The sequence below is a fragment of the Myroides profundi genome (assembly GCF_000833025.1).
Classification (GTDB): Bacteria; Bacteroidota; Bacteroidia; order Flavobacteriales; family Flavobacteriaceae; genus Flavobacterium; species Flavobacterium profundi_A.
The window spans coordinates 57,672-519,044 of the sequence record NZ_CP010817.1 but is presented as its reverse complement, the minus strand read 5'-3'; the positions used below and the strand labels follow the sequence as shown (position 1 = coordinate 519,044).

Here is a 461,373-nt window from a genome sequence, read left to right as displayed (position 1 = left end):
TTCGAATGCCTCATTATTTCCTAAGATTTGAGAAGTAGATGCTGTAGGCATTGGAGCTAATAATAAAGAGTTTCTCACTCCGCTAGCCATTACTTCTTTTCTCAAAGAAGCCCAATCCCATCTTCCACTTAATTCCTCATCTTTCACACCCCACATATTGTATTGGAACTCTCCTTTAGAAATAGGCGATCCCTCAAACGTAGAATATGCTCCTTCTTCTTTAGCCATCTCCATAGAGGCAGTTAAAGCAGCAAAATATATCGTTTCGAATATCTCTTGATTTAATTGCTTTGCTTCTGGACTAGTGAATGGCATTCTCATCATGATAAATGCATCTGCTAATCCTTGTACTCCTAATCCTACAGGTCTATGACGCATATTAGAATTATACGCCTCTTCTACAGGATAATAGTTTCTATCAATAACTCTATTTAAGTTACGTGTAATACGCTTCGTTACATCAAATAAGAACTGATGATTAAATTGACCATCCTCTACGAACATTGGCAATGAGATTGATGCCAAATTACATACCGCTACTTCATCTGGAGAAGTGTACTCCATAATCTCAGTACATAAATTAGATGATCTAATCACACCTAGATTCTTCTGATTTGACTTCGCATTAGCCGCATCTTTATAAAGCATATAAGGTGTTCCTGTCTCTATCTGAGCCTCTAGAACTGCTTCCCATAATTCACGTGCCTTGATTGTACGTCTACCTTTACCTTCATTCTCATACTTCAGATAAAGTTGTTCGAACTCTTCTCTATACACATCACAAAGGCCAGGGCACTCATTAGGACACATTAAAGTCCATTTCTCATCAGCCTCCACACGTTGCATGAATAGATCATTGATCCATAGAGCAAGGAACAAATCACGTGCACGCATTTCTTCTTTACCGTGGTTCTTTCTCAATTCGATAAAGTCAAATACATCTGCATGCCATGGCTCTAAGTAAATAGCAAAGCTACCTTTACGTTTACCCCCACCTTGGTCTACATATCTAGCCGTATCATTATACACACGTAGCATAGGCACGATACCGTTAGAAGTACCATTCGTCCCTCTGATATAAGATCCTGTTGCACGTACATTGTGAATAGAAAGACCTATACCTCCAGCTGATTGAGAAATCTTAGCTGTTTGTTTTAAGGTATCATATATCCCTTCAATACTATCATCCTTCATTGTCAATAAGAAACAAGATGACATCTGAGGCTTAGGTGTTCCTGAATTAAATAATGTTGGCGTAGCATGTGTAAAATACTTCTTAGACATCAATTCATATGTTTCTATAACAGAATCAATATCATCTAAGTGTATCCCTACCGCTACACGCATAAGCATATGTTGAGGACGCTCTACTATCTTACCATTAAGCTTTAATAAATAAGAACGCTCTAATGTCTTAAAACCAAAGTAGTCATAGTTAAAATCGCGTTGATAGATAATAGTAGAATCTAATCTGTCACTATGCTTTTTAATCACCTCATACACATCGTCAGCGATAAGTGGGGCTTCCTGTCCTGTACGAGGGTTAACATATCTATATAAATCTTCTACTGTTTCTGAGAATACTTTTTTAGTATTCTTATGTAAATTAGACACTGCTATTCTAGCGGCTAACAGCGCATAGTCTGGATGCGTCACAGTCATAGAAGCCGCTGTCTCCGCTGCCAGATTATCTAATTCAGAAGTAGCTACTCCATCGTATAATCCTTCGATAACTCTCATCGCTACCTTTACAGGATCTACGAACTCATTTAGCTCATAACACAGTATTCTAATTCGGTCTGTAATCTTGTCAAAACTTACAGGCTCTCTTCTTCCGTCTCTTTTTATTACGTACATCTACTCTTTTTCCTTTTTAAGTTAACAATTAAAAATCTGCGTCGAAGCTAATCTTATTACCTCCTTCTTCTTTAGAAATCACTCCAGCTTTCTGGTATTCAGACACACGCTTTTCGAAGAAGTTTGTCTTACCTTGTAGAGAAATCATATCCATAAAGTCAAAAGGATTACCTACATTATACTCTTTCGCACAACCTAACTCCACTAATAATCTATCTGTCACAAACTCTAAATACTGAGTCATTAATGTAGAGTTCATACCAATTAAACTAACAGGTAAAGACTCTGTAATAAACTCTCTTTCTATATTTAAAGCATCTACTAAGATTTCTCTAATACGCTCTTTAGGAACTTTATTAATCAAGTGGTGATTATGTAAGTGTACTGCGAAGTCACAGTGTACTCCTTCATCTCTAGATATTAATTCATTTGAGAATGTAAGACCTGGCATAAGCCCTCTTTTCTTTAACCAGAAAATAGAACAAAATGCTCCTGAGAAGAAGATACCTTCTACAGCTGCAAAAGCGATTAAACGTTCTGCAAACGAATCTGACTCTATCCACTTCAGTGCCCATTCAGCTTTTTTCATAATAGCCGGGAACACCTCTATAGCTCTGAATAATCTATCTTTATCTTCCTCGTTCTTCACATACGTATCGATAAGTAAAGAATAAGTCTCACTGTGAATATTCTCCATCATAATCTGGAATCCATAGAAGAACTTTGCCTCAGCGTACTGTACCTCATTCACGAAGTTCTCTGCTAAGTTTTCATTCACGATACCATCAGATGCAGCGAAGAAAGCAAGGATATGTTTGATAAAATAACGTTCATCTTCATTTAGCTTATTGTTCCAATCAGATAAATCTTGATGCAAATCAATCTCTTCTGCTGTCCAAAAGCTAGCTTCCATCTTCTTATACCAGTCCCAAATATCATGATGTTTGATAGGAAATATTACGAATCTATTTTTGTTTTCAGTTAAAATTGGTTCTTGAACAGCCATACTATATTGAATATAAAAGATTAAAATATCATGAGAGTACCTCTCCTCTCTTTTACAAATATGATGTTTTTTTTGCTCTATAAAAAATTAGTGTACAATCTACTTATTCACAAATGGTACAAGTTATTAACAATGACTAACAATCAACAACTTACACAATTTGCTAATTTACAACAACTTACAAAAAACAATCTTACTACTTTAAACAGCTTCACCCTACTACCACTAAGGGATAAGAGCTCCTATCAAGACAGCAAACTAATCGATTAAATCTTTCGAGATACAGCTCAGTTATTTAACACAAAAAGCTCTTATCTGTACAATATAGAACATAAAAAAACGGCAACTATAAATAGTTGCCGTTTTCTATATTTCAAAAAGTTTCTAACTACTAAAGTTCGAAAGCTTTCTTAGGATTATTACCTAATAATAATTCAGTTGGGTTCTCTAAAGCTTCTTTAATAGCTACTAAGAAACCTACTGACTCACGTCCGTCGATGATTCTGTGGTCATAAGATAACGCCACATACATCATTGGGTGAATCTCAACTTTTCCATCTACAGCGATAGGACGCTCAATGATATTGTGCATACCTAAGATAGCAGACTGTGGAGGGTTGATAATTGGAGTAGATAACATAGATCCGAATACACCACCATTAGTAATAGTGAATGTACCACCTGTCATCTCATCTACAGTGATTTGTCCATCACGAGCTCTGATAGCTAAACGCTTGATTTCAGCCTCAACACCACGGAAAGATAATAACTCAGCATTTCTCACTACTGGCACCATTAGACCTTTAGGTCCTGATACAGCGATAGAGATATCAGCGAAGTCAAACTTGATTTGGTCTTGACCATCGATCATAGAGTTCACGTCTGGATATAATTCTAAAGCACGAGTAACAGCTTTAGTGAAGAAAGACATAAATCCTAATCCTACACCATGCTTAGCTTTGAAAGCATCTTTGTACTCAGCTCTTAATTTGTTTACGTTAGTTAAGTTAACTTCGTTGAATGTAGTTAACATAGCAGTCGTGTTTTTAGCTTCTACTAGACGCTCAGCTACTTTACGACGTAACATAGACATTTTTTTGCGCTCTTCTCCTCTAGGTCCTCCAGTTGGTGTACCCATAGAAGCTTTTGCGTTTACTGCATCTTCTTTAGTGATTCTACCATCTTTACCTGTACCAGTTACAGTAGCTGGGTTGATGCTTTTCTCATCTAAAATTTTCTTAGCAGCTGGAGATGCACTTCCAGTAGCATAAGTAGTAGCTGCAGCTTGCACAGGTTCAGCTTTAGGAGCTTCTGCTTTAGGAGCCTCTTGAGCTGGTTTAGCTTCTGTAGAAGCACCTCCTGCAGGTTTTGCAGCACTCATATCGATTAAACAAACTACTTGCCCTACAGCAACAGCGTCACCTTCTTCTGCTTTTAAAGTGATAATACCACTTTCTTCAGCTGGTAATTCTAAAGTTGCTTTATCTGAATCTACTTCAGCAATAGCTTGGTCTTTTTCAACGTAATCTCCATCTTTTACTAACCATGTAGCGATTTCAACTTCAGTAATTGATTCACCTGGCGAAGGAACTTTCATTTCTAAGATGCTCATCTGTATATGCTTTAATTAAATATTGTTATGTAAAAATACGTTTTTTTCTATTATAAATTCTTGTCGAACACTTTTGCGATAGCTTCTGCATAACGTTTTTTAGAACGCACAGAACTTCCTGAAGCTGGCGCACTAAATGCTTGGTTACCTGCATAACGCAATGGTTTCAAGTCAAAGTTCATTAACATATGCCCATAAGCACCCATGTTACGTGGCTCTTCTTGACCCCATACGAAGTCGTCTGCATTAGTATACTTCGCTAATACCTCAGCAATTTGCTCGATTGGTAATGGGAATAATTGTTCGATACGAACAAATGCGATATCCTTTCTACCTAATTCTTCACGCTTAGCTACTAAGTCGTAGTAGAACTTACCACTACACAATACCACTGATTTTACATCTGCAGCATTTACATTAGCATCGTCTATCACATATTGGAATTTACCATCTGTAAAGTCACTGATAGAAGATACCGCAGCTGGGTGTCTTAATAAACTCTTAGGAGACATATTGATTAATGGCTTTCTAAAGTCAGTGATCATTTGTCTTCTCATTAAGTGGAAGAAGTTAGCTGGAGTAGTTACATTCGTTACGAACATATTACTTTCAGCACATAACTGTAAGTAACGCTCTAATCTAGCAGAAGAGTGTTCAGCACCTTGATTCTCATATCCGTGAGGTAATAACATCACGATACCGTTCTGGTTGCTCCATTTATCTTCAGCAGCAGAGATATATTGATCCATCATAATCTGAGCTCCGTTAGAGAAATCCCCGAACTGTGCTTCCCAGATAGTTAATGTATTAGGATTAGTCAATGCATAACCATACTCAAAACCTAAAACAGCGTACTCAGCCAATAGAGAGTTGAATATTCTCATTTGACCATTTTGCTCTTTTAATTGGTTTAATAAGATGATTGACTCTTCTGTATCTTCTGTTTTCACTACAGCATGTCTGTGAGAGAATGTACCACGCTCTACATCTTGACCTGACATACGCACATCGTATCCATCTGTCAATAGTGTACCATACGCTAATAACTCACCCATAGCCCAGTCTAAAGCATCTTTCTCGAAGAACATAGCTTTTCTATCTCCGATAAGCCTTGTCACCTTATTGATGAATTTTTTATCACCAGGCAATGCAGTAATTACTTCAGCAATTGCAGTTAATTTCTCTTTAGAAACTTTAGTGTCGTAGTCAGCTACCATTTTGTCACGACCTGCGATATGGAATCCATCCCAGTTCTCTTCCATAAATGTTCTAACCTTAGCAAATTCTTTTTCACGAGAAGTGCTTAACTCTTGTTCTAAAGCATCTTTATATTGTTTCTCTAAAGATTTAACGAAAGCATCATCTACCACTTTATCCTCTAATAATCTAGCATTATAGATATTACGAGAGTTAGGGTGTTTAGAGATTAACTTGTACAAGATTGGTTGAGTGAACTTTGGTTCATCTCCCTCGTTGTGTCCGTATTTACGGTATCCAACTAAGTCAATAAATACATCTGTACCAAAATGCATACGGTAATCTAAAGCGAATAAGAATGCTCTTACTGCAGCTTCAGTATCGTCAGCGTTAACGTGTAATACAGGAGATTGAGTTACTTTAGCAACATCTGTAGAATAAGTAGAAGAACGACCATCAGAATAGTTAGTTGTAAAACCAACTTGGTTGTTTAATACAATGTGAATTGTACCTTCTGTCTTATACCCTCTAAGTTTAGCCATCTGTACAATTTCATAAACAATTCCTTGTCCAGCAATTGCAGCATCTCCGTGAAGAGCGATAGGTAAAACTTTAGATGGTTCGTTTACAAAGATAGTATCTTGTTTCGCTCTAGCGATACCTTCGATAACTGCCCCTACAGTCTCTAAGTGAGAAGGGTTAGGAGTTAAGTTAACATGGATCTCTTTTCCAGAACGAGTCTTACGTGTAGATGTAAGACCTAAGTGATACTTAACGTCTCCGTCAAAACCTTCAACAGCATCATAATCTTTACCGTCAAATTCAGCAAAGATATCTTGTGCAGGTTTGTGGAATACGTTAGCTAATACATTAAGACGTCCACGGTGTGCCATCCCTACTACGATCTCTTCTACTCCTTTTTCAGCAGCAGCGTCCATCATAAAGTCCATTGCTGGTATTGCAGCTTCTAGACCCTCTAGTGAGAAACGTTTTTGTCCAACGTATTTTGTATTTAGGAAGTTTTCAAAAGACACTGCCTCAATTAACTTGTGCAGAATTTCTTTCTTCTCTTCACTATCAAATTTTGCCTCTGTAGCCTCATAGTGATTTTGAATCCATTGTACAGCAGCTTCATCAGTGATGTACTTGTACTCAATACCTAATGTAGTACAGTAAATTTTCTCTAATTGGGCAATGATTTGTCCCAATGTAGTAGTTGGTAGTTGTATTGTTTTTGCAGCCTCAAAATTAACATTCAAATCTGCTTGAGAAAGACCAAACTTCTCTAAACTCAAATCTGGATGCTCTACTTTTCTGTCTCTTAATGGGTTTGTTTTAGTCAATAAATGCCCATAAGTTCTGTAAGCGTCAATTAATTTTAATACAGCAAACTCCTTTTGAAGTTGCCCTAACTGCGCTGAACTATCTACACCAACACTATTACTTGACGTATAAGCTTGTGATAATTGCTCAACAGGCCCACCATTGTATTCATTTGCAAAGTCAAATCCCTGAAAGAAAGCTCTCCAGCTTGGCTCTACGCTATCTGGGCTTTCTAAATATTGATCATATAAATCTGCAAAAAATGCAGTGTGTGCCGCATTTAAAAAGGAATATCTATCCATAATTTCGTCTAAAGACCTTTTGTTTAAATATTATATCTACAAAAATACAACTCTTTATGACAAAACTATAAACTTTTGCTTATTTTTATCTGATAATTATTTTATAAAATTGAAATGAAAAGATTTAACATCAACTATTTACTGTTTTTTTTATCAATATCATTTTTTTTAGGTGGCTCTTTTTCCATTCTTGCACAAGATCAAGGAAATAGCTCCAAAAATTATGATTTTGGTAAAAGGTGGAAATTTGGTGGAGGCCTTGGAGTTGGCTTCGGAAGTGGTTACACTGATGTAATGGTTGCTCCGAGTGCACTATACCAGGTTAACCCTTATTTTGCAGCTGGTGTAGGACTACAAGGAAGCTATATCAGTAGTAAAAACAGAAGCTACTACAACAGTAGTGTTAAAGAATACAACTCTTGGTTATACGGAGGTAGTATAATCGCGCTGTCGAATCCTATACCTGAAATACAACTTTCGGCAGAATTAGAACAACTAAGAGTAAACAACACCTATAAGTATCACACAGGAGAAAAACTAGATGACAACTTCTGGAACACTGCTTTATTCTTAGGTATAGGATATAGTAACGGACCTGTTACAATAGGTGTGAGATACAATGTTCTTTATAAAGAAAAAGACATGGTATATGGGAGCGCCTATATGCCTTTCGTTAGATTTTACTTCTAATTCATTTATAGTATAAAACAAAAGAAGCACCTTATAAGGTGCTTCTTCTGTTTTATACTTACAGTGTACTTCGTATATACACTTTTTGATATTCTCGTTTTAGGATTAGAAAAGTCACTTGCTTTAAGTAATCCTCTATATCTACACTCTTAATAGCCTTGATATCTGCCTCAGCAATATCTATTCTATACAGTAGACTAGAGAACTTAGACACAGAAGTCTGTGTGACTATTTTATGCAATTGATTATAAACCTCATAGACCAACTTAGAAGGGGTGTCTGCCACTATCTCTATAGAAGGATCCACAGTCATACGGAAGTCTTTCTCGACTTGCTTTACTAATTCTCCCAGTAGATTATACTCACCTACCTTCTGTTCTATATACAGTACAGCCTCTTCTATCATGACCTAGTCTGTTTATACTCTTCTATCCATTAGTTCATGACTAAATGTTCTCAATTGCTGTTTTTTATCTTCCGCAATATCCATTTGGTCTAAGATAGCTAATGCTTTAATCGTGTACTCCTCGATCAAGTTTTTAGAATCATTAGCAGAACCTGTCTCCATAAACAACTCTTTCACACGAGTTACTTTCTCCTCTGCATTCTGTTCTGTACTAGAGAAATAGTTTACTAATTCCTCACGTTGTGATTCATTTGCATTCATTACTGCTTTTAGATATAAGAATGTCTTTTTGTTTTCTAAAATATCACCTCCCACTTGTTTACCAAATGTAGCTGCATCACCGAATGCGTCTAAATAATCATCTTGTAACTGGAACGCAATCCCTAAGTTAATACCAAAGTCATAGATATCCTCAGCATTCTTCTGGCTACTACCTGCTACGATAGCCCCCATCTTTAAGGCTGCCCCTACGAGTACTGCAGTCTTAAACTTAATCATCTGAATATACTCCGGAATACTCACATCATTTCTATTCTCGAAACAGATATCCCATTGCTGTCCTTCACATACTTCAATAGCCGTTTTGCTAAACAGTTTAGCTAAGTCGCGGAACGTATCGCTCTCATAGTTTTCAAAATACTGATAAGCCAAAATTAACATCGCATCTCCAGACAAGATAGCCGTATTGGTATTCCACTTCTCATGTACAGTCTGATGCCCTCTTCTCAGTGGTGCATCATCCATAATATCATCATGCATTAAAGAGAAGTTGTGAAATAATTCGATAGCCGTAGCTGCGTGAATGGCTTTCTTAGGATCAATACCAAAAACATCAGCTGCCATTAAAGTCAATACTGGTCGAATTTGTTTTCCCCCTAATGATAATATATATGAGATCGGTTCGTAAAGTTCCTTTGGAGTACCTGATAAAGAAATCGAATCTATAAATTCAGAAATCTGCTCTTTATACTTAACTATTGATTGCATTACTTAAATTATTTTGTGTAAAAATACGCGTTTTTTTCGAAGATAATCATCTATATCCCTTTTTTAAACGGTTATCACTAATGCTTATCTAAAAATACCATTCTGTTTACCCCCTTCATACTTCACTGTACAGTATGATAATTCTATTCTTAATATCTGTTGATTATGTTATTCTACCTATCACATCACTTTTAGTATGAAGAGAATATTCTTAGCACCTAAAGCTATTCCCTAGATATCCGTCATCAGCCTTTCTTCAGCATCAGGCGCTATACGATGTTCAAAGCTAAAAGGGAGTGAAGTAACCTCATCTCGTTTATACACTCTGATCATAAGCTTCTCTATCGGATGAGCAAATGTGATATACACCTGATCCCTCCCTTTGTGGTGTGAACCTTTTTTCACTTTTTTAGTTTCACCTGTCCTAGAGACATCTCTTATAATCTTATTCTCCTCCGATATTCCATAGACTACCACATAATAATCGCTGTTATAAGGCAAGTCTAGCGTCACTTCATTCTCATCTGCTTTCAGTAACTTTACTTCACCTATCTCTGTCTTTATTAATGGCTCCTTATTACTAATCTCATACGTATTGTGCTTTAGCATATCTATCGTACCATTATAAACAATAGAATGTACAGGCCTTTCTACGAGATACCCGAATACATTCACAGACCCATCATACACTTCCCATACTTTCAGTTCTAGTTGGGTTATTCTTTCTTTATCTACATCTGTCAGTACATTATCTCTTTGGCGTTCTTCACCACTAACACGTTTCGTAGTTACATAGATTCCTGCCGCCTCACCTGAAGTACCATCGACATAATTAATTTTATATGGAATCAATACTGGTAATAATTCAGGATTATCAAAGAAATAGCGTCTATCAGGTACGCCTAGTACTTGATTTAAATCTATCATTTGTTTCTTAAATCTAGTAATCACACCTAATATACTATCTGTAATTACCTCCACCTCTTGACCTGCATAGAGCGCACTTAATCTCACTATTTTCTCTTCTGTCGTTAATTCTACTAATTCCCAACCAAAGTTAGTCTCATCCACATTCTCGATAGTCTCTACCATCACCTCCTCTATAGAGGTATCAATAACCACCTGCTCTTCATCATCCTTACAGCTACTGAACAGCAGCACTAATGAGATCATGTTTATTAATAAAACTCTATACATATCTATATCCTATTGAATAATTTAGTAGTGTCTCTACATTTATTTATATAACCCTAAAATACAACACTTTATTATATTTAATTAATATTTATACAAATTAATCACTCCCTAATTAACAAAAAACAATATCATTTCTATTCTCCCCCTCTTTTTTAAGTGCAATCCTAAGCTATGTGGTTATATCATTTACAACCTGACATGACACTAAAAAGACTTAGTTATTTATAACTAAGTCTTTTGATTTTAATCTTATTTTTCAAGTTTCAACCCTAACTCTAATCGAATCCTAATTTCTAGAAAATCATCAGTAAATAATAACTAAACAAGTTGTAAACACCTAACTCGCAAACTATAAATCTCCATAATAGCCTATTCTAGAGATAATAGCTACTTATGGATGTATTGCCTTACTATGACTAGCACATAAAATTACAACTCACTAACAATCAAAACACAACATATATTAACTTTCATCTCCTTCGGATAGTGTTCGGTAATATGTAGTATTTACTAGGCTTAAAAGGTTATTTACCGAACTATATTCATCTAACACCCGAATCATCTCATACCCACAAACCAAACACTCCCTACTACATTAGTTACCTCCCTATAACTATGATCATTTTAGTCTTCCTGTCCTCACAAATATTCCTTTCTTCCTACTCTAACCTCAAATGCATTGTTACTATCACAATCGTAGTTTGATAGCATAGTGATCGCATAAAAAACAGCCTTAATTATGTAACCACTATGCGATAACTATGCGAACAGTTCCCAAAAATCAAACGCAACGCAGTACTAACAAAGGTTTGAGTAGTAGATAGCATTGCAGTACTTCTAAAGATGATTATATCTTCTAAGCTAGACGATATTGTTCGTAAATATGATCGTTATAACATAATCTTCACTTCGTTTAGAAACTTTTTTACATCAAAAAGTTTTTGACAACAAAACACATTAAGAACTCACATACAATAGATTACAAAAATAAAGAAACTAATACATACGTTAAAGTTTCCTTAATTGACAAGGAAACGAATTTATTATCAAAGTTTCCAAACTATATTTGCCCAACAAATAATAAACAACATGGAAACCCTAATATTAGAAAAAGCAACCCAAATGTTTCTTAGCCAAGGCTTTAAAACAGTGACTATGGATGATATCGCAGCTGAGCTGAGTATCTCTAAAAAAACAATCTACCAACACTATGCTTCTAAACCAGAATTAATAGAAAAAGCACTAGCGAGTATCAATGCTAAATTTCTGTTCACAATAGAACAGACGCTTAAAGAAGGGAAAGAGGCAATACCCGAAATCCTAGCCGCGCATGATGATATCAATGAGACTTTCTTAATAGACTCCTCTGCTTGCTTCTATCAGCTAACGAAGTATTATCCTAAACTAGCGCAAAAGCAAAAGGTATTCCATGAGAAGAAATACGTTCGCCTTATAGAACAGAACCTTGAAAAAGGAATCAAAGAAGGAGTATATCGCTCTGAGATAGACATAGACTATGTAGCTAGATTTCACATCGCATCCTTAGTCGCTATCGAAGACCTAGACTACTTCCCTGATTCAGATTATAGTCATCTAGAGATACATGCACTACACCTAGAGTATCATATCCGCAGTATTGCTACGGATAAAGGATTAAAAATATTCAAAGAATTAACTCAGAAGAATAGATAATGAAGACATTTAAAATAACGCTTATTACACTATTAGCGACTTTTATTGTAAATGCACAGGAACCTTTAAGTCTTAAAGATGCACTGCACTATGCCTTACAGCACAAAGCTGAGGCTAAGCAAGCTAGTCTAGATATCGAGAACAGTCAGTATCAGATAGAAGAAGTCAGAGCGAATGCACTACCTCGTATAGATATAGAAGCGAACTTACTGAACAATGTGAAGATACAGGAGATGCCTCTGACCATGGGTGGACAGACACAGATGATTCCTTTCAATCTAAAGTGGAACTCTAGTATCACTGCTACAGCGTCACAAGTACTGTTTAACCAAGCTGTCTTCATGGGACTTAAAGCGGCACGTACTGCTAAAGAATTTTACATCATCAATAAAGAGCTTACAGATGAGCAAATTATAGAGAAAGTAGCGAGTACTTACTATCAGGTATACCAGACAAAAGCTATGCTGAAGACGATAGAGACTACGATAGAGAGTACTACGAAGATTAAGGATATTATAGAGAACCTACACAGCAATGGACTGGCTACGCAGATAGACCTAGACCGTACTAAGGTGAGTCTTAGTAATATCAAAGCTACTAGACAGAAGATCGTCAATGCGATAGACTTACAAGAGAATGCACTAAAGTTCTTTATGGGAATGGATGTGAACACACCTATCGCAATGCCAGACACGACTTTCACAGTAGATGACAGTGGTATACTAGCAGAGAATAGAATAGATGACAGAACAGAAATACACCTATTAGAGAAACAAAAAGACCTACTAGAGTACAAGAGAAAATCTATCGTTGCAGACTATTATCCATCATTAGCAGCCTTCGGAAACTTCGCTTATCAAGGGCTTGGGGACAAACTACCATGGGGAGGTTCTACAGCAGATAAAGTGTATTGGATGAATACCTCAGCAGTAGGATTACAACTAAAGATACCTGTGTTTAGTGGGTTTGCTACACGCTCTAAGGTGAGACAAGTAGAAATCGAACAAAAGAAAGTGGATGTACAGATACACGATGTGAAAGAGGCACTATCACTAGACTTTAGCAATGCACAGAAGTCATTAGAGAATGCTCTGATCACCATAGATATCCAAAAAGACAATGTAGGCCTAGCTAAAAACATCTTGTCTAATATCCAGAATAACTATAAGCACGGTCTAGCTTCACTAACAGACTTACTCAATGCTGAGAATGCGTATACGGAGGCAGAGAATAACTATACTACATCTATGCTAGACTATAAACTAGCACAGATCCAATTAATAAAAGCTCAAGGAGAGTTAAAGACATTATTAGATTAATCGTACAAAAAATCTAACATCACTATCATCATGAAAAAAATTATTATCGCCTTAGTACTAGTCGTTTTAGGAGGAGGTCTTGTCTATATATTATCAAGTAATAAAGCTAAGAATGACCGCGAAACTGCTATCGTGGCTGAGCGCAGTGCAGAGGTAACGGTGAGAGCAGAACAAGCTAAACTACAAGTATTCGATGCTTCGTATAAAGCAAATGGAAACTTCATGCCAGAACAAGAAGTTACAATCTCAGCAGAAACACCTGGACGTATCAATAAGCTATTAGTAGACGAAGGATCTCGTGTACAGAAAGGTCAAGTATTAGCACTAGTAAATAGCGATCAGATCAATGTACAGATACAGAATGCCGAAGCAGCCTTAGCTACTGCTAAAGCTGATGCAACTAGATTTGAGAGTGCTTTTAAGACTGGAGGAGTGACTCAACAACAATTGGATCAAGTGCGTCTTATGCTAAAAAATGCAGAGGCTAACCTGAAGTCTGCCCGTATCACTGCTGGCGATGCTAATATTAAGGCTCCTATCAGTGGTATCATTAATAAGAAACACGTAGAACTAGGATCTTTCGTAGCGCCAGGTGCTCCGTTATTTGATCTAGTGAATGTAGCACAGCTTAAGTTAAGAGTGAATGTAGATGAGAGCCATGTGGCTAATCTAAAAGAAGGAGATATCATTACGGTAAAAGCAAGTGTATTGCCTAACGATACCTTCCAAGGCAAAGTGACATTCATCGCTCCTAAAGCAGACGCTGCACTAAACTATCCTGTAGATCTACTAATCGCTAACAACCAAGAAAACAAATTAAGAGCAGGTATGTATGGTTCAGCGATATTCGATGGAGAGAAAGATGCTGGTACACCTATCCTATTAGTACCGCGTAATGCATTCGTGGGGAGTGTGAGTTCTAATCAAGTGTACACTATCGCACAAGGTAAAGCAGTATCTAAGAAAGTAATAGCAGGTCGTAACTTCGGGGACTTCGTAGAAGTACTAGAAGGTCTTAAAGAAGGTGAGACTGTTATCACATCAGGACAAATCAACCTAACAGAAGGTGCTCCTGTATCAATCATTAAATAACATCCTCTAAAATCAAAGGATCGACTTATGAAAATAGCCGAAATATCAATAAAACGTCCTAGTATCATTATCGTAATGTTCATCGCATTACTGCTAGGTGGTTTATTTAGTTATAAAAATCTGAGTTACGAATTAGTTCCTAAGTTTGAAGTAAACGTAATTACAGTTGCAACAGTCTACCCAGGAGCTTCACCTGCTGAGATAGAAAACACAGTAACCAAAAAAATAGAAGATGCTGTAGCCTCGCTAGAGAACGTAAAGAAAGTAGAAGCCATGTCATTCGAGAGTTTATCTACCGTGATGATATACTTAAACTCTACTGCTGACGTAGATCTATCTCTTAACGATGCTCAGCGTAAGATCAACGCTATCCTAAAGGACTTACCTAAGGACGTAGATCCTCCTTCGCTACAGAAGTACTCACTGAGTGACTTACCTATCCTTACACTAAGTATCACGAGTGACTTAACAGAGAAAGAGCTATATGACTTATTAGATAAAAAAATACAACCTATCTTCTCTCGTGTGAATGGAGTAGCTAAGGTAGAGCTTATCGGAGGGGAAGAAAGACAGATACAGGTATTATTAGATCCTAAAAAGCTAGAAGCTTATGGACTTAGCGTACCTATGGTACAGCAGATCATCTTAGGGTCTAACTTAGACTTCCCTACTGGTAACGTAAAGTCGAATGACAAACAAACCATCATCCGCCTAGAAGGGAAATACAAGGATGTAGAAGAAATGAGAAACTTAGTTATCGCTTCTCAGGGTGGTATAGATATTCGCTTAGGTGATGTAGCTGATGTACAGGACGGTATTAAAGAGATCGAAAAGATCGCCCGTCTAAATCAGAAGTCTACTATCTTAATGCAAGTTATCAAACAGTCTGATGCCAATGCGGTGACTGTATCAGAGCTAACACATGAGACTATCACAGAAGTAGAACGCAACTACAGTGACCATAACGTTCAAATCAAAGTAGCGAATGACTCTTCAGAGTTTACACTAGAGGCAGCGAATGCTGTAATGTTTGACTTATTCTTAGCGATAGTCTTAGTGGCATTCGTGATGTTGTTCTTCTTACACAGTTTGAGAAACGCTATCATCGTGATGGTGGCTATCCCACTATCTTTGATTGCTACTTTTATTGGGATATACTTATTGGGATATACGCTAAACTTACTGAGTTTACTAGCTCTATCCTTAGTAGTAGGTATCCTAGTGGATGACGCCATCGTAGTGATAGAGAATATCCACCGACACATGGAGATGGGTAAAAACAAAGTACGTGCATCATATGATGGAGCTAAAGAGATTGGGTTCACTGTTACTGCTATTACTTTAGTAATCGTAGTTGTATTCTTACCGATCGCGATGTCATCAGGTCTAGTACCGAATATCATTAAACAGTTCTGTGTGACTGTAATTATAGCGACTATGCTATCGTTATTAGTATCATTCACTATTGTACCATGGTTATTCTCTAGATATGGACGTATCGAAGTGATTAAGCCATCTACCTTCTTTGGTAAGATTATACATGGATTCGAAAAGGGGTTAAACTCATTCACACACGGGATTTCTAACTTACTAGTGTGGTCGTTAAACTCTACTCGTAACACAATCATTGTTATTGTTATCGTAGCGATATCCTTCTTTGCATCGATCGCCTTATTACCGATGGGATATATCGGAGCAGAGTTCTTCCCTAAGACGGATAAAGGAGAATTCTTAGTACAGTTAGAACTAGATAAAGATGCGTCGTTACAACAGACAAACAAAGTAACTCAAAAGGTAGAAGACTTCTTAAGCACTAAACCAGAAATAGTAGATATGATCACTACAGTAGGTCAATCTTCTGAAGGATATGGTGGAGCACAAGCTACTAAATACAAGTCTGAGATACACGTAATCCTAACAGATAAGAAAGAACGTAAAGAGAACTCATTCGTATATGCTGCACAGCTAAAGAATGAGCTAGCACCACTCATCGCTGAGGCAAAAGTAAAGACTGTACCCGTAGGACTAATCGGAGCTGAAGAAGCACCTCTAGCCTTAACAGTAACAGGATCTACCTTAGACGATGCTATGGACTTCGCCATACAAGCGAAAGAGCTATTAGATAAAATACCAGGTACAATGGAGACAAAGCTGACTACGGAAACGGGTAGCCCTGAGATCAATGTACAGGTAAACCGTGATAAGATGGCTGCACTAGGTCTAGATATGTACACAGTAGGTATGACCATGCAAACGGCGTTCAACGGAAATACTGATGGTAAGTTTAGAGCTGGAGAATATGAGTACGACATCAATATCAGATTTCAGGAATATGCTAGAACGACGATAGATGATGTAAAAGAGATTAGCTTTAAGAATAATGTAGGTCAAGATATAAAACTAGCTCAGTTCGCAGATATTAAGTATAGTTCTGGTCCTTCTATCCTAGAGCGTAGAGATAAGAGTCCGTCTGTGACTATTAAATCTCAAACGATAGGACGTGCTCCTGGTGCGATAGCAGAAGAGTGGGTACCACAGTTCGAACAGTTAACCATAAAACCTGGGGTTAAATACTTATGGACTGGAACGATGGAGGATCAAGAAGAAGGATTTGGTACACTGGGAGTAGCCTTATTAGCTGCTATTATATTAGTGTACTTAGTAATGGTAGCGCTATATGATAGTTTCTCTAAACCATTCATCGTGATCTTCTCTGTACCGTTGTCATTCATTGGAGCATTATTAGCATTAGCGATAGCGAATATATCACTGAATATCTTCACGATATTAGGTATCATCATGTTGATCGGGCTAGTATGTAAGAATGCCATTCTACTAGTAGACTTTGCGAATCACAGAATAGATGCTGGAGATAGTGTACACGATGCATTAATCGCTGCTAACCATGCACGTCTACGCCCAATCTTAATGACGACTATCGCGATGGTGATCGGGATGGTGCCTATCGCCTTAGCAAATGGTGCAGGTGCTGAGATGAATAACGGACTAGCAGTAGTGATCATCGGAGGACTACTATCCTCTCTACTACTGACCTTAGTCATCGTGCCTATCATCTACTCTATCTTCGACAAGATAGGAAGCCGATTCTCTAAAAAAGAAAAAGTAGATTATAATGAGCTAATGACTGCTGACTATGACTACAATGAAGGCTTTATCGATGAGTTCACAGCTAAACATATAAATAAAAAATAATAGAACATTCATAACAACAAGCAGAAACCTCTGGGAGATATCATATTCTCTCAGGGGTTTTGATTTTATAGCACTTATGTATAGCTGTTTTATAGATAGAAAATAATGAAGCTATCTACTTCGTTTATTAATCTATATTAACTTCTATCTACAATCTAATTACTAATTTTAGAAAATAATTAAAACTGTAGATTCATCGTGGATACTTCATATATACAAGTCTATTCTCTAAGCGATATAACGCATCGCTATAAGAATGTTCTAACGGACAAAAGATTAGCTATACTAGATATAGGGCCTAAGCATAAGCAGTATTTTGTTATTGATAAACCGTATCAGTTTACCACCTTTGGGCTAATCTTAGTGACGGGAGGTAGATGTGAGATTACGATTAATCTAGAACCTACTATCATTAAAAAGGATGACTTACTAGTAGTGTTACCTAATCAATTCTTTGAGATCAAAAGACTAACAGAAGACTTCTCTGTAAAGACGGTATTCATTGACCCAGACTTATTCTTAGAAGCAGGGTTCCACGTCAAATCTCATAGTTTGGTTTCTTTCTTATCTTCTGAGTACCCTAAGATTATCACCTTGACTAGAGAGGTGTTTAGAGAGTTTAAGAACAATATCAAAAGACTAACTCAACTGTCTTATAACACAGATAATATCTATGCTAAACAACTCATCATACACCACTTCTCTATATTGATGTATGAACTAGGCAACTTCTACAGCAAAACTGTATTACAAAAAAGTAATACTAAACTGATGAGAAAAGAAGAGTTGGCAAAAAAATTCATTTACCTGGTATCAACTCATTTTAAGAAAGAGAGAAGTGTACAGTTCTATGCAGAATCTATGTATATCAGTAGAAAGCACCTTACAAAAATCATAGTAGAGGTGTTCCAAAAAACGCCAAAACAGATTATATCTGAAACCATAATCTTAGAGGCTAAGGTGCTCCTTAGAAACCCTAAATCATCTATCACAGATATTATTAATGAGTTGAACTTCATTGACTTGTCAGTATTCAGTAAGTTTTTTAAAACACATACTGGAATTTCTCCTACAGACTTTAAGAATAATCTATAAAGTTTATTTAGAAGCCTTTAGTATAAAAACGTCTTTTAGACAATTATTGCCGTTTAATTATCTATTATAAAATAAGTAATAATAACGATATTTGATGCATAAAATCTAAAGATAGCAAGAGTTAAGAAGATTTAACTCACTTGAAATAAAGACGCATAACAATATGACAAAAACAACTACTCACAAAACTATATACGCAAATATCACAGCTATCGGTGGGTATGTACCTGAGCAAAAAAGAACTAATGAGGACTTAGCTAAGGTAACAGACACGTCTGATGAATGGATTACAAAAAGAACAGGGATTAAAGAGAGAAGAATACTTGAGAAAGGACTAGCGACTTCTGATATGGCTGTAAGAGCCATAGAGAATTTAATCACTACATATAACAAAAACCTAACAGATATAGACGCTATCATAGTAGCTACGTCTACACCTGATATGCCTATGCCTGCTACAGCCAATATTGTATGCGAAAAGCTAGGAATAGAGAATGTATGGGGATTCGATGTCAATGCTGCCTGTTCGGGTTTTTTATATGCATTAGACCTAGGAGCCTCTCTAGTAGAAAGCCAACGTTACAAAAACGTTGTAGTCATCGGAGCAGATAAGATCAGTGCCTATGTCAATATTCAAGATCGTTCTACGAATATACTATTCGGCGACGGCGCAGGTGTAGTATGGTTAGAACCTTCTACAGAGATAGGTGTTATGGATGCGCTAATGCAGAGTAATGGCCAAGGAAAAGCATTCTTAAATATAGAGGGTGGTGGTTCATTATATCCTAATACTGATCTAGAAGAGGATGATGACAAAAAATATATCAAACAAGATGGTAAAGTAGTCTTCAAACAGGCGATACAGTCTATGAGTGATGCTTGTCTAAATGTTCTACAAAGAAATAACCTTACAGTAGAGGATGTAAACTGGCTGGTACCTCATCAGGCAAACAAAAGAATCATCGATGCTGTAGGAAAGCAAATAGAAATACAAGAAGATAAAACATTAGTCAATATCGCTAACTACGGTAATACTATTGCGGCAACTATCCCATTGTGTATCTGGGAAAATACAGATAAGATAAAAAAAGGAGATTTAGTACTTCTAACAGCATTCGGAGCAGGGTTCTCATGGGGAGCTAGCTTATTGCGTTGGTCAATATAATCGACCTTCTAAAACATAAAAAGTCCTTAAAAATAGATGACACTATTCTAAGGACTTTTTTTATAATATCTTCTTGTAATAAACTCTCGTCTCTGCGAAAGTTCATTCATCTAGTTCTAAATATACTTAGCAGGATACTCTATCCCTTTCGCATCTAAATAAGCTAAAAGCTCATTGTGCTTATTTTCTATATTAGAAATACATTCACATGAAATAGGACAAATAGCTGCAGGAGATATTTCTAAAATCTTAGCGATTTCATACAATACCTCATTCTTAAGCTTTGTTTTTCCACTTTCAATATCAGAATATGCTTTTTGCGAAATTCCTAATCTTTCAGCGACATACTCTTGTGAATAGCCTGAATTCTTTCTTATACTCTTGATTCTTTCAATATCCATAGCATTACTTTTAAAGACTGACTCCCCGTAAAACACTAATTTTACACTAATCTAGCTAACAAAAGTACCACTTTTCTGCATATAAAGTAAAACATATCAAAAATATACTTAATTTTGTAGAACAAATTTTCATAAACAACAAGCCAGTCTAGCTCAAAATGGTTAAAACTTCAATTTGAAATTCATTAATCATATAATCTAGCCTAAGAAAACTGCTTCCCCAAGCAGTTTTCTTTGTTTATAGACCTATCAATTCGTACAACTGTACAACTTTTTTTACTTCTCCTGAACATTACTGACCTTTGGTGTTCAAAAAATGTTCATTTTCAGAAAAAAGCTGTTCGATAATGAACAGTACTCTTTTCTTAAACAAACACAATTAACTAAAAAACAACATCTTACATTATTTTTAATTTATTGGCACACAAATAGAATTATACTTTACAAACAAGTAAACTATAAAACTCAATGAAAGCATTATTTATCTCAACTGCTTTATTCTTAACTGCATTAAGTGTAAATGCACAAAACACATTAAAAGGGTCTGTACAAAATACAGAAAAGGCTCCTGTGGACTTTGCAGAAATATACTTGCTAGATACAAAAGGTAACTTAATACAATCTGCCTTCACAAACGAGCAAGGGACTTTCGAGATACACGATATAGAGAACAATACATACGCATTCCAAATCCACAATTTCGGAGTAAAAGCCTATGACAAAAATATAGAGGTAAACCAGTCTGTAGACTTAGGAACTATCACGATACAACAAGATACTAAACTAGACGAGATCGTAGTAGAGTCAACTAAGAAGGTATTCGAGCGCAAAGTAGACCGTACTGTATTTAATATCGAGAACTCTGTACACGCTACGAATAACGATGCTGTAGATTTATTAAAACTAACTCCTAGTCTAAAAGTAGATAACGAGAACATCTCTATCGTAGGTAAAAGTAATGTACGTGTAATGATCAATGATAAACTAGTACAGCTAACTGGTGAACAATTATTACAATACCTAAAAAGTATTCCATCTGACAATATCAAAAAAATAGAGGTAATCACTACACCTCCTGCTAAATATGATGCTGAAGGAAATAGTGGATTAATCAACATCGTCTTAAAAGAAGCTCTTCCTGATGCGTGGAATAACCAAATCAGTGCTGGTTATAAACAATCGACTAAGAACTTATTCAGAATTAGTGATGTGTTTAGCTATAATAAAGATAAAGTATCACTAAAAGCAGGAATTACTGGTAGTAAAGGAGGTTACAATGTAGTAGAGAACTCAACAGTATACTATCCAACTGAAACTTGGAATGGAAAAAGTACGCGTTACAACAATAATGACTACTTATCGGGTAACTTCCAGATAGATTATCAAATCACTGATAAAACATCTATAGGCGCTCAATACAATGGAGGAACAGGAGATCCAAAGTTTGATGATGGTGGTCTTATAACTGTTAATAACCTTGTTAATAACCCTGTGAAATACGTCAAAACAAACGCTAAAAATGACGGAGTTAATAACACTCACTCTGCTAACATAAACTTAGTACATAAGATTGATACTCTAGGAACTAAGTATTCAATAGACGTTGATTACTTCAACTATGTGAACAACAAAGAGAGACTTTTCAACACAAATACAACAACTGTTGATAACTCTGTTAACAACATGTTCATAGCAAACTCTACGGGTAATCAAAAAATAGAAAACTTCAGTGCTAAGATAGACTTTGAACAACCCTTAAAATGGGCTAAGTTATCTTATGGAGCTAAGGCAAGTTTCGTGGTAACAAATAACAAGACAAACTTCTTTAATCTATCATCTGGTACACCTATAGAAGACTTGAAACAAAAAGACAACTTTGAATACAAAGAAAATACACAAGCATTATACATTAATGCTAGTAAAGAGTTTAATGATAAATGGACTGCTCAAGTAGGATTGAGATTGGAAACAACGCAGACTACTGGGACATCTGTGGTATATGACATCAAGAATAAAAAGAATTATGCGAAACTATTTCCTACTGTATATATAGCTTATAAAGTAAATGACGATAATACACTATCGATCAATTACAACAGACGTATCTCTAGACCAGCGTTCTGGGAGTTGAATCCTTTTAAATGGTATATCACTGAATATAGTGTAGCTGAAGGAAATCCAAAACTACAACCAGCCTTTACAGATAAAGTAGAGTTTACTTATAACTATAAAGGTAAACTAGACTTTAGTATGTCTTATTCGAATACGAAAGACGAATACTCTCAATATCCGATAGTAGATATAGCAACTAATAAAACACTTTATCTAAGAGATAATATATTAGATTATACTAGATATAATGCTGGAGTGAGTTATACATTTAATACGTTCCCTTGGTTACAATCTCAAAATGGTTTCTATGCATTCTATGCTGAATCTAAACTTAGTAAAGATGTAAAATTAGACATAAACAATGGAGGTGGTTATTACTTCACATCGAATAATACAGCTTATCTAAACTCTTCTAAGACATGGACTGCTCAAGTAGACTTCTGGTACCAACCAAGTTTAAAAGTTGGTATCTGGGAAGTAACTAAGGTCTATGCATTAAACTTAGGAATGAAATACGCTATGCTTGACAAAAAGTTAAACCTATCAATCTATGCCAATGACATCTTTAAAACTGGTTCGCAAACAGCATCTACCAATACAAACAATGTAAATCAAAAATACTATAACTACTATGACCAACGTTATTTCAATTTAGGTGTAAGTTACTCATTTGGAAACAGTAAGATTAAAGTAAGAGATCACCAAGGTGGTAACGCTGAAGAAAGAAATAGAAAATAATATAATACAACCTACTACAACTAACTAACGATGAAAAACTTATTCACATTACTTTTAACTATTCTATGTAGTCAATTCATACTAGCACAGTCTTCTATCAAGGGGACTGTGGTAGACCAATCTGACAAACCTGTGGATTATGCAGAGATACAACTATTTCGACCTAATGATACTTTTGTAAAACAGAGTTTCTCTGACGAAACAGGTCTATTCAGTATGGAGGATATTGCCAAGGGAGATTATGTACTTAAGATATTCCACTTAGGTCAATTAGTAAGTGAACAACAACTAGCAGTTCAGAGTGATGTCGATCTAAAAAATATCTCCGTAAAAAATGAGCAACAACTAGATGAAATTGTTCTGCATGCTGAAAAAAGATTAGTAGAACGAAAAGTAGATAGACTGGTGTACAATACAGCAAATAGTATCGCTTCTCAAGGAATGGATGCACTAGAAGCACTTGCTACTACTCCAATGGTCAAAGTACAAAACGACAAAATCAGCATCAGTGGTAAAAACAATGTACGTATCATGGTAGATGATAGAATGCTAGAACTACAAGGGGATGCACTAACAAACTATCTGCGTACACTGCGCTCAGATGATATTGAAAAAATAGAAGTCATAACAACTCCTTCTGCTAAATATGAAGCAAGTGGTAATGCGGGTATTATCAATATCATCTTAAAAAAGAATAAACGCATGGGAGTATATGGAACAGTAAGCTCTAACTATTCATATAACAACTATAACTCTGGAGGTAGTAATGGTAGCTTAAATTATCAAAATAAGAAGTGGAGCGTAATGCTTAAAGGGAATATCAATAATAGCAAAAATTCTAATACCAATGATAATACTTATCAAGATGATAAAAGGTATTTAGGCAACAACTCTTTAAACGAATCTTCTTATAAAAATAGAGGAGCGAGTATCACTACGAACTATCAACTAACAGACAATGCTGTCATAGGAGGTTCTTACAATTATACTAAATTCTCTGGGGATCCTAGAGCATTTACAACTTCTACTTATAAAAGCTATCCTTTTACAGCAACTGACTCTATTATTAATTCAGTAAACCGATCTTATACTAAAAATAACTATCATACAGCTAATCTATTCTTTGATCAGAAACTAGATACATTAGGGAGTAAAATAGCGATAGGTGCTAATTATTTCTCTAATTCACCAGACCAATCATTTGATATCAAAGAATTCGATAATAGCTCTGTACTTAGAAGATATAATACCTATACTAATACGCTTAAGTATAGTGTATATAGTCTTAATGCGGATTTAACTTATCACTTGCCTTGGGCAGAAATAGAGTTTGGAGCAAAGTATACTACTTATGACAATAAAGCTCAAGTAACTTATTTTAATATCAAGAATGGCAATGCTACATTAGATCCTCTAAAGAGTAATCGATTTAACTACACTGAAGATAACTATGCTGCATACCTAAGTTTCACTAAAAAGCTAACGGAGAAGTGGAGTGTAAAAGGTGGAATGCGCTATGAGCAAACAGAGGCAAAAGGTCATCAACTAGATAATGACGAGAAGTTCACGAAGTCTTATGGTAAGTGGTTCCCTACAGCATATGTATCATTCACGCCTAATGAGACACACTCATTTAGTTTTAACTACTCTAAGCGTATTAATAGACCATACTCTAATGTCTTAAATCCGTTTAAGTATTATTCTAACAGCTATACATATCATCAAGGTAATCCAGAACTTAATCCTTCTTATACAAACAACTATGAATTAAGTTACGTATATAATGGTGCATTATCTGTTAATCTTAATTACTATCATATGACTGATCAGTTTGATTATATGAATAAGTACGTAGACGGTGTATTTATGAGCTCAACATACAATATGCTTAACAGTGATAACTATGGTGTGGATATCTCTTATAACAATGCGATAACAGCTTGGTGGGAGACAAATTCAGGATTAGAATACATAATTTCATCTCCGTATTACAGAAATGAAGCAGCAACACAAGTAGGGCTAAAAGGGAACTTATTTGATTACTATTCACAGAACACATTCTCTGTGAATAATGCAAAGACCTTAAAACTATTACTTAACTGGTATCACCAAATACCACATAAAGAAGACAATACAAGATACAGCTCATATAGCTCACTCTCATTTGGAGCTAAACTAGCTTTACTAGACAAAAAACTGAATATTAATATGACAATGCAGGACATCTTCAATACTGGTAAGAGCAATGGTACTTCTTATTACAAAGACAATGTACAGTCTTTCAAGAACTCTTGGAACTCTCGTAGATTCAGTATAAGTGCGTCCTATACATTCGGCAACTCTAAGAACAAAAAAGCAATAAAAGAAGCAAATTTCGAAGATAAAAACAGAAGTAATTAAGTGAATTGAGTTAGTTAGAACAATTATTACTTAGAGGGGCTGTCTCATTCTATAATGAGACAGCCCCTTGTCTTACATAAAATCTCAAAAATAAATCAGTTATAGTTCAGCATTTCTACCTACTATCTCATTATTCGTTTTAAGTTGTTTTAGGTTATCTAATGTAATAAAAGCTATCTGAGTCAGCGCTTCATCTGTAAAGAAAGCCTGGTGAGCAGTTACTAATACATTTGGGAATGAAGTTAATAATTGTAAACGTTCATCCTCTAATATTGTTCCTGATAAGTCTCTAAAGAATACCTTCTCTTCTTGCTCGTATACATCTATTCCCAAAGCACCTATTTTCTTTGCTCTAAGCCCTTGTATAATAGCGTGTGTATCGATCAGTTTACCTCTACTCGTATTAATCAACATTACTCCATCTTTCATTTTACTAATCGTATCTTCATTAATCAGATGCATCGTATCTGGTGTAAGCGGACAGTGTAGTGAAATAATATCAGACTTCGTAAATAGCTCTTCTAACTCTACATAACGAATCCCTTCAGCCTCTAATTGTTCATTTTTATAAATATCATAAGCTAAAACTTCAGTACCTAAAGCTTTCATCATACGACAAAAAACCGCACCTATATTACCTGTTCCTATAATTCCGACTGTCTTTTTATAGATATTAGTTCCTAACAATCCATTTAAAGAGAAGTTCTGTTCTCTAACGCGATTATATGCCTTGTGAATCTTTCTATTAATAGTAAATAGCATAGCTAATGTATGCTCTGCTACTGCTTCTGGAGAATATGCAGGTACACGACAAACTCGTATATTATGTTTATGAGCAGCATCCAAGTCTACGTTATTAAACCCTGCACAACGAAGAGCAATATACTTAACATCTTTCTTAGCTAGATTACTAATCACCTCAGAGTCTACTTTATCATTTACGAATACACATACTACATCAGTGCCTTCTGTAATCACATTCACCGTTTGTTCATCCAAACCTGTTTCAAAGTATTCTAATTCAAAGCCAAATTGTTTATTCTCCTTATCAAAGAATATTACATCATAAGGTTGCGTAGAAAAAAAAGCAATCTTCATATCTTACTATTTTTAATATTATTATTTCTGTCTATATGAGGCAAGGTGTTTGCCTTGTTTCACTTATTAAAGTTACTGATAAAAAACCATTATACCACATAACGCGACTTCTTTTACCCAATAAACGTAGGGTTAGAAGCAATCCTTTGAATAACAATTTTATATATCTTCATTTATCTTCAAAATCTTATGAGGTAAACTAAGAAAAAAAGGACACTACAAAAACATAAAACTAAACAAATCAACTCATTACAAAAAAGACTATTTATTATAGTCTATAAATCGTCTTAACCCGCTCTAATTAATAATATTTTCCCCTAAATACGTAGCACTTACAATAATTTTTCATTATTTTGTGAACTTTCTTGAACGTAAATAAACAAGCCTTTTTCACGAATAAAATGATTGCAAAAATTCAACTTAAATTAAATAATGACGTATTGCTTACAGTCATCAAAATGGTTAAGCATACAGATGACTATATTGTAGAGAATGTCACAGACGCATTACTAATAAGCATCAAAGAAGATTTAATCAATAAGTTAGAAGATAAAGCAAAGACAATACAGAAGCAAGTTTCTATTCTTGATCATAATAAAAAGCATTCATTAGTATTGAAATACCATGAAGCGTACTCTATGTATAAGCTTCTAGAAGCTGTTCACGAAAAAGAATTATTCAGTGATAACCTACATATCAAAAAGATAAAAAGACTTATCTCTGAACTGCATAATAAACTAGACATCTTCGCTAAAGAAGAAGATATCACTATCATAGACGAAGACTTAGTAGAAGATAATTCTATAGAGATTACAGAGCCTAAGCCAGAGAGAATCTTAGTACTAGAAGGTACAGAAGACACACATACAGTAGATCCTAATCAAGTAGAGATACCTATCCTATTTGATATGACAGATGCTTTTAGTGATCATGAAGAAGAAATAGATACTCCGAATGAAGAAGTATCTCATGAGGTAGTATCTACTATGCCTAATACGTTAGAAGAGTTATTCACTCCTTCTGTAGAGGAAGAAGTAATCCTAGATAACGAACTTCCTTTAGACCATAGCTCTTATCAAGAGAAAGAAATAGATGTGACAGAAGAAACAATAGTTCCTACTGAGGAACCTAATATAACTACTGAAACATTCCCTACTCAAGAAACGATCTACAGCATAGAGGAAGACTTATTCATGACGAGTATACCAGAAAGTCAACCGAAGTTAGATTGGGAGAGAATTACTACAGAAGACCCTGTACCACCTTCAGAGAAAAAGAATACAGCAGAACAAGTAACCTTCAGTGACCCTAAGTACAATGAGTTATTTAATATTGCTAAAACTGGTATAAATGTAGATGAACAAGATCTTATCAATCACGAACCTATCATCTCATCACAGCCAGAACAAGGAATGAATACACTACTTACTGAAAAAGAAGACATCCCATATAGCCAAGATGTTATGCAAATAGAGATATTTGATGTAGAAATGATCGAGGTTGAACCTAGTGAACAAAAAGAAAAGAAAGAGAAGAAAAAAGAAAAGAAAATAGTCAAAGCTGAACAAGACGGACAGATTAGCCTATTCTAACGATACAGCCACTCAAAAAAAGAGTGGCTTTTTTAATATAAAAAAAGCAAGACCTCATATTCTGAAGTCTTGCTGTAAATATCTAAAGTCAATAAGCACGTTTAGTTTAATGCCTTATCTACTTCTTGTTTAAAATTAGTATTGTGATTACGTTGATCGAATCTATTAGCATAATCATAAGCCGTATCCTTAAAGTAAGTATATAAATCAGATAACTTATACACTCCTGACTCTTGATAATAAGGCAATAGTGGAGATAAGCTTAATGTTACTTCACCTTCTCCTTGCATCAACGGAGCCATTGCTTTAGCAAAGTTATAGATATGTATATCTTCAGCACCTAACTGCCACTCACAGATACGAGAGAAGAAGCTCCACATCTCAGGATGCTTTGTTTTTGCCATATAAGACACTAACTCTCCCATAGAGTATCCTACAGAACTATCGTATTGATCATGCGCGTGATATTCTTCTAATGCTTTATCGAAGTAGATAGAAGCTCTATCATCACCTGCATCATATAACTTATTAGCAAAACTACAAAAGGTTTGGAAAGGCATTGAATAACACGTCAACTTCTTATTGATCAGATCTTGTGCCTTTACTAATGACTCATCTATATGACCTAGATCTAATAAAGTCTCTACTTTAGTATCTAACTCACAAGCAGGACAGTTAGCCATATCGTCTAAGATCTCTTCATCAGCCAAGCGAATATACTCTTTTGCTAACTTATAATCTCTTAGATGCAATGCATATCCAGTCATTACATTATAATATGCTCTATCACTATATCCATTCTTTTTAAGACGTCTTCTTAGGTCATCTCCTATTTCTTTAATCTGTTCTAAAGAAATAGAAGCATTGCGGTAAGCAGAACAGAACATCCACTTATACTCCCATAAGAACTCTGACTCGTCGAAGTAATCCTCATTAGAATCACTCGCATTAAGTATCCATGCAAAAGCAGGAAAACTCTCCTCACACTTAGAGGTATTTCTCTCTTTTTGAATCAAGGTTAATCTTAAATCAAATCCCCAATCTAAATCATTGTGTTTATCTGCAAGAGCAATAGCCTCTTTTAATGCCTTTACTTTATCACTAAAACTAGGTAACTCTTCTACCTTTAATAAGATCTTCTGTATTTCTAGATTATAATTCATAATTATCCTTTTATTCCATTCGTCAATTTTAATTCTCTATATTCCTTAGAACAAAAATCTGAGCCATTACGCGAGTCAAACTGTAGCCCTAATCTAGTCGCTATACCATCATAATACCCGTATAACTGTATCAAATCATACTTCCCACTAGGCTCATAATATGACAACCTCGGAGAAAGGTCTAACTCTTTCACTCCTCCTTGAGCACAAATCAAAGCAGCATGTCTACTCAACATAAACTGCAAGTCGTCTTCTGCATCTATCTCCCAATCAGCAATACGCTCAAAGGTAGACCACATCATCTGATCATTCAATAAAAACATAGCGTACATCAGACGTGTCATACTATATAACATAGAGCTATTTACTTCCCTTAATGTTTCAAAAGAAGCCTTTGCTTTCTCTAAATAAATAGATGCTCTGACATCTTCTTCTTTTGCCATACAATAAGCCATAGCACAATAAGTCTCAAAAGGCAAAGCAAAATCACTTAACTTCTTTAACTCCACCTGCTCCATTAGCACAATAGCCTCATCGAATCTGCTCATTAAAACCAAATTCTCTATGCGATAATCATACTCCATTATCTCTATATTCTCATCATCATAAGGCTCTTGCATCGCTAGTTTAATATACTCTTCACCTTTTGCATAGTCACCTATATTCTGAACATACTCCGCCATAGTGAAGTAATATCCTCTTTTGCTAATATGGTTGCGCTCTAATCTTGCATACAGATCATCCGCTACTGCTAGAATCTGTTCTGTAGACAGTGATGCATTACTATATGCAGAGCACAGCATCCATTCATATTCTAACAAGAACTCTGACTCGTGAAAACGCTCAGGGTATCGATCACAGACATCTAGAATCCAAGCAAAAGCCAACACACTTTCTGTACATCCAGAAGTAGCACGTTCTTCGTGTATTAAGCTATAACGCAAATCTACTCCCCAGTCCAAATCATTGTGCTTATCTGCAATCTGAATACCTTGACGAATGAAACTTAAACACAGTTCCTGATCGTCTATATTCTCATCAATAGCTAATAACAATTTCTGTATTTCTAACCGATACATACTTAAAATTTAGGTAAGAAATTAGACATTCCTAAGATCATAAACTGATATAGAGCATCGTTGAAGGTATCCATTTCTCTTTTATTAATAGTGTACCCTCCTAGCATAAGAGCTTGTACATAAAGCACATTAATTAAAGCCTCGAACAACTCATCATCATCGATAAGCATTACTTTCTCTACCAACTCACTTTGTTGATTAAAACACAGTGTCGGCATTACTTCCTCTTTCTTTTTAAAATGCTGTAAAGTACTCGCAAAAGGATTAGACGTCTGAGACAAACTCTGAATATTTTTAGAAGTCAGGGCATCCTCATTAGCAATGTAAATCGCTGTCGTATCTTTTGGCTCAAATCTCTTTACCTCTGCTCTACAGAAATGTCTCTTTAATATTTTATTTGCTTTATCTATAAAGTTCTCTATACGTTGACTATCTTCTATTGCATCTTCGAATTCCTCTAGAATATCATTAGGTGCGATACGTTCTAGCTTTAACTCTGCATGAGAGCGTTTAAGCTTTTCTATTAGATCCGTTTCATAGCTATACGCTGCATTAATCACTAACTTATTCTGAGAGCCTGCAATACGACGTATTTGTCTATAATCATCTAGAGATGGAGTATAGTATATATTCTTATAGGTTTCTTTAATCTCTCCGAAAGCCATCATTCCCTGATTTGTCTCAAAAGGGAGGTAGTCTTCGAACATGGTCATAATCTCGTTATCAGATGCCGCCAATGCCTTAATAAACATATGGTGAATACTAATAATCTTCTCTAAAATCTCAGGATTAGTAATAGAAAGTGTCTTTAAGTAATCTTTAAAACACTCACTCAACTCCTTTTTAGACTCTTGTAAGACCGCATTATTCATTAATGACTCTCTAGAAGCCGTAGGTTGTAACGCATTCGAATTAAAAATACAACGCACAAAAGAAGTCCACTCAGGCAACAGATTAGTAGCCTGATCACATAGATACATCTTTTTCAGAAATATTTTATGTTCTTTAGTAGCTGTAGTATTCACCTTATTCGGGATAATATAAGCTACTCCTTGTATCTCACCAGCTTCAGAATATAGTCTAAACACGTCTAAGAACTTCGTCTTAAACACTTCCTTACCATAATCTAATAACTGTTCTTTTGAACTTTCATTATCTAACCAAACAGGATTACCATCTAAGCATTGTTCTACCTCACCTTTTTCGATTAGGTTCACTTCTATAGGTAATGCACTACCATAAAACAGCACATTCTGTTTCACCTCATCACGCTTAAACAGACTACGCCAAGCTTTCTTAGCATCTAAGATTACCTTAGTACCTACTTCATCTAATAGAGGGATCATTTCTACTTCATACGTACCGTCAGCTTTACCTGTCCATCTTACAGACTCGTCTTTATATAGCGAACGAGATTCTACGACAATAGCCTCACTCACAACTAAACATGACAACAACCCAATACCAAACTTACCGATTAAGTCTTTATCAGCTAGTTCTCCACGCTTAGAGCTTTGTCCGATAACAGATAAGAACTGATGCACATCATCTTGTGTAAGTCCTACTCCATTATCTTGAAAGATTAAACGATCTCCTTCAAAGGTGATATTGATCTTTCCTTTAAAGCTTTCATCGATGCCTTTTCGGACTGTCACCGCATCCATACCATTCTGTAGAAGTTCTCTGACGAATACTGTTGGAGAGCTATATATATGCTCTGACAACAGTTCTATCATTCCCTTCATATTCACTTGAAACTGAAATTGTTTCTGATTTTCCATTATCTTCTTCTTTTACGAGGACCTCCTACTATCTTCTGTGCATCTTCATTGCCATTCTCTGCAGCCTGTTGATACCATTCCATAGCAGAATCATCACTCTGAGGAACACCCTCTCCTTTTAAATAACAGTTAGCCAACTCGTACTGTGCCATATCAAAACCTGCTTCAGCAGCCTGAATCAAATAACTCACACCATATTCAGGATCTTTCTCTGCACCATCACCTTTCACTAACATTAACCCTACATAACTAGCAGCATCCATATTACCTCTATCAGCCACTTGCTTTAAGTAATGGAATGCTTCTACTAGATCTCTCTCAGTACCATTGCCATAGAAATAACATAATCCTAGACGGAATATAGCAGAATCATACTGTCTATCAGCAGCCAATTTATAATAGTGGAATGCCTTAACTTCATCTACCTCTACTCCTAATCCGAATTGGTAACAAATACCAAGTCCTTCAGAGATATAGTTTCTCTCTTCTGCTGCGATATAGTATTCAAAAGCTTTATCATACTCCTTCTCTTCACCATATCCATATAGATAATAATCTCCTAATGACAACATCCCTAGAGGAGAACCACTCTCTACTGATTTTTCAAACCACTCTTTACCTAGTTCTACATTTGTTTCTGCTAGATATCCATAAGAGTAATAAACTCCTACTTTATACTGTGCATAGTTAAACCCTGCCTCTGCACCAACTATCATATATTCAAAAGCCTTTTCATAATCAGGCTCTCCACCGTTAATACCTTCTTCATAGAACAAAGCGATATCAACATTAGCGTCTACAAAACCTAACTCTAATGCTTTAGAAAATAACTCAAATGATTTCTCTTGGTTCTCTTCACCTCCAGTACCATATCTATAACAGCGAGCTAAATGATATACACCCTCAGCCATATCTTGTTCTGCAGCTAACTCGAAGTGAGCTCTTGCTTTAGCATAATCAGGTTCTCCTACGCTACCTTCTTCATAGATAAACCCTAGACGAATAGCCGCATAAGTATACCCTTCATTCAGCGCATCCTCATATAAGCGAGCTGCATCAGCGACATCCTGTTCTATACCTTCTCCTCTCTCTAATAGCATTGCTAACTCTACCTTACAGTAATTAGAATTAAAGTATTCTATCCCTCTTTGGTAGTAGCTAACTGCTTTCTCTAGATTAGGTTCTCCAGCATACCCAAAACGGTGATAACGACCCGCTAATTCTAATCCTGATAAGTTATTTCGCTCAGCTGCTAACTCGAATAGATATAACGCCTTTTCATAATCTGCCTCTTCTTCAAAATCAGCATTCTGATACGCTAGTCCTAATCGATAAGGAGCATAATCATTACCTGCTGCCATAGCTTGCTCTAACATTGCTTTTCCTCCTTCTACATCGCGCTCTACCTCTTCGAAGTCTAATAAAACAAAACCTTTTTCAGACATTGCTCTATCGTATTTATACTCAACTCCTCTATCTAAGAACTCCATTCCTTTAGCGATATCTTTAAAGTCTTCATTATACAAGTAGATAATAGCTAGCTCTAGTGTAGCCTCACTAGAATAGTAAGCAATAGATTTCTTGAACATTTCAATACCTGCCTCTTGCTTAGCTTCTAGTCCTTCAGTTCTAGGGTAGAAGTAAGAATACCCTAGTACATATCCTGCATGTGTGATACCATAGTCATAAGCATCTGCTAGTAACTCTCTACCTTGCTCTTCTGTATAGCCTAATTCTTCAAAACGACCATTACAAGCCATCATTCCTAACAAGTACTTACAGTAAGCACTATTATTCGCAATACCATCTTTTAAAGCAGCTTCAGCACTAACGTTATCATCTTCTCTTAGATAGTAATCAGCTAAGATATAAAGCCCTCTTTTCTTCACATTGATTAGTTCAGAGAACTTCTCTACCACAGCTTTACCTTCTTCTCCTGAAGCACAACCTCTAAACTCAATGTTTAACAAAAACAGATTAGCGATATTTGCTCTCTCTCCATCTACAGCAGTTTTTAGAATTGTTACTGCTCCCTCTTCATCTTTCTCATACCCTTGTGTACCATAATACATAGCATATCCTACATAACATTTACACAAGTCATCTCCTAATTCCACACCTTTCTTTAGATAGCCTACAGCTCTTTCTTCATCTCTAAATCCGTATCTAGAGTTAATGAATAATTCATATTGATACGCATAAGCATGTTTATATCCTCTATCTATAAATATGTCATTCAATGCCTTCACATCTGTAAACCAGTCTGCATAATCCTCATCACTAAGGCTCATACTACTATGAATACAGTTAGAGTCCTCATTCAGCTGATCATACAGCTTCTCCAGCACCTCATTATTCTTCCCTATTTGTTCAGCCAGCATACAGATCGCATGCGCTTTATACCACTCATGTGGATTGCTGTAATCATTCTTATTTAAAAACTCTTCAGCATGTGCTGTAATAGACACACTGTCATTTGCAAATTCTCTAACGTAATTTAAATATTCCATAATAAACTGTTTCATAACTACCTTGTAAACAAGCTGATTTTTTTAGTTCTTTTTCATTTTATAGCAAATGTAGGAAAATGGCAATTAATACATGGAATAGTAAATTCCTAAATCACACACATACCACCCTCAAACAGTTAATTAAAATACTACCAATATTTCAAAAAAACATGCTTTTTACTTAAAAATAACAGAAAAAAAAGAAATAAAGACTCTTTCATAAAAATACTCACAATAAGTAGAAGAAGTTAGTTGTAAAGTACACATACCGCAACTTTAAAACAGCTTACCTACGGGCTATCAAAAAGTTACAACACTAATTAAATCAACAAATAAGTAAATAAATCAAATAAAAGAATATTCAAAAAACGTTCGATAAGCTTTCGAACTAACAATTTCCTTCTAAAGAGGAAGGCAAATAAATTATAATTTTAAATAACTATTATTTACTCTTGACGAAGAGACAAGAGAGGCTAACAAGCCTAACACAATAATAGATACTAATACAACGAAGATATTTACCCAGTTAAAAGCAACTGGATAAGCAAGTCCTTCTCGGATAGAAATAAACCCAAAAGCAACTTGCAATGACACCACAATAGCTCCTAATACCAAACCTATCACACTCCCTAACACACAGATAATTAATCCTTGGAATAAAAATATCTTGCGCAAGTCGCTCACAGGCACACCTATTTGGTTCAGCGTTTTAATATTAGGCTGTTTTTCAAGAATGATCATAATCATAGACCCTACTAGTGTAAACAGAGCCATAATCACCACCAATACGAATATCAGATAAACAACTAGATTCTCCATATTCAACATACGGTACAACCCATCGTTTAGCTGTGTTTTATTTTTTACGATATACTCTTCACCGAGTACCTCCTTAATCTTCTGAATAGCTTTACCTTCAGATACTCCCTCAGCGATAGCTAGCTCTAGATTAGTCACCTCAGTAGTAGGTATATTCAGTAGTGCACGTGCATTATCTATATCGACGAACACATACTTATTATCTAGATCATCGTTACCTAGTACATACACACCTGTAGGGTTTAAATGTCTCTTTATAAAAGCATCTTCAGGATTTTCGATAGTTCCTTTGCCAGGTTTTAACGCCAGCGCTTCAAAGGCATTCTCTGTATCGAACAGCCCCATAGATAATAGGTGAGACATCCCCACTCCCACTACTGCATCATCCGTATCAGGTTCTAGCCAACTTCCGTACTCTACCTTTTCGTCAAAGTCAGTCACATTAACGAAGTCCGAGTCAATCCCTTTAATCATAGAGACTGCCTGCTTATCCTTAAACGAAAACAACAAGCGATCCTCTACTACCTTAGCTACACCCTTAAAATAACCTGACTCTTCTAAATCCAGAATCTGTCTGTCCTCGACTACAAAGCTTTTACCCTTTGGGGTAAAAACTTTTAAATCTGGATCTAAATCATCAACGAAAGAAAGACTATACGCTTTTAACCCACTGAATACCGATAACACGATAAACATAGCCATAGCACTCACCACAATACCTACAGAAGATATTGTCGTAATAACATTAATTGCCTTGCTCTTACTTTTACTAAAGGCATAACGTTTCGCTATGTATAGGGAAAACTTCAATCTATTTTTTCTTTCTCTTTTCTAATAAGTCAGGATTAGCGATAGGGTTTTCATCACCCGTAAGCGCTTTGTCGATTTGATCGATATACTCTAAGCTATCATCCACGTAGAACAGTAAGTCTGGCACCTTTCTCATTTGGTGTTTTACTCGCTGTGCTAATTCGTGTTTAATTAGCGGAGCATTAGATTTTATCCCTTTTAGTAGCTCTTCACCTTTATCGATAGGGAAGATACTTAAGTACACTCTCGCTACTGATAAATCACTTGTTATATTCACTTTAGAAACCGAAATAACTAAGTTAGTTATCCCGTTCTTACGCACCTCACCTTGCAAGATATCCACGATATCTTTTTGCAATAAGGCTCCCATCTTCTTTTGTCTATTAGTTTCCATGATGCAAAAATACAATTTTTTGAATAGCAAACTTTTTTATCTTTGTTTATATAACCCAAAACACTAAGAAATGCGAAAAATAGAACACATCGGAATAGCTGTAAAAGACTTAGAAGCCTCTAATGCCTTATTCGAAAAACTATTCGGTGCTCCAGCTTATAAGGAAGAAGCTGTAGAAAGCGAAGGAGTAAAAACATCTTTCTTTATGAATGGCCCTAATAAAATAGAACTATTAGAAGCAACTAACCCTGATAGCCCTATCGCCAAATTCTTAGAAAAAAAAGGAGAAGGCATCCATCATATCGCTTTTGATGTAGAAGATATAGAAGCTGAGATGAAAAGATTAGCAGCAGAAGGATTCACATTATTAAACGAAATTCCTAAAAAAGGAGCTGATAATAAATTAGTTGCCTTTTTACACCCAAAAACAACCAATGGGGTGCTTATAGAATTATGTCAAGAAATTAAATAATTTCTTTTAAAACTCTTGCATGAACCAATAAAAAACCATAATATTGCACCCGTTAAACACGTTTTAACTGGTCCTATAACTCAGCTGGTTAGAGTAGCTGACTCATAATCAGCAAGTCCCTGGTTCGAGCCCAGGTGGGACCACCAAGATTACACATACAATACATAGGTCTTTAAGACCTACTGGTCCTATAACTCAGCTGGTTAGAGTAGCTGACTCATAATCAGCAAGTCCCTGGTTCGAGCCCAGGTGGGACCACAAAAGAACCCCCTCATTACCTTGGTAGTGAGGGGTTTGTTTTTTAAGAATATTTCACTCCTAATTTATCCTGATAAGTTTATCCCACATTCTTCTTAGAACTTCATAAACACTACCAATTTGTCTATGCTTTATTTTATTTAAGCATATTATTTTAAGTTCTTTATCAGTTGAGATAATCAAGTGCTCTTTATTTACATACAAATCTCTAATTTCAGCTAACAAATTTAAATTCACCTCACTAACTATGGTTTCTTTAGAGATATTAATTATCACTATGGTTTTACCTTTTCCTAGAACAATCGTATTGTCATCTAAAGTTACTAAGCAACTTAAGTTATATTCAGACTTGTACTTTATTATATCTATTTCCCACAGTTTACTAAGTTCATCTTTCTCTAAAGAATAGTATTCTAGTACAGATGGAAATGAAACAGCGAATTCATTCTCTCGAAAACTAAAACCGCTTGATGTATTATTCCAATCTTTGAAGAAAGTATGAATAAATGAGACTTCTAAACCATCACTAATTTTATATAGATTATAATATGTTTCTTGGTCATGATAAGAACTCAAATTTTACAGAATCAATTTAATAACTACTTGTGTTTTGTTGTGAAATAAATTAAAGGTTTAGTCCAATTACTACCATTGAAACAAGGAAAACACATCACTATTACCAATGTTAACGCGGTTAACAGTAGTCTTTAAACTGTAAAATATGGATAACTAAAATTGTAATTTTTCCCATCATATTCAATATTAATTGGCGGATTTATATCTATACCTTGTAGATAGTCCTCAATTTTGGAAGTAGTAACAACACAATATTTTGAATTGTACATGTAAAAAGTAGGCGTATTAATAAAAAAAGCTCCTACAACATTGTAATCTGCAATTTCAAGGGTTGGATTGTTGTATATTTTTTTAAAATGAGATTCTACAATTTTAATATTTTTTGCTATCCATAGAATTTTTTTTTCAAGCTGATTTTCATATTTTATAAAATTTGTATAATCACTACGATAACCAACACCCTCGTAACGAGCTTTATTATATTTAGAATCCGCAATGACTATTTCTTGTTTTTTTTCATTAATTATGATAAAATCAATTTCACCACAAGAGCTATTATCGATATTGATATTATTTGGAGTCGAAGTTTTGAGACTTTTTACATTTCTTGCAAATTTCAAATTGTTGTGTAAAAGTGATTGTTGAAATTTGTCTTCCAAAACCTTATCATGCTCATTCCCTTTGTAATTTATAAATTTTTGCATGCCTGGATTTTGCATCCAATTGTCGGGTAAAGTATTCCATTGGATTGCATTTGAAGCTAAAACATATATGCTTTCTGCAAGTTTATTTTTGCTAACAAATGCTCTTTGTCGTCCTTCAATATTATAAACCAAAATAGGCCTAAACAGATAACGTTGAGCAGAATACGGTTTTAATACACAATCAATAATTGACATTTTATTATTTTTAGTTATACTCAATCCATCGTAAAATTGATTAGCAATTACCATATCTATACCGGAATATCTATTTAAATTAATTGGTAATACATATGGCTCTATTGTTTGAAAAATTGAAGAACTATGATGTTTTTGAACCTCGAAAATTACTCCACAAGCAAAATCATAATCAGTATTATAATTCTTGTTTATAGCTTCAATTAATTCAGTTATTAAAGCATCTTCTGATATAGCATTTTCATAATCTTTATATGAATTAGTAAATAAATGTGTATATAATTTACCAAAATTATTTTTCCATTCAATAATCAGATCACTTCCATCAAAGCTTATTAATTTTGCGTCTCCAAGCATTTTTTGATAGGCAATGTGATCAGCGATAGAATATAACCAAGTACCTAAATAAAAAAGTCTTTGGATAATATCTTGAAATATAATAAGATTAATAAAGGTTCCTTTCGGTTTACTAAACAGAACTTTATCACAACCTTGTTCAAGAATTAATTTAAGTATACGACGATATCGAGAAAAATCGGCTTCGTTTAAGTGTTCATTTAAATCAAAGCCGTTTCTTGAATCTATCAAAAGTTCTAAAGATTCTTCATGTAGAAAAAAACAATATTTATAAAATGATAGTTTATTTATAGGAACTATTATTTTAGTAAACTCACTTAAAAAATAATTAAAACAGTCGTTTAGAATTTCTTCGACTATTGCCTTATCAGAAAATGTTTTTCGACCATATTTAGTTGCAATTAAATTTGACATAGCTTGCCAATAGTTCTCTTGTAATCCTTCGTGCTCATACGTTAAAATACTACGGTTATTTATGTTTTTTACTGCCATTTTATCAAGATTATTACTAACATTTTATGACTTAACATCAGTGAATAAAATTAAACCGTTAAGTTTCAATTTAGCGACACAGTAAGAAAAAGCCAATTAATTGAATGAATTTAAGAAAAAAATCAATACAATTGGCATTTGTAAGTTATATAATTAAGTTTTAATCTTAGCTGAAACCAGCCATTTTGTCAAAACACACTTTATTTGTTGTACCTTGTATTTTTTGATTCTTGCATAAAATTATTAATAAGTTCACCAAATTGATTAAAACGAATTTTTGTTCTAAAGAGATTTGTCTTAGCTGAGTTGTTATCTTCAAATGTTATAACTAGATTATCATCAATTTCAAAATTTCCATGAGCTAATGAATTTCTTATTCTTCTAACAATATATTCTTCTTTAGATTCATCAGGTGATTTAACTCCCATAGTTATGATATCAAAAATTCCTGTATTTATAAAACTTAGATTAGTTGAAACTATTTCTGATTCTTTTGGATATAAAAATAATAAATATGCTGCCATGAAAAGACAACCAGGATTAAGAATTGTTACATTTTCATTTTTTAATCTATATTCATTTAATAAATCCTTTATGGTTTTATTTTCATTTTCAGGCTTTAAACATTCCTGTATCCAAAGGAGACTAATATTTCCCTGAATAATTAGATTCCAATCAGTCATGAATTTTTTATTTATATGGTTTAACTTATGGTATGGTATATAACATCATAATCCACGAAATAAACGGTATTTTATTTCGTGTAAAACATTTATATCTGTATTGTGTAAAACTATAAACCAAAGTAATTATTTTTTTGAAAAATCAAATACTTTAGTAAGTTACTTTTATGGATAATGAAACAATTCTAAAAAAACTTACATAATCGATTGCAAGCACAATGATATACAAATAATACTCAAAAAACATATCGTTCTTATACCATTTTTTAATATCATATAGCAAATACTTTACACTCAATTAAAGTCCACTCAACTTCCTACATAGTAAGGATATTTTAAACTTAGATCAAATATCATTGCTATTATAGAAAGAAACAACCTTATAATCTAATACAACTTCTCAAACACTTCATCCAACTCTTCTCTATTAAAATCCTCCACATAAGTTTCAGTTGTTTTAATAGATTGGTGACCGAAGGCCTGTTTAAGCTTGTATAAATTTACACCTTTTTTTAGTGATAAAGTAGCAAAAGTATGACGAGCTGTATAGAAGGTGATTTTAGTTTTAATACCACACTCTTTAGCTATCAAGTCTTATTTTTTATTATAGTAATCTCTACTCCTACTTTTCGAGCTTTAAACTCTTCTCTAATATATAAGTTTAATTCTTTATCTAGGATTGAAAAAAAGTTTCTTTATCAGTATAATATCTATTTTATACTGATAAAAAACAATATTCTCTACCTATTTAATTACTATTCTCTACAGAAAGACTTATCGTCATTCCTAACGCATTAAATACTTTTTAGCAATCCTCTATTACAACAATCTTTTAATTAATACATACCAACAAATTAAAATTTATAAACCAACACACCACTTTTGAATTCCATTCTTACCAATACAATAAGAATGTTCCTCTTGCACTTTCTAGGGGTTTGCTAGGAGATTCCTTGGACTTTCCTTGCCCAAAAGGCGTTTTTGTCGAAGAAAGGTGCAAGAAACCCTCAAGCAATCCCCTAGCAAGTCTGAACAAAACTATCTTTAATACATCCATAAATATGGATAAGAAATAAAGTTACTACGTGATTCTTTTTAAATACGGCATCCCTTATCTACACTAGAAAACTTATTTCCTATTTAAGTTTTGTTCGGGGATGGTTCGGGTCATGTTCGGTAATCCTTCGGTAAAAGGGATGTCTTCCCGAACAAAATCAAAACAAACCAATGATATAGAATTATAAAAAAAGCATCTGTATGACTACAGATGCTTTTCAACAAAACACATTTACACTAACCTAATATATCATTAGACAGCTCTATAGTTATAGGTCGTACTTACTCTTCCCATTGATCATGCGAGAGACTATCCCATTATCTGAACTCAGCTCAGCGAATAGCACCCCGATAAAGTGAATAACTAAATACGTTATAAAATAATATATAGAACCAAAATGAATACTCTTTATTTCATTATTATAAGCTGTCTCAATATCTAACTTTAAGACAACCCCAGTAACTAGTGAGATAACCACACAAGTATAGAACAGTAAGTATATGACAGCTCTAATACGCGTGTTAAGCACACTCCCTCTCTTAAACGGATTTAAGAACGGTACTCTACCCATCATCCCTAGTATAATTCTCACGAATATTAATCCCATCAAGGTATACCCCAAGTAGACATGCCACTCCCACATAGGAGCACGTATGCGCTTCGCCAGTACGATAGCCTTCTCCTTAGTCATATTTACATCCTGAGAAGTGCTGTACTCCATGATGATCTCACTCATCCCCTCTTTATTTAACCAACTATAGCGCAACAGTATAGTGATAAGCATCCCTAACATCACGAATGCTATACTCCAATGCAAAAACCGAAATGCCAAGCTATAGCAATCACCTCTCATTCTCATTTTAATATTTTTAATAAAATTAAATTACCAAATATGTTAATTTAAAATAATTATAATAATCAAATATAGAAATAACAATCAATAACTTCTAAACAAAAGTGAACATAATTTGAAAAAAGTAAAAAAATAAGTTTTCTATACAATATCAAATAATCCAAAACGTTATATAATTAGCTAATAGAATGCAGAAAAAATAGATTAACTCTATTATGTCTATTTTTTAAAGTATGTTTGTTAGTCTGCAATAATTTTTTGAAATAAAATATTAATATTTATCTTAAATTTGCAGAGTGAAAAACAAATTGTTATTGAATCAAAAATAAATTGGAATGAAAAAGATATTACTCTTGTTTGTAATACTAATGTCAATTAGTACTTCTTATGGTCAGCGAAAATCTAAAAAACAGGAAGCACCTGTTAAGAAGATCGAGTACCTAGACATTGTTCAAATTCTATCAAATAAAGATGAGCTTAAATTAACTCAACAACAGGTAGGAGCCTTGACAATCAAAAATGAATACATTAAGCGTGACTTACAAAACCTGAACTCTAAAGCAAAAATGGAGGAAGTAGAGAAGAACATGCACCAACGTGAATTATTCGCTGGGTATAACAACTTCGTGAATAGAACACTGAATGAAGATCAGTTAGAAAGTTGGAATGTAATTAAAAAAGAAATAGCTGCTGGTGAAGAAGAAAGTTCTGATCTAAAAACAGAGATGGCTGCACTAGACTCAGCTTATAAAGCAGAACTAAAAGAAGTATACAGAAAATACAGCAAAGATCGTAAACTATACTACGCAAGTAGAAATGTAGTGAGAAAACAATACGATGCTGATAAACTACGTATCTACAAAAAATACAACCAACCAGTAGAAGAAGAAGGTGCTGAAGGTGATAAAGTATTAACATTAGAAGAAATCGCGAACTTATATAAAGAATACGACGATTACTACAATGAACCGAAACAAGCTAATCCATTAGAATACTTAGATGTAAAAGAAGAATATTCTAATGAGACAGAAGAAATAACATCAGAAGAAGAAGGAGAGTATTAATCTCCTTCTTTTTTTTTGTACTATTTAAATACATTAAGGTACTTTAACAGCTAAAATGTCCGAATACTACCAAAATACAAGTATATTAAGCGCAAAGCTTTCAGTTTTTTTAAGTTACTTTGCATAAAAAATAAATTATGTCTTATATCAGCAAAGTTATTAGTGGAAAATGCCCTAACTGTGGTAAAGAGCACATATTCCATGAGAAAGGAAATCCGATTACATTTAAGATGCCGAAAATGACGAAAGAGTGTGGATCTTGTGGATATAACTTCCATAGAGAAACAGGATTTTATTTTGGGGCTATGTATATGAGTTATGCACTTACAGTTGCTGAAATGGTAACGGTGATGGTGCTTCGTCTTATCATCAATCACTTATTTGATTTGAATATCACGATGTTACACGCGTTTATTGCAATTGTCTTTGTAATTTTTATTATGTGGACATTTAACTATCGCTTATCTCGAATCATGTGGTTAAATTTATTTTATAAAAAAGATGAGCAATAGTCTAGGTTTATTAAAATAAAAGTTATTATATTTGCGCCACCTAACAGAGAAACGGGTGTAGTTCAAGGGTAGAATAGCGGTCTCCAAAACCGTTGATGGGGGTTCGAATCCCTCCACCCGTGCAGCGTAAAAAAAGCTCCTTAATATTTACATTAAGGAGCTTTTTATTTTTATATCATTCTCTTATTTTAGACATACTTTTTAAGGAACTCTTTCGGAGAGATACCGGTTCTCTTTTTAAACACCTTAGAGAAGTAAGAATAATCATCGTACCCTAACATCATAGCGATCTCACTAAAGCTTTTGCCTGTATAGATAAGCATACGCTTAGCCTCTAAGACGATTCTGTCTATAATGATATCAGTAGTAGTCTTATCTAATAACGTCTTGCATACGCGATTTAAATGCTTTTGTGTCATATTCATCCATTCTGCATAGACTGCAGCAGACTTCTCTGTGCGAAAGTTCTTTTCTAATAGGTTCTCGAAGTGATGTAGATGTTGATTATACTGCAAGTTGGGCACTGCAGTAAAAGAGTTTCCTTCTAGTAGCTGTCTATTGCATTCTATATAGAATAGGGAAGCTAAATTCACTAGAGAGAAGTTCTTCTTCCAGTTGGGTTGGCTTACCTCATCCGTCATTCTCTTCATTAGATTCTCCACTAATACGCTACTCTCTTCATTTAGTAGAAAACCGTTCGGGTAATACGCTGATCTAAATACAGGATACTCGCGTATCGTCTCTCGGACAAAGAATAAATCAAAATACTCTTGAGTGTGAAAAAAGATATAACCATCTATATCCTCTGATAAGATCCAACTATGCGTCTGCCCAGGTGCTAACATAAACACCATACCAGGCTGTATCTCATAGCTCTGAAAGTCTATCTCGTGGGTTCCACTCCCCTTGGTAAAAATCATACAAACATAGAAATCATGTCGATGTGGTTTTTCCACATGATCGTGATTTGTGATAAGGTGTTGTGGTATCGTATTGGCATAAAAATCAGCTCCTTTAACCTCCTCAGTCAAATCTCGCATTTGTAAAATAGTAATATCTTTCATCAATCTAATATATGGTCAAACAAAAATAGTATTTTTAGTTTACACTAAATAATTCTTATTCTAATGGCTTAAGTCCTAGCTACTACTCTACGCTATATAATTAAAAGACAAATAGTCTCTATAATACGCTAGTACACACTTGATCAAGAACTAAGCGTGAATATTATCCAAAAAGTCTACTGTACAACAAACAAAGTTTTGAGTAAACTTTACTATCTTTAGCACTCGTTAAAATAAATAATTGTTATGAAATATATTCTACCTATTCTTATGGTATTAGGGCTAGCCTCATGTGGAGGTGGCGAAACTAAAAAAACAGATCTTGAGACTATCGATAAACAATCTGCAAGAGAAGTAACGATCAAGTCTGTAGTAGCAGGAGATAGTATCCTACATATCACAAGTCAAAAAATATGGGCGAATGGTCAACTAGTAACACAAAAAACGGACACGATCAAAACAGCAAAAGAAGTAAGCGCATGGGGAGATACTAAGCCTACTTCTCTAGTAAAAGTGCCGATTTATGTAACTGTAGAATAATAATATCATGAATAGAAAAAGTAGTAAAGCAGTGAGTCTAGTACTTATCACAGCAGCATTAGCTTCATGCTCTAAGACTCCTGATAAACAAGAAGAACAAGAACAAGCACAGAAAGTATATATGAGAGCGGATAGCTCTGCACCTTATACGGATGTGACTCAACAATATAATCAACAACGCCATCACAGTGGAGGTGGTATGGGAAGTGCTCTACTATGGTATATGGCCTTCAGACCACTAATGGGTGGAGGTATGGGATATGCTAGTAATGGACTCTCTCACCAAGCTAATGTAGGTACGAATACGTCTAAATCTAATGCAGTAAAGACACATAAGTCAGCTAGAGGAGGTTTTGGTAATACTTCTAAGTCATCTACTGTTAGTTCATAATCTATGAGAATAAAATACCTAACAGCTGATACAAATTGGCAAAAGAGATTAGAAGACAACGGTTTTGGATTTCACACGGATGAGAATAATGTCCCTTATTGGATAGAGCACTACTATTACAGTATAGAGCCAGCATTCGCTGACGAGATATACAATGCCACTACTGAGCTATGGCAGATGTGCCTAGAGGCAGTAGACCACGTGATCACGCATAATCTATTTGATCAATTTCAGATTCCGATCTTCTTTCACGATCATATAAAACAGTCATGGGAGAATGATGCACCAAGTATCTACGGTCGTTTTGACTTTGTCTTCGATGAGAAAAAACAACAACTGAAAGTATTAGAGTTTAATGCGGATACTCCTACTTCTCTGTATGAAACAGGAGTGACGCAATGGCAATGGATGCAACATTACTTCGGTGAACGCAAAGACCAGTTTAACTCTGTACACGATCAATTAATCGCTTCATGGCGTGATCTAAAGCCTTATCTAAAAGGGGACACACTACACTTCAGTTGTATGCGTGAGACTTTAGAGGACCTAACGAATATAGAATACCTAAGAGACACCGCTATACAAGCAGGTATCAACACGAAGCTAATCTTCATAGATGATATCGGATGGAATGGGGTGAACTTTACAGACCTAGAAGAAGAGACGATAACAGATATATTTAAGCTATATCCATGGGAATGGTTGGTATATGAGCCATTTGCGTTACATATACCGAATGACGAAGCACAGGCGAACTGGATAGAACCGTCATGGAAGATGATCTTATCTAATAAGGCTATCATGGCTGTACTGTGGAAGCTGTATCCTAACCATCCATTGCTACTAGAGACCTACTTCGATACACCTAACGGGATGCGTGACTATGTAAAGAAACCTTTACTCTCAAGAGAAGGTGCTAATGTAACGCTATACCAGCATGGAGCTATCGTAGAAGCTACTCCTGGAGATTATGGAGAGGAAGGCTATATCTGTCAAGAGTTAGCTCACTTACACCAAGAGTCAACAGGATATTCTATTATCGGAAGCTGGATCATAGGTCAAGAATCATGTGGTATTACATTCCGAGAAAGTAATAATCGAATCACAACAGACAAAAGCAGATTTATACCTCATATCATAGAAGAATCATAAGGATAAATCTTTATAATATTATATCTTGCTACCGTATATGGATAAGTTCTATATACGGTAGCTAACTTTTAACACCAGACAGATGACTCCTGAATTTATATACGACAAACAATACAGTAACACTGCATTTAACTATAACGATATCTCATTTAAAGAATTTGAGAATTGTAAGTTTGAAAACTGTGATCTGAGCGCTTGTTCATTCTTAGCTACTCTTTTTATAGACTGTGATTTTATCAACTGCAATTTTAAAGATGCAGAGGTGAACTATGTAGGACTTCGCAATGTCAACTTTACAGCTTGTAACTTTACACGTGTAAACTTCGCCATGATAGACCAGACTATATTCGAATTTACCTTTACAGACTGTAATTTAGAATTAACTCAGTTCTATGGTTTAAAACTTAAAAAGCAACTGTTTTCTAATTGTAGTCTAATCAGTGCTGACTTTTCAGACACAGATTTGAGTATGGCACTGTTTGACAACTGTAATTTACACCGTGCAGTATTTCATAAAGCCAATGCAGAGAAAGCGGACTTCTATACGAGTTATAACTATGATATAGACCCGCAGTTCACTAAGATTAAAAAAGCGATATTCTCTATGGATGGATTAGCTGGTTTACTAACAAAGCATCAATTAGTCTTAAAGTAATTCATAATAATTACAAAAACATAAAGATAAATTAGTACTTTTAAGTATTAATTTATCTTTAATAAAAATGAAATTATCAAAACGTGTCAAAATCCTTTTAATAGTTGGTGTCAGTCTACTAGGGCTATATCAGATAGGGAGATATGCATTAAACCGTTTTATATATAAGCACTTACCAGAGATTATCACAGAGAAGAATGATACTCCTTATGATCTAGCGTATGAGGACATCAGCTACTACCCTGCATTAAGAAGACTAACTGTCTCTGGAATCACAGTGACTCCTAAAGATACTACTACTCATCCTAATCTTACTTATATCAGTACAAGACTAGATAAAATAGTGATTCAAGGGGTAGCTATCAAAGAATTACTACAAAACAAGAATCTACGTGCAAACAAAATCAAACTAAGTCATCCTAGTATAGTGATGATTAAAGGAGATAGTGTCGTGCAGAAGCAAGCTAAAATAAACGTAAAAAATGATATAGATATTGAGTCTATTATCGTAGAACATGCTCATGTCTTAATAAAAGACAGAAAGAGTAATACAAGACTAAATGAGGTCTATAACTTCAATGCAACAATCAGAGGAGTACATTTCGGTGAAGAGGTGATAGAGAAGGCTATTCCCTTTAGCTATGCCTCTTATGTGATGACAACAGACTCTATCTATAGTAAGCTGAATGAGTGGCATAAATTCACCATCGGTAAGATTATCATAGAACCAACAGCGCTAGAGATGCACCAGCTATCTGTAAAGCCCTTCTCAGAGACTATCGAGTCAAAAGAATTAGCTAAGAACTTATTGTCTGTAGATATCCCACAGCTAAAGTTAACTGGGACAGACTGGGGGTATAAAAATGAGCAAGACTTCTACCTTGATATTGCTTCTATAGAGACGGACTCTACGGCAATAAAAATCAAGAATAACAAACTCAAACAAGATATCAAGGTAGCAGAAAAACAACCTGCTAAAAAAACTAAAAAGCAGAAAAAGCAAGAGGTGGCAGTGGTATACGATACACTACCTTCTCTAGTTCCATTTGCTTTGAAGATAGGCGACATTAAGATTAACAAATTATCACTAGATGCATTAGACACTTGGAATACATCTAAGACTAATATAGTCTTAACGGATATCAACAATAAGGTAGGAGAACAACTAAAAGTGACTAAAATAGCAATAGACTCTCCTGTCATCACCTATACTCCTAATGATGTAAAGAGTAAACCTAAGACTACTGCTAAGCTATTATCTGATTATATCACATTAGATTCATTAGTGCTTCGCAAGGCTGCCTTCCAAATACACGATAGAAAAACAAATAGCAACAGCTTAAAGGTGAATAATATCAATGCTGTGATAGCAGATATCCGTATTGATAAAAATACTGGTGGAAATAAGATTCCTTTTACTTATGGCAAGACTACGCTATCATCTGGAGCGATTACATACGATACGAAGAAATATTATGATATAAGTGTAGACTCTCTATCTATCGATAATAAAGAGCTAAAACTGGCTAACTTCAATATGAAGCCAAAGTACTCTAGAAAGAAGACTGTAAGCATGTTTAGATATGCAGATGATATCTTCACATTGCAAGCAAAAGAGATAGCTTTAAAGAATTATAACTACGACTTCGATGCCAAAGGAACACTACTGTTTAAAACAGAACAGATTAACATCAATCAACTTGATGCTAATATCTTTAGAGATAAGGCACCTACATTCAATATGAGTATCAAACCCATGTTCAGTAAAAAATTAAGAGATCTAAAATTCGGACTAGAAGTAAATAATGTAGCAATACGCAACTCTAAGCTAGTCTATGAAGAGACTGACCCTAAAGCAGTAGCTCCAGGTAAGATTATGTTCCACAACTTCAATGCGACTATTAAGAATATATATAGTGGATATGGTGTGACTAAAGTACCTACTACTACGATAGCTGTCAATGCGAGGTTTATGAATGCAGCTCCACTACGTGTAGACTGGTCTTTCAATGTACTTAACAGAAGAGATAACTTCAATATACAAGGTAAGATTACGAACTTCCCAGCTAATTCTATGCGCCCGTTCTTACAGCCGTATGTCAAGGCTAATACAGAAGGTAGTATCAGTCTAGTCACTTTTAACTTCTCTGGTAATAATACTTCTGCTACAGGAACCTATGGTATGCAATATGAGGACCTAAAGGTAACTATCTATAAGAAAGATGGGCAGCAAAAGAAAAAGTTCTTATCTGCTGTGGGGAATATGTTTATCCGAAAGAACACTAAGGATGAAGTCAAAACAGTTAATATTAAAAAAGTAGATAGAGTTCAAGAAAAGTCTTTTTTCAATTATCTTTGGTTATGCATAATGCAAGGTTTAAAACAAACCGTCTTATAGTACAACACCACAAAACAAAAAGATATGAAAACAGCATTCATTACAGGAGCAACATCAGGTATAGGAAAAGCAACAGCACAAGCATTAGCTGCTAATCACAGACTAATCTTGTGTGGGAGAAATAAAGAGAACTTAGCAGCCATAGAGCGTGAACTAACAGAGCAGACAGAAGTGATGACACTAACATTCGATGTGAGTGACAAAGAAGCTACCTTTAAGGCAATAGCGTCTCTTCCGACTGCATGGCAAGATATAGATGTGCTTATCAATAACGCAGGAAATGCTCACGGATTAGCTACTTTCCAAGAAGCTTCTCTAGAGGACTTAGAGGCTATGATAGATATCAATGTAAAGGGAATAATCTATGTGACTAAAGCTATTGTTCCTCTTATGATCAATAGACAATATGGACATATCGTCAATCTATCTTCTATCGCAGGGAAAGAGTCATACCAAAACGGTACAATCTACTGCGCTTCTAAGGCTGCTGTAGAGGCATTCTCTAAAGGACTGAGATATGATCTACTATCAGATGGAATTAAGGTAACTAATGTAGCTCCTGGGGCAGTAGAAACAGACTTCTCCCTAATCCGATTTAAAGGAGATAGCGATAGAGCAGCAAAGGTATATGAAGGGTATACTCCATTAGTAGCTGAAGATATAGCGAATGCTATAGCCTATATCGTCAACCAACCTGAACATGTGCAAATAGCTGATATTACAGTATTTCCGAAGGCTCAAGCTGGTGCAACAACCATTCATAAAAAATTGTAAAAATTATCATATTAATCATCCCAAAACTAATACATTTGCAGAGGAATTACAGTACGTTAATCTTCTATTAGAATGAAACAAATCTTAGCAATAAGTCTCTTATTAGGACTGAGTTGCACATCTAGTTGGGCTTATAAAAGTACCTACTCACACATCAATGTACAGTTAGAGGAAAGTGTAAAACTAGACACCGTCTATCTCGACTTAAAAAATGATCCAGACTTTAAGTTTCAAAACAACTTAAGATGGTATCAAGATAAGAAGTTAGAGTTGTTTGGAATCAAAACCAATAAGAATGAAATCTTCATTGAGCCTCTTTTCTATCAGATAGAATCTTTTATAGAAGGAATATCTATCGTGTCTATGGACAACTTCCAAGGCGCAATAAATGATAAAGGAGAAGTGATTATTCCTTTTGCCTATGAAGAACTACAGACAAGTAGTGAGTACAAAATAGCCTTCTTAGAAGGTGGCAAATGGGGATTCTTCAACACAGAAGGTAAAAAGATTATCTCTGCTCAATATGATTATGTAGGAAGCTACTCTGATGGATTAGCATTAGCTTCTAAAGATCAATTGTTTGGTTATATCGATCACAAAGGAAGAGTAGTTATCCCTTTTCAATATGACTACGCTAGTAACTTCGAAGATGGACAAGCACAAGTAGAACTAAAATTTGAATCTTTTACGATTGATAAAAAAGGAACTAAGGTATCTTATTAAAATAAAAAACGGTAAGCTGTACAAGGCTTACCGTTTCTGTATACTAGAATTTCATAGCAAAAAAGCGTATTCTAAGTATTTGTAATAATTGATTCATACTATTGAAAATACCCCCACGATAATCAAAATAGTATGTAGTCATCTGAAAACTCCAACTAACCAATTTATATATTAAAGTCCATTAAACTTCACTCCTAACATAAACCATCTACCAGGCATAGGTACTGCACCGGCCTCTATGTAAGTAGTATCAAATATATTCTGAGCATCTAAGTAAATACTATATTTCTTTAGATTATAGTTGACTCTTATGTCTGTAATCCAATAATTCTTATAACTGATACGCTCATTAAAGCGATTAGCCAGTGTAGCACTAAGGTTATTATAAGTATAATTAACTGTCCCTACTAACTGGTGTTTTAAACTCTCTATCGCATACTTAGAGATCTTATCTTCTCCTTTGTTCTCCACTTTAGGAGATAAATAAGTATATGATAATCCTAAGTCCCAATAAGACTTCTCTGATCCTAATTTATACTTTAATGCTGTATTAAATCCTTTAGTCTTATTCTTAGAAGCATTATATGGCTGATATGGCACTGTCGTATCTACTCTTATCCAATCGATAAAGTCATCAATATCTCTATAAAAAGCAAAAGCCTCTGCTCTAAATCCTTTATTGACATACTTCCCTCCTAATTCTATCTGATAAGCTTTTTCTGGTAATAGATCTGGATTACCTATATTACCAGGGCGTTGATCTAAATATAAATCTGTAAAAGAAGGTATTCTACTTGCTGTACCAGCATTGAACATCGCTTTCCAATGTTCGTTAAAAGTATAACTAGCGTCTATTCCAGGAAAAACTTCCCATCCATACTTCGTATTATAATTAACATAAGCTCCAAGATTTACATCTAGTCGATCAAAGAACTCACGTTGTATCTCAGCGTACAATCCATAGTTACTCTTGCTGTGATCCCCAATATTAGTTGAGTTAATCTCTTCATACCTCATCTCTCCTCCAAAAGATATCTTACCAAAATCTGCTAAGTACTCTCCTCTAATATTACTAGTAATCGCATGTGAATAATGACGGCTACGTGCCTTACTTAACTCATGTCTGAAGTAACGATAATCATCAAAGTTATATCTGTAAGCTACACTAGGCATTAATGTAAAGCGGTCAGTTAAATAATGACGTGAACTCAGATTTACCATTGATGTAGATACTACTTCTTTTGATTCTTTATCACCAGGAGCAGCATAGAATCCATTTGCTCCGAAAGAACTTCTAGCATGACCTGCAAGTACCATAATAGCATTATTCTCATTAGGGGTGTAGTTCCCTTGATAGAAGATTTTATTGTTGTGAAAAGCAGTATTATAACGAGTACCATTACCTGAGTCATGGCTACCGAATAACATATGATTGTCTTTTTTGCGTACAAGCGTACCCCCTAATTGAATACCACGATTATTAAATAATTCACCATGATCTCCTTCTTTATCTTTCTTAAAGCTACTTCCGATATATGTATTAGCAAAAAGACCGTCTTTCTTAGGGTTCTTTGTTACGATATTCACTACCCCTGTCAGACTGTTCACACCATATAGACGAGCTGAAGGTCCGCGTACTATCTCTATACGTTCAATCGCTTCTAAAGGAATTGGTACATTAAGGCTATTATGCCCTGTCTGTGGATCCGAAATCTTCTGTCCATTAAGCAACAATACATTCTGCTCAAAACTACCTCCGTCAATACTAAAGTCTGATTGTGTTCCAAATGGTCCTCTCTGACGAATATCAACACCCGTAGCATAAGTCAACAACTCATTAATAGACGATACAGGTAATTGTTTTATCTGTTCTTGATTAATAAATGTAATATTTCTATTCTTCAGCGAACTTGGTAATTGTAATCGCTGATTATAGATTACTATTTCTTCTATTTTATCTTCAAGGGTATTTTCTGTCTTAGTTTGTCCTTGTGCTTGTACTACAAAAAAAGTACTTAACAAGGCTAAAATGACATAATTATTCTTCATTTCAGGTAGTTTATTTATGCAAAACTATTCTTATTCCCCTCTTCTATGCTAGTCCACTTTTAAAATAACAGCTAGTCCGGCCTACAGCACTCTAAAACGAGGTTTATAGAACATTTTAAGAATAAACAATAAATTATTCACTATATTATATTAAATTCGCAGTATAATATATAAAAACATGAAACATTTAATCTTCAGTTTTTTGAGTATACTTGTCCTTACCTCTTGTAAAAAGGCAGATACTATGGCAGAAACTTTGATTCTTAATGACTCTATCAAGGTAGACCCAATAGAAGATCAAATAAAGATACACGTAGACAGTGCATCGATAGCCAATCTTCCAAAGGACATTCAAAAGTTCTATGTAGAAAACCTATACCAAATCGGTTGGGGAAGAACAAGTAATAGAGAGCAACTTTTAAAAGTACTTGACGAAGCATACTTAGATGGTATAAACAACTCAAAGTACAATACTGAAAAAGTTCATCAATTTCACAAAGATTACCAAAGACTATCTGACTTAGATAAAATACAAGCAGACTTTCTATTCACTAAAGCATTTTATAGTGCCAGTAAAGACTTGTATAATGGAGTACAAAATCCTAGAAGATTATACAATGACTGGGATATGTTTCCAAAAGATCTAAATACAGCTGCTACCATGCAACTTGCTTTAAGTAGAGGAACGATACAGACAACCTTTGATAGTTTAAGATCACCTAATGAAATATATGGTAATCTAAAAAATAAACTATCAAACCTATATCAACTGAATCGAGATACAATCAAAGCTGTCACAGCTAAGTATAAACTAAATGATACAGTACCTGAGCTAGTAAATATTAAAAAGCATTTAAACTTCTTAAGTTATTATCCTGATAGTCTATCAAAGGATTTTATCAATAATGAAGGAGTCGTAACTGCTTTAAAACAGGTTCAAAAGAATAGTAAACTAATCGAAAACGGTGTTGCTGATAAAAAAACGATAGAGGCTATCTTAAAAGAAGAAGCTTCTGTAAAAGAAAAGCTAGTAGTCAATCTAGAACGTTGGAGATGGTTCCCTAGAGATCTAGGTGATAACTATATCTTAATCAATATAGCTGATTATAGTTTAGTTGCTGTAAAGTCAGGTGATACAATAAAACAACACAAAGTAATCGTAGGTACAACAGGTCGTAAAACTCCTATCCTAAGTTCTGTTCTAAAGACAATTGTGATCAATCCAACATGGACGGTTCCTCCTACCATTCTAAAGAATGACTTAACACCTAAAGCTAGTGCTAACTTAAGTTACTTCTCTAATGCTAGATTTACAATCTACGATAAGAGCACAGGGAAAGTAGTAGCTCCAGAAAACTGGGATTCTAGTAAAGCTTCTTCTTATAGATATGTACAGAAAGCTGGTGTAGGAAACACATTAGGACGTATTAAGTTTATGTTTGATAACAATCACGCAGTGTACTTACATGACACTCCTAATAAAGCTAACTTTAATAGAGCTCAGAGAAGTTTAAGTTCTGGATGTATACGTGTAGAAGATCCTTTTGACCTAGCACAATTTGTATTTGATATACAGCAAAATGAGATCTCTCAAGAAGAAATAAAAAAGATTCTTGATTCTCAAAACACTAAGAATATAACGACTAGTAAAGAGGCTGTACACATCCACCAACTATACTGGACTATCCAAGTAGCTAATGATGGTAAGATAACTCAGTTTAAAGATGTTTATAAGTTTGATAACGATTTATACACTAAACTACAATAACAAAAAAACACCCATTAAGAATGAAATCTTAATGGGTGTTTTTCTTTATATAAGAGGTAGTACTAAACAAATTTTGACTTTAACTCATACTGATTACTTGGATAATAAATAAACAATAGAGATTTGTCTTTAATCATTTCTATTAAATCATCATTTACTTCTACAGGTACAGCTGGGCAACCATAACTACGTCCCAACTTTCCTTGAGCGCGTACTAGATCTGGTGAAGCATAATCCGCACCATGGATCACAATCGCTCTTTCTCTAGCTTTATCATTAATCCCTGCTTCTAATCCATCTAATCTTAGAGAGAATCCATTTCTTCCATTATACGTCTCTCCTGTTGTATAAAATCCTAAGCTACTCATATGAGAGTTAACACGATTAGAAAACGTAGTTGCATATTCTTCTCCTGTCTTCTTGCCATGTGCTACAAGTGATTGTAACAGAACAGCATTCTCTTTCATATCAATAACCCATAGACGAGGCTTAGCTGACGATAGGCTAAAGTCAACGATAGTTAACTTCTCATTCTTAATCTTACCCGTCTCTAACATCTTATAATACCCTTTCAAAGCTGCAGTATATACTGCTCTAGCCGGAGCATTATAATGATTTAACTCTAAACTAGAGTATAAGCTTTTAGCCGTACTTTCAAAACTATATTCTTCAGAACTCACTGTGTTATCAACAGTTTTCTCAATCACATTTGTATAATCATTCGACGTTGGTAAAGTATTACTTCCTACTACATTCCCAAAAAATGCCATTGAGGCAAATAACCAATAAAAATTCTTTTGTTTCATATAACCTTCTCATTTATAGTCTTTAATTCTAATTTTAGAAACGTAAATTTAAAAAAAATATTATACGACCAAAGGAATTTTTAACAATAAAAGTATTTAATGCCATTATTTCAAGAATCAAACGTGACCTTTTTTGAATAAGTATGCGTAAATTTGTCTAACACAACGAATAATATTTAAAGTTTCACTATTATGAATAAGAAAGTAATATTAATGATTCTAGATGGCTGGGGACAGACTCAAGATCCTAAAGTATCAGCTATCGAGCACGCAAATACACCATTTATAGACAGTCTATATACTAAATATCCTAATACATTTGTACTTACTGATGGACTAAATGTAGGTCTTCCAAAAGGGCAAATGGGTAACTCTGAAGTGGGTCACATGAATCTTGGAGCTGGTAGAATCGTCTATCAAGACCTTGTAAAAATAAATATGGCAGTAGAAGATAACACTATTGCTAAAGAGCCTGCATTACAAGCAGCATTCGAATACGCTAAGACAAACAATAAAAAAGTACACTTCTTAGGACTGCTATCTGATGGTGGAGTACACTCTCATGAGCAACATTTATATGGTCTAGTAGATGCAGCGTCTTCAGCAGGAGTATCAGATATACGTGTTCACGCTTTTACAGATGGACGAGATGTAGATCCTAAATCGGGTGCAAATCACGTACAACAACTACAAGACAGACTGAGCTTATCTACTGCTAAACTAGCTTCTGTAATAGGAAGATACTACGCAATGGATAGAGACCAACGCTGGGAAAGAGTAGCAAAGGCTTACCACCTGTTAGTGAATGGTACAGGTATTCACTCTACTGATGCAGTAAAAAGCATTGAAGCAAGTTATTTAAATAATGTGACTGATGAGTTTATTGAACCTATCGTAATGGTTGATGAAAACAATCAGCCGGTAGGAAAGATTGAAAATGACGATGTAGTGATCTTCTTTAACTTTAGAACGGATAGAGGAAGAGAACTAACACGTGTATTATCTCAAGAAGATCATTCAGATCATGACATGAAGAAACTTGACTTGTACTTTGTAACGCTTACGAACTACGATGATACTTATAAGAATGTACATGTAGTATATGATAAAGAAAACTTACACAATACATTGGGTGAAGTTTTAGAAAAACATGGCAAAAAACAAATACGTATTGCTGAGACAGAAAAATATCCACACGTGACTTTCTTCTTCTCTGGAGGTAGAGAACTTCCATTCGATGGAGAACAGCGTATCTTATGTCCTTCTCCTAAAGTAGCTACTTATGACCTTAAGCCTGAGATGAGTGCTTATGACCTTAAAGACGCACTTATTCCTGAGCTTAAAAAAGGTGAAGCAGACTTCGTATGTCTAAACTTTGCTAACGGAGATATGGTAGGACATACTGGTGTAATGGAAGCAGCAATCAAAGCTTGTGAAGCAGTAGACCAATGTGTAAAAGAAGTAATCACAACTGCTCTTGACAATGGATACACTACGATAGTATTAGCAGATCATGGTAACTGTGAGGTAATGATTAACCCTGATGGTACTCCTAACACAGCACATACTACTAATCCTGTGCCGATCATTATCGTAGACAATGATATCAAAGAGGTAAAGGATGGAGTATTAGGAGACTTAGCTCCTACTATTCTTAAACTAATAGGTATACCTCAACCAGAAGAAATGACTAGACACTCTCTAGTATAATATACAAAAAAGCCACTCAATGAGTGGCTTTTCTATTTTATATCAATAGACATTTACTTTCCTGTAAGCATCTTTTTCTTCATTTTACTAAAAAACTCAGGAGTAACCCCTAAATAAGAGGCTATTTGCTTTTGTGGTAGACAATACTTAATCTCAGGGAAACGCTCTAAAAAGCGTGTATAACGCTCTTCTGCAGGTAGAGATAAGTTGTCCATCAGTCGTTGTTGTGTAGCCACTAGCGATCTCTCTATAAGAACTCTAAAATAACGTTCTATCTTAGGCACTCTATCAAATAAAGCTAATTGATGATCTCTACTCAAAGTCATTACTATCGCATCTTCTACTACTTCTAGATAAGAGTTACCAGGTTTTTGAGATAAATAACTATACATATCAGCTATCCACCATCCTGATGCTGCAAAACTAACAGTATGCTCTACTGCTTGATCATCTAGACAATAGTTACGTACTATACCTGAAACTACAAAAGTAGAATTAATACATACTTCTCCTGCACTTAACAGCTTCGTTTTAGCTGGGTAACGAGTAACTGTGAATGACTCTAATATAATCTGTTGTTCCTCTTTTGTCAGAGAAACATGTTTAGCAAAACTCTGTAATAATATATCCACGATAATGAACTTTTATAAAGTATAAAAATAAGAAATAATGCTCATGATAACTAAAAAAGCCTTATTTCTAAGGCTTTTTTAACTATTATAACTTACGCTAATGCTTCTTTAATTCTTTTGAATGCTTCGATCAACTGATCTTCACTAGTCGCATACGACATACGTATACAATCTGGATTCCCAAATGCTACCCCTGTTACAGTAGCTACGTGTGCTTTCTCTAACAGATACATAGATAGATCATCCGCATTATTAATCTTTACACCTTGAAGTGTCTTTCCAAAGAAAGAAGATATGTCTGGGAATACATAGAACGCTCCTTCAGGTACATTAATCTTAACTCCAGGAATCTCTTTTAATAACCCTACTACTAGATCTCTTCTATTCTTAAATGCCGCAACCATATCTTTTAATACACTAGGATCAGCCTCTACAGCAGTAATAGTAGCACGTTGTGCAATACTATTAGCACCAGAAGTTACTTGTCCTTGCATCTTAGTACATGCCTTAGCGATAAACTCAGGAGCACCGATATATCCGATACGATATCCTGTCATCGCAAATGCCTTAGCAATACCATTTACAGTAATCGTACGATCAATTAAATTACCAATAGTTCCGATACTGCAGTAATTACCTGTAAAGTTAATATGTTCATATATCTCATCTGATAAGATAAAGATATTTGGATATTTCTCTAATACTTTAGCTATAGCTTCGAATTCCTCTTTGCTATATACAGAACCACTAGGATTACATGGTGAACAGAACCATATCATCTTCGTCTTAGGAGTGATAGCGGCCTCTAATTGTTCAGGAGTAATTTTAAAATCACTTTCTATACTAGTAGGCACTTCTACAGGAGTACCCTCAGCCATCTTAACAATCTCTGCATAACTCACCCAGTATGGAGCAGGAATTACTACCTCATCACCAGGGTTGATCATGACATGAGCTACATTATATAACGATTGTTTAGCACCAGTAGATACAACGATCTGACTCGGTGAATAATTTAAATTATTATCTCTCTTAAACTTTTTGCTTATTGCCTCTCTTAGTTCTTTATATCCTTCTACAGGTGGATATTTACTATAGTTATCTTTTACAGCCTGAATAGCAGCTTCTTTGATAAACTCAGGAGCATTAAAATCTGGCTCACCTAGACTCAAACTAATTACGTCTACGCCTTGTTCTTTTAACTCTCTTGCTTTCGCAGCCATTGCTAATGTCTGTGAAGTAGTCAAATTGTTTATTCTATTAGATAGAAATTGGTTGCTCATCTTGTTGTGATTTTAATGAAACTTAATCCCAAAGGTAATTATTATATCTCTATTAATCTGTGTTATCTTTTATTTATTCACGATAAAAAGCCTACTTTTGTCAAAATTTACGACATGGAAGAAATCTTAAAATATTTCCCTAATTTAACTCCTGAACAGATTGCTCAATTTGAGAAATTGGAAGAAGTATATACGGATTGGAATGCTAAAATTAACGTTATTTCACGTAAGGATATACATGAGCTATATACGAAGCATGTATTACATTCATTAGGTATCGCTAAGGTTATGGAGTTCCTTCCTGGAGCTAATATACTAGATGTAGGTACTGGTGGAGGTTTCCCTGGTATTCCTTTAGCTATATTATATCCAGAAACTAACTTTTACCTAATCGACATTATCGCGAAGAAGATACGCGTAGTTAATGAAGTAGTAAAAGCGCTAGACTTAAAGAACGTTAAAGCAGAACAAAAACGTGCCGAAACTATAGACGAGAAGTTTGACTTCATCGTAAGTAGAGCTGTTACGAATATGCCTGACTTCGTAGAGTGGATTAGACACAAAACGAAAAAAGAAAACAAGCATGAGTTTGACAATGGTATATTATACCTAAAAGGAGGTGACTTAACAGAAGAGCTTAAGGATTTCCCTAAAGCTGTTCAGTTTGACCTGACTCATATCTTCTCAGATGAATTCTTTGAAACGAAAAAAGTGGTTTACTTACCCTTAAAATATAAAGGATAAAAAGAAAGGGCTGTCTTATAGACGGCCCTTCTTCTTTTATTTACTATGCTTAACGAATAATAAGCAAGTATTCGTATTTCTGTGTAGCAAGTGGTTCGCCACACTACCTAAGAATATCTCTTTAAATCCTGTAGTACCCTTCACTCCCAGTATCAGCATATCCGCCTTTTTACTACGCGCATAAGCGATCAAGGAAGCTGATATGTTGCGTTCTCCAGCAGGAACAATATCTATATCAGAATAAGTAGCGTACTTCTTATTCCATTTCTCTTGTTTTTCTTTGATATCATCCTTCGTTACTTTCTCTAATTCTCTATTCGTCATCGTAGGGTAGAATCCCATATAAGACTTAGAGATATGTACCGCAGAATGCTCTATCTTCTGTCCCTTCGAATTATTCTTAAAACGATCTGCCCACATCATAATATCACTAGTATATCTAGAGAAGTCTATCGCATCAATCACAGTGGTTATAGGCACTTTAAACGTATCTGGTACTAATAATAATGCTGAAGGGAATATACGTACCAGCTTATCAGCCAGCGCACCAGTACCTTCTAGTTCCTGTTTATTACCTAGTACCATCAGATCATAAGAAGATTTCTTAGCTATATTCATAAAAGCAATCTCTGTATAACTCTCTACTGATACCAAGATTTCGAAATCATAACTCACTCCTGCTTCTGTGAAATACTGAGTAAGCTTATTCTTTATTTTCTCCTTAATAACAACAATGCTCTCTGGTTTAAGTAATTCCTTAGGTAACTCACCTACTTTAAGGTTGTGCACATAGGTTACTTTATTTATATCTAAAATCTGGTCTAGCACTTGCATATATTGCAACAGATATTGATCCATTGTAGACAAATCTAAACCAACTATTATATTTAATTTTTTATTTTTATCCATCCTTATTTGCTTTGTGGTTCATCTAATAGTTCTGCTATAATCTCTTTATAGCTCTTTTCTTCTTTTGACTTAGCCTTCTTAGACGATTTAGCTAACTCTTCTTTTAATCCTTTTTGTAAACTATAACACATCACCAGTAATATCACTGCAAAAGGCAGTCCTGTAATAATAACTGCTGTCTGTAAGGCATCAAGTCCTCCTCCCCATAATAATACGATAGCAATAATCCCTTGTGCAAAAGACCAAAAGACTCTCTGCCACACAGGAGACTCTCCATTACTACCTGAGGTAATATTATCTACAACTAATGAACCTGAATCAGAAGAGGTAATAAAGAAAGAGAAAATCAGAATAATCGCTACAATAGAAAGAAACTTAGTAAAAGGGAAGTTCTCTAAGAATACAAATAATGCTGTAGATACGTCAGCTTTAACCGCCGCTATCATCGTTACATCACCTGATAGAATAGTGTGCAATGCACTACCTCCGAATACATTCATCCATAATAAGGTAATCAACCCTGGTACAATCAACACCCCTAATACAAACTCTTTCACAGTACGCCCTTTAGAAATACGAGCAATAAAACTTCCTACAAAAGGTGACCATGCAATCCACCAAGCCCAATAGAATATAGTCCAGACATTCTGCCACCCAGAACCTAAGTAAGTATCATTCCATGTACTTATATCAATAAAATTAGCTAAATACGCTCCTGTATTCTCTACATACCCTTTCATGATAAATAGAGTCGGCCCAAGAATAAAGATTAGCAACATAAAACTGGCTGCGATATACATATTAGCATTACTAAGTATCTTAACTCCTTTATCTAATCCTGAAAAAACAGAAATAGTAGCGATACCAATCACAAACAGAATAATCCCAGCTTGCATCATAGGGCTTATCTCCCAACCATATAAATATTCTAAACCAGCTGTAATCTGTATTACCCCTAATCCTAAAGATGTAGATAATCCAAACACTGTAGCTAAAGCAGATAATATATCGATTATGTGTCCCCACCAACCATGGATTCTCTCTCCCCAGAAAGGGTAAAAAAGAGATCTAAAGGTCATAGGTAACTTTCTATTAAACCCAAAAAAGGCTAAAGCTAATCCAACCATCGCATAAATACCCCAAGCGTGTAATCCCCAGTGCAAACTCGTAAATTGCATAGCTTGTACAGCGGCTTCTATGTCTGTATCTACTGGTCTAGGAGTATTAAAGAAATGAGATACTGGCTCGGCAATACTAAAGAACATAATACCGATCCCCATACCTGTACTAAACAGCATGGCAAACCAAGATGCCTTAGTAAACTCTGGTTCTGCATCATCCCCTCCTAACCGTATTCTACCGAACTTACTAAAAGCAAGGTAGATAGCAAATATTAAAATAACATTCACTGTCACGACAAAGAACCAACCAAAGTTAGAAGTTACCGCTAATTGGGCAGCAGGAAACCACACCCCTACCTTTTCAGGAAAAAGGACACAGGTTAAGATTAAAGCTACTATTAATAATATTGAAGTGATAAAAACGGGTGGATTAATCACCAAGTTTTTGTTATCAAGTAATTTTTTAAACATGAGTTATACTATTTAAATTAATAATTATAACCCAGTACTTTAAAGATAAAAAAGGATCATTTTTCAGTAATCGAAAAATAATAAAAGCAAAAAGATAATAGTTTTTACTCAGTCGTTTTATAAGTGTTATTGGTAAATAGTGTTCTCTTAAAAACGATCCTAATAAAAAGGGACTTTTTTCTGCATTCGAAAAAAGATAAAAGCAAAATAGATAGTGTATTCTTACTTAGTAGTATATCCTGAACAACTCTTATCATGTCATTCATCATCGGTTATACATTCCCAATAAAAAGCACTGAATTGTATTCTAGTGTAAATTAAAAAAGGCGGTTAGCTCTTTTGCAACCGCCTTTTTATTATAATTTGATTATCCTAAGAAAGGATATTTATAATCAGTTGCAGGAACGAAAGTTTCTTTAATCGTTCTTGGTGATACCCAACGAAGTAAGTTAAGGATAGAACCCGCTTTATCGTTAGTACCAGAAGCTCTAGCACCACCGAATGGTTGTTGTCCTACTACAGCACCTGTTGGTTTGTCATTGATATAGAAGTTACCAGCACAGTTTACTAATGCTTCTGTAGCCTCTACGATAGCGTAACGACATCCAGAGAAGATAGCCCCTGTTAATGCATAGATAGAAGTCTCATCTACTAATTTTAATGTTTCAGACCATTTAGCATCTTCGTATACATAGATAGTTAATACAGGACCGAATAACTCAGTTTCCATCGTTGCATACTTAGGATTAGTAGTCAAGATAACTGTTGGCTCAATAAAGTAACCAATAGATTTATCATACTTACCTCCTAAGATTACTTCTGCATCTGCATCAGCTTTTGCTTGATCAATCGCTTTCGCTAATTTGTCAAATGAAGCTTCTGTAATCACAGACGAAACATAGTTACTTGGATCTTCTGGAGACCCCATTTTGATAGTAGCTAAATCAGCAGTCATATATTCTTTCACTTGATTCCATAATGAAGCTGGAACATAAGCTCTAGATGCTGCAGAACATTTTTGTCCTTGGTATTCAAAAGCACCTCTTGTAAGAGCTACTGCTACCTCTTTAGGACAAGCTGATGGATGAGCTACAACGAAATCCTTACCACCTGTTTCACCTACGATACGTGGGTAAGTTTTGTATTTATCGATGTTTTGACCGATTTGAGCCCACATACTGTTAAATACTCCTGTAGATCCTGTGAAGTGGATACCAGCGAAGTCAGGACTTGCTAATAACGTATCAGTGATCATTCCAGAGTTACCATATACTACGTTGATAACACCATCAGGTAAACCTGCAGCTTTAAACACCTCAACGATTACTCTTGCAGAGTAGATTTGAGTTGCAGCTGGTTTCCATACCACTACATTCCCCATCATAGCAGGAGCAGAAGGTAAGTTACCAGAGATAGCTGTAAAGTTAAAAGGAGTGATCGCATAGATAAATCCTTCTAATGGACGGTGCTCTAATCTGTTCCATACTCCATCTACAGAAGCTGGTTGCTCAGAATAGATTTGAGTCATATACTCTACGTTGAAACGTAAGAAGTCAATAAACTCACATGCAGAGTCGATCTCAGCTTGGTGTAATGTTTTTGCTTGAGCGATCATTGTAGCAGCATTGATCTTAGCACGGTAAGGACCAGCTAATAATTCAGCAGCTTTTAAGAAGATAGATGCTCTGTGTTCCCATGGCATTGCAGCCCATTTTTTTCTAGCTTCTAAAGCAGTAGCAATAGCTTTCTCTACTAATGCCTTATCAGCTTCGTGGTAAACACCTAATTTATGTTTGTGATCAAATGGAGGGAATAAATCTTTTGTATTTCCTGTTCTGATTTCTTCTCCACCAATGTATAATGGAATATCAACTGTTGTGTTGTATTGCTCTTTGAACGAGTTCAAAGTCAATTCTCTTTCTTTTGTTCCTGGTGCATAAGACTTAACTGGCTCATTGAACGCAGTTGGAACTTGATAGAATCCTTTTGACATATTACGCGTATTATTTATGTAGTTTCTAAATGAATAAGTACAAATATAACGAAAAAAAATGAAACCACTTTTCTCTAAAACGGTAAAAACATCTCCTTAACGATTTCAAAACATTGACTATCAATAGCCTTTTTACCATACTGTATTCTTCTAACTATCTGTTATACTTTACACTGAATACAAACCTAAGTGCGATTACTAATTAGTTTTTACAATCACACCAGAAGTAAATCAAAATATTTTTATGTAAATGAATCACACCCCATTAATATTCTTTAGAAAAAATAAAAAGCAAGTACCAAATCTATTTCAATTCAACCTGTATTAATCCACCACAGATAGTTTTGTAGTGATTTGCTAGGGGATTGCTTGAGGGTTTCTTGCACCTTTCTTCGAGAAAAAGGCCTTCTGGGCAAGGAAAGCCCAAGAAAACTCCTAGCAATCCCCTAAGAAGTGCAAGGAGAAGGTTATTATCTCATTCATAAATAGTAATCAAAATCAACACTTCCTTATTAGTTTAAAAATTTCACCAGCTATTTTTGCTTTAACCCATATATACATATTGATATCGCGTTAAAACGATACCGTTAGACACGAATAGAGTAATATATTAAAACAACTAAATACCCCCTCTAGCCTATCCACTATTTTTCGCTATTAACGCACCACTATTGACTTATAAAAAAACCACCTTTATGCAATTGCATAAAGGTGGTCAAAGCATTTTATTTTTAGTATACTAGTCACTCTATAAGAGTGCGTTCTTTATTATTTCTAATTCAATACGAAAGGAGCTACTAGCTTAAAGTTTGGGATTTCTACATTAAAATAAGTTTGGTTCGCTAGATTAAGTACCTCATAGAATCCCTGCATAGCTCCCATAGATGAGTTTAAGACGCATCCACTACTATATGTATATTTGGTACCAGGTTCTATAATAGGTTGTTCACCTACTACACCTTCCCCTTTTACTATCTGTACACTATTCAGAGCATCATAGATCTCCCATAGTCGCCCTTTCACCTGAATATAATCAGTAGAATTATTTTCAATTGTTATTTTATATGAAAAAGCATAGCATATCTTTTTTGATTTAAAAAAATTGCCTTCATACTCAGTATTTACAGATATTTTTATTCCCTTCGTCGTTTGTGAAATCATCTTTTCCATCTTAATAATTTACTATAAAAAACACATTGAATTCTTCGTTTTATCACAGTGTCTAATACACTATGTTCTCTGCACTCGCCTCACCTATCCCAATTACTCTATCGTGTAAATCATTATTGCCACGATAATAAACTAGAACTTGGTAACGATTAGTTGTCATTGCATAGTTCCCATCTGGTGCTATACTTGGATCAACAACACCATTTCGAACTGCTGTATAACTAAAATTAGTAAAACCTTGTTTCACTAAAATGATTTGTTCATAATATCCCTTCTCTTCGTTATACGTCATTTTGTTAGCAGGTACTAAGGCATAATCATTAAATAATCCTGTCACATAATAATCTATCCCTTTCTGTACATCCTCCTCTGGACGATAACTAAAATATACCCAGCTATACTCCGCTTCTATATTAGGGTTTCTTCCATTGATATTCCTAGGATAGAAACTTCCATTAATATCAGGAAAATAGGTATATCCTTTACTTTTTCGACTCTCGTTTGTATACAGATACGTGTTATAAATACCATTATCAGTTGTCACAGAACCGATCATATTATTCACCTGTCTGATATCGCTATTGTCAAAGTTTAGGAACTGATTCCCTGCCCAGAATTGAGTCTCATTCTCGTACTTATAGATAAGATCATTCCCCATCGTGTACTGAGGCTTAATATTCGTCAGATAAGAGTCCCATCTCCCATTCTGAAAGATCGCTATCTTTACATTCTGAATTGGATTTTGATATACAGCATCACCCAGTAATACACTAAACTCTACATTCTGCTTCGTCTCTATGACATCTAGATTCCTAGTTCTTTTAATCTGAATAGGTACATTAACTAGACTCTCATATAAGACAAACTTCCTTCTAATTACTACTTCGTCGTCTTCATTATAAATTTCCAATACATAATTACCACTCTTCAATATTCTATAACGTTGAGCAGGAAGCGTCAATTGATAGTTCGTATAATTCTGCAAAGTATTAAACGAGTTTTCATACGTCATAATACGTTGTCTATCTAATCCATCAATATACTCGATCTGTTTTAATTTCGATGGAGTCCAGTCATAGTTATAAGCCTTAACACGATAGAAATAATTACTATCATCTCCGTATAAGTCATCAAAAGCAAGCGTAAACTGATCCCCTATTTTAAAGAACGGTGTTACAGCTCTATTATTACTCATAAACCCTACTGACTTAATATAATCAGCAGTATAGTTCTGTGGAGATTGTGCCAATACGCACCCTACCCAAAGAAAAAAAAGAATAATAGACCAAACCTTATTTCGCATAATGACCATTTTAAACTAAACCGTTACTTCGTGCAAAAAAGATACAATTTTTTCGTTTAAAAAAACCATACTTTTCAATTTAAAGTCAGCAATATCAAATCTTTCTTGTTCATACTGTAAATGATCAGGTATGGCTACTACAGTCATCCCTGCATTTTTACCAGCTGTAGCCCCCGTGAAGGAATCTTCTACTACTAGACACTCTCTAGGCTCACTCCCTAGATTATGAGCTGCTCTTAAATACACATCTGGTGCAGGCTTACCATGTTCTACGTGATCTACAGAAACTATGGTTTGGAAGTAATCACGAATCCCTAATCTCTTCAAAACAGTATTAATCAAAGATTCTGGAGAATTAGTAGCCAGACCAATCTTCACTTTTCTCTCTTTTAGAAAATTCAATGTCTGAATTACACCTTCTTTTATTTCTCCTTCTGTACTAATTAACTCATCGACTCTATCAATCACCATTTGCTCCACCTCCTCAATGCTCTTTCCTTCCCATGGAAACAGGCTATACCACAGTTCAGTAACTGCTCTAGTCGTTTTGCCTTGTGTTTGGATCGCAATCTCTTCATCCCAAGTAGCCCCCATAGAAGTAAACACCTCTTGTTCTGCTTGTTGCCAAAAGCCTTCAGAGTCTATTAAAACTCCATCCATATCAAAAAGTACAGTAGTAATCAATGTATTCTTCATAATCTTTCTAAATAAGTACGAAGATACACAATAGGTTATAGATAGGGAAAGACATTAGACCTAAAAACACTATCTTTTTATATTACATAAAATCAATAGTGATAAACAATAAAAAAGTAGGTACTTATAAAATATAATTGTTCTATTATGGAAAAAAACAATACTTTTCAATAACTTTAATCTACATATCTAAACTAACTAGTATGGAAACTATCTATTCTATTAAATAATAGTTACAAATAAAGTCTATGTTACTACAACATCTCGGAAAAATACAGAAAGGATTATTAGTCACTTTACTCTTCGTAATTGCCTTAAATATATATTACGAATCAGGTTTAGTATATCATCCTAATACGCTTAACCCCTACCCTGATAATAGACTTAATGAAGAAGAGAAAAACTGGGTAAGCTTTGCTGGTAATCAATTTAAAGAAAACGGTACAGAAGTAAAGTTCTTCGAAGAAGGTAACTTCTGGGGGATGACGTATTATGTTACTTTAAAGAACAATAATTATCCTAATCCTATAAAAGAAATAGAATTTTATGATACCACATCTGACATAAAAGGTGAATTAACCAACACACAGTATAAAGATGCCCTTCTACGTGTTGACACCTCTATTCTATGCGGAAAATACGTTACCTTCTCAGACGATGCAGGTAATACAATGGTGGTAAGGACTAATCCTTTTGATTATGTTTATGAAAACAATTTTCAGATACCTACCATGTTATTCGTTTCTATATTAACACTAGTTATGGGAACATCCTTATTACCTGGAGCAGTCATACTAGGGTTAGCTACATGTGGATTAGTTGCTCTGACAGGTCTTTATTATTACTTGGTTATACTCATCCCCTTAGTTGCAATAACGACAGGTAGAGTACTAATGGTAACCTTAGCGAATAACAATAAATTCTTTGATTTCAAAAATAGGATAGCAGCATTAGTAATTTTCACAATAGTTATGGCCTACTATTCTTTCTTTCAAGATACTACATTCAAATGGATAACTGTTGTCGCTAATGTAATAATCAGCAGTATATACGCAGGATTAGGAATGTATCTGTTTCACCTAAGTATAAACCTTGCCAAGACATTATACATCTTTATCAAGTACCCAACACAATATGTAGTTAACTTATCTGCGACTAACTTAATCACAAATATAAATAGAGAAAAACCTACTCGTCAGCTTCCAAAATATTATGCTGATTTAGTTATTGATGACGCTTATAGTTTTACTAAAGTTGACATAGATGGTGCGCTTTATGGTTCAATAAAATTTGACAAACCATTCAACGACTTGAAGTATAAAACAGATGGTAAAAGTTTTATTCTGTATTACTAAATAACACTTACTTAAAACAAACAGGGATAATCTCACCCTCTGCTAGACAGTATTTAGTTACTTCCTCTGGAGTAAGTTTATGAATAAAGTCTTCTTCTACTACAGTGAAGCCGATCGCTCTTAACTTATCAAAATAATCACGTCCGTATACACGTACATGATCATATTGACCAAAGATAAGTGTACGCTCCTTAGGGTCTGTTATAGTATCATCCTGAAAGGTAGTTTCTCTAGACATATCTTGTGGGATTTGGAAGATTCCCATACCTCCAGGTCTAAGAATGCGATACAGTTCCTGCATAGCTTTCGTATCATCTGGAATATGCTCTAAGACATGATTACACAAAATCATATCAAAACTATTATCCTCAAAAGGTAAGTTACAAATATCCGCCTTCACATCTGCCAAAGGAGATTCTAGATCGGTAGTTGTATAATCTAAATTAGGTTGTTTTTTAAAGCGTTTATAGAACGCCTGCTCAGGTGCGAAGTGCAATACTTTTTTAGGAGTACTAAAGAAGTCGGTCTCACGCTGAAGATAAAGCCATAATAGGCGGTGTCTCTCTAGTGAAAGTGTACTAGGAGAAAGGACATTATTGCGTTGCTTCGCATATCCATAAGGCAAGAAAGTCTTGAAACTTTTACCATCAATAGGATCTGTATACACATCTCCTTTTAGGTACCATGCCATCATAGGTCGAACAACGTAACTCAACCGAATTAATATCGGTCGAGGCACAATGTTCAATATTGTTTTGAATAACTTCTTCATTAATAGAAATGAGTAATTACAGAACTAATGGTTTAGCTCTAAACTCATCTTCTTCATTACTAGTGATACCTAATGCTTGATAGATATATTGGTAAGTAGATAACAATTCTGGTTTACCATTTACTAATGCTACATCATGTTCGAAGTGAGCAGAAGGTTTTCCATCGCGAGTCACGATAGTCCATCCGTCATTCAGTTGTTTGATATTACGAGTACCTAAGTTAATCATAGGCTCGATAGCTACCACCATACCTTCTACGAACTTCTTACCTTTACCAGGCTTACCGTAGTTAGGCATTTCTGGAGATTCGTGCATCTTACGTCCAAGTCCATGACCTACTAGCTCACGTACTACCGTATACCCTTCTTTCTCACAGTAGCGTTGGATAGCACTACCTACATCTTCTACTCTATTTCCTAATTTGAATTCTCTAATACCTACGTATAAAGATTCTTTTGTAATCTGTAATAACTTTTTAGTAGCTGGATCTACATCACCTATCTCGAATGTATAAGCGTGATCTCCATAAAAACCATTCATCACTGTTCCACAGTCCACAGATACGATATCTCCTTCTTCTAAAGGACGATCTGTAGGTAATCCGTGTACAATCTGATCATTCACACTTGTCAACAAGGTAGAAGGACAACCATAAAGGCCTTTAAATCCTGGTACTGCTCCGTGATCTCTAATAAATTCTTCAGCTTTTGCATCAAGCTCTAAAGTCGTTACTCCTGGTTTTAGCTCTGTAGCTATCATACCTAATGTTTTAGAAACAAGCAATGCGCTTTGTCTCATCAACTCGATTTCTTCAAGAGTTTTTGGAATTATCATACCTTAAAATTTTATATCCTACAAAATTACACTATTACAGTTAATGAAAAAAATGATTAGCCACACTTTTTACTTGCCTTATAAAGACTAATGCTTTACTTTTAAGGAAACATTTGTCTAAATACACAAAATTACACACAAAATGAATTACACAACAGCACAAGAAGCAGCTAAGCTGATCAAGTCGGGTGACAGAGTTTACGTACATGCAGTAGCCTGTACGCCTAATCATATCATTGATGCTATTGTAGAAAGATCGTCCGAATTAAGAAATGTAGAGTTCTGTCATATCCATACTTTAGGCAAAGCCCCTTATGCTGATCCAAAATATAGAGAAAGTTTCTTTGTGAATTCTTTCTTTACTGGTGGTAACGTTAGACACACTATACGAGAAGGTAATGGTACTTATACTCCCGTATTCCTAAGTGAGCTACCGATGCTGTTTGACAGTGGTCTTGTTCCTTTAGACGTAGCCTTAATACAAGTTTCTCCACCTGATGAGAACGGCTTTTGTACATTAGGAACTTCTGTCGTTGCGGCACAAGCGGCTATTCGAACAGCCAAGATAGTTATAGCACAGGTCAATAAATTCATGCCTCGCACTTTTGGAGATGCGCTTGTACACATCTCTAAGATTAATACATTAGTACAGCATGATACACCACTTCTGACAGAATACAGTTCTGACTTTAGTGAGGTAGAAGATAAAATAGGACAATACATCGCTTCTATGATAGAAGATGGTAGTACCTTACAGATGGGGATTGGTTCTATACCTGATGCCGTTCTTCAAAAACTGAAAGGGCATAAGAACCTAGGATTACACACAGAAATGTTTGCAGATGGTGTTGTTGATTTAATTGAAGCAGGAGCCTTAAACTGTTCTCAACAAACTACTTCTAATGGCAAAGCTATCTCTACATTCTTTATCGGAACAGAGAGGCTATATAACTATGTAGATAACAATCCATTCTTTGAACTTAGAGAATGTTCATATACGAACGATCCATTTGTGATTCGTCAGAATCCTAAGATGATAGCGATTAACTCTGCTGTAGAAATAGATGTTACAGGACAAATATGTGCAGATTCTATCGGAGCGAATATCTACTCAGGTGTAGGTGGACAAGTTGACTTTATGAGAGGTGCTACGCTAAGTAAAGGAGGAAAAGCTATCATAGCACTTTCTGCTACTACTAAAAAAGGAGGAAACAAGATAGTTCCATTCCTTAAACAAGGAGCAGGAGTGGTAACATCTCGTGCACATGCTCAATACATCGTGACAGAATATGGAGTAGCTGACCTAAGAGGTAAGTCTATTATAGATAGAGTACACGCTCTAGCGAATATTGCTCACCCAGATTTCAGAGAAGATATTTTAAGAGAATACTTTGACAATACTAGAAACAAATAACTGACATTTATAGATGTACGCTATTCTTAACCTACATTAAGCAATGGAAATCAGCCTATAACGTATCTTTGTAGTATTAAAATCATAAAGCTATGAACACAAAAATTATATACACAGCAGATAGTAGAGGATATGCTAACCACGGATGGCTAAAATCTCATCACACCTTTAGCTTTGCTAACTATCGAAACAACGAAAGAATACACTTCGGTGTGTTACGTGTACTTAACGATGATCAGGTAGCTGCAGGTATGGGATTCGGTACACATCCTCATGATAATATGGAGATTATATCTATTCCTTTATCTGGAAGTCTTTCACATAAAGATAGTATGGGTAATGGTACGATTATAAATGAAGGTGAAATACAAGTCATGAGTGCAGGAACAGGAGTTCAACACAGTGAGTTTAACCCTGATGAGAATAAAGAGAGTAAGTTCTTACAAATATGGATATTCCCTGATAAACTAAATGTAAAACCACGTTATGATCAACTAAAATTAAACAAAGAAGATCGCGTGAATCAATGGGATCAAATCCTTTCTCCTAATCCTGACGATAAGGGAGTATGGATTCATCAGAATGCTTGGTTCCACATGGCTGATCTAGATCAAGGTAAAGAACTATCTTATGAATTAAAAGATAAGTCTAATGGTATCTTCTTATTTGTTCTAGAAGGAGATATTACTTTAGGTGAAGATAAGTTACACAGAAGAGATGCTATTGGTTTTGATGGAGAAGATACTTTCACAATCAAAGCAAATGAGAAAAGTCAAATATTAGTTATGGAGATACCTATGGAACTACCTAGTTATTTACAATAAATACCAATAAAAAAGCTCGCTAGATGATAGCGAGCTTTTTAAATATCTATATTAACCGTTTTTAAGGTTTCTTACTTCCTCATCCGTTAAATGTCTCCATTTACCTCTTGGTAGATTCCATTTTGTTAACTGACCATACATCACACGGTCAAGTTTAATAACATTATATCCTAAAGATTCGAATATAGCACGTACCAACTTCACATTAGATGCTTTTAGCTTAATACCGATCTCTGTCTTAGGTTGATCATCTACATAAGATACTTCTTCTACGAATACACGACGCTCATCGATATAAACTCCTTTTTTAATCTTTTCTAGATCTTCATATTTAAGGTTTTTATCTAATGATACATGATATAATTTAGAAGAACGAGAATCAGTAGAGTTTAACTTCTGTAATAAATTAGTATCATTCGTGAATAGCATTAGACCAATAGTAGTCTTATCCATACGACCGACAGGAGCTAAAGGATATTTAGAAGCTCCTTTTAATAAACTTAATACATTCTCAGCTGATACGATTGGCTCATTAATAGTAGCGAATCCTTTCGGTTTATTTAATAATACATAAGTCAATTTCTCTGGTGTCAATACTGTACCATCAAAATTCACGATATCTGTTTTCTTTACTTTATAACCTAATTCAGTAACTACCACTCCATTCACAGTCACGTTTCCAGACACGATATAGATATCTGCCTCACGACGTGAACACACTCCAGAGTTACCGATATATTTATTTAGACGTACTTCGTCTGTTTCTTTAGGTGTATTTTTTACTCTTGGTTTACTATCAAATTTCTTTGCAGTATTAGCACCATACGTTTTATTTCCTTCTTTATTATTGTCAAATGATCTTTTCTTGCTATCATTTCCCCCATAAGTCTTTTTAGCTCCATCCTTAGAACCAAAAGACTTCTTTCCCGCTGCATTTCTATTTCCTGAGCGATTCGATTTATTATTTCCTGAATTCGACCTACCGTTATTCATATCTAAAGATTTTTGCAAAGATAGTTTTATTCTATGCATTTATTAATATAACTCTAAAAGTTTACACAACTTTTAATACTATAAAGTTTCTTCTAGCAGTACTTTGCCACTAATTACCACATCTGGGTCTATTAGCATAATCGAGAATACTCCTAATAAAATCAACAGTTTTAAACTAATATGTAAACTGTGATACTGTTCTATTTCCTTGGATGTCCATAATCTGTATAAGAACAAGATTAATACGATAATACTTAGATAGAAGTAATATACCATATACCCAAGGTTCTCTTTATTGACTAAAAAATAGATCGGTATCAGTGTCAATACTGTCACCACTGTGATTACTTCTTTCGCTACTCTATCTCCAAATCGAACAGGAATAGTCTGATAATCATTGGCGAAGTCTCCTTTAATATTCTCCATATCTTTTATCAACTCCCTGATTAGAATTACTAAATACAGAAAAGCTGCATGTAGAAAGATAGAAGGATAATAGAACCTGAAATGCATCAAGATACTAAAGAAAGGCAATATCGCTAATAATGAAGCAGTAAGATTACCTATAATAGGATACTTCTTAAGCTTATGAGAATAAAACCACAACAGAAATATATAAGCAGAAAAGAATGCTGACACATGCCAAGACACAGGAAATACAATTCCTACAGCCAAGAAGTTCAACGCAAAGTAGACACGCAATTTTGTTGCCTGACTCACTAGTCGATCTAACATAGACTTTATCGGCCTATTAATTAAATCTTTTTCTGCATCATAAAAATTATTAATGATATACCCTCCTGCGATAGCTAAGGAAGATCCAAAGATAATTAGAAAGAGTTTCCAATCTAAAATCACGTCTAACGCCCTAAGTTCAGGTGCGAATATAAAGATAGACGCTAAGTACTGTGCTAGTACTATAATAAAAATATTATAACCTCTCACAACAGAGAACAAGCTGAATATTTTAGCTAAGAGTAGTTTATTTTTCCTAGATAACATTATCTCTTGTTTCAATTTTATATCGCTACTGCGAAAGGTTATAACATCTATTTTTTCATATCTGAATTAGAATTGATATACAACTTCTAATTTATAATCTTTTAAAGACTCTTTTGCCTTTTCGATATCAGCAGTAAATCCTAAGATATAACCACCTCCACCAGAGCCACATAATTTTAAATAGTAATCGTTAGTCTCGATTCCTTTTTGCCATACACTGTGGAACTGTTCTGGAATCATTGGCTTAAAGTGATTAAACACCACATTAGACAATAACTTCGTATTACTAAATAGTGATTTCACGTCTCCTTTTAAGAAGTTCTCTACACAAGCATCTGTATATTTCACGAACTGATCTTTCAACATCTGACGGAAACCTTGATCTTTTAGGTTCTCCATAAAGATCGTAATCATCGGTGCAGTCTCTCCTACGATACCCGAATCTATTAAGAACACAGCTCCTTTTCCATCTACGCTTTGAGAAGGAATACCTGCTGGCTCGATATTATCTTTAGAATTGATTAGGATAGGCAGGCTTAAATAACTGTTTAGTGGATCTAACCCTGAACTCGTTCCATGGAAGAATGCTTCCATTTTTCCGAAGATTCCTTTTAATACTAAAAGTTTATCCTTAGTCAAGTTCTCTAGAACAGTAACTTTATCATAAGCATACTGATCATAAATAGCAGCTACTAATGCCCCACTACTCCCTACACCGTATCCTTGTGGAATACTAGAATCAAAGTACAATCCTTGTTCTATCTCAGCGTTTAAACGCTCTAGATCAAACTGTACTAAAGTAGGTTCTTGCTCTTGCAAATCATGTAGATATGCTGCAAAGTTTTTTAAACTCTGATTAGACTTTAAAGATACTCCTTCTAGATTCTCTTCCATCTTTAATGCTCCCTTATAGAAATTATAAGGAATAGATAATCCTTTAGAGTCTTTAATAATCCCATATTCCCCAAAAAGAAGAATTTTTGAATAAAATAATGGTCCTTTCATAGCTGTTATTGTAAATTCACGTTGCAAAAATACACATAATATTCGCACACCGTCTTTTTTACTACTTTATTTTTATAAATATCTGTTTTTAAAGCCATAAACACAATGTCTACACCCATTTTGACAGCATTGTCCTTTCATTAAATGATACAATTCTGTGAATACAAAATACTCATTTTCCATATAATAATGTACTCCTTCTTCCATCTCACTTCTGCGTTTTGGAAAAGGCTTTCCTTTTGAAGAAACGACCATTTCATCAAACTTAGTCAAACAATTATTACATAAACATTTATGAAAAGAACCTGCTAAAAAAACACGTGTATCATTAGATATACTCACTTTAGTACAGTCACATTGTTTAATATCCTCCGTATTACAGACGATTGTACTCTTACAGTGCGTACACACTCTATTCTCACTCATAATCTATTACTTCATTGTGGTGATATTAAAGAACTGCATCTCACCATTACCTTCTAATTCTACCACACCATCGACTACTTGCCCATTAGCACGCTTCTTAGAAACCTTCACGTTGTTCTTACCCATTTCTAAAGGGATACGAACATAGTTTATTTGCGCAGGCAGGGTCTGCCAGTTACGCGTATCTGCTTTCTCTGAAAACAGGTTAAACAACTGTACTCCTAGCCCTATTCCTTCTAATATTGCATTAGCATCACTGTCTTTACTAGTCGATCTTGCCGCAGCTTTTACCGCATATTCAGCTGATTTCTTAACAGCCATTCTCGTCAGTATCTTTCCTAATTCTTTACCTGCACGTTCTTTTAAAGTCAATACAGCTAAAGCATCTATATCCTCCGCCTTTTCGAATGGTAATACATACGTATCTTTTACTGTAACAGAAGCCTCTGTATATGGCAACGGTTGAACAATATACTTAGGATAAGCAATATTAACACTGTGTATATCGCTCAAATTAGTCTTACCAGCAATACCAAAATCCAATGGAATCACAAATCCTAATGCATTCGTAAAAACTAACGATCCTGAGTCTCCTTTTGCTAGCGTGAAGAAAAGGTTTTCTTGTTCTTTAATTGGAGCCCTACCGTTCTCCCAAAACACAACCACATCTCCCCCATTACTTACAGGAACATCTTTTAACTTCAACTTAAACTCCTTCTCATACTTTGCGACATCACCTGCGAATCCCATTTTATCTGCCATACGCATAACATCGTATTTTAGGGTAGTAGGCATTTTTACACCATAATACACTCCATCACCAGATTGATAGGTTTCAACAGCGTTTCTATACGCTATAAAAGCATCGTTATAGTTCTTGCTTTGTTCATAGATTAACCCTTGTAAATTAAGCGAGAAAGCATCTTTCGAATAACGTGTAGCCTTATCATTATATTTATCACCTTGAGCATAGTTCTGTAGTGAGATACGTCTAGCTTCTACTATAGCCTCATTCGGTTTACCGAGATACATATAGTTTAACGCTTTATAGTAATGGATCATAAATATCTCAAACTCTTCTCCTTTATAATTTTGAGACATAGAGTTAAGGAATAATCCTACTGCTAAATCACCTGTAGTAGAAAGTCCGTCTTCTACCAATAAATCTGCCTGGTTAAAATATTTATTACTTGCTTCGTAATCTCCTCTTAAGTGTGCTACTTTTCCTTTTTCCATATAAAAAAGCAATAGATTACGAGGCTTTTGTAATAAAGCATTTTTATCTAAAGCTTTGTCTGCTAGATCTAGTTCAGAAGCACCTACTTTCTGATAATAGTCTGTTATACGGTCATGATACGAAGCACATCCAAACACGAAAAACATCATTGCAAAGAGCAATGATGTTTTTATAACAGAATATATGGTTCTACTTGAAACCATCTATTTTACTTTAAATTAGTTTTTTACGTACTTAGCGATTTTCTTTTCACCAATCCAAACTACTTCATTTGTTTGAATATTTGTCAACTCTAAGTTAACTTGATAGTAAACCACTTTTTTCTTTTTGTGAGAATCTACGATAGAATTGATAGAACCTTGCAACATAAAGTCAGCTCCTTGTTCTAAACCGAATTGTTTCATAGATGATGATGATGCATTCGTTTGTTGATCTGCACGTTCACCACGTAATTCCTCACGTTTTTTACCTCCTTGAACTAAACGTACTCTTTGTGAACGAATAAATGCTTGTTCCACATCTTTTACGAACGTCTCAGCTTCAATATGCTCATGGCTCTTATTATAAACCATACCTACAATAACCACAGGCTTCTCTCCTTTATTCTCTTCACGGAAGTTAAAGATCCATGGCTCTTCTAATATTTGCTGAGTCATTTGGTCAGCTACCTCTCTAGAGTCAGAGTTATTCCATCTTCCACTAATGTCGATAGTTTCTTCTGTACTTACTCTAGTTACTTGACGTCCACATGATGTAATAGCCAGTCCTGAAACAGCTAATATTGCAGCTAATGCTATACGTTTAATTTGCATAATCCTATTATTTGTTTTTCTTTATGTTTTTTTCCTAATTCTTAAATAGAGAACCACCAGTTACCAGTTCTAAAACCAATATTTGGTCTCCATGTATTCCAGTTATTCCATCCAGAATAATAGCTATTATAGTTACCATAATACCCATTGTCATAGCTATAGTAACTTCTACCATATTTAGCACGAGCCATGCGTTCTTCATGTCTCCATTGCTTTTTCTGAGCTTTGCGCTCCATCTTAGCCTCGTACCAATCGTACGCTTTATAAGTATCCTGTACAGTAGTACTTAAAGTCGCAGTCAGAGAATCTTTCTGTGCCATATACTTTACCATACTTACTCTATAATTAGGGTTTTGATCTGGTGCTAACTCTTGTGCATAAGTTGCTTGACTAAATAGTAAGCTACCTAGTGCTAAACCAAAAATTGTCATTAACTTTCTCATATCTTCAATATTTATATTAGTATATGCAATTAGCATACCGTAGTATAAAGTTACAAAAAATTATTTAATTATTTCTGAACCGAATCCAACTTTATCATCTATATACTGTTCATTCTGACAGAACTGCGCCAATTCTTGTCTTATAAATGTCTGTACAAAGTCTTTGTCCCCTTCTGGGTATAGAACGTGTACATTTGCCCCAGCATCAAGTGTAAAGCACACATTGATTGATGTTTTTTCTCTAAATGCCCAAATTTTCTCGATGATCTGAAGCGTATTTGACTTCATTAAGATAAAATAAGGCATAGAAGTCATCATCATTGCGTGTAGAGTCAATGCTTCGCTCTCTACTAACGCTACAAACTCCGTTAAATTACCTTCTATTAATATTTTTTTCAATCGAGCTAGATTCTCATGAGCTTGTTCAAAGCGTTGTGCTGCATAAGGGTGATTGTGCATCAGATCATGCCCCACTGTACTAGACACTTTCTTCTCTCCTTTATCCACTAACAAGATAGTATCACAATACCCCTTAAAGATAGGGTGTACCTCAAAAGGGAAATTCACTCCATATAAATCTGTACTTCCTGGTATATCTCGTTGCTCTCCCCATACTACTACACTCCCCGTTATACTTCTACATGCACTACCTGATCCAAGACGAGCTAAAAAAGAAGCTTTCTGGTCAAAATAGTCTTCTGTCATATCCACATTCAACTTTCTTTCTAATGACATAATATTCACTGCCATCGCTGCCATGCCAGACGCAGAAGAAGCTATCCCTGAACTATGAGGGAACGTATTTTTAGTATCTATCGTGAAGTGATAATACTCGATATAAGGACAGTATTTTAGAATTCTCTCAAAAAACTTCTGAATCTTCGGCTTAAACTCTTCTTTAGACTGTCCTTCGAACAAAAGATCAAAACTGATCCCTTTATCCGCTTTCGCGCTATAGCTTAATGTCGTTTCTGTCTTACAATTGTTTAAAGTAAAACTCAAAGACGGGTTAGCAGGAATCTGATTCTCCTTTTTACCCCAATACTTAACTAAAGCGATATTACTAGGAGAGCTCCATGAGAATGTCCCCTCCTTTACTTGATTAACATCTATATCTTGGCTAAAAATAAAGTCTTCTATATTCATTGTTCATCGATTTCTAAACAACAAAAATAACATCTTTTATTAATAGCCCCTCTATTCTTTAAGAAACTTATCTTTTTTAGAACAGCACTAAGATAAAAGAGCTAATGATTTACACCTATATAATTAGCTCTTTACTTATACTTAACTTCCTTTATCTATAAATCAAATTCATAATCAAAATGACCAAAACAGCCATCCAATGAAACAAGATTGTATACCAGAACTTCTTCTTGCTAGGGTTTGCCATTTCACGAATAGCCAGAATCACTCGATCTTTTATAATCTCACTGATATTTAGCTTCGGATCGTTAAAAGGGATATCATCTACCTTCAGCTTTTTAAACCCATAAATCAACAATTTCTTCACCCATTTATTCTCGCTCTGATTTTTAATATTATTGATAATCTGCATTTGTATCAAAGAGAAATCAAACCCTTTTTGCATCCAGTTTTGTTTATTAGACGTTGAGACATCACTAATGACTTTATCTAATGCTCTATCTATTAATGGATACAGCAGACTCTCACCTTTGTCAGTCAATAATCTATTTGCTACTCTTTTAACAGCATGAAAACTCGCCATAGAAAAGACAAAGTAATTACTAATCGCTATAAGAGTCAATAAGATACTCTGGATAGGTGCAATCATAAGGACCACGAATATAGCCATTATACCTGCCGAACCACCCAAATTACCAGGTTGGTTATAAGGCCCATAAATAACAAAAGACCGATAGTAAAAGAAAACACTGCGCTTAATGATCCTACCGCATATACCTTAAAGAAACTACTCCCACCTATAAAAGATAGTTTAGCTGCATACTTTACTTTATCTAACATCGTAAAAATATCGTTATCTTAAAAATGAAATAATCAAGATAACTATCCAATGGTAAGCGACTATCATCCAAAAGAATTGCTTATCAGGTGTCGCAAAATCTTTAATCACTTCGATCACTCTACTCTTTATCTCTGAACGAACATTAAACTTCGGATCGCCAAATGGAATATCATCTAACCTCAACTTAGAAAATCCTAACACAAGTAAATACCTCAACCATTTATTCGTAGTCTCTTCCTTAACAGTATTAATTGTCTGCAACTTTAGCATTGAGTAATCAACTCCTCTCTGTAGCATATTCTGTCTCTCTGTCTCTCCTATTTTTCCCATCGTCTTCTCCATCACTTTATCCATAATAGGGTCTAATAACACCTCCGCTTTATCATCTAAAATACGTCTAGCTACCTTTCTGAAAGCGTACTGCGTCGAAAAAGAAAACACAAAATAAATACTAATCAAGGTGATTAATAGTAAGACTGATAAATAAGGATAGTCAATAATAAATGTTCTAAATGAACTATGACGAACTTCTCCTAGTTTATTTGTATAACTACCATTAGATAGCAAGACTATACCTATAATCAAACTCAACACTGCACTAAATACTCCAAACACAGCGATCTTTAAAAAACTAACCACTCCATAACCAGAGATTTTTAGCCCATACTTTACATTATCTACCATATAATAGTTAATTAATTCACAAACAATAAAAATAAATAATTTTGTTAAATTAACTATTTTAAACTTTCATTTTTAAACAATATAACCTTGCAATAAACACTCAAGTAATAATAAATCAAAAATAAAGATTATATCCTCCGAAAAACTTATTATCAAACAGTAATCACCTCATATTCTGAATTTGGAATACTCGTCTCTAGACTATTACCTCAAGTCTTTTATTTAAGAAGTTACTCTATATAAACAGTATATCAACTCCTCAATCACAAAGCGTCATCACACTATAGTGCTTTAATTTATTATCATACTCTCTATCACTATTCAAAGAGCATAAAAAACCTCCTAAGCAATTATACTTAGGAGGTTTTCTAATTTTTATCTTCATATAAAATACATAACATTCTATAACGTAAATTAATTTTAAATACTCCAATAAATAAAGTCAATTACTAAATCAACGATATATACATTGAAGGTTTTAAAAATATCAAATCATAGTGACGATTATCAATTGTACTTACAGTCATATATATTTCATCATGCTCCACATTAACAGCAACAATCATACTAATTATACCAAAATTACTTTCTAAGTTATCAAATTTAGAATTAGGATATAATCTAGATAATGCCTTACTCCAACCTTCAATAATTAGAATACATTTTCTATTTATCCCTTCTTCTTTTTCTAAATCATAAAAACCATCGAAGCTTAATTCTATCTTTTTTTCATCTATAGCATAAACAAACTTACTTACAACTTCATCATCAAAAGTATATAGTAATTTATTATTTCTAATTAAATTCATATTCTTCTTATTTACTTAATCCTAATGTGCACTTCAGCGCTTCTAAAGTTTACTGATTAGATTATTCACCAAACCTACTGACACAACATATTTACCAGCCTGTACTAAGAACTGACTTCATTTATCTAATAAAATTAATCATTATTCACTCAACAGAATAACATTATTCATAGACCATAAAAAAAACTCCTAAGCAATTATACTTAGGAGTTTATATTTAAACAAATAACAATAATCAATTAATATCACTTCACTCTAACAAACTTTAACTATACCTCTTTATTAAAAAAGAATCCCATACCCTACCTTCAAATATAACAGGTAGTAAGAATCCTTCTTTCACTAATTCTTTTAGTTTTTCATTCAGTTTATCAACATCAATATCAACATGATAACAACTATCAATAAAATCCTTTAATTTTATTGAAGTAAATTGATAAGTTAAATCATCAATATAGCGTATAAAATTAAAGTCACATTTTATATTCCCTTTCTGGATGAAACAACCTCCACCATGATAATGGTATTCGTACCCATCAATATTACCATGTTTATAATTTTTAGTACCATTTGAATTAATATTAATCTTATAAATCTCCTGATATATATCTTCTTCAACCAAATTCAAACTACTTCTTATCACTTTTTCAAATTCATGAATAAATCTAACATATTCATTCAAATATTTCTTTATATCATTCATAACTATTTTGTTATATATAACCTCTTATCTTTCTTACCTAATACCAAGCATTACTTCTCGTAAAATAATTACTTCCTGACCATCTAAACAAGTGATCTTAATTTTATTGTCTACTACATCCCAAGATTCAAATATTTCGGGTAAATCTATTTGATCAATGATTTTAAAATTTTGCATCTCTATTTTTAAAATTTGAAGTTCTGTTATAACGAAAAGGAAATTATTGAATATTTGAGTATCATAAAAGAAATAATTAAGCTTAACAGAATCAATAACAACGTTTTCAATCATATTAATAACAATAAATTCAAGATCTATTCCTATCGTACAATATTGATTATTTATAATCTTTATTACAGGTACAACAATATCACTTCCCCATGCAAATTTGTATGCCACATTATTAATTAGAATTGTAGCAAAAACTCTATCAGTCATTTTTTCTTCAAAGAGATTTTTTACTTTAAGCTCTTGATATTTTTCTTTAGTAATCCGATCTACATTTGATACCATAATTATTGTTTAAACATTTTTGGAATAATTCTGACAACCGATGGCTGACTCATCATATTTCCATCTTTATAAAAAAAACCTACATCAATGATAAAAGAGCAATAAACTTTTCACTTTCTATTAGCAACAAAAAATTACTTGTATACACCCTAACTAAACTCCAACCGTTTCTTATTTCAAAATAGTCAGTAATATCATCTACAGACAACATATATTGTATATAATATTATTCTGTTATAATCAGCTTACAATTAACTCCAATTCTCTCAGCTTCATTACAAAACTCTTGTGCTAAGTCCATATCATCTACTTCTATAATTACCTTCTCTCCATCTAAAAAAGAATCAACATTGCCTTTAGCCTCTGACAATGACTTTCCAAGCATACTCATTTGAATTTTGCTTAAAGAAACTTTAGCTATACCTCTTTATTAAAAAGGAATTCCATACTCTACCTCCAAATATAACAGGTAGTAAAAATCCTTCTTTCACTAATTCTTTTAGTTTTTCATTCAGTTTATCATCATCAATATCAATATTATAATAACTATCAATAAAATCCTTTAATTTTATTGAAGTAAATTGATAAGTTAAATCATCAATATAGCGTATAAAATTAAAGTCACATTTTATATTCCCTTTCTGGATGAAACAACCTCCACCATGATAATGGTATTCATATCCATCAATGTTACCATGTTTATAATTTTTAGTACCATTTGAATTAATATTAATCTTATAAATCTCCTGATATATATCTTCCTCTTTAAGGTTTAATTCATCCCTAAGTATTTCTTCAAAATCATGAATAAACCTAACATATTCTCTCAGATATTTCTTTATATCATTCATAATTAATTTGTTGTATGTAGTCTCTTATCACTTTATCTATTCTTTATCCCCACTAACACTTCAACGATTACCTCATTCTTAAGAACTTTATTCACTAATAACAATCTTTAGCTATGCCTCTTTATTAAAAAGGAATTCCATACTCTACCTCCAAATATAACAGCTAGTAAAAATCCTTCTTTCACTAATTCTTTTAGTTTTTCATTCAGTTTATCAGCATCAATATCAACATGATAATAACTATCAATAAAATCCTTTAATTTTTTTGAAGTAAATTGATAGGTTAAATCATCAATATAGTGTACGAAGTCAAAATCGCATTTTATATCTCCCTTTTGAATAAAACATCCAGCTCCATGGTAATGATATTCATATCCATCAATCTTACCATGTTTATAATTTTTAGTGCCATTTGAGTTAATATTAATCTTATAAATCTCCTGATATATATCCTCTTCTTTAAGGTTTAATTTATCTCTAAGCGTTTCTTCAAAATCATGAATAAACCTAACATATTCACTCAGATATTTCTTTATATCATGCATAACTATTTTGTTATATATAACCTTTTATCTTTCTTACCTAATTCTTAGCATTACTTCTCGTTGAATAATTATTTCATTATCACTAATCAGTAGTTTCTTTTGCTACAGTATCGTCATGCTCACTAAATATTTTATCTACATTCTCTTTACGGTTCAAATCCCAATACCACCATTTATTAGGATTATTTCTCTCTAATAAAAAACGTCTTTGGTAAGCGACTTTAAACAACTCTAGAAAAAGAATAAAAACATTTACTAATTCATAATCTGGCAAATTAATTATATTCCTGAGGTTATACTCTTTTACATCTTTGCGAAGCATAACACAGGGGGTACAAGTCTCTTTAAGCCCGCTATTTTTAATCACAGCATCCACATCTGTAATTAAAGGTTTAGATTGTTGTATTAAAAAAACGAGGTCCTCTAAAAAAAGCCTTTTACTATCTTTTTTATTAAAGAGCTCTGTAACGACTTCTACCCCAATTATAGATTGTCCATAACTATTTACTATTACTTCCTTCTCTTTATTCATTATTTCTTCTAGCTTTTATTACTATACAAGGTCGATTAATATCTAATCCTTCCTACGAAAACATCTATCTTTCTAAGAATTCTACCAGTTGCAATTTTTGCTCCTACAAAAAGGATTCTTAACCTTACTAATCAACGGAAGTATTATATACCTAGTTGAAAGTAAACTGTTTTTGTATTGAAAATTACTTTGTACAGCGTAATAAAGTTAACTATTATTCTCTCAACTCTCTATCACTATTCAAACACCATAAAAAAATCCTAAGCAATTATACTTAGAAGTTAAATTTCATATCACTAAATAAAAACAAACACCACCTCCCTTCCCTTAATCACATCTTGACAGGATACTGCTCCCATAGTGATCGCATTAAAAATAGCCTTTATTATGTGAGCACTATCCCATAACTATGCGACCACTATGCGATAGTTCAAAAATAAACCAACAAAAAAGGCAGTAAAACCTCGGTTTTACTGCCTTCTCTGATATTTTATATTTTTGTTTAAAACGATCATTTCTATTTTCGATATTGTGCTATTGCTTTCTGTATAGCAGGTCTAAACTGTACGCTGATATAATCTTCACTAGTAGGTGCACTAAACATAAACATAGGATTCTCAGGAAACCCCTCTGTCGTTCTAAATAAGACGAAATAACTCTTACCTGCTTTACCCGCATTCATCCATTCGTCAAATTTATAATAATCCGCTACAGAGCGTCTCTCTCTCACCACGATCAGCACATCGTTTATCTCATTCCACTTGAGTTGCTTCTCTTTGAGCAGACTTTTATACGTCACTCCTTCTGCGTCTATACTTACTTTGATAAAAAAACATTTATAGACAAAAACGACAAATAGAAATAACATAACAGCACTGAGAGACTTGGCTAATCCATTGCCTACTTGTATAAAGAAAATAGACATCCCTAAAAAAGGAAGTAAACAAAATACGAATAGCAATATCTTACTCGTCAAATTATAATAACTAAACCTCATCTTATTTATGCTCTATTTTAGTTGTTATCGCTAATGCAGCAAGGTATCCGTTCGTCCATGCATTCTGAAAATTAAACCCTCCTGTGATGGCATCTATATTTAAAATCTCTCCTGCAAAATACAAATTATTGTGCAATTTACTTTCCATGGTTTTAAAGTTAACCTCTTTTAGGTCTACTCCTCCAGCAGTAACAAACTCGTCTTTAAACGTGCTTTTACCATTGACTTGATATTCTCCTTGAGTCAACTCCCCACATAGTATATCTAACTGCTTATTAGTCACATCTGCCCATTTGGTATCTTCTGCTATTCCTGATATCACGACCATGCGCTCCCATAGTCTATTAGGCAAGTCTAATTCTATACGCTTAATCACATTCTTTTTTGCATGATCTTTACGGATGCGTTGCAATTCTTCTTTTAGAGACTCGAAGCTGTGCTGTGGCATCCAATTTACTGTGATATGAAACTGATATTTCTTGTCTGCTAATATTCTGGCACCCCAAGCAGAAAGACGCAATATACCAGGTCCACTCATCCCCCAGTGGGTAATTAATAAAGGCCCTGATGCTTCTAGCTTAGTCCCTCTAACACTTACCTCAGCAGGTGTAGCTACTCCCATCAAATCTTTGATGCGCTTATCATTGATATTAAATGTAAATAATGAAGGTACAGGCTCTACGATCTTATGTCCTAATTCGGCTACTGTATTCCACATCTTAGGATTACTCCCCGTAGTCATGATTAGATAAGTAGATTCGTAGTTACCTGTTGTGGTATCTAGCTTCCAACTGTTCTCTTTCTTAAAGATGCCCTGTACACTACTACTCGTGATGACTTCTATCTTAAGCTTCTGTACTGCCTTCATAAAACAGTCTATAATAGTCTGAGAAGAGTCTGTATCAGGGAACATTCTACCATCCTCTTCTATCTTTAATGTCACGCCATGTCTATCAAACCACTCAATAGTATCACCTGAACAAAACTGATGAAAAGGCCCTAATAACTCTTTTGCACCGCGAGGGTAGAACTGCGTTAATTCTTTCGGATCAAAACAAGCATGAGTCACATTACATCTTCCTCCTCCTGATATTCTTACTTTAGAAAGCACTTCTTTTCCTCTCTCGATAATCGCTATTTTTAGTCCTTTATTTTGTTCTGCAAGATTAATTGCAGTAAAAAAACCTGCTGCTCCACCTCCGACTAATATGACATCATAATTCATTGAAAAACCTATTTTAACGTTTAAGACTCTCTTCTAGAGTTTTTTTATTGAGTGTAAAAAATTATCTTTACGCCAACAAAGATACTTACTTACGATCGCACCACTATCATTGTTAAATTAAGAATATGAAAAAATTACCTTTCTTAGCTTTAATTGTCTTGTTCTCTATGTGTAAATCTGCTTCTCACGTAGCGACGAAACCACCTAAAGAACTGACAGTAGATGAGCGTATCGAAAAAATCAAAGAGGAAGACAGACTTCCTGAAGAAGATGATGTAATGGATCTACCTGATTATGCTCAGGTGAGAGATGACTTTAGATCTGTAACAGACAAAACTAGAGATAGCTACCTTAGAGGAATGAATGCTTCCGCTGACAACTACTCTGTAGTCATCTTAACTAAAGGCTTTAAAGGAGAGAATATCTCTATCAAAGGAAATAGCAAGACCTACTACTACGCCATGACTATGAGTGATCTACGCTCTGGTATAGCGAAGTCTATCCGTGTAGACAACACGCAGAATATAGTATTAAAAGACAGTTATACAGGTGGCTCACTAACGATAGAAAGTGACCATGCTAAAATGTTTAAATTCATCTATGTGATGAAAAACAACGCAAATAAGGAGACTCCTTTTAAAGTAACATTTAGCAATACGCTACGTCCTGTTCGATAATCTTCAATAATGGAAAAAAGAGACCTTGTCCTTAGAATGATACAACAAACGGCTCAATTACTTAGAGCCGTTTTTAATTCGCTTCCTATCGATGACTTCGAGACCGAACAGCAATTACAAGACTTCACCTCGTCTCTTAAGGAGAACTTACACCTGGATCTAGACAAATTTATCCTGCTTAAAGATGAAGAAGCTCTAGCATCTTTATTAACCATAGAAGGAATGGATATCGAAAATATAGAATCACTGGCTGACATCCTAAGACTACTAGCTCTCAAAACTCAAGATGCTTTAAACGAAAAAAGTGCTCTACTAAATAGCAAAGCACTTCTGTTATTTCAATATGTATCAGATACATCTAAGACCTACGACTGGGGAAGAGAGAATAAAATTATCACCCTAAAAAGTCATCTAACTTAGTTCTTAGAAGCCCTCTTTTCTTTAGCTCCAATCACTAAGGCAAATAACAATACTACTACTGCCGAAATAAGCAGAAATAGCCCTATCCCAAAGTTTTGTATTGCTACTAGACTTGTACCTATAGATATCATTAATAATCCTACTATTAATAACCCTTTACTTCTCTTCATATTTCTTCTTGTTTCTACTTTTTTTATACGCTTTTACTACTGCCTCACCCATAAAAATGTCAGTACTTGCTTCTAAATGAAAATCAATATTATTTATTGATCTACTAACTTTGATTTTATTATCTTCAAATCCAATAAATGAAGCTACTAAAGTAAGCCTTTTAGTATTATATTTTTTAGGAATAACTAACTCATACTCTCCTTCCATATTAGTTTGAGTACCAATATTGGTTCCTTTAATCATAATAACTGTACCAGGTAATTCAAGGTTTGACTCATAAGCCTTTCCTTTAATCACTCTAGTGTCTTCAGACTTAATACTATTCTGAACAACTGTTGGTACAGAAGTACTTGTCTTAGTATCTTGACATACAGATTCCACCTTAGGTTTCTCTTGAGCTACAGCTGTACTTATAGTTGTTAGTGCTAACAAATTTACCATGGTAGCCACCATACCATTCAGTCCAAAAGACTTTCTGATCTTCTCCTCTTCTAAGTCTGCACCTATATACTGACGTGGAATACGCCCGCATATCCTTCCTTCTTTTTTTATGATAGCAATGATGTCCTTCTTACTTGCTTTAGAGAAGTCTACAACCACCTTATCACATACAGCACAGTGTCTCCCTTTATCTTGAGGAGTCATTTTATCCCAATCTTCATGACAGGGTTCTGGTATTTCGATTCTGTATTTCATAGTTACTATTATAGCGAATGATAACACAAACATAAATAATAAAAAACGCATAGATACCACTATGCGTTTTTTATTATTTAAAACTATTTGCTATTTTCTTCCAGCCTTCTTCTACCGACTTAGAGAATACTTTCTTCGTCTTATCTGCCTTTTCTACCACAGGTTTATCTACTTTGCCCTCGCTAGGTATAAATGCTCCTTTAGCTAGAATATTCTCTTCACCATTAAACAACATGACTTTTAAATCATATTCTCCCTTCTCTCCATCATTACAGCTCGTCACATAAGACACGATTACTTCTGTCACTCCATCATTATCTAAATCAGTCACCACCGTCCCCATAGGTACATATCCTATATATGGTGCAGGGCTTCCTTCACCACAGGGTACGACATCATACATCTTCATCGTCATCACATAGCCATTATCATCATCTTTATTCGTGAACATATACATATAGATTTCACCTTTCGTTCCAGAAGAATATTGACCAAACCCTTTCTGTGATAAGTCCCTATAAGGGAAATACCCTGTAGTCGTTAGGATCAATATTTTCTCTCCTTCTTTATCTTTCCAACTAATAGATTCCATTACAGTTCCTCTAAAGTCAAAGGTCTTCGGAATATCGTTATACAATAGCGTCTTTGCCTTAACAGGAGACTCCTTATCGTATATCTGCATCTTCCATTTAGGTTGTAAGGTACGCTCTAAGTTTCTTGTATTTTGTCCCATCACAACAGAAGAGATAAACAAAAAACTACAGCACAAAAAAAGTAATCTTGACATTATATACGTTATTAGAGTTTGATTTTTTCTTTATCCCATGATACCACCACAACACCTTTAGAATAATGTTGTGCGATCACATCAGCTTCTGTCAAATGCAGATTGCCTATACTATAATCAAACTCCATTGTATCAAATTTTATTGTTCTAATAGGCCATTCTTTATGGTGTATTTGATATCGAAACAGCTCCTCATGTACATATACATATAGACAATAACGCTCTGTCAACCACAAATCTAATTTAGACTTATTGGTTACTTTCTCCCCTTTCTGATACTCAAGCTTTAGAAAGAAATTCTTCTTCGAGTTTAAAGATAGATAAGCATTTTTCTCACGTAGTATATCTGACTTCGCATAAGGCAACCCAGATATCGTACGAGATACAAATGCAGATAGGCTCTTTCCTACTTCTATATTGATAAAATAAACTCCAGGCTTTCCATCTATCACAACATAAGTACGCACGTTGATCTCATCAAAATCAGATACCATACTCACCGCAGGTAAACGACGTGGACGAATATTCTCCATCGTGAATGGCACGATAGATACATAGTACTTCCCGTCTAGACTATCCAGTTCTAAATCTTCTGGCACTAAGGGTCTCAGTACCTCTAAAGGCACTTCAAAATGTAAAAAGATAGCTCTATTCCACTCTTGATAGAACTTCCAAGGGCCTTCAGGCAATGCCCAAGGGCGATGGGATACTGAACTTAACACATCATCTATTTGGCTCATATTGTATTTTTTTACTAAGCAATTTACATAAATAAATACAACCTTCTTACTATTTAAAGACAATTAATCGCAATCAAATATCCTCAAACCATCAAAAGCTGAATAGAAGCTACCTTATCACTATATTCATTAATTCACTTCAGCTGTCCACTCTATCCCACTGATATCTATCAGTCGAAGAACAACACTCTGTTTAGGATGCTCAACACTTGGCTCAAAAGTAAGATCAGCCTTCGCTCCTAAAGGAATAATCAAACTGTGTTTACCAGGAGCTATCTTAGCTACATAGCGATTGCTGATTTGCTCTTTACTCAGTTTAGACAGTGCTTCTCCATCCCACTTTTGGATAACTTCTCCATCCATAGTTTCTAATTGCACGCCTATAAGGAATGATCCATATACATCTGCACCTTCTACACGATATACTTCAAACTTCAACTGTCCTTCTCTCCAAGTCACATCTGCCAACTCTAGCTTAGGCTTAACAGACTTATTGTGTAGAGTACCAAACACTCCTCCGTGGAAAACTTGATTCGTATATAACGTCAATAATAACACTGCAAAAGATCCTATGAATACCACAGGCTTAAGATTCTTAATAGGTAATTCTCCTGAACCTAAGAACCCAAACCACTTCTTAGTCGTAAATGCCTTGCCTTTCTTTGCAAAATAATAGTCTAGAGAACCGTATCCTCCTCCTGTCAAGAATAACATAAACCCTGTAGCTACACCTAGTACTCCTATCTGCCATTCGTCTAGACATGTTGTCCCTATCCAGCCAGAACCTAGTAAGATTCCCATCGCCAAAAAGAATACCCCTACAGACATTAGTCTAGTGAATAGACCTAACATGATAAACAATCCAACAATAGCCTCTACTATTGTAAAAATAACCATCGCCCACCATAGCATATCAGGATTACTCACTAGATATTCTATAAGCGGTTTTATACCTAAAGCGTTTGGCAAAAAGTGATTAAACTTCGCGCCGATATATCCCGCTTCTTCTTCTATTAATTTGTTCTCTAATATTAACCTACGCCAAAAAGCAGAAAAATAAGTCCATCCAACTACTAAGCGAATTCCAAGTGTAAAAAATCCAGCCGTTGTATACGACTGCTTATTAAAAATTTGCATGATTTTAAATTAAAATAGTGTAATCAATTTGTTTTAACTCATTAAAATACACACCCATATATCGTTATTCCATCGTTCATTCTAGAGAATAACAATGCTTAGGTAAGTATATAATTCCTTACGCTATAGCTAATTTAAACTGCTGATATAATATATATTTAGGAGGGTCGGTTCCTGCTATATTAAGAATATAGTCTAGTTGTACTCCCTTACTGTGGTGAAATAAAGCCAAGTCTACTCCCGTTGTATAAGCCAACGAACTCAACGATATTCCTTTTACTTTTTGTTTTAACTGCTTTGAAGAAACAGTTACAGATGAAGTCTCTACATCACAAGAGATCTGATTAATACCTAATGCTTTATTTGCATTCAAAGGACGTTCTACCTGAAGTCCTGATACCTCAAAAAAAGCCTTCTTAGCAGAACAACCTACTGTAGTAAACATCAAGAGTGCTATCCATAGATAACACTGTAATTGTACCGCTACTTTCTTTTTTAAGGTTAACATTTAGATATATAATCTCATCATTAAAGGCTCAAAAATAGCCCTTTAAGTTTAATTTTAACAATTACAATTGACAAAGTATTGTTAAACTAAACTTGTTAGATGTACAAGAAAGTTCTCTTCCTCTAGTCCTTCAACCTTAAAACGAGCTACTGTACTAGGACACATCCTCTCTCTAGACAATACAGCCACACACTGTTCATAATCTGCTAAGCCATAAAAAGAACTTCCTAGATCTACCATTACACCTTGTGGGTAAAAACAGACTATCTCTCCTTCTACCTGATCACCTAGCTCCTTTTTAAATACAACCCAATGCTCTTCATAAGGTACTTTACTCTGTGACCATTGATCGAGAAACTCCTTAGAGCTTATTTCTTTTAAAAACTCTTTATCCTCTTCTTCTAACAACGCTTCAGGCAAAAAGAACACCTGATCTCTTATCTCGATATAGCTATTCGTCCAACAGCCATTATGATTAGTCACACTACGCAGATAATAACCTTCTTCAGACACCTCATAATAACTGATACAGCCTTCCACTCCTTCGAGTTCTAAATGATCATAACTATAATATGCGTTCATATTTATTACTATTAATGAGGTATAAACTCATAAGGCATACACATTACCCTTTCTAATTTTCGCATTAACTCTTCTTCTGTATCTACATAAATAGTATGATGCTCTACTATATTATTTAAGTGAACAAGGGTTGCTCCTTTAGCAATAGGGTGTTTAAGCTTCACCAACGATACCTTAAACTGATTATCTGTCCAGATTACCTCTATAAACAGTTTATCATTACTAGCGAAGTACAGTAGCTCATTGGATTGATAACTCTTCTTTCCTCTTATCAGCTTATGAACGACAACATACCAATACCCATACTGAACAAACTGTAGCAAATCCTGATCTGTCTGATTCAATAACTTTTGTACAACCTCTTTCACACTTCCCAGATCATGACTCTGACAAAGGACTTCATACTTCCTAAAATCTCCCTCATAATCCCAACTACCGAGCACACGATTATACTCCATATATTCTACTTCATACCCTACCTTATCATTACTATACATCACATATATACCTATACCATCCTTTATATTCTCAGCCGTAAATAATAAAGTATCTTCTAGATATCCCTCTCCTATTGGGTTATTAATACCTACAGACCAATGTTCTGATACTGCCAGTGCCCATGACCACTGCGTGGACTTTTCTATTTTCTCTATAATTTCTCTCTGACGCTTATAAAGTTGAGCTAAGTACTTACCATCACTTTCTTTCTTCTCATCTCCTTCTATATACGATAACCAACCTTTTAAGAGATCAATGAATACCAACTTCCCTTCTGCTGTTAGATCATCTTCATATAGAACTATTTCAGATTTTAGCATTCCATATTCATCAAAATTACTTGAAGAAACAAGACGCTTATTCTCAGCAAAACTCAACAAGGTCACAATCCCTTCTTTGGGAACTTCCTTGTGATTTGCTAAGTACTCGTTTATATCGAATATGACTCTTCTCATGGTATTCTTTTTATTGTGCTAAACGATCTAGTCTTTTATCATTCTTATACAGTGTCAAAAATACGAAAGACTATAATAATACTTTCTACCTGTGGCGATATTGCTTACTTATGCCTACTAATAAACATTTATGGTCACATAAAATGGAACACTATACAATAAAAAAAGAGGCTATCCTACAACAGATAACCTCTCCAGATTGTCATTCTCTCCAACTTGCTCATAAAGATTCAGACTTTCTTTACTTAAAACCTACATTAAGCATTAGTAAAGCCTTATGGTCAACATCTCTATTTAATTAAATCAGTACTCAAAACATAGCACTTATGCTTCTTCTTTAATTAATGATAGTCTCTTTGCGATATCAACCTAAGCACCACTAATGAATCCAATAGATTTTGTTTTAAAAATACTATATTATGAAAGGATAAATATAAAGCATTAAAATCAAAAATAGTAGTTAAACTTCTAAAAAAGAATCATATTCTCAAAGTTTGCTATTACTTCATATCCTTTAGAACTAAAATACTCCAAAGGGTCATTTTTAGAAGCTACCATCACAAAATCTCCTCCCCAGCCTCCTAGACTTTTGACTGATCCATCGAAGTCCGCAAATAAACTTTGCTTCACAGTAGCGACTCCTAAGACCTCACTCATAATCTGCTCATGCTCATCCATTAGAGCACAGAACGCCTCTAATGTAGTGCTAACAGACATCGCCTTACTAATCTCTGATATACGCTCTACCTGATGGCGAATACCATGACGTTTCGCTTTAAAATTAGCAATAGCCTCTTTACTGCTCTTCTTCTGATTTAGATATACGAAATATAAATGCTCTTTAAAAGACGGGTTAAAAGACACCTGCTCTACCTCAGGATGGTTTACATCAGTTAAGGTATAAAAGATTCCTTGATCATGACGCGCACAGGCAATATCATATCCACTACCCCCAAATGACTCCTGCAATAGTTGATATGGGTTAATATTAAACCACTGCGCTACATTATTAATCCAAGTAGAAGAAGTCCCTAATCCCCATAAACGAGGAAAAGTTAACTCAGATACCACTTCATACCCTAGAGTATGCTCTAGGATAGAAGGATTCTGTCTATGAGCAGCACGCAGTACATCTACTAGCGTTTTATAATACTCTGATTGATGTTCGATTTCATGTGTACCTAGTACATCTTGAAGAGGCACTACCTCACTCATCCAGATACTTCCATCCACATCATAGCTCGTCCAATGAATACAGTCACCTTCCTTCTCCTTTACCTTCAGTGATTGTCCATACTTAGTAGGCAAAGCAAAAGCCTTAGCCCCTTCTAGCACGACATACTCTCCTGAGATAAGCAGTTTTCCGTTACTATAATATTCTTTCACCATTATTTGCGAAGGCTTTCTAGCAGTTCTACCACTGCACTATGAGATACTACATTCTTTTCGAAATGAGCTACTACTTTTACTCTTTCTGCATCTGTTGCTTTGAACTGGTTTAGGATATTCATTAAGTGCATCTTCATGTGTCCTTGTTGAATGCCTGTCGTTGTCAATGATTTTACAGCAGCGAAGTTCTGTGCTAATCCAGCTACTGCTATGATTTGCATTAACTCAGTAGCAGATGGACTCTGAAGCATCTTTAAAGCTACCTTTACCATAGGGTGTAATGAAGTTAATCCTCCCACAGTTCCTAGTGCTAGTGGCAAATCAATCCAGAACTTAAAGATACCATTCTCTATACTAGCATGAGATAAACTGCTATACTGACCACTGCGAGCAGCATAAGCATGTACTCCTGCCTCGATAGCTCTGAAGTCATTCCCTGTAGCTAACACCACAGCATCTACCCCATTCATCACTCCCTTATTATGTGTTACTGCTCTAAAAGGCTCTACCTCTGCGATACGCACAGCTTGTACAAATTTCTCTGCAAATAACTGCGGTTCTTTAATATCCTTCCCTTTCAGGTCTTCGATCGGACAGCTAACTTCAGCTCTTACCACACAGTTAGGTACATAGTTAGACAGAATACTCATCACTACATCTACTGCTTTCTCCTCTTCTGTAAACGCTGTACAGTTCATCGCCTCCGCTTTTAGTGTTTTAGCGATTTGCTCTAGACAAGAGTTAATGAAGTTTGCCCCCATACTATCTTTTGTCTCGAATGTCACATGCAGCTGATAATAATTATCCACATCAGCAGTCTTATCTCTTAGCTCGATCGCTGAGATACCTCCACCGCGTTTCTGCATATTCTGTGTGATAGAGTTCGTATCTTCATAGAACTTACTATCTATATCTTTAATAAACTGAACTAGTTTATTCTTGTCTCCTTTATATATAAAGTGTACTTGTCCTATCTTCTCTGTTCCTAATATAGTAGTCTTAAATCCGCCTCGTTCTGACCAGAACTTAGCAGCCTTAGAAGCTGCAGCTACTACAGAACTCTCTTCTATCACCATCGGAATAGTATACCATCTATCGTTAATTCTAAAGTTAGGAGCTACACCAAAAGGCAAATAGAAATTCGTAATCGTATTCTCTATAAACTCATCGTGAAGCTTCTGTAATTCCTCATCTGAATTCCAATATTGTTCTATCAATTCTACTGTATCAGCAGAATTAGAAAAATAGGTTTGTGCTATCCAATTGATTTTGTCTTGTTTACTCAACTTAGAGAATCCATTAATATTACCTTCCATCTTTATTTTTGTTTATGCCACAAAGATAACTCATTCTTACAAGGTTAAAAAAACTAAAAAAACAGCTATTAGTACTTTTTGTTTATGATATTATGATTTTTATTACCAAAATAGCTTCAACAGAATTAGACTTTTTTTGGTTTATTCGAAAAATAAATTGGTGTAAATCATATTTTTTCATTAAAATTGGAAGTTTTTTCGATTAAATAGATAATGAAACACCTTAACCTAACCCTACTATTTTGTATCATAGCTACCCAAATTGGGTTGGCTCAGAAACAAATTGCACAAGAAGAAATTTGGAACGGCACATTTAGAACGAAAGTAATGCAATCCGTTAATTCGATGGAAAAATCGAATCAATACTCACGCATTGAGCGCATTGCTAAAGACCACCAAGAAATAAACCTTTATAACTTCGAAACACTAGAAAAAGCAAAAACAATCTTTTCTACTAGTGCATTTAAAGATATTAAATCGATAGATACTTATATCTTCGATCATAAAGAAGAACAATTATTAATAGGAACGAACACCACTCCTATTTACCGTCGTTCTGCTTTAACTGATTTTTATTTGTTCAACCCAACTAAAAATTCATTAGTTAAAATAGCAGATCACAAAATATCTGAACCGACATTCTCTAATGATGGTTCTAAAATAGCTTATGCATATCAGAACAACTTATATATCTATGATATCGCTTCTCAAAAGACACAACAGATAACGAATGATGGTAAGAAAAATCACATCATCAATGGTATCTCTGATTGGGTATACGAAGAAGAGTTTGGTATTGTACGCATGTTTGATTGGAATAAGAATGGAGACAAGATAGCTTATATCAAATTTGATGAGACTGACGTTCCAGAATATTCAATGGATGTATACGGAACAGGACTTTATCCTACTCAAGACAAGTTTAAATATCCTAAAGCAGGAGAAAAGAACTCTCTAGTATCTATCCATATCTACGATGTGAAGTCTAACCAGACAAGTAAAGTAGACTTAAGCGAGTTCAACGATTTCTATATCCCTAGAATCAAATGGACAAATGACAATCAATACTTAAGTGCTCAAATCATCAATAGACATCAAAATGACTTAAAAGTATTCTTCATCGATGGAAATACATTAAGCAAAAAACTGATTCTAAATGAGAAAGATAAAGCTTATGTAGATGTAGCTACACTTAGCTTCTTAGACAACAACGATTTCGTATGGTTAAGTGAGAGAGATGGTCATAACCACCTATACTACTATAACAAAGAAGGTAAATTAGTAAACCAAATCACTAAAGGGAATTGGGAAGTAACGGATTACTACGGTATCGATACTAAATCTAAGAAACTTTATTTCCAGTCTGTAGAAGAAGGTTCTATCTATAGAGGAGTGTATTCTATAGACCTTAATGGAAAAAATAAAAAGAAACTATCTGAGAAACTAGGAACGAATAGAGCTATATTCAGCCCTAACTTCGAACAGTTTATCAATGTGTACTCTTCTAGTACAGTAGCTCCTACTTACACTTTACAACAATCTAAAACAGGTAAAGTGGTAAAAGAAATTCTAAACAATAAAGAATTAGAGAGCAAATTAGTAGACTATAACTTGCCTACTAAAGAATTCATACAGATTCCTACAGTTAACGGATTACAGCTTAACGCTTGGGTGATGAAACCTAAAGACTTTGATCCTGCTAAGAAATATCCTGTGTTTATGTATCAGTACAGTGGCCCTGGATCACAACAAGTAGCTGATAAATGGCTAGACTCTAACGACTACTGGCATGCTATGCTTACTCAGAAAGGGTATATCGTAGTAACTGTAGATGGTAGAGGAACAGGATTCAGAGGAGCTGAGTTTAAAAAAATGACACAAAACCAATTGGGTAGATATGAAGTAGATGACCAAATCATCGCTGCTAAATACCTAGGTCAACAATCTTATGTATATGCTAGCAGAATAGGTATCTGGGGATGGAGCTACGGAGGGTTTATGTCTTCGAATGCTATCCTACAAGGAAACGATGTATTCAAACTAGCTATCGCTGTAGCACCAGTGATTAACTGGAGATACTATGACAGTATCTATACTGAACGCTATATGACTACTCCACAGGAGAATCAAGCTGGATATGATGATAACTCACCTATCACACATGCTTCTAAACTAAAAGGTCGCTACCTTCTAGTACACGGTACTGCTGACGACAACGTACACGTACAGAATGCTATGACCATGATAGAAGCGTTAGTACAAGAGAACAAAGACTTCGACTGGCTAATCTATCCAGATAAGAATCACGGTATCTCAGGAGGAAATACAAGATTACAATTATATACAAAGATGACTAATTTCATCTTAAACAATTTATAAGCCAAAATAACCTTACACCTAAAACCAACCAAAGTACTATATCACCAATAAGTACGAACTAAAACAAACTAATATTTACTTAAATGTCAGCAGAAACAGCTACAAACTCAAACCTGTTTAAATCTAATGTGCTTGGGCACCCAGCAGGGTTATTCGTTCTTTTCTTTACAGAGATGTGGGAGCGATTCTCTTTCTACGGAATGAGAGTATTGTTAATTCAATTCTTAACAGCTAAAGTTATCTTTGGCGATGCATTCTCAGGATGGGGATGGTCAGCAGAACAAGCAGGTGCACTATACGGTACTTATGCCATGCTATTATACTTAACACCTATCTTAGGTGGAGTTATTGCAGATAAATATATCGGTTCTAGATGGGCTGTAATTATCGGAGCTATCATCATGACTTTAGGTCACGCATCGATGGCTGCAGAAGGAATTTCTAAACTATGGTTCTTCGTAGGACTTGCATGTCTTGTGATTGGTACAGGTTTCTTTAAACCAAATATGCCTTCTATCTTAGGAGAAATGTACAAATCATTACCAGACAAAAAAGATGCTGCGTATACCATCTTCTATATGGGTGTAAACTCAGGTGCTTTCTTCGGAATGATGTTATGTGGATACTTAGCAGAGACTAAAGGATGGCACTACGGATTCGGATTAGCAGGTATCTTCATGCTATTAGGTACAATCCAATTCTGGTTAGCTAAACCATTAATGGGAGACTTAGGTGAGCTTAAAAAAGTAGACACTACAGTAGAGAAAACACCAGAGCAGATCAAAGAAGATCAAGACACTAAAAACCCTTACACACTAGTAGATTATATCTTAATCGCTATCGTATCTGTAATCGGTTTATTATATGCTTTCAATGATCCATTATCTAAAAACGGAGTACTAGATCTATTTGCATTCTTAGACACAGAAGCATTAAGAGGACAGAACATCATGGCTATTCTAGCCCTTATCACGTTCTTATACTTAGTGATCTCACGTATCTTGCGTTATGGAAAAGTGATTAGAGACAGAATGTTTGCTGTAATCTTATTAGCATTCTTCTTAATGTTCTTCTTCATGAGTTTCGAACAAGGGGCTACATCGTTAGTACTTGTAGCGAGAGACTATGTAGACAGATCGTTAGAAGGAACTGCATTACTAGCTTTCAACATTATCAATACATGTCTTACAGTGATTCCATTGTTAATCATCTCATGGGTACTTGTATTATTAGCAAAAGCTACTTGGTCAAAAATCGCGATGTCTAATATTATATTATTCGTGTGTTTTGCAGGTATCTGGGCTATGGCTATCTATATGTTGAACGCAGAGTTTAATAAAGAAGTATCTGAGATCACTGTATCTTGGTTCTCTATCTTGAACTCATTCTTCATTATTTCTTTAGCATCTACAGTGTCTAAACTGTGGGATTCTAAGTATAATCCATCAGCTGCATTTAAGTACGGTATCGGATTAATCTTCGTAGCTATCGGATTCTTAATCTTAGGTTTAGGATCTATGGGAGCTACTGACGGAGTAAAAATGTCGATTATATTCTTAATATTAACGTACTTATTCCATACCTTAGGGGAATTATTTATCTCACCTGTAGGACTGTCTTATGTTTCTAAACTAGTACCTGGCAAGATGCTTGCATTCATGTTCGGTATGTGGTATTTAGCCTTAGCTATCGCTCAGAAATTTGCAGCCATCTTAGGGGGACAAATCGAAAATATTAAAGAAGAGTACTCACTTAGTCACTTCTTCTTCCTATTCACATTAATACCTTTTGCAGCAGCAATCATGGTAATGCTAGTGAACCCATTATTGAAAAAACTAATGCACGGTGTTCGATAAGAACACAGTGCATTGCACAATAATAAATAACTAAAAAAAATGAGTCAACAACAGACATTAGAAGAGATTCAGAATTTCTCAGGTAAATACCCTAAGCAAATCTGGAGCTTATTCTTCTCAGAGATGTGGGAGCGTTTTAGCTTCTATGGAATGAGAGGAATGTTGGTTTTCTTTATGATCGACCAACTACACTTTGAAGAAGCACAAGCTAACTTACAGTATGGAGCTACACAAGCATTCGTGTACGCATTCACATTCTTAGGAGGTATTTTCGCTGACAAAATCTTAGGTTTCCGTAAATCTCTTTTCTGGGGAGGCTCGATGATGATCTTAGGTAGTATTATTCTAGCTATAGATCCACACGCTTACTTTTTCGTAGGTATTGCATTTACTGTAATTGGTACAGGTTTCTTTAAACCGAATATCTCTACTATGGTAGGATATTTATACAAAAAAGGGGACGAACGTACTGATGCTGGTTTCTCATTATTCTATGCAGGGATTAACTTAGGAGCACTTATCGGAGGATACTTATGTATCGCTATCGGTAAAGGACACTTATTCCAAGACTCTATCGCTGTAGAGAACCGTTGGAGTGTAGCTTTTGGTTTAGCTGCTTTCGTGATGTTAGTGAGTTTAATCAACTTCATCTTTACAAAACGTCATTTAGGACCTATCGGACTACAGCCTATGCAAGTAGCTAAAGATGGTAGTGAAACTAAAATGCCTTTATGGAAAGAAATAGGGACATACATCCTTACGTTTGCGATGGTACCTGTTATCGTATTCATGATTGATAACACAGACTATACTGCATACTTTATGTACACAGTAGGACCATTAGCATTGATCTACTTATTCTATGAAATGACGAAGCTGACTAGTGCGGAGCGTAAGAAGATTATCGCTGCCCTAGTATTTATCTTCTTCTCTATTCTATTCTTCGGTATCTATGAGCAAGCGGGAGGATCATTAAGCATCTTCGCAGCGAAGAACTTAAACTCTGATTTACTAGGTATGCACTTAGATCCTAATGGAGTGAATAACTCAGGAGGAGCTTTCTTCATCATCTTCATCGCACCTATCTTGGGTCTATTATGGATCTGGATGGCTAAGAAGAAAATAGAGCCTAATACAGTAATGAAGTTTGGTTTAGGATTTATCCTATTAGGAGCTGGATACTATGCATTATTTGCTACACGTCTATTCGCTGATGCAGCAGGTATGACATCATTAGACTTCTTTACTTTTGCCTTATTAATCATTACTTTAGGGGAGCTGTGTTTATCACCGATCGGTCTGTCGATCATGACTAAACTTTCTACAGCTAATCTACAAGGGATGATGATGGGTATGTGGTTCTTAGCTAGTGCTTACGGACAGTATGTAGCAGGTATCTTAGGAGCTGCTATGTCTAAGAGTCGTTCTGAAGTAGCTACTGGTAACCATCCTAACTATGATGCTCTATTAGCGTATACTGATGGGTATAAAGATTTAGGGTTATATGCAGTAATCGCAGGGGTAGTGTTAATTGCACTTTCTCCACTTATGAAAAAACTTATGCAAGAAGTTAGATAATTATCTATCTATTCTAATATACAAAAGCGTCTTAGGCAACTAAGGCGCTTTTTTTTTTGTGCAATACTTTCAATAAACAAATAAAAGCAATGAAACGAACCAGCTTTCCTTTCTTAGTTTTTAAGATTTAATTAACAATACTTACAATATCTGATCTATACACGACGTTCTAACAAGAACTAAAACTTAGATATGTATAAATCAACCTATTACTTAGTTATCACTTTATTCTTATGTGTTATTGGATATGCCCAAGATACCAATTACACCATCACCTACTTAAAGACTACAACTTCTGATACTCATATTAGCTCAGCAGAAGACAAACTATACATTAGCCCTAAAGAAGATAAAAGTCTATACATTAATGGCAAATACAAAATCACTAAAGAGCCTCCCAGAAAGCCAAATGAAATAGTAATTTACGATAAACAAGAGTTTGAAGAATTCTTCTACTTTGACTTTAAGAAGAACCTGCTCTATTCTAGAATAAAGCCTTGGGAAGCGCGATACTTTGTCAAGGAAGATATTCCTCAAATGGATTGGCAACTACACGATGAGACCAAAACCAATGCAGAACAGATAACCCTTCACAAGGCTACACTAAGCTTTAGAGGGAGAAACTATACGGCATGGTACTCTACTGACTATCCCATACAAGTAGGCCCTTGGAAGTTCAATAACTTACCAGGTTTAGTATTTGAACTCTATGATGATGAAAACAGATACCATTGGAGCATACAGAATATAGAAGTTAATAAATTCAAGATATTACCTTTTAGATATGACGTTAGTCGTGCCAACGAGTCTATCCGATCATTTCAAGAGAAATACTACAAAGAACTTGATAGAGTAGTCAATGGCCCTCATCGCAATCCTTTTGGCAATATACCAGGCGTAGAGATACTCGAGGTCATCACAGATCCGAATGAATTTGAACGTTTAAAAAACAGTGATCTCGAACGAAAATATGAATGGGAAGAGTAAGATAATTATCCTATTAATACTCCTGTGCACTTACCTATGTCAAGCACAGCATATCACTACACGACTACTAGATAGTCAAGGTGTAGAGATAATCCGTGCCACAGTATTTCTACAAGATCAAAACAATAAAACCCTTGCTTATACCTCATCTAACAATGAAGGACTAATAGAGTTTAAGAATGTAGTGAACCACCCTACTGCCTCTCAACTTACGATACAAAAAATAGGAATAGAGAAAACAACTATCACCCTAGATGCTACTAAGAACAACTATGGTCTAGACACCCCCCTATACCTGCTCTCTTCTGCGGAAGTACTCAACGAGATCACCATTAAGACTACTTCACCTATCACAGTGAAGAAGGATACCGTAGTCTATAATGTCAAACAGTTCTCTAAAGGAGATGAACGCGTCATAGAAGACCTACTCAAGAACCTACCCGGGCTAGAGATTAGTACTGATGGGAAGATCAGTGTCAATAATCAAGAAGTAGAAAAGGTCATGGTAGATGGCACAGACCTCTTCGATAGAGGATACAGAGTCTTGACTAAGAATATGCCTGTCAATCCGGTAGAAGAAGTAGAACTACTACAAAATTATTCGGAGAACAAACACCTGACAAATCTAAACCCTGCTAAGAAACTAGCACTTAACCTTAAACTCAGTGAAGAGGCTAAGCGTGTATGGTTTGGCAATGTCGAGGTGGGAGCTGGTGTACGTGATAAGGAGGTACATAGTGCAAGATTAAACATCATGAACTTTGGCAAAAAGACGAAGTTCTACTCTATCTTACAGTCTAACAATATTAGCTATGATGCTACGGGTGACCTTAGTTCGTTTCTAAATAGCAATAAAGGGGAAATAACAACTCCTACTGCTCTATCTAATCCTATCAATATTGACAATATCTCATTAAGTCTCAGAAACCATCGATATAAGGATAACAATAACCAGTTTGCTTCTATCAACACGGCTGTAACTCTATCTCCTAAAATAGAAGTGAAGATATCAGGTCTGTTTAATAAAGAGACTCTGCTAGGCAAAAGGGCAATGGATCAGACTCTATATACTCCAGATAATTCCTATCACAATATAGAAATGATGAACAATAAGAACAGAAGTAACTTCTCGTTTCTAAAAGGAGATATGGTGTATGATATCAATAAAACCTCTACACTGAAATATGATCTAAAAGGCAATATATCAAACACAAAGATTAATAGTGATGTACGCTACAACGATATTCCAAATAATCAAGCTCTAGACAATGAGAACAAAAGAGTAGAACAAAACTTAGAGTACACCACTAAGGTATCTGATAAACAAGCTTTAGTGCTTAGTTATAAGAATATCTATGAGCAGAACACTCAGGATTATATCAATACGCCTAATATCTATATACAGGATGCGACAACTCCATTCAGTCAACTCGTTCAGAATAAAATGAACTATCACACTGTACAGGCCAGCTATAAAGGAATGATGAAAGGTAACCATCTCCTTCATTTCACGCTAGGGAATACGAATACGAACACACACCTCTACAGTCTAAATAACTTAGCAGATGATGACACCTATACTAACAAGAATAACTCCACTCTAAAAGTAAACGAACTCTATGCAAAAGCATTGACGAAGCTGACATGGGGTACATGGAGTATGGGGACAAGTATCTCGGCTTCGTTATTTGACAATAGACTGAAATCAATAACTACAGATAACAGTCTTCAGAAGTTAGTCATAAGCCCACACTTCTCTATCGAGAAAAGAATTAATGACAAGAACAAAATAGACATCTATTATAAATACGGTTATACCAATATCAATGCTGCCAAAACCTATGATGGATATATACAGACATCGTACAGAAGCTTCTTAAGAGGAACTACTAACCTGGATCCTTTCACAAATAATGCAGTAGGTCTAACCTATACATTAGGGAACTACCACGATAGGTCATTCTCTACGGTGACGATATCGTATAATAAGTACAACGACTTTTATACACAGAATAACTATATCTATCCTAACCATACGAAGAGCAATATATCTACCATAAAGAACAATGAGAGCTACTTCATACTAGCCTCTACAGAATATTACTTCCAAAAATTAAAACACAACCTAAAACTGAGTCTAAATGCTAATCAAGCTGACTTCTATAATACGTTAAATGATTCTGAGACGAGACGGGTCAGAAGCACATCACTTACCTATGGAATAGAACTGAAATCTAACCTTAGATCAAGGTTTAACTATGCCGTAAGTACGAATTGGTTTACTACGTATATGAACATCATTAGCACTGAGCGTTTTATAGACACAGAGACTAAACTGACTGCTAAATATAAATTGAAAGATACCCTCTTCTTAAACCTTATCAGTGAGTTATATTCTTTCGATAAGGTAGCACCTAGTCGTAAGTATTACACCTTTTTAGACTTTAATATTGCGTATATCCCTAATAAGTCGAAGTGGAACGCTCGTCTAGAGCTAACGAACCTCTTTAATACCAAGACGTACGCAAACTACGCCTTAACAGACTACAGCAGTACCTCTACGACTTATAAACTATTAGGAAGACAACTACTACTCAGTGTTAACTATTCTTTTTAAACCAAAATTTGCACTAGACATATCAACGAAAAGTAATTATACAAAATAGGTCTGAATTAGCGAGACAAGCATGCTATAGTATGGTTTTAGAGCTAATGAAAGAGCTATGAAGTAGAATGGCTTTGTAGTATTTGGCTAATGTAAATTTTGGTTTAATATAATAAAAGCGCCTTAGTTACCTAAGGCGCTTTTTCATTTCACAATGTCAAAGAACGTATGAGAATAATCTCAGGACAAACTTATCACATCCTCCTACACTGATTTTTAATACTGATTATTTTGACTCTTGATGACTACTATTGCCCTTATATGGTAGCAGAAAGTGGGACACTATGCTGACTATATACAGCCTCTTCCCTCTCCATATTTAACAGAGATATACCATATTCCATACCTAATCTATAACCCAAGACATGGGCATAAATACAGATCAAAATCACAGCCAAACAAAACACAAAAAAACATTGGCTAACTAAAATTTACCCTTTAACTTACACTCCTCAATTAAACTACCCTAACAATTATGTCTGAGAATAATAAATCATTCGTTCAAACACTACTGTCATTCAAAAAGAATTTCTGGATAGCCAGCTTTATGGAGTTGATGGAACGCTGGGCATGGTATGGGATATACACCCTATTAGGGTTATATCTAGTAGGTTCTACTGATACAGGAGGACTGGGCTTTGACCATGTACAGAAAGGAAATATCATGGGGAATGTAGTAGGTATATTATACTTCCTACCGCTCCTATTCGGTGTAATAGCAGATCGTATAGGATATAAACTATCTCTAATGATCTCCTTCATCATCATGATCACTGGATACTATCTACTAGGAGAAGTAAGTAGCTACTGGAGCGTATACCTAGTATTCCTACTAGTAGCAGTAGGTGCAGCCTTCTTTAAGCCTGTAGCCTCAGCTATCATCGCTAGAGATACGGATAAGTCTACGGGTACATTAGGTTTCGGTATATTCTACATGATGGTTAATATCGGAGGATTTATCGGACCTGCGATGTCATCAGGCTTACGTACTACGTATGGATGGAGAATCATCTTTATCCAAGCTGCTATCGTGATCGCGATCAACCTAGTAATCCTATTACTATTCTATAAGGATCCTAAAGTAGAGAAACCAAAAGATTCTATCGGTAAAGCGATTAAAGATTCTGTATTAGGAATCTTCGAAGCGCTAAAAGATGTACGTCTAGGAATATTATTATTGCTAATGATTGGGTTCTGGACGATGTTTAACCAGCTGTTCAACACACTGCCTAACTTCATCGAAGACTGGGTGAACTCATCATCTATCAGTGATTGGCTAAACGAAAATATTCCGTTCTTAGGTACTCTTATGACTCAAGATGGACAGGTAAAACCTGAGTGGTTCACTAATGTTGACTCATTCATGATTATCATTTGTCAGGTGACGATCTCATTCTTCGTAACGAAGATGCGCCATATCAACGCAGTAATCAGAGGTGCGATAATCGCGAGTATAGGAGTAGGACTTACGTTCTATACACACAATCCACTGTTTACTATATTAGGTACGATGATCTTCTCTATCGGGGAGATGATGTCTAGCCCTACTGTATCATCATTCATCGCGCTAATTACTCCTAAAGGTAAGGATGGACTTTACCAAGGGACTTACTTCTTACCTGTAGCAGCTAGTTACTTCGTGACAAGTTTTATCTCAGGAAGTTTATACCAATCATGGTCAGATAAACTATCTCTATTAAAACGTGAGATGGCTACTAGAAGCATCGAAATGCCAGAAGTGGTAACACATGAACAGTTCATGGAACAAGGTTCAAAGACTCTAAATATGTCTCTATCTGCCTTCGAAAAACAGTTTAACCTTAAAGCGGACAGCGTAGATTGGTCACAAGTGGCTACCTCTTTTAAAGAATACGCTATCAATAAAGGTATCGACATTAGCCAAGTACACTTCCCATTCTCTAAGAATGAGTACTTTGCATTAGCTGAACAGAAGTTGAGCATGTCTCACTGGGAGATGGTAGATATGCTATGGAGCACTTATAACCCTAATAAGATATGGTATGTGATATTCGGTATCGGGATGTTCTCTGTGATCACACTTGTCATCTATGATAGATTAGTCATCAGACCTCTAGAACAGAAAAAAGCAAATCAATAAACATATACACAAACGCCTTAGTTATCTAAGGCGTTTTTTTGTGCCTTTATTTTTCCTACTCACCTCCCGCTGCACTATACTGTAGTATAATACAGATATCTTTCTATAAACATCCCAACAATCATTGCCTCATCATGCCCTTATTTGGCGTTAATGACTCCATAATCCCTTAATGACCTATTCTGAACGTTCAATAGCACATTAACAACCTCATATTCAACCACTATCATTAAACAAGATGAATTGGTTTCGGAACTCATTCGATAACAACCAATATCTATAAGGGATAGAAGGTTCTTTACCGAATGATATTCTATCTCTACCCGAATAGTCTATATAGAAGAGTGTCATCATGATCTCAATATAGTTATAAGCTAACAAAGTTAGGATCAACTCCTCATTATAGATTAGTATGCTAAAATTAGCATAAAACGCAAATTACTTTATTTTACAACAATTACTATTTTATATAAAAACACCTAATCTGATTATAGTTAATTCTATCATATCGCAATATGAACCTATATAATTAAGAATAGTGAATAAAAACGGACTATAAATACTAATCTCTCACTAAAAACTATTTATATTTTTTAGTAAAACAATTAATCTTAAGTTTATTTTACTATTTTTAGCCTTTATGACATGAGATTATGTCTTAAAAACAATCTTATAACTAACCACAAACTAGACTTTTAAAATTAAATTATGGAAAACTCTACTACTGACCGGCCGAACTTCTTCGACAGTAAAGTTCTGGGACATCCTTCAGGATTATTCGTTCTCTTCTTTACAGAGATGTGGGAGCGATTCTCATTCTACGGAATGCGCGTATTATTGATTCAATTCTTAACCATGTCTGTCATAGGCCTCAACCCTGGATGGGAAATGAGTGTAGTAGATGCAGGAGCGATATTCGCTACTTATGCCATGTTATTATACATCACCCCTATCTTTGGAGGTATACTAGCAGATAAATATCTAGGTTATCGCTGGGCTGTAGTAATTGGTTCACTAATTATGACGCTAGGGCATGCCTCTATGACTTTTGAGACAGAGTTCTTTATGTATCTAGGATTAGTACTATTAGTAGTAGGTACGGGATTCTTTAAACCAAATATGACTTCTATCCTATCAGAGATGTATAAATCATTCCCTGAGAAGAAAGATGGAGCTTATACGATCTTCTATATGGGAGTTAATGCAGGAGCATTCTTTGGTATGATGCTATGTGGATATATCGGAGAGCGTATCGGATGGCACTATGGGTTTGGGTTAGCAGGTATCTTCATGTTACTAGGTACACTACAATTCTGGTTTGCTAAGCCTATCTTCGGAGCTATAGGTGATGTTCCTAATACATCTACAGAAATAAAAGAAGACACACCTGTAGATACGAAAGACTTAACTCCTGCTCAACAGGATGAACTTAAACGCAATCCATTTACTACATTAGACTACATACTTATAGCTATTACTACTATCATTGGATTCTTATATGCATTTAGTGATGTATTCTATATCGTAGGTAAGATTAGATTATTCCCTGCCGAAATATTCGGTATGGATGGTCAGGCAGTAGTTGTTGTCACAGGACTATTAATATTGATGTGGTTAATTATATCACGTATAATGAGATATGCTAAAGTAGTTAGAGATCGTATGATAGCGGTTATCATCTTTGCTTTCTTTACGATATTCTTCTGGATGTCGTTTGAGCAAGGTGCTACATCACTAATCATCTTCGCACGTGATAATACACAGAGAATTCTATCTGGAGACAAGGCATTATTATTTAATATCTTTAACTCATTACTGACGATAGTACCCTTACTAATTATCTCTTGGGTACTTATTTTATTAGCTAAACAGACAATAAAGAAAGCATTACTATCTAACATTATATTAGCGATTACTTTTGTGGGAGTATGGGCATCAGCTATCTGGATGCTTAACAGAGACTGGTCATTACATGCATACGAAGTTACTTATGATGCAATCCAAGTTCAAAAAGTAGACAGAGAAGGTAAGCCTATTCTAGACAAGCACAATGAGCCTATCTATGACTATAAAGCGATACATGCTGCTAACCAACCTAAAGAAGGAGATAATGTGGTCAAACATACTGCTGTAGTATCACAATTAGCAACATTAACTAAAGGGGATAAAGTAGAAATCTTTCAAGAGTTAGGTAACTTTAATATTCTAGATAGTAAACAAAAAGAACATTTAACTAAACAGTTTACTGAAGCAAATAAAGAAACTGAAATAGTACAAGCAGAGATAACAGAAATAAAAGATAATCAAGTAGAGATAACGGCTTCGTGGTTCTCTATTCTTAATTCATTCTTTATTATTGCATTAGCGTCTCTAGTATCTAAGTTATGGGATTCTAGATTTAACCCTCCTGCATCTATTAAGTATGGACTAGGATTAATTATTATGGCTATCGGATTCGGAGTATTAGCATACGGTTCACATGGTATTACAGAAGGTACGAGAGTATCTATGATGTGGTTAGTTTTTGCTTACTTCTTCCATACATTAGGAGAATTATTCTCATCACCTGTAGGATTATCGTATGTTTCTAAATTAGTTCCTGCAAGAATGATTGCACTAATGTTCGGAATGTGGTATCTTGCAATCGCAATTGGAAACAATTTAGCTGCCACATTAGGTGGACAAATAGAAACTATTACAGAGCAATACTCATTATCAGTATTCTTCTTAATCTTCACTATAGTGCCTATTGTAGCAGGATTGTTAGTTATTGCTCTTAACCCAGTGCTGAAGAAATTAATGCACGGGGTCAAATAATAACAATATTAAAAGAAATATGAAAAAACTGTTTTTATTACTTACCATTACTTTCTTAGGATTAACAGCTAATGCTCAAGAAATAAAATGGATGTCGTTTAACGAAGCTATCGCAGCACAAAAGAAAGAAGCTAAGCCTATCTTTATGGATGCTTTTACTGACTGGTGTGGACCTTGCAAAATGCTTGACAAAAACACTTTTAGCGATGCTAAAGTAATCGAGCATATCAACAAGAATTACTACGCTGTGAAATTTGATGCAGAAGGTAATGAAGAAATAAACTACAAAGGAACGAAGTATACAAACCCTGGATACAACAGTGAAAGAAAAGGTAGAAATGCTACGCATGACTTCACTATGTTCTTAAGAATACCTGGATATCCTTCTATGGTTATCTTCGGAACTAAAGGTGATGTGACTAAAGTTATCGTTGGGTACCAAACTCCTCAACAGTTGTTACAACAGATTTAATATCATTATAATAAAGAAGACCAATATCCCTTTTCATACATATCATGAAAAGGGATATTCTTTTTTATACATATATCAATACACTTTCTCTTAAACCAAAAAGGTACCGAATTATGAAAGATCACTAGTTTAGGCAATCTCACTTCTAACATTCGTTCAAAGTTAATCTTAGGTTGTCCTGAGAATAATATGACTGATGCGTCTAATACTCCACTATACGCTACCCTATCATTATCTATAATTAGCAATTTGTCTTGAATACTTGGTGCAATCCCTTCTAATGGATGATACACAACTTTATCTAAGCTATACTCTTGTACATATTTATCTAAATCACGTAGATGTCTCTGATCAGTACTATCAATAAGGTTCATTAACACATGTACAGTATCATGGTCTCTAATCCATACTGATCTATTATTCTTATTAGACACAAATGGAACTACAATTTCAGCATCCAAAGTATCTTCTTTACTCGATCCTAAAGTAGTACATAACTGTAAAGCACTACATAACAACACCCCTCCAACTATATATCTCAACTTCTTTTGATAATAAGTAAGTAATGCACCTCCAATAAGAACCAACAGTAAAGCCATCTGTACAAAGCTTATCTGTGCATTCTGAAAAGAGAAATAATCTAAACGATGCACTAGTTCTATCAATCGGTATAATAGGTCTGTTAGCACATTAAGGCAGAAACTTACCACTATGGATAGACTATCCACCCACATCGCAATTAAATAGACCATCCCTAAAATAATAAGTACTGTTATTAACGGTATGACAATTAGATTAGCTAATAAAAATAGAAAAGAGAACTGCTGAAAATAGTACAATTGGATAGGTATCAGACCGACTTGTACACTTATAGACACATAAGTAATGCCCTGTATATACTGTAGTATTTTATTTTTAGAATAGAACTTCTTAAATAAAGGTAGAATATAAACAATACTGATAACGGCTAAGTAGCTTAACTGAAAGCCGATATCATATACCCAATAAGGATATATACATAGACTACAGAACAACGCTAGACCAATACTGTGCTCTAAGTCTTGCTCTCGCCTCAGAAGCTGACTAGCAAGGTAAATAGTAAACATAAGGACAGCTCTAAATACTGAAGCTGAGAAACCTGATAGAAAGACAAAGAACCACAGCAATACAAGTATCACAATACTCCTAACCCTCTTAGGTAAAAAGAATAAACCACGAGCAAGAACTAAGTAGATAAGTCCTACATGCAATCCTGAAATAGCTAATACGTGCATGACTCCTACTTCTTTAAACTGATTAAGAACCGTAGTGTCTATATATGATTTCTCTCCTAATAATAGCGCCATGATTAGACCTTTAGTATTCTCATGAAGAGCACTGTTGTCAAGATATATTTTATTGATTAAAGACCTCCTTAACTTCAATATTTCATAACGCCAATGTACTTCATGTCCTACTACAAAGTAATCTCCTACATAACTTTGAATAAAGATTCCCTTACCTTGCATATACTTTCTATAATCAAACTGACCAAGGTTCTTCGGTTGTTGTATACTCCCTACCCTGCCATAATAACTAATGACATCTCCTACTCTAAGTGAATCTTGACGCTCATTAAAATAAAGAGCTATCTTATTACTGCACACTGTATCGCCTACTCTAATCAGTTCTCCTATAAATCGTTTGTTCGTTTTATTACTAAGAGTCTCTGTTATTTTTATATTTATTCTACTATTAATAGGGTTATTTAGATATGTCTCTATTTTTAGTAACTCAGACTCATATTGATTTTTAACCAAGCCTTTTAACCCGACACCTAAAAAGAAAAAGAGACTGATAAATAATACAACATCCTTACTCCCGGTAAACCGAGACGGAAAGTGTAGATATCTATTCATTAATGACATCATCAAGACAAATAGAAGAATACATAAGATAGCTATCACCCAAAAAGCACTTATAAGTAAGTCTAAGTATATTCCCAAAAAAAGGAATATAGAATAAAATAGGAAGGAGAATTTGATAGGCTTCATACTTACAATAAGTATCAAAACCCTTTCCAAAATAACCGATTATTTGATTACTATCAGCAATTCTAAAAAATATAGAGAATACCATAAAAAAAGCCCTATCCAAATGGATAGAGCTTAATATTATTTTTTTGAACTCTTATAATCTTAATTCATACTTTCTAGAACAACACGGTTAATCTGTGCGAAAGTTCTACTATAGTAATTTTCTTTTGTTGAAGACACAATCACTCCTTTGCTAGTTGAAGAATGAATGAACTTAATTTCGTCATCTAATACTTCAGTGATTATTCCTACATGACTGATTCTATTGCCTCGAGTTTTAAAGAAGATTAGGTCACCTATTTGTGCTTCTGCCTTTCTAACACGTTCACCTACTTGAGCCATTTCACTTGAGCTACGAGGTAGGTTCACACTAGTATCTCCGAAAGCTGTCATCACTAGACCAGAGCAGTCCATACCTTTTCTACTCATTCCACCATATCTATAACGTACTCCTTCATAATCAAAAGCGGTGTTCAACACTTGACTAGTCAAGTTATCAAAGTACTCCCCCTTTGCTTCTTTTGCCTCCTCAATAAAGTAACCTAATAAAGCATCTAATTCTGCTTGTATTTTATCGTCTACATTTTTACTCTCAGCAATCACGGCTGTAGGTTTCTTTTTAACAGGGCTACTATAAACAGCTTTACTTGTTGTCTTCGCTTCTATTGTATGGAAACCAGAAAGGCCCAAAACACTGATTAATAATAATGTAAACTTTTTCATAATGTTTTTTTTGTGGTGGTTGATTAACTTCTTTTTGTCATATGATTTTTTAGTATTTCGCCTGCAACATAATCACTCGCTCCTTGACCGCCTAAATTACGAATTAATTCTTTATATTTTAACAATATTTCATTTCTTTTTTCACCTTGTATGATTTTTGCGAACTCTTGTTCTATTCTTACAGCATTACAATCCCCTTGAATAAGCTCTACCACCACATCATCATCCATAATTAAATTAACTAAAGAAATATATTTTAGTTTAATGATGCGTTTCGCTATTTCATAAGACACTTGATTCCCTTTATACAATACTACTTGTGGAACATTAAATAGAGCTGTTTCCAACGTAGCTGTACCAGAAGTAACTAAGGCTGCATGAGCTATATTTAACAAAGCATACGTTTCATTAAATACGAAAGAAATGTTTTGATCCTTTATAAAAGTCTCATAGAATGAAGCTTCTTGTCCTGGAGCACCAGCTATTACAAATTGATACTGTGGGTAATGATGTATTACAGAAAGCATTTCATTTAATAATCTACTAATCTCCTGCTTTCTACTTCCAGGTAATAAGGCTATAATAGGTCGCTCATCTAAATTGTGCTTTACCTTAAAGTCTTGATGTTCTTCTGCTCTATAGCGCTCTATAGCATCTATCAATGGGTGTCCTACAAAGGTTACAGGGTAATTATGTTTCTTCTCATAAAAATCCTTTTCGAAAGGCAGAATTACATACATAAAATCAAAATCTCTTTTGATATCATTGATACGATTCTCCTTCCAAGCCCATATTTGAGGTGAGATATAATAATGTGTTTCTATACCTATTCTCTTTGCCCATTTAGCTATTCGCATATTAAAGCCTGGGTAATCAATAAACACTAATACATCTGGATTAAAAGATGCGATATCTTTTTTACAGAACTTAATATTGCGCAATATTGTTCCTAGATTTTGTACCACTTCAACAAATCCCATAAAAGCAAGATCTTTATAATGCTTCACGAGCTTACCGCCCACTTGTTGCATTAAATCTCCTCCCCAAAAGCGTATATCTGCATTAGGGTCTTTCTTGTATATAGATCGCATAAGATTAGATCCATGTAGATCTCCTGATGCCTCTCCTGCTATTATATAATACTTCATCTACACTAACTGTGTTATTATGGTTAAAATAATTACGGCTAAAATACAACCTCTAGCCATAAAATCTAATCTGCGATTAATAAAAAACGTAAACAATAGCAAATTAAGCAAGCTCCCTATCGCTGTTATTCTTCCTACTAATCCTATATTATTAATGAAACTAAAATCACTAAACAATTCATAATTAGTAAACAACAACAGATAAAGCTCTATACCAACTACAGTAGCCACTAGACCTCCAACAAAACCGATTAGAATATGAACAATCTTATCTTTCATCTACAGATCCCATCTATTAATACGTTCTAATACTTGATGTGCTGTTAAATCAAACTGCACAGGTACGATAGAGATATAGTCATTTCGCAATGCCCACTCATCTGTATCTTCCCCCTTATCTTGGTTCACGAATTCTCCTACTAACCAATAGTACTCTTTTCCATGAGGGCTAACTCGCTTATCGAAGTTCTCTACCCATGTCGCTTTAGCTTGTCTACACACTTTTATCCCTTTAATATCTTCAGTCGCTAACTTTGGGAAGTTTACATTCAACACCACATCTTTTGGAATCCCATGTTTTAAAGCCTCTGTTGTAATCTTTTTTATAAAAGGTTTTATTTGTTCAAAATCTGCACTCCAGCTAAAATCTAATAAAGAGAAACCTATTGCAGGTATACCGCTCATTCCTGCTTCTAGTGCAGCACTCATCGTACCGGAATAGATAACATTGATAGAAGAGTTAGAACCGTGATTTACTCCAGATACACACAGATCAGGTGTTCTGTCTAGTATTTGTCCTAGTGCTATTTTCACACAGTCCACAGGTGTTCCTGAACAAGCGTATTCTACTTCTATCTCAGGGTCGATATTTACTTTTTCTAACGTAAGCGTATTATTGATTGTTACAGCATGCCCCATTCCAGATTGAGCACTATCTGGGGCAACTACCACTACTTCTCCTATCTCTTTCATCACACTGATCAGGGCTCTCATTCCTGGTGCTGTGATACCATCGTCATTTGTAACAAGTATTAAAGGTCTTTGCATCATATATTTATTTTAATTACATTCGCTAATGTAAGGATTATATGTTATTTTGTTTGTGAAATTACTTAGTTTTAAACCGAAAATACGTGATAGACATATAAACGAAAAGTAATTATACAAAATAGGTCTGAATTAGTGATACAAGCATACACTAGTATGGTTTTAGAGCTAATGAAGGAGCTATAAAGTAGAATTACTTTGCAGTATTTGGCTAATGCGGATTTTGGGTTTTAGCATATAACAACTACGGATTTTTATACGATTATGTGTTTTAACAAATAATTATCGACCTTATCGTATAAATATTTACTTTTTTAACTACTTTAGTTCAAAACTAATTAATGAATACTTTTAAGCTATTTATGAAAAGAAATTATAAGGTTATACTTCTACTTATCGGAGTGTCTGCTCTTCTGTGGAGTTTTATGCCTAAACAGCAAAAAGATACGCCTGAAAAAGATCAGCTTCTTTTAGAATTAGTAACGTATATATTAGAAAATACACATTATAATCCGGCAAAGATTGATGACAAATTCTCTGCTACTGTATATAAAGAATATCTAAAAGCATTGGATCCAATGAAGAGATACTTCTTACAGTCAGATATTGATGAGTTTTCTAAATATGAATACTTGATCGACGACATGATTCAGTTAAAGGAACTTTCTTTCTTTGACCTGACTTATGAGCGTATTACTCAACGTATGAATGAAGCTAAAGGTATCTACACTGAGGTTCTTGAACAACCTTTTGAATTCGAATCAGACGATGTATTGAATGCTGACTATGACAATATCGGCTATGCTAAAGATGCTGAAGAATTAAAAGAGCGTTGGAAAAAACAACTAAAACTTAATGTCTTATCTACCATTACTGACAATCTTAAAATACAAGAAGGTAAAGTAGAGGAAGAAGAAGAGTTTGACGAGTTCGGTGAGCCTATCGTTAAAGAAGAAAAGAAAACAGATAAAAAAGCAAAAGACAAAAAGCCTGTTGAAAAGAAATCTTTTGAACAACTTGAAAAAGAGGCTCGTGAAAGTGCTTTAAAATCGTATGATGAAGTTTTCGAATTCATTAAAGATCTTGAGAGAAAAGACTGGTTCGCTATCTATTTAAACTCTATTGTAGAGCGTTTTGACCCGCATACTTTCTATTTTGCTCCTGAAGATAAGGAGAAGTTCGATGCTAGCATGAGTGGTAGCTTCGAAGGAATTGGTGCTGTTTTACGCAAAAAATCTGAAGGTGTAGAGATTAATGAACTTGTACCAGGTGGACCTGCTTGGAGAGGTAAAGAAATCGAAACAGGAGATATTATCCTTAAAGTTGGTCAGACTAAAGAGGAAGAGCCTATCGACATCGTTGGTATGCGTCTTGACAATGTTGTAAAACTGATCAAAGGGAAAAAGAACACTACAGTATTCTTAACGATTAAGAAAATAGACGGAACGATTAAGGTTATCCCTGTAATGCGTGAAGTTATCGAAATGGAAGAAACTTACGCTAAATCAAGTGTTATCCAAGATGGTGATAAAAAATACGGTATTATTCATTTACCTAAATTCTACATTGACTTTGAGAACAAAGACAGTCGTAACGCATTTACAGATGTAGAAAAAGAAATTAAAGAACTAAAACAACAGAATATAGACGGTATCATTATGGACCTTAGAAACAATGGTGGAGGTTCATTAGAGACAGTTATCAAAATGGTTGGGTTATTCTCTAAAGAAGGTCCTGTAGTACAGGTGAAATCTTCTAGAGGAAAACAAAAAGTACTAGATGATAAAGATACCCCTATCGTATGGGAAGGCCCATTAGTTGTATTAGTGAATAACTTCTCCGCTTCTGCTTCTGAAATCTTTGCAGCAGCTATCCAAGATTATAAGCGTGGAGTTATCATTGGTAGTAAACACACGTATGGTAAAGGAACTGTACAGAACTTAATAACACTTAATGACCTATTAAGAAAACAACCTTATGGCGATCTAGGTGCTTTAAAAGTAACACTACAGAAGTTCTACCGTATCAATGGTGGTTCTACTCAACGCGAAGGAGTACTGAGTGATATCGTATTACCAGACAGATATTCTTATATCGACATGGGAGAAAGAGATATGGATAACGCAATGCCTTGGGACAAGATAGAAAGAGCTACTTATACTCCGTATAACAATGATTTCTCTGCTGTCATCAAGTCAAGTAAAGAGCGTATTGCACTAAATGAGCAATTCAAATTGATTGACGAGAACGCACAATGGATCAATGAAAGAAAAGATGAAAAACAAGTTCCTTTAAGCCTTGAGAAGTACCGTGCAAAACAAAAAGAAGTAGAAGAAAAAGCTAAAAAATTCAAAGCTATTTCTAAATATAAAAACGAATTAAAATTTACTTCTTTACCTAGTGAATTAACTAGAATCAAGAATGATACAATACTTGAAAGCAAAAGAGATAGATGGCATGAAATGCTAAATGGCGATGTCTATATCGAAGAAGGTGTAAAAATCTTAAAAGACTTAGACACAAAGAAAATATATAAAGTAAGTGGTGATAAAAACAACGTAAGTTCTAAATTATAGAATGTCTCACACTAGCAAATCATATACACAGATTGCGCTCCAAAAATTCAAACAAGATTTTTGGGGCGTTTTGTGTTTTTGGATTATTATAAGCATTGCTATAGTAGCAGCCTTTGCTTACTTCATTATCCCTGACAACTCTAAGAATGCTAACGCAGGAGACCTTGCCCTTCGTTCTCAGAGTCCAGGTTTTACAGTATCTACTATCACTATTCCTACAGACACAGATCGCACCTGGAGTGAGCTTTGGTTTGGAAGAGAAGAAGCTGCTAGATTTATCCCTATTAGTGAATATCACATTACTAACGATACCCTATTCTATAAGGGGTATAGTAACCAACCACAACTAGAAGAAACTAAAAGCATAGCGCTGAGTTCTTTAAACAACGCTAAAGAATCCGAGATTATCAAACAAAAGAAGTATTGGCTAGGTACAGATAACCAAGGAAGAGACTACCTAAGCAGACTAGTTATTGGTGCTCGCGTATCTTTATCTATAGGCTTTGTAGCTGTACTAATCTCTCTAGTGATAGGTATCACATTAGGCGCTATAGCAGGTTACTTTGGCGGAAAGATAGATGCCTTTATTCTTTGGTTAATTAATGTGTTTTGGTCTATACCTACCCTACTGCTAGTGATTGCCATTACTTTAGCCTTAGGCAAAGGTTTTTGGCAAGTATTCATCGCTGTTGGACTAACGATGTGGGTAGAAGTAGCACGTGTAGTCAGAGGACAAGTAATCAGTGTAAAAGAACAACAATACATAACTGCTGCCCATGCTTTAGGCTATTCTAACTACAGAATCATTACTAAGCACATCTTGCCAAACTGTATGGCTCCAGTCATCGTAATTTCAGCTGCTAACTTTGCTTCTGCCATCTTAGTAGAGAGTGGACTAAGTTTCTTAGGATTAGGAACACAAGTACCTACACCTAGTTGGGGTGCCATGATTAAAGAAAACTACAACTACATCTTATTAGGCAAACCTTATTTAGCCTTATTACCTGGCTTTGCTATGTTTGTACTAGTGATAAGTTTTATGCTGATAGGCAATGCCCTAAGGGATGCCCTTGATGTTAGAAAATAACATCACATCCTTATTTTTTCCTTATTATCCTGGAATAAGTGATAGACATATAAACGAAAAAGAATTATACAAAGTAGGGCTGAATTAGTAATAAAAGTACACCATAATATGGTTTTAGAGCTAATGAAAGAGCTACGAAGTAGAATGGCTTTATCGTATTTGGCTAACGCTGATTCTAGAATTATACACAATGTCAAAGAACATACCATAAGTCATTACTTACAGTGTATCCAATCTAAATCAGATACAGCACAAAAGTAAATAACCTTATTTATGTTCTTTTCAATATTGCTCATAACGCCCTATTATGACGATAATGAGTGTATATGGTAGCAGAAAGTGGGACACTGTACACCCTAAAAGAACTTTAAGGCACAAGTAACTCTCGTATATCTGCCTTATTCCCATTATAGATATTTAAGTCTACCTTACCATCTATTCCATTGATAACCCCTTTTTCTGTAAATTGCCAGAAATGCCAGTCAGGCTTTATTTCTTCAACAAAGAAGTTATAATTAGCAATCCATAGTACATGATCAGGGAACCATGCTTTAAGATGATGTGTATAGTAATTCTCTCCCGAGTACAAGATCGGTTTTACTTTATAATGCGCTTCTACTAGCTTGATCCAGTTCTGCAGTCCTTTTCTAAGGTTCTCCATAGACTGTTCTTTAGGCATATCCTCTATATCTAATACAGGAGGAAAGTCTCCCTCTGATATTTTCACTAGCTTGATAAAGTTTTCTGCTTGTTCTGTCGAATTTTCATCAGGACGATAATAGTGATATGCCCCTCTAATAAAGTGATTTGCTCTAGCGCCTTTCCAGTTTAGATGAAAAGCTTTGTCCTTGCCATCTTTACCCATAGTCGCTCTAATAAACACAAAGTCAAGAGAAGCTTTACCAGCCACAGAATCCACTACCTTCCAATCAATCACCCCTTGATAATGGGACACATCGAAACCGACTAGCATACTGTCATGTCTATTCAACACCTCTACAGTACGCACATCATAGATAGACTTACCTTCTGACTTGTCATTTGAGCTAAAGAAATAGCGTATTCCCTCTCTAAAATGTAGCCCAAACCAAATACCTATCCCCACTAATACCACGATGATGACCACCCACTTCACAGTAGTCCATGTAGATGATTTAGCACTCTTCTTTTTAGAAGGTTTTCGTTTTATTGGAGGTTTTCTCTTTGGTCTAGCCCCCACAGCAGACATAGGATTTGAATTAGTTTTATTAGAAGCCATCTCTCTTTAGAAAAAAGCAAAATTAATCCTTTTATTGATATTGAATACTTCTAGAAGCTATAACTTTTACATAGACTCAGCACCTTGTTTTAACTTGAGTACAGGTACAGGTAGTTCTATATTATTCGCTTTGAATTTCTTGTCTATTTCAAAACGAATCTCACTACCGATACGATCGTTATCAAAAGCGTTATCTATAAAATAATACAAGATAAAACGGATTGAAGATTCTCCGAACTCATCTATAAACACTATAGGTTTAGGCATTTTTAACACCTCATCATTATCCTCAACACATGATAACAGCACAGATTTGACTAACTCTACATCCGTCCCTATAAACGCACCTACATTAATTCTAGCACGTATCACAGGATCCTCATGCGTCCAGTTATTCATAATATCGTCTATCAGTTTTCTATTCGGTATCACGATATCCTTTCTATTACGCGTCTCAGCGATAGTACATCTAAGGTTAATGACCTTCACACGAGCTACCTCTCCTCTGATCTCTACTACATCACCAACGTTCAATGTCTTGTCAAACAAAATGTAGATACCTGCTATCAAATCTCTAAAAATATCTTGTAGTGCAAATCCCAAACCAACAAATAGAGCGGCTGAAGTAGTCAAAAACATACTGATATTTATCCCTACTACATTCAGGATAAAGAAAATCATAATCAGGTAAATAAAGTAATTAATAAAATTAAAAACACTTCCTAGCCTAGCTGCTACATCAGGAGTAGCCATACGTATAAATGCTTTTTTCAACAGCCTCACCCCTACATTAGTAATCATAAGCGTGAATGCGATAAATAATAAGGTACCTATTGTAATACTGATAGACTTACTCGTATATAATTCAAACTCTAATACAGTTGCCAGCAAATTTTTTAATTCCATTCCTTTTTCCTTGATTAATCCTTAGACATTATAATTTAGACTCCACTTCACACAAAAGTCACACCATTCGTCCAAATTCAATATTTAAAGAATGAAATTTACAAAAAAAGAAGATACATAATTTCTAATCAATGATAATATCAAGAAACATTTTTTCTCAAAGTAGACACTAATAAAAGTATATCTATATCAAAATGATGGAGAGAATCTTGTATTTGATGATTGTATCGCCCCAGAACAATCAATTGATTTGATAATTGCTAATCTTACTCCTAAAGGTAACTTAATAGATAGCTGTTGGGAAAGTTAATTAAGCCATAACTTTACATCAATAAAAAAGCCCCTTCAACTGAAGAGGCTTTTCTGTGCGGGTAAAAGGACTCGAACCTTCACACCTTGCGGCACCAGATCCTAAGTCTGGCGTGTCTACCAATTTCACCATACCCGCGAATCAGTGGAACATCCTGTTCCTTTAAGACGTGGCAAATATAATAGATTTTTTTGCTTAAAAACAAATCTTAAATAATAAAAAAAATCATTTATTTTTAAAACTCTTATACAGAGACTTTTAAAAGTAAATGATTCCTAAAATAATTCCATAAAAAAAGCCTCTTCGTTTGAAGAGGCTTCTTTGTGCGGGTAAAAGGACTCGAACCTTCACACCTTGCGGCACCAGATCCTAAGTCTGGCGTGTCTACCAATTTCACCATACCCGCGAAATCTAGTGGAACATCCTGTTCCTTTAAGACGTTGCAAATATACAACAGGTTTTTTTATCTGCAAGAAAAAAATTGTATTTTTTTATTCTTAGCTTTGTGAGTAACAAAATCAATGTATCCTTTTATATTATGAAAGATTCAAAACAATTTGTTCAAGAAAACAAGCAACGTCTTTTAGATGAGCTAATTGAACTATTAAAAAAGCCGTCTATCAGTGCTGATAGCGCTTATTCTCAAGATGTAATCAACACTGCTGAAGCAGTAAAAGAAAGTTTAGAAAAAGCAGGATGTGATATAGTAGAATTATGCGAAACACCTGGTTATCCTATCGTTTATGGTGAGAAAATCATCGATCCAGCTCTTCCTACAGTATTAGTTTATGGACACTATGATGTGCAACCTGCTGATCCTATTGAGTTATGGACTTCTCCTCCATTCGAACCTGTAATCAAAACAACAGATTTACACCCAGAAGGAGCAATCTTCGCTCGTGGAGCTTGTGACGATAAAGGGCAAATGTATATGCACGTAAAAGCGTTCGAATACATGATTGCTAACGATGCATTACCATGTAACGTGAAGTTCATGATCGAAGGAGAAGAAGAAGTTGGTTCTGTAAGTTTAGGATGGTTCGTAAAAAGAAACCAAGAGAAACTTAAGAATGACGTTATCTTAATCTCTGATACAGGAATGATCTCTAATGAGCAACCTTCTATCACGACAGGATTAAGAGGATTGAGCTATGTAGAAGTAGAAGTAACTGGACCTAACAGAGACTTACACTCAGGATTATACGGAGGAGCTGTAGCGAACCCTATTAACGTATTGACGAAGATGATTGCTTCTCTTCACGATGAGAACAACCATATCACAGTACCAGGATTCTATGATAAAGTAGAAGAATTATCACGCGAAGAAAGAGACGAAATGGCTAAACGTCCATTCTCTTTAGAAGACTACAAACAAAAACTTGATATTGACGATGTATACGGAGAAGCAGGTTATACGACTAATGAGCGTAACTCTATCCGTCCTACATTAGACGTGAATGGTATTTGGGGAGGTTATACTGGTGAAGGTGCTAAAACAGTTATTGCTAGTAAAGCTTTTGCTAAAATCTCTATGCGTCTTGTACCAAACCAAGAGTGGGAAGAAATCACGGAACTATTCAAAAAACACTTCGAAAGCATCGCTCCTGCAGGAGTACGTGTAGAAGTAAAACCTCATCACGGAGGACAAGGATATGTGACTCCTATCGACTCTATCGGATACCAAGCTGCTTCTAAAGCATACACAGATACATTCGGAGTAACACCTATTCCAGTACGTTCAGGAGGAAGTATTCCTATCGTAGCTTTATTCGAAGAAGAATTAGGTTCTAAATCGGTAATGATGGGATTCGGATTAGACACTGATGCAATCCACTCTCCTAACGAACACTTCGGAGTATTCAACTACCTAAAAGGTATTGAGACTATTCCATTGTTCTACAAATACTATACTGAAATGATGAAATAATCCATCATTAACTATAATACTAGAGCGAGTAAGAGATTACTCGCTTTTTTTATGCCTTTTTTCTTCCCCTTCATTCTAGTGATAACGATAAAATAGAATCACAATCGCATACTGATCGCATTAAAAACATCCTAAACTATGCGACCGCTATGTAATCACTATCCGATAACTATGCGATAAGGACATAAAAAATGCAATAACGAGTACCCTGACAGCGTCTTCTGTACTCCATTAGTTTATGTTATATTTTTAGGGAATTATATAAAAGTACTAGGTGATACACCGAACTTCTTTTTAAACATCGTAGAGAAGTGTGCATAGTTCTTATAGCCAACTGATCTAGCTACCTCCTCTATACTATAGGTTCCCTTAGAGAAGGACGTTAATAAACGATATGCTTCATTCATTCTCATCTCTAATACATACTCGTGAATAGTCATCCCAAAGCACTGCTTAAACCCTGCTTGTAGTTTCGTACGATTCATTCCTATAAGTATCGCTAATTCTTCTATAGTATGTTTTAAATGACTCTCTTGTTCTAAGAGCGTCTTTAGGTCATATAATCTACTTACATCTTGAGTATGTATGCGCTGAGCGTGATTTTGGTCTACATCAGATTGTACCTGATTTAACTGTAATGCCAATAGCAACATTACTTTGCCCTCGATAAACAAATCTTTTACCATACCAGTATAAGGACACGTATTGATCTCATAAATGAGTTGTTTCATCTCAGGAGTGATCATGAAGCTATCCTCACCTAATACAGCAATTTCACCGAGAGACATCTTTTTTAAGAATTGATAGCTCTCCTTAGACTCCTCTTTCAAGTTGCGGGTTAACCAACTTTCTCCTATTTCGATCTCACAGCTTATAGCACTATCACATATAGGATCATATAGATAACCATCTAATACTGGCAGATAAAATAAGGTACACTTTCCTACTTCTGTATAGATAGATGACTTCTGTTGATATCGTGCCTTGTACTCCGTATACCCTTTATCTAGCTCATAATGGAGTTGTATATAAGGCTGTTTCTTATACACATACGTCTTACTCGCAGTCTGTTGAGTACTCTGATAAAAGTGCAGATCCAAGTCTTCTGTACACAATTGTCTATGCAGCTGTACATACCCTTCTCCACTTCTATAGTCATCAAATCCTAATCCTACTCTCATACACGATCTTATTATTGCAAAAAACAAACATCATACTGCAAAAACCAGACGTATACCTCTTTAGCTTTGCTTAGTTGTTTTTACTAATTCTAAATAACAAAGATAATACATCTAAAATAGACTCAAATGAATAAAATAAACTTAGCTCAAGAATCAGATTCTTTAAAAGACTTTTGGCAATTAAAGAACTTAGGAAATATCAATGATCACACCATCAATTTAATTAAACTACAAGGAGAATTTGAATGGCATTCACATGACCATGAAGACAAACTATTTATGGTAGTAGATGGAATCCTAGAACTTCACTTTAGAGATAAAGTCATTACTCTTCACCCTAACGAATGCATTATTGTCCCAAAGGGAGTAGAAAATAAACCTGTGGGAAAAGAAGAAGTTACTCTGATGCTTTTTGAACCTAATAGAATGTAGTAGATAGTGAGTTGTTGTCGCGGATTATTATAATCCGTGGCACGCTATCTACTCGTTTTCTCTTGTATCCACATCCCAAAGAATTTACTACTCTGTACACTGTGATGTCTTAGTACTTCACTTATAAAGTTGGCTCTACGCGTCTCTTTTAGATTGCTAAACATAGTATTGACAGCACTATAAAATAAGTCTCCATAATACTTACTATCATAATTCGCCTTGATAAGCTTCACCCCATATTCTTGCTTCTCTTTCCATAAAGATTCCGTTGTATAAAGCTCTACTGCTCTATCTACGAATTCTTCTACATCATCTGTGATAAAACCATTCCATTCATATTCCCCACGCATTGCCTCTCCACCTACAGACGAAGACACAGAAGGTGTACCCACTCTCATAGCATCAATAAACTTCCCTTTAATACCTGCTCCAAATGGTATAGGAGCTAACATTACTCTAGCATCACTAATGACCTCTAGGGCATCATCTGCTCTACCGTGTACTAAGAACTTATCACGCTCATTGTGTAGTTGCATCACTTTAGGAGACGGATAAGCTCCATAAATATGCATTCTTGTCTGTGGTAACTTCTTGCGCAACAGCGGCCATATTACAGTCTTTAATCTAAGAACAGTCTGCCAATTCGGCTCGTGAATAAAGTTCCCTATAAACACAAAGTCCTCTCTCTCCTCATATCCTTTCCAATTACTAATATCCTCTGACGTAACCTCTTCTTCCATAAAAGGGATAAACAACAGCGCATTTGGTAATATATGGAACTTCTCTACCAATAACTTATACTCATACTCTGATATAATCAAAGTCAAATCACATCTCAGTATACTAGCTAGCTCACGTTTAGTACGTTCACTGTATAAATATTCTTCTATATCCTGACCTCCTTTTTTCTGCATCTCCTGACGAGCAAATCGAAGGAAGTGTAAGTCTTCCGTATCTAATATCGTCATCGCATCAGGACATTGTTCTGTCACACGCCATCCGAACTGCTCCTCTATCATAAAGCGATCATACATCACTACATCAGGCATCAGATCAGCTAATACCTCATCTGTACGTACATCATTTAACCACAACTCTACTTCAGTCACCCCATAACAAGACAAATCATCACTCACCTCAGACTTTTTCGCTGTACTCCCGAAGTAGATCTGCATCCCCCAGTCTTTAAAACATTGCAGTAGCTGAAGCATGCGCTTCCCCGCTGCAGAGGATTTAGACTCTGGCCATACAGGTCCAATAACTAATATTTTCTTTCCGGATAAATTGTGTTTCATTCTACAAAAATACTTGTTCTTAAATCAATACGACACAAAACTATATGCAATAACATATAATCTACCATTAAAACACACTTTTATATGCAATAACATATAATACAGATAAAAGTAGCTCTCTTATAGCGATAGGATAATCCAATAATACAGTATGTTACTATCTAATAATTGCTATTTTTGCATAAAACGAAAAGGAATTATGCTTGGATTAAAACTATTAACAGACCCTCGATGGGCAGATATCGCTGAGTCTAACTTAGAAGAGATATTAACAGATCACTGCTGGTGTGAACAAAAGGCAGCTACGAACGCCATCACACTGATTACGTATAACTCAGAGCACGAAGACTTAGTGACTGCGATGACGGAGATTGCTATCGAAGAGATGCAACACTTCCAGATGGTACATAACATCATTAAAGAGCGTGGATACACACTAGGTAGAGAACGCAAAGATGACTATGTAGGTCAGCTATATAAATTCTCTAAGAAAGACGGTAGCCGTAATGAGTGCTTTATTGATAAACTATTATTCGCTGCGATGATAGAAGCGAGAAGTTGTGAACGTTTTAGAACACTATCTCAAAACATCAAAGATGAAGAGCTAGCGAAGTTCTATCATGAACTGATGGTATCAGAAGCAAATCACTATACTACATTCTTAAAGTTCGCTAAGAAATACACAGAGAAAGTAGATGTAGACAAGCGTTGGAAAGAATGGCTTGAGTTCGAAGGAGAACTAATCCAGTCATACGGAAACAAAGAACATATACACGGATAATAGTAAAGAGCTTCAGCTGATAAACTGAGGCTCTTTATCATTTATATCATCTCCTAGAAACCTATTTTCAACTTTGGATATACACTATCATTACCACTAAGACGTATTTTGATATTCAGATTAAAACCTTTTATAACAGGTATCTTATCCTCATTAAAAGGAATACCATATCCCAATCCTATATCCATCAAATTCAATAATGATATACCTACTTGTGGCTGTACATGCTTAGTAGAGGCTTTTGCCCCGTAGAACAATAGTCCATTACTCTTTGTAACATCCACATAGGGCAACCAATGCCATTCCTTGTGATAAGGAGTAGCCAATACACCACCTCCTACAAAGAGCCATCTCTCATCAGAACTCAATATATCATACTCCACTCCTAGCTGAATCATGCTATGCGTCCCTTGATTATACCCTACATTAAATATAGGCTTATAATCAGAATTACTGCGCTGCCCCCAGCCTGATACAGTCATAAGGCAAACTCCTAAAACAACACTTAACTTCTTCATAATAGTTCCTTATTATTAATATACTTAAAAATAACGAACCTTATTACAAGCCTAGCTTTAATGTCTGTCCATCTAAATTTAATCCCTCAGATAAGACAATTTTAATCTTTTGCTCTGCAGTATAACCAAATGTTTCTCCATCATTAAACACAACATTATTTTCAAGAACATAACAACATACATTACATAAAAAACTAAATGCGTCCTCAGTATCCATTTTTGTCTTAATAATCTCGAGTTCTCTAAAACCAAATTCTTCCATACCGTAAGTGTACAGATTAGTACCGTCATCCTTTATTTGTATACCTATATATACCCAGAGTGTTAGTGGAGTATCTCCCTCTTTTAGCATATCATAATAACTCAAGTATTCCTCTCTATTTATTAATAATGTCTGCCCCCCTTGATAGACTCCTACTGCATTAGATGTCGCTAGTATACTATACAGGATTTTAGACAGTAAAGTATATCGTTCGTATGTACTCTTATCACTTACCATTACACTCACGATTACATGGCCTGTCATCCCCTCTAGATCATCCATCACAGTAGGCCAACTATAAGTATACTTGGCAGTAGCTTGTATATCTTCATTAGGTATAGCTGCGGGCATATATGCTATGGCGATCATACTTCCATCCACAGTCAATATAGCTGTATCATCACTATAACCGTCTCCTTCTACAGTCATCTTCCACTCTTCTTTCAGATGCTTAATGATAAGTTCAATATTATATCTATCGCCATTCTTAAACATTGGCATTGATAAGAGTAACTTACTTTCAGTTTCTCTTTCTTGTATTACATCTTTTTTCTTAAAGAAGTCAAATAGTCCCATAGTTATTCTAATTAATTTTATAGCAATAAATATAACGACTAAAAACTAAAATACTATATCTCTCTTTACACTGAATATTTCAAAATATACTGACTGAGTCAATATATGCTAATGTGATAAAGAATAACCTAAATATAAACAAAACACAAGTACATACAAGAATAAAGCCTACCGTACTAAAGATAAAGAGAGCCTGAGTTATCCCCAGGCTCTTCTTCATTCATCTTCACACAGTCTACCCTACCTTTAAGAAAGCACTTGTGCTACTATACTTTTTAGCCTCATCTACTATGATTAGCCACACTGAGTTATTCTTAGTCCACTCAGCAGGGATATTAGCAGAGAGCGTACCCGCCTTACGATTAGCTTGATTCTCTATCACGTAGAACTGGTTAGCATCTTGATTATACACCACGAAGATCATCTCATCTTTCTCCTTCGCTAATCCTACTCCTACATCAGACTTCCAATTCACAGTAAGCTTAGCATTCTCTATCTTCACATCACTTACGATAGGTACAGGCAATACCCCTTTAGTGATCACTACCTTAGCATAGTCTATAGCTAACTTACCATCTTTCTCTACTACTGTTTCTAGTAATTGATAAGACATCGCTAAGTTGGTTCTAGACTTAGCCCCTTGATACTCTCCGAAGTATTTCCCAGTCAATTTATTCAATGGAGATAAAAACTCTGCAACTAATTTAAACTTCGCACGTTGTTTAAGCTGTCCTTCTGTAGCAGCTTTACCACTCTTTTTTGGCAAGCTTCGAATGATGTTTTTACCTCTCCAGTTTACCCCTACTACAGTACCTACTTTTCCTTGTACTCCTCCTAAAATTCCTTTTTTAATTTCTGCCATGATTTCTAATTTTTTAAAATGGTTATTAATTATGATATCAGATTATTACTCAGTAGCTACTCTATCGCTTAATCTTCTGATACAAAACTATTTCATTTCAAAAAATTTATTTTAAATCATGACTTTTTTGACCACAGATGACCTCTTCTAGTCACTTATGGCCGCATATAGTGGGACACTATTGCCCTTGATTCTATATATAAAAAGAGACCATCATGTCTCTATTCTTAGCATCACAACTATATAGATACAAAAAGGCCTTACTAGTATAGAACAGTAAGGCCTTTTCTTCCCTTTAAAAATATATAAACAATTCTTCTTTCTATAAAGCTATTACTTAGAATTTTTTAACAGCTTCAGTAGTCATAAAATATCCATTATATAATAACTTCATCTCTTTATCACCAAAGGCTTTAAAGTCAAACTCTCCTTGACTCACAACACCTTTTTTCCCAGCCCCAATCCCATCATTTGGAATCACTAAGCCATTAGTTTTTAATGCAATATTAGTCAATTGGCTCTCTTTTACTGAATATGATTTTGGTTCTTCTCCAGCTAACATCAAAAAAACATCTCTTACGATCCATTCATTTGAATTCTTCAAAGAAACACGTTGACCAAAATCAACAACTTCATTCTTATTATTTAACTTTATCGTAGGATTTGGAATCCATATAGTAATATTAATGTGATTTAAATTTTCTCCATCTATATTCCAACCGCTGATTTCTACAGCATTCATCGCTTTTCCGTCCAAAAGAAACACTCTATCCTTAACACCTGACTTATAAGTATACTGAATGATATCAAAATTTAACTCATGAATCTCATAATTTTTATTTCCTATCCAGAAATAACCTGTCTCTCCAAGTACTTCTACAGTGATCTTATTACTCTCTTTATAACCTTCTGCACCTTTAGCTATGAAAGTATGTACTCCTACCTCTGTCGGAATATATTCAGTTCCTTCGATTACTTTTCCACTCTCCACATGATATATGTCTGCAGATACAGTCTCTTTAGTATCATTTAATACTTCGAAGATGATTTTATTCCCCACTACTACAGCACTTTCCTTTGCAGATAGATTTAAGCTTCTTAAACCTTTTACCTGAACGTTTACAACCTTGCTAGAAGTATACCCCGCCTTCTTCGCTACGATTTTAAAATCACCTTCCTTAGTAAACTCATATAGAGCATTCACTTGGATATCATTGATGAATACTCTAGCATCTTTCACCTCGTTTCCTTTCTCTCCTTCTACCTTGATAGACACCTTATCACCTACGTAATAATTCTTCTGTTCAATCTTTACGACTAATTCCCCTAATTTCCCATCATCTATCACCGCATTATCATCACTGCTACATGATGCCAATAGAGATAAACCTAGAAATAAAATTCTTTTCATAACTTTTTTTAAATAAATAATTTTAATTACAAATTAACAAAATTCACTTTTTATTAACTAAAACAAATCAAACATCACACATAGTAATTACTTATTTTTTAAACAAACCCTATTAATTCATAGAATTTTAACGTAAAAACAAGGAGACAGGAGACAACAAATAATATCATTCCTCACATACATCATACTAAAAAGTATAATATTCAAACATTTATTAATAAACATTAGAACGAATAATTCCTGTTATTTCGAATATCACACATAATTAACTAACTGTATACCAATACAATTAATACCAAAAAATCGCTCTAAACAGATCAACATCATTAATTGTATTTATTATCATTATATTCATTATAAAATGATGAAGATAATTCCTATCTTCATCTCTCTATAGAGCCAATAATTACTTACTTTTGTTATAATAAAACATTACTAATTCACCGATTATGAAGTTTATCCCTCTAGCAGAGATAAAGCACTTATTACCAGAGGACTGTTGGTATAAGCATGAGAATCTAGACTTGCCTATCTTATATTACGAAGGGCATCAGCAGTGGGAAGATCCACTAAACCTAGATACAATCTCAGCCCAACATTACACTGATGATCTTATCCCGTTTATTCTTATAAATGGTAACCTTACTGTACCCCAAATTTTCAATGCTAATACAGAAGCCTCTACAGGTCTAGTCGTACTTGGCAGCCTAACTACTAACAATATAGCAGTAGGAGGACAAGGCATCTATGTCAAAAGAAACCTAAATGTAGCTGAGGTGTTTTGGGGTGATTATAATCATGGAGAACTTATCGTAGGGGGTACCATACGCGCCAGACTGTTTATCAATACAGACTATGGTGTAGACGACTATCGCTTCAGTATGAAAGAGCGCATAGAGATAGACTTCTTGCTAAACCATGACTTAGAACGAGACGTAGCAGAGCCTACAGTCTTATTTCATTTGATTAGACCTGAGTTTCTTTATAAAAAAGAAGAACTAGACGATACCATATATTCTTGGGCGAATTGGCTTCGTACAGATGCTATCTTACACGCATTAGCACAGAACCAATCGATTCTATTAGAAACGCCTAACCCTGCTTATGCAGATGAGAAATACCCATTTGCGTTTGCGAACAAAGACGTGAACCTAGACAATCTAATGAAGCTAGCAGGTGGTAGTATCTTTAATCAAGATCATATCCCTACAGGCGAAGAGATCATCATAGACTATGCAGAAGAGGATATGTATAAGCGTATCACATTTACGAATGGTAACTCGTACACTACATCTGTGTACTTTCAGTACCAAGACTTATACGCTATGCTAGTCACGATAGAGAAGAAGAAGTCTCTACTTCCATTCTCTAAAGACTACGCCTTACAGACCTTCTATAGATATCCTACAGAACAGGATCAGACTTGGCAACCGATGGTGAATACCAGTATAGCCGAATCGCTGACTATAGAATGGGAGAAGCTATTAGTAGAGTACAGTGATATGATCGGTATCTATAATAAAAAACAGAAGATCATCACGGTAGCTAACTTTAACGATATCATGAAGCGCCCTGTCGTACAGCGACTAGGTCAGCGATACTATGAGCAGGAAGACTCTACGATATTCTACTGTGGACAGCAGTGGAGATTCAGACTAGAGGACAAAGCTGCTGGGCATGCTCCACGTATCACGATACAGAACTACCTCGGCAAAGGCAAAAATGGAGAGAACCAATACGAGTACTTCCACTATGAGCTAGAGCAAGATCCTGACCCAAAAGGCAAGCCTTACATACAGCTGTATTACCAACGTGAGATCAGCCCAGAGGCAGATGTATTCTTCTTAGAAGTATCTACCCGCAGACGTATGCTAAAAGCGATTAACTACTTCGTCTATCTGCAGAAGTACATCGAACGTGTATGGATAAAAGAAGAGGTCATCCTCACCGATGAAGAAATAAAACTACGCGAAGCCATAGAGAAAGGTAACACCTATCTTAAAAGCATCCTAGGACACCGATAATAAAAAACGAGACCAGTGGTCTCGTTTTTTATTGTTATATCTTACTCTATATGCAAAGTAAGCCTTATTATCTCTATCTACTCATTTTCTTATTACGTGTAAAACTATAAATAAGTATTACATCAAATATAACTGAGATAGAAAACATTCCATAAAAAAGTGGATCTTTTAAATATACTTTATAGTCATAAATCGTAACCTCATTCCCTGAGAAATACAATTTATAAAAACTATAAAGAACCAAAATCACTATAATACAATAAAATATTTTTTATTCATCTTTTGTTTAATTTTAAGTTAATAACTAAAACAATATATTAACAACAAAAACACATAATAGGTCTCTTAAGTAAGAAAAAACAGTATATACACAAATTGATTTATTAAAAAGAATACTATACTTTTTTAGTAATAATAGCAGTACATAATACAAGAAAAAGTTTCCCCGCTAGAGAAGACCTCCTAAATGAGGATAAACTCATTGACAAAAGCCAGTTGCTACCTTCTATTTGAACTGTTCGGGTTTTCCGAACAGTTGCTTCTACCAATAAATTCTTTATCAGCACATATATCATAATAGACTCTCTTACAGTTAACTTATCAGCCTAATAGGGTTGTCTTTTTTTACGCAGTAAGGTAACACTTTACACCCGATAACATATGTCTTAATTGTTTACATTAAAATATTGCAAGACGTACCAATGAGGAATAAACAATATCTATCTATCGCATGTGGACATACATTATGTGACACGGATGATAATCCGTCTCTACTTTGATATACAAGACATACATTATTCATTGTTAATTGCTCGTCACATATAGTTTCACGGTCTATCGCATGTGGACATACATTATGTGACACGGATGATAATCCGTCTCTACTTTGATATACAAGACGTACATTATTCCTCATTATTCATTGTCATTTGTCAATTATTCATCACGTATAGCTTTACGGTCTATGGCAGGTGGACATACATTATGTGACACGGATGATAATCCGTCTCTACTTTGATATACAAGACATACATTTCCTCATTATTCATTGTCAATTGTTCATCACGTATAGCTTCACGGTGTATTGCATGGGGATTTTTTTACCTTTTAGAGAAGCAGGTTCCCAGGCATTCATGGTTACCTTATCGATTAGTTGGATAAGGTGGACTTCCATTTCCTTGTCGAAGTCACTGCGCACCACTTCTATATAAGATGCAGTACCGTCAGGCTCTATCATAAAGTCAAAGATAACCGAGCGATCATAATCCACAGTGTTAGTTGGGAATTTCTCCTTAAAGGCTTTAGTCAGATTACGAGATAGCTGCTCGATACTAATACGAGAGCGCACAGGAGTAGCCTCCTTACTATAGCTCTTGGTAGTTTGATCGCGATTAGGAGGAGTGTTATCCTTCTTCACTTGAGCTGTGATATCAGCAGTAGTCAGTAGTGCAAGCACAGTAGATACTAGTAGTATTTTATTTTTCATAAACAATTTGTTACGTGCGATTTAGCACTGTATTTTTATTTCTTTTTAGCAATACCTAATTAACTGTGATATCCCCTATTTATTATATCGAAGTTGAACATTCTCAGTATGTCCTTTTAAATTAATAAGACTAACATACACTTCTATCCACGATATAGCCTATCTTTAGCTTTATATACATAATCAAACACAACTATGAACAAGCTTATCCTACTTATCGCTACACTATTCTGTACAATATCTTATAGCCAGAAGATCAGTGACACGCCTCTATCGGAGATCACGGCTACTTATCTAGAAGTAACCGTATCTGGAACTCCTCTATCAAATAAGCACTATGCCAACATAGATTATGGACAAAAGGCGAATAATAAGCAACTCAAGAATGACGATGGTACACCTATGATTTTTAATTCAGTTATAGATGTGATGAACTATCTAGACAGTAAAGAATATGAGTTGATTCATATCAATAGTAACGTTGTTGATGGATTTACGAGAACCAACTACTTTTTTAGAAAGAAGAAGTCCACTGCGTGTACATGTACCTCATCTACTCCTATGATGCCTGCATTGGGATAGCCTAATCCTTCCCTTTACTCACCTCCCCTATCTCTAGGTGGAGCGATGCGTTATGCCTATAAATGAACCGATATGGAGATATTGACTCTAAAATCCCTTTTTGCCTCAGTATGCCTGACTGAAACTAAAACAACACACTGATAGTCAAACCACAACAAGATCTCATTTTTATCTCGTTCGGAAACTATTCGGAGAGTAGCAGTGATTGCTTGGTTTAAAGGGTATTTTACCGAACTATGGTCATTCTCTATCCGAACCATCTCCTTACTTCATCCATAGTTGATTTGAACCATCTACACCTCATCACACAAAAAAATAGCGATATAGGCTCTCTTCTACATCGCTATAGCCGTCTCTTAGTATCTACTGATCGCCTCTAACACCTCTTGTTCATCTAGATTCGTATACTCACAGAACTCCGTGTAGCTGACATAAGCTTCCTTAGGTTTGCGGTAGACTGTCTTGATCTTTCGCAGTAGTCTTAGGGACGTCGAATAACTCTTACCTGTGATAAGCATGACATCTTTTGGGTAAATACAAAATCTCGTTGGTTTTCTTCTCATAACATTTTACTTTTTTGATGGGTTTATAATCAAGTCACAAGATAGCATAAGCGGTCAAAAAAAGCAGATGAGTCCACCTCTAGTCCATTTATTGAACCATGTAATCAAACAAGAACAATGTTTCGAATACAAATGCACTCCTCTCGCTTTTGGCAATATTTGAATAGTTACATTAATCCATTTTAAAACGGTATTTATCCTTTTATTTCTTCTAGTAAAACATGCCTTATAACTGATTAAATAAAGTATTGTAACCTTTTATAAACTACCTAAAACTAAAACACCTACAAATCGAAACTTTGTTTATAAAGTGTATTTTTAAATGGAATCTCTTTTTTAAATTTGATACTATTCTAAAGCCATTTATCAACTTAAAAAAGACAATATGAAAAACATCAATTACATCAAGCATCTCAACTTTTGGTTCGAATTACTAAAGGATAATCCTGCTGTAAAACCACCCTATGTTAGCTTATACATCGCCTTATTCCAACAGTGGAACCTCAACCATTTTACAGAAACTTTTATTATCAACCGTCCTGAACTGATGAGCCTGAGCAAAATCGGGAGCAAGACTACGTACAGTAAGTGTCTGCAAGAGATGGTGGACTGGGGATGGATAGTCTATACACCGTCTACGTCTAGCTATAGCAACTCTGTGATGAAGATCATCTATACTCTGGATATCGTAGAGCGACACAAGAAAATAAAGAAGGCAAAGTCAGATACGTCTAGTCCAAAAAATGGTACAGTGCACCAGTCCACTACTTGTCCCGAAAGTGGGACACTAGAAGAGGTCAGCACTTGTCCCGAAAGTGGGACTAGTAGTGGACTAGTAGTGGGACACATATATAAAACTATAAACAATAAACAAAAACATATAAATATAAATAATTCAACAATTTCAAAATATGATGAAGCGCTATAAAACTAGTTTAGAAGACCCATACGATTTGGTGTAGAGAACGAAGCAGTATGATTTTAATACCTGCTTATCTTATATCCTCGAAAGAGGAAAAAAGTTATATGGAGAAGAGTTTATCATTAATCCGTTTCACAAAGATGCCTTGTACAAGGTGCTTATCTATGCCATAGAAGATCACGCTACACTAGAGAGATTAGATTTATCGCTAGATAAAGGTTTGCTCATCATGGGAGCTCCTAGTAGTGGAAAGACTGCTGTGATGCAGCTGGTCAAACCTTTTTTCTCGAGAAAAAACAGTATGATATCAAGACGTGTCGCTCACTCTCGCATGATTTTATGCAGAGAGGATTCGAGACGACTACGCGATACGAAAACATCAATGCGAAACCCTTATGTCTAGATAACCTAGGCAAAGAACAAGTGGCAAAACACTACGGGTATGCCTGTGAGGTAGTTACGAATATCATCGAGAGTCACTATGAGCAACGCTTTGATCAGACCTATCCTCGCATACATATCACTACATCTCTCTCTCCTACTGAGATAGAGGATAGATATGGACAGCACTTTCGCAAGATGCTACAACAATTATTCAATGTTATTGTGATAAAGTGATGGGAATTGGGGAATTGGGAACAGAATTTGGAAAATAGGGTATTGGGAATGAGAGGGAAAACAATACATTATGTTTACTACAATGTGTTGATACCATCTTTCCTTATCTATACAGGTTGCCATCATGACGATAGTACTACTTCTTTTTGGAGTTAGGGAGATAGTAGGCTTAAGTCGTTCTTTGCATTCGTTAAGAAACAAAAAAGCCAAAAGGAAGTATCCTTTTGGCTTTTTAAATGTTCAAATAATTAATATTATCACTCACACTTACTATATGAACATTAGATAACATACTTACGATAATCAAACGAGTCTAAACTAATAGTACCTCTATCTTTCATACAATGAAAGATTCTTTTTCATAGCAATAATAATTTTCAAAATGCTAATATAGTTCATATATTCAAATATATTTTAACATTTTAAATAAAAAATAATTATTTATTTAACATTACACAATAATTAATTCAGTATGAGGCATTTATGTTTATAATCTGTGATATGTTGTGTGGCTATACGTTGTCGGCTGTATGTAATACAGCCCTACGATGGGGTTAAATGGATGTGGTATGTTTGCTGTGGTAGTAATTTCTCTAAAAAAAGAAAGCGTGATATACTAAGTATATCACGCTCTATCTATTGTTAATACATTTATTTTTTCAGTACTAATGTTTCTTTCTTGCTTTCTTTATAATCTTTAAACTTCAAGTCATATTCTATATAAGGATCATGTACTCCTTCTAGTTTAAAGCCATACTTTCTAGAAGAACTATATCGAGTATCTACTGTTTCGTTATTTTCAAATATTACTTTACCGTCTTTACTAAATACACGTACTCGTGTAATCTGAAACCAATTAGGATTATCATTAACAAAACCAGGAATAATACTATTCTCTTTAATCTCTAGTGTAGCATGACCATGCGCTGCTCCATCAACATAGTTTAATCCACTTACTGTAGTAGAAACTGTTATTTTATCAAAAGGAGCCATAACATTCAGCTCTGTGCTAGCATTAATATTTGGATCTTTTTTACTAGAGGCTGTGATAGTCACAGTTCCTTTTTTATTAGCAAAGGTAGTCACTACACCTTTCTCATCTACTGTAGCAATAGAAGGATTACTAGAAGTAAACACTATCATGCCTGGCTCATATCTTGGAGGATCAACTAATAGTTCTAGTTCAATTTTATCACCAAAAACAACATCTGCTTTTTTAGGTAATATAATAATCTGCATAATATCTGACCCAATAACTTCTACCTCAATAGTTTGCTCTTTTCCATTAGGAGATTTTACATTTATAAAAACACTTCCTAATGCTACTGGCTCTGCTAGTCCAATTGGACTAACCTTAACAATCTTCTCATTAGAACTACTCCATATTAATCCAGTAAGCTCTGCGTCTTGAGGATAAGCAGCTGCTTTTAGTTGTTCTTTTTTATTTAATATTAATACTCCTTCTAACCCAACAATATGCAACTCGCTTATCTCAGCTGGTTTAACAACAACCTTAATAGTAGCTTTGACTTGTTTATTAGTTGCAGCCGCTGTAATGTTCACTTCCCCTTTAGCAAAACCTGTTACTACTCCATCTTTTATTTTAGCAAAGTCATTATTATCCAATGTCCAAGTCAACTCATCTTTTGCCACATTCTCTAAGGTTAATAATTCGTTTAGATCAATAGTATTTCCTCTGTGAACTTCTACTTTCTCTTGCTTGAAAACGACCTTAACATCTGCGACTATCAGCTTTAGGGTGGCTTTCTTATCACTATTCTTTACAAATGCGGTAAGTGTAGTCTCTCCTTTAGCTGTTGCTTTAATCGTAGTACCTGATAAGTTGACAATCTTATCATTATATCCAGTCCATTGAATAGTCTTAGTATCTACATTCTCTAATATTAATTCATCTAATAAATTAAAACTTTCGTTGACTAAAAGTTGTTTTTCTTTTGTCTTAAATTCTATTTTACTTGGCTTAGTTGGTGTACCTCCGTTATCATCACTAGAAGAGCAATTAAACAGAAATAAAGAACAAGCTACAAATAGTATACTCTTTAATTTCATAATAATAGTGGTGTTTATATTAACTGTAAATTAACATAAAAAACTCAAGACTAAAAAAACATTTTTTAGACATTCATTTAATAAACCACACATTAATCTCCTCCGCCTCCGCAACCTCCACAGCTACTACCACATGAGCTACCTGAGTCGCTACTACAGGCGTTATCAGAGCTACTACTCGAGCTACTAGAGTCTGTACCCCAACTATTGCTAGAATCAAATACATTATTGTGCTTACTATTCGATAATATAACTGTGGTAGTTAGAGCTGCTCCTAGAGCTGCCATACCTCCCTCTACATAAGACCACTGCCAGTTGTTTCCTTTTGCTCTCTTAGGGATAATTCTTGACTGATAATAGGCTAAAACACCTTTTTCGATTAAGCTAGATGATACTGCACTTATGGTAGAGATGGTAGTTATAATCATCACGATAGTCAATATAGAAATAAGAAACACAGGCTTATCTCTACTAATACCAATAACTATACGCATAAATGCTAAAAAAGACATTCCACCTAATGTAACAAGTAGTTGAATAATCAATTGGTTAATCTTATTTGAGTTACGGATATAACTAAATAGAGCATCTATAACAGTCTTGTTATTCATAAAGACGGCTTTAGTCTTCAGCATATTCACTAAATCCTCATAATCTCTTATATCAGTCTCTTCAATACCTTTTAGTACAGCAGCCTGTTCACGGTTTTTCACAATACGACTCTGTATCAATCTAATTCATATTCTAATGACCTTTGTTAAAAAACAGATAAACTAGCAAAAGAAAAGTGTTACTTTGCAATTAGTAAAAAACAGACCCATTATGGCTAATAAACCACGTATAGCATTGTTTATCGGAATAATATGTATCTCTATATTCCCTGTGATTGTGAAGTTAAACTTGACTCCGAGTCTGGTATCTGCCTTCTATCGTATGGCTATAGCGGCAGTATTCGTAGTGCCTTATGCTATCTTTACGAAACAGATCAAGCTATATGATGCTAAAACAATGATCTTGATCGTGCTATGTGGAATATTCTTCGGGTCTGATATCGCTGTATGGAACTATGCGATACAAGGGTCTTCTGCTACACAGGCTACATTACTGACTAACCTCGCTCCTGTATGGGTGGGTGTAGGTAGTTATTTATTCTTAAGTACTAAGCCTACGTCTAACTTCTGGATAGGTACAGTATTCGCTATCCTAGGGATGGTGGTTCTTATCGGAGTAGAGGTCTTTATGGATTTCTCTTTTGACTTGCCTTTTGCCTTCGGGATATTGTCAGGGATATTGTATGCGTGCTATATCTTGATGAGTAAAAAGGTGCTTTCTACAGTAGGAGTTATCCCATTTATGACGTATAGCTTACTAGTCTCTTCTGTGTTCTTAGCGATAGTGAATCTAATAGCAGGTTCGCCTTTTACGGGATGGTCTACAGAGGGATGGGTGACGCTAGTAATACAAGGTATTATCTGTCAATTGTTAGCTTGGTTATTAATAAGCTACTCTACTCAGCATATGCGAGCTACTCGTGTATCGCTAAGCCTTCTTAGCCAGGCACTGCTAGCGGCTATACTAGCTTGGGTATTCTTAGATGAGCAAATCACTGTACAAATGATGTTAGGAGGTGCTGTTATCTTACTCGGTATCGGAATTACTTTTATAGAAAAACCGTTGTTAGGAAGTAAAAAATAAAAGATAGTCTATATTTAGAACACTTATTTTTGTATATTTCAACTACTTAACTATTAAAAAAAATATTATGAAAGTTGATTTATACACTAAAGCTATACTTACAGTAATAGCTGCATGTCTAGTTGTGATAGTATTTAAAGATATTTCTATCATCACTCCTGCACAAGCGAATACTCCTGCTAACTTCACACCTAGTGCTAATACAAGCTATGGATTAGTACCTCTAAATGCAGATGGTAGTATGAATGTACGTGTCAATAACTTCGACGAGTACGCAAATGATGTAAATGTCCGTTTTAATGATGAGCTAAAAGTGCGTATCACTAATTCTGAAATCAAGACTCAAGTATCAAGTGCATGGAGAGAAACATTCAAAGTAAAAATAGAACAATAGTACTAAGTTCACATACTTAGTGTAGACGCAGTGTGTCGCGTGTCCTGAATGAATATACGTTTAGCGTGTCACCTTGACGATAGGAAAGGCCTCGTTCGAAAGTCCTTATTAGGATGGGATGCTTCCTTCGTCAGCATGACATTGCTTTTAGATAAATAATTAACGACTATCTTAGAACCACACTGAGGCGTTGTTCCAAATAATCTTTATTCCTAAACCTATAAAGATGATAGAGACTACTACTTTCATAAAAGTAGAAACTAAAAAGCCAATCAGTGAGCCCGTAGCTGCTCTTAATGCTCTTCCTTTTTCTTTGCTATTATAGATCAACTCTCCTACTAAAGCTCCGACAAATGGCCCTATAATAAAACCTAATGGAATAGGTGCAAATATCCCGACTACTAGTCCGATATTGGTTCCCCATACGCCGTACTTACTCCCTCCAAATTTCTTAGTGCCTTGGGCAGGGATGATATAATCTAAAATGGAAATCGCTATCATCACCACAAAGCTAACCCACAGAATAGGATGGTCCATCTCTACTCCCTTAGTCAAATATAAACATAGAATGCCTACCCAACTCAAAGGTAATCCTGGAAGTGCAGGTAGCACACTTCCGATAAGCCCTCCTGCTAATAATAAGATACTGATTAATAATAGTACATATTCCATCTGTATTTTTCGTATTTTTGAGAATTAAAGATACAATAATCCAAGCTATGAAAAAATTACTCTTTTCAATTTTCTTATCGATAGTATTACTAGGTTGTCAGAATAAAGCGAATTATCAGCTAGACGAAGAGGCTTTATTAAAGGAGGAATTAGAGAAGATAGACTGGAGCAAGGTAGATACTTATCCGTCTGTAGAATCATGTGATTCTCTGACAGATAATCAGGCTAAAAAGGATTGTTTCTTTTCATATGTTACCCAAAATCTACAGTTAAGGTTAAATGCTGATACTATTCAAGGCAACTTCGATCAACTAGATACCCTTAAAATACTAGTGACTGTACAAGCGAATTCGACAATAGACTTTCAACTATACGAAATACCTGATAGCCTAAAAGGATTGACCAAGACCATAGATGATATCTTACACAAACAAAGTCAGGACTTCTCTACGGTACATCCTGCCTTGAAAAGAGGTGTTCCTGTGAAAAGTCAATTTGTGGTTCCTGTTGTCTTGAGTAAACAGTAATAGTGTACTGTATCTCTACTGTTGTTATCTATTTTTTTACTTTAAACGTCAATACAAAGTAACTTCCGATACTGATCGGCAATACGATATTCAGTAACCATATCAAGGTAGCAACTAAAGCGACAACCCACTGGTTAACATCTAAAGCAGTGAAGATAAACATGGCAATACTCCCTTTAACAGCAAACTCTAAAAACTGAAAATTAGGAAGTGAGGATGCCATCAGATAAATAGCAGATACTGCACATAAGAGCTCAAAATAAGGTATATCTACGCCAAATAGATAATACAAAATCACATACTGATGGGTAAACGATGCATAGCGAAGTAGGGCTAAGAACAGATTCTTACGGTGTTTCTTCTTTGGTATCTCATTTAATAAATTGAGAATAGTCTGTATAGAATAGCCTTTTATAGCGAAGTTTCTGATAGAGAATAACAACGTAACTACAACCGCTATCACAGCGTAGACAATGTACAGATACGTATTGGGGATAATCTCATGGAACTGATTCAGAATAGTCAATCCAATCAATCCAAAAACAATAGCATAGATCACCTGCACTCCGTTACACACCATATTCAAGAATATAACACGAGGGGTATCTTTCTTCTCAAAATAAAGTGCCTTCCCTGCGTACTCTCCTATTCCATTTGGGGTAAATATTCCAAGTGTCAAAGCACTCAATACTTGCTTAGTTGCTTGTCCTACAGAGACTGGTTTAATTAATGAAGAAAGGTTTTGCCACTTCAGAATCTCTACAAAACGATTAGAGAAAGTCAAAAACATCAACGCAGCAATAGCAAGGTAATTCTTAGGGTCACTCACCACTTCTCCTAAAATATGGAAGTCCAGTGTCTCATCATTTGACAGCTGATTATAGATATAGTAAAAAGCGGCGCTTACTACTAATATTTTAATTAGAAGTACGAGATATTGCTTAATTTTGTCAGATAGTATCTTCATTGCTACAAAGTAAACGATATTTTTAGTGTGATAGTGTATCTAGTGCAAAAAAGTGACTACAGCTCCTATACAAAAGCTATGTTGCTAAGGTTTATAGCAAAACTGAACAGTTTTTTGGAGTAGTGTGGATTTCGTATCATCTTTGCATAGATATTAAAAACAAGAATAGATTGACAGTAGATAGAATCATATTAGGTATAGACCCTGGAACAACGATCATGGGATTCGGCGTAATCAAGGTGGTGAATAAAAAGATGGAATTCCTTCAGCTGAATGAATTGCTATTAGCTAAGTATGAAGATAGATATACTCGTCTAAGATTGATATTTGATAGAACTATTGAATTAATTGAAACTTTTCATCCTGATGAGATTGCTATCGAAGCTCCGTTCTTAGGTAAGAACCCTCAGTCTATGCTAAAGCTAGGACGTGCTCAAGGAGTAGCGATGGCTGCAGCACTGTCTCGCGATATCCCTGTGACGGAGTATGAACCTAAAAAAATAAAGATGGCGATCACAGGTAGTGGTAATGCTAGTAAGGAACAGGTGGCAAAGATGCTACAACAACTATTACCTGGGCTTAAAGAACTACCTAAGAATCTAGATAGTACGGATGGACTAGCAGCGGCTGTCTGTCACTTCTTTAACAGTGGGCGAACATTGGCTACTAAAAATTATAGTGGCTGGGATGCATTCGTAAAACAAAACCAAGATAGAGTAAAGAAATAATGGCAGGTATCTATATACATATTCCGTTCTGTAAACAAGCGTGTCACTACTGTGACTTTCACTTCTCTACTTCATTAAAGAAGAAAGAGGAAATGCTAGCAGGTCTAAAACATGAGATGGCACTGCGCCAAACTGAACTAGATGGTGAAATCATTGAGACTATATATTTCGGTGGTGGTACGCCTAGTATTTTGGAGGTAGATGAGATTAATGACCTGATACAGACAGTCTATAATTTATTTGAGGTTAATGAGAATCCTGAAATCACATTAGAGGCGAATCCTGATGATCTAGATAAAGCGACCTTATACAAATTAGCAGAATCTAGAGTGAACCGATTAAGTATTGGTATTCAGTCTTTCTATGAAGATGATCTGAAGATGATGAATAGGGCTCATAATTCTACTGAAGCTATCGAATGTCTAGAGATAGCTACGAGTCTCTTTCACAATATCTCAATAGACCTAATATACGGTATTCCGAATATGAGTAATGAACGATGGCTATCTAATGTACAGCGTATATTAGACCTTGGTATTCCTCATATATCGTGCTATGCGCTAACTGTAGAGGAGCGTACAGCCTTAAATAAGCTAATCAAAAAAGGGGTTATCCCTAGTCCTGAAGAAGAAGTGGCTCATCAACATTTTATGCTGTTAATAGAGACCCTAAAAGCGAATGGATATATCCACTATGAACTATCTAACTTCGCTAAACCAGGGTATTATTCTAAAAATAACTCAGCGTATTGGTTAGGTAAAAAATACTTAGGTATAGGTCCTTCAGCACATAGCTTTGACGGAGTACACAGAAGTTGGAATATTGCGAATAACAGCCTTTATATCAAAGATATTTCAGAAGATAAACTACCTAGAGAAATAGAAGAACTCAACCTGACGGATCGATATAATGAGTATATCATGACTGGACTGAGAACAATATGGGGAGTAGACCTAACTCGTGTAGAAAGAGAGTTCGGTAAGACTTATCACGATTATCTAGTCAAACTTAGCACTCCTTTCTTAGAAGAGGAACTCATGCATAAAGAAGGTGATATCCTTACAATCACAAATAAGGGAAAATTCTTAAGTGATGGTATTGCATCTGATTTATTTTATTTAGATTTGAAATAAAACAATGAAAGCAACGATAACCTATTCAGATACAGACTATCAAATCGACTTCTCTAAGCCGATAGACATCTCTATCCCACTTATCAATACTGACGATAACCCTATCGCATGGTATCTAGATAAGCCTGAGATATCTCCTGTAGTCGTAGAAGACTGGATAGGAAAAGTAAGTGAAGGGAAGTCTTCGACTAACTTTAATAATATCGCCTTCAACCCTCATGGGCATGGGACTCATACAGAGTGTCTAGGACATATCACGCATGACTTCTACAATGTCAATGAGAGCTTAAGAGAATATTTCTTTTTTGCTCAACTTGTGACTATCTCCCCAGAAGTACAACAAGATGGAGACTGTGTAATCACATTAGCACAGGTAAAAAAGGTATGGACTGCTAATCATCAAAAAGCGATTATCATACGTACTACGCCTAATGAGCTAAACAAGAAACATAGAAAATACTCACATACCAATCCTCCTTACTTATGTGCTGAGGCTGCTACGTTCTTAAGAGAACAAGGTATAGATCATCTACTTATAGATCTGCCAAGTGTAGACAGAGAAGAAGATGGCGGGCAACTACTCGCTCATAAGGCGTTCTGGAAAGTAACAGATACTCGTCATCTCAACGATGATGCAAGACTAGAAGCTACCATTACAGAAATGATATATGTGGATGATGAGGTAAAGGATGGGTTCTATTTTCTGAATATACAACTAGCTTCTTTTGTCAATGATGCTAGTCCTAGTAAACCTGTATTATATAAAATCATATAAACTATGGAACTAGATGAATTATACGACTATTGTTCTTCTAGACCTTACGCTACAAGTGGTTTTCCATTTGACGAAAACTTAATGACATTCCAAGTTGGTGGAAAGATATTTGCGATGATTGCCGTGCACTTTTGGGAACAGGGTGATCGTAATATTATCCTCAAATGTGAACCTCAACTTGCTACTGAATTAAGGGAGGAATATGAAGATATTACTTATGGATATACCATGAACAAGAAACACTGGAATACGGTATATCTCAGAGGTAGATTTACACCTGATCAGATCAAAGAATGGATAGACCACTCTTATGATCTAGTCTACGATACTCTATCTCGCAAAGAACTAATACAACTCGGAAAAACACGACTATAACTATGGATGTACACATACTCTATGACTACTGCCTAAATAAAAAAGGGACAGTAGAGGACTTCCCTTTTGATGAAGAAACCCTGACATTCAAGGTGGGAGGTAAAATATACTTACTCCTAAACCTAACGAAATGGGAACAAGGGAACTGCTTTATCAATCTGAAGTGTGATCCTGAACGTGCGGAAGAATTACGTGCTGATTATAGTGAGATCACACCTGGGTATCACATGAGCAAAAAACACTGGAACAGTGTACACTTAGGAGGTTCTGTACAGTGGCCTCTATTAAAAGAATTAATAGATCATTCATATGATTTAGTATTCAACAGCTTAACTAAAAAAGTACGTGAGGAGATTAATCCATAGTATTACTCTTCTACAAACAATAAAATAAATAAAACAATGAAGGTATTTATAGAAACAGAAAGACTACTGATTCGTCAATATAAAGAAAGTGATTTACCTGCTATGATAGCAATGAATCAGGATGATCAGGTGATGGAATTCTTCTTAGACAAGAAAACAGCTGAGGAATCTACACAGGCATATAACAATATGAAGAGTAAAATAGATACTCAAGGATATGCATTCTTCGCAGTAGAAGAAAAAAGCAGTGGAAGCTTTATTGGGTTTGTCGGGTTATTAGATATTACCTTTGATGTGGACTTCGCTCCAGGAGTAGAGATAGGATGGCGTATGCTACCACAGTTCTGGGGTAAAGGGTATGCTACAGAGGCTGCTAAAGCGTGTCTAGCATTTGGTAAAGAAACTTTAGGGTTAGATAAGATCTATTCATTCACTACGACACAGAATAAGCGTTCGTATAATGTAATGGAGAAAATAGGAATGTCTTATGTAAAGAACTTTAATCATCCTCTTGTCCCTAAAGACCACCCTTTAGTAGAACATGTCTTATATGAGATCAACTTATAGAAATCTCAGCAAGGTAATCTTCTATTAAATGACTCTGTAGTAAGCCCATAAATTAGTATCAAATCATGGACTTACTATAGAGATATTATTACACCAATAAAAATCAATAGGTTTACATTATTCAGAGATATAGTTCTATACTAACAGATAGCTTACTCTTTATTTTTCTCTAATAACTTATTTAAATCTGCTGGAGTCATAATAAAGTCACTCTGCTTAATAACGAAAGGGATTGTTACTTGAGATTTGATATGCTTTCCTTCTTTTATCTCAGGAGTCCAAGTTCCTACATTCATAGCGATAGTCTTCATTCTTTCCTTGACATTGCTATTATCTACACCAAGAACGATGACTTCATTCACCTCTCCTGTATCAGTCAATAACAAACTAAGAACAAACTTAAATTCTGCTCCACTAAATACAATCTTACCACTCTCCTTAAAGAATGCTCTTAAGAAGTCTTCTTTAAAATCGCCTTGATATGTAGCTATTGTATCACGAGGTGATGTAACAACTTCTGTTGTCTGCTTATTCTTTGACTTTTTATTCTTTCTCTGAGCCACACTGTACTGAGTCCCTAATACAAACAAGGTAAAAACAAACACTAGTCTTAAGATTCTATGTATCATTCTATTTTCTTTTTTAGCAAGTTCAAGATAAACAAAAAAAGAGAGCGATATACCCTCTTCTATGATTTCGTTATACTTCTAATATGGATACATTATTGGTAAATGTAAAGTTCATCTTACTACGTATCGGTTTACCATCATACATAGCTGGGAACCACTTAGTCATTTTTCCTACTATATTCATAAACTCCTCTGACACTCCCTGCTGATGTCTATCATTATCAACTCCTTTAACTTGTGGGCTAGTCATTGTTCCGTCTTTCTCAATAGTCACCGTAATTGTATATTTCAATCTATCCCCAACAAAATTAGCTTCTCCACTAGGCCCTCTTTTCTTATTATACTCTTTCCAAAAAGCGTCTATACCACCTGGATAAGTTGCCATCTGATACAAACTATCCTCTTTCTTTGCATAATATACTGGCTTACTATTACCAGATTTAACATCTGATAAATTAATATAAAAAGGTACTGAATATCGTGATGCTATTGATGTTTTACCCTCTGTAGCAGGCTTCCACTTCTTTAGAGATTTCACTGTACGGACAACTTCCTCTGATATAGATGAGTCTGTAATACCTGGCACAGTAATATTATCTACTTGTCCTGACTCTGTTACTGTAAAATTAATAGTAAAACTAAGTTCTGTCTCTTCTGTCTCTATCTCTTGGTTATTCTTGTAAAAGGCTTTTACAAAATCATTCATAAAATGACCTGGATACTTAGCGTGCTTTTTATCTGTCAGAACAGATACTTCATTCGATAGATTATTTGCTACCACTTTATGCATCCCTCCTCCTAACCAAAATAAGGTAGTAGATACAAGTGCTAGTATTACTTTAGTTGTCGTTGTATTGAACATTATATTGTGCTTTTTATTAACAGCTAACTAAGATATCTCTTATAACCATAACAAAAAAGCCCCTACATCACATTGACACTAAATTTCATTAACATCTGCTAATAATATAATCGGCAATGTATACTGTGAAGTAATCTTCTCTCCTTTATAAGAAGCTGGAATCCATGTATCTGCTGTTATCATATAAATGATCTCTTTTAGCTTATCATTCTCTTCTGATGTAAAGTTGCTGCGCAATACACTGACTCCATTAATAGAGCCGTCTTTCTCAATAGTTAATTCAAAAACAAGATTAATATTATTACTCACCTTCTTATTGGGAAAAGCTTGATAGAAGTGCTTAGAAAAGTTTATAGATAATTGATCAGCACTCACACGAGAAGAAGCAGGTTTAAACTGTTTGTTATGCGTGAATTCAACAGTATCTGTATTAGACCTAGCACAGATCAAGGCAGACTTAGGAGTATGCTCATGGATAACTACTCTATCTTGTGCAAACGAGTCCATAACTAAGGTAACGATAAAAATAGTGAAGAGGTACTTAAAATAATTAGTTCTCATTTTTTGTTTTAAAAATACAAATTATTCAAGTGCTACTATAAAAAAACCTGTCTTTTAACGACAGGTTCTATATGCATTTATTCTAATTACGAAGAGAGTACAAAAGGTAATACCTCCTTATTCAGATTATATTCATCTTCTAATAGCTCTTTCAGTTTATCACTCTGAAGCATCTGTATAAATAGAGCCCCCTGAGCACGAAGCAATCTTTCTTCTTTATCAATACCTAAGTTTAGTTTATAAATTCTCTCAATCGAACTTACGAAATAAGGAAATACATTATAATATTCATTCCTAAGATTCTTCCTTATTGCATAAAAGGCGAAAGCTTCTATAAAAGGTTTACGCATTACCTCAGTATCTTTAATATCATTTATTCCTGTACATATCCTCGCAGAGTACTCTCCATTCGGTGTAATCTTATCTATATTAAAAAACTTAACTGCAACATTAAGTACTTCATCCATAGAGATAGTATCTTTTTTACTATTCTTTTTTATCACTTGAGAGCTATACTTCTCTACTAACGGGCTAAAAATAGTATCCGCCACCATCATAGATAGAAAGCCATCTTGTGACAAAGTAATCTCTTTATTCGAGGCAAATGTATTCTTCTCTAAAGGCTCTGAAAAATTCACTACTAGATAATCCCAAAACAAACGATGCTTATTAATATACTCAGCTCCCTTCACAGTAGAGTCTACTTCTTTTACAGTTTTAAGAAGACGTATCTCACCTGACGAAAGCTCAACTTTCTCAAGTGCAAGAAAGTTACTGTAATCCTCTAATATCTCTTGTCCCATACTTGTTAGTACACCTCCTAATAAAGTCACTACGCAAGTAACATATAGCTTAAATGATAATAATACTGTTGTTATTGGTCTCATGGTGTTGCTCTTTTAAAAGTTATTGGTAAAGTAAACACTGTACTCACTACTTCTCCATTCTGCTGTGCAGGAAGCCATTTTGGCATCGTCCTTAAGGTCTTTACAATCTCTTCTCCTACTCCTAGCGGATCTCTTAAAACCACTATATTCTCTAATGTCCCATCCGTTTCTACTGTAAACTGTATTACTACTTTAGCTTCGTTCTCTTCTGAATAGGGATATGGATCTGTAAAATTTAGAAGAAAATCATTAATAAACTTATTCATTCCTCCTGGATATTGAGCTCGCGTATCTGTCGCTTGGAACGGTCTACTACTTGTATCTGACGTCACTTTCTGATGAGTTGACTTGGCTTGAATAGCAAGTGTACCCACTAGTAAAAAAAGAATACAAGACAAGCTGATCCCTACTCTATTTCTCCATGGACTATTGTTTTTTGTAATCATGATGAATCGCTTCTTTGTCAAGTTAAAGTTGAAAGAGCTCGTTACTTGTAACTCATGCTGTTTATAAGTCTGAGCTAATAATAACTGTAAATATGCTCCTGCTTCTTCTTGAGAAGAAACGCTCGAGTCATCTGCTAAAAACTCATGGTTTAACGCTATACAAGTCTTATAATAATAGAATATTGGGTGAAACCAAAAGAGCACTTTTAGCATCTCTATCAATATAATATCTAAGCTATGTCTCTGCTGTACGTGTACTATCTCATGTTGCAATATTTTATTGTCTTCTGACACTTCTTCTGTTATAGGAAAGTATACAATATTTCCAAACGAGAAGGCATTTGTGATTTGACTAGATAAAACTATCGCTACATCATTGAATTCTATACTAGTTCCTTCCTGTCTTAACATTCTAATTTTGATAGTTTCGACAACTAACTTAGATAGTGAGAATAATATACCTATCAGATATAACACCCCTATTCCATAAGACCAATCTATAGTAGAATTAACCATCACCTCCTGTTTAGGAGTTTCCATAATGACATCGTTTAATTCTTCTAAAGTTTGATTCCATGATACCATCTCCACATCTGTAGAAATAGTAATAAACGGTAAAAAAAGCCCTATAAGCAATGTCCCTAGTAGGTAATATCTCTTAAAGTAATGTGCTTTACTATTCTCTAACAACAGTTTATATATCACTAGTGAAGCAATGAGAATAAGTGTGATTTTGGATAGGTATAATAACATAGCTATTTCGTTTTTAACTGTTCATCTACTATTTTTTTTAATTCTTCTAATTCATGTTTACTCATCTTACTTTTTCTAGTAAAAAAAGAAGCAAAACGCAAAGCAGAGTTATCAAAGAAGTTCTCTACCATGACGTTAAGATGTTTTTCAAAGTAATCGTCCTTCGCTATTAAAGGGTAGTACTCTCTAGAGTTACCATAAAGTTTATAATCAATAAACCCTTTGTCAACTAATCTTTTTAATAACGTTGCCACTGTTGTTTGAGCAGGTTTAGGCTCTGGGTACTTTTCCATAATATCCTTTGTAAATGCCTTCTCCATATCCCAAATATATTCCATTAGTTGTTCTTCTGTTTGTGGTAGTTTTATCATTCTCGTACAGTTGTAATATGTTCTAATATTCCTTTTTTATAATGCTTTACTTGTATTAATCTCCCTTTTATATCATAGATAAACCAAGATCCTGTATAGTAATAATGCAAACCTTTATTAGTCTTGACCAATATAGTTTTACCGATCGCTTCTACTTTATGATTAGGGTGATAAAAAGTAGTATGAGCTATAGAATCTCGGATCACTTCTTTTTTATACAGCTTTCCATCTCGCTTATACCTCCATATCCCTTTCTGAAAACCCTCATTGTCGTATTTTCCACGTTGTACTTCCTGCTTTCCCTCGACTGTACTTTTAAACACCCAACGTCCTACCTTCTCTCCTTCAACCTTCTGATTAATCTTACAAGAACTGAAAGATACAATTAGTACAAGACTAAAAATGAATACACTATACTTCATAATACCGATATTTGTAGATGTTGTTCTACAAATATAGAACACTTGCTTAGAAAAACAAATATTCACATCATTATTTTAAAAATAAGTACATAAAAGAGCTATTTCTTATTAGTGTTTATTTTTAAACTAATTATCGTTTTCGTTTAATTTGCTAGGGGATTGCTTGAGGGTTCCTTGCACCTTTCTTCGACAAAAGTACCTTCTGGGCAAGAAAACCCCTAGAAATCTCCTAGGAATCCCCAAGAAAGTGCAAGCTGAGCGTACATATCTCATTTATAAACAACAAAGTCAAAAGCAGCTGTATTAATAAAACCTATTTTGCTTTAACATATTGCTGACCATACATTAAGGTAATACAATTATTATTATAACTATTTTGAAGTAAAAACTGCTTTATTTTTTATTTCTAATACCGACAACTCCTATTAACAAATTTATCGTAAATCACTAAATAACAACAAACTAAAAGTAAAAAAAACTATCAAATAAATATATATTTTAATAATTTTGTACCACTAATATTCATTCCATGAAAAAAGCTATAACTAACATTTTAAGTACTTTATTAGTATTTACAACTATAGGATGTAGTTCTGATAGTAACAATTCTAATGAAGAAGGCACCATCGATTCAGGAAAAGAAAAAACAACTGTATTAGATATTTATACTAATATAGATACCTTTAAAGATGGTAATGATTCTTACAAGGTAAAGTTTGCCTATGACAGTCAAGGTAAAGTAACTAATCATTACATGACCTATGAAGCTATAAGAAACAATCAATTAGTATTAAGTTCTAAAACTGAATGTTCGTATTACTATGACAATCACAACCAACTTACTCAGATCAAAGAAGTCAATGACAAAGGTAAGATGATTAAAAACTTCGTCTTCGAATACGATAATAAAGGACAGATGATTAAAAGTTCTGATCTAGATTATGATAATGAACTGCTCTTCACTCATAATAACAAAAAACAAATAATAACAGCCACTGATATTAACACCACCACTAACTTTAAATATGACAGTAACGGCAACCTAGCTAATACATTTATGATAGACAATGCTAACATTGTAGAGGCTTATACTTATGATAACAATCCCAACCCTTTTAAGAATATGCCTGTCAATGTTCCTCTACATTTTCAAAAAACAACAGCTTTTGATATCATGTATTACTACAAACCTATTAATAATGTGACTACTTATAATCAAAATAACACCACAAAAGGAAATGTAGAGTATGAGTATAACAAGAATAAATACCCTAAAAAAAGCATTACTACAAATAACAATGGAGTTGTTAAAGAAGAGTTCTCTTATAAAGATATAGAGATAATTAAAACGAAATAATAGCTATAATTCATACAAATTCAATTTCAATAATCATATATATACAACATTCTCTTATCAATATTATCCTCCTTAAAACTAGTAAGTTTACTCAATTTTTCTATTCATAACTTAAAAAGTTGAGAGAATATCATATTACCTATAAGTGTAATCAAACAAAAGTATATCTTTAAGACTTACTAAACACTTACAAATTATGATTAGAAATATTACTTTTTTTACTTATTTATTAGTTGCTATAAGCATAAGTAGTTGCTCCTCAGACAATACAACTGAGAACAACAAAACAGTCACTGTATTAGAATATTACAAAAAGATTAAAACAGAAAACAACAATATTTTAATCTCTGAAATAACTTTTGAATACAATAATAATGGCAATGTAATAAAACATAATACTGTAGATTATTTTAAGAAAAAAGGATATGAAAAGTTATTCTATCTAAATAAGTCAGAAACAAATTATACTTATAATACCTCTAACAAGCTTCTTCATTTAGTGGAAAAAGATTCACTAGGAAAAATCAAAGAAGATGATGCTTTAGTATACAATGACAAAGGAATCTTAACTAAAGTAATTTCAAATAAGTACAGCAACTCTAGCTATGAATACAAAACGAATAGTAATAATCAAATTTACTATGTATATCCTATAGCTTCAGAAAATAAAAGTAACATAGAATACTTCTATGACACAAAAGGCAATGTAACCAGTGTCAAATTAGAGGAGTCTACTTTCCCAAGTGAAGAATTCACATATGATGAAGCACCTAATCCTTTTAAGGATATGCCTATAAATTTATCCGTATTAGAATATCGTACTGCATTCTCGCCTATTATATACAACTATAACCCGTCTAACAATATAAAGACAAGTAAAAGTTTCGTTTACCCCTTAGAGACTAAGGAATACCAATACAATAAGAATAATTATCCAACATATACTAAGACGATAAATCACAACGAATATATAATTGAAGAGTTTTTTAACTATAAAACACTTACAGTAGAAAAATAATACAGAATAAAAGGACTTAAAACATTCTAATACCATTCATTTATAAACATCCTTAAATGCTACTTCATAATTATCAAAAGCAACTAAATAAAATATTAGTAAACAGCATAACCACTAGTATCTCAGATATCCAATGGAGTACAGAAAAAAATGACTACAATGCCTGTACTTTCTATTTCAACAATAAAAAAGTTATATATAGAGAAGCTAAAATAACACCCAAAAAGGTAGGCTATTTCGTAGCCATTTGGCAACGTGATCATGATGGGAAGACTATTCCTTATCATATCACAGATGATTTTGACTATTTTATTATCGCTACTCAACAAGGATACTTTCTATACCCAAAAGAAGAATTAGCTAGGCTTCATATCATCTCTACTGAACAAAAAGAAGGCAAAAGAGGAATGCGTGTCTATCCTATTTTAGAAACGGAGATGAACAAGCAAGCTTTAAAGACTTTTCAATCTCATCTGCCTTTTTGGAATAATTTTTAAAGATTCTATAATAAAATACCATTAACAGAATAAATACATTCCATTAAGCTTTTTTTATATATTTGTAACGAGACTGGTTATCATTGTGATACGAAAAAGGGAATTAGGTGAAAATCCTAAACAGACCCGCTGCTGTAAGCTCATAAATAGTAACGAATCTAGCTATCCACTGTCGCATAGATGGGAAGGATATTCGTTATGAGCAAGTCAGAATACCTGCCATTCTAAAATAAGTTTTGATGTTTTCGGGGGATGAAACATAAGGCGTTCTATGATATAGTCATTGGCAACAATGATTTTGACGCATTTATATCTACTCCAAATGTCAAAATCAACTAGCCAAAAACTAATATGACAAAAACAAAATTACTAGTACTAACCACTGCGTTATGTATAGCGAATACTGCTATATATGCACAGACCCCTAAAGACAGTATCACTGCTCTAAATGAGATCGTGATACAAAAAGAAGTCTTTCGAGATCTTATACCTGTACAGACACTAGACGGAGCTAAACTTCAACGTCTTAATAGTTATAGTGTAGCTGATGCTCTACGATACTTCGCAGGAGTGAAGATCAAAGATTATGGTGGTATGGGAGGACTAAAGACAGTAGACGTTCGTAATATGGGTACTCATCACGTAGGAGTATTTTATAACGGGGTACAAGTAGGCAATGCACAGAATGGAATCGTAGACTTAGGTAAGTTCTCCTTAGACAATATCGAGACTGTAAAACTATACAATGGTCAACGCAGTGCTATTTTCCAATCTGCTAAAGAGTTTGCATCTGCTTCTACTGTATATCTACAAACTAAAAAACCTGTCTTCCAAGAAGGAAAAGACGTAAATATATCAGCTAAATACAAGGCTGGTTCTATCCAATTAGTCAATCCTTCTGTACGTACAGATATCAAAGTAAACAACAATATTAGTACCTCTATCAGTGCTGAGTATATCTATTCTAATGGAGATTATAAATTCAGACAAAAACGCCATAATATAGATGGTTCTGTAGCTTATGATACTATTGGTCATAGAAAGAATAGTGATATAGAGGCTTATCGAATAGAGAATACATGGTTTGGAAAAACAGATAAAGATACTTGGCAAGCTAATTTATATTACTATCAATCTGACAGAGGGTTACCTGGTGCTGTAATCAAAAAAAGTGATGTCACTCTTGAAACAGAAAACATCAATGAACGCCAACAAGACAAAAACTTCATGGCACAAGGAGAATGGACTAGATTTGTTTCTGATAGGTATCAATTCCAACTCAAAGGGAAATATGCTTATGATGAGATGCATTACTTATCTCGTAAGACGGTAGGCTTCGAAGGAGAAGAGGTAACTTACAATCCACAGTTTGACAATACCTATTTTCAACAAGAATATTATCTATCTGCAGCACACCTATACAAGCTTACAGATATATGGGATGTTTCCTTATCTACAGATTTACAATACAATAAGTTAAACGCAACACGTAAGGGACAAGGAACTCCGTTCTCTTATCCTGAGCGCTATACATTCTTGACTTCACTTGCTACATCCGTAAACCTAGGTAAAGTAAAGGCTCAGGCTAATATACTAGGAACATTTACAAAAGAGAAAGTACGTTATAACTTTGAAGCACCTGATCGTCAGTTTTGGGCACCTTCTGTGTTCCTAAGCTATAAACCATGGGATAATGAGGACTTAGTCATTCATTCATTCTATAAGTATATTTATAGACTACCTACATTCAATGATCTTTATTATACTCAATTAGGTACAGCGAACTTAAAGCCTGAAGCATCTAGACAGGTTAACTTAGGTTTTACTTATAACAAACAGTTTCAACAGTCTCTTTTTGAAGAAGTACATCTGTCTGTTGAGTCTTATTATGCTAATATTACAGATAAGATTATCGCTACTCCTACTTCTAGTATGATGAGATGGATGATGACTAACCTAGGAAAGGTAGAAAACTACGGAATAGAAACTAACTTAGGAACTACCCTAAAAATCATGGAAGACTTAAAGTTAGGAGTAAACCTAACTTATGAATATACGGTTGCCAAAGACAAGAGTAAAACGCTATATGGCAAGCCTTCTTATTACGGAGATCAGATACCTTATGCTCCATGGCATTCAGGATCTTCTATTGTCAGTCTAGACTATAGAGATTGGGGGCTTAACTATAGTTTTATTTATGTAGGAGAACGTTACAATGGTAATAAAAACAATATCAAGCGAAATGAAATACAGCCTTGGTATACGCATGATATTTCCTTACTTAAAAGTTTTCAGTGGAGACAATATCACTTTAAAGCAAGCATAGAGGCTAATAATATTGCTAATCAATATTATGAAGTTGTGAGCAACTTCCCAATGCCAGGACGTAACTTCCGTTTCACTTTAAGCTTTGACCTATGAAATTAAACAAAATAATATTCCTTGCATTAGCATTACTAACATTAGTAAGTTGTCGCAAAGATGAGATGATATTCTTATCTGATAGTTCACAAGTATCTATTCCTATTACTACTGATAAATACAGTGGTTTCTACCTGCTTAATGAAGGTAATATGGGAATGAACAGAGCTTCTATAGACTTATTTGAATATCACAACGGAACGTATACTAGAGATATCTTCTCAGAAAGAAATCCAAATATTACTAAAGAACTAGGTGATGTAGGTAATGACATCAAGATATATGGTACTAAAGCTTATGCTACTATTAACGTATCAAACTTCATAGAAGTATTTGACGTAGAAACTGGTAAACATATTAAACAAATCCATGTACCTAACTGTCGTTATTTAGCTTTTAAAGATGATAAGGCTTATGTTAGCTCTTATGCAGGAAAAGTAGAAATAAATCCAAATGCAGAACGTGGTTTCGTAGCGGAGATAGATACCTTATCACTAGAAGTAACTAGACGAGTAACGGTAGGTTATCAACCTGAAGAAATAGTCATTAAAGGAAACAAACTATATGTAGCTAACTCTGGAGGATACCGTGTTCCTAATTATGATACTACAGTATCAGTGATAGACATTCCTTCATTTACAGAAACCAAAAAGATAGATGTAGCCATCAACTTACATCGTATGCAAATTGATAAAGCTGGAGACATCTATGTTTCTTCAAGAGGAGACTATTATAATGTAGAACCTAACTTGTATGTAATAGACTCTAACTCTGACCAAGTGAAGCAGAAGCTTGACATACCTGTGTCTAATATGACTATGGATGATGACAAGCTATACTACTACGCTACTTCTTATAAACATAACACAGGAGGTAATAATGTGTCGTATGGTATTCTTAATACATTGACAAAAAAAGTTATTACCGATAATATCATCACTGATGGCACAGAAAAAAAAATACAGATACCTTATGGAATAGCAGTCAATCCTGAAACTAAAGAAATCTTCATGACTGACGCACAAGACTATATAGGAACAGGTTTTGTCTACTGTTTCTCTCCTGAAGGAAAGCTTAAATGGAAGACAACTGGAGGTAATATACCTGCTCATATCGCATTCATTAAAAAATAAACCAATAACTTAATATGAAAACAAAAAGATTAAAACTAAGCCTAATAGCTACTCTATGCTTATCAGCTATTACTTTTTATAGCTGTTCTAGTGATGACAACACTCAACAAGAAGAATTTGTTGACTCTATATCATATAACTATAGTGACGTAACTAAGGTATTAGACTTTCTTCCTGCTCCAGGTCAATTTGTAAATGATTTACCTAAATATGAAGTAGGTGATACTCAAGAAATAATGAATCAGAAAGCATTGAAAGCTATTTCTGGCGACAAACTATCTATGGTAACACTTGGAGGTTTTGGAGGATATATTGTAATGGGGTTTGACCATACCATACCTAACAAAGATGGCAGAAGAGACTTTGTTGTATTAGGTAATGCTTTTAAGAGCAGTTCAGAGCCAGGTATTATCATGGTTGCTTATGATAAGAATAAAAATGGTAAACCTGATGAGGACGAGTGGTATGAAATAGCTGGTAGTGAATACAAGAATCCTAAAACTATTCACGACTATGAAATAACATTTCACAAGCCTTCTCCTGAATTAGATGCCCAAAAAGGAGATTTTGACAAATACATTTACTTTGAAACTAATCAAGGCCAAAAAGATTATAAACCTAAAAACCAATTCCATGACCAAAGTTACTATCCTCTTTGGATAACTGACAAAAAGATTACATTCAAAGGTTCTAGACTACCAAATAATGCTTCTGACACAAGTGGGAACGGTACCTACTGGATTTTACCAGAATATGAATATGGTTATGTAGACAACCAAGTTAATAGTCATATAGACGCAGCCATCGATATTAATTGGGCTGTTGACAAACAAGGTAACAAAGTAAAACTTCCTGGAGTAGATTTCATTAAAGTATACACAGCTATGGATCAAGAGGCTGGTTGGTTAGGCGAAACTTCTACAGAAGTAGCAGGAGTAATTGACTTACATAAAGCCAAACTAAACGTTCCTACTAGATAAAATAATTAACCAACTATAAGCTATTTAACGATTATAAATTATGAAAAAACACTTTACTAAGTTAAGTTCTATACTACTTTTAGGACTAACTTTACTAACAGCTTCTACTTTTACGAGCTGTTCTAATGATGACAATGTCCCTTATGTAATACCTACATTCAGTGGAACAGTTGAGTCTGTAACTTTTGATGAAGTTACCATAGATCCACAACTGAACATTGCTAATGCTGTCTACAGATGGAAAGACAACGCTTAAGGAACCATTCTATCTAATGAACAAGTATTAAAATACACATACAATACTCCTGGAACTAGAGATCTAGTTTTAATAGTAGAGCAAGGAAACTCTCATAGTTATTATACCTATAAAGTTGATGTAGCTAAAAGCTATAATTATAACTACATTACATTAGACCTTTCTACTTTCAATCTAGCTAATGGCCTGAATAAACAAGGAGGTCAAATATGGAGTAAGACTTATACTGATAAAGTACTATTACAACATCAGATATTCACCTTCTCTCACACATCAGAATATCCAAATACTTGGGATGGTTTTACAGTATCTAATGTAAAAGACAATAATAATTATAACCAAGAAGGATCTGTAGGTTTCATAGAGAACCAATGGGGCTCAATGGCTAAAGGAGGTACACAAGGCGAAGGCACACCTTTTATAATAGGGTATTGGGGATACTATATGAAAGATTGGCAAGCAACACAAGGAGTATTTAATGAAAAGCAATACTCTAATTGGATTAAGATAGGAGAAGCTAAAGACAGTTACAAAGCCGTTAATGTAGATATCTCTAACCATCCATGGCCATATTATGGAAACTTAACAGGAGATTCTTTTGCTAGAAAATTTGTCAAAGGAGACTACTTTAAGCTAATGATTTATGGAGTTGACAAAGACAATAAGATCAACCAAAAACCTGTTACACATTACTTAGCAGATTACAGAGGTGATGAATTAATCATGTCTAAAGATTGGCATAAAATAGACCTATCATCACTTGGTGAAGTAAGTTATTTAGTATTCCAGATGGAAACTACAGATGCAGGAGACTTTGGGCCAAATACATCTGTTTACTTCTGTATGGACAACCTAACAGTCGATAAAATAGACAAATAAAATAATATCAATTAAAGCATCACGTATAAGTGGTGCTTTTTTTATTACCTCACAACTACCACAATTACAAAGATATTTCTAAAAAACAACACTTCAACTGTCATTATATGACATTTATTTACAAAAATTAACAACAATTTAAAAACAATAGATTCGTTTATTTCATTAATTTTACACAAAATTTATTAACTATAACACATATTCCTAAAGATGAAACTTAGATTCTTACGTACTAGTTTACTACTTGCTCTAGGCTTAACCCTTACGACTACAGTATTCACTTCATGTTCTAGCGATGATAGTAACCATACTATCGTTATCAAAGAAGTAAAACAATCTGTAGAAGCGAGAAGCGAGTTTACAATCGACCCTAAAATTGATCCTACTACACATAAGTTTGTATGGCATAATACTACTACTCAGAAAAAACTTTCTGAAGAACCTATCTTAAAGTATAAGATTGATTATGCTGAGACTCAAACTATCGCATTAAGAGTAACTTCTAACACAGGAGTATTAGAAATATATGATTATATCGTTACTGCTAAGTATGGTGAGACTCATAATATTCTTAACCTTAAAGATATTAAATTAGGCCTACCAGTTGAAGGAGGTAATCTATGGACAGATACTTTTACTAATGGTGCGAGAATAGAAGCTAAACCTTTCTCATTCAGTCATACTGTTTCTACTTTCGGAGAAAACAAATACTGGAATGGATTTATTGCTTCAAACAGTACAGATCAAAAAGACCATAAAGACAAGTTTGCTAGCAATATGCACGGTAGTATGGCTAAAAACACTGACAAAAACGGTAATGCACTTCCTTTCTTAGTGGCATACACAGAAGGTATCACTACTAAATACGCTAAAGGTGATGTAATCGATGTAAATAAAGCGGTAACATCTGTAACTCTTTCAGATGAAAAAGGACAACAATTATTACCTGTAGAAATAAATGTAGGTCTAAGCCCATATACTTACTACTCAATCAAAAACGGAGATAACTTTGCAAAGAAATTTGGTAAAGGTGATTATTACTCAATCATTGTTTATGGACTAGATGAAAACAAAAAAGTAATCAATAATCCTATTGAGTTAAAACTTGTAGAGTACAAAGATGATAAAGGAAGCATCAATACTAATTGGCAAAAAATAAAACTAGACAAACTAGGAGCTGCTAAATACTTAGTATTCTATGTAGACTCATCTGATAAAGGAGAATATGGTATTAATACACCTGCTCTATTTACAGTAAAAGACCTAGTTGTACATAAACTAGCTAAGTAATATTTAAAAATATACTTATAACATATTTGAAGGAACTGTTCTATAGCAGTTCCTTTTTTTATACCTTGTTCTCACGTATAGATTAACACACCTAATAATGAACATCCAGATAATACAGTCACGAACTATCACTACAGATATAGAACAATTATTTACAGAATACAATAGAGCAATACAATCAGATTTAAAGCCATTAGACAACTCCATAAGCATAAGTATTAACTCGAGCACAGATAACGTCTCTAATGAAGCGCTACTATATATAGCTAAAGTAAATGGTACTCTAGCAGGCTGTATAGCCATGCACAGACTTACTGATACGACTTGTGAAATTACAAATCTATATATACGTCCAAAGTATCAAGGACTGGGTATAGGAAATAAACTATGCCAATACATCATACAGCATATAGAATCATTAAACTACAAGAGAATTTATGTAACTACTACTAAAGCACAACAAGGCCAGAACGCTATCTATAGAGAATATGGTTTTACCAAGTGTATACCATATGTAACAGTGCCACATCCTAACGCAATCTACATGGATTATATCTTTGTAAAAGATGATTATATCCAGAATAACCTTTTAAAAGCAGCCTTAAGAATCTTTAAATATCGTAATAGAGAACGATATAGATAAGTATATAAAAACAAAAAAGCTCTCCCGCACTAGGAAAGCTTTTCATTGGTCTAACTACTAAACCTTTAGTGCTTTCGCACTTAACAACACAACTATTTTTAGCTCCTCTAATGTTAAACATTTTGAGGCCAAAAAAAACCTCCCAACTTCATGAGAGGCTCTTTTCTATTGGCGGTCTGGACGGGACTCGAACCCGCGACCCCATGCGTGACAGGCATGTATTCTAACCAACTGAACTACCAAACCAATATTCAATATTTTCTACATGTTATTATCAAAATTCAACAGTTGATTAAAAAAAGCTCTCCCGCACTAGGAAAGCTTTTCATTGGTCTAACTACTAAACCTTTAGTGCTTTCGCACTTAACAACACAACTAATTTTTAGCTCCCTAAAAAACTTTAGAGGGCAAAAAAAGCCGTCCCACGTTGTGAGAGGCTCCTTTTAACTGGCGGTCTGGACGGGACTCGAACCCGCGACCCCATGCGTGACAGGCATGTATTCTAACCAACTGAACTACCAAACCAGTGTTTTTGTATTAAAGCTTAATTCTTTAACGGCGACAAAGGTAACTCTTTTTTTAAAACTTCCAAACTTTTTTTAAAGTTTTTATTTTTTAACGAAGAGTGGATAAAAAAGCATCTCTATATTTCAAGAGATGCTAGTCTCCCCTTTTGCGGTCTGGACGGGACTCGAACCCGCGACCCCATGCGTGACAGGCATGTATTCTAACCAACTGAACTACCAAACCTTCGTCGTTATTGCTTTAATGCGATGCAAATATACAACCATTTTCTACAGTTCCAAATGTACTTTTAAAAAAAATCAAACTTTTCTCCTTATTAATTTTGATAAAACTGAGTATCAACAACATAAAACTTAAACTTTTTTTCATTTTTTTTACTCCATATCCTCTGCTCTTCTCATAAACAACAAAAATCACACTGATTCCACGTACTATTTAGCATCAGCACCTCTTATAATTACCTATTTTTATCTAAAAAAGTAATGTGATTACTTAAAAAAACAAGCCATCAAATCAAAAAACAAGACAATCACCAACGATTTACAAACCAAAAAATACAATACCTCCTATCAGACAACTCGCTTTTCTACTCCCTAAACAAGAAATTGAGCAATCCTCTCCTCCTTAAAAGAGCCAATCTTTAAAATATTTCTCTTTTATATATACAGTATGTCAAAGAACCTATGAACTATAATTCAATTACAAAACTATACTTTCATACATTCTTTATCTTACTTACTGCTTAGTATAGCCACTAATGACTTATTTTGCTCTATAATGGTCGCAACTATTGGGACACTACATTCACTTCTCTAGGATAAAGTCAAAAAAAAAAGACCCTCATTACTGAGAGTCTTCCTTAATACTATATATATCGAGGATTATAATAATCCTTCAATGAAATCTACATAAGTTTTCTTAGGTGCAACACCTACTTGACGTTGTACTACTTCACCATCTTTGAATACTAATACAGTAGGGATATTTCTAATACCGAATTTAGCAGCGAACTCTTGATTTGCATCAACATCTACTTTACCTACTACAGCTTTTCCTTCGTATTCTGAGCTGATCTCTTCGATTACTGGCCCTAACATTTTACAAGGTCCACACCATACTGCCCAAAAGTCAACCACTACGGGTTTGTCTGATTTTAATACTACTTCCTCGAAAGTAGCATCTGTTATTTCTAATGCCATTATTCTTTGCTTTTATATTATATCAACAAACTTAATAAAATTATTATAGTAATCGACCTACATACAATTTTTTTTATCTATAAAAGCATTATCAAATAATATTGCTTTTACTAGTTTAATTTAAAATCTACTTGTAAGGCTTCCAGTTCTTCTAGTAATTCTGCTGTGATATTCACTCTACTATTACGACTAGTAAACTCTAATCTATTCACTACTCTGAACTCTGGTACATCTACCGCTATAGGCTCATCCATTTCAAAGCCTTCACCTGTTACATCATCTTCATCTCCTTCATTCATCCTTAGCTGTAGTGCTACTACAGTAGTAGTCTCTTTTGCGATTCGTTCTACCTCGAGTACCTCGAAGTTTACAAAGCTATCCCCTTGATATCTACTAAAAGCATCTTTGATTAACTCTGCTTGCCTAGTAGCCACATCTTTTACGTTCATCACTACAGTAAGCTTCTTAGCATAAGTAGGGATTACTTCATGTAGTAACTTCATTTCTACAAACTGAATGCGAGGCTCGCTCTTCTCTCCTGTATCTTTATTTACCCAACCTTCTTTGACTAGGATCTTAATATATACGAATGTATTGTTTAATAAGAAATGTCTAAACTTCAAGAACTCCTCATTGAACATTCTGAACTCAAAGCTCTCATCATACCCTTCTATGGTAAACAGAGCCCAATCTTTCCCTTTAGCAGAAGTACGGAACTGTACATCGCTAATCATTCCTCCAAACATCAGGTTGCGCCCTGTGAAAGGATTTAAATCTGTCAACTCCTCTACCTTCACATTACAGAAGTATCTCATCTCAAACTTAAAGTCATCTAATGGATGTCCTGAGATATAGATACCAACTACCTCTTTCTCCTTAGCTAATTTCTCCATCGTACTCCATTCCTCACAGATAGGTAATAGAGGCTCAGGTATTTGTACTTCACTACTCTCACCGAATAAACTAAACTGAGAAGAGTTGTCATTCTCCTGCGACTTAGCCCCATAGCGTATAGCTTTCTCTAAGAATACTATATTATCACTTGGGTCTGTGTGGAAGTACTGTGCTCTATGTGTATTTTTAAAACAGTCAAAACCACCTGCTAAAGCAAGGTTCTCGAACGCTTTCTTATTTGCTGATCTCAGATCTATTCTCTTTGCTAGATCGAATACAGAAGTGTATAACCCATCTTTTCTATTCTCTACGATAGTATTTACTGCCCCTTGACCTACTCCCTTGATTGCCCCCATACCGAAGCGAATCTCATAGTTATCATTTACTGTAAACTTGTAGAATGACTCATTCACATCAGGCCCTAATACTTGTAGTCCCATGCGCTTACACTCTTCCATGAAGAAGGTGACTGACTTGATATCATTCATATTATTAGACAGTACAGCTGCCATATACTCTGCTGGATAGTGTGCCTTCAGATACGCTGTCTGATACGCTATCCATGCATAACAGGTCGAGTGAGACTTGTTAAACGCATAAGAAGCAAACGCTTCCCAGTCTTTCCATATCTTCTCTAGTGTAGTCGCATCATGTCCTTTAGCAGAAGCCTGCTCTACGAACTTTGGCTTCATCTTATCTAGTACATCTTTCTGCTTCTTACCCATCGCCTTACGCAGTACATCGGCCTCACCTTTAGTAAATCCTGCCAACTTCTGCGACAGAAGCATCACCTGCTCTTGATATACCGTAATACCGTACGTCTCTTGTAAGTATTCTTCACATGCATCTAAGTCATATACAATAGGCTCTTCCCCATTCTTACGACGAATAAACGAAGGGATATACTCTAGTGGCCCTGGACGATACAGCGCATTCATCGCTATCAGATCGGCAAATACAGTAGGCTTCAGTTCACGCATATACTTCTGCATACCTGCAGACTCGTACTGAAACACCCCGATAGTCTCACCTCTCTGGAACAGCTCGTATGTCTTCACATCATCGATAGGTATCTTATCCGGATCTATATCTATACCCGTACGATACTTCACTAACTTAATCGTGTCCTTAATAAGGGTTAATGTTTTTAACCCTAAGAAGTCCATCTTTAGTAGACCTGCACTCTCTGCTACCGAGTTGTCAAACTGTGTTACATATAAGTCTGAGTCTTTAGCTAGAGTTACTGGAACGAACTTCGTAATATCATCAGGAGTAATAATTACCCCACAAGCGTGAATACCTGTATTACGCATTGATCCCTCTAGTATCTTAGCTTGCTGTATAGTCTCTGCAGCTAATGATCCCTCTTGAGCTAAGGCTATTAATTCTTTTACTTTATCAAATTCTTCTGATCGAAGTACTCCTTTTATAGCGTTCTCATCCTCTGTTAAGAATCGATTTAGATTCCACTTAGATGGCATCATACCAGGGATAAGCTTCGCGATTCTATCTGCCTCGAATAACGGCAAGTCTAATACCCTAGCCGTATCTCTAATCGCAGACTTAGTCGCCATCTTACCATACGTGATAATCTGCGCTACCTGATTAGCTCCATACTTATTGATTACATAATCCATTACACGACCACGACCTTCATCATCGAAGTCAATATCAATATCGGGCATCGATACACGGTCAGGGTTAAGGAAACGCTCAAAAAGCAAATCATACTCGATAGGATCTAGATTCGTAATTCCTAGACAGTACGCCACAGCCGAACCCGCAGCCGAACCACGACCAGGACCTACAGACACTCCCATCTCTCTCGCTGCTGCGATAAAGTCTTGTACAATCAAGAAATAACCAGGATACCCTGTTCTCTCGATAGTCGCTAGTTCGAAGTCTAGTCGCTCTCGGATCTCCTCTGTCACCTCAGGATACCTAGCTTCTGCTCCTTTATAAGTAAGGTGCTTTAAGAAGTTATTCTCTCCACGTTTACCACTTCCATCTCCTTCTAAATCTCGCGCATCTTGGAACTCCTCTGGTATATCGAACTTAGGTAGTAATACATCTCGATGTAGCACGAATGGCTCCACCTTATCCACTACCTCTTGTATATTATAGATGGCATCAGGTAAGTCTGAGAACAGCTCCTTCATCTCCTCAGTAGACTTAAAGTAGTATTCCTGATTAGGAAGACCATATCTATAGCCTCTACCTCTACCGATAGGAGTAGACTGCTTCTCACCATCCTTCACACACAATAGAATGTCGTGTGCATTCGCATCTTTTTTATCTAAATAATAAGCATTATTAGTCGCTATCAGCTTCACATCGTGTTTACGCGCTAGCTCCACTAATGCCTTGTTCACGCGATTCTCATCTTCTTGATTATGTCGCATCAACTCTACGTATAGATCATCGCCGAACTGCTCTTTCCACCATATTAGGGCTTCTTCAGCTTGGCGTTCACCTACATTTAATATCTTACCGGGTACCTCACCATATAAGTTACCTGTCAGTACCATCACATCTTCTTTATACTGCTCTACCACCTGCTTATCGATACGAGGCACATAGTAGAACCCATCTGTATAAGCGATAGAAGCCATCTTCGCTAGATTGTGATACCCCTTTTTATTTTTAGCAAGTAATACTACTTGATATCCATTGTCTTTTTTAGTCTTATCCGTATGATTCTCGCAGATAAAGAACTCACATCCCACGATAGGAGTTAACGTCTGTAATGGTTCTTCCCCATTCTCAGCTCGCTCTTTATTCTTAGCCTCTATCCCCTTATTATGGTTATTCACAGCCATCACGAAGTGGAATGCCCCCATCATATTACCGTGATCCGTCATCGCTACAGCAGACATATCACAGTCACCAGCCTTCTTCACTAGATTATTAATTGCTATCGTAGACTGTAAGATAGAGAACTGTGTATGGACGTGTAAGTGTGCGAAGTTAGCCTGATCTAATAATTCTTTCTCATGATCTGACACTTCCTCAGATGCTCCACCTTCTAATTTAGCCAGTCGCTTGCGGATCTCTTCAGATGCTTTCTTTAAGTTGATATGTTTAAGACCTATCAGCTGAAATGGCTGAGGGTTAGCCTCGCGGTAACGCACGATATACTCCTCATCCTGTTGTAACTCCTGCGTAGAGAATGTCCCGTGCTTGATCAATTCCAAGAAACATCGAGTAGTCGCCTCCACATCGGCAGTAGCATTATGTGCCTCCGCGAACTTCTCTCCAAACAAGAATGTATGTAGCTCTGTCAGTGTAGGAAGCTTATATCTACCTCCTCTACCTCCAGGTAGCTTCAGCATCTCAGCCGTCACCTCTGTACAGGTATCTAGTACAGGTAACTCTGACATAATACTATTCACTCCCTTACGATAAAACTCACATCCCATAATATTCACGTCAAAACCAGCATTCTGACCGACGATAAACTTAGTCTTAGACAGCGCAATATTAAACTTCTCCAATGCTTCCATTAGAGAGATACCGTCTTGTTCTGCTAATTCTGTTGAGATACCATGTATGCGCTCTGCATCATAAGGAATATTAAATCCTTCTGGCTTAATCAGATAATCTTGATGCTCTATCAGCTTACCATACTCATCGTGTAACTGCCAAGCGATCTGTATACATCGAGGCCAGTTATCAGTATCGGTAATGGGCGCCTGCCAACTTTTAGGAAGCCCTGTAGTTTCGGTATCAAAAATTAAATACATACTTGATTATAAGAGTTTTAACCTTAAATAAGGTAGAATAGTGTAAAAAACAAAGTTACAAAACTTTCACGAAGTGATGCTGTGATGTCGTTCTTTTGTGTTTTTGTGATGTCGTGATGTTGTATTTATGTTGTTCTGTACATTGTCATAGACTTGAATACATAAAGTATAAAAAAAAGACCGCTCATAAAGAGCAATGTAGAAATTTTTACGGGCACTCTGTAACATAAAAAAAAGACCACTCATAAAGAGCAGTCTTATATATCTCACAATGCCGAAGGCAAAAATTCGTAATTAATAATCCGTAATTATTTACCTACGCTTACAGACATTCTGTACACTACACCATCTTGGAATGACTTCATATCTCTAAGTGTATTCTTATAATACTCTTTCTGTTTCGAAGTTAACTTATAAAATCCTGGCATAGTATCTTTCTTCATATTCGCATAGAACTCTGCAGTTACCGTTCCAGGCACTTGACTATCACTATCCGCGTACTTAAACATACCTGCGTTAGTAATATTCTTAGCTGTTTTATAGATAGCGATAGGTGTTTTTGTTACCTTATCATATACTATATATTGTGCGAAGGCTGTCTTTACATCAGACTCATCTACAGGCACTACATCTCCGAAGGAAAATGTTCTTTCTTCAGGTACCACTGAGAAAGCATAAGGAACTCTTAAGGTAAACATGGTCGTATCTGTCTCTGCTTTTAGATACAGTATATTCTCATTAGCCACCTTTAAGTCAGTATACTGAGGTCTCCATGTTTCGAATTTCACTCCAGTTGTAAATTCCTCATTATTAACCATCGCGATAATACTCGGATCAGCAGTCTTCGTCTCATTCTCACATGCGATGAATCCTAACCCTAATACCATCAAAACTATCCCTATAACCTTTTTCATATTTTTAACTATCTTCTTTAATAACAGCAAATACAAAAATATAGTATTTTGACCACACAAAAAAGCTTTATTTTAATATAATATTAACTTTTATATTCTCTGCGTAATTTACTGAAAGTAATTGTCTTTAAAGTTAGTTTACCCTCCTAATTTCATTAATACTTAACTATAATATCCCTTCTTCATAACTATATTTATCTGCCCTCTTATGACACTAATGCCTCAATATTCCTTTTTTGCCCAATAATGATGGTATGCTACTTTATTAACCATCTCATTATCAATAATAATTTATAATTCAATACTAATTCCTTCGGATACCATTCGGAAATAACCAGTATTTACTTGGGTTAAAGAAAGGTTTACCGAACTGTACTAATTCTCTACCCGAATGATCTACAGAGTAGCACAGTTTAGAATAATAGAAGAGAATGGATTTACTTACGTCATAGAACACACAGTGTGTCAGACAGATAGAAAATAAAAAAAATCAATATATTAACGAATCACTTCAAAATAAATATTATCTTTGCACCTCAATTTTGAACCGAGGTCGGGTACCTCAACTAATTAAATTAATTATGTCTGTAAAAATTAGATTACAAAGACACGGTAAAAAAGGAAAACCTTTTTACTGGGTAGTAGCTGCTGATGCACGCGCTAAAAGAGATGGTAAATTCTTAGAGAAAATCGGAACTTACAATCCTAACACTAACCCTGCAACTGTAGAATTAAATATTGATGCTGCTGTTAAATGGTTATTCAACGGTGCTCAACCTACAGATACTGCTAGAACATTACTTTCTTACAAAGGAGCAATGTTAAAACACCACTTACAAGGTGGAGTTAACAAAGGAGCTTTAACTCAAGAGCAAGCTGACGCGAAATTCGCTGCTTGGTTAGAAGAAAAAGCTGCTAAAATCAACGCTAAGAAAGAAGGATTATCTTCTTCTAAAGCTGCTGACAAAGCTGCTAGATTAGCTGCTGAGAAAGAAGTAAACGCTAAGCGTGCTGCTGCTGCTCAAGCTAAAGCTGCTGAAGCACAAGCTGCTCCTGCAGAAGAAACTGCTGAAGCAACTGAAGAAAGCAACGAAGAAACTCAAGCATAATTTACTAGCGATATGCGTAAAAAGGATTGTTTCTATTTAGGCAAAATCGCAAAGAAATTTAGCTTTAAAGGGGAGGTGCTTATTTATTTAGACACCGATGAACCTGAGTTATACGAAAACTTGGAATCAGTGTTCGTCGACTTCGACGGACAACTGGTTCCTTTTTTTATGGAACAAGCTTCATTACATAAAAGCGATTTTTTAAGAGTTAAATTCGAGGAGTCTAACTCTGAAGAAGATGCTGACCGATTAGTCGGATCAGAGATATACCTACCACTGACGATGCTTCCTAAACTAGAAGGAAACAAATTCTACTACCACGAGATCACTGGTTTCGACGTAATAGATACTAACGAAGGTGAAATAGGTCAACTAAAAAGAGTAAATGATAGTAATTATCAACCTCTATTCGAGATAGACTTTAACGGAACTGAAATATTAGTTCCGATGATAGACGAACTTATCCATAAAGTAGATCGTGAGAATAAGAAGTTATATCTGAATGTACCTGTTGGGTTATTAGATATTTATCTAGGGAGATAATACATCACATCATACAGCCTCGAGACACTTGTTTCGAGGTTTTTTGTTTTTATATTTGTCGATTATGGTAGCACTACATGACTTAGGTAATCGCATCTGCATCATTGGACTTAGCTCCTCTGGCAAGTCTACTCTAGCTCAAGCCTTAGGCAAGAAACTCAATCTAAATATCCTGCATTTAGATCAGATAGCGCATATCCCTAATACAGACTGGATACCTCGCGACAAAGCACTTATGACAACTGATCATCACACATTCTTAACCAATCATACAGACTGGGTAATAGAAGGCAACTATAGCTTCTTAATGCCTGAGCGGTTTAAAGATGCTACCTGTATTATCTGGTTAGACTTCTCTCCTATCGGAGCATTGTACAGATATATAAAGCGCAGTATCACACATAGAGATACTCGCCCTGGCAACTTAGATGGTGCCAAGAGCCAATTCAGTATGAAGATGGTCAAGTATATCTTATTCGAAGCTCCTAAGAAAAGCCCTAAGTATGTAGAACTGATTAATAATAGCCCTGCTATCTTCATCCATATCCGAAGTTTTAAAGAACTAATGAAGTGGTATAGAGTGTGGGGATTATAAATAGTCTGTTATGATAGTTGTTAAGTTGATTTAAATTCATTTATACCCTTTATAATACCTATATCTTACTTTCCACATCATCTCTTTATTCTTTCCAAGGTTCTTTCAAGCCTCTACCTCCGATTTGGGTTATTCCTTAACTATAAATTACGCTTAATCATTTTAAAAAATATATTCTAATTTTTCATCAACAGCACAAACGAATAGCCTCTAAGTATAATTAATAATCTATAGATAAGTTAAATAAAAGAATTATATTAGATTTATAAAAACCACAATTATGAAAAAGTATCTATTCTTATTATTGATTATGACCTCTTCTTTTGCTCAGAATACCCCTGAAGTAGAAGTGATGAGATACAATTATAAAACGATTATTGCCAATGGGTCTAAGAAGCTTGTCCGCGATGGTAATGCTATACTTGATATAAAAGATAAAGAATCTAGATTTACAGATCTGATGAACTATAGTTTTATAACCTCTCAGAAAACAGACAACCCTGAGAAGGGAAATCAAGGAACATTTAAATGGACTGTATATGCTGATGGAACTACTACTTCGTTCTATGATAAGATAGGATTAGATCTGAGCTATTATGAGGAAGATAAGAATAGTATAAAGTGGACTATACTTCCAGAGGTTAAAGATTGGAATAACTATAAGGTACAAGAAGCAACTGCTACTTATGGTGGTAGAGCATGGACAGTACTATTCACCCAAGATATAACTGTACAGAGTGGCCCTTATAAATTCATTAATCTACCAGGCTTCGTAGTGAAGGCTTGGGATAGTGAGAATCACTTTGTTTTTGAACTACTTGACAGTCAGAAAGTATCTACTTCATGGGATATTGTCACTGATGATAAGTATACAAAATATTCGAAAGACCAGACAAATAAAGCACGCAAAGTAGCGGCTAGTAAAACGTATGCACAACTATTAGAAGAAAAAGGCACTGTCCTCAACAAAGCAACTGCTGAATATTTCAATAGAAAAGTAGGTGACAGTGAGAACCCTATTGAACGTGATTTTTAAAAAACAAGCAATATAACAATATCACTATCAGTAGTTTATTTTTTATTATTATCTTTGCATAGAATCTTTAATACAACTATATGATGACTAATACTCTCAAAGTAATAGACCCTAATATCATAAAAGCAGAAGACAATACTTCTGCAGATAGTTCATGTATTGTTGATAATATAGCAGACTCTCTACTTTCCCTATCAGAGTTAGATAAAACTACAGATTTAATCTCTAGTATAGCTTTTGCTAAAGAGTGGGAACAAGAAAATGATGAATATTGGGATAGTTACTAATTCTTGAAAAAATGAATTACAAGCAACGTGACTTAGTCCTTGTAAAATTTCCCTTTACGGATCTAACTGGTTTTAAAGTCAGACCTGCTTTAATAATTTCTAATAGCTCAGTCCATAAGAGTAAAGACTACATCATTATGATGATAACTACTCAAAAAATAGGAGGCTCTTTCGGAGTAGCTTTTGACAATACAGACTTAACTATCCCCCTAAAAGCACCAGTGACGAAAGGATATATTTACACTAAGAAACTTGCTGTATTAGATGAATCAATTATTTACAAGAAGATTTCAGAATTTCAGAACTTAACAAAGTTCCAAAATATCTTAGACTTACATATAGACAATATAGCGCTAGAAGATTAGTACTTTTAATCTAACTCATACTTCTGTACAGCTATGCATTAGGTCACTAAACCTCCTTTTTGTACTTTTGCAAAAAGACTAAGCAAGATGTTTCAATTTAAACAGTTTACGATACAGCAGGATAAATGTGCGATGAAGGTAGGTACGGATGGAGTACTATTAGGAGCATGGACACCGATAGACAATAATCCTTACAATGTGTTAGACATAGGATCAGGCACAGGACTGTTAGCCTTAATGATGGCACAGCGTACAGGTGCAGAGCAGATAGATGGAGTAGAAATAGATGAAAACGCACATGAGCAAGCTGTAGAGAACTTTGAGAACAGTCCTTGGGGTGATAGACTATTCTGTTACCATGCCGATTTAGAGACCTTCGCTAATGAGATGGAAGAAGAATATGATTTGATTATTTCTAATCCTCCTTTCTATAGTGAAGATTATCACACAAATGATAAGCAGCGAGATACTGCTCGTTTTCAGGATGCAATGCCTTTTGATTTATTAATTGAGGCAGTAGAATATTTCTTGTCTGAGAAAGGGGTATTTAGTGTAATTATTCCAGCCAAAGAAGAAGAGACACTAATGCGATTAGCAGCCGAGTTTGGTATCTATCCATTCAAGGTAACTCGCGTTAGAGGAAACGAACAAGCTGAAATCAAACGTAGCTTAATTGCTTTTTCACGTCAATTAGTAGAGAAAATCCCCTTAGATGAGCTAACTATCGAAGTAGAGAGACATCAGTACACCCCAGCATTTGAGGCACTTGTGAGAGATTTTTATTTAAAATTATAAAAAAAGTTACTTTTATTTTGTTTATTCCAAAATAAATTAATGATATTTGTACCAACAAAAACAAAGAAGAAAAAATGAATACAGTTTATACAATGATGATGACAATGATGATGTGGAGAAATCCGCAGGGCTTGTTATTTGCATAAACTTAAATTCTAAATAACATATATAAAGCCCTTGCAATAGCGAGGGCTTTTTTTTTACACCAAACCAAACAGTATATAATTAGATAAATATAAATACCATGATTTTCAATACTAACACAATGATGATGGCAATGATGATGATGAACATGATGATGTTCACGACGCCCTATTGCCTAAAGTCAACGAGTTAGTTATAATCTAAACAAAGAGATTAAAATACTTGAAGTCCTTTTGGCAATGCCGAAAGGACTTTTTTTATGCCCATTACTCAGCAGGGTTAAGTACTGAGAAAATAAAAAACAAGTAACTAAAACATTAAAAAATATAACCATGAGCAATCTAAATTTTTCAACACAAGCATTACACGCAGGACACAATGTACAATCTACAGCAGGAACAAGAGCTGTGCCTATCTATCAGACATCATCGTATGTATTCGAAAATGCTGATCATGCGGCAGGAGCTTTTAACCTGTCTATCCCAGCGTATATCTATACAAGATTAAACAACCCTACTAACGATATCTTAGAACAACGCCTAGCAGCACTTGAGGGAGGTATCGGAGCAGTAGTAACAGCATCAGGAGCATCTGCTATCTCTACAACGTTCTTAACATTATTAAAAGCAGGAGACCACATCGTATCATCTAATAGCTTATACGGAGGAACATATAACTTATTTAATGTTACTCTTCCAAGATTCGGTATCAACACCACTTTCGTAGATCCATCTGATGTAGAGAACTTCAGAACAAATATTCAAGAGAACACAAAAGCAATATTCGTAGAGAGTTTAGGTAATCCTAAGTTAGACATCATTAACCTAAAAGCAGTAGCGAAGATTGCACAGGAGTTTAAAATACCTTTCATCGTAGATAACACTGTTGCCTCTCCTGCTCTACTTAATCCGATCGAATATGGAGCTAATATCGTAGTACACTCGCTGACTAAGTATATCACAGGTAACGGGACTTCTCTAGGTGGGGCGATTATCGATGCAGGAACATTTGATTGGTCAAGTGGTAGATTCCCAGAGTTCACAGAACCATCACCAGGATACCACGGGCTAATATATCACCAAGCATTAGGCAATGCTGCTTTCATTGCCAAAATCAGAGTAGAAGGATTAAGAGATTTAGGTGCAGCACTTAGCCCATTCAATGCTTTCCAAATCATCCAAGGATTAGAAACATTGCCTATCCGTATCCAAAAGCACAGTGAGAATGCTCTTGCATTAGCAGAGTGGTTAGAGAAACAAGATGCTGTAGCATGGGTAAACTACCCAGGACTAAAGTCAAGCCCTTACCACGACTTAGCAAAAGAGTACTTGCCTAAAGGACAAAGTGGAGTGGTAACATTCGGATTGAAAAAAGGATTTGAAGCAGCGAAGACAGTAGCGAACGAGACAAAACTATTCTCACTACTTGCCAATATCGGAGATACCAAGTCATTAATCATCCACCCTGCTTCTACTACACATCAACAATTAAGTGTGACTGAACAGAAAGCAACAGGAGTATCACCTGACTTAATCAGACTATCAGTAGGAATAGAAAACATTGAAGATTTAAAAGCTGATTTAGCTAACGTATTTAAAACATTATAAGATGAGTACCCAAACAGATATACTAAAACATATTCCGATAGACCCACACACAGGAGCCATCGCCGTACCGATCTATCAGACTACGACATTCGCTCAAGAAGCACCAGGAGTAAACAAAGGATTTGATTACACACGTACCAACAATCCTACTCGCCAAGCCCTTGAAGAATTAGTTGCTTCTTTAGAGAACGGTGCAAAGGGGTTTGCCTTTGGAAGTGGACTTGCTGCAATAGATGCTGTATTTAAAACACTGAGTCAAGGAGATGAAGTAATCGCAGTAGCTAATATATACGGTGGTACCTATAGGTTATTGAATGAAGTGTATGCAAAGTTTGGGATCAAGACTCATTATGTAGATACAACAGTAGCCGCTAATGTAGAGAAAGCAATCAATGACAAAACAAAATTGATATGGATAGAAAGTCCGACTAACCCTACACTGCGTATATCAGATATACAAACTATCACGAGTATCGCTAAGCAACACAAAGTTTGGGTATGTGTAGATAACACCTTCGCTACCCCGATAGCACAGAAGCCGCTAGACTTAGGAGCTGATATCGTGGTACACAGTGCTACGAAGTATATAGCAGGACATTCTGATGTAGTAGCAGGATTAGTAATAACCAAAACAGAAGAAATCGGAAAGATCATTAAGTTTCACCAAAACTCAACAGGAGCTATACTCAGTCCCTTCGATAGCTTCTTAACCATCAGAGGCATTGAAACACTCTTGTTGAGATATAAAGGTTATTCTGAGAATGCTATCCAGATCGCAGAATACCTCAGCACACATCCGAAGATAGACAAGATATATTATCCAGGATTAAAAAGTCATGAAGGACATGAACTTGCTAAGAAGCAACAAAAGTATTTTGGAGGAGTCATCAGCTTTGATCTAAAAGAGAATACGAGAGAAGCTGCCTTACAAGTCATACAGAGTTTAAAGCTCTTTACCCTAACAGAAGGTTTAGGAGGTATAAAGAGCTTGAGCAATTATCCCTTTGAGATGTCTCATGGTTCCGTACCTAAAGAGACTAAAATACAAGCTGGGATAACAGAAAGTCTAATACGACTATCTATAGGATTAGAAGAAACAGAAGATTTAATAGAAGATATCAAACAAGCATTAGCACAATAAATAACAATAGAATACCATGAGTCGCTTACAAGAAATAACAATCACTAATCACACACTACCAAACGGAAGTACACATACTTTTCACTTCACCTATCAGGTGGTGGGACAACCTTTACACAGTGCTCCTATCGTATTGGTTAACCATGCTTTGACAGGAAATAGTCAAGTAGCTGGAGACAACGGCTGGTGGAATAGCTTAGTGGGTTATGACAAAGTAATTGATCTCAACAAATACACCGTTATCGCTTTTGATATCCCAGGCAATGGCTATAACCAACAAGAGACACACCTCATCCATGATTATAAAGCCCTAACGACTAAAGTTATCGCTGAAGTGTTTTGGAAAGCCTTAGACCGATTACACGTAAGTCACCTTTACGCGATCATCGGAGGAAGCTTAGGAGGAAGTATTGCATGGGAGTTAGCATTTATAAGACCGACAGCAGTAGATCATTTAATCCCTATCGCAACAAGTTGTAAAGCATCAGATTGGTTAATAGGTAATGCCTTAGTACAAGACAGCATACTGAACAACTCATCAAAGCCAATAGAAGACGCTCGTATGCATGCTATGCTACTCTACCGCACTCCTGCATCGCTCCAGCAGAAGTTCGCCAATGGGTATAAAGAAAGTGAAAACCAATATGCGATAGAGAGTTGGCTTAAGTATCACGGACAGACTTTAGAAGGTAGATTTAAGCTACAAGCTTACAAACTAATGAATCACCTACTCAAAACAATAGGTCAAGAACAGACCCAAGACAGTCTAAAGGCTTTTGCTCAACTAACAAGTGCACAGATACACTGTATAGCAGTAGATACAGATTATATGTTCACAAACAAAGAACAAGAACAGACAGTCGCTTTATTAAAGGACTGTTGCAAACACATTACATACCAAGAGATTCAATCAATACACGGCCACGATGCCTTCTTAATTGAATACGAACAATTAAACAATTTATTAAAACCATTATTCTAAAATCAGCACACCATGAAAATAGTAAAGTTTGGAGGAAAGTCTCTTGCATCAGGGCAAGCTTTTGACAACGTAATAAATATCATTAAGACAAAAGTAAACGAAGGGCCTATCACTATAGTAGTTTCTGCTATCGGAGATACTACAGATACCTTAGAGAATATATTAGACTTAGCAAAGACTAAACAAGATTATACAACTGCTTTTGAAGCATTCAAAAACAGAGCATATCACAACGAAGCAGATATACATACAGAAATAGAAGTATTGAGCAAATTATACGAAGGAGTTTCTTTAATTGAAGACTATGGGTTAAAAATTAAAGACCAAGTATTAGCACAAGGAGAATTAATATCAAGTAAGATATTAGCTGCTCAGTTAAATGCCAAAGGAATAAAAGCCATTGCTGTAGATAGCCGTCAATTCTTTATCACAGATAACAACTTCGGTAGTGCACAAGCATTAGATGAAGTATCTAAAAAGAAGACTCAGGCTTACTTTGCTACCTTAGACAAAGGAACTATTGCAGTAGTAACAGGGTTTATCGGTGCAACTGAAAAAGGGGAAACAACTACACTAGGTCGCAATGGTAGTAACTACTCAGCAGCTCTATTAGCTAATTTTATCCAAGCAGATGAATTGCAAAACTATACTCATGTAGATGGTATCTATACTGCTAATCCAGATTGGGTAAAGAACGCTCAGAAGATAGAAGAACTTCACTTCGATGAAGCAAATGAGTTAGCCAACTTCGGAGCTTCTATCTTACACGCAAAAACTATACTTCCACTAGTAGAAAACAATATCCCTCTGCGTATCTTGAATACATTAAACCCAGATAACAAAGGAACATTAATCTCAAACAAGACTACTGCTAAAGGAATCAAATCTCTTTCTGTACAGTCTAATGTTGCCTTAATACAGTTTGAAGGACGTGGATTATTAGGTATCGTAGGAGTTGATGCACGTGTATTTACAGCATTAGCGAATGAAGGAATTAGCGTAGGTGTTATCTCTCAAGGTTCTTCAGAACGTGGATTAGGTTTTATCGTAGAAGAGAAAGATGCTGATAAAGCAGCAGAAGCACTAAATAGAGAATTCTCTAATGATTTCTATACTCGTGATGTGAATAGTATCTCTATCATTCGAGATATAGCAGTGATCTCTATCATCGGTCAGAACCTAAGTACATTTGACAAGCCTTATGCTGCATTAGTAAAGAATAAGATCGTTCCTATTCTATTCAACAATACAGTAACAGGAAAGAACGTAAGTTTAGTTGTCCGTAAGGAAGAAGCGAAGAAAGCATTAAATGTCATTCATGGACAGATATTCGGTATCGCGAAGAAGATAAACATCGCTGTGTTTGGACACGGATTAGTAGGAGGAACTTTAATCGACCAGATCTTACACTCAGCTCAATCTATAGAAGGCAAAAAGAATATAGCTCTTAACATCTTCGCCATTGGTAACTCTAAAAAAGTATTGCTAAACGATGGAGGTATTAACTGTAACTGGAGAGAAGATCTAAAAGAAAAAAGTGTTGCTTATACTATTCAAGAAGTAATCGACTATGCGAATGCTAACCACTTAGAGAACTTAATAGCGATAGATAATACAGCTTCTGGAGAGTTTATCAAGAATTATATTCCATTAGTAGAGAATGGTTTTGACCTTATCTCATCAAATAAGATAGCAAACACCATCTCTTATAGCTTCTACAAAGAGCTTCGTCAAACATTAAAGGCAAACCACAAAGAATATCTATACGAGACAAATGTAGGTGCAGGTTTACCATTGATTGATACGATTAAACTACTTCACTTATCAGGAGAGAATATCACGAAGATAAAAGGAGTGTTCTCAGGAAGTCTAAGCTACATCTTCAACAACTACTCTATCCAAGACAGACCATTCAGTGAAGTGTTGAAAGAAGCAATAGAGAAAGGATATACAGAGCCAGATCCTCGTGAAGACTTATCAGGTAATGATGTAGGACGTAAGTTACTAATCCTTGCTCGTGAGTTAGACCTACAGAATGAGTTTGAAGAAATTAATATTCAAAACCTAATTCCAACAGACTTACAAGCTGTGGATACACCAACGTTCTTAAACAGTTTAGAGAAACTAAACCCTTATTTCGATAAGATAAAACAAGGCTTAGCACCAGATACAGTACTTCGCTATGTAGGAGAACTATCAGGTGACTTACAAGAAGACAAAGGAGTACTAGAAACGAAGCTAATCGAAGTACCGACTAGCTCAGCATTAGGACAACTAAAAGGTTCAGACAGTATATTCGAAATATACACAGAGAGCTACGGAGACAACCCTATCATTATCCAAGGAGCTGGAGCTGGAGCATCTGTTACAGCACGCGGAGTGTTTGGAGATATCTTAAGATTAGCTGATAAATAAATTGGTTAACGGTGGACAGTTGACAGTAAACAGTTCTTTGCCTTCGGCATTGTGTATACATAGTATATCAATGTAGAGACGGATTACCATCCGTGTCACCCAAGGTTCATCAAGTTTATTAAATCTGTAAACAGAGTCGTTATCACGGATTGGGTGCACAGTTTACTGTTTTTTGCCTTCGGCATTGTGTACACATAGTATATCAATGTAGAGACGGATTATTATCCGTGTCACCCAAGGCTCATCAAGTATATTAATTCTGTAAACAGAGTCGTTGTCGCGGATTGGGTGCACAGTAAACAGTTTTGCCTTCGGCATTGTGTACACATAGTATATCAATGTAGAGACGGATTATTATCCGTGTCACCCAAGGTTCATCAAGTTTACTAAATCTGTAAGCAGTGGAGAATTAACGGACAGACTGTGAACTGTAAACCAAAAACTGTGAACCGCTATAGTGTCCCACTTTATGCTACCATTTAATACTATAATAATCATATTAAATCATAATAGTCAAGTATGTAAAAAGACTTTATACAAGCGACTACTTTTGATTTGTATTTGATATATAACTATTACCAAAAAACTAAAGACTAACACCGTTAACTGTCCACTGTGAACCGTTAACCGTAAACTAAATAAAGATGAATACAAGAAACAATGAAGAAGGCTGTTGTTTTGAGACACAAGCCATAAGAACACAGACAGAGCGCTCCCAATACAATGAGCACTCTACACCACTATACCTAACCTCTAGCTTTGTCTTTGACGATGCAGAGAATATGCGTGCTGTATTTGCAGAAGAAATACAACAATACTCTTACTCTCGCTTTACTAACCCTAACCAAACAGAACTAGTTGAGAAGATACGTATATTCGAAAAAGCAGAAGCGGGTTTTGCCTTTGCTACAGGTATGGCGGCTGTGTACTGTAGCTTGTTCCCATTATTAAAAACAGGTGATCACATTGTTTCTTGTTCTAATATTTTTGGTTCTACGAGAGGGTTATTCAGTAATACCTTTCCAGAGTGGGGAGTAGAGACGAGTTACTTTGACCTTAATCAAGTATATGATGTAGAGCGTTTAATCAAACCTAACACTAAGATTCTATTTGCAGAAAGTCCTACTAACCCAGGAGTGGATGTATTAGACTTAGCTTACTTAGGAGAGATAGCAAAGAAGCACAACCTTATTTTTATCGTTGACAATACCTTCGCTACACCCTATCTACAGAACCCTATCACCTTAGGAGCACATATCGTAGTGCACTCTGCTACGAAGTTAATTGACGGGCAAGGTAGAGCCTGTGGAGGAGTGACTGTAGGATATAAAGAATACATCCATAAGATATATTTGTTTGCCCGTACCATAGGTGCTAGTATCTCTCCATTTAATGCATGGGTGTTATCTAAAAGCTTAGAGACATTAGCCATACGAGTAGATAGACATTGTGAGAATGCCTTGACCATAGCAGAGTATTTAGAAAAACATCCTGCAGTGGAGTTTATCAAATACCCTTTCTTGCCAAGTCATCCACAATACGAAATTGCTAAAAAACAAATGAAACAAGGTGGTAACATCATTGCCTTTGGGATTAAAGGAGGACTGGATGCTGGTAGAACATTCTTAGATGCTTTACAGTTATGTAGTCGCACTGCTAATCTAGGAGATAGTAGAACTATCGTTACCCACCCTGCTTCTACCACACATAGTAAGGTTCCTGCAGAAGAAAAAATAGCCACAGGTATTACAGACAACCTGATACGTCTATCTGTCGGCTTAGAGAATACAAAAGATATTATCCGTGACTTAGAACAAGCCTTAACTGCTGCACAGTAAAACAAGTTCAAGACACTTCAAAAACATTGATTAAAAGAGAAAATTATGTCAACAACACTTATACATACTGATATCAGAAGCCTATTAAAACAAAGAACATTAGTACTCGATGGAGCAATGGGTACAATGCTTCAGGCTTACCGATTCTCAGAAGAAGACTTTAGAGGAGAGCGCTTTGCTGATTTTGCTCATCCTTTAAAAGGAAATAATGACTTGTTGTCTATCACTCAACCTGACGCTGTAAAAGAAGTACACAGACAATATCTTTTGGCAGGAGCTGATATTTTATCTACGAATACCTTCTCGGGTACTACCATTGCTATGGCAGATTATCACCTTGAAGATATAGTATACGAACTAAACTACCAATCGGCTAAGATAGCACGAGAAGTAGCAGACGAAGTAGAAGCTTTAGATCCAGATAGACCTCGCTATGTAGCAGGAGCTATTGGTCCGACAAATAAAACAGCGAGTTTATCTCCTGATGTAAATAATCCAGGATATCGTGCCATTACTTTTGAAGAACTGCGTATAGCGTATAAACAACAAGCAGAAGCATTATTAGACGGTGGATGTGACTTGCTATTAGTAGAAACTATATTCGACACACTTAATGCTAAAGCAGCTTTATTCGCTATAGACGAGATACAAGCAGAACGAGGTATCGATATTCCGATTATGATTTCAGGTACGATAACTGATGCTTCGGGGCGTACCTTGTCAGGACAGACTGTCGAGGCTTTTCTGATTTCTATAGCACATATCCCTTTATTGAGTATAGGGTTTAACTGTGCTTTAGGAGCAGAACAATTAGAGCCGTATGTAAAACAACTGAGTCAACACGCAGCAGTGAATATCTCTGCTCACCCGAATGCGGGGTTACCAAATGCCTTTGGAGAATATGACCAAACACCAACAGAGATGAAAGAACTAATCGATAGCTTCTTGAGTCAAAACTTGGTACAGATTATTGGAGGTTGTTGTGGTACTACACCAGAGCACATTAGATTAATTGCTCAGGCAGTAGCAGAACACAGTAAAGATAGACAACCTAAACAATTCAAACTAAAGCCTGTGCTTGCCTTATCTGGATTAGAACCACTATATGTAACTGCCGAGGCTAACTTTATCAACATAGGTGAACGTACCAATGTTACAGGTTCTCGTAAGTTCCTGCGTCTGATTAAAGAAGAGAAATTCGACGAAGCCTTAGCTGTTGCAAGAGAACAAGTAGAGGGTGGTGCTCAGGTTATAGACATTAATATGGATGAAGGACTGTTAGACGGTGTACACTGTATGACTAACTTCCTTAATCTTATAGCCTCTGAACCAGATATTGCAAAAGTTCCTATTATGATTGACAGTTCTAAATGGGAGATTATCGAAGCAGGACTACGCGTAGTACAAGGTAAAGCGATTGTGAACTCTATCAGTCTAAAAGAGGGAGAAGAGTTATTTATCGAACACGCTAAATTAATTAAACGCTATGGAGCTGCCTCTGTAGTAATGGCATTCGACGAAAAAGGACAAGCAGATTCTTTAGAAAGACGTATAGAGATCTGCCAACGTTCTTATGATATATTAGTCAACCAAGTGAACTTCGCTCCTCAGGACATCATCTTTGACCCTAACATATTTCCTGTTGCGACAGGAATGGAAGAGCACAACAACAATGCTTTAGACTTCTTTAATGCCACCAAATGGATTAGAGAGAATCTTCCTTACGCCAATGTAAGTGGTGGTGTAAGTAATGTTTCTTTCTCGTTTAGAGGGAATAATAAAGTACGTGAAGCGATGCATGCTGCCTTCTTATACCATGCGATACAGCACGGTATGAATATGGGAATAGTGAATCCTGAGATGTTAGAAGTGTACGATGAGGTAGACAAGGATCTAATGGAACACGTAGAAGACGTGTTGCTAAATAGACGTGATAATGCGACTGAACGCCTATTAGACTTTGCCGAAAGTATTAAAAATGAAAGTGCTATTCAATCAACCGAAATCAAAGTAGAAGAATGGCGTTCAGGTAGTATCCAAGACCGACTAACACATGCATTAGTAAAAGGGATAGAGACTTATGTCATAGAAGATACAGAAGAAGCTCGTCTAAGCGTACCTCAACCTATCCAAGTCATTGAACAATACCTAATGAATGGAATGAATGTAGTCGGAGACCTATTCGGAGCGGGTAAGATGTTCTTACCACAAGTAGTAAAATCTGCACGTGTGATGAAGAAAGCTGTAGCCTATCTACTCCCGTTTATTGAAGAAAGTAAAAAACAGAATGCAGAAGCCTCTGTAGGTAATGCTGGTAAGATACTTATGGCCACCGTGAGAGGAGATGTACACGACATCGGTAAGAATATCGTAGCTGTGGTATTAGCTTGTAATAACTATGAGATTATAGACCTTGGGGTAATGGTTTCACCTGAGAAGATTATTGAAACAGCTATTAAAGAACAAGTGGATATCATCGGACTAAGTGGATTAATCACACCTTCTTTAGACGAGATGGTACACTTAGCTAAAGAATTAGACAAAGTCAATAGCAATATTCCAATCATGATTGGTGGAGCAACAACTTCACGTGTTCATACAGCTGTGAAGATAGCACCAGAATATAAGAATTGTGTTGTACATGTACACGATGCCTCACGTTCAGTGACCATTGCTAATCAGTTATTACAAAAAGAAATTGAAGCAACATTTAAAGATAACATCAGAGAAGAATATGATCAGCTAAGACGCGATTACTTAGGTAGAGCAAGAGACAAAAGCTATATCACAATAGAACAAGCAAGAGCAAACAAAGTCAAGATAGAATGGGATGCTAAAGACATTGTCAAACCCAACTTTATCGGTACAAAAACCGTAACAGTAGAGTTAGACGAATTATTGCCATTTATAGATTGGGCACCGTTCTTCCGTTCTTGGCAGTTGTATGGTAAGTTCCCTCAGATATTAACAGATGAGGTAGTCGGGCAGACAGCTACACAAGTATATGACGATGCCTTGATTATGTTAGACAAGATTATTAATGAACGTTGGTTCGAAGCACGAGGTGTCTTAGGCATTTTCCCAGCAAATCAAGTTAATGATGATGATATCGAAGTGTACAATGAACAAGGAGAGACATTAGATAAGTTATTAACACTGCGTCAACAATCATTAAAGAATATCAAGGCTCCTAATATTGCCTTAGCAGACTTCGTTGCTCCAAAAGAAAGTGGATTAGAAGACTACATTGGTTTATTCGCTGTCTCAACAGGTTTTGGAGTAGATGAAATAGCAAAAGAATACGAAGACGACCTTGATGACTATAACGCTATTATGGTGAAGGCATTAGCAGATCGTTTAGTAGAAGCCTTTGCAGAATATCTACACCACCGTGTCCGCAAAGAAATATGGGGATATGCTTCTGCAGAACGTCTTAGTAATGAAGAACTGATAAAAGAAGCGTATCAAGGTATCAGACCTGCACCAGGATATCCTGCTTGTCCTGACCATTTAGAAAAAGGTACAATATGGAAACTCCTACAAGTCGAAGAACGAATAGGTGTTAGTCTAACAGAAAGTTATGCGATGTTCCCTGCTGCTGCAGTATCTGGTTACTACTTCGCCCATCCACAGAGTAGATACTTTGGGTTAGGTAAGATAGAACAAGATCAATTAGAAGATTATGCCATTAGAAGAAATATATCAATAGAAGAAGCTGAGCGTTGGTTATCTCCCAACTTAGCACAAAATAATAAATTAACGACGAACGAATCATGAAAGTAACAGAACATATCCAAAAAGCAAACGGTAAAACACAATTCTCTTTTGAGATATTACCTCCCTTAAAAGGACAAAATATTCAAGGAATATTTGACTCTATCGAACCGCTAATGGAGTTTGATCCTCCTTTCATAGACGTAACGTATCATCGAGAAGAATATGAGTACAAAGAAGCAGGCAACGGACTGTGGGAAAAAAGAACAGTTAGAAAAAGACCAGGAACTGTCGGCATTTGTTCGGCTATCCAAAATAGATTCAAGTTGGACGCCATACCGCACATCTTATGTGGAGGATTCACCAAAGAAGACACCGAAAACTTCCTCATAGACCTTGATTTCTTAGGTATTGATAATGTTGTAGCCCTTAGAGGTGATGCTGTGAAGAACGAAACTTACTTTAAGCCTGAACCGAAAGGAAATAAGTATGCCTCTGATTTAGTTACCCAAATAAGTGAACTTAACCAAGGTATCTATTTAGACCCAGAGCTTGAGAATACCAGTAAGACTGACTTCTGTGTGGGAGTAGCAGGTTACCCTGAGAAACACATGGAAGCACCTAACTTTGACACAGATCTTAAATACCTAAAGCAGAAGATAGACAACGGAGCAGAATACATCGTTACCCAAATGTTTTTTGACAACAGTAAGTTCTTTGCCTTTGTCGATAAATGTAGAGCTATCGGTATTGATGTGCCGATTATCCCAGGACTAAAGCCTTTAGCTACCTTAAGCCAACTCAACCTATTACCTCAACGTTTTAAAGTTGACTTACCAGATGATTTGGTTACTGAGGTACTCAAAGCAAAAGACAATGCTGCCATCCGTGAGATTGGTATCGAATGGTGCGCACAGCAGTCAAGAGAGTTGATAGAAGCAGGAACCCCAATAGTACATTACTACTCAATGGGTAAATCTGACAATATCAAGAATATCATTAAGCTTGCAACAGTTTAGAGAACAGGGAGCGGTTGACCATTTGTAGACCGCAAACTAATAAGCTCGTTATTTATAATTTTTTGGTTGTGATAAACCTCTTGTCTTAAGGCAAGAGGTTTTATGTTTTATACAAATCATAAAACCACAAAAAATAAACCATCTATATCATGCTGTACAATAAAGCTCCACAAGATACATAAGGTAAAGACGTAAAATCTTGCGTGTCAAAAACAGTAACCACAATAAAACTTACGCATACAGCTCCACAACATACATAAAGTAGAGACGCTTATCTTTCGTGTCAAACACAGTAATCACAAAACATTAAACCGTAAACCATAAAACAATATTTCAAAGAACATCCCTAATTGTCTATTCCTAATTAAACTCCTCCCTATAATCAGTGATTTAAAACAATATTTTCAACCTCTAATAGGTTATATATTAAACCATCTATTACATTTGTTAATGTAAAACAATAACTATGAAAAAGACACTCAAACTATTAACCCTAATGTTATTCGTAGCATTAGCCTCTTGCTCTAAATCAGCAGAATATGGAGAAACCTCTGCTGTTGCTTTAGAAGATATCAGCACAACAGATGCTGCTGCAGAAACCACTACTGAAGCACCACAATCCACAGATTCTACTCAAGATATCACCGTACCTGAGCGTATGATAGTCAAAGAAGGGAATATACGTTTTGAAACTTCTAATGCACAAGAAACTAGAGCTAATATCGTAGCAAGTAGTAAAAAACTCAACGGATATCTATCACAAGACACATCAAACGTCTATGGCAATCGTACTGAACATACCATTGTGATCCGCGTACCTGCAAAGAACTTCGAAGCCTTGTTAGAAGGAGTTACACAGACTGCCACTAAAGTAGATAGCAAAAATATCAATGCCCTAGATGTAACCGAAGAGTTCATCGATGTAGAAGCGAGAATCAAGACGAAAAAAGAAATAGAAGAGCGCTATAAAGAATTACTTAAACGCGCTAATACAATAGATGATATTCTAAGAATAGAAAGAGAACTAGGGGCTCTACGTGCGGATATTGAGTCATTCGAAGGACGACTAAAGTACCTAAAGAGTAGAATATCGCTAAGTACTCTTACGGTAACTTTCTATGAAAAAGGAGAATCAACAACAGGCTTTGGGTACGAAATATCATCTGCCTTTGGTTCTGGATGGAGTAATCTATTATCATTTGTGATAGGGTTATTCTATATCTGGCCATTTATCCTAATCTCAATTGGATTAATCTTGATCATCAGACGTATCAGAAAACGCAGAAAACAGAATAATATAAATTAATATAAAGCAAAAGCCCTACCATTATAGTAGGGCTTTTTATATTTCTTTAATTGTGTATCTACCTGCTTTATGTGACACGCAAAATATTGCGTCTCTACAGTAAAAACCCTACCTATACCTAATACCACAGGTAAAAACTGCAAACAGATAGACGCAAAGTATTGCGTCTCTACAGCAACACCCTACCTATACCTAATGCCGAAGGTAAAAACCGTAAACCAAACATTCCTAATTCTAAATTCCTAATTCCTCATTAGAAATCTCCTCTTTCATCTCTAACAGATTTAACTCTCCATCGTATAATGCATGAAATACAAAAGGCTTGCCCTCTAAGATATATTTATAGATAAACCAATCTGTCTTTGGAGTAGGTACATTCAGCAAGTCCTCATACGCTATCCACTCTAAAGTTCCTTCATTACACTCAGGAGGAGTGACAGCATCGATATCTGCTACATACACATAGCTTAGCCAATTATACTTCACAGGAGAAGTCTCTGTCAGTATACCGCAGAACTTCACCTTATCTACTCTTATCCCTGTCTCTTCAAATGTCTCACGGATCACCCCCTCTTCAGGAGTTTCGAAAGGTTCTATCTTACCTCCCACAGGAGTATATGTATCTTTATTGGGTTCTTTTAAACGCTTTAGAAGCATAAAGTTATTCCCATTTCTCAGCACACACAGTGTTGCTATTCTTTTTATTCCTAACGGAACAGCAGTTGTACTCATCCTATTGCTCGTTTAATAATTCTTGAAAGCGTTCTACGAACTGACTTACGTGATATCCATCCATCAGTGCATGATGTCCATGTATAGATACTGCCATACGCTTACGACCATTCTCCTCCATTACTTTCCCAAAAGAAATCTTAGGACAACTATCTGGGAAGTCAAAGTTACGTGCATGACTCATACTCGTAAAGTCTAGCCATGGCAAAGCTGATATATGTAATACATTCTCACTATTCGACGCAGGTAATAATGAAGTCGACTGTTGTACACTCTTTATTTCTTTTTTTGCCTCTGCGAAGAAAGTCTTCTTATCAGCGTAATAATTCATATACGCAAACCCAAAAGTCCCATTAGGTCTATTGATGGTAGGTGATGCGTGTACCTCATCATACAGATATACCTCGTTATCCACTATTCTATATCTAAACGCCTCTACCTCATTAGCTGCTCTAAGTGCATCGTGTAGATAAGTAAGGAAGAAAGAATCCTTATTCGCTTTAGCTCTATTATACACCGTAGTACAATCTACTTGTACTGTAATACCAAAGAAAGGTTCTGTAAACTGTTTAAAAAAAGCATATTGCTCCCCTCTCTCCCATTGGGTAGTATCAATCTTAGTTCTCATTTTGTTGTGTTGTTTTATTCACAGCGAAAATATACGTAATCTTCTTGATGATAAAAGACTTTTGTCCTAGACTAATATATGTAACATCGTTTACTCCTATTTCATCAACGCTCTCAACTGCTCTTCAAAATCCTCTTCTAACCCTTTATCAAAAATCTTTAATAATCTCCCCTCCAAATTAAATAGTGCATAATATGGAGTTCCACTCATTCTGTATTTAGCAATTGTTGGGCTTTGCATTCCTCTTTTATCCCAAACTATTACACCGTGATCTCCTTTTAGACCTCTATACTTTTCAACACTATGTAAATCATTCTCTATACAATAAGTCACATATACTAACTTATCTTCTAACGCTTTTGCTAACTTTGAAGTTATTGGAACAGCCTGTTGACAAAAATAACAATAGGGTGAAGAGAAATCAAGTAACACATACTTTCCTTTAAAATAATCACTAAACGTTACTTCCTTTTCATTCATATCTAAAGCCGTAAAGTCATAATAACTACCTCCCTTCACTAACACTTTATTATCTATTAGAGCTTTTAAAAATACTATTGGATCAGTATTTTGATATTGACTATCTACTAAGTCATACAATTCTTTATAATGATTGGTATTAGTATCATGCATTATAAATCCAACCAAATAACGTCCATAATCCGTATTGATATTTTTCTTTAAAAACTCGTAGTCTAAGTCTTTTATCTTTTGCTCTATACGTAAGTATTCCACTTTGTATGGTGCCATCGCATTATCATAAGACATTCCACTATCTACTTCTTTAGACACCTTACTTTCGATAGTTTGGCGTTCAGTTCTTAATTCTCTAGTTAGTATCTCGCTCTCATATCTTAAAGTATCATACCTAGAACCTTTAGCTTGTAGACTCTTTAAATCGTCAAAGCGACCATCTATAGTCACTGTCTCATTTCCTAAGAAAAAAGAAGTATACTCATAATCATCCCCTTTCATGATAGACAAATATACAGGCGTAGGCGCTTTAACAATCTCTGCTTCTACTACGAATACCCCATCTATAGCTTTAAGCTCTATCTCTTTCTTGTCATAAGAGAGCATTAGTTTAGCCTCTTTAGGTATCCCAGTAATCTTACCAGTGATATGTAGTTTATCTTGAGCCATTATTCCTACAGAAAAGAATAATGCGATTAACATCATTAATTTATTATTCATTATTTAAGCGATTGGTTTGTTATTAATCTACAACGTATGGTTCAGAGGCATATTGCTGCCTTATTATGTCAATACTATTAAATCAAACATAAAGTACAAAGAAATACTATAGAAGCTATATACAATGAATACACCTATCACTCCTCCCCATTAACTAAAGAAACTGCTCTCATTTGGAGATAATACCCTCTCCTGCCTTTTTTAATCTAATTTGGAGAATGAAATAAAACATAAATAACTAACAATCAACAAATAACAATATTTAACTTTAAGTTTGTTTTGATAGTGTTCGATAATACCCAGTATTTACTTGGGATAAGAGGTAGTTTACCGAACTGTATTCAGGTTGTACCCGAACCATCTACTATAGATTAAGATAGAAATAAAGCATTATTTGTATAAAAATGACGTGTATTTGAATTTTTATATTCTCTTTTAGAGGTAAAAATTGGTCAATTCGAAATAATGTCTATTTTTGTTATACAACCACAAAAAACGATATTGATATATGAGACCAGATTTATTTCAGGCACCTGATTATTACTTATTAGACGACTTGTTAAGTGATGAACACAAGTTAATTAGAGATACAGCGAGAGCATGGGTGAAGAAAGAAGTTTCTCCTATTATAGAAGACTTCGCTCAACGTGCAGAATTTCCAAAACAATTAATACCAGGGTTAGCCGAGATAGGTGGATTCGGTCCTTATATCCCTACAGAATACGGAGGAGCAGGATTAGACCAAATTTCGTATGGACTAATCATGCAGGAGATCGAGAGAGGAGATTCTGGTATTCGTTCTACCTCATCAGTACAGTCTTCACTCGTGATGTACCCTATCTGGAAGTACGGTAATGAGGAGCAACGCATGAAGTACCTACCTAAGTTAGCGACGGGAGAGTATATCGGATGCTTTGGATTAACAGAGCCAGATCACGGTTCTAACCCAGGCGGGATGCTGACTAACTTTAAAGATATGGGAGACCACTACCTGCTAAATGGGGCTAAAATGTGGATCTCTAATGCTCCATTCGCAGACATCGCTGTAGTATGGGCTAAGAATGAAGAAGGACGTATACACGGACTGATCGTAGAGCGTGGTATGGAAGGCTTCACTACTCCGGAGACACATAATAAGTGGTCACTGAGAGCTTCGGCTACAGGGGAGTTAATATTCGATAATGTCAAAGTACCTAAAGCTAACTTATTGCCAAACAAATCAGGATTAGGAGCACCTCTAGGCTGTCTAGATTCTGCTAGATATGGTATCGCATGGGGAGCTATCGGAGCAGCTATGGACTGCTATGACACGGCACTTCGCTATTCGAAAGAGCGCATCCAGTTCGACAAACCTATCGGTGCGACTCAGTTACAACAAAAGAAATTAGCAGAGATGATTACAGAGATCACTAAAGCACAGCTATTAACCTGGAGATTAGGCGTACTGAGAGACGAAGGAAGAGCTACTTCTGCACAAATATCTATGGCTAAACGAAACAATGTCGCTATGGCATTAGACATCGCACGTGATGCGCGTCAGATGTTGGGAGGTATGGGTATCACAGGAGAATACTCTATCATGCGCCACATGATGAACTTAGAATCTGTAGTGACCTATGAGGGGACACATGATATCCACTTGTTAATAACAGGTATGGATGTGACAGGATTCCCTGCATTTAAGTAATAAATATCTTTATAGATAAACTTTATACAAAGAGCTTCGCCTTTCGGTGAAGCTTTTTTACTTTTGTACTAAATTTTAGAAGATATGACTATTCAAGAAATCAATGCACAGATAGCTGAAGAAAGAAATGCGTTACTTCAACACCCTCTTTATAATAAAATAAAGACTATCCCTCACTTATGTACATTTATGGAAGGGCATGTATATGCGGTATGGGATTTTATGTCATTGCTTAAAGCCTTACAACAACAATTGACTTGTACTACGACTCCTTGGTTTGCCTCAGAGTTTCCACAGACACGCTATTTGATCAATGAGATTGTACTAGCAGAAGAGTCAGACCTAGCCTATGATGGACAGCGTCTGAGCCACTTCGAGATGTACTTAGATGCTATGATAACGGCTAAAGCAGATACTACTGCTATCGAAGCACTTATCCGCACTCTTAAATCTGGAACACCTATCTTCGAAGCGATAGCACAGACAGACTTAGATGAAGGGGTAAAAGAGTTTTTAAACTTTACATTCAAGACTATCGAAGGGGGTAAAGCACATGAGATCGCAGCAGCCTTCACATTTGGTCGCGAAGATTTGATACCAGATATGTTTACTGAGATCTTAAAAGGTTTTCAACAAAACTTTCCTGAGACAGACTTGACAAAGCTAGTCTATTACTTCGAACGTCATATCGAACTAGATGGAGATGAGCATGGTCCGATGGCGATGAAGATGATTTCTGAACTATGTGGAGATGATCAGCAGAAGTGGCAAGATGTCATCACAATCTCTAAACAAGCACTAATAAAACGTTATAACTTGTGGAATTCTATCGAAAATTTTATAGATATCAAGTAAGTTTAACGTTTACAAAACACTAATATCTCATTAATTTACATATATTTACACAAAAGCATTAAAAACATGAAATTGAAAGGTAAAAACGCAATTATCACCGGAGGTGGAAGAGGATTAGGTAAAGCTACCGCTGTTGCTTTCGCTCAAGAAGGGATAAACGTTGCTATTACTGGTAGAAACGAGAAAACATTACAAGCAACTGTCACTGAGTTAGAAGCATTAGGAGTGAAAGCTACTTATGCGGTATTCGATGTGACTGATAAAGCAAAAGTAAAAGCTGAAATAGCTAAATTAATAGAAACATTAGGAGGAGTAGATATATTAGTGAACAATGCTGGTATATCAGAATTCGGAAAATTCACAGATATGTCTGCTGAGCGTTGGGAAGAGATTTTACTTACTAACGTGATGGGAGTGTATAATGTGACTAGAGAAGTACTACCTCACTTAATAGATCAGAATGAAGGAGATATCTTTAACGTAGCTTCTACAGCTGGTCTTAACGGAAATGCAACTACGTCTGCATACTCTGCGTCTAAATTTGCAGTGATCGGGATGTCTGAATCACTAATGAAGGAAGTGCGCAAAAACAATATTAGAGTATGTACGCTAACGCCAAGTACTATCGCATCAGATATGTCTATAGAATTAGGGCTTACAGATGGTAACCCTGATCATATCTTACAGCCAGAGGACTTCGCAGAGCTTATCGTAGCTACATTGAGATTACCTAGAAGAGCCATGGTTAAAACAGCATCGCTGTGGACAACTAATCCTCAATAAAATAGAAGGAGAGGTTTGACTCCTATTCTTTCTTATTACTTATTATGATTACAACCTAAACTCGCTATTTTGGCGAGTTTTTTATTGTATTATTTTTTTATTTAGCAACCGTTTTTTTATTTACTTTTGCGCCGATTTATATTCATTCTTTCGTCATGATACGAAAAATAACACGCTTCTTTTTAAAGCTAGCACTTCTCTTTTTTGGACTGAGTATTTTCTCAGTACTAGTCTTTCGTTTTGTCCCTGTACCTTATACCCCACTGATGTTTATCAGACTGTATGAACAGGTCAAAGATGGAAAACCAATGACACTACAACATAAATGGGTACCTCTAGATGAAATCAATGTCAATCTACAGAAAGCCGTGATCGCTAGTGAGGATGGACACTTCTTGACACATAATGGTTTTGATTTTAAAGCCATAGAGAAAGCAATGAAGAACAATGAAAAAGGCAAAAAAATCAAAGGTGGTAGTACCATCTCACAGCAGACTGCTAAGAATGTGTTCTTATGGCCTGGGCGTAGCTATATCCGCAAAGGCTTTGAAGCTTACTTTACAGTCCTGATAGAATTCCTATGGCCTAAAGAGAGAATCCTAGAAGTCTATCTGAATAGTATAGAGATGGGAGATGGTGTCTATGGAGCACAGGCTGCGGCAAAACATTGGTATAATAAAGATGCAAAGAACTTAACTGCTAATCAAGCAGCAGGTATCGCAGTGATCCTACCGAGTCCGAGACGATATAAAGCCAATAACTCCGGACCATATATCGCGAAAAGAAAGAACACAATCACGCGTTATGTGAACAACTTCGGACCTCTCGATTTTAATAAGAAAGAAGCTAATAAAAAAGAGAATAAGAAGAAGTAATCCTATTTTAACTATTTAAATTGCAGTATTAACATTGTTTTTTTATAACTTTGTTAGGAACTAAAATAAATTCCTATGAAAAAAGTATTGTTATCATTCGCAGTAGTTGGATTATTATTCGCTACTTCATGTAAAGACACAAAAGCTGAAGAAACAACTCCAGCTGTAGAAAACACAGAAGCTACAACAGAAGAATCAGCTGCTGTATCAGAATTTGAAAAAGCTAAAACTGAAGCTGAAACAAAATTAGCTGATGCTAAGAAAGCAGTAGAAGAAGCTGTTAAAAAAGGAGACAAAAAAGCTCAAGAAGAAGCTAACAAAGCTTTAGAAGCTGCACAAAAAACTTGGGATGACGCTAAAGCTAAATTCGAAGAAGTAAGCAAAAAAGCTGGTGATGCAGTAGAAAACGCTAAAGATGCTACTGAAGAAAAAGTAGAAGAAGTAAAAGACGCTACTGAGAAAAAAGTAGAAGAAGTGAAAGAAGCTACTGAAAAGAAAGCTGATGAAGTAAAAGGTGCGATGAAAGACGCAGCTGACAAACTAAAAAAATAGTATTTATAGAATACGGAAAGGAGCTCATAACGAGCTCCTTTTTTTGTTTACTCTTATAAGGACACTATAAATTTTATAGATATTTTTAATATCCTCATAAAGATAAACAATTACGTATCAATGGTATTACCTATTTTATTTTGTACATTTACATAGTAATAAAAAATCAGAAATACTATGAAAACAAATATCGGTCTTACAGACAACGCACGTCAATTCAATGCAGAAGTACTATCTAAATTATTAGCAGATGAGTTTATCCTTTACACTAAAGCGAGAAATGCTCATTATAACGTAACGGGGGTAGACTTCCATTCTAAACACGTATACTTCGAAGAACTATATACAGAACTAGCAGTGAATGTAGATGCTGTAGCAGAACGTATTAAAACACTAGGACACTATGCTCCTTCTTCTTTAAAAGATTACTTAAAACTAACTCACTTAACAGAAGAGAGAAAAACTACAGATACAGATAGTAAGTCTTGGATTGCAGAATTATTAATAGACTATGAGGTGATCGTATCCTTCATCAGACAGAATATAGATGCTATCGAAGAGTCTAATGATAAGAGTACTGCTGACTTCTTAATCGGCTTAATGGAAGCGCATGAGAAAACAGCTTGGATGCTACGTTCTCACTTAGGATAATCAGTGAAACAACATTATATCAAGGTTTGCCTTTTTTGGGCAAACCTTTTTTGTTACTTTTACCTCAAACAACAATAACCAATATGAAAAAGCTATTTATGTTGGGAGCAGTATTATCCCTACTAGTATCATGTTCTCAGCCTAAAACAGATATAGAAAGAGCAGAGGTATTCCAAAAAGAACTCAACAAAGAGTTTAGCGACTCTAAAACATCTCCATTACCTAAGGATGCGCTAAAGAAGTTTAAAGGACTTGATTTCTTCCCTATAACAGAAGATTATATTGTAGAAGCTAAACTAGTTCGTACACCAGACGAAAAGCCTTTTACGATGCCTACAACGACTTCGAATAAGCTGAATTATGTCAAATACGGAGAACTACACTTTACATTAGATAAAAAAGAACATAAAGTAGATGTCTTTCAGGATCTAGATATCCTAAAGAAAGAAGACTATGCTAATCACCTATTCTTACCCTTTACAGATCTTACTTCTGGAGTGACTACTTATGGTGGAGGTAGATATATAGATTTAGAGATACCAGAAGGAGACCTTATTACTCTAAACTTTAATCAGGCTTATAATCCATTCTGCGTGTATAACCCTAAATACTCATGCCCTATACCACCTGAACAAAACTTCATAGAAGTAGAAATAAATGCTGGTGTAAAAAATTATAAATACGAATAAGCAGAGTAGCAAGAAACGGATTGTGAGCAAGTAAGAGTCATGATACTTTTGGTTTTCTAAATACAGTAAAATGAAACTAAAAGGTAAAATAGCGCTTATCACTGGTGGAACTAGTGGTATCGGTAAAGCAACAGCACTCTTATTTATCCAACACGGTGCACAGGTCATCATCACAGGTAGAAATAAACATACTGTAGACAGTACAGTGGCAGAACTAGGTCATCAAGCTATAGGTATCGTCTCTGATGCTGGTAATATGGTAGACCTGATGCGTCTAGGTGAAGAGTTACGTCACTACACTTCTCGTTTAGACATTGTGTTTGTCAATGCTGGTTTTGGTAAATATGCTCCTCTAGAGCTAATAGACGAGACGCACTATGAAGAGATGTTCAATACTATCGTCAAGGGAACTCTATTCACTGTACAGCAGGTCTTACCCCTTATGTCTAGTGATAGCGCTATCGTGCTAAACACTTCTATCGTCACTGAAGTAGGGATGCAAAACTCTAGTGTCTATTCTGCTGCTAAAGCAGCTGTACAATCGTTCACTAAGACCTTTGCCTCAGAATTAATCGGTAGAGGAATACGCGTTAATGCTGTATCGCCAGGCCCTATCCAAACGAACTACTTCGACCGATCTAACTTATCTAAAGAGCAAGTAGACTCATTCACTACTTCCTTCGCACCACAGGTGCCAATACAACGCTTCGGTCTAGCGTCTGAAGTAGCAGAGGCAGTGATGTTCTTAGCTTCTGATGCCGCTTCATTCATTGTAGGTACAGAGCTAAGTGTAGACGGAGGTTTTCCAAAGATAAAAACATCATAAAGAAAAAGGATATAAATTAAAAAGGCGAGTCAAAATATTGACTCGCCTTTATTGGACTTAAAAACTGTTGTTTCCTATTTCAGTTTCTTGATACCCATATTGTATAATGTAAATGCTTGTAAGTCTACGTGCTCTTGTATTTGTTGAGCAATAGATTTACCTGCACCATGTCCTGCATTCGTTTCAATACGAATTAACATTGGATTATTACCTGTATTTTTAGCTTGTAACTCAGCTGCAAACTTAAAGCTGTGTGCTGGTACTACTCTATCATCATGGTCACCTGTTGTTACCATTGTAGCAGGGTATGCTACAGCTTTCACATTGTGTAGAGGAGAATATCCTTTTAAGTATTCGAACATCTCTTTGCTATCTTCTGAAGTACCATAGTCATATGCCCATCCTGCACCTGCTGTGAAAGTGTGGTAACGCAACATATCTAATACTCCTACTGCTGGTAAAGCTACTTTCATAAGATCAGGACGTTGAGTCATAGTAGCACCTACTAATAACCCTCCATTAGATCCACCTTTAATAGCTAAGAAATCAGATGAAGTATATTTATTGTCAATTAAGTACTGACCTGCAGCGATAAAGTCATCAAATACATTTTGTTTTTGTAATTGCGTACCTGCTACGTGCCATTCTTTACCATACTCTCCACCACCTCTAAGGTTTGGTACAGCATATACACCACCATTCTCTAACCAAATAGCATTAGCAATGCTAAATGAAGGAGTCAAGCTAATATTAAACCCTCCGTAAGCATATAGCATAGTAGGATTCTTACCATCTAACTTAAGACCTTTTTTATGTGTAATGATCATCGGTACTTTAGTTCCGTCTTTAGAAGTATAGAATACTTGTTTAGACTCATATTGAGAAGAGTCAAACTTCACTTTAGGTTGCTCATATACTTTAGACGTACCATCTACTGGATTGAAAGCATAGATACTTCCTGCAGTGATATAGTTCGTGAAAGAATAGTATAATGTAGTATCTGATTTTTTACCACCAAAACCACCAACAGTTCCAACTCCTGGTAATTCTACTACTCTCACTTTCTTACCTGTATAGTCATATTGCTCTACATACGCTACAGCATCTTTTAAGTAGTTAGCGAAGATATATCCAGCTCCTGTTGAAGGTGTCAATACATTCTTTGTCTCTGCGATAAAGTCAACCCAATTCGCTTGTCCTGGATTCTTAGCATCTACAGTTACTACTCTTGTGTTAGGTGCTTTATAATCTGTTACGATATATAATTTACCATCTTTACTATCTAATACTCCATTACTACTGTCGAAGTTATTTACTACAGTAACTATAGGGCTATTCGCTACAGTCAAATCTTTCACATAAAGCTCGTTTCCATAAGTAGAATTAGCAGCCGTAATAATTAAATATTTATTATCACTCGTCACTCCTCCACCTACGTAACGTCTCTTCTGATCTTTACCGAAGATTAGAGCATCCTCTTTCTGAGCTGTACCTAGTTTGTGGTAATATAATTTATGTTGATCTGTCTTTGCAGATAATTCACTACCTGTTGGTTTATCATAACTAGAGTAATAGAACCCTTCATTACCAAACCAAGAAACACCACTAAACTTCACATCTACTAATGTATCCCCTATCACTTGCTTTGTTTCTGCATCTAGCACGATAATCTTTCTCCAGTCACTTCCACCTTCAGAGATAGCGTAAGCTACTTTAGAACCATCCTCAGAGAAATCAACACTTCCTAATGATGTAGTACCATCTTTAGAGAATGTATTAGGATCTAAGAATACTTCTTCTTTACCAGCTTCATCTTTGCGGTATAAAATAGACTGATTCTGTAACCCGTCATTTTTAAAGAAATAAGTGTATTTACCTTCTTTAAATGGAGCACCGATCTTCTCATAGTTCCATGCCTCTTCCATTTGTTTCTTTAGGTCATCTCTAAAAGGAATCTGAGCTAAATAATCAAAAGTAACTTGGTTCTCTGCTTTTACCCAAGCAGCAGTTTCTTCTGATCTATCATCTTCTAACCATCTATATGGGTCAGCTACTTCTACACCGAAGTAAGTATCTACTACCTCACCTTTTTTCGTGTCTGGGTACTTTAGTTCTACATTTGCTTCTTCTGTAGCTCCTTGCTTACAAGAAACTATGATTGTAGCAACTAGTAAAGTCATAAGTGTTTTTCTCATAAATGTTTAAGTTAGTTATTGTTTTCTTAAAATAATAAGTTAGTAAATATATCCATAAAAAAATAAAGAGCAAGGAGGAATCCCCCTTACTCTCTATATATTAACATTATTTCCTATTATTAATGTGCATGATCGTGGTCATGACCACTGTCTCCTTGACCTGGATCAACGATTTCGATATTTCTAAACACCATAGATTGGTTACCAGCTTTATCAACTACCTTCACTACGAAGTGATAGTTTCCTCTTTTAGCATCTTTATCAATAACAATGTCATGTTGATGAACATGGTCATTCTTTTTACCAAAAATATCATCCCATGTACGATTGAATTTAAATGCTTTTCTACTATCATTTTCATGATCATGATCATCATGACGAACTTCTATACTCTGAATACTAACTCCTTTACCGTGAGTGTGTCCATCAAAATTATCATGAATATCAACATTGTAAGTTCCTAAAGCTACATTATCAGTAAGATCCATATCAAAATGGATATCTTTTCCTGCTTCTAATTTAGCTCCTTCTACTGGAGCATTTAGTATAATCACTGGTGGTTCTGTATCTACATTATCATCACCAGATGTACAAGACGTTAAAAACAATGAGCTAAGGATTGAGTAAAAAGCGATATATATTATAGTTTTCATATTTTTCTATTTTAGATATTAATAATTTGTGGGGACAAATATTTTATTGTGTGTTTGCGTGTGTGTGTTTGCGTTATCTTACTTTAACTATAGGAGGCCCTCTCTGATAGATAAAGTTATAGAATGTGTCAAAGCTATTGATCTTATACAGATCCATAACATAACTGTAAACTTGGGGTGTCCAAACATTCCAACGAAATAAGTCTATCGCTGTTAAGGGAGAAAGTTTGAATATATGTTGTTCACAGAAATGTATTGTATTACTATTGACATACTCTAAATCAGATGACCTCTTGCCAAACTCATGTTCTACAACTACGAAGTGTAGAACATTACTAATATGTGGTATAATAAATACCACTAGCATCAAAGTCAACCACAGAACACGAATGTTCTTGTTCTTCATTAGAATGGCACTTGAATCATTAATTGAATTGAACGACCTAGTTCTGGTATCTCAAGTGGTCTATAGAAACTCATGTGATTAAGAATCTTGCGATCTAATATATTCGTTGCTAATAGACTTGTTCTTGCTGCTACCTTTCCGATTTTGATAGTAGAAGTAAAACCTGCTCCTAAACTAAAAGAACTTGGGGTGATAGACTCTCCTTGAGCTATACGTTCTTGTTTAGCAAACCATTTACCATTCACAAATAATTCAGATTCTGTAAAGGCTTTCCAATTATTAAACTCATATTTCAGCTGACCAAAGAAGTTCATTGGTGGAGAAAATGGTAGAGGATAATTTCCTTTCTTACCGTTAGCTATCTGACGATTATAAATATATTCAAAAACACCCTCTGCTACGAAACTCTGTAAGAACCTTTGTTCTACTTTCCACTCAAATCCAGAAATAAAAGCTTGTGACTGTGAATATTCATAAATTTGTCCACTATCTGGTAAAACAGAGAACTTACCCGAAGGTCTTAAGAATATATAATTTGAAAAGAAATATGCATAAGGGCTAATAGACGTATTAAAATTCTCACTTGTATAACTAGCTCTTAAATCAAAAGCAACTCCTTGCTCTGGTTTCAGATTAGGGTTACCTTTCTCATGTCTGAAAGCACCATGGTGTACTCCATTAGAAGCCATCTCTATAGCTGTAGGGAATCTAAAATTAGTACCAAAAGTAGCAGCTAACTTAATCTTATCTGTATAATCAAACTTAGCCCCTATCATTGCATTAAAGCTAGTGAAGTCTTTATCTGTCTTATGACTACGCTGTGCATAATCTGCGGCAAAACTATGTGAGTGACCATTATCTCTTAAATAATCATACAATACATTATCATAGAAAGGCTTAATATGAATCTCTGCATAATCAGCACGTACTCCAGCCTCCCATGTAAAACGATCTGTAACAAAATGCTCATGTGTAGCAAATGCCCCTATACCAAAGCGATTAAACTTTGGCAATAAGAAACCATACCCTGCTATTGTATTATTTTGATAGGTATATTGAACACCTATTGTACTTTTATGATTATTGGGAGACAAATACTCATACTTAGCAGCGACATCAAATGTATTTAAATTAAACTCTAATTCTAGATTAGGGTTTACACTTGGTGCCTCTTGATTATCAAAGTGTGAGTGAAAAAGACTATTCTCCTGTCTCTTATTATTCTGAAATGACAGTAGAACATTAAATTTGCTGTTCTCAGTTAACTCATAACTAAAGTTATTCGTAACCTTAAAGTGATTTACACTTTGGTTAGGCAACTCTATATTACGATGATTTCCATCATCTGCTACAGCGGCAATACTAGGAAGACCATGTGCTCCAGGGAAAAACCCACTCTTATCGTACACATTACTCACACTTAGAATATTCTTCACCTTACCATTTACATACCCGATCTGTCCATATAAGGCTGTATTCTTACCAGCTGTATTCTTCATACGTCTTCCATAAATAGGAATATTCGTATTTAGGTAATAGATCTGATCTGTAGGTACTCTATAGTCACCATAGTCCTGAGCAGTAGCTTTAAACTTAAAGAAGAACTTATCTTCTCTAGCTTTGATTTGTAAAGAAGCACCATAAGAGTCATTCACAGTCTTACCAAAGATGGTAGCACTACCATTAAAAGAGTGTACCTCAGGTACCTTCTCATTATTAATCTTAATTACACCACCGATAGCATCACTCCCGTACTCGATAGCTCCTACACCTTTAATCACCTCTACCTCTTCTGTACTAAAAGCATCGATCTCCAGACCGTGATCAGCACCCCATTGTTGTCCTTCTTGTTTAGCTCCATTCTCAGCTACCGCCACACGGTTAAAGCCTAACCCTCTTATAACAGGTTTAGACGCACCAGCACCAATCACCATCGCATTCACTCCAGGAACATTCTCTAATGTCTTAGCCAATGAACCTGAGAAATTCTCAACTAACTTTTGGTTGCTTATTTTTTCTGTATTCTTGATCGTTTGGACTCCTTTAGAAGAGACTACCACCTGGTCTAGGACAGTATTATCTTCCTTAAGATGAAAATCTAGTGTCAAGTCTTTAGTCACATTTAGCTCCTGACGAATGCTCTGATATCCAATAAACTGTATCTGAAAATCAACCTTACCTTCCTTAACAGACTTGAATATAAATTGTCCATTAAGATCCGCTACAGAAACTTGATCCCCTAATTGTATCGTACTCCCTACTAAAGCTACACCATACATATCTGATACCTTACCCGCAACAGTAAACTGCTGTGCATAAGCACCAATAGTAGCCATTAGCGAAAGTACAAGAATAAAAATTCTCATTAATTCTCTAATATTTTAATTGTACATAAATAACTAACCTCTATACAGCACTGTATGAGATTATTCTAAATAATTTATGCCAATACAGGGGGAGCCCTGAGCGAAAAGTATATTTGTGAAAGAGGTATTACTCTTAGAGATACGAAGTCTTGTACCTCTTTAATCACCTTAAACTGTGAAAAATCAAATGAGAAAAATTCTGACAAAATAGCTTGATTCAAAATAGTATCACAAGCAAAACACTGATCTAACTGATCATGAACCTCTTTAAAAGTTAACTGCTCTGTAGAATCACTTCTCTTTTCATTAAAGTGAGCATGTGTACTATGTTCTCTCTCATAGCGAACTGTAGATACTAAATGCTCATAACTATGCACAAATTGAAAGACAATGGTAAACAGAACGGATACCACCAATAGAATTCTTGCTATGTTTTTCTTTCTTTGCATGATGCAAATATAAACAAGAATGAAACATATTAACAATTAAAGAGACTATATTTAATGATAAGTTTACATTAGTCCTTTTTTATTTGACAATTTTATTTTGTAATTCTCTTGTATTCATCATACTTCAGCGCTATAAATTGTCAAAAGATGAGCTATAAAAAACATAATAAAATCGCATTAAAAGAATTAATGACGCTATTTATCAGAGCATTCTAATACATTCCAAATCCTTTTATGAATCTTATTCAGAACAATTTTTTCGCCTCTACCCTACACCTTACTTATCATAAATCAATAAAGTCTTTTGTTAACAAAAGAACCAATACATACATTACCACAACTACACATTCCTTCTACTTATACTATGGATATGGGCATTTGATCCCATAGTGATCGCATTAAAACTGGTCAAAACTATGCGACCATTATGCCATCACTAGCCGATCACTATGCGACCACTGCCTAAAAAGTTGTCTCGTCCTACTATAGCTGTACAGTTCCTGTTTACCCCTCATACCTCTAACTGTACAAATGTGTTCAGCCTAAACCAAAAATTATTGTTTGTGTTTTGTTACCTTTGTTTTTCATAAAAAATCATTAATAATGAATAGCAGACTATTAGGTAGTATATTAATCATAGCGGGTTCTTCTATCGGCGGAGGAATGTTAGCTATGCCTATCACATCAGCAGGAGTAGGCTTTATAGGAGCTACATTACTGTTATTTATCATTTGGTTTGCGATGTGTTATACTGCATTATTGATGGTTCGTATTTATGATTTTAATAGTCCTAAAGATGGCTTTGATACCTTGACTAGAAAGTATGCAGGATTCACTGTGAACAGAATAGCAGGGCTAAGTCTTATGTTCCTAATCTATGGGCTAACAGCTGCATATATGTCTGGCGGAGGGACAATCCTAAAGACGAATATAGACCTCCTACTAGACACTAATCTAGACGACCGCTTAGCTGTGCTTATCTTCTCAGCTATATTCAGTACTATTGTGATTATTGGGACGAGATGGGTAGATTGGTTTACTCGTATTCTTTTTACAGGTAAGCTTATCTTCTTAGCACTATTAGTGATCGTTATGACTCCTCTGATAGAAGGAGCAAATCTACTTCACATGCCCTTATCACAAGGTCTAGTGATTATGTCTATCCCTGCGATATTCACCTCTTTTGGTTTTCATGGAAGTATCCCTAGTATCGTTGATTATCTAGAGGGGAATAAGAAACAATTAAAAAGAGCCTTTATACTAGGAAGCTTACTACCCTTAGTGATTTATTTAGTTTGGCAGATCGTTATATTAGGAACTTTAGATCAAACTGTCTTTATGCAGATATTGCAAGAACACTCTGAGGTAAAAGGGTTATTACTTAGTATACGAGAGTTGTCGCACTCTACGTATATAGAGACTTTATTTAGTTTCTTTGCAGCAGCAGCATTAGGTACCTCTTTCTTAGGAGTAAGTATTGGATTATTAGATTACTATAAAGATTTGTTTAAAAATAAGTCAAAAAAATTAATCAAGCCTCTAGCTGCTATCTGTACATTCATACCGCCACTACTATTTGCACTCTTCTATCCAGAAGGTTTTATCTTGGCATTAGGATATGCAGCGATAGCAGGTGTTATACTTGCATTAGTCATTCCTGTGGTACTATATTTAAAGGCAATGAGATTTCACAAAATCAAAATTTCGTTGTTACAATATTTCATTATCGGTTTTATATTAATACTTTCTTTAGTAATAGTATTTGCACAACTATTAGTCGTTAGCAAAAGCTAAAACCTAAATGTTTTATAAACTTTCTAAAAGTTAGTTAAGAAACGTTTTGTATCATTTTAATTTAGGACTTTACGAGATTCAAAGACCTAGAAATTGCGTAAATTTGCAAGCTTAAATTATTTTATGATAAACAAATACTTACTAACAACAATATTCGTTATCACACTGATAACGAACACCGTATCTTTTGCACAACAAAGTGCAGATGTAATCTCTAATGAAGAACAACGGGATAGCACGGCAGCTAAAAAGAAATTTTTTGAACGTGTAGTTTCTTATTTTGAAGAAGCTAAAAAAGATAAATCACAGAGTAAATTTGACCTTTCATTCATAGGGGGGCCAAGCTACTCTGTAGATACTAAACTAGGACTAGGGATAGTCGCTTCTGGACTATACAGAGTAGATAAAGAGAACCTAGACTTACCCCCTTCTGATCTCGCTATTTATACTAACTTTACTACAAGTGGATTCTTTGCTATCGGAGTAGAGAACACAACAATATTTCCTAATGATGACTACCGATTTCACTACGATATGGCATTTAAATATATGCCTAGTAAATACTATGGTATAGGATACGAGGCAGGTAGCCAAGGAGACTATGTGAAGTACGACGAATATCACTTAGGCTTGAAATTTGATGTATTGAGAAAAGTGTTGCCTAATACGTATGTAGGATTAGTCTTTTCTGCTCAAAATATCCAGAGTAGAAACTTCAGAGATATGGAGGTAAGACCTGATACAGACTCTAAAGATACGGCTATCGGAGGAGGATTTATCGCGTCATACGACAGTAGAGACTTTATTCCTAACCCGAGTAAAGGAATCTTTATCCAATACGAGCAGACTTTTTTCCCAAAAACATTGGGAAGTAATAAGCACTTCGGAAAGATTAACTTTACAGCGCGTGCATACCAAGAGGTATGGAAAGATGGTCTAATAGCCTTCGACTTAAATGGAGAGTTTAACAATGGTGAAGTGCCATGGACAATGCTTTCTAAACTAGGAGGAGCTAGACAGATGAGAGGGTACTACAGTGGGCAATATCGAGATAGAAAACAGATTAATACACAGGTAGAACTAAGACAAAAAATACATAACCGACATGGTGTAGCTGTATGGGGTGGTGCAGGTAATGTGTTTGAGAATATGGACAAATTTGACTGGAGCCATACCTTACCTACTTATGGTATAGGATATAGATGGGAGTTTAAAAATAGAGTAAACGTACGTCTTGACTATGGTTTTGGTAAAGGTCAGAGTGGTTTCTACTTTAATATCTATGAATCGTTTTAAGGGATAAAATGACTGAACAATTAAATAAAAAAGGATTCTTTAGCAGAATCATAAATAACCCAATCGCCTTGTTTTGGTTCTATATTGCTGTCAATATGGTTCCGAGCATTTACTTTGTCTTTACACAGCCTGTGGATGTATTAGGTAAGATTGTAGTCATACTATTCCCATTGGGACTGTTCATGACAATATTTTCTGCGTTTAAAAATTCGGGAGCATGGTTATTATTATGTTTTCCATTTCTGTTTTTGCACGCTTTCCAGATTGTGTTATTCTACCTATTCGGAGAAGATGTGATAGCAGCAGATATGTTTCTAAACGTAGCAACTACGAATACTTCAGAAATAAATGAACTACTAGGTAGTCTATTGCCTTCTATCGCCTTTGTGTGTTTCTTATACATTCCACCTATCGTATTCGCTATACTTCAGTGGAAGAGAAAGAACTTCTTAGACTGGAGCTTTAGAAGACAGACTCTATTACCTGCAGTACTTTTATTAATAGCGTCACTAGTATTATCATTCTTCAGTGCGAATAAGAACTCAGGTACATTTGCCTTTAACCAAGATGTGTATCCTATCAATGCGTTACACAACTTAGGATTCGCAGTGAATAAATGGGATAAGGTCAATCGATACCCTGAGACCTCTAAGAACTTTACCTTTAAAGCCACTAGAGACAGTATCTCTACTGACAAAAGACAGATATATGTACTGATCATAGGTGAGACGAGTAGAGCTGACAACTGGTCTCTGTATGGATATGATCGCGAGACCAACCCTAAATTAAAGAATGAGAAGAACTTAGTCGTATTCAAAGATGCGCTAACACAATCGAATACGACTCATAAGAGTGTTTCAATCATCTTATCAGAAGCAGAGGCAGAAAACTATAATTCTATCTATGTCAAAAAAGGTATTGTACACGCGTTTAAAGAAGCTGGCTTTACCACAATATCACTATCTAATCAGGCTGAGAACTCTTCGTTTATAGAATACTTCACTAAAGAAGCAGATATCTATAAGACGATACGCACTACTGATAGCCATACACGTATGACAGAGAATCACTATGATGAAGAATTAGTAGGCTTAATGCAAAAACACATTCAGGAGACTACTGGAGATCTATTCATCTTATTACACACCTATGGGTCACACTTTAAGTATATGGAGCGCTACCCTGAGAGCTTCAGACAGTTCACTCCTGATGAGATAGGTGGTGTAAAGAAATCTGAGAAAGAACACCTAGTCAATGCGTATGACAACTCTATCTTATACACAGATCACTTCTTAGCTAAAACGATAGAAGCCCTGAAACAGACGAATGAGGAAGTAGCCATGCTATATACTTCTGACCATGGTGAAGACTTATTCGACGATGATAGAAATAGGTTCTTACACGCTTCGCCAAGCCCAACCTACTATCAGCTAAGAATACCATTCTTAATGTGGTTCTCAGATGAGTATATCACCAATAATGAGAAGAGAATGACCGCAGTACAAGAGAATAAAAACAAGCCTATCTCTACGAATGCAGTATTCCATACGATGATCAATGCAGCACATATTCGCACTTCTTATCTAGAAAAGGACTTATCGTTAGTCAATAGAGCTTTTAATGCAGAAGCTCGTATGTATTTAAATGACCACGATATCGCTGTTCCTTATACTAAAATGAACTTGAAGAAAGAAGATTTCGAAATGCTGAAAAAGAATAATATTAAAGAATAAACAACAAAACAATGATACACAAAACTAAACTAAAGATACTAGCCCTAGCAATGTGTACTATGCCACTGCTAGCTACGGCGCAGAGTGAAAAAGTAGAGTCTATAAAACTAGGTAATATGGATCACTGGATGGTACGCGAGATTAAAGAATCGTTTATCATCGGGGGTAATACACAATACCTATACGAGATCACTGAAACAAAAGATACGCTAAAAGACAATACACCTTATAAGAATAAAAAGTCTCCTTGGGCTACCTCATCTGTACTAGCTACTGTAAGTGGTATAACGAAAGGGAGTGTAACGGTATTCCCTGAAAAAAGAGATAATGGGTACGCTGCTCGTTTAGAGACTCGTATAGAGAAAGTGAAAGTACTAGGGGTAATTAATATCAATGTACTCGCTAGTGGAACAATCTTCTTAGGAGAAATGATAGAACCTATCACAGATACTAAAAACCCTCAAAGTAAACTAGTAACAGGTATTCCTTTTACTAAAAAGCCTAAAGCACTACAGTTCGACTATAAAGTAACTACTGGTGGTCCTTCTAAACGTGTGAATGGTATGGGAAGCGGAACTGATGCTAAGCGAAATGATAAAGCTGAGATACAGATTCTACTACAAAAGAGATGGGAAGACAAAGATGGAAATGTGTATGCTAAACGTATAGGTACGGGATGGGAACTGATGGATAAGTCTGTAAAAACATGGCAAAACAAACACCGTCTGACTGTAAACTATGGTGATATCACGAAGCAGAGTTACTATGGTGCTCACATGGCACTGAGAACAGGTAGCAATGCATACTACACTAGAAATAGCAAAGGTAAGATGGTGCCGATCATAGAAGAAGGTTGGGGTACTGCTGATGACGAGGTAACTCACCTAATCGTACAATTCTCTTCTAGTAATGGAGGGGCGTATATCGGTAATACGGATAGCCGTTTATGGATAGATAATGTAGGATTGGTTTATTAAACCCACATTACGCATTAGCCAAATACTACAAAGCAATTCTACTTCATAGTTCTTTCATTAGCTCTAAAACCATACTATAGTATCCTTTTATCACTAATTCAGACCTATTTTGTATAATTACTTTTCGTTTATATGTCTATTGCATAATCTAGGTTAAAAAATATCAATACAAAAAAAAGAGGTAGTTTAATCTGGATTAAACTACCTCTTTTTTTTATCTTATTACTTCACTCTAGTACTATCATGGCTATGTGTTTCTATTCCCCCATTCCACAAAGTCAGAATGTCTGTAGCTACAGCAGCTCCACTACCTGCAGCTATTGCTAACTGACTTCTATGTCCTGCTAATGTTCCTGCCACATAAACTCCTTCTGTCACTAAATGATCTTCGTTTCTCAACTGGATTCTATTCTTAGCAGCTAGTGACTTCTTATGTGGTATCACATATTCCATTAATCCTTCTACTTCAAAAGTAGGACTAGAATTAATAGCTACTACTACAAGTGAAGTATAGTATACTTCCTTATTCGTCTTAACTTCAAATACTCCATCTCTCTTCTGTACAGAAATAACCTTCTCACCTGCGATTTGGTCAATGTGGTTGTAGTAATTTAAGTCTTCTATAGACTGTTCTAATAGGTCTTTTCCTAAAGTTCCTTGTTTTACTCCATAAGCATTATAGAAGATAGCATCTTGAAGCATTGAGCTCTTCTGATGCATAATAATACCTACTTTCTTATCTGTTACAAAAGGTTTCTTTACAGCACTACCAATAACTTGTGCACAAGAAACTCCTGATACACCTCCCCCTATGATTAGTACATCGAATACTTCCATAGGTCTTATTTTGTTTTATCGTTTATCATTTTAGATGTACGGTAAATCAATAAGATGCATACTGCACAAAGCAAGGCTACAATACCTATTAATGCGATTAGACTATCCCCTTGGAATAGGTTATTAAAGTCTAACATTGTGATATTTAATACAATCAATGCAACTACAAATGCTATAACTATGTAACTAAAAATTTTCATTTCGAATGATAAAGAATTTGATTTTACCATCCGAAAGTACAAAAAAACCACCACTCGGACAATCCTTTAACATTACCACTATATATTTTAACAACGAGATATTAAAGTCATAAAACGTGGTTTTTCACTATTTTTATCAAGAAGTCATCACTATTGTTGAATCTCACCTCATAGATATAAGCGCTAATATGAAATAATCTAAAAAATATTAACACGTAAAATAATAGCGTAATTAACACTATTCTACTGATCTGATACAACTATCTTATATTATGAACTTTATATTCATCCTAAATTACTTAGTGAAAAAGGTTAATCTAAAGGGTAAGTCTCTTTATTACATAAAGATTTGTAATTTTGCAGCCAATTAATTATAATATTCAGATGTTTCAAATAGGAAAAACAATCGTATCAGAAGAAGTTCTAGAAAAAGAATTCGTATGTAACCTTTCGGCTTGTAAAGGGGAGTGCTGTATAGACGGAGATGCAGGAGCACCTGTAGAAGATGATGAAGTAGAGATACTTAGAGCTGTATATGATAAAGTAAAACCTTTCTTACGTCCTGAAGGTATTAAGGCAATAGAAGAACAAGGTACATCTGTATATGGTGATGATGATGAGTATGAGACTCCTCTAATAGAAGGTGGAGAATGTGCTTATGTAATCTACGAAAATGAAATGGCACTATGTGGAATAGAGAAAGCGTATAACGAAGGTCTAATCGACTGGAAAAAGCCTATCTCATGTCACTTATATCCTATACGTATCAAAGAGTTCTCTTCTTTCTCTGCTGTGAACTATCACAAATGGCATATCTGTAGTGATGCTTGTACGCTAGGTCAAGAGTTAAGTGTACCTGTATATAAGTTCTTAAAAGCCCCTCTAATCAGAAAATATGGTGAAGACTGGTATAAAGAATTAGAACTAGTAGCAGAAGAGTGGAGTAAATCAAGACAATAGATTTATTGAATATAAAGCACTTGCTCTTTATAATCAATAATTGCATTCCCTTGTAGTAATACATCTGAGCCTATAATCCCGTGTACAGTCTTTACTTTATACTCTATTAAGGCAACATTGACATGAGTTAAATCTATAATTACTAGGTTAAAACTCTTGTTATGCCAACGGCTCATTTGTAAATGATTATGATAAGCTACTTGGGTATGCATTCCATTAGCTCCTGCACCTGAAGCTTTAGTAGATGAGTTCTCAGGAAAAATATTAAAATGGTCTATATGACTAAAATCAATACAACTATTAGATGCTCCTGTATCTAGGATAAAGTCTCCTAGGATTCCATTGATTTTAGCCTTGATAAAAAGGTGGTTCGTTTTAGATATTTTAAACTTAATTTTCTTATATCCTCCCTTTTTTAATATATCTTTCATGTTTTCCATCAATCAAATGTAGTTTAAATTCTTTTTAAAAGGTACTTTTGTAGCATTAATCTAACATTATAGAAAAATACAATATTAGAATGATATTTACTGACACGCATACACATTTATACTCAGATGCTTTTGCAGAAGATCGTAAAGAAACAATAAATCGTGCAATATCTAGTGGAGTTACGCGTTTTTTTATACCAGCGATAGATTCAAGTTACAGCAATGCAATGTTTGAACTAGAGCAAGAGTTCCCTAATAATGTATTTCTTATGATGGGACTACATCCTACTGATGTAAAGCCAGAAACGTATAAAGAGGAGTTAGCTTACGTAGAGCGTGAACTCGAACGACGTACTTATTACGCTGTAGGAGAGATAGGCATTGACCTGTATTGGGATAAAAGTACTTTAGCCATACAGCAAGAAGCTTTTCAATATCAAATACAATTGGCAAAGAAATATAAATTGCCTATTAATATACACTGTCGAGATGCTTTTGACGAAGTGTTCGAAGTACTAGAACGAGAAAAAGGAGAAGGCCTTAGAGGGATATTCCACTGCTTCACAGGTACAGAAGAGCAAGCGCTAAAAGCTATTTCTTATAACCTAAAGCTAGGTATAGGTGGGGTAGCAACGTTTAAAAATGGTAAAATAGATCAGTTTTTAAACAAAATACCGCTAGAGCATATCGTATTAGAGACTGATTCTCCGTACCTTGCACCTGTCCCTTTTAGAGGAAAAAGAAATGAAAGTGCATATATCGTAAATATTGCAGAAAAATTAGCCGATATTTACGCGCTTCCTCTAGAAGAGATAGCAAAACAAACTACAGCAAATTCAATAGCTGTGTTTGGAATTTAAAACACGAAAACAACATAACTTGTTTATAATAATACATTACACTAATGTCTAAGTTTGATTCTATACGCCACTACCACGATCACGAGGTACACGAAGTCTTGCAACAGATTTCTAAACACCCAATGATAAAAGCGTTAATGGGATATACTTTTCCTAATAAAACGGAAGAGGAATGGATGAATGCCTTAAAGGAAGTAAAGTCTATTCAACAATTTCAAGATGATTTTGCCTACCACTCTATTCAACGAATCCTAGAGAAAAGCTCTAATGGTTTGACAACTTCTGGGTTTGATAAATTAGATAAAGACACAGCTTATCTATACGTATCTAACCATAGAGATATCCTTATGGATACTTCTCTTCTCAACGTTGCTCTTAAAGACAATAAATTAGTTATGACAGCCTCTGCTATAGGGGATAACCTAGTGCAGAAATCATTTTTACTAGCGCTAGCTAAAGTAAATAGAAACTTCTTAGTTAAACGTGGATTACCACCTAGAGAACTATTAGAAAGTTCTAAACTAATGTCTGAATATATACAACATCTTTTATTCGAAGAGAACAGATCTGTGTGGATAGCACAGAGAGAAGGACGTACCAAAGATGGAAATGATGCAACTCATCAGGGAGTGCTGAAGATGATCGGAATGGCGTCTGATGAGGCTAACTTAATGGACTACTTCAAAAAAGTGAAGATAGTACCTGTATCTATCTCATATGAGTATGATCCTACGGATGCACTTAAGATGCCTCAGCTATTAGCTAAAGCGAATGATGAAGTATATATCAAAGATAAGAATGAAGACTTTATCAACTTATACAGTGGAATCATCGGTCAAAAACGTGGTATTCATATCCATGTAGGAGATGTTCTAGACCAAGAATTAGATAATATTAAAAACACTGTAGATAAGACTAATAAGCAAATGCAAGCTGTAGCTACAGAAATAGATAAGTCTATTATTGCTAACTATTTCTTATGGCCTACTAACTATATTGCTTATGATATTATGCATAACAGCAATAAGTTCGCTGATAAATATACAGAGAAAGAGAGGCAATTATTTGAAAGACGTCTTGAACTACGTGTAGATAAAGAGAACAAAATAATCGTAGATGGCTTCTTAGCTATGTATGCTAATCCTGTTATTAATAAACTAAAATTGAGTGATGAACAATAGTCCTGCTATTCTTTTAATCTATACTGGTGGAACTATCGGTATGGTAAAAGACTTTAAAACAGGTGCTTTACGTGCGTTCAATTTTGATCAGTTAGTAGAGCGTATACCTGAGTTACACATGCTAGAGTGTTCGATAGAGACCTATTCATTCGAAACACCGATAGACTCTTCTGATATGAGCCCTGCCTTATGGGGGAAGATGGCAAGTGTAGTAGAAGAGAACTATGATAAGTTTGACGGATTCGTTATTCTACACGGTTCGGATACGATGTCATACTCAGCATCTGCACTAAGCTTTATGCTTCAGAACTTGCGCAAACCTGTAATATTAACAGGTTCTCAGCTTCCTATTGGAGACTTGCGTACAGATGCTAAAGAAAACCTTATCACGGCTATTCAGGTAGCTGCTGTACAAGAGAACAATACTCCTGTCATTCAGGAGGTATGTTTATACTTTGAATACAAATTATATAGAGGAAATAGAACTTCTAAAGTAAGTGCTGAATTATTTAATGCGTTTACCTCTCCTAATATTGCTCATTTAGCAGAATCAGGAGTGAACCTGCGTATCAATAAACCTCTACTCAACTATACACATACTCAAGAACCATTACTCGTACATAAAGAAATGTCTAGTAATGTGATGATTCTAAAGATATTCCCTGGTATACAGCAGAATGTATTAGAGGCTATTCTAAATATTAAAGATCTTGAAGGAATCGTACTTGAGACTTATGGAGCTGGTAATGCACCTACTGAAGCATGGTTCTTAACAACATTAGGACAGGCTATTAAAAAGGGACTTAAAGTAATCAACGTTACTCAGTGTTCTAGCGGTAGTGTACATATGGGTAAATATGAGACAAGTACAGAGCTAAAAGAAATAGGCGTTATCTCTGGTAAAGATATTACCACAGAGGCTGCCATTACTAAGCTAATGTTCTTACTCAAACAAAAAGACTTAACAGACTTTAAAACTGCTTTCGAGACTCCTATCTGTGGAGAAATGGAAGAATAACAATACTAAAAGCTCTTGGAAATACTCTAAGAGCTTTTTTAATACAACTAATAACTTGTAATATATCTTATTACAATACTAATCGAAACCACTTATTCTACTCAAAAATATGAAGCAAATCATAGCACTACTTGTCTTAGTATGCACAGCTATCTCAATGAACGCTCAAGAACAGGAACTTAGAGAGGAGATTATCTTACAAGGATATCCTTTCAAAATATATACGCAAATCATCAAAACAGATACAACTGAAGAAACAGATTATATCATAGTAGGCGACATATCTAGAACTGCGCTATCTGCAGAAGTTAGAGACTTAAGCACCAATACTACCATCACTAATGGTATCTACAGAAAGAACGATACCGAACTACATCATATCGAATATGATCTTATAAACAATAAACTACACCATAAGGTCTATACACCTAATGATAAGGGGATATTAATGAAGGTAAAAGAAGTAAGAGATCTAACAGAACATCCTGCTGACTTACCTCCTAAGTTTAAAGATAACAAACCTATCGCTCCTGTATTCCCTGGAGGAGATAGAGCTTTAGTAGAATGGACTTATCACAATATCATCTCAATACTGAATGAAGAAAATATACAATTAGCTTCTGATGCAAGACTGACATTAAGTGTTAACCTAGATGGTACAGCAGAACCTATCAATATGTATTTACTAGAAGTTCCTTCAACTATCGAAGATAAAATACTTCAACAGGTTAAGAATATGCCTCTATTTATCACTAAAGTACAGGGCTATAATGTATCAGGTATGGTTATCATCCCTATAGGTGCATTTATGCAAGATTAAAAACAAAAGCTCTTAGAGAATCTCTAAGAGCTTTTGTTTTATTATATTATTTTAGTTCAGGAAGACTCTCTAGCATACGTATATTAAGTATTATCTTTCCTTTTTCTCTTATTACAAGAGTTTCCTTATTCACCAAAAATTATAGTTCCTCTTCAAATCAAATGCTTTATCTGTAGGTATATAATTACTAAATAGCATCATTACACCTAAAAGAAGAGTTATTCTCTTTTGCATTAATTAATTGTTGATTAGATTACTGTCTCACACCATTCTTGTATGTTTCTTCCTTCTTCACATCTCCTCTAGAAGTCCATTCAGTCCATTTACCATCCTTCTGTCCATTCAGATATTTTCCTTTAGCTTTTGGCTTTTTAGAATCAGCCCATTCTTCAGTGTAATCACCATCTTTATTTCCTTTGTCATTATAATTACAAGTGATAAAGAAATCACCATTGTTAGACGAAATCAATGAACGCTCTTTACCGATCTGTTTTCCATTGACGAATGTACGTTCATACTTCATCTTTCCTTCATTAGTGAATGCCTTAGACACACCATCTTCTTTACCTTGTTTAAAGTTTCGCTCTTGCTCTACCTGACCACTAGTATAGTAAGTAACGCGTTTTGTCATACTATTATCTGCATATACCTCCATCTCACGTTTATTTCCATTACTACTGAAGTATATCCACTCTCCGTGTTTCTTACCCATCTTCATATTCCCTTCATATTCCGGCTTACCAGTTGCCACAAAGAAAGCTTGTTGCTTGCCATCCATGTACCCATTTTTAAAATTAAGTAATTCTTTCAACTTACTTTTATCGTAGTACTCCCATTTACCATTTAACATACCATCCTTTAAGTCCACATCTATATACTGTTCGGTTACTCCGTTTATGATTCGTTTCTTTCCATTAAGAGGAGTAGATGACTTAACTTCTTTAATATAGCGTTGGCCATCTCCAAGATTGACAATTTCTATATCTGTAAAATCTATTTTAGTCTGTGCTGTAACCGTTAGTACAGGCAACATTAAACACAATAATGACAGGGCTATTCTTTTCATATAACACTTTAATCAATTACTATTTTAAGTTAAATTTAAACATAAAATATCAATATAAAACTAAAAACACACACATTAAGTCTTCAATCCTATTATTTACACCAATAAAAAAAGCAGCTTATCCCATTGGACAAACTGCTTTTAAACTAAAATCGATAACTAAATAACTAACTTTTTATACAAAAAAAGCTGTACTATTATACATCACTAGTAGTCTATGGCTACTCTCTCTGTTACTACTGATTTAATAAAATCAACTACTTTTAGATGCTCAGGGTGTTTTGCATAAATATCTAAGTCTTGAAGATTCTTAAATGTTGTATGTAAAATCACTTCGAAGTTTTTTGGATCTGCTTCAGGGTCATTAAATGATACAGCGATAGATTCTAGTACCTCTATCTTTCCTTTTAAATCTTCTAATAGTCGTTTTATTTCTAATTTATTGGCTTCTTTATTTTCATCTTTCAGCCTCCACATCACTATATGTGTAATCATAATGTCTATTTTTTATTGAACTAACAAGTTAATCAAAACTACTTTATCTTTAGCACTCTCTACTTATTTTTTCAATTTATCCTTTATGCGATTTGCCTCTGCTATAAAACCAGCCAATCCCTTAGTATCTCCTGCTTCTAAATACGTTTTGAACTGAGTTAACTTCTCCAGATATGTATCTAAAATAGGCAATACATGCTCTGCATTCTGCTCAAAAATAGGCAACCACATATCTACTGAACTCTTTGCTAATCGAACAGTAGAAGCAAACCCTCCTGCTGCTAGATTAAAGATAGCTGTATCATCTTTCTCTTTATCTAAGACTGCTACTGCCAGTGCATAAGATATCGCATGAGACAGATGAGACACATATCCTACATGTTCATCGTGCGAGTCAGCATCCATTAAAATCATGCGCATCTCTAAGTGATAATATAGTTCAGAGATTGCATTTAGGGCTTTAGGATTAGACTTTTCAGGGTTACAGATGATTGCCACCCTATCTTTAAACAACCCTTTAAACGCCGCCTCTGGTCCACTAAACTCTGTACCTGCCATCGGATGCGTAGCTACGAATTGCCCTCTTCTGCTATGCCCTTCTATCTCTTTATCTAATAAAGACTTCGTAGACCCCACATCCATTACATACTGTCCATCTCCTACTCTGTCTAACACATACGACACCAGTTTCACACTCGCATTCACTGGTGTTGCTATAATGATAATATCTGATTTCTCTATTAACGCATCTAGTTCTACGATTTCGTCTGCGATACGTAGTTCTAATGCCTTACTGGCATTGCGCTCAGATAAATCTGAAGCCAATACCTTCGTTACAAACCCTTTTTCTTTAAGGTCTAAAACGATAGACCCTCCGATTAGTCCTACACCTACTAATCCTACTATTTTTGCCATATTACGTCTATTATGATAAACAAAGCTATAAATACCTACTCTGTTTCAGCATAATTTCTTTCCTTTTTTTTAACTTTTCTAACTTTTGTTCTCGATTGTGTTTTACAACACGTAAACTAACTAACCTTTATAACTCTATCTTGAGAACAACATGAAGACAGTTATAACATAGATGTAGGACACACAAAGTCTGTATGGTCTAGTGTACTCTCCTTACTTATCGCATTATATCCCCCTAACACATCCACTAGATTCGTAATTCCATACTTATATAATATAGATGCAGCCATCATACTTCTATATCCTCCAGCACAGTAGATGATATACTTCTTATCTCTTGATAGTACATTAATTTTATCTTCTAATTCATTCAGCGGAAGACTCACTGAATCTTCTAGATGCTCTGATCTAAACTCATTTATCTTACGCACGTCTAACAGTACTCCTTTATCCTCTAGATACAACCTATCCATCTCTTGAGGCGTTATACGAGTAATCGTATCTATTGGCTCACCTGCACTCTTCCATGCTTCTATTCCACCTTCTAGATACCCTATCGTATTATCATATCCTACTCTGGATAATCTAATCATACTCTCCTCTTCTTTACCCAACTCTGTAATTAGAACGATAGGTGCTTTTATATCTTTTATCAATTCACCTACCCAAACAGCGAACTGACCATTTAGCCCAATATTAATACTACTAGGTATAAAGCCCTCTGAGAACGTCTGTGGCATACGTGTATCTAACAGAATCACTTCTTTCTTCTTCATCTGTTCCTTCACAGCCTCTACACTCAGCGGAGTTTTCCCTCTATCTAAGATTGTATCTAGCTGCTCGTATCCCGTTATGTTCATCAATACATTTTTAGGAAAATACTGAGGCGGTGTTGCTAATCCAGTTAATAACTCTACTACGAACTCATCTTCTGTCATATCAGCACGTAGCGCATAGTTCGTTTTTTTCTGATTACCTAAGGTATCCACCGTTTCCTTACTCATATTCTTACCACAGGCAGACCCTGCACCATGATTAGGATACACGATTACATCATCAGGTAACACCATAATTTTATTACGAAGTGATTGGAATAAATGTCTAGCCAATATCTCTTCTGTAATCTCAGATTTAACTAGCTGTACTAAGTCAGGACGACCTACATCTCCGATGAATAGTGTATCTCCACTAATGATTGCGTGCTCTTTACCCTCTTCATCTATAATAAGATAGGTACTACTCTCCATCGTATGTCCTGGAGTATGTAATACTTTTATCTGAATGTTCCCAAGTTTAAACACTTGATTATCTTCTGCTATAATAGCTTCATAGCTAGGAGCCGCAGTAGGTCCGAACACAATCTTCGCTCCTGTCTTCTCCATAATATCAAGGTGTCCACTCACAAAGTCTGCATGAAAGTGTGTTTCGAATACATACTTAATTACTGCATTATCGCTTTTAGCTCTTTCTAGATAAGGCTCTACATCTCGAAGAGGGTCAAATATTGCCGCCTCACCATTACTCTCTACATAATAAGCAGCATGTGCAATACAGCCCGTATATATCTGTTCTATTTTCATATCTTACTTTTTTTCGAGATTAAAAGTACTATTGATCACCAAGCAAAAAAATGACAATTATCATAGTTACAAATAATTAGAGCTAAAAATAAAAGTAACAAACCTTTATATAAACAAAAAGCACTCTTTACAGAGTGCTTTATCATGACTTATACGAAACCTTCTTTTAGTACTAATTGTATTAGATTAGCAGTATCCGATACTTCGAACACATGCTTCATCTTTGCCAATCTTTTCTTGATAGCAGGGTTAGATAGTGGAATGTGATTTTCTAATTCTTGTAGTTTATATCCTTTAGATAACAACACTAGAATCTCTCTATTATAATCATCATACATCACTTCTTTTCTTACTATTTCATTTAAGCAGTGCTTCACGATATCACTCTGATAACGGTCTCCTATCAATACGCGTTTTACGATATCTAATAAGTTATCAGGTGTTATCTCATGCTTACTTACTAACCCATCAGGTCTAATGTTTTTAACGATATTATAGATTGTAATCACTTCCGTATGACCTGTCAGAATAATAGTCTTACAGTAAGGCATTACTTTCTTTATATAAGCAACTATATCTCCTCCATCTCGTAATAATGCTCCTTCCTTACTAGGCAAAGAAAAATCAACAATAGCAAGGTCAAATAGATCACCCCGTTCCACTGCAGCGTCTATAGTTTCTTTGGCAAGTAAACAGTCAAAAGACTTTTCAAAGACAACCTCACCAAGTCCTAATTTATCTTTAGAGAGCGCCAGCACATATCCTTCTACGATAAGAGGATGGTCATCTATTAACAGTATTCTGCACATAATAATCGAGTTTTGAGAATCATACTACAAATTTAAACATTAAACTAGTATATAAAGACTTATTTATGATAAGATACGACTTTTTATACACAATCTATCAACAATTTACATAATATTACAAATTGACGAGATTGAATATACAAAAAAAGCACCAAGTAATACACTTGATGCTTTAGATATCTTTAGCTGAGTGAATTATACTAACTTATTTGCTACTAAGTACTCTGCTATTTGTACGGTATTCGTAGCTGCTCCTTTTCTAAGGTTATCTGCTACGATCCACATATTCATTGTATTTTTCTGACTCTCATCTCTTCTGATACGCCCTACGAACACATCGTCTTTTCCTTCTGCGTATAACGGCATTGGATAAGTATTTGTATCTGTATTATCTTGTACTGTGATACCAGGAGTCTCATGTAGAATTTGTCTAATATCTCCTAAGTCAAAATCTTTTTCAAACTCAATATTCACAGTCTCACTATGCCCACCCACTACAGGGATACGCACAGCTGTAGCTGTTACTAATACAGTGTCATCTCTAAGAATCTTCTTCGTTTCTTTTACTAGTTTCATTTCCTCTTTAGTGTACCCGTTATCTTCGAACACATCACAGTGAGGAATAGCGTTACGGTGTATAGGATAGTTATAAGCCATATCCCCTTTCACATCCTTGTACTCATTCTCTAGCTGTTTTACAGCTTTCACACCTGTACCAGTAATAGACTGATACGTTGATACTACCACTCTCTTAATCCCATATTTCTTGTGTAAAGGAGATAATGCCATCACTAACTGAATAGTAGAACAGTTAGGGTTAGCAATAATTTTATCTTCTTTCGTTAAAGAATCAGCATTAATCTCAGGTACGATTAATTTCTTCGTTGGATCCATTCTCCATGCCGACGAATTATCTATAACTGTAGTACCTACCTCAGCGAACTTTGGAGCACACTCTAGAGAGATACTTCCTCCTGCAGAAAATAAAGCAATATCCGGCTTCATCATAACAGCCTCTTCCATGGACTTTATGGTATACTTCTTACCCTTAAATTCCACTTCCTTACCTACAGACTTCTCAGAAGCCACAGGAATTAATTCTGTTACAGGAAAATTTCTCTCCGCTAATACTTTTAGCATGATTTCACCTACCATACCGGTAGCGCCTACTACTGCGATTTTCATTTTTTATAAAATTAGGATTGATAATTAGTTTTAATCAAGGATAAAAATAACACTTTATTCAATTACCAAGACAACTGTAGGTCTTTTATTTGCAATTGAATAGTAGTTTTATTTCTCCAGTTGTTCTCCTCGATAGAGTAAATGATGTCTACGTGCTGCTTATCCTTCACATTCTCATACTGAGCACCTAGGTTAAAACCTATTGCACTAAACTTATATCCAGGATTTCTTCTCTGCTTAAAGCTTACTTTTAGATGTTCTCCTCTTGCTCCTGCTAATTTTGCATATCCTGTATCGAAGACCTCTTTTGTCAAGAAACAAGGACTAGGATTACCAGGGCCAAAAGGTTCAAACTGCTTTAAAATACGCAGAAATTTATCTGTAATCTCTGAGAACTGAATCTTAGCATCTATTTCGATCTCAGGTATAAGGTCAGTCTCCTCAATCGTACTTGCTACTACTTCTTCAAACTTTTGTCTAAAAGCCTCTAGATTCTCTTTCTTTATTGTCAATCCAGCAGCATACATATGCCCCCCGAACTGAATAAGATGCTCAGAACACTTCTCTAGAGCCTGATAGATATCAAAGTTCTTAACAGAGCGCGCTGATGCAGCTAGATAGTCTCCACTATCTGTAAACACGATAGTCGGTCTATAATACGTATCTATAAGACGTGAAGCCACAATACCGATCACCCCCTTATGCCAAGATGGGCTGTATACCACAGTGCTCTTTGAGTTAATTAATTTCTGATCGATGATCTGTTTAAGCGCTTCTTCCGTGATCCCTTGATCTAGAGATTTTCGTTCTTCATTGATGTTTACAATTTTCTCTACGGTCTTATTTGCTCCTTCTTCAGTAGCTTCTGTCAATAGCTCTACAGTAAAGTTACCGTGTTCTATTCTTCCAGCCGCATTGATTTTAGGTGCTAACTTAAACACAATGTCTGTCATTGTATATGTAGCGAGGTCATATAACTTCATCAGTGCTTTTATACCAGGACGTGGGCTTTCATTAATTACCTTAAGTCCGTAGTATGCCAATACTCTATTCTCTCCAGTAATCGGCACTACATCCGCTGCGATAGCAGTAGCTACTAGATCTAGGTAATGTTCTATAGAAGAGAATGGCAACCCTTGTGTTATATTTAATGCTTCTATAAGCTTAAACCCTACCCCACATCCACATAATTCTTTATAAGGATATAGACAGTCTACTCGCTTAGGGTCTAATACAGCTACTGCATCAGGAATAATATCACCAGGTAAGTGATGATCACAGATAATGAAATCAACACCTTTACTACTAGCATACTGTATGTGCTCTATAGACTTGATCCCACAGTCTAGAGCTATGATTAGATGTACACCCTGCTGTATAGCATAGTCTATCCCCTGGTAAGATATCCCATATCCCTCATTATATCGATCAGGAATATAAGTACCTACCTGAGCACCTAAACTCTTTAAATAAGAATACATTAAGGCAACAGAAGTAGTTCCATCCACATCGTAATCACCGAAAACCAAGATTGATTCTCGATTCTTTATCGCCGTTAGAATGCGATGGACAGCCTCTGTCATATCTGCCATCAGAAAGGGATCGTGCAAATCTTCTAAAGAAGGTCTAAAGAACTTCTTAGCAGCCTCGAAGGTATCTATCCCTCGCTGTGCTAATAATCTCCCTACTATAGGATCTACACCTAAAACTTCTTGTAAATGAGCAACTATTTTTTCATCTGGATCTTGTTTTAAATACCAGCGCATTAATTACTCTTTATGATAATGAATACTAGTTTTAACTTCAGCAAATTCTTTAAACATATCCATTACACCACAATACTTCTCGATAGATAAATCAACTGCTTTTTTTAGCTTCGCCTCATCTAGATTAGCACCATAGAAGTGATACTCTACTATCACAGTATGATAAGTAGCTGGATCTGCATCTGTAAGTAATCCTTCTGTCTCTATTTTAAAATCAGCAACATCTAATCTCATTTTCTTAATCAGTGATGCTACATCTAATCCTGAACATCCTGCTAAAGCAGACAACATTAATGCTTTAGGTCTTAGACCTTTATTATCTCCTCCATTTTCTGGGCCTGCATCTATTCTAATCGTTCCTCCACTTGGATTAGTTGATTCGAATTGCATGTTTTCTATCCAACTTGTAGTTACTTTATGTGACATAATGTTCTGTTTTTATCAAATGTATCAAAAAAAAATCAATGTTCACTAGTTAAAGAAGACGCAAAAAGAGAATCTAATGCTCAACCCTCCTCTCACGATCTTATATAGCCTAACAATTAATCCTTGTAACAAAATTATTCGCTAAACAGATAAACTCTATACTGCACTTCGCTACATACAAGACAATATGTACATAACAATATAAAGTATACCGCTATAAAAAGTCCTTTATATGCATATTCATTTTTTTAGTCTAAAACACTTTCTTTGACTAAATTTCCTCTTTTATGACCTCAAAAGAAGCTTTTTTGTTTAATACAATACCTTTTATGCGCTACTTTTTATCAAAATCCCTACTAAAAAGCTTTATTCAGGCTAAAAACTATAAAAAACCCGTCACTTTTTCACACCTCATAACGTGAATAAAATTCAATACCATATTAATAATCAATAAATTATAATAAAACCCAATTATAAAAAAATCTAGCGTCTATTACTCCTCAAGTCACTGAATACAAGCATTATTAGCATTCTCTTCAACACTTCTTCAACATTTCCCCAAGATTGCTCTAGTTAGAAGGCTCTTTCTTGAAGAACTGTTGAAGTAATCTTGTAGCGGTATTGAAGAGGTTGCCTTTTCCTATCATAAACTAGACTATTAGACTACGTTCACCACAAAACACATCACTCGATTTTAAACAAAAAAATTGCCCATAACAATCTGCTATGGGCAATTCTCTATACTGTAATAATCTATCTGCTAAGACAGGTAGCTATTTCTTATTTACTTTTTCCAGCTACGATCACTACGATCTCACCTTTAGGAGGCTTCGCTTCGAAATGAGCTAACACTTCTACCACTGTACCTCTTACGGTCTCTTCATGTAGTTTAGACAATTCTCTAGAGACAGATACTTGTCTATCTTCTCCGAAGTATTCTTTAAACTCTCCTAATGTCTTTACTAACTTATGAGGAGATACATAAAGGATCATCGTTCTAGTCTCTTCTGCTAGAATTAGATATCTCGTCTGTCTTCCTTTCTTATCAGGTAAGAACCCTTCAAAAACAAACTTATCATTTGGCAAACCACTATTCACTAATGCAGGAACGAATGCTGTTGCTCCTGGTAGACACTCTACTTCTACACCATGCTCTACACACGCACGTGTCAATAAAAATCCTGGATCTGAGATAGCAGGTGTACCTGCATCTGATATCAGTGCGAAGGTCTCTCCTGCTTGCATTCTCTTTACTAATCCTTCTACAGTCTTATGCTCATTATGCATATGATGACTAAACATCGGTGTAGAGATTTCAAAATGCTTTAATAGTTTTCCACTATTACGTGTGTCTTCTGCTAAGATATAATCTACTTCTTGCAATACTTTTATTGCACGATACGTCATATCTTCTAAATTTCCAATTGGTGTAGGTACCAAGTAAAGTTTCCCCATAATTATATAAAACGTTTTTCTACTAACGTCATAAAGCGTTCTTCGTATTCTTCTTTTCCTTCCCAGTTATTGTATTCTGGTTTTACTAAATGATCTATTAAGCTATTTGCCTCATCAAAAGAGCTCACTGTATTTAACTGTGATAATACTCTATTAAAATCTTCTGCACTTCCGTTAAACAAATGTCTCTCGAAAGCAATACGGTCATTCAAGCCTACTACGATAGTAGAGCTATAAATATCATTAATAGATTTAGGTTTATTGATCTTTGGTTCGCGTACAGAAGTGTGCTCAACATTAAATAATGTGTTCTGTGGCACAGCAGGCTCTACGGTATTTTGGATTTTCTCTTCTACAGGAGCGATAGGTTCTGGCTGTGTAAAGCTAGCTTCTACAACAGGTTCTTTAGGTACAAACTCTGTCTCAAACTTCTGTACCTCTTGCTTATCAACATCCTCTACTCTTACGAATTCTACATCACTGAAGTCGAATCCAAAGAAAGGATCATCCGTATTTGGTTTATTCTCTGTTACTGTTTTTACTTCTTCTTCTACTTTATAGGTAGAAGTAATCATAGTTTCCTCTATTGTTTCTTCTATTTTAGCAGGAGCGAACTGTTCGTTTATATTTACTAATGCCTCCTCAATGCTCTCCTCTTTAACAGCTTCTACAATAGATGGTATTGGTGTTTCTATCACTTCTTCCTTTACCACAACTTCTTCTTCATAGAAAGTAGTTACTTCGATATCATCATTTTCGTCTTCTTCCTCTTCCTTTACTTCTTGCTCTACTACAGGTATTTCAGCTGTGATATGCGCTACTACCTCTTCTTCTACCACAGGATTTTCTACTTCGATATTAGCGATTACCTCACGTTCATCTAGCTGTTTTAGCATAGCCTCATGTTGATCTAAATAATGGTGAAGTTGAGCATCATCCGCTTCATTTGCACTATCATCTATATACACATCTGTAATAAATGGTTCGTCATAGACTACTGTTTTCTGAATAATAGAAGGTTCTTCTACCACCTCAGGTGCTATTTTATTCACTTTATCCGCAAGAAGGCTATCATCTATAGTATTAATTGCCTCTTTTTCAGTTTCTGCAACGATAGGGTATTCTTCTTCCACTAGATCTATAGGCATCTGGTGACGTACTACCTCATCCACAGTATTTGAATTCGAATCATTAATAGCCATTGCTTTTAGCGCATCGTCCAATTGCTCAGGAGAAACTTCTTTCATTAACCCTGCTTCAAAATGATCTTGATAGAATTTTAAGATGGTAAGCTTCTCATATAATTCTTTAGCTTCTCTATATAAACTATCTACTTCCTTGTCTTTCAATTGTAATACACGATGAGCCAGACTTAACAACTCTCCTTCTAAGACTTTCTTCATAACTTTTATTTTGCATTAGTAAATTGACGAGCTTTTTTTGATAAATTTGCTCCATACAAAAATAACAGAAAAAACCGCTGGTTTCAGCTTGAAATTTACAAAATGTTTCTCGAAAATCCCGTTAATAACAAAGAACAATTTGGTTGGATCGAAGTTATCTGTGGTTCTATGTTCTCTGGTAAGACTGAAGAACTGATTCGCAGACTGAAAAGAGCCAAATTTGCCAAACAAAAAGTCGAAATTTTTAAACCTGCTATCGATACTAGATATCATGATGAGTTCGTCGTATCTCATGATTCTAATGAGATTAGGTCTACGCCTGTACCTTCTGCAGCACATATCAGATTATTAGCTGATGGATGTGATGTGGTAGGAATAGATGAAGCCCAATTCTTCGATGAAGAGATCGTAAGGGTATGTAATGACCTTGCTAACTCAGGTATCAGAGTGATCGTAGCTGGACTAGATATGGACTTTAAAGGAAATCCCTTTGGACCAATGCCTTACTTAATGGCTACGGCAGAGTATGTGACTAAAGTACATGCTATCTGTACTAGATCAGGAAATCTTGCTAATTATAGCTTCAGAAAGGCTGCTAGTGAGGATATCGTCATGTTAGGAGAAACACAAGAATACGAGCCGCTGAGTAGAGCAGCTTATTTCAATGCACTGCGAGGTGTAGATATATCAAAATCAGAAAAACAAAATACAATACCGCCAGAACAAATAGAATAATTCTTAAACGACCACTACACCTATGAAAAAAATAGCTCAAATCTATATCGACTCTTACAAAGGTTTATCATCAGCATCATGGATGCTAGCAATTGTAATGTTAATCAATAGATCGGGGTCCATGGTATTGCCATTCTTAGGTGTATATATGACAAAAGAACTTCACTTTAGTCAAGAACAGACAGGGTATGTATTAGCCTGTTTTGGGGTTGGTTCTATTATAGGGACTACTGTAGGTGGATGGGTAACCGATAAGATAGGTAACTATAAAGTACAGTATCTAAGCTTACTAGGTAGTATACCTGTATTTATCATGTTACCACACTTCACATCTGTAGTCAGTCTAGCACTGATGATGTTATTACAGAGTGCTGTCAGCGAAATGTTTAGACCAGCGAACTCTGTAGCCATCACCATGTATGCTAAACCAGAGAATATCACACGTGCCTTCTCTCTAAACAGAATGGCAGTGAACTTAGGATTCTCTATTGGCCCTGCTATGGGAGGTATTCTAGCTGCAATCTCGTATGCGCTATTATTCTACGTGAATGCTACTGCGGCATTTCTAGCAGCTGTCGTATTCATCTACTTCTTTAGAAATAGAAAGACAAACAAAGAATTATTATTAGAACAAGAAGATATCACTGAGTTAAATGAGGTAGAGGATGTCTCTAATAAATCTCCGTATAAGGATAAGATGTTCTTAATATACAGTGTATTCTGTACGTTATACTCTATCGCCTTCTTACAACTATTAAGTACACTACCTATATTCTATGAAAAAGCTGTAGGGCTGGATGAAGTAGAGATAGGACTTATCTTAGGATACAGTGGACTATTAATCTTCTTGACAGAGATGTTATTAGTGCATGTCGCAGAGAAGTTCTTTACGATCAGACAGACTATCTTCTACGGGGTTATGATTAGTGCATTAGGATACGGTATGCTTGCCTTTGACTATAGTTATATAGCTATTTATATCTCTATGACGATCTTATGTGTATCTGAGATGTTAGCGATGCCATTTACCTCAACTGTGACAGCTATGCGTGCTGGTAGCAAGAATAAAGGTGCTTATATGGGAGTGAATGGGCTAACCTTCGCTATCGGATTTATTATCTCACCTATCCTAGGGACAAAGGTAGCTTCTACTCTAGGGTATGATGTCTTATGGCTAGGTACAGCTGCATTAGTAATCGTAGCTGCTCTAGGACTAAACTATTCTGTCAAAAAAATGGCTGAGAAATAAACGTTATAGTTTCTTCTCCATCTTCAAGAAAGTGTACAGTCCGCCGTTGGTATAATTCTCAAATTTACCTACGCTAGAATATCCAAGGTTTTGATAGAAGTCAACTCCTAAGGTATTAAACTTCGCTACGGCTACAGTTATTTTCTGTATAGCCTTGCGTTCGTGTAGAGCTTCTTCAGCATACTGTATGATCTCACTACCATATCCTTTATGCAGATAGATAGGGTTAATTCCTAATACTATTTCGGCTGTGTTATTATCTACTAAATCATAATAGAAATAGGCTATAATATCCTTCTCTCGCTGTGTGCGTACGCTGAAGGTATTCTGCCCTCTCATATTCTTATCTAAAAAGTTATGTAAGTCCTCTAAGTCTGAAGTCATATTATAAAAGCTCAATACTCCTTCATACTTCCAATTATAAGCTATTTCTACCGCCTCTTCTTGAGTTAAGACTTTAAAAAATAAAACTTTCTCTTTCATTATTCAAAATATGTTAAAAAACCTTTCTTATTTAACAACTGTTCTATAAAGTAATCTAGAAACAAATATATTTGTGACTAGATGAATACTTACAACAGACATATCGCCTGGCTACTCATTATTATTTTTGCCTTGTTTGGGGCAGAGAAAATTAACTTCTCTGTGGAACAGACATGTGACAAAAAATTAATGTACTGTCCTACTGCTAATATGTATGTGTATACTGTTTATAAAAACACCTCACATTCGTCTAATCCCAATACGAAGGATACTGATACACATAAGGTAACTACGATAGCCTGTGAGACTTTCTTTATCAATCAAATAGAGCTAGCAATCTATGCGAAACAAAAAGTCACGTATAACTACAGTCCTTTCTACTATAAACATGTCATCCATTCAACACCATATATACCCTTAGTAGATCCCCCTCCTATAGTATAGTGTTCTTTATTCTTATATCTAGCCTACTACTCTATCATATACTATACAAAGATAGGGCGGTATAAATAGATTAAAAAGATACTTTTTCTTAACAATTTAGTATAATATTCAAATATTTAACATATAGTATCCTTTCTGATATTATTTGTTTTATTACATTTTTACCCTCTTATTGATACTACAATAAAAAAAAGAGCCAAAACACACTGTCTTAGCTCTCTTTAACTACGGTAAGGTATATAAAAATCTCAACAAAAAGTTCTCTTCATTGAGCTAGTTTGTTTCTAAATGTAGGTATCCCGTTTTCTTAATCATACTAGATCCTCTATCATCTGTATGCTCATAAGAGACAATATAGAAATAGGTACCTGTCGGTAATAATTCATTCTTCTTTATCGTCACTCTACCATCTGAGTATCCTCTAAATGTATTACCACTACTGTTATAATTAGCAGTCTCGTATACCTTGACACCCCATCTATTAAATATTTCGACACGATTATTTGGGTATCGTTGAATATTGTCTATTCTGAAGAAGTCATTGTCGCCATCACCATTCGCGCTAACGAAGTTATAGATCACTACATCTCCCTTCAACATCTTATCTTTTCTCACTGTCCCTAGTGTAAAGAAACCGTACTTTTCTAATGACGTAGGTGTAGTCACAGTCTTATTCTCTAAGTCTACTATACCCCCTTCATCTACCCATAACTGTTCTACAGCATCCCATCTCAAAATATGTAGATTATCAGCTGCATGCTCATAAATCTCTTTAGGCGTGGTACGCTCATCCCAAGTCAAGGTAAGCACGATGTCACTAGTAGTAGTCTGTGCATGCTCTATCAGCCAATACTCTCTGGTGTTTAACTTATCAACTATCCCAGCACTCGCATTTCTGACTTTAAAAAACTGCTTATCATCTAAGCTATATTTACCTACGAAGATATCTTTCTGATGTTTAGGAGCAGATATTATTGCTTGTCTATAAAATCCTTTATCTCCTTTAGGATAGATAAACTCTTCATTTCCTTCTTTCTCTACTTCTCCTTCGATATGGGAAATATCACTAACCTGAAGAACCTTAGATTTATTTAAGAAAGTAAAAGCTCCCTGAAGAGAATCTACCTTAGCGATACCCTGAGAGAACTCTACTGCTCCTGCAATACTCACAGCAGTCTTTATATCAAAGGCTCTATTCCTTACAGGATTATTTAGAATCAAGGTATTAAAATGAGCTCCTGTCTGTCCTTCTATGGTTTGTTTCGCAGTTCCGATAAGAAAAGTCTTTCCTTGAGGAGTTTTTCCTTTATAGTCAAATATTTTACCGTTATTCACAAGGTCACGATGTAAGTAAAGTTCACCGTTATTTCTAAAATCTCCTTCTCCTTGGTTCTCTAGCGTATAATACACAGAGACCATAGAACCTGGTTTAATATAAAACATACCCTTATTCACTGCCTGACTATAAATTATAGTCGGTAGCATCACCATACACAGTAGTAATCTCAAATATATCTTCATTCCTTCTATCGCTAGTATTAGTCTTTCACTACGAATATGATATTCATAATCGTACAGTCTGTTGCTGCTGCCTTTACATCATAAGTCATCACACCTTCTTTAGATATTGACTTTATCGTAAAGACATCTGTATCATAACTCGTCACATAATAGTATAAGTCTGTCGGCTTCTCAAAATAAGGAATACCTGTAGTAGGAGCTCCTTCGCTGACAAAGTGATTACTATTCTGTAAAGAGAATTGCTTCTTATATTCTTCAAATAAGTTCATCGTTTGTCCTGCTCTGTCTTCTGAAGTATCAAATACAATAGAAGGCATATAGAAGAACTTCACCGCCTTATAATCTTTCGTCACCATCTGCTGCCATTTCTTTCCATCATTATAATAGAACCCAACGACTACATCATTAACTCCCTTCGTATTATACACTGTCATACCTGCTACGTGAGCACTTAAAGGCTTCGCTAATACAGTGGATGTAAGCTCTACTCTGGGTAATAATAATCCCTTATCAGTAGACTCTACTTCTAGCATGGCATCCTTATTTATATCTGGTGATGTACCAATCTTAGTTTGTGCAAAACTTAGAGCGCTGAATAGCACAGCAAGCATTGCGAAATATAATTGCTTCATCATTTATCTTTAAGTAATTGAAAAAAAAGTGCGAGTCTCAATACAAGACTCGCACAGTGTGGTGTGAGTTGTTTGATTATTGTTTGTTTGCTTGTCTATATTGTATATAACTATTCTGTAAACTCTACGATTACATTATAGTTACCTTCTCCAATCATGATATACTGGTTACCAGATCCGATATTAAAGTTTAATGTACTACCACTAACTTTAATATCCGTAGTAGCTGTAGTCTTCAGCATCTCTCCTTGTAATACTTGGATACTTACTACTGACCCTACTGTAGCACCTGAAGGAATAGCCACTCCTGATGTTCTAGCTGAGTTAGCTTTAGCGATATTAGTAGTCCCTATGAACTTATAAACCTTCTTATTATTAATCGTATTCCCAGTGAAGATTACTTTACTATTAGCAACATCGATATGATCTCCTAAGATATTCTTGATCTTATCCACATTATTAGTAATATAATTCGTGATAAAGTCAAAACTGATTTCTTTCTTCGCTCCGTTATCTTCTATCGTATAGAATACTTCTTCTTTATCGTCTGTTATCTTTCCGTAGTACACATTCCCCCCTTTATTAATAAACTTAGAGATTAGGTCCCCTACTTTATAAGTAACATCACCTTCTTTTACCTCTTGGTTTAGAATATCACTAAAGTTATTTACGATATCACCTACTACATTTACTTCTGTACCTCCTGTAACATCACCTGTAATATCTGCTGCGGTCTTACCTTCATTACTAGCTATGAATGCCTTTACAGCTTCTTCATTGAAATATTTATATCCTACAGTCTTCCCATTTTTCACTACTGGTACTACTACTGTAGTCGTCTCTGTATCTGCTACTAAATCTTTAAGATTAATAGTCTCATACTTGCCATTGTTATAGAATTGGAACTCCCAATTAGTATTTGTACCATCCCCAGTATTCTTATAGATTACGTTACCATCTACCTTCGTAGAGATATTCTTGATTAACTCTTCTATAGTATAATGCTCGCTAGTACTTCCTTCTTTTAATACAGTCGTTTTACTATTAAAGAAGTTCGATACATTAGAAGCGATTTCTCCTACTACATCTATTGTAACTACTCCGTCTGCATCATTAGGTACATCGTTCTCAGTCTTTCCTTCATTTCCTTTCTGAGCTAACCAATTCTGAATAGTCGTCTCTGAGAAGAAAAGGAATTTCTTTGTCTTATCAGTATCAGATACTGCTACTTCACGGAAGAATGTCTTAGTCTCTTCTTTTAATACTAGATCTTCGAAGTCTACATTCGCTGTCTCATACTTATTATCAACTGTGTTATAAACCACATATTTAAACTCATTCTTCACTGGATCAAACACAATAGTAGAATGCCCTTCTTTAGCAGCATCTTTATTGTCAGGATTAGTCGGTACGATATAGTTAATAACATTCTGGATGTTCTTAACGTCTCCTTCTAATTTTGTTACGTTATTATCTAATCCATTGATAACCGTAGTTAGCTCCGATTTGCTCACTATTCTATTCCACTGTCCTCCATCTTCTGTCGTCCAGTAATAGAATCCTTTTAATATATCTTTAGAAGTATCTTCATTAAGGTTATAAATCAATAAACTCTCTACTTGGGTTCCATCTATTGGTGCAAAAACCTTTAAGTCTGATAAACTTACACGTGGAATCAATACCCCTCTGTGGCTAGAAAGAATTTCAAGTTCAGCTGATGTTTCAGGATCTGGTGTACCAATACCTACCTGTGCTGATGCTGTATAAAACGTTCCTAAGAAAGCGGCTAAAATGATAATTTTCTTCATGATTATAAATTCTATTTAATATCTGTATTGTTTTGTTATTTTGTCTTTTTACTTGGTAACATCGGGTTAGAGAATATTCCTTCTCTAAATCCTCTAAGAAAGGTCAGGTCATAGATCACAGATGTACTACACCCTGTCAAATTAGTTATGGTCAATCTCACTTTACCTTTTTTATTATGCCAGTTTTCTCCATTGACTTTGGCATCTTTAGGAAAGGTTATCGTCATCGCCCCTGTTCCAGGCTTGATGATAAATACTCCTCCCTGCTGTTTAACAATAGGCTTATCGTTCTGATCAAATATTACCTTGTTATCCTTATCTCTTTCTAATATTGTTACTCTAACCTCTACTTCTGGATTATCTACAGTAGCGAAAGGAAATGCCTTCCACTCATTCTCTGTATCTAATAAATATTCCCAATCATATCGCTGTATCTCTCCTGTCACTACAGGGCTAAGCTGTAATGGCTGTCCCCCTTTAATGTTTACTTGATCTACAACTACAGTCTGTTTCCCTTTGTGATCCTTAGCGATTACACGTCCTACAGAAGGCAGACTATTTATTTTAATCTTAATCGGCGTTCTAGAACCTATCGTACAGCCATTTCTAACAGCCTGTACATATACAGTAAACTCATCCCCTACCTTATAATGCTTAGACAAGTCTATCGTAAACATATCTTCTAAAGCTGGTAGTCTAGTCATTCCTTTCTCTGAAGTGTACACTTCATAAGTCGTACAATGACTATTCTGTGGCTGTATTCTCAACGGTTCTCCTTCACATAGCTGAAGAACCTGTTCTAGTTCATAACCGTACTGATCTGTCTCTATCTCCATACCTACTTCTACCCTAGGAACTAGATCAACGTTATAGATATGAGTGAAATCTCCTAATACTCCTACAACTGAACCATATGATATCTTCACTCTATCAAAAGGTTCTGTAGAAGGCGCTACTATAATTCTGTATCTGTCTCTACCTCCTATACCTAATAATCTTAAGCGAAGTGCTCCATTAGATTCTGTAAGTGGTTCGCCTACTTTCTTATCTCCTAAATAGCGTTGAATCTTAAACCCTTTGACTAATTCTAAACTCAATACTCCAGGGTTCTTATTCTCTGCTGTAATATGCAACTCGTCTCCTGGTAGGGCAGTCTGCTTAAACACTACGGTTAGACTTGCCATATTCGCTACTGCTACCCCTCTTGCTATTACTGCATAACTGTTAGGATCATCATCCACAGCATTCCAAGGATGACTAACAGAAGCTGTGGCACTCGCTACTCCTAGTCCTACATCTTCTACTCCATGGAGTACGTCTAAGACATTGGGATTAATATTAGGTAATACCGCTGCACAACTAGGGTTATCTACAGTCTTAGTCACATAAGCTCCATAAACTTTAGCGTTCTGAGCCACACCTACTGTAGATCCTAAGACAACCTGTACTCCTCTATATTTCTGTGGTCCTTTCTTATTCGATGGTACGAATGTATATTCTAACACATTATCTGCTGCTAAGAGATCTACTAGTCCTCCATCTACTCCTTGTAACGTTCCTATTTTCTTTCCATTTGCATCAAGACCTACTACTGTAATACCACCCAATGCAACTAAGCCACTATACTCTTTACCTAGCTTCACTGTCACAGGTGTTCCTGCAGCTTGATCTTCTTTGAAGTAAATATTCTGCCATGTAGTACCTAACCCTAATAATCCTAACCCTACCGTGATAGTAGAATATGTGTCTGGTCGTCCATCAATAGCGTTACTTTTATTAGATACTCCTCCTGTCAGCGCAGAATACCATGCTGTATAGTCCGTTGCCCAATAGCGTTCATAAGTAGGTGGACAGTCTTGGTTATTAAATACATTAACTTGAATATTCTTAATATCCGAACACCCATTAGCATTCTCAGCTACTACAGTATAGTTATATACTCCTGCTTGATTAAACACTTTAGGACTTGTTCTATCTATAATCTCTTCTCCATTTACTCCATACCAAGTGATTATATCTCTAGCATTATCAGTTATCATAACTGGCAGTACAAAAGAATCTCCTACATTCAGTGTATAGCTTAAAGCATCATTGGTATTCTTCAGTCTTAACTTAGGAATAGGATTAACATTAATCTTCACCTTAGCAGACTCTTCTGAACTCACACCATTGATAACATATACTACACTATAAGATCCTGGCTCTGTAACCCTAATACTCTCTATAGGCAATAACTCTTCAACTATTCTATCTTCTAAGTCATCTCCTACTTCGCGTACCTTAAATAAATTACCGTCTTTAAACCAACGATAAGACTCTACATTCCCCACTGCTGTCAATGGTTTTTTAGCAGTCAAGATTGTCTCATCTCCTTCACATACTACACTTACATCTGATGAGATAGAAGGCTGAGGATGTGGCTTACCTACAATGCTAGTATGCGCTATAGAACGAATCTTCGTAGGATCTACATACGGCAGTTTTAGATTACTTACATCCAAATAGGCTTCATTAGATAACACTCCTAATCCTGGGTAGCCAATCACTGTTCCGTTAATGACTACTTTAGAAGAAGAGTGAGCATCTAAACTCACTTTCCAATTCTCAATACTCTTAGCACTATATATACTAGGAACATTAGAGGGAGGGGTCAAGGTGTTATTATTATTACCTCTATTATCAAAGAAGATCTCGTCTACTCTAAAGAATTCTTTTATCGTTGATAAATAATCGTTTAGTTTGAAGTCTTTATACAAATCAGATGAGTGGTTAGACATCTCTAATGTGTAGCTTAACTTATCTCCTTTTTTTGCTTCTAATAAGTTGACAGATTTGTTAATCATTAATCCTTCTGGAGTTGTGACATTTAAATCTTTAATCTCGTGAATATTGACAGCCATCCCTGTTGAAGCCGCAAAACCAATCTTCAATGTTTCGTAAGGCAACTCATCATATTTATAGTCTAGTACTTCAACGAATCGACCACTATACACAGGTTGTATACGTACTTTGATATGAAACTTCTTTTTAAGAGCGTAAGTCCCATCAGGTTTCTTCTTACTTCTATCTTCTTCTAAGATAGGTTTCATCTCGATCTGTACTCTTCTATAAAAGTTATAGTCATTTGGCCTAGAATGTGTAAATCCATAATCAATAGTTCTACCTCCCGGTTCTTTTATATGTGTCAGATATCTAGCAGTCTTATTTAGGTCATTTATAACCTTTCCTCTTAAGACAACACTCTGAGCAAAAGAACCTCTAGTATTGGGTCTTCCAACAGCTCCACTAGTAAAGTTACCATACTCATCAAGTCCTACAGCGATATAACCTCCTGTTACTCCATATGTATTATTACCTGGTCCATATCCTAATGAGCCTCCATAACTACCTAATCTAAACCTCCCTTTAGGGATACTTCCATCGTATAGAAAAACAGAGATACCATCTGCTCCACCACTTATCTTTCCATCTTTCTTGCGCCATGCTTTATATTCAAAGTCAATCAATACACCTCTATCAGAAGGAAAACTCTCTTCTATAATAGCATACCCTTTCTGATTCATTCCATCAGAAGTAAGTCTTAGCCATCCGTTGCCATAATCATCTAGTCCTTGTGAGGCTGTTAGTATAGCATTATCCCCTAATACTACTTTGCTATTTACTGATCTATGAGTAAAACTTTCTTGTATAGTAAACTGTGCATATAAAGGAGATAATTGTCCTAATAAAACACATAGTACAAACGCTAAAACATATCTATATTCTTTTATCAAAACATTCATAACAAACACATTTACAACACTATAAAAAAACAACCTCTAGCTTATTTTAGACAAAGATCCCTCTGCTCATATCATGTGAGATATCAGACATTTAGAAAATAGAAGTCCACACCAAATACAAGGTGTTTAAAATCCCATTAAACTTTTTAGTGATCTACAACTAAGAAACAGTTGCTCTTTTTATGATACTTTTACTCTTTTTCCTTTATTACTCTTTTTATTTGAGAACATACACTCAAAATCATTATTCAATTCGAAGATCTAAGACATCTAAACAAGTAATGATTAACTCTTCATTATAACTAAAAACAAATATTAGGCCATGTTTGTTTTTTTACTAAAAAAAATCACCTATTGTGATATACTAATTCACCAACAACTCGCTAACTAACTGTATTAATGCTTATTACATATTATAAAAAAACGAATTATTTTTGTGCAAATTTACTCAAAACACTTCGCTATCCTAACATTTATTACAACACAAAGTCAAAAGTAATTCGTTAAAATCAAGTGAAAAATTACTATTTTTTGATAAAATGTGAGTTTATACCTAAATAATAAGAAAGTGAACAAGGTATCATTATCCATAAGCGCTTTTTAATGCTAAATCAAAACACATAATCTTCACATAATGTGACTGTTAAAGTTATAACAAAAAAAGGAAAGTGATAAAAACAGGGCACTTTAAGCTTTATTTACTATTTTTAAAATAAAATTATAAACCATGAACCAAGACCAAAACACACCCTTTATAACAGAAACTATCCAAGATAAAGTAGCAACGATATCATTCTATAGTCCAGGAAGTAACTCATTTCCTAGTTCACAATTAGAACAGCTAACCAACATCATCAATAAACTAAGTAATCACCCTCATATTAATACAATAATTCTAAAAAGCGAAGGAACAGGAGCATTCTGTGCTGGAGCTTCTTTTGACGAATTACTTTCTATTAAAGACACTACTACAGGTCAAGCCTTTTTCTCTGGCTTTGCTAATGTCATTAATGCGATGCGCAAAAGTCCGAAGATATTTATCGGTCGTATCCATGGCAAAACTGTAGGAGGAGGAGTAGGACTAGCTGCTGCATGTGATTATTGTTTTGCAACAACGAACGCTTCTATTAAGCTATCAGAACTAGCTATAGGTATTGGTCCTTTCGTAATCGAACCTGCTGTATCTCGTAAAATAGGTAAAACAGCATTCACAGAAATGTCTCTTGCAGCACACGAATGGAAAACAGCTACTTGGGCACAGAATCACGGATTGTATAGTGAGGTATATGATACTGTAGACAGACTTGACTTAGAAGTAGAGACCTTTGCTACTAAGATAAGTTCATATAACCCAGAAGCACTATACGAAATGAAGAAAATATTCTGGGAAGGAACAGATCATTGGACAGAATTATTACATCAACGCGCAGAAATATCAGGTAGACTAGTATTATCTGAATTTACAATAAATGCACTTAACCAATTTAAAGCAAAATAATATATACCCCTTCTAGGCATGCTTGCTCAGAAGGGGTATTTTATTACATAAATATTACAACTATTATTAAAAAAAAGAAAACAACAAAGGCATATTTAGTCAAATGCAACAGTATAAAAAATATTTACACAGAACAACTATCTATTTAATATTAATATTAACTTAAATTAACTCATTGTGGTATATTTGCTAAAAAATATAAAACTATGAAATCACTAAAGTACTTATTACCAATACTTTTAATCACCATTAAAGCACTTGCATCAGAGCCACTAAAGATATCAGATTATAGAGATAGTGGTAGATACAGCACCTCACATTATGAAGGAGGCTTTCTAAGTCATTTAAATATTTCGGCAGGAGTTTCTACATTAGGATTCACACTAGAGGCTTCTACTCCTATTAATTCAAGTTTAAAACTAAGAGCTGGATTAGATTACTTTGAATTCAATTCAAAGAAGTATGATGTAGATTTTGATGATCAAGAAGGATTCTTATCTGAAGCCTTTGGTTATACGCCTACTTATGAGATGCATGGTAGCCTTAAAGCTATTCATGGACACGCACTAGTAGATTATTATCCTTTCAAAAAAGGAATATTTCATCTTACAGCGGGTTTCTATTTAGGAAGTACTAAACTAAAAGCGAATGGTCTATTAACAGATGGTAATGGTAACCCAGCTGAACTTAAACCAGGTTATGAATGGCCTACAATAGACTTCGATGGTAACGAACTAGCAGTTATAGATGGTAAACTAGATGCAGAACTAACATTAGGTCAAGTGATCAAACCATACGTAGGTATCGGATTAGGAAGAGCAGTGTCTAAGAGACGTATAGGTGTTAAGTTTGAACTAGGAGTATTATATCAAGGAGACTATACATTAAAACAAAATGGTAGAACAGTTGCTTCTACAAGTGATCTAAATGCCTCTGTAGAGGATGCAGATAAAGTGACCAAATGGTTAAAACTATGGCCTATGGTAAACTTTCAACTTAATTACCGCATATTCTAAAACATTATGAAATTAAAGCATATAACAACAATCTTATTATCTTGCTTATTCATCTACTCTACAAACTCTTATGCACAAGAAGAACCTACTGAGAATACAGCAGTTAATCTTGTAGAAGAAGTAAGTCCAGAGAAAACAACAGAAGAACAGCAACCAAAAGAAGAAAAAAAGAAGAAAAAGAAGTCAGGCCCTCCTACCTTACCTCCCAACAATTCGACTGCTTACTTATTACATATAGGTGAAGACGAATTCGTGAGAGATAATATAGCGAAACACTACTCTGACCAACGCTTCTATGAATGGACATTAAGCGCAGGAGTATCTACGATGGGACTTACACTAGAAGCATTGACTCCTATCAACAGCTATCTAAAACTTAGAGGAGGTATAGACCTATTCTTCTATAATTCTAAGCATTATGAAGTTGGTATTGATGATCCTCAAGGGGATTTAGTTCGTCTTTTTGGTTATAAACCAAATCTTGCTATCAAAGGTAAAAATCACATGATACATGCTCACACCTTAGTTGACTTTTATCCTGTACCTGATGGTCTATTCTTCCTTTCAGGTGGTTTCTACTTTGGTCAAAATAAAACAGCCTTAGATGGATATCTAATCGATCATCATGGAGATAGAGCTACACCTACAACAGTAGATGGAGTTCCTCTTCCATGGCCAGAATACTTGGACTTTCAAGGGAACCAAATCAAGTTAAATGAAGGGAATATGAAAGCTGATGTTACACTTGGTAGTATTATCAAACCTTATCTAGGAATAGGAATAGGAAGAGTGGTAACGAATAAAAAGCTAGGCTTCTCATTTGAGCTTGGGATGATGTACCAAGGGGACTATGAACTAAAACAGGATGGAAGCAAGGTACTTTTCAATCTCGAAGACAGTTTTGAATACAACGAAAAAGGAGAGAAATGGTTAAATCGTATTAAATGGTGGCCTAAAGTATCCTTCCAAGTTAGATATCGATTGTTCTAAACGAGGTCATCTCTTTAAGGATAAAGAGAAAAGGCTACGCTAAATATAGGAGGTCAACTATATTTTTGTGTACCTTTGCCAAAATTTTTAGTTATGCCTAAGATTAGAATTACAAAACAATTCACATTTGAAACAGGACATGCCTTATACGGTTATGATGGTAAATGTCGTAACGTACACGGTCATAGTTATAAGCTAGCTGTTACAGTTATTGGTACTCCGATAGAGGATACTAGTAATGTGAAGTATGGTATGGTTATAGATTTTGGAGACTTAAAAAAAATAGTGAAAGGAGATATCGTAGATGTATTCGATCACGCTACTGTTTTCAATAAAAATACCCCTCATATAGAATTAGCAAAAGAACTAGAAGAGCGTGGACACCACGTTATTCTTGTCGATTATCAACCAACTAGCGAGAACATGGTTATTGACTTCGCTCAGAAGATAAAAAGCAAATTACCTGATGGGATAGAACTATACTCATTAAGATTACAAGAGACAGAATCATCATACGCTGAATGGCATCAATCAGATAATTTATAGAACTTGAGTTTTACAATTAATACAGATAAGAGTATATACTTCGCTTCTGATCAGCACTTCGGAGCACCCACTCGAGAGAAAAGCCTTCCTAGAGAAGAGTTATTCTTACAGTGGTTACGCGAGAAAGAAGATGATATGGGCGCCTTATTCATACTAGGAGATTTATTTGACTTCTGGTTTGAGTACAAGACTGTTGTACCTAAAGGTTTTGTAAGAATACTTGGTAAGTTGGCTGAGATCAAAGATAGAGGCATTCCTGTTTTCTTCTTTGTAGGAAACCACGACTTATGGATGGATGATTACTTCCAGACAGAACTAGGAATACCAGTATATCACGAGCCTAAAGTATTTGACATTAACGGTAAGAAGTTCTTTATCGGACATGGAGATGGACTAGGACCTGGAGATATGGGCTATAAGAGAATGAAGAAAGTCTTTACCAATCCTTTCTCTAAATGGCTGTTCAGATGGTTGCATCCAGACATCGGAGTTAGACTTGGTTCTTACCTATCTGTTAAGAATAAACTGATATCAGGTGATGAAGACATTAAATTCTTAGGAGAAGACAATGAATGGTTAATCCTATATGCTAAACGCAAATTAGAAACCACTCATTACGACTACTTCGTTTTTGGGCACCGTCATTTACCAATGATTATTGACTTAAATGACCAGTCTAAATACATTAATCTAGGAGATTGGATTAACTACTTCACCTATGGCAAATACGATACTAGTCTACATCTAATAGAATATAAAAAGGAGCTTGCTGAAGCTAAACAATAACAAAAAACGCATACTAATCAGTATGCGTTTTTTGTTATCTCTTTTATTCTAAAAAGGCTTCTCTAATATCCACTCACAGTGCGTAAAGTAATTCCAACCTACAGCTCCTAAGTCTACTTTAGGATCTACGAATTGACTTAAATCACGTTGATTAATGGATACATAACTTTCAGCATATACTGCTACGTCCTCTCCTTTTGCTTCGTATTCTTTTTTGATATATTGTGCCATCTGCCAGATCATATCTGGAGAAGACAGGCGAGCCATCTGTTTATTAGTTAGCACATCTTCTATATCGTAATACTTTCTATCCCCTGTCTTTTTATTTTCTACGATATAATTCGTATAACCACTCCTTGATCTAAGCATCATACGCCAGCTAAGACGATGAGCTTCATCAGTCCATAACACATCTCCCTTGATAAAATAATGTCTTAGAGGAAGCACTAATTGTACAAACATAAATGCCAATAAGAAATACTTCACTTGAGGAGAGAAGTGTCTAGTTACAGCTTGTTCCTCTTTTAAAGTATCCTCATCTAAAGGAGTTTTCTTTTTAAAGAACCAACTTCTCACTTGCTCTGGTTCATAGAAGAACACAGCAAAACTCAATGCAAAATAAGGGAATATACCGATATGTAAGGTAATAGAATTAAACAAGTGAAATACCAATGAGGCTATCACTGCTAAAGTACGCGTGCGTTTATACAACAATAAGAACACAACTAATCCGTCAAATATAATCCCTAAATAAGCAATAGAGACATAGAACCAATCCTGTGTAAATACTTGCTTAAACACATCAGGGATATTAGCTCCTTGATACATCAACTTCGTAAATGTCCCATCTAACCAATCTGGATAGAACTTAGCCACAGTACCATAAATATAAAGCATAAATACCTGAAAGATAAACAACCATGAAATATAATAAGGCATAGAGTGTTCTTCTGTTACCCTATTACTTTTTACATCAAGAGAAGCATATCGATTAGCGGGTACGAAGCACATATACACACAAATCACTAATAGCATATAGTAGTGATTATTATAAGATGTCTTCTGTATAAAATAAGCGCCAGCCCATAATATCGTTAGCAGTGGCATAGTCCACTTATATCGATACCCAAGCATAACAGCAACTGACACACAGCCCATCACAAAAAAGTAGGCATACATCTGAGGTCCTACTAGCACCTGCAGAAAGTCCATATAGATATGGGAGAATGTAATCTTTACATCGACTAGATTATCTCTTACCCAACCTGTAGCAATCGCACCGAATGACTCACAAGCGAATAAGAAACCAAAGAATATACGAAAGATAATTAACGGAGAATTATCTATCTGACGGTACAGTTTTTCCTTCATAACGACTGAAGAACTCTCGAGTCACGCGTTCGTCATCTTTTAACTTCGCAATCAACTCATCAAGTCCACTAAATTTTAATTCATCTCTTATTCTGTCTAAGATACGAACTTTTAACTTTTGGTCGTATAAATCACCATCCCAATCTAAATAATTTACTTCTATTGTATAAGGGTGGTCTGCAAAGGTAGGGTTAATACCTACACTCATCATTCCCATCACTTTCGCTCCATTTAACTCAGATTCTACCACATAGACCCCGTTCTCAGGAATCAATTTATAATCTTCGTCCACAACAATATTCGCTGTAGGAAAACCTAGCTTACGGCCTAATTTCTTACCGTGTACTACTGTACCAGAGAAATAGTACTCATACCCTAAGAATTCATTCGCCAACATCATATTACCGTCTTCTTCTAGAGCAACACGTATCTTAGTAGAACTAATAGATACATGATCTATTTCTTGAGCAGAGATTTCTTCTACTTCAAAGCCATATTTCTCACCGAACGCTTTTAAATCATGAATATCAGCAGTTCTATTTTTGCCGAAGCGATGATCATAACCTATAATAATTTTAGAGATATTAAATTTATCTACTAACACCTGCTTCACGAACTCTTCTGCTGATAACTGAGCAAACTCTAAGTCAAACTTTTGAATGACTAGATTATCTAATCCTAATCCTTTTAAAAGCTCTTTCTTCTCTTCTATAGTATTCAATAATCGAATACTGTTATCCTGCTTTAAAACCATGCGAGGATGAGGAAAGAAGGTCAACACCAAACTCTCGCCACCATTAGCTTTAGCAGAATCAACAAGCTTTTTGATAATCATCTGATGTCCTACATGCACTCCATCAAAAGTACCTAATGTAGCAACTACTTTTTTATCGCAATTAAAATCAGCTATAGAAGAAAATGTTTTCAATTTTTAAAGTTTATATCAGTTACATTACTATTTTTGTGCCCCTTTATTCCCAATGACTGGGTAGAGAACAAAACTGCGTAAAAATACGTCATTTTTATAAATGCCTCTTTATAAAAAGACCATAATCTAACGCCTTTTAACAAAATTCAATATGCCTAACACTAGATTTTTAAAAGCCTTAACTTTATTTATTATTACTCTTTTTATATCTTTTTCGGTTAATGCCCAAGTGAAGATAATGACTTGGAATTTACTTAACGTCGGAAAGAGTAAATCACAAGAGAATATAGAATACATCGCTAAAACGATTAAACAAACAGACATCATAGCCATACAAGAGGTTGTCACTAACCTTACAGGTGCACAAACTATTGCTAAGATACACGAAGAATTAAACAGATCATCAGGAGCCAAATGGGACTATGCGATAAGCGATCCTACTGCTAGTTCTCCATATCGCTCAGAACGCTATGCTTACCTATGGAGAACTAGCAAAGTCAAACTAAAAGGAAAACCTTTTCTTGAACCTACTTATCAAGAGGAAATAGAAAGAGAACCTTATATGGCAACATTTATTTATAAAGGAAAAGAAATAACGATAAGTAGTCTACACGCACTACCAACTAAACATCAGCCTGAGAAAGAAATCAAGTACCTAAAATTCTTTCCAGAACATTATCCTGATCACAATCTTATCTTCTTAGGTGATTTTAATTTAAGTGAAAGTCATAGCGTATTTAATCCCTTAAAGAAACAAGGATATCTACCTAGCTTCTCTACACAAAAGACGAGTCTTAGACAGAAATGTCTTAAAGGTGACTGTCTAGCATCAGAGTATGATAACATCTTTTATCACCCTGACAAAAATGAACTTATCAGTGCTAAACCTATCTACTTCTTTGAAGACTTTGAAGAAATTAGCATGGCAAGAAAAGTATCTGATCACATCCCATTGCTCATTACATTGAATATATTATAACCAAAAAGACCTCTTTAGCAGAGGTCTTTTTTATTATCTTCTATTCATATAGATCATTACATAGTACAGTAGCGTACCTAGTGAACTTATCGCAGCCACTACATACGTACGAGCTGCCCATTTCAACGAATCCTTAGCTCCTGCATATTCTCCTTGAGTCACTATATTCTTTGCTTGCAACCACTTTAATGCACGATTACTCGCATCGTATTCTACAGGTAATGTCACAAAAGAGAATATCGTTGTCATCGCAAACAAAATAATCCCGATTAATAACAACTGTGGAAATGTATTAATCATTAACACACCTCCTAATAACACCCACGTCACTATATTAGACGAAAAGCTAACAATAGGAACTAACTTAGAACGCATAGTCAGCCAGTGATATGCCTCAGCATGCTGTACAGCGTGCCCTACCTCATGGGCAGCAACAGCCGCGGCAGCTGCATTACGCTCATTATACACAGCCTCACTTAAGTTGACTGTCTTATCCATTGGATTATAGTGATCGGTCAGCCTACCTGGAGTAGAAATAACTCTTACGTCTCTGATCCCATGATCAAACAACATCTTCTGTGCTATCTCCGCACCACTCATCCCATTCTGAAGTTGTACTTTAGAATATTTCTCAAATTTACTTTTTAAGCGATAACCTACTAACCAACTAGCACCCATTATCGCAATCATAAAAATCCAAATCATACTTAGACGTTTTTCTTTTTTAATTAAATCTACAAATTATAAGCCAAACTAAAAATAAGACATTTTGACATAAAAAAAGGGTTACATCACTGTAACCCTCTCTTATTAACTATATTTTATACTATTTAAGTTTCTTTTTAACCTCTACTTCTTGGAAAGCTTCGATTACGTCATACTCCTTAATGTCGTTGTAGTTTTTAATCTGAATACCACAATCATATCCTTTAGAAACTTCTTTAACGTCATCTTTGAAACGTTTAAGAGCAGTTAACTCTCCAGTGTAGATTACTACACCTTCACGGATTAAGCGGATTCTAGAGCTACGGAATATCTTACCATCTGTAACCATACATCCAGCGATAGTTCCCACTTTAGAAATTTTGAACAACTCACGGATCTCAGCAGTACCAGTAACCTCTTCTTTAAGCTCTGGAGATAACATACCTTCCATTGCATCTTTAAGGTCATCGATAGCAGCATAGATAATTGAGTAGTTACGGATATCGATCTCTTCTTTATCAGCTAATACTTTAGCAGATGCCATAGGACGAACGTTAAATCCGATAATGATCGCGTCAGAAGCAGATGCTAACAATACGTCAGATTCTGTAATCGCACCAACTCCTTTGTGGATAATGTTGATTTGAATTTCTTCTGTAGATAATTTAGAGAATGAATCAGATAATGCCTCAACAGAACCATCCACGTCCCCTTTTAAGATAATGTTCAACTCTTTGAAATCTCCTAATGCGATACGACGTCCAATCTCTGCTAACGTAATATGACGTTGAGCACGTACAGATTGTTCGCGGATCAGCTGAGTACGTTTAGATGCAATTTGTTTTGCTTCTTTTTCTTCTTCGAATACGTTGAATTTATCACCAGCAGTTGGCGCACCATCAAGACCTAATACAGAGATTGGAGTTGAAGGACCAGCTACTTTAATAGACTTACCACGCTCATCGTGCATAGCACGTACTTTACCATGGTTACATCCTGCTAATAAATAATCTCCTACGCGAAGAGTACCAGCTTGTACTAATACAGTAGACACATATCCTCTACCTTTATCTAAGAATGCCTCTACTACAGTACCTACTGCTAACTTATCTGGGTTAGCTTTCAGTTCTAACATTTCAGCTTCTAATAATACTTTTTCAAGTAATTCAGTCATACCAATACCTTGTTTAGCAGAGATATCTTGAGATTGGTAAGTACCACCCCACTCTTCTACTAGCAAGTTCATTGATGCTAACTTCTCTTTAATTTTATCAGGGTTAGCCGTTGGCTTATCTACCTTATTGATCGCGAAGATAATAGGTACACCTGCCGCTTGAGCGTGGCTAATAGCCTCTTTCGTTTGTGGCATGATGTCATCATCCGCAGCGATTACGATAATAACGATATCCGTTACTTGCGCACCACGTGCACGCATCGCAGTAAACGCCTCGTGACCTGGTGTATCTAAGAAAGTAATCTTTTGACCATTTTCTAAAGTTACCCCATACGCACCGATGTGCTGCGTAATACCTCCTGACTCACCAGCGATAACGTTAGCTTTACGAACGTAGTCAAGTAACGATGTCTTACCGTGGTCAACGTGTCCCATTACAGTAACGATAGGAGCACGAGATTTTAAATCTTCTGGTCTATCTGGAGCTTCTTCGATAGCCTCTTCAATAGCTGCAGTAGTAAAGTCTACTTCATATCCGAACTCATCAGCCACGATAGTCAATGTCTCAGCGTCTAGACGTTGATTCATTGTTACCATGATACCTAATGACATACATGTACCGATAACTTTAGTAATAGGCACATCCATCATAGTAGCGATCTCACCTACAGTAACGAACTCAGTAACTTTTAATACTTTACTTCCAGCTTCTAATGCTTTTTGTTCGTCATCCGTTTTCTTACGGTGTACATCACGTTTATCACGACGGTATTTAGCAGATTTAGACTTATTACCTTTACCTTGAAGACGTTCTAGTGTCTCCTTGATTTGGTTTTTAACTTCTTCTTCTGTTGGCTCAGCCTTAACTACAGGAGCTTGTTGGTTACGTCTTTGGTTTCTATTACCAAATTTGTTTCCACCAGCATTGTTATTATTGTTGTTATTTCTTTGCCCGCCACCTTGGTTTCTGTTATTGTTGTTGTTATTACCACCATTAGCATTATTGCTATTGTTATTAGTAGTATTACCACCTTCAGCAGTACCTGGTTTAGCTATACGTTTTCTCTTATTCTTATTAGCGGCATTACCAGCACCTGGTTTCGCATTGTTACCAGCGTTGTTACCACCTTTTTTAGGCTCTTCTTTTTTCTTTTTAGGCTTATCGAATTGAGATAAATCGATAGTCTGTCCAGTAAAAGTAGTACCAGAAAGTTTTTGATAATTAGTTTTAATCATCTCCTCTCCTGCGTTTTCTTCTGTCTTAGCAGCCTCTTCCGCTTTGTTAGACTCTGCTTTTTTAGAATCCACTTTGTTAGATGAAGCATCCTTACTTCCTGCTACAGATTCTTTCTGTTTTGGTTTTTCCACCTCTTTTTTAGCTTCCACTTGTTTATTTGAGTTCGTTACTTTAGATGCTTCCTTATCAACTACAGGTTTAGCGACAGTCTCTTTCTTATCCTCTATAACCTCATTAGCTTGTTTTTGCTTACTCTCTTTAGCAGGAGCTTTGGCATCTTTTTCAAAAGATTTATTTTCTTTATTAGAATCGTCTGAAGAAGCTTTAGTTTTTTTAGGCTCAAGATCGATTTTACCCACAGTTTTGATAGCTGCAATTTCTTCAGCTTTAGCTCGGATAATTTCTTGTTCACGCTTAATACGTGCTTCCTCTTGTTTTTTCTTCTCCTCTAATTCTTTATCACGCTCAATTTTCAAGGCCTCTTTCTCTTTCTTTTTCTCTTCACTTACTTCAATAGATGCCTCTTTCTTACCTTTATCAGCAGAAAATTGTTTACACAAAACACTATATTCTTGATCAGAAATTTTAGCATTAGGTGTTGCGTCGATATCGAAACCTTTTCCTTTTAAAAAGTCAACGGCTCTATCGAGAGAAATATTCAATTCCCTTAAAACTTTATTAATTCTTATTGCTCTTTCTTCAGACATATTATCCTTTTAGTGTATTAAATGTGTTGTGTTGTTAACTTGTAATTAATCCTCGAATTCTTCTTTCAAGATTCTAAGTACATTCTCAATTGTTTCATCCTCAAGATCAGTACGTTTCATTAACTCTTCAACACTTAGGCTTAAAACGCTCTTAGCCGTATCTAAACCGATTCTTGCAAATTCTTCAATTACCCACTCATCGATTTCGTCTTTGAATTCTTTTAATTCTACGTCATCGTCTTCTGGGTTTAATTCACGCATAACATCAATATCATATCCAGTCAACATACCAGCTAATTTGATGTTTTGTCCACCACGTCCTATCGCACGTGATACCTCTTCTAGAGCTAAATAAACATTTGCTTTTTTAGTCTCTTCATTCAGAACTACTTTATTTACGTTAGCAGGTGCTAAAGCACGCTTAACGAATAATTCTGTATTATTAGTAAAATTAATTACGTCTATATTCTCATTTCCTAATTCGCGAACGATACCATGGATACGAGATCCTTTCATACCTACACACGCTCCTACTGGATCGATACGATCATCAAAAGTATCTACTGCCACTTTTGCTTTTTCTCCAGGGATACGTACCACTTTCTTAATCGTGATATGTCCATCAGCGATCTCAGGGATTTCTTGCTCGAATAATCTTTCTAAGAACTCAGTAGCAGTTCTAGACATGATGATTTGAGGTTTAGATCCTTTTAATTCTACTGCTTCGATGATTCCTTTTACAGTATCACCTTTTCTAAAGAAGTCAGATGGAATCTGTTTATCTTTTGGTAAAACGATTTCATTTCCTTCCTCATCCATCAAAATTACAACTTTTGGACGGATGTGGTGCACTTCTGCTGAATAAACTTCTCCAATAATATCTTTGAACTGTTTGTATAAAGTAGTATTATCGTGCTCAGTCACTTTAGAGTTTAAGTTTTGGCGCAATGCTAAAATAGCACGTCTTCCTAACTCCTCTAATTTAACCTCTTCTGAAACTTCTTCTCCTACTTCAAAATCTGGTTCGATCTTGCGTGCTTGAGATAATGAAATTTCATAGTTATCATTCTCTACTTCCCCATCATTTACTACTACACGGTTTCTGAATATCTGGCAATCTCCTTTATCTGGGTTAACAATGATATCAAAGTTATCATCGTTACCAAATCTTTTTTTCAATGCATTTCTAAATACATCTTCTAAGATGGCCATCAGCGTTACACGCTCAATATCTTTTTCGTCTTTAAATTCTGAGAATGAATCTACTAAATCTCTATTCTCCATGTGCTTTTTTTATTTTAAAATGAAATTATAACATTCGCTTCTTTAATATTCTCAAAAGGGATCACAGCTTCTTTCTCTACTGTCACCTTCCCTTTTCCTACAGGTTTAGGCTCTCTAGCCTTCCACTTTAGGACAATCTGATTATCGATCACATTATCTAGAGTAGCCTCATATTTCTCTTGATCTAGCGTCACTACTTTCAGTTTTCTACCAATGTTCTTATGGTATTGACGAAGTAATTTTAAAGGCGCTGTTGCACCTGCTGATGCTACCTCTAGAGAGAAATCCTGCTCTTCTCTATCTAAATTATGCTCTATAGCTCTACTAAAATTTATACAATCTTGTAATGTCACACCTTCATCACCATCTATAGTTAGAGTGATTTTATTGTCAGCAGACACCGTAAAATCTATAATAAATATAGATGTATGCTCTTCTAAAGCCTTATCTATTAATTCTTGTACTTTACTTTTTAATGTCATATGCTATAAAAAGAGGGGACTACTTTGTCCCCTCATTATTTAACTTTTTTAATAAATAACTGTGCAAAGATATTAATTTTTTTATTACAAATAAAACTTTTGCCTATTGATAATTATATTCTTAACTTTAAATCATGTAATTAAATCGAAATAAAACAACAAATATCACTATGAAAAAAATACTAGTCCCAACAGATTTTTCTACACAAGCTTATAACGCTATCAAGGTAGCTGCTTGTATAGCTAAAAAAGGAGATGCAGAAATATTACTATTACACATCTTGGACTTGCCACAACAAGGAAATGATAGTATCAATAAAGGTACTCCTGCTCCAGAAGTAATGTTCTTCAAGAACGCTGCTGAAGAGAAACTTAGAGAATTAGCTCTATCTGATCTATTCCAAGGTATTAAGGTATCTACTAGTCTTATCTTAGACAGAACAGCTTATGGCGTGACTAAGACAGCAGAGACGAATAAAGCAGACCTTATCGTAATGGGATCTCATGGAGCGAGCGGAGCGAAAGAATACTTCGTAGGTTCTAACACTCAGAAAGTAGTGAGAACGTCTGACGCACCTGTATTAGTAATTAAAGGGGAAGGAGATGACTTCAACGTAAACGATCTTGTATTCGCTTCTGACTTTACTGATAATATGAAAGAACCTTTTAAAAAGATTCTACGTCTACACCAGATGTTCGACACGAAGTTACACCTACTGATGGTAAACACTCCTAATAGCTTTAAACCTACTCATGTAGCAGAACAAGTATTAGAAGACTTCTTAGAAGACATCACAGATACAGAATACGACTTATCTATCTATAATGATCTAACAGTAGAAAAAGGAATTCTTAACTTCTCTAAGAAAACGAATGCAGACCTAATCACGATCGCTACACACGGACGTACAGGGTTAGCTCATTTCTTCAACGGAAGTATCAGTGAAGATTTAGTAAATCACTCACCTATCTCAGTATTGACTATCAAGATAGACTAAGCACTATCCTTATATAATATAAAAAGCTGATTGCTATTCGCAATCAGCTTTTTTATTTCTCCTATTTTATTCATTTACTCTCTTCTTTGCTTTTAGTTCCTTGCACATTCCTTCGACTATCCTTGCACATTCCTTCGAGAAAACCCCTCTCTGGGCAAGCAAACTCGAAGAAAACCCCTAGAATACCCGAAGAACCCCAAGCCCAAACACAATATAGCTCTATAAATCAACACTCTATAAAAAACTCAATCCTGCATTATAAAACAAAAAGAGCAACCAAAGTCATAAACTCCATATCTAGTCAAAAAGAGCGGAAAGAAAATAAAAAAACAGTCTTATTCAACAACTTTAATCTTAGAGAACAACCCTCAATCCAAGATACTAATACTAAAAAAGGCGAATGTTCATGAGAACATTCGCCTTTTCTTATAACTAAATAGCTACTGCTACTTGTAGTTTATTTTATTATCTCGATATGACTTTCTGATACTTTAGCTATCGGTAGATAGTGTTTCTTTCCTTCTACTAACAGACATAAATAAATATTATCAATAGAAATCACATATCCTTCTAAACCATCGATACGCACTAGCTGTCCTAACTCTAGATTCTTACGAGCGTAAAAAGAGAACAATAATCTAGTCACAACATCTTTAGCCCCTAATCCTAATGATAAAGCTACAGTCAATAGGATAGCCCCTACGATAATAGAGATATTATTAGTAATAATATCTGTGTTTATACCCATCTGATTCAATGTAGTAATAAACACAAAAACCAAGATTAGATAGAATAAGATATTACCTATCATACGTGCTCCACTGAAGTCAACAGCCTTTAACACTTCCACAATAGCTTTCTTTACCCATGTAGCAAAATACAATCCTCCTACGAAGATCAGTAGTGCTACAAACACTTTAGGAATATACAACATCAGGTTTCCAATCTCACGAGAGACAATAGCTAGACCAAATAACTCAGCTCCTACTACTACCATTAAGAAGATTAAAAACACCTTTACAAAGAATATTAAGATATCAGACACACTGATCTTAATATTCACCTTATTCAAAAAGTCATTTTCGCTTAATAGATTTTGTATTTTCTCTAAGCGAATAACCTTAAACAGCTTCTTTAAGACATAAGAACATACCTTAATTATTAACCAAGAAATTAAAATATAGCCTACTAAAAAAACAAATCCTATCAATCCTTGTAATAACGAGCTCATTACAGAGTTAATCATTTGACTAGGATACTCAAAGTTATAACGTTCCATCATCCTTACTATTTTTAATTTTATTGATTATTTCATTTTCTTTTTTTACATCTTTTTCTCCTATCAGGCTACCTAATGCCTGAGGAACCTTAACAGTATAAAGTTCTGACACATCTAGTGATAACTTAATAAAGTTGAGATTATCTATTACCCTATCTTTTAAGTAATCTGGTAATTTTTCGTCCTGAAGAATTTTTTTAAACGGATTATCCATAATTACAACGAGTTATAAATTTCAACAATTTTTTTCTTAGCCCTGTGGAGTCTCATTTTCACCGCACTCTCTCCTAAATCCAACAGGGTGGAAATCTCCTTAATAGACTTGTCATCCTGATATTTCATCAACAAAACAATCTTGTCCTCCGGATCCAACCTTACTAATGACTCTTGTAACCTATCGACACTCAATGAGAATATCTCCTCATCCGAAATCTCGTCTTCTACAGATAATGCGTATTGATTCTCATCATCCAATGTTTCTTCATTTCTCTTCTTCTTAAGAACTAACCTGGAATAATTAACACAATGATTATACGCAAAAGAATACAACCACGTAGAAAATTTAGAATCACCTCTAAAGTTCTTCAGGTTTAAATACAACTTCACAAAAATATCTTGTGTAAGGTCTTCTGCTACATCTCTAGACTCTGCAAAACCAATACACTTCGCATATACCTTCTGTGCGTACCGATCATAAAGTATCCCAAACAAGTTAGTATTACTACTATGAACAATGAATTGTACTAACTCTTCATCCGTCATGGCAGCAAAATTACTATTTTGCGAATTAAACTTCATATACTTTTTTTTCAGGTGCAAAGTAAAGTCTTTTACACCAATAGTCCGATAAAAATACTAAATATTTACTACAAACTTCTCAATTGCACCAACTTAGCAACATACTTACCCACTACATCAAACTCAAGGTTAACTACCGTTCCCACTTGATAATGCTTAAATATAGTATGCTCTAATGTGTATGGAATAATCGCAACTTTAAAAGTATTGATACCAGAATCTACAACTGTTAGACTTGTACCGTCTATTGTAATAGATCCTTTCTCTATCGTCACATGCTGTGATGTAGTTTTGTACTCAAACCCAAAATATGTACTACCTCCTACTTCTTCTATACTGACACAAGTAGCGATATGGTCTACATGCCCTTGAACGATATGCCCGTCTAAACGACCATTCATCAGCATAGCACGTTCTAAGTTAAGCTCTTGCCCTACTCTCCACTGACCTATACTCGTCACATCTATCGTTTCTTTAATAGCAGTCACTGTATACTCACCATCAGCTAGTGCTACTACCGTCAGACAGATACCATTATGTAGAACACTCTGATCAATCTGCAATTCACTAGCGAATGCAGATTCTACAGTGATATGTAAGTTTTCTTGCTCTTTCTCTATTCTTTTGATATTTCCGATGTTTTCAACTATTCCTGTAAACATAACTCCATTTATTTTATTAAATTTGCTTTCAAAAGTAGGAATAATTTAAACGAAACTATGAGCCACAAAGAAGAAATTATAAAAGTAGGTATCTCTATCGGGGACCTAAATGGGATAGGCAGTGAAGTTATACTCAAATGTTTCGAAGACAGTAGAATGCTAGAAATCTGCACTCCTGTTATATTCGGAAATTCAAAGCCACTATCATATATAAAAAAAACGATTGATAATAATACAGCGATACAAGGAATAGATAGTTTAAGTCAAATCGTTCCAAATAGATTAAACGTATTAAACCTATGGAAGGAAAACGTTAATATTTCATTTGGTAAAAACGACCCTATCGTTGGAAAATATGCTATAAAATCATTTGTTGCAGCAACAGAAGCTTTAAAAAACGGAGAGATAGACGTATTAGTAACTGCTCCTATCAATAAATATAATAGCGTAGACGAAGAGTTTAAATACCCTGGACACACTGATTATCTAAACGAGCAATTAGAAGGACAGGCTCTTATGCTTCTAGTAAGTGAGGATCTAAAAATAGGATTATTAACAGATCACTTACCTATACAAGATGTAGCTAAGGCAATCACACCAGAGCTAATCGAACAAAAGGTAAAAACGATAAACGATACGTTAATTCAAGATTTCAATATATTCAAACCACGTATTGCTATCTTAGGATTAAACCCACATGCTGGTGACGGCGGTGTTATAGGAAATGAGGAATTAACAATCATAAAACCGACAGTAGAAAAACTTAATGAAGAAGGCATTCTAATTTCAGGTCCGTTTCCTGCTGATGGTTTTTTCGGATCAGGAACACACAAACACTTTGATGCGGTGATAGCATGCTACCACGATCAAGGTTTAGCCCCTTTCAAAGCGATTTCTTTTGGTCATGGTGTGAACTATACTGCTGGACTAGACAAGATTAGAACATCTCCAGACCACGGAACTGCTTATGAAATAGCTGGAAAAGGCATTGCAGATGAGACTTCATTCAAAGAAGCACTATATCTAGCTATTGATATTTATAACAATAGAACTAGAAATATAGAGGCAGCTGCAAACCCATTACAGCCTCAAGAAAAAGATTTTAGCACAAAAAAATTTGATAACTAGCTTGTAATTATAATAATTTTTTATCTTTGCACGCTCAAATCATGTATTCCATGAATATTGAAAAAGACTTTTTAATTCCTTTCACAGGATTAAAAAACGGGAAGCATTCGTTTGATTTTAAGGTAGATGACAGTTTTTTCGAGAACTATAACTACAGTGATTTCAATCATATAACTGCTGACATAAACGTTCTTTTAGACAAGAAAATCAACTTATTTGAGTTGCATTTCACGAGTAAAGGTTTTGCAAACGTACCTTGTGATGTGACAAATCAAGATTTTGATCTACCAATAGATAGTGAAATTGACTTGGTAGTTAAATTTGGAGAAGCATTTAATAATGATCACGATGAGATATTAATTATCCCATATACAGAACATCATATAAATGTAGCTCAGTATATATATGAAATGATAGCTCTAGCTATACCTCAAAAAAGGGTTCACCCTGGGGTAAAAGACGGAACACTAGATTCTGCAGCACTTGACTATCTAGGTTATGTTAATGAAGACGAAGATGATGAGTTCGACAGTCTATTCGATGATGAAGACGATGAAATCTTCGATTTAATAGACGACCTAGAAGATGATGATGTAGAAGAGGAAGAAGAAAATACGAATAAAGATATTGACCCTAGATGGGCAGAATTAAAGAAACTATTAACGGATAAATAATATAGTAAAATGGCACATCCTAAGAGAAAAACCTCGAAAACAAGAAGAGATAAGAGAAGAACTCACTACAAAGCTGTAGCTCCAACAATCGCTACATGTCCTGTAACAGGAGAAGCTCACTTATATCACAGAGCTTACTGGCATGAAGGAAAAATGTACTACAGAGGGCAAGTTGTAATCGACAAAACAGCTGAAGTAGAGGCATAACTTTAGACAAAGTACAAATTAACTCTCACAATGTGTGAGAGTTTTTTTTTGGTATATAGCCCAAAAAACGTACTTTACGCCTCCAAAGAACCGTTAATTCGTTTTTTTTTTGTAATTTTCGCTTCTTTTTGGAATGTTTTTATAAAGTAAAGCAACACCATATGACAAAAATACACGCAGCCATTACAGCGATCGGATGCTACTTACCAGAGACTAAGTTAACCAATACGGACTTAGAGACTATGGTAGATACAAACGACGAATGGATAACTAGCCGTACAGGAATTAAAGAAAGAAGAATTCTTAAAGAACCTGGTGAAGGAGCTTCTTATATGGCTATTAAAGCCGCAGAAGATTTATTACGCAAATCAGGCACAGATCCTAAAGATATAGATTGTATAATCTTATCAACAGCGACACCTGATATGCCTGTAGCTTCTACAGGAGTTTATGTTGCAACAAAAATTGGAGCAACGAATGCATTTTCATTTGATTTACAAGCAGCTTGTTCTAGCTTTTTATATGGTATGTCAGTAGCTTCTGCATATATCGAATCAGGTAGATATAAAAAAGTATTGTTGATCGGATCAGATAAGATGTCATCAATCATCGATTATACAGATCGTGCAACTTGTATTATCTTCGGAGATGCTGCTGGAGCAGTATTATTCGAGCCTAACTCAGAAGGTTATGGAGTACAAGATGAATACTTAAGAAGCGACGGTATTGGCCGTGAGTTCTTAAAAATCGAAGCAGGAGGATCTATCTTACCTGCAAGTGCAGAAACTGTTGCAAACAAACAACACTATGTATTCCAAGATGGAAAAACAGTATTTAAATATGCTGTATCAAACATGGCTGATGTAAGTGAAAAAGTAATGCAACGAAACAATCTTTCTCATGAAGATGTGACTTGGTTAGCTGCACACCAAGCGAACAAACGAATCATTGATGCCACAGCTCACAGAATGGGCTTAGATGACTCAAAGGTATTAATGAATATCGAAAGATACGGAAATACAACGTCTGCCACTTTACCATTACTACTTTGCGATTACGAAAAACAACTTAAAAAGGGTGATAATATTATTTTTGCTACTTTTGGAGGTGGATTCACGTGGGGTGCAATGTACTTAAAGTGGTCGTACACAGCGAAATAAAAACAACTAACCAATACATTAGGTATGGACATTAGAGAGATTCAAAACTTAATTAAATTCGTAGCTAAATCAGGTGCTACAGAAGTAAAATTAGAAATGGATGATTTTAAAATCACCATTAAAACAACAGAAACAGGTAATACTGAGACTACTTATATCCAACAAGTACCAGTAGCTTCTGCATTAACACAAGCTCCAGTAGCTCAACAAGCTGCTGCTCCAGCCGCTCCAGCTGCTGCTGCAACAGAAACTGCAACAAGTGAAGATTCTAAATACATCACTGTAAAATCTCCAATCATTGGAACATTCTATAGAAAACCAGCTCCAGACAAAGAACCATTTGCTGAAGTAGGAAAAACTATTAAAGCAGGAGATGTAGTATGTGTAATCGAAGCAATGAAATTATTCAACGAAATCGAATCTGAAATTTCTGGTAAAATCGTTAAAGTATTAGTTGACGATGCTTCTCCAGTAGAATTTGATCAACCATTATTCTTAGTTGATCCATCTTAAGAAATTTATAACACACCAATTTTTACTTTCTAACGAAGTAAACTCACTAAAGTTAAATTAAAGTTTCAAGAGATGTTTAAAAAAATATTAATCGCTAATAGAGGTGAAATTGCCTTACGTGTTATTAGAACATGTAAAGAAATGGGCATTAAAACTGTAGCAGTTTACTCTACTGCGGATGCAGATAGTTTACACGTTCGTTTTGCGGATGAAGCTGTTTGTATTGGACCTGCTCCAAGTAACTTATCGTATTTAAAGATTTCAAACATAATAGCTGCTGCTGAAATTACAAATGCAGATGCTATACACCCTGGTTACGGTTTCTTATCAGAAAACGCTAAATTTTCTAAAATCTGTCAAGAGCACGGTGTGAAGTTCATCGGTGCTGGACCAGAGATGATTGAAAAAATGGGAGATAAAGCTACAGCTAAGGAAACAATGAAATTAGCTGGAGTACCTACTGTACCTGGTTCTGACGGATTATTAGAATCATTAGAACACGCTAAAAAAACAGCTAAAGCTATCGGTTACCCAGTAATGATGAAAGCTACTGCTGGTGGTGGTGGTAAAGGTATGCGTGAAATCTTGAAAGAAGAAGAGCTAGATAGAGCATGGGAAAGTGCACGTCAAGAAGCTTCTGCAGCTTTCGGTAACGATGGTATGTACATGGAGAAACTAATCCTTGACCCACGTCACATCGAGATCCAAGTAGTAGGAGACTCTTACGGTAAAGCATGTCACCTTTCTGAGCGTGACTGTTCTATCCAAAGACGTCACCAAAAATTAACAGAAGAAACACCTTCTCCATTCATGACAGATGAATTGAGACAAAAAATGGGTGAAGCTGCTGTAAAAGCTGCTGAATTCATTAAATATGAAGGTGCTGGTACTATCGAATTCTTAGTAGACAGAGACAGAAACTTCTACTTCATGGAAATGAATACTCGTATCCAAGTGGAACACCCTATCACTGAACAGGTAATCGATTATGACTTAATCAGAGAGCAAATTTTAGTTGCAGCAGGTACACCAATTTCTGGTAAAAACTACTTGCCTAAAATGCACTCAATAGAATGTCGTATCAATGCAGAGGATCCATTCAATGACTTCCGCCCATCTCCAGGGAAGATTACAACTCTTCACACACCTGGTGGACACGGTGTACGTCTAGACACTCACGTGTACTCTGGATACTCTATTCCTCCGAACTATGACTCTATGATCGCTAAGTTAATTACAACTGCTCAAACAAGAGAAGAGGCAATTAACAAGATGAGAAGAGCATTAGACGAATTCGTAATCGAAGGAATCAAAACGACTATTCCATTCCATAGACAATTAATGGATGATCCAAACTATATCGCTGGTAACTATACAACAGCATTTATGGAAAGTTTCACAATGAAACCTTTAGAGGATTAATCTATATCAGATATCTCAAAGGGCTATTCTTAATCGAATAGCCCTTTTTGTTTTTAATAGCACTCTTCCCCACAACCACAAAAAGCAAATAGAGCTGGAAGTAACACAAACTATTCGAAATCTATTATAGAATTGAAAATAAAAATCTCCTCTTCAATTAAATAAACATTAATTTTTAAAAAAAAATCAAAAAAAACTAAACTTAGTTCGAAACAAACATTATATTTGAACATAATTTTATTTATTTCAATACAATGCATACAGGCGTAATTAAGTTCTTCAATGAAGACAAAGGATTTGGCTTTATCACAAATGAAGCTACTAAACAAGACATTTTTGTTCACATCACAGGTTTAAAAACTAAAAGCATTAACCAAGGTGACCGCGTTTCTTATACTGAAGAAAAAGGTAAAAAAGGTTTAATCGCTGTAGATGTAGAAGTGATAGGAAATTAATTTTTTACAATATAAATTTTCAATTACGAAGAAGCTATTCATTTCAAAAATGGATAGCTTTTTTTATTACCTCACATTCTATTTATAATTAATCTAAATACATATTAAGCCATTAGAGTCAAACTAGGCAACACCTAGAGTACCAAAGCTTTGTAAAACGAGAACTCGAATGTATATTTGTATGTTGTATTAATATAAATACTTTAGATATGCAGGCAAGTCAACTTGATTTCATCCCAATCTTAATGCAAATAGCACTAGCTGCTGGGTTTGTATCCATGACAATTTGGGTTTCTAGTAAATTAGGTCCCAAAAAATCTTCTAAAATTAAAGACAGTACATGGGAATGTGGATTAGAGTCACTAGGTAGTGCACGTATCCCATTCAATGTAAAATACTTCCTTGTAGCAATACTATTCGTATTATTTGATGTAGAGGTAATCTTCTTATACCCTTGGGCAGTTAACTTCCAAGAGTTCGGTTGGGACGGTTTAATGAAAATGGGAATTTTCTTATTCCTAATCATTATCGGATTACTATATGAATTCAAGAAAAAAGGACTAGAGTGGGATTAATAAAATAGATAGAGATGAGCGATAAAAAATATAATACAGTAGAAGCTCCGGAAGGATATGTAGGAGAAGGATTCTTTGCTACTAAATTAAGTTCAGTAGTTGGATTAGCACGTGCTAATTCAATGTGGCCTCTACCTTTCGCAACTTCTTGTTGTGGAATTGAATTCATGGCAACAATGGCAGCTACGTATGACGTAGCTCGTTTTGGTTCTGAGCGTATGAGTTTCTCTCCTAGACAAGCAGATATGCTAATGGTTATGGGAACTATTTCTAAAAAAATGGCTCCTATCTTAAGACAAGTATATGAACAGATGGCTGAACCTAAATGGGTTATTGCTGTTGGAGCTTGTGCTTGTTCTGGCGGGATTTTTGATACTTACTCTGTACTACAGGGAATAGATAAAGTAATCCCAGTAGACGTTTATGTACCTGGATGCCCACCTAGACCAGAACAAATTCTAGATGGTGTACTAAGATTACAAGAAATAGTAAAATCTGAATCTGTTAATCGCAGAGGTACGAAAGAATATGATGAATTATTAAATTCTTACAACATAAACAAATAGTATGGCATTAGATAATACTACATTACAAAAAAGACTAATTGAAACATTTGGTATGTCAGTTAGTGAATTTCATGAACAACATGGAATGTTGTCTTTTGAAGTTGCAACTAATGCTTCACACGATGTTCTTAAGTTTTTAAAAGAAGATAGTGAGATGAACTTTAACTTCCTTACAGATGTTTGTGGAGTTCATTATGCTGACTTACCTTCGGAACGTCAATTAGCAGTGGTATACCACATGCACAACTGGACAGATAATATTAGAGTTCGTTTTAAAACCTTCTTAGATATCAAAAACCCAGTTGTAGAGTCTGCTACAGATTTGTTTAAAAGTGCAAACTGGCAAGAAAGAGAAACATATGATTTTTATGGAATTATCTTTAAAAATCATCCTCAATTGAAGAGAATATTAAATATGGACCAGATGGAATCTTTCCCATTAAGAAAAGAGTTCCCTATGGAAGATGCAGGTAGAACAGACAAAGATGATAGATTCTTTGGTAGAACGGTTCATAATTCTTAATACTTAAAGGAACGAGACTATGTCAGATTTATTATTACCTCCTGAGCAACGATATGCTAAACTTATTGAAGAGAAATTTCAAGAAGACGGGACAGAATTACAGATATTAAACTTAGGACCTACACACCCTGCTACACATGGTATCTTTCAGAATATCATCTTACTAGATGGAGAGAAAGTATTAGATGGAGAAGGAACAGTAGGATATATACATAGAGCATTTGAGAAAATAGCTGAGAACAGACCTTTTTATCAAATCAACGTATTAACAGATCGTCTAAACTATTGTTCTTCACCAATCAACAATACTGCTTGGTGGTTAACTGTAGAAAAAGCATTAGGTATTGAGATCCCTAAAAGAGTTCAATATTTAAGAGTTATCGTAATGGAGTTAGCTCGTATAGCTGACCACATTATATGTAGCTCTGTAATGGGAGTAGATACAGGAGCTCTTACAGGGTTCTTATATGTATTCCAATACAGAGAAAAAATATACGAAATATTCGAAGAAATTAGTGGTGCACGTTTAACTACTAATATGGGAAGAATCGGAGGATTTGAGAGAGAATGGTCTCCAAAAGTATTCCAACTAATCGAAGAATTCTTAAAAGAATTCCCTGCAATCTGGTCTGAATTTGAAGGGTTACTTACGCGTAACAGAATCTTTATGGACAGAACAATAGGTGTTGGAGGAATTTCTGCTGAAGAAGCTATAAACTTCGGATTCACAGGCCCTAACTTAAGAGCTGCTGGAGTAGACTACGATGTACGTATCGCTTCACCTTACTGTTCTTATGAAGACTTTGATTTTGATATTCCAGTTGGTACAAGTGGTGACTGCTATGACAGATTCTGTGTACGTAACGCTGAAATATGGGAGAGTTTAAAAATCATCAGACAGGCATTAGATAAAATGCCAGAAGGTCCATACCATGCTGATGTTCCAGATTATTACCTTCCTCCTAAAGAAGATGTATATACTAATATGGAAGCGCTTATCTACCACTTCAAAATAATAATGGGAGAAGTACCTGTACCAGTTACAGAACTATACAATCCTGTAGAAGGTGGTAATGGAGAATTAGGTTTCTACTTAATCACTGATGGTAGTAGAACTCCTTATCGTTTACACTTTAGAAGACCTTGTTTTATCATCTATCAAGCATATAATGACATCGTAAGAGGTGGTATGCTATCAGATGCTATTATTACACTGTCAAGTTTAAATATTATCGCAGGAGAATTAGACGCTTAAGATTATGGAAGTTAAAAAATACAAACAAAACATAAATATCACACCAGAGTTGCAACAACGCATTGATGAGTTGATTAGCCACTACCCTGCTGATAAAAGAAAGTCAGCACTATTACCAGTCTTACACGAAGTACAAGATGCTCATGATAACTGGTTAAGTGCAGAGTTAATGGATAAGGTAGCTGAAATGCTAAACATAACTTCTATCGAAGTATACGAGGTAGTTACATTCTATACAATGTACAACCAAAAACCTGTAGGTAAGTATATGTTCGAATTCTGCTTAACGTCTTGTTGTGGAATTAGAGGTGCTGATGATATGATGGAATACGCTTGTGAAAAACTAGGCATAAAACCAGGAGAAACAACTCCTGATGGAATGTTCTCTATAGCAGGTGTTCAATGTTTAGGTGCTTGTGGATATGCTCCAATGATGCAATTAGGAGATTTCTATAAAGAGCACTTAACAAAAGAAAAAATAGATCAAATCATAGAAGATTGTAAAGCTGGTAAAGTAATTCTTCACGACAAATAGTAATATGGCAACAAAAATATTATTAGATAAAATCAATATCCCAGGGATTAAGTCTTATGAAGTATACCGTGAAAATGGTGGTTATGCTTCTGTAGAGAAAGCTATAAAATCTATGACTCCTGATGAAATCACGGAAGAAGTAAAAGCTTCTGGTTTAAGAGGTCGTGGAGGTGCTGGATTCCCAGTAGGATTAAAATGGAGTTTCATCGATAAAAAGTCAGGCAAACCAAGACACTTAGTTTGTAATGCTGATGAATCTGAACCAGGTACTTTTAAAGACCGTTACTTAATGGAACATATTCCTCACTTATTAATAGAAGGAATGATTACATCAAGTTTCGCTTTAGGGGCTAACCTATCTTACATCTATATTCGTGGAGAATATATGTGGGTTTTTAAAATACTAGAAAGAGCTATAAAAGAAGCTTATGCTGCTGGATGGCTTGGTAAAAATATCTTAGGATCAGACTATTCACTAGATTTACATGTACACTGTGGTGCAGGAGCATATATCTGTGGAGAAGAAACTGCTCTTATTGAATCACTAGAAGGTAAAAGAGGTAATCCTCGTATCAAACCACCATTCCCTGCTGTAAGCGGATTATGGGGGAATCCTACAGTGGTAAATAACGTAGAGTCTATTGCTAACGTTCCATGGATTGTAAACAACTCTGGAGAGGCATATTCTAAATTAGGATTAGGTAGATCAGCTGGTACAAAACTTATTTCTGCTTCAGGGCACATCAAAAAACCAGGAGTATACGAAATCGAAATGGGTATCACTGTTCATGAATTTATTAACTCAGAAGAATACTGTGGTGGTATGATAGATGATCGTCCTATCAAGGCATTAGTTCCTGGAGGATCTTCAGTACCTATATTACCAGCACATTTAATCTATAAAACAGCTAATGGTGAAGATCGTCTAATGACGTATGAATCATTATCTGATGGAGGATTCGAAACAGGATCTATGTTGGGGTCTGGAGGATTCATCGTTTATAATGATACAGCATGTATCGTTAGAAACACTTGGAACTTCGCTCGTTTCTATGCTCACGAAAGTTGTGGACAATGTTCTCCATGTCGTGAAGGTACAGGATGGCTTGAAAAAGTATTACACCGTATAGAGACAGGTAATGGAACTATGGATGATATAGATTTACTATGGAGCATCCAGAGCAATATTGAAGGAAATACAATATGTCCTTTAGGGGATGCTGCTGCATGGCCTGTAGCTGCTGCCTTAAGACATTTTAGAGAAGAGTTTGAATATCACGTTTTATACCCAGAAAAGATTAAAAACAGAGACCACTTTGTTAATGAACCTTTTACTGCAGTAAAACACTTGATCAATAAATAATATACGCTGACTAAATATTCAGCTTAAACAAAGCACAGTTTATGAAAGTTACTATAGACGGACATGAAATAGAAGTAGAACCAGGGACATCCATTCTACAAGCAGCAAGAATGATAGGAGGCGAATCAGTACCTCCTGCAATGTGCTATTATTCAAAACTTGAAGGTACAGGAGGAAAATGTAGAGCATGTTTAGTAGAAGTATCTAAAGGTAGTGAAGCAGATCCACGTCCTATGCCTAAGCTAATGGCTTCTTGTAAAACAGGAGTTATGGACGGTATGGAGGTAAAAAGTATTTCTTCTCCAAGAGTACTAGAAGCACGTAAAGCAGTTACTGAATTCTTATTAATCAACCACCCTCTTGACTGTCCAGTATGTGACCAAGCAGGTGAGTGTGATTTACAAAACTTAGCTTTCAATCACGGTAAAGAACAAAAACGTTTCAAAGAAGAGAAAAGAACATTCGCTCCTGAGAATATCGGAGACAATATTCAACTTCATATGAATCGTTGTATCCTTTGCTATAGATGTGTTAAGACAGCAGAACAACTAACAGATGCACGAGTACACGGTGTATGTGGACGTGGTGATCACGCACAGATATCAACTTATATATCAGCTGCAATTGATAATGAGTTCTCTGGAAATATGATAGATGTATGTCCTGTAGGAGCATTAACAGATAAAACATTCCGCTTTAAATCACGTGTCTGGTTTAACAAACCTTACAACGCACATAGAGATTGTCCTACATGTTCTGGTAAAGTAACAGTATGGATGTTCGGTGAAGAAATCCAAAGAGTAACAGCTCGTAAAGATGAATTCCACGAAGTAGAAGAGTTCATTTGTAACAGCTGTCGTTTTGACCATAAAGACACAAAAGACTGGGTTATTGAAGGACCGCGTAAGTTTGAGAAATTCTCTGTTATCAATCAAAACAACTACACTAAGAAATTAGATAAAGTAGTAATGAAAACAGAAAAACATATCTTAGAAGGACGTGACCAAGACCGCGTTAAAATTAGTATGAAGGAGATTCCTTTTACAGATAATGAATCTAAAGAATAAATCGGCATAAGTATGGATAAAACTATTATTATAGATAAGGCAGTTATCATTGTAGTTGTGTTTGCAGTTACGATGCTTATGGCGATGTATGCCACGTTAGCAGAACGTAAAATTGCTGCCTGGATACAAGACCGTCTAGGTCCTAACCGTGCTGGTAAAGGAGGTATCTTACAACCACTAGCAGATGGTTTAAAACTATTCGCTAAAGAAGAAACACAACCAAACACACCAAATAAGTTCTTATTTAAGTTTGGTCCTTTCCTTGCGATGACATTAGCATTAATGACTAGTGCTGTTATTCCTTGGGGAGATAAGTTTCATTTATTTGGAAGAGATATTATATTACAAGCTGCTGACTTAAATGTTGGCTTACTATATATCATCGCAGTACTTTCTGTAGGAGTATATGGTATCATGATTGGAGCTTGGGCATCAAATAATAAATACTCTTTAATGAGTGGTATTCGTGCTGCGTCACAAATGATTTCATATGAAATCGCAATGGGACTTTCACTAATATCATTACTATTAATGACTCAGTCATTAAGCATGCGAGAAATAGCATTACAACAACAAGGAATGAACTGGAACGTATTCTACCAACCAGTTGGTTTTTTAATCTTCTTGATTTGTTCGTTTGCTGAAACTAATCGTGCACCTTTTGACTTAGCAGAATGTGAACAAGAATTAATTGGAGGATTCCACACAGAATATTCTTCTATGAAGATGGGATTCTTCCTTTTTGCTGAATATGCAAACTTATTTATCTCATCGGCTATCATCTCTGTACTATACTTCGGGGCGTATAACTATCCAGGTATGTCATGGGCTGTAGAAAACTGGGGAGTAAATATTGCAAACGTAATAGGTATTTTCGCTCTATTCGTTAAAATATGTTTCTTCATATTTGTTTATATGTGGGTACGCTGGACTTTACCACGTTTCCGTTATGACCAATTGATGAACTTAGGATGGAAATCATTAATTCCATTAGCATTGTTGAATTTAGTAATTACAGCTATTGTAATCTTACTAGTAAAAAGTTAAGCATGTCGACAAATACTTATTCATTATCAGGAAGAAAAAAGGAAGTTTCTAATAAGAAGCTGACTTGGACAGAGAAGATCTACTTAGTAGCTATCTTCAAAGGAATGATGGTTACCTTAAAACACATGTTTAAGAAAAAAGTGACTATCGCTTATCCAGAACAACAAAGACCTTTCAGTGATGTATATCGCGGAAGACATATGCTAATGCGTGATGACGAAGGTAGAGAGCGTTGTACAGCTTGTGGTTTATGTGCATTATCATGTCCTGCAGAGGCTATCTCAATGAAAGCAGCAGAACGCAAACCTGAAGAAGCACATCTTTATCGCGAGGAAAAATACGCTGAGATATACGAGATTAATATGCTTCGTTGTATTTTTTGTGGTTTATGTGAAGAGGCTTGTCCTAAACAAGCAATTTACTTGACTACATCTAAACAAATTGCTAAAGCAGATGTTACTCGTGAGAACTTCATCTTTGGTAAAGACAAATTAGTTATGCCACTAGATGTAGCAATTGAAAATACTAAACAACAGAATCAAGCTTAATCATGGTAGAAATATTATTTTATATTCTTTCGACTATAACACTCGGAAGTGCAGTACTTACCCTATTGAGCAAAAACCCTATCCATAGTGCTCTATGGTTAGTAGTGAGTTTCTTTTCAATAGCTGGACACTACATTCTATTAAACTCACAGTTTTTAGGAATGGTACACATTATGGTTTACTCTGGTGCTATCATGATTTTAATGCTATTTACAATCATGTTAATGAACTTAAATATAAGCCATGAAGTCTCTAAACCTTTTATCACTAAAGTTGTTGCTACAATAGCTTTCTGTTTAGTAGGTTTATTATTGCTTTCTATTACTATGCGTGGAGCTCAAACTTACGAATTGCAATACGCAACTCATGGACAAGACTTCCAATCAGTACAAGTACTAGGTAAAGTATTATTAAATGAATACGTAATGCCTTTCGAAATGGTAGCTGTTCTATTATTATTATCTATGATAGGTGCAGTACTAATCTCTAAAAAGGACAAAACTGATAAAGAAGCATAATTATGGAGAATGTAATTGAAATAATTGGTATAGACAGATACATTTACTTATCGATCATTTTATTCTGCATCGGAGTATTTGGTATTCTATATAGACGTAACGCAATTGTAATGTTTATGTGTATCGAGATTATGTTGAACTCTGCTAATATGCTATTAGTAGCGTTCTCTACTTATCATCAAGATGCACAAGGACAGGTATTCGTATTCTTTACTATGGCGGTAGCAGCAGCAGAAGTTGCAGTAGGACTAGCGATATTAGTAACGATATACAGAAATATTGGATCAATTGATATTGATAAATTAAAAAACTTAAAAGGATAATTCCGCATGGATACGAACGTAATTTTACTTTTATTATTGGCTCCTTTATTAGGGTCACTAGTTAATATTTTCTTCGGAAAGAAATTAGGTAATAGTGCTGGAATGATTGCTACCCTTGCAGTTTTAATTTCATTCATTATTACAGTAATTGCATTTGTACAAGTAAACGGTACAGGTGAACCAATACAAGTTGACTTATTTAATTGGATGTCAACAACGAGATTTGATATCTCTTTCGGATTCTTATTAGATCAACTTTCATTGTTATGGTTATTATTTGTTACAGGTATTGGTACACTGATACACTGGTACTCTACTAGCTATATGAAAGGTGATGAGAACTATGGAAAGTTCTTTGCTTACCTGAACTTATTTATCTTCTTCATGATTTTATTAGTTACAGGAAGCAACTTACTAATCACATTTATTGGTTGGGAAGGTGTAGGACTTTGTTCATACTTACTTATCGGATTCTGGCATAAGAACCAATCATATAACGACGCAGCTAAGAAGGCATTTATCATGAACCGTATAGGAGATTTAGGTTTCCTAATAGGGGTATTCATTTTAGCATTCTTATTCCAGTCGTTAGACTATATGACAATTAAAGAAGCTATTCTAAGTGGAACTAACCATCAAGTAAATACTTGGATTGGATATGCTGCTTTAGCTCTTTTCATTGGAGCAGTTGGTAAGAGTGCACAGATACCTTTGTACACTTGGTTACCAGACGCGATGGCAGGACCAACTCCTGTATCTGCATTAATCCACGCTGCTACGATGGTAACTGCAGGTATATTCTTAATCACTAGATTAAACTTTGTATTTGATCTTGTACCTCATATTCAAAACATAATCGCTATCGTTGGAGCATTCACTGCTTTATTCGCAGCAACTATTGGTCTTGTACAAAACGATATCAAAAAAGTACTTGCTTACTCTACAGTATCACAATTAGGGTTAATGTTTATGGCTATTGGTTTTGGAGCTTATGAGATTGCAGTATTCCACGTGATCACACACGCTTTCTTTAAAGCTTGTTTATTCCTTGGATCAGGATCAGTTATACACGCTATGGGTGGAGAACAAGATATGCGTAAAATGGGAGGTCTACAGCCATTCATGAAAATAACTTACTTAACGTTCTTAATCGCTACATTAGCTATCTCAGGATTCCCATTCTTCTCAGGGTTCTTCTCTAAAGATGAGATCTTATTAACAGCGTTTAAACACAATACTGTATTATACATTATTGGTTCATTAGCGTCTATTATGACAGCTTTCTATATGTTCCGTCTATTCTTCTTGACATTCAAAAAGAACTTTAGAGGAACTCAAGAACAAAAGAACCACTTACACGAAAGCCCTGCTGCTATGACTACACCATTAGTAGTATTAGCTGTACTTTCTGTAGTTGGAGGACTTATCAGCTTACCTGGTAATGGAAACTCTTGGTTAAACGAATATCTTAAACCTGTTATCGTAAATACAGTGACTAAACACAGTCATGAATTAGGTACATTAGAATATATCTTAATGGGAGTTGCTACTATTGGTTTCTTAATCGGACTAGGTCTTGCTTACTCTAAGTACATTAGTAAAAATGAAGTACCTCAAGAAGACGAACAAATCGTTGGTTTCCATAAAGTACTTTACAACAAATACTACATTGATGAAATCTATCAAAAAGTAATTGTAAACCCTATCTACACACTAGCTACATTCCTAAGAGATGTAGTAGAAGTAGCTTTATCAGGAACTATATTTGGTTTAGGAAAGATAGCAGACGGATTATCTCTACAAGGTAAAAAAGCTCAAAACGGTAATATCGGATTGTACTTATTTGCCTTCGTATTCGGAATCTGTTTGATTTTATATTATTTATTCATTGCAAGATAACTTAGAGAGATGAACGTAACTATATTATTATTAACGTTATTAGTCGGAGCTATAGCGACCTACTTAGTAGGTAAACAATCAGCTGCTAAAGTAGCCTTGTTATTCGGACTAGTTGCTTTTGTAGAAACTTTAGTTCTAATCTGTTCACATAATTCTGGGGTTGACACAGGATATGTAACGCAATGGATGACTAACCCTAATATTCATTTAGCCTTTAAAGCAGATGGTTTAGGATTAGCTTTAGTTTTATTAACGACAGCATTAACTCCTGTGATTATATTATCATCATTAGGAGATCACATAGAGAAATCTAATGCATTCTATGCATTAGTAATGTTTATGTCATTCGCTATGACAGGTACATTCTTAGCATCTGATGGATTCTTATATTACATCTTCTGGGAGTTATCATTACTACCTATTTACTTCATTGCTTTATTATGGGGGAATGACAGTTTCGAAGCACGTAAGAAAGCAATCTTTAAGTTCTTTATTTACACATTTGCAGGTTCATTATTCATGTTAGTTGGATTTATCTATCTATACCAACGTGCTGGTAGCTTTATGCTAATTGACCTGTATAATGCTAAACTATCGGCTACAGAACAGTACTGGATCTTCTTAGCATTTTTCATTGCTTATGCGATTAAGATTCCTGTATTCCCATTCCACACATGGCAGGCTTCTACTTATGAGAAAGCGCCTACAGTAGGAACAATGTTATTAGCTGGTATCATGCTTAAGATGGGGTTATACTCTATCATCCGTTGGCAATTACCAATCTCTCCAATAGCAGCAAAAGAAGTAATGCCTACTATCTTAGTACTGTGTATCATTGGTGTAGTATATGGTTCTATCGTTGCACTAAAACAGTCGAATATCAAAAGATTCTTTGCATATTCTTCATTAGCTCACGTAGGTCTTATTGCAGCAGGAGCATATTCATTGACATTAGACGGATTAAGAGGAGCTGTTTTACAAATGATAGCACACGGATTCGTTATCGTAGGTTTATTCTACGTAGCAGAGATTATTTACAAACGTTACCAGACTAGAATGATTGGTGAAATGGGAGGTATTAGACAACAAGCTCCTAAATTCGCTTCATTATTCATGATCTTAATGTTTGCTTCAATAGGATTACCAGGAACATTCAGTTTCATTGGAGAATTCAACTTGCTTTTAGGATTATCACAAGTGAATATATGGTATGCTATCATCGGTGGTACCTCTATTATCTTAGGTGCATTCTATATGCTTAGAATGTTCCAAAAGTCGATGTTAGGAGAGACTAACACTAAAGTATTTGCAGATGTAGATACTAAAGAAGTGGTGATCTTAGGTGTATTAGCAGTAGCTGTTATATTCTTCGGTATATTCCCACAGCCATTATCTGACTTGATCACACCTAGTTTGGTTGAAATAATGTCTTATATTAAGTAATAAATAGTAAGGAGTCAGTACATAACTGATGAATTTAATTCCAAAATAAAACAAATGAATACATTAATAGCAATTGGAGTATTAGCGGTTTTAGTACTTGTACTAGAAATCATCAATTTGCGCAAAGTAGTCATTCCTGCGACACTTTTAGGATTACTAGGTATCCTGGGATATACTGTATGCAATATTGATGTGGTACAAGCATATTATAACAATATGTTTGTAAGCACTAAATTTTCTACCGCATTTTCATCTTTATTTATAGCCCTAACTATTTTCTTAGTAGCATTAAGTAAAGATTTTTATAAAACAGAATTCTCAAAGATATCAGACTATATCTCATTAAAGCTTTTCCTTTTAATGGGAGCGATATGTATGGTAAGCTTTGGTAATATGGCTATGTTCTTCCTAGGACTTGAGATCCTTTCTATCACATTATACATTCTATGTGGTACAGATCGCAAGAACATTAAGAGTAACGAAGCTGCGATGAAGTATTTCCTTTTAGGATCATTTGCTTCAGGAGTAGTATTATTCGGTATTGCTTTAATCTATGGAGCTACAGGGTCATTTGACGTAGTTAGAATAAAAGAAGTAGCACTAGCAGGAGCATTACCGATATGGTATTCTCTAGGGACTACGATGATTATCATAGGTATGTTATTTAAGATAGCAGCTGTTCCATTCCACTTCTGGGCACCAGACGTGTACCAAGGAGCACCTAGTCTTACTACAGCATTGATGAGTACATTAGTTAAAGTAGCTGCTGTAGCAACGCTGTACAGACTAAGCATGTACTTATTAGTAGATATGCCAAGTCAATATATCAACGTAATCGTAGTGATCGCTATTCTAACGATGACGGTAGGTAATATCATGGCTATTCGTCAAGATAATATGAAGCGTCTATTAGCCTATTCAGGTATCTCGCATGCAGGATTCATGATGATGGCACTTACAGCATTAGGTACAGCATCGGCTAACCTATTCTACTACGCATCAGCGTATGCTGTAGCAGGTATAGCAGCATTCACTGTATTAATCATCGTAACAAAGAATAAAGAAAACGAACAAATATCTAACTTCAATGGATTAGCGAAGAAGAACCCTCTTCTAGCAGTTATCCTTTCTATAGCGTTATTATCTATGGGAGGTATACCTATTTTTGCAGGATTCTTTGGTAAGTTCTTCTTATTCTCACAGGCGATAAGTAATGGATTTATAGCATTAGTTATCTTCGGGGTGATTAACTCATTTATCAGTATCTATTACTACCTAAAAGTAATCATTGGAATGTATGCTTCTACTGAAGAAGAGACAGAACATATCCAAGTACCATTAACATACAAGATTGTAGGAGTTACTGCGATCGTGATTAATATCGTTATTGGTCTATGTCCATCGATTCTTTTAAACCTATTCAATTAGAACAAAATAAATAACAACTCGATAGATTACCCTAAAGGTGGCGTTTTATTAATAAAACGCCACCTTTTTTTATCACCTATATCACAATCAGTGTAATACAACCAAAACCCACAAAAATATAGGTGGTTATTATTTTGTTTAATTTTCATTTAAAAGACATTTAATTTTAAAAAGCACATCTTTTTAAGACATTTCTATCTAATTCCGTATAACTTCAAAAAACTAAAAAAACTCGCATTTCATCACGTTCATTTTATTCTAAATCAGCACTTGTGACAATTATCTAGACTTAATAAAACTTATCACGACCAATATCTAATTATAAGCATTAAATCAGTTAAAAAGCATAAAAAAAACAAATGCTAAATCCTTCATAAAACAAGTACAAACACAAATCAACATACTGAATAACAAGAACTTAAATCCTTTAGATTAATAATTTCGTTTCCTAAGCATTCTTTATCTTTAGACCTTAATTGTAATTACTTTTTATATGAAGAAGTTGAAAGTAAATGCGATAATACACACTCAATATCAAAACCTTAAAAAGGAACTAACGGAAATCATTGAAGCCTATGACGAAATAGATACTTATATCGCTAAAGGAACTAGAAATAGTATCAAGCTTGTAGTCTTATCTACGGGTCAGAAGGTTGCTATTAAATCCTTTAAGAAACCCAATCTTATCAATAGGTATGTATACCGAAATATACGTAAGTCTAAAGGTCTGAGATCATTTGAAAACGCTGAAAGATTACACAATCTAGGAATCAATGCTCCACATTCGATTGCTTATTTTGAATACGTCTCTAAAGGCGCATTAAGAAACTCATACTACATATCAGAATTTATTGATACAGATATCACTTATAGGGATCTAGCACAGAACCAAGATTGTCCTAACAGGGAGAGAGTCCTTGAGGAGTTCGTTGAATTCTCTTTTAAATTACATGAGAATGGTATTAATTTCTTAGACCATTCACCAGGTAACACTTTGATAAAAGTAAGAGAAGATGGTTCGCATGAATTTTATCTAGTAGATATCAACAGAATGAAGTTTGACCAAGAGATGAGTTTCTCACATCGAATGAAAAACTTGTCACACTTGACTACAAACATTCAAGATATCGAGAAGATGGCTACCCATTATGCTGAGCTTATTGGTAAGAGCTCACGTGATGTGTTTATAAAACTTTGGTTAGAGACGATCAAGTTTCAATACAGGTTTTATAAAAAGAAATCCATAAAGAATAAAGTAAAAAAAATGTATTATCAATAGCGTTTAAAACACCTCAGTATCATCTAGAGGTGTTTTTTTATATCCCTTACGCAATTATTTGACTCATAATGCCACCTTATGCCCTTATTGATCTTCTTTGCTCTTTTTGCCTAAGATTGCACTATCTAAAAACACTTAAAAACCTATCTATCAACTAATTAAAAAAAACACAATCCAAATCCTTCGGAAGCTATTCGGAAACAACCAGTATCTACATGGGTTAAAGGCCATTTTTCAAAAGCACACCCTATCTCTACCCGAAGCATCTACTATCTAAAACCTCATCAATAGAACTTCTAAAAACAACTGTTTTCACTTAAATCCAACAACATCCATATTAAACAAATACTAAACGGAATATTTATAGCGTTATTTAACATCAACAAAGATTTTTGTACCTTAGTAAAGTCTAATTATATATAAGATTTATCCTTTATGTCAGATAATGCAAAAGCACCTATAGTAGTTTGTTTTGGTGAAATACTTTGGGACATCTTCCCAACGTATAAGAAGATCGGCGGAGCGCCCTTAAATGTAGCTTATCACCTACATAAGATGGGAATAGACTCACACATTATTACCAAATTAGGTACAGATGACGCAGGTCAAAAGATTATTTCTAGACTAAAAGAAGTAGGTGCATGCACATCCTACATACAGACAGATACTACCAAAAAGACAGGTACAGTATTCGCTACATTCGATGATCACAATGAAGCTAGTTACGAATTTTTAAAGAATAGCGCTTGGGATTTTATCGACTTTAAGCAAGAAGATAGTGATCTAGTGGCGCAGTCAGATGCCTTTGTATTCGGTACCTTAGCGAGTAGAACTCCCCATACTAGAGAGACGTTACATAAACTGCTAGATGTAGCGAAATATAAAGTGTACGATGTCAATCTTAGACCTCCTCATTACGAATTAGAATTCGTGGTAGAACTGATGCATAAAGCCGATCTACTAAAGATGAATAAGTTCGAACTAAAAGAGATTCTTGAGTATCTTGAAGAACCTTATACAACAGAAGAAGACGCTATCAAGTTTGTTCAAAAACACTTTGACTGTGATGAGATTATCATTTCTAAAGGAGATAAGGGAGGACTTTATTTAAATAAAGAGATGCTTTATAGTTATCCTGCAGTTGATATCGTGATCAGAGATACGGTAGGTAGTGGAGACTCTTACCTTGCGGGCTTCTTAGCAGCTAAGTTGAACGGGCATGATCCTATTCAGATTATAAAAACAGCTGCTTCATTAGGTGCCTTTGTTACCTCTCATACGGGAGCTAATCCGGAGTACGAAAGAGAAGATTTTGACATTTTCTACTATGAAACGATTTTTAAAGATGAATTAATTACGAGTAAAAACATCTTAGAAGAGCCGAAAACACCTGAAAAATAAGAGAAAAAGAGCTTTTTTGAAAAAAAACGCTTTGATATTAAAAAAAAGTATAATTTAGCACTCATAACAAAAGACGAAAAGTGAATACACAATTTTTAAATACTAATTGGTGGTGGCTAGCTAAATCCTATCAGGGTTCGGTTGGTCGTACTATGTATTTAAGTTGTGATTAGTTATAGATAGAATTATATACACATTTTATATAGATGAAGCCTGCTAGGAACCCCTAGCAGGCTTTTTTTTGCTTTAAACTCAAATATTTACAAGAAATGAAACTTCACATCAATCACAAAAAAATACTTGGAGACCTATACACTCCTATCGAAATCTACCTCAAACTAAGAGATAAGTTCTCTAATAGTTTTTTACTAGAGAACTCTAGTAACCACTCGAGAGAGAACAGTTGTTCTTATATCTGCTTTGAGCCGATGATGTCTTATATCGTTACTGCAGATACCACTACAGTACAGACCTTAGAGAACACCATGACATATCCTACAGCTGATATCAACGTACTAGATCAACTACAATTGTTCATCAAAGAAATCAACGTAGAGAATGCCAATCAATATGATTACTTAAAGGCAGGTGTCTATGGGTATACCAGTTATGACAGTATTCCCCTAGTACACGATATACAGTTTAAGCCAAGTGATAACAGCCTTCCATTAATGCAGTACCACTTTTTTAAGTATATCATCGTATATGATCACTATAAGAATGAAATGCACTTAGTAGAATACACGCTTACAGGAGAAGAAAGCCAATTAACTAAGATACATGCCTACCTAAACACCAATAGCATCACTCCCTACCCTTTCAAAACAGTAGATGCTCCGAAGACTCCTTATACAGATGAAGAGTTTCTTGAGATTATCAAAAAAGGAAAAGAACACTGTTATAGAGGAGATGTATTTCAGTTAGTACTCTCACGCAAGTATAAACAGCGTTTTACAGGTGATGAGTTTAATGTATATAGAGCACTTCGCTCTATTAACCCTTCTCCTTACCTATTCTACTTTGACTATGGAGCATTTAAGATATTCGGTTCTTCTCCTGAGGCACAAGTAGTCGTAAAAGAAAATAAAGCCTATGTCAATCCAATAGCAGGCACATTTAGAAAAACAGAGGACAAGGCTCAGAACGAGATACTAACACAGCAGTTACTTAATGACCCTAAAGAAAATGCAGAACATATCATGCTAGTAGACTTGGCTAGAAATGACCTAAGCATCACGGGAACAGAGGTCACAGAAGAAGAATATAAAACAGTGGAACAATACTCTCATGTCATCCATCTAGTGTCTAAAGTCAGTGCTACCATAGATATGCAGAAAGATAGTCTTAATGTATTCGCCAATACCTTCCCAGCAGGGACACTATCAGGAGCGCCTAAGCACAGAGCGATGGAACTAATCAATCAGTATGAACCAGAGAGCAGAGGGTTCTATGGAGGTACGATAGGTTTTATCACCTTAGATGGAGAGATTAACCATGCCATCTTTATCCGATCTGCTCTGAGTTATCAGAACGAGTTACACTATCAGGCAGGATGTGGTATCGTGACCAAATCAGATGACTTGTCAGAATTAAAAGAAATAGAAAATAAACTAAGTGCTATCACACTAGCTATCCGTGAAGCCCAAAACATATAAGTTATGAAAGTATTAGTAATCGACAACTATGATTCCTTTATCTACAATGTGATACACATCCTGAAAGAACTAGGAATAGAAACGATAGATATCATCAAGAATGATAAGATAGCACTAGAGCAAATAGATCAGTACGATAAGATTATCCTTTCGCCAGGGCCGGGTATACCATCAGAAGCAGGCAAACTAATGGAAGTGATAGCCTATGCTGCTAATCATAAAGACATATTAGGTATCTGCTTAGGGCATCAGGCTATAGGTGAGTACTATGGCCACCAATTAAAGAGACTAGAAACACCCTTACACGGCATATCATCACCTATACAGCTAGCTGCACCTGATGAACTATTCCAGTCTATGCCTGACCACTCCCCTATAGCTCACTATCACTCGTGGGTAATAGAAGAAAAGGACAGTGAACTAACAGTAACAGCCTATGACGAACAACAGAATATCATGGCTGTGAAGCATCGAACACTTAATGTCAGAGGAGTACAGTTTCACCCAGAGTCGATATTGACCACGTATGGAAAAGAGATTATTAAAAATTGGATTAAAAACTAATGCTATGAAAGAGATATTAAATCACTTAATACAACATAAGACACTTACTACAGAACAAGCCAAAGAGATAGTCATCAACATGGCTAATGACAAGTATACAGATGCACAGATGGCTTCTCTATTGACTACATTCATCATGAGACCCATCACATTAGAGGAGTTAAGAGGGTTCCGAGAAGGAATGCTACAGCTTGCTAATAAGGTGGATCTGTCCGACTATAACCCTATGGACTTATGTGGTACGGGAGGAGACGGAAAAGACACTTTTAATATATCTACACTGTCATCCTTTGTGACAGCAGGAGCAGGTGTACCTGTGGCTAAACATGGTAACTACGGAGTGTCTTCTATCTCAGGATCATCAAGTGTCATGGAGAACTTGGGTATTCATTTTAAAAGCACAGAAGCAGAACTAAAAGAACAATTGACAGAAGCAAATATCTGTTTTCTACATGCTCCTTTATTTCACCCAGCCATGAAGCGAATCGCCCCTGTGAGAAAAGCCCTTGGAGTGAAGACGTTCTTTAATATGCTAGGTCCTTTGACTAACCCTGCTCAGCCTAAGGTACAGTTAGTAGGTCTGTTTAATCTTGAGTTATTGAGAATGTATAAATACTTCTTGCAGGCAGAGAATACACAGTACTGCATTATACATGCCTTAGACGGCTATGATGAATGTAGCTTGACTAAATCAGCTAAGCTAGTCAATAACAAAGAAGAGAAACTAATAGACGCTTCTTACTTTAATAGTCCTATCATCCGTGAAGAAGAAATAAAAGGAGGAAAAACAGTAGAAGAGTCGGCGTATATCTTCTGGCAAATACTTAAAGGTAAAGGTACCTCTGCTCAGAATAATGTAGTCCTTGCTAATAGCGCTTTAGCTATTAATACCTACTATCCTGAACTAAGCATCTTAGAGGCAAAAGCAAGAGCAGAAGAGTCTCTACTGGGAGGAAAAGCAAAAGAGAAGTTTGAAATACTAAAAGAATTGAGATGAAGATATTAGAACAAATAAAAGCACATAAACAAATAGAAGTAGCACAACGCAAGACTATAAAGAGTATTACTGACCTAAGAAATGCTCCATTATACAACAGAATACCGCTTGATTTTAAGTCTGCTATACTTGCTAAGAACAACAGAGCGATCATCGCAGAGTTTAAGAGACAGTCTCCTTCTAAAGGAATCATTCATCCCAACGCTAATATCACTGAGATAGTAAAAGGATATGAAGCAAATGGAGCTGCGGCTTTATCAATTCTAAACGACAGTCAATTCTTTGGTGCTCTACTCACTGACTTTGCTAACGCACGTGCTTCAGTAAACCTGCCCCTATTACAGAAAGACTTTATCCTAGACGAGTACCAGATAGAAGAAGCTAAAGCGATAGGTGCAGACGCCATTCTATTGATCGCTAAAATGCTTCCTATCGAACGTATCAAAGTATTGACTGATTATGCACATCAGCTTGGCTTACAAGTATTATTAGAGACGCATACTGAACAAGAAATACGAGACCATTTACATACTGAGTTTGACCTCATTGGGATAAACAATAGAGATCTGAACACCTTTGAAGTAAATATTCAGCACAGTATCGCCTTAGCTAATCTATTGCCTCATCGAGCTGTGAAGATAGCAGAAAGCGGTATACAGAATGCCGCAACACTATTAGAATTAGCAGACAATGGATTCACAGGGTTCTTAATGGGAGAGTACTTTATGAAGACCGCTAATCCTGCTGAACAACTACGGTTATTACAACAAGAGATTAAAGTATAAACAGCGATGAAGAAAATAAAGATCTGTGGGATGTTTGATATAGACAATATTAATTCTGTTGGGCAAGAGCACATTGACATGATGGGATTTATCTTTTATCCCAAGTCAAAGCGATATGTAAGTACAGATATTAACAAGGCTGTTGATAATCTACCTCATCCAATTCAGAAAGTAGGTGTATTCGTCAATGCTACAAGAGAAGAAATAACTCAACGCATAAAGCATTATAAACTAGACTATATACAACTTCACGGTAACGAAAGCCCAGAAGATTGTGCTTACCATAAAGAGCAAGGAATAAAGGTAATCAAGGCGTTCTCTATAGGAGTAAAGGAGGATTTCAGTCAAATAGAACAATACGAATCCTATTGTGATTTATTTGTATTCGACACCCCTACTCCAGAGTATGGAGGTAGTGGATTATCATTTGATTGGGATGTATTACAGCATTATCAAGGTAGTACCCCTTATCTACTAAGTGGAGGATTAGGGTTACACAATATACAGTCCGCTTTGCTATTACGAGATGATAGATTAGCAGGCTTTGACCTCAACAGTAAATTAGAAAACGATCAACATCATAAAGAGATAACACTAGTGAGAAAACTAGTAAAAGAAATAAGAGACTATGAAAGAATTTAACCCAAACGAACAAGGATATTACGGAGAGTACGGAGGTTCATTTATCCCTGAGATGCTGTATAAGAACGTATCAGACTTACAAGAGAGCTACCTAGATATCATACAGACAGAAGATTTTCAACAAGAACTAAATAAGCTACTTAAAGATTATGTAGGAAGACCTACTCCTCTATTCTATTCTGCTAACTTGTCTGCTAAATATAAAGCAAAGATTTATCTGAAAAGAGAAGATCTAAATCACACAGGAGCCCATAAGATCAACAATACGATAGGACAAGTACTCTTAGCCAAACGTCTAGGCAAAAAGAGAATTATAGCTGAGACAGGTGCAGGACAGCACGGGGTAGCTACTGCTACTACTTGCGCACTATTAAATCTAGAGTGCACTGTATTTATGGGAGCACATGATATCGAACGTCAGAAACCTAATGTAGAACGCATGCGTATGCTAGGGGCAAAAGTAGTAGCTGCTGAGAGTGGGAGCAAGACTTTAAAAGACGCTACAAATGAAGCTATACGCGAATGGATCAATAACCCACAAGAGACCTATTATGTGATCGGTTCTGTAGTAGGGCCTCACCCTTATCCTGATATGGTAGCGAAGTTTCAATCTATCATCAGTAAAGAAATAAAAGCACAGCTCATAGAGCAAGAGAATACTCCTAATCCAGACTATGTAGTAGCATGTGTAGGTGGAGGAAGTAATGCGATGGGCGCTTTCTACCACTTTATAGATAATGGTCATACAAAGTTAATCGCAGTAGAAGCGGCAGGTCTAGGAGTAGAAACAGGACAGACTGCGGCTACTATCGCCTTAGGAAAACAAGGTATTATACACGGTAGCAAGACTTACCTTATACAGACTGAGGACGGACAGATTATAGAGCCTTATTCTATCTCTGCCGGATTAGATTATCCTGGTATAGGGCCTGCACATGCCTATCTGAGTGATACAGGTAAGATCACTGTAGGTAGTATCACTGATGATGAAGCGATCAAGGCTGCTTTTGAACTAACGCGTATAGATGGTATTATACCTGCTCTAGAGTCAGCACACGCCTTAGCGTACCTAAATAAGATGGAGCTAAAAGAAAGCGATATCGTAGTGGTAAACTTATCAGGACGAGGCGATAAAGACATGATTACTTACTCTAAATACTTTAACCATGAATAATAGAATCAACACACTCTTCACCGAGAAGAAATCCAATATACTTTCTATATACTTCACAGCAGGCTATCCTGCCTTAGAAGACACGATGACCATCTTAAAAAACCTAGATAACGCAGGTGTGGATTTAGTAGAAATAGGCATGCCATTCTCAGACCCACTAGCAGACGGGCCAGTTATACAGCATAGCAGTGAACAGGCGTTGCTAAATGGTATCACAGTCTCTAAGCTATTCGAACAATTAAAAGAAATGAGACAACACATTACTATCCCTGTTGTCTTAATGGGGTACCTCAACCCTGTAATGCGTTATGGTATAGAAGCATTCATCAGTAAATGTGCAGAAGTAGGTGTAGATGGTATTATCCTACCAGACTTACCTATGGACTACTACGTATCCCATTTCAAGACACACTGTGATCAACACAACGTCAGTAATATCATGCTGATAAGTAATGATACTTCGACAGAACGTGTGCGCCATATAGATGAGCAGACAGATGGTTTTATCTATTTAGTTTCTTCTAATGGGACAACAGGTTCTAATAAGTCTTTAGAAGAACAACAAGCATACTATAAACACATTCAAGATTTAAAACTTAAAAACCCTGCTCTTATCGGCTTTGGGGTAAGAGATAAACACACCTATGACCTCACGAATCAATATAGCTCAGGGGCGATTATAGGAACAGCCTTTATGAAGCATATTAATGAACATGGCATTAGTGAGGAGAGTATTCATAACTTCATCAAGAGCATTAGGTAAGTATAGTCCTAATTATGGCGAATTCGCCACATTTAAGTTTTAACGATATATACTAAACAAAATAGGCAACTCGCCTGAGTTGCCTATTTTGTTATTTTAAAGAATGGTGATTAAGAACATCCGCAGCTACCTCCGCCACAAGAACCTTTCTTATTCGTTTTATTCTTCCAAAAGCCTTTTTTAATGATGTACCCCAATGCAATAATTACAATTGCATAGGCAATTATTTCTTGGTAACCCATAATTACTTTATTTTAAAAGTTGATATGCTATTAAAGCTGCGACATACGCAAAAACAGTCATAAACACTAATTGGTAGATAGTCCATTTCCAAGACTTAGTCTCTCTTTTCACGATTGCTACTGTAGCTGTACACTGCATCGCAAAAGCATAAAAGAACATTAGTGACACCCCACTGGCTAGCGTGAAGACTGGTTGTCCTGTATCAGGCCATATCTCTGCTGCCATTTTTTGTTTAATACGTCCATCTTCATCATTCTCATCCCCAGATCCTACATTATAAATAGTTCCAAGTACTCCTACAAAGATTTCACGTCCTACGAAAGAAGACAATACTGCGATACCTACTTTCCAGTCATACCCTAGAGGTTTGATTACAGGTTCTATTGTTTTACCTAGAATACCGATATAAGAATTCTCTAATCTATAACTAGCGATATGCTCACTTAATTCTTCTTCACTTACCTCTTTATCTTGATAAACTTCTGTAATATGTTTCTCAGCATTCTCAAAGCGTTCTCCAGGTCCATGAGCACCTAAGAACCAAATGATGATCGATAATACGAATATAATCTTACCTGCACCTACTACGAATGCTTTAGTCTTCTCATACATATTCACCACTACGTTCTTAATAATAGGAGTACGGTAGTTTGGCATCTCGATTACGAAGTATGACTTGCGCTCGCTCTTAATGTATTTACTCAATGCCCAAGAAGACAATAAAGCTGCTAAGAATCCTACTAGATAGAATAACGTCAATGTCAATCCTTGTATACTTAAGAACCCAAATACACGTGTATCAGGGATTACTAAAGCAATAATGATAATATATACTGGAATACGAGCAGAACACGTAGTAAACGGTGTTACAAGTATTGTAATCAATCTTTCTTTAGGGTTCTCAATATTACGAGCAGACATAATCGCCGGAATAGCACATGCATTACCAGAGATAAGTGGCACTACTGATTTACCACTTAATCCGAATGGACGCATTAATCTATCCATTAAGAACACCACTCTACTCATATACCCTGTCTCTTCTAAGATAGAAATAAACATAAATAGAATAGCAATCTGAGGGATGAAAGGCATTACCCCTCCAATACCTGGTACGATACCATCCGCTATCAAATCTGTAAGCTTACCTGGCTCCATCGTATCATGTACCCAAGAACTAAGATTAGCAAACTGCTCATCTATCCAATCCATCGGAATACTTGACCACTCAAAGATAGCCTGGAAGACCAACATCATAATCGCAAAGAAGATTAGATATCCATACACTTTATGGGTAAGTATTCTATCTACTTTAGAACGAAGATCTGTAGCTTTATTGACATCACGTGAGTACGTTTCTTTTAAAACGTCGTTGATAAACTGATATCTCTTGATTGTCTTTTTATGTTGAAGCTTTTTGATTTCACTTTCTGACAAATGAACTCCCTTCGCCTCTATTTCTTTCTTCCCTATATTTCCGATTTTGATATCTTGCGAATAGATCATCCACAATTTGAATACAGAAAGGTTAGGGAATGTCAAAGCAAGTTTACTAAAGAACTCTGTGTCTACTGCTGTAGCATTAACACATGGCTCTATAGAATACGTTCTATAATTTAATATTGCTTGTTTTAACTCTTGAATACCAAGTTTTTTCTTCGCACTGATTAAAACAATCTTTGTATTTAATTTCTTTTCTAACTCAGCTATCTTAAGACTAATCCCCTTCTCGTCCATATGATCAGCCATATTAACAGCTAGTATCGTAGGAACACCAAGTTCTTTAACTTGGGTAAATAGTAATAAGTTACGCTTTAGATTTTCTATATCAGCTACTACAACAGTAACATCTGGAAAGTCATCATTAGTAGGATCAAATAATAAATCTAACACAATGCGCTCATCTTCAGAACTCGCATTAATACTATATGTTCCAGGTAAGTCGATAATAGTAGCGTTTACTTTATCATCTAACTTCGCTACTCCAGATTTTTTATCTACAGTAATACCAGGATAATTTCCTATCTTATGGTTAAGGCCTGTCAGGGCATTGAATACAGAGGTTTTCCCTACATTAGGATTACCTATTAGGGCAACTTTTATATCTTTTTTCATCAACTATATGTAATATCTTAATCTAATTAGCCAATTAATTCTACTTGTATCTCTTTAGCTAATTCTTTTCGAATAGATAAATGTGTATCATTAATACACAAATATATTGGGTCACCTAGAGGAGCTACCTCTAATAGTTCTACCGAATTCCCAGGTAGACATCCCATTTCCAATAGTTTTAAAGGAACCTTGTGCATATCGAAATCTGCTATCACTCCTTTTTCATTTCTTTTTAATAAGTCTAAAGTTGTACTCACCTTATTTAGATTTAATTCATATTGCAAATTTAATCAATAAAAAAGATTATAGAACTATAATCCTAATTATTATCAGTATTAATACTACTATAATTACCACACAACCTTTTCATTATTAGCTTATTTTGATTCATTGCTAAGAAACAGAAATATACATATATAAGAAATCCCTCTACATTATCTAATAAATGTAGAGGGACTATACCTTGTAATAACTTGATTATTTCGCCTTATTATTTTCATGTTTATAAAGCCATTGGATATCTTCCCATAGCTGTTGCATATTCTTAGTTTCTTTATCAGGAGTATCTAGATTAGTACCATCATAGAATCCTCGGATACGGCCATTGCCATCTACTAGAATAAAGTTTTCGGTGTGTACCATATCATACATCTCTTCTGGAGACCCCGTCTTCACAGCTAAGTAAGAGTTACGAGCGATATAATAGATATCTCTTTTATCCCCTGTTACTAAGTTCCATATCTTATCATCAGCCCCTTTGTGTAGTGCATATTCTTTTAGCACAGGCACACTATCGATATCAGGAGTTACTGAGTGTGATAATAATTTAACGCCTGGCAGAGTCTTAATCTTATCTTGAAGCCAAACCATATTATCACTCATGATAGGACAAATCGTAGTACAAGTCGTAAAGAAGAAATCAGCTACATAGATATGTCCTTCATAATCTTTATTTGTAATTGTATCACCATTCTGGTTTAAGAACTTAAAAGCAGCTATCTTGTGCTTCTGTTTATTGGCTTCATGTTGGATTAAACTATCTACCATCTCAGGATTCACCATTGCTGGTGTATATACTGGTAGTGATTTTCTATACTTCAGTGCATTGTAGAACATCACCATGATTCCTGCACATAAAAGGAAGAAGAAAATAAAAAAGTATTTATATTTCTTGAAAAAGTGTAACATTTTAAATAGAGTTTCGACAAACTTACAAAATCCCTTTTAACCTGAAGGTTAAAGACATGATAAATACAAGATGTCTTATTTAAAGTATAGAAAAATACGATTATAAAAGATATTTTCTATTTTTGTTAGAATATCAATAGGAACAAAATTAATTATATACTATGAACAAAAGAGTTTTATTAACCTCTGCCTTCGCTGTAGTATCATTAGTAGCTTGTAAAGATGCTAAAAATACAACAGAGCAAGAAGATCAAGTAGCTCATGGAATCAACCTAGAATACATGGATAAAAATGTAAAGCCTGGTGATGACTTTTTCCGTTATGTAAACGGTGCTTGGTATGACAAAACAGAAATTCCAAATGACAGAACACGTTGGGGAAGTTTTGATGAATTAAGACAAAACACAGATAAGGATGCCCTTGCTATCCTTAGAGAGGCTGCTGAAGACTCTAAACTTGATCCTAAATCTGATCAAGCTAAAGCTGTAGCTGTATTCCAAACTTACTTAGATGAAGCTAAGAGAAATGAATTAGGAGTAGCTCCTCTTAAACCTTACTTAGATAAAATCAATGCAATCAAAACTCCAGAAGATGCGACTAAACTAATCAACGAATTAGTAACTGAAGGAGGATTAGGATTATATTCTATCTACGTATATGCAGATGCAAAAAGCTCTCAAGAGAATACAGTATACATCAGTTTAGGTTCTTTAGGTTTACCTGATCGTGATTATTATGTATTAAAAGATAAAGACATCACTGAAAAACGTGACCAATACGTAGCACACGTAGCACGTATGTTAGAATTAGCTGGTGAGCCTAAAGAAGAGGCTACTACAGATTCTAAACGTGTATTAGCGATCGAAACTAAAATGGCTGAACCTCGCCTTACTAGAGTAGAGCGTAGAGATAGCCGTCTTACTTATAACCCTATGACAGTAGCTGAGCTTCAAAAATTAACACCTGCTGTTGATTGGAATGCTTATATCGCTGCTACAGGATTAAAGAACGTTGAAAAGCTAATTGTATCTCAACCGAAATACATGAAAGCGCTTAACGAAATCCTTTCTGCTAAGAATATCGAAGATATCAAAGCGTATATGAAATGGACTTTAGTGAACAAAAATGCTAGCTTCTTGTCTACTGAAATGGAGAAAGCGAACTGGGAGTTCTACTCTAAAACATTAGAAGGTGCTAAAGAACAAAGACCTGTTGACGAAAGAGCATTAGCTGTAGTTAACGGTACTGTAGGAGAAGCTTTAGGACAATTATACGTTGCTAAAAAATTCCCTGCTGAAGCGAAAGCAAAAGCTCAGGCGATGATTAAAAACGTACTTACAGCTTTCGGTGATCGTATCAAAGCATTACCATGGATGGCTGAAGAAACTAAAAAAGGTGCTTTAGAAAAATTAGCAACTACAACAGTGAAAATCGGTTACCCTGACAAATGGGAAGATTACTCAGCTATGGATATTAAAGCTCCTAAAGACGGTGGTAATCACTTCGAAAACATGAAGAATGCTACTAAATGGGATTTTGCTAAAAACATGGAAGACTTCGGTAAACCTGTAGATAAATCTCGTTGGGGAATGGCTCCACAGACAGTGAACGCTTACTTCAACCCTATCTATAACGAAATCGTATTCCCTGCTGCTATCTTACAACCTCCATTCTATGATTATAAAGCTGACGAAGCGATTAACTATGGTGGTATCGGAGCTGTAATCGGACACGAGATCTCTCACAGTTTTGATGACTCAGGAGCTCGTTATGATAAAAACGGAAACTTAAACAACTGGTGGACTGACGCTGACTTAACTAGTTTCACTAAATTAGGTGATGCTTTAGCTGCTCAGTACAGCGCATTAGAGCCTCTACCAGGTGTATTCGTAGACGGTAAATTCACTTTAGGTGAGAATATCGGAGACTTAGGTGGTGTTAATGCTGCTTATGACGGATTACAAATCTATTTAAAAGAAAATGGTGATCCAGGTCTAATCGACGGATTCACACCTCAACAACGTTTCTTTATCTCTTGGGGAACTATCTGGAGAACTAAAGCTCGTGATGAGGCAATTAAAAACCAAGTGAAAACTGACCCTCACGCTCCTGGACACTACAGAGCGTATGTACCTCTTCAAAACGTAGATGCTTTCTACCAAGCATTTGATATTAAAGAAGGTGATAAATTATACATCAAACCTGAGGAAAGAGTTAAAATCTGGTAATCAGAACACAATAAATAACGATAAAGGAGTCTCAATGAGGCTCCTTTATTTTTTTATACATACGACAAGGCTAAGCCTACACAAAAACCAAACAACCACCTTCATTTCAACACTATACATACAAACACAGCGATTCGTTATATCCACCTTAATTGGACTTATCGCATAATGGTCGCATAGTTATCGGATACTGCTCGCATAAAAAAGGGTTAAAAGTATGCGATCACTATGCTATCGCTATCCTTTGACTACGCTATCATAAACAATAAGAAATAAATAGGTAACACTATATCCCTCAAAAAAAGCATTGTGATAATCACAATGCTTTACTATTAGTATTTTGAGTTCTTCCTAACTATAAGGTTTTCCCATCTATCTTTTTAATCATAGGATCTACTTCTAACATCCATAGATAATAATCCTCACTAGTGTATAATTGACTTAAAAACTCTCCGACTAAGAATCGCTTCACAATCTGTTTTCGTTTATCTAATTTGAAGAATAGTTTATTGCCTTCTAGATGTTTAATATAAGCTTTAAATACTCTATCAGAAGACATCACATAGTCTATCACCTCTTCTTTAGACATATTAGTAAACTTCGCTCTTTCTTTATCAATCTCTTGGAATACAAAGAAACTCACAATACCTGATTTCATAAGAAGTACCACAGTGTCATCTCCATGCTTATTCCCTATCGGAACAAAGATATCCGGTACTATACCACCACCTCCATAGACTACACGTCCTTTTAAGGTCTTGTACTGTAGGCTATCTGCTACTTTTATACTATCAGCAGCATATAACTCTCCATGTGCGTATCTCGTTCTAAAATCGTTATTATACTCTTCTACACCCATCGTATAAGGTTTCTGTATAGATCGTCCAGAAGGAGTGAAATAACGAGCTGTAGTCAATCTAATAGCAGAACCATCACCTAGCATCAATTCTCGTTGTACAAGTCCTTTACCGAAGCTTCTACGCCCTACGATAGTACCTCTATCATTATCTTGTATCGCTCCAGCTATAATTTCACTAGCAGAAGCAGAATTCTCATTAATCAGCACATAAAGAGGCTTATCTGTAAAGAGACCACTTCCTTTAGACTTGGTGACTCTCTCTTGACCACCTTTATTTACAGTTTTTACGATTACCTGATCTTTCTTTAATAAATCATTTAGCATATTCACTGCTTGATCCATATATCCTCCTCCATTATCTCTCAAATCAAGGACTAAGCTAGAAATATCTTGTGTAATCAGATCCTCTAACGCCTTTTTAAACTCCTCGTAAGTCGTACTAGAGAATCTATTGAGCTTAATATATCCTCTACCGTCTGATAACTTAAATGCAGCATCTACGCTCTTAATAGGAATAGGCTGTCTATTGACCACAATGTCTAGCTTCTTACCTACAGTCTTACGATAGACTTCTAATTTTACATCAGTATCTCTTTCCCCTCTTAGGTATTTAGCGATACTATCAGAGGTCATCTCCTTTCCATACAGATGCTGTCCGTCAGCACTTATGATACGGTCACCCGGCTGTATACCAGATTTAAAAGCGGGGCCATCTACGATATCTTTGATTACAGCGACACTATCTTTATAGTAATAGTAGTTCACCCCTATCCCTACGAAGCTACCTTGCATAGACTCCGTCACAGACTGTAGCTCACTCTTGCCGATATAGATAGAGTGTGGATCTAGTTGTTCTAGAATAGTAGTCACTGTTCTATCGACGATAGAGTCAGTATCTACATTATCTACATACTCCTTCTCTATAAAATCAATTAATCGATTTAATTTAAGCTTATTATGATTGGTATAAAAACCTGTTTTTCCACGATAAGAAGCAGATACAAGAAAACCTCCTAGTAAAATACCTAAGGATAAAGAAATCGATATAATCAGAGGCCAAAAAAACTTTTTCATCTACAGTAGATATTAATCAAGGTCTGGAAGAAATACGACATCCACCCCAGCCTTTTCTAAAAAGTCTACCCCTTCTGTATCTCGGTAACCTTCACTATACACCACTCTAGTAATCCCTGCCTGATGGATAAGTTTACTACAGTCTCTACATGGAGACATCGTGATATAAAGTGTAGCCCCTTGACAACTCTGTGTAGAACTAGCTACCTTCAAGATAGCGTTAGCCTCAGCATGTAGCACATACCAGTGCGTAGTATCGTTTTCGTCTTCACAACAATTCTCAAAACCAGTAGGTGTCCCATTGTATCCGTCAGAAATAATCATTCTATCTTTTACAATAATAGCCCCTACCTTTTTTCGTTTACAATATGATAGTTGTCCCCATTCGCGAGCCATACGCAAATAAGCCTTATCATATTTAGTTATTTTTGATTCATTCATATCAGAAATATTTACAAAGTTCTCTATCCCTTTGATCTAACAAAAATACACAAACCTTTTTGTTAATTCACCAATCTTAGAATAGGAACTTACTTCGTTTATCTAATTTACTATCTAAACGAATAATCTATTATAAACTCACTACTAAAAACCCGCTTCATTATGATAAGCATAAAAATATCATAAAAAAACTATGAACTCCACAATTTATCATTATATTAGATTCAATGAACTGAACCAATTTACTAACCAAAAAACAAACAAAAATGTCATACTCAGAATTATTTGATTTAGGATTTAGAGAGAGAAACAAAGGCCACTTTGCTTCGATAGTACGTGTGGCGTTAGCGAATGGACATTGTAGTACAGAAGAAAAAGCTTTCTTAGATGAACTAGCTGTTCGCCTAGAAATCAGTGACGAGGACTATGCGAATATATTAAAGAACCCAGAGAGCTATCCTGTCAACCCTCCCTATTTAGAGACCAATCGTATCGAAAGATTATACGATCTGGCAAGAATGGTATATGTAAATCACGTATTAGGACCAAAACAAAAAGAGATATTAAAGAAATTTGCTGTTGCATTAGGTTTCACTAATAATATCGATTATCTAGTAGATAAATCTCTATCGTTATTAGTCTTAAATGTTGATATAGATACCTTCATAGAAGAAATTCACAACCTTAAAAAATAAAAAAAGTGAGCTAATCTTTTGGATTAGCTCACTTGTTATTTTATAGAAATACTTCTTATTTCTTCATAAATTCTTCTGCCTTTTCTACCATGTTTTTGCTACCACAGAAGAAAGGAACACGTTGGTGTAACTCCGTTGGCTCTATCTCCATGATACGAGTATAACCATCAGATGCTCTACCACCAGCTTGTTCAATGATGAATGCAATAGGATTACACTCATATAACAATCTTAGTTTCCCTTTAGGAGCTTTAGTACTAGTAGGGTAAATGTAGATACCTCCTTTTAGAATATTACGGTGAATATCAGATACTAAACTACCGATGTATCTAGAAGTATATGGCCTATCATTCTCTTCTGCTTGACAGTACTTTAAGTAATCTTTTACCCCTTGTGGGAAGTGTACATAGTTCCCCTCATTGATAGAGTAGATATGTCCATCCTCATTAATCTTCATATTCGGGTGAGACAAGAAGAATGTACCGATCGCTGGATTTAATGTAAACCCATGTACTCCATTACCTGTAGTATAAACTAACATCGTAGAAGAACCGTATACAATATATCCTGCTGCTACTTGATTCTCTCCTTTTTGTAAGAAGTCTTCTTTTGTTACAGGAGTTCCGATAGGAGTCACACGTCTATAGATAGAGAAAATAGTACCTACTGATACATTCACATCGATATTAGACGAACCGTCTAGTGGATCCATTAGCACTACATACTTGTTCTCGTTGCTGTTATCTCTACCGTGGATAGAAATAAAATCATCCTCTTCTTCAGAAGCGATACCACATACGATTTCTCTATTGATAAGTGTTTTAATGAATACTTCGTTTGCAAAAACATCAAGTTTTTGCTGTTGCTCACCTTGTACATTTTGTTTTCCAAAAGCACCTACGATGTCAACTAAACCTGCTTGGTTAACTTGGTGACTTACTACTTTAGCAGCTAGTCTAAGAGAGTTAATTAATCTTGATAACTCACCAGAAGAGTATTTAAAGTCTTCTTGTTTTTCAATGATAAACTCTCCTAAAGTTTGAGATCTTTCTGTTGTCATTTTCAAAAATGATTCTTAAGTTGTGTATTTTACAGTGCAAATATCGTTAATTTTGTTGTCTAACCGAAGACATTAACCATTAAATCAATAACTAAAATGAATATTAGATCTGCAACCCCTCAAGACATGCCTGATGTATTAGCATTAATACAAGAACTAGCAACTTTCGAAAAAGAACCTGATGCTGTCGTAGTTACTGCTGAAGACCTAATCAGAGATGGTTTTGGAGCAAATCCTTTATTTAATGTTATTGTTGCTGAGCTAGATTCTAAAATCATCGGCATGGCTTTATTCTACAATAGATATTCTACCTGGAAAGGTAAGACAATTCACTTAGAAGATCTTATCGTCACAGAAGCTGCTAGAGGTACAGGAGCGGGATATGCACTGTATGCAGAAATAATGAATATCGCGAAGAAAGAAGGTGTACGAAGAGTAGAATGGGTAGTTCTGAACTGGAATGAGCCGGCTATTAACTTTTATAAAAAATCCGGAGCGACAGTATTAGAAGATTGGTATACTGTACAAATGGATCAAAACGGAATAGAACAATTTAGTCAATCTAAGTAAATGAGAGTATTCAAATTTGGAGGAGCCTCAGTAAGAGACGCAGAAAATGTAAGAAACGTTTGTAACGTATTAAAAACAGTGGGCTATGAAGATAGCCTAATCATTGCTTCTGCAATGGGTAAAACGACGAATGCCTTAGAGGTAGTCGTACACAACTATTTTCAAAATAGATTTGACTTAGCAGAGTCTGTTGATGTAGTTAAAGATTATCACTATACGATTGTTAGAGAATTATTCCCTAATGAAGATCACGATATCTATGCATCACTAAAAGAGCTATTTGATTCTATTACTTACTTCTTACTGAACAATAAATCTCCTAATTACAATTTCGTTTATGATCAAATCGTAAGCTATGGAGAGATTATCTCTACTACTATCTTACACTATTACCTACTAGAATCAGGTATAGACAACACTTGGCTAGACTCAAGAAACTTAATCAAAACAGATACAGTCTACAGAGACGCTGATGTAAACTGGGATATCACGATAGAGAATATCAAAAAAGAGATTTGTACAAAACAATTATTCATTGTACAAGGATTTATTGGCTCTGACTACAACGGTTTCTCTACTACATTAGGAAGAGAGGGGTCTGACTACTCTGCAGCTATATTTGCTTATGCATTAGACGCTGAAAGTGTAACGATATGGAAAGATGTACCAGGAGTACTGAATGCTGATCCACGTTATTTTGAAGATACGACTCTACTACAACATATTTCTTATCAAGAGGCAATAGAACTAGCGTTCTACGGTGCGTCAGTCATCCATCCGAAGACCTTACAGCCATTGCGTCAAAAAGAAATACCCTTATATGTAAAGTCATTCTTAAATCCATTATTACCAGGAACGAATGTATCTAAAGGAGCGCCATTGACTCCTCATGTTCCTTGTTTTATTGTGAAGAAGAACCAATTATTAATATCACTATCCTCTAAAGATTTCTCTTTTATCATGGAGCAGAATATCAGTGATATTTTTAAATTATTCGGAGAGTATAATATTAAGGTAAATGTAATACAGAACTCTGCTATTAGCTTCTCTGTATGTGTAGAAGATAAGTTTAATCACTTCGAAGATGTAAGACTATTACTTACAGATAAGTTTAAGGTGAGCTATAACGAGAATGTGTCTCTATATACCATAAGACACTTCGACGATCACTCTGCACAGAAGATACTTGGCAATAAAACATTATTATTAAAACAAGTAAACAGAGAGACAATGCAGATTGTCACTAAAGAATAATATCATAAAGGCTGTCTCACTAAGACGGCCTTTTTAATACCCTATACTCAACAACCATACATTGATCACAGTTATAAGATTCATTGCCTAATCTTCTTTTTACCTAATCTACAGGTATGCAAAAAGAACTTAGCCACTGCATATATCAGGATATAGATTCCCCATAATAGCAACCCATGTATATAGACTATACCCATTAAGACTTTCTTCATAAGCTATTCATTAGAATCATATATTATCTATAAAGCAAGATAGAATAACACCCACTCAAAGGCTAAAGCGATGATAAAGCTACCTATAAAAGCCATGATATACTGCACTTTAGTTACTTCTTTCTTTTTAATATCCTGTATCACTTTATACAATATAGCACCAAAGACACCTATCACAATACTCGATAGTATCCATACGATATAAAATCTACTCTCATAATCTAAGTCCATATCTACACTTGCTTTTAATAATCACGTTCTATAAAGATACGCAACTTTAACGAATAGTTTTTCTCCAATGAAATAAATAGCACTTTAAAAAACAGTATTTTTAACCCACAAAACATCAAACTATGCCAACCATCATAAGAACCAATTCTGACAATAAAGACTTTCTAAACCTCATCATAGAACTAGACAAATACCTCAAAACAACTGATGGTGATGAACATGACTTCTTTGATCAATACAATAAAGTAGATCATATCAACCACGTTGTTGTTATCTATGAAGACAGTCAGGCTATAGCCTGTGGAGCTATCAAAGAATATGACTCACATACTATGGAAGTTAAGCGTATGTATACTTCCCCTATTGCTAGAGGTAAAGGCGTCGCTTCTATAGTACTAACTGAACTAGAAAAGTGGAGTCTAGAGCTAGGTTATACACGCTGTATCTTAGAGATGGGTAAACTACAGATACAAGCAGAGATATTATACAGAAAGAATAAGTATACTGTTATCCCTAACTACGGTCAATACGAAGGTGTGGAGAGTAGCCTGTGTTTTGAGAAGGTGTTGTAAATCTATTTATTTGATAATTATACTTATTACTCTATTCTCTTTGAAATTAATAACTCTATATAGCACAAAAAACATAACTTATTATAAAACAAATCTTTATGAGCAAAAAGACATATTACTTTTTATGGGTTTTGCTAGTTATTAACCTACTTTGGTCTTTGCTAATTGACAGAAAAGACTTTATTAGTTCTTTGCAGTATAGTCTATTTATATTCTTGATATTAGGTATATACTATCTAATAGAAAAAAGATACTTTATAAAAAGAAAGCATTAAAAACCAAACATCTAATTCACACCTAGACACCTACTTACCCCCTTCTCGTTGTATTCCCAAACCTAGCGTTATCTACTCTTCTTATTCCCTTTCTATTCATCCCCATATTCTTTAGACCATCTCCATAGATATTCTTCAGATACCCCCAAATAGCCAATGACAGTACCAAACTAAAAAACACTAAGATGATATTAACCCAAAGCGGTTTGTCCTTACCATCAAATAATGCCCATATCATAGCTCCATCAAACAAGATCATAATCAAAGGCAATACTATAGCTAGCCCTAAGAATGCTCCTATCTCTTTATATCTATCCATAGACCAGTTCATCGCATATATCATCATCCCAACAAAAAGATATACAAGTATAACGATCATCACCCCAAAAGCGAGTATCAACGCTACTGTCCCTAGCCCAAAGGTGGTTACACGCTCATTAGCTTCATCGTAATATACTGTGTGTTTATCACCTACGGTGGGCATACCGCTACTAGAATAGTCAAATTCATATTCTACCACTTCACCTCCTTTAGTAGTGAAATGTACTGTAGGCGTATACATCGTGGTATATCCATTATCATCAGAGTTACGTTTCTCATAACTCGTATAGGATACCACACGTGCCTCATATTTATCTCCGTTATATACAGTCTGTGTCTTCGTAATGATCATCATCGTCAAGGCTACTGTCCCACCTATCGCTAATGAAGAAATAGATACCACGATAAGGTATATATACCCTATCCCTAGACATCCTGTTTTGGTTCCATTACGAGAAGAACGCTTTATTATTTTATAAGTCAGCCATATTGTATACAATATCCCTAAGCCAAATGCCAACTGATTAATTCTGATCTCATCCATTACTATCTTTTTTTACGTCTATTACTTCTGCGCTTCCACTCGTCATTATGAGGATTAGGCTTATTCGTGCGCTGTGTACTTCTATTGCTTTCTTGTCTAGAGTGATTAGCAGTCTGTGCCCTTGTCACAGACTTGTCTTGTGTTATTCCTTTTGTTTTATTCTCCTTACTTCTACTAGCGTTCTTTTCTTTTTCTATTAAGTCTGTTATCTCTTCCCTAATAATCTTCACATATAGTATAATCCCGATTAACAGGATCAAGATAAATACTGTCAATAATACAGAAAGGGGAATATTGTGTATATTCCGAACAAGCGCATAAACCAACGCCCCTTCGAATACAAGCATAATCAAAGGAACTAATACTCCTAGTCCTAATAATCTAGCCAATCTATTATATCGGCGCATATCTCTTCCCACCCCATAGAGCATAACACCTATAAATGCGAATACTAGCACCGCTACCATCGTCCCATAACAAACCAATTCTGCGAATAGCTCAATACTGAAGACTACGGTTCCATTTATTAAACTAGATAGTGTACGAATAAACATACTTCCAAAAGCAACACTCCCGAAAACAGTTAATCCAAACAAACCTCCTATAATTAAGAATACACGTATTACATCTACACAACCGGCTCTTTCTTTTCGCCCTTTCGTAGTACGTTTCACTATTCTAGACGTTAACCAACCTGTATATAATAATCCAAGTATTATAGACCACTGATTATAAATCACATCTTCTATCATAACTATTTTTCTGTTATCAAGATATTAATCACCTCAACTTAAACTCTTCTATTCTCTGTTTTATAGTTGACCTTAATGCTCTTATTGTCAAATATGTTGATATAATCAGATACACTACAATCATCACCCAAGAATAACGATATCCACTAAAAAACATCAAACATATACACAACTGTATAATACTAAAGAATACTATAGTAAGAACCGCATAAGCTAACTCAACTCCTACCCACTTATACTTTATATGATTAGGCAATACACTATATGTAAGTAACCCAATAAGAAAGTATACAGCACCTATTAAAATTATGGCTATTAAAACTATACTAATCATCATCTGTACATCTATTACATAAGCTACTTTTTCTACTTGATTATAATAGATTCTAAAATGACTTCCTTCAATAGGTTTCCCCATTAATGAATTTTTGGCTTTATATTCAATACTATCACCTGACTTAGTCACAAATTTATAAACAGGAATATATGCTATAGTTTTCATCTTACCACTCCCTTCTGTCACTGTATTATATCCAGTAAGTACAGCAGTATATCTATCCATACTTTTAAACTCTTCACTTTTTATTTGCCACTGTTTAGTAGCATAATTAATCATTCCAAGTGCTACAACGGTGATAGACAAAATAAACAGACGTGTCCCGCTGGCGCCTTCTTTAACATATACTCCTTTGTTTTTATGTATAGTTGGTACTCTATACATTAACCATCCTATTATCACAATACCTATCAGTACTAACATCTTTATCAACTTAACTTCTAAACTTAAACTCCTTCAATACCAAAAACTAGTATTAAAAAATAAACTGGGTAAAAATAAATAACGTGAGGCTGTACTCATATTCTTTTTCTAAATCCTCAAACTACTTTATTAAACACTTACTGTAATTACAACTTTACTTTCTACTCCTTCTAAATAACGTTAAATGTTAATAAAAATTTTAACAAATATACTTTTCTTAAAAGTAATAAAGCACTGATATAAAATATTTTATCAACTCTATTTTTCTATCTACTTTATTATCCGTAACTTAATATATAATTTCAAAAACAACACAATCATGAAATACGTAAAAGAATTTTCAGCCTTAGATTTTGACAATGACATACTAGTTGTTGACTTTAAAGACCACCAAATAGAGAACCCTATTGTACAGGTATCTGAGATTATAGATGAATTTGTCTATCAAGTAAAGCCTTGTAAGATATTTATCTCTAAAGCTCATAATATAGATATAGCGACTGATGTCCCATTTAGAGGAAGAGTGGTTATACGATAATTAGAGTGTTATTTATACTTCTATAAAGCAAGGAGGCCTATCGAGAGAAGGTCTCCTTATTTTATTAGATATATCTTACTTTCTCCATACAATCCTTCATTAGAGATCCTTCGGATACAGTCTAAATCTCGTTCGCAAAACAACCTCTAATCCCTAGTAAACACTGGTTATTTCCGAATAACTTCCGAACAAAATCAAATCAAAAAAACACAATAAATTAGATCTCAATTACTTACAATCAAAAAGACACTCCATATTAAACCAAAAGAAGTATATCTGATCAATATCTCCAGATAGAGGCATAATAAGGCAATATGAGTAGTGAAATAACACAGTATTCATAACATAAAAAGAAATAAATACGCCTGATATTGTTTATTTTTACTCTTTAAAACTTATGCTATGATTTCTAAATACTCCCTTTGTTTTCAACCTGATGAAGCTACACTCGAACTAGTAAAGCAAATGAAGCTACAGCTAGCCGATGAGATAGGGTGGTATAACAGTAAGAATTCCTTAGCACATATCACTATTTCTAAGTTTAAAACTGACCTGAATGGTATCAAAAAAATAGCCGAATTAGTCAGAACACAATGTAGTACATTCACTCCTGTACAAGTACTATTTAACGACTATGGTCAATATCCTAACGGAGCGTTCTTCTTAGCAGTAGACGAGTTCTCTAAGCCTATTCTTCAAGAATATGCAAAAAAGGTAATGCGCAAAGTCGTTTTGCCCGAAATCTATAAGAGTAATGAACCTCATATGTCTATCGCGCGCAAACTAGACCCTGAGCGATTAGAGCGTGCATTGATTTATTTTCAGAAACCTGCTATCTCTTGTCTGTGTAATCATATCGCCTTACGCCAGTTTAATCCTGACAGAAGACAATACGATATCATCGCTACCTTCCCTTTCTTAGGCTTGCCGTCTAATGAGCCAGAACAGTTGTCGTTGTTTTAAAGCTATTCATGTTAAAAACAGATGAGCTCATCGTTTTTACTTTATTTTCCCTATTTTTGGAATTAATCACAAACCTAAAACATGGAAAATAACAACAATACATTGACTTGGGATGAGTTTTCTAAAGTAGAAATGAGAGTAGGTACTATCGTTGAAGCGGAAGTATTCGCTGAAGTGAGAAACCCTGCTTATAAGTTAGTAGTGGACTTCGGAGAAGAGATCGGAAAGAGAAAATCTTCTGCTCAGATTACTAAACTATATACGCCAGAAGAGCTGATCGGTAAACAAGTAGTAGCTGTAGTAAACTTCCCTCCTAAACAGATAGCTACTCTAATGAGTGAATGCCTAGTAATGGGAGCTGTAGAAGGAAAAGAGGTTACGTTAATGACAGTGGATAAGCCTACTAAAAATGGCTTAAGAATAGGGTAACTCCCATTTCGTAGAGGTATTAATACTTAGTATACATTATCACAGCTATATAATCTGTAGTGCAATGCTTTGTAAAAAATAACGGTTTACAGTCTATGAACTGTAAACCGTCAAATATTAACTTCATTATATCTTACCTAATTTCTTTAAAAAGGCTTCTTCTGCTTGATTAAAAGCATACATAGCTGAGTGAGTAGAGGTAAAGTTATCCGTCAGCTTAGATCTAAAAGCACTATACTGTGTCTTACCATCTTCTTTAAAAAAATCAACTATAGCTGTATATTCACCTGTATCTATATTATGTAGAATACGTGCTTGATAGTTACTCGTCTTATCTTTTCTACCGAGTTCTCTATACTTCTGATCATTATACATATATACATTAAAGAAATAATCACTTACGTATCCACCATCTATACGCTCTGAGGCCATCCCGTTACTCTCTATTAATTCTATAAATAGTCTATTAAAGCGCTCTGCTACAGTATCGTTGAAGTCTTTATAGACAGAGAAGACACTCTCTTTTAGCAACGTTTTGCCCATGCGCATCGCTTCTATGATATCATCGTCATCCGGAAAGTATTCACCCCAGGTATGTTCTTCTTTTATCTCATCTATAAACACATCTCGTGTACGGTGTGTAGTCGGATATACATTAAGCATAAAGAAAGGCAGTCCGTCTTCGCCCTTTACTTGATCTAGAGCATGAACAGAGTTGTCTGAAATAATACTAGTAATGCGAATCTTATTGATATAACAAGGCATATCTATAGAGACAATACATCTCACATCTAAGGTTCCCTTCACATGCAGTTCACCATGGTTATACTTAGCATATACTACCTCACCATAGACACTCCCACCTATATAATGTGTGTTTCCACAGAAATAAGCATTCTTCACTACCAAGTCTCCCATCACAATCAACATCGGAGAAAAGTCTAGTTCCTGACAAAACAAAGAATCTGTTACCTTTAGATCACCTAAGAATATATATCCCTGTATGTCTATCTCATAATCTTCTATGAAGTTAAGCACTTCTAGTTCCTCTATTTCTGCATCATTATCTACTACTAAAAAGAAAGAGCTCTCATCACTTAAGTCATATACTAAATTGTCTAATGTAAATAACTCTTCGTTCTGATCATTTACTCCTTTTAGCCCTTTAAGTAGATCTAGCCCATTGCGTATACTGACTACGCGATACATAATCCCATTGTAGAAGATGGTGTCTATCTCTGGCTCTTGATTAATAGCCTCTATGCTAAACATCTGTGCGTGCTCCACCATATTAGCGATCTTGTCATCGAACTCAAAAAAGTGATTAACAGAATACAATAGATCACATACGCTACTAAACCAATCTACTGCTCTACTCTTATGCATCTCATCTTTAGGAGTCAGCAATGATAACTGATCATTATAAGCATTGTGCTCTTGGTAGAATACAAGTACATCACTTACATCCATCCCTACTCTGCGTATAAAGTAGTGATACATCTCTGCATCCTTCTCTCCTTCTCTATTAATATAATCTCGTGAGATAACGATACGAGTATTAAACTCGTCTTCTTGAAAATATATAGCAAACTGATTACTCGCTTCCTTATCCTTACCTATCACATCATAAGCTTCTAAAAAATCTCCTACATTCTCATCATCTCTTAATAAAAGCCATCTATTATAATATAAACTCTGTACAATAGATAAGCTGAATATCTTCCTTACTGCCTCTATAGATAGGTCTCTATCCTTATCCTCGATGCTAAACATTTCTCTTAATGTCATACTACTTCTATTGTGTTTTCTTATTTATCTACTATTAAGGTTACTGGTGTATTAATGTATACAAGGCAAAAGTACCTAACCAGTGGCTACCCATATAATCGTCTCCTGTAATATTGCCAAACGAATTATTAAAGTGTTGAACTGACAATGCATTCAGATTAAGCGCTAACTCTGGTAATGCCTTCCCTATTTCTTTAAAACAAGTAGCTCTACTAAAGTTCAATCCATCTAAATGTACTAAATGTCCGTCTGATCGATCAGATACTTTAGCTACTTCTATGGTAAAATTCTGATCAAATAGTTGTGGTAAGAACGCCTTAGTCCAAGTGCGATACTCATCTTGATTCATTACTTTACTCATCAGGCGAGCTTCTTCTAAACATGGCGATAAAAAGTCATGTCCACTAGGTTCGAAGGCAATATTACACCCCTTATCCTCACCATACAGACGTTTAGCATTGGTTACTATTAATTGTTCAAATGATTTATCACCCATCTGACGTGCATAATCTAGTGATAGTGATAGCCCAAAAGCAGTATTGTCATGTGTACCTGTGCGTATTGGGTATAATAGTTTAGGTAAGTATTCTGCATAACGCTCTTTCATAATCTTCGCTAATGGCTCTATTGTCTTCGCCCAGCGTTGCGCATCAGCATCTTGCCATTGAGACAAAGTACCGTGAAGCTGAAACAGCCATGCCCAACCATACGTACGTTCAAAGTTCTTATTATTAGGGTCATGGAAAAAAGCTAACTCCACTGCTACATTCTCATCTGTAATCAGATTATTTAATCTAGTACGTATCTGTCCATCTCCATCTAACTCCGGAAACTTCTGTAATAAAGTAACAATAGACCAAAAACCATGTACTGAAGAATGCCAGTCAAAACATCCATAAAATATAGGACGCAATGCCTTAGGATTCTTTAGATCATCATTACTGCCAAGTGTTTGTCCTAATCGGTTAGGATATTCTAATTCGATACAGTGTAAAGGCAACTCTATAATCTTCTTCGCCTCAGCTACTGTAAGTGTTAATGCTGGTTGGTCTTCTGTATTGATGGGATTATTTGAAGGCTGTTGTTTCTCTGTACACGAAAACAACAATACACTCGCAAATAACAAACTTCCTATTTTTCTCATTTTACTCTATTCTTTATTCCTCTAAAATAGTAAAATACTCCTATTTATAAGTGTTCTTTAAAAAAAGAAAACAAAAAGTCTTTGTTCGCATGGATGAAGCCTTATTTTTGTAGATAACATAAAAAACAAATAAACTACTATGACTAAAAAAATTTTGACTCGCTCACTAGTTTTTTCGCTTCTGGCATTAACCTTTGCTTGTAGCTCTGACGATAATAATCAAAATGAAGATGGTTTTAGAATCATCCCTCCTTCTGCTCCTACTCCTCTGATACAACCTAGTGGTTTCTATATCGCTAATGAAGACTGGTTTGGGCATGATATGGGAAGTGTGAATTTCTTAGACTATGGTTTAAATAGAAAATATAGAATATATGCTGAAGCGAACCCTAATAAAGAATTGGGAGTAACTACTACTATGGGGGTAGCGTTCGGTGAGAATTATTACATTATCTCTAAACAAGGAAATAAATTAGTAATCACAGATAAGGACTTTAAGGAAGTAAAAACTATAAAAGATATACCTGGTGTTCAGGCGAACTCTTTCGTAGGAATTTCAGATCATAAAGCATACATCGCTACGACTAACGGAATCGTTATTCTAAATACCAATGACAAAGTGGTTAGTGGTAATGTAGCAGGTGTTACCTCAATGACAGGTAATATGGTCTATGTAGATGGTAAAGTATATGCGGTAGTACAAGGTAAAGGCTTAACAATCATCAATACGGATACAGATACTGTAATCGATACAAAGGCAGGTGGATATACACAAGTAGCCTTAGACAGAAATGGTATCGTATGGGCAGGTAAAGGCAGTGAAATAGAACGTATCAACCCTAAAGACGCACAAGACACTAAAGCTTATAATATTGCAGCTGCTCCAATCCAAGGTAAATGGGGTGCATGGAATCCAGGTTCTATGTCTCCAAGTATGAAAGAGGATGCTATCTATTGGATAGCAAATGACGGGGCTTGGAACGGTGGAAACAAGGTAGCTAAATTCGACACCAAAATAGGCGAGTTAAACAGTGAATTCTATGAACTAGGCCAGGATGATATGGGGAATAATCTAGAGTTCTATGCTGCTGGACTTAGAGTAGATCCTATCAAAGATGATTTAGTATTACTAATAAAAAGACCGGGATGGGGAAATAATGGAAGTTATAACTGGACTAGAATAGTATCTAATACGGGGGCTCTAAAAGGTCAAGCATTTATGGAAGGTGGTGAATCAAATGAAGCGAATGGACACTACTGGTTCCCTTCTGTACCTTTCTTCCAAGATAATAATGCTCCTGAAATCTTAGTGAACCAAATAGTATTAAAACCAAACAAAGAATTCAGAGTAGCGCTTAAAGATATCGTAGTAGATCAAGATAGCCCATATAACTTAATCGAAAAGTCTGTAAAAAACTTAGAAAATGAGTTTGGTTATGCTACTATAGAAGGTGATGAATTAGTTATCAAAACAAATGAAAAAACAGGAAAAACATCAATGAATATGAAGGTTAGTTCTAATGGAAAGAAACTTCAAAAAGATGTTGAAATCTGGGTAAGAAACTAAATATTACACAAGAACGAATAAACTAGAGGTCGCTATACAGCGACCTCTTTCATTATACATAAACACCTAATATTCAACTCACAAACATTTTAAAAATAGTTATCCATATAATCTCTTTTTTTGTACTTTTGGTTAAAATTTAAGCTATGAAAACAAGAACAATGCTTACTACATTATCACTATTTTTAGTGGTATTATTGAGTAGTTGTAACAATAAGGATATTACTTCTTCTAAAGCTCTTGATACTATAGAAGCTCACTTAGAAGACAAACCTGAGTTTGAGAGTACAACAATTCAACTTGGTACTAAGAAATTTAGAAAGAAAAAAGATAGCCTACAGATCAATCAATACAAAGTATTGGAAAAAGAAGGTTATATAGAATTTGAGAATGAGTCTGCTAAGAAAAAATGGTTGTCTAAAGATTCTATCTGGAATGTAACGGTAAAGCTAACTGAGAAAGCACATCCTTATGTAATCAATCAAAAAAGTGATAAGGTAACTGTCAAAACAATAGAATATACATTAGATAAAAGCAATAATCTACAACTGAATAACAGAAGTAAGAAATCTGCATCTGCCTCTGTCATGCTATCTAAACAGTATACTCCTTTTATCGTGTTCTCTAAAGATAAAAACCCGAACACAAAGTTTATTACTAAGAAGTACAAACTCCGCTATAGTGAAGAAAACGGATGGTCTATTAACTAGAAATAATGGGAAAGAATATTACTATTTTAGTATTTATACAACTTAGTCTAGCGATAATATCTGCTGTACTTATCTCTAAGATGTCTTTCTTAGGAAGAGTAGGTATTTCGCTAATGTATAAACAGTACACTGTATTTAAAACGCCTTGGAAGACTGCATTAATTATATTTGGTATTCAGGTAGCGCTAATTATCATCTTAGCTCTATTTAAGTATTTCTCTTCAAGACCGATTGCTAATATCGTTACAGTAGTTTTACTTATCATAGGAGTTATAGGCGCTTACTATACGTATATCGACTTTACGAGAACTTCGCACAAGCACATGAAGTTTTACTTCCATCTAGGAGGTTATATGTTTTGGTTTAACTGGATCTTCAGTTGTCTATTCTTCTTTTGTTTAAAAGGTAAAAGAAAAGCTTTACCTTTATCAACAACTGAATTAGATCAATCTGACATTCAACCCAAAATAGATTAGATTATATAAAACAACAATACTACTCACACCATGAATAAACACATTATACTAATGGCTGCTATGGCAATCATGACTGTAGGATGCAAAGAAAACAAAGCCACTACTCCTGTCAAATCAACATCACTAAAGTCTTCTACTACGAAAACAAATAATGACAATGGTACAATGGCTATACCTATGCACGGCACTGGAGAGAATAGTTCTTCTGCTACTAATGGAAGTTTCAAAATGGATGAGAGTATGAAAAAAAATATTCAAGAACAGAAAGCTCAGGAGTAAAAAGCTTTCTTCATTTGATAAATTAGTATGGCCTTAGAATTATTTGACTAGTTCTAAGGTCTTTTTATTTTAATTTAAATTCAACAATAGATAACCTATCGCGAATTAAGCTCAAAAATAAATAGTCGTAATCCGTTACTATTGTTTATTTTTGCATTCTTATTAAATTCGTTTGATATTAACAGTAATTGATATATGATACAAGAACCTAAAAGATATACTATTACAGCAGCATTGCCTTATACGAATGGACCTATCCATATCGGGCACTTAGCTGGTGTATATGTACCTGCTGATATTTATGCAAGATTCTTGCGTTTGCAAGGAAAGGACGTAGCGTTTATATGTGGAAGTGATGAGCACGGAGTAGCTATTTCTATGAAAGCTAAAAAAGAGGGAATTACTCCTCAACAAGTAATTGATAAATACAACGGTATTATCAAGCAATCTTTTATGGACTTCGGTATCTCTTTAGACAATTACTCTCGTACTTCATCTTCTATTCACCATCAGACAGCTTCTGAATTCTTCAAGAAGTTATACAACGAAGGTAAATTCATAGAAGAAGTTACAGAACAATTATACGATGAGAAAGCTGATCAGTTCTTAGCTGACCGTTTCGTAACAGGTACTTGTCCTAAATGTGCTAATGAAGAGGCTTATGGAGACCAATGTGAAAAATGTGGTACTTCATTAAATGCAACAGATTTAATCAATCCTAAGTCTACTATCACTGGAACTAAACCAATCTTAAAGTCAACTAAACACTGGTTCTTACCATTAGACCAATATGATACATTTTTACGTGAGTGGATCCTAGAAGGTCATAAAAATGACTGGAAACCTAATGTATACGGACAAGTTAAATCTTGGTTAGAGGATGGGCTTAAACCTCGTGCTGTAACGCGTGACTTAGACTGGGGTATCCCTGTACCTGTAGAAGGTGCTGAAGGGAAAGTTCTTTATGTATGGTTTGATGCGCCTATCGGGTACATCTCATCTACTAAAGAATGGGCTCAGAGAGAAGGTAAAGACTGGGAACCATACTGGAAGTCTGATGATACGAAGTTAGTACACTTCATTGGTAAAGATAATATTGTATTCCACTGTGTGATATTCCCTGCGATGTTGAAAGCAGAAGGAAGCTATATCTTACCTGATAACGTACCTGCTAATGAGTTCTTAAACTTAGAAGGTAACAAACTTTCTACGTCTAAAAACTGGGCAGTATGGTTACACGAGTACTTAGAAGATTTCCCTGGTAAACAAGATGTATTGCGTTATGCCTTGACTTCTAACGCTCCTGAGACAAAAGACAATGACTTTACTTGGAAAGATTTCCAAGCTAGAAATAACAATGAGTTGGTAGCTATCTTCGGTAACTTCATTAACCGTGTGGTAGTATTGACAAATAAATATTACGAAGGTGTAGTGCCTCATCCTAATGAGTTCTCTGATGTTGATATCGCTACATTAACTGAGTTAAGAGCTTATCCTAGCGTTATCGAAAGTTCTGTAGAGCGCTATAGATTCAGAGAGGCATTGTCAGAGATGATGAATGTAGCTCGTCTAGGAAATAAGTACTTAGCTGATGAAGAACCTTGGAAACTAATCAAGGAGAACCCTGAAAGAGTAAAAACACAAATGTATGTAGCCTTACAAATAGCTGCTGCGTTAAGTACTTTAGCTGAACCATTCTTACCATTCACTGCTAACAAACTGAAATCTATTCTAAAAATAGATACCCCTATCCAATGGAGTACTATCGCAGAAGATAAAGTATTATTACCTGCAGGACACACTATCGGACAAGCTGAACTATTATTCGCTAAGATAGAAGATGAAGAGGTGCAAAAACAATTGGATCGTCTAGAAGCTTCTAAAAAAGCAAATGCAGCTGCTGCAAAAGTAGTAGAGCCACAAAAAGACACTGCTACTTATGAAGACTTTGCTAAGTTAGACTTACGTGTTGGAACTATCGTAGAAGCTGAGAAAATGCCAAAAGCAAATAAGCTTTTAGTATTAAAAGTAGATACTGGTATGGATGTGCGTACTATCGTATCAGGTATTGCTGAACACTTCAAACCTGAGGATATCATCGGTAAGAGAGTAACGGTATTAGCTAACCTTGCTCCTCGTGCACTAAGAGGTGTGGAAAGTCAAGGTATGATACTAATGACTGAAGACCAAGATGGCAAGTTAGTATTCGTGAATCCAGACGAGCAAAATGTAAAAAACGGAGCTACGATTAATTAGTCAGAGCTTTTACAATAATAAAAAAGGCAGACTTTAAAGGTCTGCCTTTTTATTTATTTTGAATTTATTATCTATTAATATTCACTCACTTTATCTAATAAAGCTATCTCTTCTACTGATAGCTTAATCTCAGTAGAACGTATTAAACTTTTTAACTGAGAGCTCGATGTAGCACTAACGATAGGGGTACTAATAGAAGGTTTGTGTACTTGCCATGCTATAGCAATCTCTGCAATAGTGGCATTGTGTTGTTTCGCTAATATCTCTAGTTGATCTATAATACGCATTCCTCTCTCATTAATATACCCTTCCACCATATCCTTTCTAGAACTACCTTCGATATCATCTAAGTTTCTATACTTTCCACTTAAGAAACCACTTGCTAATGCAAAATAGCTCATTACAGCAAGTTTCTCTTCTTCTACTAAAGGCAAGTATTCATGCTCATACTTCTCTCTATCATAAAGATTATAAAGAGGCTGTATAGCGATATACTCTGCCCATCCCTTTTCTCGGGCAATAGCATTACTAGAAGCAATACGATCAACCTCTAAATTAGAAGCACCTAAATATCTTACCTTACCAGCCTTAACTAAACTATTAAAAGCCTCCATGGTTTCTTCTTGTGAAGTCTCTAAGTCATCATAGTGAGAGAAGTATAAATCAATATAATCTGTATTCAATCTCATCAATGAAGCGTCCACACATCCTTCAATATATTCTCTCTTAAGTCCTTTTGTTCCATCTCCCATACGACCTCCTACTTTAGTAGAAAGAACGATATCATGACGCTTCTTACTCTCTTTAAACCACTTCCCTATTATTGCTTCAGATTCACCACCCACATTACCAGGTGCCCAATGAGAATAGTTATTTGCTGTATCTATAAATGTTAGTCCATTGTCATAAAGTTCGTCTAACATCTTAAAAGATTCTTTCTCATCTAAAGTCCATCCAAAGACATTACCTCCGAAAGACAAAGCTGGAACATATAACTCCGACTTTCCAAATTTATATTTTGCCATATTTATACATTTCTATTATAACTCTAAAGTTAAGCAATAAAAAAAGGAGACCATTACTGATCTCCTTTTTTATGATATATTTTGTGATAACTTATTAGAAGTTATAACGTAATGTAAAGTTCCAAGTTCTACCGTTTCCGAAGTAAACTTCGTTAGCAGTATCAACACCTTTCCAGTTTACATTATTCGCTTTACTATCTCCACCGTGGATATTAGTTCTAGAATAAGAAATGTAAGTTGTATCAAATACGTTGTTTACGTTAGCACGCATTGTTACACTGTTTTTCTTTTCTTTTCCAACGTGCATTTTGTAAGATAATCCTGCATCAAACAAATTGAAAGAAGGTAATGAAATAGATCCTTTATGATCTGTTTTTCCAAAATCATTTGGGTTAATTGCAGCATAAAACTTATCATTATAACGGAAGTTACCATCTACTTTTAATCCAGGTAATACTTCATAAGCAGCTCCTAAGTTAAGAATAAACTGAGGTGCATCACCAACTTTAACTCCATCTAAATATAAAGTTTTTTGCATTGGTTTATTAGTATTTGGATCGATGATTGGAGCATTTGTTCCTTCATCTAAGAAATCTGCACTAACATTTCCTTTATAATTCCAATCTCCCCAAGATAAAGATCCTGTAATATCTAAACGATCAATAGGATTATAAATAAAGTCCATTTCTAACCCCATGTGAATTTGCTCAATTCCATATAAGTTAGCATAACCTGGAGTTTGAGTTCCATTAGATCCTACACCAAATACGTCTCTTTCGAAAATACGTTGAATTCTATCTTTCCAAGAAGTACGGTATAAGTTCACGTTTGCTCTAAAGTTATCAAGACGTAAACCATATCCTAACTCTAATCCAAATATTTTTTCATTTTTAAGATTAGGGTTAATATCATTACTATTGTTGATATAAACACCATTGTTCATAAATGGTTGACGAGAGAAGTATCCAGAGTTAACGAAAACATTGTGGTTCTCATTAATATTATAGTTAAGTCCTCCTTTAATACTTCCTCCTGATAAACTCTTCCAAGAAGTTTTATATTTCTCAGCACCTTCAGGAGAATTACGATCATAAGTCATATAATCGATTCTTCTGAACCATTGATTAGAGATAGACCCTTGAACAAACACAGTTAAATCATTCTTAGAATATTCTACTTGTCCAAATCCACCTAGCCATTTTACGTTACCATCGTTATCGTAAGCTACTTTTTGACGATCTCCCCAATCAACCCATGGGTTAGCTGGTGCTTTACTAGTATAAGTTTGATTAACTACTCTTGAACCTGCAGTTTTATGTGAAGTATCAACATAACCAGGAGCTCCTAATAAATCATCTAATACTTGGAAGTGGTATCCTACATAAGTACGAGCATCAACTCCAATATCGAAGTTCCAATTCTCATTTACTTTTGCATTTAAGTTCATTACTGTACCATACCAATCGTGTGAGTTAATACTTGCACGACGAACAAATCCATTATTCTTATCTGAATAGTATGCACCATTAATCATTTTTTTATCTGCTCCAAAATCAGCAACATGTTTTCCTGAGTTCCATGCAGCTATATCGTCAAAACGAATGTGACCATTTTGGTCTTTAAACATTTCGTGTCTTTGATCTTTTCCATTAATCTTTCCAAGAGCACCGTTTCCACCTCCACGTCCCCAAGAACCGTAAGCAACTGTGTTTAATGTAAAGATATCATTGATTTTATAATCCCAGTTTAATGAAGCAACTGGTTTGTTATAGTAGTTTCTAGCCCATGAGTAACCTTCTCCTTGATACATTCCATAATCAGGATTGTATTTTCTATTTGGTTTACCATCTTCGCTATACTTCAAGTAGTCAGCAATAGTTGGGTTAGTACTTCTTTGGTTATGCCATTGATTAGCCCCTGTAAAAGTAAACTGTACATTGTGACGGCTATCTTTTGAACGGTATCCTAAACCTAAGAAATAAGCTACACTTTCGAAATCTGTTCCTTCAACATACCCATTACCTCTAGTATAAGACATTAATAAAGATGCAGATAAACCGCTATCTAAAATACCTGTACTATAAGAAGCTGAACCTTTAAAATAATCATTATTTCCAACACCTGCAGATAACGAACCACCTTCTTTCATGTCAGAAGTTTTCGTTAAGATGTTCATAGTTCCTCCTACAGAAGAAATCGCGATTTTAGAAGATCCTAAACCTCTTTGAACTTGTACTGCAGAAGCAACGTCTTGTGCACCAGCCCAGTTTGACCAATACACAGAACCACCTTCCATATCATTAACAGGCATACCGTTAACTAATACAGCGATGTTCTTTTGATCAAAACCACGGATATTCATTTTAGAATCTCCAAACCCTCCTCCTCCTTGAGAAGCATAAACAGATGGAGTTGTGTTTAAAATTTCAGGAAACTCTTGAGAACCAAGTTTTTCTTGAATTTCAGCAGCTTTAATTGTAGAAACAGCTACTGGAGTTTTACGATCTTTTGCTACGTCAGCAACACCCATAATAACGATGTCATCTAACATATTCTGGTCAGCAGCAAGTACTACAGTCCCAAGATCTACTTTCTTATCAGCGCCAACTTTGAAAGCTACAGTCTTAGACTGATATCCAATAAAAGAGATAACAACTTCTCCTTTATCCTCAGAAACATTCAGCTCGAACTTACCATCCATATCAGATGATGCCCCGTTCAGTGTTCCTTTTACTATGATTGCTGCTCCAGGTAATCCCGATTGGAATTCACCATCCACAACAACACCAGTAATTTTGTTTTGTGAAAGTGCAGATACTGAGGTAAATACCATTACCATCATCAGCATCCAGTTCTTCAAGTTTTTCATTTTGTAAGTGTAAGTGATAAAATTATTTTCGCAACAAATGTACAAAAACATCCATACTCAATGTTACCAAAACATTAAAATTAACGTTTTATCACTATTTAGACTTATTCTACAACTCTATTTTTTACAAAATAACGCAATAAAAAGGCTGTTGAACTATCATGTTCACATATATTTTTAGATTTAATTTCATTTTGTATATTCTTTGCCAAAATCTTTCCGTACTCTACACCGAACTGATCAAAGCTATAAATATTCCAAATTACACCTTGAACGAACGTCTTATGTTCATATAGTGCGATTAACTCACCTAAACTTTTAGGGGTTAATTTGTTTATTAAGATTGTATTTGATGGTTTATTACCACAAAACTCTCTAAAGTTACTTAAAAAAGGCCCTCCATCACTTTCATACTCTTCTCCTATCTTACCCTTTAATAGAGCTTCGCTTTGACCAAAGAAGTTAGACATCAATATATCGTGATTAGTACTCTCTTTAAAATGCGGATTTACAAAACCAATAAAATCAATAGGAATCACCTTAGTTCCTTGATGAAAAAGTTGAAAGAACGCATGTTGAGCCGAAACTCCTACCTCTCCCCAAATTAAAGTCCCAGTTTGATAATTAACAGGATTACCATTCCTGTCTTTATTCTTTCCGTTACTTTCCATAATCATCTGCTGTAAATGAGCAGGTAATTTACCTAGTAATTGACTATAAGGAACAACTGCTTCTGTCTCATATCCATAGAAATTATTATACCATACACTTAGAAGAGCCATTAAAACAGGTAAGTTCTCTTTAAAATCAGCCTCTTTAAAATGCTTATCCATTGTATGAGCACCATCTAGAAGTTGTTCAAAATGATCATAACCGACAGCTAAAGCAATAGAAATCCCAACAGCACTCCACAGAGAAAACCTTCCTCCTACAAAGTCCCACATAGGATAAATATTCTCGCGTTTCACACCAAAGCTCATTGCTTCTTCTATAGCGACAGACACACCTACATAGTGTGAGCTCAAATCGACCTTCCCTAAACTACTCTCTAACCAATACTTTATTTTCTTTGCATTTTCTATTGTCTCCTGAGTAGTAAATGTCTTAGAAACAATCAGAACTAAAGTAGTCTCTGGATTAAGTTTATTTAATACAGACTGCAGATAATCATCATCAATATTAGAGATATAATGCATTCCTAATTCTGTACGATAATTTGCTAATGCATGAACAACCATCTTAGGCCCTAAGTCAGACCCTCCGATACCAACATTAATTACATCCGTAAATTTCTTACCAGAATAAGAAGTATAGCTACCGTCTAATACTTTAGCCGTAAACGCTTTAATACGCTCACGAGTCTCTTGTATCTCTGTTAGAACATTTTCTCCATTTACTATAACAGATGAATTATCTGACAAATCTCTTAAGGCTGTATGCAACACAGCTCTTTTCTCAGTTGCATTAATAATTCCTCCATTATACATTGCTTGAATTGCATCTTTTAGGTTCAACTCATTTGCAAGTTCTAATAATAGCGATATGGTCTCTTCTGTAATCTTATTCTTTGAATAATCTAATAGAAAATCCTCCCATTGAATATTCATTTTATTAGCTCTTTCAGGATCTTTGGCAAACAACTCTTGCATCTGAACAAATTCCATTTGACCATAATGCTCCCTAAGCTTTTTCCAAGCTAAAGTTCCAGAAGGATTTATACTCTCTAACATCTCAACAACTAACTAACTTTTATTCTCCTTTAAATTTTTCGTTTAATGCTTTATCTAATTCAGCTTTAAGTGGTGTAATATACTCCTTAAATGCTGGCAAATCTCTCTTTTCCATTGGCACAGAGTTAGGTAAAGATTGACTCAATGGATCTACCTGTACCCCGTTTTTCCAAAAACGGTAACATACGTGTGGTCCAGTCGCTAGACCTGTACTTCCTACAAGTCCTATTGTCTGTCCCTGATCTACTCTTTGTCCAACTTTTACAAGTATTTTGGACATATGTAAATATTGAGTAGAATATGTTCCATTGTGTTTTACTTTTACAAAGTTACCATTTCCTGCCGTATATCCAGCTCTTTCAACTACACCAGATGCAGTAGTCATAATTGGAGTCCCTGTAGGCGCTGCATAATCAGTTCCATTATGAGACTTCCACTTCTTCTGTACAGGGTGAAAACGATTCTTAGAATATTTAGAAGTAATTCTAAAGAACTTCAATGGAGCCTTTAAGAACATACTCTTCATTGGTCGCCCTTCTTCATCAAAATATTCAGTTGATTTTGAATCCTGTCTTTTGTAAGGAAAAGAATACAAATCCTTTCCTCTATATCTAAAATAAGCAGCATCTATTTTAGATACTCCTAGATAAATAGTATCATTAATATACTTTTCTTCAATGGTAAAGGCAAAACGATCTTCTGGTTGCAATTTAAAGAAGTCAATAGACCATGCAAAGATCTGTGACATTTTAGTTGCTAATGACTGATCAACACCTTCTTTACCTAAACTTAACGAAAGCGATCCTTCTATTTTGGAAGCAACTGTTCTTCTTTTTATAGTTACTGGATATGTTATCGTATATGCACTCACAGAGTCGCGCAAATCTATCACTTGGTATCCTGAGATATTAGGATGATAGATAAATGCCGCTAACTTCTCTTGTTCCTTTCTATACTTAACTAAAGCATAAGGTTGACCAACACGAATATTACGTACATTGAATGTATCCTTTACTTGAGTAACTATATTATGAACTTCAGTAGAACCAATATTATTATCCCCAAAAATCTTCCCAATATTATCTCCACTTCGAATAGTATCTTCTACTAAAATGTAATCCTTTAAATCAAAACCATATAATTCACCTACAATTTCTTCTACATGTTCCTGTTCTGGTTGAGTCTCTATAGTGATCTCTTCCGTTTTTTTACATGAAATAAGCGCTGTAGCGATTAGTACACTATAAATAAATTGCTTCAAAACTCTAAAATATCTTTATTTTCAACTTCTTCTCCTTAACTATTTCCCCCAATTAGCTTTCTCTTCTTCACTCCACAAATCTGGAAAAAATATGCGCTTCTGATATTGTGGCAGCATATACTTTTTCCAATCACTTCCTCCAGTAGCTTCTTTTGTCTCTCCTGGATTACTTTCAAGATACTTAAGTGCAGCTTCATAGTGCCCCATTACCCATACAACATTAACTGTTTTATCGAAATGACGCATTGCTTCTATTAACCCCTTATCTGATTTGGCTTCTAGGGGTAATTTCACAAATTTCTGCCATAAATTTGTTTTTTCATAATCTTTCATGGCTTTAACAAAAGTTTTACAATACCTATTCTCAAACTCTTTCAATAGATATGATTTCTCTCCTGTCTTATAATCCTTACCAGCTGCCTGCCAATACATATATTCTAACGCCTCTTTTTCAGAAATATTTTGCGGTAAATCTTTTACAAATCTCTTATCAATTAAATTAATCCAATCTGTACAACCAAACTCAATTAATCGATACTGACTACTCTGAAACCCACTTGCTGGGGCTAACGTATTTCTAAATTTTAAATATTGCTCCACTTCCATCCCGTCCTTCATAATCGTAAATGAAGACGTAAGCATATCAAAATAACGACTTATTCTAGCTAATCGCTCTTTAAAAAACTCCACTGTTAGGCTTTCATCACTACACTCACTTACTTGATTCAATTCCCACAGTATCATTTTAAACAATAGTTCATTTACTTGATGATACATAATAAAAACCATCTCATCGGGCAAGACAGTTCTCTGAGTTTGGAGATTCAGCAATGCATCTGTTTGGATATAATCCCAATACGTAATAGGTTTAGCATATAACATGCCTTCTATTTGAGTCTCTGCTTTAATTCCTAAATCATTAAAGCGATCCACAACCTCAGAGAATTTTTTATCGATCATACTTCTGTTAACTATTTACTTTACGAACTCTAGCTTCGTTACTAAATTCTTATATTCCTCTAAATCAGCCTTAAGAGAACCCACCGCAAGACTCGCTTTGATTCGAACAGGTACTTTATTTGCATCTGCACTTACCCATACTGTCAAACTTTCTTTCTCTTTAAACACACGACCAGCCATCACATAAGGACGAAACTTTAAAGTTTTCAATTTACCAAAATTTGTCTTTAAAACTTCCTCTCCTAGATATTTTAATTTAAATTTAAATATTTCTCCATCGAAGAACATATCTATCTCTACAGACTCACCTACTTTCAGATCATTTAACCCAGGATATTTACGTAAATAATAGAAAGAAGACACTATATCTTGCACATTTTTAGTAACCGTAAATTGCTTCTCTGTCTTCTTCTCATAATCCTTTACAGTGACTTTCATATTCTTGTAGTTAAACCAGCCTTCTTGGTCCTTCGTATAGCCACCTTCATCTATTTTTCGAATAAAACGATGAGGAATCACCTCTTTCTTTTCAAAATAACTCTCGTAGTTATCATATACTTTAAAAAACATTTTAGGCACACCTGTAGTATAGCCAATTCCTTTAGCATGATAGACAGGGACACCATTCTGCACAGTATCTGTCAAACGCAAAGTAGCGATACCAGCATTTAACAACCCATAACTAATTCTAAATTTCAGGAGTTCACCTTTATCAAAAGCCTTCACAGAAGATTGTGAGTACAGAAAACTTGTGGAAAATATAAACACAAGTAATATTAGAAGATTCTTTTTCATATTGGTTGTTTTTTATTCAAAAATAGCAAACAAAAAAACCCAGCCAAAGAAATGACTGAGTTTTTATGCTATTAACCAACCAAAAAACTATAAATTATGAAAAATTTATTACACTCAAATAAAGCTTATGACGACCTTATTTTTGCGAGTGCAAATGTATAGCTTTTTACGGACTATTACCATCCTAATTGGTTTTTAACTTTTATTTAACCAAACAGCTCTCTAAAAGACCTGTTTTAATATTTAATTAACTGAATCTTAAAGCGTTCCCCTTTTCTCTTGTTCACGCTCTATTGACTCAAATAATGCCTTAAAGTTACCTGCACCAAATCCTCTAGCTCCCATTCTCTGAATAATTTCGAAGAATAAAGTCGGTCTATCCTCTACTGGCTTCGTAAATATCTGTAATAAATACCCTTCTTCATCTGCATCAATCATGATACCGAGCTTCTGAAGTTCTTTGATATCTTCTTTCATCATATCCATATGTACCCCTAGTCGAGCAGGAATCATATCATAATATGCTTGTGGTGGAGCAGATAAAAACTCAACACCTCTTTCTTTCATAGCAGCTACAGTCTTGATGATATCATCAGTAGCTACCGCGATATGTTGTACTCCAGGACCATTATAGAAATCTAAATATTCTTCTACTTGTGATCTTTTCGCTCCTTCCGCAGGCTCATTAATAGGGAATTTAATACGTCCATTACCATTAGACATTACCTTACTCATTAATGCAGAATACTCCGTATTGATTTGTTTATCATCAAAAGATAAGAAGTTTACGAATCCCATCACATCCTCATACCATTTCACCCAAGTATTCATCTCATTCCATCCCACATTACCTACCATGTGATCTACGTATTTTAACCCAACAGGTGTAGGATTATAATCACTTTCCCATTTTTTAAACCCTGGTAAGAATGTACCTGTATAATTTTTGCGCTCTACGAACATATGTACTGTCTCACCATACGTATAGATACCTGCACGCACTACTTCACCGAACTCATCTTTCTCTACAGTAGGCGCCATAAATGACTTAGCACCACGACTAGTTGTTTCTTCATACGCTTTACGAGCATCTTCTACCCATAACGCTACCACTTTTACACCATCACCATGCTGTACGATATGGTTATTTAACTCTGACTCTGCCGTTAAAGGTGTAGTCAACACTATTCTGATTTTATCCTGTACTAATACATAAGAAGCTCTATCTCTTACTCCTGTCTCTAATCCAGCATAAGCTAAAGATTGAAAACCAAAAGCTGTTTTATAAAAGTGAGCTGCTTGCTTAGCATTCCCGACAATAAATTCTACGTAATCTGTTCCTAATAGAGGCAAAAAATCTTGCGCTCCTTCAAATATTTTTTCTAAGCCAAATTCAACTGACTTTACTTCTTTACTCATAATATATAGTTTTTATAGGTTGTTGTTTGATTGTTATTTCTCAGGTTCTAACCATGATTGGTAATATTGTTCATCTGCTATCTTCATCGCCTCCTCTGTTACCATAAGAGGTTTAAAAGTATCTACCATCACTGCCAACTCTTGTGTCTCAGTCTTACCTATCGAACGCTCTGCCGCACCAGGATGTGGTCCATGAGGTATACCTGCAGGATGCAGAGAGATATGACCTGGAGCAATATCATTACGACTCATAAAGTCTCCATCTACATAATACAATACCTCATCACTGTCAATATTACTGTGATTATAAGGTGCTGGAATAGAATCAGGATGATAGTCATATAAGCGAGGCACAAAAGAACACACTACGAATGCATCTGTCTCAAATGTCTGATGCACTGGTGGTGGTTGATGAATCCTACCTGTTATTGGTTCGAAGTCATGAATAGAGAGCGAATAAGGATAATTATAGCCATCATATCCCACAACATCAAAAGGATGTGTAGCATAGACCATCTCAAATATCTCATCTTGCTTTCTTACTTTAATAAGAAAATCTCCTGTCTCATTAAAAGTTTCTAATACATCAGGACGTCTGATATCACGCTCACAGAATGGAGAATGCTCTAATAACTGTCCAAACCAGTTGCGATAGCGCTTAGGTGTATAGATAGGACGTTTAGACTCTACGATAAATAGCCTGTTATCTTCAGTATCAAAATCAATCTGATAAATAATTCCACGAGGTATCAGCAGATAATCTCCATACTTAAAAGTAAGGTTACCTAGCATCGTACGCAATGTACCAGTCCCTCTGTGAATAAAAATTAATTCATCAGAATCCGTGTTTTTATAAAAGTAGTCTCTTAATGATTGTTTAGGTGCCGCTAATACAATGGTACAGTCACTATTGGTCAAAACTGCTTTTCGGCTTTCTAAATAATCATTCTCAGGAGCTACCTGAAAACCACGTAAACGATAAGATTGAATATGATTAGACTTTGCTATTTTAGGCGCTACACTATACTGTCCTAAAATCTTCTTTACCTGAGTAGGTCGATGCTCGTGATACATATTGGTATACATACCGTCGAAGCCAATTGTACCAAACAATTGCTCATAATATAAGTCCCCATTTTCCTTGCGGAATACGGTATGACGTTTAGGGGGAATACTCCCTAAATGATGATATAAAGGCATAATTACTTAATATTTTTGGTTGGTGATTCAGATTCCTGATTAAACAAAAAGAATAGACAACGTCAGGTATACAAGGCAATGCATCTAAAGATATCTTTTGAAGTCAACCTCAACAGAACTGCCAGGTCAAAATGTATAGACAGGTGTAGCTATAAAAGTCATAATAAGCTACTACGCTATATACACTAGGGGTACATTACAACATTTGGCTAATGTTTAATTAGGAATAATATAAAAAGTAAAAGTGCTCACTCAGGCTTGCGCTTGATGAGAAACTTTAAATAAGCCAATAAACCGCCCCATTGTGTTTTCATAATAACACAAATATCGAAATAAAAATGAATTATACAATTTTTTGTCCAAATATATTTTACATATCAACAACAAAACACAAATTAAACACACATATCAACAAACAACACTTTCACATTATGAGGGAATAAAAAAGCGGGTATATTAAAACTGTGAGTTTTAACATACCCGCTTTGATATGATCTAATACATCTAGAACCAGAATCCTACTGAGAATATAGTATAAGTACTACCTGTCTCTGGAGAATAAGTAAACTTAGCTTCTATAGGCCCTATCATCGTTTGCATCCCATATCCTACTGCATATCCAGAATACTTCGCCTTAGTGAACCAATCAGAGCTCGAGAAGATCTTCTCTCCAGCATTCGCATAATTAGCAGTAAAATTAATATGGTGCTTCTTAAATATTTCATAATCAAAAGTAATACCTCCCATAATGAAAGAGTCTCCTCCTATACCTAATAATTCATATCCAAAGAAAGGAATAACATTATCTCTATCCGCAAATCCATAGCCTCCTAAAGCATATCCAAATCCAAGACTTGGAGTACTTCCTATCACGGTTCCTAATCTAGATTTGATATCCACTGCTAACTTATCTGTGATACGCGTAGCATATCCTATCTGTCCTGTCAGTGTCGAAAAGTTATCAAAGTCATGTGGAACATAATTCGCATTTTCTGTTGAATAAAAATAGTTCTTATACTCTCCCTTAAACAAAAAACCTTTGCGTGGGAAATATCTGTTATCATAAGTATCCATCGTCACATTCGCAAATCCTCCTAAGTAGTGATTCCTATCAAATTTAGAATTAGGCAAGTTTAATGTCTTACTTCTAATGTCTAAGAAACGATGTTCAAAACCGATGTTCAACAAATACTTCTGCTGATAAAAAGTCTGGAAGTATAACTTGTTTTCTAAATCTGCATAATCCACTCCGAATTTAGAAGGTGCATTCTCTATATTTATTTCACCTCCACTTGTCCCTACTAACATTGCGTAAGGTAAATCTCGACTAAACTGATTATACCTAGAAGAAACACCTACACTCCAGTAAAATCCATTATCAACAAAGTAATTAAAGTTATAACGTACATTATCTCCTAATGCCAAATCTAATGACGCCACATCACTCTTCGTGAAAAGGTGCTTCTGAGTAACGTTGACTAATGCTGCTGCCTTATATAACCCATCATAGTGCACTCCTAGTTTCAGATAACGGTTAACAGGATTCTCTACTAGTTCCATCTTCATCTTATCCTTATCTCCATCAGCTTCGAACTTATAGGTCATACTACTAAAGTTTTCAGTACCGTTTAGCTGTGTAATACCATCTGCTAATTGGTCAAAAGAAATCTTAGTATTCGGCTTAAACCCTAACTTACCGTGTACGTATCTTCTCGTATACTTATTCAGCCCTTTAATATCAATGTCTGTTATCGCAATAGAATCCGATTGTTTAGGTAAGAAATGATCTTTAGCAACATCCTTATTTCCTCCTAATAATTTTAAATCAACGATAACTTTATTCGCAGCATCTACCCCTCTTTCTATAATCGGCTTTCCTTCGTCAAATGATACCACAGTATAACCAACAATATCAGGCTTAATGTATACATCTGTCTTAGGAAGTTTACTCTTCATCTGATTAATCGTAGAGTAATTTGATATCTGCAATAGTAAATCAGGCGCTCCTTCTATCTGTTCTATTGTTTTAAGGTCATCTTGTACATCTACCCCGATAACGATATCAGCCCCCATAGCTCTTAACTGATCAATTGGATAGTTATTAACCACCCCACCATCTATTAAATGCTTGCCATCTATCTTCACTGGAGCAAATAATGAAGGAAACGCCCCACTAGCTAAAATAACCTGTGGTAAATACCCCTCTTTTAAAACAACTCCTTCTCCTGTCTCTAAATCAGTCGCTATACATAAAAACGGAATCTGTAGCTCACTAAAATCTCTAACATGACGAACGTGAGCTAATAGCTTATTCATCAAGTTATAGTTGTACATTCCTCTTGATAAAGCTTTAGGAAACCCAATTCTAAACTTATCGAAAGGCAATGTCAGTGCATAGATCTCATCATTCTTCTTCTCATAAAACGATTTAGATATACGAGGGATATAATCCTTAATCAAAGCCGAAACATCAATACTATTAAAAATAGAATCCAACTCTGTAGCAGTATATCCTGAAGCGTATAACCCTCCTACGATAGCCCCCATACTCGTACCGGCTATATAATCCACCTTCACACCTTCTTCTTCTAATACTTTTAGCACTCCGATATGAGCTAATCCCTTAGCACCACCTCCACTTAGTACCAAACCTACTTTTGGTCTATCTTTCTCTCCCTCTGAAGCATAACTATTTGATGCTAAAAGGATAGAGCAAAATATTAGTAATATTATTCTATGCATCACTATGTTAATTTTTCCTCTAATTTACTTGAAAAAAATCAAATACAAGCTTCCCTTTTGACTTTCCTATTACTTTTTCTAAGTCTTCTAAGCTAGCTTCTTTAATTCTCTTCGTTGATTTAAAATGATTCATCAGTGTCGTTTTTGTTTTCTCTCCAACACCACTGATCCCATCAAGCTCACTTGTTATCGCGTTCTTACTGCGTTGGTTTCTATGAAATGTCAACCCAAATCGGTGTGCTTCATCTCTAAGGTGTATGATCACCTTCATCGTCTCAGATCGCTTATCTAAATACAAGGGAACACTATCTCCTGGATAGAAGATTTCTTCTAATCGCTCTGCCAAACTGATAATAGACACCTTCCCTCTAATCCCTAATCGCTCAAGGCAATTAACTGCTACACCTAACTGTCCCTTACCTCCATCTATCACAATAAGATCAGGTAATGGTTGTCCTTCTTCTATCACACGCTTATAACGTCTATACACGATCTCTTCCATCGTATCATAGTCATTAGGTCCTTCTACAGTCTTCACATTGAAGTGGCGGTAATCTTTCTTACTAGGTTTTCCGTCTTTAAAGACAACACAAGCAGACACGGGATTAGTCCCCTGTATATTCGAGTTATCAAAACACTCTATATGGCGTGGCTCTACATGCATACGCAAGTCCTTCTTCATCTGTGTCATGATACGGTTCACATGACGCTCTGGATCCACTATCTTAATCTGTTTAAGTTGATCTATTCTATAATACTTAGCATTGCGCTCTGATAAGTCTAGTAATTTCTTCTTGTCCCCAAGCTTAGGAACAGTCACATGTATCCCTTCTTGCACCTCAACATCAAAAGGAACAATAATCTCTTTAGAATTCAAGTGAAAGCGCTCTCTTAATTCCGTTATCGCAAGCTCTAATAACTCCTCATCTGTCTCGTCTAACTTCTTCTTCAACTCCATCGTATGCGAACGAATGATCGCACCATAAGACACTTGTAGAAAGTTAACATAAGCAGCTCCTTCATCCGAGATGATAGAGAACACATCCACATTGCTAATCTTAGAACTAACAATAGTAGACTTAGACTGATAATTCTCTAACAGATCTATTTTATCTTTTACCTTTTGTGCCTCTTCAAATTCCATATTAGAAGCCAACTCCATCATATAATCCTTAAACTCCTTTAGACTCTCTTTAAAGTTTCCTTTCAAGATATCTCGGATAGCTCTGATCTTATTGTCGTATTGCTTATCACTCTCACGCTCTTCGCATGGCCCACCACAGTTGCCGATATGATACTCTAGACATACCTTATACTTCCCACTACTTACATTACTAGTCGTCAAATCTAGATTACACGTGCGCAACGGATATAATTCTTTAATTAAATCAATCAATGTATGCACAGTCTTGATACTCGTATAAGGCCCGAAGTATTCTGATCCATCCTTCACCATACGACGTGTAGTAAACACTCTCGGAAAAGGTTCTTTCTTAATACATATCCATGGATAACTCTTATCGTCCTTTAGCAATACATTATAACGTGGCTGTAACTGCTTAATCAAGTTATTTTCTAGCAGTAATGCATCTGTCTCAGTAGGTACAACGATATGCTTTATCGTCACAATCTTCTTCACCAACACATTTGTCTTGGCGTTATCATGTATTTTATTAAAGTACGAACTAACCCTTTTCTTTAAGTTTTTAGCCTTACCTACATACAGTATCTTATCATCCTTATCATAGTATTGATATACTCCTGGCTGATCTGGTAATGTCTGTATCTGTACCGCTAAAGAAGGTGAAACCTGCATAAGTAAATATTATACTCACAAAAATACTAAAACTATTTCCTTTGCTAAAAAAACTGTTCAGTTTATGTATTTTGTTGTAAATCCACTATGCAAATTATACTTTATTACAAAATATAAAAACCTAAAAAACAACAAACTAAATACTACAATTTTAATCCTATATACTTATCTTTGTCTCTCAGTTAACTAAAACTCAATTATTATGAAAGCTAGATATATTCAAGATAGTGAAGGCAAAACTACAGAAGTTTTTATTACTATAGAAGATTGGGAACAAATCAAAAAGACACATCCAGAAATTGAAAACTTTGATTATGAGCTCCCTCAATGGCAAAAAGACATTTTAAACGAAAGAATTAAAGATCTTGACAATCCTCAATTGTTACATCCTATAGAGGAATTACTTAATAGTCTAGATGATTAATGCCTTACACAGTTCTATATCACATAAATGCTAAGAGTGATATCACTTCTGCCAAGTTGTGGTATAAAGATAAACTCTTAAGTTTAGAGAAACGTTTTGTAATTTCTATCAGAAAAACAATTAACCAAATCACAACCAATCCTCTTGCTTTTGAAGTAAAATATAGAGATCCTAGAATAGCTTTTACCCCCACATTTCCATACGGTATTCACTATCACTTTAATTCTAAAACGAATACTATAACTATTCTAGCTGTACTTCATACTTCTCTAGCTCCTAACTATTAGTATTATCATTGCACATAAGCTACTCTACACAATAAATAGTCGGCGAGCTATTAAACCCTTTGTTATAAATATACATCCTATGACATGCAGGACATTTCACCACTATAGTCATTTTACTATAAAGCTCTTCAGTATCAACTAAACCACTATAGCTGTCATACTCCACATCCGAGATCATTAAATACTGATATAGGCTCGGTATCTCACTAAGCTTTATTACTTCATTACATTCACACTTCAACTTAGGCATACTATATCATTTTTTAGTTAATAAAAGTCTAAACACAACCACATCGCCTCCTTCTTAAAGGTAATCTCATACTGTTGACCATCAGTAGTACAAACAACCATATTAACACTATCTTCAACTACACTGATGGACAATATATTACTTATGACAGCGAGATTAGCCCTTAGCCCCTCATTCTTTATAGAACAATCTATTTTATTCTTTACTTCATCCCATTGCTCTATAACTAATATACAAGAGCTATTTATTTCTTCTCCCTTTATACAATCATAATAACCATCAAAGCTTAACTCTATACGTTTCTTTTTATTATCATATACAAACTTTGTCACCTCCTTATCTTGAAAGGCACACAACAGTTTATCGTTCTCGATTAAGTCAATCTTTTGCTCTTTTAACCAATCAGCATAGTCATCAACAAAACCTTCAAAATACTCTTGTTCAAAATTGATATCTGCATTCATCTGTACTAGGAGACTCATAAATTCTTTATCCATATAATAAGATGGTATAATCCCGTAGTTTATATCCGCTATTACATCTAACTCCATCATTAAATCATTCTCTTGAATATACTTACTAATAATATCCACTTTTGTCCCAAAACTTTCTTTGAACAAATCTACTAATGGTGCTAAGTCTCTTGTTATTAAATTATCAAACTCATATTGCCAACAAGTCTTCTTACGTCCTAAACTGTATGGATATTGTGTTGTATCATCACCCTTCAACCAAAAATTAGTAGGACTAATACCCACTAATTCTGAAAAACGTGCACTATCTAGCTTATCCCCTGTAACAGTAACAACAAGCTTTAAACAAGTCGGATACTCTTCTTGGTTCAGTGTCAAGAAATAATTAAGTTTTGCACAATAACTTCCTTTTTCTATTGCTTGCTTAAAATAACCTCTTGCTCTAGTGATATTATTCTTAACACCATCATGACTACTAATGAGAGTACCTATTCCATTATACCCATCTGCATATCCCAATTGCCCCGCTCTAAAATAAAAGTATAAACTTCGAAAACTATACTTATTTGGTTCTTTATCATTAGCTTCATCATAATATAATGCAAGATCATAATACTCCTCACCTGTATTAGCTCTAAATGCTTTTTCGCGCTTTTCTAATTCCTCTTTTCTAGTCATACTGCCCTAATTTGTTATACAACATTCCATACCTACCATTACTATCAAAATAAATCTCATCATCCATATCGTCATCACCATTATCCATACGACAGATATAAGATTCAAATGAATATCTCTCCTTAACAAGATCTAACCTACACTTTAGAATATCTAATCTCTCTTTATCTGTCCTTCCTTCAATGTCTCCTAAAGCGAAAAACATCAATAACTCTATCTTATCTTCATCTTTAGTAATATCTACAAATAAATTGGGAATACAGTACCCATCAAAGACAAGCTCTTCTACACCAAAACCAAAATTCAGATAAGTAGCCTGATTCAACATATCTATATCAAAGTGCATTGCTTCTATCTCAACGTTGTCATATATCACACAACTAAAATTACGAAACTTTTCTAATAACAATGGCACGAGCTCTAACTGTCTCTCTCGAAACGTCCCATAAAATACTACATCAATTAATTCTGCTGACTGCATAATAACTCTTTTAAGTTTAGCCCTACGACAACCCGCAGACCCCATTTTTACATATTTTAATCTGGAACATTAAAAACTAATCAAACACCGAGTCTAACACCCCATAAACTTCTTCGCTACACTTAAATACTAGAGTACGACTACCTTGTATCTGTATAGATACCCTCCCCTTATGATAAACAAAGTTCACATCCTTTAGATCAATACTCCCTTTTCCGAAATAGCGTCCTTTCCCGATATGATAAGTCAAGCGTCTACTGCTCTTTGAGATAAAAAGAGTACCACATTCTTCACCACCTTTCAGGATAAGAAAAGAGACTGCTTCATCATTCACACTAGAGTGGATTAATTCATAACTACCGAATAAGTGACTGAGTCCAAACACCATTATTATCTAATTTAAAACACATTAAATGTACTCATTTATCTTGTTACAAAACTCAATTATTCAAACATATAGCTCACGTTATCGCAGATTTGTAATACATGCCTTTATTTACTGTGACACGCAAAATATTGCGTCTCTACTTGCTAGCGTGGACTTGTAACCCATGTCATGTATCACTTGGCGAGGATTTGTAATACATGCCTTTATTTACTTTGACACGCAAAATATTGCGTCTCTACTTGCTAGCGTAAGCTTGCAACCCATGCCATGGGTCACTTGGCGAGAATTTGTACTACGTGACTTTACTTACTGTGACACAAAAAATATTGCGTCTCTACATGCTAGCGTGGACTTGCACCCCATGCCATGTATCACTTGGCGAGGATTTGTAAGAGATGTCTTTACTTACTTTGACACGCAAAATATTGCGTCTCTACTTGCTAGCGTGGACATGCAACCCATGCCATGGGTCACTTGGAGCGGATTCGCTGTCGTTGACACGTCTCTCCCTATCATCCCAATATGCTCCCTAGTTGATAGGCTAGTGATAGGCTTATTTATAGCACTTTTTAGCCGAGCACATGCCCATCACATGCCGACCACAAGCCGACCACCCCCGAAAAAGCACTAAAAACACCACTAGTAACGATTTGTCTCTTTCGATTAAAACACGAATGCGAAACTTTTAATATCTTCACAGTTCCAAAATTGTTAGAAAGATGACTATACTAGATGAAACAATACATCCCGGTGAAACCAAGACTTTAAACCTTGAAATCGCAAGATTACACACAGCTACTAAACTAAAAATACCTGTTATCGTATCCAGAGCTAGACTAGACGGTCCTACCGTATTACTCTCTGCTGGACTACATGGTGATGAGTTGAATGGGGTGGATATCGTACGTCAGATAGTACATCGTGGAATGAATGTTCCTAAGCGAGGTACGATTATTTGTATCCCTGTGATTAATATATTTGGGTTTATTAACCAATCTAGAGAGTTCCCAGATGGTAGAGATATGAACAGGGTATTCCCTGGTAGTAAGACTGGTTCACTAGCAGGACGTTTTGCCCATTATCTCGTGAACTATATCTTGCCTCATGTAGATTATGCTATCGACTTTCACGCAGGAGGTGCAAGTAGATTTAACGCTCCTCAAATCAGAATCGCTCCAGAAAACCTAGAGTTAGAAGAGTTAGCGACTATCTTTCACCCACCTTTCTTATTGTACTCAGCACAGATAGCTGGTTCTTTTAGAAATGCGTGTGCTAAGAAAGGTATCAAAATGCTATTATTCGAAGGAGGAAAGTCCTTAGATATTAACTCTGATGTATCAGAAATGGGAGTAGAAGGTACGAAGCGATTCTTACACTCTTTTGATATGTTGAAAGATGAGTTTAGCATCTGTCCTCCTAAAGAAGATATGACCATCATCACCAACTCTATTTGGGTACGTGCTAAGCGCTCTGGGTTATTACACGATCAGGTAAAAATAGGTTCGTACGTAGAGAAAGGAGCTGTATTAGCAGAGGTATCTGACCCGTATGGAAAAGAAAACACAACAATCAAAGCACCGAATGCAGGCTATGTAATCAATGTAAATGATGCTCCTATAGTCTATCAAGGAGATGCAGTATTTCACATCTCAAAAACATTAAAAAAATGAATAAAGAAGAATTAAGATTAAAATATAAAGCCCTTCGTGATAACTTAGACTTAGATAGAATAGATGACCTCAGTTTAGAAATCGCAAATCAAGCACTACAGTTACCAATCTGGGATAAAGTGAACTACCACCTGTTTCTAAGTATTCGAAATAAAAAAGAAATAGATACAGAATACCTACTGCAGATATTAGCGGGTAAGGATAAGAATACTATCTTATCTAAATCTGACTTCAAGGAGGGGACATTGTCACATTACCTCTTGACGGATAACACTACGATTAAAGTCAATAGTTATGGTATTCCTGAACCTATAGACGGCATTCAAGTAAGCGAAAAACAGCTTGATGTAGTCTTCATTCCCTTATTAGCTTATGACAAACAAGGAAATAGAATAGGCTATGGCAAGGGATTCTACGATAGATTTTTAGCAGAATGCAAACCCAATGTGATCAAAGTGGGCTTGAGTTTCTTCCCACCAGAAGACCATATCAGCGATGTGAGAGAAGGAGACATACCTCTTGACTATTGCATCACACCGACAGAAGTATATCGATTTTAACACATATAGAACGAGGCAATATTGAGGTATTGTCTCGTTCTTTTTATAGGTCTATTTGAATACAGACACCTTGCTATTAGCCTTCTATCAACAGTTAAAACTAAATTAGGATTAGTGAGTTAAGGAAAATATTTTTATGTTTATTAAAAATATTAACCAATGATCAAAAACACTATCACCTTACTTACACTTTCTCTTGTAAGTTTAGCATGGGGACAGCAATCACCTAAATTTGCTTCTACCCCATCACTAAGCCCTGATGGAAAGACTACTTACTTTAGCTATAATGGCGATATATGGCAAGCTCCAACAGCTGGTGGAGAAGCTCTAAGAGTAACTGCCTTAGAAGGCAACGAGACTAACCCTCGCGTATCTCCTGATGGAAATTGGCTTGCATTCTCTTCTGACCAATACAGCAACAGAGATGTATTCTTAATGCCTCTAACAGGAGGACAAATCACACAACTTACTTACCATCAAGCTTCTGAAGATGTAGAGAGTTGGAGTTGGGATAGTAAGACGATTTACTTTACTTCTAATGCGAATAATAACTTTGGTTCTTATGCTATAGATATCAAGGGTGGTACTCCTAAACCACTGTTTACAAACTACTTTAATAATACAAATGGATTAGTTGTTACTCCTTCTGGTGAATACTTATTCACTAGCTCTATGGAAAGTGCTAGTCAGACTACTCGTAAGCGTTATAAAGGAGAGAACAACCCAGATATACTAGGTTATAATCCTACGACTAAGGCATTCAAATCTTATACAGATTATGAAGGAAAGGATTTTAACCCTACAGTAGATAAAAATGGGAAGATATACTTCATCTCAGACGAGAACAATGGTAACTATAACTTATACACCTTCGAGAATGGAAAGAAAGTAGCCTTGACGAACTTCGATACTTCTATCAAGAAACCTTATGTGTCAGCTGATGGTAGCAAAGTCGTTTTTGAGAAAGATTATATGATTTATGTGCTTGACACAGCTACTAAGTCTATAACACCTCTAGCTGCTTCTGTAAACACGAATAAAGCTATCGAGAAAGAGCAGTCTTATGCTGTAGAAGAGAATATGGAATACTTCGATGTATCTCCTGATACCAAGAAGATTGCATTCGTTAGTCGTGGGATATTATTCGTATCGGATATCGAAGGAAAATTCGTACAAGCAGTATCGGATGGTAAAGAACGTGTAATGGAAGTAAAATGGTTAAAGGACAACAAGACGCTACTATACAGTCAGACTTATAAAGGATACCAAAATTGGTTTAAAAGACCTGCTGATGGCAAGGGAACAGTTACTCAATTAACTTCTGATAATCGCAACAACAGAGACATTACTTTAAATAAAGAAATGACTAAAGCTGTATACCTAAGTGGTAGAGATGAAGTGAGATTATTAGACTTGACGACTTATACTTCTAAAGTAATAGTGAAAGACGAAATATGGGCATTCCAAAACTCTACACCTTCTTTCTCTCCTAATGGCGAATATGTACTATTCACCGCTAAGCGCAATTTTGAAGAGGACATCTTTGTTCATCATATCGCAAAGAATGAGACAATTAACTTAACGAATACAGGTGTAGCAGAGTCTAGTCCTTACTGGTCTCCTAGTGGGAAGTATATCTACTTTATGAGTGATAGACTTAATCCTTCTTATCCTCTAGGGATGCAAAACCCTAGTATCTACCGATTCTCTGTAGACTGGCAGACAGATGCATTTAAGTCTGATCAGTTTGACAAACTATTCGTAGAAAAGAAAGAGGAGGATACAAAAGATACTAAGAAAAAGGACAAAAAGAAAAAACAAGAAGATACCCCAAAAGTGAAATCTATTAAGATAAACACAGAGGGACTGCTTGACCGTATAGAGCAGGTAAGTGACCGTTTTGGTAACCAATATAATCCTATCGTATTCGCTGATGATAAAAAAGAGGTAGTGTTCTATAACACGAATCAAGAAAACGGAAAGGGCAATTTATACAAAACAGTTTACGAAGACTTCGAAGATAATAAAAGCGAGAAAGTATTCGATAAACGCGCGAATCAGTTACTTCAACGTGACAAAAAAGTATATGCACTAATCAGTGGTAATATCTATAGTTTTGAGTTAAGTAAAGGAAAGCCTGAGCAGATTAAAATCAAACACAGCTTTACTAAAAACTTGGCAGATGAGTTTAACCAAATGTATTATGAGACATGGGCAGGTGTAGAGGAGAATTTCTATGACGAAACTTTCCACGGTATAGATTGGGATAATATGAAAGAGCAATTCGCTCAATATCTACCTGATGTTAATAGCAGAAATGACCTGCGTATCTTACTGAACGATATGTTAGGAGAATTAGGTTCTTCTCATTTAGGGTTTAATTCGTCTGGAAGTGAAGAAAAGACAAAACTGAGCTACAGATCTTATGAGACTGGTATCGTATTCAATACGGATAAGCCTTATCAAGTAGAGCGCATCGTACGTAAATCTCCTGCTTATGCTACAGACATAGACATTAAACCTGGAGATGTATTAACCAAAGTGAATGGGCAGAAAGTAGATGAGAAAGCGAATAGAGATACTTATTTCACCTTCGCTAATAGTCAAGAAGAAATCAGCCTAACATTCAATAGAGGAGGAAAAGAGATTAATACGAAGCTGCATCCTATCTCTTTTGGAGACATGAAGTCACTACTGTATGACGAATGGATTTATACGAATAAACAACGTGTGAACAAGCTAAGTGATAATCGTATCGCATATACGTATATGAAGAATATGACTTCACCTGAGTTAGACAGATTCTTACTAGATATGGTAGAACAAGAGGCTAATAAAGAAGGTGTAATCTTAGACTTGCGTTATAATACAGGAGGAAATGTACATGATAAGGTACTGAACTTCTTATCTCAAAGACCATATCTACAATGGAAGTATAGAGAAGGCAAACTAACTGTACAGAGTAACTTCACCCCTAGTGGTAAGCCAATAGTATTGCTTATCAATGAATCGTCTCTGAGTGATGCTGAGATGACTGCTGCAGGGTTTAAAGCCTTAAAACTAGGTAAAATCATCGGTCAAGAGACCTATAGATGGATCATCTTTACTTCTGGTAAGAGCTTAGTAGACGGCTCATCATATAGATTACCATCATGGGGTACTTATACAATGGATGGGCAGGACCTAGAGAAAACAGGTGTTGCACCTGATATCTATGTTAAAAACACATTCGTAGATAGATTAAATGACAATGATCCTCAATTAGAGAGAGCTGTTCAAGAAATCTTGAAAGACATTAAATAATACAGTAAAGGCTTCCCTCGGGAAGCCTTTATATTTTTATAACTTAGTCTATAGTGCACACTTCTACTCTACAATACACTTAGAGATTGATTTAAGCAACGAATGATCTACATCTAACCCAATCTCTATATATAAAAAAAGGCTCCCTAAAAGAGAGCCATATTGTTAGTTTTTAAAAACTTTTTTACTAAATACGATTAAGATACCTACTCCTACTGATATAGCTACATCCGCAATATTAAAAATAGCATTGAAGAAAGTAAAGTAGTTTCCTCCCCAGATAGGTAACCACTCAGGTAGATATCCTTTCCAGATAGGGAAATAGAACATATCTACTACCTTACCGTGAAACCAACTACCATAAGGCTGATCTGAGAACATCGTTGCTATCTGCCCTGGTGTACTCTCATTAAAGATAACTCCATAGAATATCGAGTCAATAATATTACCTAATGCTCCTGCCATAATTAAAGCAATAGCTACGATAAGATAATTAGAAGCTTTCTTCTTGAAAGAATCATTTAACCACCATGCAATACCACATACAGCAACTATTCTGAATAATGTCAAAGCAAGTTTACCATAATCACCGGGTAATTCTACTCCCCAGGCCATACCCTCATTCTCTATAAAATGAATGCGAAACCAATCAAAAACGACTATCTCATCATTTAATAAAAAATTAGTTTTAATATATATCTTCAATAGCTGATCTAGTATCAATACTATCAAAACAAGTAGGTAAGCTCTCTTTAACGACATTTTTCTTTATTTACAAGGAACAAATGTAGTTATTTTATCACATAAAAAAAACGCTCCTAATGGAGCGTTTTTAAATTTATTAAAGATTAACGTTGCAGATTCTTTGCCTCGATACTCATAGTAGCATGCGGAACTAATTTCAATCTTTCTTTATCGATTAGTTTCCCTGTTACTTTACATATACCGTAAGTCTTGTTTTCAATACGGATTAATGCATTTTTTAAATCACGAATAAACTTCTCTTGACGTATTGCTAACTGAGCATTCGCTTCTTTAGACATTGTTTCGCTTCCTTCTTCAAACGCTTTGAATGTAGGTGATGTATCATCTGTACCATTATTCAAATCATTCATATAGGCGCTTTTAATTAATTCTAAATCTGCTTGAGCTTTCTCAATCTTAGCCGATATTAACACCTTAAATTCAGCTAAATCTGCATCAGAATAACGTACAATTTCACCTACTTCTTTCATAATTTTAATTATTTTAAAATTAACACTCGCGTTTTTAGCTCATCAAACTCTACATCTACACCCTCGCTCAACTCAGTCACGAATTCTAATGTGTGTGTTAGTGTTTCAGACTTGATATAGTCCTCATTCGCTAAAACAGCCTCTTTTATTTCTTTTTCTTCTAGTATTTTTACTACAATCTTATCAGTAACTTCAAATCCAGAGTCTTTTCTGATGTTCTGAATTCTATTTACTAACTCTCTTGAGATACCTTCTTTTCTCAATTCAGGGCTGATAGTTATGTCTAATGCTACTGTTAGTCCAGCTTCATTAGCAACTAGCCATCCTTCAATATCTTGAGAAGTAATCTCAACATCTGCTACTGTTAAAGTAACACTTTTTTCTGATAGATCTAATGTAATCTCACCATTTCTTTCAAGTAATGCGATTTCTTCCTGCCCAAAACCTTGTATCTTATTCGCAATCAGCCCCATATCCTTGCCGAATCGTGGTCCTAATGTTTTAAAGTTAGGTTTGATCTGTTTTACTAAGATACCTGAAGCATCATCTAGTAATTCGATTTCTTTCACATTAACCTCCGCTTTGATTAGATCAGCGATAGCTAATATCTCATTTCTTTGGTTATCATCTAATACAGGAATCATTACTCTCTGTAGTGGTTGACGTACCTTAATCATTTCTTTCTTACGAAGTGATAACACTAATGAAGAAATGATTTGAGCTTTTTGCATTCTGCTTTCTAATGCTTTATCAACGAACTCTTCCTTAAATTCTGGGAAGTTAGCCAAATGTACAGATTCGAAACTTTCTCCATGTGTCGCTAAAGTTAAGTCTCTGTAAAGTTTATCCATAAAGAATGGAGCAATAGGAGATCCTAATTTAGCTACTGTTAATAAACAAGTATACAATGTTTGGTAAGCTGCTATCTTATCTTGTGCATATTCACCTTTCCAGAATCTTCTTCTACATAGACGAACATACCAGTTACTCAAGTTCTCTGTAACGAAATCTGTAATCGCACGAGCTGCTTTCGTTGGCTCATACTCTGCATAGAATTCGTCTACACGCTGTACTAAAGTATTTAGCTCTGATAAGATCCATCTGTCTATCTCAGGTCTTTCTGCTAATGGAATGTCTTTCTCTTCGTATTTAAATCCATCAATATTAGCATATAACGCAAAGAAGTTATAAGTATTATATAATGTCCCGAAGAACTTTCTTCTTACTTCTGTAATACCATCAAGGTCAAATTTCAAGTTATCCCATGGATTCGCATTCGAAATCATATACCAACGTGTAGCATCTGGTCCGTGCTCAGCTAATGTATCGAATGGATCTACAGTATTACCTAAACTCTTAGACATCTTCAATCCGTTCTTATCTAACACTAATCCGTTAGACACTACATTCTTATATGCTTTAGTATCAAATACTAATGTAGCAATAGCATGTAATGTATAGAACCATCCACGTGTCTGGTCAACTCCCTCAGCGATAAAGTCTGCAGGATATGATTTATTATTGTCTATTAAGTCTTTATTTTCAAATGGATAGTGCCATTGTGCATAAGGCATAGACCCAGAATCAAACCAAACGTCAATTAAGTCTGACTCACGACGCATAGGTTTACCAGAAGGAGATACTAATACGATATTATCAACTACATTCTTATGTAAATCAACTTTATCATAGTTCTCTTCACTCATATTTCCTACTACGAATCCTTCAAAAGGATTAGCTGTTTGGATACCAGCAGCCATAGATTTATTAATCTCATTCATTAACTCTTCTACAGATCCTACTACAAGCTCTTCTGTCTTATCCTCAGATCTCCAGATAGGTAATGGAATACCCCAGAAACGAGAACGAGATAAGTTCCAGTCATTTGCATTCTTAATCCAGTTACCAAAACGTCCTTCTCCAGTCGCTTTAGGCTTCCAGTTCACTTCTTCGTTTAATTCGAACATACGCTCTTTTACCTCAGTGATCTTGATAAACCAAGAGTCTAATGGGTAGTACAATACAGGTTTGTTCGTTCTCCAACAATGTGGGTAACTGTGAACATACTTCTCTACTTTGAACGCTTTGTTTTCTTCTTTTAAACGAATAGCTATTTCTACGTCTACAGAGCGCTCAGGTGCTTGTCCTTCATCGTAGTATTCATTCTTCACATATTTACCTCCTAAGTCACCAAGCTCTTTAACGAAACGACCTTGTAAGTCTACTAATGGAACTGGGTTCTCATCAGCGTCAAGGATAAGCATAGGTGGTACTTCTGGTGTAGCTTCTTTAGCCACTTTAGCATCATCTGCACCAAAAGTAGGAGCTGTATGTACGATACCTGTACCATCTTCTGTAGTAACGAAGTCTCCAGAGATTACTCTGAATGCGTTCTCAGGATTTTGGTATGGTAATACATAAGGCAATAACTGCTCATACTTAGCTCCCACTAAGTCAGCACCTTTAAATTCCTTAACTACGAAGTAAGGAATCTTTTTATCACCTTCTTTATATGCGTTTAATTCTTCTTCTGTTTCTACAGCTACGAACTTACCTGCGAACTGCTTACCAACTAATGGTTTACCTAATACTACATTAATCGCCTCACCTGTATATTGGTTAAACGATTTCACTAATACATAGTCAATCTTAGGACCTACAGTCAATGCTGTATTCGATGGTAATGTCCATGGAGTAGTCGTCCAAGCTAAGAAATGGATAATACCAAATCCTTTTAAGAACTCTGGTAATGTCTCATCAATAGCTTTAAACTGTGCTACGATAGTTGTATCTGTGATATCTTTATATGCTCCAGGTTGGTTAATCTCATGTGATGATAGACCTGTACCTGCTTTAGGAGAATATGGTTGGATAGTATAACCTTTGTATAACAAGTCTTTATCATAGATTTGTTTTAACAACCACCATACTGATTCCATATATTTAGACTTGTATGTCACATAAGGATCGTTCATATCTACCCAATAACCCATCTTCTCAGTAAGGTCATTCCATAGATCTGTATAACGCATTACAGTACGCTTACACGCTTGGTTGTATTCTTCTACTGTAATTTTAGTTCCGATATCTTCTTTCGTGATTCCAAGTTCTTTCTCTGTACCTAACTCTACAGGTAGTCCATGCGTATCCCATCCAGCTTTACGCTTTACTTGGAACCCTTTTTGAGTTTTATAACGACAAAAAATATCCTTAATAGCACGAGCCATCACGTGGTGAATTCCTGGTTTACCATTTGCTGAAGGTGGGCCTTCGAAAAACACGAAAGGTTTATTATCCTCTCTAGTACTAATACTTTTTTCGAATATTGATTGTTCTTTCCAAAACTCTAGCATCTCTGATGCTACCCCTGACATGTCAAGATTCTTATATTCTGTAAATTTAGTGCTCATCGTTATTATTATAATATTTTTTAATCAATTTTGCGAATTTAAACAAATTACTCCAATATCTCCCTAATTAATTGGTAGGAAAAACATTAAAATATTTAGTTAGAGAAGACTTCCTTTAAAACCTCTAGAGAATTGGGCTTTCTGAAGTCGTTTAGGTGCTGTTCATAATAACTAATTATCATGGTTAACAGCCTCTTTCGATCCTTATTATTAAAGATTTTTTGGTCACTAGAGAAGCCTAATTCAATCAGTTTTCTAAACAAAAAAGTCGGTTCTTCTTCAAAACAACATGGAGAAAAGTAATCTGTAAACACCCCTTCTTCCCAGTTAAAATAAAGCTTACTTCTACCCTCTAATGCAGGGTAAAAACCAAAGTACTTCGTCAATTCTATCATCAGAATCAAGTGGAAATTAGCTACCTCATCATGGGTATCAAACCACAGCAAAGCTGCTTCCAAAAAAGTAAAGAAATCCTTATCTACAACAGGCTCTCTAAATACAGAGTGCAATACTTCTCCGATAAAGATAGCTATACAATTCTTGTTATAATTATAATAGATATCTTGATATACATGAGCTGTTTTAACCTCCTTAAAATACTCTAGCCCTCCTTTATTCTTATAAACAAAGTCAATATCTAATATCGTCAAGGGTTGAAAATAAGCTATTTTCTGTGCAGACTTCCCTTTGGCAAAAGCATTGCGAACAAAGAAACTCACCATACCTGCCTCTTCTGTAAAGCACTTTACGATTAAGCTCTTCTCTTGATATTTTAAAGCGCTAAGTACAATTGCTTTAGTCTTTATCTGCATCTATTCTCTTTTAATAATCTAAAATACGTCTTCTTCATCTAATTGAGTGCAAAAATACTAAAATAAAAAAGATCTAACATAGAAGAACACTACCTCAACACACTCAAAATATCTCTCCTAAAGCATTATAATACAGTATAAATACACCCTAAAAAAGAGACTAGCGAAATCTTACAATATGAGACTATAATCATAACAATTTTCATAGCTTTGCACATACCTATGAAAAAAAGCATGAAAAAAATCTTACTAATTCTATTCCTTTCAATAGCTGTTGCGAGCTGTATGAAAGAGAAGAGTTTCTCTTTTGAGGAAAAAGTGTACCAGAAGATACTATTAGACACTTGTGTTGATGAAGACTGTACAGAAATCAAGGTTACAACAGCAGAAATAGTAGACCCTCAAAATGAAATAGCAGACAAAATCAACAAGGATAACCTCTCTATCATTAATGAGATTCTCTCTTTTGAAGATGAGAAGAAACAGGCTACTAACTATGACAGTATTGTAATCTCGTTTACGAATGCTTATACCAATATGGTTAAGAAGTTTCCTAAAGCAACAATCCCTTGGCAAGCGAAAGCGAATAATATCGTAACCTTCTATGGGGACAACTTAGTCAGCTTTGCCCTAGATTACTATATTTTCACAGGAGGAGCTAACGGATTTCAAGGAGAGAAAACGATGCACTATAACCCTGCTACAGGAGAACAATACAGTAATGAGCAGTTGTTTAAAAACTACGGGGACTTCAAAAATCTAGTGATCAACAAATTAAAAGAATTAAATGATACTGATAAAGAGAAGGCTAATAATATAAGCTACTTATCACTAGAAGAAGATTCTCTAGAGATACCAGAGAACATCTTTATCTATGAGGATAGTGTAGTACTTAACTTTACTACTGCAGATGTAAGCACAGTTGCAAGCAAGGTAATCACGATCTCATTCACACAAGAAGAAATAGCCCCTTACCTAAGCTTTGAACTAAAACCTAAGCCAAACACAAATAAATAATACCCGCTAAACAAAGAGTTGTGAGCATTTATAAAAAGATATTTAAACAAACGGCTATCTACGGATTAGCAGCAGTATTTCCTAAAGTAATTGGGTTCTTCCTAGTTCCTTTTCACACAGACTTGATGCAAAATAACGACTATGGTCAGTATAGTGTTATTTTCTCTATTATGATGTTTCTAAATGTGATACTTTCATTTGGGATGGAAACTGCATTCTTTAGATTTTATAATAAACAAGAGGATAAGAAAGAAGTTATTAATAACAGCTTACTATTTCTTGGATGCACCACATTACTATTTGCTATAATTAGCGTATTGACCTTAGACTTTTGGGCTTCTATCCTTAGTGTATCAAATGAACTATTATACTATGTACTCTTTATTTTAGTACTAGACGCCTTAGTTATAGTTCCTTTTGCTAAGCTTAGAGCAGATCAAAGACCTCTATACTACAGCGCCATTAGGATAGCGAATGTATGTATCTACACCGCTCTTAATATATTCTTCTTATACTACCTACCTAATCTAAATAACGCTTATCCAGATAGTATATTCAACACTATTTATAAAGAGGGAAATCAAGTAGTCTATATATTCATTGCTAACCTTGTCGCTAGTTTATTCACTTTCTTAGTCTTCTATAAAGACTACTTCAGTATCAAGTTTAAGTTTAATAAAGAACTGAATAAACAGATGCTTACCTACAGTTTTCCTATCATGGTAGGAGGACTTGCATTTGCAGTTAATGAAGGTTTTGACAAGATATTATTAGAACGACTATTACCTACAGATATCGCACTATCAGAAGTAGGAAAATATGCTGCATGCTATAAGTTAGGATTGTTTATGGTTCTATTTAGACAAGCTTATACACTAGGTATCGAACCGTTCTTCTTTAACTATGCCAAGAATGACGACGCACCGACTAAATATGCGACCATTACTAAGTACTTCACCATTTTTGGAAGTATGATTATGTTAGGTGTTATCGTATTTGCAGATATATTGAAAGTCCTGTTTATTAGAAATGAGTCTTATTGGGATGCGATGATTGTTGTTCCACTAATCATCTTAGCCAATTTATGTATGGGAATCTATACCAACCTATCTGTATGGTATAAACTAAGAGACAAAACTGCCATAGGAGCGTATATCTCTATTATGGGAGCTGTATTCACTCTTATATTTAACTACCTACTTATCCCTATATGGGGCTATATGGGATCAGCGATAGCTACTCTGATAGCCTATGCATCTATGATGCTAGTCTCTTATGTGATGGGGCAAAAACAGTACCCTATCCCTTATGACAAAAAGGCTATAGGAGGATACCTAGGAATATCTATACTCCTAAGCTTTGTATACTTCTACTGTTTTAGAGAAAACTATTTCGTTGGAATAGCATTTATACTCGTATTTTTAGGTGTTATATACAAATTTGAAAATACCGTTATCAAAAAAATGATCAAACGATAAATATAGAATCCATTACTACTTAGTAATGGATTTTTTTTAACATGTGTTTAATTGTCTTATATTTAATACTCTAAAAAAGACGTTATGGCTAACTACACCTACTTAAGCATTAAGAAAGATGAGGAGAATACATTTTTGTTTGAAGGAAAAAACACTCTCCCTTTCTTCTGGATTTGCCTACTAGACATAACAATACTAAAAGAAAAACAACCAATCTGGGAACAACTTATTATTAGCGAAGAGGAAGATAGTAATGATGAATACGAAGAATCTGAATATACTATATCACCAACAGATATCATCTTACCCAAAAAGACCTTTAATACCAATGCTGAGAACAGACGAACATTCATAAGTAAATATGCTCCAGAGTCACTACCTCTCTACGATGACTTTATCTCTTGTATAAATAATAATCTATATGAGGATGCTGTAGTCTGTATAGAACTAGTAGAATATATTGGGTTCTATGATACTGTTCAGTCTTTCGTAGATACTATAACATCAGAACTACGGGCTTTAGATGCACTAGACCTTGAGGCTATCCTATACTTAGATACCCATGATATAATTAATGGAGGAACAGGATTTACCTCAATAGATAATAAAGCTTTCTCTGAATTAGAAAATTACAAACAAGCTAAAATATTTAGAAATAAAAACACCATAAAAGACACTCCCTATGAAAAAGGAGACATCATGAGCTCAATATATCTCTTGTTAATCTGTATTACCTTTTCAGGTATTACTTATTGGATGTATATAGAAGACAGTCCATTGTTTGCGGTTATCTTTATTGGTTCATTAAACTTATTTTTCTATTATATATCATTCAAGGCATTACTAGAAAGTATAAAGAAAAAAATTGCTAAAACGACTCAGTTGTAATGAGTACAAGATCCCATAATAAGATAACCACACAAATGAGAATACTAGCACTATGCCAAATAGCGCTAGTGGGCTTATTTATCTATCACATTAGTCTTAGGAATACGTACAGCAGCCTTATATTCGTAGATGCACTTATATTTATCTTACTAGGTGCTTATATAAAGTATCTCCTTATCGTAAAAAAAACTAATCAAAAGAAAAAGAGGAAAAAAAAGAAAAGATCAAGATAACCGTATATCAATGCGCTCTCTTAACTATTCTCAATCCCGATACAACATAAATTCTTCTACTGATTAGCACATAATTCTAAGCAACAGATCTCAAACACCACTTACTTAAGCACTTCACATCAAGCGCTACAATCTGTATTGCTATAATCAAATGCTATCCCATCCATCTATTTCTTAAAATAGCATAGAACCTCTGCTTGTTCTCTCACCATTCTTTCTTCTTGGATAATACATAATCAATAGTAGAAGCATTCATCGACTACTATTTCTCTAGTCCACTATTTACGGCCTATTCTCCACTAACTGTCGAGCGATTTAAGACGAAGGTAGATATCCTCTAGGATAGAGATAGGTACACCAAGAAGAGAAAAAACACAAGAAAAACATAAAAACCTAAATAACAACACTTTACAAAAATTGCCTATTAAAAAAAATATATCCTTTTTTTTAGAATAGAGCTTCATTAGTACCCAAAACCAATGTTTTTCTAAAAAAAGTGAGAGAATAACTCTAAAATATACCTGATTAGTACCCCTAAAACAGCATTTTTTTAAAAAAGTGAAGTACGTTTTTTAATACATACAGAAAAACTAGTATAAGTATTCCTTCAAAATATAATTGCATACTTATACATAGAAACAAAAAAAAGCCACTCCTATACAGAAGTGGCTCTTCATATTGATGTTTAGACGACTATTTTTTAGCGTCTTTTTTGATTTTATCTTCGATGCGTTTTACGCGTTTCTCACTATCAGGGTGAGTAGAGAATATTTTAGCTTTAGTAGATTTATCAGCTCCATATTCTTTCTCCATATCAGCGAACTTTTGGAATCCATCTGCTAATGCTTGTGGGTTCTTACCATTTGCTACTAAGAATTTATAAGAGTAATCATCCGAATCAGTCTCTTGTCCTTGAGAGAACTGAGCTCCAATAAGTTTCTCTGTTAGAGCCCCTAGGTCTCCTTTCATTAAGTCACCTACTGTACCTTGAGTTGTACCAGCAAATTGTACAGCTGCTTCTGCTAACAATACTTTTCTATACCCGTTTAAAGAGTGCTTTAATTTTACGTGTCCAATCTCGTGACCGATGATACCTAATAGCTCATCATCACTCATAATATCCATCAATGAAGAGAATACACGTACACTTCCATCAGGACAAGCAAAAGCATTTACGTCTGTAACATAATATACTTTATAGTTTAGATCTAGACCATCATAGTTCTTATATGGCCCGAAGATACGCTCTAAACGCTCTGCATAAGCTTTCTTCTTAGGATCTTTATCCTTCACTGTACATACAGCGTTATTCTCATCCATCCACTTAACAGCAGCGGCAGCAGACTGAGCTACTTCTTCATCACTTACTGTAAACGCCTTAGCTGCTTTTAGACCAGCTTCGATCTTCTTTGGGTTTAATTTACCAAACTGTGCATTAGCTGTTCCTATTGCAAAACACACTAAACATGCAGATAATAAAACTTTTTTCATAATGTTAATATTTTTTTTACAAGAACAAATGTACTCTTTTATTTTAAATTCGCTAATTGAACCTTAAATACTCATAATCAATCTATAACAATAGAAATATATTCTCATAAAGCACAAAAAAGGCTTATGTCCTACCATAAAAAACTAAAAACAGTGTGTCTTATAACCAATTGAAAACACTCTTCTACCGAATAAAAAAAGAGCTCCGAAGAGCTCCCTAAATAATATGAAATACAACAACTTATTATATCACAACTGTTTTTTTAGTTTGTACTGTATAATTAGTATTAAACACAGTATCTACAAATCTCCACTCTGCCTTTGCACCAGATGTAGTGTAATCAATGTATAAATATCCTCTATCTGTTAGATTTACATAGTCTAGTTCATCTATTAATAAAGGCATTACTTGTTCTAATTGTCGAGCCTGACTCGGATCATTCGATATTCCTAAATATGTCTCCATACCAGGTGAACTAACTGAGCTAGTCGCTAACTCATAGCCCACTACCTCTCCAGTCTGTGTCTTCATCTCACTATACCATGCATTATGTGTATCCCCTGCTAGAGTCATCACCTTTTTTCCTTTGCATAAGCTATACAGCATCTCTCGCTCCACTGCATACCCATCCCATGCATCTAGATTATATGGCAATACAGTAGTCACCCTAGCCTTCTCTTGTGCTGTAAGTGTAGGGTCACCTTGTAATAAACGAGTTTTAATTACTACTAATTCTCCTACAGCCTTTTGTAGCGCAAGCATCGAATTAGCAGAAGCGCTTCCTCCAGCCTCTATCTCTGCCATGATCTGATTAACAATCATTAAAAACTCAGCAGGAACAAGCATCTTAGCCATTAAGATCTGTTGTCCTAACACTTGCCATGTAGCCCCACTAGAGTTCATCTGACCTGCTAACCATCCCAACTGTTCTTTCCCTAATAATTGACGATTAGGGTTCATATAATCTTGCATAAACTTAGCTTGATCGAAACCGTTAGCCGTCATATAATTACCATAACTCAACTGTTTATCTCGAGCAATAACACGAGTATCTAACATATGCAAGGAAAGAATATTACCGAAGTCAAAACTTCTATAGATACGAGCGTCTTTACCAGTCTTTAGTGGTATAAATTCACTATATGCCTGTAATGCTGCTCTTTTTCTTGTTTCAAAACTACCTTCTGTTTCAGGCTGATGATTCTCTGCACCATCTTTATAGGTATCATTAGCTATCTCATGATCATCCCACACACAGATAAAAGGTTTCTTCTGATGTGCCAACTGAAGGTTAGCATCACTTCTATACTGTCTATATCTCTCTCTATAATCCTCTAAAGTAACGATCTCTTTATTCGGTTTATGAGCTCTGTTAAAGGCTAGCGTACTCGCATTAGTTCCATATTGTCCAGGAGCATACTCATAGATATAATCCCCTAAGTGGATAATGACATCTGCATCTGACTTAGCCATCTCACCATAGACATGAAATAGACCTGCAGGATAATTAGAACACGACGCTATGGCTAGCTTCACATTACTCACTTGATCTGAAGTAGCAGGTAGCGTGATGGTCTCCCCGATCACAGAAGTATCTTTGGCAGCAGTATTATAGAATCTATAATAGAACTTACTATTAGAAGGTAGGTCTTGTATCTCTATAGCGATTGTATTATCTGAAAGAGAGGCAACAGTCGCTTTGCCTTGACGAACAATATCTTTAAAATGAAGGTCTTTTGCTATTTCCCATACTATTTCAGTATTAGCATTGGCATAACGAGTCCAAATGATAATACTAGTAGCAGTTGGGTCAAAACTAGCTACACCATAGTCAAAGTTTTTGATTTGAAATTCTCCATCTACACCGTCTGTGTTAGGATTACTTGAATCATCATTAGAACAACTAATAATTATAGGAGCTAAAAATAAACTTCCTGATGCTAATAAAGAAGTGCGCAAGAACTTCCTTCTATTGAATTGTGAATTATCCATACTTTAAAAACTTTGTCACAAAACAACTCTTCTTGCATTATCAGAGAATTAAAACCAGGTTAACAATGCGTAACCATTAATCAGGATATGTTAATTTATGGTGTTTAGACTGCTTGGTGTTTTCCCTTGCGCTTATGAAAAGTCTCTTTATACTGCCCCTCATTATCTTTAGCGATGATACTGATACTTCCATTGATTTCTAATGTTGCTAATTTTACTTGTTTGAAGTACTCTACACCATGCTCATGCATAGCCTCTGTCAGCTCTTCTGAGGTAATGCCTAGCTGTGTAGCTTTAGCAAAATCAACCACACCATGCTGAATAATGACTTCAGGCTTCTGTTGGAGTAATCGATTGACAAATTTGTTATGAGCAATCAGTCGTTTCATTCCGTAGTTTAAAGAGAACAAAACAAAAGCAGCTAATATTCCTCCTTCTAAGCTCGTATTAGGACCAACCATAGCATTCTGTACAGAATTGCTAATTAAGAGCATTAAAACAACGTCAAATGTGTTTAACTGAGACAACTGCTTCTTGCCAAACACACGCATCGCTATAATCATAAATAAATATACAGCCACACTTCTCCATACGATATCTAAATACTCCATAAATACTTGCTTTTACTTCAAATTTAAACAAAAGCTAAATACAAAAAACACAACTTCTAGACTATCTCATCCTTCTATATCATAAAATAGAAGGATAACCTCAAAGACAATATCATTAGTTCTATTCAACAATAACACTTACCTTAGATGCTATCAAAAGCAACTAGACTAATGTTTGATTATTTATTCAACGAAGGAGAAACTCCTAAATATCCTATGTTATTGGCATTACTAGTAATGACTATGTTTGGTGTAGGTATGTACTTCCAAAGCAGTGAAAATATATATACTCTCAATGATAAAGAACTAGAAGAAAACTTAAAAAGAGAGTTTAATGCTTCTGTAATCTATAAAGGCATTGAAAAAAATAATAGAAATACGGAGTACTATCAACTAGATAACAATATGAGATTCTATAAATATGACCCTATCTTTAACTTAATAGATGTAGGGGATAACCTGATCACTAAGAAAGATTCTTCTACATTAGAAATCAGAAAACAAGATACTATAATCTATATAGACTATAAGACAGATATTTGGGCAAGATTACCGAGAAGTTCTAACTTTTATAAATAACAGCTTACCATCACTACTCTACACTTCTATGAAAAACAATTGGTTTAAAGATGGTCTTGACTTCGATAACATAAGTATAAACCCTTTTATACCTATGCTAGCTGTATTATGTCTTATCGTCTTAGTCGCTTATAAATGCGGAGGAGAAAATGCCTACACAGAGAACGATAGACAACTAAAAGAAAATACTCTTAAAGAGTTTAAGGCTGTCGTCATCAGTCAAGAGGCTAATAAAGGATCTAGAGCAGGATCTTATTACATACTAGACAATGATATGCGATTCTATGAGAGAGAATACCTCTATAAGGTAATAGAGATAGGAGATACGCTAATCACTAAACAAAATTCTACAAGACTAGAAATTATCAAGAAAGACACTATTCTGACGATAGATTACTTAGAAGATATATGGACAGCTAAAGACCGTTCACTGAGATATAGGCATTAGAATAGCCTTATAAAAAAAGCAGGAGTGATAGAATCTATCACTCCTGCTTTTTTTACTCACTTGTTATAATCTTATAAGTTTAAATTCTGATTCTTATCATATCTCACTTGGTATCCAAAGCGAAGTGATTTACTATCATTCCCTTTCAGTCTAAGATCCCACTTCACAAGCCCTTTCTCTTCATTTAGCTTTCCTGATGAAGTCTCTGTTAATTCTACTTCTATATCTTTATTAGAGCTAATAGGATATTGGTCTTCTACTTGTATATCTATCTGCTCAGCTTTGTTGTTGCGGATTGTAATATCGTATACGAAGTTTTGAGACTTTTTAGAAGATAACATCTTAGTACCTGATTTATCTTTTAATAAAATACGAGTAACTGCTACTTTAGGGTCTTTACCCATATTTAATTTCATCTCCTCTTCTGTGTTTGCAGGGTTCAACATTGTCTTACCAACATATACTCCATCAAAGATTACGTTTGCCTCCCCAGCTAATAAGTTATAATTACCATAGTCCTTAATCGTTGCCACTAAATAAGCATTTAGGTCAAGCTTAGGAGCAACATAATATTTATACTCCGCAGGAATAGCAAAGTCGTTAAGTGTAACACTATGTGACTTATTATTAGACATCACTGTGTACGGAATATTTATATCAAATGATACGTTTAGTTGTGATTCATTGACTTGAGTAAAGCTACTCATTGTACTCTCTTCATATACAACAGCGTCATTTAGCATAGAAGACGATTCAGCTTCATAACTCATCTTAGCAGACATATCTGCCATTACATTTAATCTCTTATTTGCATTTCTATTATATCCTGCAGTCGTTAGATAGGTATTATAATCAAGGAACCACGTTCTCCAAGTAGGAATAACATTACTCTGATTAGCTACACCACTTGTCAAGCTAAGATTCACACCTCTCCAGTCAATACCAGAACTCTGTTTTACATCCGCTTTATAAACTACTTTTACAGGAGAGTTAATCTTCTCTACTCTTAGGTCATAAAAAGGCTTCCATGACGCAGCATTCGTTAAATACTTAATCTGAAAAGGCACTTCACCCTCTCTGTCATTCATTACTTGTATAATCAGCTTACCCTTACTAGATTTCTCACTTTTGCCTTCATTAAAAGCAAGCTTATCTTGTAAATTGGTTAGTCGAGTATTAAGGTCTTCCTTCTTCTCGTTTAACTTATCTAACTCTGTACTCAGCTGTAGTCTCTTTGTTTTATAATAGTCTACTATCTTCATCACTTCTGCAGTAGTCGTTCCTTGTTCTCCACCTACTTTCTGATTAGAGTCTAATAAAGCAATTGTTCTACTTTCTACATCAATAGCATTATTCACCTTCTTTAATTCAGTTTGAACTAATTTAATACTATCTCTTACAGGCTTCAACAATGGAGAGTCTACTGGACTATCATATTCTTCTACATATCGATTACTATATTGTATAGCCATGACTGTAACCTCAGATATAGATCCGATCTGTATAGTAGATTCGTTTAGGTAATCAGCTACATTGGTGATCACCACCTCTGAAGTTCCCTTAGGCAACTTCACTTTGGCCTTATGTGTTAATTCAGCACTGTTAAAGTACACTCTAGCGCTCTCTAGCTTAGCAGGTGTAAACACAGGCTTCTGTGCCCATGTCATAACCGTAGTCAAAGCTAATGCAACAATCGTTAAATTCTTTTTCATAGTATTCAATTTTAAGTTATCCGAAGAGGTATTCTACTACATCTTCAATCTTAGTCACTAGAACAACCTTAATTCCTCTACCAGTATGACTAATCTTATTATATTTTGAAACAAAAATAGTAGAGAAACCTAGCTTCTCTGCTTCTTGTATACGTTGGTCTACTCTATTTACAGGTCTAATCTCACCAGATAGTCCTACCTCTCCAGCGAATGTAAAGTCTTTGCCAATAGACATATCTTGATCTGAAGATAGAATAGCAGCAACCACTCCTAAGTCAATAGCAGGATCATCCACTGTAATACCTCCTGTGATATTTAAGAAAACGTCTTTTTGTCCTAATCTAAATCCAGCTCTTTTTTCTAATACAGCTAAGATCATATTCAGTCGTTTCAGATTATATCCTGTTGCACTACGTTGTGGAGTACCATATACAGCTGTACTCACAAGGGCCTGTACCTCTACCATAAGTGGGCGCATACCTTCTAAAGTAGCAGCGATGGCTGTTCCTGACAATTCTTCTTCCTTATGTGATATAAGTATTTCAGAAGGGTTAGACACCTCTCTAAGACCACTTCCTTGCATCTCATAAATACCAAGTTCTGCTGTAGAACCAAAACGGTTCTTATTTGCTCTTAGTATTCGATACACGTGATTTCTATCTCCTTCGAACTGTAGTACAGTATCCACCATGTGCTCAAGCATTTTAGGACCAGCTATACTTCCATCCTTTGTTATATGTCCAATGATCAACACCGGAGTTCCTGTTTCTTTAGCGAATTTGGTTAGCTCAGCTGTACACTCTTTGATCTGAGATACAGTCCCTGCAGAAGATTCAATATATTCTGTATGCAAAGTTTGAATAGAGTCAATGATTAATACATCAGGCTGTATCTCCTCTATTTGACGAAAGATGTTCTGTGTATTAGTCTCAGTAAGAATATAACAGTTGTCATTAGCAGGATTAATACGCTCTGCCCTCATCTTTATCTGTTTCTGACTTTCCTCTCCTGATACATAAAGAGTCTTAAAAGGCAAACGCAGAGATATCTGTAATAATAATGTACTTTTTCCTATTCCAGGCTCACCTCCTAAAAGCACCATAGAACCAGGAACCAGTCCACCTCCTAAAACACGATTAAGCTCACCATCCATAGTATTCATACGTATTTCCTCTGTACTGTCTATCTCACGTACCTTTAGAGGCTTCGCTACCTTCTTCATGGTATTAGGAGAACTACTTACTGCTTTCCACGCTGTCTTTTCTTCTTTTTGGATTACCTCTTCTACAAGTGTATTCCACTCTTTACAAGCATTACATTGTCCTTGCCATTTAGCGTATTGTGTACCACAACTCTGACAGAAAAAAGCCGTCTTTACCTTTGCCATTACTTTCTATTTAAAATCTTCTTACGAAGATACGATGTTATCATTAGACAATAATAATATCATAAGAACTATTATAAAAACAAATAACAATGAAAAAAAAACCGACAATAATCAAACAATTTAAATCTAAGTAAAGCATATATTGTTAAATAGCATTTATATTTACTACAATAAAATACACTATTAACACATGAGAAAACTAATTTACACAGCTTTAATAGCTACACTAACATTAAGCTTTAACGCTGTGCATGCACAAGAACAAAAACTAGAGAAACGCTTTGAGGCCGGAATACACCTACTTGGAGTTGGAGTTAACTATGAATACCCAATAGTAGATCAGTTAACTGTACTAGGAAAAGTACAATACAATGTAGGCTTTTTTGGCAACTCGGATTATGTAGATTACATTGCTTCTTTGTCCTTAGGAGTAGAATCTAGATACTACTATAACTTTAATAAAAGAGCTAGAAAAGGTAAAAACACAAAGAATAACTCAGCTAACTTTCTTTCTTTAGGTTTTGATTATATGCCAGATGCTCTTACAAGTACGGATTCAAAAGACAACATTAAGGTAGTAAAATCATCTCATCTATCTCCTATGTGGAATATAAGACGAAATATAGGGCAATCTAATTTTTCTTACGAAGCTGGTATTGGTATTGATTTCTATAGAATACATTATGACTATAGACCAACTGAAAAAGAAACAGGCTTAGCGTTAAGATTAAGTATTGGCTATACCTTCTAATATATAGAACAAAAAAAGACCTACTCAATGAGTAGGTCTTTTTATATTTCTAATCAGCTAATTAGTTAGCTAATATAATAATCTTATTATCGCTTAATTCGATAGTTCCAAGACTGATAGGTAAATGATAAGTATCATTACTTACTTTCTCGAATTTAGAACTAAACTCTGGTGCAATAGAAATGTTTTGCCCTGTGAACTTTACACTTCCTTTTGTTAGGATAGAAACAATAGGAGCGTGATTATTTAACATCTGAAACTCTCCATTTGCTCCTGGAACTGAAACTGAAGTAACTTCTCCAGAAAATAAAGTAGCCTCAGGTGATACAATTTCTAATCTCATGTCGATCTCTTTAAATATTAATTAGATTATATTTCTGCAAGCATTTTCTCTCCAGCTGCAATCGCTTCTTCGATTGAACCTTTTAAGTTGAAAGCTGCCTCTGGTAAGTGGTCTAACTCACCATCGATAATCATATTAAATCCTTTGATAGTATCTTTAATATCAACTAATACACCTGGGATACCAGTAAACTGCTCAGCTACGTGGAATGGTTGAGATAAGAAACGTTGAACACGACGAGCTCTGTATACAGCTTGTTTATCTTCTTCAGATAACTCTTCCATACCTAAGATCGCGATGATATCTTGTAATTGTTTATATTTCTGTAAAATCTCTTTTACTCTTTGAGCACAAGCATAGTGGTCTTTTCCTAAGATCTCTGGAGTCAAAATACGAGAAGAAGACTCTAGTGGATCAACTGCTGGATAAATACCTAACTCTGCAATCTTACGAGATAATACTGTAGTAGCATCTAAGTGAGCAAACGTTGTTGCTGGTGCAGGGTCAGTTAAGTCATCCGCAGGAACGTAAACCGCCTGTACAGAAGTAATAGATCCTTTTTTAGTCGAAGTAATACGCTCTTGCATAGCTCCCATCTCAGTAGCTAATGTTGGTTGGTATCCTACTGCAGAAGGCATACGACCTAATAATGCAGATACCTCAGAACCAGCTTGAGTAAAACGGAAGATATTATCTACGAAGAATAATACGTCTTTTCCTTGGTCATCACCAGCTCCATCACGGAAGAACTCAGCAATAGTTAATCCTGATAATGCAACACGTGCACGTGCTCCTGGTGGCTCATTCATCTGACCGAATACGAATGTAGCTTTAGATTCTTTCATACCTGGTTTATCTACTTTAGATAAATCCCATCCTCCATTTTCCATAGAGTGCATGAAGTCATCTCCATATTTAATAATACCTGACTCTAACATCTCACGTAGTAAGTCATTACCCTCACGAGTACGCTCTCCAACTCCAGCGAATACTGAAAGTCCACCGTGTCCTTTAGCGATATTATTAATTAATTCCTGAATCAATACTGTTTTTCCTACTCCAGCACCTCCGAATAAACCAATTTTACCACCTTTTGCGTAAGGCTCAATTAAGTCGATTACTTTGATACCTGTGAATAATACTTCAGTTGAAGTAGATAAATCCTCAAATTTTGGAGCAGAACGGTGAATTGGTAAACCATTAGAACCTTCTTTTGGTAAGTTTCCAAGACCATCAATAGCGTCTCCTACAACATTAAACAATCTACCAAATACATCTTTACCAATTGGTACTTGGATTGGAGATCCTGTAGATGCTACTTCATATCCTCTACTTAAACCGTCTGTAGAGTCCATTGAAATTGTTCTTACTGTATCTTCTCCAATATGAGATTGTACCTCTAGGATTAATTTAGTACCATCTGGTTTTGTGATTTCTAATGAATCATAAATCTTTGGAAGCTCGGCATTTGCAGTGTTGAATACTACGTCAACTACTGGCCCGATAACTTGCGCAACTTTTCCTGTAACTTTAGACATTGCTTATGTATTTATTTAACAGCTATTTACGTTTATCGAAAAATTCTACTTTTTCAGAGTGCAAAGATAGTTTTTTTCTCTGAATATTAAAACTTTGAAATTTTATTTTAAATAAAAAAAAAGCGAGCCTTAAAAAGACTCACTTTTCTACTATTATTCAACCGTCACTGACTTAGCCAAGTTTCTCGGTTGATCAACATTACACTCTCTTAAAACAGCGATGTGATAAGATAACAGTTGTAATGGAATTGTCGTTAATATTGGAGTTAAAGCCTCAGAAATACCAGGTACTTCGATAACGTGATCAGCTAGTTCTCTTACTTGCTTATCTCCTTTTGTTACCACAGCAATGATTTTTCCATTTCTTGCTTTAATCTCTTGGATATTACTCACTACTTTATCATAGTGATCTTGATTAGGTGCAATTACAATAACTGGCATATGCTCGTCAATTAAAGCGATTGGACCGTGTTTCATCTCTGCAGCAGGATATCCTTCTGCATGTATATAAGAGATCTCTTTCAGTTTTAACGCTCCTTCTAATGCCACAGGATAGTTATATCCTCTACCTAAGTATAAGCAGTTTGTTGAGTCTTTATAAACCTGAGAGATTTTTAATATTTCTTCATTTTGAGTTAACGCTTCCTCTACGCGCTCAGGCACTAGCTCTAATTCGTGTAAATATTTTAAATATTCAGAATTAGCTAATGTTCCTTTAGCTTTTGCTAAACGAAGAGCGATTAAAGTCAATACTGTAATCTGAGTCGTAAATGCTTTTGTAGAAGCAACACCGATCTCAGGCCCAGCATGTGTATAAGCTCCAGCATGTGTCTCTCTAGAAATAGAAGATCCCACCACATTACAAACTCCAAATACGAATGCTCCTTTTTCTTTCGCTAATTTAATAGCAGCAAGAGTATCTGCTGTCTCTCCAGATTGAGAAATAGCAATCAAAACATCACTAGAGTCAATAATTGGGTTTCTATATCTAAATTCAGAAGCATACTCTACTTCTACTGGTATTCTTGCAAACTCTTCGATTACATACTCAGCTACTAAAGCAGCATGCCAAGATGTACCACAAGCAGCTATAATAATTCTCTTCGCATTTAAGAACTTATCGATATTATCTTCGATACCTGCCATTCTAATCAAACCTTGATCAGCTAATAAACGACCTCTAAAAGTATCTTTAATTACTTCTGGTTGCTCGTATATCTCTTTTAGCATAAAATGGTCATAACCATTTTTCTCGATTTGCTCTAAGTTTAATTGTAACTCTTGAACGTAGTGCGTAACTAATGAGTCATCTTTAATCTTGCGAATGCGCAATGGTTTGTGCAGTCTAATAATAGCCATTTCTTCATCTTCTAAATAAATAGCATTATTAGTATACTCGATAAAAGGTGATGCATCAGATGTAATAAAGTACTCATTCTCACCGATTCCGATAGCTAGTGGACTACCAAGTCTAGCAGCTATTATTTCGTCTGGTTTTTTGATATCCATTACAGCGATAGCATACGCTCCCACTACTTGATTTAAAGCGATCTGAACAGCTTTTCCTAACTTAACACCTTGAGTCTTTTGTACATCCTCGATTAAGTTAATTAATACCTCAGTATCTGTTTCAGATTTAAATGTATAACCTCTTTTAATTAATTCTTGTTTAAGAGAATCATAGTTCTCTATAATACCGTTGTGAATTAAAACTAATTCACCCGAATTAGAAAAGTGAGGGTGTGAATTCACATCATTTGGAACACCATGTGTAGCCCATCTAGTATGCCCTATACCTACTGTTCCTTTTTTTATTGTATCTGTACTTTTTTCTTCTAAATCAACAACTTTACCTTTCGTTTTACAAAGGTTGATTGTCTCTCCATCAAATATAGCTAGACCAGCAGAGTCATATCCTCTGTATTCTAATCTTGTTAAACCTTTAATAATAACAGGAAACGCATCGCGATGACCTATATATCCAACAATTCCACACATACTTGTTTACTTTTTAGCTTTAGTATAAAAAATCTCTAACTTCATCTTCTTATTGTCCAGTGTAGTATTAGTCCCATGAAGTACAACTCCGACTGGGCAACTAACAGCATAAGCTGGCACAACATTCACGTTAGTAGGTTCGTTGTTTATTTCGTTTTTTAATTTCTGATTAACATACCCTCCTACTGCAAAGTTATTTGCAACAGTCAAGGCTAGTTTAGGGCTCACGTCATTCTTACTTTTCAGAAGACCTCTTATGTGGTCAGTAATTTTAAACTTATAGTAATACCCTTCTTTTTTATTCTCTTTATCTTCTTTTACGAAGATACCGTTATATCCTTGTTTGATATACTGAGATGTACTCACTGCATCATTAGCAAAGTCTGACAACGCAATACTGTTGTCATAATCGTATAAGAACAGACGCTCAGGGATAGGTTGCCCTTGCATACGCTCCTTGTCTACATAGATCGTTAAGTAAGCTTCATTTAATAACGCTTCCTCTTTCTTAAGTGCTTTTAACTCTTCAAGATTATTAGACTTCAGAAGATCTATAACTGCTAAGCTACCTTGCCCTCCTTTTAGGTAAAGGCTCTCGTCACCTTGCACTTTATTCGCATTAGCTACTTCTGATTGGTAAGTTCCATCTAGAAGTGTGCTAAACATATTCACACTAAATTTCTTAGTTCCTATTGTATTTCCACTTAAGTTAAGAGTGATTTCTTTTCTTTCGCGTGTAATCACTTCTTTTCCATCTTCCCCTTTTGTCTTCTTATCTACTTTGAATATAACTACGATTTTACCTTTAGCTAAATCTAATAGACCAGCAGCACCTTTACTTCCGTTTCCTTCTGTTTTTAGGTATAATCCCTTAAACAAATCACTGAATCCATTAGCCTCTGACAACTTCGCTTTATTATCAGTAATAAATTTCTCGAAGTAGTTTTTATTCAAGTCTAACCACATTCCAGGGATAAGACGTTCTTTAATCTGATTGTCTCCCGTATTTGGATCTTTAACAGGGTTACCGTCCTTATCTGTTTTATAGATAACGATTTCTCTATTTGTAAAAGTAAAATTAGAATTCTGAGATGACTGCGTAGCAGTATTTAACTGTGTATTAATCTTATTTTTATCGATTAAAGCACCTGTTTGGTCAGTGTAGAATTTAGATGCAGAACCATCAGTTAGGTCCACATCCATTAAGTGATAATTATTCTGATAAACTTTTAAGTCTATAGAACCTTCACCATATACATTTTTAAGTTTATAGTAATTAACTTTATTATCTACTTTGTCAAATTGAGAAAAGTAAGGCACATACACATATACAGAGTCTACCTTTACATTATCACCAATATCTCCAACAACTGATGTTGAATTAGCTAGTTGTACAACTAAATCGTTACTAGTAGCACCAAATAATCCATTGTCTAAATACCCAAAAGGGACTTCTCCTAATCTACTTCCATCTACTGCACCATAAGCTTGGTTATAAGCTTTTATATCCTTTACGTTATACGATTCGATATCGAAGTTTCCTCCTCCTATTATATCGCTTCCCGTTTCTGTAAAATCACTCTCACAAGCTTGTAAGGCCATAAAGCCTAATACAAGAGATATTCCTTTTAATATATTCTTTTGGTTCATCTAGTCAATCCAATCTATTTGGGTTATTACTATTCTATTCTGATATAGTTATTAAAAAAACTTCTGATAAAATTCAGTATAAGCTTTAGCAAACTCATCTTTAGCTACGAAAGGTAAAAAAGGTTTTTCAGAAGACTCTATAAATTTTGTTAAATTTGAACTTACCTCTTCTGAAGCAACGATAACACCATCCGAATTTTTGATAGCATTAATCATGATACTTTCATAAGTAGGGTTCTCGAAGTCATTCACTACGTCTTCTGGGAAGCCATCGAATGCTATTTTTTCTTTCATAGTAGCATCTAATACACCACTAAATCCTTCACTAAAAATAGAAGTAACTACTTTCGTATCAGAGAAAATAGCTTCATCTTTATAATAATGTTTTAAATAAGCTGGTAACAATGATGCCATCCAACCTTGTACATGTATCACATCAGGAACCCAGTTAAGTTTCTTAACCGTTTCGATTACACCTTTTGTAAAGAAAATAGCTCTTTCATCATTATCAGGATACAATGTTCCATCCTCATCTGAGAAAGTAGATTTTCTTTTAAAATACTCGTCATTATCTATAAAGTAAACTTGAATACGCTCTTTCGGGATAGAAGCTACCTTAATGATTAGTGGCATATCCATATCATTTACGACTAGATTCATACCTGACAATCTAATAACTTCGTGTAATTGATGTCTTCTCTCATTTATGCTACCATATCTAGGCATAAAAATTCTTATCTGTCCTCCTTGATCATTAATCATTTTAGGAGCATCATAAGACATTAATGAAACTTCATTTTCTGCTAAATAAGGTACCACTTCAGATGATACATATAATATCCTCTTTTCTTTCATCTTCAATTATAATTTCTGTGTTTGAAACAAATAAACATTGCAAATTTACAAAAATTTATGCAGTTATTTTCTAAATAACTAATTTTGCCATTATTTTAAACACGAAGCTAATGTTTCTTTTTAGTACAAAAGCCGAATTACAAGCGTATTTGAAACCATTTCGCGACGCTAATAAGGCAATTGGTCTTGTACCAACAATGGGGGCCATTCACAATGGGCACCTTTCATTAATGGAACAATCATTAAATGAAAATGAATGTACTGTAGTGAGTATTTTCGTTAATCCTACGCAATTTAACAATGCAGAAGATTTAGAAAAATACCCTCGTACTTTAGAAAGAGATCAGGAGATCATTAAGTCTCTTTCTGAACAAATTGTAATATTTGCACCGTCTGTTGATGAGATTTACGGTGGAAATACTGTAGCCCAATCATTTGATTTTGATGGACTAGAAAACGAAATGGAAGGTGCTTCTCGCCCTGGCCATTTTGATGGAGTAGGAACTATCGTGAGTAAACTTTTTGAGCTTGTTACGCCTAACAAAGCTTATTTTGGAGAAAAAGACTTCCAACAATTGCAAATCATCCGCAAGATGGTAGATAAGCTTCATATACCTGTACAGGTTATCGGAGTGCCTATCTTCAGAGCTACGGACGGATTAGCCATGAGTTCTCGTAACGAACGAGTATCTACTGAAGGATTAAAAAAATCGACTTTCTTATATCAAGTATTGTTGAAAGCCAAGGATTTATTCAAAAGTGAAAGTATTTCTAAAGTTAACGCTTTTGTTGAGAATGAATTTAAAAATAATCCTAACTTTGAACTCGAATACTTCACTATAGCAGAAGAAGATACTCTAAAAACAGCTACATCTAAAGATGAGGCTCACAGATACAGAGGATTCTTAGTTGCTCATATCGAAGGCATTCGACTAATTGACAATATATCTTTTAACTAAAACTCACGCGAAATGCAAGTTGAAGTAGTAAAATCAAAAATTCACCGTGTAACTGTAACTGGAGCAGACCTACACTACATCGGAAGTATTACGATTGACGAAGTTTTAATGGAAGCTTCTAACATCATAGAAGGAGAGAAAGTTTCGATTGTTAATATCAACAATGGAGAACGCTTTGAAACTTATGCTATCCCTGGACCTCGTAACAGTGGAGAGATCTGCTTAAATGGTCCTGCTGCACGTAAAGTACACAAAGGGGATATCATTATCATTATTACTTATGGAATTATGGATTTCGAAGAAGCGAAGACATTCAAGCCTTCTATCGTATTCCCTAATGAAGAGACCAACACATTAACATAGCCTCTTATTGAAAAAAAATATCAGTAAATTATTGAATATATTACTCCCACTTTTGTTGGGAGTTTTTTTGGTTTATTACGCCTATAATCAGTTTACTGAAGACCAGATAGAGGAGATGAAATCTCAGTTTAGAGATGCTAATTATAACTATATTATCATCTCCTCTTTCTTTTCTATTTTAAGTCTATGGGCACGCGCCTATAGATGGAAGTACGCCTTGCGTTATATGGGGTACCCCGTATCCACATTCACTAACTTTATGGCTATCTCTATCGGCTACCTTCTTAACCTGACAGTACCTAGATCAGGAGAAATATCTAGAGCGATCGTATTGCAGAAATACGAGAAAGTCCCTTTTGACAAAGGCTTTGGATCTATCGTATCCGAGCGAATTATTGACCTTATCTGTTTATTGCTTTGCGTATTCGCAGCTCTGATCTTACAGTATGAAGTACTAAAAGACTTCTTATTAGCCAAGGTCCCAATAGAGAAACTAAGTATATTAGCTATCATCGCATTCGTCGGCTTATTAGCCACTATTGCCCTATTCTATTATAGCAAATGGAAAGTGATTCTATTTATTAAAAATAAAATCAAAGGACTTACAGAAGGAGTTAGCAGCATCTTTAAGATGCCTTATAAAGTTGGTTTCTTATTCCACACTTTTCTTATTTGGTTTGGCTATATCGCTACATTTTACTTTGGTACACACGCCATAGAAGCCACTAGCTCACTCAGCATTCCTATCGTTATGTCTGCCTTTGTAGCAGGTAGTTTTGCTGTATCTTTTACTAATGGAGGCTTTGGAGCATTCCCGCTAATCATCACAGAATTATTATCTATCTACAGCATCTCTGCTGTCGCAGGTACAGCCTTTGGGTGGATATTATGGACTACTCAGACAGCGATCGTAGTCATACTAGGAGCACTATCCTTCTTAATCTTACCCCTGTACTATAATCAAAAGAAGAACTAATCTCGCACTACCTCATCATAAAAAAAGTACCTATCTAAAAAATTAGACAGGCACTCTTTAATAGTACAAACCAGTAAATTGGTATAATGATGGTATAAACAGCGCTATCAGTTATAAATCATTATCTCTTTATAGGTTACTTTGTGGGGATAATTGTTGTTGTTTTAATATTGTGCTATCAAGTAATTGATCATATCTGTAGTTGTCACTATTCCTTGCAGTACATTATCCTTATCTACTACCGGAAGAGAGTGAAACTGCTGTTTAGAGAAGATCTCTGCTACATCTTTGATATTAGTATCATCCATCACCACGATTGGGTTCTTCGTCATTACATCTTCTAACTTATAAGCGTCATAAATAGCATCTAATGCACTTTGGTCTAAATCATTTGCTCCATATCCTATTTTTAAGATATCGTTGCTACTGATGATTCCCACTACATTCTCTGCTTCTATAACAGGGATATGTCTAATATTATATTCTACTAATAATTGGTTTACTTCACTTAACTTTTTATTAGTTGGCACAGCTATAAGTGCTTTAGACATAATTTGAGATACAGGTACTCTTTGTTTCATAGTGCTATAGTGTTTTATTGTTCTAGTACAAAGATTGCACTTACATACCTCATAATACATGATAAAAAGCAGGTTTTACTAAATAATAATGTCGTAATTTATATAGCAATGTTGTATTTATAGAACACATTATTCACCATAAGTGAATATACCACAATCTCAAAACTCTCCAATCCCTTGCCAATACTCGAAAAATAAAAATTGTGACAATTTATCTCAAAACAGTTTATCCAAGAACCTGTTTTTTACCTAAATTGCTTCATAATTAACTACTTAAAAATTATATCTATGGCAACAACGAACACTTATCTAACCTTCAATGGCAATTGTGAAGAGGCATTTAATTTTTATAAATCTGTATTTGGGGGAGACTTTATGTACTTAGGGAGATTTGATAGCATTCCAGACAGCCCAGAATTTATCGTACCAGAAGAGGACAAAAACAAAATCATGCACGTCTCACTTCCTATCGGTAAATCTATCTTAATGGGTAGTGATACCTCATGTGGCAACCCAACACCTGTAATACAAGGGAACAATTTCTCTATATCTATATCCACAGATAGCCAAGCAGAGGCAGATGATCTATTCGCTAAGATAGCGGTAGGTGGTACTGTAATCATGCCGATCGAAGACATGTTTTGGGGTGACTATTTTGGAATGGTATTAGACCCATTTGGCATCCAATGGATGATCAACTTCAGTAGAGACGGACAGTACTAATAAGACCTTACCCCCTAATCATCCCATCCCAATAGTAGCCTTCTGTTGGGATTTTTTTTCTAATTACACCACTTTATAAAAGACTAACTTTAAATAGAACTAACTAATATTATCCAACACTGCTGTTGTAGACACTATATAATTATCAATCCCCTAATAAGATCTCTTATTAGGGGATTTTCTTTTTATTCCCATTAGACATCTTCTGTTATCATCCTCTACACAGGTGAGACAATGTTTTCACTTTCCTTCCTATGCTACCTATTTGATAGTATAGTGATAGGCAGGTGATAGGCTTATTTATAGCACTTTTTAGCCGACCAAATGCCCATCACTAGCCGACCACATGCCGACCACCACTAATATTAATGTAAAAAAGATAACAGAATACGCTAGTTCTAGCACCTATTAATCGTTCTAAAAAATGGAATTCAAGAGAATATTAGCTTGATATCGATAGAATTAAAAATAAAGGAAAGCTTATGCTCTAATAGATGAACAGATAATAAAATGAAGATAATCAACACCCTAAAAGACAAGAATGGAATAGATATCAAATAAAAAAGCCAGTCATAAGACTGGCTTTTGTTTTGCTCCCCCTCTTGGGCTCGAACCAAGGACCCTCTGATTAACAGTCAGATGCTCTAACCAACTGAGCTAAGGAGGAAGGTTATATTCTACCTTTATTGCATTGCAAATATATACATTTTTAATCAAATACCTCACTGTTTATAGGCTTTTTGAGCATTTTGTGTCAAAAAAAATGAAGCTTGAATTAAAACTATCTGATTATGAGATAGAAGAAAAATAAATATTTTTTATTTTTTTTTAATCATGAACAGAAAAAGGTTCTATTCAACCTGCTTAATGATTATTCATTAACGAGATTACTTGATATTATTACCAAAGATAGCCTCTAAACTTCTATCTAACTACTGTAGATAAATGATAGGGTAACTACCTAAAAAGTATGAACAATAAATATACTAAGAGTGGTTCTATAGATATTCACTTAAAAAACAGCGAAACAAAGTAAAAAGATAGCTCTTAAAAACACAGACGAATAATATACTCTAAACAATAATATATCTACTATAATTAAATCATGTTGATAGATAATAACACCCTACCTATACATAATTTCGTACATTTATACTAAACTTAAACCCTTTAAGCTATGATAGTTATTAGTCCAACTGAGTTACAAAATAAGCAGAAAAAATACTTAGAGTTAGCAGAGACTGAAAAAGTAGTTGTTAAACGCGGAGATAAGTTCATACATCTAGTTGTATCTGATAGAGCACTCATTGAGGATACCGCAGAACAAGGAATCACAGGAGATGAGTTAAAAAAACGTGTCTTTAAACACATTGATAAACTTTTTGAAAAATAAAAGACTAGTAACTACAGACTCCTATGATAAGGATAGTTTATGATCCAGAGATAGAAAATTACTTAAACAAACTCGTTACTATCTTATACGAAAATAAATATCTTAGTTCAAAATCGACTGCATACGATTATGTAAGCTAGATCATCGACACAATAGAAAAAGAAATAAGTGTAAAACCATATAAACCCGCTCCTCCTCATTTTGATCAATATGGAAAAGATTTAGTTTATGTTGTTTTTAAAAGGAATAACAATACTCAATGGTATGTCTTTTTCAAGCCTATAGATGATATATTCTATATCCGATATATAGGAAACAATCATACCTGCGCACAGTATATCACAGAATACAGTAGATAAACAGAGCTTGTACTACAGTGATAACGATAGAGAAGTGAAGTCAATAGTACTCCAAATAAAAAAGCCAGTCATAAGACTGGCTTTTGTTTTGCTCCCCCTCTTGGGCTCGAACCAAGGACCCTCTGATTAACAGTCAGATGCTCTAACCAACTGAGCTAAGGAGGAAGGTTATATTTTACCTTTATTGCGGTGCAAATATATAACGATTTTTAGTATCTGCAAATATTTAATTTAAAAAATTAAAACTTTTTTATTCTTCACTTTTTAAGGTCGGAAGCCCCAGTTTATAACGGTTTGCTATTAAGCGAATTACAAACACAGAAGCCGCACAGAATATTTGTGTAAAAATTATACCTACACCGAAGAAGTCAAGTAGATAGTATATCATCACCCCGAATATACAGGTCAGCGCATACCACTCCTGTTTAAAAATAGCAGGAATCTCATTAATCATTATATCTCTAACGATACCTCCTACTATCCCAGTGATAGTCGCCATGATCACTACTACCCAAAATGGATAGCCTAGAGACATGGTCTTCTCTGTACCTACCACAACAAATAAACCTAGACCTATACTGTCAAACCATAAGAAGGTACTGTTTAGATGAACTAATTGTTTTCTAAAGAGTACCACGAAGAATAATGCTAGTACTGTACACCACACATACACACTATTTAACATCCAGAAAGGCGTAACTCCTAATAGCAAGTCACGCAGAGTCCCCCCTCCTGTAGCAGTGACAAATCCTACTACTAATGCACCGAACCAATCAAGGCTCTTCGCTGAGGCCATGCGGATACCTGAAATAGCAAATGCACAAGTCCCAAAGAACTCAATAATGTCTACAAAGTGTATTGTAGTCCAAAAATCAATAAATTTATCTAGCATAACACGACAATATATGTATAAAAACCGCCCTATTTAATTACCACTGACTTCTTATTTACGAATGATAATAATCCTTCTTCCGCCATTTCTCTCCCTATTCCAGAGAACTTATTCCCTCCGAATGGTACTCTAGGATCAGAGATTACCATCTCGTTTATAAACACAGCTCCTTCGTCGAACTCGTGAACCTTAGATTTTAAAAATTCGACATCTTTACTAAACATCGCCACACCTAATCCGAAGCGAGAATCGTTGCTCATCTCTATCGCCTCATCGAATGTATCATATCCTACAATAACAGCTAGCGGGCCAAAAGTCTCTAGCTTAAATGCAGGCATATCTGGTGTGACATCTGTGATCACAGTTGGCTCGAACTTCGCTCCATCGCGTTTACCGCCTACTGCTATCTTCGCTCCCATCTGTACAGAATCATTCATAATGGTCTCTAGTTCTATCGCTAAATCTTCTCTAGCCATCAATCCGATACCTGTATTATGATCCATTAAGTCACCGAATCTGATCTCTCTAACTGCGGCTACAAACTTATCTGTAAATTCTTTAATAATAGCATTGTGGATTAAAAATCGTTTTCCTGCTATACAGCTCTGCCCAGTATTCTGAAATCTAGCATTGATAGCCGTAGGGATAAGAGCGTCTATATCTACATCTTCTCTTACGATAAAGGCATTACTCCCCCCAAGTTCTAACACAGTAGGTTTAATCAATTCTCCTGCTTTCTTCCCTACAGAGCTACCTGCTGCCTCACTCCCTGTAAGAGATACCCCCTTAATAATAGGTGATTCTATAATAGCATCTACTTCTCTACCTGCTACAGTTACATTAAAGTACACTTGCTCATACCCCTCTACTCTAAAGCAGTCTTCTAATGCCTTCGCACTAAGAGGCACATTACTCGCATGCTTCACTACTACAGTATTACCCGCTAATAAGGTCGGAATAGCAAATCTAAACACTTGCCAGAAAGGGAAGTTCCACGGCATCACTCCTAGAATGACACCTAAAGGATCATTCACCGTATACGTCTCTGTCCAATCTGTCTGTATAGTTCTTCCTTTTAGAATCTCTTCTCCATGCTCAATATAATAATCTATTAACCTCGCACTCTTCTCTGCTTCGGCTACAGCTTGCTTAATAGGCTTGTGCATATCCAATGTCATACATTTTCCATACTCCTCTACATTAGTAAGTAGGTTCTGCTTAACTTTCTGAAGATAAGCTACTCTATCACTCACTTTAAGTTTCTTCCAATTTAGAAATGCACTATTGGCATTGTCTAAAATATCTGTTACTACTTTGTCCATAGTTTGAATGTTTACATTTTCTCTAAAATTAATAATTGTTTTACAAACCTCCTTAAGCATCGAGATAAAATTTGACAACTCAGTTAAAATAACTAAATTAGTATCATCCTAAAATGAAATGACCATGAGTAGAAATCAACTAATTTTTCTAATCGGCATCGCATTATTTGCCCTGTCATTTATCTTATTTTACTTAAATGTAATAGGCGCACAGTTAGCTTACTTTGTGCTTCTGGTATCTTTTGTTATGATCGTTAGCCCATTAGTGATCTATCTATTTAATAAGTTAAACTAAAGTTTTACTTTTGTCAAAAAAAACAAAGATGGATAAAAATGTAAAGTTATTGCTCTTAGGGGCTTTCCTTTTTATAATCACTATAGTACTTCGTTCTATGACAGCTATCAGTAGTAGCGTTATCCTAGCGTTAGCTATTATATCGCTAGTCATCGTAGTAGTACCACTGTATAAACTAGTATTTAAAAAACTACGCAAATAAAAAAGCCAGCTTATAGCTGGCTTTCTTATTTGATATCTAGAAACTTACTTCTTTAATTCTCTTGTCAAGTTTTCTAACATTACTTCTGTCATAGAAGATAAGTCATACTTGTGGTTCCATCCCCAGTCTTGCTGTGCAGAAGTATCATCTATACTCGCTGGCCAGCTATCAGCGATAGCCTGTCTAAAGTCTGGATTATATTCTATCGTAAAGTCAGGGATATGCTTCGTGATCTCAGCTGCTATCTCTTCTGGCGTGAATGAGATACCTCCTAAGTTATAAGAAGAACGAATCTTCACATCTTCTTTCTTCGCTTGCATAATACCTACAGTCGCATTCAGAGCGTCTTCCATATACATCATCGGAAGTGCTGACCCCTCAGATAAGAAACAGTCATAGTGCTTATCCTCGATCGCCTTATAGAAAATATCTACTGCGTAATCTGTAGTACCACCACCTGGAGGTGTAGTCCAAGAGATTAACCCAGGGTAACGGATACTGCGTACATCTACTCCAAATTTGTTATAGTAGTACTCACACCAGCGCTCTCCTGTCTGCTTAGAAATACCATATACTGTACTTGGCTCCATCACAGTATACTGAGGTGTGTTATGTCTAGGTGTAGTAGGTCCAAAAACAGCTATTGATGATGGCCAGAATATCTTTTTAATTTTACCTTCTTTAGCAAGGTTTAATACGTGGAACAACGAGTTCATATTTAAATCCCAAGCAAAAGCTGGATTTTTCTCTGCAGTTGCTGATAACAATGCAGCCATTAAATATACTTCCTCTACTTGATGTTTTTCTATAACTGCCGCAACAGCGTCAAACTCCATAGCATTTAATGTCTCGAAAGGTCCCGAACTCATAAGAGCTTCATTTCCTTCTCTAATATCAGAAGCGATAACATTCTCACTTCCATAAACATCTCTTAATTTAAGCGTTAGCTCAGAACCTATCTGTCCGCAAGCTCCGATTATAAGAATTTTGGTTCCCATTGTTTGTGTATTTAAAAAGTACACAAATATAGTTTAAGTCCCATTACAAATCAATTTTCACCACCAACATTCCCATAACTTTATAACTTATATAACAATCTGACAATCTAAGTGGTATAAAATAGCTGAGAACTTTGTAAATTTGACCTCTAAATCATAAGAACAATGAAAAGCAATTTATATATACTTCTACCTCTTTTATTCTTCGTATCTATCGTATCATTCTCGTGTAAAGACGAAGAGAAGTTCGTGAAAGAACAAGAATTAAAAATAGCGCAACACAATGATAGTGTGTATGACTATCTAACGAAGAACTGGAATCTACGTATTCCGGCTGCTTCTGCAGAGTTAGACGTTATCCTAAAAGAGTGGAAACCTTGGCAAGAGTTTGCACAAGAGGTAAAGTTAAAACCTGTATCTACTATAGGGGCTTTTCAGAAGAGTGCTAATAGAATAACAGAATTACTACAAAGTCTGACTTACCAACAGTATCCTCAGGAACTAGACTTGCCTGACATCAAAGCTAGAGTGGCACTTCTACAAACTTCTCTAAACAACTTAAATATGTTCTTAGAAGTGACTCCGATAAGTATAGAAAAGTTAGATCAAAACCTGAAACATACCAACACTGCGCTAAGACTACTTCTAGCTCAGATGGATGAGAACATTGTCAAAGCAAAGTTGCCACAAGAAGAAGGTGAAGCTGAAATGCTAGAGGCTATTAACGAAGAAAGAAGGGCTAACCCAACACCAGAAAACGAATAGAGCATGGATATTAAACAACGCTTTCAAGAGTCTTCAAAAACAAAACAACTCCTCCAAGACCTACAGTCTAGAGGTAATAAAATATATCTAAAAGGATTAATAGGCTCGGCTATCTCATTTCAGATAGAAGCCTTATTCCGAGAAGCTGATGCTCCTTTTTTATTAATATTCAATGATAAAGAAGAAGCTGCTTATTACCTAAATGATCTAGAGACATTAGTCAATAAAACTGATGTTCTCTTCTACCCAGGTTCTTATAGAAGACCTTATCAGATAGAAGAAACAGATAATGCTAATGTACTACTACGTGCAGAGGTATTGAATAGAATTAGTTCTCGTAAGAAGCCTGCTATCATTGTTTCTTATACAGAGGCTATATTCGAAAAAGTGGTTACTAAAAAGGTATTAGAAAAAAATACACTTAAAGTACATCAGGGAGATAAACTATCTATAGACTACATCAATGAGGTATTGTTTGAGTACAATTTTAAACGAGTTGATTTCGTAGCTGAGCCGGGAGAGTTCTCTGTAAGAGGAGGAATTATAGACGTATTCTCTTTCTCTAATGACAATCCGTACCGTATAGAATTCTTCGGAGACGAAATAGATAGTATCCGTACCTTCGATGTAGAAACTCAGTTATCTGTAGATAAACAAAAGAAAATCACTATCATTCCCAACGTAGAGAACAAATTCTCTGCAGAGGTAAGAGAGAGTTTCTTAGAATATATTTCTGAGAAGACTATTGTACTAACGCAGCATACTGCTATGACAGTAGAACAGCTAGACCGTCAGTTCGATAGAGCTGTAGATACCTTCTCTAAGTTAAATAAAGATTTAAAGCACAAGGAACCAAAAGATATGTTCTTAGACGGACAATCTTTCTTACATAAGCTAGAGCTATTTACGTTACTGGAGCTGAATGATACCAAACTGATGGATGTCAATAAGACCGTTGAGTTTCACATCAAACCTCAACCTTCGTTTAACAAACAGTTTGACTTACTGGCTCGTAACCTGAATGACAATACAGACAATGGGTTCTATAACTACCTATTCTGCTCTAATGAGAATCAGGCTAAGCGCTTCAAAGATATATTTGAGTCTCTTAAAGAAGATGATAATCACAAAGTAGTACAATCATTCAAGACAATCGTGATGCCGATCTTCGAAGGGTTTATCGATGAGGAGAAGCAAATCGTCTGCTATACTGACCACCAAATCTTCGAACGCTATCACAAGTTTAGTATCAAGAATGGATATACTAAAAAACAAACGATCACACTAAAAGAGCTAAACTCTCTTTCGGTAGGTGATTATGTAACGCATATAGATCATGGTATCGGTAAGTTCGGAGGGTTACAAAAAATACAAGTAGAAGGAAAGACACAAGAGGCTATCAAGCTAGTATATGCTGATAATGATATCGTCTATGTAAGTATTCACTCTCTACACAAAATATCAAAATACAATGGTAAAGATGGGGCTGTACCTAAGATCCATAAATTAGGTTCGGCTGCATGGAAAACCTTGAAGAATAAAACAAAGGCTCGTGTTAAGCACATTGCCTTTAACCTTATTCAACTATATGCAAAACGCCGTTTGCAGAAAGGATTCCAATGTGCCCCTGATAGCTATTTACAGCATGAATTAGAAAGTTCTTTTATCTACGAAGACACTCCTGATCAGCTAAAAGCGACACAAGAGGTAAAGGCCGATATGGAACAAGAAAGACCAATGGATCGATTGGTATGTGGGGATGTAGGTTTTGGAAAAACTGAGGTAGCTATTAGAGCTGCCTTTAAAATGGTCGATAATGGCAAACAAGTCGCAATATTAGTCCCTACGACTATCCTAGCCTTTCAGCATTATCAGACATTCACAGAGCGTCTGAAGGATATGCCTGTACGTGTGTCTTATATCAATAGATTTAGAACTGCTAAACAAAAAGCAGAAATATTAAAAGACCTGGAATCTGGTAAGATAGACATCCTAATCGGTACACATCAGTTAGTGAATAAAGGCATTGTGTTTAAAGACCTAGGGTTATTAATTATAGATGAAGAACAAAAATTCGGAGTAGCTGTAAAAGATAAGTTGAAAACGATATCAGAGAATGTGGATACACTTACACTTACTGCTACACCTATCCCGCGTACACTACAGTTCTCTCTGATGGCTGCACGCGACTTATCTGTGATAAGCACTCCTCCACCAAATAGATATCCTATCGAAACAAATGTGGTAGGATTTAATGAAGAGGTGATTAGAGATGCTGTGTCTTATGAGATAGAAAGAGGTGGTCAAGTGTACTTCATCAATAATCGTATAGAGAATATTAGAGAAGTAGCGGGTATGATACAACGTCTCGTACCAGATGCTAAAGTAGGTATCGGCCATGGTCAGATGGATGGTAAAAAGTTAGAAGAACTAATGCTCGCATTTATGAATGGGGAGTTCGATGTACTCGTTGCTACTACCATTATCGAGAGTGGATTAGACGTACCTAATGCTAATACAATATTAATTAATAACGCAAATAACTTCGGGCTATCTGACTTACATCAGATGAGAGGTCGTGTAGGACGAAGTAATAAAAAAGCGTTCTGTTACTTCATCTGTCCTCCTTATTCTGCGATGACAGAAGAAGCGAGAAAGAGAATACAGGCACTAGAGCAATTTAGTGACTTGGGTAGTGGTCTAAACATCGCTATGAAAGACTTAGAGATTAGAGGAGCTGGTGATATCTTAGGAGGTGAACAGAGTGGTTTCATCAATGAAATAGGATTCGAGACGTATCAAAAGATCATGCAAGAAGCTATCGAAGAGCTTAAGGCTAACGAGTTTAAAGACCTATACGAAGAAGAGAATAAAGAAGAAAACAAGGTATTCGTAAAAGATACTCAGATAGATACTGACTTCGAGATATTGTTCCCTGATGAGTATATTAATAATATCACAGAGCGACTAAACTTGTATAACGAACTGAGCTTAATCACGAATGAAGAAGTCTTGCAGCAGTATGAACAGCGATTAATAGACCGATTCGGTGCACTGCCACGTCAGGCTATTGCTTTATTAAATAGCTTACGCATCAAATGGCATGCAGCTAATATGGGAATAGAAAAGATCGTGATGAAACAAGGAAAGATGATTTGTTACTTCTTAGGAGATCAACAGTCAGACTTCTATCAATCTGCTAAATTTAGAAAGGTATTAATCTTCGTACAACATCGTTCTAATATCTGTGAGATGAAAGAGAAACAAACAAAGAATGGACTGAGACTCTTACTTACTTTTAAAAATGTAAAGTCTATCAAACAAGGTTTAGAATACATTGAACTTTTGGATTCAGCTGAAGCTTAACATAAACTTATAACGCCTGATATTGTATTAATATCAGGCGTTTCTATATAATCTATAATCAAAACTCAAATAGAGGCATTTACAACCATTAATCTTATTCTGACACAATAAGTTACTGCACACAGCTAATTCTCTCTGTAATAAAAGAAAAAGGAGCTTTGCATATAGTGCAAAGCTCCTCTGGTATATAATTTAAAACTTACTATTAATAACCGAATAAGTCTTCTAGGCTAAGTTCTTTTACTTTACCCATTTTCTTAACAGCTTCCCAATCTAAGTTCTCTTTCTTACCTAATAATCCTACGTTGAAAGTTTTTCCTTTTACGTATTTATCGAAGTAGTTAACTAGATCTGTCATCTGCATATTCTGTACTTGAGAGTAGATATCTTTATTAATATCATAGTCAATACCTTTCTCTTTTAAGCTTAACCAGTAAGAGAATATCTGTGCTTTAGTATAACGTTGAGTAGCGATATTCTTAAGAACAGTATTTTTAGCATTTTGGAATTGGCTTTCTCCTTGAGGCATAGCATTCATTAATTCCATCATTGCTTCTACTGCCTGTGGTAATTTATTCGCTTGTGTACCTACATAAGCCATTACATAGTTATGTTTATCTGCTTTTGCAGCATTCATATAGTATGCATAAGCTGAATATGCTAATGATTTAGACTCACGAATTTCTTGGAATACCACTGAAGCCATTCCCCCTCCAAAGTAGTTATTAAATACAGAGCTAGTCGCTAATAAATCTTTATTAAACTTACCTTCTCTTGCTCTATAAGTAATCTCTGCTTGAACCATATCATAAGGAGCAAAGTACAATGTTCCGTCAGTAGCTGGTTCTGGATATACTTTAGCAGCAGGTATTTTCTTACCTTTTCCTAAGTTATGGTGCTCTACGATCGCTTTCTTCGCTGTTTCCTTATCGTTACCGTAGTAGAAAACATCATTGTTGTAATCGAAGAAGTTATGAATTAACCCAACTAATTCTGTTGGCTTAATAGTCTTTAATTCATTCTCACTTAAGATATCTTTAAAACGGCTTAACTCTCCATTAGAAACGATATAGCTATTCAATGCTCTTTGGATTCCTCCTTTGCTTGATTTAGCATCTAAACGCCCTTTTAAGATCTGATCTACCATATTAGCATAAGCAGTATCGTCTGCCTTAGCATCAGTCACTAAATGCTCTAATAATTTGATACCTGCAGGGATGTTTTCTTTCAGTCCTTTTACAGTGATATACGTCTTATCTGTACCTGTACTAATACCATAAGAAATACCTAACTTATAGAACTCTTTCTTAATATCAGCAGCAGAATACTTACTAGTACCTAAATAATCTAAGTATCCTATAGCTAATGATAATTTATTGTCATTATCAGAACCTACTTCAGTAATATAAGTTACTGTTGCTAGATCATTAGTAGTATTCTTAATAGAATATAATTGGCTATTCGTTTTACCAATCTTCTCTTTTTGAATAGCGCTATTGAAATCAACAAACACAGGAGCTATTTCTTTAACTTCTATTCCTTTTAGGCGTTTATAGAATTCTGATTCACTATCTCTATTGATATCGATAGGCGTAATACCTGGATTCTCTACACGTACTAAGTCTTTATTCTCTCCTTGACGTTTATAGATAACAACATAGTTATCTTTATAATTTGCTTTAACGAAGTCGATTAACTCTTGTTTAGTGACTTTAGACATACGCTCTAAATCAGAAACAGCTTGCTCCCAAGTACGACCGTGAATAAATGCTTGGTACATTTCTGTAGCCATTGCATCATTACTTTCTAAAGCTTCCATAGAGTTTTTACGGAATTCATTGACAACTGCGTTTAACAACCACTCATCAAATTCTCCTTTTTTAAGTTTCTCTATTTGAGCTAATAATAGATCCTTAACTTCTTCTACAGTCTGTCCTTCATTAGGCATACCTGTCAATTGATGTACAGAATAGTCCTTCATTACCATAGGAGAACTAGACGCATACAACGCTTTTTGTTGCTGATTTACATCTAAATCTATAATACCTGCCTGACCATTGCTTAACAACATATCGATCAAGTTAAGATAAATAGCATCTTTCGTCTTAACTCCTCCTAAACGGAAGCCTATTTCTACACGCTCTGCTTGTGGGCTATAGATGTCCTTAACTTGTATCTTAGTTAGAGGCGCCTCTTGAGCGATATATTCTTTAGGCTGATTCGTTTTCTTCATTGAACCGAAGTAAGCATTAACTAACTTAATCGTAGGCTCAAACTCTAAATCACCAACTAATACAACAGCTATATTATTTGGTACATAGTATTCGTTAAAATAATTATTAATAGCTACCATAGAAGGGTTCTTCAAGTGATCTGAAGTACCTATCGTAGTCTGAGTTCCGTAGTGTGTAGTTGGGAATAACAACTTCATCATTGCTTCATGTGAAGCCCAATAGTCATTATCCTGTCCTCTATTAAACTCTTCATATACTGCTTCTAATTCTGTGTGGAATAGACGCAATACTAGTTCTGAGAAACGCTCACTCTCTATCAATAAGAATTTCTCTAACTCATTAGAAGGAATTACGTTCTTATAAACTGTCTCATCAAACCAAGTATGAGCATTCGTTCCAGTAGCACCGATAGAAGCCACAGCTTTATCATACTCATTTGCAACAGCGTACTGAGATGCAACTTTAGAGATCTCGTCTATTTTTTTATAAATAGCTTTCTTTTTCTCTACATCTTTTTCGGCTTTATGTTGTTCGTACAAATCAGAGATTTGCTTAATTAACTCTTGCTCTTTTGCCCAGTTTACAGTACCTAATTTAGAAGTACCTTTAAACACCATATGCTCAAGATAGTGAGCTAGTCCTGTACTATCTTCTGGATCGTTATTAGATCCTGTACGAACAGGAATATACGTTTGTATACGTGGTTCATCATGGTTCTGAGCTAAATATACTTTCAACCCATTTCCTAAAGTATACACTCTTGCCTTAGCTGGATCATTCTCTACATATTCATACGTAAATCCATTAGCATCTTTTTTAGTAACAGTTTTATACTGCGCATGCATCGAAGCACTTACAGAGAAAATAAAACCGAACAGTAAATACCTTTTTTTCATTTGTCGGTGTTTTTGTGTCTATTTTCCAAAGCTATAAAATAAATTTCACACTCTTTTATTAAAATTCAATCTAAATTATAAACATAAAAAAAGGTCAGTTGTAATATCACAACTGACCTTTACATATATTTTAATAATATGCTTATTTTACATCTACTGCTTCGTGAATAGGTGTACCTATATTTCCATTAGGTGCCTCTATTTTTAAGATCTCAGCAATAGTTGGCGCTATATCAGTCATATGAGTCTCGCGGATAGTCTTACCTGGCTTAACTCCCCATCCCATAAATACAGCTGGTATATGAGCATCATAAGACCCCCAAGTTCCATGAGTTGTTCCTTTAGCATCTTTTCTTCCACTATACCATTGTGGTTCTAAGATATACTGAATCACTCCACTTCTTTTGATGTTATATCCATTAACTATACGCTCACGTATCTTAGCAGGAATAGCTGCTGTAGCTGCTTTATCCATATCTGTAACAAAAGCAATACCTTCTAACTTCTTCATCTCTTTAACGATAAACTCACGGATATCATCTTCTTCTAAGTCTTTTTCTTGTACCAAAGCATTGTTTAAATGAACTTGGTAGTTAGTTAAGCTCTTGATGATTTCTTTCTCACCGAACTTTTTCTCTAACTTTTCGTTCAATACTTTTTTTGCTTCAGCTGTATTAAAATAACCTGAGTTACCTTTTTGATCAGCAAAATACTTAGGATTATGAGCAGCTCCATGGTCTGCTGTTAAAAAGAAAGTATAGTTTCCTTTTCCAACTTTCTTATCTAAATAAGTTAAGAACTCTGCTAAATCAGCATCAAGTCTTAAGTATGTATCTTCTATTTCTATTGAATTAATAGCGAATTGGTGTCCTACATAATCTGTAGAAGATAAACTTACCGCTAAGAAATCTGTAACTCCAGCAGGATTAGCTCCTAATGCTTCGCTATCAATCGCAGCTTTTGCAAAATCAAGAGTTAATGAATTACCAAATGGTGTAGCTTTAATTAAATCATACCCATTATCTTTCTTTAGTTTAACTAAATCACGAGGGAATACAGGCTTTGCTTCACCTTTATATGTTTCTTCATACTCATTATCATCAGCAGTACTTAATACATACGTATCTATTGGATACATTGTATTCCATCCTTTCTTAAAGTATTTGTCAGCTAACTTCTCTTTATTAAATGACTTCACCCATTTAGGTAAATCATTCATATAAAAAGTACTTGTAATCCAATCACCAGAAGCTCCATCTAACCAATAAGCAGCATTAGCAAAATGACCTGCAGGCAATATACCACCTCTATCTTTTATAGCAATACCTACTACTTTTGATTGGAAATTAGTAGCTAGTTTTAACTGATCTGTCACAGTAGACACTAATAAATTCTTTGGTGATTGTTTTCCAACTTTACCTACACCTCCTACAGCTTCTACACTATCATCTTGAGTACAGTACATACTCTCACCTGTCGCTTGAATGATAAAATCATTACCCGCTATTCCATGTACAGCAGGTACACTACCTGTATAAATAGTACTATGCCCGATAGCAGTATAAGTTGGGATATAATCTATAAGTGTGTTTTCACTTGAAAAACCTTCGTTTAATAAGCGTTTAAATCCATTATCTGAATAGCGATCATAGTATTTATAAAGGTAATCCCATCTCATCTGGTCTACCACGACTCCTACTACTAACTTTGGTTTCGGTAATGTTTCACCAGCTAAGGCAGAAAGTGAAAACATACAGCCTACTGCTGCAAATAAGGTTGTTTTAAATTTCATTTATTTAAGATTAGTTTTGTTTAATAAGGTCTCTGTCTACAAAACTATTAAACTCAGAGACTTTACAAACATTTAATAGACAAAAAACTTCAATATTAACATTTAAAGTTATCTAGTTCAAAAGTAAACTTACTCCTTAATTCCAAGATTAAGAGAGTGTTATTATTTTGAATTATTGAAAACAATAAAGGCCATCCAAATTTATGAATAGCCTTTAAGCTAACTAATTCTTTAATATCTGTAAACTGATTAGATATTCGGATTATAATCCGATTCTGCTTTAGGTACTCTCCACGTCCATTTATTATTCATTTCTGGAGTGAATTTTCTAGCAAAGGTAGGACTAGCATTACCTCCTTTTGATCCTACTTTTTTATCTATAGTTAAGTTCCAACGCTTATAATCAAACCAATCAAATCCTTCGCCCCATAACTCAATACCTCTGTACTTTACAATTTCATTAAATAAGTCATTCCCAGTTTTTCTACAACTGTAATTAACATCACGTCCAGATTCTCTTGTTAAGTTCTCTAATATTTTAGATGATTCATTATCTCTACCTAAAAAATGTAGTGCCTCTGCTTCTATTAAATACATTTCCGAAGAACGAAAATGATTTAAATGCATTACTCCAGGGTTTGTATTATTCTTAACCTTAACTTGCATATAAGCCGCTGTCTTTGCATCACTCTGAATATCTGGATATTTTACTCTAATATCTTTATCTAATTGACTCTTTGCAACTGTTAAACCATTGTCTTCATTATATTCTTTTGTTGGATATCCTGTAGGATCAATAAACAATTCTTTTCTTATATCAGAACCTGGAATAGTTTCGTAGAACTCCTTACTGATTCTACTTGGTGTATTTCTAACTGCACCCGCATTAGAATTATATGCCATATATGCTCCATAAGAATAATAATGTAATTGTTCATCTGCTGCCCCATAACTACTCCATATCCATTCTGAAGTTGGATTACCAAATCCTGCTTTATAAGCTGTAGTTGACATTAAAGGATAATCTTTTTTAGCTAATCCTGCTTCTCTTAATGCAACAGTATAATCTTGTTTATTCAACGCTGCTCTAGCATATATTGCATGAGCCACGCTAGAGTCAACAAAATAATTCTTAGAAGCTTCTCTCTTATAGCCACTCTCTCCAAACAATTGAATTGCTAAGTCCAAATCTTTATAAATCTGTGCATAAACATCTTTTAGTAATGATAGTGGCAATTCTTTAGAATCATTAGGTGATAACCTTAACACAACAGACTTTGTCTCTCCATTGTTAGAATCTATCCAACGATTACCATATATTTGAACTAACATCGTATACGCATATGAACGATAAGCTAAAGCTTGAGCTTTTAAATACTTCTTATCATTTACAGGACCTTCTGCTCCGTCAACATTAGCAATAATATCGTTAGCATTTGTAATTAACATATAATAATAATGCCATGGATATGCATTTAAAGAGCTATTTGTGTTCTCAATATTCTCTAGGTTAGCAATAGAAGCAGATACATCTTTTCTAAAGTTATTTCCAGGATACTCTCCAAAATATAACTTTATAGTTCCTTCTCCATTATAACCTTGTCCTATATGCTGAGCAGTCATCAGTTTAGCTAATCCATTTATAGCCATAGCAACTGTTTCTGTACTTTTAAATACATTACTAGGAGATGTTTGATTAGTTGGTGTTGTATCTAAATAATCCGTACTACAAGCCCCTAAAGTCAATACTGTAGACAACAAAACGTATTTTATATATTTTATTTTCATTTTCTTTAATTTTAATCATTAAAATCCTACATTAACTCCAAATATTACTGTTCTAGCAGTTACCCAAGCATCTTGACTTGTTCCATTAAATGATTGCTGAGGGTTCATCCCTTTTAGTTTTGTAAAAGTTGCTAAATTCTCAACTCCTAAATTCAAACTCATTTGACTTACTCCTATTTTCGATAACATTGTTTTTGGCATCTCATAGTTTAAAGCTATATTTTTAACTACTAAATAATTACCATTTTGAATAAATCTATCAGATAGTGCATTATTCTGTGATCCCACAGTTCCAAACTGCACCAAGGGTGTTCCATTTGGATCAATTCTATTAGCTGAAGTTTCGGTCATCCCTTCTGGTACACCATTCCAAGAATTTAAAACATCCTTATGTATAGCACTTGGTGTAGTATTAACAGACATTAAACTCATGTAAGAATAATCTACCATCTTCCCTCCTAAAGCATAAGTAAATAATGCTGACAATGAAAAATTCTTATATGACAATGATGTTGTAAAACTTCCCTCCATTTTTGGTAAAGCATTTCCTGCAAACTCTCTTTTACCAAATGAAGTATTAGTTGTATATGTAACTCCATTAATAGTAACTAAATTAACAGCATCAATCTTATCTTTACCAGGTGCAGAACCATTAACATCATAATTTTCAGTATCAACTATATACAGAGATTTACCTGTCATTTGATCAACTCCTACAAACTGAGGTATCCAAAATTCATAGATACTTTTACCCTCTTTACGTAAGAAAGGTGAAGAAGGAATACCTTCTTTTCTATTCTCTGCAGGTAATTTAACAAGTTTGTTTTTCAACCAAGTTGCATTGAATCCAACATTCCATTTCCAATCTTTATTACGAATAATATCAATATCAAAAGACATTTCAAGACCACTATTTGAAATAGTACCTACATTACTAATAACACTTGATTTTATTGTCCCAGCACTAGTTGAACCATTTGATAAAGGCATATTCAAATCAAATAATAAATTTTGAGAACGTTTATCAAAGTATTCAACTGTAAAATTAGCTCTATTAAATAGTCTACCATCTAAGCCAACATTTACAGAAGATGATGTTTCCCATTGTAAATCATCATTACCATTTTGGTTTTTGTATAACCCTGGTGTCCCTCCATTTTTCACTAAAGCATATAAAGCTTGGTAAGCATAAGTTCCTGCTCCACCATCATTACCAACTTCACCATAAGAAGCTCTTAATTTTAAATAATCAATTTGTTTTACTTTGAAGAAGTCTTCAGCAGAAACAACCCAGCTACCTCCTACAGACCAAAAGTTACCCCATCTATTATCTTTATGAAACTTTGAAGAACCATCTCTACGAAATGATCCTTCAATAAAATACTTATTGTCATAATTATACTTTACTCTAGATAAATATCCTTCAGTTCTGTATTTAATAGTATAATCAGTTAAACTCGTGACATCACTAAAGTTTGCCCATTCAGGTATACCTGGAAATGTTTGTCCTGCCTTTAATCCATATAAATAACTGTAGTCATTATTGAAATTCTCATGTCCTACTAACACATCTAAATTATGATTTCCAAAGCTTCTATTCCAATTTAATAATTGTTGAGCAGAGTAAGTTTTATATCTATAGATATCACGTCTTGAACGACCGCTATTTCCCTTTCCATCTCCAATAATAGCATTATCATACTTTCTCTCTTCTGAATTCCTAAGACTCAAATCTCCTTTGATTGTAAAAGTAAAATCTTCTAAGAATTTAAAATCAGCATAGAACTGTCCATTAACAGTATTACGAATAGACTCAATACTATTTAACTCATTTTCCCAAATTACATGACGCCCTGCATATTGTTTACGGGTACTATCTCCTGAGTCATAAATCTTTTGACCATTATCATCATATATATAATCCCCTGTTTTTTGATCATGTAAATGCACAGGGTAGATAGGAGCAATACTACGCGCATACATAAATGGATTTGTATATGATCCTGTATTATCTGTTGTTGCATTCAGTCCATTAGACATTTGATGTGAAGCAGCAATATTTGTCCCTACTTTAATAGCCTCATTTACTTTATAATCAGCATTCACCCTTCCAGTAAAGCGTTTAAAATCACTCCCTTTAAAGTATCCTTCATTATTTAAAAATCCTCCTGAGAAATAAGCTCCTCCCTTATCATTAGCCACACGTCCGCTCATATTGATATCTTGATACATACCAGTTCTTTCAATAGGTTTATACCAATCTAAATCTCCTGCATATCCAGGTAAAATAGATGCGTTTGGTTTTAATTTACCATTTGCATCAAATAATTGATCACTTGGCAAATTATAAATATTTGTAAGAAGTATATCACTAATTAATTTTTGATTAGCTAAAACACTTGCTTGTTCAATATTAGTATCCGCACTTATTAGATTATTTCTATAACCTGTCCACATAGTCTCCATAAAGTCATTAGTCCCCATAGTTTCATACTCTTTGATACCACGAGTAAATAGACCTTGTTTCATATTAACTCCAAAAAAACCTTTCCCTTTTGATGCCTTCTTTGTAGTAATCATCACAACACCATTTGACGCTCTATTACCATATAAAGTAGAAGCAGAAGCATCCTTTAAAACAGACATGCTTTCTATGTCATTAGGATTGATATCAGAAATATTTCCTCCAAAAGCTACGCCGTCTACAACTAATAAAGGGCTATTAGATGTTAGTGAAGAAAAACCACGGATACGGATAGTTGGCTCAGATCCAGGTTGCCCTGAAGTATTGTTTACTCGAATACCTGGAGCTGCACCTTCTAATGCTCCTAAAGCATTAGTCCCTGGTCTTTTAGTAATATCATTACTTTCTATAACTGCGATAGCACCTGTTACAGATTCTTTCGTAGCAGTACCATAAGCTACAACAACTACATCCTCTAACACTTGACCATCTTCTTTTAATTTTATGTCATAATGTGTTTTTGATGTTAACCTAATTCTCTGTGTTTCATAGAACACATACGAAACAACTAACACATCGCCTTCGCCAGCATTAATTGTAAATATCCCATGATCATCTGCACTTGTTCCAAAGTCAGTTCCCTCTAGAACAATAGTTGCACCAATCAACGGTAAACCTTCAGTGTCTTTTACACTTCCAGTTATGGTCTTTTTTGCTTGTGCAAAAACTACACTTGTTAACACAAGCATAGAAAACGTTAAGTAAAGTTTTAATTTCATAAACATCTTTTTAAGATTATTTTAGCATTGCCAAAAATATAAAAAAATGAATCAAAAAAAACACATATAATATATAATCAATACAAACACCTAAAATAAGAACAAAAACAAACCTTAATTCAGATATTATATTAATTTATTTAACTTAAAACACACTATTTAAAAGATTAAAAATACTCATTTTGTATGTTTATTTTAACCAAAAATACTCATTTGTTAATTTTTAATTAATATTAACTTAATATATAAAAAATACAATTCATTCTATACTTTACTATATTCTGTATACCTATTTTCATCCTTTTATCCCGTACCTTTACATAACATACTAAAATAAACAACATGACAAAACCATTTAAAGTTGTTGCTTTTGATGCGGATGATACCCTATGGGTGAATGAACCTTTCTTTAATGAAGCTGAGAAAGCCTTCTGTATCTTAATGGAAGATTACCTAACACATCAAAGTATCTCACAGATACTATTCAAAACACAAATAGACAACCTACCTCTATACGGATATGGAATAAAAGGCTTTACCCTATCCATGGTAGAAGCGGCTAATATAATCTCAAAGGGGACTGTAAGCCCAAAAGTAATCAGTAGAGTCATTGCTATAGGAAAGGATTTATTAACCAAGCCTGTGGAACTATTAGATGACGTAGAACAAGTGCTAAAAGAACTTCAAGGAAAATATAAACTAGTAGTCGCAACCAAAGGTGACTTAAAAGACCAACATCGCAAACTGCACAAGTCTGGTTTAGGAACATACTTCCATCATATAGAAGTCATGACGGATAAAGAAGAAATAGACTATCAGAAGTTATTAGGACGTTTAGATATCAAGCCTGAAGAATTTATTATGATAGGCAATTCTCTAAGATCTGATATACTCCCTGTATTAGAATTAGGTGGCCACGCAGTACACGTCCCTTTCCATACCACATGGTTACACGAGCATGTTGATCACGAAATAGTACATCCGAACTTTACTTCTATTAAAAAACTATCAGAGATTAAAGAGATACTACTATAAATAAAAAGAGGCTAGTTGATGATCAACTAGCCTCTCACTTACACTTATAAACAATGTATTCTTTGATTAGAATCTATATCCTACGAATACATTAAAACTCTGATTATATATCTTTAGATCCTTCACACCAGGATTTTCTTCTAACCCAAATGTATTCGAGTTATCGAAGATACTAGCAAATCCTCTACTGTAGTTAGCTCCTACTAAGAACCCACAGTTAAACTGGTACTCAGCACCCACTACGATACCGTAGTCCATCTTCTGTAAATATTGCCCATCTTCTTGATCATCTTCTATACTACCGAAGATACCGTGATCTTTATAAGTATTCCCCTCTTCATCTACTGCTGTGATAGAAGAATATAGTAGCATATTCACATAAGGACCAGCATATACCTGTAGCCCTCCTACTTTAAATACAGCACTGATTGGATTAAGGCGTAGACTGTGCATTTGCAATTTAGCGTCTAGTGTTACCCCATCCTCAGTCTCTCTATCGAAGCGACCACCATACTGTTGATAAAACAACTCGTGTTTCAGCCCAAAATATTTTCCTAAACTATTATCCACACTTACTCCCACGAAGAAGTTATTGCGGTTACTCACTTTACCATCTATAGCTAAATACTCTAGATCATCTCCTTTAAGCGTAGACTGTATCCAACCTCCTTTTACACTAAAAGTAGTATTCCCTTTTAAATCGTGATTTACATCTTGTGCTATAGCTGTACCTGATACTGCTAACACAGAGCATACACTTAGTAATAAGTTTTTCATACCTCTCATTCTTAAAAATCAATATCCCAAATACCCACTGCGTTCTCTAACTCCACTAGAGCAGATGCATAGCCAAATAGCGTCTCTGCATAAGCCTGTTGTGTTTCGTTATAAGTACGTTGTGCATCCAACACTTCTAATAGACTACTCGCCCCTCTTTGATAGCTATACTTGATACCTTCATATACCTGTTTAGCCTCTTCTAACATTCCTTTTTCAAACCTATTGATCTGCTTTTGTTTCGTTAGATAGTTACGATATGCTTGAGTGATCTCTTTCTCTAACTCTAGCTCTATAAAGTCATATTCTAGATGAGCTTGACGTTCCTCGTATAATGCAGTTTTTAATCCTGATTCTTTTCTATTAGAGAACTTCAGCGGAATAGAAAAACCTGCTTTCACCACCGTATTACCAGGTGTAGGAGCGATTGCATTCTTTACAAAAGAGTTGTTCTCTACCCCAAAGTTAAGTCCTAAATCTATCGCACGTTCTGCTTTAGCTAAAGAGACTTGTTTACTCGCTACCACCTTATTCTGTCTAGCGACAAGGAAGTCAGCTCTATTGTTCTGAGCAGTCACAATCAAATCATCTAAAGAGAATAATCTATCAAACTTGTTGAAGTCTCCCTGAGGCAAATAGATTGTATCGTTTCTCTGTTTACTGATCACGTTTCTGATCTCTATCAAGCTATTCTCCCAAGCGTCATCTGCATCTTGTAACTCATTATACATCCCTTTAGCTTCTAAGTTACTTTGGATAGCATCCACTTTGCTGATCTGCCCTAATGTATAACGAATACTATCAGACTTAGCTACTTGCTTCATAGACTCATAAGAGTCGCGTTGTATATCGAACAACATCTTATTCTGCAAGGCTTCTAAATATAAGATAGTAGACTCTGCACGCATAGTCTGGAAGAACTCTTGCAACTCTAATTCTGCTAATGTCTTCTGATCTGCAGCTAAATTCTTTCTTGCCTTGCGCTTACCACCTAATTCTAAATCCCATGATAACTCTGCCTCAAAGCCATATCCCATCTGCATACGCTTCTGTTGATTATCAAACCAACCAAAGCTCAGCTCAGGGTCTGGGAACATCTTAGCTGCTTGTACCTCCGCTTCTGCAATATCTATATTATACTTCGCTGCGGCATATCCTAAGTTGTTCATTGACATCTTATGAAGATACTCCTTATATGTCAATGCTGTCTTATCACTTACATTGTCTGTATGAAGTTGTGCTACCACAACTTCATTACAGAACAATGCTAATAATCCTACTAGTATATATTTTCTAATAACATTCATACCTAATCCTAATTTTCGTCTGTTTCACTTTTTACGAAGTCGCTATCACTACCCCATTTGCGCTCTACCATATAATACAAGGCAGGTAATACAAATAGTGTAAGAACAGTAGCGAATAATAGACCATAAACGATCACAGTTGCTAGAGGTCTCTGTACATCCGAACCGATACCTGTAGCTAACGAAGCAGGGAATAATCCTAATACCGCCACTGTAGCCGTCATCAATACAGGTCTGAAACGCTCTTCTGCACCTGTTAGTACTGCTTCTTTTAATGCTATACCTCTTCTGCGGAGATCATTGATATGGGAGATCATAATCACCCCATTCTGTATCGCGACCCCAAACAACGCAATAAATCCTACTGCTGAAGATACGTTCAATGACATCCCTCTAATGTTCAAGGCTAACATCCCTCCAAATAAAGCTAACGGTACAACGATCATCAATAATCCAGCTTGTCTAAACTGTCCAAAAGCTCCGTATAGTAATACAAACATTAAACACAAAGTCAAAGGAACAATTACTGCCAGACGGCTATACGCTCTATTCTGATTCTCGAACTGTCCACCCCATTCGATATGGAACTTCTCATGATCATACGTGATATTGCTTTCTATCTTTTGTTGCGCTTCTTTTAATAATGACGCTAAGTCTCTATTACGCACGTTTAGTTTTACAGTTAAGTGACGTCTATTCATCTCACGAGTGATCGTACTCTCTCCTGTACTCGTCTTAACATCTGCTACCTGAGACAGCGGAATCTTAGCACCTGTACTAGACGTCAACATTAAGTTAGCGATCTTCTCTGGTGTATTTCTACTCTCTTCAGTATATCTAGCACTGATGTCATATACTTTATTTCCGATGAATATCTGTGATATAGCCTTACCACCTATAGCTACCTCGATAAGTTCTGCAACATCAGATACATTTAATCCATATTGAGCTATCTTATCTCTATTCGCATGGATCTGTAGCTGTGGTAATGGTGGCTCTTGATCTATCGCTAAATCTACTGCTCCATCTACCGTACGCAGCGTACCTAATACCTCATTCGCTATACGTCTAGTCTCGTGAAAATCTTCTCCATATACCTTTACCACTAATTCACTATGCGCTCCAGATATCTTATCCATTACCCCATCGATCATCGGCTGAGCGAACCCAACTGTAAATCCAGGTAATGACTCATACTCTGCTGCCAGCTCTTCGATTAAGTCATCTTTAGTCTTACCACGAGGCCATTCTTTATAAGGCTTGATACCTACCGAACATTCGAAATGTGATGGAGTAAATGGGTCTGTTCCATCATCATTACGCCCAGACTGTACCATGATATACGTTACCTCATCATACTTCATAGTTCTAGCACGTAGTGTATCACTCATCTCTTTTGATTTCTCTAATGAGATACCAGGAGGTAAGGTTACTTGAAGCCAGATAGAACCTTCATCTAATGGAGGTAAGAAATCTTTACCTACCTTCATTGACAATCCTATTGTAATCGCTAAAACAACTAATAGCGGTACGAATACTTGCTTTGGCTTATTTACAATCTTGATAATTCTATTGTGATATACATTTGTTAGTTTCTCTAACCACTTATTGTGGTAGATCTTTCTTGGTTTTCTATACACCGCATACGCAAGACCTGGTATCAAAATCAAGGCTACTAATAACGCACCTATCAAGGCATACCCTACTGTAAACGCCATCGGTGTAAACAACTTCTTCTCTACACGTTCAAAAGCGAATAGTGGTAAGTATGCTGTGATAATAATGATTGTAGCGAAGAAGATAGGCTTAGCCACCTCTTTAGTACGCTGTGCTATAGACTTCTCTTTTAATTCCTCTTCTGGATTGTCCTCCCTCTTCTTCAGTATGGACTCCATCATCACGATGGCACCATCCACTATAATACCGAAGTCAATCGCTCCTAACGAAAGTAAGTTAGCAGGTATATCTGTAAAATGCATCATGATAAATGCAAACAACAGAGATACAGGAATCGTAATCGCTACTAATAGCGCCCCTCTCCAGCTTCCTAAGAATACAATCAACACAATCACTACTAAGCTAATTCCTTCGATTAGCGTAGTAGACACAGTATGTAATGTCGTATCTACTAAATCTGTACGATCTAAGAAAGTATGTATTCTAACACCTTCTGGCAATAAACCATTGTTCAGTTCATCTACATATTGGTGTATCTTATCTAATACTACAGATGGGTTTTCGTGTTTTAATAACAGTACAATACCTTCAATACTATCAGAATAATCTCTTTCTCTATCTGTAAAACCAAGAATACCTTTGCGCTCTACATTTCCATATTTTAAGCGACCTAAATCGTTTAAGAATACAGGTATACCATCTTCTGCCTTAACAACGATTTTACCTAAATCCTCTAAATCTTTAATCAACCCGATACCTCTCACTACATACCCAAGGTCTCCTCTCGTTAGAACACTTCCTCCTGCATTGACGTTATTCTCTTCTATCGTCTCTGTCACATCGCTTAGCGATAGACCATATTGTTCTAGTTTATGTGGATCTAGTTCGATTTGAAACTGAGTAGTGATTCCACCGAAGTTAGTTACCTCAGCTACACCAGGCACTTGATTAAGCTTAGGGATAATCACGAAGTTTTGTAAATCCGTTAATTCTCTAAGACTATATCCATCTCCTTCTATGATATATCTATATACCTCACCGATAGGAGATGTCAGCGGATCTAACTCAGGAGTCGCATCATAAGGCAACTCTACATCGTTTAATCGCTCTTGGATTCGTTGACGAGCGAAGTAGTCATCTACTCCATCAGCGAATACTATCGTGATCATAGACAGTCCGAATGTACTATTACTACGCATCACGTGCATTCCAGGCATACCATTAAGAGCACGCTCTATCGGAATGGTAATCTGTAATTCTATCTCTTCTGCTGCCAGTCCTGGCACTTGTGTTACTACTTGAGAAGTAGTATCTGCTATATCTGGATAAGCTTCTATTGATAATTGTTTCCAAGAATAATATCCAAATATACACAGCAAAGCAAACAACGCTGCTACAAGCCATCTTTTGTGAATAGCTGTATCTATTATACCTTTCTTCATTGTATTATTGTTTATTATTAAATAGCTTGTGGCAAGTAGATTCCTCCTTCACTTACTACCTCATCTTGTTTATCTAATCCTGATAGAATAACGGTCTTACCTCCAGAAACTCCTCCGATCACGATGCTCTTCTTAGCATACTTATTTTCTCCTACCTTCACGAATACGAATGAGTTATCTTCACCTTGTAATACTGCTCTAGATGGCACTAAGATTACTGGTTCTGGTTGATCGATAAAACGAACACTCACATACATACCAGGTTTTAGAATTCTCTTCTCATTATCCACTTCTATCAGTACATCTATACTTCTAGTCTCCTCATCCACGATCTCGTTGATATGATAGATAGTACCTGATAGTGGAGCATCAGGATATGCTGCAAGTTCCACTTGTACTTTGTTTAGTTTAGCTAAGTGATTGATATCTTTTTCTTTCACTTTACCTACTATCCATATTTTACCTAGTGAGGCGATCTTCACTACTGGGTCAGCCTCATCGTTAATGAACTGCCCTATCACTAGGTTATTCTCTAAGACCTCTCCTGCTATAGGAGAACGCACTGTCAATGCCTGTCCTAGTACTAGTGAGCTAGCATCTACACTATATATCTTTAATGCTGCACGAGCGTTATCATAAGCCGCCTTAGCGATAGAGTATTCTGTCTCTGCCTCTTCAAACTCCTGTCTTACCCCAACACCGTTGTTCAGTAAGTCTTCTTGTCTTTTAAGGTTTAGAGCTGCTTGTTTAAACTCTTGTTTTGAATCGAAGTAATCCTTTTGAGCCTCGAAGTAGTCAGGTGAAGACACTTCAAATAAAGGAGTGTTCTCACTCACTTTTTGACCAAGTTTGATAAATGATTTGACTATTCTCCCTGAGAAAGGAGATGCTATTTCTGCATAATGGTTGGGAATAGCTTTCACTACCCCAGCAGTAACTAGATCGAAAGTAAAGTCTTCTTCTGATACCTTACTTGTTTTTATTCTGTCTTTTAGATTTGAAGTTTCAGTTAGAGTGATGATCTTATTTTCTACTGTAAACTGAGCACTATCTGCTGCCTGCTCTTTCTTCTCAGAACAATAGCTCAATAATATGCTAACTCCTAAAATACCTGCTAGTTTTAATGTTTTAGCCATTATGTTTATTTTTAATTAATACCTTATTTATTATTTCACTAAGTTTTTATCTTAAAAACACTTTAAAGTTACTTCATAATATGGAGATTCCATATTAAATAACGAAGCATTTTATGAATTTTTATTAGCCTTCTGCTGACAGATCGCATCGAGAGCGTAATTTTTGCATTCTTTTTTATATAATTTATGTTAAGTGTAAACTACAATAACCGTGCTACTTTAAGTTAAAGAAATGAGCTGCTATACTAAAGTAAATCAGTAACCCTGAGATATCTACGATCGTAGTGATAGCTGGGCTAGCTGCTACTGCAGGGTCACCGTTAAACCTGCGAACCAACATCGGTAACAATGCTCCTATTATCGTAGAAGTAATCACCTGTAGCGACAGGGCTAACGCGATCACTCCTCCTATGGACGCTAGTGTATAACCTGTCGGAATCTCTGTACCCCAGTTTAGAAACACTACGATACCAAAAGCAACTAAACCTAGAAACGAAGATAACATCAGCGCTATCCTTAACTCTTTCCACAACACCTTTAGCCATGACTTTACTGTAATCTGCCCTAGTGCCAGTGATCTGATCACTACTGTCGCAGATTGACTCCCTGCATTACCTCCTGTAGAAGCTATCATCGGCATGTATAAGGCTAGAATCATCAGCTGCATTAATGTCGCTTCATAACTGTAGATAATCATCCCTGCTCCTATCCCAATCACTGCTAGTGTCACTAGCCAAAACACTCTCTTCTTAAAATGGTTGAATATACTCGTCTGATTATAATCAGACTCCTCATTCGTACCGATGATTCCCATGAAGCGTTCCATATCTTCTGTATGTTCTGCTTGTATCACATCTAGTGCCTCATCATGTGTCACTATTCCTACTAGTTGTTTCTTATCATTTAGTATCGGCAAGGCTACTAGCTGATACTTATCTATTTTCTTCGCTACTGACTCACTGCTATCACTTAGAAATCCAAATACAAACTCTGTATGTAATTCGTCTTTCACTAATACATCAGGCTCAGCTATGATCAAATCTTTTAAAGTAATAAAGCCTACTAAAGTCTTATCCTCATTCACTACATATACATAGTATATCGTCTTTTTAGAAGGAGAGTCTTTGCGCACTTGTTGTATCGCTTCGAAGCACGTCATGTCTTTAGACACTGTAGCGAAATCTGTAATCATAATTCCACCTGCTGTATTCGCTGGATACGAACTAAGTGCTAGCACATTCTCGCGTATATTCTTCGTCAGATAAGGCAGTAAGTCTACTTGCTCCTGCTGTGTCATCAGCTGAAACAGATCTGCTCTAGCATCTGATGGCATCTCTTCGAATATCCTAGCGAATAGCTTCTTACTCACTCTCTGAAAGAATCCTAACTGCTTCACCAACGGAAACTCTGCAAAAATCTCCCCTTGCTCTGCTATTGTAAACTCATTAAACACAAGAACCAAATCATCATTAGCCACTCTACTCAGTAGCTCACTGATGTCGATAATAGGCATCTTCTTGATCACAGGCAGCATCATCGTTATCTTCTCCATACTGTTCATATCAGTTGCTATCTTCTGTAGATTTTTTAAATCTCTGTTATGCATTCTCATAATACCTCAGTTTTTAATAGATTAATACGCTGTCAATTCCCATGTCACTTCTGATACTCCATATTCTAAAGACACTTTACTCGTGATCTGCTCTAGAATATCATCTTTCTTACCAATGCATAGTATCTCAAACTTCAGGTAAGAAAAAGCAGGATTGCCATTATCTGTACTTTTTAATGAACGTAGCTGAAGGTCTTTCTGAGCGCGTAGATTCTCTAACACCATTACTCTGATATGATTCTCTACCTGCTCTTTACATCCTACGATAATCTCGTAATGAACCTCAGCTGAGTCTGTCTCACTCTCAAAAGAGAGTTTATTAATCATATTGCCAATAGGTCTAAGCGAAATATGTGCTAATAAAATCAATACTGTCATCGCTATCGCTTCCATCCATAAGCCTACTGCACACATAGACCCTACTGAAGCCGAACACCAGATCGTAGCAGCAGTGTTCAGTCCACGGATACTGAATCCGTCTTTCATAATCACTCCAGCTCCTAAGAATCCGATACCACTTACTACATAAGAGGCTACTCTACCCACAGCCATATCTCCGATGGTATACGCCATCAACACGAAGCCTGCTGCACCGATACTCACTAGTGTATTGGTTCTTAGACCCGCACTTTTTTGTCTCACTTGTCTCTCTGCCCCGATAAGAGCTCCTAAAATAAAAGCAAGAGCTAATCTTCCTATAAATACTGTAATTAACATGATAACTATTTTTTTGCTCTTTCTGAGCTACATTGTTATCATGCATATTCAGAAAGAAGGTTTAACATTCCCGTTTAACTAATGTGGATTCTGTTTCCATCTCTTATTTTTTTTGACTTGGCAAAAGTAGGTATTACCCCTCCTAGAGGCTATTAGAAAGCTTTTAGAAAAAAATTAGAATCCTATTAGAATACCCACATATAGCGTTCCAAAAGCGATTAAATCATCACACGCCTTGATATTATTTCGTTTTAAGTTCACTTGCTCCCCTAGTGATACAAGTATGATAGGCTAGTGATAGGCTATTTTTGGTACTTATAAGCCGACCAAATGCCCATCACTAGCCGACCACATGCCGACCACCCCTACCGAAAAAGGAAAAAAAAGACATTCAACAGGGTTAGAACACCTTCTAATAGCTAATCATAAGGAGAAACAACGCCACAAAAAAAAGCACCCCTACTAGGAGTGCTTTCTGCTATTATTTGGTTGTACTATAAGGTTATCGTAAACTCTGTACCTTTATTTATTTCTGAAATGACTGTAATAGTACCTTTATGTAAGTCAATAACTTTCTTGGTTAATGAGAGTCCAATACCATTTCCGTCTAAGTGCTTTCCGTTCTCACCTCTAAAGAATGGTTTAAAAATCCCGTCTAGATCCTCTGCACTCATCCCTAATCCTTCATCTGCTATCTTGATCACTACGGCATTATTCAGATTAGAAATACTCACCTTACCGTGATGATTATCGGAGTACTTACACGCATTCTCTAGCAAGTTAATAATCGCTACTTCCAATAAGTAAGGGTTTGCTCGTACTGTCACTAGCTCTTCGCTGTCTATCTCTTCATCTATCATAAAGCTGAAGGTGTATCCAGCATTACCTCTCTGTATCTTCTGACAGGCATCTAATATCACCTCATCTATTCTAGTAGGCTTGAATACAATCTCGGTAGGATCATAACTCGCCTTCGCAAAGTCTAGTAAACTATTTGATAATCGTACCAATTTCTTCGCATCTGATAAAGCATTCTCTATTGTTCTGATATAGCTAGCGGTGTCTTGTTCTTTAGAAAGTGATAACTCTAACTCTGCTATCACTGCTGCTAATGGAGTGCGTAGCTCATGTGAGATATTCGACACGAACTGCTTCTGTGAATCAAAAGACTGTTCTAGTCGGTCTAGCATCGTATTAAATGTATTCCCTAATCGGCTCAGCTCATCCTGATTAGCCTCAGTACTCACGCGCAAATCTAGATTAGTAGCCGTGATATTATTAATCTCTTCATTCATTAGCTTCAATGGACGTAGAACACGCTCTGCAAAGAAGCTTCCCACAAAGAAAATAACAATCAAGGACACAATGCTCAACACAAGTATGGTCAGAAAGAGATTGTGCAGCTTCGTATATCCGTACTGATCTAGAGCAATGGCTGTGATTACATAGTCTTTACCTCCACTGTTATACACTATACCGATCACCTGCCAGTCATCTTGGAATAGGTGTACACGCCCCTGTGAAGCGATCTGATCGATCATCTCTTTAGTCTCCTTGACACTATCGATCTCTTCTGCATCGTGGTATAATAGATTAAAGTCAAAATCATATACAGCTACCTGTACCTCATTGATAACTTCATTATTATATCGGTATATCTTATGTAGTGTAGATGACTTTACCTCTGTCTCTAGATATAGCTTAGCCTTAGTGATGGCTTCCTTCTCTAACTCTTCGAAGAACTCCACTTCCCTATTCTTAGACGACGACCAATACACTACTACAGCAAATACTAATAATATAGATGCCACTAGTAACGTAAACAATAAGGTAAGTCTAGTCTTAATTCTCATTACTCTTTAGTATAAATCCCATACCAGATTTGGTATGAATCACTTTCTTAGAAGGGTCTATTTCTATCTTTTTGCGCAGATAGTTGATGTATACATCGATAAAGTTAGTTCCTGTATCGAAGTGTGTATCCCATACTTTCTCAGAAATTTCTGTTCTAGATAGTACACGCTCAGGATTCTCCATCATATACTGCAGTAGGTTAAACTCTTTAGGAGTCAGATGTATCTCTTGTCCGTTTCTCTTAAATACCTTTTCGTTTAGGTCTAATTCTAAATCTGCATATTTTAAAAGATGAGCGTCAGTAGACTGTATATGTTCGAAGCGCTTAAGCAATGCACGTATGCGTACATAAAGTTCTCTTAACTCAAATGGCTTGACTAAATAATCATCTGCCCCTGCATCGAATCCCTCTACCTTATCATCTGTGGTACCTAGTGCTGTAAGCATAATGATAGGGATATGAGGTAAGGTAGCCTTTATCTCCTTACACAGATCGATACCATTGACTTTAGGTAAGATTACGTCTGTTATGATTAGTGCATACGGTTTCTGCAAGGCAAGTTTCTTCCCTAAGTATCCGTCATAAGCGACATCTACTTCAAAGTTTTGTTCCTCTAGACTGCGCTGAAGTAATTCTGCTACGCGAATATCATCTTCGATAACTAATATTTTATCCACTGTATTACTACTTAAATTATCCTGTAGCAAGGTAAGGCTTTTTTAAAAAATGAGATGTAAGACTTTAATTATAAAGTTAAATAACACTGTACTAAATAGTTGCTCAATTCCATTCTAAGAGCTATCTGCAAAGGATTAACACCAAAAAAAGTCGCTCAAAATTCTTGCGAATATTGAGCGACAACAGAAATAATAAAACTTTACTTACTGCCTAGAAAAACTAATTCTGAAACAGCAATTTCGGTAACATAGCGCTGATTACCATCTTTATCTTCAAAGCTACGATTAACTAACTTACCTTCGACAGCAATTTCTTTTCCTTTATTAACAAACTTTTCAACAATGTCGGCTAGCTTCCCCCAGACTGTAATATTATGCCAATTACACGATTCTACTCGTTCTCCTGCATCGTTATAATACACATCGTTTATCGCAAGTGAGAAAGTAGCACGCTTTTTATTTGATTCATACGTTTTCACTTCTGGATCTTGTCCAACTCTGCCAATTAATTGCACTTTGTTTTTTATTGAACTCATAACTGTTTTTTTTAATGGTTAATATTTTATTACATATAGCTTTGTTCAATAGAAACAATATCAAAAATAGCCCCGTTTTTTAACACTTATTTGAATATTTAACCAAACTTCTCATTTACTTTGTTTTCTTTTATTCGTAAATTGCAAACAAAAAAATTCATTATGGAGACTACTATCAATAAAGTAGAATTAAGAAATTTATTAATTGACGATTATTTAGAGCTAAAAAAATCAATGCTCGAATCATACCAAGGGCTAGAAGATTCGTACTGGAACAAAGATGAAATCGAACAATTATTAGAAGTATTTCCAGAAGGACAGCTTGTCGTTTTAGTAGATGGTGTTGTAGTAGGGTCAGCTTTGTCACTTATTATTGATGAAAAACAGGCAATGTCTGCACATACCTATGAGCAGATTACAGGATATTCTACCTTTAGCACGCATAATCCGGAAGGAAATGTACTATACGGGATAGACGTATTCATCCATCCTAAGTATAGAGGACTTAGATTAGGAAGAAGGTTATATGATGCGCGTAAAGAAATGTGTGAACAGTTAAATCTGAAGTCTATCGTATTCGCAGGGCGTATCCCTAAATATTCTAAATATGCTGATGAACTAACACCTAAGCAATATCTAGAAAAAGTAAAAACAAAAGAAATACACGATCCAGTCATGTCATTCCAGATGGCTAACGACTTCCACATGGTACGCCTAATGCGCAATTACCTAGAGGGAGACACGAGCTCTAAAGAATATGCAGTGCTTCTAGAGTGGAATAATATCTACTATGAGAAAGATGTACAGCTGATCAATGCTAAAAAAAGTGTGATCAGACTAGGGCTGATACAGTGGCAGATGAGACCGCTAAACGACCTACAAGAGTTCTTCGATCAGGCAGAATTCTTTATCAATGCGGTATCTGACTATGAGAGTGACTTCGCTATGTTCCCAGAGTTGTTTACAGCACCACTTATGGCTGACTATAACCACTTATCTGAGGCAGATGCAATACGTGAATTAGCAAGATATACTGACTCTATACGCAAGAAGTTTCAGGAGTTCGCTATCTCTTATAATATCAATATCATCACAGGAAGTATGCCGTACTTAGTAGATGGTATCTTATATAACGTAGGATTCTTATGTAAGCGAGATGGTACTTACGAGATGTATTCTAAGATCCATATCACTCCTAACGAAGTACACTACTGGGGTATGAGAGGAGGATCTAAGATACAGACCTTCGATACTGACTGTGGTAAGATCGGTATCATGATATGTTATGATGTGGAGTTCCCAGAATTGTCTAGATTACTAGCAGATCAAGGGATGGATATTTTATTCGTTCCATTCCTTACAGATACGCAGAATGGATATACTCGTGTGAGAAACTGTGCTGCTGCTAGAGCGATCGAGAATGAGTGTTATGTAGCGATAGCTGGATGTGTGGGTAACCTACCGAAGGTGAATAATATGGATATTCAGTTCGCTCAGGCAGCTGTACTTACTCCATCTGACTTTGCCTTCCCTACAAATGGGGTGAAAGCAGAAGCAACACCTAATACAGAGATGACACTTATCGTAGATGTGGATGTAGACTTACTGAAAGAACTACACGAGCACGGTAGTGTACGTATCAAAAAAGATAGACGTACGGATCTATATCAAACTAGAGCTCTGAAATAATACAATCCAATATATACTAACTAAGGGATGATCTGAATAGTCATCCCTTTTTTTATTATGCAAAAACCTAATAATCATCACATTAAAACAGGTATAAATACTAACTAAAAAATCATCTTTTAGATAAATAATCAGAACAATATTTTTATTTTTATCTCGATTATGACAGAGGATATAGGGCATCTAAATGAAGAAGACATCATACTAAAACCAACTGTGGCAAGAATATTGTTATCCCAATAAAAAAGACTTATATGAATCAGTACATTAAAGCCTTCTTACTGCTAACTCCACTAATCTTCTCATCATGTATCAAGGATGAGGAACTAGATACGAATGCAGACATTCTAGAGGCATATATTCCTTCTGAGTATCTAAAGACAGATCCTATTATCACAAATACGTCTGTAGAATTTAGAGTAAAAGCGAATGTTGATTTAGAAAAACAAACACCTTTCTTTATCATCTCGCCTAATGCTACTATGGATCCTCCTAATGGTACAACAAGGGACTTCAGAAATAGTCAGGAAGTTATCGTAACAGCACAAGATCAAAATTGGAAAAAGAAGTATATCGTTAGCTTCACGAGTGATGAGCTAAGTACATTATACACCTTTAACAATGCAGAACTTACAAATAAAAACAGATACTATAGATTCTACGAAATAGGCTCTAATGGAGATAAAATATACGACTGGGATAGTGGTAATGATGGCTACTCTACTGTAGCAGGAAACACGCCACCAGAAGGATACCCTACTACGATAGCACCTGGTAGAAGAGGTGGTCTGTCTGTAAAGATGCAGACGGTCTATACTTCAAAAACGGGACAGATAGCAGGTAACCCTATAGCTGCAGGTAACTTATTCCTAGGTACTTTTAAACTCAACCCTCTGTTTCCTATTAAGTCTACCAAGTTTGGGCTGCCATATACAGGTGAGCTGCCTAGTAGTCTAAGAGGTTCGTTTAAATACACTGCTGGTAAGGTCGTGACAGACAGTAACTATAACGAGATACCTGGTGCAAAAGACACTTTTGATATCTATGCAATCTTATTTGAAACACAAAAGAAAAACAACTTCCTAGCAGGTGATCACGCTTTTAAAGACCCTAGAAATGTAGCTATCGCTAGAATAGAAGCTAAAGATAGAATAGAGACGAACTTGTGGACGGAGTTTAATGTCCCGTTTGTGCTAGTACCTGGTAAGACCTATGATCCACAGAAAGATTATATACTCGCTATCGTGATGACATCTAGTATAGATGGAGCGGACTTTAAGGGCGCAGTAGGCAGTACACTACTAGTAGACGAGATAGAGTTAGTTTATGAAAAAGATAATAAGGAATAAGATGGGATTACTACAGAGATATAGTATTTGTTTAATCCTATTGATAGGAATAAACACAGTGTCTTTCGCTCAAACTAAAGACACAACAGGATTTAAAGCTTTCTTTAAGGAAAATATAGAATATCAACTAAGAGGACAATTCAGCATAGGAGGAAGTACTCCACTCAGTATGCCTGCTGAGATACGAGAGATCAATAGCTATAACCCTACGCTGCAATTAGGACTAGAGTTAAACGTCACTAAATGGTTGAGCAATGACCACAAATGGGGAATCCGTACAGGACTGCGCATGGAAGGTAGAGGTATGAAAACAGATGCTCGTGTAAAGAACTATTATACTCAGATAGATGGTGGTGATGGAAAGCAAACCAAAGGGTACTTCACAGGAAACGTAAAGACTACTATGAAAAACTCTTATATCACCTTCCCTGTATTAGTAGCCTATAATGCGTCTGAGAACTGGAATGCCTATGGAGGACTGTATCTATCAGGCTTAATAGACAAGGACTTTACAGGATATGTGTATGATGGAGTATTAAGAGAAGGTACCCCCATCGGTACACCTGTAGAATTCGAAGGAGATGCTAAAGGAGACTATGACTTCTCAGAAGACCTTAACAGGTTTCAATACGGTATACAATTAGGAGGTGAATACAAGCTAAATACACATTTCCGCATATTCTCAGATCTAAACTGGGGATTGAATGGTGTATTCAAAAAAGACTTTGATGCTATCTCCTTTAAAATGTATAATATTTACTTAAATCTCGGTTTTGGGTATACGTTCTAACGTTAAAAAAACATTAAACTATGAAGGTCAATCGTATAGATTGGCCTTTTATTATTTAAAAACCATTTGAAATATTCTCATAGTGTCTTTCGTTTTCTCAATGAATAGGCAAACTTTAAGACTACAAAAAAATGAATTGACTATATTAATATCAAAAAAGACAGTTGTTCTCATATCCTTAACGTATTTGAAGGAAACGGCTATTGGGGTGATAATCCTTATCTTTGCATGTTCGTTTATTACTTGATGATTACTTAAATATTAAATTATCATTAAATAACGAACAGCAAAATTATATAACAAAATAATACAATACTTATGAGAATAAACTACTTATTATTCGCCCTACTGACAACCATAGGGATCACATTCTCGTCTTGTATAAAAGATGAGGCGATTGGTAGAGAGACAGATATTCTAAAAGCAACTATAGAAGGTGCAGAGGAATATCTATCTATGAATCCAACTATCACAAACAACAAAGTGTTCTTCCTTCTACATTCAGATATTAAGAAAAAAACATTTGCACCAACTTTTAAACTAACTGAAGGAGCAACAATAGAACCTGCAAACGGAACTACTCAAGACTTCTCTAATGGTGCTGTAAAATACACTATTACATCAAGTGATGGTCTTTTTAAGAAAGTTTATAATGTTAGTTTTATTAACAATACTTTTATCAGTGAATATAGCTTTGAAAATGTAAAGACTGAAATCACAGATGGACCAGAAGGAATCTATCATGAGTTCTATGAAAAATTACCTACAGGAGAAGAAAAATACGACTGGGCTAGTGGTAACCTAGGTTACAATATGTTAGCAGAAACACTACTAGAAGACGACCAAGAATTATCTCCAGAAGTATACCCAACTTTCTCTATTAATGATGGATACAAAGGTAAAGGAGTAAAAATGGTAACTAGAAGTACTGGACCTCTTGGTAATATGATGAAGACTCCTCTTGCTGCAGGAAACCTATATTTAGGGGTATTTGATTTTACTTTCCCTCCTATAAACTCTACTAAGTTTGGTATCCCTTATGGACAGAAACTTAACATGCCAGTATCTCTAACAGGATATTATAAGTACAAAGCAGGTGAGAATTTTAAAGTCAATAGTACTGATGGATCAAACTATACAAAAGACGGATGGGATGCTTATGCTATTATCTTTGAAAAAGGTTCTGATTCTAGCAAAGAATATTTAGGAGGAAATCATAGTTTCCAAGATCCAAGAATGGTAGCTATGGCAAGATTAAGTGATAAGCAAAGATTAGAAGCAAACGATTGGACTAGCTTTGAAATACCATTTACAGTATTACCAGGTAAAACTTTTGATCCAGAAAACAACTATATGATAACAATCGTATTTTCATCAAGCGTTGAAGGAGATAGATTTAATGGAGCCGTAGGAAGTACACTTTACATTGATGAAGTTAAACTTAACTATGACAAATAATATTAGCACAATACATAATTAAGAGACAATGAAAAAAATATTATATACGTTAGTATTATCATTAGGAGTACTGACTGCTGGTTCTGCACAAAATCAAGAAGTATCAAAAGCATCAGACAAAAATTCTTTTGAAAAATTCTTTACAGAAAATATGGATTACCAAGTAAGAGCACACTTTAGTATAGGCGGTTCTTCTCCTCTAGGTCTTCCAAAAGAAATAAGAAAAATCAATAGTTATAACCCAGGTCTACAGTTAGGATTAGAAGCTAATGCTACGAAATGGTTAACTGATGACAAACAATGGGGAGTTCGTTTAGGTCTTCGCTTTGAAGGTAAAGGAATGACAACTAAAGCCAATGTAAAAGAATATCTAACTGAGATTATACAAGACAACTCTAAAGTAAGAGGTTACTTCACAGGAGATGTAAAAACGAAGGTAAGAAATACTTATCTAACAGTTCCTGTAAATGTGGTGTACTCTATCAATGATAACTGGAATATCTATGGAGGTTTATACTTCTCAGCTTTAATTGACAAAACATTTGATGGGTATGTAACTAATGGTTATTTGCGACAAAATACCCCTAATGGGCCTAAACTTACATTCGAAGATGACAGTAGTGCACCTTATGACTTCTCTGATGAAGTACGTAAATTCCAATGGGGTACTCAAGTAGGTGCTGAGTGGAAGATGAATAAACACTTCTTTTTACTAGGAGAATTATCTTATGGATTTAATGGAGTATTAAATAGTGATTTTGACGCTATATCATTCTCTATGCACAATATATACTTAAACTTAGGATTTGGGTACCAATTCTAATTGAAGTGTCTTAAAACGCAAATAAAAAGGCTTGTAGAGTTTTCTACAAGCCTTTTCTTATTTCAATAGAATAGATTATTCTGATTATTTTACTAATACTTCTTTAGCTACTTTATCTGTACCATCTATTTCTTCTGTAATCTCTAATCCAAGTATTTTAGCGATAACAGGATATACATCAATATTCTCAAATGTTCCTATGGTCTTCCCTGATTGGAACTGTGGTCCTTTAGCTAAGAATATAGCGTGCATTTCTTTCACAGCAATAGGGTCAAAACCGTGACTACCTGCTAATTTTCTATTAGTAAAATAGTATGGAGCTTCTGCTGTCACAACGATGTCACCAATTCTACCAAAACGATCATGCTCTTTGCTAAAATGGAACTCTTTAGGTAGATCTTCAGCCTTATACACTTTCATGTGCTTAGGGTTACTCGCTTTTTTAATCTTCTTATAGTATTTATCTATCTGAGTCTTATCATTGATAAAAGCGCTTATATAAGTACCATTACTCGCTAGTTTCATCTCATCTCCTTTTAACTTTAAAGGAAAGCTCAATAGCGTTTCTTGGTCAAGTGCTAGCATTCCGTGATCAGAGACAATCACATAGTTCACAGGTAAGTTTAACTTATCTACAGCTACTACAAGTTTCTCTATAGATTGGTCAGCATAATGTGCTGCTTCTTTTGTCTCTTCAGCATCTGGTCCGAATCCATGACCTGCATGATCTACTTCTGGTAAATAGAAGGTAATGAAGTGAGGTCTTTTCTCTTCTGGTAATGTCAACCAATTCACTACTTCATTAATACGTCCATCCATGTCAAACTTCTCAGAGTAAGCATAGTAATATGATGGTAAAGTTCCTTTAATAGGTGCTTCAGATCCAGGCCAATAGTAACATGCACTCAACATTCCTTGTTGTTCTGCTAATACCCATAATGGTGTACCTCCATACCAAGCTGGATCGTGTACTGCTTTAGCATTTCTAAGTGAGTATCTCTCTTCAATCTTTGGGTCATACATATTGTTCCCAACTAAACCATGGTGTGAAGGGTATAGTCCTGTCGCTATTGTATAATGGTTAGGGAAAGTAACTGATGGATAAGATGGTTGCATAGACTCTGCTCTCACACCTTCTTTTCCGAACTTCTCTAAAAACTTAGTTCCAAACTTCTCGATATAATCGTAACGGAAACCATCGATAGAGATTAAGATAACATAAGGTTTATCTACTTGTTTACTATCGTTTACTCGATTTTCTACTACGATTTGTTTTTGTACTTCTTGAGCAGAAACAGTGCTAGACATTGTCAAACACAACCCGAAAGTTAATAGGGGGAATAGTATTTTCTTCATGTTGTTTTGTTTTTCTAGACCAAATATCCGTAGATAAATTTATCCTTACAAAGTAAATTCTTATTTTTATAACTATTTTAAAAATTACACCACTTAATATGAAACATATAAGCATACTCGGTAGTGGATGGTTAGGTACACCATTAGCCGAAAATTTAATAGAAAAAGGATATCACGTCAAGGGCTCGACCACTACTCTAGCCAAAATGAATATCTTAGAGGAACATCAGATCAAGCCTTATCATATCAATCTATATGAAGATAATGTTCAGTTTTTAGATCCGTTCATCGGTAATGCTGAGCTTCTTATCATTACTATCCCTCCTATCAGAGATGAGCCTCAACCAACATACGCTGAGAATTTTAAAAAACTTCTTCCTTATATTCGCAAACACAATATCAAGAATGTCATCATGATGAGTTCTGTGTCTGTATATGCTCCACAAAGAGAAGAAATCACAGAAGACAATCAACTATTCTCTAATGAACCTACAGCAGTACAAATTAGAGAAGCAGAAGATGTCCTATTAAATGAAGAAGGAATAAACACTTGTATCTTACGTCTAGGAGGATTATTCAGTGAAGAGAGAAAACCTGTAGACTATATCGTTAGAAGAAATATATTAGAGAACCCTGAGTTACCTATCAATATGATTCACCTTAATGATATCATCACGTTATCTACTGCTATTATAGAAAAGGGATTCACAGGTAACCATATCTACAATATCGTATCTCCTAAATATAAAAACAGACTAGATTATTACACACAAGAGGCGACTAAACACAGTCTGACTTTACCTCCATTAGGAGAGAATAATAGCGATTTTTACAAAAAAATCAGTGGAAATAAGATAGCTGTAACCACTGATTTATCATATAAATTTTAGGTAAAAAAAGAATAATTATTCAAACATATATCCTAGATATTCCTAGTTAATCAATAGAATTGTATCATAAACTCTATTGATGTAAAAATAATTTATCATCGTTTTTTTTACTACCTTGTATGCTACAAGAAAGTCTTCTATTATGAAAAAGATATTATTCCCAACTGATTATTCTGAGACTGCAAATAATGCTTTTAAATATGCATTGCAGTTAGCTAACTATAGAGAAGCCGAGCTCTATGTATTACATGTTTATGATCCGCCTATTATATCAGGAGGGATTAGCCCACATCTAGTGGAAAACGTCATTAAGAAAAATGACTTCGAAAAACTAGAACAATTACATGCTAATAGTCCTGCTCTTATAGACATGAGAGCTGAACTAAACTTAGAACACGTGCCTGTATTCTTTAAAGTAAAAGAGGGATTACTTATTCCTGAAATACTAAATGCTATTGAAGAGAATCATATTGATTTTCTAGTAATGGGTACTGATGGTGCTAATGCTAGTTTTCACAAGAAATTATTAGGTTCTAATACTATTAATACGATTACTAAAGTAGATATTCCTGTACTAAGCATACCTAAAGAAGCTCATTTTAGAGATCTAAACAATATCATCTTTACTTCACGCTTCGAAGAGGAAGAAGAAGCTACATTGGATGATATTATTCAAGGTGTCAAAACTAATAAAGCACATTTAAAAATAGTACATGTTAAATCAAAAGGATGTATCTCATGTGAAGAAGTTTATAATAAATGGAAAGAGAAGTATAAAGATGCTCCTGTAAGTTTCCATATCTTCAATGCAGAAAATATAGAGAAGACACTACTTGACTTTATAGAACATGAACCTGTAGATCTAGTAGCGACAATCAAAAGAAACAAAACTTTTATAGAGAATATCTTATCTAAGAGCGTTACACAGCACTTAGCTAAACGCTTAAAAGTTCCTTTCTTTGTGTATAAATCTAAGAAATAGATAGCTTTAATATAAAAGAGGTTAGCCATTAGCTAACCTCTTTTATATTAAAGCTATTCTTTATTTTCTTCTTCTATATTGATCTTTTCTGGATAGGTCTCTTCTCCTAATAAATAACCCCAAGGTCTTAAACTCTCTACTCGATCACATATAATCTTAATAATCGCTAAAGTAGGTATAGCTAATAACATCCCTGATATTCCCCATGCCATCTCTCCTAAAATAAGTCCTACTATCACGGCTAATGAATTGACTTTAACTTTAGACCCAACTATTTTAGGCATCACAATATTACCATCAATAGCATGGATAACAACAAAGGCAATTAATACAAATAATACCTTGGCTCCAGAAGCTGAAGCAAATGTCACTAGAATAGTAATAATTAAAGCTATCAGAATACCGATATAAGGTAATACATTCAGTACCCCTGTAATCAATGCTAGCATAAACGAATACTTAATATCTAGTATTAAAAACGCGATAAATGCTAGTGTAGTCATAATCATCATCTGTAACATTAGCCCTACTAAATACTTCTTCACCATATTCTGGATCGCATGTATCGTATCTAACACTTTATCCTTGTGGTCACTGTGAAATAACATTAATACAAAGCGTACCAAATGCCCCCTATAGATCAATAGGAACACAGAATACAAGAACGTGAATACAAGAAACATCAATAAAGTAGACAAAGAGCTCATAGCAGCGCCTAATATATCTGTACCTGTCTTAAGTGAATTAGATGCGGCAGATTCTAAGTAATTCATTTGATTCTCCTTAGCAATACCAAATTTGGTATATACCCATTCTTGGATATTAGAGACTCCCTCTAACAACTGTTGTTGGAATGCTGGCCAATCATCTTGTAAGTGCGTTAATTGCATTCCTATCAACAATAGAACACCACTCAAAACAAGCAAAGCTAAGACTACAACTACTATAGATGCAATAGCTCTAGAAAATCTAAATTTCTTCTCTAAAAACTCACTAAAAGGAACTAATAAAGAAGCTACCAATACACCTAAAAACATAGGTACAAATATGTTCTCAAGCAAAATAGCGATATAACTAAATACAACCAAGCTAAGTAAAACACAGGTTATCTTTAGATACAAAGGGAATTGGACAAACTTATTCATGTGCATTTTTTATATAAAAATAAACAATTACAGACTTAATCAGCATATATGTATTCAGAAATAAAGAAGCTGAAATAAAAAAAGAGCTCTAAGAGCTCTTCTATTGAATTTTTATATTGTCATTTCAGGAATATCTCCCTCAATGATTAAAGTAACCTCAGTAGCCTTTATAATGTCTTCTACAGATACTCCTGGTGCTCTTTCTAACAGTTTAATACCTTGATCTGTTACTTCCATAACAGCTAACTCTGTTACTATCTTTTTCACACACTTCACTCCTGTTAAAGGTAATGTACATTCTTTTAATATCTTAGACTCTCCAGCCTTATTCACATGCATCATCGCCACAATGATATTCTCTGCAGAAGCTACTAAATCCATAGCTCCTCCCATACCTTTTACCATCTTACCAGGAATCTTCCAGTTTGCAATGTCTCCTTGCTCTGATACTTCCATAGCTCCTAGAATAGTCAAATCTACATGTTGTCCACGTATCATTCCAAAGCTAGTAGCTGAATCAAAAAAAGATGCCCCTGGTAAACTTGTAATTGTTTGCTTACCTGCATTAATTAAATCTGGATCCTCTTCTCCTTCATACGGAAAAGGGCCCATACCCAATATACCATTCTCACTCTGAAACTCAACATTCATACCTTCAGGTACATAGTTTGCAACTAATGTTGGTATACCTATTCCTAAATTTACATAGAAGCCATCCTTAACTTCTTTTGCTATACGTTTTGCAATTCCTACTTTATCTAACATAACTTAAGTTTAAAAGGTGATTAATTCTTTGAGCGAACTGTGCGTTGCTCAATTCTCTTCTCATACTGTTCTCCTTGGAAAATACGCTTAACGAATATCCCAGGTACATGTATTTCATTCGGATCTAATTGACCTGCTGGAACTAATTCTTCCACTTCTGCTACAGTTATCTTAGCTGCTCCTGCCATACAGGCATTAAAGTTACGTGCTGTTCCTTTAAAAATTAAATTACCTGCCTCATCGCCCTTCCATGCTTTTACGATAGCAAAATCAGCTTCAAAAGCTAATTCTAATATATGTGGTTTACCTTTAAACTCTCTTACCTCTTTACCCTCTGCTACCTCAGTACCATAACCTGCTGGAGTATAAAAACCAGGAATACCCATCTGAGCAGCTCTACACTTCTCTGCTAAAGTACCCTGTGGAGTAAGCTCTACTTCTAACTCTCCAGATAGCATCTGACGTTCAAACTCTGCATTCTCTCCTACATAAGAAGAGATCATCTTCTTTATCTGACGCTTCTGTAATAACAATCCTAAGCCGAAATTATCTACACCTGCATTATTCGAAATACACGTTAGACCACTTACGTTCTTCTTTACCAATTCGGCTATGCTATTCTCAGGAATACCACAAAGGCCAAATCCTCCTAACATGATAGTCATGTCATTCTGTATATCTGCTAAAGCTTCTTGAACATTAGCTACCTTTTTATTGATCATAATATTTGGTTTAGTAATATGTTCCTAAAATACAAAAAAAAACGCCTTTAAAAAAAGGCGTTTCTATTATTAAAAATCAAATTCTTCTGTGTCTAGTGCTCCTTCAGAAACATCATCCGTTTCTGGTTGAACAATTTTCGTACAATCTACTCGTATAGATAGGTGTTCTGGAACAGGGAAGCCTGACTTAGCTACCTCTAAACTCTTATCAGCATAACACTTATTCATGAATATACCCCAGATAGGTAATGCTAATGTTGCTCCTTGTCCATAAGTCATCGTTCTAAAGTGAGCTGCTCTATCATCATTACCAACCCATACTCCTGTTGCTAAATTCGGTACCATACCGATAAACCAACCATCACTATTGTTCTGACTCGTTCCTGTTTTACCAGCGATAGGATTAGTAAACTTATAAGGGTGACCTGTTACACGTTTATAACCTGCACCTTGCCAAGTAGTACGTAATCTTACCCCTGATCCTGACTCAGTAACTCCTTCTAATAACTTAATAATAGCATAAGCTACATCCTTACTTACTACATCCTTCGTCTCAGGTATTGCATTGAATAAGATAACTCCATTCTTATCAGCTATGCGTGTAATAAAGATAGGCTTCACATAAATACCTTGATTCGCAAATGTACTATAAGCAGCAACCATATCACTAACAGTAATATCAACAGCTCCTAATGCAATCGCAGGACTTTGTGGAATATCTCCTGAGATACCTAAATCTCTACACATATTCACAACTGCCTTAGGCCCTACTTTATCCATTAGCTTAGCAGTTATAGTATTTACAGATCCTGCTAAAGCTTGTTTTAAAGTCATAATACCTCTATAGGAACGGTTCGAGTTCTGAGGACTCCAATCTCTTGAGATACCATATCTACCTTTAGGCATAGTGAATGGTGAATCTATAATAGAGTCACATGGAGAATAATGCAATTGCTCTATAGCTGTAGCATATACAAATGGTTTAAATGTAGAACCTACTTGTCTCGCTCCTTGTCCTACGTGGTCATACTGGAAGTGTTTATAATTTATACCTCCTACCCATGCTTTAATATGTCCTGTCTGAGGCTCCATTGCCATCATACCCGCTTGTAAGAAATGCTTATAATAACGGATAGAGTCCTTAGGAGTCATTACAGTATCTCTCTCTCCTTTCCAAGAGAAGATTCTCATCTCTGTTTTAACATCAAATGATTTGATGATATCACTTTCAGATTTCCCTTGCTCCTTCATCTGTCTCCAACGCTCTGAAGTCTTCATTGCTCTCATCATAATATTATCAACCTCTTGTTGGTTAATTTTATAAAATGGAGCCATTTTATTATTCTTTTGGTCTATAAAGAACTCTTCTTGTAAGTTAGCAATATGTGCTTCTACAGCTTCTTCACCATACTTCTGCATACGAGAGTCTATAGACACATATATCTTTAATCCATCTCGATAGATATCATAAGTAGTACCGTCTTTCTTAGGATTCTCTTTTACCCAACGGCGCATATAATCACGTAAATACTCACGGAAATAAGTAGCAATACCTTCTCTATGACTTTCTGGAGTAAAGTTTAATGCTAATGGTAACTCTTGTAATCTTACACTCTCTTCTTTAGAAATAAATCCATTACGAGCCATCTGGTGCAACACTACATTACGTCTCTTAAGTACTAACTCTGGTCTGCGAACAGGGTTAAAATAAGCAGGATTCTGTAACATCCCCACAAACATAGCAGCCTCATCTAAAGTAAGATCTTTAGGCTCTTTACCCATATAAATACGAGTAGCAGAACGGATACCTACTGCATTATTAACGAAGTCAGCTTTATTTAAATACATCGTAAGAATCTCTTCCTTCGTATACTGTCTTTCTAGTTTCACAGCAATAACCCATTCCTTTGCCTTCTGAGTAATACGTTTAGGCAAACTTCTAGATCCCTCTCCGTGAAACAATAATTTAGCTAACTGCTGTGTGATGGTACTAGCTCCTCCACTGCTTCCCACAGAAGTAATTGCTCTAAGTGTACCACGAGCGTCTATACCTGAATGCTCTTTAAAACGCTCATCTTCAGTAGATATTAAAGCATTAACTAAATACTCTGGTAAATCTTCATACTTAACAGGAACGCGGTTTTCTAAATAAAACTTACCTATCGTTTTACCATCTGATGAGATAATCTCTGTCGCTACATTACTCGCAGGGTTCTCTAACTCATCAAAGGTTGGCATCTGTCCAAAAACTCCCCAAGATGCACATAAGAAAAAGAAAATAACTGCGGCAACCATTCCTAAGAACAGAATCCAAAACGTCTTTAAATAACCTCGCAAACTCTTTGGTTGCTTCTTATCTCCTTTTTTGTTTTTACTTGAACTCATAAAGTCTATAATACTTATAAATCTATTATTCTATTATTGTTTTTCTATACGGAAGCCTACTTCAGAAACTCCTTCTAAAGAAGGAACTCCTTCTACCTCTCCTAATTCACGAACAACCTGCTCTACCGTAAACTTATAGCTTCCTTTAACAGGGAAAGCAAGTCCTTCTTTCAATTCTAGTTTGCTCTCCTTTACATCAGAAAAACCATTTCCTAATAATGTTCCATCCGAATTAGCCATCTGGAACTGTAAAGTGTCTATTACAACATCTAAATTAGGTTGATGTGTTTTAAAAATAACAAATAAGTTACTATAAGGATAGCTCTTATTCACTCTTATATTCAAATAAAGATTATGACGCTGTACAGTATCATGCACGTCATACACAAATGTTTTTACATCTGTTCTATCCCAAGAACCTGAAGTCTTCTGATATTGGTCAAAGACCATATTCGTATCTCTTTGACAAGATACAACAGAAAGCATCACAGCACCTAACACCAATAAATAACTACTAATTCTCTGCATTAGAATTGTCACTATTATTATCTTTTTTAAATCGTTTATTTCTATTTGGGCGGTTTCCTTTATGGTGTTGTTTTGCCTTAGCAACCCCTTCACCATCAGTTCCTCCTTCATTAGTTCCTTCTACAGGTTTCTTCTTTTCCTTAAAATGAGGTTTACCTTCTCTTGGTCCCTTATTTTCATTTCTAGGTTCTCTAGGTTCTCTAGGTCCTTTCTGTTCTCTAGGCCCCTTTACCTCTTTACGAGTATTTTTTTGTTCTCCCGTATTCTGTTTCTCTAGATTTGCACCTTCTCTCTCCTTATTCCCCTCTGCTCTATTCTTGTTTCTATTACGAGGTTGTTGCTTATCTCTAGGCTCTCTTTCACCTTGTTTAGGTTGCTTATTATTACGTGCTTCCCCATTAGGTGTTTTCTCACGAGATGTATTCGGAGCTTGAGCTTCTTGCCCCTCTCTAGCCTGTCCATCCTTCTTCTTGTTATTTCTAGAAGGTTTTTTCTTGCGTTTTGGCTGGTCAAAACGAGTAACGCTATCTTGTTCAGACGCATTGTTAAAGTCTATCTCCTCACATTCTACTTCTAGCATATAGCTCTCTAGCTCCTGCCCTTTCTGATCTTTTCTATTCAAAGCAAGAATCTCTTTCACCATCTCAGTAGATAATACATACCAATTCGCAGAATTATTAATATAAGCAAACCACATTTGTCCTTTGAATATATCTATCTTCTGACATATCGCTAATCCTTTTACTGTCATTAGCTTTGTATCAGAATCAGGCATATCTTTCAATGCTTCTAAATAGGTATCTAACTCAAAGTTCAAACAACACTTTAGCTTACCACACTGTCCTGCTAACTTCTGCGGATTAAGTGATAACTGTTGATAACGTGCTGCAGATGTATTAACACTTCTAAAATCTGTTAACCAAGTAGAACAACATAATTCACGTCCACAAGAACCAACTCCTCCTAATCGAGCAGCTTCTTGTCTAAACCCAACCTGCTTCATCTCAATACGGATACTAAACTCACGTGCAAAATCCTTAATTAATTGTCGGAAATCCACACGCTCACTAGCTGTGTAATAAAAAGTAGCCTTAGAAGCATCACCTTGAAACTCTACATCAGAGATTTTCATCTCTAATTTTAAAGCTATAGCAATCTCACGAGCTCTAACTTTAACGGTCTCTTCTCTATTACGTGCCTCTTGCCATATATCAATATCTTTTTGAGTTGCTTTGCGATAGATTTTTAAAACCTCTCCATTTGGATCAGCTTTTTTCTTTTTCATCTGCACCTTCACTAACTCTCCTACTAATGACACAATACCAATATCATGTCCTGGTGAAGATTCTGTAGCTACAATATCTCCCATAGAGATTGCAATCTCTTTTGGGTAGCGATAAAAATCCTTTCTACCGTTCTTAAAACGAACCTCTACTATATCATATATCTCGGTGCCATTAGGATAAACCATATTTGACAACCAATCAAAAACTGCTAATTTATTACAGCCGTCTGTTCCGCACGTCCCCTTATTCTGACATCCCCTCGGGAGTCCACTACTATCTTTTTCTGTTGAACAATTTGTACAAGCCATCTAATAATTTTTATATATTGAATCCCATACGGGAATTATTGCATTTATTTACTCGCTGTAAAGATACTATTTTTACATCTCTCTTAAATATTTTTTTATTCTACAACTTTTTCACATCCCCATTCCGTTAATTATCTTATTTAAAATAGACTACAGCCTAGTATAGCGCTTTATTTTATCTTATATTTTAATACTAATTTGTTTTAAAAATAGGTGTTTTTATATACGCGAAATGACAAGATATAAAAAGAAATACAACTAAACATGATTATATTATCATTAAAATACACTATTAATTACTTTCTAACTTTAAGAGCATTTCTATTTCAATGCTCAATCCAAGTACAATTATGGTTATATACTTGCTGTAGATGTAAATTATAACAAGGATTTTGCATGAATTCTACATGCATTCGAGAAGAAAGTACACAACATCAAATACTATCAAAAATAGGTTGGATATAATTTTCGTAATTTTGATTACTCAAAATAGCACGAAACTTATGCACTCAACAAATACAATAGGTATATTAGGGGCAATTCCACAAGAAGTAAATGGAATTATCACTCAACTAAGAGATAAATCTGAAAGAAAAATAGGTAATCGAACTTACTATGAAGGTTATATCCATGACCAAAAAGTAGTAGTAGTCTACTCTCGAATTGGTAAAGTAGCTGCAGCTGCTACTGTAGCAACACTTTTATTAGAGTTTAAAGTAGATCGCATTGCTTTTATTGGTGTTGCTGGAGGTATTCACCCTAATGTAAAAATAGGTGATGTAGTCGTAGCAAAGAATTTGGTACAATATGATGTGGATGCTTCTCCTTTGCGTCCCAAATTTGAAATACCACTACTAGGTAAAACATATTTTGATACTGATAAAGAGTGGTCAAAAGAAACTTGTGAGCATATAGAGAATATGTTTGGGTTAGAGAATCTACACCAATTAATCACACCTTCAGAATTAGCCAAATTTAATATTACTAAACCTACTGTTCATTATGGAACAATAGCTAGTGGGGATCAGTTCTTCTCTACGTCTGAACAAAAAAACAATCTTCAGTCACAATTGCCAGAAGTATTATGTGTAGAAATGGAAGGAGCTGCAGTAGCACAGGTTTGTTTTGAATTTGGAGTACCTTTTATTGTGATACGTACAATCTCAGATAACGCAAACGAAGAGGCAAGTTTTAGCTTCCAATCTTTCGTTGAAGAAGTATCTCTTGTTTATGGCCAAGAGATCATCAATAAGATGTTTTAGACCTATTCTAAAACAATAATTCTAGAATACACACTCTAAGTAAAGAACATAAAAAAAGCTCGGCATAGCCGAGCTTTTTAAGTTATTATATTGAATAAAGATTATTCGAAAACGATATCATCAATAACTAAATCATAGTTAGAATCAACATTATTCTCTTTACCACCTAATCTTATTTCGAAGAATTTACCAGCATTTGTATTATTTACATTACCAGCAGGCAAATTTAAAGTTACTGTAATCCATTTGTTATTAGTATCAATATTACCTGTATAAGTATTTTTCGATCCTTCTCCAGTTAAAGTAACATCACTCTTAACATCTTTCAAGCTAAAAAAGTTGCTCTTAACTTCTTTATCTAACACGTTAAACACTAAAGAACGCCCTTTAGAAGTTCCTTTTAATTTTAAAGTGATTTTCTTTGTATCTGCAGGAACTTTAACGTTACTTAAGCGATAAGCAGTATCAGCTTTGTCTCTATCTCCATTGATTACTAATCCTTTTGATTTACCATCTAGACCTTTACCTGCTTCAACAACAGCATATTTACTGTTAATCCATTCAAGACCATTAACTACATCAAAACTACTTAAGATATTCCCTACTTCTGGAACCTCAGGATCTACTGGGTCAACTGGATCAGTACCTCCATCAGCAGGAGTACCATCTTCAAAACGAATCTCATCTATAATTAAATCATATTTACTTGCAATCGTTTTAGTAGCTCCACCATGTTTAAACGCAATAAAATTACCTTTACCTGTAGTGTTATAGTTGAATCCTTTCAAGTTAAGAATAATCTTAACCCATTCACCTTTAGTATCAATAACACCTTCGTAGTTATTAACAAATTGCTCTTCAGTATTAATTTTTGATTTCTCAACACGCTTACTACCCACAACAGCTCCAACATTATAAGCAACGAATGTACCATCTGCTTGAAATACGTTAATAGATAATGAACGTGCGTCAGCAGTACCCTTCATTAAGAAAGAAAGCTCAGTAGCTCCTGTAGGTACTTTAACATCATCAATTGTGAATGTATATCCTGTTTTTTCAGGAGTACCTTTAAGTTCTAATGCATCACTATTTGCCCATCCTTGTCCTTTAGACTGTACAGCAAACTCAAGTCCATACTTATTCATTGCTCCTTCAAATGCTTTCCAATCTTTAAAATCTGCACCTGGGAAAGCTAAATATTTACCTGGCTCAACTTTAATATTAGGGTCTACAGGAACCTCAGGATCTGTTCCTCCTTCAACTTTAAAAGGATCTTGATCTAACTTTAAATCAGACGTAAAACGAGGAATAAACTGAAAATCTTTATTAAAGATAGTCATTACCCCTGTCATTGTTCCACTATTATTATCAACTATTTTATTGCTAAACACTTTGTTCTGTGAAGCAACTCTAAAGCCGATTTTACCTTGTAAAGGATTAACAACAGCTTCTCTAGACTCAATAATATTAAATGTAGCAGATTCTCCATTTCTTACAAATGTTTTACCTCTAGCCTCACTATCAAACTGTACATCTTTAATACGTATTAATTTCCCAATGAATGAATGATCCTTTCCATTAGATTCAATTACCTCTTTCAACGTAACTTCAGTTAAGTAATTTTCCTCTAATTCTTTTAGAGACAATACGTTTTTATTACTAGCAAAAATGTGTTTTTTATAAATAGGATCAGCTAAATAACCAACAAATTTACCATTTTGTCCACCGATACTTAAAATTCCATTATTTAATTGAACATAAGTATCTTTCAATTTAATATAAACAGTCGATCCGATTTCATAATCAACAAAAGTTGAATACTTATCTAGTTTAAATACACCTGCTTTATTATTTTGTTCATCTACAAAGTAAATTTCCTTAAAGAAAGTTTGTTCTTTATCAGTAGAAACAATAATACCTTTAATGATATCATCTGCTTCATATTTAGCTATTGTAGGAGTTATAAATTTATAGATATCTTCTATAGATTTAGTTTCTTTTAGACCTGCTGCTGGATCTACTATTGTAGGTATAGAGAAGTCATCGTTCTTTGCACACCCTGTAAAAACTAGAGCTGCAAAAGAAAAATATAATATTGATTTAATTAATGTTTTCATAGGTATTATTATTAGAAATTATAATAAACATTTACAAAGAAATTACGTCCATAACCGTACCAATACTTGTTTCCAAAAGTATTGTACCCGTGACCTTCATTAAAGTACTGAGCGTTGTTTAGAACTTCTTGTTTATAGTTAGCATTTCTAGCTTGTTCGAATCCACCAGTTTTATAATGTCTATTGAACACATTATTGATACTTGCAAAGAATCCGATTAAATTTCTATTAGGCAATCTCCAAGATTTACCTCCTGTTATATTTACTACAGTAAAGTCAGCTAATTTCTCTTGCTTTAAGATATTTCTTAACTTATCATCTGTAACACCTGGTAAAGTTTGTCCAGTTAATGGATCTTTTACGAAGTTATCTGTTCTTCTAAGCGCTGAAATATTAGTATATGAGTTATCCATATAATTAATATTTGCTCCTACCCACCAATAAGCAGGATCTCTATACTCTAACCCTAAAGATAGTGCAGTCTGAGGTCCATTACCTACTTTATAATTCTTCATATAAGCTTCTCCATAATCAAAAGTCTTCGCTACATTATCAGAATTCAATCTAATATTAGGATTATTAGTGTAGAACGATTGACCTACTACAGCAGCTGCTGTAGCTTTCAATGTTTGAGTCAATTGATACTCTGCACCTAATTCAATACCTAAATTACGTTTATTCACACCTGTTAGAATTTCAGATACAAATGCTCCTCCAGATTGTGTTAACAATTCTCCATCAGCATTCATAATACCTGCTCCATCAGCATAGTAGAAGTTGATTTGAGTACTATTTTTAATTTCAGATAAATATCCTGAAACACGAGCCTTTAACTTAGGTGTTCTAACGATATAACTACCATCAATGCTAAATACATCTTCATTAGTTAAATCTTTAGTTACCAAATTATTTACCCTTGCATTAGAGAAAGTGTTTCTAATAGTTGGTGCTTGATTATAATATGCTACATTCATATTTAAAGCATGGCGACCTGTAATATGGTAAGTAGCCCCTCCTTTAAATCCGAAGTTATTAAAATCTACTAAACCACCTTTACCATAAGAATTATTTGGATAAACACCATTTCTATATTTTCCATCTCTCTCGTATGAAGTGTAGCCTATCTTCTGTGCTATATAGAAGTCGAATTTATCATAATCAAAGTTAAACTGTGTAAATACATCTATTATGTTAGAGTCAACTGAATAATTATATCCAAACTTATCTCCTTCATAAACCTTTCTATCTCTATTATGTAAGTCACTTTGAGAATTATCTCCTATTAAATAGGTATCTATATCGTTATAATAAGATCCTCCTAATAAATCTACAAGCTCTTTAAAGTAAGAAGAATTAACTCTTCTATAATTAAAGCCAGCATCTAAAGTAACATGATCAGATAATATAGATTTTAAGTTAGAGTTAAAAGAAAATGTTTGATCTTTTTGTACATCCTCGTACAAGATTGTCTTACTTCTTCCTTCAAATCTACTATTTGAACGATATATTTTTTCCCAATCAACTTGACCTCCTTCTTTAAATTGAGCTTCTTTTACTTTAGCCAATTCTCTTAAAGGTTGCCATTCCCAAGAATTTTTATCACTATTATTAAGTGCATAGCTAGGCATATCTCTATAGTATGCAGGATCTGGATTTAAGTTATCTTGGTATCCTAAACGACTATTTTTAATATGTCCAAATTGATAAGAAGCAGTAGTCGTTAAGTTATTTAATTCATCTATTTTCCAATAGTGTGTCAATTGGAAGATTGGTTCAGAAACATCTTTGTAACGACCATTTCTTTTATCTCCATTTTGCCATCCCCAGTAAGAATTATACTTATACCCTTTTAAATCAGCTTGCTCTTGAGTAATAGGTGAGTTTTTAGCTCTTTTATTTTGAGCATAAATAGCTGTAAAGTTTAAACTGTGATTATCATTAAATTTCTTCTCAACAGCAGCGAATAATGATAATGCATCATAATTTGTACCTTCAAACCTACCTTCTTTTGCCCCTCTATAAGATGCAGATAAAGCAAATGCCCATCCATTCTTATCTAAACCAGAAGAGTAAATAGCGTAAGGTCTCCAGTTGTAATTAGTATCAGATCCAGAGAAACCTGCTTTAGCACCTTTTCTGATTTGAGATGCTCTTGTAGAAATGTTTTGTGTTCCTAAGATTCCACCAAAAGAGAAATCTGAAGGAGTAGATCCTGAAGAGAAAACTTGGTTACGAGTAGCGTCATTTAGACCTCCCCAGTTCCCCCATTGTGGGCGACCATCATGAACTTTGTTCATTACTACCCCATTGATCATTGTCTTACCATACTCGTTATCAAGTCCACGCATTCTGTAGAATGCAGATCCCCAGTTATAAGCTGCTGCTTGTTGGAAAGGATCTTTAGTAGCTTGTAACAAACCTGATGAAGTGTCGTTACTAGAGTCATCATCACTTAGGTCATTCTCCGTAAGTGTAATAAGCCCTAAATTTGCAATAGAAGCGAAATCCTCGTCTAAAGAAATTGTACCAAGGTCGATGATGCCATCACCTACCTCTACAGGTAAACGTTTTGTTACATATCCCACATAAGAGATTACAACATCATGGTTACCCGTTTTAACATTTTCTAAAGTGAATCTCCCTTCATTGTCTGTTAAAGAGGAAGTAGTAGAAGCTTGTACTTTTACAGATACCGCATTCATTGGCATCTGAGTGGCACCATCCACAACTTTCCCTTTAATTTCCTGAACTCCTTGCGCATAAGATATAACTACCTGTAACACAAAGAACAAACTAAATAAAAGTTTCTTCATAAATTAAAAATGATTAAAGTGCTATGTTAAGAAATACCGTAAGGTTATTTCTAATACAAAGGTATGTTATTATAATAATATTAGCTATTTTTGTCAAAGAAATAAGACAATTCTTTACTTAAATTAACCTAGTCATGCACATCAAACTTCAAAGAATCTTTTTGTTGTTTGCGCTTATCTCAATGGGAGCACAAGCACAAGAGAAAAAGTATGAGATTCAAACAATTGCGTTCTACAACTGTGAGAACTTGTTTGATACAATTAGAGACCCCAAAATCTATGATGAAGAGTGGACTCCTACAGGAGCACAAGCTTGGACATCTAAAAAGTACCAAAAGAAAATTCACAATCTTGCGAAAGTTATGTCTCAGATTGGTACAGACGAAAACACTAAAATGCCTGCAATAATAGGTGTTGCCGAAGTTGAAAATAGAGCTGTACTAGAAGATTTAGTACGCGACCCACAACTTGCGCCTGGAGATTATGGTATAGCGCACTTTGACTCTCCTGACAAACGTGGTATTGATGTAGGATTACTATATCAGAAAAAACACTTCTCTGTAACTAATGCGACTCCACATCCTCTTTATATCTACGATATGAATAAAGTAGACAGACATACAGGAGAAAAAGGTACTCGTATCTATACTCGTGATCAACTGTTAGTAACAGGTCTTCTAGATGGAGAAGAAGTACACTTTATTGTAAATCACTGGCCTTCTAGAGTGGGTGGAGAGAAAAGAAGTAGCCCATTACGTGAAGCCGCTGCTGCATTAAACAAAAAGATCATCGACTCACTATACACTATCAACCCAAATGCGAAAGTAATCACTATGGGAGATATGAACGACGGTCCATACAACAACAGTATGAAAAAGGTACTAAAAACAGCTGGTAAAAAATCTGAACTTACTCCACAGGGTCTTTTTAATCCAATGGAAAAAATGTCAAAAGATGGATTAGGGACATTAGCTTACCGTGATGCATGGGATGTTTTTGACCAAATGGTAATTAGCGAGCCTTACGTTAGAGATGATTACTCATCATGGGCGTACTGGAAAGCAAGAATCTATAAAAAACCTTTTATGGTTCAACCAACAGGACAGTACAAAGGTTATCCGCTTAGAAACACTAACGGAGAGCCTGGTTTCAGTGACCACTTCCCTGTATACATCTATCTAATTAGAGAATTAAAATAAGATTACTTGATATAAGTATAAAGCCGTTTAAGACATCTTAAACGGCTTTTTTATTGTAACTAACTAACTAACTAACTAACTAACTAACTAACTAACTAACTAACTAACTAACTAACTAACTAACTAACTAACTAACTAACTAACTACATTAAAAGCTTTTTAAGCTGCTCTTCATCAATTTCCTAACAAACAGATACCTCATATCAAAAAGCGTCTTAAATCACTTAATAATACAAAAAAAGGGATACTCAGACGAGTATCCCTTTTTTAAAAGTATAATATTCAGATTAGTTGTTTAATGCCTCAGCACCACCAACAATTTCTAGAATTTCATTTGTAATAGCAGCTTGACGAGCTTTGTTGTAACTTAACGTTAATTCATCACGTAAGTCTTTAGCGTTATCAGTTGCTTTGTGCATCGCAGTCATACGAGCTCCATGTTCAGAAGCTACAGAGTCCGCAACCGCTTTTAATAATTGAGTTTTTAAAGAAAGAGGAATTAATGTATTAATAATCTCTTCTTTAGAAGGCTCATAAATATAGTCAGAACTAGTATTCTCACTAGTTTCAACTGGTAACAATGGTAAAAACTGTTCTGTTACTACATCTTGTGTAGCAGCATTTTTGAACTGATTGTAAACGATCTGAATTGAATCATACTTCTCTTCAACGAAAGCTTCCATCATTTGTTCAGCTATAACAGCACAATTTGCAAAATCTACATGATCAAACAAATCACTTTTGTTCTCAATTACAGTAAAAGATTTACGTAATATATCGTGACCTTTTTTACCAATTGTCAATAAATCAACATTAACGTCTTTATATTGAGTAGCTTTAAGCGCATTAATTTGTTTGATAATATTCGCGTTAAAACCACCACACAAACCTCTGTTTGAAGTAATAACCACAAGAAGAACATTCTTAACCTCTCTAGTTTGAGAATATACTCCTGAATTATCACCTTCTAAAGTTGCGCTAACATTTTGAATCAATTCAGTCAACTTTTCTGAATATGGACGCATAGCCATAATAGTATCAGTAGCTTTTTTAAGCTTAGCTGCAGATACCATCTTCATAGCAGAAGTAATCTGCATTGTCGATCCGATTGATGAAATCCTATTACGTATTTCTTTAAGGTTTGCCATTGTAAATTGTATATAAATTTATCTACAAGTGACATGATATCACTTGTAGACAAACATTATTTCTTAATATTTTGCAGAAATCTCTTTAGCTACTTTCTCAAGTACACCAGTAATTTCATCAGTGAATTTACCAGCTTTTAACTGATCTAATACATCTCTATGACGAGAGTTTAAAGCATCTAAATAATCCTTTTCGAACTCTTTTACTTTAGAAACTGGTACGCTTCTAAGAAGGTTTTTAGAACCTGCATAGATAATAGCTACCTGATCTTCTACAGTATATGGATCGTTAACAGCTTGTTTTAAGATCTCAACGTTACGTTGTCCTTTAGAGATAACGTTCATTGTAGCAGCATCTAAGTCAGAACCAAACTTAGCGAAAGCTTCTAACTCACGGTATTGAGCTTGGTCAAGTTTCAAAGTACCAGCTACTTTCTTCATTGATTTAATTTGAGCAGAACCTCCAACACGAGATACAGAAATACCTACGTTAATAGCTGGACGAACACCTGAGTTAAATAAATCAGATTCTAAGAATATCTGTCCATCAGTAATCGAAATTACGTTAGTTGGGATATAAGCAGAAACGTCACCAGCTTGAGTTTCGATAATAGGTAAAGCAGTTAATGAACCACCACCTTTAACGAATGGTCTGATAGACTCTGGTAAGTCATTCATGTTCTTAGCGATTTCATCATCACCAATAATACGAGCAGCACGCTCTAATAATCTTGAGTGAAGGTAGAAAACGTCTCCAGGGTAAGCCTCACGACCTGGTGGACGACGTAAGATTAATGACATCTCACGGTAAGCTACCGCTTGTTTAGATAAATCATCATAGATAATTAATGCAGGACGTCCTGTATCACGGAAGTACTCTCCGATAGCAGCACCAGCCATTGCAGAGTAAACTTGCATTGGAGCTGGATCCGAAGCATTAGCAGCTACGATAATAGTATAGTCCATTGCACCTTTATCTTCTAAAGTTTTAGCAATTCCTGCTACAGTAGAAGCTTTTTGTCCAATAGCTACATATATACAATATACTGGTTGCCCAGCATCGTAAAATTCTTTTTGATTTAAGATAGTATCGATACAAACAGTTGTTTTTCCTGTTTGACGGTCACCAATTACTAACTCACGTTGTCCACGTCCGATTGGAATCATGGCATCAACAGATTTAATACCTGTTTGTAACGGCTCAGTTACTGGTTGACGGTAGATTACCCCAGGAGCTTTACGCTCTAATGGCATCTCATATAAATCACCTTCGATAGCACCTTTACCATCGATTGGAAGACCTAATGTATTAACAACACGTCCTACCATTTTCTCACCTACTTTAAGTGAAGCGATACGACCTGTTCTTTTTACTGTAGATCCTTCTTTAACACCAGTAGGAGCTCCTAACAATACAATACCTACATTATCCTCTTCAAGGTTCTGCACCATTGCTTCTAGTCCATTCTCGAATACAACTAGCTCTCCGTATTCAGCATTTGTTAACCCGTATACACGAGCAACACCATCTCCTACTTCAAGTACTGTTCCTACTTCTTCTAAAGAAGCCTCTGAGCTAAATCCAGATAATTGTTTCTTTAAAATCGCTGATATTTCAGCTGGTTTAATTTCCGCCATTTTTATCTATGTTTATACACGAACATTCGTGCGGTGATTTTTTAATTAGTTAATTCTCTTTTTAAAACTTGTAATTGATTCGCTATTGAAGCATTGTACTGTTTATCTCCCATTTTCAAGATAAATCCTCCTAAGATAGAAGCATCTACTATATTTGAAATAACAATTTGTTTTCCAGGAGCTAAACTTTGAACTTTAGATAAAACTTTACTCTCTAAAGCGGCATCCATTGGAACAGCCGTAGTAACTACAACTCTCTCTATACCTTTCAAAGCTTCGTATTGCTCTTGAAACTGTAAAGCGATTACACCTAAGATTTCAAATCTATTGTTCGCTTTAAGCACTTTAAACAATTCTTTAGTACTTTGATCAACATTAGCGAATACTTCTAACAAAGCATTTAATTTAATCTCACCACTCACGATAGGATTAGTTAAAAACACTTTTAAGTCTTCACTTTGAGATACTGATTCAGAGATCAAGATCATATCGCTATTAATAGCCTCAGCATTTCCTTTTTGACCAGAAACTTCTAGCATTGCTTTTGCATATCTTGCAGCTGCTCTAGTGCTTACCATAATGATCCTTTTATTAGTTTAATTTAACTTCGTCTAACATCTTCTCAACCAATTTAGATTGAGCTTCAGTGTTAGCTAATTGTTCTTTTAATAATTTCTCAGCAATTTCAATAGAAATAGAAGAAACTTGAGTTTTTAACTCAACGATAGCAGTAGCTCTTTCACTTTCGATAGCAGCTTTTGCTTGAGCAATCATTTTTGCTCCTACAGCTTCACCTTCAGTTTTAGCGTCAGCTAACATTTTTTCTTTAATCTCACGAGCTTCTTTAATTAAAGCATCACGCTCAGCACGAGCTTCTGCCAATAATTTCTCGTTATCAGCTTTTAAATTAGCCATTTCTCTTTTAGCATTTTCAGCAGCTGCTAATGCATCAGCGATACCCTCTTCACGAGCCTCTAAAGCATTTACAATTGGTTTCCATGCAAATTTTCCTAGGATGAATACAATCACCAATAAAATGATGAACTGCCAGAAAAATAATCCAAAACCGAAATCGTTAATTAATTTATCCATTATCTAAAATTATACTTTTTAATACCTATGTTGTTTAATTAAGAAGTTTATCTGCAACCAACCGTTACAGATAAACTCTTTTACTTGTCTTGGATTATTTACCTAAGATTAAAGCACCGAATGCTAAACCTTCCAATAAAGCTCCAATAATGATCATTGCAGTTTGGATTTTTCCAGCAGCTTCTGGTTGACGAGCGATAGCGTCCATTGCAGAAGATCCGATTTTTCCTAATCCGTAACCAGCTCCGATTACGATTAAACCTGCACCAATAATGTTTGGTAATGTCATAGTGATTGATTTATATTAATTAAACAAATTTTATTTTTATTCTAATTTAATTCTATTAATGATGAGCCTCATCATGTTCGTGCTCTGCTACAGCCATTCCGATAAACAATGAAGATAACATTGTAAAGATGAACGCTTGTAAGAAAGCAACTAAGATCTCTAATACAACTAAGAACGTTGATAAGAAGAATCCTATCCCTACTGCTCCAGCAGTACCTAAAGCTTCTTTCATCACGAAGATAATAGCGATAAGTCCAAATACTACTGAGTGACCTGCTGTAATGTTAGCGAATAAACGAACCATCAATGAGAATGGTTTAATTAATGCTCCTAATACTTCAATAGGTGCTAACATTAATTTCATTGGCGCTGGTACACCTGGCATCCAGAACATGTGCTTCCAATAATCCTTGTTAGCAGAGAACTGTGTAATTATGAATGTAAAGATTGCCAAACACGCAGTTACCGAAATACTTCCTGTAACGTTGAATCCTAGTGGAGTCAATCCTAATAAGTTCAATAAGAAAATTAAAAAGAATACTGACAGTAAGTATGGCATGAACTTTTTGTATTTGTCTTTTCCGATATTTGGAATAGCCATTTCATCACGAACATAAAGTACCATTGGTTCTAAAGCTCTTGCAAAACCTTTAGGCAAGTTGTTCGGTCCTTTTTTGTATGTCTTAGCTAAGCTTAAGAACATAAGGAAGATTAATACTGTAGTAAATAATAATGATGCCACATTTTTAGTGATGGAAAAATCTAATGGCTTCTCATTTGTAGGATGATGCTCAGCATCGTACTCGATAGTACCAGCTGCATCAGTTTTGTATATCTTACTGTGATATAACTTGTAGTGTTGTCCGTCTTTTTCAACTACTTTGTTACCGTAGTCAAATTCTGATGACATAAATACTTTAAGACCATTGTCTATTAAAATAACTGGCAACGGAAACCCATAGTGTTTACCAGTAGCCTCGTCTGAGAAGAAAATGAAAGAGTAATCATCTGCTAAGTGGTGCGTGATGTGATCTTGCACTTTTTCAGCTTGTGTTTTTTCACCTTCTACATGCTCTGTACCTTCTACAGCAGCGATTGTTTCTTCAATTGACTGCTCTGTTTCTTGAATAGATTCTTCAAGCTTCTGAGCATTACTTTGTGCGTACGAAAATACCGACGATGCTGTAAAAATTACAGCTGCTAATAAATTCAGTGATTTCTTCAGAGTCACCATACCTTAACTTCTTGAATATTTATGGTTCTTAAAATTTTGTGCAAAAGTACAATAAATCTTAGACTTTCATACTTTCTTGCGAAACTTTTTTTTATTATCTTTTTGTTAACTAACCTTCTTATTTAAAATACGATATGCAATAAAAGCATCTCCACCTAGATAAATCAAGACAACTAACAGAAAATTATACTTAAATAGTTCATCAACATTCTCGCTATCTAATCCTTCTCTTACAAACAGGTAACTAGCCAATAACCTAACTGTAATAAAGCCTAAAAACACATATCCTAAACTGTTAGGCATACTTGTTTTTATTCCTTGCATAGCAAATAACATTCCTATAGAAAAAATAAATTCAAAGCCATAAAAACCCGCTAATGAATAACCTAATTCTACAAATGACTGACCAAAATCAGTATATGTAAAAAGTGCAAAATGAATTGCAAATATAACTGCTAAAACCCCAAAAAGTTTTAAACTTAAACTTACTGTTTCCTTATCCATTAATCTTTATTTAATTGATTTACTTGTTTTATAACTTGGTACAAAGCTAATCCTACTCCAATTAACGTACAAATTTTATTTGCTAATCCGTCAACTAAATTATATTTTTCATCTAACCAAGTACCTAACAAGTGAAACAAGTAAATAGTTACCCCCATCTGAATAGGGATATTAATTAAATTTAACCAACGGTTTGGGCCTGAATTTTTTTTCACTTCTAATTATTTTCCTTTCTTACCTGAACCTTGCTCTCCGCTTCCTGCTATAGCCATATCGCATTTCACTTGAATCTTAGCCCCTGGTACTACCGAAAGTCTACCTACTAATAAATCTCCTTTTACCTCTGCAGTCTCCTTGATATGCAGTAAATCTTTTACCTTCAGAACACCTTCTACTAGGCCTTCTATATCCGCATTTTCACACTCCACATTTCCTATGATTTGGGCTTGAGGTCCTACTACTACTCTTCCTTTAACCTTTAAGTTTCCATGTAAGATTCCGTCTAGGCGCAAGTCTGTAACTGCCTCAATATCACCCTTAATTGTTGTAGCCTCAATAATTCTATTTGTCTTACCTAAATGATCTATAGACCCGTCATTTTTCGTTTTTTGGAACATAATTTCTTTACTTTTTTTCAACCTTATTCTGATGGAGCTATATACTTCTCCCAATTCTTCTTAATCTGAACGATAATATAATTATCTGCACTTATAGTAACAGCGTTGCTGTTTACACTTCTAGCAGCCTGCTCTGCTTCCTCTTTATTCTTAAATCCATGTAATACAAAGAACTCTCCTACACCGATATAAGGATCCTCTGAGTACTTAATCCCTTTACTGCTATTAGCTGTTGCAAACTGTATAAAACTACGACTAACCATTTGATTAGCGCCTGAGTCCTTGTCTTGTACTAGCAACACTACTTTCCAATTCTTTGAATCTCCACTTGAGAACTCCCTAGCTTCTAACATTGGGATTGTTGTCTTTAACAACTCCTCTGCTTCTCTTCCTTCACGAGAAGAGCTATAGGTCAGAGCCACAAAGTTCAATGCTTCTTTATAGGCTTCTAGCCCTTTTAATCGCCCAATCACATGAGCTTTTAACAACTCTAGTTTGCTCACATAGCCTTCATCATCGAATCGCTCTAGAGCACTATCTATAGTTCGCAATGCATTATTATAATCTGTACCATCTGCATACACCTTATACGCCTGTCCATAAATCTGCTCTGGTGATAAGTCATCGATCTTATCCATAGACATATTCTGTAATAACTTGGCATATCTAGAATTAGGATATAGATTAATTATTCTATCCTTCATCGCTATTGCCTTAGCCATATCTATCTCTAAGTATATCTTATAGAGCTTATACATACTCGGCAGAATCAATCTCTCGGCAGGGTCAAAGGTCAATAATGACTCTAATCGCTTACTCGCTAAATCATATTTCTTAAATCGATCTGCATACATAGATCCCAGTTGGAAATAAGCAAAGTCTCTATCCTTCTTGATAGACGCTATTTCTTTTTCATCACTTGGAATTTTCGAAATATAGCTATTGATATCATATCTAGTATCGTTAAACTGCTCAGTACTATTATCCTGATTTGCATTCTGAGCGGCTTGTTCCTCCACTACAGCATTATTCTGTGCTTCTTGTATATCACTCGCCCATCTCCAGTTATCCACTGAAGGTCTATTTCCCCACTTTCTTCTAAACTCTGTCTTTCCAAAAGCAGCGGCTTGAGTTGAGTAGAAGTAGAATGTAGAACTGCCTCCTGTCTGTTGATTATTTGTACCAAAAGCCACATCTATAGCATCACCGAAAGTAGCCATATTAAAATAATTCTGATTCCCTCCTTTTTGCTTTTTAAGTGTTGCCTGTAGTTTTCTAAAGTCTTCTTTTCTTAGCTCATCTACATATTTCTGAAAATAAGCAATACGTTGATTTTCACTCATCGCTACTAATCGAAGTACACTATCATTCACATGAGCGACTCTCTCATATTTCACCACATCTCTTAATGCATCACGTCTCTTAGTGATTCTAAAGCGCTCTTTAGCCTTAGCAGGCATGATAGATAATACACTGTCATAATACTGACCAGCCAACGCATAACCAGCCTCATTAAAGTAAATCTCGGCTATACTCAAGTAGTTTTTAGACTTTAACTGCTTATCTCCTTTACTTAACTTAACAGCTCTTTTTAGCGATTTTAATGCCTCTTTTGTATTGCCACTACCCTCGTAGAACAGTCCCACCTGACGATGTAATACATCTAAGTAATCTCTGTTCTCTCTATCTCTAATTAATCTTTTATACTTCTTTAAAAATGCTACCGAATCTTTAGCCTGAGTAGGCTTCAGACCAAACTGCTGCGCATGAGACTGTATCACATAAGATCGAGGGCTCTTTCGATTCATATCGATTACAATACCGAAAGCCTCATTCGCTTCCATCTCCTTGCCTAACTTAGCATATAGCTGCCCAAGGATAAACGTATAACGTGCATACTCCTCCTTATCCTTAGTGTGTTCTATAGCGATCTTTAGAGGCGGTATAGCAGAAGCATATTCCTCTATATTGATATAAGCCTGAGTAAGCGTAGCATTCGCATCTGCTACCTGCTGCTTCCTTAGTTTATCTTTTTTATCTCGAAGAAATTCATTTAAATTTTTAATCGCAATATCATCATAAGTAAGGCGCACATTAGATTTCTCACGCCAGATGATCGCATCATTTATTAAGCTCCCATCTGGGTACTTATACAGAATATAATTAAAAGCCTCTAGCGCAGGTACAAAACGTCCATCATAGTATCTAGCCTGTCCTAACATCAGATAAGCATCATCGATCTGGAAGTTGCGCTCACGCCCTTTTATGTACATAGAGTGCTTCTGAATGGCCTTAGCAGCCTTGTCTTCAGCTCGTCTAAATCCTACCTCTCCTTGCTCTTCTTCTCCTGTAACATTAGCTCCATCTACTTGCACATTTTCTAGAATAGATCCTTTTTTAGACTCTAGTGATCTACCTCTGTCAAACTCACGTGTAGAGTCTATTTTAATGTCGATGCGCTCTACAGGAAGTATCTCCCAAAAGTCATCGTAATAATCCTTTTTTAAAGAAATTAAAGCCTCATCATAAGCCAATTCTCCGTTATATAGAATATTATACCGAGTAGTCATCGCGTGATACCCTCTATTCAATAACTTATCTTTCTTTACAGAACAAGCCGCTCCCAAAAGAAGTAAAACTAAAAAAATCAGATATTTAAAACGAGTATTCAACACAATGAGCTTTACTTAAAAACTACAAATTCACTATTTTAGTATATAACAAAACGTAAAAATACATTACTTTTAGTAATACTTCTACAGTATTTTAAAAGTTTTTAAAGTTCTACAGAAACAAAACCTATAAAAGTAATTTACACTACTTATCGCAATATCTCAGTCAATTTATAGCATCCTATAGAAATCTAACCTCATATCACTAAAACATTCACAATATCCTATATTTTCTATTATTCTACTTTTATGGAATCTTAGGTTATAGCTATAAACACAAAACTCTAGCAAAATATATTTACTAGAGTCCCGCTAACTAACCAATTAAGTAATATTCTTCTTTTTCGTTCGATTATTAATGAGCTTTTTGAATTCACAAAAAAGCAAAACAACCCCAAAATAAATCTAGTCTTTATCAGTGTCTATTTATAAACCAAAAGTAGCTTGATACTGATTTACTAGGGGATTGCTTGAGGGTTTCTTGCACCTTTCTTCGAGAAAAGCACCTTCTAGGCAAGAAAACCCCTAGAAAACTCCTAGCAATCCCCTAAGAAGTGCAAGCGAAACGCTCTTCTCTCATACATCCATAACGAAATCGAAGCGCATCTATTAATATTTCTATCTTTATTTTAACCTAATCATCCCAATCTAAAACAATGTCATTATACCATAATGTATTATTTCATTTTAATCAAACTGAGACGAAAAAGAAATGCATTCTATCATACCTGAAAGAACTCTTCTAATGCATCAAACGTGATATCCTGAGTCAAGACATCTTTCATGATTTGTCCTTTTTCTAAGGCGATCACACGATCAGACACCTCATAAGTATGTTGAAGATCATGACTTGATATAATAATTGTGATCTCTCTATCTTTCATCTTTTGTTTTACCAATTCTTTTAATCTCAACTGTGTAGTCGGATCCAGATTAGCAAACGGTTCGTCTAAGATAACTAACTCTGGTTTTCCCATAAAAGCTGCTATAATACCTACCTTCTTTTGATTACCTTTAGAGAAATCACGCAAATATTTACGTTGATTCAGCACTTCTCCATTGAAGAAACTCACATATTCGTTTAAATAACTTTCTATATCTGTACGAGACATCCCTCTCAGTTCACCAACGAAATAAAAATATTCTTCAGGTGTCAAATACCCGATTAAAAAAGAATCATCAAAGAATGATCCTGTATACTTTTTCCATTCCTCATTTTCACTAACTACATTCCCTTTATTAGAAATGCTCCCTTGAGTAGGCTTGATTAGATCTAATAGAAGGCTAAAAAAGGTCGTTTTACCAGCTCCATTATTCCCAACCAATCCAACACTTTGTCCTTTTGTTATTTCTAAACTAGGTATATTTAAAACAGTCTGTTGACCATAAGACTTTACTAAATTATTTACTACTATCATATTACTTAGATTTAAAAGCCTCTATTGTGCTATATTTTTCTTGTTTATAAATTTTCTCTATGTACTTAAACGCCTGATTTTGGAAGAACATGCCTATGATCCCTATTCCGGTTAACAAGGTGAATCCTCCCCAAAAACCATATACCCAAAAGCCGATATAATAGATTAGAATAGGCAAAAAGAGCTTCGGTAGCGAGATCAGCATTACCCTTAGATTAAATGCATTCTTATCTGCAAACACATTCTTGTTCGCTGTTAGATCTACAGGGCTTTTTAGATAAGCACCTCCCCATAATACGATATAACCATTAATACCAATATTAAACACTCCATTCGCAATGATCAAATACACTAGATCCATACTCGTCCAGATATACAATACCGCCGCCAACATAGACACACCAGTTCCCAATGCAATAATTAACCATTTAGACTTTAAATAATTCTTATACGTGATATTCTGAGTCATCATAAAAGAGTAATAAGAAGAATCCCAACTAGGCACATACTGTCCAAACATCATTAGGAAACCACCTGATACAAAGAAGGCAACGAAGATTAGCATAAAGGTCGGATACCCTCCCATTTCTGTTGGGCGAAGTATAAGGAATCCGTAGAACATAAATAATACACTCATTAATACTGTTGTGCGTGCTCTTTTATTACGAGTGATTAGTCGCAAATCATTCTTAAGAAAAGAAGCATACGTTCCAAATCCATCTAACCATTTCATCTCACGTGTAGTCGCTACTTCTACCTTGACCTTTAGCAGATCATCCATATACATATTCTTAGCGTAGTAATGCACTGTCATCTTAATAGCTAACCATAACACTCCACCGTAGACTAATACTAATGCAGGATATTCATACACACTATACAACAAGTGCTGTGTGTATAAAGTGCTGTCAAATAATTGGTAATACTGAATCGCAGCTAATAAGCCGAATACGACTATAACAGCTATAAAAACAGATTTATAAGACTCTATCAGTATATTGACAAAGTGCATCGTACACACACATAAATAGACAGCTATCATCCAAGCAATCACTCCTAGAACAGAATATCCCTGTACCATACTAACTATCGCAAATGGAAGAATAAATAGTAACTGAATAAAGTTAAACGCACTGATGAATGAACTTCCTATATAGAAGTTTACGATCTTAATCTTAGGGAAAGGCAGTACGAGCAATGGTTTTATAGTAGCAGTAGGCAACTTCTGAAGTGTAAACCTCATAAACATCTCCATCACCATATAATACATCCAAAATCTACTAATCACCTGTATAGGTGATCCCATACCTAGATTCATATCTTCGATAATAAAGAATCCACTCATCCCCATTACCAAAAACAGTAAACCAAAATACACTATCGCTATCCACTTAAAGACAACCAATATCGTATTCATGGTCTTATCATTGCTTCGAGACAATCTTTTCTTTTCTAAAAAAACAAACAACTTACGCATTGCTATAAATATTTATTATAACAATTAGTACTCTATTTAGGTGTTTTGTTACAACTAAGACAGCATTATTTTAAATTATTTACTTTATTATTAAAATCAACACAAACATACATCAGCAAAAAACCTACAATTAACCTAAAAATTAACACTCAACAACTTATTTATACTACAATATTAAACCAACTCTACCTCACTTCAATCACTACCATATTTAGGACAAAATCATTTATCTTTGCCCAAAATATTAATACAATGAAAAAAGACATAGAGATTCCAGTAGTAAAAGATATAGAGATTGCAATCATAAAAGAATATAACGAAGAATTCTTAGCAGACTCATGGTACGCATATCTATTCAATAACTCAGATCAAGAAATGGAAGCTATCCTAGTAGTATCACAAGCGATAGGTGAGATAGATGGTGAAGTAAGAGGTACAGGAGTATTTAGACATGCATTTAAATCTCTAGCTCCAAAAGAAAGTGTAAAAATAGAATTGCTAGATGAATCTGTTTTTAAACTGAGTAATTCGTTTATGCTTACTTTCTTCCAAGGAGGAAAATTATACGACAAGACATATACCTTCATTCAGGACTCTCTAGGAGATGCACATTTACAGACATTGCCATTTACTAGTAAAAAAGGGATATTAGCAAAATAATTTAATACCCTATCTATCAACACCTTAATTTATAATCAATCCAAATGTTAGTTTGCTTAATTTGGTAAGCACAACTTAAAAAATAGATGATTATGAAAATTAAAAACGTATTGAGTATTTTATGCTGTTTAGGTGTATTAGTAACATTGTTTGCTTTTAGCTCGTCAACTCTTGTAACAGAAAGTAAAGCAGGAGATACAGAGTGGAAGAACTTAAAGGTATTACCGAAAAATATTTCTAATGACAGCCTTAAAGGGCTAATGAGAGGTTATAATGATGCGTTAGGAGTGAAATGTGGATACTGTCATACTACAGTAGAAGGAACAGATAAACTAGACTTCGCTGCAGATACAAAAAAAGAAAAAGAGTACGCTCGAGGTATGATCACAATGACTCAAAAAATCAATGCAGAGAACTTTAATTGGCAGAATCACCCGAAACCTGAGACCATCGATGTAGTATCATGTGCGATGTGTCATAGAGGACACACTAGCCCTACAAAATCTTTAAAATTATAGATATCATAACTAATAAAATATAAGAAAGCCCTTCTGTTAGAAGGGCTTTTTTATTATATATTTGATATACTTTTATTAATCCTTTTTAGGAGGGAACATAAATGATGCTACTACTGATAGTACTAATACACCTCCGATAATACTTAATGACACTAATGATTCTACGTGGTAGAATGGTGATACTATCATCTTGATACCAATAAAAGATAAGATAATAGCTAAACCATATTTTAACTTAGAGAATCTATCCATAAAGTTAGCTAACAAGAAATATAATGATCTCAATCCTAAGATCGCAAAGATATTAGATGTATATAAGATAAATGGATCATCTGGTGCGATAGCAAAAATAGCAGGTATACTATCTACTGCAAAGATCACGTCTGTGAACTCTATCACCATTAATGCTACGAATAATGGCGTCACCATACGCACTCCATTCTTCACTGTAAAGAACTTCTCTCCATCATATTCATCACTTACCTTAAAGAACTTATGTACCATACGTACAGCAAAATTCTTAGACAGGTCTTCATTCTCATCGTGTTCCTCTTTTGCAAACCAAGACTTAATACCTGAAATCAACAAGAAGATACCAAATATGGTCAATACCACATTAATCTCTACTATTCTACCGAATACTTCCATCGCAGGTAGATATGTATGATTAATAATCTCTACACCTGCAAAAATGAAGATAGCTCTAAATACTAAAGCTCCTAAAATCCCCCAGAACAACACTCTGTGGTGTAATTCTTTTGGAACCTTAAAGAAGGTAAATACCAATATAAATACAAATAGATTATCTACTGATAGTGCTTTCTCTATCCAATAAGCTGATTGAAACCTTGCAAAGTTTTCGAAGTCGAGGTAATAATAAATAACTCCACTAAAACACATTGCTAAGCCTATCCACACCGCTGTCCAGATCAATGCTTCTTTTGTTGATACAGTGTGACTGTGTTTATTAAATACTCCTAAGTCTAAAAGTAGCATGATAATAACAACTACTCCAAATACCCCTAATAAAGCAGGGTGATTGATTAAATGATCCATCTTTTAATTTTTTACTCGACAAAACTAAATGGAATAATCTCCCCCAAGAGAACACTCCATAACTAACATTAAATCAACAAATTACAAACAAACTTTTGTATCTCAAAAATACAGCTAAAAAAAATAACTTATTGAAAAACAATAAGTTATTTTACATTTTTAGAATAAAACCTAAACACGGCTAAATCTATATTTTTTTTAATCTAATTTCTCAGTAAGTTTTCTGAATACCTTTTTAGGATCTTTTCCATTGTACAAGATATCATATACCGCATTGATTATCGGAGTCTTAGCACCATATTGCTTATTTAGTTCATAAGCACTTTTAGAAGCATAGTACCCTTCTGCAATCATATTCATCTCCATTTGAGCTGACTTTACAGTATACCCCTTACCTATCATATTACCAAACATACGGTTACGAGAGAACAGAGAATATCCTGTTACTAATAAATCTCCTAAATAGGCAGAGTTATTAATATTACGCTTCATTCTATGCACTTTCTTAATGAATTTCTTCATCTCACGGATAGCATTACTCATCAGTAGAGCTTGGAAGTTATCTCCATAGCCCAGACCATGAGCGATACCACATGCTACAGCATAGATATTCTTTAATACTGCTGCATACTCTGTACCGATAATATCATCCGTTGTTTTCGCTTTGATATAATGACTGCTTACACAGTTAGATATTGTCTTAGCATACTCTTCTGTCTGACAAGCAATCGTTAAATAAGATAGACGTTCTAATGCCACCTCTTCAGCATGACATGGACCAGTGATTACTGCAATGTTCTCGTATGGTACATTATAAGTTTGATGGAAGTGCTCTCCTACGATAAGACTCGTCTCAGGGATAATCCCTTTAATCGCAGATACGATAACTTTCCCTTCTAGGCTAACATGTAGTCTACTCATCTCCTGTGACAAGAACGCAGACGGAATAGCGAAGATTACATAATCCGCATAAGAGATTGCCTTGTTAATATCATTTGTCAACCTTAATTGTTCTACATCAAATTCTACAGAACTTAGATAATTAGGATTGTGATAATTAACTTTTATCTCTTCTAATGCAGATTCGTTACGCATATACCAAGCAATCTCAGTTAGGTTTTCGCTCAACATTTTTACTATAGCAGTAGCCCAGCTCCCACCACCTATAACTGCAATTTTCGGATATTCATTCATACACTAAATTTATTAGTTGGTCAAAAGTAAGTAAAAAACACATTGCAAACAATTAGAACAACAATAGCTTAAGCTGAAAAAACACATCATTTATTCAATAAATATTGAAATAAATCTAACTTTAACTCAGAAACAAGCCGATAAAAAACACTTTTATTTACATATTCGCATTTTAGTTTAATTAAAAACAAAGCATATACCTTCACATTCCGTGACCAATTTTAGATTAAATTAACAGTATATAAGATATACTGCTAATTATCAACTCCTTTAAACATAAAAAAACAAAAGCACATTCACCATTACAGTAAATGTGCTTCTCTATAGAATTATAAACTTAGTTTGACTATTTCTCTTACTTTGTCAATTGTTATATTTTTCTTTTCTCCCATTGCTAGCCATCCCCTTTCATTAAATCGTTCAGCAATCCACTCTACAGCCTTCTCCCCATCTTCAGTATAATCACTCAATTTAGTAGCAACTCCTAGAGAATGAAAGAACGCTATCATACGCTCTATAGCCAGTCTAGCTACCTCATCATCGCTACCTTCTAGAGTAAATACTCGTCTACCGAACTGCGCTAATTTCTCCTTCTTCGTGTCAAACATCACGCTATATAAATTAGGGCCTATAATAGCTAATGTACGACCGTGATCTATACCATATAACACAGTCAATTCATGACCAATAGCATGTGTCACCCAATCTTCTTTTACTCCTTTCGATATTAACCCATTTAGAGCCATCGTACAGCACCACATATAGTTCATCGCTGCATCATAATCAGTAGGATCCTTTAATATCTTAGGAGCTACTTCTATTAAGGTCTGTAAGATACTCTCTGCAAACCTATCTTGTAAAGGTGCACCTTGAGGAAAAGTAATATACTGTTCTAACACATGGACGAATGCATCTGTTATACCATTAGCAATCTGCTTCTCAGGCAAAGAAGCAATCACAGTAGGATCACATACAGAGAACACAGGATATAATACCTCTCCTGAGAATGATAACTTCTCTTGTGTAGCCTCTATCGTTACCACGGCACCACAGTTCATCTCACTACCTGTAGCAGGCAATGTCAGTATCGCACCATAAGGCATAGCCTTCCAGTTCACATTTAGTTTTTTCTGAATAATATCTATGACATCTCCTTCATAGTGCACAGCTGCAGATATAAACTTAACCCCATCTATCACACTTCCTCCTCCTACACCAAGGATAAAGTCTACCTTTTCTTTCTTAATCAGATCAACAGCTTTCACTAATGTCTCATATCGAGGATTAGGTTCTACTCCCGAAAACTCAACTACTTCATACCCTTCTAAAGCCTTTATCACTTGATCATAAACACCATTCTTCTTAATACTACCTCCACCGTATACGATTAGTACCTTACTCTTTTTATCGATTAGATTAGCTATCTCACCTATCTGTCCTTTCCCGTACAATAAACGAGTAGGGTTATATAATTCAAAATTCAACATAACTACTTTCTTTTATCTTATAAAATTAAAAAAAGGAATGCAAATGCATTCCTTTTATAGTATTAAATTCTATTTAATTATTTCTTATAAAACAAGTTGTGGTCTATATACTTCCACACTTCTTTATCAAGTAGAGGCATAATATTCTTCCCCTCTTTAATGGAGTCTCTAATAAACGTAGCAGAGATCTCCATGATTGGTGCATTCTCTACTAAGTGTATATTCGGGTGAGCTAGAAGAGGATTAGCCTCCTCTTTGCCACTGAATATGCGAGGATAGACATAGATAGGATAACGCTCTAGTAGCACCTCGTAGTTCTTCCACTTAGGCAGACTATCTAGATTGTCTTGTCCCATTAATAAACTAAACTCATGTTTAGGATAGCGCTCATGTAGATGCGCCATCGTATTCACGGTATAATTAGGTTGTGGCAAATTAAACTCTACGTCAGAAGGCTTGATATAATCATAATCCGCCGTAGCCAAATTAACCATATGTATCCTATGAAAATCCTCTAATAGACCTTTCTTTTTCTTTAAAGGACTATGAGGAGTTACCACCATCCATACTTCATCCAGGTCAGTGTACTGCACCATATGGTTAGCAATAACTAAATGACCGATATGAATAGGATTAAATGTTCCAAAATACAATCCTACCTTCATACTTATCTTCTTACTTTATAAAGTTCTTTACTAACTCTACAGCCTCATTCTTCGCTGTATCTAAGTCGTAATTCTTAATAATCATATCAAACTGAGGAGCTGTAGCTAATTCTACTGAAGCTTTCGCAATACGCATATTGATCTTATCTTCACTCTCTGTAGAACGCTTTTTAAGACGAATCTTCAATTCATCTATACTAGGTGGTTTCACAAATACAGCTAAAGTCTCATTTGGGAATTTACGTTTAATACGAAGACCTCCTGCTACATCGATATCGAATATTACATTCTTACCTTCTGCCCACAGACGCTCTACTTCACTACTAAGTGTTCCATAGAAGTTATCTCTATATACCTCTTCCCATTCTAAGAACTTCTCCCCTTTTATATTTTGTTTAAACTCATCAAGAGAAATAAAATAGTAATCTTTACCATTCACCTCTTCCCCTCTTGGTTCACGAGATGTACAAGAGATAGAGAACGCTAGGTTCAAATCTTCTTGTTCTAATAAATGTCTTACTATTGTAGTTTTACCTGAACCAGATGGAGCAGAGAAAACGATTAACTTACCTCTTTGCATAATAATATTCTGTCGTGTTGTATATATAACCTAAAGTACGTTTAGTACTTGCTCTTTTATCTTCTCTAATTCATCCTTCATCTTTACCACTATTTTCTGCATCTCAGCGTGGTTAGATTTAGATCCCATAGTATTAATCTCACGTCCCATCTCTTGACCGATAAACCCAAGTTTACGACCATTAGCCTCAGCTCCTTCAAGTGTTTCAATAAAGTAATCCAAGTGTTTGCTCAGACGTACTTTCTCCTCTGTGATATCCATCTTTTCTAGATAGTAGATCACCTCTTGCTCATATCTATTCTCATCGATATTTAACTGAAGTTCTACTAAGTTCGTACGCAATCTTTCTTTTACAGTTACGATACGCTCTTTGTCTAATACAGATACCTCATCCATATACTTACGGATGTTACCGATACGCAGTCTGAAGTCTTGCTCTAATGAAGCTCCTTCACTAGCTCGGAATTCCTTCATATTAGCGATAGCATCAGTGATAACCTTTTCTATCTCTTTCCACTCATTCTCGTCTAATTCAGCACGCTCTACTTTTAATGCATCAGGCATACGTACAGCCATTTTCATAAGCTCTGTAGCATCTGCATCAGGGATAATCTCCTTCATTTGATCAATATATGCCATCACGATAGGGCCATTAATCTTATTAGAAGTTTCTTCTGCTGTAATCTCACTATATAATGAGAAGTCTACTTTACCACGCTCTAATTCTTGTGCTATAAGATTACGAAGAGGTAGTTCTTTCTCTCTATACATCAAAGGCAATCTAACATTTAGATCTAAGCTTTTGCTATTAAGCGATTTTACTTCTACTGTGATTTTCTTTGTTGGTAATTGCAAACATGCCTTACCAAATCCTGTCATCGATTGTATCATATATTAAAAAATAATAGCTACAAAGGTAACAAAATCATTACTAACTGACTTATAAATAGCACAAAATACTGTCTATAAGATTACAGATTATCGCTAAGTCAATATATCCGTGATAATAAACCTGTTTATCTTCTATAACTTCAAATAAAAGCTCTTATAGTAGTAAACACATTCATACTCAAAATAATAAAATACAAATTATATATACATAAAAAAAGAGAGCCATATAGCTCTCTTTTGTGTTTTATACTCCTATTATTTGTTCGTTTCATCGCCTAGAATAGGAGATAACCAAAACAACCATAACTATGAACTACGCCTTCTAAGTCCTTATTTAGACCACCACAATCTACAAAGTCAGCAATAGTTAAAAGTCGCGATGAAACTATGTGAATTAAATTTTTTACTAAAACAACCTAACCTTAACTCTTCTGTTTTAATTTAACCCCCAAACACTTAAAACTTTTTCTTTTCTTTTTTTATAAAGGAATTAATAGCAATTCTTCCCTTTCGTCTTCGATATTAAGACAACAAGCATCGCATTTGGTCACATCAAAAAAAGAATATTTTTTTAAAAAAGTATTTAATCAACAGATATACAGACAAATGTCTGTATAAAAAATATACTTAAAAATACTAACAAACCTATTTAAACAGAGGTCATTCAACAAAAGAATACTTAATATACTACTTGATTAAGCTATAATATAATTGTACTAATCCTGATTCAAAAGACTTTGTACTCTCTAACTTTAACTTAGACTCTGGTATACCGATATCAAATAATCTAGTACCTCCACCTAATAATACTGGGATAACAGATAATACGATCTTATCTATGAGTCCATCCTTCAATAATCTGTTGACTAACTGTGCTCCTCCATCGCAGAATATATCTTTACCCTCTTGTGATTTCAATCTAGATACTAATTCCTTTAGATCACCATTATAGAAAGTCACATTACCTTCTGTAGGTAAATTTTGTCTAGTCATGACATACGTCTCTTTATCTGCATGATGAAATCCATGTCCTTGACTTACTACCCAGTCATACGTACGCTTTCCGATCAAGACCGTATCAATCGTTTCTACAAAAGCGGTATAACCATAATCTTCTCCTTCTCGCTGTACAGCATCCAAGAAACTCAAATCATCCCCTGATTTTGCGATATAACCATCCAAACTACTCGAAATGTATAATACTACCTGTCTCATATCTCTTTGATTTTAAAACACAAAATTGCTAACTTTTATCCTCCTATAAACAAATAATTACCTCAGCAGGTAAAAACCTTATCTGAAGCGTTTATATAATTTATTGTATTAATGTTTCCCTTATAAATAAAAAAGAGCCAGCACATGCTGACTCTTTTCTTTACTATTTATTCTTTACTTGTTCGATAGCAGCCTCTACTACTTTCTTACTATTCCCAACATAAATGTTACCGTCGATAAACATTACTGGGCGATTTAGAAAAGTGTATTGCTCTAGAATAAGCTTTTTAAAATCATCTTCTTGAAGATTCTTGTCTTTCAACCCTTCACTTTTGTACAGTTGAGCACGCTTATTGAATAGTTTTTCATAGCTACCCACTTGCTTATACATCTCTTCTAACTGTAGCTCTGTTACAGGGGTCTTCTTAATCTCTTGTAGTTCAAACGTATCTAATTCTGGCATCTCAGCCATGATACGCTTACATGTCGTACAAGTACTTAAATAATATATCTTTCTCATATTATACATCTTTTACGGTAATGATATGTACTGGACAAACTTTCTCTGCTTGTTCACATGCCTCTAAAATAGTATAATCTGGCGACTTAAGCGTATGAAATCCTTTATTATTCAAAGATTTCAATAAAACAGTCTTTCCATCTTTCTTAGACATTTGAAACTGCTGAGGAGCAACCTCAACACAATAATTACATCCGATACACTTATCGCGTTGTAGCGTGACTATGACCATTATGCCTCTACTATTTTATACAGTTTATCAGATAAGCGAATTCTAAACGGAATCTTGATGGTACAGTCATCTCCTTTAGTCGCTTTCTCTACCTTCTGCTCATTGACGAATAATTCTTCTACGATTAACTCTTGTGCTCCCGTACTAGGTCCAGTAATAAGAATCTTATCTCCTACCTTGATATCATAAGCTTCTATTTTAAACTCTCCGATAGACGCTTTTTGGAAGTAGTGAGCAGCTTTACCTACATACACTTTTTTCTGAGTTGCATTACTACCAGGATTATCACTCCACTCTCCCAATTTCTGTCCTAAGTAATATCCACTCCAGAATCCACGGTTATACACCGTTTCTAAAGCTTTCATCCATTCTGCTACTTTCTCTTGAGAGTAAGTACTATCAGCGATAGCATCAATAGCCTCACGGTAAGTACGAATCACAGTTGCTACATACTCAGGAGCTCTACCTCTACCCTCTATCTTCAACACCTTAGTACCAGCATCAATCACTTGATCTAAGAAATCTAAAGTACATAAGTCCTTAGGAGACATCATATACTCATTGTCTATCTCGATCTCAAAACCACTCTCTTGATCTATTACAGTGTATTTTTTACGACAGTTTTGTTTACATGCTCCTCTGTTTGCAGAAGAGTTATGTGAGTGAAGACTTAAATAGCACTTCCCTGATACTGCCATACACAATGCTCCATGACCGAAGATCTCTATCTCTACCAAATTGCCAGAAGGCCCTTTCACTTGTTCTCTTTCAATAGCTTCAGTGATCTTTTTTACTTGTCGCAAGCTCAGTTCACGAGATAATACGATAGTATCAGCGAATAAGCTATAGAACTTAACAGTCTCAATGTTCGTTACATTTAGTTGAGTAGAGATATGTACTTCTAACCCGATCGCTCTTGCAGATGCAATTACTGCCTGGTCAGATGCGATTACTGCTGTAAGCCCTGCCTCTTTTGCCTTATTCAATAAAGTTTTCACCACTGATAAGTCGTGGTCATAAACGATAGTGTTTAATGTCAAATAAGTACGTACATTCTTCTCTTTACATCTTCTCGCAATCTCTTCTAAATCATCAATAGAAAAGTTCACCGTAGAGCGTGCACGCATATTTAACTGGTCTACTCCGAAATATACTGAGTCTGCACCGTTATCTAATGCGGCCTGTAAAGACTCGAAGTTACCTGCAGGAGCCATAAGCTCTACTCTTCCTGAAACTGTCATATTCTTTATGCTTAATCTATTATTTTATACAATTGGTCGTTTTTACGAATACGGAAACCTAATTCCATAGTCACCTTATCTCCATTATTAGCTGTACTAACTTCCACTCCATTTACCATCATCTTCTCTATAGTTAGTCTTTCATCACCTGTAGTAGGCCCTACAATAGCTACTTTATCTCCAACATTTAACTCCTTGTCAACAATAAACTGCCCTACACTTGCTTTAGTAAAGTAGTGTTGAGCTGTCCCGATTAGAACTTTTCGCTCTGCTTGTTTCTTGCGGATTTGCGTTACTGCACTTACCTTCACTGCTTTGATCTCATCAGTAGCGCTGCGTTCTCCTTGGAACTTTAATGCCTCTGAGCGCCCTTTCTTGAATACTAAGTTTCCTTTTTGTACTCCTTGACGCAAGCGTTTTTGTTCATCTTCTGGTAACTGAATGATATCTAAACACTCATCAGAACAGCATCCATGCATCTTCTCAGCACACTCATCACACTGAATGAACAGTAAATGACATGCTTCGTTAGCACAGTTTACGTGAGTATCACATGGTTTACCACACTGGTGGCAGTTAGAGATAATATCGTCTGTGATACGCTCTCCTAGACGGTGGTCAAACACGAAGTTCTTTCCGATGAACTTACTCTCTAATCCTTCAGCCTTTACCTGACGAGTGTATTCAATAATACCTCCTTCTAATTGGTATACATTCTTAAACCCGTTGTGTTTAAAGTAAGCTGATGCTTTCTCACAGCGGATACCTCCTGTACAGTACATCAATAAGTTTTTCTCCTCTTTGATGTCTTCTAATTGGTCTTTAATGATTGGCAGTGATTCACGGAATGTGTCCACGTCTGGAGTGATCGCTCCTACGAAGTGCCCTACTTCACTCTCATAGTGGTTTCTAAAGTCCACTACTACTGTATTCGGGTCTTCTAATAATTCGTTGAATTCTTTTGCCTTTAAGTGAATTCCCTTATTCGTAACATCGAATGTATCATCGTTTAGACCATCAGCTACGATCTTGTGTCTAACCTTTACTGTTAGCTTTAAGAATGATAAGTCATCTTGCTCTACAGCTACATTCAGACGGATTCCTTTCATGAAGTCATACTGCTCTAACGTCTCTCTGAATGCATCAAACTTAGATGCAGGCACAGACATTTGAGCATTGATCCCCTCATGAGCTACATAAGTACGTCCTAAAGCGTCTAATGCATCCCAAGCTAGGAATAAATCGTCTCTAAATTGTTGTGGGTTTTCTATTTTGGCGTACGCATAGAAAGATAAAGTCAAACGGTTCTCTCCCGCTTGCTCGATAAGTTCAGCTCTTTCCTCTGCGCTTAATGTGTTATACAGTTGCATGCTATATACTTTTAAGTGTAGATTATATATGTTTGAAATCCTAAATGGAAGAATTTCGGTGCAAAGATAGTATTTAGATTTAAAAATGAGAATTGAACCTTATAAAATTTACATAAATAGTTAACTATCAAATTATTCAATCCTTTTTTTAGAACCTCAGCTTCTATTTTAAGCATCTCCTCTACGAAAGGTATTCTGTAAGAATACTTGACCTTATAGATTTATCTTTTGTTATGAATTGAACGGGATAATGCATTCCTTAAATATCCCCATAAACAGCCATTTTTGCGAAATAGACGAGTCTAAACAATAATATATGAGACAATTATACAGATATTTGTTTCAAATAAAATTCATAAAATGGACAATAAAACCTTATCAATCGTATCATACATCACATTAATTGGATGGTTAGTAGCATTCTTTGTAGGAAAAGAAAAAGCAAATGATTTACTAAAATACCATCTAAGACAATCATTTGGTGTATTAATCTTAAGCTTCGTTTTATCACTTGTTATACGAGTAATAGCAGGTATATTCCCAATCATTGCAGGCATGATAGCACTAGTATTATACTTAATTATTCTTTTATATATGATTATGGGAATACTTAATGCAGCTGGAGAAAAGAAAAAACCATTACCTCTTATCGGTGAATGGTCAGATAAGACACTTAACTTTATTAAGTAATACACAGGTATTATCTAAACAAGAAGAGGTTGACTGTATAGGTCAACCTCTTCTTGTTTATCCCTATGCCTTAAAGTCAAAATCATCAAATATCTGACCTAAATGGTGTTCTAAATGACTTACATAATCTTCTACTAAAAAGGCAAGCGTATGACCATTAGCCATTTTAATATTCAAAACCTCAACAGCAATATTACAAACGATCTCTAAGAGAAATGCATTATACATCTTCCATATTCTAATCACAGAATCTTGTGACATTTGCTGATAAGCACTCGCTTCTACCCACTCATTCTGCGCATAAGAAACAAAAGGATTATCCTCAAACTGACCTCTAACAAAACGGTGATGATTATTAGTCGCACTATCGATAAGATGTCCTACTATCTCTTTTTTACTCCACTTACCCTCTGTTTCTTTATAAGAAAACTCTTCTTCTGTAAACTGCTCTAATCTAGCTGGTAACACATCTATATAATATTGTAGTTTACTCAAGTCTGTTGTCGTCATATCTATCTTTTTATGACTAGTAAAAATAGAAAAAGCCACCTTACAGGTAGCTAATAATTATACTAAGTCCATTGGACAGCATTAGATATTATGTGCTATACGCCACAGCACTCCAGAAGGATCTATTAATACAAAGTCTCTCATCATCCACTCCCTATCTTCTACAGCCGTCAGTCGGATATCATATTTTGACTGAAGATCTAGGTTTTGCAGATGTGTGTACCAATCATCTGCATTCTCTACTTGCAAATGAAACATTAGATTCTCTGCTGCCTCTTGATTATAAAAATTCTGTAAAAAGAACTTCTCCGTTCCACAATCAAGCAAGCACAGTTCTTCACTCTGCCATACTATCTTAAATCCAATAGCTGTATAGAACGCTTTAGACACCTCAAAGTCCTTACATGGAATAAACGACTTTAGCTCTACTACCGACAAATTAAGTTCTTTATGTTCCATCATTACCTTTATATTATACTTACAAAAATAACGAAAGCTACCCTTTTGAGGTAGCTTCTGTTTATATAAATAATAATAGTTCTTATTGTTTAGTGAACACTTCCGTCACACCATTAGTAGTAAGCTTTAATGTATTCTGATCTGTCACCTCATACGTAAACGTAGCAGACTTCACAGAAGTAGAATCAGTACCTATCATCGCTGTTTCGAAGATAACAGTATTATCTACCATCTTCCATTTAGTGAATTCGTTAGCCTTATCTTTGATAGAAGACATTGTCCCGTCCTCTTTTAGTTCGAATCCTTGTAGTAGACTTGCATCTGCTCCATTTGGTTGTGTCCATGCACCTACCAAGTGTTTCATATCAAGAATGACAGGAGTAGACTCAGCTACTGTTTCTGTTGGTGTAGTTTCTTCCACTACTGGAGCTTCTGTCTGTTGTTTACAAGAAGCGAAAGCGATAGCTACAAAAGCTAAAGCAAGAACTGTTTGTTTCATTTGTACTTAAAAAATCTAAATTAGATTACTTTTTAGTGAATGAATCTTTTGACTCACCATTCACTAGGTTTAATGTTTTACCATCAACCACCTCAAATTGGTATGACACAGTATCTACACTAGATGTACCATTACCGATACTCTCTTGTTCTAAGAACAATTTATCTCCTTCTACCCACCACTTATTTGTTTTAAGTGTAGCCATATTAATAGAAGTAGCAGTTCCGTCCTCTTTTAGTTCGAATCCTTGTACTTCTTTATCATTAATAGGGTTTGGTTGAGTCCAAGACGCAACTAATACTGTAGTGTCCACAGCCTCAGGTGCTGTAGTCTCTTCTACTACTTCAGTAGTTGTTGTTTCTTCAGATACAGGAGCTTCAGTTTGTTGTTTACAAGAAGCGAAAGTAATAGCTACTAATGCAATAGCTAAAGTCATTTTTGTTAATTTCATAGCGATATAAATCTTTGTTTTTGTTGGATCAAATGTAGGATAGAGAAGTGTGAAAAAATAAAATTAAGAATAATTTAACCAAGCCCATAACAACAAGTAAAACAACCGATTACAAATAAACTTTTCTTATAAAAATCGTTTTTTAGTTAAAAAAGGAATAGGACTATTCTGTCCACATTCTCAGAGAGATTCATCATGATATATACTTCTTCTAAATCACGCTATCCCAACCCCATATACCGAAAACAAAAAAGTCGCTTTTATAGCGACTTTTGTATTTCTTATGGTTTCATTTTATAATCAGTAAATACCTTACCATTCATAATTTTATTAAGCTTTGTACCTATCAACTTTTTAGTCAATGAGCTTAATCGATCTGTAAATAAAACCCCTCTCGTATGATCGTACTCATGTTGTATAATACGCGCTGTAGTACCGTGGAACGTCTTAGTATGAGGTTTAAAGTCTCTATCTAGATATTCTATCGTGATAGACCATGGACGTGTAACACGCTTAAAAATATCTGGAATACTTAGACATCCTTCTATCTCATCCCATGTCTCATCAGACTTACCGATAATACGTGCGTTGATAAACGTCTCGCGCATCCCTGTATCTCCCTCTGCGAAATTAGCTTTGCGCTCATCCTCTTCTGCATTCTCATACATCACGATACTATCTACTACGAATAGCTGTTTAGTCTCTCCTATCTGAGGAGCTGCTAGCCCGCATCCATAAGCGTTCTCCATAGTCTCCCACATATTATCGATCAGCTTATTTAGATCTTCAGAACTGCTATCTATCGCATCACAGTCTACTTTTAATGTTTTATTTCCGTATGCTAATATTGGTAATTTCATTGTCTTTCTATTTGTTACAAAAGTCGGGATAAGTTACTTCCTACACAAAAAACTAACCTTAAATAATTTAATAACGCATACCATTACGTAAGTCTACATAGAAGTATTTATCATCTTGACGCACTTTTACATAATGCCCTTGTTCTATCTCGAAGATTACATCATAGGCTATTGGTAGTATGATATCTCCTTTTTTATTCAGGATCCCCGTCTTTGCCATCACAGTGGTATACACTAATCCATGACCTACTGATAGTATAAAGTCACACTCCTTACTGAACAACGTCTCTCCCGAAGTATTAATACAATGAAAGATATTAGAATCATCCTCTAGTACGAAAGCAATTCCATCTTTAAAATCACTAGCATCTACATATTTATAGTCGATAACTACCTCTCCTGTCTTATTTACATAACCGTAAGCATCTCTATTACGGATAGGGGCTAAACCATTTCTAAAGGTTCCAACATATCCAATTTCTTCAGAGAAATGCTTGACAACATCTCCTTTATCATTGATGATAACACGACTGTTATCATCTAGACTCATACTCGCTAATCCCTCAGAAAATTGTGTCCCAAAAGAGTACTTAGGCTCTATAACCCACTCTCCTTTTGGGTTAATAAACCCGTAGTGATTATTACTGCCAACTAATCGATAACGGTCATTCTCAAAAATGGTATCAGACTCGATAATCATCTCCAGAGTAGAAGTAATCTTATGGCCTCCCTCATCATATATCGTAGTCCTATGGTCTTTTTGTGTCATGAAATATTTCGATCCACGTCTATCCACATGAGTGGTGATGATTAGATACTTTGGTTCTACCATCCACTCTCCTACTGTGTTTATAATACCATACTCACCATCACTTACACTCGCTACAGCCATACCTCTGCTAAACATCCAAGCGTCGGCATACTGAGGTTCTATCACCCAATTCTTATCCGTATCTACATATCCCCACTTTCCATCCTTATCTTGAGAAGGAATCAATATAACGTCTTCTGTACCTTCTATTACATTACTTATTACTAATCTATCTCCTAATAAACCATCACAACTAGAGAATGAAAACAACACTACTAAATTGAACAGCACTACTTTAAAACAATTTTTTATCTGATACATATATTATCCTAATAACACTAAAATTAAATGCTAAAAATACATAATTCTAAAATAGTACACACCGTATCACTTCTTCCTTCAATACAGTCAATCACTTTCTATAAATAAGCCATACTACAAATGCAACACCATACACTTAAACTTACATACTATCTCATAAAAGAACGAAGCCATCATGTCCTATTATTCCAATCATAATTGAGGTGGTCGGCTTGTGGTCGGCTTGTGATGGGCATTTGGTCGGCTTAAAAGTGCATAAAATAGCCGATCACTACCCTATCAAATACTGATCATTCCCTTATCACTCAAAACAACATCTAAATCTTACCACTCACTCTCTAGACCTTATCGCAACCAACATCCTCATTATATTCACACCCTTATTTATAGAATTATTTCTCCTACATCATACTATCACTTGGACGAGGTTAAGAACAACGCATTGCTATAAATTATATCATAGCAAAGAGATCATATATCTCTGCTATAATTCATAGCATAATGATACCACTCTCTTGGACTGTAATTAATTTATATTACTTTTACATCAGTAAGAATCTAATTTTTATAAAAAATGAGTGCAGATAAAGAAGCAAAATTAAAAGCGTTACAACTTACACTTGATAAGTTAGACAAAACTTATGGTAAAGGAACAGTAATGAAGTTGGGAGATACTGCTGTAGAAGAGGTAGAAGTTATTTCTTCTGGATCACTAGGTATTGACCTTGCATTAGGTGTAGGAGGGTTCCCTAGAGGAAGAATTATAGAGATATACGGTCCAGAATCATCAGGTAAGACGACTTTAACTTTACACGCTATCGCAGAAGCACAAAAAGCAGGTGGTATCGCAGCATTCATTGATGCGGAGCACGCTTTTGACCGTTTCTATGCACAAAAACTAGGTGTAGACATTGACAACTTAATTATATCTCAACCAGACAACGGGGAACAAGCATTAGAGATTGCTGAGAACTTAATTCGTTCTGGAGCTATTGATTTAGTAGTAGTCGATTCTGTTGCTGCCTTAACTCCTAAGAGTGAAATCGAAGGAGAGATGGGAGATTCTAAAATGGGATTACACGCTCGTTTAATGTCTCAAGCTTTAAGAAAGTTAACTTCTACTATTAGCAAGACTAACTGTACTGTATTCTTCATTAACCAGTTACGTGATAAAATCGGTGTAATGTTCGGTAACCCTGAGACTACTACAGGAGGTAACGCATTGAAGTTCTACGCTTCTGTACGTTTAGATATTCGTAAATCTACTCAGATTAAAGATGGTGAGAATGTGATCGGTAACAGAACGAAGGTAAAAATCGTGAAGAATAAAGTAGCACCTCCTTTCCGTACTGCTGAGTTTGACATCATGTATGGTGAAGGTATCTCTAAAGTAGGTGAAGTACTTGATATGGCTGTAGACTATGAAATCGTGAAGAAAAGCGGATCTTGGTTTAGCTACGGTGATACTAAATTAGGACAAGGTCGTGATGCTGTTAAATCAGTAATTAAAGACAACCCTGAACTAATGGAAGAACTTGAACAATTAATCAAGGACGAAATCAAAAATAAAGAAGCTTAATTGTTTCTATCCTTAAATACGAATCCCTCACAATAATATTGTGAGGGATTTTTTTATATATCAACCTATAAATCCAGCTAGTGCAGCATATCGTAACGTCAATACTGCTATATACATAAAACCACTAACATAGAGTATTACACTGTACTTATCATCCATATCCGGTCTAAACAACAATAGATATAAAATAGCTCCTATAACCATCCCAAACAATGTAAAGACAGCTAACATTGATCTTCCCTATTGATCTTGTCTATCATAAGCCTGTACTGCAAACAGATAAGGAACAGTAAGTATTCCTATTCTAAAAACAAGTAATACAAAAAAATTATCAAAAAATCTCATAGTACAAATATTCTGATTATACATTATAAATCAAACAGTTCACAACTGTCATTACTAACTAAAAAACACTACACTGTCACTCACTCTATCATCATAAAGAATTTAACTACAACATATAAAAACAAAAAAAGTCAAACTATACCAACAATACAGGCCAACTGAATAACAATGAATAAACAAACGAGATAAAGTAAGACAACAATACTCAGTACTATTACAGGCTCTCTCAACAATGCTCTATACAAAATGAGAAAAAGGGCTACTATTAAAAAAATTAAACTTAGCAATACTAATATACCAGCAAAAACCAACATAGGTCCAAAGAGCCATCTCGGAAACATAGTTTCATTACAAGCCCATATAGTCCATAACAACCACGGCAACCACGTTATCAAAATACCTTTTAGTAATAATCTCTTATCAAAGTACATACGAACCTCTTTTAACACAGATTAAAGTTACTAAATAATAGTATTCTAAAAATACCAACGCCTTTTATATAATAATCCATTAACACTAGGCACTAAAAGGAGAATCACTTAATTTTGTACTTCAATAAAACACAAAACAACAATATGAAATTACGATTATTAGCACTTATGCTAACAATTATGACCTTTATTAGCTGCGACGATCCGTTTAAAAGACATGATTTTTATCTGTCTAACCCAACTGATAAAGAGATTACAGTATCACTAGATGATCAAAAATATACCCTAGCACCAAATACTTTTGAGGTATTAAAACTAGAAAATGGTCTACACGAATTAGACTACAATGGACAAAAAAACAAGTTCAATGTATTCAAACAAAACTCTGGTGGTATCATCAACCCAACATTAGAACCACACTATATCTTCTCAATGGTATATGCTACAGAAGGAAACTTTGACAAATTTGGTTCTACTGCGAGAGAAGTAGTTATTGATGATGTACTTTATGAAGATAATATCAAATCGACTAACGCTCTATTTATAGATAATAATCTATACAGATGTACTTACTTCTTAGGTGAAGAATATCCTGAAGAACAGATTACACATAATAAGAATGCTGTAGGTAACTTCTACAATAAATTCTTTACTAAAGCAGAGTTCATAGCTTTCTACGATGAAGATTTACCTGCAGAGAGCAAAGGTTTTCACCAACAGAACATGGTTGCAGGAGGAGAGTGTACGATTACAGAACCTAATGCATTAGAGCTAAAGCTACCAGACGTGCCACAAGAAGATGTGATTGCTTCTTATAAACAAGAGATGGCATTAGTAGAAGAGTTTAAAGCTTCAACTGATGCAGGCCGTCAAAAAGAGATTCAAAAAGAACTATTTGATTTATCAATGAGCCGTTCTAAACTTAATATTAATTACAGTAAACTATCTACTGAACAAAACCAATCTATGAATGACTTCGTTCATGCTAGTGGTAGAATTTCAGGAGCAGGTATTATACAACTGTGAATCCATAAACCACACTATAACTAAAAAAGCGGTGAGATCTTCGTTGTCTCACCGCTTTTTGCATTATTTCGCTTTATATTCCTTCTCCCATTCTAGCACAGGATCATATAATAGATTAAAAGCTATATCTCTTACTTCTTTTTTATTCTCTAAGGTCAGCCCTTTCGTTTCTATACAAGGAAATATCTTAACTGGTACCACTCCTGGGTGCCCTATCCCCCACACAAAAGGGAAATAATGTCTCAACCTACCAAACGCTAAAGGAGCTATCGGTATCTGGTGATCTATAGCAAGCCGAAAAGCACCATCCTTAAAACTGTCTAGTATAATCGTTCTATCATCTGTCACGCCTCCTTCTGGAAAAATGCAGATGCTCAGCCCTCTACTTAGACGCTCTTGTGCACTGTCGAATACTTGCTTCTTACTTCTTGCATCCTTTCTATCTACTAGAATACAAGCACGCTTATAAAAGAACCCAAACACTGGAATACTCGATAATTCTTTCTTACCTACAAAGACAAAAGGATTGTCCTTTACAAGGATAAGCATCATCATAATGTCTAACATCGAAGTATGATTAGCAATAAACATATAACTCTTCCCTTTCTCTAACGGAGTCTCCTCTTCTATCTTATACCTCATCCCTATTCCGTAAAATACGAGAATAGCCCAGATACGAGCTACTTTAAAAAACTGAGGATATGTCTTCTCTGATCCAATCGTTATCAATAAAAAAGGAGATAATATTAAAATAACGATTACCATCCAGATATAAAACCACAGTCGCCAAAGTGAACTGAAAAACGCACCTATACTTTTCATCATTTGTATTACAAATTCTATCTTTTACTAACTTCAAAAATAAACAATTCTATCGCCATATAACCACATTAGCTAGTAAAAACTAGGCAAATAAACTTCAATTCGCTTATCTTTGCTTTTTAAATAATTAATATCACGCAATGGCTAAAATTCTAACAGGAGTTCAAAGTACAGGAACTCCACACTTAGGGAATCTTTTAGGAGCTATTCTACCAGCAGTAGAAATGGCAAACAAAAAAGAGAATGAGTCTTTTATTTTTATTGCGAACTTGCACTCTGCAACGCAAATTAAAGACGCTAAAACTTTACAAGAAAATACCTATAGTGTTGCGGCTACTTGGCTTGCTTGTGGTGTAGACGTTAATCATGTAACTTTTTACCGCCAGTCAGATGTACCGCAAACAACTGAACTTACTTGGTACTTAAGTTGCTTCTTTCCATACCAACGTCTAACATTAGCTCATTCGTTTAAAGATAAGGCAGATGTTTTATCTGATGTTAATGCAGGGTTATTTACTTACCCAATGTTGATGGCAGCGGATATCTTACTATACGATGCAGAATTCGTACCAGTAGGAAAAGACCAAATGCAACACTTAGAGATTACACGTGATGTAGCGTCTCGTTTTAATCACCAAATGGGAGAAACTTTTGTATTACCAGAAGTAAAAATCCAAGAGGAAGTAATGGTTGTGCCAGGTACAGATGGAAACAAAATGTCTAAGTCTAGACACAATACCATCAATATCTTCCAAACGGATAAAGTATTGAGAAAAGAAGTAATGGGCATCGAGACAGATAGTACTCCTCTAGAGGACCCTAAGAATCCTGATACTTGTAATGTATTCACAATCTATAAACTATTAGCTACTCCAGAACAAGTAGAAGCAATGAGAGCTAAATACTTAGGAGGTAACTATGGTTATGGACATGCAAAACAAGAGCTTTTCGAACTTATCGTTGAGAAGTTTAAAGATATTCGTGAGAAATACGAGTACTATATCAATAACTTAGAAGAAGTAGATCGTCTACTAGGTATTGGTGCAGAAAAAGCGTCTGTAATTGCTACAGGAACTTTAAATAAAGTAAGAGAGAAACTAGGTTACGGAAGTGCTAAATAGTCTTCTATAACCTTTCTTTAGATATCTTATAAGCCTTACCTCAGTGTAAGGCTTTTTTATTTATCATCACTATAGTAGTTCAAAATACTTACCTGGCAATGGTCTTACTACTCCAAGCATTTCTAAATTAAGCAGGATACTACTTACTTTATAAATCGGAAGTGAACAACTGAGTGCGATAATATCTAGTAACTCACGTTCGTGTTTACTCAAAAAATCTACAATCAATTGTTCTTCAGGATTGAGATCAAGAAACAGTTGGGGTTGAATAACTTTAGGCGCTTTAGCTTGGGCATCCCAGTTTAAAGTTTCTACAATCTCCTTAGCAGAAGTTAATAATTGAGCTTTATTCTTTTGAATCAGATGATTGCACCCTGCACTCATAATATCACCAACTCTCCCAGGAACTGCAAATACGTCTCTATTATAATCATTAGCAAAAGTCACTGTGGACATAGAGCCTCCCTTAATAGCACTTTCTACAACAATAGTCGCTTGAGACATCCCGGCGACAATACGGTTGCGCTGAATAAAGTTCTCTCTATCTACCTTACTACTTACCCAGAACTCAGATAGACAAGCTCCACCTTGTGCTTCAATACGCCTAGCTACAGCCGTATGAACATCTGGATAAACTCTATTCAATCCATGTCCAAGAACAGCATAAGTATCTAAACCACATTCTAAAGCAACTAAGTGTGCAGTGATATCTACGCCATAAGCTAGACCACTCACAATAATAGGATTATATGGCTTCAGATCACTTACTAATTCTGTACAGATATCCACACCCCTCTTACTAGGATTACGAGTACCTATGAAACTAATGACCTTTCTATTGTCTAAACTGATACTAGGAGATGTACTAAACAACAATAAAGGGCTATCCTCACACTCTTTCAACAAAGTAGGGTAACAACTATCTGTATAATCAAAACAGGACAAGCGATACTTCTCAATATTCTTTAACTCTTGTTCTACTCTTTTTAGAACGTTGCTATCTTGAAGATTCTGCCATAACATACTACCAATGCGATGTACAGCTACAACATCCTTTTCTTTGGCTAAAAAGACTTCTTTAGGAGAGCCAAAATAATCTAATAACCGCTTAGCTGTTATTGGCCCTACTCCCACAGTAGATTGTAATGCCAACATATAAAATAACCTCTCTTCTTCCATAGGTGTATAGGTAATCAATTATAGTATTTGTATCTTCACATCACAGCCTCAAAAACCTATCCAATATCACGTCATCCCTTGATATTCTTTCATTTGTTTTAGAAATATAACTTGCTAGAGATAAAAAAGTTATAGGTTGTTAAAAATAATAGTGAATATTTTTTTGATTAGTTATTGTTTAATGTAATTTTGTCTTTATGAAGATCGAAAAATACATATCAGCTTTGCTTTATAGATACCAGTGTGTAATCATTCCTGGTTTTGGAGCTCTATTGACAGAAATCAAGTCATCATACTACAGTGAGGAGAAACAATGTTTCTTCCCTCCGCAGAAGAGTCTTTCTTTTAATGCGAGTATTAAGCATAACGATGGGTTATTAGCTAATCATATCGCTGTAGAAGAGAATATCTCTTATGATGAAGCTGTTCTTTTAATCAATCAGAATATTAAAGGATGGGAAGTAGAGTTGCGCAATATCGGTAGTTTAGAATTACTGAATGTGGGTATGTTCCAAACTAATTCTGAAGGTAATCTAGTATTCGAACCTGCTTCTAATAGTAATTACTTAATGACCTCTTTTGGTCTATCTACAGTAATGGCAAAGACGATAGAGCGATCTCCTATCATCCCACTTGCTGAAACTGTTACGGTACCTACTGTGAAGACAAACAAGAAGTATACATTCTTTAAATATGCTGCTGTAGTAGCTTTATTTATTAGTACAGCTGGAGTCTTTGTAAACAAAGGATATGAAGCGTACTTAAACGATGAAGCGTACACTGTAGGTAAAAATGTTCAGAGCAGAGTAGAGAATAAAATACAACAAGCTACATTCATTATAGAGCCTACTGCTACTACTATCTCTATTCCTGTAAAAGAAGAAGAGGTGGTTATAGAAGAGACTGTAAGTACTCCTTATCACATTATCGCATGTGCTTTTAGATCAGAACAAACTTCGCTATCGGAGGCTAAGAAACTACAGAAGAAAGGGTATGAAGGTGCAAAAGCACTATCTCGTACGAAGTATGGAGTATATCCTGTCTCTTATGGTAGCTATACGACTCAACAAGAGGCTCAACGAGAAATGAGAAAAATACATAATACTATCAATATTGATGCTTGGATTTTAGTACAATAAATAGTTAAAACATATATCCCGAATCTGAAAAGGTTCGGGATTTTTATTTAATGTGCCTATATTTGTCGAAAATAATAACAATGGAAGCAAAATTAGTATCTGAATCAGCTACTTTAATGACAGACTTAGTTCTACCAGGAGAGACTAACCCACTTAATAATATGTTCGGTGGAGAATTATTAGCTCGTATGGATAGAGCTGCTGGTATCGCTGCTAGAAGACACTCGCGCAGAGTATGCGTTACTGCATCAGTGAACCACGTCGCTTTTAACAGACCTATTCCTCTAGGAAGTGTAGTAACTGTGGAGGCTAAAATATCACGCTCATTTAACTCGTCTATGGAAGTATACTTAGATGTATGGATCGAAGACAGAGAGTCAGGAATAAAGAAAAAAGCAAATGAAGCTATCTATACATTCGTAGCTGTAGATGATACAGGTCATCCTGTAGCTATCCCTGAGCTAATCCCTGAAACAGATTTAGAGAAAGAAAGATACATCGGAGCCTTAAGACGTAAACAGTTAAGTTTAGTTATCGCAGGAAAGATGAAACCGAGTGATGCTACAGAACTTATAGCTCTATTTAACGAATAATATTATGAAGAAATTATTATCCCTATTTGTAGTTGCATTCTTTGCATTACAGACAGCTAATGTATTTGCTTGGGGTACTACTGGTCACAGAGTAGTAGCTGAATTAGCAGAAAGAAACTTAAGCAAAAAAGCTAAAAAACAATTAAAAGAAATCATTGGCAACCAACAATTAGCTTACTGGGCTAACTGGCCAGACTTCTTAAAGTCAGATCCTTCTTGGAAATTCGCAGATAGCTGGCACTATATCAATATGCCAGGTGATCTAGATAGACAAGCATTCGATAAAGAACTAGCTAACTCTACAGATGAGAACTTATACAAAAGAGCTCTTATCCTTATCGAGGAGTTAAAAGACAAGAATCTTCCGCTAGCAAAAAAACAAGAGAATCTTTACTTCTTAATCCATATCATCGGTGATGCTCATCAACCATTACATATCGGTAGACCAGAAGATCTTGGAGGAAATAGAGTAAAAATAGAATGGTTTAGAAAAGCAACTAACTTACACAGTCTATGGGACTCTGCTCTAGTTGACTTCGATAAATATAGCTATACAGAATATGCTACTGTACTAGATGTACACGGTGCTAACTACAATCAAAAAATCACTTCTGGTACATTAGAAGATTGGATCTATGATTCGTATACGATGGCTAATAAACTATACGCTAGTGTAGAGCCTGAAGAATCTCTAAGCTACAGATACCACTTTGATCACAAAGACAACGTAGAAAGTCAATTACTAAAAGGAGGATTAAGATTAGCTAAAATCTTAAATGACATCTTTAAATAAGACAATTCTAAAGCATATAAAAAAGGCGAAGTAATCATACTTCGCCTTTTCTTATTTAGTGCTAAAACTAGCTTATTTACACCTTTAATTATCGACTATAACTAGATCTAGACGATGATGATGAGCTACCACTTCCTCCTCTACTGTAGCCTGATGAGCTACTTCCTGAAGATGAGCGACTATAGCTACTACTTGATGAACTACTAGGGTAAGAACTACTAGACGAGCGACTGTAGCTACTGTTACTAGAACTACTCGGATAAGAAGAGCTACCTCTACTATAACTAGATCTAGATGATGAGTTACTTGGATAAGATGAACTACTAGACGAATTATTATAACTACTATTACTAGAACTACTAGGATAAGATGAGCTTCCTCTACTATAGCTAGATCTAGAATAAGATGAATTATTAGACGATGAGCTCGTATTATTAGAAGAGCTACCTCTGCTGTAGCTAGAACGAGAATTGCTACTTCCTGTATTTGATATCGCTTCTCCTCTATTATAAGAACTAGAACTAGTATTATCTGTAGAACTACTACCTCTGCTGTAACTAGAACGAGAATTGCTGCTTCCACTATTCGTTATCGCCTCTCCTCTACTATATGAACCAGAACCATTAGTATCCATAGAACTACCTCCTCTGCTGTAACTAGAACGAGAGTTACCACTTCCATTACTAGATGTACTACTATTATCTGTATAAGCAGATCTTCTATAATTTGGATTTTGGTTACTGTCCACTGAGTATTCACTACGTGAGTTAGAACTACCTCTCGTATCTGTTAGATCTTTTCTATTATAGAAACTATCTTCTCCATATCTAGTTCTAAACGACTGGTTTGGATTCTGACTTTCATAAGAGCTCTGAGCCACATCATAATACATTCTTTGTGCACGTGTACTATATCTATTACTAGAATAATAATAATTGTTATAGTGATTAATTTGGATATGTACATGGCTCATATATCTATCTGTACTATAAGGAGAGTAATAATAGTAATAATCAGGATAATATCCCCAACCCCACGATGAGTGATAAGCTCTATAATTATTCGTCCAGAATAAAGTAAACATAGGAGGTCTACTTAAATAAACAGGCTCATAAATATAGTTAGGCCCATACAGATAAGAGTTCCCTACTACTTGCATTAATACTACATTTTCTCTAGTATCTTTTTCTACTTCAATAGTTGCAACATCTTGGAAAAGATCCTTGCCTAATACTGCCTGAATGACAATAAGGTGTGTTCTTCCTTCCACTAATTCCACAACTCGTAGATAATCTACATAACCATCTCTATTCAAATCGAGGTTATTGATTCTCAAGTTAGGGTCATTCAATCTAAATTCAAAGTCAGCTAAATCCTTAGACTCTCCAAATATAGAAGCTACAGCTTGAAGGTCTAGATTATCACTAATGTCATAGTTATTAGCTGTTACGACAGCTCTCTGACCAAAACTTAAAGCCCCAGTAAGAGAAAAAATAACTAAAAATATATATTGTATTGTTTTCATTTCGAAAAGTATAAAATGTTATCACTTCTTCTATAATGGCAAAAAATGTACCATAACAATCTATAGCAAGATACTGAAAAACAAAGAGTAAAACTTATTTGATTTCATAAAAAGAGCAAATGTTTTCATAATATTCCACATTTTAAGGGTAGTGATAACAAATTAAAAGACAGTATTTTAAAGTATCTTCTTATTTAGTCTTACAATTTTAGTAATTTTGCACTATAATATAGTTTATATGATTGATAGAGAAGAAATAAATTTTGAACGTTCTGTAATCGTTGGAATCATTACACAAGATCAAGATGAATCAAAGCTAAATGAGTATTTAGACGAATTAGAGTTTTTGACATTTACTGCAGGAGGACAAGTATATAAGCGTTTTACACAGAAAATGGACAAGCCAAATCCTAAGACCTTTGTTGGTACTGGGAAGATGCAAGAAATTCATAATTATATTGTAGAGAACGATATTCATACCGTGATATTCGATGATGAACTATCGCCTGCTCAACAAAAGAATATTTCGAGGGAACTAGACTGTAAAGTACTAGATCGTACCAACCTAATCCTAGACATCTTTGCTCAAAGAGCACAAACTTCGTATGCAAGAACTCAAGTAGAGCTAGCACAATTCCAGTATTTATTACCTAGACTATCTGGTATGTGGACTCACTTAGAAAGACAACGTGGAGGTATTGGGATGAGAGGTCCTGGGGAGACAGAGATAGAAACAGATAGACGAATCGTACGTGACCGTATTACCCTTTTAAGAGATAAACTAAAGGTAATCGATAAGCAAATGGCTTCTCAAAGAGGAAACCGTGGAGCAATGGTACGAGTAGCCTTAGTAGGGTATACTAACGTAGGGAAGTCTACACTGATGAATGCTGTAGGTAAAAGTGAAGTATTCGTAGAGAATAAGTTGTTTGCAACGCTAGATACTACTGTACGTAAAATCGTAATTGGTAACTTGCCATTCTTATTGTCAGATACTGTAGGGTTTATTCGTAAACTACCTACTCAGTTAGTGGAGTCATTTAAAAGTACCTTAGATGAAGTAAGAGAAGCAGATCTATTATTACACGTAGTAGATATTTCTCATCATGACTTCGTAGATCATATCGAATCTGTAAATGAGATTCTTAAGGATATCAAGAGTAATGACAAGCCTACTATTATGATATTTAACAAAATAGATGCTTATCAACCTGAGAGAATAGAAGAGGATGATCTAATGACAGAACGTACTTCTAAACACTATTCAATAGAAGAATGGAAGAAGACTTGGATGAATAAAGTAGGTGAAAACAATGCTATTTTTATCTCAGCAACAAACAAAGAAAACTTTGAAGAGTTTAGAAAGAAAGTTTACGAAGCAGTACGTGAAATTCACATTACACGTTTCCCTTACAACAACTTTTTATTCCCAGATTATGACCATTTAATTGAATCTTCAGAAGAAGAATAAAATATTTGTTTATAAATTAATTAGTAAAAGAAGATTAGATAATAATATTTTTTCTATTTTTACAGTATTGCTAAAAAGCTGATTATATGTATTTATCAATGAACAATAATTTCTCTAATAATAATTTGAATCGTTTCTACGACTCGAAGAGGAATCCTATTGGCATTGATTTAAGTTAATTATATATTATTTCATTATCCGTTTAAAGGCTCCTCTCTGAGGAGCCTTTTTTATTTTAAAACAAATTCAAAAACAAAAAATCATGAGCAAAAAAGAAATTTTACAAACAGAAAAATCCATTGCATTAGTCAAAGAACAATTCTCTAAAGGACTATGTAATGCACTTAACCTATACCCTATATCATCACCTATGATCGTAAATGAAGGCACAGGTATTAATGATGATTTAAACGGTATAGAGCGTCCAGTGTCATTCCCTGTAAAATTTCTAAATAACAATCGCGGTGTAGTAGTACATTCATTAGCAAAATGGAAAAGAATTAGACTACAAGAGCTAGAGTTAGATGCTCATGAAGGAATTCTAACAGATATGAAAGCCCTTCGTCCAGACGAGGATAGCAGTCCTATACACTCTATCTATGTCGATCAATGGGACTGGGAATTACGCATTGAAAAAGCAGATAGAACTCTAAGTTATTTGAAAAATATAGTCCGTTCAATCTATCAAACATTGCTAGACACAGAACACAGAATATATGAAGAACTAGGAATAGAACCTATCCTGCCTAAAAAACTGTCTTTTATTCATTCTGAGCAACTTTTACAACTATACCCTACTCTTACTCCAAAAGAAAGAGAACATGCAATAGCGAAAGAATATGGGGCTGTTTTTATTATAGGAATTGGAGGAAAGCTATCTAATGACATTCCTCATGATAGCAGATCAGCTGACTATGACGATTGGACTACTCCTACAG

The 461,373-nt window shown here is 35.2% G+C and carries 418 protein-coding genes, 10 tRNA genes and 1 riboswitch (2 of these 429 running past the window's edge); of the genes, 193 read left to right on the top strand and 235 right to left on the bottom strand.

The features are described from left to right. The 4 genes from MPR_RS02370 to MPR_RS02355 form a co-directional block, all read right to left on the bottom strand. On the bottom strand, nt 1–1,857 hold the 5' portion of the coding sequence (locus tag MPR_RS02370; protein ID WP_041888811.1) for a ribonucleoside-diphosphate reductase subunit alpha. The gene continues 537 nt to the left of window position 1, outside the view; only the first 1,857 of its 2,394 coding nucleotides appear in the window; the start codon lies at nt 1,855–1,857; the stop codon falls past the left edge of the window. 28 nt (nt 1,858–1,885) lie between these two features. Continuing rightward, nucleotides 1,886–2,863 (bottom strand): ribonucleotide-diphosphate reductase subunit beta, encoded by a 978-nt coding sequence (locus tag MPR_RS02365; protein WP_041888809.1) that lies wholly within the window; start codon nt 2,861–2,863, stop codon nt 1,886–1,888. Between the two features lie 391 nt (nt 2,864–3,254). Then, on the bottom strand, nt 3,255–4,475 hold the full coding sequence (gene odhB / locus MPR_RS02360) for a 2-oxoglutarate dehydrogenase complex dihydrolipoyllysine-residue succinyltransferase (protein ID WP_006257418.1): 1,221 nt from the start codon (nt 4,473–4,475) through the stop codon (nt 3,255–3,257). Between the two features lie 50 nt (nt 4,476–4,525). Then, nucleotides 4,526–7,297, bottom strand: coding sequence for a 2-oxoglutarate dehydrogenase E1 component (locus tag MPR_RS02355; protein WP_006257419.1), 2,772 nt, complete (start codon nt 7,295–7,297; stop codon nt 4,526–4,528). Between the two features lie 114 nt (nt 7,298–7,411). On the opposite strand from MPR_RS02355, the gene MPR_RS02350 reads away from it, so the two are divergent. After that, nucleotides 7,412–7,987 carry a hypothetical protein gene (locus tag MPR_RS02350; protein WP_041888806.1) on the top strand — a complete coding sequence of 192 codons (576 nt, stop codon included), beginning with the start codon at nt 7,412–7,414 and terminating at the stop codon, nt 7,985–7,987. Nucleotides 7,988–8,045: 58 nt separating this feature from the next. Here MPR_RS02350 and MPR_RS02345 read toward each other — a convergent pair whose 3' ends face one another. The 3 genes from MPR_RS02345 to MPR_RS02335 all read right to left on the bottom strand — a co-directional run bounded on the left by MPR_RS02345 (nt 8,046) and on the right by MPR_RS02335 (nt 10,577). Further along, on the bottom strand, nt 8,046–8,393 hold the full coding sequence (locus MPR_RS02345) for a hypothetical protein (RefSeq protein WP_006257421.1): 348 nt from the start codon (nt 8,391–8,393) through the stop codon (nt 8,046–8,048). Nucleotides 8,394–8,405: 12 nt separating this feature from the next. After that, nucleotides 8,406–9,380: a polyprenyl synthetase family protein gene (locus tag MPR_RS02340; RefSeq protein ID WP_041888804.1), complete on the bottom strand. Its 975-nt coding sequence runs from the start codon at nt 9,378–9,380 to the stop codon at nt 8,406–8,408. 231 nt (nt 9,381–9,611) lie between these two features. Continuing rightward, nucleotides 9,612–10,577 carry a hypothetical protein gene (locus tag MPR_RS02335; protein WP_235280512.1) on the bottom strand — a complete coding sequence of 322 codons (966 nt, stop codon included), beginning with the start codon at nt 10,575–10,577 and terminating at the stop codon, nt 9,612–9,614. Nucleotides 10,578–11,666: 1,089 nt separating this feature from the next. On the opposite strand from MPR_RS02335, the gene MPR_RS02330 reads away from it, so the two are divergent. The 6 genes from MPR_RS02330 (at nt 11,667) to MPR_RS02305 (ending at nt 20,153) form a co-directional block, all read left to right on the top strand. Then, a complete protein-coding gene (locus MPR_RS02330) occupies nt 11,667–12,269 on the top strand; it encodes a TetR/AcrR family transcriptional regulator (RefSeq protein ID WP_041888800.1) in 603 nt (200 codons plus the stop codon). Next, nucleotides 12,269–13,588, top strand: coding sequence for a TolC family protein (locus MPR_RS02325; RefSeq protein ID WP_041888798.1), 1,320 nt, complete (start codon nt 12,269–12,271; stop codon nt 13,586–13,588). Before MPR_RS02330 ends, MPR_RS02325 begins: the two co-directional genes overlap by 1 nt. A gap of 30 nt (nt 13,589–13,618) precedes the next feature. After that, the gene (locus MPR_RS02320; protein WP_041888796.1) at nt 13,619–14,680 is read left to right on the top strand and encodes an efflux RND transporter periplasmic adaptor subunit; all 1,062 of its coding nucleotides are present in this window, start codon (nt 13,619–13,621) and stop codon (nt 14,678–14,680) included. A gap of 27 nt (nt 14,681–14,707) precedes the next feature. After that, on the top strand, nt 14,708–17,893 hold the full coding sequence (locus tag MPR_RS02315; protein ID WP_041888794.1) for an efflux RND transporter permease subunit: 3,186 nt from the start codon (nt 14,708–14,710) through the stop codon (nt 17,891–17,893). Between the two features lie 198 nt (nt 17,894–18,091). Beyond that, nucleotides 18,092–18,988, top strand: a complete 897-nt coding sequence (locus tag MPR_RS02310; protein WP_041888792.1) for a helix-turn-helix domain-containing protein — start codon at nt 18,092–18,094, stop codon at nt 18,986–18,988. A 163-nt stretch (nt 18,989–19,151) separates the two neighbouring features. Beyond that, nucleotides 19,152–20,153: a beta-ketoacyl-ACP synthase III gene (locus MPR_RS02305; protein WP_041888791.1), complete on the top strand. Its 1,002-nt coding sequence runs from the start codon at nt 19,152–19,154 to the stop codon at nt 20,151–20,153. A gap of 116 nt (nt 20,154–20,269) precedes the next feature. Here the strand turns inward: MPR_RS02305 and MPR_RS02300 are convergent, their stop codons facing one another. After that, the gene (locus tag MPR_RS02300) at nt 20,270–20,554 is read right to left on the bottom strand and encodes a helix-turn-helix domain-containing protein (protein ID WP_006262765.1); all 285 of its coding nucleotides are present in this window, start codon (nt 20,552–20,554) and stop codon (nt 20,270–20,272) included. Between the two features lie 468 nt (nt 20,555–21,022). Between MPR_RS02300 and MPR_RS02295 the strand changes: the two genes are divergently transcribed. Together MPR_RS02295 and MPR_RS02290 are read left to right on the top strand one after the other, a co-directional pair. After that, nucleotides 21,023–23,404, top strand: coding sequence for an outer membrane beta-barrel family protein (locus tag MPR_RS02295; RefSeq protein ID WP_041888790.1), 2,382 nt, complete (start codon nt 21,023–21,025; stop codon nt 23,402–23,404). A 30-nt stretch (nt 23,405–23,434) separates the two neighbouring features. Next, nucleotides 23,435–25,804 carry a TonB-dependent receptor domain-containing protein gene (locus tag MPR_RS02290; RefSeq protein WP_041888788.1) on the top strand — a complete coding sequence of 790 codons (2,370 nt, stop codon included), beginning with the start codon at nt 23,435–23,437 and terminating at the stop codon, nt 25,802–25,804. A gap of 99 nt (nt 25,805–25,903) precedes the next feature. On the opposite strand, the gene MPR_RS02285 is transcribed toward MPR_RS02290, so the two are convergent. Next, nucleotides 25,904–26,902 (bottom strand): 2-hydroxyacid dehydrogenase, encoded by a 999-nt coding sequence (locus tag MPR_RS02285; protein ID WP_041888786.1) that lies wholly within the window; start codon nt 26,900–26,902, stop codon nt 25,904–25,906. Between the two features lie 401 nt (nt 26,903–27,303). On the opposite strand from MPR_RS02285, the gene MPR_RS02280 reads away from it, so the two are divergent. After that, complete coding sequence (locus MPR_RS02280; protein WP_041895117.1) at nt 27,304–28,494, top strand: hypothetical protein; 1,191 nt, start codon at nt 27,304–27,306, stop codon at nt 28,492–28,494. A gap of 101 nt (nt 28,495–28,595) precedes the next feature. Here the strand turns inward: MPR_RS02280 and MPR_RS02275 are convergent, their stop codons facing one another. The 6 genes from MPR_RS02275 to rbfA all read right to left on the bottom strand — a co-directional run bounded on the left by MPR_RS02275 (nt 28,596) and on the right by rbfA (nt 37,050). Beyond that, the gene (locus tag MPR_RS02275) at nt 28,596–29,657 is read right to left on the bottom strand and encodes a hypothetical protein (RefSeq protein ID WP_041888784.1); all 1,062 of its coding nucleotides are present in this window, start codon (nt 29,655–29,657) and stop codon (nt 28,596–28,598) included. 2 nt (nt 29,658–29,659) lie between these two features. Next, nucleotides 29,660–30,736 (bottom strand): hypothetical protein, encoded by a 1,077-nt coding sequence (locus tag MPR_RS02270; protein WP_041888782.1) that lies wholly within the window; start codon nt 30,734–30,736, stop codon nt 29,660–29,662. Nucleotides 30,737–30,738: 2 nt separating this feature from the next. Continuing rightward, nucleotides 30,739–32,517: an HSP90 family protein gene (locus tag MPR_RS02265; RefSeq protein WP_041888780.1), complete on the bottom strand. Its 1,779-nt coding sequence runs from the start codon at nt 32,515–32,517 to the stop codon at nt 30,739–30,741. Next, complete coding sequence (locus MPR_RS02260) at nt 32,517–35,042, bottom strand: tetratricopeptide repeat protein (RefSeq protein ID WP_235280509.1); 2,526 nt, start codon at nt 35,040–35,042, stop codon at nt 32,517–32,519. The genes MPR_RS02265 and MPR_RS02260 overlap by 1 nt, the downstream gene beginning before the upstream one ends. A gap of 408 nt (nt 35,043–35,450) precedes the next feature. Continuing rightward, nucleotides 35,451–36,656, bottom strand: coding sequence for an ABC transporter permease (locus MPR_RS02255; protein WP_041888776.1), 1,206 nt, complete (start codon nt 36,654–36,656; stop codon nt 35,451–35,453). 1 nt (nt 36,657) lies between these two features. Then, complete coding sequence (rbfA, locus tag MPR_RS02250; RefSeq protein ID WP_006257441.1) at nt 36,658–37,050, bottom strand: 30S ribosome-binding factor RbfA; 393 nt, start codon at nt 37,048–37,050, stop codon at nt 36,658–36,660. A 70-nt stretch (nt 37,051–37,120) separates the two neighbouring features. Between rbfA and mce the strand changes: the two genes are divergently transcribed. The 3 genes from mce (at nt 37,121) to MPR_RS02235 (ending at nt 37,780) form a co-directional block, all read left to right on the top strand. Beyond that, complete coding sequence (mce, locus tag MPR_RS02245; RefSeq protein ID WP_006257444.1) at nt 37,121–37,522, top strand: methylmalonyl-CoA epimerase; 402 nt, start codon at nt 37,121–37,123, stop codon at nt 37,520–37,522. Nucleotides 37,523–37,591: 69 nt separating this feature from the next. After that, nucleotides 37,592–37,668 (top strand) — tRNA-Ile (locus MPR_RS02240). 38 nt (nt 37,669–37,706) lie between these two features. Continuing rightward, nucleotides 37,707–37,780 (top strand) — tRNA-Ile (locus MPR_RS02235). A gap of 60 nt (nt 37,781–37,840) precedes the next feature. On the opposite strand, the gene MPR_RS02230 is transcribed toward MPR_RS02235, so the two are convergent. From MPR_RS02230 to MPR_RS02210, 5 genes are all read right to left on the bottom strand, one after another. Further along, entirely contained in the window at nt 37,841–38,356 is a 516-nt protein-coding gene (locus MPR_RS02230) for a hypothetical protein (protein ID WP_041888775.1), read from the bottom strand. A gap of 131 nt (nt 38,357–38,487) precedes the next feature. Continuing rightward, a complete protein-coding gene (locus MPR_RS02225; RefSeq protein ID WP_041888774.1) occupies nt 38,488–40,104 on the bottom strand; it encodes a hypothetical protein in 1,617 nt (538 codons plus the stop codon). 200 nt (nt 40,105–40,304) lie between these two features. Then, entirely contained in the window at nt 40,305–40,787 is a 483-nt protein-coding gene (locus MPR_RS02220) for a HEPN family nuclease (protein ID WP_041888772.1), read from the bottom strand. 387 nt (nt 40,788–41,174) lie between these two features. Further along, the gene (locus MPR_RS19005; RefSeq protein ID WP_041888770.1) at nt 41,175–41,378 is read right to left on the bottom strand and encodes a tyrosine-type recombinase/integrase; all 204 of its coding nucleotides are present in this window, start codon (nt 41,376–41,378) and stop codon (nt 41,175–41,177) included. 734 nt (nt 41,379–42,112) lie between these two features. Next, nucleotides 42,113–42,703, bottom strand: a complete 591-nt coding sequence (locus MPR_RS02210; RefSeq protein WP_041888768.1) for a cytochrome b/b6 domain-containing protein — start codon at nt 42,701–42,703, stop codon at nt 42,113–42,115. Between the two features lie 329 nt (nt 42,704–43,032). On the opposite strand from MPR_RS02210, the gene MPR_RS02205 reads away from it, so the two are divergent. The 3 genes from MPR_RS02205 to MPR_RS02195 all read left to right on the top strand — a co-directional run bounded on the left by MPR_RS02205 (nt 43,033) and on the right by MPR_RS02195 (nt 44,395). Beyond that, a complete protein-coding gene (locus MPR_RS02205; protein WP_041888766.1) occupies nt 43,033–43,761 on the top strand; it encodes a hypothetical protein in 729 nt (242 codons plus the stop codon). A 137-nt stretch (nt 43,762–43,898) separates the two neighbouring features. Then, nucleotides 43,899–44,273, top strand: coding sequence for a DUF983 domain-containing protein (locus tag MPR_RS02200; RefSeq protein ID WP_041888764.1), 375 nt, complete (start codon nt 43,899–43,901; stop codon nt 44,271–44,273). 51 nt (nt 44,274–44,324) lie between these two features. Continuing rightward, a tRNA-Trp gene (locus tag MPR_RS02195) sits at nt 44,325–44,395 on the top strand. A 66-nt stretch (nt 44,396–44,461) separates the two neighbouring features. Here MPR_RS02195 and MPR_RS02190 read toward each other — a convergent pair. Further along, entirely contained in the window at nt 44,462–45,337 is an 876-nt protein-coding gene (locus tag MPR_RS02190; protein WP_041888762.1) for an AraC family transcriptional regulator, read from the bottom strand. Between the two features lie 246 nt (nt 45,338–45,583). Between MPR_RS02190 and MPR_RS02185 the strand changes: the two genes are divergently transcribed. From MPR_RS02185 to MPR_RS02155, 7 genes are all read left to right on the top strand, one after another. Continuing rightward, nucleotides 45,584–45,877, top strand: a complete 294-nt coding sequence (locus MPR_RS02185; protein WP_006257461.1) for a hypothetical protein — start codon at nt 45,584–45,586, stop codon at nt 45,875–45,877. Nucleotides 45,878–45,884: 7 nt separating this feature from the next. Further along, the gene (locus MPR_RS02180; protein WP_006257462.1) at nt 45,885–46,268 is read left to right on the top strand and encodes a hypothetical protein; all 384 of its coding nucleotides are present in this window, start codon (nt 45,885–45,887) and stop codon (nt 46,266–46,268) included. Nucleotides 46,269–46,271: 3 nt separating this feature from the next. Next, a complete protein-coding gene (locus MPR_RS02175) occupies nt 46,272–47,420 on the top strand; it encodes a glutathionylspermidine synthase family protein (protein WP_041888759.1) in 1,149 nt (382 codons plus the stop codon). Nucleotides 47,421–47,502: 82 nt separating this feature from the next. Next, complete coding sequence (locus tag MPR_RS02170) at nt 47,503–48,075, top strand: pentapeptide repeat-containing protein (protein WP_016650124.1); 573 nt, start codon at nt 47,503–47,505, stop codon at nt 48,073–48,075. Between the two features lie 67 nt (nt 48,076–48,142). Further along, complete coding sequence (locus tag MPR_RS02165; protein WP_041888756.1) at nt 48,143–50,473, top strand: AsmA family protein; 2,331 nt, start codon at nt 48,143–48,145, stop codon at nt 50,471–50,473. Nucleotides 50,474–50,497: 24 nt separating this feature from the next. Continuing rightward, nucleotides 50,498–51,247: an SDR family NAD(P)-dependent oxidoreductase gene (locus tag MPR_RS02160; protein WP_041888754.1), complete on the top strand. Its 750-nt coding sequence runs from the start codon at nt 50,498–50,500 to the stop codon at nt 51,245–51,247. A gap of 72 nt (nt 51,248–51,319) precedes the next feature. Beyond that, nucleotides 51,320–51,970: a WG repeat-containing protein gene (locus MPR_RS02155; protein ID WP_006257467.1), complete on the top strand. Its 651-nt coding sequence runs from the start codon at nt 51,320–51,322 to the stop codon at nt 51,968–51,970. A 171-nt stretch (nt 51,971–52,141) separates the two neighbouring features. On the opposite strand, the gene MPR_RS02150 is transcribed toward MPR_RS02155, so the two are convergent. Beyond that, complete coding sequence (locus MPR_RS02150; protein ID WP_041888752.1) at nt 52,142–54,019, bottom strand: TonB-dependent receptor plug domain-containing protein; 1,878 nt, start codon at nt 54,017–54,019, stop codon at nt 52,142–52,144. A 178-nt stretch (nt 54,020–54,197) separates the two neighbouring features. On the opposite strand from MPR_RS02150, the gene MPR_RS02145 reads away from it, so the two are divergent. Beyond that, the gene (locus MPR_RS02145; protein WP_235280506.1) at nt 54,198–55,787 is read left to right on the top strand and encodes a L,D-transpeptidase family protein; all 1,590 of its coding nucleotides are present in this window, start codon (nt 54,198–54,200) and stop codon (nt 55,785–55,787) included. A 62-nt stretch (nt 55,788–55,849) separates the two neighbouring features. Here the strand turns inward: MPR_RS02145 and MPR_RS02140 are convergent, their stop codons facing one another. Next, nucleotides 55,850–56,593 (bottom strand): murein L,D-transpeptidase catalytic domain family protein, encoded by a 744-nt coding sequence (locus tag MPR_RS02140; RefSeq protein WP_041888750.1) that lies wholly within the window; start codon nt 56,591–56,593, stop codon nt 55,850–55,852. Nucleotides 56,594–56,785: 192 nt separating this feature from the next. On the opposite strand from MPR_RS02140, the gene gpmI reads away from it, so the two are divergent. Further along, the gene (gene gpmI, locus MPR_RS02135; protein ID WP_041888748.1) at nt 56,786–58,303 is read left to right on the top strand and encodes a 2,3-bisphosphoglycerate-independent phosphoglycerate mutase; all 1,518 of its coding nucleotides are present in this window, start codon (nt 56,786–56,788) and stop codon (nt 58,301–58,303) included. A 53-nt stretch (nt 58,304–58,356) separates the two neighbouring features. Here the strand turns inward: gpmI and MPR_RS02130 are convergent, their stop codons facing one another. Next, complete coding sequence (locus MPR_RS02130) at nt 58,357–58,935, bottom strand: Crp/Fnr family transcriptional regulator (protein WP_006257474.1); 579 nt, start codon at nt 58,933–58,935, stop codon at nt 58,357–58,359. A 92-nt stretch (nt 58,936–59,027) separates the two neighbouring features. Continuing rightward, the gene (locus MPR_RS02125) at nt 59,028–60,218 is read right to left on the bottom strand and encodes a pyridoxal phosphate-dependent aminotransferase (RefSeq protein WP_041888746.1); all 1,191 of its coding nucleotides are present in this window, start codon (nt 60,216–60,218) and stop codon (nt 59,028–59,030) included. Nucleotides 60,219–60,332: 114 nt separating this feature from the next. Here MPR_RS02125 and rsmG point away from each other — a divergent pair, with 114 nt between their 5' ends. Beyond that, complete coding sequence (gene rsmG, locus MPR_RS02120; RefSeq protein WP_041888744.1) at nt 60,333–60,962, top strand: 16S rRNA (guanine(527)-N(7))-methyltransferase RsmG; 630 nt, start codon at nt 60,333–60,335, stop codon at nt 60,960–60,962. A 36-nt stretch (nt 60,963–60,998) separates the two neighbouring features. On the opposite strand, the gene MPR_RS02115 is transcribed toward rsmG, so the two are convergent. From MPR_RS02115 to hxpB, 6 genes are all read right to left on the bottom strand, one after another. Beyond that, a complete protein-coding gene (locus MPR_RS02115) occupies nt 60,999–61,871 on the bottom strand; it encodes a universal stress protein (RefSeq protein ID WP_041888742.1) in 873 nt (290 codons plus the stop codon). 2 nt (nt 61,872–61,873) lie between these two features. After that, nucleotides 61,874–63,463: a trimethylamine transporter TmaT gene (gene tmaT, locus MPR_RS02110; protein WP_041888740.1), complete on the bottom strand. Its 1,590-nt coding sequence runs from the start codon at nt 63,461–63,463 to the stop codon at nt 61,874–61,876. 367 nt (nt 63,464–63,830) lie between these two features. Next, nucleotides 63,831–65,456, bottom strand: a complete 1,626-nt coding sequence (gene pruA / locus MPR_RS02105) for an L-glutamate gamma-semialdehyde dehydrogenase (RefSeq protein ID WP_006257480.1) — start codon at nt 65,454–65,456, stop codon at nt 63,831–63,833. A 774-nt stretch (nt 65,457–66,230) separates the two neighbouring features. After that, the gene (apaG, locus tag MPR_RS02100) at nt 66,231–66,626 is read right to left on the bottom strand and encodes a Co2+/Mg2+ efflux protein ApaG (RefSeq protein WP_006262728.1); all 396 of its coding nucleotides are present in this window, start codon (nt 66,624–66,626) and stop codon (nt 66,231–66,233) included. A gap of 52 nt (nt 66,627–66,678) precedes the next feature. Next, nucleotides 66,679–67,929: a type IX secretion system plug protein gene (locus tag MPR_RS02095; protein WP_041888738.1), complete on the bottom strand. Its 1,251-nt coding sequence runs from the start codon at nt 67,927–67,929 to the stop codon at nt 66,679–66,681. A gap of 15 nt (nt 67,930–67,944) precedes the next feature. Continuing rightward, the gene (gene hxpB / locus MPR_RS02090) at nt 67,945–68,625 is read right to left on the bottom strand and encodes a hexitol phosphatase HxpB (protein ID WP_025125734.1); all 681 of its coding nucleotides are present in this window, start codon (nt 68,623–68,625) and stop codon (nt 67,945–67,947) included. A 248-nt stretch (nt 68,626–68,873) separates the two neighbouring features. Here hxpB and MPR_RS02085 point away from each other — a divergent pair, with 248 nt between their 5' ends. After that, nucleotides 68,874–69,980 carry a hypothetical protein gene (locus MPR_RS02085; protein WP_041888736.1) on the top strand — a complete coding sequence of 369 codons (1,107 nt, stop codon included), beginning with the start codon at nt 68,874–68,876 and terminating at the stop codon, nt 69,978–69,980. A 7-nt stretch (nt 69,981–69,987) separates the two neighbouring features. Here MPR_RS02085 and MPR_RS02080 read toward each other — a convergent pair whose 3' ends face one another. Then, entirely contained in the window at nt 69,988–70,752 is a 765-nt protein-coding gene (locus MPR_RS02080; protein WP_041888734.1) for a class I SAM-dependent methyltransferase, read from the bottom strand. Nucleotides 70,753–70,768: 16 nt separating this feature from the next. Next, the gene (gene map, locus MPR_RS02075) at nt 70,769–71,587 is read right to left on the bottom strand and encodes a type I methionyl aminopeptidase (protein ID WP_006257485.1); all 819 of its coding nucleotides are present in this window, start codon (nt 71,585–71,587) and stop codon (nt 70,769–70,771) included. 142 nt (nt 71,588–71,729) lie between these two features. Between map and MPR_RS02070 the strand changes: the two genes are divergently transcribed. Next, nucleotides 71,730–73,001 (top strand): acetyl-CoA hydrolase/transferase family protein, encoded by a 1,272-nt coding sequence (locus MPR_RS02070; RefSeq protein WP_006262726.1) that lies wholly within the window; start codon nt 71,730–71,732, stop codon nt 72,999–73,001. A gap of 92 nt (nt 73,002–73,093) precedes the next feature. Then, nucleotides 73,094–73,825, top strand: coding sequence for a pirin family protein (locus tag MPR_RS02065; protein WP_041888732.1), 732 nt, complete (start codon nt 73,094–73,096; stop codon nt 73,823–73,825). 51 nt (nt 73,826–73,876) lie between these two features. Here the strand turns inward: MPR_RS02065 and MPR_RS02060 are convergent, their stop codons facing one another. From MPR_RS02060 to MPR_RS01970, 19 genes are all read right to left on the bottom strand, one after another. Further along, a complete protein-coding gene (locus MPR_RS02060; RefSeq protein ID WP_006266251.1) occupies nt 73,877–74,818 on the bottom strand; it encodes a pseudouridine synthase in 942 nt (313 codons plus the stop codon). 78 nt (nt 74,819–74,896) lie between these two features. Continuing rightward, on the bottom strand, nt 74,897–75,820 hold the full coding sequence (locus MPR_RS02055; protein WP_041888730.1) for a geranylgeranylglycerol-phosphate geranylgeranyltransferase: 924 nt from the start codon (nt 75,818–75,820) through the stop codon (nt 74,897–74,899). A gap of 66 nt (nt 75,821–75,886) precedes the next feature. After that, complete coding sequence (locus tag MPR_RS02050) at nt 75,887–76,825, bottom strand: mevalonate kinase family protein (RefSeq protein ID WP_025125731.1); 939 nt, start codon at nt 76,823–76,825, stop codon at nt 75,887–75,889. 72 nt (nt 76,826–76,897) lie between these two features. After that, nucleotides 76,898–77,251: a C1orf53 family protein gene (locus MPR_RS02045; RefSeq protein ID WP_041888729.1), complete on the bottom strand. Its 354-nt coding sequence runs from the start codon at nt 77,249–77,251 to the stop codon at nt 76,898–76,900. 6 nt (nt 77,252–77,257) lie between these two features. Next, nucleotides 77,258–78,691, bottom strand: coding sequence for a COG3014 family protein (locus tag MPR_RS02040; protein ID WP_041888727.1), 1,434 nt, complete (start codon nt 78,689–78,691; stop codon nt 77,258–77,260). 15 nt (nt 78,692–78,706) lie between these two features. Then, nucleotides 78,707–79,300 (bottom strand): penicillin-binding protein activator LpoB, encoded by a 594-nt coding sequence (locus tag MPR_RS02035; protein WP_041888725.1) that lies wholly within the window; start codon nt 79,298–79,300, stop codon nt 78,707–78,709. A gap of 41 nt (nt 79,301–79,341) precedes the next feature. Beyond that, nucleotides 79,342–79,743: a hypothetical protein gene (locus MPR_RS02030; RefSeq protein WP_235280504.1), complete on the bottom strand. Its 402-nt coding sequence runs from the start codon at nt 79,741–79,743 to the stop codon at nt 79,342–79,344. 60 nt (nt 79,744–79,803) lie between these two features. After that, complete coding sequence (locus tag MPR_RS02025) at nt 79,804–80,889, bottom strand: diphosphomevalonate decarboxylase (RefSeq protein ID WP_041888721.1); 1,086 nt, start codon at nt 80,887–80,889, stop codon at nt 79,804–79,806. A 151-nt stretch (nt 80,890–81,040) separates the two neighbouring features. Continuing rightward, the gene (locus tag MPR_RS18855) at nt 81,041–81,538 is read right to left on the bottom strand and encodes a hypothetical protein (RefSeq protein ID WP_235280503.1); all 498 of its coding nucleotides are present in this window, start codon (nt 81,536–81,538) and stop codon (nt 81,041–81,043) included. 204 nt (nt 81,539–81,742) lie between these two features. After that, nucleotides 81,743–82,414, bottom strand: a complete 672-nt coding sequence (locus MPR_RS02010) for a hypothetical protein (RefSeq protein WP_041888717.1) — start codon at nt 82,412–82,414, stop codon at nt 81,743–81,745. A gap of 449 nt (nt 82,415–82,863) precedes the next feature. After that, nucleotides 82,864–83,223, bottom strand: a complete 360-nt coding sequence (locus tag MPR_RS02005; RefSeq protein WP_041888715.1) for a hypothetical protein — start codon at nt 83,221–83,223, stop codon at nt 82,864–82,866. A 265-nt stretch (nt 83,224–83,488) separates the two neighbouring features. Then, nucleotides 83,489–83,926, bottom strand: a complete 438-nt coding sequence (locus MPR_RS02000; protein ID WP_041888713.1) for a DUF6896 domain-containing protein — start codon at nt 83,924–83,926, stop codon at nt 83,489–83,491. Between the two features lie 33 nt (nt 83,927–83,959). Continuing rightward, complete coding sequence (locus MPR_RS01995; RefSeq protein WP_041888711.1) at nt 83,960–84,439, bottom strand: hypothetical protein; 480 nt, start codon at nt 84,437–84,439, stop codon at nt 83,960–83,962. A gap of 226 nt (nt 84,440–84,665) precedes the next feature. Continuing rightward, on the bottom strand, nt 84,666–84,830 hold the full coding sequence (locus MPR_RS18650; RefSeq protein WP_158438863.1) for a hypothetical protein: 165 nt from the start codon (nt 84,828–84,830) through the stop codon (nt 84,666–84,668). 22 nt (nt 84,831–84,852) lie between these two features. Further along, the gene (locus MPR_RS01990) at nt 84,853–85,290 is read right to left on the bottom strand and encodes a DUF6896 domain-containing protein (protein ID WP_041888709.1); all 438 of its coding nucleotides are present in this window, start codon (nt 85,288–85,290) and stop codon (nt 84,853–84,855) included. 107 nt (nt 85,291–85,397) lie between these two features. Next, nucleotides 85,398–85,835, bottom strand: a complete 438-nt coding sequence (locus MPR_RS01985) for a DUF6896 domain-containing protein (protein ID WP_175469354.1) — start codon at nt 85,833–85,835, stop codon at nt 85,398–85,400. A gap of 82 nt (nt 85,836–85,917) precedes the next feature. Then, nucleotides 85,918–86,367, bottom strand: a complete 450-nt coding sequence (locus MPR_RS01980; RefSeq protein ID WP_041888706.1) for a DUF5958 family protein — start codon at nt 86,365–86,367, stop codon at nt 85,918–85,920. 517 nt (nt 86,368–86,884) lie between these two features. After that, nucleotides 86,885–87,364 (bottom strand): hypothetical protein, encoded by a 480-nt coding sequence (locus tag MPR_RS01975; RefSeq protein WP_041888705.1) that lies wholly within the window; start codon nt 87,362–87,364, stop codon nt 86,885–86,887. 1 nt (nt 87,365) lies between these two features. Next, nucleotides 87,366–88,589 carry a BaiN/RdsA family NAD(P)/FAD-dependent oxidoreductase gene (locus tag MPR_RS01970; protein ID WP_041888703.1) on the bottom strand — a complete coding sequence of 408 codons (1,224 nt, stop codon included), beginning with the start codon at nt 88,587–88,589 and terminating at the stop codon, nt 87,366–87,368. Between the two features lie 125 nt (nt 88,590–88,714). Here MPR_RS01970 and MPR_RS01965 point away from each other — a divergent pair, with 125 nt between their 5' ends. Both MPR_RS01965 and MPR_RS01960 read left to right on the top strand, forming a co-directional pair. After that, nucleotides 88,715–89,266, top strand: a complete 552-nt coding sequence (locus MPR_RS01965) for a hypothetical protein (RefSeq protein ID WP_041888701.1) — start codon at nt 88,715–88,717, stop codon at nt 89,264–89,266. Between the two features lie 9 nt (nt 89,267–89,275). Continuing rightward, on the top strand, nt 89,276–89,686 hold the full coding sequence (locus MPR_RS01960) for a hypothetical protein (RefSeq protein ID WP_041888699.1): 411 nt from the start codon (nt 89,276–89,278) through the stop codon (nt 89,684–89,686). On the opposite strand, the gene MPR_RS18710 is transcribed toward MPR_RS01960, so the two are convergent. From MPR_RS18710 to MPR_RS01915, 10 genes are all read right to left on the bottom strand, one after another. Then, entirely contained in the window at nt 89,683–89,856 is a 174-nt protein-coding gene (locus MPR_RS18710) for a hypothetical protein (RefSeq protein WP_167541462.1), read from the bottom strand. The genes MPR_RS01960 and MPR_RS18710 overlap by 4 nt on opposite strands. Beyond that, nucleotides 89,843–90,553, bottom strand: coding sequence for a carboxypeptidase-like regulatory domain-containing protein (locus MPR_RS01955; protein WP_235280502.1), 711 nt, complete (start codon nt 90,551–90,553; stop codon nt 89,843–89,845). The genes MPR_RS18710 and MPR_RS01955 overlap by 14 nt, the downstream gene beginning before the upstream one ends. A gap of 73 nt (nt 90,554–90,626) precedes the next feature. Next, nucleotides 90,627–91,340, bottom strand: coding sequence for a M949_RS01915 family surface polysaccharide biosynthesis protein (locus MPR_RS01950; RefSeq protein WP_006257515.1), 714 nt, complete (start codon nt 91,338–91,340; stop codon nt 90,627–90,629). An 11-nt stretch (nt 91,341–91,351) separates the two neighbouring features. After that, a complete protein-coding gene (locus MPR_RS01945; protein ID WP_041888695.1) occupies nt 91,352–92,080 on the bottom strand; it encodes a YqjF family protein in 729 nt (242 codons plus the stop codon). 129 nt (nt 92,081–92,209) lie between these two features. Next, entirely contained in the window at nt 92,210–93,217 is a 1,008-nt protein-coding gene (locus MPR_RS01940; RefSeq protein WP_041888693.1) for a TQO small subunit DoxD, read from the bottom strand. Nucleotides 93,218–93,335: 118 nt separating this feature from the next. Beyond that, nucleotides 93,336–93,725 carry a hypothetical protein gene (locus MPR_RS01935; protein WP_041888691.1) on the bottom strand — a complete coding sequence of 130 codons (390 nt, stop codon included), beginning with the start codon at nt 93,723–93,725 and terminating at the stop codon, nt 93,336–93,338. 81 nt (nt 93,726–93,806) lie between these two features. Then, nucleotides 93,807–94,307 carry a hypothetical protein gene (locus tag MPR_RS01930; protein WP_041888689.1) on the bottom strand — a complete coding sequence of 167 codons (501 nt, stop codon included), beginning with the start codon at nt 94,305–94,307 and terminating at the stop codon, nt 93,807–93,809. A gap of 11 nt (nt 94,308–94,318) precedes the next feature. Then, the gene (locus MPR_RS01925; RefSeq protein WP_041888687.1) at nt 94,319–95,260 is read right to left on the bottom strand and encodes a hypothetical protein; all 942 of its coding nucleotides are present in this window, start codon (nt 95,258–95,260) and stop codon (nt 94,319–94,321) included. A gap of 468 nt (nt 95,261–95,728) precedes the next feature. Beyond that, nucleotides 95,729–96,649 (bottom strand): GYDIA family GHMP kinase, encoded by a 921-nt coding sequence (locus MPR_RS01920; RefSeq protein WP_041888685.1) that lies wholly within the window; start codon nt 96,647–96,649, stop codon nt 95,729–95,731. Further along, entirely contained in the window at nt 96,649–97,965 is a 1,317-nt protein-coding gene (locus tag MPR_RS01915) for a hydroxymethylglutaryl-CoA reductase, degradative (RefSeq protein ID WP_041888683.1), read from the bottom strand. The genes MPR_RS01920 and MPR_RS01915 overlap by 1 nt, the downstream gene beginning before the upstream one ends. A gap of 213 nt (nt 97,966–98,178) precedes the next feature. On the opposite strand from MPR_RS01915, the gene MPR_RS01910 reads away from it, so the two are divergent. From MPR_RS01910 to MPR_RS01885, 6 genes are all read left to right on the top strand, one after another. Beyond that, nucleotides 98,179–100,344, top strand: coding sequence for a S9 family peptidase (locus tag MPR_RS01910; RefSeq protein WP_041888682.1), 2,166 nt, complete (start codon nt 98,179–98,181; stop codon nt 100,342–100,344). A gap of 83 nt (nt 100,345–100,427) precedes the next feature. Beyond that, nucleotides 100,428–102,200 (top strand): peptide MFS transporter, encoded by a 1,773-nt coding sequence (locus tag MPR_RS01905; protein ID WP_041888681.1) that lies wholly within the window; start codon nt 100,428–100,430, stop codon nt 102,198–102,200. 39 nt (nt 102,201–102,239) lie between these two features. Beyond that, nucleotides 102,240–103,778: a peptide MFS transporter gene (locus MPR_RS01900; protein ID WP_041888679.1), complete on the top strand. Its 1,539-nt coding sequence runs from the start codon at nt 102,240–102,242 to the stop codon at nt 103,776–103,778. Between the two features lie 192 nt (nt 103,779–103,970). After that, on the top strand, nt 103,971–104,765 hold the full coding sequence (locus MPR_RS01895; RefSeq protein ID WP_041888677.1) for a GLPGLI family protein: 795 nt from the start codon (nt 103,971–103,973) through the stop codon (nt 104,763–104,765). Next, entirely contained in the window at nt 104,749–107,382 is a 2,634-nt protein-coding gene (locus tag MPR_RS01890) for a TonB-dependent receptor (protein WP_041888675.1), read from the top strand. Before MPR_RS01895 ends, MPR_RS01890 begins: the two co-directional genes overlap by 17 nt. Before the next feature lie 523 nt (nt 107,383–107,905). Further along, nucleotides 107,906–109,549, top strand: a complete 1,644-nt coding sequence (locus MPR_RS01885; protein ID WP_041888673.1) for an MFS transporter — start codon at nt 107,906–107,908, stop codon at nt 109,547–109,549. A gap of 216 nt (nt 109,550–109,765) precedes the next feature. Here MPR_RS01885 and MPR_RS18645 read toward each other — a convergent pair whose 3' ends face one another. Next, nucleotides 109,766–109,903 (bottom strand): hypothetical protein, encoded by a 138-nt coding sequence (locus MPR_RS18645; RefSeq protein WP_158438861.1) that lies wholly within the window; start codon nt 109,901–109,903, stop codon nt 109,766–109,768. A 354-nt stretch (nt 109,904–110,257) separates the two neighbouring features. Between MPR_RS18645 and MPR_RS01880 the strand changes: the two genes are divergently transcribed. Together MPR_RS01880 and MPR_RS01875 are read left to right on the top strand one after the other, a co-directional pair. Beyond that, nucleotides 110,258–112,366, top strand: a complete 2,109-nt coding sequence (locus MPR_RS01880) for a peptide MFS transporter (RefSeq protein WP_006260525.1) — start codon at nt 110,258–110,260, stop codon at nt 112,364–112,366. A 19-nt stretch (nt 112,367–112,385) separates the two neighbouring features. Beyond that, nucleotides 112,386–112,838, top strand: a complete 453-nt coding sequence (locus MPR_RS01875; protein ID WP_041888671.1) for a thioredoxin family protein — start codon at nt 112,386–112,388, stop codon at nt 112,836–112,838. 5 nt (nt 112,839–112,843) lie between these two features. On the opposite strand, the gene MPR_RS01870 is transcribed toward MPR_RS01875, so the two are convergent. The 5 genes from MPR_RS01870 to surE form a co-directional block, all read right to left on the bottom strand. Beyond that, nucleotides 112,844–114,823 carry a ComEC/Rec2 family competence protein gene (locus MPR_RS01870; protein WP_235280500.1) on the bottom strand — a complete coding sequence of 660 codons (1,980 nt, stop codon included), beginning with the start codon at nt 114,821–114,823 and terminating at the stop codon, nt 112,844–112,846. Between the two features lie 192 nt (nt 114,824–115,015). After that, nucleotides 115,016–115,636, bottom strand: a complete 621-nt coding sequence (locus MPR_RS01865) for a C40 family peptidase (protein WP_041888667.1) — start codon at nt 115,634–115,636, stop codon at nt 115,016–115,018. Nucleotides 115,637–115,659: 23 nt separating this feature from the next. Next, nucleotides 115,660–116,784, bottom strand: a complete 1,125-nt coding sequence (gene lpxB / locus MPR_RS01860; RefSeq protein WP_041888666.1) for a lipid-A-disaccharide synthase — start codon at nt 116,782–116,784, stop codon at nt 115,660–115,662. Further along, nucleotides 116,785–117,063, bottom strand: a complete 279-nt coding sequence (locus MPR_RS01855; protein ID WP_041888664.1) for a hypothetical protein — start codon at nt 117,061–117,063, stop codon at nt 116,785–116,787. It abuts the gene before it with no gap. Then, complete coding sequence (surE, locus tag MPR_RS01850) at nt 117,064–117,831, bottom strand: 5'/3'-nucleotidase SurE (RefSeq protein ID WP_041895112.1); 768 nt, start codon at nt 117,829–117,831, stop codon at nt 117,064–117,066. Nucleotides 117,832–118,172: 341 nt separating this feature from the next. Between surE and MPR_RS01845 the strand changes: the two genes are divergently transcribed. The 3 genes from MPR_RS01845 (at nt 118,173) to MPR_RS18685 (ending at nt 121,755) form a co-directional block, all read left to right on the top strand. Continuing rightward, on the top strand, nt 118,173–120,407 hold the full coding sequence (locus MPR_RS01845; RefSeq protein WP_041888662.1) for a carboxy terminal-processing peptidase: 2,235 nt from the start codon (nt 118,173–118,175) through the stop codon (nt 120,405–120,407). A gap of 1 nt (nt 120,408) precedes the next feature. Further along, nucleotides 120,409–121,494, top strand: coding sequence for an ABC transporter permease (locus MPR_RS01840; RefSeq protein WP_041888660.1), 1,086 nt, complete (start codon nt 120,409–120,411; stop codon nt 121,492–121,494). A gap of 108 nt (nt 121,495–121,602) precedes the next feature. Further along, nucleotides 121,603–121,755, top strand: coding sequence for a hypothetical protein (locus MPR_RS18685; protein WP_162484058.1), 153 nt, complete (start codon nt 121,603–121,605; stop codon nt 121,753–121,755). A 106-nt stretch (nt 121,756–121,861) separates the two neighbouring features. Here MPR_RS18685 and MPR_RS01835 read toward each other — a convergent pair whose 3' ends face one another. The 4 genes from MPR_RS01835 to MPR_RS01820 all read right to left on the bottom strand — a co-directional run bounded on the left by MPR_RS01835 (nt 121,862) and on the right by MPR_RS01820 (nt 124,374). Continuing rightward, nucleotides 121,862–122,752, bottom strand: a complete 891-nt coding sequence (locus MPR_RS01835; protein ID WP_041888658.1) for a glycoside hydrolase family 25 protein — start codon at nt 122,750–122,752, stop codon at nt 121,862–121,864. Between the two features lie 66 nt (nt 122,753–122,818). After that, a complete protein-coding gene (locus MPR_RS01830) occupies nt 122,819–123,658 on the bottom strand; it encodes a mechanosensitive ion channel family protein (protein WP_041888656.1) in 840 nt (279 codons plus the stop codon). Nucleotides 123,659–124,024: 366 nt separating this feature from the next. Further along, nucleotides 124,025–124,106, bottom strand: a tRNA-Leu gene (locus MPR_RS01825). Between the two features lie 186 nt (nt 124,107–124,292). Next, nucleotides 124,293–124,374, bottom strand: a tRNA-Leu gene (locus MPR_RS01820). Between the two features lie 132 nt (nt 124,375–124,506). Between MPR_RS01820 and MPR_RS01815 the strand changes: the two genes are divergently transcribed. Continuing rightward, entirely contained in the window at nt 124,507–125,895 is a 1,389-nt protein-coding gene (locus tag MPR_RS01815) for a dipeptidase (protein WP_041888654.1), read from the top strand. A 257-nt stretch (nt 125,896–126,152) separates the two neighbouring features. On the opposite strand, the gene MPR_RS01810 is transcribed toward MPR_RS01815, so the two are convergent. After that, nucleotides 126,153–127,076 carry a helix-turn-helix domain-containing protein gene (locus tag MPR_RS01810; RefSeq protein ID WP_041888652.1) on the bottom strand — a complete coding sequence of 308 codons (924 nt, stop codon included), beginning with the start codon at nt 127,074–127,076 and terminating at the stop codon, nt 126,153–126,155. Between the two features lie 126 nt (nt 127,077–127,202). Between MPR_RS01810 and MPR_RS01805 the strand changes: the two genes are divergently transcribed. Next, nucleotides 127,203–127,508, top strand: coding sequence for a cupin domain-containing protein (locus MPR_RS01805; protein WP_006257542.1), 306 nt, complete (start codon nt 127,203–127,205; stop codon nt 127,506–127,508). A 44-nt stretch (nt 127,509–127,552) separates the two neighbouring features. On the opposite strand, the gene MPR_RS01800 is transcribed toward MPR_RS01805, so the two are convergent. After that, nucleotides 127,553–128,803 carry a glycosyltransferase gene (locus MPR_RS01800; protein WP_041888650.1) on the bottom strand — a complete coding sequence of 417 codons (1,251 nt, stop codon included), beginning with the start codon at nt 128,801–128,803 and terminating at the stop codon, nt 127,553–127,555. Between the two features lie 199 nt (nt 128,804–129,002). Here MPR_RS01800 and MPR_RS01795 point away from each other — a divergent pair, with 199 nt between their 5' ends. Further along, nucleotides 129,003–129,584 (top strand): MiaE family protein, encoded by a 582-nt coding sequence (locus tag MPR_RS01795; RefSeq protein WP_006257547.1) that lies wholly within the window; start codon nt 129,003–129,005, stop codon nt 129,582–129,584. Nucleotides 129,585–129,637: 53 nt separating this feature from the next. Here the strand turns inward: MPR_RS01795 and MPR_RS01790 are convergent, their stop codons facing one another. From MPR_RS01790 to MPR_RS01775, 4 genes are all read right to left on the bottom strand, one after another. Further along, the gene (locus tag MPR_RS01790) at nt 129,638–130,102 is read right to left on the bottom strand and encodes a hypothetical protein (RefSeq protein ID WP_235280497.1); all 465 of its coding nucleotides are present in this window, start codon (nt 130,100–130,102) and stop codon (nt 129,638–129,640) included. Between the two features lie 43 nt (nt 130,103–130,145). Then, nucleotides 130,146–130,940 (bottom strand): DUF4261 domain-containing protein, encoded by a 795-nt coding sequence (locus MPR_RS01785; protein ID WP_041888645.1) that lies wholly within the window; start codon nt 130,938–130,940, stop codon nt 130,146–130,148. A 235-nt stretch (nt 130,941–131,175) separates the two neighbouring features. Beyond that, nucleotides 131,176–131,802 (bottom strand): DUF6266 family protein, encoded by a 627-nt coding sequence (locus MPR_RS01780; protein ID WP_041888643.1) that lies wholly within the window; start codon nt 131,800–131,802, stop codon nt 131,176–131,178. A 337-nt stretch (nt 131,803–132,139) separates the two neighbouring features. Next, nucleotides 132,140–133,213, bottom strand: a complete 1,074-nt coding sequence (locus MPR_RS01775; RefSeq protein WP_041888642.1) for a hypothetical protein — start codon at nt 133,211–133,213, stop codon at nt 132,140–132,142. A 449-nt stretch (nt 133,214–133,662) separates the two neighbouring features. Here MPR_RS01775 and MPR_RS01770 point away from each other — a divergent pair, with 449 nt between their 5' ends. Further along, nucleotides 133,663–135,237: a hypothetical protein gene (locus tag MPR_RS01770; protein WP_041888641.1), complete on the top strand. Its 1,575-nt coding sequence runs from the start codon at nt 133,663–133,665 to the stop codon at nt 135,235–135,237. A gap of 1,051 nt (nt 135,238–136,288) precedes the next feature. Here the strand turns inward: MPR_RS01770 and MPR_RS01765 are convergent. Beyond that, complete coding sequence (locus MPR_RS01765; protein ID WP_041888639.1) at nt 136,289–136,723, bottom strand: energy transducer TonB; 435 nt, start codon at nt 136,721–136,723, stop codon at nt 136,289–136,291. A 195-nt stretch (nt 136,724–136,918) separates the two neighbouring features. On the opposite strand from MPR_RS01765, the gene MPR_RS01760 reads away from it, so the two are divergent. After that, nucleotides 136,919–137,305: a hypothetical protein gene (locus MPR_RS01760; protein WP_041888637.1), complete on the top strand. Its 387-nt coding sequence runs from the start codon at nt 136,919–136,921 to the stop codon at nt 137,303–137,305. Nucleotides 137,306–137,661: 356 nt separating this feature from the next. On the opposite strand, the gene MPR_RS18250 is transcribed toward MPR_RS01760, so the two are convergent. Further along, entirely contained in the window at nt 137,662–137,868 is a 207-nt protein-coding gene (locus tag MPR_RS18250) for a hypothetical protein (RefSeq protein ID WP_006257560.1), read from the bottom strand. A gap of 385 nt (nt 137,869–138,253) precedes the next feature. On the opposite strand from MPR_RS18250, the gene MPR_RS01755 reads away from it, so the two are divergent. Both MPR_RS01755 and MPR_RS18850 read left to right on the top strand, forming a co-directional pair. Next, on the top strand, nt 138,254–138,796 hold the full coding sequence (locus MPR_RS01755; protein ID WP_041888635.1) for a hypothetical protein: 543 nt from the start codon (nt 138,254–138,256) through the stop codon (nt 138,794–138,796). Nucleotides 138,797–139,129: 333 nt separating this feature from the next. Further along, a complete protein-coding gene (locus MPR_RS18850; RefSeq protein WP_235280496.1) occupies nt 139,130–139,408 on the top strand; it encodes a hypothetical protein in 279 nt (92 codons plus the stop codon). 651 nt (nt 139,409–140,059) lie between these two features. Here MPR_RS18850 and MPR_RS01745 read toward each other — a convergent pair. Together MPR_RS01745 and MPR_RS01740 are read right to left on the bottom strand one after the other, a co-directional pair. Then, nucleotides 140,060–141,478, bottom strand: coding sequence for an Ig-like domain-containing protein (locus tag MPR_RS01745; RefSeq protein WP_041888633.1), 1,419 nt, complete (start codon nt 141,476–141,478; stop codon nt 140,060–140,062). A gap of 92 nt (nt 141,479–141,570) precedes the next feature. Beyond that, nucleotides 141,571–142,191: a hypothetical protein gene (locus MPR_RS01740; protein WP_235280495.1), complete on the bottom strand. Its 621-nt coding sequence runs from the start codon at nt 142,189–142,191 to the stop codon at nt 141,571–141,573. Nucleotides 142,192–142,300: 109 nt separating this feature from the next. Here MPR_RS01740 and MPR_RS01735 point away from each other — a divergent pair, with 109 nt between their 5' ends. Together MPR_RS01735 and MPR_RS01730 are read left to right on the top strand one after the other, a co-directional pair. Further along, nucleotides 142,301–143,173 (top strand): DMT family transporter, encoded by an 873-nt coding sequence (locus MPR_RS01735; RefSeq protein WP_041888631.1) that lies wholly within the window; start codon nt 142,301–142,303, stop codon nt 143,171–143,173. A gap of 67 nt (nt 143,174–143,240) precedes the next feature. Then, nucleotides 143,241–143,567 carry a hypothetical protein gene (locus MPR_RS01730; RefSeq protein WP_006262672.1) on the top strand — a complete coding sequence of 109 codons (327 nt, stop codon included), beginning with the start codon at nt 143,241–143,243 and terminating at the stop codon, nt 143,565–143,567. A 171-nt stretch (nt 143,568–143,738) separates the two neighbouring features. Here MPR_RS01730 and MPR_RS01725 read toward each other — a convergent pair whose 3' ends face one another. Continuing rightward, nucleotides 143,739–144,239, bottom strand: coding sequence for a DUF456 domain-containing protein (locus tag MPR_RS01725; RefSeq protein WP_006257566.1), 501 nt, complete (start codon nt 144,237–144,239; stop codon nt 143,739–143,741). Between the two features lie 47 nt (nt 144,240–144,286). Here MPR_RS01725 and MPR_RS01720 point away from each other — a divergent pair, with 47 nt between their 5' ends. Next, nucleotides 144,287–144,766, top strand: coding sequence for a hypothetical protein (locus MPR_RS01720; RefSeq protein ID WP_041888628.1), 480 nt, complete (start codon nt 144,287–144,289; stop codon nt 144,764–144,766). Between the two features lie 28 nt (nt 144,767–144,794). Here MPR_RS01720 and MPR_RS01715 read toward each other — a convergent pair whose 3' ends face one another. Further along, nucleotides 144,795–145,733, bottom strand: coding sequence for a lysylphosphatidylglycerol synthase domain-containing protein (locus MPR_RS01715; RefSeq protein ID WP_041888626.1), 939 nt, complete (start codon nt 145,731–145,733; stop codon nt 144,795–144,797). Nucleotides 145,734–145,903: 170 nt separating this feature from the next. Between MPR_RS01715 and ruvC the strand changes: the two genes are divergently transcribed. The 6 genes from ruvC to MPR_RS01685 are packed head-to-tail and all read left to right on the top strand — an operon-like array spanning nt 145,904 to nt 149,676. Further along, a complete protein-coding gene (gene ruvC / locus MPR_RS01710) occupies nt 145,904–146,461 on the top strand; it encodes a crossover junction endodeoxyribonuclease RuvC (protein ID WP_041888624.1) in 558 nt (185 codons plus the stop codon). After that, the gene (gene hemW, locus MPR_RS01705; protein WP_041888623.1) at nt 146,461–147,594 is read left to right on the top strand and encodes a radical SAM family heme chaperone HemW; all 1,134 of its coding nucleotides are present in this window, start codon (nt 146,461–146,463) and stop codon (nt 147,592–147,594) included. The genes ruvC and hemW overlap by 1 nt, the downstream gene beginning before the upstream one ends. 4 nt (nt 147,595–147,598) lie before the next feature. Continuing rightward, nucleotides 147,599–148,369 carry a cyclase family protein gene (locus tag MPR_RS01700; RefSeq protein ID WP_041888622.1) on the top strand — a complete coding sequence of 257 codons (771 nt, stop codon included), beginning with the start codon at nt 147,599–147,601 and terminating at the stop codon, nt 148,367–148,369. Nucleotides 148,370–148,372: 3 nt separating this feature from the next. Next, the gene (locus MPR_RS01695) at nt 148,373–148,744 is read left to right on the top strand and encodes an MmcQ/YjbR family DNA-binding protein (RefSeq protein WP_041888621.1); all 372 of its coding nucleotides are present in this window, start codon (nt 148,373–148,375) and stop codon (nt 148,742–148,744) included. A gap of 2 nt (nt 148,745–148,746) precedes the next feature. Next, nucleotides 148,747–149,109, top strand: coding sequence for an MmcQ/YjbR family DNA-binding protein (locus tag MPR_RS01690; RefSeq protein ID WP_041888619.1), 363 nt, complete (start codon nt 148,747–148,749; stop codon nt 149,107–149,109). Nucleotides 149,110–149,145: 36 nt separating this feature from the next. Continuing rightward, nucleotides 149,146–149,676 carry a GNAT family N-acetyltransferase gene (locus tag MPR_RS01685; RefSeq protein ID WP_041888617.1) on the top strand — a complete coding sequence of 177 codons (531 nt, stop codon included), beginning with the start codon at nt 149,146–149,148 and terminating at the stop codon, nt 149,674–149,676. Nucleotides 149,677–149,828: 152 nt separating this feature from the next. Here MPR_RS01685 and MPR_RS01680 read toward each other — a convergent pair whose 3' ends face one another. The 7 genes from MPR_RS01680 to MPR_RS01650 form a co-directional block, all read right to left on the bottom strand. Continuing rightward, nucleotides 149,829–150,305, bottom strand: a complete 477-nt coding sequence (locus MPR_RS01680) for a hypothetical protein (protein WP_041888616.1) — start codon at nt 150,303–150,305, stop codon at nt 149,829–149,831. Between the two features lie 70 nt (nt 150,306–150,375). Continuing rightward, nucleotides 150,376–151,167, bottom strand: coding sequence for an energy transducer TonB (locus MPR_RS01675; protein ID WP_041888614.1), 792 nt, complete (start codon nt 151,165–151,167; stop codon nt 150,376–150,378). 78 nt (nt 151,168–151,245) lie between these two features. Continuing rightward, complete coding sequence (locus tag MPR_RS01670) at nt 151,246–151,728, bottom strand: hypothetical protein (protein ID WP_041888612.1); 483 nt, start codon at nt 151,726–151,728, stop codon at nt 151,246–151,248. A gap of 86 nt (nt 151,729–151,814) precedes the next feature. Continuing rightward, on the bottom strand, nt 151,815–152,615 hold the full coding sequence (locus MPR_RS01665; protein ID WP_041888610.1) for a hypothetical protein: 801 nt from the start codon (nt 152,613–152,615) through the stop codon (nt 151,815–151,817). Continuing rightward, a complete protein-coding gene (locus MPR_RS01660) occupies nt 152,612–153,814 on the bottom strand; it encodes a M56 family metallopeptidase (protein WP_041888608.1) in 1,203 nt (400 codons plus the stop codon). The genes MPR_RS01665 and MPR_RS01660 overlap by 4 nt, the downstream gene beginning before the upstream one ends. Nucleotides 153,815–153,816: 2 nt before the next feature. Further along, nucleotides 153,817–154,185: a BlaI/MecI/CopY family transcriptional regulator gene (locus MPR_RS01655; protein WP_006257580.1), complete on the bottom strand. Its 369-nt coding sequence runs from the start codon at nt 154,183–154,185 to the stop codon at nt 153,817–153,819. Then, a complete protein-coding gene (locus MPR_RS01650; protein ID WP_041888606.1) occupies nt 154,182–154,607 on the bottom strand; it encodes a hypothetical protein in 426 nt (141 codons plus the stop codon). Before MPR_RS01650 ends, MPR_RS01655 begins: the two co-directional genes overlap by 4 nt. A gap of 529 nt (nt 154,608–155,136) precedes the next feature. Between MPR_RS01650 and MPR_RS01645 the strand changes: the two genes are divergently transcribed. From MPR_RS01645 to MPR_RS01605, 10 genes are all read left to right on the top strand, one after another. Continuing rightward, the gene (locus tag MPR_RS01645) at nt 155,137–155,964 is read left to right on the top strand and encodes a hypothetical protein (RefSeq protein ID WP_041888604.1); all 828 of its coding nucleotides are present in this window, start codon (nt 155,137–155,139) and stop codon (nt 155,962–155,964) included. 196 nt (nt 155,965–156,160) lie between these two features. Continuing rightward, nucleotides 156,161–156,982 carry a hypothetical protein gene (locus MPR_RS01640; RefSeq protein ID WP_041888602.1) on the top strand — a complete coding sequence of 274 codons (822 nt, stop codon included), beginning with the start codon at nt 156,161–156,163 and terminating at the stop codon, nt 156,980–156,982. A 56-nt stretch (nt 156,983–157,038) separates the two neighbouring features. After that, nucleotides 157,039–157,479 carry a MepB family protein gene (locus MPR_RS01635; protein ID WP_041888600.1) on the top strand — a complete coding sequence of 147 codons (441 nt, stop codon included), beginning with the start codon at nt 157,039–157,041 and terminating at the stop codon, nt 157,477–157,479. 57 nt (nt 157,480–157,536) lie between these two features. Next, a riboswitch (cobalamin riboswitch) is annotated at nt 157,537–157,717 on the top strand. A gap of 113 nt (nt 157,718–157,830) precedes the next feature. Beyond that, nucleotides 157,831–159,900 carry a TonB-dependent receptor gene (locus tag MPR_RS01630; RefSeq protein ID WP_041888598.1) on the top strand — a complete coding sequence of 690 codons (2,070 nt, stop codon included), beginning with the start codon at nt 157,831–157,833 and terminating at the stop codon, nt 159,898–159,900. Next, nucleotides 159,897–161,033, top strand: coding sequence for a YncE family protein (locus tag MPR_RS01625; protein WP_041888597.1), 1,137 nt, complete (start codon nt 159,897–159,899; stop codon nt 161,031–161,033). The genes MPR_RS01630 and MPR_RS01625 overlap by 4 nt, the downstream gene beginning before the upstream one ends. Before the next feature lie 14 nt (nt 161,034–161,047). Then, nucleotides 161,048–162,013, top strand: coding sequence for a hypothetical protein (locus tag MPR_RS01620; protein ID WP_041888595.1), 966 nt, complete (start codon nt 161,048–161,050; stop codon nt 162,011–162,013). A gap of 40 nt (nt 162,014–162,053) precedes the next feature. Next, a complete protein-coding gene (locus MPR_RS18845) occupies nt 162,054–162,269 on the top strand; it encodes a hypothetical protein (protein ID WP_235280494.1) in 216 nt (71 codons plus the stop codon). A 6-nt stretch (nt 162,270–162,275) separates the two neighbouring features. After that, nucleotides 162,276–163,148: a DUF4465 domain-containing protein gene (locus tag MPR_RS18840; RefSeq protein ID WP_349267132.1), complete on the top strand. Its 873-nt coding sequence runs from the start codon at nt 162,276–162,278 to the stop codon at nt 163,146–163,148. 210 nt (nt 163,149–163,358) lie between these two features. Continuing rightward, nucleotides 163,359–164,438, top strand: a complete 1,080-nt coding sequence (locus tag MPR_RS01610; protein WP_052472621.1) for a DUF4465 domain-containing protein — start codon at nt 163,359–163,361, stop codon at nt 164,436–164,438. A 97-nt stretch (nt 164,439–164,535) separates the two neighbouring features. Further along, a complete protein-coding gene (locus tag MPR_RS01605) occupies nt 164,536–165,081 on the top strand; it encodes a GNAT family N-acetyltransferase (RefSeq protein ID WP_041888593.1) in 546 nt (181 codons plus the stop codon). 169 nt (nt 165,082–165,250) lie between these two features. Here the strand turns inward: MPR_RS01605 and MPR_RS01600 are convergent. The 6 genes from MPR_RS01600 to MPR_RS01575 all read right to left on the bottom strand — a co-directional run bounded on the left by MPR_RS01600 (nt 165,251) and on the right by MPR_RS01575 (nt 172,356). Beyond that, nucleotides 165,251–165,327 (bottom strand) — tRNA-Asp (locus tag MPR_RS01600). A gap of 202 nt (nt 165,328–165,529) precedes the next feature. Beyond that, nucleotides 165,530–165,606: transfer RNA gene (locus tag MPR_RS01595), tRNA-Asp, on the bottom strand. A 151-nt stretch (nt 165,607–165,757) separates the two neighbouring features. Next, nucleotides 165,758–165,831 (bottom strand) — tRNA-Asp (locus tag MPR_RS01590). Between the two features lie 656 nt (nt 165,832–166,487). Next, nucleotides 166,488–166,805: a thioredoxin gene (trxA, locus tag MPR_RS01585; protein ID WP_006257591.1), complete on the bottom strand. Its 318-nt coding sequence runs from the start codon at nt 166,803–166,805 to the stop codon at nt 166,488–166,490. A 110-nt stretch (nt 166,806–166,915) separates the two neighbouring features. Next, a complete protein-coding gene (dnaE, locus tag MPR_RS01580) occupies nt 166,916–171,442 on the bottom strand; it encodes a DNA polymerase III subunit alpha (RefSeq protein WP_041888590.1) in 4,527 nt (1,508 codons plus the stop codon). Nucleotides 171,443–171,750: 308 nt separating this feature from the next. Next, nucleotides 171,751–172,356, bottom strand: a complete 606-nt coding sequence (locus tag MPR_RS01575) for a hypothetical protein (RefSeq protein ID WP_041888588.1) — start codon at nt 172,354–172,356, stop codon at nt 171,751–171,753. A gap of 581 nt (nt 172,357–172,937) precedes the next feature. Here MPR_RS01575 and MPR_RS01570 point away from each other — a divergent pair. The 15 genes from MPR_RS01570 to MPR_RS01500 all read left to right on the top strand — a co-directional run bounded on the left by MPR_RS01570 (nt 172,938) and on the right by MPR_RS01500 (nt 191,252). Next, a complete protein-coding gene (locus MPR_RS01570; RefSeq protein WP_041888587.1) occupies nt 172,938–173,465 on the top strand; it encodes a 30S ribosomal protein S16 in 528 nt (175 codons plus the stop codon). Nucleotides 173,466–173,477: 12 nt separating this feature from the next. After that, nucleotides 173,478–174,008, top strand: a complete 531-nt coding sequence (gene rimM / locus MPR_RS01565; protein WP_006257597.1) for a ribosome maturation factor RimM — start codon at nt 173,478–173,480, stop codon at nt 174,006–174,008. Between the two features lie 64 nt (nt 174,009–174,072). After that, nucleotides 174,073–174,603, top strand: a complete 531-nt coding sequence (locus MPR_RS01560) for an AAA family ATPase (protein WP_041888585.1) — start codon at nt 174,073–174,075, stop codon at nt 174,601–174,603. Nucleotides 174,604–174,883: 280 nt separating this feature from the next. Next, nucleotides 174,884–175,639: a GLPGLI family protein gene (locus MPR_RS01555; RefSeq protein ID WP_041888584.1), complete on the top strand. Its 756-nt coding sequence runs from the start codon at nt 174,884–174,886 to the stop codon at nt 175,637–175,639. Between the two features lie 80 nt (nt 175,640–175,719). Next, the gene (locus MPR_RS01550) at nt 175,720–175,926 is read left to right on the top strand and encodes a hypothetical protein (protein ID WP_041888583.1); all 207 of its coding nucleotides are present in this window, start codon (nt 175,720–175,722) and stop codon (nt 175,924–175,926) included. A gap of 11 nt (nt 175,927–175,937) precedes the next feature. Then, entirely contained in the window at nt 175,938–176,291 is a 354-nt protein-coding gene (locus tag MPR_RS01545; RefSeq protein WP_041888581.1) for a type II toxin-antitoxin system PemK/MazF family toxin, read from the top strand. Between the two features lie 87 nt (nt 176,292–176,378). Next, complete coding sequence (locus MPR_RS01540) at nt 176,379–177,086, top strand: tRNA1(Val) (adenine(37)-N6)-methyltransferase (RefSeq protein WP_006266183.1); 708 nt, start codon at nt 176,379–176,381, stop codon at nt 177,084–177,086. Between the two features lie 476 nt (nt 177,087–177,562). Next, the gene (locus MPR_RS01535; RefSeq protein ID WP_041888579.1) at nt 177,563–178,837 is read left to right on the top strand and encodes an O-acetylhomoserine aminocarboxypropyltransferase/cysteine synthase family protein; all 1,275 of its coding nucleotides are present in this window, start codon (nt 177,563–177,565) and stop codon (nt 178,835–178,837) included. Between the two features lies 1 nt (nt 178,838). Further along, nucleotides 178,839–179,978, top strand: a complete 1,140-nt coding sequence (locus tag MPR_RS01530; RefSeq protein WP_041888577.1) for a trans-sulfuration enzyme family protein — start codon at nt 178,839–178,841, stop codon at nt 179,976–179,978. Nucleotides 179,979–179,994: 16 nt separating this feature from the next. Beyond that, the gene (locus tag MPR_RS18835) at nt 179,995–180,960 is read left to right on the top strand and encodes an alpha/beta fold hydrolase (RefSeq protein WP_041888575.1); all 966 of its coding nucleotides are present in this window, start codon (nt 179,995–179,997) and stop codon (nt 180,958–180,960) included. 12 nt (nt 180,961–180,972) lie between these two features. After that, a complete protein-coding gene (gene thrA, locus MPR_RS01520; protein ID WP_041888574.1) occupies nt 180,973–183,375 on the top strand; it encodes a bifunctional aspartate kinase/homoserine dehydrogenase I in 2,403 nt (800 codons plus the stop codon). 644 nt (nt 183,376–184,019) lie between these two features. Beyond that, the gene (locus MPR_RS01515; protein WP_006257607.1) at nt 184,020–185,213 is read left to right on the top strand and encodes a trans-sulfuration enzyme family protein; all 1,194 of its coding nucleotides are present in this window, start codon (nt 184,020–184,022) and stop codon (nt 185,211–185,213) included. A 45-nt stretch (nt 185,214–185,258) separates the two neighbouring features. Next, the gene (metH, locus tag MPR_RS01510) at nt 185,259–188,990 is read left to right on the top strand and encodes a methionine synthase (RefSeq protein ID WP_041888573.1); all 3,732 of its coding nucleotides are present in this window, start codon (nt 185,259–185,261) and stop codon (nt 188,988–188,990) included. Continuing rightward, complete coding sequence (gene metF / locus MPR_RS01505; RefSeq protein WP_041888571.1) at nt 188,987–189,946, top strand: methylenetetrahydrofolate reductase [NAD(P)H]; 960 nt, start codon at nt 188,987–188,989, stop codon at nt 189,944–189,946. Before metH ends, metF begins: the two co-directional genes overlap by 4 nt. Before the next feature lie 466 nt (nt 189,947–190,412). Beyond that, nucleotides 190,413–191,252, top strand: coding sequence for a DUF4349 domain-containing protein (locus MPR_RS01500; protein WP_041888569.1), 840 nt, complete (start codon nt 190,413–190,415; stop codon nt 191,250–191,252). A gap of 234 nt (nt 191,253–191,486) precedes the next feature. Here the strand turns inward: MPR_RS01500 and MPR_RS01495 are convergent, their stop codons facing one another. The 3 genes from MPR_RS01495 to MPR_RS01485 all read right to left on the bottom strand — a co-directional run bounded on the left by MPR_RS01495 (nt 191,487) and on the right by MPR_RS01485 (nt 193,806). Beyond that, nucleotides 191,487–191,984 carry an NUDIX hydrolase gene (locus MPR_RS01495; protein ID WP_041888567.1) on the bottom strand — a complete coding sequence of 166 codons (498 nt, stop codon included), beginning with the start codon at nt 191,982–191,984 and terminating at the stop codon, nt 191,487–191,489. A 1-nt stretch (nt 191,985) separates the two neighbouring features. Further along, nucleotides 191,986–192,612, bottom strand: coding sequence for a chloramphenicol acetyltransferase (locus MPR_RS01490; protein WP_041888565.1), 627 nt, complete (start codon nt 192,610–192,612; stop codon nt 191,986–191,988). 96 nt (nt 192,613–192,708) lie between these two features. Continuing rightward, entirely contained in the window at nt 192,709–193,806 is a 1,098-nt protein-coding gene (locus MPR_RS01485) for a DUF4369 domain-containing protein (RefSeq protein ID WP_041888564.1), read from the bottom strand. Nucleotides 193,807–194,314: 508 nt separating this feature from the next. Here MPR_RS01485 and MPR_RS01480 point away from each other — a divergent pair. The 8 genes from MPR_RS01480 (at nt 194,315) to MPR_RS01445 (ending at nt 200,724) form a co-directional block, all read left to right on the top strand. Then, on the top strand, nt 194,315–195,493 hold the full coding sequence (locus tag MPR_RS01480) for an acyl-CoA dehydrogenase family protein (protein WP_006262638.1): 1,179 nt from the start codon (nt 194,315–194,317) through the stop codon (nt 195,491–195,493). 84 nt (nt 195,494–195,577) lie between these two features. Beyond that, the gene (locus MPR_RS01475) at nt 195,578–196,348 is read left to right on the top strand and encodes a DUF3050 domain-containing protein (RefSeq protein ID WP_041888563.1); all 771 of its coding nucleotides are present in this window, start codon (nt 195,578–195,580) and stop codon (nt 196,346–196,348) included. Between the two features lie 66 nt (nt 196,349–196,414). Continuing rightward, complete coding sequence (locus tag MPR_RS01470; protein WP_041888561.1) at nt 196,415–197,131, top strand: 3-ketoacyl-ACP reductase; 717 nt, start codon at nt 196,415–196,417, stop codon at nt 197,129–197,131. A 155-nt stretch (nt 197,132–197,286) separates the two neighbouring features. Continuing rightward, entirely contained in the window at nt 197,287–198,006 is a 720-nt protein-coding gene (mtgA, locus tag MPR_RS01465; protein ID WP_041888559.1) for a monofunctional biosynthetic peptidoglycan transglycosylase, read from the top strand. A 75-nt stretch (nt 198,007–198,081) separates the two neighbouring features. Beyond that, entirely contained in the window at nt 198,082–198,558 is a 477-nt protein-coding gene (locus tag MPR_RS01460) for a hypothetical protein (RefSeq protein WP_006257621.1), read from the top strand. 177 nt (nt 198,559–198,735) lie between these two features. Beyond that, the gene (locus tag MPR_RS01455; protein WP_006257622.1) at nt 198,736–199,209 is read left to right on the top strand and encodes a Dps family protein; all 474 of its coding nucleotides are present in this window, start codon (nt 198,736–198,738) and stop codon (nt 199,207–199,209) included. Nucleotides 199,210–199,307: 98 nt separating this feature from the next. Next, complete coding sequence (locus tag MPR_RS01450; protein WP_041895103.1) at nt 199,308–199,898, top strand: DUF1684 domain-containing protein; 591 nt, start codon at nt 199,308–199,310, stop codon at nt 199,896–199,898. Nucleotides 199,899–199,968: 70 nt separating this feature from the next. After that, on the top strand, nt 199,969–200,724 hold the full coding sequence (locus MPR_RS01445; protein WP_041888557.1) for an SDR family oxidoreductase: 756 nt from the start codon (nt 199,969–199,971) through the stop codon (nt 200,722–200,724). Nucleotides 200,725–200,798: 74 nt separating this feature from the next. Here the strand turns inward: MPR_RS01445 and MPR_RS01440 are convergent, their stop codons facing one another. The 5 genes from MPR_RS01440 to MPR_RS01420 form a co-directional block, all read right to left on the bottom strand. Beyond that, entirely contained in the window at nt 200,799–202,904 is a 2,106-nt protein-coding gene (locus MPR_RS01440; protein WP_041895100.1) for a prolyl oligopeptidase family serine peptidase, read from the bottom strand. A gap of 134 nt (nt 202,905–203,038) precedes the next feature. Beyond that, nucleotides 203,039–203,572, bottom strand: a complete 534-nt coding sequence (locus MPR_RS01435; RefSeq protein WP_041888555.1) for a DUF4625 domain-containing protein — start codon at nt 203,570–203,572, stop codon at nt 203,039–203,041. Between the two features lie 73 nt (nt 203,573–203,645). Then, nucleotides 203,646–203,978, bottom strand: a complete 333-nt coding sequence (locus tag MPR_RS18075) for a hypothetical protein (RefSeq protein ID WP_052472618.1) — start codon at nt 203,976–203,978, stop codon at nt 203,646–203,648. Next, nucleotides 203,978–206,344 carry a TonB-dependent receptor gene (locus MPR_RS01425; protein WP_041888553.1) on the bottom strand — a complete coding sequence of 789 codons (2,367 nt, stop codon included), beginning with the start codon at nt 206,342–206,344 and terminating at the stop codon, nt 203,978–203,980. Before MPR_RS01425 ends, MPR_RS18075 begins: the two co-directional genes overlap by 1 nt. 74 nt (nt 206,345–206,418) lie before the next feature. Then, nucleotides 206,419–206,793, bottom strand: coding sequence for a hypothetical protein (locus MPR_RS01420; protein ID WP_041888551.1), 375 nt, complete (start codon nt 206,791–206,793; stop codon nt 206,419–206,421). Between the two features lie 603 nt (nt 206,794–207,396). On the opposite strand from MPR_RS01420, the gene MPR_RS01415 reads away from it, so the two are divergent. From MPR_RS01415 to MPR_RS01400, 4 genes are all read left to right on the top strand, one after another. Then, on the top strand, nt 207,397–208,587 hold the full coding sequence (locus MPR_RS01415; RefSeq protein WP_041888549.1) for an aromatic amino acid transporter: 1,191 nt from the start codon (nt 207,397–207,399) through the stop codon (nt 208,585–208,587). Nucleotides 208,588–208,710: 123 nt separating this feature from the next. Continuing rightward, the gene (locus tag MPR_RS01410) at nt 208,711–209,883 is read left to right on the top strand and encodes a BamA/TamA family outer membrane protein (protein ID WP_041888548.1); all 1,173 of its coding nucleotides are present in this window, start codon (nt 208,711–208,713) and stop codon (nt 209,881–209,883) included. An 8-nt stretch (nt 209,884–209,891) separates the two neighbouring features. Then, nucleotides 209,892–211,616, top strand: a complete 1,725-nt coding sequence (locus MPR_RS01405) for a phosphoethanolamine transferase family protein (protein ID WP_041888546.1) — start codon at nt 209,892–209,894, stop codon at nt 211,614–211,616. 11 nt (nt 211,617–211,627) lie between these two features. Then, nucleotides 211,628–212,593: a PCMD domain-containing protein gene (locus tag MPR_RS01400; protein ID WP_041888544.1), complete on the top strand. Its 966-nt coding sequence runs from the start codon at nt 211,628–211,630 to the stop codon at nt 212,591–212,593. A gap of 222 nt (nt 212,594–212,815) precedes the next feature. On the opposite strand, the gene MPR_RS01395 is transcribed toward MPR_RS01400, so the two are convergent. Both MPR_RS01395 and MPR_RS01390 read right to left on the bottom strand, forming a co-directional pair. Further along, complete coding sequence (locus MPR_RS01395) at nt 212,816–213,430, bottom strand: FAD-dependent oxidoreductase (protein WP_041888542.1); 615 nt, start codon at nt 213,428–213,430, stop codon at nt 212,816–212,818. Nucleotides 213,431–213,435: 5 nt separating this feature from the next. After that, a complete protein-coding gene (locus tag MPR_RS01390; protein WP_041895094.1) occupies nt 213,436–213,630 on the bottom strand; it encodes a hypothetical protein in 195 nt (64 codons plus the stop codon). A 384-nt stretch (nt 213,631–214,014) separates the two neighbouring features. Here MPR_RS01390 and MPR_RS01385 point away from each other — a divergent pair, with 384 nt between their 5' ends. Next, the gene (locus MPR_RS01385) at nt 214,015–214,590 is read left to right on the top strand and encodes a DUF3109 family protein (RefSeq protein WP_036471107.1); all 576 of its coding nucleotides are present in this window, start codon (nt 214,015–214,017) and stop codon (nt 214,588–214,590) included. Between the two features lie 2 nt (nt 214,591–214,592). Here the strand turns inward: MPR_RS01385 and MPR_RS01380 are convergent, their stop codons facing one another. Continuing rightward, nucleotides 214,593–215,030 carry a retropepsin-like aspartic protease gene (locus tag MPR_RS01380; protein WP_041888538.1) on the bottom strand — a complete coding sequence of 146 codons (438 nt, stop codon included), beginning with the start codon at nt 215,028–215,030 and terminating at the stop codon, nt 214,593–214,595. An 80-nt stretch (nt 215,031–215,110) separates the two neighbouring features. On the opposite strand from MPR_RS01380, the gene MPR_RS01375 reads away from it, so the two are divergent. From MPR_RS01375 to MPR_RS01360, 4 genes are all read left to right on the top strand, one after another. Next, entirely contained in the window at nt 215,111–215,881 is a 771-nt protein-coding gene (locus tag MPR_RS01375) for a TatD family hydrolase (RefSeq protein WP_006257638.1), read from the top strand. A 44-nt stretch (nt 215,882–215,925) separates the two neighbouring features. Further along, nucleotides 215,926–217,062: a 1-acyl-sn-glycerol-3-phosphate acyltransferase gene (locus MPR_RS01370; RefSeq protein WP_006262621.1), complete on the top strand. Its 1,137-nt coding sequence runs from the start codon at nt 215,926–215,928 to the stop codon at nt 217,060–217,062. After that, a complete protein-coding gene (locus MPR_RS01365; RefSeq protein WP_041888537.1) occupies nt 217,052–218,080 on the top strand; it encodes an asparaginase in 1,029 nt (342 codons plus the stop codon). Before MPR_RS01370 ends, MPR_RS01365 begins: the two co-directional genes overlap by 11 nt. Before the next feature lie 109 nt (nt 218,081–218,189). Next, nucleotides 218,190–218,900 (top strand): hypothetical protein, encoded by a 711-nt coding sequence (locus MPR_RS01360; RefSeq protein ID WP_139177093.1) that lies wholly within the window; start codon nt 218,190–218,192, stop codon nt 218,898–218,900. A gap of 253 nt (nt 218,901–219,153) precedes the next feature. On the opposite strand, the gene MPR_RS01355 is transcribed toward MPR_RS01360, so the two are convergent. The 10 genes from MPR_RS01355 to MPR_RS01310 all read right to left on the bottom strand — a co-directional run bounded on the left by MPR_RS01355 (nt 219,154) and on the right by MPR_RS01310 (nt 230,000). Continuing rightward, nucleotides 219,154–219,966: a toxin-antitoxin system YwqK family antitoxin gene (locus MPR_RS01355; RefSeq protein WP_041888533.1), complete on the bottom strand. Its 813-nt coding sequence runs from the start codon at nt 219,964–219,966 to the stop codon at nt 219,154–219,156. A 207-nt stretch (nt 219,967–220,173) separates the two neighbouring features. After that, nucleotides 220,174–220,461, bottom strand: a complete 288-nt coding sequence (locus MPR_RS01350; protein ID WP_041888531.1) for a Dabb family protein — start codon at nt 220,459–220,461, stop codon at nt 220,174–220,176. A 63-nt stretch (nt 220,462–220,524) separates the two neighbouring features. Further along, nucleotides 220,525–221,376 carry a prephenate dehydrogenase gene (locus MPR_RS01345; RefSeq protein ID WP_041888529.1) on the bottom strand — a complete coding sequence of 284 codons (852 nt, stop codon included), beginning with the start codon at nt 221,374–221,376 and terminating at the stop codon, nt 220,525–220,527. A gap of 161 nt (nt 221,377–221,537) precedes the next feature. Continuing rightward, nucleotides 221,538–222,956 (bottom strand): MBL fold metallo-hydrolase, encoded by a 1,419-nt coding sequence (locus MPR_RS01340; RefSeq protein ID WP_041888527.1) that lies wholly within the window; start codon nt 222,954–222,956, stop codon nt 221,538–221,540. Between the two features lie 149 nt (nt 222,957–223,105). Next, nucleotides 223,106–223,765, bottom strand: a complete 660-nt coding sequence (locus MPR_RS01335) for a response regulator (protein ID WP_041888525.1) — start codon at nt 223,763–223,765, stop codon at nt 223,106–223,108. 195 nt (nt 223,766–223,960) lie between these two features. After that, entirely contained in the window at nt 223,961–224,950 is a 990-nt protein-coding gene (locus MPR_RS01330) for an aspartate-semialdehyde dehydrogenase (protein ID WP_041888523.1), read from the bottom strand. Between the two features lie 62 nt (nt 224,951–225,012). Continuing rightward, complete coding sequence (gene recJ / locus MPR_RS01325; protein ID WP_041888521.1) at nt 225,013–226,716, bottom strand: single-stranded-DNA-specific exonuclease RecJ; 1,704 nt, start codon at nt 226,714–226,716, stop codon at nt 225,013–225,015. Nucleotides 226,717–226,719: 3 nt separating this feature from the next. Beyond that, on the bottom strand, nt 226,720–227,142 hold the full coding sequence (locus MPR_RS01320) for an OsmC family protein (protein ID WP_006257649.1): 423 nt from the start codon (nt 227,140–227,142) through the stop codon (nt 226,720–226,722). A gap of 780 nt (nt 227,143–227,922) precedes the next feature. Further along, the gene (rsmI, locus tag MPR_RS01315; protein WP_041888519.1) at nt 227,923–228,597 is read right to left on the bottom strand and encodes a 16S rRNA (cytidine(1402)-2'-O)-methyltransferase; all 675 of its coding nucleotides are present in this window, start codon (nt 228,595–228,597) and stop codon (nt 227,923–227,925) included. Nucleotides 228,598–228,599: 2 nt separating this feature from the next. After that, nucleotides 228,600–230,000, bottom strand: coding sequence for a DUF8457 domain-containing protein (locus MPR_RS01310; RefSeq protein ID WP_041888518.1), 1,401 nt, complete (start codon nt 229,998–230,000; stop codon nt 228,600–228,602). Between the two features lie 102 nt (nt 230,001–230,102). On the opposite strand from MPR_RS01310, the gene MPR_RS01305 reads away from it, so the two are divergent. Together MPR_RS01305 and MPR_RS01300 are read left to right on the top strand one after the other, a co-directional pair. Continuing rightward, on the top strand, nt 230,103–230,735 hold the full coding sequence (locus MPR_RS01305; RefSeq protein ID WP_006266156.1) for a thymidine kinase: 633 nt from the start codon (nt 230,103–230,105) through the stop codon (nt 230,733–230,735). A 22-nt stretch (nt 230,736–230,757) separates the two neighbouring features. After that, nucleotides 230,758–231,984: an MFS transporter gene (locus MPR_RS01300; RefSeq protein WP_041888516.1), complete on the top strand. Its 1,227-nt coding sequence runs from the start codon at nt 230,758–230,760 to the stop codon at nt 231,982–231,984. A gap of 3 nt (nt 231,985–231,987) precedes the next feature. On the opposite strand, the gene MPR_RS01295 is transcribed toward MPR_RS01300, so the two are convergent. After that, nucleotides 231,988–232,467, bottom strand: a complete 480-nt coding sequence (locus tag MPR_RS01295; protein ID WP_041888514.1) for a GNAT family N-acetyltransferase — start codon at nt 232,465–232,467, stop codon at nt 231,988–231,990. A gap of 81 nt (nt 232,468–232,548) precedes the next feature. On the opposite strand from MPR_RS01295, the gene MPR_RS01290 reads away from it, so the two are divergent. Continuing rightward, nucleotides 232,549–232,911: a hypothetical protein gene (locus tag MPR_RS01290; protein ID WP_006262607.1), complete on the top strand. Its 363-nt coding sequence runs from the start codon at nt 232,549–232,551 to the stop codon at nt 232,909–232,911. Between the two features lie 273 nt (nt 232,912–233,184). Here MPR_RS01290 and MPR_RS01285 read toward each other — a convergent pair whose 3' ends face one another. The 4 genes from MPR_RS01285 to MPR_RS01270 form a co-directional block, all read right to left on the bottom strand. After that, on the bottom strand, nt 233,185–234,432 hold the full coding sequence (locus MPR_RS01285) for a T9SS type B sorting domain-containing protein (RefSeq protein WP_052472616.1): 1,248 nt from the start codon (nt 234,430–234,432) through the stop codon (nt 233,185–233,187). 17 nt (nt 234,433–234,449) lie between these two features. Continuing rightward, a complete protein-coding gene (locus MPR_RS01280) occupies nt 234,450–235,067 on the bottom strand; it encodes a phage tail-like protein (protein WP_082027813.1) in 618 nt (205 codons plus the stop codon). A 107-nt stretch (nt 235,068–235,174) separates the two neighbouring features. Next, nucleotides 235,175–236,872, bottom strand: coding sequence for a phage tail-like protein (locus tag MPR_RS01275; RefSeq protein WP_041888510.1), 1,698 nt, complete (start codon nt 236,870–236,872; stop codon nt 235,175–235,177). A gap of 35 nt (nt 236,873–236,907) precedes the next feature. After that, a complete protein-coding gene (locus MPR_RS01270; RefSeq protein ID WP_235280493.1) occupies nt 236,908–240,654 on the bottom strand; it encodes an L-type lectin family protein in 3,747 nt (1,248 codons plus the stop codon). A gap of 727 nt (nt 240,655–241,381) precedes the next feature. Here MPR_RS01270 and MPR_RS01265 point away from each other — a divergent pair. From MPR_RS01265 to MPR_RS01245, 5 genes are all read left to right on the top strand, one after another. After that, nucleotides 241,382–242,152: an enoyl-CoA hydratase/isomerase family protein gene (locus tag MPR_RS01265; RefSeq protein ID WP_041888508.1), complete on the top strand. Its 771-nt coding sequence runs from the start codon at nt 241,382–241,384 to the stop codon at nt 242,150–242,152. A 206-nt stretch (nt 242,153–242,358) separates the two neighbouring features. After that, complete coding sequence (locus MPR_RS01260) at nt 242,359–243,168, top strand: hypothetical protein (protein WP_041888506.1); 810 nt, start codon at nt 242,359–242,361, stop codon at nt 243,166–243,168. Nucleotides 243,169–243,174: 6 nt separating this feature from the next. After that, complete coding sequence (locus MPR_RS01255) at nt 243,175–244,158, top strand: hypothetical protein (RefSeq protein ID WP_041888504.1); 984 nt, start codon at nt 243,175–243,177, stop codon at nt 244,156–244,158. A gap of 93 nt (nt 244,159–244,251) precedes the next feature. Beyond that, nucleotides 244,252–244,704, top strand: coding sequence for a 6-pyruvoyl trahydropterin synthase family protein (locus tag MPR_RS01250; protein WP_041888503.1), 453 nt, complete (start codon nt 244,252–244,254; stop codon nt 244,702–244,704). 3 nt (nt 244,705–244,707) lie between these two features. Beyond that, nucleotides 244,708–245,490: a UDP-2,3-diacylglucosamine diphosphatase gene (locus tag MPR_RS01245; RefSeq protein WP_041888502.1), complete on the top strand. Its 783-nt coding sequence runs from the start codon at nt 244,708–244,710 to the stop codon at nt 245,488–245,490. Nucleotides 245,491–245,538: 48 nt separating this feature from the next. On the opposite strand, the gene MPR_RS01240 is transcribed toward MPR_RS01245, so the two are convergent. After that, entirely contained in the window at nt 245,539–246,861 is a 1,323-nt protein-coding gene (locus MPR_RS01240; RefSeq protein ID WP_041888500.1) for an HTTM domain-containing protein, read from the bottom strand. Further along, on the bottom strand, nt 246,830–247,789 hold the full coding sequence (locus tag MPR_RS01235) for a bifunctional riboflavin kinase/FAD synthetase (protein WP_006266147.1): 960 nt from the start codon (nt 247,787–247,789) through the stop codon (nt 246,830–246,832). The genes MPR_RS01240 and MPR_RS01235 overlap by 32 nt, the downstream gene beginning before the upstream one ends. A gap of 151 nt (nt 247,790–247,940) precedes the next feature. On the opposite strand from MPR_RS01235, the gene MPR_RS01230 reads away from it, so the two are divergent. Continuing rightward, entirely contained in the window at nt 247,941–248,768 is an 828-nt protein-coding gene (locus MPR_RS01230; RefSeq protein ID WP_041888497.1) for an endonuclease/exonuclease/phosphatase family protein, read from the top strand. Nucleotides 248,769–248,801: 33 nt separating this feature from the next. On the opposite strand, the gene MPR_RS01225 is transcribed toward MPR_RS01230, so the two are convergent. The 4 genes from MPR_RS01225 to rimP form a co-directional block, all read right to left on the bottom strand. Then, nucleotides 248,802–249,473, bottom strand: a complete 672-nt coding sequence (locus MPR_RS01225; protein ID WP_006257669.1) for a zinc metallopeptidase — start codon at nt 249,471–249,473, stop codon at nt 248,802–248,804. Between the two features lie 121 nt (nt 249,474–249,594). Then, on the bottom strand, nt 249,595–252,591 hold the full coding sequence (gene infB / locus MPR_RS01220; RefSeq protein ID WP_041888495.1) for a translation initiation factor IF-2: 2,997 nt from the start codon (nt 252,589–252,591) through the stop codon (nt 249,595–249,597). Nucleotides 252,592–252,636: 45 nt separating this feature from the next. Next, nucleotides 252,637–253,875 (bottom strand): transcription termination factor NusA, encoded by a 1,239-nt coding sequence (nusA, locus tag MPR_RS01215; protein ID WP_006257671.1) that lies wholly within the window; start codon nt 253,873–253,875, stop codon nt 252,637–252,639. Between the two features lie 14 nt (nt 253,876–253,889). Then, nucleotides 253,890–254,357 (bottom strand): ribosome assembly cofactor RimP, encoded by a 468-nt coding sequence (gene rimP / locus MPR_RS01210; protein ID WP_006257673.1) that lies wholly within the window; start codon nt 254,355–254,357, stop codon nt 253,890–253,892. A gap of 170 nt (nt 254,358–254,527) precedes the next feature. Between rimP and MPR_RS01205 the strand changes: the two genes are divergently transcribed. After that, nucleotides 254,528–255,355, top strand: coding sequence for a universal stress protein (locus MPR_RS01205; protein WP_006262594.1), 828 nt, complete (start codon nt 254,528–254,530; stop codon nt 255,353–255,355). A 457-nt stretch (nt 255,356–255,812) separates the two neighbouring features. Here MPR_RS01205 and MPR_RS01195 read toward each other — a convergent pair whose 3' ends face one another. The 4 genes from MPR_RS01195 to MPR_RS01180 form a co-directional block, all read right to left on the bottom strand. Beyond that, entirely contained in the window at nt 255,813–256,637 is an 825-nt protein-coding gene (locus MPR_RS01195) for a mechanosensitive ion channel family protein (protein ID WP_006260495.1), read from the bottom strand. Next, nucleotides 256,621–256,848 carry a hypothetical protein gene (locus MPR_RS01190; RefSeq protein WP_006257677.1) on the bottom strand — a complete coding sequence of 76 codons (228 nt, stop codon included), beginning with the start codon at nt 256,846–256,848 and terminating at the stop codon, nt 256,621–256,623. The genes MPR_RS01195 and MPR_RS01190 overlap by 17 nt, the downstream gene beginning before the upstream one ends. A gap of 2 nt (nt 256,849–256,850) precedes the next feature. Beyond that, a complete protein-coding gene (locus tag MPR_RS01185; RefSeq protein ID WP_006257678.1) occupies nt 256,851–257,432 on the bottom strand; it encodes an RNA polymerase sigma factor in 582 nt (193 codons plus the stop codon). Nucleotides 257,433–257,500: 68 nt separating this feature from the next. Then, a complete protein-coding gene (locus MPR_RS01180) occupies nt 257,501–258,094 on the bottom strand; it encodes a riboflavin synthase (protein WP_041888491.1) in 594 nt (197 codons plus the stop codon). A gap of 57 nt (nt 258,095–258,151) precedes the next feature. Between MPR_RS01180 and pdxA the strand changes: the two genes are divergently transcribed. The 30 genes from pdxA to trpA all read left to right on the top strand — a co-directional run bounded on the left by pdxA (nt 258,152) and on the right by trpA (nt 286,003). Further along, nucleotides 258,152–259,222: a 4-hydroxythreonine-4-phosphate dehydrogenase PdxA gene (gene pdxA, locus MPR_RS01175; RefSeq protein WP_041888489.1), complete on the top strand. Its 1,071-nt coding sequence runs from the start codon at nt 258,152–258,154 to the stop codon at nt 259,220–259,222. Between the two features lie 50 nt (nt 259,223–259,272). Continuing rightward, a complete protein-coding gene (locus tag MPR_RS01170) occupies nt 259,273–259,896 on the top strand; it encodes a YceD family protein (RefSeq protein ID WP_041888487.1) in 624 nt (207 codons plus the stop codon). 9 nt (nt 259,897–259,905) lie between these two features. After that, nucleotides 259,906–260,103, top strand: coding sequence for a 50S ribosomal protein L32 (gene rpmF, locus MPR_RS01165; RefSeq protein WP_006257684.1), 198 nt, complete (start codon nt 259,906–259,908; stop codon nt 260,101–260,103). Between the two features lie 161 nt (nt 260,104–260,264). After that, a complete protein-coding gene (locus tag MPR_RS01160) occupies nt 260,265–261,263 on the top strand; it encodes a beta-ketoacyl-ACP synthase III (RefSeq protein ID WP_041888486.1) in 999 nt (332 codons plus the stop codon). 24 nt (nt 261,264–261,287) lie between these two features. After that, nucleotides 261,288–261,776, top strand: a complete 489-nt coding sequence (gene accB, locus MPR_RS01155; RefSeq protein ID WP_041888485.1) for an acetyl-CoA carboxylase biotin carboxyl carrier protein — start codon at nt 261,288–261,290, stop codon at nt 261,774–261,776. A gap of 72 nt (nt 261,777–261,848) precedes the next feature. Next, a complete protein-coding gene (gene accC, locus MPR_RS01150; RefSeq protein ID WP_041888484.1) occupies nt 261,849–263,198 on the top strand; it encodes an acetyl-CoA carboxylase biotin carboxylase subunit in 1,350 nt (449 codons plus the stop codon). Nucleotides 263,199–263,452: 254 nt separating this feature from the next. Continuing rightward, nucleotides 263,453–263,653, top strand: a complete 201-nt coding sequence (locus MPR_RS01145) for a cold-shock protein (RefSeq protein ID WP_006257689.1) — start codon at nt 263,453–263,455, stop codon at nt 263,651–263,653. A 209-nt stretch (nt 263,654–263,862) separates the two neighbouring features. Continuing rightward, on the top strand, nt 263,863–264,228 hold the full coding sequence (locus MPR_RS01140) for an NADH-quinone oxidoreductase subunit A (RefSeq protein ID WP_006257690.1): 366 nt from the start codon (nt 263,863–263,865) through the stop codon (nt 264,226–264,228). 14 nt (nt 264,229–264,242) lie between these two features. Further along, complete coding sequence (locus MPR_RS01135) at nt 264,243–264,794, top strand: NADH-quinone oxidoreductase subunit B (RefSeq protein ID WP_006257691.1); 552 nt, start codon at nt 264,243–264,245, stop codon at nt 264,792–264,794. Between the two features lies 1 nt (nt 264,795). Beyond that, nucleotides 264,796–265,317: an NADH-quinone oxidoreductase subunit C gene (locus tag MPR_RS01130; protein WP_006262590.1), complete on the top strand. Its 522-nt coding sequence runs from the start codon at nt 264,796–264,798 to the stop codon at nt 265,315–265,317. 19 nt (nt 265,318–265,336) lie between these two features. Further along, nucleotides 265,337–266,572: an NADH-quinone oxidoreductase subunit D gene (locus tag MPR_RS01125; protein ID WP_041888482.1), complete on the top strand. Its 1,236-nt coding sequence runs from the start codon at nt 265,337–265,339 to the stop codon at nt 266,570–266,572. A gap of 4 nt (nt 266,573–266,576) precedes the next feature. Next, nucleotides 266,577–267,107, top strand: coding sequence for an NADH-quinone oxidoreductase subunit NuoE family protein (locus MPR_RS01120; RefSeq protein ID WP_016650023.1), 531 nt, complete (start codon nt 266,577–266,579; stop codon nt 267,105–267,107). Between the two features lie 4 nt (nt 267,108–267,111). Further along, nucleotides 267,112–268,470: an NADH-quinone oxidoreductase subunit NuoF gene (gene nuoF, locus MPR_RS01115; protein WP_041888480.1), complete on the top strand. Its 1,359-nt coding sequence runs from the start codon at nt 267,112–267,114 to the stop codon at nt 268,468–268,470. Between the two features lie 41 nt (nt 268,471–268,511). After that, nucleotides 268,512–269,537 carry an NADH-quinone oxidoreductase subunit G gene (locus tag MPR_RS01110; RefSeq protein WP_041888478.1) on the top strand — a complete coding sequence of 342 codons (1,026 nt, stop codon included), beginning with the start codon at nt 268,512–268,514 and terminating at the stop codon, nt 269,535–269,537. 12 nt (nt 269,538–269,549) lie between these two features. After that, nucleotides 269,550–270,584, top strand: coding sequence for an NADH-quinone oxidoreductase subunit NuoH (gene nuoH, locus MPR_RS01105; RefSeq protein WP_006257697.1), 1,035 nt, complete (start codon nt 269,550–269,552; stop codon nt 270,582–270,584). Between the two features lie 2 nt (nt 270,585–270,586). Beyond that, the gene (locus tag MPR_RS01100; RefSeq protein WP_006257699.1) at nt 270,587–271,132 is read left to right on the top strand and encodes a NuoI/complex I 23 kDa subunit family protein; all 546 of its coding nucleotides are present in this window, start codon (nt 270,587–270,589) and stop codon (nt 271,130–271,132) included. 2 nt (nt 271,133–271,134) lie between these two features. After that, a complete protein-coding gene (locus MPR_RS01095) occupies nt 271,135–271,650 on the top strand; it encodes an NADH-quinone oxidoreductase subunit J family protein (RefSeq protein WP_006257700.1) in 516 nt (171 codons plus the stop codon). Nucleotides 271,651–271,652: 2 nt separating this feature from the next. Further along, the gene (nuoK, locus tag MPR_RS01090; RefSeq protein ID WP_006257701.1) at nt 271,653–271,973 is read left to right on the top strand and encodes an NADH-quinone oxidoreductase subunit NuoK; all 321 of its coding nucleotides are present in this window, start codon (nt 271,653–271,655) and stop codon (nt 271,971–271,973) included. Nucleotides 271,974–271,979: 6 nt separating this feature from the next. Continuing rightward, nucleotides 271,980–273,872, top strand: a complete 1,893-nt coding sequence (gene nuoL / locus MPR_RS01085; protein WP_041888476.1) for an NADH-quinone oxidoreductase subunit L — start codon at nt 271,980–271,982, stop codon at nt 273,870–273,872. A 9-nt stretch (nt 273,873–273,881) separates the two neighbouring features. Beyond that, a complete protein-coding gene (locus MPR_RS01080; protein WP_041888474.1) occupies nt 273,882–275,315 on the top strand; it encodes a complex I subunit 4 family protein in 1,434 nt (477 codons plus the stop codon). Between the two features lie 54 nt (nt 275,316–275,369). Beyond that, a complete protein-coding gene (locus MPR_RS01075) occupies nt 275,370–276,743 on the top strand; it encodes an NADH-quinone oxidoreductase subunit N (RefSeq protein ID WP_041888472.1) in 1,374 nt (457 codons plus the stop codon). A 493-nt stretch (nt 276,744–277,236) separates the two neighbouring features. Then, the gene (locus MPR_RS01070; protein WP_041888470.1) at nt 277,237–278,022 is read left to right on the top strand and encodes a lipopolysaccharide kinase InaA family protein; all 786 of its coding nucleotides are present in this window, start codon (nt 277,237–277,239) and stop codon (nt 278,020–278,022) included. A 435-nt stretch (nt 278,023–278,457) separates the two neighbouring features. After that, the gene (locus MPR_RS01065; RefSeq protein ID WP_041888468.1) at nt 278,458–279,423 is read left to right on the top strand and encodes a carbohydrate kinase family protein; all 966 of its coding nucleotides are present in this window, start codon (nt 278,458–278,460) and stop codon (nt 279,421–279,423) included. A gap of 269 nt (nt 279,424–279,692) precedes the next feature. Beyond that, entirely contained in the window at nt 279,693–281,078 is a 1,386-nt protein-coding gene (locus MPR_RS01060; RefSeq protein ID WP_041888465.1) for an anthranilate synthase component I family protein, read from the top strand. Nucleotides 281,079–281,081: 3 nt separating this feature from the next. Beyond that, nucleotides 281,082–281,642 carry an anthranilate synthase component II gene (locus MPR_RS01055; RefSeq protein ID WP_041888464.1) on the top strand — a complete coding sequence of 187 codons (561 nt, stop codon included), beginning with the start codon at nt 281,082–281,084 and terminating at the stop codon, nt 281,640–281,642. 4 nt (nt 281,643–281,646) lie between these two features. Further along, nucleotides 281,647–282,639, top strand: coding sequence for an anthranilate phosphoribosyltransferase (trpD, locus tag MPR_RS01050; protein WP_041895086.1), 993 nt, complete (start codon nt 281,647–281,649; stop codon nt 282,637–282,639). Next, a complete protein-coding gene (trpC, locus tag MPR_RS01045) occupies nt 282,636–283,424 on the top strand; it encodes an indole-3-glycerol phosphate synthase TrpC (protein ID WP_041888463.1) in 789 nt (262 codons plus the stop codon). Before trpD ends, trpC begins: the two co-directional genes overlap by 4 nt. Nucleotides 283,425–283,430: 6 nt before the next feature. After that, nucleotides 283,431–284,066 carry a phosphoribosylanthranilate isomerase gene (locus MPR_RS01040; RefSeq protein ID WP_041888461.1) on the top strand — a complete coding sequence of 212 codons (636 nt, stop codon included), beginning with the start codon at nt 283,431–283,433 and terminating at the stop codon, nt 284,064–284,066. Continuing rightward, the gene (gene trpB, locus MPR_RS01035; RefSeq protein ID WP_016650011.1) at nt 284,053–285,240 is read left to right on the top strand and encodes a tryptophan synthase subunit beta; all 1,188 of its coding nucleotides are present in this window, start codon (nt 284,053–284,055) and stop codon (nt 285,238–285,240) included. Before MPR_RS01040 ends, trpB begins: the two co-directional genes overlap by 14 nt. Next, nucleotides 285,233–286,003 (top strand): tryptophan synthase subunit alpha, encoded by a 771-nt coding sequence (gene trpA / locus MPR_RS01030; protein ID WP_041888459.1) that lies wholly within the window; start codon nt 285,233–285,235, stop codon nt 286,001–286,003. The genes trpB and trpA overlap by 8 nt, the downstream gene beginning before the upstream one ends. A gap of 110 nt (nt 286,004–286,113) precedes the next feature. Here the strand turns inward: trpA and MPR_RS19075 are convergent, their stop codons facing one another. The 4 genes from MPR_RS19075 to MPR_RS01015 form a co-directional block, all read right to left on the bottom strand. After that, nucleotides 286,114–286,245, bottom strand: coding sequence for a FeoB-associated Cys-rich membrane protein (locus MPR_RS19075; RefSeq protein WP_006257716.1), 132 nt, complete (start codon nt 286,243–286,245; stop codon nt 286,114–286,116). A 7-nt stretch (nt 286,246–286,252) separates the two neighbouring features. After that, nucleotides 286,253–288,361 carry a ferrous iron transport protein B gene (feoB, locus tag MPR_RS01025; RefSeq protein ID WP_041888457.1) on the bottom strand — a complete coding sequence of 703 codons (2,109 nt, stop codon included), beginning with the start codon at nt 288,359–288,361 and terminating at the stop codon, nt 286,253–286,255. A 26-nt stretch (nt 288,362–288,387) separates the two neighbouring features. Continuing rightward, nucleotides 288,388–288,618, bottom strand: coding sequence for a FeoA family protein (locus MPR_RS01020; protein ID WP_041888456.1), 231 nt, complete (start codon nt 288,616–288,618; stop codon nt 288,388–288,390). A gap of 220 nt (nt 288,619–288,838) precedes the next feature. Then, entirely contained in the window at nt 288,839–289,549 is a 711-nt protein-coding gene (locus tag MPR_RS01015) for an SCO family protein (RefSeq protein ID WP_041888454.1), read from the bottom strand. A 161-nt stretch (nt 289,550–289,710) separates the two neighbouring features. Here MPR_RS01015 and MPR_RS01010 point away from each other — a divergent pair, with 161 nt between their 5' ends. Next, nucleotides 289,711–291,777, top strand: a complete 2,067-nt coding sequence (locus MPR_RS01010) for a M13 family metallopeptidase (RefSeq protein ID WP_041888452.1) — start codon at nt 289,711–289,713, stop codon at nt 291,775–291,777. A gap of 355 nt (nt 291,778–292,132) precedes the next feature. On the opposite strand, the gene MPR_RS01005 is transcribed toward MPR_RS01010, so the two are convergent. Beyond that, nucleotides 292,133–293,710 (bottom strand): S41 family peptidase, encoded by a 1,578-nt coding sequence (locus MPR_RS01005; protein WP_041888450.1) that lies wholly within the window; start codon nt 293,708–293,710, stop codon nt 292,133–292,135. Nucleotides 293,711–293,722: 12 nt separating this feature from the next. Continuing rightward, nucleotides 293,723–294,151 carry a deoxycytidylate deaminase gene (locus tag MPR_RS01000; protein WP_006257722.1) on the bottom strand — a complete coding sequence of 143 codons (429 nt, stop codon included), beginning with the start codon at nt 294,149–294,151 and terminating at the stop codon, nt 293,723–293,725. A gap of 266 nt (nt 294,152–294,417) precedes the next feature. Between MPR_RS01000 and MPR_RS00995 the strand changes: the two genes are divergently transcribed. Then, nucleotides 294,418–294,846: a fructose 1,6-bisphosphatase gene (locus MPR_RS00995; RefSeq protein WP_041888448.1), complete on the top strand. Its 429-nt coding sequence runs from the start codon at nt 294,418–294,420 to the stop codon at nt 294,844–294,846. 55 nt (nt 294,847–294,901) lie between these two features. Here the strand turns inward: MPR_RS00995 and fbp are convergent, their stop codons facing one another. Then, on the bottom strand, nt 294,902–295,906 hold the full coding sequence (fbp, locus tag MPR_RS00990; protein WP_006257725.1) for a class 1 fructose-bisphosphatase: 1,005 nt from the start codon (nt 295,904–295,906) through the stop codon (nt 294,902–294,904). A 96-nt stretch (nt 295,907–296,002) separates the two neighbouring features. Between fbp and MPR_RS00985 the strand changes: the two genes are divergently transcribed. Continuing rightward, entirely contained in the window at nt 296,003–296,476 is a 474-nt protein-coding gene (locus MPR_RS00985; RefSeq protein WP_041888446.1) for a GNAT family N-acetyltransferase, read from the top strand. Beyond that, complete coding sequence (locus MPR_RS00980) at nt 296,477–297,730, top strand: aspartate kinase (protein WP_041888444.1); 1,254 nt, start codon at nt 296,477–296,479, stop codon at nt 297,728–297,730. Nucleotides 297,731–297,969: 239 nt separating this feature from the next. Here MPR_RS00980 and MPR_RS00975 read toward each other — a convergent pair whose 3' ends face one another. Then, nucleotides 297,970–298,173, bottom strand: coding sequence for a hypothetical protein (locus tag MPR_RS00975; RefSeq protein ID WP_041888443.1), 204 nt, complete (start codon nt 298,171–298,173; stop codon nt 297,970–297,972). A 122-nt stretch (nt 298,174–298,295) separates the two neighbouring features. On the opposite strand from MPR_RS00975, the gene MPR_RS00970 reads away from it, so the two are divergent. Continuing rightward, on the top strand, nt 298,296–298,745 hold the full coding sequence (locus MPR_RS00970) for a GNAT family N-acetyltransferase (RefSeq protein WP_041888442.1): 450 nt from the start codon (nt 298,296–298,298) through the stop codon (nt 298,743–298,745). Nucleotides 298,746–299,054: 309 nt separating this feature from the next. Here MPR_RS00970 and MPR_RS00965 read toward each other — a convergent pair whose 3' ends face one another. Genes MPR_RS00965 through MPR_RS00955 form a run of 3 tightly spaced genes read right to left on the bottom strand, consistent with a single transcriptional unit; the run spans nt 299,055 to nt 301,397 of the window. Then, complete coding sequence (locus MPR_RS00965; protein ID WP_041888440.1) at nt 299,055–299,885, bottom strand: DUF3592 domain-containing protein; 831 nt, start codon at nt 299,883–299,885, stop codon at nt 299,055–299,057. 2 nt (nt 299,886–299,887) lie between these two features. Further along, nucleotides 299,888–300,637, bottom strand: a complete 750-nt coding sequence (locus MPR_RS00960; RefSeq protein ID WP_041888438.1) for a hypothetical protein — start codon at nt 300,635–300,637, stop codon at nt 299,888–299,890. A gap of 28 nt (nt 300,638–300,665) precedes the next feature. Beyond that, entirely contained in the window at nt 300,666–301,397 is a 732-nt protein-coding gene (locus tag MPR_RS00955) for a hypothetical protein (RefSeq protein ID WP_041888436.1), read from the bottom strand. Nucleotides 301,398–301,716: 319 nt separating this feature from the next. Here MPR_RS00955 and MPR_RS00950 point away from each other — a divergent pair, with 319 nt between their 5' ends. The 3 genes from MPR_RS00950 (at nt 301,717) to MPR_RS00940 (ending at nt 303,327) form a co-directional block, all read left to right on the top strand. Continuing rightward, entirely contained in the window at nt 301,717–301,935 is a 219-nt protein-coding gene (locus MPR_RS00950; protein ID WP_006257734.1) for a hypothetical protein, read from the top strand. A 402-nt stretch (nt 301,936–302,337) separates the two neighbouring features. Beyond that, nucleotides 302,338–302,898, top strand: a complete 561-nt coding sequence (locus tag MPR_RS00945; protein WP_041888434.1) for a 2'-5' RNA ligase family protein — start codon at nt 302,338–302,340, stop codon at nt 302,896–302,898. Nucleotides 302,899–302,979: 81 nt separating this feature from the next. After that, nucleotides 302,980–303,327: a tRNA-binding protein gene (locus MPR_RS00940; protein ID WP_041888432.1), complete on the top strand. Its 348-nt coding sequence runs from the start codon at nt 302,980–302,982 to the stop codon at nt 303,325–303,327. Nucleotides 303,328–303,453: 126 nt separating this feature from the next. Here MPR_RS00940 and MPR_RS00935 read toward each other — a convergent pair whose 3' ends face one another. Together MPR_RS00935 and MPR_RS00930 are read right to left on the bottom strand one after the other, a co-directional pair. Further along, a complete protein-coding gene (locus MPR_RS00935) occupies nt 303,454–305,115 on the bottom strand; it encodes a hypothetical protein (protein WP_041888430.1) in 1,662 nt (553 codons plus the stop codon). A gap of 40 nt (nt 305,116–305,155) precedes the next feature. Then, complete coding sequence (locus MPR_RS00930) at nt 305,156–306,259, bottom strand: DUF2891 domain-containing protein (protein ID WP_041888428.1); 1,104 nt, start codon at nt 306,257–306,259, stop codon at nt 305,156–305,158. A 139-nt stretch (nt 306,260–306,398) separates the two neighbouring features. Between MPR_RS00930 and MPR_RS00925 the strand changes: the two genes are divergently transcribed. From MPR_RS00925 to metG, 5 genes are all read left to right on the top strand, one after another. Beyond that, nucleotides 306,399–307,826 carry a DUF5074 domain-containing protein gene (locus tag MPR_RS00925; protein WP_041888426.1) on the top strand — a complete coding sequence of 476 codons (1,428 nt, stop codon included), beginning with the start codon at nt 306,399–306,401 and terminating at the stop codon, nt 307,824–307,826. Between the two features lie 146 nt (nt 307,827–307,972). Then, entirely contained in the window at nt 307,973–308,536 is a 564-nt protein-coding gene (locus MPR_RS00920) for a hypothetical protein (RefSeq protein WP_041888424.1), read from the top strand. 5 nt (nt 308,537–308,541) lie between these two features. Further along, nucleotides 308,542–309,012 carry a hypothetical protein gene (locus tag MPR_RS00915; protein ID WP_006257742.1) on the top strand — a complete coding sequence of 157 codons (471 nt, stop codon included), beginning with the start codon at nt 308,542–308,544 and terminating at the stop codon, nt 309,010–309,012. Between the two features lie 30 nt (nt 309,013–309,042). Continuing rightward, nucleotides 309,043–309,291, top strand: a complete 249-nt coding sequence (locus MPR_RS00910) for a hypothetical protein (protein WP_041888421.1) — start codon at nt 309,043–309,045, stop codon at nt 309,289–309,291. A gap of 195 nt (nt 309,292–309,486) precedes the next feature. Further along, nucleotides 309,487–311,547 carry a methionine--tRNA ligase gene (gene metG, locus MPR_RS00905; RefSeq protein ID WP_041888419.1) on the top strand — a complete coding sequence of 687 codons (2,061 nt, stop codon included), beginning with the start codon at nt 309,487–309,489 and terminating at the stop codon, nt 311,545–311,547. Nucleotides 311,548–311,621: 74 nt separating this feature from the next. Here the strand turns inward: metG and MPR_RS00900 are convergent, their stop codons facing one another. The 10 genes from MPR_RS00900 to uvrC all read right to left on the bottom strand — a co-directional run bounded on the left by MPR_RS00900 (nt 311,622) and on the right by uvrC (nt 327,364). Further along, entirely contained in the window at nt 311,622–312,572 is a 951-nt protein-coding gene (locus MPR_RS00900) for an aldo/keto reductase (protein ID WP_041888417.1), read from the bottom strand. 94 nt (nt 312,573–312,666) lie between these two features. Continuing rightward, nucleotides 312,667–315,441: a TonB-dependent receptor gene (locus tag MPR_RS00895; RefSeq protein WP_041888416.1), complete on the bottom strand. Its 2,775-nt coding sequence runs from the start codon at nt 315,439–315,441 to the stop codon at nt 312,667–312,669. 104 nt (nt 315,442–315,545) lie between these two features. Beyond that, on the bottom strand, nt 315,546–317,171 hold the full coding sequence (gene pgi / locus MPR_RS00890) for a glucose-6-phosphate isomerase (RefSeq protein WP_041888415.1): 1,626 nt from the start codon (nt 317,169–317,171) through the stop codon (nt 315,546–315,548). Nucleotides 317,172–317,190: 19 nt separating this feature from the next. Further along, entirely contained in the window at nt 317,191–318,432 is a 1,242-nt protein-coding gene (locus MPR_RS00885; RefSeq protein WP_041888413.1) for a M23 family metallopeptidase, read from the bottom strand. A gap of 39 nt (nt 318,433–318,471) precedes the next feature. Beyond that, nucleotides 318,472–319,392 (bottom strand): tryptophan 2,3-dioxygenase family protein, encoded by a 921-nt coding sequence (locus MPR_RS00880; RefSeq protein ID WP_041888411.1) that lies wholly within the window; start codon nt 319,390–319,392, stop codon nt 318,472–318,474. Nucleotides 319,393–319,407: 15 nt separating this feature from the next. Continuing rightward, nucleotides 319,408–320,187 carry a DUF3108 domain-containing protein gene (locus tag MPR_RS00875; protein ID WP_041888409.1) on the bottom strand — a complete coding sequence of 260 codons (780 nt, stop codon included), beginning with the start codon at nt 320,185–320,187 and terminating at the stop codon, nt 319,408–319,410. Nucleotides 320,188–320,445: 258 nt separating this feature from the next. Further along, nucleotides 320,446–321,606, bottom strand: a complete 1,161-nt coding sequence (gene hppD / locus MPR_RS00870) for a 4-hydroxyphenylpyruvate dioxygenase (protein ID WP_006262560.1) — start codon at nt 321,604–321,606, stop codon at nt 320,446–320,448. A gap of 33 nt (nt 321,607–321,639) precedes the next feature. Further along, nucleotides 321,640–322,806, bottom strand: a complete 1,167-nt coding sequence (locus MPR_RS00865; protein WP_041888403.1) for a homogentisate 1,2-dioxygenase — start codon at nt 322,804–322,806, stop codon at nt 321,640–321,642. 504 nt (nt 322,807–323,310) lie between these two features. Then, entirely contained in the window at nt 323,311–325,548 is a 2,238-nt protein-coding gene (locus MPR_RS00860; protein WP_041888401.1) for a patatin-like phospholipase family protein, read from the bottom strand. 19 nt (nt 325,549–325,567) lie between these two features. Continuing rightward, the gene (uvrC, locus tag MPR_RS00855) at nt 325,568–327,364 is read right to left on the bottom strand and encodes an excinuclease ABC subunit UvrC (protein ID WP_041888399.1); all 1,797 of its coding nucleotides are present in this window, start codon (nt 327,362–327,364) and stop codon (nt 325,568–325,570) included. Nucleotides 327,365–327,566: 202 nt separating this feature from the next. On the opposite strand from uvrC, the gene MPR_RS00850 reads away from it, so the two are divergent. Together MPR_RS00850 and MPR_RS00845 are read left to right on the top strand one after the other, a co-directional pair. Further along, on the top strand, nt 327,567–327,788 hold the full coding sequence (locus MPR_RS00850) for an addiction module component CHP02574 family protein (protein ID WP_041888397.1): 222 nt from the start codon (nt 327,567–327,569) through the stop codon (nt 327,786–327,788). Beyond that, nucleotides 327,788–328,075, top strand: coding sequence for a type II toxin-antitoxin system RelE/ParE family toxin (locus MPR_RS00845; RefSeq protein ID WP_041888396.1), 288 nt, complete (start codon nt 327,788–327,790; stop codon nt 328,073–328,075). Before MPR_RS00850 ends, MPR_RS00845 begins: the two co-directional genes overlap by 1 nt. A gap of 19 nt (nt 328,076–328,094) precedes the next feature. Here MPR_RS00845 and MPR_RS00840 read toward each other — a convergent pair whose 3' ends face one another. From MPR_RS00840 to MPR_RS00825, 4 genes are all read right to left on the bottom strand, one after another. Next, nucleotides 328,095–328,325, bottom strand: coding sequence for a DUF8617 domain-containing protein (locus tag MPR_RS00840; RefSeq protein ID WP_041888395.1), 231 nt, complete (start codon nt 328,323–328,325; stop codon nt 328,095–328,097). A 17-nt stretch (nt 328,326–328,342) separates the two neighbouring features. Then, entirely contained in the window at nt 328,343–329,476 is a 1,134-nt protein-coding gene (locus MPR_RS00835) for a DUF4279 domain-containing protein (protein ID WP_041888393.1), read from the bottom strand. Further along, on the bottom strand, nt 329,469–329,957 hold the full coding sequence (locus MPR_RS00830; RefSeq protein ID WP_235280492.1) for a hypothetical protein: 489 nt from the start codon (nt 329,955–329,957) through the stop codon (nt 329,469–329,471). Before MPR_RS00830 ends, MPR_RS00835 begins: the two co-directional genes overlap by 8 nt. Before the next feature lie 76 nt (nt 329,958–330,033). Beyond that, complete coding sequence (locus MPR_RS00825; RefSeq protein ID WP_041888389.1) at nt 330,034–330,345, bottom strand: hypothetical protein; 312 nt, start codon at nt 330,343–330,345, stop codon at nt 330,034–330,036. A gap of 719 nt (nt 330,346–331,064) precedes the next feature. Here MPR_RS00825 and MPR_RS00815 point away from each other — a divergent pair. The 3 genes from MPR_RS00815 to MPR_RS00805 all read left to right on the top strand — a co-directional run bounded on the left by MPR_RS00815 (nt 331,065) and on the right by MPR_RS00805 (nt 335,878). Further along, nucleotides 331,065–332,015: a succinylglutamate desuccinylase/aspartoacylase family protein gene (locus MPR_RS00815; protein WP_006257760.1), complete on the top strand. Its 951-nt coding sequence runs from the start codon at nt 331,065–331,067 to the stop codon at nt 332,013–332,015. Next, nucleotides 332,012–332,575, top strand: a complete 564-nt coding sequence (locus tag MPR_RS00810; RefSeq protein WP_041888385.1) for a 5-formyltetrahydrofolate cyclo-ligase — start codon at nt 332,012–332,014, stop codon at nt 332,573–332,575. Before MPR_RS00815 ends, MPR_RS00810 begins: the two co-directional genes overlap by 4 nt. A 159-nt stretch (nt 332,576–332,734) precedes the next feature. Further along, complete coding sequence (locus tag MPR_RS00805; RefSeq protein ID WP_041888383.1) at nt 332,735–335,878, top strand: S41 family peptidase; 3,144 nt, start codon at nt 332,735–332,737, stop codon at nt 335,876–335,878. A 165-nt stretch (nt 335,879–336,043) separates the two neighbouring features. On the opposite strand, the gene MPR_RS00800 is transcribed toward MPR_RS00805, so the two are convergent. The 4 genes from MPR_RS00800 to recO form a co-directional block, all read right to left on the bottom strand. Next, nucleotides 336,044–336,640, bottom strand: coding sequence for a lipoprotein signal peptidase (locus MPR_RS00800; RefSeq protein WP_006257764.1), 597 nt, complete (start codon nt 336,638–336,640; stop codon nt 336,044–336,046). Between the two features lie 86 nt (nt 336,641–336,726). Beyond that, the gene (locus tag MPR_RS00795; RefSeq protein WP_006257765.1) at nt 336,727–337,113 is read right to left on the bottom strand and encodes a TraR/DksA family transcriptional regulator; all 387 of its coding nucleotides are present in this window, start codon (nt 337,111–337,113) and stop codon (nt 336,727–336,729) included. An 8-nt stretch (nt 337,114–337,121) separates the two neighbouring features. Then, a complete protein-coding gene (ileS, locus tag MPR_RS00790) occupies nt 337,122–340,523 on the bottom strand; it encodes an isoleucine--tRNA ligase (protein WP_041888381.1) in 3,402 nt (1,133 codons plus the stop codon). Nucleotides 340,524–340,618: 95 nt separating this feature from the next. Then, complete coding sequence (gene recO, locus MPR_RS00785) at nt 340,619–341,335, bottom strand: DNA repair protein RecO (RefSeq protein WP_041888380.1); 717 nt, start codon at nt 341,333–341,335, stop codon at nt 340,619–340,621. 234 nt (nt 341,336–341,569) lie between these two features. On the opposite strand from recO, the gene MPR_RS00780 reads away from it, so the two are divergent. The 3 genes from MPR_RS00780 to MPR_RS00770 all read left to right on the top strand — a co-directional run bounded on the left by MPR_RS00780 (nt 341,570) and on the right by MPR_RS00770 (nt 344,718). Then, a complete protein-coding gene (locus MPR_RS00780) occupies nt 341,570–342,352 on the top strand; it encodes a PdaC/SigV domain-containing protein (protein WP_041888378.1) in 783 nt (260 codons plus the stop codon). A 20-nt stretch (nt 342,353–342,372) separates the two neighbouring features. Further along, entirely contained in the window at nt 342,373–343,830 is a 1,458-nt protein-coding gene (locus MPR_RS00775; RefSeq protein WP_041888376.1) for an oligosaccharide flippase family protein, read from the top strand. Nucleotides 343,831–343,914: 84 nt separating this feature from the next. Next, nucleotides 343,915–344,718, top strand: coding sequence for a hypothetical protein (locus MPR_RS00770; protein WP_052472614.1), 804 nt, complete (start codon nt 343,915–343,917; stop codon nt 344,716–344,718). 926 nt (nt 344,719–345,644) lie between these two features. Here the strand turns inward: MPR_RS00770 and MPR_RS00765 are convergent. The 3 genes from MPR_RS00765 to MPR_RS00755 form a co-directional block, all read right to left on the bottom strand. Then, a complete protein-coding gene (locus tag MPR_RS00765; RefSeq protein WP_041888374.1) occupies nt 345,645–346,442 on the bottom strand; it encodes a M48 family metallopeptidase in 798 nt (265 codons plus the stop codon). Between the two features lie 244 nt (nt 346,443–346,686). After that, complete coding sequence (locus MPR_RS00760) at nt 346,687–348,435, bottom strand: alkaline phosphatase D family protein (RefSeq protein ID WP_041888372.1); 1,749 nt, start codon at nt 348,433–348,435, stop codon at nt 346,687–346,689. Nucleotides 348,436–348,539: 104 nt separating this feature from the next. Then, the gene (locus tag MPR_RS00755; protein WP_041888370.1) at nt 348,540–349,046 is read right to left on the bottom strand and encodes a DUF421 domain-containing protein; all 507 of its coding nucleotides are present in this window, start codon (nt 349,044–349,046) and stop codon (nt 348,540–348,542) included. Nucleotides 349,047–349,193: 147 nt separating this feature from the next. Between MPR_RS00755 and MPR_RS00750 the strand changes: the two genes are divergently transcribed. Both MPR_RS00750 and MPR_RS00745 read left to right on the top strand, forming a co-directional pair. Then, nucleotides 349,194–349,625, top strand: coding sequence for a hypothetical protein (locus MPR_RS00750; RefSeq protein WP_041888368.1), 432 nt, complete (start codon nt 349,194–349,196; stop codon nt 349,623–349,625). 28 nt (nt 349,626–349,653) lie between these two features. Continuing rightward, nucleotides 349,654–350,073, top strand: a complete 420-nt coding sequence (locus MPR_RS00745) for a hypothetical protein (RefSeq protein WP_041888366.1) — start codon at nt 349,654–349,656, stop codon at nt 350,071–350,073. Between the two features lie 71 nt (nt 350,074–350,144). Here MPR_RS00745 and MPR_RS00740 read toward each other — a convergent pair whose 3' ends face one another. Both MPR_RS00740 and radA read right to left on the bottom strand, forming a co-directional pair. Continuing rightward, a complete protein-coding gene (locus tag MPR_RS00740; RefSeq protein WP_041888364.1) occupies nt 350,145–351,785 on the bottom strand; it encodes a DUF4139 domain-containing protein in 1,641 nt (546 codons plus the stop codon). Between the two features lie 16 nt (nt 351,786–351,801). Further along, entirely contained in the window at nt 351,802–353,172 is a 1,371-nt protein-coding gene (gene radA / locus MPR_RS00735) for a DNA repair protein RadA (protein WP_006257778.1), read from the bottom strand. 190 nt (nt 353,173–353,362) lie between these two features. On the opposite strand from radA, the gene MPR_RS00730 reads away from it, so the two are divergent. Next, on the top strand, nt 353,363–353,923 hold the full coding sequence (locus MPR_RS00730) for a hypothetical protein (protein ID WP_041888362.1): 561 nt from the start codon (nt 353,363–353,365) through the stop codon (nt 353,921–353,923). 61 nt (nt 353,924–353,984) lie between these two features. Here the strand turns inward: MPR_RS00730 and MPR_RS00725 are convergent, their stop codons facing one another. The 5 genes from MPR_RS00725 to MPR_RS00705 all read right to left on the bottom strand — a co-directional run bounded on the left by MPR_RS00725 (nt 353,985) and on the right by MPR_RS00705 (nt 360,307). Beyond that, nucleotides 353,985–354,266: a F0F1 ATP synthase subunit delta/epsilon gene (locus MPR_RS00725; protein ID WP_006257780.1), complete on the bottom strand. Its 282-nt coding sequence runs from the start codon at nt 354,264–354,266 to the stop codon at nt 353,985–353,987. A gap of 26 nt (nt 354,267–354,292) precedes the next feature. Beyond that, entirely contained in the window at nt 354,293–355,804 is a 1,512-nt protein-coding gene (atpD, locus tag MPR_RS00720) for a F0F1 ATP synthase subunit beta (RefSeq protein ID WP_006257781.1), read from the bottom strand. A 153-nt stretch (nt 355,805–355,957) separates the two neighbouring features. Further along, nucleotides 355,958–357,802 (bottom strand): glutamine--fructose-6-phosphate transaminase (isomerizing), encoded by a 1,845-nt coding sequence (gene glmS, locus MPR_RS00715; RefSeq protein WP_041888359.1) that lies wholly within the window; start codon nt 357,800–357,802, stop codon nt 355,958–355,960. 6 nt (nt 357,803–357,808) lie between these two features. After that, nucleotides 357,809–359,452 carry a BamH family beta-barrel-assembly machinery protein gene (gene bamH, locus MPR_RS00710; RefSeq protein WP_041888358.1) on the bottom strand — a complete coding sequence of 548 codons (1,644 nt, stop codon included), beginning with the start codon at nt 359,450–359,452 and terminating at the stop codon, nt 357,809–357,811. A gap of 51 nt (nt 359,453–359,503) precedes the next feature. Then, on the bottom strand, nt 359,504–360,307 hold the full coding sequence (locus tag MPR_RS00705) for a glycogen/starch synthase (protein WP_041888357.1): 804 nt from the start codon (nt 360,305–360,307) through the stop codon (nt 359,504–359,506). A gap of 110 nt (nt 360,308–360,417) precedes the next feature. On the opposite strand from MPR_RS00705, the gene panC reads away from it, so the two are divergent. Genes panC through MPR_RS00690 form a run of 3 tightly spaced genes read left to right on the top strand, consistent with a single transcriptional unit; the run spans nt 360,418 to nt 362,605 of the window. Then, entirely contained in the window at nt 360,418–361,266 is an 849-nt protein-coding gene (panC, locus tag MPR_RS00700) for a pantoate--beta-alanine ligase (RefSeq protein WP_041888355.1), read from the top strand. Between the two features lie 12 nt (nt 361,267–361,278). Next, a complete protein-coding gene (panD, locus tag MPR_RS00695) occupies nt 361,279–361,629 on the top strand; it encodes an aspartate 1-decarboxylase (RefSeq protein ID WP_006257788.1) in 351 nt (116 codons plus the stop codon). A gap of 7 nt (nt 361,630–361,636) precedes the next feature. Then, nucleotides 361,637–362,605 carry a lysylphosphatidylglycerol synthase transmembrane domain-containing protein gene (locus MPR_RS00690; protein ID WP_041888353.1) on the top strand — a complete coding sequence of 323 codons (969 nt, stop codon included), beginning with the start codon at nt 361,637–361,639 and terminating at the stop codon, nt 362,603–362,605. Nucleotides 362,606–362,769: 164 nt separating this feature from the next. Here MPR_RS00690 and MPR_RS00685 read toward each other — a convergent pair whose 3' ends face one another. Beyond that, nucleotides 362,770–363,186, bottom strand: coding sequence for a CBS domain-containing protein (locus MPR_RS00685; protein ID WP_006257790.1), 417 nt, complete (start codon nt 363,184–363,186; stop codon nt 362,770–362,772). A 288-nt stretch (nt 363,187–363,474) separates the two neighbouring features. Between MPR_RS00685 and MPR_RS00680 the strand changes: the two genes are divergently transcribed. Then, nucleotides 363,475–363,909 (top strand): VOC family protein, encoded by a 435-nt coding sequence (locus MPR_RS00680; RefSeq protein ID WP_041888351.1) that lies wholly within the window; start codon nt 363,475–363,477, stop codon nt 363,907–363,909. Between the two features lie 593 nt (nt 363,910–364,502). On the opposite strand, the gene MPR_RS00675 is transcribed toward MPR_RS00680, so the two are convergent. Then, nucleotides 364,503–364,576, bottom strand: a tRNA-Asn gene (locus tag MPR_RS00675). Between the two features lie 510 nt (nt 364,577–365,086). On the opposite strand from MPR_RS00675, the gene MPR_RS00670 reads away from it, so the two are divergent. Then, on the top strand, nt 365,087–365,302 hold the full coding sequence (locus MPR_RS00670) for a hypothetical protein (protein WP_041888350.1): 216 nt from the start codon (nt 365,087–365,089) through the stop codon (nt 365,300–365,302). Between the two features lie 450 nt (nt 365,303–365,752). On the opposite strand, the gene MPR_RS00665 is transcribed toward MPR_RS00670, so the two are convergent. From MPR_RS00665 to MPR_RS00655, 3 genes are all read right to left on the bottom strand, one after another. After that, nucleotides 365,753–365,826: transfer RNA gene (locus MPR_RS00665), tRNA-Asn, on the bottom strand. 85 nt (nt 365,827–365,911) lie between these two features. Next, the gene (locus MPR_RS00660; RefSeq protein WP_041888349.1) at nt 365,912–366,553 is read right to left on the bottom strand and encodes a trimeric intracellular cation channel family protein; all 642 of its coding nucleotides are present in this window, start codon (nt 366,551–366,553) and stop codon (nt 365,912–365,914) included. 29 nt (nt 366,554–366,582) lie between these two features. After that, nucleotides 366,583–367,875 (bottom strand): aldehyde dehydrogenase family protein, encoded by a 1,293-nt coding sequence (locus MPR_RS00655; RefSeq protein ID WP_041895081.1) that lies wholly within the window; start codon nt 367,873–367,875, stop codon nt 366,583–366,585. 323 nt (nt 367,876–368,198) lie between these two features. Here MPR_RS00655 and MPR_RS18705 point away from each other — a divergent pair, with 323 nt between their 5' ends. After that, complete coding sequence (locus MPR_RS18705) at nt 368,199–368,372, top strand: hypothetical protein (RefSeq protein ID WP_006257795.1); 174 nt, start codon at nt 368,199–368,201, stop codon at nt 368,370–368,372. A gap of 44 nt (nt 368,373–368,416) precedes the next feature. On the opposite strand, the gene MPR_RS00650 is transcribed toward MPR_RS18705, so the two are convergent. Next, nucleotides 368,417–369,370: an NAD-dependent epimerase/dehydratase family protein gene (locus tag MPR_RS00650; protein ID WP_006262533.1), complete on the bottom strand. Its 954-nt coding sequence runs from the start codon at nt 369,368–369,370 to the stop codon at nt 368,417–368,419. 165 nt (nt 369,371–369,535) lie between these two features. On the opposite strand from MPR_RS00650, the gene MPR_RS00645 reads away from it, so the two are divergent. Further along, nucleotides 369,536–370,135, top strand: coding sequence for a hypothetical protein (locus MPR_RS00645; protein ID WP_041888347.1), 600 nt, complete (start codon nt 369,536–369,538; stop codon nt 370,133–370,135). Between the two features lie 3 nt (nt 370,136–370,138). Continuing rightward, on the top strand, nt 370,139–373,501 hold the full coding sequence (gene mfd, locus MPR_RS00640; RefSeq protein WP_041888345.1) for a transcription-repair coupling factor: 3,363 nt from the start codon (nt 370,139–370,141) through the stop codon (nt 373,499–373,501). A 205-nt stretch (nt 373,502–373,706) separates the two neighbouring features. Here the strand turns inward: mfd and MPR_RS00635 are convergent, their stop codons facing one another. The 4 genes from MPR_RS00635 to MPR_RS00620 form a co-directional block, all read right to left on the bottom strand. Then, nucleotides 373,707–376,631 carry a M16 family metallopeptidase gene (locus tag MPR_RS00635; protein ID WP_041888343.1) on the bottom strand — a complete coding sequence of 975 codons (2,925 nt, stop codon included), beginning with the start codon at nt 376,629–376,631 and terminating at the stop codon, nt 373,707–373,709. A 142-nt stretch (nt 376,632–376,773) separates the two neighbouring features. Next, on the bottom strand, nt 376,774–378,423 hold the full coding sequence (gene pafA / locus MPR_RS00630) for an alkaline phosphatase PafA (RefSeq protein ID WP_041888341.1): 1,650 nt from the start codon (nt 378,421–378,423) through the stop codon (nt 376,774–376,776). A gap of 249 nt (nt 378,424–378,672) precedes the next feature. Next, complete coding sequence (locus tag MPR_RS00625; RefSeq protein ID WP_041888339.1) at nt 378,673–380,211, bottom strand: RagB/SusD family nutrient uptake outer membrane protein; 1,539 nt, start codon at nt 380,209–380,211, stop codon at nt 378,673–378,675. 18 nt (nt 380,212–380,229) lie between these two features. Next, nucleotides 380,230–383,454, bottom strand: coding sequence for a SusC/RagA family TonB-linked outer membrane protein (locus MPR_RS00620; RefSeq protein WP_041895078.1), 3,225 nt, complete (start codon nt 383,452–383,454; stop codon nt 380,230–380,232). A gap of 342 nt (nt 383,455–383,796) precedes the next feature. Between MPR_RS00620 and MPR_RS00615 the strand changes: the two genes are divergently transcribed. After that, nucleotides 383,797–384,489: an HAD family hydrolase gene (locus MPR_RS00615; RefSeq protein ID WP_041888337.1), complete on the top strand. Its 693-nt coding sequence runs from the start codon at nt 383,797–383,799 to the stop codon at nt 384,487–384,489. A gap of 66 nt (nt 384,490–384,555) precedes the next feature. Here the strand turns inward: MPR_RS00615 and MPR_RS00610 are convergent, their stop codons facing one another. The 9 genes from MPR_RS00610 to MPR_RS00570 form a co-directional block, all read right to left on the bottom strand. Then, a complete protein-coding gene (locus tag MPR_RS00610; protein ID WP_006262525.1) occupies nt 384,556–385,266 on the bottom strand; it encodes an outer membrane beta-barrel protein in 711 nt (236 codons plus the stop codon). 11 nt (nt 385,267–385,277) lie between these two features. Further along, a complete protein-coding gene (locus tag MPR_RS00605; RefSeq protein WP_006257806.1) occupies nt 385,278–386,573 on the bottom strand; it encodes a TolC family protein in 1,296 nt (431 codons plus the stop codon). An 8-nt stretch (nt 386,574–386,581) separates the two neighbouring features. After that, nucleotides 386,582–389,692: an efflux RND transporter permease subunit gene (locus MPR_RS00600; RefSeq protein ID WP_006257807.1), complete on the bottom strand. Its 3,111-nt coding sequence runs from the start codon at nt 389,690–389,692 to the stop codon at nt 386,582–386,584. A 17-nt stretch (nt 389,693–389,709) separates the two neighbouring features. Beyond that, the gene (locus MPR_RS00595; protein ID WP_041888335.1) at nt 389,710–390,828 is read right to left on the bottom strand and encodes an efflux RND transporter periplasmic adaptor subunit; all 1,119 of its coding nucleotides are present in this window, start codon (nt 390,826–390,828) and stop codon (nt 389,710–389,712) included. A gap of 214 nt (nt 390,829–391,042) precedes the next feature. Continuing rightward, nucleotides 391,043–392,440 carry a magnesium transporter gene (mgtE, locus tag MPR_RS00590; RefSeq protein ID WP_041888333.1) on the bottom strand — a complete coding sequence of 466 codons (1,398 nt, stop codon included), beginning with the start codon at nt 392,438–392,440 and terminating at the stop codon, nt 391,043–391,045. A gap of 21 nt (nt 392,441–392,461) precedes the next feature. Further along, nucleotides 392,462–393,157 carry an MgtC/SapB family protein gene (locus MPR_RS00585; protein ID WP_006257810.1) on the bottom strand — a complete coding sequence of 232 codons (696 nt, stop codon included), beginning with the start codon at nt 393,155–393,157 and terminating at the stop codon, nt 392,462–392,464. Nucleotides 393,158–393,651: 494 nt separating this feature from the next. Then, entirely contained in the window at nt 393,652–395,010 is a 1,359-nt protein-coding gene (locus MPR_RS00580; protein WP_041888332.1) for a HAMP domain-containing sensor histidine kinase, read from the bottom strand. After that, nucleotides 395,000–395,719, bottom strand: coding sequence for a response regulator transcription factor (locus MPR_RS00575; protein WP_041888331.1), 720 nt, complete (start codon nt 395,717–395,719; stop codon nt 395,000–395,002). The genes MPR_RS00580 and MPR_RS00575 overlap by 11 nt, the downstream gene beginning before the upstream one ends. Nucleotides 395,720–395,889: 170 nt before the next feature. After that, nucleotides 395,890–396,225: a single-stranded DNA-binding protein gene (locus tag MPR_RS00570; RefSeq protein ID WP_041888329.1), complete on the bottom strand. Its 336-nt coding sequence runs from the start codon at nt 396,223–396,225 to the stop codon at nt 395,890–395,892. Nucleotides 396,226–396,387: 162 nt separating this feature from the next. Between MPR_RS00570 and MPR_RS00565 the strand changes: the two genes are divergently transcribed. The 5 genes from MPR_RS00565 to MPR_RS00545 all read left to right on the top strand — a co-directional run bounded on the left by MPR_RS00565 (nt 396,388) and on the right by MPR_RS00545 (nt 402,334). After that, nucleotides 396,388–397,914, top strand: coding sequence for a bifunctional GNAT family N-acetyltransferase/carbon-nitrogen hydrolase family protein (locus tag MPR_RS00565; RefSeq protein ID WP_006257814.1), 1,527 nt, complete (start codon nt 396,388–396,390; stop codon nt 397,912–397,914). A 254-nt stretch (nt 397,915–398,168) separates the two neighbouring features. Then, the gene (locus MPR_RS00560; RefSeq protein WP_041888327.1) at nt 398,169–399,263 is read left to right on the top strand and encodes a PCMD domain-containing protein; all 1,095 of its coding nucleotides are present in this window, start codon (nt 398,169–398,171) and stop codon (nt 399,261–399,263) included. A gap of 1 nt (nt 399,264) precedes the next feature. Continuing rightward, nucleotides 399,265–400,053 carry a porin family protein gene (locus MPR_RS00555; RefSeq protein ID WP_041888326.1) on the top strand — a complete coding sequence of 263 codons (789 nt, stop codon included), beginning with the start codon at nt 399,265–399,267 and terminating at the stop codon, nt 400,051–400,053. Between the two features lie 318 nt (nt 400,054–400,371). Beyond that, a complete protein-coding gene (locus MPR_RS00550; RefSeq protein WP_041888323.1) occupies nt 400,372–401,511 on the top strand; it encodes a PCMD domain-containing protein in 1,140 nt (379 codons plus the stop codon). 28 nt (nt 401,512–401,539) lie between these two features. Then, nucleotides 401,540–402,334, top strand: a complete 795-nt coding sequence (locus MPR_RS00545) for a porin family protein (RefSeq protein ID WP_041888321.1) — start codon at nt 401,540–401,542, stop codon at nt 402,332–402,334. Between the two features lie 84 nt (nt 402,335–402,418). Here MPR_RS00545 and MPR_RS00540 read toward each other — a convergent pair whose 3' ends face one another. Then, nucleotides 402,419–403,690, bottom strand: coding sequence for an alkaline phosphatase family protein (locus tag MPR_RS00540; protein WP_041888319.1), 1,272 nt, complete (start codon nt 403,688–403,690; stop codon nt 402,419–402,421). 98 nt (nt 403,691–403,788) lie between these two features. Between MPR_RS00540 and MPR_RS00535 the strand changes: the two genes are divergently transcribed. Both MPR_RS00535 and MPR_RS00530 read left to right on the top strand, forming a co-directional pair. Beyond that, nucleotides 403,789–404,580 (top strand): NAD-dependent epimerase/dehydratase family protein, encoded by a 792-nt coding sequence (locus tag MPR_RS00535; RefSeq protein WP_041888317.1) that lies wholly within the window; start codon nt 403,789–403,791, stop codon nt 404,578–404,580. A 142-nt stretch (nt 404,581–404,722) separates the two neighbouring features. Next, complete coding sequence (locus tag MPR_RS00530) at nt 404,723–405,562, top strand: universal stress protein (protein ID WP_041888315.1); 840 nt, start codon at nt 404,723–404,725, stop codon at nt 405,560–405,562. 53 nt (nt 405,563–405,615) lie between these two features. Here the strand turns inward: MPR_RS00530 and MPR_RS00525 are convergent, their stop codons facing one another. From MPR_RS00525 to MPR_RS00500, 6 genes are all read right to left on the bottom strand, one after another. After that, a complete protein-coding gene (locus MPR_RS00525; RefSeq protein WP_041888314.1) occupies nt 405,616–406,707 on the bottom strand; it encodes an AI-2E family transporter in 1,092 nt (363 codons plus the stop codon). A 111-nt stretch (nt 406,708–406,818) separates the two neighbouring features. Then, complete coding sequence (locus MPR_RS00520; protein WP_006257823.1) at nt 406,819–407,472, bottom strand: CoA transferase subunit B; 654 nt, start codon at nt 407,470–407,472, stop codon at nt 406,819–406,821. 20 nt (nt 407,473–407,492) lie between these two features. Continuing rightward, nucleotides 407,493–408,194, bottom strand: coding sequence for a CoA transferase subunit A (locus MPR_RS00515; RefSeq protein ID WP_016649966.1), 702 nt, complete (start codon nt 408,192–408,194; stop codon nt 407,493–407,495). 69 nt (nt 408,195–408,263) lie between these two features. Then, a complete protein-coding gene (locus MPR_RS00510; RefSeq protein ID WP_041888311.1) occupies nt 408,264–410,579 on the bottom strand; it encodes a transglycosylase domain-containing protein in 2,316 nt (771 codons plus the stop codon). 33 nt (nt 410,580–410,612) lie between these two features. Further along, complete coding sequence (locus MPR_RS00505) at nt 410,613–411,107, bottom strand: gliding motility lipoprotein GldH (RefSeq protein WP_041888310.1); 495 nt, start codon at nt 411,105–411,107, stop codon at nt 410,613–410,615. Further along, nucleotides 411,094–412,701, bottom strand: coding sequence for a PSP1 domain-containing protein (locus MPR_RS00500; RefSeq protein ID WP_041888309.1), 1,608 nt, complete (start codon nt 412,699–412,701; stop codon nt 411,094–411,096). Before MPR_RS00500 ends, MPR_RS00505 begins: the two co-directional genes overlap by 14 nt. 503 nt (nt 412,702–413,204) lie before the next feature. Between MPR_RS00500 and MPR_RS00495 the strand changes: the two genes are divergently transcribed. Then, a complete protein-coding gene (locus MPR_RS00495; protein ID WP_041888307.1) occupies nt 413,205–413,963 on the top strand; it encodes a 5'-methylthioadenosine/adenosylhomocysteine nucleosidase in 759 nt (252 codons plus the stop codon). A 101-nt stretch (nt 413,964–414,064) separates the two neighbouring features. Here MPR_RS00495 and MPR_RS00490 read toward each other — a convergent pair whose 3' ends face one another. Both MPR_RS00490 and MPR_RS00485 read right to left on the bottom strand, forming a co-directional pair. Beyond that, nucleotides 414,065–416,080, bottom strand: coding sequence for a DUF5689 domain-containing protein (locus tag MPR_RS00490; protein ID WP_052472612.1), 2,016 nt, complete (start codon nt 416,078–416,080; stop codon nt 414,065–414,067). An 11-nt stretch (nt 416,081–416,091) separates the two neighbouring features. Then, entirely contained in the window at nt 416,092–418,893 is a 2,802-nt protein-coding gene (locus tag MPR_RS00485) for a TonB-dependent receptor (RefSeq protein WP_041888305.1), read from the bottom strand. A 134-nt stretch (nt 418,894–419,027) separates the two neighbouring features. Between MPR_RS00485 and MPR_RS00480 the strand changes: the two genes are divergently transcribed. After that, nucleotides 419,028–420,092: an endonuclease/exonuclease/phosphatase family protein gene (locus MPR_RS00480; RefSeq protein ID WP_041888303.1), complete on the top strand. Its 1,065-nt coding sequence runs from the start codon at nt 419,028–419,030 to the stop codon at nt 420,090–420,092. 287 nt (nt 420,093–420,379) lie between these two features. Here MPR_RS00480 and atpG read toward each other — a convergent pair whose 3' ends face one another. The 12 genes from atpG to MPR_RS00420 all read right to left on the bottom strand — a co-directional run bounded on the left by atpG (nt 420,380) and on the right by MPR_RS00420 (nt 432,181). Beyond that, the gene (gene atpG / locus MPR_RS00475; protein WP_041888301.1) at nt 420,380–421,240 is read right to left on the bottom strand and encodes an ATP synthase F1 subunit gamma; all 861 of its coding nucleotides are present in this window, start codon (nt 421,238–421,240) and stop codon (nt 420,380–420,382) included. 63 nt (nt 421,241–421,303) lie between these two features. Further along, on the bottom strand, nt 421,304–422,878 hold the full coding sequence (gene atpA / locus MPR_RS00470) for a F0F1 ATP synthase subunit alpha (protein ID WP_041888299.1): 1,575 nt from the start codon (nt 422,876–422,878) through the stop codon (nt 421,304–421,306). 41 nt (nt 422,879–422,919) lie between these two features. Further along, nucleotides 422,920–423,456, bottom strand: coding sequence for an ATP synthase F1 subunit delta (gene atpH / locus MPR_RS00465; RefSeq protein WP_016649962.1), 537 nt, complete (start codon nt 423,454–423,456; stop codon nt 422,920–422,922). Nucleotides 423,457–423,469: 13 nt separating this feature from the next. After that, the gene (locus tag MPR_RS00460) at nt 423,470–423,970 is read right to left on the bottom strand and encodes a F0F1 ATP synthase subunit B (protein WP_006257836.1); all 501 of its coding nucleotides are present in this window, start codon (nt 423,968–423,970) and stop codon (nt 423,470–423,472) included. 94 nt (nt 423,971–424,064) lie between these two features. Continuing rightward, nucleotides 424,065–424,259, bottom strand: coding sequence for an ATP synthase F0 subunit C (atpE, locus tag MPR_RS00455; RefSeq protein ID WP_006257837.1), 195 nt, complete (start codon nt 424,257–424,259; stop codon nt 424,065–424,067). 55 nt (nt 424,260–424,314) lie between these two features. After that, the gene (gene atpB, locus MPR_RS00450; protein WP_006262511.1) at nt 424,315–425,493 is read right to left on the bottom strand and encodes a F0F1 ATP synthase subunit A; all 1,179 of its coding nucleotides are present in this window, start codon (nt 425,491–425,493) and stop codon (nt 424,315–424,317) included. A gap of 105 nt (nt 425,494–425,598) precedes the next feature. Beyond that, on the bottom strand, nt 425,599–425,997 hold the full coding sequence (locus tag MPR_RS00445; protein ID WP_006257839.1) for a hypothetical protein: 399 nt from the start codon (nt 425,995–425,997) through the stop codon (nt 425,599–425,601). Beyond that, complete coding sequence (locus MPR_RS00440; RefSeq protein ID WP_041888293.1) at nt 425,997–426,212, bottom strand: AtpZ/AtpI family protein; 216 nt, start codon at nt 426,210–426,212, stop codon at nt 425,997–425,999. Before MPR_RS00440 ends, MPR_RS00445 begins: the two co-directional genes overlap by 1 nt. A 6-nt stretch (nt 426,213–426,218) precedes the next feature. After that, entirely contained in the window at nt 426,219–426,614 is a 396-nt protein-coding gene (locus MPR_RS00435) for a bactofilin family protein (RefSeq protein ID WP_041895073.1), read from the bottom strand. A 23-nt stretch (nt 426,615–426,637) separates the two neighbouring features. Further along, nucleotides 426,638–429,289: a type IX secretion system periplasmic lipoprotein PorW/SprE gene (gene porW / locus MPR_RS00430; protein ID WP_041888291.1), complete on the bottom strand. Its 2,652-nt coding sequence runs from the start codon at nt 429,287–429,289 to the stop codon at nt 426,638–426,640. A gap of 719 nt (nt 429,290–430,008) precedes the next feature. Continuing rightward, nucleotides 430,009–430,704: an ABC transporter ATP-binding protein gene (locus MPR_RS00425; RefSeq protein WP_041888289.1), complete on the bottom strand. Its 696-nt coding sequence runs from the start codon at nt 430,702–430,704 to the stop codon at nt 430,009–430,011. A gap of 1 nt (nt 430,705) precedes the next feature. Beyond that, nucleotides 430,706–432,181 (bottom strand): DUF5687 family protein, encoded by a 1,476-nt coding sequence (locus tag MPR_RS00420; RefSeq protein WP_041888287.1) that lies wholly within the window; start codon nt 432,179–432,181, stop codon nt 430,706–430,708. Nucleotides 432,182–432,433: 252 nt separating this feature from the next. Between MPR_RS00420 and MPR_RS00415 the strand changes: the two genes are divergently transcribed. After that, nucleotides 432,434–432,841, top strand: coding sequence for a hypothetical protein (locus MPR_RS00415; protein ID WP_041888285.1), 408 nt, complete (start codon nt 432,434–432,436; stop codon nt 432,839–432,841). Between the two features lie 92 nt (nt 432,842–432,933). Beyond that, the gene (locus MPR_RS00410) at nt 432,934–433,359 is read left to right on the top strand and encodes a c-type cytochrome (protein ID WP_041895070.1); all 426 of its coding nucleotides are present in this window, start codon (nt 432,934–432,936) and stop codon (nt 433,357–433,359) included. A 75-nt stretch (nt 433,360–433,434) separates the two neighbouring features. Here the strand turns inward: MPR_RS00410 and MPR_RS00405 are convergent, their stop codons facing one another. The 11 genes from MPR_RS00405 to trhO form a co-directional block, all read right to left on the bottom strand. Further along, nucleotides 433,435–434,415: a TerC family protein gene (locus tag MPR_RS00405; RefSeq protein ID WP_041888283.1), complete on the bottom strand. Its 981-nt coding sequence runs from the start codon at nt 434,413–434,415 to the stop codon at nt 433,435–433,437. Between the two features lie 198 nt (nt 434,416–434,613). Beyond that, nucleotides 434,614–435,609: an NAD(P)H-dependent glycerol-3-phosphate dehydrogenase gene (locus MPR_RS00400; RefSeq protein ID WP_006257848.1), complete on the bottom strand. Its 996-nt coding sequence runs from the start codon at nt 435,607–435,609 to the stop codon at nt 434,614–434,616. A 329-nt stretch (nt 435,610–435,938) separates the two neighbouring features. Further along, on the bottom strand, nt 435,939–437,096 hold the full coding sequence (locus MPR_RS00395) for an iron-containing alcohol dehydrogenase (protein ID WP_041888281.1): 1,158 nt from the start codon (nt 437,094–437,096) through the stop codon (nt 435,939–435,941). Nucleotides 437,097–437,173: 77 nt separating this feature from the next. Further along, on the bottom strand, nt 437,174–437,761 hold the full coding sequence (gene nadD / locus MPR_RS00390) for a nicotinate (nicotinamide) nucleotide adenylyltransferase (protein ID WP_006266056.1): 588 nt from the start codon (nt 437,759–437,761) through the stop codon (nt 437,174–437,176). Nucleotides 437,762–437,771: 10 nt separating this feature from the next. Then, nucleotides 437,772–438,341, bottom strand: a complete 570-nt coding sequence (gmk, locus tag MPR_RS00385) for a guanylate kinase (RefSeq protein ID WP_041888277.1) — start codon at nt 438,339–438,341, stop codon at nt 437,772–437,774. Nucleotides 438,342–438,371: 30 nt separating this feature from the next. After that, the gene (locus tag MPR_RS00380; protein WP_082027811.1) at nt 438,372–439,220 is read right to left on the bottom strand and encodes a YicC/YloC family endoribonuclease; all 849 of its coding nucleotides are present in this window, start codon (nt 439,218–439,220) and stop codon (nt 438,372–438,374) included. 699 nt (nt 439,221–439,919) lie between these two features. Then, a complete protein-coding gene (locus MPR_RS00375) occupies nt 439,920–440,447 on the bottom strand; it encodes a dihydrofolate reductase family protein (RefSeq protein WP_041888275.1) in 528 nt (175 codons plus the stop codon). Nucleotides 440,448–440,610: 163 nt separating this feature from the next. Then, complete coding sequence (locus MPR_RS00370; RefSeq protein ID WP_041895067.1) at nt 440,611–440,967, bottom strand: arsenate reductase family protein; 357 nt, start codon at nt 440,965–440,967, stop codon at nt 440,611–440,613. 1 nt (nt 440,968) lies between these two features. Continuing rightward, the gene (locus tag MPR_RS00365; protein WP_041888273.1) at nt 440,969–441,199 is read right to left on the bottom strand and encodes a ferredoxin; all 231 of its coding nucleotides are present in this window, start codon (nt 441,197–441,199) and stop codon (nt 440,969–440,971) included. Next, on the bottom strand, nt 441,199–442,440 hold the full coding sequence (locus MPR_RS00360; RefSeq protein ID WP_041888271.1) for a U32 family peptidase: 1,242 nt from the start codon (nt 442,438–442,440) through the stop codon (nt 441,199–441,201). The genes MPR_RS00365 and MPR_RS00360 overlap by 1 nt, the downstream gene beginning before the upstream one ends. A gap of 11 nt (nt 442,441–442,451) precedes the next feature. Next, nucleotides 442,452–443,810: an oxygen-dependent tRNA uridine(34) hydroxylase TrhO gene (gene trhO, locus MPR_RS00355; protein WP_041888269.1), complete on the bottom strand. Its 1,359-nt coding sequence runs from the start codon at nt 443,808–443,810 to the stop codon at nt 442,452–442,454. Between the two features lie 360 nt (nt 443,811–444,170). On the opposite strand from trhO, the gene MPR_RS00350 reads away from it, so the two are divergent. After that, entirely contained in the window at nt 444,171–444,500 is a 330-nt protein-coding gene (locus MPR_RS00350) for a magnetosome magnetite crystal formation protein family (protein ID WP_041888267.1), read from the top strand. A gap of 63 nt (nt 444,501–444,563) precedes the next feature. Here the strand turns inward: MPR_RS00350 and MPR_RS00345 are convergent, their stop codons facing one another. From MPR_RS00345 to MPR_RS00320, 6 genes are all read right to left on the bottom strand, one after another. Beyond that, nucleotides 444,564–445,010: a DinB family protein gene (locus tag MPR_RS00345; protein WP_041895065.1), complete on the bottom strand. Its 447-nt coding sequence runs from the start codon at nt 445,008–445,010 to the stop codon at nt 444,564–444,566. A gap of 81 nt (nt 445,011–445,091) precedes the next feature. Further along, entirely contained in the window at nt 445,092–445,472 is a 381-nt protein-coding gene (locus tag MPR_RS00340; RefSeq protein WP_235280488.1) for a VOC family protein, read from the bottom strand. A gap of 79 nt (nt 445,473–445,551) precedes the next feature. Beyond that, nucleotides 445,552–445,968, bottom strand: a complete 417-nt coding sequence (locus MPR_RS00335) for a lipocalin family protein (RefSeq protein ID WP_041888263.1) — start codon at nt 445,966–445,968, stop codon at nt 445,552–445,554. Nucleotides 445,969–445,993: 25 nt separating this feature from the next. After that, nucleotides 445,994–446,419: a lipocalin-like domain-containing protein gene (locus MPR_RS00330; protein WP_041888261.1), complete on the bottom strand. Its 426-nt coding sequence runs from the start codon at nt 446,417–446,419 to the stop codon at nt 445,994–445,996. A 281-nt stretch (nt 446,420–446,700) separates the two neighbouring features. Next, nucleotides 446,701–447,279: a peptide deformylase gene (gene def / locus MPR_RS00325; RefSeq protein WP_041888260.1), complete on the bottom strand. Its 579-nt coding sequence runs from the start codon at nt 447,277–447,279 to the stop codon at nt 446,701–446,703. A 67-nt stretch (nt 447,280–447,346) separates the two neighbouring features. Continuing rightward, nucleotides 447,347–448,411, bottom strand: a complete 1,065-nt coding sequence (locus tag MPR_RS00320) for a WG repeat-containing protein (RefSeq protein ID WP_041888259.1) — start codon at nt 448,409–448,411, stop codon at nt 447,347–447,349. 574 nt (nt 448,412–448,985) lie between these two features. On the opposite strand from MPR_RS00320, the gene recA reads away from it, so the two are divergent. Beyond that, nucleotides 448,986–449,990 (top strand): recombinase RecA, encoded by a 1,005-nt coding sequence (gene recA / locus MPR_RS00315; protein WP_041888257.1) that lies wholly within the window; start codon nt 448,986–448,988, stop codon nt 449,988–449,990. Nucleotides 449,991–450,050: 60 nt separating this feature from the next. Here the strand turns inward: recA and MPR_RS18640 are convergent, their stop codons facing one another. Then, entirely contained in the window at nt 450,051–450,221 is a 171-nt protein-coding gene (locus MPR_RS18640) for a hypothetical protein (protein ID WP_158438859.1), read from the bottom strand. 689 nt (nt 450,222–450,910) lie between these two features. Between MPR_RS18640 and MPR_RS00305 the strand changes: the two genes are divergently transcribed. Then, nucleotides 450,911–451,792, top strand: coding sequence for a hypothetical protein (locus tag MPR_RS00305; protein ID WP_041888252.1), 882 nt, complete (start codon nt 450,911–450,913; stop codon nt 451,790–451,792). Between the two features lie 63 nt (nt 451,793–451,855). On the opposite strand, the gene MPR_RS00300 is transcribed toward MPR_RS00305, so the two are convergent. Further along, nucleotides 451,856–452,617, bottom strand: a complete 762-nt coding sequence (locus MPR_RS00300; RefSeq protein WP_082027810.1) for a lysophospholipid acyltransferase family protein — start codon at nt 452,615–452,617, stop codon at nt 451,856–451,858. A gap of 137 nt (nt 452,618–452,754) precedes the next feature. On the opposite strand from MPR_RS00300, the gene trpS reads away from it, so the two are divergent. Further along, nucleotides 452,755–453,735 (top strand): tryptophan--tRNA ligase, encoded by a 981-nt coding sequence (gene trpS, locus MPR_RS00295; RefSeq protein ID WP_006257868.1) that lies wholly within the window; start codon nt 452,755–452,757, stop codon nt 453,733–453,735. Nucleotides 453,736–453,804: 69 nt separating this feature from the next. On the opposite strand, the gene MPR_RS00290 is transcribed toward trpS, so the two are convergent. Next, nucleotides 453,805–454,914 (bottom strand): DNA-processing protein DprA, encoded by a 1,110-nt coding sequence (locus tag MPR_RS00290; protein ID WP_489884324.1) that lies wholly within the window; start codon nt 454,912–454,914, stop codon nt 453,805–453,807. A gap of 197 nt (nt 454,915–455,111) precedes the next feature. On the opposite strand from MPR_RS00290, the gene MPR_RS00285 reads away from it, so the two are divergent. The 3 genes from MPR_RS00285 to MPR_RS00275 all read left to right on the top strand — a co-directional run bounded on the left by MPR_RS00285 (nt 455,112) and on the right by MPR_RS00275 (nt 457,439). Continuing rightward, nucleotides 455,112–456,053, top strand: a complete 942-nt coding sequence (locus MPR_RS00285) for an HU domain-containing protein (protein WP_041888248.1) — start codon at nt 455,112–455,114, stop codon at nt 456,051–456,053. An 80-nt stretch (nt 456,054–456,133) separates the two neighbouring features. Next, nucleotides 456,134–456,646 (top strand): acyl-CoA thioesterase, encoded by a 513-nt coding sequence (locus MPR_RS00280; RefSeq protein WP_006257871.1) that lies wholly within the window; start codon nt 456,134–456,136, stop codon nt 456,644–456,646. Between the two features lie 4 nt (nt 456,647–456,650). Further along, entirely contained in the window at nt 456,651–457,439 is a 789-nt protein-coding gene (locus tag MPR_RS00275) for a S1/P1 nuclease (RefSeq protein WP_006257872.1), read from the top strand. Between the two features lie 88 nt (nt 457,440–457,527). Here MPR_RS00275 and MPR_RS00270 read toward each other — a convergent pair whose 3' ends face one another. After that, complete coding sequence (locus MPR_RS00270; RefSeq protein ID WP_041888246.1) at nt 457,528–458,964, bottom strand: hypothetical protein; 1,437 nt, start codon at nt 458,962–458,964, stop codon at nt 457,528–457,530. 238 nt (nt 458,965–459,202) lie between these two features. Here MPR_RS00270 and hflX point away from each other — a divergent pair, with 238 nt between their 5' ends. Together hflX and asnA are read left to right on the top strand one after the other, a co-directional pair. Further along, on the top strand, nt 459,203–460,435 hold the full coding sequence (hflX, locus tag MPR_RS00265; protein ID WP_006257874.1) for a GTPase HflX: 1,233 nt from the start codon (nt 459,203–459,205) through the stop codon (nt 460,433–460,435). 262 nt (nt 460,436–460,697) lie between these two features. Then, nucleotides 460,698–461,373 carry the 5' portion of an aspartate--ammonia ligase gene (gene asnA, locus MPR_RS00260; protein ID WP_041888245.1) on the top strand. The gene runs 329 nt beyond the window's last position, so 676 of the gene's 1,005 nt are visible here — the first part of the coding sequence; the start codon lies at nt 460,698–460,700; its stop codon lies beyond the right edge, outside the window.

Excerpts from the sequence above, each read along its gene's own strand:
- MPR_RS01990 (WP_041888709.1), bottom strand. The coding sequence starts at position 85,290 with ATGAATGATATAAAGAAATATCTGAGAGAATATGTTAGGTTTATTCAT.
- accC (WP_041888484.1), top strand. The coding sequence starts at position 261,849 with ATGTTTAAAAAAATATTAATCGCTAATAGAGGTGAAATTGCCTTACGT.
- metH (WP_041888573.1), top strand. The coding sequence starts at position 185,259 with ATGTCAACAACACTTATACATACTGATATCAGAAGCCTATTAAAACAA.
- MPR_RS00400 (WP_006257848.1), bottom strand. The coding sequence starts at position 435,609 with ATGAATGAATATCCGAAAATTGCAGTTATAGGTGGTGGGAGCTGGGCT.
- MPR_RS01290 (WP_006262607.1), top strand. The coding sequence starts at position 232,549 with ATGAATACTTACAACAGACATATCGCCTGGCTACTCATTATTATTTTT.
- MPR_RS01185 (WP_006257678.1), bottom strand. The coding sequence starts at position 257,432 with ATGAAGTTTAATTCGCAAAATAGTAATTTTGCTGCCATGACGGATGAA.
- MPR_RS00860 (WP_041888401.1), bottom strand. The coding sequence starts at position 325,548 with ATGCATAGAATAATATTACTAATATTTTGCTCTATCCTTTTAGCATCA.
- MPR_RS02125 (WP_041888746.1), bottom strand. The coding sequence starts at position 60,218 with ATGAGCAACCAATTTCTATCTAATAGAATAAACAATTTGACTACTTCA.
- MPR_RS01410 (WP_041888548.1), top strand. The coding sequence starts at position 208,711 with ATGATAAACAAATACTTACTAACAACAATATTCGTTATCACACTGATA.
- bamH (WP_041888358.1), bottom strand. The coding sequence starts at position 359,452 with ATGAACCAAAAGAATATATTAAAAGGAATATCTCTTGTATTAGGCTTT.
- MPR_RS00495 (WP_041888307.1), top strand. The coding sequence starts at position 413,205 with ATGCACTCAACAAATACAATAGGTATATTAGGGGCAATTCCACAAGAA.
- MPR_RS00940 (WP_041888432.1), top strand. The coding sequence starts at position 302,980 with ATGGAAAATAACAACAATACATTGACTTGGGATGAGTTTTCTAAAGTA.
- recO (WP_041888380.1), bottom strand. The coding sequence starts at position 341,335 with ATGCAGATAAAGACTAAAGCAATTGTACTTAGCGCTTTAAAATATCAA.
- MPR_RS01425 (WP_041888553.1), bottom strand. The coding sequence starts at position 206,344 with ATGAGAATTTTTATTCTTGTACTTTCGCTAATGGCTACTATTGGTGCT.
- MPR_RS00965 (WP_041888440.1), bottom strand. The coding sequence starts at position 299,885 with ATGGATGAGATCAGAATTAATCAGTTGGCATTTGGCTTAGGGATATTG.
- MPR_RS00515 (WP_016649966.1), bottom strand. The coding sequence starts at position 408,194 with ATGATCAATAAAAAGGTAGCTAATGTTCAAGAAGCTTTAGCAGATATA.
- MPR_RS01625 (WP_041888597.1), top strand. The coding sequence starts at position 159,897 with ATGAAATTAAACAAAATAATATTCCTTGCATTAGCATTACTAACATTA.
- MPR_RS01785 (WP_041888645.1), bottom strand. The coding sequence starts at position 130,940 with ATGGGACTATTTGACTTCTTTAAGAAAAAAGATGTAATACAAGAAAGA.
- trpB (WP_016650011.1), top strand. The coding sequence starts at position 284,053 with ATGAAAGAATTTAACCCAAACGAACAAGGATATTACGGAGAGTACGGA.
- MPR_RS18645 (WP_158438861.1), bottom strand. The coding sequence starts at position 109,903 with ATGATGACACTCTTCTATATAGACTATTCGGGTAGAGATAGAATATCA.
- metG (WP_041888419.1), top strand. The coding sequence starts at position 309,487 with ATGATACAAGAACCTAAAAGATATACTATTACAGCAGCATTGCCTTAT.
- MPR_RS01845 (WP_041888662.1), top strand. The coding sequence starts at position 118,173 with ATGAATACTTTTAAGCTATTTATGAAAAGAAATTATAAGGTTATACTT.
- MPR_RS01330 (WP_041888523.1), bottom strand. The coding sequence starts at position 224,950 with ATGAAAATCGCAGTAGTAGGCGCTACCGGTATGGTAGGTGAAATCATG.
- MPR_RS02220 (WP_041888772.1), bottom strand. The coding sequence starts at position 40,787 with ATGACTGATTGGAATCTAATTATTCAGGGAAATATTAGTCTCCTTTGG.
- MPR_RS01015 (WP_041888454.1), bottom strand. The coding sequence starts at position 289,549 with ATGTTACACTTTTTCAAGAAATATAAATACTTTTTTATTTTCTTCTTC.
- MPR_RS02355 (WP_006257419.1), bottom strand. The coding sequence starts at position 7,297 with ATGGATAGATATTCCTTTTTAAATGCGGCACACACTGCATTTTTTGCA.
- MPR_RS18710 (WP_167541462.1), bottom strand. The coding sequence starts at position 89,856 with ATGAAGAGAAGTAAAGGGTTATTAATAGTAGGATTATTAATGATATCT.
- MPR_RS01380 (WP_041888538.1), bottom strand. The coding sequence starts at position 215,030 with ATGGAAAACATGAAAGATATATTAAAAAAGGGAGGATATAAGAAAATT.
- MPR_RS02200 (WP_041888764.1), top strand. The coding sequence starts at position 43,899 with ATGTCTTATATCAGCAAAGTTATTAGTGGAAAATGCCCTAACTGTGGT.
- MPR_RS01650 (WP_041888606.1), bottom strand. The coding sequence starts at position 154,607 with ATGAAGTATAGTGTATTCATTTTTAGTCTTGTACTAATTGTATCTTTC.
- MPR_RS00540 (WP_041888319.1), bottom strand. The coding sequence starts at position 403,690 with ATGAAGAAAATACTATTCCCCCTATTAACTTTCGGGTTGTGTTTGACA.
- MPR_RS01340 (WP_041888527.1), bottom strand. The coding sequence starts at position 222,956 with ATGAAAATAGAACAGATATATACGGGCTGTATTGCACATGCTGCTTAT.
- MPR_RS01805 (WP_006257542.1), top strand. The coding sequence starts at position 127,203 with ATGAATAAAATAAACTTAGCTCAAGAATCAGATTCTTTAAAAGACTTT.
- MPR_RS01645 (WP_041888604.1), top strand. The coding sequence starts at position 155,137 with ATGAAAAAAGCTATAACTAACATTTTAAGTACTTTATTAGTATTTACA.
- MPR_RS02290 (WP_041888788.1), top strand. The coding sequence starts at position 23,435 with ATGAAAAACTTATTCACATTACTTTTAACTATTCTATGTAGTCAATTC.
- feoB (WP_041888457.1), bottom strand. The coding sequence starts at position 288,361 with ATGAAAAAAGATATAAAAGTTGCCCTAATAGGTAATCCTAATGTAGGG.
- gmk (WP_041888277.1), bottom strand. The coding sequence starts at position 438,341 with ATGCAAAGAGGTAAGTTAATCGTTTTCTCTGCTCCATCTGGTTCAGGT.
- MPR_RS01065 (WP_041888468.1), top strand. The coding sequence starts at position 278,458 with ATGTCAGATAATGCAAAAGCACCTATAGTAGTTTGTTTTGGTGAAATA.
- MPR_RS01100 (WP_006257699.1), top strand. The coding sequence starts at position 270,587 with ATGTCGACAAATACTTATTCATTATCAGGAAGAAAAAAGGAAGTTTCT.
- MPR_RS00770 (WP_052472614.1), top strand. The coding sequence starts at position 343,915 with ATGGCTAACTACACCTACTTAAGCATTAAGAAAGATGAGGAGAATACA.
- MPR_RS01005 (WP_041888450.1), bottom strand. The coding sequence starts at position 293,710 with ATGAAAAAGTTTTTTTGGCCTCTGATTATATCGATTTCTTTATCCTTA.
- MPR_RS18075 (WP_052472618.1), bottom strand. The coding sequence starts at position 203,978 with ATGAAGAACAAGAACATTCGTGTTCTGTGGTTGACTTTGATGCTAGTG.
- MPR_RS01435 (WP_041888555.1), bottom strand. The coding sequence starts at position 203,572 with ATGAAAACTATAATATATATCGCTTTTTACTCAATCCTTAGCTCATTG.
- MPR_RS01490 (WP_041888565.1), bottom strand. The coding sequence starts at position 192,612 with ATGAGAACTAAGATTGATACTACCCAATGGGAGAGAGGGGAGCAATAT.
- MPR_RS02345 (WP_006257421.1), bottom strand. The coding sequence starts at position 8,393 with ATGATAGAAGAGGCTGTACTGTATATAGAACAGAAGGTAGGTGAGTAT.
- mgtE (WP_041888333.1), bottom strand. The coding sequence starts at position 392,440 with ATGAGAATGCATAACAGAGATTTAAAAAATCTACAGAAGATAGCAACT.
- MPR_RS00645 (WP_041888347.1), top strand. The coding sequence starts at position 369,536 with ATGAAAAGCAATTTATATATACTTCTACCTCTTTTATTCTTCGTATCT.
- MPR_RS01300 (WP_041888516.1), top strand. The coding sequence starts at position 230,758 with ATGAAAAAAATAGCTCAAATCTATATCGACTCTTACAAAGGTTTATCA.
- MPR_RS01915 (WP_041888683.1), bottom strand. The coding sequence starts at position 97,965 with ATGGAAGGTAATATTAATGGATTCTCTAAGTTGAGTAAACAAGACAAA.
- nadD (WP_006266056.1), bottom strand. The coding sequence starts at position 437,761 with ATGAAGGTAGGATTGTATTTTGGAACATTTAATCCTATTCATATCGGT.
- hemW (WP_041888623.1), top strand. The coding sequence starts at position 146,461 with ATGGCAGGTATCTATATACATATTCCGTTCTGTAAACAAGCGTGTCAC.
- MPR_RS00535 (WP_041888317.1), top strand. The coding sequence starts at position 403,789 with ATGAAACATATAAGCATACTCGGTAGTGGATGGTTAGGTACACCATTA.
- rsmI (WP_041888519.1), bottom strand. The coding sequence starts at position 228,597 with ATGGGGAAACTTTACTTGGTACCTACACCAATTGGAAATTTAGAAGAT.
- MPR_RS00910 (WP_041888421.1), top strand. The coding sequence starts at position 309,043 with ATGAATAAACACATTATACTAATGGCTGCTATGGCAATCATGACTGTA.
- rpmF (WP_006257684.1), top strand. The coding sequence starts at position 259,906 with ATGGCACATCCTAAGAGAAAAACCTCGAAAACAAGAAGAGATAAGAGA.
- MPR_RS01335 (WP_041888525.1), bottom strand. The coding sequence starts at position 223,765 with ATGTGCAGAATACTGTTAATAGATGACCATCCTCTTATCGTAGAAGGA.
- MPR_RS00750 (WP_041888368.1), top strand. The coding sequence starts at position 349,194 with ATGCTATCAAAAGCAACTAGACTAATGTTTGATTATTTATTCAACGAA.
- MPR_RS00585 (WP_006257810.1), bottom strand. The coding sequence starts at position 393,157 with ATGTTAATTACAGTATTTATAGGAAGATTAGCTCTTGCTTTTATTTTA.
- MPR_RS01620 (WP_041888595.1), top strand. The coding sequence starts at position 161,048 with ATGAAAACAAAAAGATTAAAACTAAGCCTAATAGCTACTCTATGCTTA.
- MPR_RS00975 (WP_041888443.1), bottom strand. The coding sequence starts at position 298,173 with ATGGACTTAGATTATGAGAGTAGATTTTATATCGTATGGATACTATCG.
- MPR_RS00435 (WP_041895073.1), bottom strand. The coding sequence starts at position 426,614 with ATGTTCCAAAAAACGAAAAATGACGGGTCTATAGATCATTTAGGTAAG.
- MPR_RS01895 (WP_041888677.1), top strand. The coding sequence starts at position 103,971 with ATGTATAAATCAACCTATTACTTAGTTATCACTTTATTCTTATGTGTT.
- MPR_RS01660 (WP_041888608.1), bottom strand. The coding sequence starts at position 153,814 with ATGTTATTATACCTATCCAAAATCACACTTATTCTCATTGCTTCACTA.
- MPR_RS02050 (WP_025125731.1), bottom strand. The coding sequence starts at position 76,825 with ATGAAAGGACCATTATTTTATTCAAAAATTCTTCTTTTTGGGGAATAT.
- MPR_RS01665 (WP_041888610.1), bottom strand. The coding sequence starts at position 152,615 with ATGAGACCAATAACAACAGTATTATTATCATTTAAGCTATATGTTACT.
- MPR_RS00405 (WP_041888283.1), bottom strand. The coding sequence starts at position 434,415 with ATGGATCATTTAATCAATCACCCTGCTTTATTAGGGGTATTTGGAGTA.
- MPR_RS02070 (WP_006262726.1), top strand. The coding sequence starts at position 71,730 with ATGAATTACACAACAGCACAAGAAGCAGCTAAGCTGATCAAGTCGGGT.
- nuoL (WP_041888476.1), top strand. The coding sequence starts at position 271,980 with ATGGATACGAACGTAATTTTACTTTTATTATTGGCTCCTTTATTAGGG.
- MPR_RS01320 (WP_006257649.1), bottom strand. The coding sequence starts at position 227,142 with ATGTCACATAAAGTAACTACAAGTTGGATAGAAAACATGCAATTCGAA.
- MPR_RS01980 (WP_041888706.1), bottom strand. The coding sequence starts at position 86,367 with ATGAATAAAGAGAAGGAAGTAATAGTAAATAGTTATGGACAATCTATA.
- MPR_RS02140 (WP_041888750.1), bottom strand. The coding sequence starts at position 56,593 with ATGAAACAAAAGAATTTTTATTGGTTATTTGCCTCAATGGCATTTTTT.
- nuoF (WP_041888480.1), top strand. The coding sequence starts at position 267,112 with ATGGCAACAAAAATATTATTAGATAAAATCAATATCCCAGGGATTAAG.
- MPR_RS00580 (WP_041888332.1), bottom strand. The coding sequence starts at position 395,010 with ATGAGAATTAAGACTAGACTTACCTTATTGTTTACGTTACTAGTGGCA.
- MPR_RS01170 (WP_041888487.1), top strand. The coding sequence starts at position 259,273 with ATGAATATTGAAAAAGACTTTTTAATTCCTTTCACAGGATTAAAAAAC.
- MPR_RS00745 (WP_041888366.1), top strand. The coding sequence starts at position 349,654 with ATGAAAAACAATTGGTTTAAAGATGGTCTTGACTTCGATAACATAAGT.
- MPR_RS01460 (WP_006257621.1), top strand. The coding sequence starts at position 198,082 with ATGAAAAAAGTATTGTTATCATTCGCAGTAGTTGGATTATTATTCGCT.
- MPR_RS01605 (WP_041888593.1), top strand. The coding sequence starts at position 164,536 with ATGAACATCCAGATAATACAGTCACGAACTATCACTACAGATATAGAA.
- MPR_RS00895 (WP_041888416.1), bottom strand. The coding sequence starts at position 315,441 with ATGAAAAACTTGAAGAACTGGATGCTGATGATGGTAATGGTATTTACC.
- MPR_RS01445 (WP_041888557.1), top strand. The coding sequence starts at position 199,969 with ATGAAACTAAAAGGTAAAATAGCGCTTATCACTGGTGGAACTAGTGGT.
- MPR_RS00350 (WP_041888267.1), top strand. The coding sequence starts at position 444,171 with ATGGACAATAAAACCTTATCAATCGTATCATACATCACATTAATTGGA.
- MPR_RS00340 (WP_235280488.1), bottom strand. The coding sequence starts at position 445,472 with ATGATGGAACATAAAGAACTTAATTTGTCGGTAGTAGAGCTAAAGTCG.
- MPR_RS02060 (WP_006266251.1), bottom strand. The coding sequence starts at position 74,818 with ATGAATAACGGTAGGTCGAATTCAGGAAATAATAAATCGAATCGCTCA.
- MPR_RS00725 (WP_006257780.1), bottom strand. The coding sequence starts at position 354,266 with ATGAGATTAGAAATTGTATCACCTGAGGCTACTTTATTTTCTGGAGAA.
- MPR_RS01195 (WP_006260495.1), bottom strand. The coding sequence starts at position 256,637 with ATGATGGAACGTTATAACTTTGAGTATCCTAGTCAAATGATTAACTCT.
- MPR_RS00320 (WP_041888259.1), bottom strand. The coding sequence starts at position 448,411 with ATGTATCAGATAAAAAATTGTTTTAAAGTAGTGCTGTTCAATTTAGTA.
- MPR_RS00285 (WP_041888248.1), top strand. The coding sequence starts at position 455,112 with ATGAAGATCGAAAAATACATATCAGCTTTGCTTTATAGATACCAGTGT.
- MPR_RS01415 (WP_041888549.1), top strand. The coding sequence starts at position 207,397 with ATGAATAGCAGACTATTAGGTAGTATATTAATCATAGCGGGTTCTTCT.
- MPR_RS01670 (WP_041888612.1), bottom strand. The coding sequence starts at position 151,728 with ATGAGAACTAATTATTTTAAGTACCTCTTCACTATTTTTATCGTTACC.
- MPR_RS01570 (WP_041888587.1), top strand. The coding sequence starts at position 172,938 with ATGTCTGTAAAAATTAGATTACAAAGACACGGTAAAAAAGGAAAACCT.
- MPR_RS01145 (WP_006257689.1), top strand. The coding sequence starts at position 263,453 with ATGCATACAGGCGTAATTAAGTTCTTCAATGAAGACAAAGGATTTGGC.
- MPR_RS00900 (WP_041888417.1), bottom strand. The coding sequence starts at position 312,572 with ATGGCAAAATATAAATTTGGAAAGTCGGAGTTATATGTTCCAGCTTTG.
- MPR_RS00500 (WP_041888309.1), bottom strand. The coding sequence starts at position 412,701 with ATGGCTTGTACAAATTGTTCAACAGAAAAAGATAGTAGTGGACTCCCG.
- MPR_RS02295 (WP_041888790.1), top strand. The coding sequence starts at position 21,023 with ATGAAAGCATTATTTATCTCAACTGCTTTATTCTTAACTGCATTAAGT.
- MPR_RS01480 (WP_006262638.1), top strand. The coding sequence starts at position 194,315 with ATGAGACCAGATTTATTTCAGGCACCTGATTATTACTTATTAGACGAC.
- MPR_RS01535 (WP_041888579.1), top strand. The coding sequence starts at position 177,563 with ATGAGCAATCTAAATTTTTCAACACAAGCATTACACGCAGGACACAAT.
- MPR_RS18845 (WP_235280494.1), top strand. The coding sequence starts at position 162,054 with ATGAAAAAACACTTTACTAAGTTAAGTTCTATACTACTTTTAGGACTA.
- MPR_RS02270 (WP_041888782.1), bottom strand. The coding sequence starts at position 30,736 with ATGTATCGGTTAGAAATACAGAAATTGTTATTAGCTATTGATGAGAAT.
- mtgA (WP_041888559.1), top strand. The coding sequence starts at position 197,287 with ATGATACGAAAAATAACACGCTTCTTTTTAAAGCTAGCACTTCTCTTT.
- rimM (WP_006257597.1), top strand. The coding sequence starts at position 173,478 with ATGCGTAAAAAGGATTGTTTCTATTTAGGCAAAATCGCAAAGAAATTT.
- atpE (WP_006257837.1), bottom strand. The coding sequence starts at position 424,259 with ATGACATTACCAAACATTATTGGTGCAGGTTTAATCGTAATCGGAGCT.
- MPR_RS02080 (WP_041888734.1), bottom strand. The coding sequence starts at position 70,752 with ATGAAGAAGTTATTCAAAACAATATTGAACATTGTGCCTCGACCGATA.
- MPR_RS01900 (WP_041888679.1), top strand. The coding sequence starts at position 102,240 with ATGAGTCAACAACAGACATTAGAAGAGATTCAGAATTTCTCAGGTAAA.
- MPR_RS00595 (WP_041888335.1), bottom strand. The coding sequence starts at position 390,828 with ATGGCTAAAACATTAAAACTAGCAGGTATTTTAGGAGTTAGCATATTA.
- MPR_RS01920 (WP_041888685.1), bottom strand. The coding sequence starts at position 96,649 with ATGGTGAAAGAATATTATAGTAACGGAAAACTGCTTATCTCAGGAGAG.
- MPR_RS01975 (WP_041888705.1), bottom strand. The coding sequence starts at position 87,364 with ATGAGGTTTAGTTATTATAATTTGACGAGTAAGATATTGCTATTCGTA.
- MPR_RS02065 (WP_041888732.1), top strand. The coding sequence starts at position 73,094 with ATGAACACAAAAATTATATACACAGCAGATAGTAGAGGATATGCTAAC.
- fbp (WP_006257725.1), bottom strand. The coding sequence starts at position 295,906 with ATGACAACAGAAAGATCTCAAACTTTAGGAGAGTTTATCATTGAAAAA.
- MPR_RS02180 (WP_006257462.1), top strand. The coding sequence starts at position 45,885 with ATGAATAGAAAAAGTAGTAAAGCAGTGAGTCTAGTACTTATCACAGCA.
- MPR_RS02025 (WP_041888721.1), bottom strand. The coding sequence starts at position 80,889 with ATGAATATAGAAGACTTTATTTTTAGCCAAGATATAGATGTTAATCAA.
- recA (WP_041888257.1), top strand. The coding sequence starts at position 448,986 with ATGAGTGCAGATAAAGAAGCAAAATTAAAAGCGTTACAACTTACACTT.
- MPR_RS00550 (WP_041888323.1), top strand. The coding sequence starts at position 400,372 with ATGAGAATAAACTACTTATTATTCGCCCTACTGACAACCATAGGGATC.
- MPR_RS01905 (WP_041888681.1), top strand. The coding sequence starts at position 100,428 with ATGTCAGCAGAAACAGCTACAAACTCAAACCTGTTTAAATCTAATGTG.
- MPR_RS01965 (WP_041888701.1), top strand. The coding sequence starts at position 88,715 with ATGAAAAAATTACCTTTCTTAGCTTTAATTGTCTTGTTCTCTATGTGT.
- atpD (WP_006257781.1), bottom strand. The coding sequence starts at position 355,804 with ATGTCTAAAGTTACAGGAAAAGTTGCGCAAGTTATCGGGCCAGTAGTT.
- MPR_RS01880 (WP_006260525.1), top strand. The coding sequence starts at position 110,258 with ATGGAAAACTCTACTACTGACCGGCCGAACTTCTTCGACAGTAAAGTT.
- MPR_RS01255 (WP_041888504.1), top strand. The coding sequence starts at position 243,175 with ATGAAATTAAAGCATATAACAACAATCTTATTATCTTGCTTATTCATC.
- MPR_RS01950 (WP_006257515.1), bottom strand. The coding sequence starts at position 91,340 with ATGTCAAGATTACTTTTTTTGTGCTGTAGTTTTTTGTTTATCTCTTCT.
- MPR_RS00985 (WP_041888446.1), top strand. The coding sequence starts at position 296,003 with ATGAATATTAGATCTGCAACCCCTCAAGACATGCCTGATGTATTAGCA.
- MPR_RS01795 (WP_006257547.1), top strand. The coding sequence starts at position 129,003 with ATGCTTGGATTAAAACTATTAACAGACCCTCGATGGGCAGATATCGCT.
- MPR_RS01270 (WP_235280493.1), bottom strand. The coding sequence starts at position 240,654 with ATGAATGTTTTGATAAAAGAATATAGATATGTTTTAGCGTTTGTACTA.
- MPR_RS01350 (WP_041888531.1), bottom strand. The coding sequence starts at position 220,461 with ATGATTACACATATAGTGATGTGGAGGCTGAAAGATGAAAATAAAGAA.
- MPR_RS00300 (WP_082027810.1), bottom strand. The coding sequence starts at position 452,617 with ATGATGAAAAGTATAGGTGCGTTTTTCAGTTCACTTTGGCGACTGTGG.
- MPR_RS00445 (WP_006257839.1), bottom strand. The coding sequence starts at position 425,997 with ATGGATAAGGAAACAGTAAGTTTAAGTTTAAAACTTTTTGGGGTTTTA.
- MPR_RS02150 (WP_041888752.1), bottom strand. The coding sequence starts at position 54,019 with ATGAAGAATAATTATGTCATTTTAGCCTTGTTAAGTACTTTTTTTGTA.
- MPR_RS01135 (WP_006257691.1), top strand. The coding sequence starts at position 264,243 with ATGAGCGATAAAAAATATAATACAGTAGAAGCTCCGGAAGGATATGTA.
- MPR_RS00755 (WP_041888370.1), bottom strand. The coding sequence starts at position 349,046 with ATGGAGTATTTAGATATCGTATGGAGAAGTGTGGCTGTATATTTATTT.
- MPR_RS00650 (WP_006262533.1), bottom strand. The coding sequence starts at position 369,370 with ATGGGAACCAAAATTCTTATAATCGGAGCTTGCGGACAGATAGGTTCT.
- MPR_RS01225 (WP_006257669.1), bottom strand. The coding sequence starts at position 249,473 with ATGATTTGGATTTTTATGATTGCGATAATGGGTGCTAGTTGGTTAGTA.
- hflX (WP_006257874.1), top strand. The coding sequence starts at position 459,203 with ATGATTGATAGAGAAGAAATAAATTTTGAACGTTCTGTAATCGTTGGA.
- MPR_RS00345 (WP_041895065.1), bottom strand. The coding sequence starts at position 445,010 with ATGACGACAACAGACTTGAGTAAACTACAATATTATATAGATGTGTTA.
- MPR_RS01110 (WP_041888478.1), top strand. The coding sequence starts at position 268,512 with ATGAAAGTTACTATAGACGGACATGAAATAGAAGTAGAACCAGGGACA.
- MPR_RS00925 (WP_041888426.1), top strand. The coding sequence starts at position 306,399 with ATGACTAAAAAAATTTTGACTCGCTCACTAGTTTTTTCGCTTCTGGCA.
- atpA (WP_041888299.1), bottom strand. The coding sequence starts at position 422,878 with ATGGCGGAAATTAAACCAGCTGAAATATCAGCGATTTTAAAGAAACAA.
- MPR_RS01345 (WP_041888529.1), bottom strand. The coding sequence starts at position 221,376 with ATGGCAAAAATAGTAGGATTAGTAGGTGTAGGACTAATCGGAGGGTCT.
- MPR_RS01370 (WP_006262621.1), top strand. The coding sequence starts at position 215,926 with ATGTCTAAGTTTGATTCTATACGCCACTACCACGATCACGAGGTACAC.
- MPR_RS01800 (WP_041888650.1), bottom strand. The coding sequence starts at position 128,803 with ATGAAACACAATTTATCCGGAAAGAAAATATTAGTTATTGGACCTGTA.
- MPR_RS00760 (WP_041888372.1), bottom strand. The coding sequence starts at position 348,435 with ATGGATAATTCACAATTCAATAGAAGGAAGTTCTTGCGCACTTCTTTA.
- MPR_RS00485 (WP_041888305.1), bottom strand. The coding sequence starts at position 418,893 with ATGAAGAAACTTTTATTTAGTTTGTTCTTTGTGTTACAGGTAGTTATA.
- tmaT (WP_041888740.1), bottom strand. The coding sequence starts at position 63,463 with ATGTTTAAAAAATTACTTGATAACAAAAACTTGGTGATTAATCCACCC.
- MPR_RS01130 (WP_006262590.1), top strand. The coding sequence starts at position 264,796 with ATGGCATTAGATAATACTACATTACAAAAAAGACTAATTGAAACATTT.
- MPR_RS01295 (WP_041888514.1), bottom strand. The coding sequence starts at position 232,467 with ATGAAAGAGAAAGTTTTATTTTTTAAAGTCTTAACTCAAGAAGAGGCG.
- MPR_RS01610 (WP_052472621.1), top strand. The coding sequence starts at position 163,359 with ATGAAACTTAGATTCTTACGTACTAGTTTACTACTTGCTCTAGGCTTA.
- MPR_RS01890 (WP_041888675.1), top strand. The coding sequence starts at position 104,749 with ATGAATGGGAAGAGTAAGATAATTATCCTATTAATACTCCTGTGCACT.
- MPR_RS00980 (WP_041888444.1), top strand. The coding sequence starts at position 296,477 with ATGAGAGTATTCAAATTTGGAGGAGCCTCAGTAAGAGACGCAGAAAAT.
- MPR_RS01285 (WP_052472616.1), bottom strand. The coding sequence starts at position 234,432 with ATGAAGATATATTTGAGATTACTACTGTGTATGGTGATGCTACCGACT.
- MPR_RS02040 (WP_041888727.1), bottom strand. The coding sequence starts at position 78,691 with ATGGTTTCAAGTAGAACCATATATTCTGTTATAAAAACATCATTGCTC.
- MPR_RS01070 (WP_041888470.1), top strand. The coding sequence starts at position 277,237 with ATGAAGAAGTTGAAAGTAAATGCGATAATACACACTCAATATCAAAAC.
- MPR_RS02265 (WP_041888780.1), bottom strand. The coding sequence starts at position 32,517 with ATGGAAAATCAGAAACAATTTCAGTTTCAAGTGAATATGAAGGGAATG.
- MPR_RS00805 (WP_041888383.1), top strand. The coding sequence starts at position 332,735 with ATGATCAAAAACACTATCACCTTACTTACACTTTCTCTTGTAAGTTTA.
- def (WP_041888260.1), bottom strand. The coding sequence starts at position 447,279 with ATGAAATTACCAATATTAGCATACGGAAATAAAACATTAAAAGTAGAC.
- MPR_RS18250 (WP_006257560.1), bottom strand. The coding sequence starts at position 137,868 with ATGAGAAGAAAACCAACGAGATTTTGTATTTACCCAAAAGATGTCATG.
- MPR_RS01440 (WP_041895100.1), bottom strand. The coding sequence starts at position 202,904 with ATGACTTTACTAGTTGCTACAATCATAGTTTCTTGTAAGCAAGGAGCT.
- MPR_RS00970 (WP_041888442.1), top strand. The coding sequence starts at position 298,296 with ATGCCAACCATCATAAGAACCAATTCTGACAATAAAGACTTTCTAAAC.
- MPR_RS00950 (WP_006257734.1), top strand. The coding sequence starts at position 301,717 with ATGAAATACGTAAAAGAATTTTCAGCCTTAGATTTTGACAATGACATA.
- MPR_RS18650 (WP_158438863.1), bottom strand. The coding sequence starts at position 84,830 with ATGAGTATGCTTGGAAAGTCATTGTCAGAGGCTAAAGGCAATGTTGAT.
- MPR_RS01205 (WP_006262594.1), top strand. The coding sequence starts at position 254,528 with ATGAAAAAAATACTAGTCCCAACAGATTTTTCTACACAAGCTTATAAC.
- MPR_RS00505 (WP_041888310.1), bottom strand. The coding sequence starts at position 411,107 with ATGCAGAGAATTAGTAGTTATTTATTGGTGTTAGGTGCTGTGATGCTT.
- MPR_RS01485 (WP_041888564.1), bottom strand. The coding sequence starts at position 193,806 with ATGAATAATAAATTAATGATGTTAATCGCATTATTCTTTTCTGTAGGA.
- MPR_RS01450 (WP_041895103.1), top strand. The coding sequence starts at position 199,308 with ATGTTGGGAGCAGTATTATCCCTACTAGTATCATGTTCTCAGCCTAAA.
- MPR_RS01385 (WP_036471107.1), top strand. The coding sequence starts at position 214,015 with ATGTTTCAAATAGGAAAAACAATCGTATCAGAAGAAGTTCTAGAAAAA.
- infB (WP_041888495.1), bottom strand. The coding sequence starts at position 252,591 with ATGTCTGAAGAAAGAGCAATAAGAATTAATAAAGTTTTAAGGGAATTG.
- trpC (WP_041888463.1), top strand. The coding sequence starts at position 282,636 with ATGAAGATATTAGAACAAATAAAAGCACATAAACAAATAGAAGTAGCA.
- MPR_RS02190 (WP_041888762.1), bottom strand. The coding sequence starts at position 45,337 with ATGAAAGATATTACTATTTTACAAATGCGAGATTTGACTGAGGAGGTT.
- MPR_RS00625 (WP_041888339.1), bottom strand. The coding sequence starts at position 380,211 with ATGAAAATAAAATATATAAAATACGTTTTGTTGTCTACAGTATTGACT.
- MPR_RS00270 (WP_041888246.1), bottom strand. The coding sequence starts at position 458,964 with ATGAAAACAATACAATATATATTTTTAGTTATTTTTTCTCTTACTGGG.
- MPR_RS00565 (WP_006257814.1), top strand. The coding sequence starts at position 396,388 with ATGGAGACTACTATCAATAAAGTAGAATTAAGAAATTTATTAATTGAC.
- MPR_RS00810 (WP_041888385.1), top strand. The coding sequence starts at position 332,012 with ATGAATAAAGAAGAATTAAGATTAAAATATAAAGCCCTTCGTGATAAC.
- odhB (WP_006257418.1), bottom strand. The coding sequence starts at position 4,475 with ATGAGCATCTTAGAAATGAAAGTTCCTTCGCCAGGTGAATCAATTACT.
- MPR_RS01830 (WP_041888656.1), bottom strand. The coding sequence starts at position 123,658 with ATGGAATTAAAAAATTTGCTGGCAACTGTATTAGAGTTTGAATTATAT.
- MPR_RS01930 (WP_041888689.1), bottom strand. The coding sequence starts at position 94,307 with ATGAACGCATATTATAGTTATGATCATTTAGAACTCGAAGGAGTGGAA.
- MPR_RS00765 (WP_041888374.1), bottom strand. The coding sequence starts at position 346,442 with ATGAAAAAAGTTTTATTATCTGCATGTTTAGTGTGTTTTGCAATAGGA.
- MPR_RS00525 (WP_041888314.1), bottom strand. The coding sequence starts at position 406,707 with ATGAATAAGTTTGTCCAATTCCCTTTGTATCTAAAGATAACCTGTGTT.
- MPR_RS01775 (WP_041888642.1), bottom strand. The coding sequence starts at position 133,213 with ATGAAAAGAATTTTATTTCTAGGTTTATCTCTATTGGCATCATGTAGC.
- MPR_RS01690 (WP_041888619.1), top strand. The coding sequence starts at position 148,747 with ATGGATGTACACATACTCTATGACTACTGCCTAAATAAAAAAGGGACA.
- MPR_RS19075 (WP_006257716.1), bottom strand. The coding sequence starts at position 286,245 with ATGGGTTACCAAGAAATAATTGCCTATGCAATTGTAATTATTGCATTG.
- MPR_RS00330 (WP_041888261.1), bottom strand. The coding sequence starts at position 446,419 with ATGAAATTAACAAAAATGACTTTAGCTATTGCATTAGTAGCTATTACT.
- MPR_RS02325 (WP_041888798.1), top strand. The coding sequence starts at position 12,269 with ATGAAGACATTTAAAATAACGCTTATTACACTATTAGCGACTTTTATT.
- MPR_RS00730 (WP_041888362.1), top strand. The coding sequence starts at position 353,363 with ATGAGAAAACTAATTTACACAGCTTTAATAGCTACACTAACATTAAGC.
- MPR_RS00620 (WP_041895078.1), bottom strand. The coding sequence starts at position 383,454 with ATGAAATTAAAACTTTACTTAACGTTTTCTATGCTTGTGTTAACAAGT.
- MPR_RS02225 (WP_041888774.1), bottom strand. The coding sequence starts at position 40,104 with ATGGCAGTAAAAAACATAAATAACCGTAGTATTTTAACGTATGAGCAC.
- pruA (WP_006257480.1), bottom strand. The coding sequence starts at position 65,456 with ATGTCAAAAGGATTCTATCAAGTTCCAACTGCGTTCAATGAGCCAGTT.
- MPR_RS01630 (WP_041888598.1), top strand. The coding sequence starts at position 157,831 with ATGACAAAAACAAAATTACTAGTACTAACCACTGCGTTATGTATAGCG.
- MPR_RS00830 (WP_235280492.1), bottom strand. The coding sequence starts at position 329,957 with ATGCAGTCAGCAGAATTAATTGATGTAGTATTTTATGGGACGTTTCGA.
- MPR_RS02155 (WP_006257467.1), top strand. The coding sequence starts at position 51,320 with ATGAAACAAATCTTAGCAATAAGTCTCTTATTAGGACTGAGTTGCACA.
- MPR_RS00670 (WP_041888350.1), top strand. The coding sequence starts at position 365,087 with ATGATAGTTATTAGTCCAACTGAGTTACAAAATAAGCAGAAAAAATAC.
- atpG (WP_041888301.1), bottom strand. The coding sequence starts at position 421,240 with ATGGCAAACCTTAAAGAAATACGTAATAGGATTTCATCAATCGGATCG.
- trhO (WP_041888269.1), bottom strand. The coding sequence starts at position 443,810 with ATGCAACTGTATAACACATTAAGCGCAGAGGAAAGAGCTGAACTTATC.
- MPR_RS01680 (WP_041888616.1), bottom strand. The coding sequence starts at position 150,305 with ATGATACATAGAATCTTAAGACTAGTGTTTGTTTTTACCTTGTTTGTA.
- MPR_RS01125 (WP_041888482.1), top strand. The coding sequence starts at position 265,337 with ATGTCAGATTTATTATTACCTCCTGAGCAACGATATGCTAAACTTATT.
- atpB (WP_006262511.1), bottom strand. The coding sequence starts at position 425,493 with ATGGTGACTCTGAAGAAATCACTGAATTTATTAGCAGCTGTAATTTTT.
- MPR_RS01720 (WP_041888628.1), top strand. The coding sequence starts at position 144,287 with ATGAAAAAATTACTCTTTTCAATTTTCTTATCGATAGTATTACTAGGT.
- MPR_RS01000 (WP_006257722.1), bottom strand. The coding sequence starts at position 294,151 with ATGAATGAATCAAAAATAACTAAATATGATAAGGCTTATTTGCGTATG.
- MPR_RS00840 (WP_041888395.1), bottom strand. The coding sequence starts at position 328,325 with ATGCCTAAGTTGAAGTGTGAATGTAATGAAGTAATAAAGCTTAGTGAG.
- MPR_RS00380 (WP_082027811.1), bottom strand. The coding sequence starts at position 439,220 with ATGACAGGATTTGGTAAGGCATGTTTGCAATTACCAACAAAGAAAATC.
- MPR_RS02000 (WP_041888713.1), bottom strand. The coding sequence starts at position 83,926 with ATGAATGATATAAAGAAATATTTGAATGAATATGTTAGATTTATTCAT.
- MPR_RS01265 (WP_041888508.1), top strand. The coding sequence starts at position 241,382 with ATGAACCAAGACCAAAACACACCCTTTATAACAGAAACTATCCAAGAT.
- MPR_RS02330 (WP_041888800.1), top strand. The coding sequence starts at position 11,667 with ATGGAAACCCTAATATTAGAAAAAGCAACCCAAATGTTTCTTAGCCAA.
- MPR_RS02115 (WP_041888742.1), bottom strand. The coding sequence starts at position 61,871 with ATGGATAAAAATAAAAAATTAAATATAATAGTTGGTTTAGATTTGTCT.
- MPR_RS01515 (WP_006257607.1), top strand. The coding sequence starts at position 184,020 with ATGAATACAAGAAACAATGAAGAAGGCTGTTGTTTTGAGACACAAGCC.
- MPR_RS00795 (WP_006257765.1), bottom strand. The coding sequence starts at position 337,113 with ATGAAAGAAGTAGGTGAAATTGTACGTTATTCTGATGCAGATTTAGCT.
- accB (WP_041888485.1), top strand. The coding sequence starts at position 261,288 with ATGGACATTAGAGAGATTCAAAACTTAATTAAATTCGTAGCTAAATCA.
- apaG (WP_006262728.1), bottom strand. The coding sequence starts at position 66,626 with ATGGAAAAGATGATTTCACAAACGACGAAGGGAATAAAAATATCTGTA.
- MPR_RS00655 (WP_041895081.1), bottom strand. The coding sequence starts at position 367,875 with ATGGACAAAGTAGTAACAGATATTTTAGACAATGCCAATAGTGCATTT.
- MPR_RS02315 (WP_041888794.1), top strand. The coding sequence starts at position 14,708 with ATGAAAATAGCCGAAATATCAATAAAACGTCCTAGTATCATTATCGTA.
- MPR_RS00705 (WP_041888357.1), bottom strand. The coding sequence starts at position 360,307 with ATGAAAGAAAAGAGGATATTATATGTATCATCTGAAGTGGTACCTTAT.
- MPR_RS00875 (WP_041888409.1), bottom strand. The coding sequence starts at position 320,187 with ATGAAAAAGAATCTTCTAATATTACTTGTGTTTATATTTTCCACAAGT.
- MPR_RS01275 (WP_041888510.1), bottom strand. The coding sequence starts at position 236,872 with ATGAAGAAAATTATCATTTTAGCCGCTTTCTTAGGAACGTTTTATACA.
- MPR_RS18705 (WP_006257795.1), top strand. The coding sequence starts at position 368,199 with ATGGATAAAAATGTAAAGTTATTGCTCTTAGGGGCTTTCCTTTTTATA.
- MPR_RS01780 (WP_041888643.1), bottom strand. The coding sequence starts at position 131,802 with ATGGCAGAAATTAAAAAAGGAATTTTAGGAGGAGTACAAGGAAAAGTA.
- surE (WP_041895112.1), bottom strand. The coding sequence starts at position 117,831 with ATGCAAAGACCTTTAATACTTGTTACAAATGACGATGGTATCACAGCA.
- gpmI (WP_041888748.1), top strand. The coding sequence starts at position 56,786 with ATGAATAAGAAAGTAATATTAATGATTCTAGATGGCTGGGGACAGACT.
- MPR_RS00510 (WP_041888311.1), bottom strand. The coding sequence starts at position 410,579 with ATGAGTTCAAGTAAAAACAAAAAAGGAGATAAGAAGCAACCAAAGAGT.
- MPR_RS01925 (WP_041888687.1), bottom strand. The coding sequence starts at position 95,260 with ATGAGAAGAGTCATATTCGATATAAACGAGTACTTAGCAAATCACAAG.
- MPR_RS01715 (WP_041888626.1), bottom strand. The coding sequence starts at position 145,733 with ATGAAGATACTATCTGACAAAATTAAGCAATATCTCGTACTTCTAATT.
- MPR_RS01280 (WP_082027813.1), bottom strand. The coding sequence starts at position 235,067 with ATGATGAAGCAATTATATTTCGCAATGCTTGCTGTGCTATTCAGCGCT.
- MPR_RS01640 (WP_041888602.1), top strand. The coding sequence starts at position 156,161 with ATGATTAGAAATATTACTTTTTTTACTTATTTATTAGTTGCTATAAGC.
- MPR_RS00425 (WP_041888289.1), bottom strand. The coding sequence starts at position 430,704 with ATGATAGTAGTAAATAATTTAGTAAAGTCTTATGGTCAACAGACTGTT.
- MPR_RS01545 (WP_041888581.1), top strand. The coding sequence starts at position 175,938 with ATGAATTACAAGCAACGTGACTTAGTCCTTGTAAAATTTCCCTTTACG.
- MPR_RS00635 (WP_041888343.1), bottom strand. The coding sequence starts at position 376,631 with ATGAAAAAAAGGTATTTACTGTTCGGTTTTATTTTCTCTGTAAGTGCT.
- MPR_RS01160 (WP_041888486.1), top strand. The coding sequence starts at position 260,265 with ATGACAAAAATACACGCAGCCATTACAGCGATCGGATGCTACTTACCA.
- glmS (WP_041888359.1), bottom strand. The coding sequence starts at position 357,802 with ATGTGTGGAATTGTTGGATATATAGGTCATCGCGATGCGTTTCCTGTT.
- MPR_RS18850 (WP_235280496.1), top strand. The coding sequence starts at position 139,130 with ATGCAGAGAGGATTCGAGACGACTACGCGATACGAAAACATCAATGCG.
- MPR_RS00615 (WP_041888337.1), top strand. The coding sequence starts at position 383,797 with ATGACAAAACCATTTAAAGTTGTTGCTTTTGATGCGGATGATACCCTA.
- MPR_RS01910 (WP_041888682.1), top strand. The coding sequence starts at position 98,179 with ATGAAACACCTTAACCTAACCCTACTATTTTGTATCATAGCTACCCAA.
- MPR_RS18855 (WP_235280503.1), bottom strand. The coding sequence starts at position 81,538 with ATGATTGCACCTATCCAGAGTATCTTATTGACTCTTATAGCGATTAGT.
- MPR_RS01055 (WP_041888464.1), top strand. The coding sequence starts at position 281,082 with ATGAAAGTATTAGTAATCGACAACTATGATTCCTTTATCTACAATGTG.
- MPR_RS01075 (WP_041888472.1), top strand. The coding sequence starts at position 275,370 with ATGAATACATTAATAGCAATTGGAGTATTAGCGGTTTTAGTACTTGTA.
- hxpB (WP_025125734.1), bottom strand. The coding sequence starts at position 68,625 with ATGAAGAATACATTGATTACTACTGTACTTTTTGATATGGATGGAGTT.
- MPR_RS02085 (WP_041888736.1), top strand. The coding sequence starts at position 68,874 with ATGTTACTACAACATCTCGGAAAAATACAGAAAGGATTATTAGTCACT.
- MPR_RS02280 (WP_041895117.1), top strand. The coding sequence starts at position 27,304 with ATGATTGCAAAAATTCAACTTAAATTAAATAATGACGTATTGCTTACA.
- panC (WP_041888355.1), top strand. The coding sequence starts at position 360,418 with ATGTTTCTTTTTAGTACAAAAGCCGAATTACAAGCGTATTTGAAACCA.
- MPR_RS18835 (WP_041888575.1), top strand. The coding sequence starts at position 179,995 with ATGAGTCGCTTACAAGAAATAACAATCACTAATCACACACTACCAAAC.
- MPR_RS01575 (WP_041888588.1), bottom strand. The coding sequence starts at position 172,356 with ATGAAAAAGGTTATAGGGATAGTTTTGATGGTATTAGGGTTAGGATTC.
- MPR_RS01080 (WP_041888474.1), top strand. The coding sequence starts at position 273,882 with ATGAACGTAACTATATTATTATTAACGTTATTAGTCGGAGCTATAGCG.
- pdxA (WP_041888489.1), top strand. The coding sequence starts at position 258,152 with ATGAGCCACAAAGAAGAAATTATAAAAGTAGGTATCTCTATCGGGGAC.
- MPR_RS00605 (WP_006257806.1), bottom strand. The coding sequence starts at position 386,573 with ATGAATGTTATTAGAAAATATATACTAGTAGGATTATTAGCATTGTTC.
- panD (WP_006257788.1), top strand. The coding sequence starts at position 361,279 with ATGCAAGTTGAAGTAGTAAAATCAAAAATTCACCGTGTAACTGTAACT.
- MPR_RS02285 (WP_041888786.1), bottom strand. The coding sequence starts at position 26,902 with ATGAAGATTGCTTTTTTTTCTACGCAACCTTATGATGTAATATTCTTT.
- MPR_RS02165 (WP_041888756.1), top strand. The coding sequence starts at position 48,143 with ATGAAATTATCAAAACGTGTCAAAATCCTTTTAATAGTTGGTGTCAGT.
- mce (WP_006257444.1), top strand. The coding sequence starts at position 37,121 with ATGCGAAAAATAGAACACATCGGAATAGCTGTAAAAGACTTAGAAGCC.
- MPR_RS00935 (WP_041888430.1), bottom strand. The coding sequence starts at position 305,115 with ATGACATTAAGAGAAATGTTTAGCATCGAGGATAAGGATAGAGACCTA.
- MPR_RS01875 (WP_041888671.1), top strand. The coding sequence starts at position 112,386 with ATGAAAAAACTGTTTTTATTACTTACCATTACTTTCTTAGGATTAACA.
- MPR_RS02260 (WP_235280509.1), bottom strand. The coding sequence starts at position 35,042 with ATGAAACAGTTTATTATGGAATATTTAAATTACGTTAGAGAATTTGCA.
- MPR_RS01970 (WP_041888703.1), bottom strand. The coding sequence starts at position 88,589 with ATGAATTATGATGTCATATTAGTCGGAGGTGGAGCAGCAGGTTTTTTT.
- MPR_RS00360 (WP_041888271.1), bottom strand. The coding sequence starts at position 442,440 with ATGACAGTTTCAGGAAGAGTAGAGCTTATGGCTCCTGCAGGTAACTTC.
- MPR_RS01395 (WP_041888542.1), bottom strand. The coding sequence starts at position 213,430 with ATGGAAGTATTCGATGTACTAATCATAGGGGGAGGTGTATCAGGAGTT.
- MPR_RS01940 (WP_041888693.1), bottom strand. The coding sequence starts at position 93,217 with ATGCAAATTTTTAATAAGCAGTCGTATACAACGGCTGGATTTTTTACA.
- MPR_RS00815 (WP_006257760.1), top strand. The coding sequence starts at position 331,065 with ATGACTATACTAGATGAAACAATACATCCCGGTGAAACCAAGACTTTA.
- uvrC (WP_041888399.1), bottom strand. The coding sequence starts at position 327,364 with ATGCAGGTTTCACCTTCTTTAGCGGTACAGATACAGACATTACCAGAT.
- nuoK (WP_006257701.1), top strand. The coding sequence starts at position 271,653 with ATGGAGAATGTAATTGAAATAATTGGTATAGACAGATACATTTACTTA.
- MPR_RS00915 (WP_006257742.1), top strand. The coding sequence starts at position 308,542 with ATGGGAAAGAATATTACTATTTTAGTATTTATACAACTTAGTCTAGCG.
- MPR_RS01770 (WP_041888641.1), top strand. The coding sequence starts at position 133,663 with ATGAAGTTTATCCCTCTAGCAGAGATAAAGCACTTATTACCAGAGGAC.
- MPR_RS18685 (WP_162484058.1), top strand. The coding sequence starts at position 121,603 with ATGGTTTTAGAGCTAATGAAAGAGCTACGAAGTAGAATGGCTTTATCG.
- trpS (WP_006257868.1), top strand. The coding sequence starts at position 452,755 with ATGGCTAAAATTCTAACAGGAGTTCAAAGTACAGGAACTCCACACTTA.
- metF (WP_041888571.1), top strand. The coding sequence starts at position 188,987 with ATGAAAGTAACAGAACATATCCAAAAAGCAAACGGTAAAACACAATTC.
- MPR_RS01495 (WP_041888567.1), bottom strand. The coding sequence starts at position 191,984 with ATGAGTACAACTGCTGTTCCGTTAGGAATAAAAAGAATAGCAACACTG.
- pafA (WP_041888341.1), bottom strand. The coding sequence starts at position 378,423 with ATGAAATTTAAAACAACCTTATTTGCAGCAGTAGGCTGTATGTTTTCA.
- rsmG (WP_041888744.1), top strand. The coding sequence starts at position 60,333 with ATGGAAGAAATCTTAAAATATTTCCCTAATTTAACTCCTGAACAGATT.
- nusA (WP_006257671.1), bottom strand. The coding sequence starts at position 253,875 with ATGGAGAATAGAGATTTAGTAGATTCATTCTCAGAATTTAAAGACGAA.
- atpH (WP_016649962.1), bottom strand. The coding sequence starts at position 423,456 with ATGGTAAGCACTAGAGCAGCTGCAAGATATGCAAAAGCAATGCTAGAA.
- MPR_RS01010 (WP_041888452.1), top strand. The coding sequence starts at position 289,711 with ATGAACAAAAGAGTTTTATTAACCTCTGCCTTCGCTGTAGTATCATTA.
- MPR_RS01040 (WP_041888461.1), top strand. The coding sequence starts at position 283,431 with ATGAAGAAAATAAAGATCTGTGGGATGTTTGATATAGACAATATTAAT.
- MPR_RS01865 (WP_041888667.1), bottom strand. The coding sequence starts at position 115,636 with ATGAAAAAGTTTACATTATTATTAATCAGTGTTTTGGGCCTTTCTGGT.
- MPR_RS01180 (WP_041888491.1), bottom strand. The coding sequence starts at position 258,094 with ATGTTTACAGGAATAGTTGAAAACATCGGAAATATCAAAAGAATAGAG.
- ileS (WP_041888381.1), bottom strand. The coding sequence starts at position 340,523 with ATGAGCACTAAATTTACAGAATATAAGAATCTTGACATGTCAGGGGTA.
- lpxB (WP_041888666.1), bottom strand. The coding sequence starts at position 116,784 with ATGAAGTATTATATAATAGCAGGAGAGGCATCAGGAGATCTACATGGA.
- radA (WP_006257778.1), bottom strand. The coding sequence starts at position 353,172 with ATGGCAAAGGTAAAGACGGCTTTTTTCTGTCAGAGTTGTGGTACACAA.
- MPR_RS02365 (WP_041888809.1), bottom strand. The coding sequence starts at position 2,863 with ATGGCTGTTCAAGAACCAATTTTAACTGAAAACAAAAATAGATTCGTA.
- map (WP_006257485.1), bottom strand. The coding sequence starts at position 71,587 with ATGATAATTCCAAAAACTCTTGAAGAAATCGAGTTGATGAGACAAAGC.
- MPR_RS01455 (WP_006257622.1), top strand. The coding sequence starts at position 198,736 with ATGAAAACAAATATCGGTCTTACAGACAACGCACGTCAATTCAATGCA.
- MPR_RS01060 (WP_041888465.1), top strand. The coding sequence starts at position 279,693 with ATGAAACTTCACATCAATCACAAAAAAATACTTGGAGACCTATACACT.
- nuoH (WP_006257697.1), top strand. The coding sequence starts at position 269,550 with ATGGATAAAACTATTATTATAGATAAGGCAGTTATCATTGTAGTTGTG.
- MPR_RS00740 (WP_041888364.1), bottom strand. The coding sequence starts at position 351,785 with ATGAAAAAGAATTTAACGATTGTTGCATTAGCTTTGACTACGGTTATG.
- MPR_RS02055 (WP_041888730.1), bottom strand. The coding sequence starts at position 75,820 with ATGTTATCTAGGAAAAATAAACTACTCTTAGCTAAAATATTCAGCTTG.
- MPR_RS01310 (WP_041888518.1), bottom strand. The coding sequence starts at position 230,000 with ATGAAGAAAGTCTTAGAAGGAGAGTTGTTAAGTCTGGCTCATCGTGTA.
- MPR_RS01470 (WP_041888561.1), top strand. The coding sequence starts at position 196,415 with ATGAAATTGAAAGGTAAAAACGCAATTATCACCGGAGGTGGAAGAGGA.
- MPR_RS01230 (WP_041888497.1), top strand. The coding sequence starts at position 247,941 with ATGCCTAACACTAGATTTTTAAAAGCCTTAACTTTATTTATTATTACT.
- MPR_RS00960 (WP_041888438.1), bottom strand. The coding sequence starts at position 300,637 with ATGATAGAAGATGTGATTTATAATCAGTGGTCTATAATACTTGGATTA.
- MPR_RS01555 (WP_041888584.1), top strand. The coding sequence starts at position 174,884 with ATGAAAAAGTATCTATTCTTATTATTGATTATGACCTCTTCTTTTGCT.
- MPR_RS01550 (WP_041888583.1), top strand. The coding sequence starts at position 175,720 with ATGATGACTAATACTCTCAAAGTAATAGACCCTAATATCATAAAAGCA.
- MPR_RS01250 (WP_041888503.1), top strand. The coding sequence starts at position 244,252 with ATGCCTAAGATTAGAATTACAAAACAATTCACATTTGAAACAGGACAT.
- MPR_RS02335 (WP_235280512.1), bottom strand. The coding sequence starts at position 10,577 with ATGTATAGAGTTTTATTAATAAACATGATCTCATTAGTGCTGCTGTTC.
- MPR_RS00955 (WP_041888436.1), bottom strand. The coding sequence starts at position 301,397 with ATGTTAGTACTGATAGGTATTGTGATAATAGGATGGTTAATGTATAGA.
- MPR_RS01655 (WP_006257580.1), bottom strand. The coding sequence starts at position 154,185 with ATGATAAAACTACCACAAACAGAAGAACAACTAATGGAATATATTTGG.
- MPR_RS00570 (WP_041888329.1), bottom strand. The coding sequence starts at position 396,225 with ATGAGTTCAATAAAAAACAAAGTGCAATTAATTGGCAGAGTTGGACAA.
- MPR_RS00420 (WP_041888287.1), bottom strand. The coding sequence starts at position 432,181 with ATGCGTAAGTTGTTTGTTTTTTTAGAAAAGAAAAGATTGTCTCGAAGC.
- MPR_RS02160 (WP_041888754.1), top strand. The coding sequence starts at position 50,498 with ATGAAAACAGCATTCATTACAGGAGCAACATCAGGTATAGGAAAAGCA.
- MPR_RS01885 (WP_041888673.1), top strand. The coding sequence starts at position 107,906 with ATGTCTGAGAATAATAAATCATTCGTTCAAACACTACTGTCATTCAAA.
- MPR_RS00395 (WP_041888281.1), bottom strand. The coding sequence starts at position 437,096 with ATGTTGAATTTTGAATTATATAACCCTACTCGTTTATTGTACGGGAAA.
- MPR_RS01190 (WP_006257677.1), bottom strand. The coding sequence starts at position 256,848 with ATGGATAATCCGTTTAAAAAAATTCTTCAGGACGAAAAATTACCAGAT.
- MPR_RS02305 (WP_041888791.1), top strand. The coding sequence starts at position 19,152 with ATGACAAAAACAACTACTCACAAAACTATATACGCAAATATCACAGCT.
- MPR_RS01375 (WP_006257638.1), top strand. The coding sequence starts at position 215,111 with ATGATATTTACTGACACGCATACACATTTATACTCAGATGCTTTTGCA.
- MPR_RS01935 (WP_041888691.1), bottom strand. The coding sequence starts at position 93,725 with ATGTTAACCTTAAAAAAGAAAGTAGCGGTACAATTACAGTGTTATCTA.
- recJ (WP_041888521.1), bottom strand. The coding sequence starts at position 226,716 with ATGCGCTGGTATTTAAAACAAGATCCAGATGAAAAAATAGTTGCTCAT.
- MPR_RS00865 (WP_041888403.1), bottom strand. The coding sequence starts at position 322,806 with ATGCCTTTATATCATCATTTAGGGAGTATTCCCCCTAAACGTCATACC.
- MPR_RS02275 (WP_041888784.1), bottom strand. The coding sequence starts at position 29,657 with ATGAATTATAATCTAGAAATACAGAAGATCTTATTAAAGGTAGAAGAG.
- MPR_RS00365 (WP_041888273.1), bottom strand. The coding sequence starts at position 441,199 with ATGGTCATAGTCACGCTACAACGCGATAAGTGTATCGGATGTAATTAT.
- MPR_RS01760 (WP_041888637.1), top strand. The coding sequence starts at position 136,919 with ATGAACAAGCTTATCCTACTTATCGCTACACTATTCTGTACAATATCT.
- MPR_RS01945 (WP_041888695.1), bottom strand. The coding sequence starts at position 92,080 with ATGAGCCAAATAGATGATGTGTTAAGTTCAGTATCCCATCGCCCTTGG.
- trxA (WP_006257591.1), bottom strand. The coding sequence starts at position 166,805 with ATGGCATTAGAAATAACAGATGCTACTTTCGAGGAAGTAGTATTAAAA.
- MPR_RS00825 (WP_041888389.1), bottom strand. The coding sequence starts at position 330,345 with ATGGTGTTTGGACTCAGTCACTTATTCGGTAGTTATGAATTAATCCAC.
- trpD (WP_041895086.1), top strand. The coding sequence starts at position 281,647 with ATGAAAGAGATATTAAATCACTTAATACAACATAAGACACTTACTACA.
- MPR_RS00490 (WP_052472612.1), bottom strand. The coding sequence starts at position 416,080 with ATGAAAACATTAATTAAATCAATATTATATTTTTCTTTTGCAGCTCTA.
- MPR_RS00995 (WP_041888448.1), top strand. The coding sequence starts at position 294,418 with ATGTCATACTCAGAATTATTTGATTTAGGATTTAGAGAGAGAAACAAA.
- MPR_RS01360 (WP_139177093.1), top strand. The coding sequence starts at position 218,190 with ATGAAGCAAATCATAGCACTACTTGTCTTAGTATGCACAGCTATCTCA.
- MPR_RS01765 (WP_041888639.1), bottom strand. The coding sequence starts at position 136,723 with ATGAAAAATAAAATACTACTAGTATCTACTGTGCTTGCACTACTGACT.
- MPR_RS02010 (WP_041888717.1), bottom strand. The coding sequence starts at position 82,414 with ATGGTAGATAATGTAAAGTATGGGCTAAAAATCTCTGGTTATGGAGTG.
- MPR_RS01840 (WP_041888660.1), top strand. The coding sequence starts at position 120,409 with ATGTCTCACACTAGCAAATCATATACACAGATTGCGCTCCAAAAATTC.
- MPR_RS00545 (WP_041888321.1), top strand. The coding sequence starts at position 401,540 with ATGAAAAAAATATTATATACGTTAGTATTATCATTAGGAGTACTGACT.
- MPR_RS02210 (WP_041888768.1), bottom strand. The coding sequence starts at position 42,703 with ATGAGAATGAGAGGTGATTGCTATAGCTTGGCATTTCGGTTTTTGCAT.
- MPR_RS01855 (WP_041888664.1), bottom strand. The coding sequence starts at position 117,063 with ATGAAAGATAAGATTGTTCATATTCTAATCGGTTTTGTTGGAGGTCTA.
- MPR_RS01390 (WP_041895094.1), bottom strand. The coding sequence starts at position 213,630 with ATGAAAATTTTTAGTTACATAGTTATAGCATTTGTAGTTGCATTGATT.
- MPR_RS02175 (WP_041888759.1), top strand. The coding sequence starts at position 46,272 with ATGAGAATAAAATACCTAACAGCTGATACAAATTGGCAAAAGAGATTA.
- MPR_RS00680 (WP_041888351.1), top strand. The coding sequence starts at position 363,475 with ATGGCAACAACGAACACTTATCTAACCTTCAATGGCAATTGTGAAGAG.
- MPR_RS01985 (WP_175469354.1), bottom strand. The coding sequence starts at position 85,835 with ATGCATGATATAAAGAAATATCTGAGTGAATATGTTAGGTTTATTCAT.
- MPR_RS01560 (WP_041888585.1), top strand. The coding sequence starts at position 174,073 with ATGGTAGCACTACATGACTTAGGTAATCGCATCTGCATCATTGGACTT.
- MPR_RS01995 (WP_041888711.1), bottom strand. The coding sequence starts at position 84,439 with ATGGTATCAAATGTAGATCGGATTACTAAAGAAAAATATCAAGAGCTT.
- MPR_RS01960 (WP_041888699.1), top strand. The coding sequence starts at position 89,276 with ATGGAAAAAAGAGACCTTGTCCTTAGAATGATACAACAAACGGCTCAA.
- MPR_RS01730 (WP_006262672.1), top strand. The coding sequence starts at position 143,241 with ATGAAAGTTGATTTATACACTAAAGCTATACTTACAGTAATAGCTGCA.
- MPR_RS01810 (WP_041888652.1), bottom strand. The coding sequence starts at position 127,076 with ATGAGAGTAGGATTAGGATTTGATGACTATAGAAGTGGAGAAGGGTAT.
- MPR_RS02340 (WP_041888804.1), bottom strand. The coding sequence starts at position 9,380 with ATGCAATCAATAGTTAAGTATAAAGAGCAGATTTCTGAATTTATAGAT.
- MPR_RS01755 (WP_041888635.1), top strand. The coding sequence starts at position 138,254 with ATGAAAAACATCAATTACATCAAGCATCTCAACTTTTGGTTCGAATTA.
- MPR_RS01120 (WP_016650023.1), top strand. The coding sequence starts at position 266,577 with ATGGAAGTTAAAAAATACAAACAAAACATAAATATCACACCAGAGTTG.
- MPR_RS00660 (WP_041888349.1), bottom strand. The coding sequence starts at position 366,553 with ATGCTAGATAAATTTATTGATTTTTGGACTACAATACACTTTGTAGAC.
- MPR_RS01835 (WP_041888658.1), bottom strand. The coding sequence starts at position 122,752 with ATGGCTTCTAATAAAACTAATTCAAATCCTATGTCTGCTGTGGGGGCT.
- MPR_RS01540 (WP_006266183.1), top strand. The coding sequence starts at position 176,379 with ATGTTTCAATTTAAACAGTTTACGATACAGCAGGATAAATGTGCGATG.
- MPR_RS02320 (WP_041888796.1), top strand. The coding sequence starts at position 13,619 with ATGAAAAAAATTATTATCGCCTTAGTACTAGTCGTTTTAGGAGGAGGT.
- MPR_RS00930 (WP_041888428.1), bottom strand. The coding sequence starts at position 306,259 with ATGAGAAAAATAGGAAGTTTGTTATTTGCGAGTGTATTGTTGTTTTCG.
- MPR_RS00415 (WP_041888285.1), top strand. The coding sequence starts at position 432,434 with ATGAAAAAAGACATAGAGATTCCAGTAGTAAAAGATATAGAGATTGCA.
- rbfA (WP_006257441.1), bottom strand. The coding sequence starts at position 37,050 with ATGGAAACTAATAGACAAAAGAAGATGGGAGCCTTATTGCAAAAAGAT.
- MPR_RS02300 (WP_006262765.1), bottom strand. The coding sequence starts at position 20,554 with ATGGATATTGAAAGAATCAAGAGTATAAGAAAGAATTCAGGCTATTCA.
- MPR_RS00555 (WP_041888326.1), top strand. The coding sequence starts at position 399,265 with ATGGGATTACTACAGAGATATAGTATTTGTTTAATCCTATTGATAGGA.
- MPR_RS00370 (WP_041895067.1), bottom strand. The coding sequence starts at position 440,967 with ATGAGAAAGATATATTATTTAAGTACTTGTACGACATGTAAGCGTATC.
- MPR_RS00530 (WP_041888315.1), top strand. The coding sequence starts at position 404,723 with ATGAAAAAGATATTATTCCCAACTGATTATTCTGAGACTGCAAATAAT.
- MPR_RS00375 (WP_041888275.1), bottom strand. The coding sequence starts at position 440,447 with ATGAGACAGGTAGTATTATACATTTCGAGTAGTTTGGATGGTTATATC.
- MPR_RS00850 (WP_041888397.1), top strand. The coding sequence starts at position 327,567 with ATGAAAGCTAGATATATTCAAGATAGTGAAGGCAAAACTACAGAAGTT.
- MPR_RS02030 (WP_235280504.1), bottom strand. The coding sequence starts at position 79,743 with ATGAGAAAGTTAATGACAATTTTTGGTTTAGCACTAGGTAGCTTACTA.
- MPR_RS00280 (WP_006257871.1), top strand. The coding sequence starts at position 456,134 with ATGGAAGCAAAATTAGTATCTGAATCAGCTACTTTAATGACAGACTTA.
- MPR_RS00780 (WP_041888378.1), top strand. The coding sequence starts at position 341,570 with ATGAAAAAAATCTTACTAATTCTATTCCTTTCAATAGCTGTTGCGAGC.
- MPR_RS01635 (WP_041888600.1), top strand. The coding sequence starts at position 157,039 with ATGCTACTTCATAATTATCAAAAGCAACTAAATAAAATATTAGTAAAC.
- MPR_RS01420 (WP_041888551.1), bottom strand. The coding sequence starts at position 206,793 with ATGCAAAGAAAGAAAAACATAGCAAGAATTCTATTGGTGGTATCCGTT.
- MPR_RS00845 (WP_041888396.1), top strand. The coding sequence starts at position 327,788 with ATGCCTTACACAGTTCTATATCACATAAATGCTAAGAGTGATATCACT.
- MPR_RS02035 (WP_041888725.1), bottom strand. The coding sequence starts at position 79,300 with ATGCAAATTAAACGTATAGCATTAGCTGCAATATTAGCTGTTTCAGGA.
- rimP (WP_006257673.1), bottom strand. The coding sequence starts at position 254,357 with ATGACATTAAAAAGTAAAGTACAAGAATTAATAGATAAGGCTTTAGAA.
- MPR_RS02095 (WP_041888738.1), bottom strand. The coding sequence starts at position 67,929 with ATGCGAAATAAGGTTTGGTCTATTATTCTTTTTTTTCTTTGGGTAGGG.
- MPR_RS01700 (WP_041888622.1), top strand. The coding sequence starts at position 147,599 with ATGAAAGCAACGATAACCTATTCAGATACAGACTATCAAATCGACTTC.
- dnaE (WP_041888590.1), bottom strand. The coding sequence starts at position 171,442 with ATGTATTTAATTTTTGATACCGAAACTACAGGGCTTCCTAAAAGTTGG.
- MPR_RS00335 (WP_041888263.1), bottom strand. The coding sequence starts at position 445,968 with ATGAAACAAACAGTTCTTGCTTTAGCTTTTGTAGCTATCGCTTTCGCT.
- MPR_RS02185 (WP_006257461.1), top strand. The coding sequence starts at position 45,584 with ATGAAATATATTCTACCTATTCTTATGGTATTAGGGCTAGCCTCATGT.
- MPR_RS02205 (WP_041888766.1), top strand. The coding sequence starts at position 43,033 with ATGAAAAAGATATTACTCTTGTTTGTAATACTAATGTCAATTAGTACT.
- MPR_RS00920 (WP_041888424.1), top strand. The coding sequence starts at position 307,973 with ATGAAAACAAGAACAATGCTTACTACATTATCACTATTTTTAGTGGTA.
- MPR_RS00560 (WP_041888327.1), top strand. The coding sequence starts at position 398,169 with ATGAATCAGTACATTAAAGCCTTCTTACTGCTAACTCCACTAATCTTC.
- MPR_RS00610 (WP_006262525.1), bottom strand. The coding sequence starts at position 385,266 with ATGAAAAACTTATTACTAAGTGTATGCTCTGTGTTAGCAGTATCAGGT.
- MPR_RS01675 (WP_041888614.1), bottom strand. The coding sequence starts at position 151,167 with ATGTTCAATACAACGACAACTAAAGTAATACTAGCACTTGTATCTACT.
- MPR_RS01725 (WP_006257566.1), bottom strand. The coding sequence starts at position 144,239 with ATGGAATATGTACTATTATTAATCAGTATCTTATTATTAGCAGGAGGG.
- MPR_RS01260 (WP_041888506.1), top strand. The coding sequence starts at position 242,359 with ATGAAATCACTAAAGTACTTATTACCAATACTTTTAATCACCATTAAA.
- trpA (WP_041888459.1), top strand. The coding sequence starts at position 285,233 with ATGAATAATAGAATCAACACACTCTTCACCGAGAAGAAATCCAATATA.
- MPR_RS00480 (WP_041888303.1), top strand. The coding sequence starts at position 419,028 with ATGCACATCAAACTTCAAAGAATCTTTTTGTTGTTTGCGCTTATCTCA.
- MPR_RS18640 (WP_158438859.1), bottom strand. The coding sequence starts at position 450,221 with ATGTTAGCTGTCTTTACATTGTTTGGGATGGTTATAGGAGCTATTTTA.
- MPR_RS01790 (WP_235280497.1), bottom strand. The coding sequence starts at position 130,102 with ATGAAGAAGTTAAGTGTTGTTTTAGGAGTTTGCCTTATGACTGTATCA.
- MPR_RS01685 (WP_041888617.1), top strand. The coding sequence starts at position 149,146 with ATGAAGGTATTTATAGAAACAGAAAGACTACTGATTCGTCAATATAAA.
- MPR_RS01405 (WP_041888546.1), top strand. The coding sequence starts at position 209,892 with ATGACTGAACAATTAAATAAAAAAGGATTCTTTAGCAGAATCATAAAT.
- MPR_RS00880 (WP_041888411.1), bottom strand. The coding sequence starts at position 319,392 with ATGATCGATAAAAAATTCTCTGAGGTTGTGGATCGCTTTAATGATTTA.
- MPR_RS01240 (WP_041888500.1), bottom strand. The coding sequence starts at position 246,861 with ATGAAGGAAAAACTGTACCGTCAGATAGATAATTCTCCGTTAATTATC.
- MPR_RS01400 (WP_041888544.1), top strand. The coding sequence starts at position 211,628 with ATGATACACAAAACTAAACTAAAGATACTAGCCCTAGCAATGTGTACT.
- MPR_RS00835 (WP_041888393.1), bottom strand. The coding sequence starts at position 329,476 with ATGACTAGAAAAGAGGAATTAGAAAAGCGCGAAAAAGCATTTAGAGCT.
- MPR_RS02170 (WP_016650124.1), top strand. The coding sequence starts at position 47,503 with ATGACTCCTGAATTTATATACGACAAACAATACAGTAACACTGCATTT.
- MPR_RS00305 (WP_041888252.1), top strand. The coding sequence starts at position 450,911 with ATGAAATTACGATTATTAGCACTTATGCTAACAATTATGACCTTTATT.
- MPR_RS01745 (WP_041888633.1), bottom strand. The coding sequence starts at position 141,478 with ATGAAATTAAAGAGTATACTATTTGTAGCTTGTTCTTTATTTCTGTTT.
- mfd (WP_041888345.1), top strand. The coding sequence starts at position 370,139 with ATGGATATTAAACAACGCTTTCAAGAGTCTTCAAAAACAAAACAACTC.
- MPR_RS02145 (WP_235280506.1), top strand. The coding sequence starts at position 54,198 with ATGAAACATTTAATCTTCAGTTTTTTGAGTATACTTGTCCTTACCTCT.
- MPR_RS00600 (WP_006257807.1), bottom strand. The coding sequence starts at position 389,692 with ATGAAGAAAGGTATAATAGATACAGCTATTCACAAAAGATGGCTTGTA.
- MPR_RS01955 (WP_235280502.1), bottom strand. The coding sequence starts at position 90,553 with ATGAAATACAGAATCGAAATACCAGAACCCTGTCATGAAGATTGGGAT.
- MPR_RS00290 (WP_489884324.1), bottom strand. The coding sequence starts at position 454,914 with ATGGAAGAAGAGAGGTTATTTTATATGTTGGCATTACAATCTACTGTG.
- MPR_RS02045 (WP_041888729.1), bottom strand. The coding sequence starts at position 77,251 with ATGAGTGAGAATAGAGTGTGTACGCACTGTAAGAGTACAATCGTCTGT.
- MPR_RS00520 (WP_006257823.1), bottom strand. The coding sequence starts at position 407,472 with ATGTTAGATAAAGTAGGAATTGCAAAACGTATAGCAAAAGAAGTTAAG.
- MPR_RS01500 (WP_041888569.1), top strand. The coding sequence starts at position 190,413 with ATGAAAAAGACACTCAAACTATTAACCCTAATGTTATTCGTAGCATTA.
- hppD (WP_006262560.1), bottom strand. The coding sequence starts at position 321,606 with ATGAGTAAAGAAGTAAAGTCAGTTGAATTTGGCTTAGAAAAAATATTT.
- MPR_RS00685 (WP_006257790.1), bottom strand. The coding sequence starts at position 363,186 with ATGAAACAAAGAGTACCTGTATCTCAAATTATGTCTAAAGCACTTATA.
- MPR_RS00275 (WP_006257872.1), top strand. The coding sequence starts at position 456,651 with ATGAAGAAATTATTATCCCTATTTGTAGTTGCATTCTTTGCATTACAG.
- MPR_RS00460 (WP_006257836.1), bottom strand. The coding sequence starts at position 423,970 with ATGGATAAATTAATTAACGATTTCGGTTTTGGATTATTTTTCTGGCAG.
- MPR_RS01530 (WP_041888577.1), top strand. The coding sequence starts at position 178,839 with ATGAGTACCCAAACAGATATACTAAAACATATTCCGATAGACCCACAC.
- MPR_RS01695 (WP_041888621.1), top strand. The coding sequence starts at position 148,373 with ATGGAACTAGATGAATTATACGACTATTGTTCTTCTAGACCTTACGCT.
- thrA (WP_041888574.1), top strand. The coding sequence starts at position 180,973 with ATGAAAATAGTAAAGTTTGGAGGAAAGTCTCTTGCATCAGGGCAAGCT.
- MPR_RS01475 (WP_041888563.1), top strand. The coding sequence starts at position 195,578 with ATGACTATTCAAGAAATCAATGCACAGATAGCTGAAGAAAGAAATGCG.
- MPR_RS00800 (WP_006257764.1), bottom strand. The coding sequence starts at position 336,640 with ATGTCGTTAAAGAGAGCTTACCTACTTGTTTTGATAGTATTGATACTA.
- MPR_RS02350 (WP_041888806.1), top strand. The coding sequence starts at position 7,412 with ATGAAAAGATTTAACATCAACTATTTACTGTTTTTTTTATCAATATCA.
- MPR_RS02005 (WP_041888715.1), bottom strand. The coding sequence starts at position 83,223 with ATGAATTTAATTAGAAATAATAAATTACTATATACTTTTGATGATGAA.
- MPR_RS01735 (WP_041888631.1), top strand. The coding sequence starts at position 142,301 with ATGGCTAATAAACCACGTATAGCATTGTTTATCGGAATAATATGTATC.
- MPR_RS01140 (WP_006257690.1), top strand. The coding sequence starts at position 263,863 with ATGCAGGCAAGTCAACTTGATTTCATCCCAATCTTAATGCAAATAGCA.
- MPR_RS01305 (WP_006266156.1), top strand. The coding sequence starts at position 230,103 with ATGTTTCTCGAAAATCCCGTTAATAACAAAGAACAATTTGGTTGGATC.
- MPR_RS00410 (WP_041895070.1), top strand. The coding sequence starts at position 432,934 with ATGAAAATTAAAAACGTATTGAGTATTTTATGCTGTTTAGGTGTATTA.
- pgi (WP_041888415.1), bottom strand. The coding sequence starts at position 317,171 with ATGTTAGAGAGTATAAATCCTTCTGGAACTTTAGCTTGGAAAAAGCTT.
- MPR_RS01355 (WP_041888533.1), bottom strand. The coding sequence starts at position 219,966 with ATGAAAAGAATAGCCCTGTCATTATTGTGTTTAATGTTGCCTGTACTA.
- MPR_RS01815 (WP_041888654.1), top strand. The coding sequence starts at position 124,507 with ATGAAAGATTCAAAACAATTTGTTCAAGAAAACAAGCAACGTCTTTTA.
- MPR_RS00945 (WP_041888434.1), top strand. The coding sequence starts at position 302,338 with ATGATTTCTAAATACTCCCTTTGTTTTCAACCTGATGAAGCTACACTC.
- MPR_RS01095 (WP_006257700.1), top strand. The coding sequence starts at position 271,135 with ATGGTAGAAATATTATTTTATATTCTTTCGACTATAACACTCGGAAGT.
- MPR_RS01365 (WP_041888537.1), top strand. The coding sequence starts at position 217,052 with ATGAACAATAGTCCTGCTATTCTTTTAATCTATACTGGTGGAACTATC.